Source organism: Methylophilus sp. YYY-1, from assembly GCF_029132825.1.
In the GTDB taxonomy this organism is placed as follows: domain Bacteria; phylum Pseudomonadota; class Gammaproteobacteria; order Burkholderiales; family Methylophilaceae; genus Methylophilus; species Methylophilus glucosoxydans.
Genome location: NZ_WOVG01000003.1, coordinates 115343 through 526032, shown reverse-complemented (window position 1 = coordinate 526032; position 410690 = coordinate 115343). Strand labels below are relative to the sequence as shown.

Sequence of the window (410690 nt, the reverse complement as noted above, 5' to 3'; positions counted from 1 at the left end):
TCGAACAGGGCCGTGAAACGAACTTGCGCCAATGATAGTGTACTCTTCGTATGCGAAAGTAGGTCATCCCCAAGCTCCTATTCTAAAAAGCCCTCGGCAGCAATGTCGGGGGCTTTTTTATTGCCTGTAAGCGGTAGGCAGATGAAATTCAGGCAGAAAAAAACCCGGTGCAAGCACCGGGTTGAAGTGTCTATTAAGATCAACTCAAAATAGACTGCCATGAAAACTTAAGCGCTGCACTGCAGCGTTACATATAATTGACACCGCTCAAGCGGTTGTTGCTCTGCTGCTTCTCCCTCTTTTACACACATCTTAAAAAATACACAGGCGTATGTCATTGACCCAGGTGGGCTATCAAGAAATCTCAGCAAGAGTTTCAGCGGAATAGACGTGTGAGCATAAAGCCTTAAAAGAGACATGTTAAAATGACACGATGTCTCAATACCATGTCTTAATCCCCAGTGCTGGTCGTGGTTCGCGTATGCAATCATCACGACCGAAACAGTATTTACCATTGAATGGTGAGCCGCTGTTGAAGCATGTAATCCAGACATTTGAATCGTTTGCAGCCATCACTAGCATTTCGGTGGTTATCGCAGAGGATGATCAGGACTGGCAACCGGCTTTACTTGCGGGATGCCAGAAAACACGCGTGCTGCTGTGTGGTGGCGCGACTCGCGCTGAAAGTGTGCTAAACGGATTGCGTGCCCTGAATGCTCAAGTTCAGGCGCGAGACTGGATTCTGGTGCATGATGCCGCGCGGCCTGGCATAGATCATGAGATGCTATTACGGTTAATAGACAGCGTGGGTGATGACGATACTGGAGCGATTTTGGCTTTGCCACTGGCCGATACGCTAAAGCGTGCCGGGACGCAGACCACGATTGCAGAGACTATCCCGCGTAATCATTTATGGCAGGCTCAAACGCCACAAATGTTCAGATATGCGGAGTTGCAATCTGCGCTCAGTCACTCGATCGAAAAACAACCTACCGATGAAGCGCAAGCCATGGAGTGGATGGGACATCACCCAAAACTAGTCCAAGGTAGCCTTAAAAACATGAAAGTCACTTATCCTGACGACCTGCAAGTGGTTGCTGCGTTGATGCAGATGAGCCTGTCATAGAAAGCAAAAAGTATGATTCCTGTGAGAATTGGGCACGGTTTTGACGTGCACGCCCTGGTAACCGGGCGGGATTGCATTATCGGTGGCGTGAATATCCCGCACAGTCATGGACTGGATGGGCATTCGGATGCAGATGTCCTGTTACACGCTATTTGTGATGCCTTGTTAGGGGCTGTCGCGTTGGGAGATATCGGTAAGCATTTTCCACCAACAGATATGCGCTTTAAAGGCATAGATTCACGCGAGCTTCTGCGGCATGTGGTGCGCTTGCTGCATGACAAGGGTTATCTGGTTGGTAACATTGATGCCACGGTGATATGTGAGGCGCCACGACTGGGCAAGCATACTTCGCAGATGTGTATGAACATTGCCAGTGATTGCGATGTGGCGATTGAACAGGTCAACGTCAAAGCGACGACGACTGAAAAGCTGGGCTTCACTGGCCGCAGTGAAGGTATTGCGGCAGAAGCCGTTTGTACTGTGTATTCCAAGTAGTTGATGATGCGATTGTTTAGCCGTTTTGAAGCACTGGTTTCGCCGTTTCCTGCCGAAATCCTGACGCGTTTACCTACCCGTTTCTGGCCTTTTATGTGGGCCTGTTCGTATGGGATGCGCCGTTATATTTTAATTATGACGCTGCTGACAGCCTGTATCGGCTCGTTTGAGGCTTTGCTGTTTGCCTTGATGGGCAAGGTGGTCGATAAGTTGACAGCCATCCAACCGTCACAATTATGGACGACGCATCAATCTACATTATGGCTAGTGGCGGCGGTATTGGTTGGCAGTACCGTGGTCATTCTGTTCCAGACCTTACTCAAGCATCAGACATTGGCTGGTAACTTCCCAATGCGTTTGCGCTGGCAGTTTCATCAGCATATGCTGAATCAAAGCATGGGGTTTTATCAGGACGAGTTTGCTGGCCGCGTGTCGGCGAAAGTGATGCAGACTGCATTGGCTGTGCGCGAGGTGTGGTTTATTCTGGCCGATATCATGGTGTATGTGTTGCTGTATTTCACTACCATCGTCACGGTGGTGGGCAGCTTTCATCCTTGGATGGTTTTGCCGTTTTTAGGCTGGTTAAGCTTGTATGCCTGCGCGCTGGTTTATTTTATTCCGCGTTTAGCCAAAGTCTCGCAGCATCAGGCAGATGCGCGTTCTCTGATGACCGGCCGGATTACGGATGCCTATACCAATATTTCCACGGTTAAACTGTTTTCGCATGCCGGGCGCGAGGCCAGCTATGCGCAATCTGCCATGCAAGAGTTTCTGGATACCGTGCATGGGCAAATGCGCATGGTGAGCTGTGTCGAGAGTATCAATCACTTTTTAAATATGTGTTTGATCATTGCCAGTGGCAGTATGGTGCTATGGCTGTGGTCACAGGGCCTGGTCGCTGCCGGTGCGGTTGCGGCCGTAATGGCGATGAGCTTGCGCTTAAATGGCATTTCACATTGGGTCATGTGGGAGCTGACCTCGTTGTACGAGCAAATTGGCACCGTACAAGATGGCATGAATACGCTGTCGATTGAAAACCGCGTGCTCGATCAGCCAGATGCCGTCGCGTTAAACGTCCCTAAGGGTGAAGTCGTATTTGAGAAAGTGGAGTTTGCTTATGACAAGCAACCACCCCTGTTGAAGCAGTTTGATTTGCATATCCGCCCCGGAGAGCGTGTCGGCCTGGTCGGCCGCTCTGGCGCGGGCAAGTCTAGCATCGTCAATTTGCTTATGCGGTTTTATGACATTCAGGCCGGGCATATTCGTATCGATGGGCAATCGATCGCCTCAGTGAAACAAGACTCCTTGCGGCAACAGATTGGCATGGTAACCCAGGATACTTCTCTATTACACCGCTCCGTCAGGGAAAATATTTTATATGGCCGCCCAGATGCAAGCGATGAAGAGATGATAGTGGCTGCCAAGCGGGCCGAGGCACATGACTTTATCCTCACCTTGCGCGACGCCAAAGGCCGTACCGGCTATGACGCCCATGTCGGTGAGCGCGGGGTTAAACTGTCTGGTGGCCAGCGGCAGCGCATTGCCATTGCCCGTGTCATGCTTAAAAATGCGCCTATTCTGGTGCTGGATGAGGCCACCAGTGCCCTGGATTCTGAAGTCGAGGTCGCTATTCAACATCATTTGTCGCAGTTGATGGAAGGTAAAACCGTCATTGCGATTGCGCACCGCTTGTCCACCATTGCAGCCATGGACCGGTTGATTGTGCTGGATCAGGGGCGGGTGGTCGAAACCGGCACCCATCAGGCCTTGTTGGCGCAAGATGGGATTTACGCCAAATTATGGACGCATCAGAGTGGTGGCTTTTTGGGCGAATAGCCCGTTCAACTCCCAGACGGTTCCTTTTCTAATATCACGCTTCAATTATCAGGCCATTCGGCCTGATTTTTTTATGTCTGTGTTTGGCATCGCCTCTGTTCAATTGTGACAGTCTGTCATATTACCGCCACTTTTCTGCAATCTAATCTGCTTAGTATTGTCATCAAATTTTCATGGAGTATTTTCGATGGCTAGTCTTGCTGTCCGTTGTAATCGCGGGTTTACCTTGCTGGAGTTATTGGTGGTGATGGTCATTATCGGCCTGTTGGCCGGCTATGTCGGCCCCAAATATTTCCAGCAGATTGGCAAGTCAGAAGTCAAAACGGCCAAAGCGCAGATCGCCGCGCTGGAGCAGGCTCTGGATCAGTTCCGTCTGGATGTCGGGCATTATCCGAGTACTGAACAAGGCTTGACGGCCCTGATGAATAACCCAGATAACCAGCCAAACTGGGCCGGCCCTTATTTGAAAAAAGAAGTGCCCAACGACCCTTGGGGCAAGCCTTACCAATATCGCATGCCCGGCCAGCACGGCGAGTATGATCTCTACAGCCTGGGTAAGGATGGCCAGGTGGGTGGCAGTGACGAAGCGCAGGATATCAGCAACTGGTAAATGCCATGCACTATCAGGCAAAAGTGTTGAATGGCAGCACCCTGACCATGGTGGAGCTGCAAGCCGATGATGAGCAGGATGCTTACGCCCAGTTAAAGGCGAAAGGCTTGTTGCTGGTCTCGCTGCAGGCACAAAAGCAGGGCAAAGTAGCCAAGCGCCAGGCGTTTCCGTTGGCTTTGTTCAGCCAGGAGTTACTGGCCTTGCTCGATTCCGGCTTGAACCTCGTCGAAGCCATTGATGCACTGGCCTTGCGTCAGGATCACACGCGTGGTGTTTTGCAAGGCATCTTGCAATCACTGCAGCAGGGTAAGTCGTTTTCTGCGGCCCTAGAGCGGCAGTCTGCGGTATTTCCGCCCCTCTACATCGCCACGGTGAAAGCCGCCGAGCGCACAGGGGACCTGGGCAATGCCTTGTCTCGCTATATCTCTTATCACAATCAGGTGTCATTACTCAAAAAGAAAATCGTCAGCGCGTCAATTTACCCGCTGCTGCTCATCGTGGTTGGCGGCTTGGTCATTGCGTTTTTGATGGGCTTTGTCGTGCCTAAATTCAGCAGCGTCTACGAAGGCACGGGGGCAGACTTGCCCTGGATGTCACAGCTGATGCTGCAATGGGGCAGCCTGATTGCCCAGCATGGCGAGCTCATGTTGATGCTACTGGTCAGTGTATTGGTCATGCTGGTCGTGTTATTGAAACATCCGGCCATGCGGCAGTGGATGTTACGCACCTTGTGGCGTATTCCAGCCATCGGTGAAAAGCTGCAACTCTATCAATTGGCACGCTTTTACCGCACGCTGGGGATGTTACTGGCGGGGGGAACCCCAGTGATGGTGGCACTTGATTCGCTGGAAGGATTGCTTGATAGCAGTCTTGCGTTGAGCCTCAAGCAGGCGCAAACCATGATTAGCCAGGGGCAACCCCTGTCACAGGCCTTCCAGGTCAACGGCATGACGACGCCGATTGGCGAGCGCATGTTGCTGGTGGGCGAGCGCGGGGGCAATGTGGCACAAATGATGGACCGCATCGCCAGCTTTTATGATGAAGAGTTGGCACGCTGGATAGACTGGTTTACCCGGCTGTTTGAGCCCTTGCTCATGCTGTTTATTGGCCTGGTGATCGGCGTGGTGGTGCTGTTGCTGTATATGCCCATTTTTGAACTGGCAGGACAAATTCAATGAACCAGCCTCTCCCCAATCAGCACGTGCCTGCTGAGCCACTACAGTCGCTCTCTGCAGAACTATTATCGCAAGCACAAACGCAGGCCTTGCAACAGCAACGGCGCGTGATCGAGGTGCTCGAAGACCTGCTCCCGGTGGACACTGAAATTCTGGTGAGCCAACTGGCTGACTTGCTGCATTACCCGGTCGCCACCATGCGCGATATGCGCGAGTGGCAGGTAGCTTTTGAAGTCATCAGTTATAACGAAGCGCAGCAAAAAGAGTGTCTGGCGTTTTATGACGCGCAAAAAACACTCATTCTCGTGTTTGCTGACCCGTTTAACCGCCAATTGCCGTTGTGGGTACAGCATGCCGTAAAACAGCCGTTTGTCTGGCAGTTGGCACATCGGCTGGAGATTAGCGCCTACCTCGCCGGTGAAGAAGAAACCATGCGTGCCATGGATGGCGTAGGTTTGCCCAGTGAGCAAATGCAAGAAGGCGAGGACGAGCTGGTCATGCAGCTCTCGCTCAAGTCCATTCACGAAGATGCCAACCCCATCGTCAAGCTGATTAACTCCACCTTATACGATGCCCTCAAAACAGGCGCCAGCGATATCCACCTCGAAACGCATGCAGGCGGTCTGGCCGTGAAATACCGGATTGACGGGGTGATGGCCAGCATCGCCAATAGCCCCGGTCTGGACAGTGCCGAGCAGGCCATTTCGCGGATCAAGGTCATGGCGCAACTCGATATTGCCGAACGCCGGATTCCGCAAGATGGCCGCTTTAAAGTGCATGCCATGGGCCGCCTGATTGATTTCCGTGTCTCTATCATGCCCAGTGCGTTTGGCGAGGATGCCGTACTGCGGGTGCTGGACCGAAAGGCCTTGACCGAGCAGGCGCAAGGCTTGAGTTTGAAAGCGCTGGGCTTTGATGCCGATGTGATTGCCAGATTCCGCAAATTAGCCAGCGAGCCGTATGGCATGGTGCTGGTCACTGGCCCGACCGGCAGTGGTAAAACCACCTCTTTATATGCCGCCATCTCAGAGGTGAATACGGGGTTTGACAAGATCATCACCATTGAAGACCCGGTTGAGTACCAGTTACCTGGCGTGCTGCAAATCCCGGTCAATGAGAAAAAAGGCCTGACCTTTGCGCGTGGCCTGCGGTCAATTCTGCGGCATGACCCGGACAAGATTATGGTGGGTGAAATCCGCGATGCCGAGACTGCACAAATTGCCGTGCAAGCGGCGCTGACTGGCCATCTGGTGTTTTCTACCGTGCATGCCAACAGTGTGCTCGATGTCATCGGCCGTTTCATGCATATGGGCGTAGACCCTTACCATTTTGTGTCAGCAGTGAATGGCATTATTGCCCAGCGCCTGGTGCGCGCCTTGTGTCCGCATTGTGCCGAGCCGTTTGTGCCGGATGCTGACTTGCTCAGTGCCTCTGGCTTAAGCGCTGAGCAGGCCGCCAGCATGCAGTTTATGCATGCCCAGGGCTGTGGCCATTGCCGCGGCACGGGTTACAAAGGCCGTAAAGCGGTGGCCGAAATACTGGTGCTTAATGACGAGTTGCGCGAGATGATTATTGCCCGCCAGCCGATCCGCCAGTTGAAAGAGGCGGCTGCCAGAAATGGCATGCGTACCATCCGCGAGGCGGCGATCAGCGCCGTGGCTGAAGGCATGACCAGTTTGCAGGAGGTTAACCGTGTCACGTTTGTTGCCTGAGTTCAGCGTACTTGGCCTGACGCGGATCCTGGTGTTGTCTGACCAGTTGCAGGCCGAACATATTCCGGTGGGTTTTGCTTCGTCCCCTGTCTTTGCGACGACTGCCTGGTCAGGCGCAGATGCGCTTGCGTTGCAGCCAGCATTACAGGCAGTGCTGGCACAGTTGCCAGCCACACGCTGGCAAAAGATAGAACTCTATCTCGCTGACCAGCATGTGCATCTGATGCGCTTGCCTGCCATGACCCAAGGTCTGCAGGCATTTGACTGGAGCGGGCAGGATCAGCAAGCCTATGCGCGCGCCATGCTTATGCAAACTTATGGTGAAGCCGCACGTAGCTGGCCTTTCCGCTTACAGGATGTTTGCCAACCACAAGATAGCCTGCTGGTGGCGATCCCGGTGTTGCAGACACTGGATTGGACTGCGTTGTTACGTCCGCATGCCCTGCAATGGCAGGTGCAAGCCTATGCTTGCGCCTTGTGGGCCAACACCCGGCTGCCCAAGACCGGCACCGTGCTAACCGCAGAGCCGCAAATGCTCAGGCTGTTGCAGCTTGAGCAAGGGCGTATTATGCATGTGGCCGGGCTGGCGGCCTCTCTGCAGGCAGTGGAAACCATGGCAGACTGGGTGTTGCGTGAGCGTACCTTGCTGGGCGTGCAGGCGTCAGCGTGTTACTGGGTAACCGAGCCCGGCAACCACAGGGCGTTAAATACCGGTCATCATCTCAAACAAGCTTTGGCGGGTCAGGTCAACTGGCAGCTGTTGCCATCAGCGAGACCACTCACTCAGTTGCGTCAGGAGGTCAGTCATGTGGCCGCAGCCTGAGTATCATATGGATTTTGCGCGTCCGTTATTTGCCTGGCAATGTGTGCGTTGGCCAGGACTGGCGCTGGTGGCAGCATTATTGATGACGGTATGGCTCACCTATGCCGAAGAGACCGAGCAAACCGCGCACTTGCAGTCACTCACTGAGCGGCAGCAGCAACTGACCGAGCAGCAGTCCGCAATGCAGGGCGCTGCACCGCGTACTGAGCAACACCCACTCAGTCAAGCCAACATCAAGCCGGTAGCGGTATTAAGCCAGCCGCAACAAAAGGCAGCGCAAAAAATTGTGCAGCAACTCAATGTGCGCTGGTTTGACTTGTTGCAGGCGCTAGAAGCGAGCCAGGTCGCCGATATCGCGTTGTTGCAATTGACCCCTGATGCCAATCGCGGCCAATTTGTATTGTCGGGCGAGGCGAAGAGCTACGCGGCGTTATTGAATTATGTCAGTCATTTGCAAGGCCTGACGACGCTGCATGAGGTGCATTTGCAAAAACACCAGGTCAATGACAGCCATCCGCAGCGCCCGGTCAGCTTCGAAATTCAGGGGGGCTGGCAACCATGAAATCGGCACGTATGTTTTCGGCCCTGACTATGGTCTGGCTGCTACGGCGTGCGGCCTGGTATCTTGGCTGGCTGCCCATGCTCGTGAGCGTCTTGTTGCTCATCTTATGGGGCGTGTTGTCGCAGCAGCAGTCTGCCACAACCACGCAAATTACTTTGCTCACGCAAGCCATCCAGCAACTTGAGAGCCAACCGATAGCACCTGTGGCCAAGGTCTCAACCACCATTGTCAAACCGGAGGTGAGCGAAAGTGCGCCGGAATACCTGGCCGCCTTATGGCAGCAATTACCAGAGTTTGCCGACCTGTCGCCACGCATGATGCAGATTGCGCGCCTGGCGCAAAAACGCCAGATGGCCTTGAATGTGGGCGATTACCAGTGGCAACTGCATGCCGCCAGTGACGCCACGCAGGAGATTCAGCAATATGACATGCGCTTCAATATTCAGACCGATTACCTGACTTGCCGGCAGTTTATTGTCGATGTGTTGCGGCAATATCCTGCTATGGCCTTGACTGGCCTCGAGTTTCGCAAAAACGAGACCATGCAGCCAATGCTGGACGCGACGTTGACGTTTTCAGTGTTTATCCGGGGAGGGCGCAAGCATGGCAGTTAGCGCCAAATCCTCGACTTCGCCCGTGATTTGGCTGGCCTTGCTGTTGACGTTGGGCCTGGTCTACTGGCAATGGTCGGCAGCGCCTCAAGCGGAGCTTGATCTGGTTGCGGTCAGACCTGCCAAGAAAGTAGCAGTGGCTGAGTCTGTGCCAGTCAGCGCGGATACGCATCAGCCGTCAGCGCGTGTGGCGAGCAGTCAAACTGCCAGCCCTCAAGAGGAAACCGCTGCCATGCCAGAGGCCGCGTATTTCAAGCGCCAGTTACCCGCGGGCAAGCCTGCGCATGTGCTATTTGCGGCGCATGAATGGTTACCGCCCCCGGTCAAGCCGCCCCCACCGCCTCCGCCGCAGGCGCCGCCTTTGCCTTATAGCTATGTCGGTAGTCTCAAGGAGATGCCGGGGGGCGACTTGGTGATTTTAATGCAGCAGAAAAAGATGTTGATGCCCAAACTGGGCTCACAGGTCGATACGCAATGGCGCTTGGACCGCGAGGATATGCAGGCGGTGTATTTCACCTACCTGCCATTAAACAAAGGGGTGGTGTTGAGTAAAAGCAAAGCCGCAACCACGCGTCAGGTTGAGCCAGAAAACAATCCAACAGAAGAAATGTTAAACCAATGAATGTTTTGAATCCAAGTCTGCGATCATGGTCAAGCGTGCCACGCAGTTTGTCTTTCGCTGCCTGTACGCTGGTACTGTCATCGTGCGGCCTGTTTCCGCCCAAACTGACGGCGACGACCCCGGAAGGCAAAGTCCAAGAGCTGGCCCAACAGGTGGCAGAGCATCCTGCGGATGTGACTTTGCGCAACCGCTGGTTTCGCGAGCGTGAGCTGGCAATCAACGCCTTGCTGGCGGACGCCGCTGCGGCAGATGCCAAAGGCGATATTGCCACCGCCAAGCAAGCTTATGCGCGCATTCTGACGCTGGATCCTTATCAACCTAAAGCGCTGGATTATGCGCGTGCCAGTGATCGTGAAATCGTGCTGCGCAAGCAGTTAGAGATTGCCAAACAGCATATCAACCAGCCCAAGCAGGCACTCAAGGAAGTGCGGGATATTTTGTTGGAGCAACCGACCAATAGCGAAGCCCAGGCGCTGGAAAAGCAACTGATAGCCATGGAGCCGCGTGCACGTGCCAGCCTGCCGCAATTGCAAACCGCCATCAACAAACCGGTCACGCTGGAATTGCGGGATGCCAACATCAAGGTAGTGTTTGAGGCATTGTCCAAAGCCACCGGGATTAATTTTGTGCTGGATAAAGACATTAAAGCCGAGACCAAGGCCTCGGTGTTCGTCAAGAAAATGCCAATTGAAGAGGCGGTGGAGATGGTGCTAGCCAGCAACGGCTTGCAGAAAAAAGTGCTGTCACCCACCAGTGTGTTGGTGTATCCGGCCACCCAGCAAAAGAACAAGGACTATCAGGACCTGTTGATCCGTAACTTTTATTTTGCCAACACCAGTGCCAAGCAGTGCGCGGATATGTTACGGACGATTTTAAAAATCCGTGATGTGTATGTCGATGAGCGCCTGAACATGCTGGTGTTGCGTGACCGGCCGGAAGTGTTGGCCTTGGCAGAAAAAATGATCAAGGCGCAGGATATTGCCGACCCTGAGGTCATGCTCGAAATTGAGGTGATGGAAGTCACGCGTGGCAAGTTGCAACAATTGGGCATCAGCTATCCCACCTCACTCACGGTGCTCAATAGCCCATTGACGCTGGAAGCGCTCAAGAGCATCAAGTCGAGTGATATTGGCGTCAGCCCTAACCCCGGCGTACAGTTCAAAACCACAGACAGTGATTTGAATCTGTTATCCAATCCGCGTATCCGCGTCAAAAATAACGAAAAAGCCAAGGTGCTGGTGGGCAACAAGGTGCCGGTCATCACCACCAATACCACGGCCAATGTGGGGACCTCCGAGAGCGTGTCCTATGTCGATGTTGGCCTCAAGCTTGAGGTCGAGCCGCGCATCATGCTGGATGATTTTGTCAGTATCAAGGTGAACCTCGAAGTCAGCTCGCTGGGTGAGGCTGTGACCTTGAGCAATAACTCCAAGGTTTACAATATTGGTACCCGCAATGCCAGCACCATCCTGCGGCTTAAGCATGGCGAAACGCAGATCCTGGCCGGCTTGATCCAGGATTCCGAGCGCAAGAACGCAACCAAATTACCTGGGCTGGGCGAAATCCCGATCTTGGGCCGCCTGTTCTCCAACAACACCGATGACAAGAGTAAAACAGAAATTGTGTTGGCGATTACGCCCAAGGTTATCAGTAACGTCACTTTGCCAGAAGCCACCTTCTCTGAGTACTGGAGTGGCACCGACAGCGTGATTTCAGACAAACCACTGATGAACAGCATGCCAGCTGCGCCTACCATCACGCGTAGCCAGCAAATCCGTGAGCTGCAGTTACAGCGGCAAAATGAGTTGAATGAGGGCAGCAACACACCTGCCAATGAGCCCGCCAATGATACGCCTGACGCTGCGCCGCCGCCCGAACCGGCCTTACCCGCACCAGACACGGCACCGGCGAATTCAACAGCCGCGCCACAAGCGACGCCCTCATCAGATGGTCTTTCAAACAATATCAGGGACTTGCCCGAACAGGGCACGACCAGTTTGCCAGCGCCCAAGGAGATCCCCTGATGCGCCAACGCGCGTGCTTGCAGTCTAGTGCTTGCCCAGGCTGTGGATTCACGTTGATTGAGCTCATGGTGTCGCTGGCGATTATCGCCATCATGGCCAGCATTGCCACGCCCATGATACAAGTCACGGTGCAGCGGCAAAAAGAACAACAGTTGCGTACACATTTGCATGATATCCGCCGCGCGATTGATGCCTATAAAAAGGCGGCGGAGGATGGGCGGGTGAAAAAAAATTCAGATGCCAGCGGTTACCCGCCAAACTTGCAAGTGTTGGTCGAGGGCGTCGACGATCTCAAAGACCCCAAGCATAAAAAATTACGTTTTTTAAGGCGGATTCCTTTTGATCCCATGCTCAACAAGCGCGACGACACTGCGCCAGTGGCGGCTTGGGGCTTGCGTAGTTATGACAGTCCACCCGACCAGCCGCGCTATAACCAGGATGTCTATGATGTGTATTCACTGAGCCCGCGCATCGGCCTGAATGGAGTTCCCTATGCGCAGTGGTAATCGTTGGCGGCGGTGGCGTGGCTTCACGCTGGTGGAGTTATTGGTGGTGCTGTCGATTTTAGCCTTGCTACTGTCGCTGGCACTACCGCGCTATTTTTCTGGCGTACAACGCGCCAAAGAGCAGGCGCTCAAACAACAGTTAATCACCACGCGCAAGGCGCTGGATGAGTTTTATGCCGATCAGGGGCAATACCCGGAAAGCCTGCAGGAGCTAGTGGACAAGCGCTATCTGGACAAATTACCTTGGGACCCTATCTCGGAGCATAACGATACCTGGGTAATTACACCGCCAGAGCTGCCTTTGCTGGGTGGCGTTTATACCTTGCATAGCAGTGCGACTGGACAGGCTTCGGATGGCAGCGCCTATACGGATTGGTAATGGGCCAGGGCTATGTCGCTTGATATGAGGCCTGTTAAACTAGCAGTCACCTATCCGCGTGGCAGCGTATTCCTGCGCGGCTTTTCGTATTTAGGCATCATGGTCACGCTGGCGATTGCCGCCATTGCCATGCAGGGCGCGGCCAGTCTTTGGCAGCAACAGTCCCAGCGTAGCAATGAGGCCCTCTTGCTTGAAGTGGGAGAGGCTTACCGGCTAGCAATCGGCCGCTATTATGAATCTACGCCGCAAGCCGTTAAACAATACCCGGCGAGTCTGGAAGAGCTGTTAGAAGACAAACGGTTTCCTGTGCCTAAAAGACATCTGCGCAAAGTGTACGTAGACCCTTTTGCGGTCAAGCAGGGCATGCGTCTGATCCTCAGGGATGGGCGCATCATCGGCGTTTACAGTCCGTCTACGCTTGTGCCCATCCGTCGCAATGGTTTTCAGGATGCGCAGGCCGACTTTCAGGCGGCCAAGCATTACAGTGACTGGAAGTTTGTATACGAGCCGAATAGTCTGGCCAGTTTGGAAGAGGCCTGGGCCAACCGCTAATGCAGCGGCTGGATGAGTTTGGACTTAAATACCTGATAGTAGCGCAATACTTTAGGCACATATTGCTGTGTCTCTGCATAAGGCGGCACCGTCCGCTGATGCGATTTGACCGCTTGCGGCCCGGCATTGTAAGCCGCCAGTGCCAGCACCACATCGCCTTCAAACAAGTCCATGAGTTGCTTTAAATAGCGGGATCCCCACAAGATTTGCTGTGAGGCTGACCAGGCACGCACCGGGGTAGGGGTCAGCGTTTTGGCAGTGGCAGGCATCACCTGCATCAGGCCATAAGCACCTTTGGGTGAGGTGGCTTTGGCATTGTAGCCAGACTCGGCAGCAATCACGGCATGAATCAGTGCAGGCTCCAGTTGTGTGACTTGTGCAGCGGCCTGTACTTCTGCCTGATAGGGCAAGTGCGCTGTCGACCAACGAGACCCCGTCAAGGTTTTGCGCCCGTCGTCTGCAATTACTGGCTCGGTTTCTGTGTCCGTCTCCCCGGTATTGCTGATCACAATTTCTGTGTCATCAGAAGGGTCCAGTACAATTTGTCCGGCCAGGTGTTCAATCGTTTCAGCCGCGTGTGCTGGAATGCACACCAGTAAGGTGAGCACAAAAAATACACGCAATTTGACTACGAGGTTTGGCATCTCTCAATAGTCTCATGCGCAAGTGACATTCTTAAGACACATAGACTGGTTATATTGTTAATGAGCACTCATTGCGTGAATGCTTCTATCACCATTGCTGTTGCTTGATGGCTGGTTCATCTAATGAATTTTTCTCTTCGTAAATAATAGTCCGCGTATTGATCCATTGTCATTAATTCATCAACAAACTGACGCTGTGCAATCATTTTTTTGTCACAAATTTTGAGCACACTTGCTGCACATTAATATCAATGTGTGCAACACATGGACACCACAATCACAGGGATCGATCAGGCCAATGATCAATGGACGTTGGCACTGAATGAGGAACAACGCACGCTATTTATGGAGGTGATCGAGGAATCACTTCGTCTGCAAAATCGTGCACATTTATTTAACTGGTTGCAGCGTGGTTTTCAATGCTTGCTTGCCCATGAGGTTGTCATTATTGCAGTTCGTGGCATGGAGCGCGCCAGTTATGATTACGAGTATCTGACCTCTAGCCGCTATTTCGGTGATAGCCAGTTTGATCTGGTATTGCACGAGCAGGAAGGGCTGGTGAATCAGGCTTTTACACAATGGGCAAAGCTTGGCACCCCCTTGTTTTATACCACTGAGCATGCCTCGCAGGTACATACGCACTATGCAATAGAGCAAGTGGCTGCCGAGCCTATGCTGGTGTCGGAGCTCAAGCGTTTCGTTGTGCATGGGTTTGGTAATGAACATAGCCGGATTGCCACCATGGTGATGTTTGGTCGTTTGAGTTCTCCGGCGAATGCGCGTAGTGCGCATCTGCTGGAATTGCTAATGCCGCATTTGCACTGTGCGATTGTCAAAGTCACTTCCAATAAGTCTCCTGCCATCATGTCAACCAGTAAGCATGGCAGGGTCAAACCGCTCAGTAAGCGCGAGGTGGAAGTGTTAGAGTGGTTACAGGCTGGTAAGACCAATTGGGAGATTGGCAATATTATGCAGGTCAGCCCGCTCACAATCAAAAATCATGTTCAGAACATCTTGCGTAAGCTGGATGTCGAAAACCGCAGTCAGGCCGCCAGTAAAGCGCTTAAGCTGGGGTTGATTAACCGCAAGCAATAAATCTCTCTTCTCTCTTATCTATTCTTTCTTCTAATACTCTTATTTCATAGTCCGATAGGACTAGTCCTTGTTCAATCGTTGTCATCTGCCTCTCTTAAAATTTTTAGGATGATTTGATCGGCATTTGTAGCGTTGGTCGCGACTAGTCTTGATGGACTACTAAGTTATCGCATCTCTGTCATGCCAGCCTGTCACCATTTTTATGTTGTGTTTTGAATCGCCATTAAGTGGTTTGTTCTTTCAGCTGTTTTAAATAATTTTTTAGGAGAGGTTTATGAAATTTCAATACAAAGCATTGGTTGCTGCCTTGGCATTATCCGCAGCAACTATTCCAGCGCAAGCGGCAATGACATTTGCAACAAGCGGCAGCTCTAGCATGATTCTGACTTTGCTGGACTTCAACAGCAACATGTCAGCAACATTCGATCTGGGCTACAGCTATGACACTTTCCAAACCATGGTGACTGACACACACAAAACTGGTGTGCTGTCTGCCGACGGTTTGACTAAGACCATGTCTTTTGATTTGGCTGGTGGTAATTACGCAAATGCCTGGAGTTCATTCTGGAGCGTAGCTTCTACATCAACAACCAAATGGGCTATTTACGCTGCCGATGGTACAGGTAGTGGCGCAGGTGCACGCGGTATTATCTCTACATACAAGTCTGGTGCTAACCTGACTAACTCTAATCAGTTGCAAACTTCAGTCGCTAACTTTAATAGCTACATGACCAATAACAACGCCTTGGATAACCACAATTCTGTTGAAGATGGTGCTAGCGTTGTGACTACAAATACTTCACAAGCTTACGCTGGTCGTGCAGTGGCTTACGGTGCAACAGGCCGTATCAATGCTCAAGGTCATGTTTCCATGAACAATATGGACCAGTCTATGACTGTGGTTCAACAGCTGACTGGTGCAACTGCTGCATCACCAGTTGCTTTTAACGTTTTGAGCGGTCCAAACGGTGATTACACATTCAAAATGACTTCAACTGGTTTGTTGGAGTTTGTGATCCCAGTGCCAGAAGCTGATAGCTACGCAATGTTGCTGGCTGGCTTGGGTGTGATTGGTTTGGTTGCCCGTCGTCGTAAGGCTTAACAATATCTAAACAAAAGCCATGAAAAACGGCTGGTGGATTCGCTGGCCGTCATTCAAACTTTTATCTAAGGAAGCGAAAAATGTTTAAGTTTAACAAAGTATTTCTGGCTGTGGCTGCAACCCTGTTTGCTGGTCAAGCATTGGCAGCCCCTGTGACTCAGGCACAAATCAATACTGCACGCACTGCAAATACATTGAAAGAAACCTGGATTTCCGGTAACTCTGCCCCTACCTATAACGTGTTCCAGGGCTTTGCAGCAGGTTGCGATGCAAACACGCTGTCAGTATTTAACAATGGTTCTTCAACAACAGCAGTAAGACCAGGTGCTTCTGCAGCCAGCAACTTTCTGGCTTATGCCTGCGTGCGCGGTGGCAATGTTTCAGTGGTTTACCATACCATCGACGGTGGTTCATTCAATGCATACGCACCACATATTCCAAACGATGTAGACGGTGATGGCGTATTCGGTACGACTAACCTGCGTCGTATTGCTAAGTTGGGTTCAAACTCTGCTTGTGTTGCACAAACTGGCACTTTGTCTTTGCCTAACCAAACTGCGATTCCTTCCTACCGCTCTTGCGCTATCGTAACGCCAGCCACTGCTCCAGATGGCGCGACTGCTTTGCCTGCCGGTGGTTTCTCTGACGTTGAGGCTGCGCTGTTCGGTATTTCAACCGATGGTTACGGTACTGAAGCCAATGCGAACGTTGGTCAAGTATTCGGTATTGCTACCTCTACTTCCCTGTACCGCGCAATGCAAGTTGCACAAGGGATTTACGCAAGCGTTGGTGCGGCAAATACGGCTGACCCAGACTATCTGCCAGCCAATGCACCAAGTATCTCTCATGCACAATATGCTTCTATCGTGAGTGGTACCGCCGCTGATGCAAGCATTGTTGTTCCAGGCTCAACAGCAGCTTTGAACTTGGCTCGTCGCGTTCCAACATCCGGTACACAAGCTTCTTCAAATGCAACCTTCTTGCGTAACCCATGTAACGGTGACGCAGTAATCGGTGGGATTTTGGCCCCAGTTCGTGCAGCTGATTCTACTTCTACCTTGATCATCACTGAGGGTTCAGGTACTGGTAACGCCAAATCAGCATTGTCTACCTCCGGTTTTGCTATCGGTGTATTGTCCCTGGAAAACAACTGGCGTACAGATACGTCTTCTAACGGTTACCGTTATATCAAGCTGGATAACGTACACCCAGAAGCACCTATCGCTGGTTCTGGTCAAACTGTGGATGCCAATGCGCGTTACACAGCGGCTCAAGGTTTGTATGACTTCCACATGGAGATGAAATCTTTCGTGGCTAATTCAGCTGCCGGTACATTTGGCGAGACTGTGATCAACGAGATTGTTGGTGCATTTACAGGTTTGGATTGTGCTGAAGTTCCACGTGGCCTGACAGTCAACCCATTCGCAGGCTCTTCTTGCACAGTGGGCCAAGTAGTAGCAAAAGGCTCACGCAACGGTAACAACTGCCAAGCTCAGCAATTGTTCTAATTTCAGTAAATAGCAGCCAAAAGCTGCAAGTTCTGATTAAAAGCACACCCTAACCGGGTGTGCTTTTTTATTTTTTAACACAAAAACAGCAACACAATTTGTGCCTTGAAAGTCTCGCTGCAATGACCCATAAGGACTAATGAAAATAGGTAGTGGACTAGTCCGTATTTCATCTTTGTGACACGCAGTGCTTTCAAAATGGCAAGCCTCAGTAAGTGCCTCTGGCGATTAAAAGTAGAAAGGTGTTGCAATTGTTGCTTCGTGTGATGAGTTGTGTGTGTGTCTTGTGGTCTTTTGCAGTCTGTGCAGAGGAGGCCGAGTCATCTGCACCACAGCCCGTCAATGCCTGGGGGGCAGAAGTCAGTGATAAAACAAAGTTGGAAGAGACTGCAGCCAAGGATCAGTTTGATATTTTTGAATATGTCGTCAATGGTAATACGGTACTTAGTGTCACTGAGGTAGAAAAAGCGGTTTACCCCTATCTGGGTGAGCATCGTTCGATTGAGGATGTCGAGAAGGCGCGTAGTGCGCTTGAGCAGAGCTTTCATGAGGCGGGCTACCTGACGGTATTTGTGACCATCCCCGAGCAAGAGGTTAATGCCGGCGTCGTCAAGCTGGATGTGCTCGAGGGCAAGGTGGAGCGCTTGACTGTGGTTGGTTCCAAGTATTACTCACTGGGTAAAATCAAGCAGCGTGTGACCGAGTTTAAAGAAGGGACTGTGCCGCACTTCCCCACGGTGCAGAAGCAAATTGCTTCGGTCAATATTAATCCTGATCGCGTGGTCGCACCGGTGCTGCGTCCAGGCAAGTCCCCAGGCATGGTTGAAGTCGATTTAAAAGTGGACGACAAATTGCCTCTGCACGCCAGCCTCGAATATAACAACCGCTACACCCCTAACACCACCAAAACCCGTTTAGCGGGCAATCTCAGATACGACAACCTCTGGCAAAGCGATCATAGTGTGAGCTTCGGCTTTCAGGTGACGCCAGAAGATACCAATGAAGTCAAAGTGTTTTCAGGCACTTATGTGATCCCTTACGCTGGAGACTATTGGGCGGCATACGCCGTGGTATCCGAAAGTGATATCAGTGCCGTGGGCGATCTGAATGTCATTGGTAACGGTAACATCTATGGCTTGCGCTATATCCACCCTATGACGAGTCCCGTTAAGTCATACAATCATAATTTAACACTCGGTGTGGATTACAAAGACTTTAAACAAAATACTCGTGTACTCGGTAACGACCTTGAGAATAGTCCAATTACGTATCTGCCATTTTTGATTGGCTATTCTGGCAGTCTTGTGACTCCAGAAAGCACAACAAAGCTAGACCTCAATTTTATTTTTTCAACAAAAGCCTTGGTCGCTGACGACAGAGAATTTGCCGTCAGACGCTCATTTGCACGTCCAAATTACTCCTACTGGCGTGGGCAGTTAGAGCATACACACACCTTGCCTGCAGAGTGGCAGTGGTATGGCTCCTTGGGCGGGCAAGTCACCGGGGACCCACTGATTTCAAATGAGCAGTATTTCATTGGTGGCCTGGACACAGTCCGAGGCTTTCTGGAGTCCAGCGCTTTGGGCGATGTGGGGGCTAATTTCACCACCGAATTGCGTTCTCCACCTTTGCAAAAATATGCCGGTTCCTGGGTTAAAGAAATGCGTTTGCTAGCTTTTTATGATTACGGGTTGGCTAGGACGCGGAATCCTGACATTCAGAATGATGACCGTTTTTCACAAATCGAACGGTACATTTTGTCTTCTTACGGTTTTGGGCTGGATATGAAAGCCGCACATGGTGTGTTTATGCGTCTGGATTTCGCCCGCGTTTTACAGTCCAGCTGGATATTGGATAACGGACGCACTGCGCCAACCAAGCCTGCTGGCATGGCTGAGAGTGGCGATACACGATTGCATTTTAAAGTTGGGTTTGACTGGTAGCAGCAGTAGTTAATTGAAGTTTTTGAGGTGAGCCTATGAACAAGTTACGATTTAAATTGGTATTTAGCAAACGACTGGGCATGCTGGTGCCAATTGCCGAAATTGCACGTACTCATCAAAAAACGGTGACTTTATCTGGTGCTTCCAACCACTCTGAAAGTGATGCAGGTACAGAACAGTCTTTCTGGCGAATATCAAGAGGAAGCGTTGCGCTAGTGCTGGCAGGTTGCCTGAGCTGGATAAGTACGCCGGTATTGGCGATAGATGGCAACACCTTACCAACGGGTCATAATATTGTCCCAGCCATTGGTAATATCACGGTCAATGGCAATGTCATGAACGTTAATACAATCGTGAACAGCGCAATCATCCGCTGGGGCAGTTTCAGTATTGGTTCAAACGCGACCGTGAACTTTAATATGCCCAACTCAGCCTCGAGCGTCTTAAACCGTATCATGGGCAATTCACCCAGTGTGATTAATGGTGCACTGAATTCGAATGGTCATGTTTATATTGTGAACCAGAATGGCATTTATTTCGGGGCTGGTGCACAGGTCAATGTGGGCTCCTTGACCGCAACGACGCTTGATAACCTCGCTAATAACAATATAGAGACCATTTATCAAAACGGTATCTTATCCAATACCACTGCCCCCGTATTTTCTTTTGCAGACGCAGTCGGTGTGATTGATGTCGCTAAAGGCGCCAATATCAGCACTGCTAATGGCGGCCGGGTGATGTTACTGGCACCAGATGTGACCAACAGTGGTGTGATTAAAACCCCAGATGGGCAGACGATTCTTGCTGCAGGTAAAACGGTTTATCTCAGTACCCTGGATAAATTTGCTGGATTATTAGTTGAGGTCAGCTCCGGCGGGCAGGCGACCAACTTGGGCGATATTATTGTCAATCACGGTAATGCCAGTTTGATTGGGTTGGCTGTTAATCAGCAAGGCAATATTTCTGCATCAACTTCTGTCCGCGCAAATGGCTCGATTTACTTAAAAGCCAAGGAAATACAGTCTCTTACCACGCCAGGAAATGATGTTTATGGCAAGGTCACTGTTGGTACGGGGAGTAAAACTGCAGTCACGATTGATGTGAATGACAAAGAGGAGGTATTTGATGCTCAGAGCATTACGCCCTCAATTGTTGATATTAAAGGTAAAGATATTGCCATCAATGGCACTGTGATTGCTAATAGCGGTCAAGTGAATGTGATGGCAACTGATATTCAGGGTAACAACAGTAGCGTATTTCTTGGAGACAATGCTGTCATTGATGTCTCTGGTGTGAATGCGATTGCACCCATGAGTCGCAATCAGCTAGCGATACAACTTTTCTCTGACCAATTAAGAGATTCTCCCGTATTAAGAGGTGGTAATCTTTTTGGGACAACATTATTTCTTGATGCACGCAAAGGCACCAAGCTATTAAGTCAGAGTGTGCTTGATGAGGCGAAGGCGGGTATTACCAGAACCATTGCAGAGCGTTCTACGGGTGGTGGTCAAGTCAATTTTTCAGCGGTCAATTTCGTCAGCAAAGCTAACTCTAAAGTTGATCTCTCCGCTGGGAGCACAACTTATGAGAGTGGCACGATACGCGAAAGCAGTTTGCTGATTAATGGCAAGTGGGTGCTGGCTTCAGATGCTTTGCCCAATGTCGCTTATCAAAGTGCCCAGGATTTTTACTCCATCACGAGTGAGCGCTCTGGTCAAACCAGAACCTGGGCATTGACCGCTAATGGCCTGAATAGCCGTTCTTCAGCAGGCGTTGCGACAAATATTTCTGCAGGTGGCTACTTACAGCCTAGTTACCAACAGGGGGGCGATGCCGGTAGTTTGAGCTTGACGGCCACCAATATGGCTTTGCAGGGCAAGATTCAAGCTAGCACGGTTGCTGGGTTGTATCAACGCGGTGAGACAGTTGATCATGCGAGTCCACAGGGCGGCCAGTTTAAGCTGGTTTATAACAACTCTGGTAGCTTGAATATTGTTTCCTCAACACAAAAGCTTGATGACGACTTTAACGAAGACAGCCAGCTTAGCACTGCGCAGACACAAAGCTCAGAGATCAGTACTGATATGCTGGCAAATGGGGTCAATCGTGTAGATATTGCTTCCAGCGGCCAGGTTAATCTAAATGCTGCAATGCAATTACAAGCAAATGGTAGCCTCAGCGTCCAGGGCAGTGGTGGCGTCAATGTGAATCAGGATATTCGATTGCCCTCTGGCTCTGTGACTTTGTCGGCCAGTCAAAATGCTGATGTGGTGGTCGCTAATAATGTCAACATCAATGTGTCGGGTTTGTATACCAATGATATTCCAGGTGTGCCTGGTGCCATGAATGGCAAAATTGGGCTCAACGGCGGCAGTATCACTGTCAATAATGGTTTACGTTTAGGCCAAGGTGCCAAAATGGATGCTTCCTCCGGCGCATGGTTCAATAAGCTTGGTCAGGCTGTAGCTGGCAAAGGTGGCGATATTAATGTCACGCTGGCAGATAACCAGGTCACTGACGGTACTTTTACCAGTTACGGCATGTTGATAAACGGACAGCAGACGCTAGGTGGGCATTTGACCGTCAATTTACAGAGTGAGCAATCAACGGGGCTGGTAGAAAATATCCAACTGGGGGGAGCCAATCCACAGAAAAATGACACACTCTGGCTTTCCGAAAACTTCTTTAAACAAGGGGGATTTTCTCAATTCAGCGTGAGTAATGCCCAGCGTTGGAATGGGGATGTTTTAATTGGTGATCAAGCGAACAGTGCAGTCAATATCACGCCTGAGCAACATGCAAGGACCTTGACCTCCGCTGCCAAGGTTGCACACAGTGGTAGTGAGTTGAGTGGCCTGGTGAATACAACATCCATGGCAGGGCGCTTGCGCTCACCGACCAGTCTTGAGGTGAAGGCAGGGGATGACCTGACCATGCAATCCAATGCTCGTATTGCAACCGATACGCCTATCAGCCAGGCTGGCCCACGTGGTAACGTGACACTGACCTCTAAAGGTCAAATGACCATTCTGGGAGACATTACGGCGCCAGGTGCTGACATTAATCTGTCAATTGATCAAATCCCGGACAACGGTGACCTAACGAGACCCAATTACAGTTTTGATCCTACACTGAGTTTGTATTTGGGCGAGACAGCTTCTCTGGTCGCTAAAGCACAATATGTGAGGCCACCAGCCAGTGACGGTAATTTGCGGTCAGCGTTTGTCACCAAGGCCGGGAATATCTCATTAACTGCTGGTAATGGTGTACTGATTGCTAAGCAGGGATCTGTGATCGATGTTTCCGGAACGAGCGGTAACGTTGATTTAAGAGTAGTCGGCGGATATTCAAGGCAAGCGGTCGCAGGGAGTGCAGGAACGATTTCACTGAGTGGGCGTGATGGTATTGCACTTGATGGTACGCTCACAGGTAACCCTTCTGGCCGTGGGGAAGGCGGTACGTTGAATATTACTCTAGGCGGTAAAAACGGAACAGGTATCGAAAACGATAGTAATAACCCACTATTATTCGCCAATGGCACACGCGTCCTGACTGTGACAAATAACAAAGAGTTGCAAGCCACGAATAATACACCGGGCGGCGGCAATTCGAATCTTATCAATACATCTAACTCCTCAACACAACCGCTTACAACCGCACATGGTAAAGGGCAGATTTCAGCCGAGCAAATTCGTCAAGGTGGGTTTGATAATGTTGCACTCAAAATTGACAATGTCAGTGGAAGTGTAGGAGATGAGATACATTTTGTCGATGCCGCATTAAATGTCCCCTCACTATTGACTCTGGATGCGACTGCCATGTCTGGTTCCGCACAATTGAATGCCTCTACGCTAGTTTTGGCAAACAATAGCAGTGTTGTGATGGATAACACCCAACTGATAGGGGGGAATGATCGGTTTCAAGCTTCAGCTAATTTCATCGATATTCAGGGCAATATTGCCATCAATCAAGCGGCTTCTACTCGCCTACAAAGTAAAACTGATATTCGTGGCCGAGGGATTGATCCTAGGTTAGGGGGCTCTGCGTCACTTTCCGCCCCTGGTTTGATTCAATTGGATGCCGGACAAGTTTATCCTGCAACGGCGACAGATTTTATCGTAACAGCAACGGGACCGAATAGCAGGATTGAGGTCAGCAACCAATCGAATGCTGCAAGCAATGTGCCTCTTTCGGCTGTCGGTACGCTAACCTTAAATGCTGACTCTATCCTACAGGCTGGTGTATTACGCGCACCGTTAGGCCAAATTAGTCTCAATGCTGCACAGCAATTAACTTTGGCTCCTGGAAGTCTGACTTCGGTATCGGCTGAAGGCAGTTTAATCCCTTACGCTGTGACCGTACTTGGGGGTAGTCAGCTGTCGAGTGACAAGCAGGCCATTACTAATTTTATGAGCGCAATTGACAAGAAAAAAGTCACGCTCAATGCCAATGACATGAATTTGCAAGCGGGCTCCCGTATTGATATCTCAGGGAGCGGTGACACGCTGGCTTATGAATGGATTCAAGGCATTGGCGGCTCACTGGATACCTTATCCCAAACAGGGTATTACGCTGTATTGCCATCATTGGGAAATCAATATGCGCCTTATGATTATTTAATGAGCGCCGGTTCTGATGTCGGCATTGGGCAGGCGATCTATCTATCCGGGGGGAATGGTCTGGCCGCAGGTAAATATACTTTACTGCCTGCACATTATGCGCTTTTACCAGGCGCTTTCCTCATCAGTGCCAACGGCGCCAATCTGCAACTCAACACGCAGTTAACCCAAACAGATGGTAATGGGTTGTCTTCAGGCTATTTGACCAAGTTAGATGGCACCAGCCGCGGTCAGTATACAAGCTTCAATATTATCAATGGTAATAGTTTCTACCAGAATTCAGGAACCAAAAATTACAAAGGTCTCGCTGAGTATCTTCTCAGCTCCGGCAATGCACTCTTGGCTAAAAATGCGATCCGTGATGGTAAGGATACGCCAAGGCTCACAAATGATGCAGGTCAACTTGTGCTTGCAGCAGGCAACAGCCTGAATCTTGAGGGTACGATTAATACCAGTGCCTCTACGGGTGGTAAGGGGGCGCTGGTCGATATTTCTTCGAATGATATTCGTGTTGTTTCAAGTGTCGATCCACAACTATCAGGGGTGTTGCAGATTGCCGCAAATCAGCTCAACAATATTAAAGCTGATTCTATTCTGCTTGGCGGTAGTCGCTCAGTGACTGGTAATACGCAGACCATCACCACCACAGCCTCTAATGTCAGTTTTACTAATGATAATAATCATGCGGTGCAATCAGATGAATTCATCGTAGCGTCTAAAGATACGATTACCGTGAATCAAGGGGCAGTTATCCGTACAGGTGTGAGAGCAGATACAACAGGTAAGACGACGCTGGTCACGAGTGGAGATGGTGCAGTCTTGGCCGTGTCTGCCAAAAATGATTTTGATTTTTCTAGAACCAATGTATCTGCTACGCCAACCACCGGCAATTTAATAGTAGCGAATGGCGCCAGCGTTCAGGCGGCACGTTCGATGGTGTTAGATGCTACTAGCAGTTTTGATCAATCTGGAACGATTGAGGTTGAAGACGGTGGCACGGTGACACTGGGCTCGAATCAATATTCCATTGGAGACAAGTCCGTGGCTGGTACTACGCGCATTAGCTCGGCTACCTTGGATGAGTTCGGCCGCTTGTCGGCGATCACCTTCAACAGCTACAAGAATATTGATATTTTTGGGGCAGTAAACTTTGGTAACCGCAACCTGAACATTACCTTTAATACTGCGGGCCTTGCCCATCATGATGCAGGCGATGTGAGTATTGTTGCAAACAGCTTTAACCTCAAAAACACCAATAATGGCGTGTTTATAGCACCTGGTGCATCAACTGGTCAGTTGACAGTGAATGCCAATCAGATCTCTTTTGCAGATACCGGCAAGGTTTCTAGCAACATTGATGGTTTTAATACTGTCACCCTGAATGCAAACAAAGACGTGCGCTTTTCAGGGGCGGGTACGCTCAATGTAAACGCTAGTCAGACGACTGTGAATAGTGCGGTGATCACTGCAGATTCCGGCAGTAACTATACTTTTGCCAATACTGGCAGCTTGCAGACACAGGCAAATGGTCAATCTCCCACTGACACTTCTGGTTTGGGTGCAACGCTTAATTTATCTGCCAATGATATGCAATTGGGCGGCAAAGTGGTCATGAAAGCGGGGGATGTGAATGCAGTGGCGCGAGCTGGTGATGTGAGAGTCCTCTCGGGTGGCGGCATTGATGTGTCTGCTGCAACCATAGCATTTGATGAAACACATTCAGCAACCACTGATGCAGGTAATATTCAACTGACAGCCCAACAAGGTAATGTGCAGCTGGATAGCAACAGTTTACTTAACCTGTCAGGTGGTACAACCAAAGGTAACGCGGGCAAATTGCAGGTAGATGCAAAAAATGGCCGCTTCATCACAGCTGATAATACTTTGCAAGGCCAAGCTGCCCAAGGCCAGAAAACGGCCTCGCTCCAGCTCGATGTCTCCAATCTGGATAATTTCAGTGATGTGAATAAGGCGTTAGAAACCGGCAAGTTTAACGAAAGCCGTGATATCCGGGTACGTAATGGCGATGTCACTATCGCGAATGGCGATACGGTAACTACACGTGCATTTACGCTCGGTGTTGATAATGGCAATGCTACCGTGGCGGGTCATATCAATGCAGATGGTGATAAAGGTGGCGATGTAGCGATTTATGCCAATGGATTGGTGACATTGACGAATACCGCCCAAATTACCGCGCGTGGTAAACAAGCGAACCAGTCAACGGGAGATTTTCAAACGGGTTCAGGCGGGACCGTGTTATTGTCCTCTGACAGTCTGGCTACTCAAAATGCCGTTTCTGCAGATTCTGGAGCACTCATTGATGTGAGTGGCTACGACAAAGCCGCAAATAACAATGTCGGTGTGGATGGCGCAGATGGTTCAGTGACCTTGCGTGGGCGTCGTGGCACCAATGGCACGGCCAATACTGTGAATGTTGCATTCAATACCACTTCGGCGATCAAAGGCGCTAACGAGGTGGTGGTTGAAGGTAGCCGTACCTACACATCGAATACATTCACTGCGGCAGCCATGGCTGGCATGATTACGGACACGAACAGTTTTTATAATGCCAATAACGGGGCGAGTGCTTATAGCGTGACTCAGGATGGTGTGGCTGCAAAAGTATTGCCGCACATAGAGGTGCGAAGCACGACAGGTAGTACGCCTACCACCCTGACCGTTGGCTCAACCGATATTAATTTGCGATCCTTTGGCACTAATCCTAATACATTGCTTGCTGGACGCGGTGGTTCTTTGACTTTGCGTTCCAACGGTAATCTGAGCTTTACGGGTTCATTGAGTGATGGTTTTAGTACTGCAACTACGGCAGGCGTTTTGCAGGAAAATACCAATACGTTTAATTTTAATTTGATTGCAGGCGCTGATTACAGTGCGGCAAATATTAATGAAACAGTTGCCGGGGTGGGTGACTTTACATTGGCAACCACAAAGCTGATTCGTACCGGAGAAGGCAATATTAATATTGCTGCCGGTAACAACATGAGTCTGAACGGCAACACTTCTGTCATTTACACCGCAGGCAAACAGGTGCCTAATCTTGCTGGTTTTACGCCAGCCTCTACTGGAGCCAATGTGCCAACGGCAGCCAGCTATGTCAATAATGGCGGGGATATTGCCATTCAGGTTGCCGGGAACATTACTGGTGTAGCAACGACACAAAGCGTCAACCAGTGGTTGTTACGTCAGGGGGGTAATGGTGCAGATACCAGCTGGTGGGTTCGTCCAGACTTGTTCCAGCAGGGGATTGCTGCACTAGGCGGCGGCAATGTCAGCATTCAGGCGGGAGGTAATATCACTAACGTTTCCGCCTCCTCAGCAACCAATGCTCAATTCGTCAAAACGCTGGATGCGCAAGGCAATGAAGTCCGTACAAGTTTGGTGAACGGTGGCGGTAATGTGTCGGTCTCCGCAGGGCGTAATCTTGTGAATGGTGTCTATTATGTCGGTCGTGGTCAGCTTGACCTACAAGCGGGGGATAGCATTCCAGGACCAGCAGATGCTGCCCAGGCACCTGGTGCCAATGGTGTGGTGATTGCTTTGCAAGATGCCAGTGCAACTGTTAACGCCAAAAATAATGTCAAAGTACAAACGGCCTTTAACCCCACACTTTGGGTACAAGGGACGACTTTAGCTTCGAATCAAGTCTCAAATAGTACTTTTTTTAACACATATGCTGAAGACGCTGCTTTAAACGTGACCTCTTTGTCAGGCAACGTTGAGGTTGGTCAAAGCAACAGTAAGTCAATTGTGAGCACAGGTCTTAACTCAGCTGGTTACCAGGCACTCACTAACAATGATATGGCTGCTATTCATCCGGGTAATGTGAATGCAACTGCATTTTCCGGGGATATTACTACATATAAAATGCTGTTGGCCCCATCCGCGATTGGAAATCTGAGCCTGTTGGCTGCGGGTAGTGTGATCAGTGGCGCGAATAGCAGTGGGATTATCAACCCTACGGCGAATATATTGATCTCGGATGCGGATTTAAGCACGGTGTTGAATGTGTTTAACCCGACCACAGGGAGTCCAATCGATAGCAGTATTACCAGCATTCTGGGCAGTATCAAAACGGGTGTATCTGCAGTACCTGTGCATCAAAATGATCCGACCACGGCAGTAATTGTGGCGCGTGATGGTGATGTTCGACTGACCGGTACGCCGACAGATAATGCCCTTAATATTTACGGTATTAAATCATCAAAACCAGTGTATGTGAGTGCTGGTAATAACGTGACCTTACATGCCTCTATTCAGCATAATAATGTTGGTGATGTGTCAGAAATCCATGCTGGCAAAGATTTTGTCATGGAGAATGGCAAACAGCAGGCACGACTGGGGATCAATGGGCCTGGTGAAGTATTGATTGAGGCTGGTCGCAATATTGATCTGGGCAATACAAGCGGTATTCTCTCCTTGGCAAATACTGTGAATCCCAACCTTTCCGATAAAAGTGCGAATGTCACCCTGCTGGCAGGCATGGGTAAATCAGGTGCGGATATCGATGGCTTTGTGGGGACTTATATTGATCCAACCGGTACCGGCCCAGCCTCTCTACAAGGGAATGCAGAGGCATTGGCGGAATATCGTCAGGGCACGGCAACGCGTGTGCAGGCGTATATGAACGAAATCACCGGCAGCAAAAATCCGGCCACAGGACAGCCATATACACAGCAGGAAGCAATAACTGGCTTTTTGAGTCTGGATAAAACCCAAAAAGCGGTTTTTGCCTTGCGTGAGTTCCAGGTCGAGTTATTGGCCGCGGGTAAAGAGTACGTGAAGAATAAGAGCACGGTAAGAAGTGATAATGTGATTGCCTCACTGTTCCCGGCCAAAGACTACAGCGGTGACATCTTGATGTATCAAAGTCAGATCAAAACCTCAAGAAATGGTGATATCAATATGTTTGCACCAGGCGGCTTGGTCAATGCGGGTGTTGCGTCTAATGGTTCTCTGCAGCACGACATTGGGATTGTGACTGAAAAAGGCGGTAGCGTTAACTCTTACTCCGACGGTAGTTTTATGGTGAACCAGTCTAAAGTGATCACACAGTACGGTAGTGACATTTTGATCTGGTCCAATCATGGCGATATTGATGCCGGTAGAGGCTCAAAATCTGCCCAGTCTGTGCCTGAGCGTGTCGTGAGTATCAATAACAATGGCGATGTGGTGGTTGAGGTGAAAGGTGTGGCGTCTGGCTCGGGGATTCGTGCCCAGAGTTATGATCCTGATGGGCCAAACGGCAGCTTAGTAGCTCCTGCTAAAGGGTCTGTAGCACTATTTGCGCCACGTGGTGCGTTGGATGCTGGCGAAGCTGGCATTGATGCAGGGAATTTGATTATCGGGGCGCCTATCATTTTAAATAGCTCTAATATTTCATTTTCAGGCAGTTCTTCGGGTGTTCCTGCAGCAGATACTGGCAGTCTTGCTGGTGCAACAGCAAACGCGACCAACACCTCAGCAGGTGCCAGCAATGCGCTGACAGAAAACCTGGCTAGTCAGATGAGTAGCCAGAATACTGTTCCGCGTGACTTGCCACCGATTGTCACGGTTAAAACCATTCGACTCGAAGATTAGCCGGTGACAGTTCAGACTTTTACGCCCGCCTTTTGGTGGGCGTTTTTATTTCTGATCCCTACCTCTGCTGAGTCATGAAGAAGTGTCTTTCTATGGGCTGTTCTGACCACAGCCGGACTAGCAGTCCGTAGTCAAGCAAGACTAAAAAAGTACAAATCTAGCCCTCTTTTTAGCAGTTTTCATAGTCCGAGCTACCTAGTGTTATGGCGCGAAAATTAATATTGGCAGCAATCTAAGTTGCTAAAGTATTCAGGATTTTACGTGAGCGGATAACGACGGAGTTCTGAATGAAACTAAAAAAAATGCATTGGTTGCTGGCTTGTCTGGGCTGGTCTTCTTTAAGTCTTCCTTTACATGCCGAGGTGGTGATTAGCCAGGTGTATGGCGGACAGGGCAGTGTGTATAACCAGGACTACGTTGAGTTATTCAACAACGGTAGCGCTGCGGTTGATATCAGTGGCTGGTCTGTGCAGTATGCCAGCGCGACAGGGACGGGGAATTTTTCTGCCAATGGGGTGACTACCCTGTCTGGCTTGTTGCAAGCTGGTCAATATTATCTGGTGGGTTTGCGTAGTGCGGCTAACGGTTCAGCCTTGCCAACGCCTGATGCCAGCAACAATGGCACTGATATGAGTGGCACCAATGGCAAGGTTGTGCTGGTTAAGAGTAGTACTGGCCTGACTTGTAATGGCAGCTCTAATCCATGTAGCAGCAGCCAGTTGGCGCAGATTGCTGATCTGGTGGGCTATGGCACGGCTAACTTTGCTGAGGGTTCAGCAGCACCGGCGATTAGCAGCAGCAAGGCCTTGTTGCGCAAAGGCGACGGTTGCCAGGATACCAACCAGAACAGCAGCGATTTCGTCGCTGGCACGCCTGCGCCACGCAATAGCAGCACGGCCGTGAATGTGTGCGGTGGCGGCAATAGTGGTGGTGGCAGCACAGGCAATCAACCGATTGTGACTTCCTGCCCGGCAATTACGCTGCAAGTGGGTGAGACAGGTGCAGGCCAGGTGCAGGCATCGGATGCTGACAGTGTAGTCAATGCTGCGACCTTGGCGTCTAATGCGCCCAATGGTGTCAGCCTGGTTAACTTTACCGCAGCCAGTAGTGATGGCCAGTCTGCCAGCGCCTCATTGCAACTGGATGGCAGCTTGCCAGCCGGACAATATACGGCCGATATCCAGTTTGCCAATAACGAAGCGCAGACCGCGACTTGTACCGTCAATATCACGATCAAAAACAGCAATATCACGCGTATTTACCAGATTCAGGGTAGCGCATTGGGCACCGCCTCTGTGAGCCCGCTGAATGGTCAAACCGTCACCACTGAGGGTGTGGTCACAGCCGTGTTTCCAAGCCTGAACGGGTTTTATCTGCAAGATGCGAGCGGTGACGGCAATCCACAGACGTCAGACGGTGTGTTTGTGTACATGGGAACCGGCGTTGCACCTACCGTCAGCAAAGGCCAAAAAGTCCGCCTGATGGCCAATGTGACCGAGTTCAATACCATCACCGAGTTGGTGAATGTGAGTGGTTTGCAAGTATTAAGCAACAACAATGTCATCTTGCCGACCGACATCAGCCTGCCTGAAGTGACCGAGGGCGATCTGGAAGCCTACGAGGGCATGCTGGTGCGTATCACCACCCCAATGACCGCCTCACAGAATTACTTTTTGGGTCGCTATGGTCAAGTCACGCTGTCTGCGGATGGCCGCATGCTCAAGCCTAGCAATCTGTATCCAGCCAACTCTGCGGCAGCAGCCCAGTTAGCGGATGAGAATGCCCGTCGCCGTTTGGTGCTCGATGACGGCAGCAGTGCACAAAATCCTAACCCGATCCCGTTTATCGGTGAAGACAATACGCTGCGCGCTGGCGATGTAGTGCAAAACCTGACCGGGGTGATTGATTATGGCCTGATCACGGCCTCCAGCACCGGCCCACGCGATTACAAGTTGAATCCTACCGAGCCCGTGCAGTTCCAGCGTGAAAATCCACGTACGGCAGCGCCTGCCAGCGTGCCGGGCAATCTCAAGATTGCCAGCTTTAACGTGCTGAATTACTTCACCACCTTTGCCAATGGCGCCACAGCGAGCGGCCAAACTGGCCAGGGCTGCAGCCTGGGCGGCAGTGTCTCTGCCTCTAACTGTCGCGGTGCCAACAACCTGGCCGAGTTTAATCGCCAGCGTAACAAAATCATTCGCGCTTTAAGTGCAATGAATGCGGACGTGGTGGGCCTGATGGAAATCCAGAATAACGGCAGCACCGCTGTCCAAAATCTGGTAGACGGCTTGAATGCAGCGGTTGGCGCCAATACTTATGCGGCGATTGCTGATCCAGTGACTGGCACAGGGACTGACGCGATCAAAGTGGCGATGATCTACAAGCCTGCCAAGCTGACCCCGGCTGCGGCGGCCTTGTCTGATAACGACAGCATCAACAACCGTCCAACCTTGGCACAAACCTTCAAGGCGGCCAATGGCGAAAAATTCACAGTGTTGGTCAACCACTTTAAATCCAAGAGCTGCTCCGATGCCTCCGGTAGCAACGCCGATCAGGGCGATGGTCAGGGTTGTTACAACACGCGCCGTGTGGCCCAGGCCGATCGTCTGTTGCAATTTATCAATACCGTACAAGCGCAAGCAGGTGATCAGGATGTGGTGGTGATTGGCGACCTGAATAGCTATGGCAAAGAAGATCCTATCCTCACCCTGACCTCAGGCGGCTTGCAGGACCAGATTGCCCGCTTTAGTGGCGACAGTGATTACTCCTACGTGTTTGATGGCGAGTCTGGCTATATCGACCACGCCTTGGCCAGCAGCAGCATGGCGGCACAAGTGACTGGCACGACCCACTGGCACATCAATGCCGACGAGCCCATGGTGATTGATTACAACACCGAATTCAAACCGCAAGACCTGTATAGCGATAGTCCATATCGCTCATCAGACCATGACCCGGTGATTGTCGGCGTGCAATTGGTGAAAACAGTCAATGGCACGAATCAGCGCGATACGCTGACCGGCACCGCAGGCGATGACGTGCTCACCGGCGGCTTGGGTGCAGACACCCTCACTGGTCTGGCCGGGCGCGATACCTTTGTTTACCAGAGCATGCGTGATGCCACTGACACCATTACCGACTTTACGCCAGGTGAAGACCAGTTGCAGATCAGCGAACTGCTGCAAAGCCTCGGTTACAGCGGCAGCCAGCCGTTTGCCGATGGCTTTGCCCGCTGGGTGAGCGTATCAGGCGGCGTGCAATTGCAAATCGATGCCGATGGCACAGGAGGGACGGCCACCGCCAGACCACTGGTCACGCTGAAAGGATTAGCCATGAATCAACTGGATGCACAACGCGATGTGCGCTGGTAATCAACCATAACAAATCAATAAGTTGTTTTTAACAAACCGAGTGAGAGGATATTTAAGATGAAAAAAATCAGTTTAATGGCAGCTTTGTTGCTGTCTAGCCAGGCCAACGCGGCCCTGAATGCCGGTGACATTATGTTCACTGCGTTTAATGCCGATGAAGATGGTTTGTCATTTGTGACCTTTGTCGATATCGCCGCCAACACCACCATTTTCTTCAGCGATAACGAATGGACTGGCAGCGCTTTCAACAGTGGCGAAAGCTATAACCAGTGGGTTTCCAGCGACGTGGTTGCTGCAGGCACAGTGGTACGTTTCTCTGCCTACGACAAAACCAGCCTGTCTGCTTCCACTGGCGTGCTGTCTCGTGTCAGCGTGAGCGGTAGTGCAAACTGGGGTATTTCGAATTCTGGCGAAACTGTTTATGCCTACCTGGGTACTGCTGCGACTGCACCAACCACATTCTTGAGCGCCATTACCAACGGGACGTTTGATGCCCATGGCCCTCTGAACAACACTGGTTTGACTGCAGGCGTGAACGCCATTGAATTGACGGCTAAAGCCGGTGCCTCCAGCAATCCTGACTACGCCGAGTATAACGGTGTACGTGGTGGCCTGAATCACTTTACTGATTACAAGGCGCAAGTGGCTAACATCAATAACTGGAATGTAGACACTGTAAACAACAGTGATTCTGCTGCATTGGTTCCTAATACCACAGCGTTTACCGTGGCTGCTGTGACGCCAGTACCTGAAGCTGACAGCGTAGGCATGTTGCTGGCTGGTCTGGGTGTGTTGGCGCTGGTACGTCGTCGCCAATCCCGTTAATCCCTAAAGCGTCTATTAATCATTTGTCAGGAGTGTCATGCAAGTGCATGGCACTTTGTGGAGAAAAGCATGTTTAAACTGAAACAATTAGCGGCGTGTGTGGCTTTGGCAATGAGCGCCAGCAGTGTATGGGCTGAGGGCGTGACGCTGTTGCATGTGGGGGATCAGGAGAGCTGGTTACTGTCTGCCCAGGGCAACCTGCGTGACACCAGTGCCCAGGCAATTTCATTTTATGGTGGCGTCGACCGTCTGGCGACCGTGATCAAAAATGCCGAAACGGCAGCCGTGGCCCAAGGCCGTACGGTACTCAAGCTCAACGCCGGTGATGCCTTTTTGCCTGGTCCACGTTTCACGGCCAGCCTGAACAGCCTGTCTACGAGCTACAGCGATGGCGGTCAGGATTTTTATGACGCGATCGCCTTGCGCCAGATTGGCTTTGATGCCATGGTGTTTGGCAACCACGAGTTTGATCTGGGTCCACAAATGGCTGCGCGTTTTGCTAAAGTAACAGGCAGCACTTATCTCTCTAGCAACCTGGACTTTAACGCCAGCGCTGAATTCAGTGCTTTAAAAGCCAGTGGTCAAGTGGCACCTTCCAAAGTGATCACCACCGCAGCGGGTCATAAAATTGGCCTGGTCGGGGCGACTACTCCACTGTTGCCTACCATTTCTTCACCGGGTGCAGTCAGCGTGATCGGCTACGATGCCAACCACACCGAGGCACAAAACCTGCAAGCCTTGATTCCCCTGATTCAGGCTGAAGTCAATCGTCTGCGTAACGAGCAAGGTGCGACCACCATCATCTTGATGAGCCATCTGCAAAATGCCGCTAACGAAATTGATGTCGTGGTCCCTGCATTGTCCGGTGTGGATCTGGTGTTGTCTGGCGGGGGTCATGAACTCATGGTGGATCCAGATGACCTGCTGATCAACGGCGGAGTCGGTGCCACTTATAATTCTGATCCGGTCTATGCCGTAGATGCCAATGGCCGCAATGTGCCAGTGATGACCAGCCATTTTGGTAACCGTTATGTCGGCCAGCTCAATTTTACGATTGATGATGCCAAAGGCACTTTTACAGCGGTTGAATCCAGCAAGATGATGCGCGTGTCTGGCGCGGCCGCCGATGCTGACCGCGTGGCTGGGGATGCGACCTTGCAAAGCAAGGTGGTGACACCCGTGCAAAACTATATCAATGCGCTCAATGCACAAATCATCGGCACCACTGCGGTGAAATTAAACGGCCCCACACATACGTCCTGTTCTGCCTTGCCATGCACTTTTGTGGCAGGTGTACGTAATGCCGAAACCGGCTTGGGTGATCTGGTGGCTGATGCGATGCGCTTTGCCGGTAAAACCGATGTGGCGATTCAGAACGGTGGCGGCATCCGTACCAATATCGCCGCTGCTGGCAACGTGTCCGTCGGCGATACTTTTAATATTCTGCCGTTTACCAATCTGGTTAAACGCGCACCGTCCATGAACGCGACCCAGCTCAAAGACTTGCTGGAGCACGGTTATGGCGACACCAGCCCGACCGGTCGTGCCAATGGTCGCTATGCCCAGATTTCTGGCATGCAAGTGATCTACGACAGCCGCAACCCGGCCAGAACCACACAAGGCACAGGTAGCCGCATTCAACGTGTGGTGCTGGATGACGGCACCGTACTGATTGATAACGGCGTGGTTGTCAACAATAGCCGCACCTTCTCCTTCACCACCATAGACTTTACGGCCGCTGGGGGCGATGGTTACCCGTTTGCAGCCAATGGTGTGGTGTTTGAAAACAGCCCATTCACGATTACCTATCAAGAGGCCCTGGCTAATTACATCCAGACGCCTAAAGCTGAAGGCGGTCTGGGTCGCTTGAACAATGCCGATGGCGATGAAATCACCACCAACCTGTATGGCCTGGAAAACCAGTATGACAAAGGCGGCCGTTTGATTGACCTAGCGATTGCCAACTCGACTGCTGGTGTGGCGCGCACGGGCACGGCTGGCCGTGATGTGCTGGTAGGCACTGCGGGGGATGATGTGATCAATGGTGGCCTCGGCGTGGATACGCTGACAGGTGGCGCCGGTAACGACGTGTTTGTCTACAGCAGTCTGCGTGAAGCGGGTGACACCATCACTGACTTTACCCCTTATGCCGACAAAGTGCAGTTAACTGCCTTGCTGGCTTCACTGGGTGTGTCTGCCAATACCGCATTGACTGGTGGCTATCTGCGCCTGGTGGATGTGACCGGCGGTGTACAGCTTTGGGTAGACAGTGACGGTGCTGCCGGTCCTGCCGCTGCCAGATCGCTGCTCACGCTCAAAGGCCTGACGGCGAAGCAAGTCATGCCTGCTCGCGATTTCACACTTTAACGCTCAAGTTTTCACAGTTTTACTAATGCATACTTTTACTATTTAAAAGTTTTACTAGAGGAATATTGCAATGAATATGATCAAAAAACTCACCTTGGTGGCCTTGCTGGCTGTGGTCATGCCCGCGCAAGCCGCTATTCAATCCCTGCAGTTTAATGGCCTGGTGGATTCCGGATATTACAATGGCACCAGCTACCAAGGCTTATTCAGCTTTGATGATGCTGGCCTGCTGTCCAGCGGCACTGAGTTAATTAACCTGAGCAGCTTGAACTTTAAATTTGGCAGCAGCCTGTTTGATCTGGCCACGCCTGCGTTGTCTAACGCAACCGCTGTGTTTCAGGATGGCGTGTTTACTGGCATTGAGTGGTCTGTTAACTCGAACAGCCCGGCGATTGGCTTTAGCTTTATCGCGGGCAGTGCCGATGCCTCTGATGCTTACTTTACCTATGACACCACACTGGGTTTGTCCGGTGCTGGTAGCCTGACCTACGCAGCTGCAGTGCCAGAGCCTACACAGTCTGGCCTGATGCTGCTGGGCTTGGGCGTGATTGGCTGGATCGCTACCCGCCGTCAGTCATAACCCTGTTTGCACTTGTAGCAAAAAAGCCCGGTTCGCCGGGCTTTTTTGCGCTCTGCCTATGTGTCAGAAAAAACTAGTCCGACTAGTCCTGTCTTAATGTGACTGCAACATTCACTCTTTAGACTTGCTGCTCAAATTCACTTGTCAGCAAAACTATGAAGAACACACTTGGTTTATTGGTTGCAATTTTAGGGCTCACACTTTCTGTTTCCGGCGAGGCTGCATGGAACAAAGACTGGGCTACCCAGCAAAAAATCAGCATAGACACTACCAATATCAAAGAGGCAGTCAACCAGGCGCCGATGCTGGTGCGTCTGCATTCCGGTAATTTTGATTTTACCGGCGCCAATGTGGATGGGGCTGATCTGCGTTTTATTGCGGCAGATGACAAAACCGAACTCAAGTTTACCCTGGAAAAATATGATGCCGTCAACGAATTGGCGGTGGCCTGGGTGGTGTTGCCGCAAGTATCTTCGGCCAACAAGGAGTTGTTTATCAATCTGGCAGCAGGCAATGAGTCTGCCACAGCCGCCAGCGATGCGCAGGCACTGAATGACCCGGCCTTGCTGGCACGGTTTGCCTTCTCTGAAAATGCCTTGCTCAAGGATAGCGGCCCGAGCCAGCTGACGGCCAGCGGCAACGCGACTGTACAAAAAGCCGGGTTGATTGCAGAAAGCGCCGTACTGAATAACAGCCCATTGGCATTGACTTTGCCTGCCGTACCAGCGTTGGCCAATGGCAGCACCTGGTCGGTCTGGCTTAAGCCTGCCAGCTTGCCGCAAACCGCCGTGTTGTTCAAAAGCGGCAATGTCAGCCTGCAGCTGGATGGCAGTACCTTGTCATTGCAGGCCGGTGGTGCAGCCACCAAAGCGGGCGAGTTAAAGGCCGGTCAATGGCAACATGTGGCGTTGGTGTTCCAGGCGGGCCAGGCTTTGGTTTACCTGAATGGCCAAGTCGCTGGTCAAGTAGCAGTGACCGATGCGCAAGCGGCTGCGACATTCACGCTGGGCGAAAACCTGAATGCTGAAGTCGATGAGTTGCAGTTGGCGAACACTGCCCGCAGTGCCGCCTGGCTGACCTTGGTTGCCCAATCACAAGGCGCGGATGCCAGCATGGTGAAAGTGGCTGCCGCGGGCGGGGAGGAAGAAGCAGAAGGCGGCGAAGCCAACTACATGGGCATCCTGATCAACAGCCTGACCGTGGACGCCAAAGTGGTGATCGCGATTCTGGCAGTGATGTTCGCCATCAGCGCCTGGGTGATGGTGAGCAAAGCACGCTTGGTGAGCCGGACTGACAAAGACAATGACTTGTTCTTGAAGCGTTTCCAGCAATCGAACGCAGCCGACTTGCTGGCACTGGACAAAACCGGTAGCTACACCCACTCCAGTCTGTTTGGCTTGTACAAAGCTGGCTTACGTGAAATCAAAAAACGTGAAGTGGATGGAAAAGTGGCTTTGGGTGGCGCCTCAATTGATGCGATCAAGGCCGCTGTGGATGCCGATCTGGTGCGTGAAACCCAGCGCATGAACAGCATGATGGTGTTGCTGACCATTGCGATTTCCGGTGGACCTTTCCTGGGCCTGTTGGGGACTGTGGTGGGTGTGATGATCACCTTTGCTGCCATTGCCGCCGCCGGTGACGTTAACGTGAACGCGATTGCGCCGGGGATTGCAGCCGCCTTGCTGGCCACGGTGGCTGGCCTGGGCGTGGCGATTCCTGCCCTGTTTGGCTATAACTATCTGGCCAGCCGCGTCAAAAACATCACCATCGCCATGCAGATTTTTGTCGATGAGTTCATTACCCGTACCGCTGAACTGTACGGTAAGGAATAAGGCATAAGCGATGTCAGAAGGCGTCAAAGAAGAGAACCAGCTCTACGACGAGATCAACATTACGCCCATGCTGGATCTGGCGTATGTGCTGCTGGTGATTTTTATCATCATGACTACCGCGTCCGTGCAAGGCGTCAAAGTCGACATGCCGCACACGGTGAACTCTGCTGCCTTGGCCAAACCGCAAATGCGCGCGATTACCGTTACCAGTGATGGCAGTGTCTACCTTGATGCGTTCCCGGTGGATATGGCACAGCTGGAGCAGCGGCTGGCGCAATATAAAAGCAGCAATCCCGAGCTGCCGGTGGTGCTTAAGGGGGATGCCGCCGCGCATTATGAAAAGGTCTCTGAAGTGCTGGAAATCTGTAAACGGCTGGACATTACCGAAGTCGGCCTGGTGACCAAGAAAGTGGTGGAGTAAGCCATGCAGGTACAAAACGACGCTCAACCATACGACACCATCAACATCACGCCCATGCTGGATTTGGCCTATGTGCTGCTGGTGATTTTTATCCTGATGACCACGGCGGGCGTACAAGGCTTGACCATGAATCTGCCCAAGCCGTCTAACAAGCCCAGCACTGAAAAACACGACATCAAAATCGTGCAGGTACAACAGGGCGGCACGCTCACCATCAATGGGGTTGGCGTGACCATGGCTGAACTGGAGACACAACTCAACCAGGCCAAGGCCATGGACCCTAAATTCAACGTCATGATCAAAGGCCAGCCGCAAGCGCCTTATGCCGGGGTCATTGGCGTGATTGATCTGGTTAACCGCTTGCAAATTGAAAATGTCGGCCTGGTGACCGGCAAAATTGGGACCTAGGGTATGGCGATGGAAGATAACTTTTCCAATGACACGCCGGTACATCCCGCACGGCTTTGGGCGACCCGCATCCTGATTGCTGTATTGGTGCTGGCCGTGTTGGCTGGCATCGCTTATGGCATCAAAAAACTGTTTTCGGGTGGGCCGACGCAGAAAAAGCAAATCACTACTGTGAAATTGCTGCCCGACACACCGCCGCCACCGCCACCGCCTCCGCCTAAAGAGCCGCCCAAGGAAACACCAAAAGAGCAGCCGAAAGAGGCGCCTAAAGAGCCTGAGCCCAAACCGGTTGAAGCACCGCCTGCCGAGAACCTCAAGATGGAAGGTGCTGCGGGAGATGGCCCAAGTCCCTTCCAGTCCGGTGCCGTGAATAATGAGTACAAGGGGGGCGACGTCACCACTGGTCCCAAGATTGGCGGCAAAAAGAATATGGCTGCGTTTGCCTGGTTTACCAACAAGGTAGATGCGCAAATCAAGAAAGCGCTGGATGCAGAAAGTGGACTGAGCAAAGTGAAGTATCAGGTCGATGTCAGGGTGTTTTTAAATGCCCAGGGCGACATTGATCATGCGGAATTGATTGACTCCAGTGGCGATGCTGAAACCGATGCCTTGATCCGCAAAGTATTGAGCCGGATTCCGCCGTTGAAAGAGTCTGCGCCAGAGGATATGCCAAGAAAGGTCATCGTCAGAATGGCCTCGAAAAACATGTCATGAAGTACGGAACACACAACAGCGTTAATCACTATTGATCGCAAGCCTCGCAGTAAAGAGCCTCTTGCTAAAGAGCGAAAGTAACTAGGGAAAGATATGAAGATAAAAGCAAAGAACTGGATGATTCCATGGCTGGTGGCCGGCCTGTTTAGCACACAAGCCCAGGGTGTACTCGCCGGTGAGCGTGAATCACTGGAAGAGGTGCGAGCCACCACCATGAATTTGATCGAGTTGCTGGTACAAGAGGGTGTACTGTCTAAAGAAAAGGCAGATGCTTTGCTCAAGCAGGCGCAAGCTGCCAAACAAAAAGCACAAGAAGAAGCGGCCAGTGTTGCCGAATCTGCAGCACCAGATGCGCCAGCTGCGGCGACGCAATCGAAAGCGATCCGCGTGCAATATGTGCCTGAGCATGTCAAAAACGAAATGCGTGCTGAGATTGAGCAAGAGGTGATGAAAAAACTCAATTACAAGGCAGGCGAGCGGTTAGGGATTCCAGAGTGGATTGATCGCGTTGAGTGGACGGGTGCTCTGCGTTTGCGCTACCAGGAAGATATGTTCAATGAGTTCAACACGCCCCCTGTGTTTTTGCGAACCAATGAAGTCCAAAACATGAGCAGTGTGAACAATACCACTGAAGACCGTGATCGCCAGCGTATCCGGGCTTTATTCGGCGCTAATTTAAAGATTAATGAATGGTTGAACGGCGGCATCCGCTTTACCACCGGCATGCTGCAAACACCAGTCACGCCTAACCAGACAGAAGGGTTCTCGCAGGGCAAGTTTGTATTTGGCCTGGATCGCGCTTTTCTTGAAGGCAAGCCATATGATTGGCTAACATTGACTGGTGGCCGTTTTGCCAACCCATTCTTTACCGGTAACCCGACATTCAATACTGACTTGCTCTGGGACCCTGATCTGGCCTTTGATGGTTTTGTGGCAAGAGCTAACCCGGCGATTAACAATCACTGGCGGGTATTCTCGACGGTTGGCGCTTTCCCGATCGAAGAGATCGAGTCTTCTGATACGAACAAAGCCAGAGACAAATGGCTTTATGCTGCTCAGGGTGGCATCGAGTGGACAGCCAGCAATGACACCAAGGTTAAGCTGGGGGTGGCCTACTATGATTTTGAAAATATAGAGGGCGAGCGTAACCCGGTCAATGACAGTCTCAAGTATGCGGGTACAGCCCCGTTATGGCGCCAAAAAGGGAATAGTACCTTCAGTATCGATGGTCTAAATAGCAATCTTTGTGGTGACACCGGCCCTTGTGGACTGGCTTCCAAATTTCAGTTGATCAACTTTACCGGTGAGATTGATTTAGCCACGTTCGATCCGGTTCACGTGATCTTGCACGGGGCTTATGTGCAAAACATCGGTTTTGATCAGCAAGAGATACTGCGCCGCACTGGTAACTTGTATAAAAAAGAAAATGAGGGCTATGAACTCTCACTCATGGTGGGTAATCCTTTGATTAAAAAGCTGCATGACTGGCAAGTGTTTGGTGGCTATCGTCGTCTGGAGCGTGACGCGATGATTGATGGGTTCACAGACTCCAACTTCCGCTTAGGTGGCACCGATGCCAAGGGCTTTTTTGTGGGTGGACAGTATGGTCTGGGCAAAAACGCCTGGTTATCTTCCAGATACGTCAGTGCCGATGAAATTTCTGGTTTGCCATTCTCTGTGGACACCTTCTTTCTTGACTTTAATGGCCGGTTTTAAAGGGACTGTATGAAACTCATCTCGTCACTCCTGCTGAGCCTGAGCTTGATTGGACTCTGTGTAGAGCCAACGGCTGCTGCAGAAAAGCAGGACAAATCGGCCAAACGTGCCGCCATCCTCATGCAAAAAATGAAGCAGGATTTGGAGGCTGAAAAATCTGCCCTGCAATCGCAGTTTGAGCAAGAGAAACAGGGCTTGTCGCAAGCCTTGGATCAGGCACAGTCTGCACAGCGCTCGCATTCGGCCAAATTGCAGGGACAGCTCAAACGCAACCAGCAATTGCAGTCTGACAATCAGAAGCTGTTGCAGGAAAAAGACGCGTTATCTACGCAACTCAAACAGTTGCAAACACAGCTCGCCGAAAAAAACCAGCAACTTGAGGCGGCCGAACAACAACTCAAGCTTGCACATGCGACGCAAGAGAGCAACGAGCAGCAACGCAAACAACTGCTTTCCAAAGTGAGTGACAACCACCAGAAGCTGACCAGCTGCGAAGAAAAAAATAGCCGTTTGTATGCGTATGGGCATGAGTTGGTGGATTTGTATGACAATGCCAGTTTTTATCAAAAAGTGCTGCGTTCAGAGCCGTTTTTTCAATTAAAGCGGGTTGAACTTGAGAATATCCTTCAAGAAAAGCACAGCCAGTTACTGGAAAACAAGGTCGACAAAGTTGCAACGCCTTAAGTGGCTTCCAGCATAGGCAGGTAGACGGTTTGATGATAGGCTTGCCTGCATGATGCGTTTAATTGATCACTGGTTCACGCGCGCAGAATGTGCGCGCATCTTTCCGTTTATCGGCTTTATTTTGCTGTTGGCCCTGCAGCCTTGGTTAGTGGATCTCTTCACTGCGCTGGGGGTGGCGGGGCAAGCGGCGTATTTGTGTCGCTGCTTGCTGGCCTTGTGGCTCCTGTTCTACTTTAAAGCCGATTATCGCGAGTTGACCGACAAGCCTGCGCGCGCTCAGATTGGGCTTGCCTTACTGGCGGGGGTGCTGGTGTTTGTGCTGTGGATTGCGCCTTACCCAGTCTGGTTGGGTGGGAGCGAGACACAAGCCATCGTGGCGATGCCTATGCAGACAGGGGAGGATCTGTTCTGGTTAGCTTGCCGTTGGGCGGGTTCTGCATTGGTGGTGCCTGTCATTGAAGAATTGTTCTGGCGTTCGTATCTGATGCGCAGGCTGGATGCGAACGATTTTCTGACTGTGTCACCTGCCGCAGTCACGACTTATGCAATCCTGCTAAGTAGCGTATTATTCGCTGTGGAGCATCAACTCTGGTTTGCAGGGCTGTTGGCAGGATTGGTATATGCCTGGTTATACCGTCATTTCCAGGTGCTCTGGGTCGCAATCATTGCGCATGTCACCACCAATGCTCTCTTAGGGGCGTGGGTAGTGTTTGGTGACCATTGGCAATATTGGTGAACCGAGTGTGTAAGCGTTTGTCTTGAACAGCGCGTCTTGCTCAAGACGGCGGATTAAAAACCGTTATCAGGTTGCGAGTGATCGCAACAGAAGTTAAAAATAGCGAATATTAAAGGGTGATGATGAAAAAAATCGCATTGATCGTACCAGCACTGATGCTGGTAATGGCTGGTTGCAGCAAACATGATGAAGCCAGTAAAGGCGGCTCCCAGGTGGTTGCCAAGGTGAATGGTAGTGAAATTACCGTTCACCAGCTGAATTTTGCCTTGTCCAAACTGGGCAAGCTGGACCAGTCGCAAGTGAAAGCCGCATCTGAAAAAGTGTTACAGCAAATGGTAGACATGGAATTGCTCAAGCAAAAATCTGTGGACGAAAAGCTTGACCGTGACCCGAATGTGTTACAAGTGCTAGAGGCCACCAAGCAGCAAGTGCTGGCGCAAGCCTATATGCAAAAAGTGGCCGCTAAACAGGGCACCCCTTCTGCAGCGGATATCCAGAAGTTTTATGACACGCATCCTGAATTATTCAGCGAACGTAATGTGTATGTGATCCAGGAATTTGCCGTGAAAGATGGCACGCAACACGTCAGCGAAATTGAAGCAGGCATTAATGCTGCCAAGACGCCTGAGGAAATTGCGAAATGGCTGCAAGACAATAAATACGTCTTTAACGTGAATGCCAGCCGCAAAGCCGCCGAACAGTTGCCACTCGAGTTGCTCAAGCAGCTTAACGCGTTGAAAGCCGGTGATACATTGGTGGTCAAAAGCCCACAAGCGCTGGTTTTGCTGTATCTGGCCAAAGTCGATCGCCAACCGGTCAATTTTGACAATGCTAAACCAGTGATCCAGCAGTTCCTGGTCAACTCTGGACAGCAAACACTGATCAAGAATGAGGTTGCGAGTTTGCGCAAAGAGGCCAAGGTCGAGTTTTATGGCGACTTCTCTAAAATGACCCTGAACGCTGACACCACTGCGCCTGCAGTCCCGGCAGCCAAACCAGAACCTGCAGCGGTTGCACCAACATCGCCAACAGATGCTACACATAATCAGGCGATTGAAAAAGGCCTGTCCGGTTTGTAAGCATTGACTTGCCAACCGGGCGGCAGACCTGTCGCACCAACAAAAGCCCCGCATATTGCGAGGCTTTTGTTTTAATGGTGATCACTGAACGGGCCTGACTTTCAAGATGATATCTAGCCTAGCTGCCCACAATGAATTAATTGTGGATGAAAACTTAGTTTCTGTTGGACAACGAAATGCGACCGAGAGGATCGCTCTATTGTTCATTAGTTTATACAAACGGGCAGCTCAACTTGGATTAGTCGAATCCAAAGGATTTGATTTTCCAATGACTCAACAACACATCGCTGACGCGATGGGATTGTCATTGGTTCATACGAACAAGTCGTTGGCAAAACTTAAGAAAATGGATTTGTTTGAGTTTGATGGTCAACGATTGATCATCAAACAATATGAGAAACTTAAGAAGCATGCAGACTACTATTCCTTGCCTTTAAGACAAAGGCCATTAGTCTGAATCATTACGCATGGACCCATGCACAAAAACGAAAGATTGAAGCACTCGTTTCAATTGGTGGCATCCTTCACAGTCAATAAAGCCATTCCTACAAGGTTCAATCGACCTTTTTCACAGTTGTTTAGTTAGACACAGACGCTATGAGCGTTATCCAGGTGGTATACGACAGTGGATTCTGACAGTACTTTGCCCTTTTTGCCGATAACAAGCATCCACAAAAAAAAGCATCATGCATATAACGCTCAATTTTCACTAAATCATTTTAGTTGTCTTAAATCACTAAGGAGAATGCAATGGGTAAATACGTGTTGGCTTGGCTTTTGGGAGTGCCGGGGCTTTTATTGCTGATTATTTATTTCTTTTTCCACTAATTTTTTGAGGTGTAAGTGAATGAAAAAAGATACAAGAAAAAGTAGTGCTTCATTGAATTTGGACATTAAAAAAATCAAAGAGAATGCAAGAAAACATGTAGAAGACGGCGCAAAGACCTCTTCATACAAAGGAAACGTTGATGAGGTGATCGCATTACTAAACGCTTCTTTAGCAACAGAAATTGTGTGTGCACTTCGTTACAAACGCCATTATTTCACCGCAACTGGCATCCACTCCAATTCTATTGCGAGTGAATTTAATTTACATGCACAAGAAGAGTTATCCCATGCAGATCTGATTGCTGAGCGTATCGTTCAACTTGGCGGAGAGCCAGATTTCTCACCAGAAACCTTAACACTTCGCAGTCATGCCGATTATGTACCATGCCTGGCATTGAAAGAAATGATTAAGGAGAATTTAGTGGCTGAGCGCATCGCAATCGATACATATCATGCATTGATCCGTTATATCGGCGATAGCGACCCGACAACGCGTGTAATGTTAGAAAAGATCCTCGCTCAAGAAGAAGGGCATGCCGATGAATTATCAGATTGGCTCAAGGTTGCTTAGCTTGCCAGCCTCAGCATTTTATTTTTTAGGAATTAGAAAATGAAATTCTGTTCACTTAAAACTAGTATCTTTGTAATGGCCACATTGATCTCAATAACGGGCTGTAAAAAGCATGAAAATGCTGAGGCTTTAGGCAGACAAATAGATAATAAAGTCGAAAAAGCAGGAGAAAAAATCGACGTTACACTAGAGCAGTTCTCTATAAAGGTTGACGAGGCAAGAGAAGCAATTAAAAATGAAATTGAAAGTGACCACGATTAGAATTGGTATGACGACTTTAACTCCACAGCGTGTTGAATTTGTATAAAGGCCGATGGGTGACAAAGTGGGCTTTTATCTTTGGATATTTCTAAGCGTATGGTAAACCTGATACTCACAGGAGACCAATCTCTGAGTGGTGCAGCCCGTGTAGGGCGGACTCGTTTTACAGTCCGCAATCTCACTGATGATCTTGCGGTTATCAAGCGTCCTCTCAATCCTCTGAACGCACTAACCTTTAACCTTACCTCAAGCGCGCTGTTTTCTGCGCCAGGCCCAGCCGCCAGCGAGCAGCAAGGCCAATGGCAGCCCAAACTGAAACCCGTTAAACAGCAGCATGAGCCAGGTACGTTGCGTTGGTAATGCAATCACGGTATCGCGTAACGGCGTCACCGGCAGGCTGACGGTAGGCTGGTTATTCACGACCCATTGCAGGCTTTGCAGACTGAGCGCCAGGTTGCCACCGCGCTGGATTTGCTGGTTAGAAAAAAAGTCTGGGCTCGCGATGACCAGAATACGTTGTTTGTTGCCCGAGGCTAAGGGTTTTTCCAGCGCCAGCATCAGTGTGGCCGGGCCGGGCGTATCTTTAGTGGCATTGAAGGTCATGGCGGAGGGCGACGGATGTGCGGGCTGATAGCTTGCGCTTACCCAGCCTTGTTCTGCTGCTGCCACCAGAGGCAGGCTTTGCCACGGGTCATTCGGGGTGCGCTGGTGCTCTATCGCGTGCGCCTGGTTGAAGAAGGTGCGCAAGCCAAATTCCTGCGTCGGTCCGCGGGCGCCATAGCGCTGGGTACTTAAATCATGCAGGGGAATATCAAACTGGCGATTGACTGGATCAATGACTATGCCTGGGCTAATGGTCAGGCGCAGGTCTTGTGCCAGTGCTTGCAAGCCCTGTGTCTGCGGCGAGGTGGTGAGCCAAACCAGGTTGCCGCCTTGTTGCACATGTTGGCGAATCGCCGCGATTTGTGCAGGCGAGTAGGGTTTGTCGCTCCCGGCCAGGACCAAACTTGGTAAGGTTTTCGCTGGCGTGGCTGGCAGGTCTCCGGTCAAGACGGGAACGCCTGCATTTTGTAGGGCTTGTGCCAATTGGCTAAAGCCAGTGCCATGCGTGTCATGCAATGCATGGGCCGCGAGAAATTGCAGCGGGGCGCGTTCGCCATGCTGCAGGCTGAGTAAGGCATTGGTAAAGGCTTCTTCGGTATAAGGCAAATACAGGCGCTGCTGCTGGCCGGCATAGCGGATCAGCATTTCGCCTTCTTTTTTAATCTGCCACTCTCTGGCCAGCGTAGGTGCGGTGGCCGGATCAATAAATTGCAGATGTATGCCGCGGTGTTGCTGCTGATAGCGCTGCACCAGCGCCACAATCGACTTGCGGAAATAGCGGCCCTTGAACGGGCTGTTGCTGCAAAACGCGATAATCTCTATCTGCCCCGGCAGGTCGTTGAGAACCTGCTGGCTGGTGGCAGATAAGGTGTTGCGATGATTGTGTGTGGTATCTGCCGTGGCATGAAACTGCCAGGCCAGCCAGCCCAGTCCCAGTGCCACAATTAGCAGCGCAGGCACCACCAGTTGATGCTGCCACCAGTGGGCAAGGCGCTGGCTTAATGGAGGGACGGTGGAGGTGTCTTTGGGTGTATTAGCCATACAGTCGGTCCGCATGTAAACGCCGGATCGCCAGCAGCACAAAAAAGCCGGCAAACAAGACAAAAAACAGGATGTCGTAGCTATTGAGAATGCCCAGCGCAAACTGGCGGTAATGCTGCATCAGTGAAAAATCATGAAACAGGGCCTGGTGGTCGTCGCTGAAAAACTTATCCAGCAACAGCCAAAAAGTCAGCGCGGTCAGGCTGCAGAATGCTGCCAGGATAGGGTTGGCGGTCAGGCAAGAAATATAGAGCCCGAGTGCACTGCTGGCTAGCATCAATAACCATAAGCCAAACGCATGCGTGAGCAGATAGGGCAGGTCAATTTCTGCCCAGGGCAGCAGCAGCGCGATCATCAGCACCATGCTGAGAATTAACAGACTCAAATAGCTGAGGATGCCAAGCAGCTTGCCCAGAATCAGTTCAGTCATACTGAGTGGCGCGCTCATGAGCAAGGCCATGGTCTGGTTTTTGCGCTCTTCACTGATCAGCTTCATGCTCACCAGTGGCACCACAAACAGCATCAGCACGGCTGCCACACCAAACACACCTTCCGCCATAAACTGGGTGAGGCCGATACGCTGCACCTGCCAATGCGCGCTTTGCATGATCTCGAAATACTGGTTAAAACTCAGGCTGTAATAAGTGCCAACAATGGCCTGAAAGATGGCCAGCACCAGCCAGCCCATGGGTGTGGCAAACAGGCTGCGTAATTCTTTGCGGGCAATGATCAGTATCATGGGCAACCCTGCGCTTACAAGCCCTTGATAATGCCGAAACGCACGGCAATATGTACCAGCTGGCCCGTGGTTTCGACGCCTAGCTTTTGCCGCACACTGGTCTGGATGTTGGCGACGGTTTTATAGCCAATATGCATGGCCTTGGCAATCGCTGCCAGCGCCTCCCCTTGGGCAATGCGTCTGAATACCTCAAACTCGCGTGGCGAGAGTTTCTGGATCGGGTTTTCCTGGCTTTCCAGGTGATACATGGACAAACTCTGCGCCAGTTCGTTATTGATGTAGCGGCCGCCCTTGAGGATTTTCTGCACCGCCTCCAGCACTACTTCTGGCGGCTCAGTTTTGGTCACATAGCCGCGTGCACCTGCTTGAATCGCGCGCGTGGCATAGATGCAGTCGTCATGCATGCTAAAAATCAACACGCGCATCTGCGGCTTGCGGTGCAAAATGCGTTTGAGCGTTTCCAGCCCCCCTATGCCAGGCATGTCCAGATCGAGGATCAGCAAGTCCGGGTGGTTTTTTTCCACCAGCAGGCAGGCTTCTTCGCCACTCAATGCATCTTGCGTGACCTGGTGGTTGGCCTGCTCCAACATGGTCCGCAAGCCTTGTCTGAGCATGGCGTGGTCATCTGCGATCATTACTTTGGCCATGACGCGTACGACTCCTTATTTCTTGTTGGCAAAGGTGATGTTCACACATTTGTCGTTGGCAAATGTGAGTTCGGCGGTATTGAAATATTTATTTGGCGCATATTGAATCTTGCCCTGGTAATACCACATTTCAACGCTATCACCTTCGCCTGCCGTCGCTTGACCTTTTTCCTGCAGGATCTGGTCAGCGTTGTGGGGTTTAACGGCGACTTCCTTTTTCACCGGTTTGCCCAGTTGCTCTTCGACAAACTGGCGGGATTTTCCGCTATAAGCCTGCAAGAAGGGTTGCTCTAGCGTGTTGAGGTCTTTGGCTGCGAGCGAAAAAGGGAACAGCAGTACGATCAGGCCTGGCCATTTAGGATGTTGCATAGTCATTGACTCCCGGGTTGGTGGGTAAGGAAGAGGCAGGCAAAGCCTGCGGGTGTGCCTGCAAGGGCAATAGGCCAGTAATCAAGGTGCCGGCTTGCAAGCCACTCATGAGCTTGAAGCTGCCATGCAGGGATTCGATGCGTTCGCGCATGCCGACCAGGCCGACGCCTTCGGTGGCGAGTGAAGTATCCATGCCTTTGCCATTGTCACGTACTTCAATCTGCAACCACCATTTGTCCTGACGCTGGATCACCTGCAAATCGATCCAGACTTCGGTGGCCTGAGCGTGACGTGCAATATTGGTCAGCGCCTCTTGCGTCACGCGGAATGCCACGATATTGATATCTTCGTTTAAGGCATGCTCGCCGGTATCCAGCATCAAATGGCAATCCACGCGCGGATTGAGTTTTTTCCAGTCGCTCACCAGTCGCTCGATGGCACCAACCAGGCCCAGTGAATCCAGTGCGGGCGGGCGCAGATGCTTGATCAGGGCGCGGATGGATTGCTGGACGTGTTGCGTATTGGAGGCGATTCTGACCGCAATCACATGCGCCTGCTCCGGCGTGCTTTTTTGCAGGGTGAGTGCATCCATACGGATCGCCGTCAGGTATTGCCCGGTTTCGTCATGAATCTCGCTGGCAATATATTTGCGCTCATGCTCCTGCACCTGCATGGCATGGCGCGCCAGCACACGGTTTTCTTTCAGAGTACGTTCCAGGTCCTGCTCGACTAGGCATTGCTCGGTCATATCTACCAGATACCCATGGATTTGTGCGGCCTGGTTGTCGCTGGGCGCCATGTAAACAAAGCGGGCACTCACATAACACGGCAGGCCATCCGGGCGGCGGATTTGCAGCTTGTTGAAATTGATTTCCTGCTGCTGTTGCAATTGCACAATAAATGGCAGCCAGTCAAAGCTGAACAACTCACGTGTATTGCGGTTGTGGTTCAGTGGACGGCAAATACGCTCAAAGGCGCGGTTGTGCATGCCGATATTGCCCTCCAGGTCCAGCACTACATTCCCGGTCAAATCTCCATCAAACAGGGTTTTATAGAGCTGCTGGCTGCTACTCAGGCGCGCCTCGGTCTGTTTGCGGCGCTGAATTTCGGCATGAATCTCACGCCAGCGGCGCTGACTGAACCACACACTGAGCAACACCAATACAAACAGGGTCAGCGGGACTTCGTCTAATTGCGCATATTCATAGGTTAGTAGCCAGGCGTTCACACGTTCTGCCAGGTCGAATGCGGATGACAGCACAAAAGTGACGGCCACGCCTGCGATCACAATAAGCGTGTCACGACTGGCCCGACTGAGATGGCCGAGCTGATGAAATACCCTAAAGAATGGCATAGACCAATGATATGAATGCATGACTTGAAAGATCCACTCAGTCAGCGCAGAGCACATCTGCTATTGACGGTGTTGGCGGTCAATTTGCGCCAAGTGAATGTGCGCCACTATAGACCACATCCTTAAGCTGGCTGTAGTGAAAGATTCCCGTTGTGGGGTGTGATGCGATGATGAATTCTTGAATAGATGATAGGGAATGTTTCATCTATTGCCAATGTTACAAATTATTAACAATTTCGGTCGTGAAGTGCAGCATTCGGGGGGGTGACTGCAACAACACATCAAACTCATTCTTGAGAGATTAGGAGATCGTATGAAAAACAATTCAACACGTGCCATTGTTGGCGCTTTGGTTGGAGGCTTGTTTGCCAGCGTTTCTGGTCTGGCATTTGCGGATGCTGACCTGGACAAGGCATTGAACACCCCAGGGGCTTGGCCTGTGGCAACCGGTGGCTATTATAGCCAGCACAACAGCCCGCTGGCACAAATTAACAAATCCAACGTTAAAAATGTGAAAGCAGCCTGGTCATTCTCTACCGGTGTGCTCAATGGTCACGAAGGTGCGCCATTGGTCATCGGCGACATGATGTACATCCACTCCGCTTTCCCAAACAACACTTATGCTTTGAATCTGAACGATCCAGGCAAAATTGTTTGGCAACACAAACCTAAGCAAGATGCTTCTACCAAAGCAGTGATGTGCTGTGACGTGGTAGATCGTGGTCTGGCTTACGGCGCGGGTCAAATCGTGAAGAAACAAGCCAATGGCCATGTACTGGCATTGGATGCCAAAACCGGTAAGGTGAACTGGGAAGTGGAAATGTGTGATCCAAAAGTCGGTCAGACATTGACACAGGCACCGTTTGTCGCCAAAGACACGGTCTTGATCGGTTGTTCTGGCGCTGAGCTGGGTGTGCGTGGTGCGGTTAACGCACTGGACCTGAAAACAGGTGAACTGAAATGGCGTGCGTTCGCAACCGGTTCTGACGAGTCCATCCGTTTGGCAAAAGACTTCAACAAAGAAAACCCACACTACGGTCAATTTGGCCTGGGCCTCAAAACCTGGGAAGGCGATGCCTGGAAAATCGGTGGCGGTACTAACTGGGGTTGGTATGCTTACGATCCTAAGTTGAACCTGTTCTACTACGGTTCCGGCAACCCGGCACCATGGAACGAAACCATGCGTCCTGGCGACAACAAGTGGACCATGACTATCTGGGGTCGTGACCTCGACACCGGGATGGCGAAATGGGGTTACCAAAAGACACCTCATGACGAGTGGGACTTTGCTGGTGTGAACCAGATGGTACTGACTGACCAACCGGTTGACGGCAAGATGACACCGCTGCTCAGCCACATTGACCGTAACGGTATCTTGTACACGCTGAACCGTGAAAACGGCAAGCTGATCGTGGCTGAAAAAGTCGACCCGGCTGTTAACGTGTTCAAGAAAGTGGACCTGAAATCAGGCACACCAGTGCGTGATCCAGAGTTTGCAACCCGTATGGACCACAAAGGCACCAACATTTGTCCATCTGCGATGGGCTTCCACAACCAGGGTGTTGACTCTTACGACCCAGAAAGCCGTACCTTGTACGCAGGCCTGAACCACATTTGTATGGACTGGGAGCCGTTCATGCTGCCATACCGTGCCGGTCAGTTCTTCGTCGGTGCAACTCTGGCGATGTACCCTGGCCCGAATGGCCCAACCAAGAAAGAAATGGGTCAGATCCGTGCATTTGACTTGACCACTGGTAAAGCCAAATGGACCAAGTGGGAGAAATTTGCAGCTTGGGGCGGTACTTTGTACACCAAAGGCGGCCTGGTTTGGTACGCAACACTGGATGGTTACCTGAAAGCGTTGGATAACAAAGACGGTAAAGAACTGTGGAACTTCAAGATGCCATCTGGTGGTATCGGATCTCCAATGACTTACTCCTTCAAGGGTAAACAATACGTCGGCAGCATGTACGGTGTCGGTGGCTGGCCAGGCGTTGGTCTGGTGTTTGACCTGACAGACCCAAGTGCTGGTTTGGGTGCGGTTGGTGCGTTCAAAGAACTGCAAAACCACACACAAATGGGCGGTGGCCTGATGGTGTTCAGCCTGTAATTCAAGTCCTGAACCTGTTGATGTAGTGTGCAGGGTGGCCGTTTGTCGCAAGACGGGCTGGTCACCCTGTTCTCAGCCCTAGAGTGAAGAGAGCAAATATGTTTCCTGATGTAAAAAGAGTCCGTGCTGGCTGGGTAAGCGCCTGCCTCACGTTGGCATTCAGTCTGTTGGCGTTGCCTGCCGTGGCTGCAAATGCGCTCAATGTCTGTGCTGGTAAGTCCGAGCTGCCTTTTTCAAATGACAAGCAAGAGGGCTTTGAAAACAAGATTGCAAATGTGATTGGCAAGGCCATGAATCTGCCAATCAACTATTTCTGGTGGACCAATCCACTCACCCTGCAAAAAGACATGGAAGCAGGTAAATGTGATGTGTTGATTGGCACCGATCCGAATGATCCGCGTGTGCTGACGACCAAACCTTACTATCGTTCAGCTTACGTGTTTATCACACGCAAAGACCGTGAAATTGATGTGACCTCCTGGGATCATCCCTACCTCAAAGAGAAAAATTTCCGTATCGGTGTCATGCCGGATAGCCCCGGTAAAAACATGTTGCTGCAAATCAACCGTTTTGACGACATGTTTGACTACTTTACTGAAATCCAGAATTTTCAGTCCACCCGCAACCGTTACATCCACGTCGAGCCGTCACGGCTGGTGAATGATGTGGCCAATATGCATTTGCATATGGCGATGTTGTGGGCGCCAGAAGCTGCGCGTTATGTGCGTGCTTCCGAAGTGCCGTTGAATATGGTGATCGTCGAAGATACCGCCAAAAAAACCAACGGTGAAAAAATCCCCATGCACTACAACGTGGTCATGGGCGTCAACAAGCAGCACCCCGAGCTGGTGGATGCTTTGAATCGTGTCATTGATGCGCATGGCGCAGAGATTACTGCCATCCTCAAGGATGAAGGCATTCCTCTGTTGAGTCTGCATTAAGTCACTGTATTTTGTTAATCAAGTTTTGGAGTTTGAATTGAAAGAATCTCAACAACCGCATTTACGCCGCCTGCGTCAACCGCTGACCATGGCTTTGGGTCTGACGGGTTTGGTCATGGCTGCTTTTCTGACGGTGGCCTGCGCCAAAGATGAATCTGCTGCGAGTCCTTCTGCGGCTAAAGCAGAGGCGCCTGCCACCCCAGCCACTGCCGTGCATGTCGCGTTGAAAGATGGTCCGCCATTGGAGTTTCGTGGCACGATTTCGGGGGATGTGCTGGAGATCGCACCGATGGACGGTGAGACCTTTACCCCTGAAGCCAAGCATTTTTTAGCCACCGGTGAAAACCCCTACCGCTCCGATCCTGAAGCAATCAAAAAAGGCTATACGATTTTCTCAACCGCCTGTTCTGGTTGCCATGGTCACTTGGCTGAGGGCAAGTTAGGTCCGGCGCTGGCAGATGAATACTGGACTTATCCTAAAAATCAAACCGACAAGGGCATCTTTGAAACCATTTATGGTGGGGCGAACGGCATGATGGGGCCACAACAGGGCCGTCTGCAAGTGGATGAGATTATTCATATCATCGCCTGGATTCGTCACCAGGAGGAAGAGAACCTTAAAAACGGTGGCGCGGCAACGCCTCACGGTTAAACGACTTACCAGAGGGTTAGGCTGGTGGGCCCTCTGATAATTGAAAAAAATACACCAGCTAATTTGTGATTAAGGAGAAATGTGATGAAACACGTAATGACATTACTGGCCGTGGCTGGTGTGTTGGCAGTGTCCAATCAGGCTCTGGCTTACGATGGTCAAAATTGTAAAGAGCCAGGTAACTGCTGGGAAGCCAAACCCGGCTATCCGGAAAAAATTGCGGGTTCCAAATACGACCCAAAACATGATCCGGTGGAACTCAACAAACAAGAGGAAGCCATCAAAGCCATGGATGCACGTAATGCAAAACGCATTGCAAACGCCAAATCCAGCGGCAACTTCGTATTTGACGTGAAGTAATCTTAAATTCCCCCCAGGAGACTGACATCGTTTCCGGTGTCAGTTTCGTCCCCCGTTTGCATGTGACATACCGGTGTCGATTGTGCGCAGTCGATAGTGGCCTGTTTCATTCTGAATCATGGATGGTGTATGGAAAAACAAATGGATTTGGCCGCATGGCGTGAAGGTGCGCTGGCGTTCGAGCAAGCATTAAACAGTGTGGTTGTTGGCATGCCTGAGCAAGTCAGGGCGCTCACGATTGCGATTTTTTCACGTGGCCACGTGCTGCTGGAAGGCGACGTTGGCGTGGGTAAAACCACGTTGTTACGCGCGGCTGCGCAATTGCTGGGTGGCGGCTATCAGCGCATTGAGGGCGCGATTGATCTCATGCCGAGTGACTTTTTGTACCATGCCTATATCAACGAGCAGGGGCAGGCTGCAGTCAAGCCGGGGCCACTGTTGCAACATGAAGACGCGCTCTCGGTGTTCTTCTTTAACGAAATCAACCGTGCCAGACCACAGGCCCACGCCTTGTTTCTGCGCCTGATGGCTGAGCGCTCGGTCAATGCCTTTAACCGCGAATATCATTTTCCGCACCTGACCGTGTTTGCTGACCGTAACCGGCTGGAGCGTGAAGAGACGTTTGAGATCCCTGCGGCGGCACGTGACCGTTTCCTGATGGAAATTTCGGTGAAGGCGCCGGATGCACGTGAGCTGCAACGGGCACTGATGTTTGATACCCGCTTTTATGATGTCGATGCACTGGTCGGCCAGTTGCCGTCAGGCCTCACACCCTACGATCAACTGAATGCGCTGGCTGCGCAGGTGCAAAGCACCGTGCGTGCAGAGTTGGCCTTGCAGGAGTATGCGGTAGAGCTTTGGCGCGTGCTCAAGGACCCGCTGGCCGCTGGCATCAGCCTGCCCGAGGTGGATATGAGCCGCTTGCTGGCCGGTGGTGCCAGCCCACGCGGCATGGCCATGTTGATGCGCAGTGCGCGTACGCGTGCCTGGCTCGAAGGCCGCGATTATCTGACCCCGGATGATATCCGTGCCGTCTGGCTATATGTGGTGACGCACCGCGTGTTTTTGAGCGGCGCCTATGCCTTGCAGCATGAGCGGATTGCCCCGCAATTGCTGCAAGCCGTGCTGGATAAAGTCTCTGCGCCCTAAGCGGTGCTGCAGGTTCAAGTCATGATGCAGACCGATGTGTGTGTATGGATGTGAGTGAAGCATGGTAGCTGCAAGCAACGCAATGGCGCAACAGACCGGGCAGGGACCTATGCAGCCGCTCTCGGCGGTGTCCGTACAAGCCGCCTTCGAGCCGCACCAGTTCTTTTATCCGGTGCCATGGCGGGCGCACAGCTATCACGCGGGCGCGACGCTCACCAAGCATCATGGCAACGGCACTGACTTCGCTGGCTATGCTTCTTTACTGGCTTGTCCGGATCCCAAACGGATTGATATTCGGGCCAGTGTACGCACGCAGCCACAGCAATGGCTGGTCAGGACCTATCTTGAACGTGCTGCCATTCATGTCTACGCCATTGTGGATGTTTCCAGCTCCTTATTTTTTCAGGGCCCTTCTGCCCAAGACTTGCAGCAGCGCCTGACCCGTTTTGTCGCGTCGCTCGCGTGGTCGGTGACGCGCCAGGGCGATGGCTTCGGCATGCACGCTGCCAGCGACCATTTACCCGGCAGTTTGCAACGCCTGCCCAGTTTTCAGCCTGGCACAGCGCAGCAAGTACATGGGCTGCTCAATGACTATTGGCAGCAGGCGCGTAGTTTGGGTGCTGATCACGGCCACACGGCCAGCGCGCTCCCTGCTGCGATAGAGGTCATCGGTCCACGGCGTGCGCTGGTATTCCTCATCTCTGACTTTTTTTGGCCAGAGTCACTGTTGCAAGCCATCATGCGTGCGGCTCAGCCACATGATGTGGTGCCTGTGGTATTGCGCGATGCCTCGGCGTTTGAGGCATTGCCGGCGTTCGGCTGGGCGCGATTACGCGATATGGAAACCGGGCAGGAGCGCAGCTGGCTATTGCGGCGCAAGTTGCGCACACAGATCGCCGCGGATGCCGCGCAGCAAAAGCAGTCGCTCAATCTTGGCTTGGTCAAGGCGGGTGCCAGATCCCCTTTGTGGCTAGCCCCGGATTGGCGTGCGGAAGACGTGAGCCGACACTTGATGGAGACGATGGCATGAGTATCACAAGCAACCGGTTTGCGGGCACGATGCAGTTTACGCGCTGGCTGGCGACATTTTTTGCAGGGTATCTGCTGGCGACCACTACGCTGGCATATGCCGCCAGCACCACAGCAAGCACCCAAGCCACAACGCACGCCAGCATACGCGTAGAAAGCGCCACGCGTGAGGCAGATTACACGTTGGGCAGCATTGCAACACAGCATCTCAAGATTCATGTCCCGCCTGGTTTTGTGCTGGATCCGGCCAGTTTGCCTGCCCCGGCACAAAATGAGGCCATTGAGCTGCGCGATGCCCATTGGCAACATGAGGACCTGGCGAATGATCGCGTGATTAACCTGCAGATAGACTGGCAAATTTTTGTTGCCGGCGACACGGTTAAAATCCTGCCCTTAAAAAAACTGCACCTTGAATTCACCTGCGATCAGTCCAGCTGCGCCCAGCAACGGTTGACCGTTGATGTGCCGCCAGACAAGGTCATTGTGTCGAGTTTGCTACCTGCCCGGATTGATGCCGAGCACGTCAAGCTTTACCCGGATGCGCCATTACCAGAGTGGCCTATCGCGCCACAACTGTGGTCACTGGCAGGTTGGGGCAGTGCGCTTGTACTGGCATTACTTTACCTGGCTTGGGTGGCCGGCTGGATCACCTTGCCACAAGAAAAACACATGCCTTTCCGTCAGGCCTGGCGCCAGATCCGCAAACTCAGGGGCGAGGCGGCCTCGGATAGTTTGCAGGCCATGCGCTTGCTGGTGCGGGCCATGGATCAATTTGCCGGGCATGCGGTGACTGCCGAAAATCTGCCACAGTTAATGCAACAGCAACCCAGGCTACAGGCCTATGCGCCTGCGCTTGAGGCCTTTTATGCGGATGTGCAGCAGGCGTTTTTTGCTGGCCGAGCTGTGACGTCTTCGATCGCTTTGCTGACACAATTAGCCAAAGATTTGAGTCAACTGGAGGTCGCTTAAGCATGTGGCAGGCCTGGGGGCAATCCGTCATCACATGGAGCGGCTTGGGGGAGTCATGGGGGCTGACACAGGTGTGGCCCTTGCTGTTATTGCCATTAGCCGTATTGCCCTGGTGCATGCGTGGTCAACGGCATTTCAAACATCCGGCCTTGCAAGGGTTGCCCGAAGACCCGCTCTCTGTCTGGCTGGAGCGTGCCTGGAAAATCAGTTTAAGTACTTTGCTGCTGGCACTGGCCATTGCGCTGAGTGGCCCGTTTCTTAAATCGCAATCCATCGAAAAAATTGGGCGCGGTGCGCATGTGATGATTGTGCTGGACCGCAGCGCCAGCATGAACGAGCCGTTTGTGAACAAGGGCGATGCTCAGGCGCGGCAACCGAAAATGCAGGCCGCGCGTGAGGTGTTGAAGTCATTGGTCAAGCAGGGCCATGAAGACCTGATGGGCATGGTGACCTTTAGTACCTCACCGATTTTGGCGGCGCCTTTGGGGAATGACCGTGCGTTTGTGCAAGCCGCGCTGGAAGCGACCGAAGCCGGTGGCATGGGCTTCACGGCGGTCGCGCGCGGACTCGGCATGGCGCTCGATTATTTTGCTGACCAGCCGGTGACCGGGGCGCGTGCCATTGTGCTGGTATCTGATGGCGGTGCACACCTGGATGGCAAAACCCAGGACATGTTGCGTGCCATGTTTATGCGGCAACAGGCCTCCTTGTACTGGATTTACCTGCGCTCTGAAAACGGCGTCACCATCAAGCAAAGCCTGGCCGAAGGCGAGAATATTGACGCCTATCCCGAGGTGGCCTTGCATGACTATTTCCAGACGCTCAATGTGCCTTATCACGTGTATGAGGCAGAAAATCCGCAGGCGGTGATGGCGGCCGTGCGCGATATCGCCAAGCTTAAAAACAAACCAACCCGTTACCTGGAACCGATTGCACGGCAAGACTTGAGTCAATACGCCTACGGCCTGGCCTGGCTGGCAGCCTTGCTATTAATCGCGATGGTACAACTGGAGTTAACACGGTGGCAAACATGAGTCATCCCAACATAAGAAGGCAATGGATCAATCATTTACGCCGCGGCGGGCTGTGGGCTGCGCTGCTGGTGGTGCTATCACTGGTGATGCTGGCGCGTCAGGGCGTGGAGCTCTATCAGTCTGCAGTGTACAGACACAGCCTGGCGCCGCATGTGCTTATCCGTTCTACCCTGCTGGGGGCTGACCAGACACCGCAGGCCTTGTTTGCCAATGCAGTGTTTTATGACGATCAACTCAAATCTGATCAGGCGCTGGCGCAGTATGCCGCCGTGATTGCCCGCACCACCGATAGCCAACCCTTGCGCAAGCAGGCCTATTTCAACTCGGGCAATGTCTATTTGCGCACGGCAATCCGCTTGCTCGAACAGCGTGGCCTGCCTGCCTGGGATGAGGCGGGCCCACTGGTCGCCCTGGCCAAAGAGAGTTACCAGAAAGCCTTGCGTATCGAGCCTGACTGGTCAGAGGTGAAGTACAACTATCATCTCGCCCTCAGACTGGCGCCGACCACCCACGGCATGAATGGGCCACAACAGTACGAAGACGAGCAGATTAAAGCAGAAGAGCAATCCAGTGGCTGGCCTGCCATGCCTGGCAATCCTAGAGGCATGCCCTGATGATGGCTTGGTTTAAACAACTCAGGGCTTTGCTCGTTGGCAGCCCTGAAAACGCGCAGGTGACACCCGGGCTTGTCTGGCGCAAGCGATGCTTGTGGCTGATTGCGCTGTTTCTTACGCTCACGCTCTTTCATCCGCAACTGAGTTTACCCAACCGTGTGTATGACTGGTACTTTGTGGTGGATATCACACAAAGCATGAATGTGCCCGACTATCAACTGAATGGGAAAAGCATCAGCCGGCTGGAGATGGCCAAGCAAAGCATACGCAAAACCCTGTCTGTGTTGCCCTGTGGCTCACGCGTGGCGCTGGGCATGTTTACCGAGCGCAATACGGTTAATGTGGTGAAGCCGGTGGAGGTTTGCAGCCATTTTGCTGCGCTGGATCATACCGTGGCCAGCATGGATTGGCGCATGGCTTGGGCCGCAGATTCGTTTATCGCCCATGGCCTCTATCACGCGCTGGAACAAGCGCCGTTGTTGGGCAAACAGGTGCGCGTACTGTTTTTTACCGATGGCCAGCAAGCGCCGCCGGCCAATCCGCAATACATGCCCAAATTTGCAGGCAAACCTGGTGAGGTGCAAGGTTACCTGGTGGGCATGGGCAAGCCCACACCGAGCAAGATCCCCAAACTGGATGAGAAAAATGCAGTGGCTGGCTATTGGGAGCAGGAAGAGGTTCAACGGTTTGGCAACTTTGGCATGGCCGAAACGCTGTCAGTGCTGGCTATGGAGCAGGGTCAGCATGATCGCAATTCCGGACATGGGCCAGGGAACGAACTGTTAAGTAATGCCCATTTATCTGCGCTGGATGAAAAAAACTTGCAGCGTCTGTCGGTAGAGACCGGTTTGCATTACGCCAGGCTGGAGCATGTGGCACAAAGTGGTGACTGGGCGACCGGCTTGGGCATGACGGCCTGGCGCTGGGCCAAGACGGATTTGCGGCCCTGGCTAGCAGTGCCTGCCTGCCTATTGTGGCTCATGTTTATGGCGCTGACGTTTGCCGATAGCCCCTGGCTGCTTGGCATGCGGCAAATGTTTAAACGATTTTTTAAGAAGGAGTAGTGTGTTATGAAGTGGTCTTTATGCGGAATGATGATGTTGTTAAGTGTGCAAGCTTGGGCACACGGGCCTACGCCGCAAAAAACGGATGAATCCATCCAGGTCAACGCATCGGCTGACGCGGTATGGAAACGTGTCAGCAGCCCATGCAGTCTGGCGCAATGGCATCCGCAAGTCACGGCTTGCGAGCCTGTGAATGACACCCAGCAAAAGCTGACCCTGAAAAACGGCAAGCAATTGATGCAGGAAATCGACGAAGTGTCTGCGGCAGACATGACCGTGTCTTATCGTCTGTTTGGCGACATCGATCTGGAAGCGCTACCTGTGAGTTCTTTAAACGGCAAAATCAAAGTTGCTGCTGATGGCAGCAACGCCAAAGTGACCTGGAGTGCCCGTTATTACCGCGCCTTTACCGGCAATGAACCCCCTGCAGGCCAGGATGATGAATCCGCCAAAAATGCGGTGGATGCCTTTGTCAAAGCCGGTTTACAGGGCTTGAAAGAAGGTCGCCAGAATGCTGCGGCAAACAGCCAGGGCTGGCGCCAAAAACTCTGCGCCAGTTTGCGCCCCTTGTTTAAACGCATGGGTTCCAGCCTCTGTGCATAAATTGAGCTCCGCCGTGTTGATTGTTTGGATTCAGCGAGGCATGTCATGGTGAGTAAACACTTAGGGTTATCCCGGCAGTCTGGATGGCTGTGTATCTCTTCAGTGGTCAGTCACCTGGCCCAGTGGGCAACGATGATGTTGCCAGCCGTAGCTTGTGTTTTGGTCACAGCCAGTCTGCCCGCCAGGGCGGAAGAGGGTGTCGCCAGCAATGAGGCAACATGGGTGATACTCGAAGAGACGGATGACTCGTTATGCCTGGCGCATGGCGGCAAACTGATCACGCTGGCGCTGACTGACAGCGGCCAGCGCGCTGCCCCAGCCGGACTGGAGGTGTGGGTGGACCGCTGGTTTATGCAGGTGCAGACCGCAGACCATACCCGCCATCAACTCACTGTCGAACACTCCAGCCAGGAGTTGGGGTGCTCACAAAGCATCGCTGGCCCGCAACACTGGACACTCAGTACCATTAAACGCCTGCCCGAGCAGGCGCATCCTTAGGAATCTCGTATGCAAACAACCAGCCCTTCCGATTCGCAATCCAATCTGGTATCTACCCAAGCCGCTGCCGTGGTGCAGACACTGGCAAGCCAGGCGCAATTCAATGCGTGGGTGCAGGCGCATCCGCTCGCCGTGGTACTGTTCACGGCCGAATGGTGTGAGCCTTGCCAGACCTTTGCCCCCGTCCTGGCAGCGGTTGCCGCCCAGCATCCACAAGTCGCGTTTGCGGTAGCCGATGTTGATGTCGCCACCGATCTGGTCGCCAATTTCCAGGTGACACAAGTGCCTGCACTCATGGCGGTGCGTGATCGCGTCATCATTGATATGGTCAGGGGCGCCATGCAGGCGCATGAGCTGCAGCACCACCTGCAAATGTGGCAAGCGCTGGATATGCGCGCCATCAACGCACATTTCTCCCAACAGAGCGCCTCTGCTAACTCATGAAAAATTCCTGACCCTTTGCGGGAACAGGTCTCAATCCTTACGGCTCACATCGCGCTATCGTAACGCTTGTATGAGGACGATTGATGTGAGCGCGTGCTGGCGCCTGCGCTTGAAAGCGTTGTCGGTTACGCTCAGTCTTTGTTTTACGCTGGGCGCATCCGCGGCAGAGTTCGCCTATATCACCAATCAGGGAGAGCACACGGTGTCGGTCGTAGACCTGCGCCAACTGCAGGTGATCAAAACCATCCCGGTCGGCCAGTCGCCGGTCGGCGTCGCTATTCATCCTCAACAGAAAAAAGTATATGTGAGCAATGTCGATGGCCGCTCAATCTCGGTGATAGACATCACGCGGCAGCAAGTGGTGCAGACTCTCGCGCTGCCGATTGCCCCGGTCGGGCTGGCCGTGAATCAGGCCGGTAACCGTTTATATGTGGCTGACTGGTATCACCATAGTTTGCTGGTGGTTGAGCCCGTGCACGGGCAAGTGCTGGCGAGCATAGAGGTGGGGCAGGCACCAGGCGGCTTGCAGTTAAGTCGCGATGGCCAGACGCTCTACGTGGCGAATCGCGACAGTAATGATGTGAGCGTGGTCGACACGCGCGCGAACAAAGAACTGCGCAGAATTAAAGTGGGCGAGCACCCGTTCGGTTTGGGGCTGAGCCCCGATGGCAAGCAGCTGTATGTGGTGAATGTGTACTCAAACTCAGTGAGTGTGATAGACACGCATGAGCAGCGCGTAGTGGCCACGCTTAGCGTGGGGCGGCACCCTTACTGTGTGACCACAGACCCGCAAGGGCAGCGCTTGTTCGTCACCAACACCGGCGAAGATAGCGTCAGCGTGATCGATCTGGCCAGCCAGCGGCCGCTGGCTAAAATTCGCGTCCCCGGCACGCCCGAAGGCATTGCTTTTGACCGCCAGCAACAGCAGCTCGTGGTCACCAGCTGGATGGACAACGTCGTAGCCGTCATTGATGGACAGCGGCTGGACTCGCCGCGACAGGTCAAGGTTGGGGCACAGCCGCGCGCCTTTGGTGGATTTGTGTTTGAGGCTAGCGAATGAGTATAGCGTCGGGAGTTTATCCCGGTTAAATCGGGAAGCATGACGCTATTGCCAAGGATTTTAAGTGCTTAATATGCAATGGTCATTTAAATTTCAAATTTAATTGATTTGCATAAAGTATATCTCCATGTTCTGGCCAGTTGTTGCAGCAACTGGCCGACTTTTTTTAAGGATGCTCTATGCAATACGCTCGATTGTTGACCCTCACCGCAGGCCTGCTAGCCAGCCTCACCCTTAGTGCCCAACCGCTCGCTTATGTCCCCAACGAAAAAGACGGCACGGTCTCGGTGATTGATACCAGCACCGACGAAGTCATCAACACCCTGCCCAACAAAGGCAAGCTCGGCAAAAAGGTGCAGGCTGCCGCCATACACCCTAGTAACCAAAAACTCTACGTCGTCGTGCGCGATAAAAACGCCGTCTCGGTGGTAGACACCAAGCTCGGCAAACAAACCGCTTTGATCAAAGTCGGCGACGAACCAGAAGGCATTGATATCTCACCCGACGGCAAGTTGCTGGCCGCCTGCCTGGAAGAAGAAAACGCGGTCTCGCTGGTAGACCTGCAAACCAACAAGCTCAAACACACCATTAAAACCCAGGGCAAAAACCCCGAGCATTGCGTGTTTTCACCCGACCAGCAATGGCTGCTTGCCAGTAACGAAGAGAGCAACAATGTCGATGTGATTAACCTCAATACGCTCAAGTCAGAACACCTGATCGCATCCACCAAACACCCGCGCGGCGTTGGTTTTAGCCCCGATGGCAAATGGGCTTATGTGGCAAATGAAGCCGCTAGCTTGCTAGAGATTGTCTCTACCACCGACTGGAAAGTGCAAGCCAATATCAAGGTCGGCCTGCGCTCCAACGGTGTCAAGGTCAATGCCGATGGCAGCCGCATTTACGTTAGCAACGGCGGCGATCACAACCTCAGCGTGATCGATACCGCCACCCGCGAAGTCATCGCCACCATCCCGGTCGGCCAACGCCCCTGGAACATGGCACTCACGCCGGACGGCAAAAAGCTCTATGTCGCCAATGGCCGTAGCAATAACGTCTCGGTGATTGATACCCAAACCAATGCCAAGCTTAAGGATATTGCTGTGGGGAATTTGCCTTGGGGGGTGGTGATTCATTGACCTTGATAGGTGATTGTTGCTTTTCATGTGGTCATCTATACAACAGCGGCGTACCCTCGAGGGTACGCCCTACGCGGATTTTTATTGCAAAAATATAGACCAATAATATAGAACGCCAAAAACTTGCAATCCAAAAACTATTGATGCATAAATTTTTATTTTATTTGGAAGATCAAACATAAATAACACTGGCATCAGCATAGCAAGCAAAACAAACACTCCATCTCTTGTTACACTGTTTTCGACCGTGTCTTCAGTAATTTTGACGTTTTTGTCATCATATATTGCTATCCAGCGTCGCAATAATTTTGACTCAATTAATTTAACTGACTCACCTACTGAAAGAAGAGTGCAAGTCCTTAAGTCTGTATTTTTTTGCAAATTTCTATCTTGCAATTTCAAACCTATTTCACAAACCTTTTGTGTATATTTAGACTGAACGGTTTTCATTTCTAAAGATGCAACAACTACACCATCATGTTTAATTTCAAGAAATGCTAAATCAGTAAAAACGACTGTCGCAGTTAACCATATGAGCAACCACACTGGTAATAAATAGTTTAATTTTACTTTCAGGTTCATATTGAAACTTATCGTTGAAAATCAGCGGACATCAAAAAGTCTGTAGGGTGGGCAACTAGTTGCCCACGCGTAAAATCGTTATGCGTCACCAAACGCTCCCTCCACAAAATCTAGCCCCACACCCCAATTTTCATCATAAACGCCCGCTTTAACATATCGGTGAAATGTTGAATAAGGCCAATCTTTCACATTGCTCACTAAGCCATGTTTAAGCGGGTTGAAATGCAAATAATCCATATGTTTTGCATAATCGTTATCATCGCGAATTTGATGCTCCCAATACCGGCGTTGCCAAATGGTCGATTCACGATGTTTTGTTTTGGATGCTGACATCCATTCTGTATGGTTTAAACGCGCACCGCAAGCACGGCTCACATAGCGTTTGATGAGTTGCCATCGAAGCGAAAAGTTTGCATCATTAGGCGGTAGCGTCCATATGGCATGAATATGGTCAGGCAACAACACCCATGAGTCGATTGTAAACGGGTGGTTAGTACGGACTTTTTGGATGGCATGTTTTAACGCATCACGTACATCATCATCACAAAGAAATCTTTGCCTACGGTAAGTCACAACAGTGAAAAAGTAAGTGGCTCCAGAAGTGTTAGCGCGACGATAACGTGACATGGTGGAATTGTGCGTGAGTTTTACCGCGTGGGCAACGAGTTGCCCACCCTACCAGGCTGGTTTGCTTAAAACCAGCACGATAAGCTGTACCCGCATTTTTAGGACACTCAATGGACTGGTCAACCTTTTTCACACAATCTCGGCCTGTAACACGATAAAGCTTTTTTAAAAGAGATGGATCAGCTTTCCAAGCTTGAATGGCCTGCTCCGCGTCACCATCACCACCAAAACTCCAAACAAACTCAGTGACCATCAGTTTTTTCAGTGCGTCTGTATCTTTTTTACTTGCAGCCGCATGTACTTTTGAAATAAGAGCTTGCGCCTCTATTGGAATAGGTGCTGCTAATGCAGGCATGCTGAGTGTTGTGAAAACCAATAAGCTGATATAGCGCATACCAAATGTCATGATGCCCAACGTTTGAAATCACCGGCGCTGCGCGGCTTTATCGCGCAGCGTCCGGTGGATTGAGGGGTTAGCTATCTAGAGTCCACTGAGAGCAATTGTTGCTTTCGGTGTTCACTCAGTTCCTTCCCAAATGTGACCTTGGGCGTGAAGACCTTTCCTCCAACTGCCTTTGTTGCCATCAGCCTGCACGTCAAGGTACCAAGCTCATAGTGTTTCACGAGCTTTTCTCCGAGACCGCCAAGTTTCTCAGTAGAAACGAGCATCATGTTTGTGGTTCCCCCTCCGGGAACGGTGATGTATGGAGAACTGCCGGCCTTAGCGAGAAATGGCTCAATAGCAAACATTTCTCCGCGATCTGAAGATTTTTTTCCCACAGCGCGTGCCAAGAGATCAACCGGGTTATTAGGTTCTGTTGGCTCTGCCTGAGGCTTGGCGGCTGTAGTCTTTAGAATGATTGAAACAGAATCCTCGCCAAGTCCAAGAGTTGTAATGCAGTAAGGCGACAAGGTAATGGGCCGATCCCCCAAGTTTGTCACGGATGCCTCAATAACCAAATTGGCGTTTAGGGGAATACATTTCCTTAGCTCGTTCTGGAGCGTGCGTAGCTTGTTAAGTTCATCAGCGGTGGAGGAGCTAAACGTCTGCATGACAAGTCGGATGTTGCGCAATATTCCCCGTGAAAACGACTCTGCGATGAGTTCTTGTTGATTGGTCTCTTTTTCAGAAAAGACCTCATGTATTGGGAAGAGAATCCCTCTTTCGCCAAGATGAAGAACCCATGCATCCTTTCGCTTATCTAGGTCGTATTTTCTTGCCTCCTTCTCAACTTCGTTCTTCGGAACGGGCAGATCAGGCATATTGCGCCGTTTCAGTTTTCCTAGAATGGATGAGCCAACATGACTGAAAGAAAAATATGGGCAACTTTTTAACTGTGCCTTAGTTAGCAGTTGGGTTGAATCCTCTGACACGTTTTGGGATAACCAATCGTCTACGATGTTCTTGACCTTCCCCAATTCAAGAATCAACTTCGAACATGCGCCGTCTCGAGTCAGAGCAGTGTCGTAACTTACAAAGCCGTTTAGTGGTGGCCCCCAGGAATCTGCTGCACTAGCGTCAATGGCCTCCTCAGAAAGATGAATGACGTCTCCGCTAAATCCGACTGAGGTCACTGAAACGATTGGTCGGCCACGAGACAGGTATCGTACAAAGAGTGCTCCGCCAAGGCCAGACAGAATGAAGGTCGTAATTGCAGTCACAAGGATCTGTGTCAGAGAAAATGTTTGCATGGGTTATTTCCTGATTTGTTAAGAGTGAGGTAGCTAACGTAAAGTAGGCATCCTAAATGACGCAAAACTTTCCGTTATTGATGCTTTTTTAATTGAAGGTTTAAGGCTTTTATTTAACATTTTCAAGCTGTTATTGAATTTTAGACCATCCTAAAATACAACCTTAACTGCGTCAACTTCTATCAGCCCTACACAATAACCAATATCTTTTAATGGCATTTCCATCAAAAGCCGAGTCTGCCGAGAACAGTTCCAGGCCTTCTAGTTTGGCTTGAGCAAGAAGCAATCCGTCCAATAGGTCTTTGTTGTGAGCTGGCAAGTTTTTTGTTAGGCGCTACAATCGACCATGTGACCCCACGCCTTGATAATTTCTTGCTGTATGAATGGATAGGGAAAAATTCCCGAATGTTTTTGGTGAATACTCTTTAAAATCCCCCTAGCATGATGAAATCTCTCAGCCTTCAATTCAAACTCAATCTGATTATTACCCTGTTATTGCTTGGGTTGCTGCTGACGTGGGCGGTGTCGGTGGTTAAAAACGCGCGTGAGGATGTGCTGGCGGAGGTGCAGTCGACGAGTAATCTGGTGATGCATTTGCTGGATGCAGAGATTGCCCATTACATGACGGACTTTGGCTGGTTGCAGCATACCCAGCAAGAAGGGGTGCAGATTTTCCGGCTGGATGAGTTGAAGAATATCCGCCATTTGAAGGTGGATTTTTACGATAACAATGGGCGGTTGCGCGAATCTAACCGAAGTACGCGCATGGCGCATAGCGGGGAAGACCCCCCCAAATGGTTTGTGAAGTTGCTGGATATTTCGAGTGTGCTGAATGAGCCCAAGCGCAAAAATATCATTTTGAATGGCCGTTTTATTGGTGAGCTGGTGATTACGCCGGACCCTAGCTTTGAGTTGCGCGAGATTTGGGATGATACGTCTGGCTTGCTTGCGATTGTGAGTTTGTTTGGCTTGAGTGTGCTGCTGTTTGTGTATTGGACGGTGCGGGCGACGTTTAAGCCGGTTAAGCAGATTATTCATGGCTTGAACCAGATTGAGCGCGGTGAATACCAGAGCCGTTTGCCGGGTTTTGAGCAGGTGGAGTTGAGCGAGATTAGCGACAAGTTCAACAGTATGGCGAGCACGCTTGAACAAAGCATCCGCAATAACCACCGCTTGACCCAGCAGATTATTCATTTGCAGGAAGAAGAGCGAAAAAAACTTGCGCGCGATTTGCATGATGAGATTGGTCAGTATCTGACTGCTGTGCATGTGGATGCGAGTGCGCTGGTGGCGGCGAAAAAGCTCAGCTCAGCGCGGGAGAGTGCGCAGGCGATTGCGCAGATTACTCGGCAAATGATGGTGACGATACAGGATATTTTGTCGCGCTTACGTCCACGGGTGCTGGATGAATTGGGGTTGAGCCTGGCGCTGGCGGAGTTGATTCATCACTGGCGCGACCGCAATCGCGGCATTATGGTGGTGAATCAGATTTCTAACCATTTGTCGCAGCCGGATGAAGCGCTGTCGGTGACGGTGTACCGCATTTTGCAGGAGTGTTTGACCAATATCAGCAAGCACGCCGCCGCGACACGGGTGACGATTGAGGTGAAGGAGACGGACAACGGCCTTTACCTGATGGTGGAGGATGACGGACGGGGCTTTGATCCGCAGTCGCAAACGCGCGGGTACGGCTTGGCCGGGATGCAAGAGCGGGTAGAGGGCTTGATGGGGCGCATGCATATTCATACGGCGCCTGGTCAGGGGACGCGCATAGAAATCCATTTTCAGATGACAGAAGCATTTCAGGAAGCAGCGGTATGACAGTCAAGGTGGTGTTGGTAGATGATCACACAGTGGTGCGATCAGGGTTAAGGCGTCTGCTTGAAAGCCACAAGTCGATAGAAATTATCGCTGAGGCGGATACGGGCGAACAGGCTTATCAGGTGTATGGTGAGGTCATGCCTGATGTGATGCTCATGGATATCTCCATGCCAGGCATGGGCGGGCTAGAAGCTGCCAAGCGTATTTTGCAGCGCTATCCACAAGCCAGAATCGTCATTTTCTCTATGCATGAGGCCGTTTCGTTTGCCGCACAGGCACTCAAAACTGGTGTGAAAGGCTATGTGACTAAAACCGGCGTGGCTGAGGACCTGGTACAAGCGGTGCTGGATGTGTCCAAGGGCCGCACATTTTTAAGTCAGGATGTGGCGCAGAAAGTCGCGTTACAAACCCTGGTGGGCGACAGTAATCCGCTCCAGCAGTTGACGTCACGAGAGTTTGAGGTGTTCCGGCTGCTGGCCGAGGGCAAACGGGCGGATGAGGTGGCAGACATGCTGAAAATCAGCCAAAAAACAGTGGCCAATTACTACACCCTGATTAAGCAGAAGCTCTCTGTGAACAGCCCGGTAGAAATGGTCAGGCTGGCCATGAAACATGGGCTGATTGATGCGAGCTAACAAGCGAGTAAGCTAAGCCTTTTATTTGTTAAGCCTTTACTCTCAATCCACACACAGCAGGTCTTTCCAGTTGGTCGTATAACTCGGGCTCTTGCGCGTTTGCTTCATTTGCCAGGGCTGTTGCCGGCCTTCGCTTGCCAGCCGCAAGGTGGCTCTGCCCATTTTGCGGTTAATTGCGTCCATGGCCTGCATCAGCCGCGCAGTGTTGTCCGCTTGTGGGCTTGAATGAAACAAATCCTGTTGTATTGCCTGCGCAGGCACCAATTCGCCCAAGGACACGCCGGCTTTGGCATAGTCGTGTCCGGGCTGGTAAATGCGCCTGAGCGCCCAGAGTGCCGCTTTGACCAGTTGCCGGGTATCGTGCGTGGCCACCGGTAGTGGCACGGTGAGGGCATTGCTGTAAAAGCGGCTGTCCTCGCGGAAGGGGCTGGTGCGGATATACACATAGACACTGCCAGCAAACAGCTGTTTTTTGCGTAACTTTTCGGCAGCACGGGTCGTGTACAACGTCAGCGCTTCAGACAGGCCTTCGATTTCTCTGACCGGCTGGCCAAAGCTGCGTGTGCTCAAAATCTGTTGCTGAGGCCCGCGCACTTCTTCGAGTTCCAGGCACACGGTGCCATTCAGTTCACGGATGGTTTTTTCCATCACCACGCTAAAGCGCCTGCGCATGGTTTCGGCATCACTGTATTTGAGGTCATAGGCGGTGTGAATCGCTAGCGGACGTGCATGCAGCGTGGCGGCCAGGCGGCGGCCGACTCCCCAGACTTCATCCACCTGTATTTCGGCGAGACGGGCATCTACCGCAGGCGGCGGCAGGGCGTTGAAATTGCACACGCCTTGCATGGCAGGGGTATGCTTGGCGCAGTGATTGGCGAGTTTAGCCAGCGTTTTGCTGGCGCCTATGCCGACACACACCGGTAAACCTGTACCGCGCAAGATGGTTTGCCGCAAGGTTTGTGCATAATCGGTCAAATCGCGCCGCGTAAACCCGGTCAGCTCCAGAAAGCATTCGTCGATGGAGTAAATCTCCTGTGCCGGACTGAACTGACGCAAGATGGACATGACGCGGTTGCTCATGTCTGCATACAAGGCATAGTTAGAGGAGAAGGCAATGACGCCAGCGCGTTCTGCCTGCTTGCGAATCTGGAACCAGGGCGCACCCATGGCGATGCCCAGCGCTTTGGCTTCGGCGCTGCGCGAGACCACGCAGCCATCGTTATTGCTCAATACCACCACGGGCCGTTGGCGCAATGCGGGTTTAAACACGCGCTCACAGCTCACGTAAAAGTTATTCACATCAATCAGTGCAATGGTACGTGCATGCATGCTTGGGCAGTCTGTCGCGTTCATTGGCATGAGGTGTGTTTCATGAAATTCCCTAATCCTTGTTCATGATCGGCAATAGCAGGATTTTGGCCCGCCGGGTCGATAATACTTTCACACGGGCAAGACATGGGGTCGGCCCGGGACAACAACAAGGAGATCAATCATGTGGACTAAACCAGCTGCAACTGAAATGCGTTTCGGTTTTGAAGTAACCATGTACGTCATGAACAAATAATTGTTCTGACTGACGGACAAGAGACCCGGTCGCCTAGTACCGGGTTTTTTGTGCGCGACGCATTGCTCTCTTGCCGGTTTGCAACGCGCTGTTTTTGATTTTGCCTCAATGTCTCACCCATCAGCATGGCGGCCGTCAGCATAGAAGACGTCTGCCTGATACGACATTCAGCTGGATGCGCTGGCATGCGCATGCAGACCAGACACCTAGCCGCGACTCCCCTTGTTAGCAAGCCTGACCGCGGCTTTGCACGTCGCGCTTGATTAATAGGCGTAGGCTGCGCGCATGGAGAACATGCCCGGTGTCGCCTGCAGGCGCGGTTTGGCGGCGGTTTTTGGTTTGAGGAAGGCATGAATCGCTGCCGCCAAACGGGTGGGTTCATCGTATGGCAGCCCGTGCCCTGCATCCTGAATGACCTTGTATTGCAGATCAGGATTGATGCGGTGCAAGGCGCGCGCCGTTTCCGCCGAGACCACGCCTTCGCTACCAAGCAGCATTAAGGTGGGCACATAAATATTGCGGATCAGTTCATCAAACTCTGGATTCGGTGGAATCAGAACATCAAATGCTTGCAGGCTGGTTTGCAGTCTGGCTTCTATCAGGTGCTCGATAATGGCCGAGGCGCGAAAACGGTGTTTCGCCTTGTCTGCTTTAAATAACGCTTCCTTGCTGGAAGTCAACATCTGTTGATGTTGCTCAACCAGCTGGCGGTGATAGACCTCATGCGGCCACTCTGCACTCAGAAAGGTCGGGTCTGCCAAGATCACGCCATTGATCGCCAGGCCGAGTCTGCTGGCGACCATGGCCGCGGTCATGCCCCCCATGGAGTGGCCGAGCAGGTAAGGCGATTTGATGCCCAGCGTGCGGATCAGCTCAATGACATCATTGGCGTGGTCTTGATAGGTGTAGCCATGCAGGGGTGCACTGGATTGGCCATGGCCGCGCGCATCCGGCATGATGATGTCATAGTGTTGCTCCAGCGCACGGGCGATGGGTGACCAGCATACGCTGTTGCCGGCCAGGCCGTGCAAGGCAATGATGGTCGGTTTGTTGCCGCCAGTGCGCAGGTAGTGAATATTGATACCGTTTGCTCTGCAAACGCCATCTGTCCAGTGAGAAGCAGGGGTATTTTGACGTGCCATGATTAAAACTTTCTAAAAGAACCAGTCACCACGCCCCAGATTTCAAACTGCATGTGTTGCGAGATCAGGATAGGTGCGTATCTTCCTGATGAATTAGCGGGTAATAACTTGGGCATACCATCTTTTTGTTTGGCCAGGGTTTTGACCGTAAATTCGCCATCAATCATGGCCAGCACAATATCGCCCACAGCGGGCACCTTGTCTTTTTCAATCACGGCTTTATCGCCAGGCATGAGGCCCACCTCAATCATGGATTCGCCTTGTATCGTGACAAAGAAGGTTTTGTCGGCCTTGTTGATCAGATAGGCATTCGGGTCCATGCGTGCATCGACATGGTCGTCAGCAGGGGACGGTAATCCGGCGGGCACTTTGGACTCAAACAGCGGCAAACTGACCTGGTCAAGCTCAGCCGATAACTGTGTAAATTCTTCAATGCGATCAAGATGGTCTTTCAGCTGCGCCAACCGCTGTTTTTTCGCGTAGGCCTCCAGAAAGTCGCTGATGACCGGCTTTTGGCTGTTAGGCACGCGCATGACCGAGGTTTCTTCCCGGTAGGTGCCTGTGCCTGACTTGCGCCCGGCGCCCGCTCTTTTGCCGCCGTGTGTATTGTCTTCATCGTTCATGGAAATTATTGTAACAGCAATCAAGTGTTATTGTAACAATAATCAAGATTTTTTTAAGTGTGATGAAAAAACGAGTGCACCCTGGCTAGGGGGTCACAGCAAACAGTTGTCGGTGGGCACAGTGTGCCCGGATGTGTGACTAATCAGGAATGGGTTTTTTGACGGATCTGCAGGTACTTATCTGAAGCGCCTGAATGAGCCAATGACGACGCCCCAGATTTCAAACTGCATGTCGTCTTCGATCAGAATCGGGCGGTACTTGCCTGAGGCATTGGCAGGTAACAGTTGTGGTTTGCCATTTTTTTGCCTGGACAGGGTTTTGATGGTGAATTCGCCATCAATCATCGCCAGCACAATATCGCCCATCACCGCCTGTTTGTTTTTATCCACCACGGCTTTATCGCCAGGCATGAGGCCCACCTCAATCATGGATTCGCCTTGTATGGTGACAAAAAATGTAGTGTCTGCCTGATCGATCAGGTATTCGTTGGGGTCCAGCCGTTGTTCGATATGATCATCCGCAGGCGAGGGGAAGCCTGCCGCCACTTTGGACTGAAATAAAGGTAAGGCAATGCCTGACGTATCGCGCGCCGGTTGCGCAAAAGATTGCGGGCTATCCAGGCTGTCCGGTGATGGTTGCCGCTGTTTGCGGCCATAGCTGGCCAGCAGTTGGCGAATGGCGGCCTGTTGGCTGGCAGGCATCCGCATGCCCGTTGTCGCTTCCTGATATAAGCCAGAGCCCGGTTTGCGACCGGCACCGGGGCGCTTGCCTCCTGTTTTTTGATCAACCATCTCGTTCATTTGATTATTGTAACAAAAATTAGTGCGTGGACAGTTAAACAAAACAGGAGGGATGCAAAAGAAAAAATAATCTCAGAAGGTATACTGTGCGGCCTGATCATTCAAAAAACTGCTATGGACTGGTTAACCGTTTTTTTTGAACAATATGCTGTGTTTTGCCTGATGGGCGTGATTGTCGGTGTCTTGTCTGGCTTGCTCGGGATTGGTGGCGGCATTGTGCTGGTACCCATGCTGCATGCCATTTTGGTCGCCAAAGGCTTTGCAGCCGACACGGCGTTTCATATGGCGCTGGCGACCTCGATGGCTTGCATCGTGTTTACCTCGCTTTCCAGCATTTTGGCGCATCATAAAAACCAGAATATTGTCTGGCCCTATGTGTGGGCCATGGTGCCGATGGCGTTTGTGGGGTCGTTGCTGGCGACGTTGGTGGTGATTCATCTGGATGCCAGGTATTTGACGCTGTTTTTTGCCGCCTTTACTTTTTTTGCGGCGGTGCAATTATTTCTGGATCGCAAACCGACCCAGCATAAAGTGCCAGGCAAGGTTGAGATTGGCCTGGTGTCATTGCTGATAGGCGGTGTGTCTGCGCTGGTGTCGATTGGCGGCGGAACCTTGACGGTGCCTTATTTAGCCATGCGCAATGTGTCGGTGAAGCAGGCGATTGGGACCTCGGCGGTATTGGGTTTTCCGATTGCACTGGCCAGCACAGCCAGTTATTTGCAAGATGCCTGGCGGCAAACCGCACATGCGCCAGAAACGTTTGGCCTGCTGTATTTACCCGCGGTGATACTGTTGACGCCTTTTAGCATGCTCTTTGCACCAATGGGTGTCGCCCTAACGAGACGACTTCCGGTCAAGGTCTTGAAGCGCATTTTCGCCGTTTTTTTGATCGGTGTGAGTCTGAATCTGGTATGGTCACAACTGTCCTGAAACATCTTTTGCCTCGCGAGATCCACCATTCAGTTTGCAGCCGTCCGTGGTTATCCGTACCGTTTTGGCCGCTATAATGTTGGTCAGCAGGCTAGCCATCGCTCAACATTCAATCATCATTATCAGGGGGAATACATGCAGGTCGATGAACTGGAGTATGTTGGTTTTTGGGCGCGTGTCGGGGCTTCGCTCATTGATACGGTCTTGTTGGGTGTGATTATCTGGCCAATCCTGACCGCCTTATATGGCGAGTCCTACTGGTCCAGTCAAAAGATGCTGCAAGGCCCGATGGATTTCATCATGTCGTGGTTGTTTCCTGCCGTGGCGGTGATCATTTTCTGGCTGACAAAGCAGGCGACACCGGGAAAAATGGCTATTTCAGCAAAAGTAGTCGATGCAAGAACTGGACAGAGTTTAACCACAGGGCAATCCATCGGCCGTTATCTGTCCTATTTTCTTGCGGGTCTTCCGCTGGGACTGGGGATTCTGTGGGTGGCTTTCGACCGTCGAAAGCAAGGATGGCATGACAAACTTGCGGGAACCGTTGTGGTGCGTCAGAAAAACAGGCATCCGGAACCGGTCACCTTTGAGCGCTAGCATATTGTTTTTCGGGTGAAAGACCGTGGATATCTGCGAACTTACCCGTCATAAAAAAACCGCCGGACTCCGGCGGTTTTTTGTTCAGCTCACTTGTGATTAAGACAAGCGCTGATTATTTGTTCATGACGTACATTGTTACTTCAAAGCCAAAACGCATTTCAGTTGCAGCTGGTTTAGTCCACATAATCGTCTCCTTAAGTGTTTGTTTAAATGCATCATGATTGATGTATTTGTATGACTCTCACTATACGCGGGTGTTTCAATCCAGGCCTGAAGCGAATCCGTAAAAACGGCTCATGATTTTACGTAGTTTTTATAATCAGGTCGCTCACTCGGCGTAGAATAAGGCTGTCTGGTCTATGCAGGATTCGAGGTCTATATGATGCAGCGATTGCCACGCTGGGTAGAGTGGGGCGGCTTTTTAATGGCATTGAACGCCGGCTTTATTAATGCGGTGGGGGTGTTGGGCTTCAGGCATCAGGCGGTGTCGCATCTCACCGGGATTTCGACTTTTTTCTCCATTGAAATCATGCAGGGCGACGGGTTGCAGGCCTTGCACCTGCTCTGCGTGATGCTGTTTTTCTTGCTGGGCGCCATGCTCAGTGGTGTCATCATCGGGCATGAGGCACTCAAGCTCGGGCACCAGTATCATTGGGCGTTATGGCTGGAGGCCGGCTTGTTGGCCACTGCTATCCTGCTGTTGAATACGGGCTGGCACAGCGGACAGTGGCTGGCCTCGGCGGCCTGTGGCTTGCAAAATGCCATGACCAGCACCTATAGTGGCGCCGTGGTGCGCACCACGCATGTCTCGGGCCTGTTTACCGATATCGGCATTGCACTCGGCTTGCGCTTGCGCGGCCAGGCCGTGGATAAGCGCCGACTCACACTGTATTTGTTGCTGATAGGCGGGTTTGTTTGTGGCGGGGTATTGGGCGCCTGCAGCTTTATGCGCTGGCATTTTAATGCCTTGTGGTTGCCGGTGGGCCATGTGGCCGCGTTGTCGCTGCTGTATTTTAGTCTGCGTCATCGCGCAGCCTGAATCATGCGGAGAAGGAGAAATCCCGCCGCACACAAAACTGCCATCAATTTGTAATACAATCAAGCTTAGATTTTTTTACATTTCACGAAGCCCATATCATGTCGATTCAAACTGTCGCTACACAAGCTTTTTCTGATCAAAAACCCGGGACCTCTGGCTTGCGCAAAAAAGTGCGTGTGTTTCAACAGCCACACTACCTGCAAAACTTTGTGCAAAGTATTTTTGATACGCTGGAGATTCCTGCCAATGCGACCTTGACGCTGGGCGGGGATGGCCGCTACTTTAATAAAGAAGCGATCCAGATCATTATCAAAATGGCGGCTGCCAACGGCTTTGGTAAAGTGCTGGTCGGCCAACACGGTATTCTGTCTACACCGGCGGCTTCTCATCTGATCCGCAAATACCAGACTTTTGGCGGCATTATTCTTTCTGCCAGTCATAATCCAGGCGGGCCGGATGACGATTTTGGCATCAAATACAACACCAGCAATGGCGGGCCGGCACCGGAAAAAATCACCGATGCCATTTTTGCCAACAGCAAACAAATCAGCCAATACAAACTGGCCGACTTGCCAGAGGTGGATCTCTCCAGCATCGGTGTCACCACCCTGGATGGCTTCGTGGTTGAAGTGATAGACGCGGTCAGTGACTATGCTGACCTGATGGAAAGCATGTTTGATTTTGCTGCCATCAAGCGCTGGCTGGCCGAGGGGCATCGGCTGACGTTTGACGCCATGCATGCCGTGACCGGGCCGTATGCCAAGGCGATTTTAGGTAACCGCCTAGGCGCGTCTGCAGACAGCCTCATGAATTGCGAAGTCTCCGAAAACTTTGGGGGCGGCCATCCGGACCCTAACCTGACCTATGCCGAAGACCTGGTCAAAGTGGCGTATGGCGCACAGGCCCCGGATTTTGCGGCGGCGTCTGATGGCGACGGGGATCGCAACATGATTCTGGGCAATCACTTTTTTGTCACGCCGTCTGACAGCCTGGCCCTGATTGCCGCCAATGCCAAGTTGATTCCTGCTTATGCCAAAGGCTTGTCTGGCGTCGCCCGTTCGATGCCAACCAGTGGTGCCGTAGACCGCGTGGCCGCCAAATTGGGCATCGCTTGTTACGAAACGCCCACCGGCTGGAAGTTTTTTGGCAACCTGATGGATGCTGGCCGCGTGACCTTGTGTGGTGAAGAAAGCTTTGGTACCGGCAGTGACCATGTCCGCGAAAAAGATGGCTTGTGGGCGGTGTTGTGCTGGTTGAATCTGCTGGCCGCCACGGGTGAGAGCGTTGAGTCACTGGTGCGCAAACATTGGCAAACCTATGGCCGCAATGTGTATTCTCGCCATGACTACGAAGGCGTGCCCACTGAGCAGGCCAATGCTGTCATGGCACATATCAAGGCCCAGTTTGCCAGCTTGCCTGGTCAGGTGTTTGGCAGCTACACCGTGAACACCGTGGATGACTTCAGTTATACCGACCCTGTCGATGGCTCTGTCAGCACTGGCCAGGGCTTGCGCATTCTGTTTGCCTGCGGCTCACGGGTGGTGATCCGTTTATCCGGCACCGGCACTGAAGGCGCCACCATCCGCGTTTATCTGGAGGCCTTTACGCAAGACCCGGCTCAGCAACAGCTTGATGCCCAGGAAGCATTGGCAGAACTGATTACGGTCTCGCATCAGATTTCGCAGTTGCCACAGCTGACTGGTAGACAGCAACCTACGGTGATTACTTAAGCAAAGCGTGCACAGGGAAGCCGTAGCGTGATCATGATCAAAAAAAGCATTCTTTGTCCGCTGATTGTATCTGCAGGCCTGCTGGCTTGCGGGGTGAATCCGGTAACCAAAGAGCGGGAGTTTCAGTTTGTCTCGCAAGACAAGGAAATCCAGATTGGCCAGCAAAATTATAGCCCGGCGCGTCAATCGCAAGGCGGCGACTACACGCTGGACCCTGAGCTGACACGCTATGTGCAGCAAGTCGGCCAGCGGTTAGCCGCGGTGTCTGACCGCCCGGATTTGCCCTATGAGTTTGTGGTGCTCAATGACTCAGTGCCCAATGCCTGGGCCATGCCGGGTGGCAAAATTGCGTTTAACCGGGGCCTGTTATACGAATTGCACAGCGAAGCTGAACTGGCGGCTGTGTTGGGCCATGAAATTGTGCACGCGGCGGCCAGGCATGGTGCCAAAGGCATGGAGCGTGGCATCTTTATGCAAGGGGCCATGCTGGCGGTGGGCCTGGCCACGCGTGACTCCAATTATGCCAATCTGGTGGTCGGTGGCGCGCAATTGGGCGGGCAACTGATCACGAGCAAATATGGCCGTGAGGCTGAGTCCGAGGCAGATCACTATGGCATGAAGTATATGAAGCTTGCCGGTTATGACCCTGCTGCGGCGGTGACGCTGCAAGAGACCTTTGTCCGGCTCAGTCAGGGCAAACGGCAGGATTTTCTGTCCGGCTTGTTTGCCAGCCACCCGCCTTCGCAAGAGCGTGTCGATCTCAACGAAAAAACCTTGGCTGAGCTGGGCACTGGCGGTGAGATGGGGAAAGAGATTTATGCACAAAAAGTCGCCAAACTAATGGCGACGCGCGAGGCTTATAAAGCCTACGATGAAGGCAAAGAGGCCTTGCAAAAAGGCGATACCGAAAAAGCAAAAACTTTGGCGAAAAAAGCCATCAGCATTGAGCCGCGCGAAGCGCGTTTCGAGGAGCTGCTGGGGGATATTGCCCTCACCAAGAAAAATACTACCGAAGCGCTGGCGTTTTACGACAAAGCCATCCAGATGCAACCGGACTACTTCAAGCCCTATGTGCAAAGTGGCATTGCCCTGTTTAATGCCGGTAAAAAAGAGCAGGCGGAATCCTTTTTGAAAAAAGCCAACGCCTTGTTACCAACGGCGCCAGGCTATGCCTTGCTTGGGCAGATTGCTGAAGGGCGTGGCGAAACCGCCCTGGCGTTGCAGCATTATCAACTGGCGGCAAGTTCAGATTCCGAAATCGGCAAAGAGGCTGCGGCAAGAGCCATGCGACTCGATTTGCCACGCAACCCTGGCCGCTATTTGCCTGCTGGTCCGCTGGCTGATGATACCGGCATGGTTTACGCTGCCGTGCAAAATAACAGCAATGTGCCGGTGGGGCGCGTGCAAGTGCGTATGCTGCAATACGACAGCCGTGGCCGCATGGTTAACCAGACGCGTTCGATGTTAATTACGGGCGGCATTGCACCGGGCCGGCGCGGTTCAGTGGCCACCGGTGTCCGCATCATCGACCAGGCCGATTTGCAGTTTTTCCGGGTCGTGGTTGAAGGCGCCGAACTCGCCAATTAATCACGCGATTATTCAATCATTTGGTTTCATCCTATGGCCACTACCGATTCCTGTGTCTCCGTCTCTCCCTACTTTGAAATCCAGCCTGGCCAGGCTTCTGCCTTTCGGGCGATTTGCGAAAAATATGTGAGTTGGTCATCCCGTGAGCCTGGTTGCCTGTATTACGGCTTTAGCTTTCACGGTGACCTGGCCCATTGCCGCGAAGGGTTCACCAATGCAGAAGCGCTGTTGGCGCACATCGAAAACCTGCGGCCGATTTTGCACGAGATGGGTGAAGTGTCTAAGCTGGTGCGGATTGAAGTGCATGGGACAGAAACAGAACTGGCCAAGTTAAAAGGGCCTCTGGCCGGGATGAATCCGCAGTGGTTTGTACTGGAGTATGGCTATAGGAAATTATCCTAAGCCTGCGATTTAGCTCCCAATTAGATTTATGCTAAGTCAAAATACTCGAAAATAACCTTTAGGTTCTCTTCGAAATCGGCTAAATATTTCTTCGCTAATGTTGGTTCAGACTTTTTAATCCAATCAGCAGCCTTGACTTTACCTTCATCAGTAAATTGATATTTAATGCGTCGCTGTGTGGACGGATCTATTCCCCCAAATAAATCTATCTGCTCCCCATTCGTGGCTAATTCGAAAATCTTTTTCTCTTTTGAAGCAGATAGTCTCGAGTGTACGTTGGATAGTTTTTCTAACCAATTACTATTCTCCGCTATCTCCCAAACTTCATTTGAGTAGAGGTACTCTAAATCGATTGGCAATTTAAATCCGGCATCTACCCCAAAAGGTTTATTTGATACTTTCCAATAGCTTGATTTTATATGCTTGGTCTTTTCTTTAACATTATCTTCAAATCTTTTCTTGGCATCTTGACCGTTAGAATCATCATCCAAAATTAGCCAGCCTTTGACAGCATTATGATTGTGTTGTTGAATAAGCTGCCATGCAATTGCTCTGCTAGCTGCAGCCTGAGAGCTGCCATAAGCATCCATACCTCCAGAAATTATCTTTACTTTTTTTGCTAAATTTGGAAAAAACACATCAATGGCTTTAGTAATAACTTTGACATCAGTGTTTCCCTCTACAAATATATGAGGTAACAGTTTATCGTCTACTTTTTCTTTATTTAATCGAATTATTTCTTGCTCAAGTTCACCTTTTTTAGAAACCCAACTTTCTCTTTCTTTGATCACAAAAGGTGAAACAATTTGCATAAGCCCCATTTCATGGTCTGCTAAGTCCTTATTTAATTCGGATGCTATTGAAAAACTATTACTTTTAATGACGTTAAATGCTTTAACTGAGTGTGGCTGTGACTCCATCAAGCCGTAGAAAACAGGAGAGTGAGTAGTAATGAATATTTGGAAGTCCTCTTTTGAGGCTTCTACAAATTGATTTGCCAATTCAAAGCAGGCCGCCATTTCAACATTGTTTTCAGGTTCTTCAAATCCCCATATGTGATAGCAGTTGCCTTGTTTATGTATTGAATTCCGTTTTTCGGCAATAAATCTTAGAATCATCGGTATGTGCCTGATTTTGATACCATCGCCCCTTCTAGAGAGGGGTATCCCATTTGAATTAAATTCAAGATTTTCAAATATCTGTCTTAAATTTTCTGGGAGGCGCATATCGCTTGCAGAGTGAAAAGCATCTGTAACCGATGTTAAAAGATCTTTCAAATGTCCTTGTATTTCACCTTCGAATGATGATGCGGATTTCCTGAGGGTAGCTTCAGCTACCGTTTGCAAAACATCATAAACTTGCCCTTGCAAGTCAGCGAACAAGCTTTTATCTTTGATTGCAGGAATATAATTAAAAACCACTCTATTTAACAATAAAGGAATCCGGCTACGAGCAGGGAACTCTTGTTTGTTAATATATCTGAACTCATCAGAGTGTAGCCCTGTTGCTCTCCATGCCTTACGCCAAACTATTTCTTTAGGTAAAGTGGGTTTAATATAGGTGTCAGGTAGTTGTATTGTTAGCTCGACTATAATCTCTTTAGCTTTATTCGCTTTAGGAGGTGAAAAAATATTGTAGTCTCGATTGAAATCAAAAGCTAAAGCATGATCAGTCCGACCATTAAAAAATAGATTCAGTGCTCTTAGTATATTTGATTTTCCAGCGTCGTTTTGACCAACAAAAACAGTAATATTATTACAATCAATACTGGCTGTTTCTATTGATCGGAAGTTTTTGATCAGCAATTTATTTATTTTTAGCATTTATTTCCGCCGATAATTTTTAACAGGATTAGTTTCTTGCCTGTTTAATTTTAAAGCGAATTAAAAAAAATCCACAACTTTAAAAAGTATTCTTTGAGGCTCACGCAGTCAATGATCTTGTTTTAGTTTTTGTGGTGACCGATTTCTCCCTCCTTTATTGTCATCACTCCATGATACAACCGCACATCCATTCTGCCTAAAAAGCTCATGCCGAGCAGGGCATCGCCTTCCAGTCCAGGCGAAATCGTCGCGGCGACATCATGGGCGACGACGCCACCCAGTTGCACGGTTTTAAGCCTGACCAAATAAGCGACCGCCGTGCCGTTAGCGGTGTGGGTGCTAATCGCGTCATGGCTGACCAGACCCAAACGGTCTGCCACATTTTGTGAGATGGCGACGCCGGTGGCTCCGGTATCCACCAGAACGCGTACCCGTTCGCCATTAATGAGGGCTTCGGCACTGTAATGGCCGTCGGTGCCGCGCTTGAGCGTCACCACGTTTTGCTGGCCGAGTTGTTCCAGGGTGTTGGGGTGTTGTACGCGGTCTACCAGAAACCAGATCAGTGCAGCCAGCCCCAGCCAGAGCAGGGTGTAAAGCAGGCTGCGCCCGCGGAGATGGTTTTTTTGAGTGGCATGTCGCATGCTCATTCAATGGAGACTCAAAAAGGGATTTTCAAGTCTGGGTGAGTGCTGAGTAGCAGTTGTTTGAATGTCTGTTGAATGCGGGTTAAGGCCGCGTTGTCATCCGCCTCAAAGCGCAAGGTCAACACGGGCGTGGTGTTTGAGGCGCGAATCAAACCAAAGCCATCGGCATATTCAACGCGCAAGCCATCGATGGTGATCACTTCTACTGCGCCCGGAAATTGCGCGGCTTGTTGCAGTTGCGCGATCAAGGCATGCGGCTCGCCTTCTTGCATGGCGATTTGCAGTTCTGGCGTATTGAGGCTGTCTGGCAGGGCTTCTAGCACGGCGTTGGCATCGGGGCTGCGGCTCACCAGTTCGAGCAGGCGTGCCGCGCTATACAAGCCATCATCAAAGCCAAACCAGCGCGGGGTACCCGCGACACAGTCATTAAAAAACAAATGACCCGAGAGCTCACCGCCAATGGCGGCACCCGTTTCCTTGATTTTGGCTTTCATCAGCGAGTGGCCGGTTTTCCAGATCACCGGTTTGCCCCCATGTTTTCGTATCCAGGGCGCGAGATAGCGGCTGGATTTGACATCAAACACCACTTGGCTGCCTGGTTGCTGGCTGAGTATATCCTCTACAAACAACATGAGCTGGCGGTCGCTGCGGATGATTTGCCCGGATCGGGTGACCACGCCCAGACGGTCGCCATCGCCATCAAACGCGATCCCGATTTCGGCGGTGCCGCCTTGCAAGGCGTGGATGACGTCCTGCAAGTTTTTGGCTTCCACCGGGTCTGGGTGGTGGTTGGGGAAGTGACCATCGACCTCACAAAACAGTGGCTCGACCTCGCAGCCTAATGCCTGGAAGATGGCGGGCGCGTAGGCTCCGGCGACACCGTTGCCGCAGTCGATGACCACTCGCATGGGGCGTGCGAGCTGGATATCCGACACAATGGCTGCCTGATAGGCTGGATAAATATCGTAGCTGGTTTGATTGCCAGCTTGGTCGGGCTGGTAAAACTGCTGCTGCATGATGCTGTGCTTGAGGGCCTGGATGGCTTCGCTACTGAGCGTCTCGCCCGCAATCACCATTTTGAGGCCATTGTATTGCGGTGGGTTATGGCTGCCGGTGATCATGACGCCACTGTGCGTTTGGGCAAGGTAATGCGTTGCAAAATACAGCATGGGCGTAGTGATCATGCCCAGATTCAGCACATTGACGCCCGTTTGCATCAGCCCTGCACTCAAGGAAGTGGCCAGTGCCGGGCTGGATAAGCGGCCATCATAGCCCACGCAGACACTCTGCTCGCCGCGTGCTTGTGCCAAAGAGCCCAGCGCCAGGCCAATCTGCTGCACAATCTCTTCTGTCAATGTGTCGCCGACAATGCCACGGATGTCGTAGGCTTTGAAAATCGACGCTGGCAGCAATGGAATCATTTATTCGGCTTCTTCTATCCAGGCCAGTTGAATCGCCTCCAGGATTTTTTCGCCGCAGCGGGAGGGCTCATCATCAAAGTCCTCCAAATCCATCACCCATTGCATGAGGTCGGTAAAGCGGATGGTTTTGGGGTCAATCTCGGGGAATTGATCATACAGCTCTTCAGCGATACGCTGGCTGTCAGTCCATTTCATGGTGGTGGGCTCCTGTCGATATGAGTGAGATGGGCTCATTATAACTGACAGTAGGTGCCGGATTTGCCAGAATCCACCTACAGCGCTGTCAGACGTGGGGCACTGGTCAGCCTGAGCTGCACGCGGCATCATAACGGGTTATGAGTGATATTGATAAAACACCCCGCGCTCCCCTGGTTGCACGCTGGCTGGGGGGCATGCTACTTGTGCTTGTCTTTGTAGTCATGGTCTGCGAAATGCTGGGCTGGCCTTTTTTGCGCCAACCCCTGCAAACCGCGTTGCAAAATCAGTTGCAACGGGCCGTGATCATAGACCGTCCTTTCCATTTGCAATTGCTGGGTGGCATCCGGTTGCAAGTAGGCGGATTGAGAATTGCCGCGCCCGCAGGCTTTGACGCGCCTTATTTTGTTGAAGCGCATGGCTTGTCGCTGGCGTTGCGCTACCGCGACCTGTGGTCACTCAAAGCACGCGATCCTTATCGCATTGCGTCGATTCGCGCGGACCGTTTAAATGCTTACATGATCCGCCGTGCCAACCAAGAGGCCAGTTGGGATTTTGAGCTGGATGACGGCAGTCCGCCCCGTCCGTTTCCCATCATTGAGCAACTGGCCGTTAATGAGGGGCAAGCCAAGCTTGCCGATGCCGTTACGGATGCGCAACTGAACGTCAAGTTTTATACCGAAGAGGGCGCCCATCTTAAAACGCCGGAATCGCAAATCAAAGTGGATGGTCAGTTCCGTCGTTTGCCCTTGCAAGCCGCATTGGTGACGCAAGGCTTTTTACCAATTGCCACTCAGGGGCAGGACTCACCGCCAGTTAACTCACAAGGATGGTTAACGTATGGTGCCGTGCATGCCACGTTCCGCGGTGCCGTATATGATGTGTTGGGTGTCCAGCGTGTCAAGGGGCAGGTAGAGGTAAAAGGTTCATCGCTGGCCGATGTCGGGGACTTGCTGAGCCTGACATTCCCTAGGACGCCGCATTTCAAAATCAAGGCGGCGGTTGAAAAAAACGCGACGCAGTGGGCTGTGAATGTCGCGTCTGCACACATTGGCAACAGTCAGCTGGCGGGACAGTTTGTATATGATCTTGCCCCAGAAACGCCGATGTTGACTGGCAAACTGCAAGGGTCTTTATTGATGTTGGCGGATTTGGCGCCCGCCTTTGGCGCTGCAGCGACTTCATCGACAAGCAACCCGCATCCAGGCAAATTGTTTCCAAATACCTCGCTGGATTTTACGACCTATGGCCGCATGAATGCAGATATCGATGTGCATATTGATGCGGTCGATTTAGGATCGGCCTTCAGGCAGCGTATTGCACCGCTTAAATTGCGCTTGCGCTTGCAAAAACACAAGTTAAGTCTGGCAGAGCTGGAGGCCAGTACGGCTCAAGGCTCGCTCTCAGGCGAGCTATCGATTGATGCACATGATGCACAAAACGCCGACTTGTCGCCACCCGCCGCCCCGGATTGGGAGATTGCGCTGGCGGTGCATGATATCCGTTTGGAACAGTGGCTAAAAGTCTCGCCAAAGGCGGATAAAAAATCGACCAGTGACGCAGCCAAGGAAACCAGCCAACAGCCGGCGCCAGCTTATGTGAGCGGTAAATTGAATGGGCGTGCCAAGCTACAGGGGCATGGCCGCTCAACCGCCGAATTATTGCGCTCGCTGGATGGTCAGCTCGCCCTGATGGTGCGTCAGGGGGAAATGTCTCACTTGTTGATTGAGGCGGCTGGATTAGACATTGCCCAAGCGGTCGGTGTCATGATCAAGGGCGATCAGCCCTTGCCCATGCATTGCGCCGCGATGGGCTGGCGGGCCAAAGAGGGTGTTTTGACGCCAGAGGCAGCCGTGATTGATACGCCTGTGACGACCGTCACGGTCAATGGTGCCGTCGATTTGGGTCAGGAGCAGCTTAACCTTAAACTCCAGGCCAGGCCTAAAAACTTTTCGCCGTTAACCGTGCGCTCGCCTATTCTGGTGACAGGGCCTTTTGTGGACCCCCAGGTTTCGATCAGCCCGGGGCCGATTGCCGCACGGGTCGCTGGCGGCATATTACTGGCATTGATCAATCCGTTTGCCGCCATCCTGCCATTTCTCGATCCGGGCGATCAAAGTGCAACCACGGATGTAGGCTGCCAGCAGACCTTGCAGCAACTAAAAATGCGTCAACATTGAGTCAAGACAAGACAGCATCCCCTGAAAAAAAGAACCCAACCGAAGTTGGGTTTAGGGAGCGATTTTGGAGATATACGCTTACGGATCTTATTAAGCATAAGTTGTGCCAGATTTAAAAAGATAATTTAAATCAATTGCTTAAGTATTTAATTCTATTTTTTGGTGCATGTTGTTTCAATCAGGTTGGTCATGTTTGCACTGTATTGGTGCGCTTTGTGTCTGGATTACACCACGACTTAAAGTGATAGGCGCTCAATGAGCGCATCGCTAAAGATGGATGCTGAGGTCGCCTCATGCTAAAATCGCGCTTTATTTTTGTGATACGGAAACTTGATCGTCATGTTTAGCTTTTCAAGAAACTTAAGCGTTGCAGACCCGGCCTTGGCCCAAATGATTTCTTCCGAAGTGGAGCGTCAGCATCAGCATATCGAGTTGATTGCTTCAGAAAACTACACCAGTCCAGCGGTGATGGAAGCCCAAGGCTCGCAATTGACGAACAAGTATGCTGAAGGTTATCCAGGCAAACGCTTTTACGGTGGCTGTGAGTTTGTTGACCAGGTTGAACAGCTGGCGATTGACCGACTGAAAGCCTTGTATGGGGCTGAGTATGCCAACGTGCAGCCACATTCTGGCTCACAGGCGAATCAGGCCGTGTATTTCTCCATCCTGAAACCAGGCGATACCGTGATGGGCATGAATCTGGGTCACGGCGGGCACCTCACACATGGTTCTCCGGCTAACCTGTCCGGCAAGTTGTTTAATATAGTGCCTTACGGTTTAAACGATAAAGAAGAGATAGACTACGATGAGATGGAGCGTATTGCGGTGGAGTGCAAACCAAAGTTGTTGATTGGGGGTGCTTCTGCGTATGCCTTGCGTTTTGACTGGGCGCGTATGGCCGAAATCGCCAAAAAAGTCGGTGCTTATTTCATGGTCGATATGGCGCACTATTCTGGTTTGATTGCAGCGGGTGTGTATCCTAATCCGGTGCCCCATGCTGACTTTGTGACTTCAACCACGCACAAGACCTTACGTGGTCCACGTGGCGGTATCATCATGGCCAAGGCCGAGTTTGAAAAATCACTAAACTCCAACGTGTTCCCAAGCTTGCAAGGCGGTCCGTTGATGCACGTCATTGCCGGTAAGGCGACGGCTTTCCTCGAAGCGGCACAGCCAGACTTCAAAGCGTATCAGGAACAGGTATTGAAGAACGCCAGCATCATGGCCAGCACGTTGGCTGCGCGTGGTTTGCGTATTATCTCCGGCCGTACCGAGTCTCATGTGTTCCTGGTAGACCTGCGTCCTAAAGGCTTGACCGGTAAGGCGGCAGATGCTTATCTGGGCCAAGCGCACATTACGGTCAACAAGAATGCGATTCCTAACGACCCCGAGAGCCCGTTTGTGACTTCCGGTATTCGTATCGGTTCGCCTGCGATCACAACGCGTGGCTTTAAAGAAGCCGAAGCCGAGCAAGTGGCTAATCTGATTGCCGATGTGCTGGATAATCCGGAAAGCGCTGAAGTGATTGCGGCCACCAAGGTTAAGGTGCATGCCTTGACCGATCAATTCCCGGTGTACGGTAAATAATTTTTCCGGCTATCCACAGCCATGAAATGTCCGTTTTGCGGTGCTGATGATACGCAAGTGGTGGATTCCCGCCTCAATGAGGAAGGGAACTCCATCCGCAGGCGCCGTCGCTGTCAGGTGTGTGACAAGCGCTTTACCACCTATGAAACCGCAGAATTGCATTTGCCACAGGTGGTGAAGCAAAACGGGACGCGCGAAGAGTTCAAGCGCGAAAAATTGCGCCTCTCATTTACACGCGCCCTGCACAAACGTCCAGTGCCTACTGAATATGTCGATAAAGCACTGGACCGCATTGTTCAAAAAGTGCTCGGTTTGGGCGCGCGCGAAGTGCCTGCGCGGTTGCTGGGTGAAACCGTCATGCAAGAGTTAAAACAAATGGATCAGGTGGCGTATATCCGCTTTGCTTCGGTGTATCGAAGCTTTTCAGATGTGGATGACTTTCATAACGCCATCCGCGATCTGGATAACTGACAACAACCATTGCCGGATGCACCCTCTGTGCGCTGGTGTATGTGTTCCGTGTGCCTTGCTTCACCCTGTGCACGGTCTATCAATGTTGCATGTGAAGGCGGGGGCGTATGAAACTGATCAAGCTGTCTGCAGTGGTATTAGCGGTATTCACCGTGATTCTCACCATCGTGTTTTTTACCTGGTGGGCATTTAAAGATGAGGCTGTGTTTGGTCGAGACAAATTTGACCAGACCCGCTGGATGCAGTTGTCCAACACCGTGCAAAAGGAGTGCAGACGCGGTGACATGGCATACGATCTCAAAAATCACATCCTGATTCGAGGCGCCAAAAAAGAGGCCGTCATGGCCTTGCTTGGGCGGCCTAGCCTTGAGGACGCCAATGCACTTGAGTATGATCTGGGTAAGTGCATGCATGTCTATCATGCCTTACGCATATACTTTGACCAGGACGGACGTCTCACCCATAGTCAAATCTCCTCTCATTAGCTTTCTTTAATACGCGCTTTATTCAGGCCGTGGTCTTATTATTCACTGGCCGTTCAAAGGTGTCCGCCATACAAAACCACCGCAAGGCGGGCTTTTTTTGTATGATGCTAGTCTATGTTACACAGTACTCAAGATATTCAATGGATGACCCATGCCTTGCGCCTGGCGGCGCATGGACTGTATTCGACCACGCCTAATCCGCGTGTCGGGTGTGTCATCGTCAAACAAGGCCAAGTGGTTGGAGAAGGCGCTCACCTCAAGGCGGGGGAGCCCCATGCTGAAGTGCACGCCTTGCGCGCCGCTGGCGAGCAGACAAGGGGTGCAACTGCATATGTGACTCTGGAACCTTGTAGTCATTTTGGCCGGACACCTCCCTGTGCCGATGCACTGGTGAATGCCGGTGTGAGCCGGGTCGTGGTTGCCATGCAGGATCCGAATCCTTTGGTTGCTGGCAACGGCATTGCACGTTTGCAGGCACAGGGTATTGCTGTCATGGTTGGGGTTTGCGAAGCGCAGGCCAAGGCGCTGAATCCCGGGTTTATTCTGCGCATGACGCAACAACGCCCTTATGTCCGTCTCAAGGTCGCTGCCAGTCTGGATGGCCGCACGGCGTTGGCAAATGGGGTCAGTCAATGGATCACGTCGCCGGAGGCAAGGCAAGATGTCCATCACTGGCGTGCACAAAGCTGTGCGGTGATCACGGGTATCTCTACCATTCTAAAGGATAATGCCTCGCTCACCGTACGTGAGGTGAAGACGCCACGCCAACCGCTACGCGTCATTCTCGATAGCCAGTTACGCATCCCGATAGACGCCAAGGTGTTGCAGGATGGCCATGCGCTGGTGGCGTATGCGCACGGGGAGGCCGCCAAGCTGGAGATATTGCAAGTGATGGGGGTACGTACCCTGCATGCACCGAATGTGCAGGGGCAGGTGGATATTGCTGCCGTCATGCAGGCACTAACGGCCTGGCCTTGTAATGAGGTACTGGTGGAGGCGGGGGCAACGCTGAATGGGGCGTTTTTGCAAAGCGGGTTTGTGGATGAGTTATTGCTGTATTACGCACCCAAGCTGATGGGAGACGCGGCACGCGGCATGTTTGCCCTGCCAGCATGGACGCAGATGGCAGACATACATACGCTGGGCATCATGGATCTGCGACAGGTCGGGCAGGATATCCGTCTTCAGGCCAGGCTTAAGCCCTGATTCTTATGCTGATCGACACCCACTGTCATCTGGATGCCCGTGAGTTTGATGCCGACCGTGAGCCGGTCTGGCAGGCGGCCCTGGCGCAGGGCGTTCGTGCGGTGGTCATCCCGGCCGTGACGCAGGCGAGCTTTGAACCGATTATGGCCTGGTGTGCGCAGCATCCTCAAGCCGGCTTCGCACTTGGCTGGCATCCCATGTATGTGTCTGAGGCACCTGAGGATGCGCTGGACCAGCTCGAGCAAACCGTCGCCAGGGTGCTGGAGGGCCCTCAGGCGCATCAATTGCTGGCGATTGGAGAGATCGGTCTCGACTTTTACCTGACGCGCGAACATGAGGCCAGACAGCTAGAGCTATATGAAGGACAGTTGCGCATTGCCAGGCAGTTTCATTTGCCTGTGATTTTGCATGTGCGAGGTGCGATAGACACCATCCTCAAATATTTGCGCAAGCATGCGTTAACGGGGGGCATTGCACATGCTTACAACGGCAGCAAGCAACAAGCGGAGATATTTGCCAGTTTGGGATTCAAATTAGGGTTTGGTGGTGCCATGACCTGGCCGCGCGCATTGAAACTGCGTCAGCTTGCTGCAGAATTGCCTGTGGAAACACTGGTTCTGGAGACCGATGCGCCGGATATTCCTCCGGTCTGGCTGGGGAATCAAGGAAGAAATGCGCCGGATCAATTAAAAAAGATCGCAGAAGAGATGGCCCTGATGCGTGGCTTGGAAGCTTCGCAACTCATTGAAATGACTGGTAAAAATTCTGTAGAAGTTTTGCCAAAAATAGCCCATTTATGCACATGACTTAAAGTGACACTTTAAGAATGTGTCGAAAGTGACTATATTATAGTGGTGCTTTGTAAGTGATTGATTTTATTGGATAAAAAAATAGATTAAAAAATGAACTTTTGGAAAAAGTCCTTATAAATTGGTAAGTTACGGAATTAAGACACAGCAATCCACAAAGTTATCCACAGATTTTGTGGATAGCAAAATACGGTGTTTGTCCTACAAGAAAAGCAAGTGGTTTTACAAACTTTACAATTACTAATCGGTGCTTGGCCAGGCCTCTCATATGCGCATTCAATCCCAACATTTCCGTAGCATTTGGCAACAAGCCAACGCTGTTTATATCATTGACCAGACGCGATTGCCGTTTGATTTTGTAACGGTGGAATTAAAGTCTTTGGCGCAAATATGTCATGCCATCCGCCACATGCAGGTCCGTGGTGCACCCCTCATTGGAGCTGCGGCAGCCTATGGTGTGGCGTTAGGCATTCAGCAGGATGCCAGCGATGAACACTTGCAGGCGGTGGTAAAGCAGCTGATTGCCACACGACCGACAGCCGTCAATCTGGCCTGGGCGGCACAGCGCATGCAACAGACGTTAATGCCGCTGGCTGTGGCGCAACGCGCAGCTGCCGCTTGGCTGGCGGCACAAGCGATTGCTGATGAGGATGTGGCGCAGAATCTGGCGATTGGCCAGCACGGTAAAGCCTTGATCGCTGAAAAGGCCACGGTGGGTGCCAATCAGGCTGTGAATATTTTGACCCATTGCAATGCCGGGTGGTTGGCCACAGTGGATGGCGGGACGGCCTTGGCGCCGATTTATGCCGCGCATGATGCAGGTCTGAAAGTACATGTCTGGGTAGATGAAACGCGGCCACGCAACCAGGGTGCCAGCCTGACCGCCTGGGAGCTGGCGCAACACGGAGTTCCGCATACGGTGATTGCCGATAATGCTGGCGGCCATCTGATGCAGCATGGTCAGGTAGATTTGGTCATCGTCGGTGCAGATCGTGTCACCAGTCAAGGGGATGTTTGCAACAAGATAGGCACCTATTTAAAAGCGCTGGCAGCATTTGATCAGCAAATCCCGTTTTATGCTGCGGTGCCGACGCCGACCATAGACTGGCAGATCGCACGCGGCGCAGAGATCGAGATTGAAATGCGTGATGCGGATGAGGTGGCTTATATGCAAGGGCAGACTGCAACAGGAGACATACAGACGGTCCGGGTGATTCCGCGTGAAAGCCCGGCATTGAATCCGGCGTTTGATGTGACGCCAGCCAGGCTGGTGACAGGGGTGATTACCGAGCATGGGGTGTTTGCCCCAGACCAGTTGCATGCGCTGAAAACGCATAGTCTGGGCGATTAACATGAGCAAGCGCTCGCCTGCGCAACAGTTGTTATACACGGCCCAGCAAATGGCCCTGACTGGCCTGAATAAAGGCACCTCTGGCAACGCCAGTGTCCGGCTAGAAACGGGTTTTCTGGTGACGCCTTCTGGCGTGCCGGCAGAACAGCTGCATGTTGACAGCATGGTACATATGGATTGGCAAGGCCGGGCTGAAGCCGGGAAAAACCCCTCCAGCGAATGGCGTTTTCATCTGGATATTTTACAGGCGCGGTCTGAAGTTAATGCGGTTGTGCATTGCCACAGCATGTTTGCGACTACGGTAGCCTGCATGGGGCACGACGTGCCGCCGTTTCATTACATGATTGCCAGCGTGGGTGGAGATAATATCCGTTGCGCGCCCTACGCCTTGTTTGGCACCCAGGCGCTGTCTGAGGTTGCGCTCGCTGCATTGCATGAGCGCAAGGCCTGTTTGCTGGCACATCATGGCATGATTGCGCTGGGCAAGGATTTATCTCACGCACTGGCCGTGGCGGTAGAAGTGGAAAACCTGTGTGAGCAGTACTGGCGACTGTTACAAGTCGGAGAGCTCCGCTTGCTGACGCCTGCGCAAATGCTTGAAGTCCATGCCCAATTTAAAGGCTATGGACAATGGCGTGATCCGGTTTAATTACACCGGATGGATTTAGAGTTTTGGAAATAGCGCCAGGGTGGTCATGCGCAATAGAGCGCCAGGGTCACAAATGTAGGTGTTCTGTTTCATCTCGCTAGCGGATTGAGGTACTGCGAGGATGGCTTCTGCGGGAGCAAAGCATTTGAGCAGAACGCCACCGGATTCTACGGCATTGAGTCCTTTGGCATAGCTGGTGGCCAGCGCCTCCAAGGGCGTCCAGCAAAAGCCAATCTGGTCTTGATCAAACAAAAACCAGCTTTCGCCACGATACAGGGTCAGGCCCTGCAGCGGTCGATGCTGCGTGTCGTCCAAGCATTTTTTCAGCACGCGCAGCACCAGCGCGTCATTTTTAATCAAGGCGCGCAAATCGCCGCCATATTGTCGCCACAATGCGCCAATGTTTGATTGGTCAAAGCCGGATTCATCCTGAATCCGAGCGATATACTCGAAGGTTTGCCGCCATAAAGCAGCATCCACGGTATTCACGTACTGACCATGACAAAACTGCCTGGCCAGCGACTGTACAGAGACACTTTGCGTACGTATTGAATCAGGCGTCTTCATCGCTGGCCCCGCTGGGTTAACGCACCCATACGCCCTCAATCAGTTTTTCCTGCGGCTGGAACTGCTGCTTGTAAGCCATTTTCTGGCTGTCTGCAATCCAGTAGCCCAGGTACAAATAGTCCAGGCCGAGTTGCTTGGCCCACTCGATTTGCCAGAGGATGCTATAGGTGCCATAACTCGCTTTGTCATGCGTATCATAAAACGTGTACACCGCAGACAGACCATCCATGACAATATCAATCACGCTGACCATCTTGAGCTGCTGCTGTGCATCTCTAAACTCGACCATTACGCTATCTACATTGCTTTGACACAAAAACTGCTGGTATTGCGTCGCTTCGTCTTCTTGCGGCATGGCTGACTCCAGACTGCTGGGATGACGCTGTTGCTGGTAGGTCAGGTACAGGGCGAAGTGTTCTGCATCATAACTGGCTTCACGGATGGTGGCCTGTAAAGGTGCATGCTTCTTAAATGCCCGTTGCTGGCTACGCGTGGCTTCAAACGCATGTACCGGCAAACGGACCGAAATGCAGGCATTGCAATGTTCGCAATGCGGCCGGTAAGCAAACTTGCCACTGCGGCGAAAGCCCTGCTGTATCAGTCCGCTATAGACGCGGCCATCTACCAGTGTCTGCGGCGTGGCAATCAGGCTTTGCGCCAGCTTTTTAGGCAGATAGCCACAGGTGTAAGCGGTGGTCACATAAAACTGTAATTTTTGCAGAGGTGCGTCGTTAGGTAGGGTCATATTGCACTAAATGCGTTAATTCTTCGATAAACCGGTCTCTGGGAATTTCATAAGCACCAAAACTGGCAAGTAACGGTGTATGCATCTGACAATCAATCATACCGACTTGTTGCGTGATTAACCATTGCACCAGATGCGCAAATGCCACTTTGGATGCATTGCTGACATGGTGAAACATGCTTTCACCATAAAACATGCGGCCAATCTTGACCCCATAACAACCGCCAACTAATTGCCCATCTTGCCAGGCTTCCATACTATGCGCGTAGCCCATGGCATGCAACTCGCCGTATGCCGCAATCATTTCATCGGTGATCCATGAGCCGGATTGACCTGGACGCGGGGTAGCAGCACACGCCTGCATCACGGCGGTAAACTGCGTATTCATGCGTAACTCAAACGGCTGTTGTTGGATGACCTTGCGCAAGGAGCGGCTGATTTTCAGCGCTGGTGGAAACAGCACCATGCGTGGGTCCGGACTCCACCAGAGGATAGGCTCGCCCGGACTAAACCATGGAAAAATCCCTTGTTTGTAGGCGCTCAACAGGCGTCGTGGCGTCAGGCTACCGCCGATGGCGATCAGGCCGTTGGGCTCTGTCAACGCCTGCTGCAAGTTCGGGAATGGGGTCTCTGCTGCGAGAATGCGCACCGGCCCGCCCGGGAGAGGATAGTAATTGTCATGCATAAACAGTCATTGCGGTGATGTAGGGACGCAAGTTAATCGCATTACGGTTTAGTCGGCTCTCCGTGATTGCCAGATACTGATGAGTCTGGTGATCGCACAGTCATCCTTTAACACGCATGAGTAAAGTCAGCCTGATATTCAATACGGCATTAGGCACGCTTTATGCGGGCCTGATACAGGCCCTTACCCGCACGCATTTGCATTTGGTACTAGAACTTAAACGGATTGTGCTTGCTCGTCCATTCTATAACCTTATGGCCGGGGATGCCACGCGAGATGCCAAACCCTTGGGCATAGTCGCAGCCCAGTTCGGCCAGAATCTGCGCCTGCTCAGCTTTTTCGACGCCTTCAGCCACCACCTTGCGGCCGAAGTCGCGGCAGAGCGTAATCACGCCACGGATCACCGCCATGTCTTCCTGGTCACTTAACATGTTATGGATAAAGGACTGATCAATTTTAATGATGTTGACTGGCAGGCGGCGCAAGTAAATCAGCGAGGAGTAGCCTGAGCCAAAATCATCAATCGAGAATGCAACGCCCAGCGCCTGACATTGCTGGATGACGCGGTTAACGCGCGCAAAATCGCTGATGGCAGCACTTTCGGTGATCTCGATATGCAGCTGTTGCGGCTTGATCATGGCATACTTTTTAAACAAGTCAGCCAATCGTTCCGGAAACTGTTTATGCATTAAATGCTGGGCGGCGATGTTGACGGAGACTTGTGTGTCCAAGCCCTGGCTTTGCCACTCGCTCAATTGGCGCAGGCTTTCTTCTATCACCCAGTTACCAATGTCCACAATCAGATTGGTATGTTCGACCGCAGTCAGGAAGTCGTTAGGGTAGAGCAGTCCGCGCACCGGATGCTGCCAGCGCAGCAAAGCCTCAAAACAGAAAATTTCACCAGACTGCATACAGACTTGCGGTTGGTAAACCAGGCGGATATGGTTGTTTTGGATGCCATGCAGCAAGTCCTTGAGCAAAGCTTGCTGTTGCTGGGATTGCTGCGCAGACGCCAGGTCAAACAAATGGCATTGATGCCCACCATGCGTTTTGGCATGGTACATGGCATGGTCAGCATGCCGTAGCAAGGTGTCTGGCGGATTGCGGTCTATCGGGTATAGCGTATAGCCAATGCTGGCTGAAATGGAAAACTTGAATTTATCTACCTTGAACGGTTTTTCAATCGCCGTCAGCAACTTTTTGAGCAGTCGTGCATATTCGTTGGCCGTCCGTAGCCCGCACAACAACATGGCAAATTCATCGCCTCCGAGCCTGGCCAGGGTATCTTGCGGTTTGAGCAGGCCATTCAGTCGGGCTGCCAGTTGCATGAGCAAACGGTCACCGTATTCGTGGCCGTATTGGTCATTGACGATTTTGAAGTCATCCAGGTCAATATAACAAATGGCCACCAGCGTCGACTGGCTTTCTGCTTCGTGTAGCGCTTGTTGCAATCGGCTCGAAAACAACACGCGGTTAGGCAGTTGCGTCAGCACATCATGATAAGCCAGATGCTCAAGCATGTTTTGTTGCTCTTTGGCGCGCGTAATGTCTGAGAAGAGGCCGACATAATGCTGAAATTCGCCCGCCTGGTTGAGCACTGGCGACAATTCGAGTTCTACCAGATACTCATGACCTTGTTGATGACGGTTCCAGACCTCGCCCTGCCACTCCTGAAAGCCATGCTGGCTGTCATATAGGGACTGGAACAGGTCTGGTTGCTGATAAGCGATGCCTAGTTGTTGCGGAGTTTTACCCATGACTTCAGGTTGTGCATAGCCTGTAATTACGCTGAAGGAGGGGTTGCACTGAATGATATGCCCCTGGGTGTCGGTAATGAAAATTGCATCATGGGCATGGTCAAACACGCTGGAAGAGACCTTTAGCCGGCTGGCATTGGCCTGCAGCTGGCTCACCATTTCACGCAGGCGTCTGCGCATTTTAAGCATGTTGGCGATCAGGCTGTCGGGGGCTGCCGTGGTTTGGTCTTCGGCAAAGTCGCCGCTTTCAATCCGCATCAATAAATGCTTGGCTGTCTCGGGATCACCGCCCAAGGGGTTCAACACAAACCGCTGCAAGCCGCTGACAATGGCAATCAGCACGACCAATGTCAGGATAAAGGTAATGATCATCAAAGGCGACAGCGCGCCCAGTGCAGACCAGTAAGCCTCACTGGTCGGGTACACAATATTGATTTGAAAATCCCATTCTGGCACCTGCCGCGTGACCTTGGTCCAGCGGTGCTGGCTATCTTTGAGGGCGGTTTCTGCCTCCAGGCGTGTCAGTCCATTGGTTAAAAAGCGGATATTGCCGTGTCCGTCGGTGATGGCAACAAAGCCTTTTTTCAAAAATCCCCATTGCCGGATCGCCTGGTCAATGGCGTTAAAATCAAGCTTGTAACCGACGTACCAGGCCCCAATCAGGTTACCGTGATTATCCTGCATGGGCTCATAGCGGGAGAGATACGATTCCCCAAGGATATCTACCACGCCAAAATAAGCCTGATTTTTTTGCAGTGCGACAATCGCCTTGCCAAACGGATCCAGCTCTGTGCCAAAAGCATTGGTGCCATCCGCTTTTTTGACGTTGGTTGAGATGCGCAGAAACTGCCCGCCACGTTTGACAAAAATGGTGGCGGTACCGCTACCTATGCGTGTCACTGAATCGACCAGTAGTGTGCTGCCGGTTTGAGGGGTATCCCCAAATTGCAAGTTTGGGACGTCCATTCCCAGTATCTGGGTCGTGCCGTTAATATTGGGCGGGCCTTCAAGCGAGCCATATTGTTTGAGCAAGGCCATGCTTGAGAATACATGTTCGCTGACCAGGGTTTTCGCCGTGATCAACAGGTTGGACAGTTTTTGTGTTTCTTCCTGAGCCTGGGTTTCGATATTGTTTAAATGCGCGTTAAAAATAAATGCGAAAGAAACTAGACCGATCAGCAACCCCAAGCTGGTCAGTGGTAAAAGGATTTTTTTAAAAAGAGTGTAGTGCTTCATTGTGAGTTTATGTAATTATTTTATAAGTAATTTCCCCGTCCTGCATTTTGTTTATACATGGCTTTACAACTGACTGCAATCATTTATAAGACCGGGCCCCTGTGCGAGCCCAATTTTAAATAAATGCCGTCTTATTTATTACACAAGTATTTGGGAATGGTTTGTGGTGGTGAATGATTGTGATTGATTTGGCCAGGTGAGGGGGCACTCACCTGAATGTTGTGAAAAAAATCTTTCAAATCAATCAATTAATGCGTAAAATGCGCAACTCTCAAGCATTAGCTGGTTACCCGCGTGGAAATCTATACTTCCCTCACTGCCAAACCCATTCAAAGTTACCGTCCATTTTGGGCGAAACGCTTTGGCACCGCCCCCGTGCTGCCCATGAGTCGCGCCGAAATGGATGCATTGGGTTGGGATAGCTGCGATATTATTCTGGTCAGCGGCGATGCCTACATTGACCATCCCAGTTTTGGCGTCGCCCTGATTGGCCGCTTGCTTGAGGCACAAGGTTTTCGCGTGGGCATTATTGCGCAACCAGACTGGCAGTCGGCAGAACCGTTCAAAGTGCTGGGTAAACCCAATCTGTATTTTGGCGTCACGGCCGGGAATATGGATAGCATGGTCAACCGCTATACCGCGGACCGCAAGATACGCTCGGATGATGCCTATACGCCGAATGCCGAGGCCAATAAGCGCCCTGATCGCGCGGTACTGGTTTACTCTCAACGCTGTAAAGAAGCCTATGCAGATGTGCCGCTGGTGATTGGCAGTATTGAAGCCAGCCTGCGCCGCATAGCGCACTATGATTACTGGTCAGATAAAGTCCGCCGTTCTATCCTGATGGATGCCAAGGCTGACTTGCTCGTGTTCGGAAACGCCGAGCGTGCCATTGTAGAACTGTCGCACCGTATTGCCCGTGGAGAAGCGATCCATGAGATTGAGGATATTCGCGGCACCGCGTTTATCCGCAAGCAAGTGCCAGATGAATTTGTGGAGGTGCCCTCTACCCGTCTCGACCGGCCAGGGGTGGTGGATAAGCACGAAGACCCCTATGCGATGAAAATGGGCAAAGCTGATGCCAGTTGCGCAACGGATGATCAGGCGAAAGACGCCAATGCTGCGGCGATCAGCTTGCCTTTACCGCTGAAAGCTGCCAAAGTGCCGCGCGAACGTCAGGTGATCCGCATGCCGTCTTATGAAGAGGTGGTGAGTGATCCTGTCATGTATGCGCATGCTTCACGCGTGTTGCATCTGGAGTCTAACCCGGGCAATGCACGGGCACTGGTACAAAAGCATGGCAACCGGGAGGTCTGGCTCAATCCGCCGCCGATTCCCCTCACGACCAAAGAGATGGATTATGTATATGACTTGCCTTATGCCCGCAAGCCCCATCCGGCCTATGGCGATGCCAAAATCCCGGCCTGGGAAATGATCCGCTTCTCGGTCAACATCATGCGTGGCTGCTTTGGCGGCTGTACTTTTTGTTCGATTACCGAGCATGAAGGCCGCATTATCCAAAGCCGTTCAGAAGACTCGATTTTGCGTGAAATTGAAGAAATCCGCGACAAGGTGGATGGCTTCACCGGGGTAATCTCAGACTTAGGCGGCCCGACCGCCAATATGTATCGCCTCTCTTGCAAGTCTGAGGAAATCGAAAAGAATTGCCGCAAGTTGTCTTGTGTCTATCCGGGCGTATGTGAAAACCTCAATACCGATCACTCTGCGTTGATTCAGTTGTATCGCAAGGCGCGCAACCTGCGCGGTGTCAAAAAGATATTAATCGGTTCCGGCTTGCGTTACGACCTGGCCGTGAAGTCGCCCGAGTATGTGAAAGAGCTGGTGCAGCATCACGTGGGCGGCTATCTCAAGATTGCGCCTGAACATTCTGAAGAGAATGTGCTAAGCAAAATGATGAAGCCTGGCATGGGCGCCTATGATGAGTTCAAGCGCATGTTTGAGCGCTTTAGCGCAGAGGCGGGTAAAAAACAGTATTTGATCCCGTATTTTATTGCCTCGCATCCAGGCACCACCGATGAAGACATGCTTAATCTGGCCTTATGGCTCAAGCGTAATGATTTTAGATTGGATCAGGTGCAAACCTTTACGCCGACGCCGATGGCGATGGCCACAGCCATGTATCACAGCGGTAAAAATCCGCTGCGTAAAGTGACGGCGGATTCTGAAACCGTGCCCGTCCCTAAAGCAGGCAATATCCGCAAATTGCATAAAGCGTTTATCCGCTACCACGATCCACAAAACTGGCCGATGCTGCGTGAAGCATTGAAAAAAATGGGCCGAGCGGATTTGATTGGCAATGGTAAAAAGCACCTTGTGCCCGCGTACCAGCCTGCCGTGTTGCCACAAATCGTTCAATCGGACGGCAGCCGCTTCCAGGCCAAACCATTACCCAAAGGCTTTAACCAGACCAAAAGCTTTGCCAGCCCGAAAAAGCACGCGCCGCGTAGCAAAAAACATTGATGGATTAGCGTGGCGCTTGCGTCGGCGCTATGCCTGCATTGAGCAGCGTAGGCGGGCGATAATCGGCTTGTGCCAACCATTTTTCCGCTACCGAACTATCCAGCGTCACGTTAACCGCTGTCACAGGCAGGGCTTGCAACGCAGTGGCTACGTCGGGGGAGGGCGTGACTGGGCTGCCACGATAAGGCCGGTAAAATCTACCATCGCCTTTGCTAAACAAGCCCTTGAACAAAGCATACAGTCCATAAGCAAACGCTTTGTATGCATCTGTGGGGCTGGATAAGCTGGCATTAGGGGCCACTGAAAACGGTTTTAGTTTAAGGCCTGCGGCACGGGCTTTGTCCAGCATCCATCCCAGTGCAATGGTGGCCAGCGGGTCATGGCCATAACCGCCGCCGACATTGGCGTGCGCGCCGATAAACCAGCGCTGCTCCACCGCAATGTTCTCAGGTTTTTGCTGGCCGCCCGCATTGGTCCACATCGCTACTTTATAAGCTTCACGATGTTCGTCTATTGCCATCGCATGGTAGGCATAAGAAACAATTTTTGACAGCTCGGTATCATGCCAGGCATAAAATCCCTGCTCTGAAATCATGGTGCCGGGGATGCCGAGCGCGCCAACGGTATCCCAAACTCCCAGAAAATGGACACGGACTTCCTGGCTGTAGGTCTGCCTGAACGCCAGGCACTGGGGGCTCTCCGGTGCAGCGGATTTGTCGCGGTAGAGCGCTTCAGCGCGTGCGAGCAAATCTGGTGTGCTGGTGTTGAGTAACCCGCATTTTCGGATCAAGCCGACCAGGCTTCTGGCCGTATACGCGCCACGGCTAAAGCCAAACACCCAAATTTCATCGCCTGCCTGATAGCGCCTGACTAGCCAGTCATAGCCTTTAAGCAGGTTTTTGCTCAAGCCATACCCAAATAAACCCCCGCGCAACTTTTCGCCGGTGCCGGTCCCAACGCCAGGTTCATAGAAAAAACGCTGTTCAATCTCGCCATCCTTGGCTTCGATTAAGGTCGAGAGTTGGTAGACGTTGGTCAGGTCTTGCGGGTCGTTCCAGGTGCCATCAAATAAAACAATCAAACGTTTGTTGCTTTTCATCTGGCTGTCTCCGGGGTTGAGGGGGAAGTGTCGCTGTATCCTTGAGTGCTCGATCATGGAGCTACCTGCCTATGGTAGTCCTCGGCGTGGGGGCTGGCAATGACGGCCTGATGCCTTGCAATCATGGCAGCGGATATTTATTTGTGAGACGATGTCACAATGCCGGTTGCTGAGGGTTTGCAACTATTTAGCTAATCACAAAAAGTGAGGAATTTGATGCGAAGTGTCCGTTTGTTCGCCCTGTGTTTATTGATAGTAACCCCACTGCTGCAAGCGGCTGAGAAAGGCCTGTTCTGGCAGCTGGAGGCGCCCAATGGCCAGGTCAGTTACCTGTTTGGCACTATGCATACCGACGATAACCGGGTCACCAACTTTTCAGCGCCGGTGATTCAGGCGCTTAAAAATGTGAATATGTTTATGCTGGAGGTAGCAGAGGCGCCGCCAGTGAGTCTTTTGCAAATGCCAGACAGCAATTTGAAACAGTTACTCTCGGAAGCAGAATTGCAGCAGGTCGCTGCGCTGGCAGACATGCACGTGATCCCGATGGATGCGGTGGTCAAAATGAAACCCTGGTTGCTGGCGGTCATGTTTGATTTGCCCAAGCCACAAACGCCGTTTGCGCAAGATCTATTGCTTAAAGCTAAAGCAGAGGAGTTCGACAAACGTATTGTGGGGTTAGAAAGTGCGCAAGCGCATTTTGGGGTCATGGATAGTTTGTCCATGGATGAACAATTACTCATGTTGCGTGCGGTGCTCAGACGCAGCCAAAAGCAAAAGGAGCAAGACTTTGAACGGTTGATGAAGGCGTATTTGGCGGGGGATGCCGATCAGGTCGCGAATATGGATGATGCCATGACGCGTGGCATTTTGCCGGCCGCTTTGTGGCAACGTATGCGCGTCAAGTTGCTGGACGAACGCAATGTGGTGATGGCCGAGCGTAGTCTGGAGCAGGCGCGACAAGGCAGTGTGTTTATTGCCGTTGGTGCGGCGCATTTGGCCGGTAAAAATGGCTTGTTACAGGCCTTCAGACAGGCGGGCTTTAAAGTCACCGCCATCAAAAAATAGCGGTTGAGGGGTGGTTGGATAGCGTCATCAGCTGTGGGTCTAGCGCGTCTGCGCAGAGGCGACTTCATGTGCAATCTGGCTAATGTGGGCCACAAAATCAGCATCTTCGCCGACCAGCAGTCGTGGCAGGTGCTGGCGGAAATCTTCACGCTGGCACCATTCACGCATGTAATCCTCCCACGACATCCAGCGGCGCAAGCGTTTGCCACGCATGTCGGGATCGTAAGCCAGCAAATAGGCGCGCTCAAACAGTGAAATGAGGATTTCAAACAACACCAGTTTGCGCTCCTCCTGTTCGGCGCTGAGCGCCAGGGATTCGCGGTTGGAGCGCAATTGCAGGTCGGGGTGAGCCATCACCAGCTTGAGAAAATCCGTGTAGTTATCTGCAAGTAACTGGTAGACCTCTTCATCTTCATTTTCGCGCTCTTTGCGCTGTTCAAGCACAAACGTCACAATGGCCAGCGGCAAGCCGACCACGGTGACCACATAGCTCAGTAATTCCCAGGTTTCTAAAGACATCAAAGCACCGCAGTGTTTCAGGCCGGGTCTGGCCAGGGTTAAGAAAGGTAGTTAGTTGATCTGGCTGGCACGCTGTTGAATGATGTCTATGCACTCATCAAACTGCAAGGACTTGTCAAAAAAATACTCTACGCCCATATTTTGCGCCAGATTACGATAGTAACTGTTGCCATGATTGGTCAACATGACAATGTCAGGCGTTTTGTAAGGGTAGCTCTGCTGGCGGGTATGCCTGACCACATCAAAGCCCGTGCCTTTGGCCAGCTCAATGTCGAGCACGACCATGTCGTACTCATGGGCATTGAGCAGGTTGATCGCTTCATCACTGGTGGTGGCGACATCCTGGATATCAAGCTGCTGACAGTCTTGCAGCATTTCCACAATGACATCACGGATCAACGCAGAATCTTCAACTAACAATAATCTATACATAACAATCTCACCAATGACTCCCTGGGTGATCTAATTTAAGCAAGTTGAATGCTGACATGACAAAAGGGCGCCTTGTTAGTGATTTTTCTTTAGTTAAGTAGCCCATATTTAATGGCATAGTATGTCAGGTCAGCATTTGATTTCATTGCCATTTTTTCCAGAATGCGACTGCGATAAGTGCTCACGGTCTTGATACTGATGAAGAGCTCCTCTGCAATGGCCGTTGGGGTCTGCCCCGCAGCCAGCTTGACGAATACTTGAAACTCTCGGTCGGACAGGGTTTCATGTAACTGTTTCTCCGAAGGATGACTCAGTTCATTGGTCATCAGCTCTGCCAGTTCGGCCGAAATATAGCGTTTGCCGCTGGCAATGGTGCGGATGGCCTGAATGATTTCATCTGAATCCGCATTTTTCGACAAATAGCCCTTGCAGCCGTTACGCATCAGGTTCAATGCATACTGGTCTTCAGAATAGCCGCTCAGCACAAGCACCGGCAAGGTCGGGGCGACGTGCTTAAGCTCATGCAGCGTATCGACCCCATTTTTATCCGGCATGGATATATCCAGCACCATGGCATCAAACTCGTTTTTGCGTACCAGCTGGATGGCTTCTGAGCCAGAGCTTGCTTCTCCGGTGACCTGCAGGTCAGACTCAAGCTCAATCAGGTTACGTAAACCATCACGAACAATACTGTGATCATCTACCAAAAGAATTCTTTTCATGTGGTTCTCTTATTGTTTTGGGGTGTCAGAAGCCGGTTTTTCAGTGTCAGCCGCTTCGCCACCCTCATTTTCAGGTGTTGCCGGTGGCGGTGGCGCAATCTCGTTGCGGAATACCTGCCAGTCATGACTGATCATTGACAGCGAATCTGCAAACAATGGTTTTTTGTACCACTGCGCGCGCACTGCCAAAAACACAATCAGCCCGATGGCGGCAGGAACCAGCATCACCAGCCCCAGAATCAAGGTGCGATGCGGATTCTCCCACAAGATGGAAAACAGCCACATCAACCCGAGCAAGCCGGTAAAAATAAACATGCTGAAGACCACCAGCAGGCCGACAATGCTGGTAGCCATGCGTTGGGTTTCCTCCAGAAAATCCTGTTTCATGTGTTGCGCTCTGTCTTCGGTATAGTCAGCCACATGATGGCGCAAATGGATGAAATTATCCTTCAATGCCGAGACTTTACGGTCTAGAAACAGTACAGCCACAAATTTCAGGAGGTTTAACCACATAGATTTCCTTAATTATTCGCGACGCTTGGCGCCCAACAGGTATCCTATCAGCAAACCGACGCCAGCGGCTACCAGTACCGTACCCAGCGGATGCTCTTGTACCGTGTCAGCGGTTTTGTCCTTGATGGTGTGGTAGGTATCGCTGACTTCACGTTGTACCTGATCCTTCACACGGCCTGCTTTCGCTGACAGGTTAGAAGCCAATGCCGCTGCATTTTCTTCGCTGGTCAAACGGTCGATATTTGCTTTCAGGGTGTGAATCAAGGCCTTGGCCTTGTCTTGTGTCGTGTCAGCCGTGTCATTGACTGCGTCCAGCAAATCATTAGCGGTGGATTTGACTTGCGCTGCAATTTCTTCAATGGCTTGGTCAGATTTTTTAGCTAAATCATCCGTTGTATTTTCAACATGGTCTTTGGAAAAATTAAACATTTTGTCACTCCTTTAAAAAGTCATACAGCATGGTTGAAATCGATCTTGATGTTATATGAGCATTAAGATGCGTTTTCAATATGGTGCCATCTTAACTGCCCGGCCTGCGAGAACCTATCGGCTCACTACCGATTACACGGTCAGAATTCTCTGACAATGCTTATTTGGCTTGATCACGCATGTTTACATTGCCCATCCTCATCAAGCCCGTTATGATGATAATGTATTGTTCACAATGCACATTAAAATACGCTGGATTGACCCTTCTTTCAATCTTTATCCTTGTAAACCGCATGCAAAAAATCAGAACCCAATTGATGGCCTTGCTGGACAGGCTGGAAGTCATCAGTGATACCTTTGGCGGTAATACGGTGGCTTTACTGACGGTGAGTTTATTGCTCGCTGCGGCCATGCTGGTGGTGAACGATCGCTTGATCGTCAATACGCGTGAAAAAACAGACCTGCTGACCAAACTGGACCAGCTCCTGATGGAGGAGTGGAAAACACAAGCCAGTCTTTCGGTGGCTGAAAGCGCGCAGCGCGGCTACTTGCTCACCCGTTCGGAAAACTATTTCGCGCCTTATGACGAGGCGACGCAGGAGATCAGCGAACATCTGCAAAACATCAATACGCTGTTGAACCACACCAATCTGGTCAAGCACATCACGATACAAAACATCATGAACCAGCTGGTCAACAGCATAGCCAAAAAATCTGCCGAAATGAGTGTGACCATTGATTTTGCCAAAAAGCATCAGTTCGACAAGGCATTGGCCGTGGTCAAGCTGGACTCTGGCATTAAAGAAAGTGCGAACGTGCAAATGCTCTCGCGCCAGTTTGAGAAGGAAATCACTGATTACCGTCACGAACTGGCCGAGGCGAGAAACAATATGCGGCGCATGATGCGCTGGTTTGTCATGGCGTGCCCGTTGATCTTTGTGTCACTGGTGGTGCTGGTGATTCGCCGGTTATTGCGTGAGCTGGCAGAAAAAGCCAATCTGCACGAACGCTTGACGGATGAGAATGCCGAATACGAGCGCAATATCCAGTCCCTAACCGTCAGCCTGCAACGCCAGGCCCTGCAGGCACAGACCAACATTGAACGTGAGCGCTACCAGCTCTCGCGCGAATTGCATGATGAGCTGGGCTCGTTGTTGACAGCCATTAAAATGGATATTTCCTGGGCGATCAAATACTTAAAAGACAGCTCGCCGCAAATCACCGACAAGCTGAAAAAGACCAACCAATACCTGGACCGTAGTATCAACTTTAAACGTGAGATTGTGCAAAACCTGCATCCCTCCATGATCAAGAGTTTTGGTCTGATCGCCTCGTTGCAAAACCTGGTTGATGAGGCCGCTGCCCGTAACCATTGGCAAATGGATATCATCATGCCCGAGCAAGAGCTCATGATGAACGAGACCTTGAGTTTGATTATTTATCGCCTGGTGCAAGAGAGCCTGAATAACTGCAGCAAGTATGCACAGGCCAGTGGCGTTTCGGTGCATCTGATGCACGACGACCAGCATATCAAGCTTGAAATTGCCGATAATGGCATCGGCTTTGATATGAATAGTCTGACCAGTAGTAACACCGGCATTAGCGGCATGCGCAACCGGGTAGAGTCTATTGGCGGCCATTATGAAGTCACCAGTACGCCTGGCCAGGGCACCAGTACGCGGGTGATGTTACCTTTCCTCGCTGCCGAACCTGCAAACAACTAAGCCTCCTCATACAGCGTTTTACACGCTGTAGTCATATTCTGACAAGGGATTCAGTCGGTGGACGACTGACCCCTGTGCTCCCAGCCGGTAACATGGCTACACATCGCATCAACTACTTTGCGATGTGCGTAAATAAGGAGACGCAAATGTCAATGTCAAAATATAAACAAGCAATCATCTTTGGCAGCCTGTTGGCAACAACAATCACTGTGAATGCCTTTGCGTTCGATTTGGACGAAGTGCAAAACGGCGTACAGCCCTATCAGGAAGAGTTTAAGGCCTTGGACAAGAATGGCAACAGCACCTTGACCTGGGCAGAAATACAGCAAGACAAAAACGTAAAGAAAAAAGATTTCAAAGCGTTTGACCACGACAATGATGGCACTTTGAGCTATGAAGAATTTGCAGAGCTTAAGACACAGACCAGCCAGAAAGCCATTAAAGGTGCCATGTCTGACAGCTGGATCACCACCAAAGTCAAAGCCAAACTGCTCGAGGAAGAATCCTTGAAGTCACTCAAGATCAGCGTGGAAACTCATAAAGGCGAAGTATTGCTGAGTGGATTTGTCGGAGATGCCTCTCTCAAAGCCAAGGCTGAAGAGTTGGTGACTGGCGTAGAGGGCGTTAAATCTGTGAAAAACGCTATTGTGGTGAAAGGTTAACTCACACCCCCTCGCAAGCTACATATCCTCTCCCAATGATGTAGCTTGCTTTTTTTGTTTGGCGGGTTGTCCTACAAGTAGTTGTTAGATTCATCCTCTTTGCAGCTTGGACAACTCGCCCTCTTAATCACGTGTACAAATGAAAGGAAACATCATGAAAGTGAATCGTTATCTGACTATGAGTGCTTTAGTAACTTTAATGGGCCTTGCCAGCACCCATGCGCTGGCACAAGGCGAACCGATGTATAAATTTTTGCCTAGCGAAACGGTGGTCGACAATGTGAAAACCCTGTTGCAGAGCCATGGCGTAGATGCTTCAGCAATTGAAGTGAATTCTGACACCCATGGTGTGGTTCAACTGAGCGGTCAGGTTGCTTCCAAAGAGCAGGTTGAAACGGTGACTAATCTGGCCAAACAGGCTGAAGGCGTGTATGCCGTTCTGGGCGAGTTGCGCTATACCACAGGTGAAGTGGTGCCAGCCCCTGCGCCCGCAGGCATGGATACAGTGATGGATACCCCACCTGCACCTGGCAGCGCTGTTGAGCAGATGGATGCCCAATGAACTGATGGACAAGGCCATGCGGTGGTATCAGAGATGTCCCGGCAGGAGTTATTGATGCTGGGGCATCACATGTCTACCGGATTCGTACTCGGCCTGGTTGGCTTGTCGGATGAACAGTAACTGATCGGTGGCAAAACCCAATTCTTTGGCTTTGGCCATCAAATGTTGTTTGATCGGGTAGGGGAGTTGTGGTGTGCGGGAGAGTATCCATAAGTAGTCTCTGCCACTGCTAACCAAGGCATAGTTGTAATAAGGCTTATCGATTTCGAGGATGGTGTAATCACCATAAAAAGGGCCGAAGAATGACACCTTGAGTTTGCCGGTACGGCTGCCGTCAGGATTGGCCGGATCGACAAATTTGGCCTTGCCGGTAGCGACACTCCAGTCGTTTTTCTGGGGATCGAAGCCACGGTTCACTACCTTGAGCGTGCCATCCGCTTCGATGGTGTAATTGGCCGTGACTTGCTCCAAGCCTTTTTCAAATCGGTTGTCCAGTCTGGCAATTTCATACCAGGTTCCGGTGTATTGGTTAGGGTCAAAGCTGCGGACAATGGATTGCTCGGCCTGGCTGGGCATCGGCGCTGAGCAGCTGATGAGACAAGTTGACACGATGCAAATGCAAAAGAGGCTGAGACGGCTATTTAACATAACAATATAGTCAATAAACAATATATGGTTTTTCAAAGACCATTTAAAATAGCATAAATTCAAACAAGGGATACAACATGAAAAAATTGATTTGGGGTGTGTTGTTCATATGCGCAACACCAGTCATGGCAGATAATCTGGAAACAGGTCTTGGCGGCGGCCTGGGCGCTGCAGCCGGGACTGCAGTAGGTAGCGTGTTAGGCGGCTCTACCGGTGAGGTCATCGGTGGCGCTGTCGGCGGTGGTCTGGGAGGCGCGGCGACCACAGGCCGTGCGGGACGGACCGGTGCCATTTTGGGTGGGGCTGCGGGCGGTGCCACCGGGGCAATGGTTGGGCGTAAAGTGAGCGGTACTACCACAGGCGCTGTGGTCGGCGCCGGTGTTGGCGGTGCAGGCGGTGCAGTGGTCGGTAAAGTGATAGACGAGCCGGATCCCTATGCAGGGCGTGGCTATGGCAAACGACACAAAGGTCCGCGCCATCACCACAAGCACAGACACCATGATCACGATTAAGACTGCTGATTAAGCGCGCGTGTCGTACAAGTGTCTATTTGATCCTCTTCCCTTTTTCATTGAATGGAGCATGACATGAAAACATGGATGATTGCTGTCAGTTTGCTGATTGCCAGCAACCCCAGTTGGGCGCAAAGCTGTAATAGCAAAAATGTCGGTGCCAGTGGCGTCGGTGGCTTGGCTGGTTCAGCCATTGGTGCCGTGATGCTGGGGCCCGCGGGTGAAGTGCTCGGGGGCGCCGTAGGTGGTGCCGTGGGGAGTGTGGTCGCCAATGGCGGCAAAGCACAGCCTGCGACGATGTTGGGGGGTGCCGTGGGCGGGGCCGGCGGTGCAATCCTGGGGCGTGGTTTGGGTGGTGGCAGGTTGCTCGCGGTGATTGGTGCCGGTTTAGGCAGTGCAGGCGGCGCTTGCGTGGCTCAGCAAAGTGGAGCCACAAAAACACATCACGTCTCACACACGAAAAAACAGACTGCCAATAACGCCACTGCCAAAGCACAAAAATTGCTCGGTAGTTAAATCCAGGCTTGGGGGCAGCTTGAGTTTCAAGTTGCCCGGCTTTCACACAACAGGATTTAAAATTGCCAGTTTGCTAATGCCAGTGCTTGCTGGCAGTTAATGCGCCGCCAGCTTGAGGCCGATAATGCCGGCCATAATCATGCACAAGCTGAAGATGCGCAATGGAGATACCGGTTCATTAAATAGCCAGATGCCGCCGATCACAGTACCGACAGCCCCAATGCCAACCCAGACGGCATAAGCCGTGCCGACAGGCAGCTGCTTGACACAGACGCCCAAAAGCCAGACGCTGATGACCATGGTCACGATGGTCCAGAACGAGGGCCAAAACTTGGTGAATCCCTCGGTATACTTCAAACCGATAGCCCAGGCGGTCTCAAACAATCCCGCAATTATCAGCACTAACCAGATCATGAAGGTCCTTTGTTGATCGTTCAGGATTGAACGGCAATTAAATCCACGTCGGTGAGCCAGCGCCATTCCCCCACTGCCAGAGTCTCTGGTAGCGCCAGTTGGCCAATTTTAATGCGTTTCAAGGCTTCTACGCGGTTGCCGATGGCGGCGATCATGCGCTTGACCTGATGGTATTTGCCTTCTGCCAGCGTGAGGTGTATCACGGTCTCTGTGATCTGTGTGGCGGCCAAGGCAGCAATCGTTTCGTCTTCATCAATCAGTTGCACGCCTGCCAACAGGTGCTGCATATCGGCAGTGCTCAAAGCGTGTTTGCAAGTCACCTCGTATACCTTGGGTACATGGTGTTTGGGCGAACTGACTTTGTGTATAAACTGACCATCGTCTGACAGCAAAATCAGGCCGGTGGTATCTTCATCTAGCCGTCCGATACACTGAACGCCGCGTTCAACCAGTGGGCTGGGCAGCAGCGTATAGATGGTCGGGTGAAATTGGGTTTTATGCGTACATTCATAATGCGCCGGTTTGTGCATCATCAGGTAACTATGCTCGCGGTATTGCCAGGGCTCACCTTCCACCGTGAAGTGCAGGCTGTTGTCGAGCGCAAACTTGGCGTCCGGGTCATCACAGGGTTCACCATTGACGGTGACTGCATCGTTAACAATTAAAATGCGGCACATTTTGCGTGTGCCAAAGCCCTGCCGGTGCAAGATACGTTCTAAATCAAGTGTTTTTGCCATGCAGGAATTATACGTGAATGGTGCGCAGCTTTGGGCTGGGCGCGTATTTGTGGATGGATTCCAGGCAAAAATCAGCCAGCCGCGCAATTCACGTATAATTCCTGCATGGCTTTTAAACATATTACCTCCCGCGATAACCCTGTCTTCAAGCAATTGCGCAAGCTGGCCGACCAGTCGCGTGAGCGCAAAAAAACGGCGTCTACCCTTTTGGAGGGCGTGCATTTGATTGAAGCCTACCATCAGGTCTATGGTGAACCCAGGCTGCTGATTATCCCTGAAGGGCATAGTAATGACGAGGCGACGGCCTTGATACAGCAGTTGACGGATGTGGATACCATGCTGTTGCCTACGTTGATGTTTGCCGAGTTGGCGCCAGTGGCATCCAGTAGTGGTGTGATGGCCTTGGTGGATATTCCTGCTGCGACGCTGCCCGCGCACTGTGATTTTGCACTGGTGATAGAAGATATCCAGGATCCGGGTAATTTGGGCAGCATCTTGCGGACGGCCGCGGCCGCAGGCGTGCAGGCCGCCTATCTGACTAAAGGTTGTACCGATGCCTGGTCGCCCAAAGCGCTCAGAGGCGGGCAGGGGGCACAGTTTATTTTACCGCTGATGGAAAGCGTGGATGCGCTCGAGGTGATTGCGGGCTTTTCCGGCAAAACCCTTGCTTTGACCATGCAGGGCGCCAGCTTGTATCAGCAAGGGCTGCAAGAGCCCGTCTTGTTTGTGGTGGGCAACGAAGGGGCTGGGATTTCTGCTGCGCTGCAAGCCGCGGTTGAGACCTGTGTCACCATTCCGATGGCACATCAGGGCACACTGGCCCTGGAGTCTTTGAATGCGGCCGCAGCCACCGCGATTGCGTTATTTGAATGCCAGCGCCAACGCGGACTGGGCACATAGCCGCAGATTAGTGTTTGATGCCAAGCGAGTTGTCTGCCTCAAACAAGGCGAGCGCTTCTTCTTCATCAACCACATAGTGTTTGTGGCAAAAGTCACATTGAATCTCAATGCTGCCTTGCTCCTGCAAAATGCTTTGCACTTCTTCCAGACCCAGCATTTGCAGCATATTGCTGACATTGGCTTGCGAGCAACTACAAAACGCCTGCACTTCGCGCCCGCTAAATAACCGTACATCTTCTTCCACAAACAACCGCTGCAAGAGGGTGACCGCTTCCAGATCCAACAGCTCCGGGGCCGTGACAGTACCCGCCAGATGTTGCACACGGTTCCAGCAGTCCAGATCACTTTCTTGCTGCTGCGGCAATTTTTGCAACAGCAGGCCAGCCGCGCGGTTTCCCTCCGCGGTCAGCCATAGGCGGGTGTCAATCTGTTGAGAGCGCAGCATGTAGTTTTCAAGCATGCTGGCTATGCTGTCACCTTCTAGCGGCACAATGCCCTGATAAGGCTCGCCCGTTTCAGGCATCAGGGTAATCACCAGCTGGCCTTGTGCGAGCCAGTCTATTAAATGTGGGCCATTGAGTTCGCCACTGATCTTGGCTGTCGCGCGGATATTTAAAGCAGAAGTGCATTCAACCACCAATAACTGCAAGGCGCCTTTACTTTGCAATTGCAAAATCAGTTTCCCTTGCATTTTGAGGGTAGAGGTCAGCAACACACTGGCTGCCGCAAACTCACCAATCACGCTTTTGAGCGCATCAGGCAGGCTCTGATGCTCAAGCGCAGTGAACAGGCTTTGATTGAGCTGAACAAAATTACCGCGCACGGCGGACTGTTCAAAAATAAAAGGGTGCAGTTGGTCTGGACGTTGTGCATTTTTCATGTGCGCTATTTTAACATTGAAGCTTGGCGTCGCTGACACCCGCAATAAAAAAGCCCGCACAGTGGCGGGCTAAAATCACATGCATGCTAGATCAGAAATGATAGTTCAAGGTCGCACGGGCGTTTAAAGGCGCACCGGGCGTAATGTTATTGTTGTTGTGCGCAAACAGGGCATAGTCTTTGTTAGTCAGGTTCTCGATATTGATTTGCGCATCCCACTGCGGGCTTAACTTGGCAAAAATCGCTGCATCAAAACGCGTGTAACCAGGCAGCAGCGTGCTTTGGCTAGCCGTTGGGGTGGCCGCATACATTTCTGAGCGGCTGACCATGCCCAACGCGACGGCCCACATGTCATTGATCTGGTATTTATTCCACAATGAGAAGGTGCGGGTGGGTGTCATTGCCAGATTGCTGCCAGCCAGGATCGCACTGTTGCCTGCGCCTTGCTGTTTGGTGATTTCGCCTTCTTGCAACGTGAATGCGCCCATGACCTGCCATTGGTCAGTCACCTTGCCGCTCAGGCCAACTTCCAGACCTTTGGTTTCCTGGCCGTCAAGCAGAATAGAGTTACCTGTATTTGTAGGGTCTGCGGCCAAAACATTTTCTCTTTCAAGTTGAAAAATGGCGGCAGTCAATGCCAGATTGGGGTTGATATCCCATTTTGCGCCGACTTCTTTATTAATGAATTTTTCAGGCTTGAAGCTTTGAGTGCTCACGGTAAGACCAATCAACTGATCCCCAGCGCGCGGCACATATGAGGTGCTGTAGCTTGCATATAGCGAGCTATCCGTCGTAGGTTTGTAAATCAGCCCGGCTCGCGGTGAAAGCAGATTATTTGTGACATTGATATTAGCAAAGTTACCTGTTCGCAAGTCGGTGTAATTTGTTTCCAAATGATCATGTCTTAAGCCCAGGACTGCCTGCCATTTGGGGTTGAAAACGATTTGATCCTGCAAGTATATGGCGGCAACGGTAAAGTCACTTTTCTGATTGCGGCTGGTTGCATTAAAGGCTACATTGGAAACTGTAGGGTTATCGGCCGAGACGCTGCCAGTTAAGTTTTCACTCGTTCCCTGAGTGAGTCGCTTATTTGTCGTATCTTGTGCAGCAAGCTCTGTCCCAGCCAGCAACTTATGTTCTACATTTCCAGTTTTGGCTGTATAGGTAATATCAGTTTGGTTAATCAGGTTCTCACGTTTTGTCTCATCTCGATAAGCGCCTAATTGCAGGGTATTGGCGGTTGTCACACTGCTATTTGCATAAACGTTTTGATAATACTTATCGTAGTAGGCCAAACGGGTACTGTTTTTGACCTGCACGCCGTTATCAAAGGCATGGCTGATGGCAGCATTAAAGGCGACAGTTTCTGTTTCGGTCGGGCTTAATTTTGCGTTACCAAAAAACTTGTCATAATCCTTGATGCGATAAGGACGATTATTCAGGTTGCTGTTGTCCCCACCGATAAAAGACGGTATGCCTCTATCCGCAGTGCGTTCGTCTTTAAAGTATTCGGCACTTAAAACAATCTCGGTTTTATCCCCCGGCTTGATCGTAAAGGTCGGTGTCATGCCGTAGCGTTTTAATTCCACGCCATCACGGTAAGAGTTGGAGTTTTCATACACCGCATTGAGTCTGAATGCTAATTCTTCTGACAACCCTTGACCATAATCAGCGGTGATCCGGCGGTGATCGAAACTGCCGTAGCTCACGCTCAGGTCTCTGACGGGATCCCAGCCGGCTTTTTTGCTGACGCGGTTCACGACACCGCCTGCGCCGCCGCGGCCAAAAATCATGCCGTTAGGGCCTTTAAGCACCTCGATACGGTCAGTGTTATATAAGTCGCGGTAAGTCTGAATGTCATCGCGCAGGCCGTCTACAAACAAGTCACCCGTAGTCTGGTTGCCACGTAATACAAGCTGGTCACGGTTACCTTCACCTTGTGCCGCTTGCACACCAGGCACATAGCGTACAGCATCAGCGATGCTTTGCATGGACTGGTCTTGCATAAAGTCGCGCGTAATCACGGTAATGGCTTGCGGTACGTTGACCAGCTCGGTATCGGTTCTGGTCGCGGAGGTGGAGCGCTTTGCGTTGTAACCCTTGACCGGTTTGGTGTCACTCTGTTTCTCTGCCTTGACCTCGACCTCTTGTAACTCGACGGTTTCGCGCTCACTGGCGCCTAACGCGGTCATGGATAACAGTGCGCTACTAAAAAACAGCCCGATCGAGAGCAGCGTTGGACGAGGTCTGAACGGATTTTCTTGGGTATTTTTAATCGTCATAAAATTAATATCCTCTCAATGATTGTCGCGAATATTAACTTAGTTGATAATGGTTATCAATAAATTTTGTAAGTTTTGTCAGCAAATCACGGGATAAGCGTGAGTACTAGTCGCTAGCAAGCTGGCCGAGTTGCCAATGGGCCATTGCCCATTGCCACAGCGCAGGCAAGTTTGAAAAAGTGGGAACCGGTTGCGGTAAATAGGGTAGAAAGTTGAAGGCGGCAACGAGCGTGGCCAGGATATTGTCGAGCGGCAAAGCGGTTGCCAGGGTTTGTTTGCTGAGTTTTTGCCCTTGGTCGTTCAATACCAGCGGGATATGGGCATACGCTGGGGTGGCATAGCCCAAGCACTGTTGCAGATAGATCTGCCGCGTGGTGGACTGCAGCAGGTCAGCACCGCGCACCACATGGGTCACGCCTTGCAAAGCATCATCAACGACCACGGCTAACTGGTAGCTGAACAGACCATCGGCACGCTTGATCACAAAGTCACCGATGTCTCTGGCGATGGCATGTTGCTGCCAGCCGACAACTCTATCGGCAAAGCCGATATTGATAGCAGGCGTTTTCAAGCGCCAGGCAGCTGGTGTGTCTGGTTTAATGGGATGTTGCAGGCAAGTGCCAGGATAAATGGCACCTTCAATGCCCAGTTGTGTTGAGCTGTCGGCAATCTCCTTGCGCGAGCAGCTGCAAGGGTATGCCAGGCCCCGGTGGCGTAACTGCGCCAGGGCCTGCTCATAGTGCTCGGTGCGTTCACTTTGGTAGACGATTTTCTCATCCCAAACAAAGCCATAATGCTGCAGGGTGCGAATCATGTCTGCGCTGGCGCCGGCTACGCGGCGGGTGGTGTCTACATCTTCTATACGCAGCAGCCAGCGGCCGCCCTGGCTTTTAGCATCGCAGTAACTGGCGACGGCGGCGACCAGTGAGCCAAAATGCAAGGGACCGGTAGGCGAAGGGGCAAAGCGGCCAACCACCATGGCGTTTTACTGGGTGACGTAAGGCGGAATATGCCAGGCCACCAATTGGCCGCCCCGCAATTGCAGATGACAGGCCATGCGCTCAATGCCCTGGCTGGAGACGTCAAAGGTATACGTGCGTTGTAACTGCATACGTCCATTACCATCCCTGGCAAAACCGACGCGGGCGCAAGCCACGGTTTCATCCAGAAACTGCAGATGGCAGCGCTCAGCCAACTGGCGGCCAATCTTGAGCGCGATCTCACGTTTCGAAATCGTATCCATCCAATACCATGCGCCCGCCATCAAAATGGCTAATAAGGCCCATTCAGCCATCGTTGTTCTCCTTTAAGACGATTATCTTTTTCAGTGTATGATGACCAATAATCCGTTTCATATTCATTTCATTCTTATTTAGTGTTGTTAACGATGAATTCAAGCCGCGAAGCAGATGCGATTCAAGCTTATTATAATTTATTGCACAGCAAGGGCGCTGATGCTGCCATCATGGCACAGCGCGACGCGGTGCTGGCTGAGTTAACGCCGCTATTAAAAGACCAAGAGTGCAGCAGCACGGTCTACCGGCAAGCGGTGGACGATTGTCTGGCCGACAAAGAAGCCCAGCGCTGGCCAGAAATCCTGACCATTATCCGCGAGTTTTATCCTTTTTGGCGCGGCGATGTGAAAGCCGTCATGCAATATGCCGATACTGTCGGCTTTGAATTACATCCTATTGGTTGGCAGCCGGCGGTGATTGATTTGCAGTCCGTTTGGCCGGCGTTGCAGTCCGAGAAGTTTGAAACAGCAGAATTATGGCCGCTTAACGGCTACGTCAAAGCGCTCAAATCCATGGAGCACAAGCAGGAGATGGATATTGAACTGCGTACGCGCATGGCAAAGCTCATGTTGTTGCGCTTGCGTGAAGCACCACTCACAGAAAAAAACGCCTACCGCATCACCGCTGACGCAACCCTGCCGCTATTTAATCTCAAAAATACCCGTCACCTATTTTTAAACGCGGTGCGTGAATTTTACTATTTCTGGTCTGCGCATCCTGATGCGGTCGAAATGCTCAAGCAATTGCAACCGGTCGAGATCATATAAGTCTGTCCCTCCTCCGTATTGGCATACGACGATACGGTTATCCACCGCTTTATCCGTGTTTTGTTGACGCAAACTCTCGATGAGTTCGCATGGCATGCCTCATTCATCAGCATTTGAGCATCTTTAAGTACTTTTGTTTAAATATGCCCTAATTTGCACCAATAATGTGCAATGCACTTTTGATTGAGTTATTTTGGGGCGTTTTTGCCGGTGCCCAAACTCCACTCCTTTTAAAATCAATCACTTAAAAATGGCCTGATATTTGCTTGAAACCTGCGCATTTTAAAAAGGCGTGTCTTTCAAACAAAACGCCAATCAATAATTATTGAATTCGGAGAGCGAAATGGAATCATTAGTGACAGCTAATGACGTCCTGTTTGTATTGCTGGGGGCCATCATGGTCTTGGCAATGCATGCCGGTTTTGCCTTTTTGGAGGTCGGCACAGTACGTCAAAAAAATCAGGTGAATGCCCTGGTTAAAATTATGGTGGATTTTTGTGTGTCTACCATTGCCTATTTTTTTATTGGCTATGGCATTGCTTACGGCATCCACTTTTTCAATGGTGCCGGAACACTGACCGTGCAAAACGGTTACGGTCTGGTCAAGTTCTTCTTCTTGCTCACCTTTGCCGCTGCGATTCCTGCCATTATTTCTGGCGGCATTGCTGAGCGCGCCAAATTCAACCCGCAACTGGCAGCAACATTTTTGCTGGTTGGCTTTGTTTATCCGTTTTTTGAAGGCATTGCCTGGAACGCTCATTTTGGGTTTCAGGATTGGCTCAAGGCCAGTTTTGGCGCCAACTTCCATGATTTTGCCGGTTCGGTGGTCGTGCATGCCATGGGCGGCTGGATTGCCTTGCCTGCGGTGATACTGCTGGGCGCACGTAATGGTCGCTATACCAAAGATGGCCGTTTGCATGCCTATCCACCTTCCAATATTCCATTCCTCGCCTTGGGTGCATGGATACTCACTGTAGGCTGGTTCGGTTTTAACGTCATGTCCGCCCAATCCATACAAGGCATTTCCGGCCTGGTAGCGGTCAATTCACTGATGGCGCTGGTGGGCGGCACGCTGGCCGCATTGCTGCTTGGTAAAAATGACCCGGGCTTTGTGCATAATGGCCCGCTGGCTGGTCTGGTGGCCGTCTGTGCCGGTTCTGATGTCATGCACCCACTCGGCGCACTGGTCACTGGCGCAGTCGCTGGCACCTTGTTTGTCTGGGCATTCACCCTCACGCAAACACGCTTCAAAATCGATGATGTGCTTGGTGTCTGGCCGTTGCACGGCTTGTGTGGTGCCTGGGGCGGTATCGCGGCAGGTATCTTCGGTGCGACCAGTCTTGGTGGCATGGGCGGTGTCAGCCTGATGAGCCAGTTGGCAGGTACTGGATTGGGTGTAGTGATCGCGCTAGTGGGCGGAACCATCGTTTACGGCGCATTAAAGAAAATAGTAGGTATCCGCCTGGATGCCGAGTCAGAGTTTGATGGCGCGGATTTGAGCATCCATAAAATCCCGTCGGTGTCTGGGGATTAAGGCCTATCACTTTAGAAATATGTTGATGCTGTTTTAGTGCAGTCATCAACGCTAAGAGGGATGGTGCCGCAGGCAACTCTGCGACGCAGTGTTGACCAAGATGGGCTGTCCCAACCAAACAGATAGAGTACTGGCGTCAAAGCCAGTCATGCGCTGACCGTCAACCTCGATGAGTGGCCGCCGGATCAGCAGTGGTTCGGCGCGCAGCATGGCCAATGCGGTGTCGGCATCCAGGGTGGCCGGATCTATCTCGCCATCCCTGATTTTGGGGGCGGCCGGATTAAACCAGGCGTGCACCGGCAATGAGCCAAAGAATTGCAGCAGGCGCTCACGTGTCCAAGGCTCGGTGAGCAGATTTTTGGCAATCACCATGTGTCCGGCCGCAGCCAGTTGGGCTTTTTGCCGACTGTTGTTGCTGCAACCGGGTTTTTCATAAAACAATATGGTGCTCATCTAGACCTCCTTGCAAGAGTGCGGGGACTTGTTGTTCGATTTCCTGGCGGATGGCCAGCGGCAGAGCCTGCAGCCAGCGTTCGGGGATGGCCTGACTGCCATAGCGGGCACCCGCCAGCATGCCAACAATGGCGCCGGTAGTGTCGGCATCTTCACCCTGGTTGACGGTGCCAATCAGGCAGTCTTCAAAATTGTCAGTGTTGAGAAAAAAATGCAGCACGGTTTGCATCGTGTCAACAATATAGCCGCTGGCCCTGCCCGGATAGGGGTCGAATTTGAATGCAGGGTACTGTTTGACCAGTGCTGCCGCCAGCAAGCGGCAGGCCGCACCACCCTGGCCATTGAACAGTGCATGCGCCATGCTGCCCAGCGTCAGGCAGGCGGCATCGGACAATGGGTGGTGATGAGTGAGGCGCGCTTGTGCCAGCGTGATTTTTTCAAACTGGTCTGGTAGGTGATAGGTGGCGATGGCAATGGGTGCCATGCGCATGGCCGCACCATTGCCGCCTTCGGCTTCTGAAGCCGGGCCTTGCAGCGTACCATGAAGCAAAAAGCGGCGGATGCCGCGACGGCAGGTGTTACCAACATCTATCGGGTGGCTTTTTAGCCAGTCGGCAAAGCCGCGGGCGGCCGTTTCGGCATGCCAGCCATTGTGGCTTAGCCAGGCGCGGCCCAGACACAGCGACATTTCGGTGTCGTCGGTAATCTGACCGGGTTTGAGCTTGAGCCAGCCACCGCCTGTCATGTCGCGATGCTGGCCTCGGCTGGCGATTTCTCTGGCAGTCATAAACTCCACTGGCGCGCCCAGCGCATCGCCGACCGCCATGCCCAGATATGCGCCCAGCGCACGTTGCATGAGGTCAGGCATAGCGGGCCATGACCTCGTATTCGCCACCCAGCGCGATGACTTCTTCCTCGCCGCACAGTGGGCTGTGTTGCAGAAAGCCGGGAAACAGTAACAGTTTGACCAGCGGCACTTCCACCTGCAATATCCAGTCACCAAACTCGTCGGCGCGCTCGCGGTTGCGGGTAAATGACACCAGATTGTTAAGCCGCAGCCTGCACAGCCCGGCACGCAGCCCATGTTGCCCCACGGTCGGTTCTTCGTTGAGGTTCACGCCGCGCCACAGGGTCAGTGTGGGGTGCGAGGTCGGCAAGCCAAAACGCGCAATCACAAACTGACAATACTCGTATAACAAATCAAGCTGCATATGGATGCTGTAGTTATGAAAGCGGCTGCAAAACTTCTCTTCCAGATAGGTGACCCAGGCCGGGGAGGGGAAATGCCTCAGCGGTGCGCGGTGGAAGCTGGGCGTGAGGCCAAAACGACTTTCCACCCAGCCCTTGAGCACCGCCCCCTGCGGGCTGTTGGCATCAAAGCCCCAGCCCTCCAGCAATTTGAGGTAGCTGGGTCTGAAACGGCGCGGGCCTTGTGCTGCGGCTGGTCGCTGCAAATCAAAGGCGATGGCCATATAGTGGGCAAACCTGTCGGCGGCCTCTTCGGCGTTGTGGCTGGCGTGCAGCAAACGAAACAGCCCGCTGTGGGTCTCGCGTGCTCCGGCAATATGCAGGGGCTGCGGGTGACGGTTAAACGCGACCGAGCCCAGCAATCCGGCCGGAAGACCGACCAGGTTGGTGCTGTACCAGTCTTGCGGGCTGTCTTCCGCCTGCATGCCAGCGAGATGCAGCCTTAAACCGGACGGTTTTCATTCGGGTTGCGTACTGGCCCCATCAATTGCAGGCCTTCTTCATAAGTGATTTCCGGATAATTGGCGCTAAAACTCATGGCCTTGGCAATCACTGCATCCAGCTTGGCACCAGTATCCAGTTTTTTCAGGTCATTTTTTTCCAGACGCAACAGTTCCAGCAACTCGTTATACACCGTGGCTTCGTCTATCGGCAGGACATAAAACGTGCTGCCGTTCATCTTGACCGTGTATTTCTTCAGCAGGTCGATGTTGTTGCAGAACACGATGTATTTGCCTTCCGGCAACAACACGTCTTTGAGGGCCTCTACCAGCAGTTCCAGATAGCCAAATGACAACAGGTAACCGGTAAAAAACGGCATGCCGCTTTCGCCTTCCTGCGCATAGGCCATCACCTGGTCGCAGGTGATTTCTGGCGGACGAGCTTCATCGGCCAGTTGGGCGGCAAATTTGATGGCCAGCTCGCCGCGAAAACCAAAGCGGCCCGGCACTTTGGTGGCATCTTTAAACACCGGGTTTTGCAAACGGTGTTCAGCATTGAGTTTGCCGAAAATGGTGGTTTCCATGGTAGTCATACAACAGTTCTCCTTGATAAATTGAAAGTCCATCCGATTCAAGCGCGTGGGCGACACAGCACACAGGCCGTGTTTTGCACGCTCAAGTCTGCTGGTTGCGGATAAAGTCCGCGGTCTTGAAAAAAGCCTGCTCCAGTTGTTGTCTGAGCGCAGGCTGCGTGATCTCGTCTTGCATGGCCAGCCGCATGCATAACATCCAGGCATCGCGTTCTGCCGTGCCTATGCCAAACATGGCATGCCGCTGTCGCAAGCGCGGATGCCCGTGTCGGCTGCTATACACCTTGGGGCCGCCCAGCCATTCGGCTAAAAACAGCACCAGCACGGCTTTGGTTTCTGTCAAGTCGGCCGCATGCATGCCGCGAATGGCCATGGCTTGCGGCTGGCTATTCATATGAAAGTAAAAGCGTTCTACCAGCCGGTTGATGCCTTCCACACCACCGATTTGTGCAAAGTGTGGATTGCTCTGGATCTGTGGAATCGCTTTGTGGCGGCTGGTATCCAGTGTCGGGTTGATAGGGGGCAATGTGGTGCTCATCACAGTCTCGCGGGTTAGGGACAGATAAGCCGGGTTCAGCAAGTGTTGTACCAACCACACGCAAGGCTTTGTCGCAAATGGCATAGAACCAGTCTGCATGCGGCCTGGCGGCCTGTACATATCAAAAATAGTCTGGCATGGCACCGCGTTTTGCGCATGGAGGTCTTTGTTTCATACCCCACGCAGGGCGAGGGCTTTTGTCGGGTTTGCGACAGTGTTAAAAAGCGGGGTGGATGGCGGTCGTTTTTAACAAAAACGCATATAAAACAATCACTTGATTTGATAATTTTGGGTTGGCACGCTCCTTGCGATACACAGGCTACATGGCCGACACCCTCCATCGCCTGATAAGAAAAGTGATTAGGTTGCGATTCGGAATCGGAAGATGGCTGCGTATAGCGACGAATTTTTCATTTAAACCTAAGGAGCTTCATTATGGCTGCATTACGTCAAATTGCATTTTATGGCAAAGGTGGCATCGGCAAGTCCACCACTTCTCAAAACACGCTGGCTGCGTTGGCCGAAATGGGTCAGAAAATCCTCATCGTCGGTTGCGACCCTAAAGCCGACTCCACCCGCCTGATTCTGCACGCAAAAGCACAGGACACCGTGTTATCTCTGGCTGCCGAAGCCGGTTCTGTCGAGGATCTGGAAATCGAAGATGTGATGAAAATCGGTTACCGCGACATCCGTTGCGTGGAATCCGGTGGTCCAGAACCTGGCGTGGGTTGCGCAGGTCGCGGTGTGATTACTTCGATCAACTTCCTCGAGGAAAACGGCGCCTATGACGGCGTGGATTATGTCTCCTACGACGTATTGGGTGACGTGGTGTGTGGTGGTTTCGCCATGCCGATTCGTGAAAACAAGGCACAGGAAATCTACATCGTCATGTCCGGCGAAATGATGGCGATGTATGCCGCCAACAACATTTCCAAAGGCATCCTGAAATACGCCAACTCCGGCGGCGTACGTTTGGGTGGACTGGTATGTAACGAGCGCCAGACTGACAAGGAACTGGAACTGGCAGAAGCCCTGGCAGGCAAACTGGGTACCAAGCTGATCCACTTTGTGCCACGTGACAACGTGGTGCAGCACGCCGAGTTGCGTCGTATGACCGTGCTGGAATACGCCCCGGACTCCAAGCAAGCTGAGGAATATCGTCAACTGGCGCAGAAAGTTCACGCCAACGCCGGTAACGGTACCATCCCGACCCCGATCACCATGGATGAGCTGGAAGACCTGTTGATGGACTTCGGCATCATGAAGAAAGAGGATGAAACACTGATTGGTAAAGCGGCGACTGCAGCTTAATCAGTCTTTGGCAGGGGGCTTTGCCCCTTGCCAACCCCTCCAGAGACGGTTTCAAAAGTTGAGGAGGTTACTTCCGGGCAATTTCAACAATTTTTGAAAAGTTTCTTTTTATCACTGGTTTTTAGTCGAACATAGGAGACAACGATGAGTGCGACTGCTGAAACAAAAGTCAACGGCGCCGAGCTGATTCAGGAGGTGTTAAAAGCCTATCCTGAAAAGTCCGCCAAAAAACGTGCAAAACATTTGAATGTGTATGAAGAAGGCAAATCCGAGTGTGATGTGAAATCCAACATCAAATCACTGCCAGGGGTAATGACCATCCGTGGTTGTGCCTACGCCGGTTCCAAAGGCGTGGTATGGGGCCCGATTAAAGACATGGTGCATATCTCGCATGGCCCGGTCGGTTGCGGCCAGTATTCCTGGGCGTCACGCCGTAACTACTACATCGGTACCACCGGTATCGACACCTTCGGCACCATGCAGTTTACCTCTGACTTCCAGGAAAAAGACATCGTGTTTGGCGGTGACAAAAAGCTGGAAAAAATCATTGACGAAATTCAGGTATTGTTCCCCCTCAACAAGGGGATTACCGTGCAGTCCGAGTGCCCGATTGGTCTGATTGGCGACGACATCGAAGCCGTGTCCAAGAAAAAAGCCAAAGAGTACGAAGGCAAGGTGATTGTGCCTGTACGTTGCGAAGGCTTCCGTGGCGTGTCGCAATCGCTGGGTCACCACATTGCCAACGACGCCGTGCGCGACTTTGTGTTTGACAAAACCGACCCTGACAAAAACAAATTCGAGTCCAGCCCGTATGACGTGGCCATTATTGGTGACTACAACATCGGTGGCGATGCCTGGTCCAGCCGCATCCTGCTCGAAGAAATGGGCCTGCGCGTGATCGCCCAATGGTCCGGTGACGGCTCGATTGCCGAGCTGGAAAACACGCCCAAGGCCAAGCTCAACATCCTGCACTGCTACCGCTCGATGAACTACATCAGCCGCCACATGGAAGAGAAGTACGGGATTCCATGGGTAGAGTACAACTTTTTTGGCCCGTCCAAAATCGAAGAATCCCTGCGCAAGATTGCCAGCTTCTTTGATGACAGTATCAAGGAGAAAACAGAGCAGGTCATTGCCAAATACAAGGCACTGACCGATGCCGTGATTGCCAAGTACAAACCACGCCTGCAAGGCAAAAAAGTCATGCTGTTTGTCGGTGGCCTGCGTCCCCGTCACGTGATTGGTGCCTATGAGGATTTGGGCATGGAAGTGGTGGGTACCGGCTACGAGTTTGGCCACAACGATGACTATCAGCGTACCACTCACTATGTTAAGGACGGCACCCTGATCTATGACGATGTGACCGGCTACGAGTTTGAGAAGTTTGTGGAAGCCGTGCAACCAGATCTGGTCGGTTCCGGCATCAAGGAAAAATACGTGTTCCAGAAAATGGGCGTGCCTTTCCGTCAAATGCACAGCTGGGATTATTCCGGCCCTTACCACGGCTATGACGGCTTTGCGATTTTTGCCCGTGACATGGACATGGCGATTAACAACCCGGTATGGGGCTTGACCAAAGCGCCATGGCAACAAGCGGCTTAAGAGGAGAACTGAACATGAGCCAGAATGCTGATAAGGTTTTAGACCATTTTGAACTGTTTCGCGAACCCGAATATACGGAAATGTTCGCCAACAAGAAAAAGAATTTTGAATTTGCCGTGCCTGCCGATGAAGTGAAAAAGCAGGTCGAATACGCCAAAACGCAAGAGTACAAAGAGAAAAACTTTGCCCGCGAAGCGTTGACCGTGAACCCGGCAAAAGCATGCCAGCCACTCGGGGCCGTATTTGCTGCGAATGGTTTTGAAGGGACATTGCCCTTTGTGCACGGCTCACAAGGCTGCGTGGCATACTACCGCTCGCACTTCAGCCGTCACTTTAAAGAGCCGACTTCCTGCGTGTCTTCATCGATGACTGAAGATGCGGCGGTATTTGGTGGTTTGAACAATATGATTGATGGTTTGGCCAACTCGTATAGTTTGTACAAACCAAAAATGATTGCGGTTTCTACCACCTGCATGGCCGAGGTGATTGGCGATGACCTGAATGCCTTTATCAAGACCTCACGCGAAAAAGGCTCCATCCCGGCTGACTACGATGTGCCGTTTGCCCACACGCCAGCGTTTGTCGGCAGCCATATCACCGGCTACGATAACGCGCTCAAAGGCATCCTCAACTACTTCTGGGATGGCAAAGCCGGTACCGTGCCTGCGCTGGAGCGCAAGCCTAATGACAGCATCAACTTTATCGGCGGGTTTGACGGCTATGTGGTCGGCAACAACCGTGAAGTGAAACGCATGTTCAACGAGTTTGGCATCACCCCAACCATGCTGTGCGATCCGTCCGACGCCTGGGATACGCCGACCGATGGCGAGTTCCGCATGTATGATGGCGGCACCACACTGGAAGACACTGCCAACGCGATTCATGCCAAAGGCACCATCGTCATGCAGTCCATCTGCGCCGAAAAAACGGCCGACTATATCCAGAGCAAAGGCCAGGAAGTGGTCAAGCTGCATCACCCGGTAGGCGTGAAAGGCACGGATGAGTTTCTGATGGCTATTTCCAAACTGTCAGGTAAGCCTATTCCTGCCAGCCTGACCAAAGAGCGTGGCCGTCTGGTGGATGCCATTGCCGACTCGAGTGCCCATATCCACGGCAAGAAATTTGCCCTGTATGGTGACCCTGACCTCATGCTTGGCCTGACCGGTTTTCTGCTGGAACTGGGTGCTGAGCCAACCACGGTACTCTCCACCAATGGTGACGATGCCTGGGCGGCCAAGATACAAGCCCTGTTTGATGCCAGCCCATTTGGCAAAAACTGCAAGGTCTATCCGAAGAAAGACCTGTGGCACATGCGCTCCCTGTTATTTACCGAGCCTGTCGACTTCCTGATCGGCAATACCTACGGTAAATATCTGGACCGTGACACCGGTATCCCGCTGATCCGGTTGGGTTTCCCGATTTTTGATCGCCACCATAAACACCGCTATCCGGTGTGGGGCTATCAAGGTGCCCTCAACGTGCTGGTCACTATCCTGGACAAGATCTTTGACCAGATGGACATCAGCACCAATGGCATCGCCACCACCGATTACAGCTTCGATATTATCCGCTAGCCTGTGATTGAATGCGTACCGGGTAGGGCACTCCGATGTCTGGCCCGGTAGCAATGTAGTCCTCTGTCTCTTCCCCCACTTTACAATGATCGATTGTTGAGTGTTTAAGCCTCCCGGTTGGGAGGCTTTTTTTATGCGGAGGCACTGACCATCGGTGTGCATGCCGGTTCCACATCAGTCGATGGACTGGCACCCAGACATTCACGACATAACTCATCCCTTTGTCGCAAACCTTACAATCAAAATAGTCAACAAAAATATTGTTAACTCATTGTTTTTAAATGGATATAAAAGCCATACATAGCTTGGCACAGCCTGTGCTATCTCTAGGATAATACATGCGGAGATGTCACGATGCGACAAAGCAAGCCAGTCATCAACGATACCACCTTGCGTGATGGGGAGCAGACAGCCGGGGTAGCGTTTAGCCGTACCGAGAAATTACAGATTGCGATGGCTTTGGCCGAATTGGGTGTACCAGAGCTGGAGGTCGGCATCCCGGCCATGGGCGAGGCGGAAATTGCCGATATACGCGCGATTGCGGCGTTGCAATTGCCGACCAGGCTAATGGTCTGGGGGCGCATGACCGAGGGCGATCTGCTGGCGTGTTTGCGGACCGGGGTGCGGCATGTGAATTTGTCGTTGCCGGTGTCTGATTTGCATATCGAGTGCAAGTTGCGGCGTGACCGGTCGTGGGTGTTGCAGCAGGTGGAACACGTGGTATCGCAGGCGCGCAAGGAGGGCTTGCAGGTGTCGGTGGGCGGGGAAGATGCTTCCCGCGCAGACCCGCAGTTTTTGCAGCAGGTGGTAGCAGTAGCAGAACAGGCAGGCGCTTGTCGTTTTCGCTATGCCGATACCCTGGGCATTCTTGACCCGTTTACCACGTATGAGCGCATTGCGGCCTTGCGAGCGATGACGGCGCTGGACATCGAAATGCATGCGCATGATGACCTCGGGCTGGCCACCGCCAATGCACTGGCGGCGGTTCGTGCCGGGGCCAGCCATGTCAATACCACAGTCAACGGCTTGGGTGAGCGTGCGGGCAATACGCCGCTCGAAGAAGTGGTGACCGCCTTGTGGCGAGTCCACGGTCTGGACCTGGGACTGGATATGCATGCCTTTCCAGAGATTTCGCAGCTGGTGGCTCAGGCGTCGGGGCTGGCGGTGGCCCCCAACAAAAGCATCGTTGGGGCGGCAGTGTTTACCCATGAGTCTGGTATGCATGTCGATGGCCTGCTTAAAGACCCGGCTACCTATGAAGGCTTTGACCCGGCAGCAGTCGGGCGCGAGCGGCATTTGGTGCTGGGCAAGCATTCCGGTAGTCATAGCGTGCGCCATGTCTATGCGCAATTGGGCATCTGTTTGCAGTCAGACGACACTGACTGGTTGTTACAGCGCATCCGCCAGTTTGCCGTGATGGCCAAACGCAGTCCTGCAATGGAAGAGCTCAAGCATTTTTATCTGGAAGGTCAGTCCAGGCCGGGGAGAATGTCATGAATGCAGGCGCACCCACACTTTCATTCTTTGGTTTGCTGCGTGAAGACCTCGCGTGCGTGTTTGAACGCGATCCGGCGGCGCGTCACTGGCTGGAGGTCTTGCTGACCTATCCCGGGTTGCATGCCACCTTGCTGCATCGTATTTCGCATGGCTTGTGGCGGCGCGGCTGGCGCTTTGCAGCGCGCTGGTTGAGTTATGTCACACGCATGTTCACGCAAATTGATATCCATCCCGGTGCTTGCATAGGTCGCCGCTTTTTTATCGATCATGGCTGTGGCGTGGTCATTGGCGAAACGGCCGTGATTGGCAACGATGTCACGCTGTATCACGGCGTGACTCTGGGCGGCGTATCGTGGAATCCCGGCAAGCGGCATCCAACGTTATGTGACGGGGTCATGGTGGGCGCAGGCGCCAAAATCCTGGGGCCGGTGGTGGTGGGTGCCGAGGTGCGGGTGGGCGCCAACTCGGTAGTGATACAGGATATTCCGGCAAGAATGACCGTGGTTGGCATCCCCGGCCGCGTGGTGCTGCCTGACAATGCCCGCCGCCAGCCACAGCAAGGCATAGACCTCGACCACCATTTGATGCCAGACCCGGTAGGCAAGGCGGTCAGTGCCTTGCTTGACCGTATAGACCAACTGGAACGCACGCTGGCCGTGATGCGCGAAGGTCAGCGTGCCGAGTCCGAAGCGCTTGTAGAACGCAGTGTGGCCGAAGCCCGCTCGCGCAAACGCCTGGATTCCTGAAATTTAACCAAGATTTTTCCTGGAGAGCCTTATGAGTGCCTTGTTATCCCGTATGCAAACGTTTTCTGCTGCTGAAGAGTTTTTTGAGTTTCTTGATGTGGCGTATGACCCGCAAGTGGTACACGTCAACCGCCTGCATATCCTCAAGCGCTTTCAACAATATCTGGCGCGTGAACAGGTGGATTCATCCCAACCGGAAAGCGTGCAGCTGGCTGCTTACCAGCGCTTGCTGCAAACCGCCTATGAGGACTTCGTACACTCCAATGCCGCCACCGAAAAAGTGTTCAAGGTATTCCAGGAGGCTGACGGCAGTAAAACCTTCAATCTCAACAGTTTGCGCCAGACATTGCCCTCACAGCGTGCCTGATTTGTCGGCTTTGCGACAAATTGTATGGTAGTGATATTTATTTATAAGTCACTGAATAATATATGAAAAATATTTTTTGACGGCGTGGCATGGTTGTTGCAATAGCCTATATAACAGGGCGCAAGCGAGTGCCCCGATAGCAGAGGAAGGAAGCGTTATGCATATTGTGGTTTGTATCAAACAGGTGCCAGACAGCGCGCAAATACGGGTGCATCCGGTGACCAACACCATTATGCGGCAGGGCGTGCCGACCATTGTGAACCCGTATGATTTGTACGCGCTGGAAGAAGCGTTGCGGCTGAAAGATGAATATGGTGCCCGTGTCACCGTGCTGACTATGGGGCCACCGATGGCCGAGGCGGCCTTGCGCAAGGCGATTTCTTATGGCGCAGACGATGCCGTGCTGGTGACCGACCGTATTTTTGCCGGGTCTGACACCTTGGCCACCAGCTATGCGCTGGCTGCGGCCATCCAGCAGATCAGCAAAGATATTCCTGTTGATTTGGTGTTTACCGGCAAGCAGACCATTGATGGCGATACTGCGCAAGTCGGCCCCGGCGTCGCAAAACGGCTGGAGATGCAGTTGCTCACCTATGTTTCAAAAATCCGTTCCCTGGATACTGACAAGCAGGAAATCGTGGTCGAGCGGCGTTCTGAGGGCGGCGTGCAGGTGCTCAAAACCAAAATCCCCAGCCTGATTACCGTGCTCGAAGGCAATAACGAAATGCGTTTTGCCACCATGGCCAATATGTTCCGTGCTGCCCGTTATCCGGTCAAAATCTGGAACAAAGACGCCGCCGGGATTGAAGACCCGACCAAAACCGGCCTGAAAGGCTCGCCTACCGTGGTTTCCAAAGTGTTTGCACCGACACCACGCGCGACCAAGGCCGAGATCATTCAATGCGAAAGCAACGAGCCCAAAGACCTGAGCGTGACCTTGCTCGCCAAAATGTTTACCAAGTTTCCCAACATCGAGAAAGAGCTGCTGAAGCGGTCGGCTTGAATAGATCCAGGGAGCATGAAGTAAAGGAATCCATATGAGTGAAGAAACCAAAAAACCGGCACCGGCAGGCAAGAAGAAATTTGAGCTTGATGAGCGTCTGAAAGCGTATAAAGGCGTCTGGGTGTTTATTGAACATGAGCGCGGCGCCATACATCCCGTTTCGCTGGAATTATTGGGCGAAGGCCGCAAACTGGCCGATATGCTGGGTGTGGAATTGGCAGGCGTGGTGATGGGTCCTCCCGGAGAGACCACTCGCAGTTTTTGCCAGGAGGCCTTTTACCATGGCGCAGACCTGTGCTACCTGATTGAAGACCCGCTGCTGCAAGATTATCGTAACGAGCCTTATACCAAAGGGCTGACCGATCTGGTCAACAAATACCAGCCTGAAATCTTGTTCCTTGGTGCAACCACATTGGGCCGCGATTTGGCAGGCAGTGTCGCCACCACGCTCAAAACTGGCCTCACTGCTGACTGTACCGAGCTCAATATCGACCTCGACGTGCGCAGCCTGCTGGCGAGTCGCCCAACCTTTGGCGGCTCCTTGCTGTGTACCATTCAGACCCTGAATTATCGGCCGCAAATGGCCACGGTGCGGCCACGTGTGATGGCGATGCCAGAGCGCGACGCGACGCGCAATGGCCGCATCATTGAAGACACCCTGGGCATGATAGAAAGCAGCATCATTACCAAAGTGCTGGAGTTTATCCCGGACGAGATGCAAGACAAACCGCAACTGCCATTTGCCGACATTATCGTCGCTGGTGGTCGCGGCATGAAAAAGCCGGAAAACTTCAAACTGATCTGGGAGCTGGCGCAAGTGCTGGGCGCAGAAGTCGGCGCCACTCGCCCCGTGGTGCAAGCGGGCTGGGTCGAGCTAGACCGTCAGGTCGGCCAATCTGGCAAAACCGTGCGCCCAAAACTCTATATCGCGGTGGGCATTTCCGGTGCCATCCAGCACCGCGTGGGCATGGATGCCTCGGATGTGATTATCGCCATCAACAACGACCCCAATGCGCCGATTTTTGACTTTGCTCACTATGGCATTGTCGGCAACGCCATGACCATATTACCGGCGCTGACCGAGGCATTTAAGGCACACCTGGCAACTGCAAGAAAGGCAGGCTAAGCATGAGTGAAAAATTTGATGTGATCATTGTGGGCGCGGGCCCGTCTGGCAACGCCGCCGCCTTGCGTCTGGCACAGGCCGGACTCAGCGTATTGCAATTGGAACGTGGTGAAAGCTCAGGCTCGAAAAACGTACAAGGTGCGATTTTGTATTCGGATGCATTGGAAAAACTGATTCCTGACTTCAGGGAGGATGCGCCACTGGAGCGGCATATCATCGAACAGCGCATGTGGGTGCTGGATGACGACTCCTACATGGGTTCGCACTACCGCTCGGACAGCTTTAACAAGCCGCCCTATAACCGCTACACCATGATACGTTCGCAGTTTGACAAGTGGTTTTCCGAGCGCGTGCAAAAGGCCGGGGCGCTGGTCATATGCGAAACCACGGTGACCGAACTGCTGCTGGATGGCCAGCGTGTCATCGGTGTACGCACGGACCGTCAGGGCGGTGAGATTTATGCCGATGCGGTGATACTGGCCGATGGGGTGAACTCCTACCTGGCGAAAAAAGCCGGCTTTCACCCCGAGCTGCATCCCAAGGATGTGGCGCTGGCGGTCAAGGAAATCCACTTTATGCCAACCGAGCTTATCGAGCAGCGCTTTAACGTCAAGGGCGAAGAGGGCGTGGTCATCGAGATGGCGGGCAAAATCACCAAGGGCATGATGGGGACGGGTTTTCTCTATACCAACCGCGAGTCGGTGACCATCGGCGTCGGTTGTATGCTGTCCGACTTCAAAGCCCAGCAAATCACCCCTTATGCCTTGCTGGAGCAAATGAAAGCGCATCCGGCCATCCAGCCGCTGATTGAAGGCGGCGAGATGAAAGAATATACCGCGCACCTGATTCCAGAAGGCGGCTACAACGCCATGCCGGATTTGTTTGGCGATGGCTGGCTCATCGTTGGCGACGCTGGCATGTTTGTTAACGCCGTGCACCGCGAAGGTTCCAATCTGGCCATGACCACCGGCATGGTGGCGGCGGATACCTTGATTGCCTTGCGTGCCGAGGGCCTGCCCTTCAGCAAGGCCAACCTCAAGCGCTACGAGGCCACGCTCAACGACAGCTTTGTCATGAAAGACCTGAAAAAATACAAGGACATGCCGGCAATCTTCCACAAAAATCCGCAGTTCTTTAATGACTATCCCGAGTTGTTGTCCAAAGCCGCCCACACCATGCTGACTGTGGATGGGGTGGATAAAAAATCTAAAGAAAAGCAGATACGCCACAGCTTCCGTCAACGCCGCTCACTGATGGGCCTGATGGGAGATGCGTTCAAGTTATGGAGGGCTTTTGAATGAGTATTGTCGTCAAGGTTGAAGAGAAACTGTTCCAGAACCGCTACAAGGTGGACAGCGGCAAGCCGCATATCGAGATCAAGGATGCTGACGTCTGCCGCCATTGTGACAGCCATGCCTGTACCGTGTGTTGCCCCGCTGGCTGCTGGACCATGGAAGGTAACGGAAATGTCACCGTGATCAGTGATGGCTGCCTGGAATGTGGCACCTGCCGCATTATCTGTAACGAGCACCGCAATGTGGCCTGGGAATATCCGCGTGGTGGCTACGGCATCCTGTTCAAGTTCGGCTAATCCCCTTTTTTGTATTGCATTGTTGGAGACATCCCCATGAGTAAACCCGCCAGACAAGTGTTTGTATGTAACCAGGCCAGACCACCGGGCCACCCGCGTGGCTCGTGCCAGGGACGGGGCAGCAATGATATTTTGCAGGCGTTCTGGCAACAGGTGCAGACGCGCAATCTGTGGGAGCAGTTTTCGGTGACGTTTAGCGGCTGCCAGGGCCCCTGTGACAGTGGCCCGCATGTGCTGGTCTACCCGGAAAGCGTGATGTACGGTGGTGTGAGCAAAGACGACGTGACCGAAATCATAGACAAGCACCTGTTGGCAGGCGAAGTGGTCGAGCGCCTGAAAGTGCCGGACAGCGTGTGGTAGGGGACGCTGACAGATGCGAGGCCAGTGTTTGAACCAGCATGCGCTGCATGGTCTGTGATGTGATGAAAGCCTGAGATGAGAGACACCCCATGAGAGGTCAGCCATGAATGGTATCGTCGCCCACGAAGACTTGCCGCCACCGATTGCCGGGTATCTGGCCGCGGCAGCCACCACCCACGATTGGCGTGAGGCAGAGTCGCTGCTATTGCGCGCGCATCAGGTCTCGCCCGACTGTCTGCATGTGTATTACACGCTCTACAAACTGTATGCCGTACGTAATCGCCTGGGTGATGCCGAGCGTGCTGTACACATGGCGCTGGACGCCGCAGCCAGACAGGCGCACATCAATAGCCACTGGCAATCACTGACCGCACAAAGCTGTGACTGGACGCAAGTCGATTCGCCGCAACACTTTTACCTGTTTAGCCTCAAGGCCTTTGCCTATATCCGCCTGCGCCAGCAGCGTCTGCCAGAAGTGCGGCAAATCCTGACCAAACTGCAAGAGATAGACCCGCAAGACAGCGTGGGGGCCTCGGTCATTCAGGCCTATGCCGATGGGGTGCCGCTATGAGTCTGGCCAGCGCCACCATGCTTAACCTCATGCAGCAATCCTGCGAGGCAGTGCTGACCCTTACCGAGGAAGTTGCTCCCGAGGATTTTTTCAGCAGCCAGCTCACCCAGGCGGAAACCCTGCGCCACCTGCGCATCATTGCCGAAAATGTAGACCGGCTGCCGATGGAAAACAAAACGGCCATGTCTGAAATCGACTGGGCAGGCTGGAATGTCCTGCTGTCACAAGTTCGTTCATCGGGCGGCTTCGAGCGAGATGCCATCTGGTTTGCCATCCGCGCCATGGTGCCAGCGACCCTGATGTGGCTGCGCGTGTTCAGGCAGCAGCAACCGGCGCTGTTCAGTATGACCGTATAAGCGAATGATGATGCTACCTGCCACCAACCTACTGCCGCAACGTGTGATTGTCTGTCATTTTGATAATTACAGCACTGCACTGCTGTTCGTGCGCTGGCCCCATGGCGGGTTGTTGGCACCGGCTGCCTTGCCCGTCAGTGCCAGCGTATTAGCAGAGCCTGACCAGCCGTTGCGCCAGCCCCTCACGGCAGCACAAGGGGTAGAAATCGTCAAAACCCTGAATGTGCCTGCTGACACACTGCAATACCAGCATGATTTTACGGCCTGGGTCACCACTGATGAAGGTCCATTACGCATTCATCTTTGTCGTTACATGACACCGGATGCGCCCAAGTCCGAAATCGCCTTATTTGGCGGTGAGTTCAGGCATATGAGTGCCTTGCGTAGCGCTGACAGGCAGGAGTTATTGTTATTGCGACAGGTGTTTGACTGGTTTATGCGAGGTGAAGGGCAGTAACTGGCAGTTTTTCCGGTGTCTATCATGGCAGCTGGCACAAAAACTGCATAGTCTTGCCTATCGCTATATAATCTACTTTATAGCGTAGCAAATGTGACAAACATGACAAAGGCAGACAGAAAGATGACAACGCAGATGACGCAGACCATGCAGGTAAGTGGCTCACTGGTACTGGGACCGGAAGGCAGTGATGGCCAGGCTGGCTTGCTGACAGACCGTCGCCTGGCACTGCTGGAGCATATCGGTAGCTGCGGCTCTATCTCGCAGGCGGCCAAACTGGCAGGACTCAGTTACAAGGGGGCCTGGGATGCGGTGGATGCCATGAACAGTTTGTTTGGCGACGCACTGGTGCAGACTACCACAGGTGGCAAGGGTGGGGGCGGGGCGCAATTGACTGAAGCCGGCATCCGTGTCGTGGATGCCAGTCGCGTGTTAAGGCGTGAGCACCAGAGATTTTTACAGGCGGCCAGTGATGGCATCGCTGATTTTGACAACATTTATACATGGATGCGGAGGCTGACAGTGAAAACCAGTGCGAGAAACCAGTTTTTTGGCAAGGTGGTGGCAATCAAGCAGGCGCAGGTCAATGTTGAAGTGACCCTGCAATTGACTGGCGGCGACCAGATACACGCTGTCATTACCCATGATGGCTTGAATGAGCTGGGCTTGCAGGTAGGCAGCGAGGCTTGGGCACTGGTCAAGGCCAGCTGGGTGATCCTCGCCAGTCCTGAAGCCGCGACTGGCCTGAGTGCACGCAACAAACTGGGCGGCGAGGTGACTCGCATACATCAGGGTGGTGTCAATGCCGAAGTCAGCCTACGTTGCGCCGGTGGTAATGTGATCACCGCGACCGTGACCAATGACAGTGTGGCCGAACTGCAACTGGCCGCTGGTAAAACGATGGTAGCCGTCTTTAAAGCCAGCAGTGTAATTTTAGGGGTGAGCGAGTAGTTTTTTCTCTATCGCTATATATCTTGCTTTATATCGAGTCTTTGAATACATCAGGGAGCGCTTTACATGAAAAAAGTATCCATACTGGTCAGTCTGGCCTGGCTGGGGATGCCAACCAGCCAGGCGTGGGCAGATGCTGAAACCGATGCCCGCATCGCGCAATTGCAGCACATGCTGGAAGTACAACAAACACAAATGCAACAGATGGCAGATGCATTGAAGTTGCTCCAGGCACGGTTAGAAAAACCGGCGGAAACCAGAGGGGTAGCGAGCGATGACAAACAGGTCTTGCGTGATCAGCAGTGGAAGATGGACGCGATGGCCGATGAAATCAAGGCGCTACAATCTGCCCGTGGCAAATCGAGTGGCCAGCCAGTGTACGCCAACTTTAAAAATGGCCTGAGTTTTGAAGATGGTAGTGGCGCCTGGAAACTGGGCCTTAATGGCCGCGTGCAAGCCGACTACCGCAGTTTCTCTCCGGATATTGCAGCCGCAGATACCTTCAACATTCGTCGCGCCCGGCTGGGTGCTAATGTGGCGATGAAGGATTTTGCGGCAAGACTGGAAGCCGAATATAGCGGTACGGCCAATAATGGCAGTGTCGGCCTGACCTATGCGCACGTCGACTACCTGCATTTTAACGGATTCAAATTACGCGCAGGTCAGTTCAAGCCGTTTTATGGACTTGAGCGTGCCATGAATGCCAACTTTACAGATTTTCAGGAACGGGCAGGCACGGACTATCTGCTGGGTGCCACTTTTGACCGCGGCGTGATGGTGTTTGGCGAACCTGTGCCAGGGTTGTTCTATAACGCCTCATGGACCGATGGTAAAGGCGTTAACACAGCCACTGCCAATGGTGATGAAACCGATGCCAAATATGACAACAAGGATGCGCTGGTACGTGTGGTCGGCAATATTGCCCAGTTTGCCGACTGGAAAGACAGTGTTCTGCATGTTGGTGGCTTTTATGCCAGGGGCCAACAGGAACCTGGCAGCGTGCCAACCCTGAATGTACTGACCGAAGGCCGCGGATACACCGTATTTTCTACGAGTGAAGGTTTTACGCGCGCAGTTGACCGTACGCGTGAGGGTTATGAACTTGGGCTGGCACACGGTCCGGTCAAGCTACAGGCAGAACATATACGCGAAAATTTTGATGGCACCGGGTTTGATCGTGACCTGACCGCATGGTATGCCAGCCTCAACTGGCTGGTGAGCGGTGAAACCTTTACCAGCACCTATAAAGATGGCATGTTTGGCCGCTTGCGTCCCAAACAGGATTTTGTCTGGGGGGGCGAGGGCTGGGGCGCGTTGCAACTTGGGGCACGTTACAGCAAGTTTGATGGCGGTGATTTTGTTAGCACTAATGCTACCGGAACTGGCAAGTTGGCAAGTGGCCGTAGCAACGCGTTTGATGCCTGGACGATAGGCGCCAACTGGGTGCTGACGCCCTATGTGCGTGTGATTGCCAACTATGTGCACACCCATTTTGATACCCCGGTGACCACCACAGCCACCGTCTCAGGTAGCAGCAAAACGTATACGCTGGATCATGAAGACGCCGTCACCATGCGTGCCCAATTCGATTTCTAACTTTTATTCAGACAAGGAGATCCCATGCGATCACTCAAACAACTGCTGATAGCCAGTGTGCTGGCAGTTTCCATGCAGGTCCAGGCTGCCGAGCCCTTTACTGTGGCCATTGCGGCCAACCTCAAATACGTGTTCGATGACCTGGCCGCCGAGTTTAAACAGGAAACCGGAATCGAGGCACAAAGCGTGCTCAACGCTTCTGGCAAAATTGCCACCCAGGTACGCCAGGGCGCGCCCTTTGATGTATTCATGTCTGCCGATATGGAGTTTCCCGAGGGCTTGTATAAAGAAGGCTTTGCCGTGACCGCGCCCAAACCCTACGCCTACGGGTTGCTGGTGCTATGGTCACAAACCGGGGCCGATTTAAGCAAGGGCGTGGCCGGGCTGACGGATGCGGCTATTGGCAAAGTGGCCATTGCCAATCCAAAGTTGGCACCGTTTGGCAAACAGGCACTCAAGGCCATGGAGTTCTACAAGGTGAAAGTGGCGCTGGAACCCAAACTGGTCTATGGCGAGAGCATTACCCAGGTAAGCCAGTACGTGGATAGCAAAGCGGTAGATGTTGGCTTCAGTGCCAAGTCGATTGTCGTTGCACCGGAGACTACAGGCAAGGGTAAATGGGTGGCTGTGCCAGAAGAGAGTTATGAGCCGATTGCGCAGGGCGTGGTCATCCTCAAGCATGGCATAGATAACAATGCGGATGCCGCCCGCAAGTTTTACGGGTTCGTGCAGTCGGAAAAGGCGCGTGCCATCTTTGCAAAAAACGGTTATAAATTGCCCTGAGGCATCACACAGGAAACATCATGTTAAGCATCGAGGATATACAGACCATTTGGCTGACCATCAAGCTGGCCAGTCTGGTCACCCTGCTATTGCTCATCATAGGCACGCCCGTCGCCTGGTGGCTGGTACGCAGCCGCGTCTGGTGGAAAGGGCTGGTGGCCTCGGTCGTGGCCTTGCCGCTGGTGCTGCCACCTTCAGTGTTGGGGTTCTACCTGTTGCTGGCGATGGGACCACAAGGCCCGCTGGGTAAGCTGACACAGGCCACTGGTCTGGGCAGTTTACCGTTTACTTTCTGGGGGCTGGTACTGGCCTCGGTGTTATATTCCCTGCCGTTTATGGTGCAACCCTTGCACACCGCGTTTGAGGCTATCGGTGAGCGGCCGCTGGAGGTAGCAGCAACCTTGCGTGCTTCGCCACTGGATACGTTTTTCAGTGTGGTGGTGCCGATGTCCTGGCCGGGGTTTCTGACGGCAGCCATGCTCACCTTTGCCCACACGGTAGGCGAGTTTGGGGTGGTACTCATGATAGGGGGCAATGTGCCGGGACAAACCCGCGTCGCTTCGGTACAGATTTATGATCATGTGGAAGCCCTGGAATATAGTCAGGCGCATACACTGGCCGCGGTCATGCTGCTGTTTTCGTTTTTGGTGTTGCTGGCGCTGCATGTGTGGCGCACGCAACCGAACAGGGGTTACTGACATGGGCGAGATACAGGCACGTTTTCATCTGGCCAGGCCAAGCTTTACTCTGGATGTAGACCTCACCCTGCCCGGGCGCGGCATCACCGTCCTGTTTGGCCCTTCCGGTTCAGGCAAAACCACGCTATTGCGCTGTATTGCCGGGCTGGAGCAACCCAGGGAGGGCTATCTGCGCTTTCACGGCGAGCGCTGGCAGGAGGGTGCGTATTGCCTGCCTACACATCGCCGTCCCATCGGCTATGTGTTTCAAGAGGCCAGCCTGTTTCCACACCTGACGGTGCTGGAAAACCTGCGTTTTGGCCTCAGGCGCAATACGCAGGCGCGGCCAGCAGATCTGGAGGCAGCCATCGCCTTGCTGGAATTGACGCCGCTACTGGGTAGAAACCCGGCACATTTGTCCGGGGGGGAGCGACAACGGGTGGCCATGGCGCGGGCCTTAGCAGTAAGGCCGCGGCTCCTATTGATGGATGAGCCGCTGGCTGCCCTGGATTATGCGCGCAAACAGGAAATCTTGCCCTATCTGGAGCGCCTGCATGACAATCTGGATATTCCATTGCTGTATGTCAGCCATGCCCATGACGAAGTAGCACGCCTGGCTGACCATATCGTTATGCTGCAAGCGGGCAGAGTGCTGGCACAAGGGCCATTGCTGGAGACGCTGGCGCAACTGGATACTCCGATCCGCCTGGGGGAGGACAGCGGCGTGGTCCTGCAGGCGCAAGTCAGCGAACTTGACCAGGAATGGCATCTGATGCGGCTGGCATTTGACGGTGGCAGCGTCTGGACCAGGCAGAGAGACCTGCCGCTGGGGCGTCAGCTGCGGGTACATATTCAGGCCCGTGATGTCAGTGTGGCCATCCGGCCACAAACCGATAGCAGTATCCAGAACCAGTTGCAGGGTGTGGTCGATGCCATGGCCATAGACACGCATCCCGGTGTCATGCTGATCCGTGTCAAGGTGGGAGCTTCGGTGCTGATTGCCAGACTCACTAAACGCTCGGCGTCGACCCTGGGCATCACTGTCGGTCAGTCAGTCTGGCTACAGGTCAAATCGGTGGCACTGATGGAGTAGGCGCGTTTCGCGCCATGCACGACGCATCCGCATCTTGAATGTGCAAGAAAGGAAAGGAGTCCACTCATGATAGAACAACTCTATGCCAATTTGTCTGTGGCTGAACAACAGCGAGTGATTCGCGCCGAGCGTTTTGAAAGGCACGATGAACCCTCACTGCAAGCTACCAAGATCCATGGCTACGCCGCCGACGGGGGTAAGTGTTTTTATTACCACAGTTTTGTCTTGTCGGAAGAGGGCTTTGATATCGATGAGTTTCCGCTACGCATCGATGTCTATTACGAACGGGTGATGGCCTGGCGTCTGAAAGACGGTGGCTGGTTAAAAACTACCACCATCTCTGATCAACTGGATGCTTGCCAGCCACGCTTTCATACCCGGCCAGCGGAATGGGTGGCCAGCCTCTGAGGGTAAACGCCTAGCTGGCAACTGCCAGTATCACCGCAGAGGCTTTGAATACCACGCTGGCACTGGCGCCCTGACTGAGTCCAAGTTCACGTGCGGCTTCATGGGTAATGCTGGCAAACACGGTATTGCCGCCTGGTAAATCGAGTTTGACTTCGGCACTGACCGGCCCGCTGATCACCTGTGCCACCACGCCGCGCAGCACGTTACGTGCGCTCAGGGCATAGCCCTCGCTCTCTGTCATCACCATCATGGAAGAGGCTTTGACCAGGGCCAGCACCGATTTGCCACTGGTCAGGCCCAGACTGTGTGCACTGCTGTGGGTGACCATGGCCACTAGCGTGTCGCCATTGCCGAGGGCAATTTCGATTTCGGTATGTACGCTGCCAGGGTGTACGGCAGTGATGTTTCCCTGGAACTGGTTACGTGCGCTGATTTTCATGACGATATTTTCCTGATCGGGTTGAGATACCATTAGTGTATGCAAGCGCGCTGTAAAACATCAACCGCAGCGTCGAGCCTGCGGCTGTCAACGCTGCTATATTACGCAGCGTGAGCCAGCTTTTCCGGCAGCGCCTGCACCAGTGGTGCCAATGCTTCATAGCCGCCATCCACGCTGTAGACTTCCTTGTAGCGGAAGTCGTCAAACATCTGCGCAAACACCTTGCTGGCATTGCCGTGATAGCAATAAATCATCACCGGGATATTGCGTGGCAGGCTGCGCAATATCTGTTCCAGCTTGTACTCGGACAGCTGGTCGGCCCCTGGCAGATGGCCACTCTGGTAACTGTGCATATCTCGGGTATCAAACAGCGCGATTTCCGCAAAGCGTTCCGGGTTACTCAACATTTCGGCGGCTTGTGCCGCAGCAATGGTTTGCCAAGTCATAGCTTACTCCTCTGGTCCAAAACATAATTCATAATCCACACAGACACCGCAACTGGGTGACTTGCATATCAATACGTTTTCCTGCTCGCACAGTTGCCGGTAAAAGAACTTTTTCCACTTCATGTCGCTGCTGTTTTTGGCCACCAGCGCCGGGAAATAGTCGCGCATCAGTTGCGACAGTTCGGCGCGGCTGGACAGTTTGAGGTCTTGCCACAAATGGTTGGCGCCGCTGCAGCAGGTGCCAGCAATCAATCTTGCCAGTGCATAGGTGTTCATGTTTTGATCCAGCGCATGTGCCATCAATAATGCAATCAAATCCTCAAACTCGTCCCAGCCATGGCCAGATGAGGCCAGGGAACTTGCTACAACAGCACTGGGCGGGGAGAGGCTCTGTTGCATACGGGTTACCCTCAGGCCGGGGCGTGGGTATAGCACTTTTTCGGACAAATTTTGGCGCAGGCCTCGCAGCCCACGCAGTTTTCCGGATGGGCGATGGTCATGACTTTCTTTTCATACTCATCATCCTCATCGTCGCCCAGCGTCATGGCGATGCGGTCACCGTCTTCAGTAATGCCCACCAGCTCCAGCACATCACGGCCACAGACACGAAAGCAGCGGCCACAGCCTATGCATTTTTCCTCGGCAATGTGGTCGGCAAATTGCGGCGTCCACTCCACGCCGCTGGGTAAAGTTACACTGAAAGCCATGGTTTGCTCCTAGCCACCCGCTGCGGTCAGCCTTTTACGGGCGTCGGTCAATTGTTGATAAGCCTTGAAGGTTTTCTCGGCCACTTCCGGAATTTTTTCCCAGCCGGTCGGCAAGTCTTCGGACAAGTCATGCAAGTCCATTTTGAGCTGGGTGGCCTGGGCATTGAGTTTTTTCACCTCGGCCTTGATGGAGTCTACGTCGCTTGTTTCTATCTCACTCATGGCGCACTCCTAACCGTAATTCACCACTTCGGGAAACTTTTGTATCATGTCCACCGCGGCCTGCACCAGCTTCTGGCCTTCGGCGGCCAGCTTGTCCATGGTTTCAAAACCAAAGCGGTGCACATCGCGCAGATGCTTGTTCACTACCACCAGGCGGCCTGCAGTCAGCAACATCTTGCCAAAGCCCTCGTGATGCATCTTCATCATGGGCGAGACCATGACGCCGGTTTCCCGCTCCACCGCCAGGCCCACCGCGTTATAAAACAATTCCAGACGCCACAAGGTTTCCGGGTCGGGGTCGCCGATAATTGGCATCTCGCGGCGCTGCTCCTTACTAATGATATAAGGCGCCAGCAAGGTCGCATTATCCTTGCCTTCCCATGCGCCATGGGTGTCTTGCGCCCGCCATTGCTTAATCAGTTCGATCACAAATGGCGAGGTCCAGGGATCACTCGCTACTGGCGCTTCAGCGACTGCTGTCATGTTTTTCTCCTATAAATAAATATTGCTTACCGCATTAACACGCAAACGCCTTCGGTTTTCTCTGAGCACTCCGTGTCCTTGGTGGCTCAAAATGAATTTAAAAGCTTTAATTAGCCACAGAGCGCACAGAGGTCACAGAGAAATTCTTAGTTTGCTGAATGCACTTGCTGCTCTGTGTTCTCGGCGTCTCTGTGGTAAATAGCCTTTAAAACCTATACCGTTTCTTCTTCCTCATCAAAATCGACCGTTGTGGCCTGGTCTTTAAGCAGGGCTTTGCGTAACCAGGGGGGTGGGGTGCCTTTGAGCACATCCTGCAATTTGCCCAGAATTTCGTCTATCGGTTCATCAGCGGTGACCTTGACCGGGTGTATCTTGTGCGCCACCACACGGGCAGCGGCGGAGCCACCGATGGCCGCCACATACAGCAGCGCACAGTCCTTGATGACTTCCAGCTTGGGTGCCAGCTTGTCTTCGTTGCCGTCTTCTTTTAAGTCGCCATCAAACGGCACCGAGTGTAAAAACGTCCAGTTTTCCGGCGTCAGCTCATAAATGGCCAGGTGCTTGGCCCAGCCAAAGTGGGCGTCGACCCGTTTTAAATCCTGTGTGGCAAATGCGACTTTCATGTGGGGGTTCCTTTACGCGGGGTTAACTGAAATGCACAGTGCTTTCTAAATGCATGTCGCTTGCGCTGTGGCAACTGCCAGCAGGCGTACAACTGTTGCAGCCAGTGGCGGCACCAGCCTCGCTTGCTGGTGCGGGATACCAGTGATCAGGGGCTGGTTCATGGCTCTGTGCCAGAAAGGTGTTGGCCAGTTCAAATGCCAGATCACGCGTGCCCCGGTAGCCCACGCTAATTTTGTGTGCGGCGCCGATACGGTCAAAAGTCGGAATGCCGATACGGATAAAAGGCAGATGCAGGCGCTCGGCCAGTTGCCTGCCGTGCGAGTGGGTGAGCAGCAGGTCACAGCCTTGTGCCAGCACTTCCAGATCTTCCAGATCACCGATTTGCACCTGTTCTATAGGCAGTTGCGCCAATAACGGCGAGTGAGTGGTGGTCACCGCGCGCAAGTCACAGCCCATCTCTAGCAAAAACTGGCCGTAGCTCCACAACATGTCGGGTTCGGCACCGATAGCGACGGTTTTGCCGCCGGTATAAAAATGCGCATCCAGCATGGCGTCCTGACACTGGCTGCGCTGGCGGCGCAGTTTCATCGGCACGGGGGTGCCGGTGAGTTCGGACAGGCATTGCACAAAGTCATCACTGGCGGCCAGTCCGGTCAGCCGCTCAAACAGACGGTAGGGGACGCCACATTGGGCTTCCAGCGCCTGCGCTGCCGGGCGCATCTGCTCGCCGATAGCGAGCGTATAGCGTGCCGTGCCCAAGGTCTGTAACTGCTCCAGCGTGGTGCCGCCCAAGGTAGTCGGTGTAAAGTCGTCCGGTATATGGCCATCCAGCGAGCCAGAAATATCGGGCACTATCACCGCCTCCAGCCCGAACAGTTCGACAATGTCGCGAATTTCCTGCAAGTCGCCCGGTGTTAAATGGCTGCCAGCCAGCACATTGACGCGGCGCGCATGGCGCACGCTCACAGGCTGTGCAAAGTGCTGCACTATTTTCAGCACCGCCTTGCTCCAGCCATCCTGAAACGCGCCCACGTAGTCAGGCGTCGATACATACAGGATATGCATGTCAGCAAGCTCGGGGTGTTTTTGCGCAATCAGCTTGAGATAGGCATCCACATCATCGCCCTTGGTTTCGGTCAGCCCGGTAGAGGCGATGCCGAGGATGGAGGGCTGGTTGCGTTTCCAGATATTGACGATGGTCTGCTCGATATTGTCCATGCCACCAAGGATGGTGGTGACCTCGCTCATGGCCGTGGTTTGCATGGGGATCATTTCGCGGAAATGCCGCACAAACAATACCAGCCCGAATGAAGTACAGCCCTGCGAACCATGCAGGGTAGGCAGGCAGTGCTGCAAGCCCATAAAGGCCAGCGCCGCCCCGATGGGTGCGCTCATCTTGAGCGGGTTGACGCTACAGGCTTTACCGGGGTTGAGTACTTGTGCCATGGTCTTGCTCCCTTCAGGCCGCGATGTCGCCGCTGGTCAGTGGCGGCTCATCGCTGCTGACCGCCGTTTCCCACGGCGCTGGTTGCCGCACCTGTTGCCACACCGGGTGATACAGCGATTGCGTGATGTTTTTGACCAGTTCCACCATGCCCACATAGCCCGCATACGCATGGTGACGTTCCTGGTTAATATCCAGCCACGGCATTTTGGCCTTGAGCGCCACAAACTGGCTGCGCCCACCCGAGAGCATGATGTCGGCCTTTGCTTCCTTGAGCATGGCATACATATCGCGTGGCCGCATGTCGTCTATCATGTGGGCATCCTCGCCCATGATTTCCTTGATCTTTTCCTTGTCTTCCTCGGTGGATTTTTTGACGCTGGTGCCCACCACCTCCATGCCTGCTTCCTGTAAGGCTGACACCACAGACCAGGATTTGACCCCGCCGGTAATCAGCAACACACGCTTGCCACTCAGGCGTAATTTGTAATCTGCAATCGCCGCCCAGGCGCGGGCTTCCTCGCGTGCAATAAGCGCTTCGGTACGCGTCATCAACTCGGCATCCGCCCCTTGCTGTATCAGCAGGCGGGCAATCTGGCGCAAGCTGTCGCTCATGTCGCCAATGCCGTAAAACGAACCTTCAAAAAACGGAATGCCATAACGCTCTTCCATCTTGCGCGCCACATTAATCATGGCCTTGGAACACACCATCATTGCCGCCTTGGCGCGGTGTGATTGCGCAACCTCGTGATATTTTGCATCGCCAGAGATACAAGCCAGCACGCGGATACCCAACTCATCCAGCAGTGGTTTGACCTGCCATAACTCCCCGGCCAGGTTATATTCGCCAATAATATTAATGTCGTACGGCGTGGTGTAATCAGGCTCCTGCGTGCCAATCACATGCGCCAGCAATGCTTCACCCGCCAGCTTGTTGCCCAGGTTTTTCGGCCCGGCAAAGCCAGGCGAATTCACCGGGATCACCGGCTTGCCAAATTTTTCACTGGCTTTCTTGCACACCGCTTCGATGTCATCCCCGGTCAGTGCAGGCACGCAGGTCTGGTAAACAAACACCGCAGGCGGGTCATATTTGCTGATAATTTCCCTGATGGCCTTGAACAGGCGCTTCTCGCCACCATAAATCACATCCAGTTCGTTCATGTCGGTGGTAAAGCCAGTTCTATAGAGACTGGAACCAGAGGATTTGGCGCCACGGTTATCCCAGGAGTTACCTTCACAGGCAATCGGCCCATGTACCAGATGCGCGACATCGGTAATCGGCTGCAAGGCGATTTTGGCACCATCAAAAGCGCAGCCACCGGCGGCGGCACCAGGCGTCAATTGCTTGGTACAACCTTTCTTGCGTGCTTTTTCATCCTTGGCCTGATTTTTATCGCAGCCGGGTTCATTAAACACGTCCTGAATTTTTTCGTTCAAACTTGCCATGACAAGACACCTTTGGAGTTCTTGTTGTGGTTATTGCAAGGAATGTGCCACGCTGTTTATGTGTTTTAACTGTATGAATTTAAAGAACATTATTTTAAGTTATTGAATGTCGGAAAGCAGACAAATGCGACAATCGGTGTGGGGATAGATGGCATGTTGTAGGGTGGGCAGGGATGCCCACGCGGGTGATTGTTTGTTACGTACTCTTTCGCCTGTAGGCGAGTTACTTTCTGTTGCTTGCCCCACAGAAAGTAACCAAAGAAGAGGGCACCCAGCCATCACGGCCTGACGGCTCCCTTGCGTTGCTCAACAAAGTAAGCGGTCACGAAACTCGCCCTGACAAGCCACACACTTCGTGGCTTGTTGCGGAGCTCAGACAGTCGCTCCCTTCTTCCTTACTTTGTCTCCGCTACTCAGCGTGATGGGATGGGATTTATCTCGCCAAAGTCACACTGTTGAAGTTTGAACCGTTCAAAAAAATAATTCTTTTATTCAATCCGCCAACAGTAGCAGTCGCATGGTGTTCAGGGGTCCCCATCTGCCGCGCCGAGTAGCGCAGACAAAATAAGATGAAGCGAGCGGCTGTTCGAATCCCGCGGTGGCCTGCGATTTGTGCAGGCCGCTAGGATGAGTTCTGCGAGCGCTTATTTTGGCGAGCAACGCAGGAAACAAGCGGAAGCTGGGGTGCACTTTCTTTTGGTTACTTTATCTTTGTGCAAGCAAAGAAAAGTAGCTCGCCTACAGGCGAAAAAGAACATCACAAACAACCAGTTATCCATGTTGGCATCGACAACCCATAAAAAATAGCAAAATGACCTTCTTAAATATCATCAAGCTTTAAAAGCAAAAGACCTTAATCCATCTCTCTGGCATGGTTCAAACTATATTTCGGTAAAGCAATCGTCAACGCTTCACTGCCTATCTTCACCTGGCACGCCAGTCTGGATTGCGGCGTTAATCCCCAGGCTTTATCCAACTGGTCTTCTTCCTCATCAGTGGCAGCCGTCAGGCTGGCATTGCCCTGCTGGATAATCACATGACAGGTGCTACAGGCACACACGCCGTCGCAGGCGTGTTCCAGGGCAATGCCCGCGTGTAGCAGAGTGTCGCACAGCACTTTGCCGGGTTTGGCTTCAATCTGCATACCTTGCGGACAAAGCTCGGGGTGGGGGAGGATGGTGAGTTGGGTCATACGGTCAGGCTTTCCAGATGCTGGCCTGTGAGTGCCTGCTGTATGCTTTGGTCCATGCGGCGTGCGGCAAAGCTGGCGGAGGCGTTGTTGAGGGCTTCGGTGGCATGGCGCAGGTCTTCGAGCTTGTTGCTGTCACCCATGATCAGGGTTTCCGCCAGCGCGTAAATATGTTGCCAGATATGGTCCCATTCGGCTTTGCTGAGCAGGTTGTGGCCGTCTTCGGCCATGGCGGTTTCGGTGGCGTCTAGTAAGCGTCTGGCTTCCACCTGGGCTTCGCGCAGGGCGCGCATGCGCTTGTCGTGTTCGGCGTGTTCGACACCCGCACGCAGCAGGCGGGTGATCTCGTCTTCGCTCAGGCCGTAGGAGGGCTTGATGCTGATTTGCGCAGCGACGCCGCTGGTTTGCTCGATGGCAGACACCGAGAGCAGGCCGTCGGCATCGACCTGGAAGGTGACGCGGATACGGGCGGCACCGGCTACCATGGGCGGGATGCCGCGCAGTTCGAAGCGGGCCAGCGAGCGGCATTCAGCCACCAGTTCGCGTTCGCCCTGAACCACATGAAAGCTCATGGCGGTCTGGCCGTCTTTAAAGGTGGTGAAATCCTGCGCGCGTGCCGTGGGCAGGGTGGCGTTGCGCGGGATGATTTTTTCGCTGAGGCCGCCCATGGTTTCCATGCCCAGCGACAGCGGGATGACATCCAGCAGCAGCCATTCCTGGTCTGAGCGGTTGCCTGCCAGCGCATTGGCTTGCATGGCGGCACCGAGCGCCACCACCTGGTCGGGGTCGAGGTTGGTGAGCGGTGGCTGTTTGAAAAAATCGGCCACGGCTTGCCGCAGTTGCGGCATGCGGGTGGCGCCACCGACCAGCACCACACCCTGAATGTCGTTTGTTTGCAAGCCTGCATCACGCAGTGCACGGCGCACCGGACTAAAGGTTTTGGCCAGCAGTGGCTGGCTCAGCTCAAAAAACAGTTCGCGGCTGAGGATGGCGTGGATGTCGCCGTGGCTGGACAGGCTGCAACGGAGTTCGGTGCTGCTCTGGCTGGTCAGGCGTTCTTTGGCCTGACGGCACTCGTTGAGCAGGCTGCGCATGTCGGCGGCATCCAGGGTGTGCAATTGCAAGGTGCCGCATAGCCACTGGTAGATGGCGAGGTCAAAATCATCACCGCCCAGTGCCGAATCACCACTGGTGGCCAGTACCTCAAACACGCCACGGTGCAAGCGCAGGATGGAAAAATCAAAGGTGCCGCCCCCCAGATCATAGACGCAATACACGCCTTCCGCGGCGTTATCCAGCCCGTAGGCAATGGCAGCGGCAGTCGGCTCGTTGAGCAGACGCAAGACATTGATACCGGCCAGTGTGGCGGCGTCCTTGGTGGCCTGACGCTGGGCATCGTCAAAATAGGCAGGGACAGTAATCACGGCGCCGGTGAGTTCACCGCCCAGGCTGTGTTCGGCGCGTGCACGCAACACCTTGAGGATGTCGGCAGAAATTTCGACCGGGCTGCGCACCCCGGCCACGGTCTCCAGTTTGACCATGCCCGGGCTGTCTACCAGGCGATAAGGCAACTGCCCCAGGTGTTGTATGTCTTGCAGGCCGCGTCCCATCAGGCGCTTGACCGAGACGATGGTGTTGCGCGGGTCACTGGCGGCGGCAAACTTGGCCTCCCAGCCCACGGTGGTCTCAGCCACCTGATAGCGCACCACCGAAGGCAGCAGGTGGCGACCATGGTCATCGGCCAGTGCCACACATTCGCCACTGCGCACGGTGGCCACCAGCGAGTTGGTGGTGCCGAGATCTATGCCGACGGCCAGTCTGTGCTGGTGGGGCGCTGCACTTTGCCCCGGTTCTGCAATTTGCAACAGTGCCATAGTCACTCCTCAGAATACGCTGCGCGGGCATGCCCCGCTGTGAAACTTAAACGCTGAAACTCTCGCCGCAGCCACAGTTGGCCTTGGCATTGGGGTTGCTAAACTTAAAGCCTTCGTTGAGGCCTTCTTTGGTGTAGTCCAGTTCGGTGCCATCGAGATAGACCAGGCTGGTTGGGTCTACCAGCACCTTGATGCCATGGCTTTCAAAAATCTGGTCTTCTTCACGCGCTTCATCCACAAATTCCAGCGTGTAGGCCATGCCGGAGCAGCCCGAAGTTTTAACACCGACGCGCAGGCCCAGGCCCTTGCCGCGGCTTTCCAGGAATTTTTGTACACGCCCGGCGGCGCTGGGGGTGAGAGTAACAGTCATGTTCGACTCCTGTGGTTTATACCGAGAACGAGCTGCCACACCCACAGGTGGAGGTGGCGTTAGGGTTGGTAATGACAAAGCGCGCGCCTTCCAGGCCTTCCTGATAGTCTATGGTGGCGCCCATCATGTATTGAAAACTCATGGCATCTACCAGCAGCGACACCCCGGCTTTTTCTACCACCATGTCGTCTTCGGCGACCTGGTCATCAAAGGCAAAGCTGTACTGAAAACCGGAACAGCCGCCACCGGTCACGTACACGCGCAGCTTGAGGCTGGGGTCGCCTTCTTCGGCCAGCATTTCGCTCACCTTGCCGGCGGCATTGTCGGTAAAAATAATCGGGGTCGATAAAATGTCGTCACTCAAAACGGCTTCAGTCATGGCGGGCTCCTAGGCTTGGGGCTGGCAGGCGTCGTACTCGCCCTGCTCCAGCCCGTTTTTGTTGCGATAATCGGAAATGGCGGCGCGGATGGCATCTTCGGCCAATACCGAACAGTGGATTTTTACCGGTGGCAAGGCCAGTTCATCGGCAATATGGCTGTTCTTGATGTCCATGGCCTGATCCAGGGTTTTGCCCTTGAGCATCTCGGTCACCAGTGAGGAGGAGGCGATGGCAGAACCACAGCCATAGGTTTTGAATTTGGCATCCTCAATTACCCCCTCGGCATTGACCTTGATTTGCAGCTTCATCACGTCGCCGCAGGCCGGTGCGCCGACCATGCCTGTGCCCACATCCTCGGCATTCTGGTCAAAACTGCCAACATTGCGCGGGTTTTCATAATGGTCGATGACCTTGTCGCTATAAGCCATATGTGTCTCCTTAAATAGCCGCCGCGCTGGGTTCGCGGTGCGATTCGGTGCCGTGCACCCAGCTCACGGAAGATAAATCAATGCCGGACTTCACCATCTCCCACAGCGGCGAGAGTTCGCGCAGTTTGCCGATCTTGGCGCCGATGAGCGCAATGGCAAAGTCCACGTCCTGCTCGGTGGTATACCGGCCAATCGAAAAGCGGATAGAGCTATGCGCCAGTTCGTCTTCACGGCCAATGGCGCGCAACACATACGAAGGCTCCAGGCTGGCCGAAGTACAGGCGGAGCCGCTAGACACAGCCAATTCTTTAATTGCCATCATCAGCGATTCGCCCTCGACATAGTTAAAGCTGACATTGAGGTTATGGGGCACACGCTGCTGTAAATCGCCATTGAGGTAAGACTCCTCAATCTGTGACAGGCCTGCCCACAGGCGGTCACGCAGCAAGCGGACGCGGGCGTTTTCTTCTGCCATTTCAGCCCTGGAAATGCGGAAGGCTTCGCCCATGCCGACAATCTGGTGTACCGGCAAGGTGCCGGAGCGGAAACCGCGCTCATGCCCACCGCCATGCAACTGTGCCTCAAGGCGTATCCTTGGCTTGCGGCTGACAAACAGCGCGCCTATGCCTTTGGGGCCATAAGTTTTATGCGCGGAAAAACTCATCAAATCGACTGGCAGCGCTTTCAGGTCTATCTCCACCTTGCCGGTGGCCTGGGCTGCATCCACATGAAAAATCACATTGTTTTCACGGCAAATTGCACCCAGCGTGGCGATGTCCTGGATCACGCCGATTTCGTTGTTGACCAGCATGACCGAGGCCAGCACGGTATCTGGCCGGATCGCTGCCTTGAAGGCTTCCAGATCGACCAGGCCGTTTTCCAGTGGTGATAAGTAGGTGGCGCTAAAGCCCTGGCGTTCCAGTTCGCGCACGGTATCCAGCACCGCCTTGTGTTCGGTGGTCATGGTGATGATGTGCTTGCCCTTGCCGCTGGCATAAAACTGCGCTGCGCCCTTGATGGCGAGGTTGTTGGATTCGGTGGCGCCGGAGGTCCAGACAATTTCGCGCGGGTCGGCATTAACCAGTGCGGCTACATGCTCGCGTGCTTCTTCCACCGCCGCCTCGGCTTCCCAGCCATAAGGATGGCTGCGCGACGCCGGATTACCAAACAGCTCGGTGAGGTAGGGAATCATTTTTTCCGCCACGCGTGGATCGACGGGCGTCGTAGCAGAGTAATCAAGGTATATCGGTTTCATACAATCAACCTGACAAAAGGTGGGTTCAGGCTAGCTTGAGCAAGCTCTGTGCCATGCCGGACTGGGTTGATTTAACCTTTTGATTTATATGTTAATTTATTAAATTCATGACCAGGCTAACAATGGAGGCTTGTCGTGTTTGTCGTGAATGCGACAAACAAAGCAGAGATATTGTTGTAAGGGTTGTTGCATTGTGCAGGTAGGCAGTTCACCTGCAACAGGTTGTAACAGTGGCTGAGACTATTTAATTATGTAAAACCTCTTGGTCAAATAGCCGTGAACCCCGTTTTTATCCGGGTTTTGCACCATTCGTATATATCAGCTTCAATGATCATGCACCCCGGCATGAAAATTGCTGAATTCAGCTTAACTCTTCATTTTTCAGGTGGGTATGATGGCGAACTTGTCGGATTCCAGCCACGTGGCACTGGTCACAATTTATGAGATAGGCAAGATACTCAGCTCCTCGCTAGACCTGCAGAAAACGCTAAGACAAGTGGTGAACCTGGTCGCTAACCACTTGGGCATGCAGCGTGGCATGGTCTATGTGCGCGACGATGGCGACAGTTTGCAGGTACTCGCCTCAGTAGGCTTTAGCAAAGAAGAGGTCGCACGGGCGCGTTTCAAGGTAGGAGAGGGCGTGACCGGCAGAATCTGCCAGATGGGGATGCCTGCGGTGATTCCTGACCTGGTGCAAGAGCCATTATTTTTGAATCGAACTGGTGCGCACCGCTCGGTGGAAGGCATGACCGTCGCCTATCTCGGTGTGCCGATTAAAACCGGGCGTGAAACCATAGGCGTGCTCAGTTTTGAGCGCTTTGCAGAAGACAAGCATGGCCTGTTTGAAGAAGACTTGCAGTTGTTGACCATGGTCGCCAATCTGATCGGACAGACGATTCTGTTAAACCAGCAGGTGACCAGTGATCGCGAACAACTGATGCAGGAGCGTCAGCGTTTGCAGAAAGAGTTAGCAGGCAAATACAGCATAGGCAATGTCGTCGGCCAATCCAAACGCATGCGCGAAGTGTTTGCCGATGTGCATATGGCCGCGCCCGGTAACAGTACGATCTTGCTGCGCGGCGAGTCAGGGACCGGCAAGGAGGTCATCGCGCGCTCCATCCATTTTTTGTCTTCACGCAAGGACAAACCGTTTATCAAGGTCAACTGCGCGGCCCTCTCCGAGAGCCTGCTCGAATCAGAACTGTTTGGCCACGAAAAGGGCGCTTTTACCGGTGCCATGCAAGAGCGCAAAGGGCGCTTTGAGCAAGCGCATGGCGGCACACTGTTCCTGGATGAAATTGGCGACACCTCGGCGGCTTTTCAGGTCAAATTGTTACGCGTATTACAGGAGCGAGAGCTTGAGCGCGTTGGCGGCAATAAAACCATCAAGGTTGATGTACGGCTCATTTGCGCCACCAACCGCAACCTGGAAGAAGCCGTCAACAAAGGCGAGTTTCGATCCGACCTCTACTTCCGCATCAACGTGATTTCCATCTCGCTGCCAGCCCTGCGCGAGCGCCGCGATGATATTCCACTGCTGGTAGAAAACTTCCTCGGCAAATTCAACAAAGAAAACAGTGCCCGTGTCAGCATCACCCCCGAAGCCATGAATGTGCTCAGCAACTGTCACTGGCCGGGCAATGTGCGTGAACTCGAAAACTGCGTTGAACGCTTTGCCACCATGGCGCGCAGCAATTTGATACGCGAGGTGGATATCCCTTGCCAGACCAACCACTGCCTGTCCTCCACACTGTGGAAATACCAGGCCCAAGGCACCGTGATTCCCATTGCCCCGGTCAATGTCAGCCCGGCCAGCCCACCGCCCCCGGTCGAGTTGCCGCCGCAAGAGGTGGCTGAAGAAATGCCCCTGACCGAGCGTGAGCAACTGGTGCAAGCCATGGAAAAAAGCGGCTGGGTACAAGCCAAAGCCGCACGGTTGCTTAATCTGACGCCAAGGCAGATGGGCTATGCGCTGAAGAAATACAATATTGAGGTGAAGCGGTTTTGAGTGAGTCCTGCGTAAGCTAGCCATAGGTTTGGCTGCCTGTTACTGCATGTGCTGGCAAAACTTTATGATGCGCGCGTCTGCCATCGCATATATGGCTCGTGCAATGCATGAGCAGGTTAATTGCTATCGAGAAAGTCGGCTGGGACATTGCTTGCAGCAAGCAACTCAAGAAAGTCGCTCCAGTCCGCGGGTTTGCTAGAAAGGATGACATCGCCAGTCTCTTCATCCTTACGGATAAACACTTCTTTGGTGTCAAATCGATATTCCGCTGGCAAGCGTACCGCCTGACTACGGCCATTGATAAATATTTTTGCAGTCTGACTCATCATCACTCCCAAGTTTTGACGTGGTAGATACCAAAGTGTATATCATCGGTTGGTAGCCATGCAGTTGGCGCATATACAAGATGAGATTAGTTGAAGCTGTAGCTTAGCCGTAATAAAACCCATAGAGGCAAGGGCTTTAATTTTGCATCTTTATCCAAACAAAATGTCGTAATGCAAGACTTAACCCCGTCGTGTTACTATTTCAGTTGACCGTAAACTTATGAATTGCCTAAATGAAGTACCTGTGTCCCATTAGGCGTATGAACTCGAAGTATAGGAGTTTCTTCACTTACTGTTCGATCCTGCTCAAATGACTCTATTAATTCGGTTATTAAGGCTCGCCATGAGTCTGCCATTTGAGCAGGAATTTGTGGACTACTAGGCATCATGCCAAGCGCCCATGGTAGGAATTCTTCGCCTACAAAAAAATGCGCAGCCTTGGCAGAAAGAATTGCCAAGTGAGCATTCCCAGAGTTAAGAGCGCATATGATCGAGTTAATCCATGCTTCCGCATCCCCACGTTGCCTAAGTGCGCAAGTTAAGAATCGGTATCCGGCAATTAAGTAATGGCCATTGCGATTGGCGAACACGCCCGCGTTAAAGTTAAGTCTAGCGTCAATTGCGTTCTTGTTCATAAGTGGGCGAAGGTGCGCAACGATTTCAACTTCATTCATAGATGTTGTTGATAACTGCATTACTTCGTGATCGCATTCCTCGATTGCCGAGGCAGTTTGCGACTCCAAATTCCACAAGTCGCAAAGTTCATTGCACACTAATAAAACAAGCTCAACATAGGTCCTGTTGCGTTCACCTACTTCAGGTAATGCCATTTGGAGCTGTTCGCTGGCATTTGCGAATTGACCCGCATGAAAGAGGGTATCTCCTAGGCGCCAACGGTTTTCGGGAGAGTCTTCCAGACGAAGTGCTTTCTCATAACAGCGAGAGGCCTCTTCGAAATTTCCTGTTTCGAAATTTGCTGCCCCGAACTCGCCCCAAAAATACGATCTGTTATCGTAAGCCGAATCTTTTGCTATGGCTATGCTGTATGCTTCACAGGCTTCGTCCCATTTCCCCTGTTGAGCCAGCGAGTTGCCCAAGTTATAAGCGAACGGACCTGCGTTTTCCGGTATGGGAGGACATTCCAGCCACTGCCGAAGTAAGGCCGCCCAGGAATGCGCCTCGCCATATCTCCACGATGAAGCAGCACAAGTTGTCGAGAACATTAACCACGGCAATGACGGATCGTCTTCGTCTTTTAGCAAAGGGGTAATTATTTCTACGGCCTGCATTAGGCCTAAAGAAAAAATCATTGCGTCAAAAAATTGAGGTCTTAGCTCTTTTCCAGCAGCGCGATAAAGAAGGGGGGCCGAAACACTAGCAAGTGATCTTGCAAAGAGAATTCGTTCATATCGACATGCGCAAAGAAATGTCGCGAATAGCGCATGCTCAACTAGTTCGTCTTCTGTTAGGTCATTTTCGTGGTGAAATACGAATCCCGGTAGGCCACTGTAGCTAGAAGCGATCTTGGTAGGAGCGAAGACCAACTGAAAATTGCCCATGGCCATCTCTCTCGGAAGAACCTTAAAGCTCTTTGAATTGACTGCGCTAGCGATCTTTGCAGCGATGATCGGCCCTAAATCATTGCCATCTAATTGCTCAATGGTGATTTCATATGGTGGGGTAAGTGGCTCAAATAGTGCCTGCCTTCTTGCATGAAGGTATTTTTCAACCTGCGTGGGAGAAGTGGCTACATCCCATGTCTTCAGTAACCCGGCCACGTCTAAGGAGTCATTTCCTGACTTGATAAGCCAAGAGACATCATGTAACCAACACCATCGTAACTCTTTCGTTGTATCAAAGTAGCGCAACAATAAAACCGGATCAGTATGTCCAGACCAGTATTCAAAATGCGAGCGGTCTAGACTTAAACGATCATTACTTATGTTCTTATCAGTGGCCTTAACTTGACCGTAGAAACGAATTCCAGTGCGGTCCCCATTTTCGGCAAATACTTCTACTTGGATGTCGATCCCATAGTCTTTGATAAAAGAATGAATTGCCCATGTGTCTGGAAATATATCTCGTAAGAAAGCTATTGATCGTTCTTCGAGGACATGGCTACGTATCCTATTGGACATGATATTGGCTAAAGTTTAAATAATTGGGGTCAGAGTAAAATTAAATATCCAATTCGTTGCTGATTAACTATGACAACTAACTCGGGCAATACAGCCCACTTACAAAGTGATAATCCCATAGATGCTAAAAAAATCCAAATAGCCTGGTAGCTACATATTTCATATATCAAACGCTGTTAGCAATCCGACAATCCGATCTCCCCTTTGTCACATAGCTGACAATCTAAATCTCATACATAATCCGATTTAATTCATTGATTTTTAATAAGTTATTTTTTATCTGCCAGATGGCATGCGAATTGCAATACTCCTTGTAAATTCATATTGAGGAGCATGCAATGGCAATTTCGGCAGAAAGCCCAGCGAGCACAAGTCGCTTGCGTCCCTTACCCGGCATTAAGGTGGAGGTGGCTGGTCAGGCGGCTTCCGGTTGTAGTACGACTGGTGGCGAAGGCAAGGCCAGTTGCGGTTCCTCCGATGGTCAGGGGGATATGCCTGCGGAAATCTGGGACAAGGTGAAAAATCACCCTTGCTATTCCGAGGAAGCCCATCACCATTATGCGCGCATGCACGTGGCGGTGGCACCGGCTTGCAATATCCAGTGCAATTATTGCAACCGCAAGTATGACTGTTCTAATGAGTCCCGCCCCGGTGTGGTGTCGCAAAAGCTGACGCCGGACCAGGCAGTGAAAAAGGTGCTGGCGGTGGCGAGCGAAATTCCGCAAATGACGGTGTTGGGCATTGCCGGGCCTGGGGATGCATTGGCGAACCCGGCCAAAACCTTTGAGACTTTCCGCCAGTTGCAGGAACAGGCGCCTGATATCAAGTTGTGTCTTTCAACCAACGGGCTGGCGTTGCCGGACTATGTGGACGAGATTGCCAAATACAATGTGGATCACGTCACCATCACCATCAATATGGTAGACCCGGACGTGGGTGCCCAGATTTATCCCTGGATTTTTTACAACCACAAGCGCATTTACGGCCGCGAAGCCGCCGAGATTTTGACCGAGCGGCAAATGCTGGGGCTGGAGATGCTGACTGCGCGTGGCATTCTCACCAAGATCAACTCGGTGCTGATTCCCGGCATCAACGACGAGCACCTGTATGAGGTGAACCGGGCGGTGAAAGCGCGTGGTGCTTTCTTGCATAACATAATGCCGCTGATCTCAGAGGCTGAGCATGGCACTTACTTTGGCCTCAATGGTCAGCGTGGGCCCACTGCGCAGGAGCTCAAGGATGTGCAGGATGCCTGCATGGGCGGCGCCAACCTGATGCGGCATTGCCGTCAGTGCCGCGCCGATGCGGTGGGCTTGCTGGGTGAAGACCGCAGTGATGAGTTTACCCTGGACCAGATTGAGCAGATGGACGTGGTGTACGACATCGAGAAACGCCGCGCTTACCAGGAACAAGTCGAAGCCGAGCGTCAAGCCCAGCATGCCGCCAAGCAATCGGCACTGGCCGAGCAGGGCGCTGACGATGGCATGAAAGTGCTGGTGGCAGTGGCGACCACTGGTGGCGGCAAGGTCAACCAGCATTTTGGCCATGCTGACGAATTCCAGATTTATGAACTGACTACCAGCTCGACCACGTTTGTCGGTCACCGCCGGGTGGATTTGTATTGCCAGGGCGGCTATGGCGAGGATGAGCAATTGCCTTCCATCGTCAATGCGATTAATGACTGCCATGCCGTATTGGTTTCCAAAATCGGTGCTTGCCCACGCGATGAATTGCTGGCGGCAGGCATAGAGCCGGTGGAGGAGTACGCCCACGAGTTTATTGAAAAAGCCGCTTTGGGCTGGTTTGCCGGTTACCGTGCCCGCGTTGCCAGCGGCGAAATTACCCATATTCCACGCGGCGATGCTGCGATTCGACAAGGCGCGTTTAAAGCAGCCTGAGCCATACAGTAAAGGAGACCTCACATGGCATACAAAATTGTAACTTCCCAATGTACAGGCTGTTCAGCCTGCGAGCCGGAGTGCCCTAACCAGGCCATTTATGAAAAAAATGGCGTGTTCATGATCAAGCCGGAAAAATGTACCGAGTGTATCGGCCATTTTGACGAAGCGCAGTGTGTGGCGGCGTGCCCGGTAGATAACACCTGCATTATCGATAACGCCTATCCGCGTTATCAGGCATAAACGGAGAACCGACATGGAACTGACGATCACCCCCAAGGCAGAAAAGTTTATCAGCCGCATGATTCGATTTAATGGCGGCACCGACCAGCACGGTTTTCGGCTGGTAGTTAGCCCTGGTGGCTGTTCTGGCCTGAGCTCTGAGTTTAGTGTGGAGGCCGCGCCTTTTGCCGGGGATGCCATTGTTGAGGCCAGCGGCGTACGCCTGTTTTTACCGGCTGAATCGCGCATGTTACTGGATGGTGCCGTGGTGGACTTTATGGATAGCCCGATGGAGTCTGGCCTGACCTTTCTCACCCCCAACAGCGGCAGTTGCGGTTGCGGCAGCAGTGGCGGTGGTCATGGCGACCATGCCAGCCATGGTGGCCCGGCGACAGTCAGTATCTCCAGTATCCAGCGGAAATCCTGAGGATTGCCAGCGGGTAGGGTGCGGCCATGGATGCTGACTTTAAACCGGAAGTGCTGGAAAACAGCTGGTTTGCCGAGCGCTACCGCGCCTTGCCTGCTGTGGCTAGCGAGCAACTCCGATTGGCCAGTATTCACTACGCCGACAGCAGCCGGGCCGAAACGCATCTGGTCATGGCGCGCATGATGGCGCCCCACAATCCTGCCGTCAAGGTAGCCGAATACCGTTTTTATTTCTATCAGGCCCGGTTGCAGGAGGCGCTGCGGGTGGCCGAGCAATGTATGGGAATGACGGCGTTGGAGCTCGGTTTTCCGCTCAGTTGGCGGCTTGTCAGTCCGCAACATGGTCAGTTTGAAAGTGATGAACCCGCCCACCGCTTTTATCTATTTTGTCTCAAGGCTTATGCCTATTTGCTGATGCGGCTACAGCGGTTGCAGGCTGGACGGGAGGCGGCAGAAAAACTGATGCAGCTGGATCCGGCCAACAAAGTGGGCGGTCAGTTGCTACTGGATGTGCTGGATCGGGCAGACCGGGAGGCTGAGGATGATTGAGCCCGGATCTATGGATCGCTTGCAGGCAGAAAGACACTGGATGGACAGTGATTTGCCTGCGGTTGACTGGCAGGGTAACGCCTTGTCATGTTCCTCCTGTGAGCATGCGGAATTAAATGCGCAGGGGCTATGCCAGTTGATGCGCAGTTGTGTGCATGACCGTTATGCCAAGCGCATAGACCGTTTTTTTAGCCAGCATCCGGCATTGGCCGTGCGCTATATTGACCACCCATATTTTGAAGTGCGGGCAGTGGCGGCCAAGTTTCTGGATGTTTTTCACCTGAACCGCCTGGTCAGTGATGTGGATGAAACCGTACGTGCCAGCGTTGCTTTGCGCTTGCCGTCACATTTGTTGCACAAATTCATCTATGACCCTGACCGTGAAGTTCGCATCCGGGTGGCTTTGCGCTTACCCGAATCTGAACTGGGCAGTCTGTTGTATGACAGCGATTATTACGTGCGTGTGATCGTGGCACGCCGCATTGCCCCCACACAGCTGTTTTATCTGATGCACGATGCCGATGCCTCGGTACGCCGCGAAGTGGCGGAGCGTATCGGCATGGACTGGCTGCCTTTACTGGCAAATGATAGTGCGCAGGAAGTCCGTTTGACGGCTATTCGCCGCTTGCCGGTCGCGATGTTGCCTGCATTCCGGCTAGATGCCGACTGGCGTATTCGTTTTGAAGTGGTGTTGCGCATTGCGCCCGAGTTTTTAGCAGATATGAGCCGCGATAGCGACGAGGCGGTGGCGATGGCGGCTGTCGCCAGGTTACATCCGAATCTGCAACCCTCTGTCCTGACCCACCCGAATGAACATAAGGAGAGCGTCCATGGCGACCAATATCGTACGTGACAGTGATGTCGTCGAACTGGTGAATCCGCCCAAGTTTGACTATGGGCAAAAGGTGCGCTCAAAAAAATATGTGCGCAACGATGGCACTTTCCCCGGCAAGGAAGTGGGCGAGATTCTGGTGAAAAAAGGCGATGTCGGCTATGTCACCAGCATAGGCACGTTTTTGCAGCAGTTTTATATCTATGGTGTGGATTTTTACGAGCTGGGTTACCGCGTCGGCATGCGTGGCAAGGAGCTGGAAGCCGATGCGCCAGAAGATGACGATGAAGACCTGCTGGCCGATGAGGCCGCGCAACAGACAGAGGAGGCATCAACATGACTGAAGTCGTAAACGCAGGCGCCAGTCTGGCCGGGTTTAATCTCAGGGAGCCGCGTACGCCGCGCTTTCAGTGGGGGCAGCCGGTGATGACCCTGGTGGACTTGCTCAATGATGGCAGTTATCCCGACCTCGCCGAAGCCGCCTTGCTGGCCGAGGCCGGGGCGCGCGGCGAGGTGGTCAATGTTGGCATGGTGGAAGACAGTGGCATCCCGGTCTATTTGGTGGAGTTTGCCGATGGTAAGGTCATCGGCGTGCTCGAAGAGGAGCTGGCCCCGGTGTAAGGGGCCTGCACACAGTGATGGCAATGCCGGTCACCTCTCTGTGTCCACACCCCAACGCGGTGGACCGTCTGCGTATCGAAAAACTGCTTGCTGGGCGCAGCCGCTACAAATACGTGGCGGCCACGGTCACGCCCTGTACCGACGGTTATCTGGTGCGCAGTCCGTGCTGTTCGCGCACAGTAGACCCGCAGGGCGGCGAGATTGATATTGCCCGCATTGAATACCAGTCCGGTGATTTCTGGCGCCTGTATCGCAAGGATGATATCAGGCAATGCTGGCGCGCGCATGCGGAGTTTCACAGTTTGTCCAGCTTGCTGGATGTGCTGATTGCAGATGTGAATCGGGAGTTCTGGCGATGACATGGCTATATCTGGACCATAATGCAACCACGCAGCCGCTACCGCAAGTGGTGGAGGCCATGCTGCCCTGGCTGAGTACGCACTATGGCAATCCGTCCAGCAGTCATCCGCTGGGGCGCCAGGCGCGCGAGGCACTGGTCAATGCGCGTGCCAGCGTGGCGGCTTTTTTGCAGGTCACCCCGGCTGAGGTGGTGTTTACCAGTGGCGCCACCGAATCCAACCATCTGGCCATCCTGGCGGCTTTGGCCGCCCGGCCCGAGCGGCGGCAGATTGTCACGAGTGCAGTGGAGCATACCTCCACCCGATTACTGCTGGCACAGCTGGCAAAACAGGGCGTGGAAGTGGTGGAAATTGGCGTTGATGCACAGGGACAATTGTCCATGCCGGAGTTGCTGGCAGCGGTGGGGCCGCACACTGCTCTGGTCAGCCTCATGCATGCCAATCATGAAACCGGGGTGATTTTTCCGGTGGCCGAGGTGGCCGAGATTGCGCACCGCCATGGCGCGCTCATGCATGTGGATGCGGCGCAAAGCGCAGGCAAGCTAGCGTTGGACATGGCCGCACTGGGCTGTGATTTGCTCGGGTTTTCTGCGCACAAACTTTATGCCGCCAAAGGCACAGGTGTGCTCTATGTGAAAAAAGGTCTGAGCCTGCAACCTATGCTATGGGGCAACCAGGAACGTCATCGCCGTGGTGGCACCGAAAACCTGCCCGGCATTGTCGGACTGGCCACCGCCTGCGATGTGCTGGGCGGAGACCTTGCCACCCATGCCAGCCGCATGGCGGCATTGCGTGACCAGTTTGAACAGGCGGTGCTGCGGGCACTGCCTGCCGTCGAGGTCAATGGCGGCGGTCCCAGGGTGGCCAATACCAGCCATCTGTGTTTTGCAGGGTTAAGTGCGGACTCGAGTACAGACCTCAATGGCGAGGCCTTGCTGCTGCGCCTGGAGAAACAGGGGGTGCTTGCCTCGCGTGGCAGTGCCTGTAGCGCAGGCGGCAATCAGCCTTCGCATGTGCTGCTGGCCATGGGCCGCAGCGAGCAGCAAGCCTTGTGCTCATTGCGTTTTTCGCTGGGCATACACCATACCGCCGCAGACATGCAGCAGTTACTGGCGGCTGTGGTCACCAGCGTCAGACAGTTGCAACTGCAACAGGCCGCCTAACCTCATTTGAAAGGAAACACGATGAAAGTGATGATACGCCGTACCGAACAGGGCTTGTCGCTCTATGTCCCGAAAAAGGACCTGGAAGAGCCGATTGTCGAACAGGAAAAGCCCGAGTTGTGGGGCGGCAGCGTCAAGCTGGCCAATGGCTGGCTGCTGAGTTTGCCGGAAATGGCCGCCGATACCCGCCTGCCGGTAACGGTAGAAGCGAAACGCATCGGTGAGTAAAGGAGAAAAGGATGTGTATTGCTGAACAAACCCTGAACGAGATTGTGACGGCGCTGGGCGATTTTCGTACTGTGACCAGCAACCCGCTGACCATGTTGCGCGAGTGCTATCCGGACATCAGCTTTCTGCGCATGGCCGAGCGCGATATGGATGAAGCGCCATACTGTCGCCTGAGTGATTTCAACCTGTATTTGCTGGATACCCGCGAGCACTGTGTCAAACTGACCCGTCAGCTCGAGCATGCCACCGGCATCGTACTCACCCAGCGGGATGCCTGACATGGCCGACCAGGCTTATGCGGGCAGTGCTATCACCTTGAGCAGCGCCGATTATGGCGAAGCCGAGGCTGCTGCGTTGGCCATGGTCTTGCAGCGCAATGCACAAAGTACAGGTCCGCTTGTCCCGGCGTTTGAACAGGCTTTTGCCAGCTGGCTGGGGCGCAAGCATGCCATTGCCGTTAGCAGCAGCACCATTGCCTGCCTGCTGGTGCTGCGGGCGGCCGGCGTAGGCAGTGGCGACAGCGTCATTGCGCCCTCGTATAGCTGGCGTCATCTGGCGCATGCCATCCACTGGAGCGGGGCGCAACCGGTGTTGAGCGAGATCGATTACTGGTCGCAAACCCTGGCAGCAGACAAGATTGAAGCTGCCTTGCAGCGGGCACCACAGGCCAGGGTCAAGGCCCTGCTGGTGAATAATACCAATGGTCATCCGGCAGACTGGCAGGCTTTGCGCACCCTGGCACGTGCCCAGCAATGGTTGCTGATAGAAGATGCCAGCGAATCTATCGGCTCGCGTTACCAGGGCCAGCTCACCGGCAGCTTTGGCGATGCGGCGGTGTTTGATTTCAGCCAGCCGTCTGCCCTGTGTTGCGGCAAGGCCGCTATGATCGTCACCGATGATGACACGCTGGCGCTCAAGCTCAGGCATTATCGTCAGCATGGCCATGACGACCAGGCCTCGCTTAGTGCCAGCCTGCGGCCACCGCTGGATGCCGGTATCAGCGAGCTCACGGCTGCATTGGGTCTGATTCAGCTGCAACGCCTGCCGGAGATACTGGCCAAACGCAAACTGGTCGAAGCCTGGTATCAGGCACAGATCTCCAGTTTTGAAGGCATCAAACCGCCTTATATCGCCCCCGGCGTTGATGAAGTGCACTGGACGCTGTACTGCGTGCATCTGGGCACCCGTTTTTCAGCCAGTAGCCGTGATGCCATGGTCGAAGACATGTCCACCGAACTGGTGGAGGCCGCAGCCTACTGCAGACCCCTGCATTTGCAACGTGCCTATGTCGAGCACTACGGCATGCGCAAAGGGCATCTGCTGGTCACCGAAAAAGTGGCAGACCGCGCCATTGCACTGCCTTTTCATGGCGGGCTCACTGAAGACCAGATTGCCTTTATCGTCAAAACCGCCAAGGACGCCTCCATCAATGTCGGCGCGGGTGCGGCCATTTATCTCTAATCCCGCAACACTTTGTCATCACAAGGAATACAACATGTCCACGCAAGCATTGCCAGAAAGTGAACTGCAAGCCATCCGTCAAAGCCTGAGCGCAGGCAGTGTGATTCCCTATCTTGGGCCTGCCGTGCTGGAACTTGCGCCGACCACCTGCCAGGTGCCCGCCACGCCGGAAGCGCTGGTGGCCATGCTCACCACCAAGGTCAGCGTGCCACACAAAATCCGCAACAACCTGACCGCCGCTGCCCAGTTCATTGAAAACTTCAAGCACCGCAAAACACTGGTCAACCTGATGACGGAGGCCTATGCCGCCGGGGCCAGCCCCAATGCCTTGCACCGCTTTCTGGCCGCTTTGCCCAAGAAGCCGCTGCTGGTGGTGGATAGCTGGTATAGCAATGCCATGGCACAGGCGCTGGCCGGGCAGCACAACTGGGGCATGATACAGGGCGTGTCACAATCTGAGCACCTCGGGCAATGGGTGCACTATGTCGAGCCCGATGGCAACAGCATAGAAGCCAGCGAAGCCGATGCCTGGACCACCGTGCTTTATCAGCCCCTGGGCAGCAACCAGCCCGCACAAAACTATATTATTTCCGATTCTGACTATGTCGAGGTCCTGACCGAAATCGACATCCAGACCCCGATTCCGCCTCGCGTACAGGAGCTGCGCTATGGCGCGCACTTTCTGTTTATGGGATGCCGCTTTAACCACCAACTCACCCGCACCTATGCCAGACAGATTATGAAACGCTCTTCGGCGCAGCACTGGGCGGTAATTGCCGGGCCGCTGACTCGCATGGAAGAAAAATTTCTGGCCGAACAGAAGATACGCCGTATCGACCTGCCGCTGGCTGATTTTGTGCACTGGCTGCAAACCGCCGAGCTGGCGCAACCGCTGGTCGCTGCCTGAGGAGCCCGCCATGCCCTTGTACGATTTTCAGTGTAGCCAATGTGGCAAAACTCAAGAGCTGTTGCTCAAACTCAATGCTAGTGCGCCCGCCTGCCCGCATTGCGGTGGTACGCTGCAAAAACAAGTGTCCAGACTGGCTGAACCCGGCAAAACCGCTGGCATCATCGCCAGCGCCAGGGCGCAAGCCAAGCGCGAAGGGCACTTCAGCAACTACGCTGCTGCCGAAAGAAAAAAGCTGTGATGCGCCATGCCTAGGGTAAACCTGACCGACGCTCTATATAAGCTTCGCAAAGGGCGCGCGCGTTAACAGTTTTTCTTTGTCCCCAGAGTACCTTCACGAAATGATGTCAGTCCTCAATGAGCGGGATCCTGACGCATGCTTGTCGCTTTACCCCCCTTTTCCCCCTGATCAATGATTAAGCGTGTAGAACTCGGTCGGTAATTTTGTGCAAGCGCAAGGTGTGACATTTCTTGAGATAACGACTCAAGCGTTTGCAATAGGCAGGAGGGGGAGGTGTAGTCTTGATTTAATAATACTATCGTTTAAATGAGGCTTAGGATTCATATTTAAACTCTACATTTCATTTCTGACAACCAAGCCACTGTTACATTTAATTTGGAGAGTAGAAATGAAAGTCTGTCATCGTATAGGCCTGATGTTAGCGGGTGTTTTCATGCAAAACCTCGCTTTTGCCCAAGGCGTGTCAAGTTTCGGGATTGCTGTTTTGCCCGATACGCAATTTTATTCACGCTATGCTACACCTGCAGAAGGTAATCAATTTATGGAAAGATATGGCTCTGAGCCATATACATCGCAAACAAGCTGGTTGGTGCAAAACTCAAAAAAATACAATATTCCTTTTGTGGTTCACGTAGGGGACGTCGTGGATCAGCAAAGTAAGATTCCCCAGTGGGAAGTTGCAAGTAAGGCAATGAAAATACTTGAGGATGGTGGTGTGAATTACTCCATTCTGGCAGGGAATCATGACGTCACTTACGGATGTAGCTACTGGGGGTCGCAAACAGATTGTACAGATGAGCAAAGAACGAGTAACGACAACTATTTAAAGTACTTTCCTACTTCCAGAGCCCAAAAACAAGGCACTTTTGGTGGGCGTAGTCCTAATGGCTGGCATGAATATCACATTTTTACGGCTGAAGGTCAGCAGTATTTGGTCCTTGCTCTTTCGTGGCGTGCATCGAATTCGGCCATTGCATGGGCTCGTCAGGTGATCAAGGATCATCCTACGCTCCCTGTGATTTTAACGAGTCATGAGTTTTTGGCGATACAAAGTGACGGTGTCAATGTTGTAGAAACAGACTACAGTAACTTTTTATGGGATCAGCTGATCAAGGATAATGATCAAATATTCATGGTGGTTTGTGGTCATAATCACGGCGCTGGGCACAAGGCAAGAATCAATAGTTATGGCCACCCGGTGTGGGAGATGGTGGTTGACTATCAAATGGCTTACCAAGGTGGTAATGCACAAATGCAGGTATATGAATTTGACCTGACCAATAACAAAATTAATGGCTTGTCATTCTCGCCTTGGGTACCAGAAAAGCCTGAATCTACTGTGACACAGTTTGACCGTGCACTTTTAAGCGGGAATGGCAATGATTTTTCTGTGGATATGGATTTTGCAGAAAGGTTTAAGGGATTTAATTCCACATTCATTGCGGGCTCAACAAATTACCACACATCTATTGTCGAAGAGTTGCGTAATGATATTGCTGAAAGCTTCACCGAGCCGTCAGAGCCTGTCATTCTCACACCGCTAGATCGGGATGATTACGCACATAGCGGTAACACCCTGGCACATTGGAAATTTGATACCGGCACAGTGGGCACTCCTGTCATCAATGGCTCTGATAAGTATGCCGTGCCTGATCAAACCGGAAAGAATCCATTGCACTTTGAGGGTAAGTCTGGCGATATTATGTGGTCAGCCGATCATCATGCCTATTCCGCCTCTAATGGTAGCGTTTGTTTTATGACAAACGACAAGACCAAACCCAATCCTGCTTTCTTTTTTACCGATGGTAACGGTGCTTTAAGTAATGAGCAATTTAAAAACTCAGGATATACCGTTGAAGCTTTCGTGAAAATTGCCAAAGACTGGACACCGGCGAATGGTGCCTGGATGAATATTCTGACGCGTGATATGCCCAGAGGTTGGATTGGTGGTTATCAAGGGGGTGACGGGGGTGAGAGCTCACTGTTATTTGCGGTTTCTAGCCTTCGAGAGTTTCAATGGGAGCCCACTACCTTTTTAAGTTCAGGTGTTGCCGAAAAAACAAACTGGTCAGGGGAGGTGATGGCCGATACATGGGAGCATGTTGCGATTGTGAATGATCCTGTGACACATGATACAACGATGTATGTTGCAGGCGCTCCGGTTTTGCGTAATGTCAAATCAGCCGTTGGGATCGCAGGTTTAAATTGGGCTGCCTGGGTTGTTGGCGCCGGTCAATATGGTGGCTGGCAAGGCGGGCATGTCAACGGGTTCCGTGGTTGTATCAACGAAATTCGTATCACCAACGCAGCACTGACTCCCGATCAGTGGCTAACCGCTCGTAAAAACAGGGTTACCCCAGCCGGTAGTCGTCAAGTGGTTAACGCTACAAACAATGATGATGAAATCATTGTCACGGGCGGATCTATGTTCACTGGAGGTAATGGTCACAATACTTACGTGTTGCGTTCGATCCGGGATGCCGGTGCTACGGTTACCGATTTCATTGTTGGGCGTGATAAGTTGAACCTCATCCAGTTGCTGAAGGCGGTTGGATATAAAGGAAGTGATCCAATCGCAGATGGCTACGTGCGTGCAGTCAACCAGGGGGGCGATACCATTATTCAGGTGGATACTGATGGCGCTTCAAGACCCACTGCTTTCCGTACACTGATTACTTTGAAAGCAACAACCGCTAATAAAATCGACAAGAATAGCTTTTATTTCTAACGATTTTTCTTAAACAACTCAGGGTGGTGCAGATGATGAGCACCACCCATTCATGAGTCATATCACAGGAGTATTAAAATGAAACCGCAATTGATTTTACGCAATGTGTTAATCGCTTCTTTAATGATCTTTTCAGTCTCGGGCCACGCAATGGCAAACAACCTCCAGGTACAAAGTTACACAGGCGATGTTGGCAATTTGAATAATGTATGGACGCTCACCACAGCCTCTAAATTCAACCAGGATGATTATCCCCTTGATGCTGGTGCGCTGAATGTTTCAGGCAATGAGCCTGAGCAAACAAATATTGGCACAGGGTTGGAAAACTATCTAGGTTTGGCTGATGGCAGTTTGGATATTGACTCCTTCAGTGCGCAAGCTTACGAGGGCTCTGCAATGAAGCTGAGTTTCAACTTAAAAGCGGGCGACACGCTTTCTTTTGACTATAGCTTTGCTACGCGCGATGTAGGCGCAAGTAACATTGGTGAAGACTACAGTTTTATCGTGATCAACGGCAAATTGTCTACCTTAAGCGATGTGGGTAAAACAACTGCAAGCCATGCCTCCGGTAATGATTTAGCGAGTACTGGTCTCACCAGTTTCTCATTCAAAGCAGACCACACGGGTAATTTCGATATCTATTTCGGCGTGGTTGATATTGGCGATTTCAATGCGAGTTCTACACTGCGATTGTATGGTTCACAGCTGGTTGCTGCAGTCCCTGAGCCAGATACCGCGATTCTGTCACTGATGGGCTTGGGTTTGGTTTGCTTGGTACGCAGGCAAAAAAGAGACGTTTAGTCACAGGTTTTTAAAGGGTTAACACATGGCTGCTACCAACTATTAGCAAGTGTAGTAGCCATATTTGACAATCTCAGCGCAGCCAACACAAATGAATATTGTCAGTTTTTTTTCAATATCAACTCAGTTAACTCGACTCATTTTTTTATCAGTGATTGCATCTAGCACACTCCCTGCAAAAGCGATGCAAAATGGACTGTCTCCATTGGAGGAACCACAAAATAAAAATCCATATCGGGGCAATCGCACGGCAGAAAATATTGGTTATCGGTTATATAAAGCGCACTGTGCCCTCTGTCATGGGGAAAATGCTGTCGCCCAGGGCAAAGCCCCAGATTTGCGTTTTTTACCTACGGCAGAAGAGGGGGATGCTTTTTACTTCAAATCCGTGCATGAAGGAAAAAACAGTAGCAATAGCAAAATATCCATGCCGGCTTTCGCAGATAAATTGACCCAAGAGGAAATATGGGCAATTCGTACCTGGTTGGAAACTATACCCAATGGCGATGAGTAATTCTAATCAGTAACATGACATACCGCTTGACTCGAGCCCGATTGTGAGAGCATGAAAGGCTATTGTCTTTTTGTGTTGAGACTAAATCAACGCTTATTCTCAACTTGTTAATCGTTTACAGACTGCTCCTGGCAGTCCTGATTAACCAATGACAAGCCAGCCACCAGCCGGTTTTCTGTATTCATTGACTCGGGTATCAATTCAAAAAATGGGGCAGATTCAAAACGATAATGCATGAATTGCCTTGCTGCGATCACGGTTATTATTTGCCATGATTGATTAATGGGGTGACAACCATGCAGCATATTCCCAGGCTAGGTAGCCGTCTTTTGTTGGGCCTTTTGCTGACTTTTCATGCTGCGATCTATGCAGAGGAAGGCGGCGTGAGCAGTGTGTATGAGGCGATTCACCAGGGCAAATCGGTATCACAATTCCGGTTTCGTTATGAGTATGTAGACCAGGCCAACAAGCCAGACGACGCCAACGCATTGACCTTGCAGTCCTTGCTCGGATGGCAAACCGCGCCGTACAAAGACCTCAGTGTCACGGCGCAGTTGATCAATGTGAGCCATTTGAATCAGGATTTTTACGATAACAATCTGGGGCGCAATCATTCCAGTCCGTTGCCAACGGTGCAAGATCCTGAAATCACGGATATTAACCAGCTCTTTATTGATTACACCGGTATTCCTCATAGCAAAGTGCGGCTAGGCAGGCAAATCATCCGGATTGATAATACCCGTTATGTGGGCGATATTATTTTCAGGCAATCGTCTCAAGTGTTTGACGGGCTGACCTTGACCAATCACTCGTTGGCAAATACCGAGTTTTTGCTGGGGCATTATGAGCATTTACGCCAGGCTACAGGCAAATACCGTAATACCAATTTTGATATTGTGCATGCCAGTTATCAGTATGCGCCCAAGGCGAGTGTCACCGCTTACGGCTATTTTATGGATCAGCCTGAAACAGGCCAGAATACTGGCGTTTTGAATAATTCGCACAAGGATATTGGCTTGCGTTTTGATGGTGCGCTAGATGTGCACCCTGACTGGCGCTGGTTACATACGCTGGAGCTGGCCAGGCAAACCGCCTACCAGGGCGGCGCCAGTGCCATTGATGTGTCTTATCGTAGAATGGGCTTGGGGCTGGGTTACAAACAATGGTTTGCCAGGATCGATCAGGAAATTCTATCGAGTAACCGCGGCTTATATGCGTTTCAAACGCCGTTTGCCACCTTGCATCCTTTTCAGGGCTGGACTGATTTGTTTACCACCACGCCGAGGCAAGGCATGATAGACCGCTATTTGACGCTAGGTGGCAAGTTTGAGCAGTGGACATTGCATACCGAGTGGCACACCATGTATGCCGATCAGCGCTATCAAACGCCGTCAGGCATGGGCGATCATTACGGTAACGAGTGGGATGTTTCCTGTGCTTATCAATATACGCCCAAGTTGCAGGCTAAGTTTGAGTATGCACGGTTTTATGAGAATGAAACGTTAGGCAGCAGCCTCACAGCGACCTCACGCAAGCCTGATACCACCAAGAGTTGGTTGACGTTGTTGTATCAGTTTTAATTCTTTCTTGCTGGCCAGTCCCAATCGAAGTGCGAGTTTTACTTGAGCAATACTGTTTCAGAGGGGCTGCTGGGGACAGTCACCAGTGTCTTGAAGTTACTGTAAGGCATGGGTTTATAAAAGTAATAGCCTTGCACGAACTTGCACGAAGTGGTGTTCAAAAAGTTTAACTGTTCCAGAGACTCTATGCCTTCTGCCACTACTTCAAAATGCAGAATTTCGGCCAGTTTGACGATGGCCTTCACCAGCTCGGTATTGTCCAGATGTAAGGGAATGTCGTTCATAAAGGCACGATCTATCTTGATCTGGCTGATTGGGTATTTGGTTAGATAGCTCAGTGAGGAGTAGCCTGTCCCAAAGTCATCCAGCGAAACTGTAATGCCCAGTGATGCGATCTGTAACAGGGTTTTTAGTACCTCTTCACTCTTCTCCAACAGCACAGATTCTGTGATCTCCAGTTTGATCCAGGCCGGATCGCACTGCCAATGGCTTAATTTTTGTTGCAAGCTGTCAAAAAACTGCGGCGCCTGAATCTGGTGCGAAGACAAATTGATTGCAATCGGGATCATGTCAAGTCGGTTCTGATTGATTTCGACGGCATAAGCGATGCCTTGATTCAGAATCCAGTCACCTATCTCCAGAATCTGCCCGTTACGTTCAGCCACAGGAATAAATTTATCTGGCGGGATAAAGCCTTTGAGCGGATGTTTCCAGCGGATCAAGGCCTCGGCACCGGCAATCCGGTTGTCGCGAATATCCACTTGCGGTTGCAGGTAGATTTCAAATTCCTTGTTTTCAAGCGCATGTGACAGTGCGGCTTCCATTTCAATATAATCAAGAGACTCTTGTAGAAACCCAGGGGCAAAAAACAGGTACTGCTGTAGTGTTTTTTCCGCCTTGGTTGCTGTCAGCGTCGTGTAGGGAATCAAGAGCTTGAAGTTCTCAGTATCTTGCGGCAGCTTCATGATCCCGGCAAAGGTCTTGATCTTGATGGCGCGTATGCCAAGCGAATAAGGGGCTTGCAGGCGTGCAATCAGTGTTTCAATTTCGGTCACCAGCTTTTTATCATCCCCGCATTCTTCTCTGACCCATAGAAAACTCGAATAGGCGACGCGTGCAATCATGCTGTTTGACACGACTCTTTCTTGTAGCCGTGCCAAAAACTGGTTCAATAGTTCAGTGGTGCTGGCAGGTCCAATAAACTCTGACAGCTCTTCGAGTGACTGTACCCTGATCAGGGTCGCAACGACGGGTTGGTCTGCGGAGAATCGCTGCGGGTAATGGTGCAAAAAGCCCAGTTTATTCAGAACTCCGGTTTCCCTGTCAAACAGCAAGGACTGCTGCAGTCTGAACATCAGACTGTTTTCTTGCACTTGTTGTGGCGGTGTTTGCTTGCCTTCCAGCAAACCATTAATCACGCCTATAAACTCATTTGGCTCTGACCCCAACACCGCCAGAATCCTTGCATAGGTTTTTTTGCCCGCAAAATACAACACGGCCAGCAGGAGCAGCATGCTGGCCAGATAAATACCGATATTGGTAAATTCAATATATTCCAGTGACTTGAACTCTTGCCAGGTTTGCGAAAGATTACCGGCCAGTGCGGTGTCCACGCTGTCTATGGTCGCTTTCCCGGCATGAAACAGAGGTGTAAATCGTGTTGTCACTGAGGCTTCTGACTTATCAGTCGGTTGCTGGATGAGTAACTGGTTGAGTTCGTCTTTAAACAGATGGAAGTTGCTCTCTATTTCGTCAATCAAACTAGCATTTTGCGAGTTGATTGCAGGGAGTTGTTTCAACTGCTCCACCTTGTTAGTCAGCACATGGAGTTTGTTCAAGATTTCTGGCAGGACGTGATTGTGCTCATATAAATCCTGCGTTCTGAGCGACTCTCGTACATCGGCAATCAGCATCAGGGTTTCTGTTCTGACCTCGTTCAGCGCCTCCATATTCGGGATCAAGGTATTCATGATCACCCCGCGTGAGAAGTAGGTTTTATGCGTCATCCAGATCAGACAGCCAACGGTCAAGGTAATGCTGATAATCATCATGAAGACGAATTTCAACAAGGTCCGTTTGATGTTGAGTTCCTGCATTTTCATAGCTAATTCCTTGTTTTAACGTGAAAAATTCACGTTGGCGGTTATGCGCCGCTCGTCTCTCTATAACGCCATAAATAGCGCAGGCTTTAGGCCTGATTCTAGGATTAGATTAGGATAAATAAACCCACGCTTATTAGAGGATTAACGCATCCGTCAGTCTCTTAAAATTGAGCTAAACAAATGTAATTTCATTGGCACTACTGTAAGGATCCCATGAATGCAAAATTATTACGATCACACCGCGAGCAGCAATGATATGCCTGAATTTCACAATGAGGAATTACAGCAGTTGTGCCAATCGGTGCTGCCACTATGGGCAGATCAGATCCATGCTGCAAAAACACTGACCAGTAGCTCGATTGATGAGTTAAGTGCCAAGTTTGCAGGATTGTCGCAAAGCGTCCGTGCGGTCACCAGCCATGGACAATCGCAGAGTAATGCGCAATTGCTTGAATTGCTCAATTTAAGCCAGGATCAGTTAGCCATGGTGATTGCCTTGCTCAAAAACAGCATCGAAGAAAAGCAGACGCTGCTAGAGGCCGTTTCAACTTTATCCAGTTATACCAAAGAACTGTTGGATATGGCAGATATTGTCACTCGCATCGCCAAGGAAACCGGGATGGTCGCTGTCAACGCTGCGATTGAAGCAGCGCGTGTCGGTGAGCGCGGCCGCGGGTTTGCTGTGGTGGCCGATGCAGTGAAAAGACTGTCCTCAGATGCCGGCCGTACCGGCTCGCATATTTCTGAAACCGTGAATCGTGTGTCGCAAGCGATTAAAAATGTATCGCAAGTTTCAAAAGAGTTTGAAAAGAAAGATGCGCAAACCCTGGTGGAGGCCGAACAGATTGTGAATACCGTGCTGGATAAATTTGGCCATACCGCGAATGAGGTGGTCGAAGAGAGTCAGCAGATGGTTAAAGAAAGCCAGCATGTGGCACAAGAGATTGATCAAGTGTTGTTTTCATTGCAGTTTCAGGACCGCGTCAGTCAAATGCTAAGCCACGTTCAGCAGGATATCGAAAAACTGAATCAGCGCGTGGACGATGTGAACGGACTGGGCAGTGTTGATGAATGGTTAAAACAATTGAAGTCCACTTACACCATGCGTGAGCAAACTCAGATCCACGACAAGCGCTCCAGACCAACTGTTGCTGCTAGCAAAAAATCTTTCACTGCGAGTGCCGCGCCACCGGCCAGCACCAGCAACGATGCAGATGACATCACTTTCTTTTAAACGCTTTAGATAATAAGGAATTAGCCATGGCAAAAACCATACTTATTGTAGATGACTCTTCTTCTTTGCGATCCGTAGTTGGTACCGCTCTCAAAGGGGCCGGTTACGATGTGATTGAAGCCGAAGACGGCAAGGACGCACTGACCAAGTTAAACGGGCAAAAAATCCACCTCATCATTAGTGATGTGAACATGCCCAATATGAACGGCCTTGAGTTCCTCAAAGCCAGCAAGCAAATCCCCGCCTACAAATTCACACCAGTGATCATGCTCACCACCGAGAGCGCCGAAGAGAAAAAAATGCAGGGTCAAGCCGGGGGCGCCAAGGCATGGATGGTGAAACCTTTCCAACCGCCACAATTGTTGAACGCCGTGTCCAAGCTGGTGTTGCCATAGCGCATCACCCTTAGCCATCCGTCGATTTTCTATCTCAGGGAGTTCCAGTATGCCAGTCATGATTGATACCAATGAAGCGCGTTGTGCGCTGACCTTTAGTGGTGAACTAAATATTTATAACGCGGCAGAGACCATGGCCCAGGTGAAGACGGAGCTCAGCAAGACCTTGCCCTTGCAGCTTGATTTGGCTGAGGTGGACGAAGTCGATGCGGCTGGTCTACAAATTTTGATGGCAATCCGCTTGCATGCACTCTCACATGGCGTGGATTTCCAACTTGCAAACCCCAGTGATGCGGTCATGGATTTGATTGAGCTTTCTGATACCGCTGGCTTTTTTGGCATCACCCAGGTGCTGACCGAAGTTGCCGCTTGAGACCACTATTTAAGGAGGAAACAAGATGCAACTAGATGAATCCCTGCAGATTTACATCATTGAAAGCCGTGATTTGCTACAGCAGATGGAAGAAGCGCTGCTGACGCTGGAGCAGAATCCCGGAGACGAAGAAAAGATTAATGCCATCTTCCGTGCGGCCCACACCATTAAAGGCTCGGCCGGCTTGTTTGGCTTGGACTTTATCATCAGCTTCACCCATGTGGCTGAAAGCGTGCTGGATAAAGTGCGGAATGGTGAAATTGAAGTCACTGAAGAGATCGTGGCTCTGTTTCTTGAAGTGGGCGACTTTATCAGCAAGCTGATTGATCATGTGGCCGAAGGCACTACCCCAGATGCCGACACCCTGGTGGTCAACGACAGTTTGATTCACCGACTCAATGTTTACCTGGAAGCCAAGCAGACGGCCAAAACCGTGGCTGAGTTGCCTGTTGCGACTGTCACCGCCGCCGAGCCGGGCGCGGTAGAAAGTATGGACACCGCAGAAACCGGTTGCTGGCATCTCTCCTTGCGCTTCGGCCCGGATACCTTCCGCAGTGGCATGGATCCGTTCAGCTTCTTGCGTTACATGAATACCATGGGCCGCATTGTGCACATGGTCACCCTCACGCAAGCCCTGCCTGCACTCGAAGAGATGGATGCCGAAAGCTGCTTTCTGGGTTTTGAAATCAGTTACGAAAGTCAGGCCAGCAAAGTCGAGATCGAAGGTATTTTTGATTTTGTGCGTGATGATTGCGAGATTCATATCCTGCCGCCGCATGGGCAGATTCAGCACTATATCGACTTGATCGACCGCCTCTCCAATGAAGACATGAAACTGGGTGAGATTTTACTCAAGTGCGGCACACTGACGCCCAATGAGCTAGAGGCGGCGCTGGCAAAACAGGCCAACCCTGCAACTGGCGACAAGCAGCCCATCGGCCAGACACTGGTCAATGAGCAGCTGGTGCAACCCGCGGTGGTCAATGCGGCGCTGGAAAAACAGCGTCAGGTCAAAGAAACCAAAAATGCCGAATCCAACTATATCCGCATTGATGCCAACAAGCTGGATGAGCTGATCAATCTGGTGGGCGAACTGATTATTGCAGGGGCTGGCGCCACACTGATTTCCAATAAGATCGGTGATAGTGCCATGAATGAAGCCACTTCCAATATCTCTACGCTGGTGGAGCAAGTACGTGACTCAGCACTGGCCTTGCGTATGGTGCAAATCGGCGCCACCTTTAGCCGCTTTAACCGTGTGGTACGTGATGTGAGCAAAGAGCTGGGTAAAGATATCCGCCTGGAGATCAGTGGCGAAGAAACCGAGCTGGATAAAACCGTGGTGGAGAAAATCAGTGATCCACTTACGCATCTGGTACGCAACTCCATGGACCACGGCATTGAATCGGCCGAGGTGCGTGTCGCCAAAGGCAAACCCGCTTATGGCACGCTCAAACTCAATGCTTTCCACGACTCAGGCAGCATCGTGATTGAAGTCAGTGATGATGGCGCGGGCCTTAACCGCGACAAGATTCTGGCCAAAGCCATAGACAAAGGCTTGGTCAGCCCTGAGCAGTCACTCAGTGACAAAGACATTTATAACCTGATTTTTGAAGCAGGCTTTTCTACCGCAGACGCCGTCAGCAACCTGTCTGGCCGCGGGGTGGGCATGGATGTGGTCAAACGTAATATTCAGGCCCTGCGCGGCACCATTGATATCCAGTCCCGGCCTGGCTTGGGTTGCACCATGAGCATCCGCCTGCCACTGACGCTCGCCATTATTGATGGCTTTCTCGTGGGCGTGGCCGACTCCTCTTATGTGGTCCCACTCGATATGGTGGTGGAATGTATTGAGCTTTCTGCAGCGGATTATGAATCCTCTGTCAATGATCAAAGAAACTTTATTAACCTGCGGGGCGAGGTGTTGCCTTACCTCAAACTCAGGGATGAGTTCGAAAGTAAAGGTGAGCCTCCTGCACGGCAAAACATCGTTGTGATGCAGTATGCAAACCAAAAAATAGGATTAGTGGTGGATAAGTTGATTGGTGAATTCCAGACCGTGATTAAACCCCTGGGTAAGGTGTTTGAGAACGTAAAAGGGATAGGTGGCTTCACCATTCTTGGCTCAGGCAGCGTGGCACTGGTATTGGATGTGCCGCGCATGATGCAACTGGCCAATATGGAAAGCATAAAAGAACAGGCGCTTCTGGAAAGTTAAGTGATCACTCTCCCAGTGGCGTAACCAAACAATTTATTGATTAAAGAAAGCGGGTTTGTAATGAAAGTTTCTCACAAGATCTCCCTCATGATTGCCATCGCAATCCTTGGATTATTCAGTTTGATCGGTCTCAGCTACAGTAGTCTCGAAAAAGTGTTTGAGGCGACCAACAATGCCAACGTGAACGGGATTCCAAGCATCAGTACTTTAAACGAGGTCATGAAGAAGTTTGGTCAATTGCGGGTCAGGGTGTATCGCCATGTACTCAATACCGATCAAAATGCCATGACATCGATTGAAACTGCGATTAATGAGGCGAAAAAAGGTGTTGAAGATGGCCTGGTGAAATATAGCAACGAGAACATCTTTGATGCAAAAGATAAAGAGCTGTTAGACCGTGTGCGTAAAGGCTATGAGGCTTATTTACCTGGTATGACTGAAGTCATCAAGCTCTCGAGAGAAGGTAAGCAAAAAGAAGCGCTTGCTATTTTAACTTCAAATGCAAAAGTGGCTGAAGAGTTGAATGCTGCGATTGATGAGCATATGGCTTACAACCAGGCATTGGCTAAAGCCTCGGCTGAAAATGCGATTGAAGTTAAATCTAGCGCTGTGACAACTGGCTTGATTGTGGGTGGTTTACTTTCGTTTGCTGTATTGGCTCTCGCGCTCTTTATCATCAGATCCATCACCCGCCCACTCAATAGCGCTGTGATTTCTGCTAATGCCATTGCCAATGGTGATTTAACGCAAACCGTTGAAGTGACCTCCAATGATGAAATCGGCCAGATGATGGCCTCCATGAAAACCATGTCTGAAAAAATCAGCACGGTGATTAATGAGATTAAGGCCTCTGCAGACAATATTGCCAGTGCTTCGGAGCAAGTGAGTGCGACTGCACAAAGCATTAGCCAGGCGACCAATGAACAAGCCGCTTCAGTAGAAGAGACCTCTGCTTCTGTTGAGCAGATGAGTGCTTCTATCAACCAAAACGCTGAAAACTCTAAAGTGACCGATGGCATTGCCGGTCAAGCGGCTAAAGACGCCAACGAAGGTGGGGCTGCGGTAAAAGATACTGTGATTGCGATGAAGAGCATCGCTGACAAGATCAGCATTATTGATGACATTGCCTACCAGACTAACTTGCTGGCCCTGAACGCGGCGATTGAAGCTGCGCGAGCCGGTGAGCATGGCAAAGGCTTTGCGGTGGTAGCGGCCGAAGTGCGCAAGTTGGCTGAACGTAGCCAGGTGGCTGCGCAAGAGATTGGTGAAGTGGCTAAGAATTCCGTGGGTCTGGCTGAGCGTGCCGGTGACTTGCTGGATGAGATCGTGCCTAGCATCAACAAAACCAGTGATCTGGTACAAGAGATTTATGCCGCGAGTGAAGAGCAAAGCAGTGGAGCCTTGCAGATTACGGCTGCGATGAATCAACTGAGCCAGGTGACCCAGCAAAATGCCAGTTCCAGTGAAGAACTGGCAGCGACCGCTGAAGAGATGAGCGGCCAGGCCGAGCAACTGCAACAACTGATTGGATTCTTCAAGGTGGGGGTGGATGATCATCTGGTCTCGGCAGCCACTAAAAAGGTGATCAAAAAAGTCTCTAAACCAACGATTGGTCATGTGACTGGTGCCAAGTCAACTAACGACTATGCGGCTCAAGTCGATGAAGCACAGTTCGTAAAGTTCTAAGGAATATTGATTGTCGACATTTGCAGCAGCCTACTGGCGAGCTTGCGAGAATTGCCGACAACCTTGAAAGGAAAAGTCATGAGTGAACTGAGTGTGGCAGAGCTACCAAAAACGCAGCAAGCAGTGTTAGAAAACGGGATTCAGCAGTACCTGACGTTTATCCTTGGTCGGGAGACCTTTGCCCTCAATATTCTCAATATCAAAGAGATTATTGAGTATGGGCAATTAACCGAGGTACCCAAAATGCCAGCGTTTATCCGCGGCGTGATTAACCTGCGTGGTGCAGTGGTGCCAGTGATTGATATGGCTGCCAGATTTGGTAAGCCTAGTGCCGACATCACACGTAAAACCTGCATCGTGATTATAGAAGTTGCGCATGCAGAGGCGACGCAAGTGGTTGGTGTCATGGTCGATGCTGTCAATGAAGTGGTGGATATTGAGGCAGGCAATATTGAGCCTGCGCCAAGCTTTGGTGCCAATATCCGCGCGGACTTTATTGAGGGCATGGGCAAAATTGATGGCAAGTTTGTGATTATTTTAGATGTGAACAGCGTACTGTCGGTGGATGAAATTGCCACCTTGGCTGGGAGCAACGTCAGCACAGCTGGTGGGTAAGTCAAGATAAAGAGCTTTATAAAGAACATCTGGATTGAAAATCCAAAAGACGAAAGGTATGTAACATGAAACTGACCGTTGCAAAAAAAATGCTGTTTTTAATATTCACTGCGGTTGTTGGCATGGTGGGCTTGGTCATCATGGCGAGCACGCAAATGGAAAAAGTGTTTAACACTGTCAATTATGCCAATGTGAACTCAATCCCCAGCCTCATTGATCTGGATCAGATACGCAAACACACATTGCGTTTTCGTATCCAGTTAAATCGCCATATTTTAACGGATGCTAAAGATACCAAGGCTTTAGAAGAAACAGAGGCCAAGATTGCGGAGCACAAAAAAGGCGCATTAGACGCATTTGATCATTACATCCAAAACAATGTAGCCGATGAAAAAGACAAACAGATGGTCACCAAAAGTCGTGATCTGTTTGTGGAGTATATGTCGCATGCACCGGCAATCATTGCCCTTTCTCGCGCCAATAAATCTGAGCAGGCGCGTGAGGCCTCTGCTGAATTGATGGCGTTGGCAGATGAAGCCGCTAATGCGCTGAATGAGGATTTTGACTATAACGTAGAGCTGGCTAAAAAGGGTGCTAAAAACGCACAAGCAGCTAAAGCACAAGCCAACACGTTTGCTTTCATTCTTTCCGCGATCATCATTGCGATTGCTGGTTTCGTTGGTTGGGTGATTACTTCAGGTTTGCTCAAGCAACTAGGTGGTGAACCTGATTATGCAGCTTCTGTGGTCAAAACGGTGGCGTCTGGTGATTATACCGTTCAAGTACAAACCAAGCCTGGGGATACCAGCAGTCTGTTGTACTCCATGAAGCAGATGGTCGAACAATTGCTGTCTCAAATTGGTGGCGAGCCTGCTTATGCTGCGGGCATTGTCAAGCGCGTCGCTGAAGGGGATTTGACTGTTAAGACGGATTTACGCCCCAATGATAACAGCAGCATTTTGTTTGCTATCGACAATATGGTGAACCGACTCACCGGCATTATTTCTGAAGTGCGTGGCTCTGCTGACAATATTGCCAGTGCCTCTGAGCAAGTGAGTGCTACTGCACAAAGCATCAGCCAGGCCACCAACGAACAAGCAGCTTCAGTAGAAGAGACCTCTGCCTCTGTTGAGCAGATGAGTGCTTCTATTAACCAAAACGCAGAAAACTCTAAGGTTACCGACGGCATTGCTGGCAAAGCGGCTAAAGACGCCAACGAAGGTGGGGCTGCGGTAAAAGATACTGTAATTGCGATGAAGAGTATCGCTGACAAGATCAGCATTATTGATGACATTGCTTACCAAACTAACCTGCTGGCCCTGAACGCTGCGATTGAAGCCGCGCGTGCCGGTGAGCATGGCAAAGGCTTTGCGGTGGTAGCGGCCGAAGTGCGCAAGCTGGCAGAGCGTAGCCAGGTGGCTGCGCAAGAGATTGGTGAAGTGGCTAAAAACTCTGTGGGTCTGGCTGAGCGTGCCGGTGACTTACTGGATGAGATCGTGCCTAGCATCAACAAAACCAGTGATCTGGTACAAGAGATTTATGCAGCAAGTGAAGAGCAAAGTAGTGGAGCCTTGCAGATTACTTCTGCCATGAATCAATTGAGCCAAACCACGCAGCAAAACGCCAGCTCCAGTGAAGAACTGGCGGCGACCGCTGAAGAGATGAGCGGTCAGGCCGAGCAACTGCAACAACTGATCTCCTACTTTAAAGTGGGTTCAGAAGAGACTGCTTTTGCCTCTACAGTAAAAAAGAGCGTTAAAAAAGTGACCACCCCAGCCAGCAGTAAAGCATCACTGCATGTAGCGAGTGCGACGGCGGCCGATATTGATGAGTCACAGTTTGTGAAATTTTAATGATTGATTGCAACACCAAACGAGTCCCAGATGGTATTTACCACGCTTTAGAGCCAATCTACGTGCTGATTTTGTAGTCGGCACGGAGCAGAGTCTGGGGCAGTTTGTGATGAGTTTAAATGTGAATAGTGTTTTGTTTGTAGGCGGGATCGCAATCTTGGCTGGTACGGTTGAGAAGCATCACTAAATGTTGAAAAGGAAGTTGAAATGAAAATGACCGTTGCAAAAAAAATGATACTGCTGATTGGCACAGCGGTATTTGGCCTGATTTTAATCGCTTCCATGGCGCAGTATTACCTGGACCAGGTATACACCAAAACCAATTACCTCAATATCAATACCGTACCCAGTATTATTGTTTTGGATGAAATGTCCAAAGCTTATGCTGATATGCAGGAAACAGTTTATCAGCACATTATTAACACCGATGATGCGACGATGTCACAACTTGATCGGGTTGTTCTGGAATATCGTGCCAAATTGGAAGAGGCTGTTAAAAAATATGAAGCAGAAAATATTACAGACGATAAAGATAAGCGCTTGATTGAGGATGTGAAAGCTGAAATCAAGAGTTATGACATTTTGCGTGAAAAGGTACTGTCACTTTCTCGAGCCAACAAAATTGAGGAAGCTAGGCGCGCTGTCTTTGCCGCTAAAGAAGACTTTTTAAAAGTGTCTCAGGCGATAGAAGCAGACAGAAAATATAACGTGGAAATTGGTCAAAAGGCATCAAAAGACGCCTCTGACACACAGGCAACGGCTTTACTGCTCTCCCGCACAATCGCCTTGGCAGTCATCGCGCTAGCCGCCGCAATCGGCTTCTTTATTACCCGTAACCTGTTAAAACAATTAGGCGGTGAGCCGGATTACGCAGCCTCTGTTGTAAAAACGGTAGCAGCTGGTGATTACACGATTCAAGTTGAAACCAAGCCTGGCGATACCAGCAGCTTGTTGTACTCCATGAAGCAAATGGTTGAGCAATTAATGTCTCAAATCGGCGGCAAGCCAGAGTACGCTGCCTCGGTAGTGAAAACAGTCGCTTCCGGCGACTACACGGTTCAGGTAGAAACCAGACCCGGCGACACCAGCAGCTTGTTGTACTCCATGAAGCAAATGGTCGAACAATTGCTGGCTCAAATTGGTGGTGAGCCCGCCTATGCCGCAGGCATTGTGAAACGTGTGGCTGAAGGCGATTTAACCGTTAAGACAGATTTACGTCCAGGCGATACAACCAGTATTTTGTTTGCCATCGATGGTATGGTGAACCGCCTGACAGGCATTATTTCTGAAGTCCGAGGTTCTGCTGACAACATTGCCAGTGCTTCGGAGCAAGTGAGTGCGACGGCGCAAAGCATCAGCCAGGCGACTAATGAACAAGCCGCTTCTGTCGAAGAAACTTCTGCCTCAGTGGAGCAAATGAGTGCTTCGATTAACCAGAATACCGAGAACTCCAAAGTAACTGATGGCATTGCCGGTAAAGCGGCCAAAGACGCCAACGAAGGCGGGGCGGCGGTGAAAGATACCGTGATTGCGATGAAGAGCATCGCTGACAAGATCAGCATTATTGATGATATTGCCTACCAGACTAACCTGCTGGCCCTGAACGCTGCGATTGAAGCCGCGCGTGCCGGTGAGCATGGCAAAGGCTTTGCGGTGGTAGCGGCCGAAGTGCGCAAGCTGGCAGAGCGTAGCCAGGTGGCTGCGCAAGAGATTGGTGAAGTGGCTAAAAACTCTGTGGGTCTGGCTGAGCGTGCCGGTGACTTACTGGATGAGATCGTGCCTAGCATCAACAAAACCAGTGATCTGGTACAAGAGATTTATGCCGCGAGTGAAGAGCAAAGCAGTGGAGCCTTGCAGATTACTTCTGCCATGAATCAATTGAGCCAAACCACGCAGCAAAACGCCAGTTCAAGCGAAGAGCTGGCAGCGACTGCTGAAGAGATGAGCGGTCAGGCCGAGCAACTGCAACAACTGATCTCCTACTTTAAAGTGGGTTCAGAAGAGACTGCTTTTGCCTCTACAGTAAAAAAGAGCGTTAAAAAAGTGACCACGTCAGCCAGTAGTAAGTCAGCACTGCATGTAGCGACGGCCAATGCCGCCGATATTGATGAGTCACAGTTTGTGAAGTTTTAACTTGAGTGGGATGCGTGTGACCTATGCTGGGAATCATAGATCACCAGGGCCAGTCGGCCAGAAGTTTGTCAAATCACATGTGATCAATTTTTGGGGGAAAGCATTATGTCTATCTTGAACTACAGGGCAGTCAATAAAAGTCGTATTCAAATTGCGCAGCAATATTTAATGCAATTGGCGAAGGGGCAATTGAATCAAGCCATTGATTTAAGCGTTCAAGATGAATTAACCCCCTTATTCCTGCAGATTTCTGAGTTGCAACAGCAGTTGGCGCAGAAGCAGCAATCGCTGGATGCTTTTACGCATGAGCTCAATCATATGTCTAAAGAGCATGACGCAGGCGATATCGATGTCGTCATGAATGCAGACAAGTTTCAGGGCGAGTTCAAGACCATGGCTGTGGGGGTGAATACCATGGTCGGTGGCCATATTGCCGTGAAGAAAAAGGCCATGGCGGTGATCAAGGCCTTTGGTGAAGGCAACTTTGATGCGCCTATGGAGCAACTGCCTGGCAAAAAAGCGTTTATTAACGACACCATCGAAAACATGCGTAGCAACCTCAAGGGCTTTATTGCTGACATGAACCATATGTCCAAAGAGCACGACGCCGGTGACATTGATGTGGCGATGAACACAGACAAGTTCCAAGGCGACTTCAAGACCATGGCGGTCGGTGTGAACACCATGGTTGGCGGCCACATTGCCGTCAAGAAAAAAGCCATGGCAGTGATCAAGGCCTTTGGTGAAGGTAACTTTGACGCGCCGATGGAACAGTTGCCAGGCAAGAAGGCCTTTATCAATGACACCATCGAAAACATGCGTAGCAACCTCAAGGGCTTTATTGCGGACATGAGTCACATGTCCAAAGAGCACGACGCGGGCGATATTGATGTGGTGATGAATGCAGACAAATTCCAAGGCGACTTCAAGACCATGGCGGTCGGCGTGAACACTATGGTTGGCGGCCATATTGCGGTGAAGAAAAAGGCCATGGCAGTGATCAAGGCCTTTGGTGAAGGCAACTTTGATGCGCCTATGGAGCAACTGCCTGGCAAGAAAGCCTTTATTAACGACACCATCGAAAGCATGCGTAGTAACCTCAAGGGCTTTATTGCTGACATGAACCATATGTCCAAAGAGCATGATGCCGGTGATATTGATGTGGTCATCGATGCAGACAAATTCCAGGGTGACTTCAAGAGCATGGCCGTCGGTGTGAACACCATGGTGGGCGGCCACATTGCGGTGAAGAAAAAAGCCATGGCGGTGATCAAGGAGTTTGGCGAAGGTAACTTTGACGCACCTATGGAGCAGTTGCCAGGCAAGAAAGCCTTTATCAATGACACCATAGAGATGGTCCGCAGCAATATGAAAGCCATGTCGCGTGAAATTAACCTGCTGATTGAGGCGGCTTCACAAGGCAATTTGACCATACGTGCAGATTCCAGTTTGTATAAAGGTGATTACCGCAAGATGGTGCAAGGCCTCAATGACATGCTGGATAACATAGTCAATCCGCTGGTAGAGGTCATGGCATTGATGAAAGAGGTCGAACAGGGTGATTTGACCCAACGTATTGACAATGAATACCAAGGCCAGCTTGAAGAGTTGAAGCTGTCCGTGGTCAATACGGTAGAGCGCTTGATGCAAGTGATTGTAGAGGTCAGGGGTTCTGCAGACAACATAGCCAGTGCCTCCGAGCAAGTGAGTGCCACCGCACAAAGCATCAGCCAGGCGACCAATGAACAAGCCGCCTCGGTAGAAGAAACTTCTGCTTCAGTGGAGCAGATGAGTGCTTCGATCAATCAGAATACCGAGAACTCCAAAGTGACTGATGGCATTGCCGGTAAGGCCGCTAAAGACGCCAACGAAGGCGGGGCGGCCGTGAAAGATACCGTGATTGCCATGAAGAGCATCGCTGACAAGATCAGCATTATTGATGATATTGCCTACCAGACTAACCTGCTGGCCCTGAACGCTGCGATTGAAGCCGCGCGAGCCGGTGAGCATGGTAAAGGCTTTGCCGTGGTGGCAGCAGAGGTGCGCAAACTGGCGGAACGTAGCCAGGTGGCGGCGCAAGAGATTGGTGAAGTGGCCAAGAACTCTGTGAGCCTGGCAGAACGTGCCGGTGACTTGCTGGATGAGATCGTGCCTAGCATCAACAAAACCAGTGATCTGGTACAGGAAATTTCTGCCGCGAGTGAAGAGCAAAGCAGTGGTGCAGAGCAAATTACTGCAGCCATGAACCAGTTAAGCCAGGCAACCCAGCAAAACGCCAGTTCCAGTGAAGAACTGGCAGCAACGGCCGAAGAGATGAGCGGTCAGGCCGAGCAACTGCAACAGTTGATTGCTTTCTTTAAAGTGAGTGGTGAGCATCACCTGCTCAAGGGAGCAGACAAGCCAAAAGCAAAATCACAGGGCAGTAAGCCTACTGTGAGCAAATCTTTCAATAGCCCAGTGATACAAACGCCTAAAACCGGCACCTTTGGTGGCGGCATTGATGAGGAGCAGTTCGTGAGGTTTTAAGTCGTCACAGCGACGTACAGTGTCGCGTGATTGTGATGCGCTTGAAACCAACAACGAGAGGATAGAAAAATGAGTGAATTGGCAATTGCAAGAGGTGAACAGCATCAGTTAAACGGTTTTTCTGATGCCATGCAACAGTATTTGACGTTTGTCCTCGGACGAGAGGTGTTTGCGATCAATATCCTGAATGTGAAGGAAATTATCGAGTATGGGCAGTTGACTGAAGTGCCCAAAATGCCAGCGTTTATACGAGGTGTGATTAACTTGCGCGGGGCCGTAGTGCCTGTGATTGACATGGCGGCACGTTTCGACAAGCCGACGGCGGAGATCACACGTAAAACCTGTATTGTGATCATTGAGGTTGCACATGCGACGGGAACGCAAGTGGTGGGCATGATGGTGGATGCCGTCAATGAAGTGGTGGATATCGAGGCGGGCAATATTGAGCCAGCGCCAAGTTTTGGTGCCAATATCCGCGCAGATTTTATTGCAGGCATGGGCAAGATAGAGGGTAAGTTCATTATTTTACTCAACGTTAACAAGGTACTTTCTGTCGATGAAGTGTCTAGCCTGGCGACTGGCTCGACCTTGGCCAGTGAGTCCGCAGCGAGTTAAGTAGTGAAGGGGTAGCACATGGATCAGATTGAATCATTGACAGTAAAAGAATTTGGCTTGTTTAAAAGCTTTATTTACGCACAAGCCGGTATTGCCCTGTCAGACGTTAAAAAACCGCTGGTCAGTGGCAGGCTCAGCAAACGCTTGCATTTTCATCAACTCAATTCGTTTACGCAGTATTACAAATTGATCAATGATCCTGCCAATGCAAAAGAAAAGCAGATTGCGATTGATTTGCTCACCACCAACGAAACGCATTTTTTCAGAGAGCCCAAACACTTTGACTTCTTTAAAGAGGTGATTCTGCCCAAACGTAGCAAAGGCAAGCCTTTCCGGGTCTGGAGTGCGGCGTGCTCGTCAGGTGAAGAGCCCTATACGATTGCCATGTTGCTCGATGAACATCTGGGCAAAGAGCCCTGGGAAATCGTCGCCTCAGATTTAAGCACCAAGGTCTTGCAGCAGGCACAAAGCGGTTGTTACAACATGCAGCGTGCCTCCGAGATCCCCAGACCTTATCTGACCAAATATTGCCTGAAAGGCACCGGCGATCACGATGGTGAGCTGCTGATTGTGAAAGAGCTCCGCCAACGCATCAAATTCTTGCAGGTCAATCTCACCAAGCCTTTTCCTGATCTGGGCCAGTTTGATGTGATTTTTTTGCGTAACGTGATGATTTACTTTGATGTCGAGACTAAGCGACAGATTACTGATCAAATGTTGCCTTTGCTCAAGAATGACGGTTACTTCATGATCAGCCATTCCGAGAGCTTGAATGGCGTCACTGAGAAATTTGTCTCTGAAGCGCCTTCTATTTATAAAAAAACTGCTAATTAGTTGTTATGTTGATGCGTACCCAGCCTGCCTTGAGTTTTGGATTGTTGGATAAGAAGCCTGAAGAGGTTTTTGAGGTTTTTTTGCAGCCTGGCGAGTGGTATTGGGGCGATGCCGATACCAGAATTCGTACTATTCTGGGCTCCTGTGTGGCAGTCACGATCTGGCATCCGGCAAAACAGATGGGGGGCATGTGCCATATCCTGTTGCCGCAACGCCATGTTTCACATAAAGAAAAAAATGAAACTGCTGCTGGCAAGTCAGGCAAGTATGCAGATGAAGCGATTGCCTTGATGATGGAAGAAATGGCCAAGTGCAAGATTCGACCACAAGACTGCCAGGTGAAAGTATTCGGCGGCAGCAATATGTTCCCGCAATTGCAGATCAATCAAAAAAACCATATTGGTGACCGTAACCTGCATGCCGTTCTGATGCTTCTGGCAGAGTATGGTTTTCATGTGCATGCCAATCATTACGGTGGCGAGGACTCACGCTATATTATTTTTGATATCTGGAGTGGGTTTGCCTGGGTGAAAAGCAAGGTTTAACGAGAATATTAATTATGAAAAAAATCAGGGTCATGATTGTGGATGATTCAGCAGTGGTCAGAAAAGTCCTTGCTGAGAAAATTTCAAAATCTTCAGAGATTGAGGTCATCTCTGCAGCGGCAGATCCCATTTTTGCCATGGATAAAATGATGAAAGATTGGCCGGATGTGGTGATTCTGGATGTGGAGATGCCCAGAATGGACGGCATCACCTTTCTCAAGAAAATCATGTCGCAGCGCCCCACGCCGGTCATTATCTGTTCGACGCTGACCGAGAAGGGCGCCGAAACCACCATTCAGGCGCTGGCGGCCGGGGCGGTGAGCATCGTGACCAAGCCCAAGGCGGGCTTGAAAGACTTTTTAGAGGATGATGCCAATGACATTATCAATGTGATTAAAGTCGCGGCAAAAGCCAATCTGAAAAGAATCTCGCATGCTGAGCCTGTGGCCAAGGTCGCTCCTAAACTGACGGCGGATGCGGTACTCGCGGCGACGAATCGTGCCATGGCGCAAACCACGGAGGGGATAGTGGCAATTGGGACCTCAACAGGCGGTACGCAAGCACTGGAGGCCGTGTTGACTTCATTACCACGTGTTTGTCCTGGCATGGTGATCGTGCAGCATATGCCCGAAAACTTTACTGCAGCATTTGCCAAAAGACTGAATGAACTGTGCGAGATTGAGGTCAAGGAAGCCGCCCATGGCGACCGCGTGATTGCCGGTCGCGCTTTGATTGCGCCTGGTGGTAAGCACATGCTGCTTAAACGCAGTGGTGCTCAATACCATGTTGACGTGATTGATGGCCCGCTCGTCAGTCGCCATCGCCCTTCGGTCAATGTGCTCTTCCGTTCGGTTGCCCAGCAGGCGGGTAAGAATGCTCTGGGCATCATTATGACGGGCATGGGGGATGATGGCGCCCAAGGTCTCAAAGAAATGCGAGAGGTGGGCGCAAAAACGCTTGGTCAAGATGAAAGAAGTTGCGTTGTATACGGAATGCCTAAAGAAGCAAACAAGCTGGGAGCCGTTGAACGGGAGGTTTCTCTGGCAAAAATTCCACAAGAAATTGTGATGTATGGTAGTGGGAGATAAGGTGAAAGCGCTGATTGTGGATTCTTCCAAGTCAACAAGAAAAATATTGTCATCTTTGTTGAAGAAATACGAGATTGAGGTTGAAGAAGCTGCAAGTCCCTTACAGGCAATCGAGTTATTAGACGGGCAGCATGTTGATTTGCTTTTGTTTTCTTACCATCATAAATCCATGAATGGGATTGAATTTTTTAAAGCATTGCCTCCCAAAACACGTAGCAGCTGCGTGAGTTTGTTGGTCGCATCAAATGCCATTCACCAAATTGCGCATGAATCTATTGAGGTGGGAATTACAGCCTGCTTTAGTAAATTAAATATCTCCTCTTTAGATACATTCATTCAGAACTTTGCACAGGCTAAGCGCAATAAACTCCAAGGTCGGGTGTTGCTCATTGAAGATAGTCCGTCTCTTTCTCAAGTCTATGGCGAGCGATTAGCAAGCATCGGGCTCCATTGCGAATTTTGTGTCGATGCTGAAGGCGCGATTCAGCGCATCAGCGACAACACTTACGATTTGGTGATTACAGACTTCAGCTTAGCCGGGATAGGCGATGGATTCTCCGTGATTAGCGCAATAAGAAATTCTCATGACGCGGCTAAGTCACGTATTCCGATATTGGCTATTTCAGGCTTAAATAGTCCTGCGCGGCGAACACAATTGCTCCTCAATGGTGCAAATGACTTTTACTCAAAAGACTCGTCTCTGGAAGAGTTTGAAATCAGGGTCAAGCATTTGCTGGAGAGCTATCAACTATTGCTCACATATGAGATGCAATATCAAACCATGCAATCACTGGCAACGCATGATGCATTGACCAAGTTATATAACAGGCATTATTTGCGTGATGTACAGCAGCAAGTCATTTCTGAAGCCTATATGTCTTCCAAACCATTGGCGCTAATCGTGGCAGATGTTGATTTTTTTAAACAGATCAACGATACCTATGGCCATAAGATTGGCGATGAGGTATTAGCTGCGGCCGGTGCTTTATTTGCAAATTTCTTTGCGAATGAACTGTGCTTTCGTATTGGTGGGGAAGAGTTTTTAGTGATTTTGAAAAATACAACAACGTTAGCGGCCAGTCAGTATGCACAAGGCTTTTGCGACTACTTTGCGAATCAACATTTATCCGGTTTGAATGTCACGATCAGTGCTGGTGTTGCCTCGTATGAGTATGGAGACGATTTTGAACATCTCTTTGCGCGTGCGGATGATGCGTTAAGCAAAGCTAAACTTTCAGGTCGAAATCAGGTGGTACTTGATCAGTCCTTGAACATGTTGTCGCTGATGGCCTGATGAGTGAGATCTGATCATCGCTTAATTTATAACTTATGATGGGGCGTTACCGTGCGTGGATTTAGTTGTGTCATCGTTTTGATTTCTCTCATTTTTTCAAGTTTTGCTCGGGCAGAAGTTGAAGAAGACGGCCGTTATTGGCTGAATATTTATGCGCAAGGTAAATTGCCGGTAGAGAATTTATACTGGAGCATGGACACGCATCCGCGCTGGCGTGATGAGGGCAAGCATTTTGATACGCTGATTCTGCGCCCGTCCATTTTTTACAAGGTGACGCCCAAGGCCAGTGTCTGGTTGGGTTATGACACGATTATCAATCATCCGGCAGGCGCCTCGGCCTATCAGGAAAACCGCTTGTGGCAGCAGTTTTCTTACCAGTTTGACCCGATTGGCGGCGTGAGCTTGAGCAGCCGTTCCAGGCTGGAAAACCGTGAGCGCGAGGACTTTAGCCAGCATGCCTATCGCTGGCGGCAAATGGTGCGCGCCAGTCTGCCTTCGAGCTTGAATCCGCAATTATCCTGGGTGGTGTATGACGAGTTGTTTATCAACTTTAACGATACACACTGGGGTCCGCGCAAAGGGTTTGACCAGAACCGCCTGTTTCTGGGCGTGAACTGGAAATTCAGTGACTTTAGCAATGCAGATATCGGCTATCTGAACCAGTTTATAAATACCAAAACTGTAGACCGTGAGAATCATGTCCTCATGACGGCGATCCGTTTTAATTTTTAGCGGAATCTGTCGTTAAATGCCCATGAACTTAAGTAAGATTGTTTCGACTCTGTTGGTGTTGACCAGTAGTTTGCCACTGTCTGTCAAGGCGGAGGAGACGCCGGTAGCGGTGTCCTCACCCTTGAGCTTGAGTGGCTACCTTGAGACCTACTATGTACGTGATTTTAATGATCCGCCCAACCATAAACGGCCCGACTTTATCTATAGCCATAACCGGGGCAATGATTTGAGCATCAATCTGGCCATGGTCAAGGCCAGTTTGAATACGCAACGTGTGCGCGGCAATCTGGCGCTGGCTTCGGGCAGTTATATGCGCGCCAATTACGCTGCCGAGCCCAAAGACTTGCAACATATCTTTGAAGCCAATGCGGGTGTCAAGCTTTCTGACAAACACGATCTCTGGCTGGATGCCGGGGTGATGCCCTCGCATCTGGGTTTTGAAAGTGCGATCGGCACCGAGAACTGGACGCTGACGCGGAGCTTGATGGCAGAGAGTTCGCCTTATTTTGAAACAGGGGCCAAACTCAGTTATACCTCTGCCGATGGCAAGTGGATGGCGAGTGGCCTGGTGTTGAGTGGTTGGCAGCGCATCCGTGCACCGCAAGGCAACACAACGCCGTCCATCGGCCATCAGCTCACCTATAAACCGAATGATCGGGTGACGCTCAATAGCAGCTCGTTTATTGGCAATGACAAATCTGACCGTGCGCGCCAGATGCGTTATTTTCATGACTTTTATGGCATCTTTAAGCTGGATGAGCAGTGGAGCCTGATTACCGCGTTTGATATTGGCGCCGAAGAAAAACCGCCAGGAGAGGGCGACGGCTACAATGTGTGGCTGGCGCCGGCCGTACTGGCCAAGTATCAGTATTCCAGCCAGTTCAGTGTTACCGGGCGCGTGGAATACTATCAGGACAAACAGGGGGTGATTATCAACACCGGCACTCCCAACGGTTTTAAAACCATGGGCTACTCCGTGAATGCCGATTATAAAGTGTGCCCGCGTGTCACTGTACGTGCCGAGCTGCGTCAGTTGCAAAGCAGGGATGATATTTTTAATGAGTCGGGCCGTCGTCAGACTGATCAGAGTTTGATTGCAGCGACGGCGATTGCTATTCAGTTTTAATCAAGCCCATACTGAGGGCCAGGCAAGAGCGATGCGATGCAAACAAGGGTTTGCTTGTATGGCTCTACCCCAAAAATGTCAGTGTGTATGAGTTCATCTAAGGAAGCAGTTATGAATGCAGCGACACAAAATAACAGTGCAGACAGTGCAAGCGCAAAACAGACAGCGGGCGAATACCTGACTTTTATTCTCGGCAACGAGCAATACGGGATTGATATCCTCAAAGTACAGGAGATCCGCGGCTATGATCCGGTGACCCATATTGCCAATATGCCTGCGTTTATCAAAGGCGTGGTCAACCTGCGCGGCAAAATTGTGCCTATCGTGGATTTGCGTATCAAGTTTGATCTGGGCGAGGTGGTCTATAACGAATTCACGGTCGTCATTATTCTGAACCTCAGTGGTCGCGTCGTCGGCATCGTTGTCGATGGCGTATCGGATGTGCGAGAGTTGTACGAAGAAAATCTGCGTGAAATGCCGACACTGGTGACAAGGATTAACACCAACTATGTGATTGGTCTGGCAACAGTTGAGAGTGAAATGATTATTCTGGTGGACATCGAGCGGTTGATGGCCAGTGATGAAATGGAATTGATGGACAAGCCCGCCGAATAAATGTGCCGCTGCCAAACAAAAAATAAACCTGCGCAAGCAGGTTTATTTTTTTGTGGCTACCCAGGCTTACTTTTTAACCGTCTCGCTAGGGTTGTGATATCTCGCCAGCCAATGGGCATAAGGGGCTGGCAACACCCAGGCGGCCTGATCTTGACCCAGCGCCTTGGCCGCAAAATAAGGCCAATGCGGATTTTCAAGGTGCGCGCGGCCGATCATGGCCAGATCCAGTTGCTCGTTGCGGATGGCGCCATCCGCCAGGGTGGGGGCACCAAAGCCCCAGGCGGAAGACACCGGAATCCCGGCTTCTTGACGCACGCGCTGTGCAATCGGCGCCAGAAAAGCGGGTCCCCAGGGAATATTGGTTTCAGGGATGGTAAAGCCGACACTCACACTGAGCATGTCCAGGCCACTATCACGCCAGGCTTTCACCAGCTGGATAGACTCATTCAAGGTTTCTTCATCTTTGCCATCATACTCAATCACGCCAAAGCGGGCTGTCAGTGGCAGATGCTCCGGCCAGACGGCGCGAATGGCTTCCAGGGTCTCAATGGTAAACCGTGAGCGGTTTTCAAAACTACCGCCATATTGGTCGGTACGCTGGTTAGAGTGCGCCGAGGTAAAGCTTTGCCCCAGGTAACCATGCGCAAAGTGGATTTCCAGCCATTCAAAACCAGCGGCCAGTGCACGTTTGGCCGCAGCCACAAAGTCATTTTGTACGCGGGCAATATCTGCTAGCGTCATGGCTTGGGGGACACGCGGCAAGCCACCACCAAAGGCCAGGGCAGAAGGTGCAATCGGTTGCCAGGCACGCGGATCACTTTCGGCCATATGGTCATCGCCCTCCCAGGGTTTGTTGGCACTGGCTTTGCGGCCGGCATGCGCAATCTGGATGCCGGGGACTGCTCCTGCAGCCTTGATGGCCGCCGCAATCTTGCGCAATTGCTCTGCTTGCGCATCATTCCAGATGCCCAGGCACCCAGGTGTAATGCGGCCTTCTGGCGCCACGCCGGTCGCCTCCACAATCACCAGGCCACTGCCACCGCGGGCCAGTGTCGCGTAATGCGCCTGGTGCCAGTCGTTGGCGACGCCATCTTCGGCCATGTACTGGCACATGGGCGGCACCGCAATGCGGTTTCTCAAGGTCACTGCTTTTAACTGGAAACGAGAAAACAAATCAGCCATAAAACGTCCTTTAACAAATGTGTGTTGCAGAATGGGTTTAAATTCTATTGTTCGAATATAATCGAACAATAGAATAATATCAAGAGGTATGATAAATTCAGACCATGCGACAAATTAAACATCCCAGCATAGAACAGGTCGAACTCACCGACCTCATGTATGCCTTGTCAGATCCGACACGGCTTGAAATTGTCGGGCGACTGGCGGTGGCTGGCCGAAAGATGACCTGCGGCGAGTTTGACTTGAATCGGCCTAAATCCAGCCTGTCTCACCACTTTAAAATTCTGCGTGCGGCCGGCCTGGTAGAAACCCTCATTGAGGGGACAGAGCATATGAATGCGTTGCGTCTGGAAGAAATTGAGCAGAAGTTTCCCGGTGTCCTCAAGTCTGTGTTGCAATCCTTGCGTCCAGCAGGGGTGCCGGCATCCGAATAAACATGTGCCTGAAAACGGGCACACTAACGCAAGCGCTTGTGATGTCCTAGCGTTGTTGCCCCAGTCTGAAACTGAAAGCGTGAAGTGAACCTGATCAAAACGTATTTGATGGCCACCCTGGCCGCCATCCTCTGGGGCGCCAATTTCAATCTGGCAAAGCCGGTGCTGGCTGAAATGAGCCCTTATCTGGCCGGTGCCAGCCGCTATACGATTGCGGCGATTGTCATGATCCTGATTGCCCGGTTTTCACAGGCAGTAATTCCCTTACGTGAGTGGAAGGCGTACTTGACGCTGGGGATTGTGGGTGTCTTTGGTTTTAACTTGTTTTTCTTTTTGGGTATGGCACATTCCTCGGCGATTAATGGCGCTTTGATCATGGCTTTAAACCCGCTTCTGACCGCGATCTTAAGCTATTTCATCCTCGGTGAGCGGCCAAAGCTGGCGCAGCTGCTGGCTTTCCCGGTGGGCATTGCTGGCGTCGCCATTGTGGTGCTGGGGGCAGGGGCCGAGTGGACGATTGCGACGGGCGACCTGTATATCATGATTGCATCGCTCAACTGGGCGGTTTATAACGTGTTGGTGAAGAAAATGATGCCTAAGCAGGTGAGCGGGATTGCCAGCACTGCCGGCATCATGACCGTGGGGGCGCTGGCATTGAGCCTGGCTGCGGCATGCAACGGTAGCCCGTTGGTGATGCCAACGGCACATGCCGGGTTGGCCTTGTTGATTATGGCACTGGGCGGCGGCGTCCTGGCTTACCTGTTCTGGAATGCCAGCATTAAACATTTAGGCCCTGCCAAAGCAGCGATTTTCATGAACCTGATTCCAGTCACCACCATGGTGATTGCCGCTTTTGAGAACGTTCCACCTACGCAGGGGCAATTGTTTGGTGCCGTCCTGGTGATCAGCGCCGTCAGTTTTAGCGCGCTCTCAGGGGCAAAAGCCCGTTAAGATTCACAGCAAACTTAAGGTTGATCTTGTCACCACGGCCAATGTGAGCCCGCTCACGTTCCCGTCATGCGCATGAGAGTATCTTCCTCTTCTTCAGGCTCGGTCGACTTCCAGCGATGGGGTGTATGGTCGGGTTGATCCAGTTTGAAGCGTTGGACGGACTGGCTCAGCTGGTTAGCCTGATCCAGTAATGATTCTGCTGCCGCGGCGGCTTCTTCGACCAGTGCCGCATTTTGCTGCGTGGCTTCGTCTATGTGGGTGATTGCCTGATTCACTTGTTCTATGCCTTTGCTTTGCTCAAACGAGGCTTCACTGATGTCTCGCATGATTTCAGAGACTTTTTTCACTGAACTGACTACCTCTTCCATGGTTTTACCAGCAAGGTCTACCTGTTTGACTGCATCATAGGTGTTATTGACCGAGGTGCTAATCAAGCCATTGATTTCTTTTGCAGCGACGGATGAGCGCTGTGCCAGTGCGCCGACCTCATTCGCCACCACGGCAAAGCCTCGGCCCTGTTCGCCGGCGCGCGCCGCTTCTACGGCTGCGTTCAAGGCCAGGATATTTGTTTGGAAGGCGATGCCATCAATCACGGCAATGATGTCTTCAATCTGGCGGGCACTTTCATTCATTGCATTCATGCTGGCAATGGCCTCGCGTACAACCTGGCCGCCGTTTTCAGCCACGTTTGATGCTGTCAGCGCCAGTTGGTTGGCTTCTTGAGCATTCTCTGCATTGTGTTTGACGATAGAAGCGAATTGCTCCATGCTGGCGGCGGTTTCTTCAAGGCTCGCTGCCTGGTCTTCCGTCCGGCGCGAAAGTTGGTTATTGCCACTGGCGATCTCACTGGCTGCAGTATCAATCGCTTCAACTGCCTGTCGTACGGCTTTAATCGGTTCAACAATCAGGTCCAGCGTCTGGTTAACGCCAGCAATCACCTTGCGGAAATCACCAGCATGTTTCATTTCGTCAGCCCGCACCTGTATACGTCCTTCCTTGGCCGCTTGTGCCAATAGCGCAGAGTCCTCTAGCAGTTGATTAATCGCCTGGATGCAAGTATTCAGGTTGTTTTTTATTTCGTTGAAATCGCCGTAATACGGGGCGGTAATCTCGGCAGGAATGTCGCCATGCGCGATCCGCGCGACATAGCTGGCCGCCATATTCAGCGGTACAATCACCGCATCCAGCGTGTGATTCACGCCCTCAATAATTTTTCTAAAATCGCCATTATGTTTATTCGCATCCGCCCGTGTAGACAGCTCGCCTTTGACGGCCGCCTGTGACAGGTGATTGGCATCCATAATCAGCGCATTGACGGCATCAATGCACTGGTTAAGGTTATTTTTAATGGTGTTGAAATCGCCATGGTAAGTGTCCGTGATTTTAGGTGGAATGTGGCCTTTGGCAATATGATCCACATATTCTGCAGCGACATTGAGTGGAGAAATGACCGCATCCAGCGTATGGTTCACGCCCTCAACAATTTTGCGGAAATCGCCTTCATGTTTGCTGGCGTCTGCACGTGTAGACAAGCGTCCGGCAACCGCCGCCTCTGACAACATATTGGCGTCCGCAATCAGCGCATTCACGGCATCAATGCAATGATTAAGATTATCTTTAATGGCATTGAAATCGCCATGATACGTTGCAGTAATCTTGTCAGGGATATTGCCTTTGGAGATATCTGCCACATAGCTCGCCGCCACATTTAACGGCACAATCACACCATCCAGCGTCTGGTTAAAGCCCTCGACCAAACGCTTGAACTCGCCATTAAAGGCTGCCGTCTCTGCACGCGTAGACAATTGCCCTTCAATCGCTGCTTTGGCCAGCCGGTTGGTTTCCGTTGAGAGTTTGCTCAGCGTGCGTTGGAGTACCTGCATGGAGTGCGCGACACTGGTTTCATCGCCAACAGGCAATGCAATGTGCGCTGAAAAGTCACCATCAGAAAAGCGGCCAGCCAGCTCTGATAACTCAACAGGATCCATACCCAAACGTTTTTTAACTGTGCTGACGATGAAATAGCCTAAGCCGCTGGCAAACGCGATCAGCAGCAACACCATCACATAATTGGCGATCTCACCCTTGGAAATGACTTGCGCCGTTTCAGCTTCCAGCGTTTGCGCTGTCTTGTTTGTGTAGATGACCACCTGATCAACAATTGTTCGATGGGCCTCGTAGGCAGCGTTTAACTCGTGCAATGCAGACTCAATCTGCTTTTTATCCTGCGCATTCAGCGCAGGGATAAATTTGTGATCGTATATTGCAAAAAAAGCCTGGCCTGAGGCATACAGCTGTTCAGCCATCAAATGCTTGATCTCGGGGTTATTAAGTTTCTTCTCCCAGTAAGCATGGCGTTTTTCAAACTCGGCCCTAAGGACGCTGACTTTTTGCTGCAGGGAGCCCGCGGATGATGCATTCATGGCGACGCTTTGCAGAATCAGTTGCCAGGTTTCAATCAGGTATTCCGGTGGGGGTAATACGTCAGCGACCAGATCCTTCTGGTCTATGATCTTGTTGTATTGCTCCCCATTAATCGCCACTGTTTTATTGGCCTGCATATTCAAAAACACGAACAGGCAAACAGCCAGCAGGATAGTCGTCAAAACGCTGACTATCAAGGTAGACAGCTTGAGACGTGCAATTTGCATGAAAAAAGTCCTCTTTAGTAATATTTACACGCTATGAGTCTGCTATTAAACCCCTAAGTAAAGGATGGGAATAAGCGGATAAAGCCTGATTGAGTCTTGTAAATCATTTATTTTTATAATATTTATTTTCGTGATTTTTTATTGTTTTCAATGTAGTTTTCGTGGCTATCGTGTATGTAAGTCAGAGCTAACTATACGGTTTGTCCAGTAGCAAGCCTGATTGGATAAGGTGTCAAAGTTATTGAACCTAATACTCGAATCTATGGATGAAGCCAAGTGTTAACTGATACCCTGGGGGTAGTTTAGTCAAGCAACCAACAGCGCTGTAAGAAAAAACCTCCTATTGGCAAATAGGAGGTATAAAGAACCTTTGGAGATCAATTCAAAGGTGACTTCACAACATTGAATCTAAAGTGAAAAGACGTTGAGTGTGCCGCCGCCTGGCGCGGCGTTATATTTGGTCAACTCTTTGTACGCACCGCTAGCACCCAGCGCATCTGTGTCATTGCTCATCCCCAGGTTCATGGCAACCCCTGCCCAACCACCAATCCCGGAGTAGACGCCTACATACTGTTTGCCTTTATGACCATAGGTGAAAGCATTGCCGACCACGCCAGAACCCACTTGCATTTTCCAGAGTTCTTTACCAGATTTTGCATCTACGGCTTTGAACCAGCGATCCAGCGTTCCATACATGACAATGTCACCAGCGGTGGTTAAGGCCCCACTCCAGGCTGAGAATTTTTCTTTGTTGTACCAGACATTCTTGCCGTTCATAGGGTTGTAAGCAGCAAAACCACCCATCACGCCATCTGGCCCAGGAAACATGGTCAAGGTTGCCCCTACCCAGGGTTGACCTGCAACATATTTGGATTCCACCGGTTCATAGGTCATGCACAAGTGAATCAAAGGTGTGTACATATAGCCGGTTCTGGGGGAGTAGGCAGCAGGTTGCTGGTCTTTGGTACCTTGTGCAGCCGGACAAATACCCTTGGCGTTGTAGTCCTGATGGGTAGAGGCCGCCGCGTTCTTGTCAGGGATCCCGGTTTTTAAATCAATCCCGTTGGCCCAGTTAACAAATGGATGCACTTTTTCGGCAACAACGATGGAGCCGGTTTTCGCTTCAAAGGTATAAGCAAAGCCGTTGCGGTCATGGTGCCAGGCATAAGTTTTACCTGCTTTATCAAACAGTATCAGCTCATTGACGCCATCGTAGTCCCACTCGTCATGAGGTGTTTTTTGATAGCCCCATTTGGCCATGCCCGTGTCTACATCACGCGCAAACACAGTCATGGTCCACTTGTTGTCGCCAGGGCGCACATCCGGATTCCAGACCGAAGGGTTGGCCGTGCCGTAATACATCAAGTTGGTTCTGGGATCAAATGAAAACCAGCCCCAGATGGAACCGCCGCCATGTTCCCAACCATTTTTAACCGCTTGCGGTTTCAGCCAGGTTTTGATACCCAGGTCTTTTTCAGGATATTGCAGTTGTTCTTTTTTCAAGGCTTTGAATGAGCCCCCTTGTTTATTGCCGCCGTTGACATCCTGATACACAGATAAAGCACTGTAGTGCGGATTATCTGCATTAAAGCCTTCGCCAATCAAGGCATCCGCATCAGAGCCTGTACTATAGGCGCGCCAGGCTAAGGAACCATCTTTGGCGTTATAAGCCGACAGGTAGCAGCGCAAGCCAAACTCTGCGCCTGAACACCCTACAATCACTTTGTCTTTGATCACATGGGGTGCTGCCGTGAGTGTCCCGCCCACTTTGGTATCGACGACCTTGGTGTCCCACAGTTTGGCCCCGGTTTTTGCATCCAGTGCGACCAGCATACCGTCGTTTTGCGTCAGGTAAATCTTGCCGTGACCCCATCCCAGTCCGCGGTTGACGTTGTCACAGCACAACACTGCCTGTACCGACGGCTCCTGTTTAGGGAAGTAAGACCAAAGAATCTTCTGATTGTCATTGAGGTCCAGTGCATACACATTGTTAGGAAAGGCGGTGTGTACATACATGACACCATCCACCACAATCGGCGAGCCTTCATGACCTCGGTTAACGCCTGTCGCAAATGTCCACACCGATTTAAGGTTTTTGACGTTGTTTGCATTGATTTGATTTAATGTGCTGTAGCCCTGATTGCTATAGTTGGCACGGGGGTGCACCCAGTTATTCGGGTTTTTCATGGCGGCTTCCATATCGGTCTCGGCATACGAGACTGGCATATAAGCCATAGCACTTGCCATGGCGACGATCGCTAGGTGAGTTGTTTTCACGTTCATTGATTCTCTCCATATTCTGATAATCTTGGTTTTAATCTCCCGGTCGTTTGGGAGAGACTGATTGCATCAGTGCAGCCACTGTAACCATCTACTGGTGCTCAAAAACCAGCCAGAATTCAAATGTTCATGGGTCCAGGCTTGAAACCTGCCTGCTCATGTCAACAATAGGTAAACTGTGTTTTGAGAAAAACAATCACACGCTTGCGAGAGAAAGCTGAGGGGGTATGTTAAGACCATGGGACCTGGTAATTAAGCTGGATGAATCGTCGTCCACGCCGTTTTATCTGCAACTGGTTACACTAATCATTGCAGAGATCAAAGCCGGTAGGCTCAAGCCACAAGATGCTCTGCCGGGCACGCGGGAGATGGCCACCAAGCTTGCCATCAATCGAAAAACCGTTGTACTGGCCTATGATGAACTCATCGCACAAGGATGGTTGCAGTCAGAGGGCAGGCGGGGCACCTTTGTCGCAAGTCATTTGCCTATGACCTTGCATCAAGTACCAAGCCAGGCATCATCACATCCCTTGGCCACTGTTGCTGTGATGCCCAATGCCACATTCCCCGCTGCAGAGCGATTTGAAATCATCATTAATGATGGCATTCCTGATTCACGCCTGATTCCGTTTGAAATTATTTCCCGCGCCTTTCGCCATGCCCTGATACATACCGCTCGATCCAGCCGTCTCGGCTATAGCAATCCCTTGGGGACGGATGAGCTGCGTATGGCCATCGCGCAAATGCTTAATATGGAGCGTGGCTTACATGTCAAACCAGACAATATTTGTGTGGTACGCGGGAGTCAGATGGGCATTTTTCTGACGGCGAAAGTCATGATCCAGCCAGGCGATGCCGTGGTCATGGAGCGACTCAGCTATCAGCCAGCGCGACTGGCCTTTCAGGCTTGCGGCGCAGAAGTGATCACGGTGGAGACTGATGAACATGGCATGAATATTGACCAACTGGATCATATCTGCAGCAAGCGCGAGATCCGTTTCGTCTATGTGACGCCACATCATCAGTTTCCGACGACGGTCATGATGAGCATGGAGCGGCGCATACAACTACTCACTGTTGCGGCAAGGCATGGCTTCAAAATACTGGAGGACGATTATGACCATGAGTTTCATTACATTTTGCAGCCTGTATTACCTTTGGCTTGCCGTAGTCCTGAAAGCGTAATTTATGTCGGCTCACTTTCCAAAGTGTTGGCGCCTGGCTTACGTGTGGGCTATATCGTGGGGCCAGAAGCATTTATTCAGGCCTGTGCCGACCATATCATGATCATAGACCGGCAAGGTAACCCGGTGACAGAGCTGGCGGCGGCAGAGTTGATGGGCAACGGAGAGCTAAAGCGCCACATTCTGAAAACATTGAAGATTTATGACCAGCGGCGAAAAACACTGGCGGCCGCCTTCAACAAGGACTTCGATCAACTGTTGGATTTTAATTTGCCTAGTGGCGGCTTGGCCTTTTGGCTCACCTTAAAAAAAACAATTGCCATGCAAGACTTTCTGCTGTGGTCCAAGCAGCATAGACTACATTTTCACCGCGATAGCCTCTATGCGCATGCTAATCAGACAGTGGCTGCGATCCGGCTGGGGTTTGGCAGTCATGATGACAGGCAACTCGCGCAGCTGCTAGGCAAGCTGCATGAACTGCTAAGCAGCTAACTTTTCGGTTCTCCACACTCTCTGGACCATCCTATATTTCATAACAGGCTCACGACATCAGCGTGCAACGCTTATAAATTCTCTCCTGAAACAGCGGTATCTGCCGGCAAACGCTACCGGTAAAGGGAGAAATGCGATGAACGATACAACCATGCGTAGAAAGGTGGCCATGGTGATCCGTCACCTTGCCTTTGAGGATCTTGGGACATTGGGCCCGGTGCTACAAAGCAGGAATTATGAGATTCGATATGTTGAGGCAGGCGATCCATTGCCTGCGTTGCCTGATGTTATACAAGCCGATTTAGTCGTCATTCTGGGTGGTCCCATCAGTGTGTATGAGCTGGGACGCTACCCGTTTCTTAAGGATGAGGCTGAACTGATTCATACCAGACTACTCGCGCGCAAACCCATGATTGGTATTTGTCTTGGCGCACAACTGATTGCCAAGCAGCTGGGCGCCGAGGTGTTGCCCATGCGGCAAGGCAAAGAAATTGGCTTTTCACCGCTGAGTTTGACTGCTGAAGGCAGGCAGTCTGCCTTGGGCTTACTGGGGTCTGAGGTGTCAGTACTCCATTGGCATGGAGATCAGTTTTCTGTGCCGCCGCAGGCCAAATTGCTTGCAGGGACGTCACATTGCCCAAATCAGGCATTTAGCCTGGGTGATTATCTGTTGTGCTTGCAGTGCCATCTGGAGTTTGATGCAAGTGCGCTTGAAAAATGGCTGATTGGACATGCCTGTGAATTACATATGGCAGAGATCAATCTGCACCAGCTGCGCGGGGACAGCAAACTGTATGCTGCCGCTTTGTCGGACGCAGCCCAGCGCGTATTTCATGCCTGGCTAGATCAAGCAGAACAGGATCTACCATGAAAAAAGTCATCGGTGTGGTGCAAGCGGTATGTATGGGTACTCCGCGCGCGCTTTTGCGTCCTGGGACAACCAGCGCCATATTAAAAACGGCTGTGCATGTGCCTGTGAAGGTTGGTTTTACAGGATTGCAAGGCGATGAGCAGGCAGACAGACGCCTGCATGGCGGGCTTGATAAAGCGGTGCATATTTATCCGAGCGAGCATTATGCACAATGGCAGCAATACACTCGCTATCCCTCAGCAAACTTGATGAGTCATGGCGCATTGGGTGAAAACCTGAGCACAACGGGGCTCTCAGAACTGACGATTTGCATGGGGGATAGATTGTCGATAGGCAGTGTCATGCTGGAAGTGACACAGACTAGACAACCTTGCTGGAAAGTCAATGATCGCTCCGGGATTCCAGACTTGGCCCAGCAAATGCAGATATACAGGAAGACGGGTTTTTATTGTCGTGTCCTGCAGCCGGGAGTGATTGCCGCTGGCGATGTCATAACCTTGAACGAGCGTCCGTATCCTGACTGGAGCCTGCACAGGATACTGTTATTGCTTTATCACTCCCCGCTAGATCAGAATGAATTGAAAAGTGCACTCAACCTACCCTTGGTGGACAGATGGCGGACCATGTTTGAGCACAGGCTTGAGACTTCCTCGGTGGAGAGTTGGTCCGCACGGTTGGCAGGGCCGCAGCGCTATGAGCCTACGTTATAGACTCATCGTCTGGAAAGACTTCCGGCTTTGGTGCAAGGTGGAAACACAGGGCCCGATGGCAAAAGAGGTCGTGCGAGACATGATGGCACTATTGAGTGCGTCGGCAGGGTATTCCATAGAAATTCAGGTCTCCTACGAGGAAAACCGGATTCTGGAAACAGGTCCTCATGGCACCCGATTGCTCGCCATGGAACCTATTTTTACAACCGTAGATATTACTTCTCTAGAACTTGAGTAGAAAGACAAAGTCATGCATTTGATGCATACCTATCAGCGCCTGCCAGTGATGTTTCAACGAGGTAAAGGTGACCGTTTGTGGGATATTCACCAGACGGAATATATTGACGCCATTTCTGGCATTGGTGTTACCAGCCTGGGGCATGCTCATCCTGTGATTGCTGAACAGCTTGCAGAGCAAGCAACGCAATTAATTCATACCTCTAATATGACAGAAATTTACTGGCAATCGTTACTTGGCGAAAAACTGTGTGCCTTGAGTGGCCTGGACAAAGCCTTTATTTGTAACTCCGGGTGCGAGGCAAATGAAGTTGCCTTAAAGATTGCACGGCTGTATGGCTTAAGAAAAGGCATTACTCATCCGGTGGTGATTGTGATGGAGAATGCTTTTCATGGCAGGACCTATGCCACCAATGCAGCGAGTTCCAATGCCTCCAGGCAGACTGGGTTTGAGTTTGAACGGCACATTGCAGGCTTCATCCGGGTGCCCTTTGATGATTTAGCAGCAATACAACAAGTCGCGGCTGAGCAGAAGCGTGTTGTTGCGATTCTGGTGGAGCCGGTTCAAGGCGAAGGTGGCGTTCAAGTGTTCTCACCGGGCTATTTAAAGCAATTAAGAGCACTTTGTGATCAGCATGGTTGGTTGCTGATGTTAGATGAGATTCAGTCTGGTCTTGGTCGAACCGGTCAGTGGTTTGCCTACCAGCATGAACAGATTGTGCCTGATGTGCTAACGTTGGCGAAAGCGTTGGGGAATGGTTTCCCGATAGGCGCCTGTCTTGCCAAAGGGGAGACAGCAAGGCTGTTTTCACCAGGGGGCTATGGATCGACGTTTGGTGGCAACCCACTGGCCAGCAGGGTTGCCTGCGCTGTCCTGGACATCATGCAGGCAAGTCAGTTAGCGGAACGGGCTGCCGAAATGGGTCATGTTTTTTTAGAGCGGCTCAATCGCACCACAGCAGGCAATCGATATGTGGTGGATGTGCGAGGGTTGGGTTTGATGGTGGGCATAGAGCTTGCGGTGCCAGCCAGTCATTTAATGACTCAGGCATTGCAGCAGGAGCATCTGTTGATCAATGTCACCAGAGATCACGTCGTTCGATTATTGCCTTGTTTAATCTCTTCTGAGTACACGTTGGATATGGTGATCGCAAAAATAGGCCGCCTGCTTGAGTGTCTTGAGCCCCGTCAAGTGCATGGCCGTCAACAAGCTAGCTTGGTTTGACGCAAATCGCACTCAAGTTGCAATCAGCGTTGTTTCTCCATCATGTTGGCGTTGTAATTGAGCACACACCTGTTGCAACAGTGCTGGATTCACATGGTTCCTATTCCAATAAACGCCAATCGAGCGACCAATCGCCGGTAAGGCAAAGGGGATATAGTGCACATCATGATCCTCATGGTTGATGGCTGTGCCAGGAATCACGGCCAGCCCCAAACCATGTTTGACCATCATCCTGAGCGCTTCAAAGCTCACCGCCTTGAAATCATCATCTTTGTCCAAATGCTGCCGGGCAAAATTGGCATCAAAATGCTCCAGAATTTGCCGGTAATGCGACTGATCCTCCACCAGAAACAGCAGGGCTTGCTGGTTTAAATCACTGAGTTGCAGGCTTTTGCATGAGGCATAGGCATGATGGCTGGGCACCACTACGTACAACGGGTCATCCAGCAGTTTGATGCCCGTCAGACTGGCATGCGTGACCGGCAATGGCAGCAAGGCAAAATCAATTTCCTGATTCACCAATAAATCGATGAGCACATCCACATCTTCTTCCACATGTTGCACTTTAAATGGCTTGAACTGCTGTTTTAGATGGAAGATGTATTGCAGTGGCAGGGCATGGCCAAGAGACGGAAAACTGCCAAAGGTGAGCTTGGCAGAGGCATGCTGCCTGGCTTCACGAGCAATGTGAACAATCTGGTTTGCATGCTCGATCACCTGCGTGGCCGCCTCAATAATCTTTTCTCCCACAGGGGTGACGCGCACAAAATGCGTGCCTCTTTCAAAGATCTCCACCTCCAGATAGTTTTCCAGCTTTCTGATCTGATTGCTCAAAGTGGGCTGCGTGGTCGCACAATGTTCAGCCGCCTTGCTAAAGTTTTTATATTCAGAGACGGCTAATAAATACTTCAAATCACGTAAGTTCATGGCTTATCGGTCCTTGGCTGAGTGTGGGGTCAGAGGCGCTGGCAGGCAATCTTTTCCACATTGGTCAAAACGAATGGTGGGGCATGCATCTCATCATTCCGGTGGCGGCGCAGGGTCAGGCTTGGGCAAGACAGGCGGATAGGGCTGCGGCGGACAGGAAATCCGAACCGAATGTTGACGTAACAAGGTCTGTGGTGTGTGAACTGGTGTCAATTTCAAGAGACTTGTCCCAAGCTTGGTTTCAATATCAGGACAAGGCGTATGGTCGTGTCTACACCCCCCGTCCCGGGTTCGTGTAGACATCATCAGCACTGGGCGGTTGAGGAAGTATTTACTCGCGACTCCCAAGGAGGAATGTCATCTCCTATGGGGTTTGATATTAGATGGGCATCAATCTATCGTCAAGGGAATCTCCTCCCTATTTAAGCCTTTGTAAGCTCGCCGTAAGACGCCAAAGGTTCCATTGTTTGTTTGAATAAATCCATTCAAACAAACAATTTCATTTCCTCCCAGACTCCGCGTAAATTTCACCTCACAACGTACTGTTGTTTATCACTAGGAGTCAAAAATGAAACTGTTATCTACCCTTGTTCTGTTGTCTTTTTCAGTCGCTGGTTTTGCGGCCGACAACTCAAACGCCACAGATTTGAACGCGGTTGAAACGATGCTGCATACCAAGTTTGAATCGAGCCAGGCCAGCGCACAAAGTGCGTCTGATGATAGCCTCAGCCAGAATCCCTTTATCGAGCAAGTGATGGAAAATAATGTGCAGTCACAGCATCAAGTGGCTGCTGCGCATGAACACCACGGGTAACCCGTGGGGAATGATTGCGTCATCCCCGCATAATGCGCGACGGCAGTGACTGGCACTGCCGTTCGTGCGCAAACAAATCACCATCATCCATCCGGGCTGATGGTGATGGTGTTTTAGGGTGTTAATCACTCACCAGCGCTTTAGCCACCAGTTGTTCAATTTCATTGGTGATGTCGGTCATGACGCTGGCGACCACGGCAAACTCCTTGCCGGCGTCGCCAGACCGTGCGGCGATGACCTGCGCGTTAAAGGAAACAATCTTGGCTTCTTTGGCGATCTTCTGGATGCTGCTCATCAGGTTTTCCTGCTTTTTGCGTCTGAGCAGTTCGCAGTGTTTGGATTCATTTTCGTACGTGACCGTAATCTGGTTGAGGACGGCCACGATCAAGCTGGCCTCTTCGCCCAGCAAGGGGATCATGGCTGCAGGCAGACCCTGATTACTTTCGCAGGCGCTAATCGCCTGTTGGCAGTGTTGAATAAATTGCCGGATTTTGGCCTCGTTATCTTCCGGACCAAACAATACTTTTTCCAGCGCGGCAAAATAAACACCGGGATACTCATGGTTGCCTTTGACCAGAAGTGTATGCGTCTGGCTAAACAAGGCCAACGCCTCTTTGGCTTGGGCCAGTGCTTGAGGCTGGTGTGCACTCAACAGGATATTGAGCGCAATGCGTTGCGATAGCATGCGCTGGCGGCCAGAGAGGTTGATCAGCGCCACCATGCGGTCACTATTCAGGATGGTGTGCTGGCCGGGTTTATCGGTCTTTTTCATGGCGTGCATGGTTCTGTCCTCTGAGTCACCCTGGTTATCGTTGTACCCACACCTTGCCATCCCTGACTTCGACCGGGTAAACATTCAGACACACGGTTGCGTCCTCAACACAGAGGCCAGTGCGTAGCTGGTAGTGATGCTTGTAAATCGGCGAGGCGACTACAGGCTCGCCGCCCAAATCACCGACCAGGCCGCGGGACAGCACATTGGCCTCGCTATGCGGGTCGTGATTATCCAGCGCGTAGAGCTGGTCGTTTTTAAGGCGGAAAATGGCAATTTGTTGGCCTTCAATCAGGGCACAGACCCCCATATTCGGCCAGATATCCTCGAGTGCGCACACTGGGTGCCATGCGGCTGCCTCGGCAGGCTGGGCGTTTGTTGCTTGTAACTGATTCATAGACGGTTTCCTTGATTACTCTGTTGCTGCCAGGATGGGGATGACCTTGGCGGCAGGTGCGGTCTGCTGTTTTTCTGCGGACGTGGCCGGGCGGATCTGGTTGCGCTCATTGACGAAGACAATATTGTCGTCACCTGCCACACTATTGACGAAGCTGCGGAAGCGCTTGCGCACTTCGGGATCGGTGACAGCGGTTTTCCACTCGTCCTGATAGTTGTCTACCACGTGTTGCATTTGGGATTCCAGTTCAGCGCCCAGCCCTAACGAATCCTCAATGACAACTTGCTTGAGGTAATCCAGGCCGCCTTCGAGGTTGTCGCGCCAGGTGCTGGTGCGTTGCAGGCGGTCTGCGGTACGGATATAGAACATCAAAAAACGGTCTATCATGCGGATGGCTTCTTCTTTGCTGAGATCGCTTGCAAGCAGCTCGGCATGGCGTGGCTTCATGCCACCATTGCCGCACACATAGAGGTTCCAGCCATTTTCAGTCGCAATCAAACCCACATCCTTGCCTTGCGCTTCGGCGCATTCGCGCGTGCATCCAGAGACGCCAAACTTGATTTTGTGCGGCGCACGCAGGCCTTTGTAACGGTTTTCCAGCTGCACGGCCAGGCCGACGCTGTCATCCACGCCATAGCGGCACCAGGTGGAGCCGACACAGCTTTTGACCGTACGCAGTGATTTGCCGTAAGCATGGCCAGATTCAAAGCCGGCCGCGATCAACTCTTCCCAGATATTGGGTAATTGTTCCACGCGGGCGCCAAACATGTCTACGCGTGCGCCACCGGTGACCTTGGTGTACAAGCCGTATTTTTTCGCAATCTGTCCGATGGCAATCAGGCCATCCGGCGTGACTTCGCCGCCCGGCATGCGAGGCACCACCGAGTAGCTGCCGTCTTTCTGGATGTTGCCCAAGAAATAGTCATTCGAATCTTGCAAGGACGCCAGGTCTTTTTTCAGGATAAATTCGTTCCAGCATGAGGCCAGAATGCTGGCGGCGGTAGGTTTGCAGATATCACAGCCCAATCCCTGGCCGTGTTTATGCAGTAACTCGTCAAACGATTTGATCTGGCCCACACGCACCAGGTGGTAAAGCTCCTGACGTGAATACGGGAAGTGTTCGCACAGGTGATTGTTGACGGTCATGCCCAGCTTCACCATCTGCGCTTTCATGACTTGCGTCACCAACGGTACGCAGCCACCACAGGCCGTACCGGCTTTGGTGCACGACTTGATGGCGCCTATGCTGCAATTGCCAGCCGCCACCGCTTCACCAATTGCGCCCTTACTGACGTTATTGCAAGAACACAGCACCGCGGTATCTGGCAGGGCATCCACGCCCAGGCCAGGTTTTTCCTTGCCATCACTGGCTGGCAGAATCAGGAATTCAGGATTTTCCGGCAGCGGCATTTCGTTGACGGTCATCTGTTGCAGCGTGCCGTATTCATCGGCATTGCCAATCAGCACGGCACCCAGCAGTTTTTTGCCATCTTCGCTGACGACGATTTTTTTGTAGATATTGCGCACTTCATCGGTGTACTGGTAGCTGCGGCAGCCCTGGGTTTTGCCATGCGCATCGCCTACGCTGGCGACATCCACACCCATCAGTTTGAGCTTGGTGCTCATGTCTGCGCCCTGGAAAGTGGTCGATGTTTCACCCAGCAGATGTGCGCAGGCGGTGCGGGCCATGTCATAGCCAGGCGCGACCAGGCCAAACATCTCGTCGTTCCAGCTGGCGCATTCGCCGATGGCGTAAATATTGTGGTCACTGGAGCGGGAGAAGTTATCTATGGCGATACCGCCACGAGCACCGATGGCCAGGCCGGATTCACGTGCCAGTTCATCGCGTGGACGGATACCGGCAGAGAATACGATCATGTCGGTTTCCAGCCAGGTGTCATCAAAGAACACCATACGGTGGCGCGCAGTCGCTCCATCGACAATCGCCGTGGTATTGCGGCTGGTGTGCACGTGTACACCCAGCTCCTCAATTTTGCTGCGCAGCACTTTGCCGCCCGCTTCGTCTACTTGCACCGCCATCAAACGGGGCGCAAATTCAACCACATGGGTTTCCAGGCCCATGTCTTTCAATGCCTTGGCACATTCCAGGCCCAGCAGGCCGCCACCAACGACGACACCGCTTTTGGCGGTTTTGCCTGCTGCCGTCATGGCTTCGAGATCTTCAATGGTTCGGTAGACAAAACAGTTTTCACGGTCACGCCCGGTGACAGAAGGGACAAATGGATAAGAGCCGGTCGCCAGCACCAGCTTATCGTAGGCCAATATCGTGTCGTCTGTCAGTGTCACGGTATGCTGGTGGCGGTCTATATGGCTGACGCGGGCATTGAGGCGCAATGTCAGGCCCGGCCGGTCATAAAATCCAGGCTCGACCAGCGACAGGTCTTCCGCCGTGCTACCCGAGAAAAAACTGGAGAGGTGCACGCGGTCATAAGCCGGGCGTGGTTCTTCGCCCAGCACGGTGACTTGCAGGTTGGCGGCGGCCAGGTCAGGGTGGCGTTTCACCAGTTCTTGCACAAAGTAATGTCCCACCATGCCGTTGCCGACGACGAGGATGCGTGTGTGTTGATTCATCTTGTATTCCTAATCAGATGCAAGCAGGCAGTGTCACGATGTTTTTCATGTCAGTTGCGTGCATTGCGTTATCAAACTCAAAGCCTAAAAACAAAAACGGCGTCCATAGCCAATGCCGCGATTGCACATTGCAATCCTGCGAAACAAGCTATGGACGCCGTTGTCCAGTATGAGATTTGCCGACGATGGAAAATCTCTGATTTAAAAATGGCATGATAAAACGCCACTTTGTGATAAAAAAAAGCAATTGGCATGCCAACCGCCAGGATGGGGGTGCAGATGAATCGGGATTTATGCTAAGTTATTGTTCCTGATGTGTTTTATCTGCGATATTGCGTGTATGTTTGAGCTCGCGGGCACCGTACGATCTATCTGCCATTGGTCTGGTGCACGCTAATGAGGCATGTGCACAGGATTGCACCATCCTTGGCGCAATCCTGTGCCGACAGGCGATCAAATGCATTCATGTGCGCGCGTGATGTCCTTATCCCGCATGGGTTTTGCCATGCAGTTTGACCAGCCGCTTGAGTTCCGGCACGCAGGAGCCGCAACTGGTGCCACATTTCAGCTTGGCTTGCAGCGTCGGTAAATTCGCACCCATTTGACAGGTCTCAATAATCTCGTTTTCTGAGACATCCAGGCAGTTACAGACGATCTTGCCGCGTGATTTTTGTCCAGTGGGGGGCGCCGCCAGCGGCGCCAGTGCCCATTTGCGCAATTCGTCGGTGAACTGGCCTTCGAGCATGACTTGCTTGAGCCAGTCTGCGGCCAGCATTTCACCAATCAGGCGCACCGCGCTGACCTGGCCTTGCTCGACCAGAATGCGTTTACTGATGCCGCGTTTGACATCATCCAGCCGTAGCATGGGCGCATCTTCGACCATGCCAAGCAACTGATCCAGCCGGGCGATCAGCTGGCTATCCGGGGCAGCGTGGTGCGCCGCGCGCAGAATCAGCATGCCGTTGCCACGGCCATACAGTCCCACGGTGGCGTAATCAAAGGCCATCAATAGCGCGCGGATGTTGGCGAGCAAGTGCAGGTCGTTGCAGCTGCGCATCACCGTCATTTGCCAGGGCAAGCTCAACTTTTCGATCTTGACCGCCGTGTGCTTGAGTTCCGGTTGCTTGGAGGTTTTATCAAAAGCCGGTGGCATCAACACATTCACGCCCAAGCCGTGCATAAACTGGCTGCCCCAGTGCATGGGGATAAACAGCTCGGCCGGTTTGACTTCGTCTGATTGCTGCACCTTGATGATTAACTCACCGCGCTTGTTACTCAGTTTAACGATGTCGCCCTGGCTGATCTGGCGACGTTGCATGTCATCGGCATGCATGGAGACCACGGGCTCTTCGACATGGTTGTAGAGCTGCGCCAGCGTGCCGGTGCGGCTCATGCCATGCCATTGGTCGCGCAGGCGGCCGGTCAGCAGGCGGAAGGGATGGCGCGCGTCCGGCTTGTCGGCGGTCGGCTTGTACACCGCGCTGACAAAATGCGCCTTACCGCCCGGTTTCTGGAACACGCCATCGGTGTACAAGCGGGCTTCGCCCTGGCTGGCGCCCGATTTAAACGGCCATTGTTGTGGCCCGCGGGTTTCCAGAATCTGGTAACTCAAGCCTGTGATATCAAGGTCGCGGCCACGTGTGCTTTCACGGTGCTCGTTAAAAATGGTTTCGGTATTTGGGTAGTTAAACAGGGTGTCTGGTTTACCCAGTTTTTGTGCCAAACGGTGGGCAAAGTCGACCACTGCCTCCCAGTCATGACGGGCTTCACCCGGCTTGGGGGCGGCTGGCTGCACGCGCGTGATGCGGCGCTCGGAATTGGTGACCGTGCCTTCTTTTTCACCCCAGGTCGAGGCAGGCAGAAACACATCGGCGTAGACATTGCTTTCAGTGTTGTTAAACGCATCTTGCAACACGACCAGCTCAGCCTGTTGCAGGGAGGCCAACACATTATTGAGGTCTGGCATGGAGTGTGCGGGGTTGGTGCAGGCAATCCAGATCGCCTTGATCTCGCCGCTTTTAACCGCCTCAAACATCTCTACCGCGGTTTTGCCCGGCGTGGCCGGGACGTCGGGCACGCCCCACAAGCGCGCGACTTCTGCACGGTGTTCGGCATTGGCCAGGTCGCGGTGGCCCGACAGCAGGTTGGCCATCCCGCCGACTTCGCGGCCACCCATGGCGTTGGGTTGACCGGTCAGCGAGAATGGGCCTGCGCCGGGCTTGCCGATCTGACCGGTGGCCAGATGCAGGTTGATCAACGCGGCATTTTTTTCAGTGCCATGGATGGACTGGTTCAGCCCCATGCAATACATGGACAAGGTCGGGCCGGTGCCAAACCACTTGGCGGCCTGAATGATATCGGTCTCAGGCACGCCACAAATATCGGCCACCATCTTGGGGGTATATTCGCGCACGGTTTCCTTGAGCGCTTCAAAGCCTTCGGTGTGATTGCGGATATAGGCCATATCGAGCAGGCCTTCCCACAGCATCACATGCAACAGGCCGTTAAACAGCGCCACGTCGGTGCCGGGCAAGATCGCCAGGTGCAAGTCTGCCAGTTGTGCGGTGTCAGTGCGGCGCGGGTCTACCACCACAATTTTCATGTTCGGGTTGTTTGCCTTGGCATCTTCAATGCGGCGGAACACAATCGGGTGGGCAAAAGCGGTATTCGAGCCAGCAATAAACAGGCATTGCGTATGGTCGATATCCTCATAGCAGGCCGGTGGCGCATCGGCACCCAGTGTGGCCTTGTAACCGGCGACGGCCGAGCTCATGCACAAGCGCGAGTTTGTATCGACGTTGTTGGTGCCAATCAAGCCTTTGGCCAGCTTGTTAAACACATAATAATCTTCAGTCAGCAACTGGCCGGAGATATAAAAAGCCACCGCATCGGGGCCATGGGTGTTGATAATCTCGGCAAAGCGGTCGACCACATGATCGAGCGCGGTATCCCAACTGACGCGCGTACGCGGCAGGTCACGCGACAGGCGCAGTTCCGGGTAGAGGGCGCGTGCGTCCAGTTTGGCGGTCAGGTGCAGGGTCGAACCCTTGGTGCACAGGCGGCCAAAGTTAGCCGGATGCTCGGGGTCACCTTTGACATCGACAATCTGCTGACCCTCGGTGGTAATGATGACGCCACAGCCGACACCGCAATAGCAGCAGGTGCTGCGGGTTTCACGTCGTTGCGGATGGAAGGAGACCGGTACTGCGGTGAGCAGATCGTTTGCAGTCTGGAGTTGTTGCTGTTGCGACATAAGGGAGCTGTCCGTGTTGCCTGAAAATTACGGGTTTAATTGCAGATAGACCATGCCATCTTCGACCTTGACTGCATAGCAGGCAGTCTGGCCGATATCGGGCGCTTCGGCCTGGCCATCGACCAGGCTGATTTTCCAGCTATGCAATGGGCAGGCGACTTTGTCGCCATAGACCAGGCCTTGCGACAGCGGGCCGCCTTTGTGCGGGCAACGGTTGTTGAGCGCAAACACGCGGTCATCTTCAGTGCGGAACACACCAATGTCGGTTTCGCCATGACGCACCACACGTGCACCCAGGGCAGGGATGTCGTTTAGCGGGCAAATTTTAGTCCAACGCATTTTTTTCCTCTTTTCCAATTTGTTACTGGCCTTATGAGACCAGTAACAAATAAATCAATAACATATTCACGCACAATGAAATGATGGCCAGCCACTGCCATTTGACCAGCCGTGCGCGGGCAATCAACGGCGTGCGCGGGATGACAATGGGTCTGAGTTCGCCATGCTCCAGCGCCAGCAGCATTTCTTCGGCGGTTTCAAAGCGGTGTTCCGGTTTGCGGGCAATCGCTTTTAGAATCAGGTTTTCCAGCCAGGCCGGAATCTCGGGGCGGTAGCGGCTGGGGCGCACCGGTTCACCAAAGCGTGGCGACTGGAACGGCTCAATTTCACCATAGGGATACTTGCGTGTCAGCAGGTGATACAGCGTGACACCTGCGGCATAAATATCCGCCTGGCGGTCGGCCAGTTTGCCGTCAAACAATTCCGGCGCCATATAGCTGGGCGTGCCGGGATTTTCCATCTGCTCGGGCATGGGCAGCGTGGTGTTAAGCGCGACGCCAAGATCGAGGATGCGCAACCGTGTATCGCTACCCAGGTGAATATTGGCCGGTTTGATATCGCGGTGCACAATATTGAGCCGGTGCAGCATGCTCAAGCCACGCAACAGATCCTGGCCGATATTGGCCACGCCATTGATGGTGAAGTGATGGCCGGCATCCAGCCGTTGCTGCAAGGTGGCCCCTTCATGCCAGGTCATCACATAATATAAATGCGTGCGCTGTTCGCGCGTGAGCGGCAAAATTTGCGGCACACATTGCGACACCACGCGCTTGCCCAGCCACTCTTCATTAAGCAGGGCTTCGCAACTGGCCTTATCCTCAGCGCGGGCGGGTTGCAGGGTTTTCAGCACAAATAATTGCCCGGCGGCATTTTTTACCTGATATAACAAGCTGATGCGTGCATCATGTAACACGCGGGTGACGGTAAAGCCATCCAGGGTGTCGCCCACCGCCAGCTTGGGCGGCACCGGCAGGCTCAAGGCATCGGCCAGCATGTCGGTCAGGTGGTCTTGTCCGAGCTGATCGATACGCACCACCACGGCAGAGGCATTATCCTGACCACCTTGTTCCAGCGCTTGCCGGGTCAGGTGTTCGGTCATCAACTGCGGTGTATGGTAAAGCATCAATATTTTGTGCAGCTCGGCCTCGCCCAGTGCGGCCCACACACCATCACTGATAATGGCATACACATCGCCGGTTTGCAGCAGGCCTTCGGCATAATCCACGCTCAACTGGTCATCGAGGCCGACTGCACGCTTGAGTACATGCCGCATATCTGGCCGGTCCCAGACATGGTCGGTGGTCAGACATTGCAGCGACTGCTCGCGCAGGCGATAGATGCGGGTGTCGCCGACATGCGCCAGCACATAGCGCTGACCGCGTAGCACCAGCATGGACAGCGTGGTCGCCATGCCGGCCATCTGGCTGTGTTTGCGTGCCTGCGACAGCACCCAGCGGTTAGCCGCCTGAACCACCTTGTCCAGCGCATGCTGGATCGTCCAGGTATCGGGTGTGGCGTAATAATCTGCCGACACCGTGCGTATCGTCATCTCGGCAGCTTCGGCCCCGCCAGCCCCCCCGCTGATGCCATCAGCCACCGCCAGCAGGGCGCCCTTGATCTCAAGCTGCGCATCGGCAGGCGTCACCAGGCCTACGTAGTCCTCGTTACGAGGCCGCGGTCCGGTGAGGCTGCTTTCGCCGACGCTGATCCGTAATTTCATGCAGGGGTCCGTGATGACGCTAACATTTCAATGCTGGGCGGTTGTCCGATGCCATTAAATTTTGGCGCTGGTGACTGTGGCTGCGCCCCAGGTGGTGCGCCAGCGGTTTTTTACGCGTGAGAGGCCGATCAGCGCCAGAATTGCCAAGCCGGCAAAAATGGTCAGGCCGACCTGATAACTGCCCGTCACTTGTTTAGAGTAGCCTAAACTGGACGCCAGGTAAAAGCCACCAACGCCCCCGGCCATGCCGACCAAGCCGGTCATGACGCCGATTTCCTTGCGGAAACGCTGGGGCACCAGCTGGAAGACCGCGCCGTTGCCCATACCAAGTGCTGCCATGGCGAGCACTACTACCAGCAAGCCTAGTGACTGGCTAGCCATGCCAAAACTTAGGATAAACAGGAACACCGCTGCCAGCACATACATGGTGCTCAGTGAACGGATACCGCCGATGCGGTCGGCCAACCAACCGCCTATGGGGCGCACCAGCGAGCCGGCAAAGACACAGGCTGCGGTGAAGTAACCCGCGTGCACCGCATCCAGGCCATACTGGTCGTGGAAGTAAATGGTCAATGAAGACGCCATGCCCACAAAACCGCCAAAAGTGACACTGTAGAAAAACATAAACCACCAGGCATCTTTATCTTTGAGCACGGCCAGGTACTGCGACAGCGATTTTGGCGCAGGCGTATCCGGGGCGTCTTTGGCCATCGTGACATAGACCAGCAACGCCAGCACCAGTGGAATCAGTGCCAGGCCAAATACATTATTCCAGCCAAAGGCCACGGCCAGGCCAGGGGCGAACAAGGCAGCCAGGGCTGTGCCCGAGTTACCTGCACCGGCAATGCCCAGCGCCGTACCCTGGTGCTCTGGCGGATACCAGCGCGAAGCCAGTGGCAAGGCCACTGCAAATGCAGCACCGGCAAAGCCCAGGAACATGCCTAGCAACAGCGCTTGCTGATAGGTATGGATGCCATGCAGCCAGGCTGTCAGCAGCGCGCCAATCACAATCACCTGGCCAATCAGGCCGGCTTTTTTCGGCTTGAGCTGATCCACCAGCACGCCCATGACTATCCGTAGCAGCGCGCCTGTGAGTACCGGGGTGGCGACCATCAGGCCTTTTTGTGCCGGATTCAATTGCAGGTTGGCGGCGATTTGCACCGCCAGCGGCCCCAACATGACCCAGACCATAAAGCTCAGGTCAAAATAAAAGAAGGCCGAAAACAGGGTGGGTTTATGGCCCACTTCCCAAAAACTTTTTTGCATCATCTATCTCCCGGGCGTGCAATCAGGAGAATGGCACGCCACTTTTCATTTAAACAGTATTTTTCGTTACACGGTAATTGTGTCGAACTCTTTGTGGGCAGCACGTTGGTTGACACGTTCAGCCCAAGGGTCTACGGCGCCTTGCAACGCATACAGCAGACGCTCATATGCCGCTTTGCGGCCTTCAGCATCTTCAAGAATGCGTTTTTTCACATAATCCAGCCCGACACGTTCGATCCAGTGCAAGGTGCGGTCCAGGTAACGGGCTTCTTCGCGGTAGATCTGGATAAAAGCGCCAGAGTATTCAATTACCTCTTCAGCGGTCTTCACCTTACACAGAAACTGCGCCACTTCGGTCTTGATGCCGCCGTTGCCACCGACATAAATCTCCCAGCCGGAATCCACGCCGATCACGCCGACGTCCTTGATCCCGGATTCGGCACAGTTGCGCGGACAGCCGGAGACCGCAAACTTCACCTTGTGCGGGGCCCACATATGGTCAAAGGCTTTTTCAATATCAATGCCCAGTTGTGTGGAGTTTTGGGTGCCAAAACGGCAAAACTCCGAGCCAACACAGGTTTTGACGGTGCGTATAGACTTGCCATACGCATAGCCGGATGGCATGTCCAGGTCCGCCCACATGCCGGTCAGGTCTTCTTTTTTCACGCCCAGCAAGTCGATGCGCTGACCGCCGGTGACTTTCACCATGGGGACCTGGTATTTGTCGGCCACATCGGCGATTTTGCGCAATTGCTCGGGCGAGGTAACACCGCCGTACATACGCGGCACCACAGAGTAAGTGCCGTCTTTCTGGATATTGGCATGCACACGCTCATTGATAAAGCGTGACTGCGGATCATCCTTGGCTTCATGCGGCCAGGTGGAGATCAGGTAATAATTCAACGCCGGCCTGCAGGTGGCGCAGCCATTCGGCGTTTTCCAGCCCATGCCCTTCATGGCGGCCGGAATGCTCAGGTATTTGTGTTTGCGGATTTCGTCACGCACTTCTTCGTGGTTAAAGTCGGTGCAGCCACACACGGCTTTGCTGCTCGAAGGCGGTGCGTAACCGCCGCCCAGCGTCGAGGCCAGAATCTGCTCAACCAGGCCAGTGCAACTGCCACAACTGGAGCCAGCTTTGGTGTGTTTTTTGACGTCATCCAGTGTGAACAGGCCTTGTGCCTGAATCGCTTTGACAATGGTGCCTTTACAGACGCCATTACAGCCGCAGACTTCCATTTCGTCGGTCATGGCAGACACCTTGTCCTGACCCTGGTGGCCGGTATTGCCCAGACTATCCTGCCCGAACATTAAGTGATCCCGGATTTCGTGGATCGGCTTTTTGTCGCGCAGCAGCTGGAAATACCAGGCACCATCCGTCGTATCGCCATACAGCACGGCACCGATGATGGTGTCATCTTTGATCACGAGTTTTTTGTATACCCCGCCGACCGCGTCGTGCAGTAAAATTTCTTCGGCATCGTCACTGCCCATAAAATCACCGGCAGAAAACAAATCTATGCCGGTCACCTTCAATTTTGTCGAAGTGACCGAGCCTTTGTATACACCAATGCCGAAGTTGGCCAAATGTGTGGCGCACACTTTGGCCATTTCAAATAAGGGGGCCACCAGGCCATAAGCAATGCCACGGTGGTTGACGCATTCGCCCACGGCATAAATGCGCGGGTCATAGGTCTGCATGGTGTCGCTCACCACAATGCCGCGGTTGCAATAAATGCCTGCCGATTCGGCCAAAGCATAGTTGGGACGGATGCCCACCGCCATCACCACCAGGTCTGCAGGCACTTCCTGGCCGTCTTTAAAGCGCACGGCGACCACGCGACCGTCTTTGCCGACCAATTGCTCCGTGTCTTTTTGCAGCAAAAACTGCAGCCCGCGCGTTTCTAGGGATTTTTGCAGCATCTTGCCTGCGGTCTTGTCGAGCTGGCGTTCCAGCAGCCATTCGTTTTTGTGCACCACGGTCACGTCCATGCCTTGTACCTTGAGGCCATTGGCAGCCTCCAGCCCAAGTAAGCCGCCGCCGATGACGACGGCATGCTTGTAGACTTTGGCCGCAGCGATCATGTCGTTGGTGTCTTTGATATCGCGGTAGCCCAGCACACCCTGCAAGTCTGCACCTGCAATCGGCAAGATGAACGGCTTGGAGCCGGTTGCCAGCAACAGGCGGTCATATTCAACCGTGAGGCCGTTGTCGGCGGTCACGGTGCGGGCCTTGCGGTCTATCTTGTTGACACGGGCGCTGGTATGCAAGGTAATGTTGTGTTCGGCATACCATTCGCGGCTATTGAGGATAATGTCATCGATGGTCTGCTCGTTGGCCAGTACGGGCGACAACATGATGCGGTTATAGTTGGGATAAGGCTCATCGCCAAACACGGTAATGTCGTACATGTCCGGCGCAATCTTGAGCAGCTCTTCCACCGTCCGCATGCCAGCCATGCCGTTACCAACCACTACCAGTTTCTGTTTTATCATTGAATCACTCCTTTCAGCGCTTATGCTGCATCGCCGATGCTGAGCCAGTGTTGCAGGTTTTGTTGCCAATCTTGTTCCTGTTGGCTGTTTCTGGCTAATTTAACCACTTCGCCGACCACGATAATGGACGGGCTTTTAAGACTTTGCTGATGGGCCAGGTAAGGCATGGCTTGCAGCGTTGAGGTCAGGCCACGCTGTTCGGCGCGTGTGCCGTTTTCAACCACCATACAGGGCATGTCTGTGGGCATGCCTGCAGCGATCAGTTCACGGCAGATTTCAGCCAGATGCTGCATGCCCATGTAAATGACCAGCGTGGTATGGCTGGCCACCAGCGCCTGCCAGGGCAGGGGGCCACCATCTTTGGTATGGCCGGTGACCAGCGTCACGCCATGGTTGTACGCACGGTGGGTCACCGGTACCTCCATGCTGGCGCAACTGGCAAGGCCACTGGTCATGCCCGGAATAATTTCATAATCAATATTGGCGGCACGCAGTGCCAGCATTTCTTCGCCACCACGGCCAAACACAAACGGGTCACCGCCTTTCAGGCGGGCCACGGTTTGACCTTGTTCGGCCAGGGCGATCATCATGCGGTGAATAAAATGCTGTGGCGTAGACTTGCAACCGCCGCGCTTGCCCACCGGCACAATACGTGCCTGCGGGCAATGCTTGAGCAGTTCAGGGTTGACCAGGTCATCGACCAGCACCACCTCTGCCAGCTGCAAGGCCTTGACCGCCTTGAGCGTGATGAGCTCAGGGTCGCCAGGACCGGCACCGATTAAATACACTTTGCTTGCTGACATGAGGGGCTCCTTTGGTTTGAGACGAGACGTCCGCTTAGAACGTATACATGGCGGTCAGCCACAGTTTTTCGGTATCACGGAAACGGCCACGTGTGCCAGCAGCATTGCTGGTGGTATTCGGCCCAAGTCCAAACTGGTCACCTTCACTGAACTTTCCGTATTCAAACTTGGTCATCCAGTTTTTATCGATATTCCAGGTGACGGCGGCATTCCATTCCGTGCCGTAACGGCTGCCATTACGGTTGGTGCCGCTGCCCACGGTATAAAAGTCATTGTCAGAGTCAATCACGTGGTAATCGGCAAAGAACAGAAAGTCGCCGTAACGGTAAGTGGCTGTGACAAAGGTATCTTTAATGCCCTCACGTGGGGTGACCAGAAACTTGTCTACCCAACCTTGAAACAGGTGGTTGGTACCAAAAGGAGTCTGGAACGCGAAAGTATTGTTGTTGCTGGAGAGCAATTCCTGATCGACACGCATATTGAAGTTATCAATCCCGAAGCCACCGCCCAGCTTGTAGTAATGCGCATCAATGCGGCTATCACCACCCCGGTAATTATCTTGTTTGGCATATTCGGCAGTGTAGTGCGCGCGGTAGTTCGGGGTGAATGGATGTGTGCCATCGAGGCGTACGCCAAACGTTTTGTTGGACTGGCTGGCGGCATAATTGGCTGTTCCGGTGCCAAACCAGGCATTGCCAAAGCCCAGATTGTCAAAGTCGCTCAGGTAAGCGTAGCCAACCAGAAATTCGGTCGGGGAAATACGGTATCTGGTGTTCAAAATGTCGAGGTCGCCGCTTCTGTGCGTCGTGAAAATCTGGCGGACACGGTCAAAGTGAGCATAGAAAATTTCAGTATCTGGAATTGACTTGTTCAAGATGGACAGACCATCAAAGACCTGTGTATTTTGGCGGAAAGCAATATCCCCAATAAAACGCACATTGTCCAGGTTGACAATTTGTCGTCCCAAACGCACCTTGGTATTTTTAATGCCGGTCCAGTCTACAAACAGCTGGTTCAAATCGGTATAGTCAGGATCCACTACTTTGGCATAATTAATCTTGTCGCTCTCATTAGAGGCGCCATTGACACGCACTGGGTTAGTGCCATCGTTGAAATCATCTTGCAGTTTGCTGACGTTGGTAAGTTGCGCGGCAAAACTCCAGTTGTGGTACGGGGCCGTTTGCCAGCCAATCAGGCTGCGCATGGTCATGGCGTTGGCGTTGTCTAGGGCTTGATTGGCAGTCGGGTTAGGGCTGCCGTTGGCAAAAGTGGCCGGCTGTAAGCCATCCTGATCGACATACTCATAACGTAGTCTGAAACTGGTCAGGTTTTTACCGGTTTTAATCGCGTCCATAAAAGTGTATTCAGGCAGAACTTCTTCTTCTGCCATTGCAGGTGAGCCAAGTGCCGCCAGCAAGATGGCTGCGGAAACTTGACGCAAGCGTGGGTGTAGGTTAGCGTTCATGTGTTGCTCCTTTTCTCTATTGGGGTAACCTTGCTTAGATGAGGGTTGCTTTTGAAAAGCAAGTGGTGCTGACAGGTGGCCGCCTGCCAGCACCTTTCACTTAGGCCGCCTTTTTGGCGTGCCGCTCATACAGAAACTTCAAAACTTCGCTGCGCAGATGCGTATACGCTGGGTCTTCCACCAGCTCCAGGCGTTTGCGCGGACGGGGTAAATCGACCGCCAGGATTTCACCGATGGTGGCTGCCGGGCCGTTGGTCATCATGACAATGCGGTCAGACAGCAGCACCGCTTCGTCCACATCGTGCGTCACCATGACGGCAGTACAGCCAGAACGTGCCATGATGGCCATCAGTTCGTCTTGCAGGCCGGCACGGGTCAGCGCATCCAGCGCGCCAAACGGCTCGTCCAGTAGTAGCACTTTGGGCTCCATGGCCAGGGCACGGGCAATGCCCACGCGTTGTTTCATGCCGCCGGAAATTTCATTCGGGCGTTTTTCCATGGCGTGGCTCAAGCCCACCAGTTCCAGTGCCGCGCGGGTACGTTCTGCCAGTTGTGCTTTGGTTTCGGTGGCAGCAAACACGCGTTCCACGGCCAGGTAGACATTTTCAAAACAGGTCAGCCATGGCAGCAGGGAGTGGTTCTGGAACACCACGGCGCGTTCAGGGCCGGGCTTGGCGATTTCGCGTCCGGCACAAAACAGGTAGCCGTCTGTCGGTTGCAGCAAGCCGGCAATCAGGTTGAGCACGGTTGATTTGCCGCAGCCGGAGTGGCCGATGATGGAAATGAATTCACCTTCCTGGATAGACAGGTTGATGTCTTTCAAGGCCTGGAAACTGCCTTTTTTGGTGTTGAAAATCATGTTGACGTTTTCAATCAACACATAGCGGTCTTGTTTTACAGCGGTGGTCATGATCAGAGTCCTTTACCAGTCAATGAGGTGTCGTGGTTATTCGTAGCTATAGCGTTTGGCCAGCATGACCAGACACTGCTCCAGCAACAGACCGACGATGCCCACAATGAAAATCGCGATGATGATGTGCTCAACGTTCAGGTTGTTCCATTCATCCCACACCCAGAAGCCAATACCCACGCCGCCGGTCAGCATTTCTGCCGCCACAATCACCAGCCAGGCAGCACCGATGGAGAGACGCACACCGGTCATCATGTAAGGCATGACATACGGCAACAGGATTTTGGTGATGACTTTCCACTCGGACAGGTTCAGTACCTTGGCCACGTTCATATAGTCTTGCGGCACTTTGCTGACACCAACGGCGGTGTTGATAATCATGGGCCAGACCGCGGTGATGAAAATCACCCAGATCGCGGCCGGGTTGGCCGCTTTGAATACCAGCAGGCCGATCGGCAGCCAGGCCAGTGGGGAGACCGGCTTGAGCAGGCTGATAATCGGCGCCGCCATTTTTGACATAAAGGCATAGCGGCCGATGATAAAACCCATGGGGATGCCGACAATCGCTGCCAGCGCAAAGCCGGTGGCGACGCGTTTGAGCGAGTTCAGGATGTTCCAGCCGATGCCCATGTCATTCGGGTTGTTGATATAAAACGGGTCGCTAAACAGCTCCACCGCCGAATGCCAGGTCTGCACCGGTCCTGGCAAGCCCTGAGTCAGGGCAGCCACGGTAGACCAGATGGCGCCAAAGATCAGCAAGCCAATCACAGGCGGCAACAGTCCTTCAAACACGCGTTTGGCCATTGCCGCCCATGCCCCGGCTTTTTTACTTGCCGGGGTGGCTGCTGTTGCGGTGGCCGAGAGAGGGCTCACCACCGCGACAACCGGTTTTGCTTGCTTGGCTGGCATTGCTTTGGCAGCCTGCTCACTGTTTTGCATGATTTTTTCCTTGTTAAAGCTGACGACACTCATGGTGACTCTCCTTGAAAGAATTACGCTTTAACCTTGAAGCTGTTGGCATAGGCTTTGGGGTCTTTGCCATCCCAGACCACGCCGTCAATCAGCTTGCTGCTACGCATCACGTCTGTCGGCACGCTAATGCCCAGAGATTTGGCGGCTTCGGTATAAATATCAATGCGGTTCACCTTTTTCGCCACGCCGAGGTAATCCGGGTCAGACTTGAGCAAGCCCCAGCGTTTGTGTTGGGTCAGGAACCACATGCCGTCTGACAGGTAAGGGAAGCTGACCTTGCCGTCATTGAAGAACTTCATGTAGTTGGGGTCTTCCCATTTTTTGCCGATACCATTGTCGTAGTGGCCGAGGAAGCGACCTTCAATCACTTCTTCTGGCGCATTGACATAGGCTTTGCCTGCGATCAACTTGGCCACTTCGGCACGGTTTTTGGTCGCATCAATGTAGCGTGAGGCTTCGAGGATGGCTTTGGTTAACGCCAGCGCGGTATTCGGGTTCTTGGCGATAAAGTCAGCGGTGGTGCCCAACACTTTTTCCGGGTGGTCTACCCAGATATCTTGTGAGGTGGCGACGGTGTAGCCGATCTTGTCGTAAATGGCACGGGCGTTCCAGGGTTCGCCCACGCAGTAGCCATCCATATTGCCAATCCGCATGTTGGCGACCATTTGTGGCGGCGGTACGACGATGGTTTTCACGTCCTGCATCGGATTGATGCCATAGGTCGCCAGCCAGTAGTACAACCACATGGCGTGCGTGCCGGTGGGGAAGGTCTGGGCGAAGGTAAAGTCGCGGTTTTCGTTATCCAGCAAACGTTTCAGCGTCGCGCCACTGGTGACGCCTTTTTCCTTAAGCTGGTTAGCCAGCGTGATGCCCTGGCCGTTGTTGTTCAGCGTCATCAGCACGTTCATGTCTTTTTGCTGGCCGCCGATGCCCATTTGTACGCCGTAGATCAGGCCATACAACACATGTGCAGCATGCAATTCACCATTGACCAGCTTGTCACGTACGCCTGCCCACGAAGCTTCTTTAGACGGTACAATCTTGATGCCATATTTTTTATCAAAGCCCATTTGCGCGGCGACAATAATCGGCGCACAGTCCGTCAGCGGGATAAAGCCGACTTTCACTTCGGTGATTTCTGGCGCATCCGAGCCGGCCGCCCAAGCCTGGCTACGGATGGCGGAAGGCACCATGTTCATCATGGCGGCAGCACCAAACGCGCCTGCCAGCGTATTCATAAAGAAATGGCGGCGTTGCTGGTTCACCTGGTCCAGCGGCGTTGCCTCGGTGGGGGATACATTTTTTTTGTCAGAACTGCTCATGTCGGCTCCTTGAGATTTGATTCGAAAAAGGGGTTCGGAAAATACAAAACAAAAAAGGCGTCCTGAATGCAGACCGTGGTCTACACTCAGGACGCCTTTGTCCTTATCTTTGCCAGCCGTGATGATGAAACAGCAACGGCTAGTCAGAAATTCAAACTGGGGTTTCCAGTTAACTTACTACAAGCAACGCACCGCCTTTGGTAAGTTACTTGATTTCATATAAGCAAAGCCTGTGCCAAGTGGGTTGTTGTTTTTAAATGGTTGATTTTTATTGGGTTTTAACGGAACTTTTTTCAAGTAGGGCTTAAGAAGGGGGCATGCCTCTCGCACCACGTGGGTGCGGATGCACCAATTTGAAGGTCTGGGAGCGTTGTGAAAACCGTTATCGCGTCACGGTGTGATGGGCCAGAATATTTTCGGCCACATCAATAATTTTACGGTTCTGCTCCATGGCCAGGCTACGCATGGTTTTGTAGGCTTCCATTTCATTGAGGCCGCGCGTACTCATGAGCAAGCCCTTGGCGCGCTCAATCAATTTGCGCTCGGTCAGCGCCTTTTTGGTGTCTGACAGCTCTGTTTCCATGTCGGCAATTTGCCGGGACTGGTGTTGCAGCAAGGCGATCATAGACGCCATGGGATAGGTTTGCGAGGTGTCATGGGCCTGAAAATTCAGCGCATTTTCGATGGGAATCGCCAGGTTGAAAAACGTGCTGTTCAAGTTGGCCTGCGGACTGGCCTGGATGGTTTGCAGGTACTCCCGGGTTTGCTCGTAATCTTGTTTGGCCTGGCGGGTGAGTCCGGCCAGCAGTTCATGCATGGTGTCGACCAGCTGGCACTGAATCTGCCACATCTCGCTCAGGCGGCGGCTACATAAGTCAAACCAGAGGTCGGCATGGCTGGGGTTAAGGGTTTGTTGGTCGCGCGCGCTGGTCAGCTTGGCGCGGTACTTGGCATGTTGCAGCTGCCAGTCACTGGCTTGCCACTGTTGCCAGGCCTCACACAGCTCTTTGCTGCCAAACTGGCACACCAGGTCAAAGTGCCGTTCCTGCTGCGCAATCAGTTCAAACAGCTTTTGCTGGTGCGGCAGTTGCAGGCTGCCAGAGCCAAATAAATACGCGCCTACCGCACGTTCCTGCCCGGCAAACTCCTTCCCCTGAATCAGGTTATACAAGGTGAGCAAACAGGTGGAGATCTTGCTATTGACCGAGCTGTCGGTAATCTCGAAAATCAGCGCAATCAAGCTGCCGATCAAGCGGTTAAAAGATTCGATGCTATCGGCAAACGAGATATTGAGCAGGGTGATTTGATGCCGCAGTGTCGTGAGCTGGTCCAGGCCCAGCAATATCCATGAGATCAGTGTCAATTGCTTGGCATCGGCACGGCTGTTTTTATCCAGATGCTGCTGCAACGCTGCCCGGAAGCCGGTTTCTATGGCTTGATTCTGTGCGACGGCTTCTGCGCGCTCTGTGGCAAACCGCTGGCCACCGGAGGCAATACACAAACAACTGGCGCCACGCTCAATTTGCAACTGGTGAATCAACTGACCAATTTTCTCAACAAATGCAATACAGCTATCCAGGCGCTCAAGCTCCTCGATATGCCTGATCTTGGCCAGCGTAATGGTTTGTGCGGGGGAAATGTCGGTATTCATCACGCTTGATAAAGCAAAAACTGTGCGCAGGCAGCACCCTGCCGCCATTTAAAGGGCCTGCATTCTAACGGGATTTGGCTGGATTGGACAGTAGACCGTCGGTTTGCAGCAGCGACCGTGCAATTTCTTCCACCGTCACGCGCTTGAGCATGGCTTGTTCGCGCAGAATTTTATAGGCCTCGACGGCACTAATGCCGCGCGCATGCGCCAACATGGCCTGGGCAGCGCTGATTTCGCCTGCGGCTTGCAGTTTTTCTTCGAGCCGCAGGGTCCGTTTGCGCAAGGTTTTCAGTTGCTGGCAGTGATGCATGGTCATGATCAACGTTGACAGTAGCCCCTTGGCCTGCAACGGCCGTACCAGCATGCCATGGCAGCCCAGCGCGGTGGCTGTTTCCAGGGTGGTCGGGTTTTCATAATCCAGCACCCCAATCAGCGGGATCGCCGACTCTGGTGTCAGCCACGGCAGTTTCTTTTTGGCGCTGGCTTGGGCATCTAGCAGAAAAATCACCAGCTCGGTTTGCGCGGGTAGATCAGCCACCGGCGGCCATAGCGCGACCGTCTGGCAGCCAATCCGGTGCAGTTGCTGTGTCAATACCTCGCGGTTTTCGTCCTCAGGATGAAAAATCGTGATGCAGGCATGGCGCAAATGGCGGAACAGCTCCAGCGTGGAGCGCGGCGCCTGCACCTGCTTGGCCTGGCGCTGACCAGGGTGAGGGGCGGTGGGCGACTCAGCCAACGCGATACTCCGCCGCATAAGGCAGGTTGTTCCAGCTGGCGCCTGGGTGCGTCACCAGATAAGGGTCGGGGATTATCGCTGCGGCACCGCCACCGGCGATGATCTCGAACTGGCCAGCCGCATTGACGCGCGCAATGCGCGGGTGTAGCCGGGTATGGTGGTTGCCGGAATCAATGACAATACGGCCTTGCGGTGCGTCAAAGGCTCGATCCAGCAGCTGTGGCAACAGCGCATCATACTGGTCGCTCCCGGCCGCGCGCATCGCTTCGGCAAACAGGTGGGTTTGAAAATATGCCGCTTCCCAGGCCATATTAGGCGCAATCTCGTTGCCATACTGCTGCCTGAAGCGCGCGATGCAGGCCTGGTTCTCGGTACTGGCAATGCTTTGAAAATAGGGCGCAGACGTGATGTGGCCCTGGGCCGCACCGCCGCCCATTTCTGCCACCTCTGCTTCAGAGGTGGTCAGGCTGGCAATCGGGGTGTGCTGGGCATCCATGCCGATCTCGGCATAAGCCTGGTACAACAGGCGGGTGGCTTGCCCCACCACGGTAGAAAACACAAAGTCTGGCGATTTGGCCTTGATGTCACGCACCACCGCTAAAAAATCTTTTTCTGTCGCCGTCAGCGGTACATAACGCTCGGCCAGTTTTTTGCCGCCCGGGACTTCAAGAATGAAGTCACTCATGATGCGGTTGGACTCATACGGGTAAATGTAGTCGCAGCCTATCATGTAGACGCGCGCGCCAAAATGCCGCGTCATATAGTCAGCCAGTTGTGCACTGTTCTGGTTGGGCGCCGCGCCGGTGTAAATCACATGCGGCGAGAATTCAAAGCCCTCGTAAGGCGTGGGGTAAAACAGCAGCTTGCGCCATTTTTCCACCACCGGAATCACGGCTTTGCGCGTGCTGGACATATAGCAGCCAAAGATCACATTGACGCCATCTTCTCGAATCATGCGCTCGGCCAGTAACTGGTATTGTTGCGGCATGCCCTGCGGATCATAGTGGACGGGCACCAGTTCACGACCAGCGATGCCGCCCGCGGCATTGATTTCTGCGATGGCAAAGAAAGTGGCAAATGCCTGTGAGCGTTCTATGGTCGCCGTGGCGCCGCTGGTGGAAAACAGCACGCCGACCGGGATCGGGTCAGTGTTTGCCATGAGATGCTTTCATCAGGGGCTCCGGCCGGGCCGGAGCCATTGTGTTGCGTTGCGGCGATCAGCTCTAGTGTGATCTCGCCTAGTTTCATCTAGCCTAGAGTGATCGCCAGTCAGACTATCCGACTATTCGTTAGGTAAGCCTGCGATGGGCGCCTCTTTGGTGCCCAACGTCGAGCGCGTAAACGATTCTACCATGTCGCGCGCAGCCGCCGGGTCCTGTACCCATTTGCTGTAGAAGCTATATGGACACTGCGCCACGCCTTGATCGCCATCGCCTGAATTGAGCACACCGGTGTAGCCACGGTGCAACAACTTGAACAGGTGATTTTCGGACTGACCATGTTTGCGGAAGTCGCGGATCAGGTGTTTGCTTAAGGCCGCATACTGCACGCCATTTTCTTCCTCGCCACATTCGCCCAGCGTACGGCCATCAAAGCCGATAATCGCCGAGTGGCCGAAGTAGGAGTAGACGCCATCAAAGCCGGCAGCATTGGATACCGCGACATAAGTATTATTGGCAAACGCCATCGCCTTGCTGATCAGAATCTGCTGCTCTTTGGCCGGATACATATAGCCCTGGCAACGCACAATCAGTTCGGCGCCTTTCATGGCACAGTCGCGCCAGATTTCAGGGTAGTTGCCATCGTCACAGATAATCAGGCTGACCTTGAGGCCTTTGGGGCCTTCGCTGATAAAGGTTTCCTTGCCTGGGTACCAGCCCTCGATGGGCACCCATGGCATGATCTTGCGGTATTTCTGCACGATTTCACCTTGGTCATTCATGAGGATCAGGGTGTTATAAGGGGCTTTTTTCGGATGCTCTTCGTGCTGCTCGCCGGTGATCGAGAATACGCCCCAGACTTTGGCCTTGCGGCAAGCTTCGGCAAAAATGTCGGTTTCCGGGCCGGGCACGGTGGTGGCATTGTCATACATTTCCTGGCTGTCATACATGATGCCGTGCGTGCTGTATTCCGGGAAAATCACCAGATCCATGCCGGGCAGACCGGCTTTCATATTGACCACCATGTCGGCGATGTTGCGACAGTTGGCCAGAATCTCGGCTTTGGTATGCAAGCGGGGCATTTTGTAATTGACGACGGCCACACCGACGGTGTCCTGGCTGCTGGAAATATCACCATGTATCATGAAGCTTCTCCTGAAAAATTTAAAAAAGGTTAGTGACTCGATACATACCGATTACGCATAAAAAAAGCCCACCGGCCATCAAATGGCGGGTGAGCTTTTTTGCTCGAATCATCACCGGCGCTGTTGACGGTGTGATTAAAATGTGGGGCGTAGCAGGTATTAACCTTGGTATTAATTTAACGCCAGCCAGGCCCGCACGCTATACGTTAATTTGCGTACAAGGTCATTTATGATGCCGCTTAATGCGGGCGTTCAAAGCGCCGCAACACATGGGCAGACATGCCCTTGGCCAGTTCTTCCTCGCCAAAAAACACCGCTTCGGTCTCGCCCAGTTCTTTTTGCAGGCGCAGGTATTCGTCCTCATGATGGGTACGAATCACGACTTCGATATCCGGTTTGAGCTGCTTGGCGATCTCCACCATCTTGCGGATATTCATGGCATCCGGCGTGGCAATAATCAGCAGGGAGGCATTGGCAATGTGGGCCTGGATCAACACCATCGGGTCCGCCGCGTTCCCCGAGACAGCAGGTTGCCCCTGTTTGCGCAGTTTTTCCACCACTTCACGGTTTTGTTCAGCGACCACATAGGGGATGGCGGCGGCGGTCAGTGACTGCGCAATGCGTTTGCCCACCCGGCCATAACCGACCAGCACCACCTGGCCTTCGAGGAATTTGCGCTCAGTGGTCATCGGCAACTCACCATAGGGGTCCATGCGTAGCGAGAACTGCCGGGCCAGATCAGACTTGCTGACCACCCAATTGGCCAGGGGCTTGATCGAGGCAAACACCAGCGGGTTCAAGGCAATGGAAATGAGCGCGCCTGCCAGTACCAGGCTCATGCCATCGGGGGACATCAGGTTGAGTGAGACCCCCAGCCCGGCCAGAATAAACGAGAACTCACCGATTTGCCCGAGGCTGGCGGCCACGGTTAACGCGGTATTTAGGGGATAACGTAAGGCCAGCACAATGGCCACCGCCGCCAGCGACTTACCCAGGATAATAATGGCTACCACAGACAACACCTGTACAGGTTGTTTGATCAGAATGCTAGGGTCAAACAACATGCCGACCGAGACGAAAAACAACACGGCAAAGGCATCGCGGAACGGCAGCGAATCTTCAGCGGCACGGTGGCTGTATTCTGATTCACGCATGATCATGCCAGCAAAAAACGCACCCAACGCGAACGAGACATTAAATAGGGTAGAGGCAAAAAACGCCACCCCGATCGCCACCGCGATCACGGTCAGCGTGAACAGCTCGCGCGAGCCGGTGCCCGCCACGTACCAGAGCAACCACGGCAACACCCGCTTGCCGACCACCAGCATGATGGCAATAAAGCCTGCCACTTCGAGCAAGGTCATGCCTATGGTTTGCCATATGGCGGCAACACTGGTTGCTTCACTCTGGCTACCGCCCAACACGCCCGCCAGGGCAGGCATCAACACCAGTACCAGCACGGTCACCATGTCTTCCACCACCAGCCAGCCGACTGCAATCTTGCCGTTCATGCTTTCCAGAATACGGCGTGACTCCAGCGCCTTGAGCAATACCACCGTACTGGCGCAAGACAGGGACAAACCAAATACCAGGCCTTCGCCCCAGCTCCAGTGCCAACTCCAGGCGACCAGCATGCCTAGCAGGGTTGCCAGCGTCATCTGCGCCAGTGCGCCGGGCAGGGCGATGCGTTTGACCGACAGCAGGTCTTGTACCGAAAAATGCAGGCCGACGCCAAACATCAATAACATGACGCCGATTTCCGACAGCTGCGAGGCAATTTCAAGATCGGCGACAAAGCCAGGGGTGGCGGGGCCGATCATGATGCCGGCCAGCAAATAGCCAATCAGCGCAGGCAATTTGAGTTTTTCGGCAATTAGTCCAAACACCAGTGCCAGCGCAAACGCGACGGCAATGGTGGTAATCAGGCTCAGGTTATGGTCCATCGTCAGGGTTTCTTTTAAGTTATTTTATTTGCGCAGGCATACGCAATATGGGTTTCGCAAGCGTTGATGCTATTTCAAGCACAGACATACCGCCTGTTCAGACTGACCGTGTGCTGGCCAAAAAGTTGAAATTAATTGCGATCAATGTATTATTTTTTATCTTGCCGCAAGAAGCCATGCCGCGTCAATCACCAATCGCAGGCAGCACGGGGTTAAGGCTGCGAAAAAGGCATGGACAAGCGTTGCAGGCTGTAGGTACACAATTGTTCTGCGCGCTGCCAGCGTTCACGTTCGCTCATGCTGCCAAAGTAAACAATACTGAATACGCCTTCGATCACCGATTGGCAGTAGAGACTGACCAAGTCAAAATCGACGTCAGCGGGCAGCTCTTTGTGGGCAATGGCCTGTGTCAGCAGGCTGTTGATTTGCGCAATGCGTTTTTTCTCCCAGTTGTAGCGCAGTTGCAGCAGCTCGGGCGAATCATCAATGCCCACATACAGAAAAAACAGCACGCGCTGGATAGAGCTGGGTTCGATATAACTGCGCACTTCCTGCAAGCAGTAGTGTTTCAGGTTTTCTAGTGCGCTATGCGCCGGTTGCCCCTGAAACGGTGAGGCTTGATGGATGACACGCTCGGCCATGGCCGTGGCGACTTCAAGCTTACCTTTATAATGCCCGTATACGGCGCCGCGTGACAGTTGCGCGGCATCGGCAATATCAGCCATGGTCGCCTGCGTAAAGCTTTTGCCGTAAAACACATGCTCAGCTGCATCCAGAATCTGGTCACGGGTTTTTTGCGCGTCTTCTTTGGTTTTTCTAGCCATGTCGGGTGGTTCTAGCCTGGCGGCTCGGTGACAGTCCAGTCGTTGATGATGGCCGCTATCATACCAAAAAATAATTAATCAGTCATGATTGATTAATTATAAAAGTGCCGCTAGAATATTGTCATCCATACAATTAAGGGTAGTGCATGTCCCGTATTTCTCACTCGACGCTGGCGCTTTCGGCGCTGTTGATCTTGCAATTGGCTGCGTGCAGCAAGCCGAAAGAAGCCGCTCAGCCCGCAGGCGCGGCGCCTGTGGTGGAGGTGGTCAAGGTGCAGGTGGCGGATATTCCCGATGAGGTCGAACTCCCTGGCCGGGTCGAGGCCTACCGCATTGCCGAGGTGCGCGCCCGTGTCTCCGGCATTGTCGCTAAGCGCCTGTACCAGGAAGGGCAGGTGGTGAAAGCCGGCACGCCGTTATTCCAGATCAATCCCGAGCAGTTGCAAGCCAGTAAGCTCGAAGCCGAGGCTGAGTTGGCACGGACCGAGGCCAACCTGGTCAATGCTAACGACAAGTTGCAGCGTTATCAGGCTTTGATTGGCGACCAGTCTGTGAGCCAGCGTGATTACCGCGCGGCACAAGCTGAGGCACAACTGGCAAAAGCCGAGGTGGCGTCTGCCCAGGCCAAACTCAATCGTGCGCGGCTGGATTTAGGGTATGCCAATGTGACCGCGCCAATTGATGGCGTGGCCCGCCGCGCACTGGTCACCGAGGGGGCGCTGGTCGGCAAAGATGAAGCTACGCAACTGACCACCGTCGAGCAGGTCAATCCGGTCTATGTTAACTTTTCCCAGTCGTCTTCTGAAGTGTTTACCTTGCGCAAAGCGCTGCGCGATGGCCAGCTCAAAGGCAACGATGGTGACTTTAAAATTAAACTGGTCTTGCCGGATGGCTCCATGTACGCCCAAGCAGGAAAACTTTCATTCTCGGACGTCTCCGTCAACCAAACGACCGACTCTGTGGTCATGCGCGCCATTTTTGAAAACCCGCAGCAGGTGTTGATGCCAGGCGCATACGTCAGAATCAAAATCCGTCAGGCCACCAATCCGAATGCGATTCTGATTCCCAGAGATGCGTTGATGCGTGACCAGTTTTCGACGCGTGTGTGGGTGGTGAATGCCAAAAACGAGCTGGAGTCACGCGAGGTACAAGCCGGCCGTGTCATAGACAAACAGTGGGTCATTGAGCAAGGGCTGCATGCCGGTGAGCAAGTGGTGGTCACTAATGTGGCGGCACAAACGGCGGGCAGCAAAGTGACGCCTAAACTGATCAGTGCCCAAGACAATATCACCAAAGCCGTGGCCCCTTAACCGGGCAGCGCGCAGAAAGACAGGAACCAGGCCATGAGCCGTTTTTTTATTGATCGCCCCATTTTTGCCTGGGTGATTGCCATTCTAATTGTGTTGGCTGGCCTGATCGCCATCAAACAATTACCGATTGCCCAGTATCCTGATATTGCCCCGCCCGTGGTCAATATCGCCGCAACTTACCCTGGCGCCTCGGCCAAGGTGGTGGAAGAAACCGTGACCTCGATTATCGAGCGCGAGATGAATGGCATGCCGGGCCTCATGTATGTTTCTGCCACCAGCAATGTGGGCATGGCCTCCATCAGTGTCACTTTCCGTCAGGGCACCAATCCTGATCTGGCTGCCGTGGATGTGCAAAACCGCCTCAAAAGTGTCGAAGTGCGTTTGCCGGAAATCGTACGTCGCAGTGGCATCACGGTAGAGAAGTCTGCTGACAGTTTTCAGTTGATTGTATCGCTGACTTCGGAAGATAACCGCTACAGCGAGATTGATCTTGGCGAGCTGTCATCGGCCACGGTGATGCCTACGCTCAAGCGTGTGCAAGGCGTGGGTAAAGTACAATCGTTCAGCCCGGAATACGCCATGCGCATCTGGCCAGACCCGCAAAAAATGGCCGGTCTCAATGTGGGCGTGACCGAGATCGTGAATGCCTTGCGCAGCTACAACACCCGCCTGACCTTGGGACAGGTGGGGGCCAGTGGTGTGCCGGACGGTGCGCCGCTGAGTGTCTCACTCGAAGCCGAGGCTACGTTAAAAACGGTAGAAGACTTTGCCAATGTGCCTATCCGCATGCAGGCAGATGGCTCAGCCCTGTTGATTAAAGATGTGGCGAAGGTCGAGCTGGGCAGCAGTGACTACACCTACAGTTCTAGGGTCAATGGCAAGAATGCCGCCGGGATGGCGATTAAACTGGCGCCGGGTTCCAATGCGGTTGAAACCATCAAGCGGGTCAAGGTCGCGATGGAGCAGATGCAGCCATATTTCCCGCCGAATGTCGCCTTTCAACTTTCGTATGACTCGTCAGCATTCGTTTCGATTTCGATCAAAAAAGTGATCCAGACCTTGGTGGAAGCCATTGTGCTGGTGTTCCTGGTCATGTATCTGTTCATGCAAAACCTGCGTGCGACGCTGATCCCGACAATTGTCGTGCCGATTGCCCTGATGGGGACGTTTGCTGTCATGTACTGGCTGGGCTACTCGATTAATGTGCTGACCATGTTTGGCGTGGTGCTGGCGATTGGCATTCTGGTGGATGATGCGATTGTGGTGGTTGAAAACGTCGAGCGCCTGATTGTGGAAGAGGGCTTGTCCGCCTACGATGCCACGGTCAAAGCCATGTCGCAAATCAGTGGTGCTGTGGTCGGCATTACGGCGGTGTTGGTGTCGGTGTTTATCCCCATGGCCTTTTTCAGTGGCGCGGTCGGCAATATTTACCGCCAGTTTTCGCTGGCTTTGTCGGTATCTATCAGCTTCTCGGCCTTTTTGGCGCTCTCACTCACGCCGGCCTTGTGCGTGACGTTGCTACGCCATGAGACAGGCAACAAAGCGCGCTTTTTTGTCTGGTTTAACCGCAGCTTTCAGCGTATGACTGAGCGCTATACCCACCTCACTGGCGGTCTGCTCAAAAAGCCTATGCGCTGGCTGGCCATGTTTGCCTTGATTGTCGCGCTGGCAGGCTGGCTGCTGGTGCGTTTGCCAAATGCGTTTTTGCCCGAAGAAGACCAGGGTAACTTTATGGTCATGGTGTCGTTGCCACAAGGCGCGACGCTGGCAGAAACCGCCAAAGTGCTGGGCGATATGAGTGAGTATATTCAGGCACATGAGCCCGTTGATATTATCTTTGAGGTGAGCGGCTTTAGCTTTTATGGCACCAGCACCAATAGCGGCATGCTGTTTATCACGCTCAAAGACTGGGCAGAACGGCCAAACCCAGATCAACAGGTGCAGGCGATTGTAAACCGCGTCAACCAGAAGTTTTTTGGGCGCCCCAATTTAACTATTTTTGCCATGAATGCGCCGCCCTTGCCAGAGTTGGGCAGTTTTGGCGGCTTTGACCTGCGGCTGGTAGACCGTGCCAGCGTGGGTGTTGAGGCGCTGATGAAAGCGCGCGACCAGTTGCTGGCTGAGTCTGCCCAGCGGCCAGAGTTGGCCAATGTATTGTTTGCTGGCTTGTATGACACGCCAGTGGTCAACATGCAGCTAGACCGTAGCAAGGCCAAGGCGCTGGGCGTGTCACTGGATGAAATCAACGACTCGCTGGCGACGCTGCTCGGCTCGAATTACCTGGGCGATTTTGTCTATGGCAATCAGGTGCGCCGCGTGATTGTGCAGGCCGATGGCAGGCAGCGGCAAACGCTGGAAGATATTAAGAAAATCCGCCTCAAAGCGGCAGATGGGGGCCTGGTGCCACTGGCTTCCATCATGACGCTGGACTGGGCCATGGGCACGCCGCAACGCACGCGCTTTAATGGTTTTCCGTCATTTAACATCAATGGCGGTCCCGCGCCTGGCTTTAGCAGTGGCGAAGCCATGCGCACCATGGAAACCCTGGTGAATGGCCTGGGAAAAGGCATCGGCTATGAGTGGGCCGGGCAATCGCTGGAAGAAAAACAGTCGGGCAGCCAGGCCAGCCTGCTGTTTGGCTTGTCCATCCTGGTGGTGTTTCTGGTATTGGCCGCCTTGTATGAAAGCTGGGCGATTCCGTTTGCCGTCATGCTCGTGGTGCCATTGGGCGTGCTGGGTGCCTTGCTGGGGGTGACCTTGCGTGAATTACCCAATGATATTTATTTCAAGGTCGGTCTGATTGCGACCATCGGTCTGTCAGCCAAAAACGCCATTCTGATTGTGGAGTTTGCGCGCGAACACGTGTTGCAAGGCATGCCGCTGATGGAAGCGAGCTTGATGGCGGCCAAAGAACGTCTGCGCCCGATTGTGATGACCTCGCTCGCCTTTGGCGTTGGCGTGATCCCGTTAGCATTCTCAACCGGTGCCGCCTCCGGTGCACAAGTGGCCATCGGCACAAGTGTGCTTGGCGGGATTGTCACAGCTACCTTGCTCGCCATCTTTTTCGTGCCGTTGTTTTTTATTGTCGTGGGCCGCTGGATGAAACAACCAGCCTCACAGCAAAGGGTGTCTCATGAAGTTTAGCCGTATTTCCATCATCCTTGCCGTGGCTTTTGCAATGGGCGGTTGCTCGCTCGTGCCTGAGTATTTCAGGCCCGCCGCGCCAGTGCCTGAGGTTTATCCAGGCCAGCCAGCAAGTGACACCGTGAGCGAAGCGCCGCCACTTAGCTGGCAAAGCTACTTTGCAGATGCTGATTTGCAGCGCCTGATTCAGGTCGGGCTGGAGCATAACCGTGACCTCAAAACCGCTGTGTTGCGCATGGATGAGGCCAAAGCCACCTATGGCGTACAAAAGGCCGACCGCCTGCCAACCATACAGGGCAACCTCAACTACGACCGTAGCCGCACCGTGTTCAGCTCCAGCCAGGCATTTGAGGCAGAGCTTTACCGCGTTGGTGTGGGTATTTCTGACTATGAAATCGATGTGTTTGGACGCGTGAAAAGTCTGACGCAATCCGCGCTGGAGCAATACCTTGCCGTGAGCGAAAACCGGCAAGTGGTACAAACCACGCTGATCACCGAGATTGCCACCCAATACGTCAATTTTTTAGCGATTAACGACCAGCTCAAGCTCGCCCAGCAAACGCTGGATGACCGCAAGCAAACCCTGCAACGCACCCAGCGCCGCTTTGAAGCCGGGTTGGATCAAGTGCTGGACGTGAAAGCCGCGCAAATTCAGGTTGAGCAAGTACAAGCGCAGCTCGCACAATGGCAGCGCCAGCTCGCCACTACGCAAAATGCTTTGTATCTGCTACTGGGCGAAACCTCACACCGCACGCCACTCCCAGTCAAGCCGCTCGCCGCCTTGAAACTGGCCGACGTCACGCCAGGTTTGCCCTCCAGCCTACTCACCAGACGGGCCGATATTCGTGCTGCCGAGCATCAGCTCAAATCCGCCAACGCCAATATAGGTGCTGCCAGAGCCGCGTTTTACCCACGCCTGCAACTCACTACCAATGTCGGTTTGGTCAATTCAGACTTCTCCAAATTGTTCTCGGATACAGGCAGCAACTACTGGGCCTTCAGCCCGCAACTGGTGCTCCCGATCTTTAACTACGGCCGCAACAAAGCCAACCTCAACCTGGCCCAAGCCCGCCAGCATATCGAGGTCGTCAATTACGAAAAAACCATCCAGACCGCGTTTAAAGAAGTGATGGATGTGCTTAGTACACGCACAGTGATTGCCGAAGAGTTTGCCGCCAGAGAACGTTTGCGAGAGCTGGAGAGCAGTCGCTTGCAACTGGTGAAACGCAAGCTTGATCAAGGACTGGTGACTTATTTAGAGTTGCTTGATGCACAACGCAGCGTGTTAGACGCGCAGTCGCAAGCCGTGCAGATTCAACAGCAGGCGTTGCAGAATCAGGTAGGGTTGTATAAGGCGCTGGGTGGGAGTTAGATTTTCACAAAAAGCGTAATTGACGGGTTTAGGTTTGTATTTTAGGATGGGCTAAAATTAAATAACAATATGAAAATGTTAAATAAAGCCCTTAAACCTTCAATCAAAAAAGCATCAATGACGGAATGTTTTCCGTCATTTAGGATGCCTACATTACGTTAGCCATATGAAACGCGTAGAAGCTCTCAAAGCTCTTGTCGAAGCTGAATTGCCAATTGCACAAGCAATTGCACGCATGTCCCAATTTGCATGGGACAGTGAAGAATATTTAGCCGTCTTAGCCCCAGAAAACCTAGAGCGAGTGTTAAATTTACTCACCGAAGGTACTCTCACCGCTTCGGATGTTGAGGCCTGGGCCAATGCCCTTGAGTGTAGGGATGATTTGGCATTATCAGAGCCTGTCGTTAGCGAGGTTCTTTACGAGCTTGCCAACCCAGTATTAACTCATGCACTTTCAGCAGAGAGAGTCTATCATTTGCTCTCCGTGGTTAAGCATACTGGCTAACCCATCAATCAAGCGGGACTGGCGAAAACAAGCTTCTATGAAATCAATTTTAATAACATCGGCTGTGCCAACATCCTCGCCAGCCCCTTATCTCAAACGTTAGGCATATTGTTGATGTTGCATAAAATAGAAGCAGTGTTGGCTATAACTCTTATCGTGTTTGGTTCATTAATTATTTTCATTTGGCTAGCCTTGGCCGCATTGTCGCTTCAAGGTGGAGATAGCGGTTTAATGCCATGGGTCGCAGCTGGGGTGCTTATGGAAGGTTATATTATTGTAACGATTGCTAGCTTAATTTCTTTTGTTGGCATTATTTGGGCAAGCCAAGTCTTAAAATCAGTAACGGCATGCTGGAAAAGAATGACCTTGTTGTCAATTAAGGCAGGCTCCACCTTAATTGGCTTAGGTTTCCTGTCTTCAATTGGGGCAGCAATACTCATTAAATAGCGAACCATATGCATACAGTTTGCTCTCAAAAGCCTAACCCATCAGTCAAGCGGGACTGGCGAAAAGGTGCTTTTATGAAATGTTTATTAATAACGAGGGCTGAGCCACCATTGTCGCCAGCCTCTTACTTTAAACGTTGGGCATCATGAGTCAGGTAGGGTGGGCAACTCGTTGCCCACGCGGTAAAACTCACGCACAATTCCACCATGTCACGTTATCGTCGCGCCAATACTGCTGGAGCCACTTACTTTTTTACAGTTGTGACTTACCGCAGGCAAAGATTTCTTTGTGATGATGATGTACGTGATGCGTTAAAACATGCCATCCAAAAAGTCCGTACTGACATCCCGTTTACAATAGACGCATGGGTGTTGTTGCCTGACCATATTCATTCCATATGGACGCTACCACCCAATGATGCAAACTTTGCGCTTCGTTGGCACCTCATCAAACGCTATGTAAGCCGTGCTTGCGGTGCGCGCTTAAACCATACTGAATGGATGTCAGCGTCCAAAACAAAACATCGTGAATCGACCATTTGGCAACGCCGGTATTGGGAGCATCAAATTCGCGATGATAACGATTATGCTAAGCATATGGATTATTTGCATTTCAACCCGCTTAAACATGGCTTAGTGAATAATGTGAAAGATTGGCCTTATTCAACATTTCACCGATATGTTAAAGCGGGCGTTTATAATGAGCATTGGGGTGTTGGGCTAGATTTTGTGGAAGGAGCGTTTGGTGACGGATAACGATTTTACGCGTGGGCAACGAGTTGCCCACGCTACAGACCTTTCGATGCGGCGTTGCTCATCAATCCGAAGGTTGGTGTCAAGCGCAAGGCCGATTCCCTGAGAAAGAGACTTGCGCGATGAACGGCTCCTCTAACCCGGCGGTGCAGGGGACGCTGTGCGATAAAGCGTCGCGCAGCGTTCCTGATCTTGAACGTTAGGTGCTTGCAAGTATGCAACCCAGAACCCTCAAAGCTGAGTTTCTTAATGCACTCTTCGGAGAAGACGATCTTGGGGTTGTCGTTAGAACCCACATCTACATTGAGTCGTCCATAAACACTTTGCTAGATTTGCTCATACCTTTTCCTAGCGAACTTCCTCGTCTCAGGTATGAACAGAAACTGAGACTCTGCTGCGCAATGGGAATGCACAAGAGCCTATTTGCGCCTCTGAAAGAGCTTGGCGATCTTCGAAACGCATTCGCGCACAAAATCAACGCACAGCTTTCAGCCGAGTCAGTTGCCAAGCTCTTACGTTCAGTTTCACAAGATGATCGGCAAGCGATCATTCGAACGTACTCAACGACTCGCAGAGACGCGGATCCGACTTTACCCTCTGAGTTTTCTGAACTGGAGCCAAAGAGCCAGCTGATTGGCTTTGCACTTTGGCTAAATGCCACTCTAGATGTACTGCAAGATGATGCGCGCCAAAGAAGAAGCGCCTAACTCTTCCAGCGAGAGGAAGTCACAGGGACTACGCCCTTGCGCCGCCTCTCATGTCAAACGTTATCTACAGACTAAAGAATATTGTTGCAAGGCAAAAATATAGAAATGAAGTCACTTTTGCTCAAAGTAATCCGCTTTTATCAACGCTTCATTTCTCCGTACAAGGGTTTTTGTTGCTCGTATCGCTATCACACCGGGCATGCGAGCTGTTCTGTGCTTGGCTTGCGTGCAGTCCAACGATATGGCGTCATTGATGGCTTTATTATTCTGAGAAAGCGACTGTACCTATGTGGCGTATCTAGTCGGCGGTATTCCCCTCCGAAGCTTAGACCGCATCGGAGCCAGCGCGGCGACTGTGATATCGGATGCGACTCACCCTGCGATATGGGGTGTAAGATGCCAAATCTTAAATCCTGTCCTATTTTTGAAGCCTTTAACTGCGCAGATGCATGTAGCTGTGATTGGCCTGCACGCGACAAAAAAGACAAAAATAATGATGAGGAAGTTTATATCCCTCCAAAACGTTGAAGGCGCGCCTGTGCGTCAAACAACTTAGTCTAATCCCGCATTTGCAGGTACTATCTGCCCTCTACCATTCAAGAAGCGTCGTTCCCTCATGCAAAGTGAAGTCAAAGAGCCCGTCAGTCATGCCGTTGTGGCGGCCGTGCAACTGCCCAATGTCAGTGATATGGAGTTTGAAGCTTCGCTGAATGAGCTGCGTGAACTGGCAAAAACGCTGGGCTACAAGATTATCCACACCTTTGTGCAGAAGCGCGCAGGCTTTGATATCACGGGCTATCTGGGCGTGGGTAAGCGTGAAGAGATTCGTGATTATGTGCGCAGTATGGCCGGTGACCCTGAGGTGCTGGCGTTTAATCCAGAGGCGCTGAATATTGAGGCGGTGCTGGTGGACCATGAAATCTCGCCGTCGCAGGCGCGTAACCTCGAAATTGAAGTCGGTTGCGAGGTGATGGACCGTACCATGGTCATTCTCGAAATTTTTCACCGCAACGCTCGCTCACGCGCAGCGCGTGCGCAGGTGGAGATTGCGCGGCTGGGTTATATGGCGCCACGTTTGCGCGAGGCCGCCAAGCTGGCGGGTCCACAGGGGCGGCAGCGTAGCGGGGCGGGAGGGCGCGGTGCCGGTGAATCGCACACCGAGCTGGATAGACGCAAGATTCGTGACCGCATCGCTGAGCTGCAACAAGAGATTGCGATCATGGATGGCGAGCGCCGCACGCAACGTGCGCGGCGTCAGGAGCGGCAGACGATGGCGAGTGTGGCGCTGGTGGGTTACACCAATGCCGGTAAATCTACCCTGATGCGTGCGCTCACGGGCAGCGAGGTGCTGGTGGCGAACAAGCTGTTTGCCACGCTGGATACCACGGTGCGCGCCTTGTACCCCGAGAGCGTGCCGCGCGTGCTGGTCAGCGATACCGTCGGCTTTATTAAAAACCTGCCGCATGGCCTGGTGGCTTCTTTTAAATCCACGCTGGATGAGGCACTGGATGCGGCGTTGTTGCTGCATGTAATTGATGCCAGTGACCCCGGGTTTGAGCGTCAGTTGGAAGTCACGGACACCGTGCTGGAGGAAATTGAAGCTAACACCGTGCCGCGGATTCGCGTGTTTAACAAGATAGATTATGTGGGTGATGCCGCCGCGCAAGCCGAATGTGAAGCTGCACTGCGCCTGAAATATCCAGATTGCATCGTCATGAGTGCACGCCGCCCGGAAGAAGTGGCTAGTCTGCGGCAGAAGATCGTCGACTTTTTTCAGCAAGACCTGGAGGAAACCGAGCTTTTCCTGCCATGGTCGGCACAACAAGTGCGCGGCAAAATTTATAGCAGTTGCCAGGTGTTGAGCGAGCGCTCTGAGGAAGAGGGCACCTTCTTCACTTTGCGTGGTGAGTCCAATACCTTCGCGCAATTGCGCGAGCAAGTTTTGCAGCTAGAATAAACCGCCAGCCTCGAATGCCCTCCTGTTGACCTCCATACACGGCACTGGCAACATGTAGGAATCATTGTTTTAAAGAGCCTTGTTAGCGCTTTGACTATCATGAAAGAACGCCTGGTCTGCCCCGTTTGCAAAACCGCGGGATCACTGCTGGATGTGGTGGATTTAAACAAATCTTGCGAGGAGCAGCGTGGAAAGTATCTGCCTCTCACAGGCGTTGCCGTCTATTACGGCCTGTGCAATCACTGCGGTTTTTGCTGGGCGCCTGAGCTGCACCAATGGCCTTTAAGCAGGTTTGAGGAAGATATCTACAACGCGGACTATGGGGTGGTCGATCCTGACTATCTTCAGATCAGGCCAACCTCAAATGCAGAGGTCTTGCGTTCGATCTTCCCTGTTTTTCCGCCTACGTTGCGGCATCTGGATTATGGCGGCGGCAACGGGTTGCTCTCACGGCAATTGTCAGCGGCAGGTTGGCATTCTAAGTCGTATGATCCCTTTGTAGACAAGCAGACAGACATTGCATCGCTCGGACAATTTGAGCTCATCACCGCCTTTGAGGTGTTCGAGCATGTGCCTGATGTATGGGCGCTGATGTCAGACTTGTCATCGTTGTTGGCTCAAGACGGATTGGTGTTGTTTTCTACCTTGCTCTCTGACGGTAATATCCATCCAAACCAGCGGCTGAGCTGGTGGTATGCATCCCCGCGCAATGGCCATATCAGCCTGTTTTCAAGAAACGCGCTCACTCTGCTAGCCCAGAGCAAGCAATTTAACTTTGGAAGCTTTAATAGCGGCTTCCATGCTTTGTACACCACCGTACCACCTTGGGCGAGCCATCTGATTCGTGTGGGTTAGCCACCAATCAAAACGGCTAACCGCATGGGTGCATTAAGCCTGTGCCAAGCCAATAAACGCCTGTACATAATCAATCTGTATATCTGCTTCACGAATCCCTAAGTAAATCTGCTTGGCAATACCTTGCTTACCAAGCTTGACCGGCACCACGTCAAACCGGGCTTGATATTCCTCCACTAACCAACGCGGTAAAGCTGCCACTCCGCGGCCGCTGGCGACCATTTGCAGCATGATATCTGTGGTTTCTATGGGCTTATGCAGGTGCGGACTGATGCCGGCGGGTTGTAGAAACTGGTTGTAAATATCGAGGCGGTCTATGTCTACCGGGTAGGTGATCAGCGTTTCGCTGCTGAGTTGTGCCGGCGTCACATATTCCGCCTCAGCTAAAACATGCTGGCGAGGCACCACCAGCACTTGTTCGTAATCAAACACCGGCTGAAACAGCAGGCCGGGTTTATACAAGGGGTCGGGCGTGACCAGCATGTCGATCTCGTAGCCAAACAGCGCGCCGATGCCGCCAAACTGGAACTTCTGTTTGACGTCTACATCCACATCCGGCCAGTCAGCCAGGTAGGGCGAGACCACTTTGAGCAGCCATTGGTAACACGGGTGGCATTCCATGCCGATGCGCAGGGTGCCGCGTTCGCCTTGCGCAAACTGGCGCAGCCGCTCTTCAGCCAGTGATAACTGCGGCAGCAGGCGGTTAGCAACGGCGAGCAGATATTGCCCGGCCTGAGTTAGGCGCAGGCTGCGGCCTTCGCGTAGCCAGATATCCGTCCCCAGTTGTTGTTCGAGCTTTTTAATCGAATGACTGAGCGCCGACTGCGTGAGAAACAGTTTTTCAGCGGCGGCGGTGAGTGAGCCTTGTTGCTCGACCTCACGGATAATCGCCAGATGGATACGTTCTATCATGTCTCTATGTATGAATTAAATTAATAGATGGTTGAAATAATACCATTTTACTTCATGGGTTGTGTTTTCTAGAATGCCGGTTCTGATTTGTTAAGGAACCCATCATGATCACGACCCACAATCTCGGTTTTCCACGCATAGGCGCACAGCGTGAGCTCAAGTTTGCGCTGGAGGCTTACTGGAAAGGCCAGTCTTCGTTAGACACCCTCAAGCAGATAGGCAAAGACCTGCGGCAACAGCACTGGCAATTGCAATCGGTGCTGGATTTTGCACCTGTGGGCGACTTTGCGTTTTATGACCAGGTGCTGGACATGAGTTTTACGCTCGGCAATTTGCCTGCGCGGGTTCAGGATTTTCATGGTGACCCACTGGATAACTATTTCCGTGTGGCGCGTGGACGCTCGGCTGAGTCTGCGGAAGCGCATGCGCAATGTTGTGGTGGTGTGGCGGCAGGCGAGATGACCAAATGGTTTGATACCAATTATCACTATATCGTGCCCGAGTTTACGGCCAACACGCATTTCAAGCTGGATGCGTCGCGCCTGCTTGCGCAATTGGCCGAAGCCAAAACACTGGGCGTGCAAACCAAGCCGGTGATCATTGGACCAGTGACTTATCTGGCGATTGGCAAGGCCAAGGATGATTCGGACCGGCTGGCGCTGTTGCCGCAATTGCTCAATGTCTATGCCGAGTTGCTTGAAACGCTGGCGCAGCAGGGCGTGGCGTGGGTGCAGGTGGACGAACCTGTGCTGGTGACCGAGCTGACACCGGAATGGCAGCATGCGTTTAACCTGGCCTATCACCAACTCAAGAGTAGCCGCGTCAAGCTGCTGCTGGCGACCTATTTTGGCCCGCTGGCGGATAACCAATACCTGGCAGCCAACCTGCCGGTCGCCGGTTTGCATATAGACGCCATCAATGCCCGCCATGAAATTGTGCCGTTGCTGGCAATGTTGCCTGCACACAAGGTGCTGTCTCTGGGTGTGATCAATGGCCGCAATATCTGGAAAACTGATTTGAATGCGACACTGGACTGGCTGGCGCCGATTGCCGAGCGTCTGGGGGACCGTTTGTGGCTGGCGCCTTCTTGTTCGCTGTTGCATGTGCCGGTGGACCTCGACAGCGAGCTTAAACTGGATAGCGAAATCAAGTCATGGCTGGCATTTGCCAAGCAAAAGCTCGAAGAGCTGCAGGTGCTGGCCACGGCCTTAAATCATGGCCGCGAGGCGGTGAAAGTGGCTTTGGCCGTCAATCAGGTGGCGATAGAGGCGCGTCGGCTATCCAAGCGTGTGCACAATCCGGCTGTGAAGGCCGTGCTGCAAACATTGACGCCGCAACTGGGGCAGCGCCAGAACGTTTATACGCAGCGCGCTGCCAAACAGGCCGCTTTGTTCAACCTGCCCAAATTCCCCACCACGACCATCGGTTCGTTCCCGCAGACGGCAGAAATCCGTCAGGCGCGTCGCCAGTTCAAGGCAGGTGAGTTGGATCAGGCAGATTATCAGGCCGTGATGAAAGCCGAAATTGCGCGTAGTGTGCGTGAGCAGGAAGCGCTGGGGCTGGATGTGCTGGTGCATGGCGAGGCGGAGCGCAACGACATGGTGGAGTATTTTGGCGAGCAACTGGAGGGCTATGCCTTCAGCCAGTTTGGTTGGGTGCAGTCCTACGGCTCACGTTGCGTCAAGCCGCCTATCCTGTTCGGCGATATCAGCCGCCCAAAAGCCATGACAGTGCAATGGATTGAATACGCGCAATCACTGACCAGCAAGCCGATGAAAGGCATGCTGACCGGCCCGGTGACCATGTTGAACTGGTCGTTTGTGCGCGATGATCAGCCACGTGAAGTGTCTTGCTACCAGTTAGCGCTCGCCATACGCCAGGAGGTGCTGGACCTGGAAAAAGCCGGTATCCGCATGATCCAGATTGACGAGGCGGCCTTGCGAGAGGGCTTGCCCCTGCGTAAGTCAGACTGGAAAAAGTATCTGCAATGGGCGGTGGCGTCGTTCCGTATCACCGCAAATGGGGTGGCCGATGAAACCCAGATCCATACCCATATGTGTTACTCGGAATTCAATGACATTATTGCCGAGATTGCCGACATGGATGCCGACGTCATCACCATAGAAACCTCGCGCTCGGACATGGAGCTGCTGGATGCGTTTGATGACTTTAACTACCCGAATGAAATTGGGCCCGGTGTTTACGATATTCACTCGCCGAATATTCCAGAACCTGAGCGGATGGTCGCCTTGATGCAAAAAGCGGCGGCGCGCATCCCGGCCGAACGTTTGTGGGTGAACCCGGATTGTGGCTTGAAAACCCGCCAATGGGCAGAAGTGATCCCGGCCTTGCGCAATATGGTGTCTGCGGCCCAGCAGTTGCGTGCACAGGCCGCACTTTAAGCCAGCGTACTAAAATCACTTACACATTCACTTACAGGGCCCGCATAGAGGGCCCTTTTTTACCACGCGAGGAGGCGGTAAACAATTATTTTTTATTGATAATGATTTTCATTTGTGTTTTTTCTTGCCTGCCGCTAAGATATGGTTTTTATTGATTGTCTTTTGCGCAGTGCATCTTCATCCTGAACATTCCAAACTCGTGGTTGCCTTGGTCTATCACTACGACGAATTGGTGAGCTATGTCAGACGCCGTTTTGGCGACCAGCATTTCGCCAGGGATGTGGTGCATGATGTTTGCCTGGAGATCATGGAGCGGCCACCGCAGCTGGCGGTGCAAACGCCGATGGCGTTTTTGCGCAAGCTGTCGCGTCACCGCGCGATTGACCGCTACCGCCAGTACCAGACGCAACAATCCCACCTCAATCAATTGCAGCAGACAGCGGAGCACGCGCACCAGATCGATGGCGAACGCGTCATGCATTTTGTACAACGTCTTGAGGCTTTGAAGCGCATCATAGAAGCGCTGCCAGCCCGGCAACGGCAAGTGTTTTTGCTGCATCGCCTGCACGACATGCCGCAGCAGGAGATTGCCGATGCACTGGGTATTTCACGTAATATGGTGACGCAACATTTTAACAAGGCCATGGGCAGCATCCAGCGGCAATGGGCGGGGCTATGAAAGCACCGGACCACACATTGCGTGCGCCCAACCAGCCTGCTGACCATCAAGATCCGCTGGCGCCATACACTGACGCCTTGCGCGCGCACTTTCCCTCCAGGGAGGCCTTGCTGCAGGAAGCCATACAGCAAACCCGGCAACGGCGTCGAATAAAACAGGCGTTGGCAACCACCGCTTGCGGCCTGTTGGCGGCCGTGCTCTGCTATGACCCGGTGTTGTCCAGCCAGCGCCTGCAGACGGCAATTGGTCAGTCTGCCCACTTCCAGTTACCGGATGGCTCTGCTGTCAGTCTCAATACCAACACCGTTCTGGTGGCCGAGCAACATCTGCGTTCGCGGCAATTAACGCTGGTACAAGGCGAAGCACTGTTTAAGGTGAAACACGCCTGGCAACCGTTTACCGTGGATGCCAACCAGGTGAAGATTCGCGATATCGGTACCGTGTTTAACGTCCGCAATACCGCGCAGGGAGCCATGGTCACGGTGGTGGAGGGCAGTGTAGACGTGATCACTGCGCAGGCACAGCGTCGGCTGACTAAAAATCTCTCGGTGACCACCCGCGGCGCAGCCATTTCTGAAAACCGGTGCACCAGTGCCGAGGCGGCTACCGCCTGGCAGCACGGGCGATTGATTTTTGATGGGCTGCCACTGCGTGACGTGGTGGCCGAATTGCAGCGCTATCACGCTGGTCAGATCACACTGGCGGATGCCCGGGTGGGGCAATACCGCCTATCCGGCGAATACGATATCAATGGCATCGCATCCTTGCTGGCCGTGTTGCCCGAGATTTTGCCCGTGCGTGTCGAAAAACAGGCAGAGGCTGACGTGGTGATCCGGCAGCGTTAATCCGTGCGGTTAAGCCGGATTCCCCGGTTCGATCACGCTGAGTCAGGATCATCCGTAAAAAAATTTCTAAAGGACATCAACATTGGCGAAGGCTGGCACGACATACCCATGTCATTCATTATTTATTCAATGGGAAGAAGATGTCATTTACTCGCAACTCTGCCTTGTTCGCCGCTTTGCTGTCCAGCCTGTCTGTGCATGCCGTCGAGCTTGATATGCCCGCACAACCGCTAGACAAGGCGTTGAAGGCCCTGGCCCACCAGACCGGGGAAAGCATTATTTTTTCAACGGAACTCACCGAGCACAAGCAGGCACCTGCGCTCAAAGGTGATTTGAGCGTGCGGCAGGCGCTGGAAAAACTGCTGGCAGGCAGCGGACTGGTGTTAAAGACCACCGCCTCTGGCTATACGCTGACTAAAGCCGCGCCTGTGACGCCACATACGCATAGTGAGCCACAAGACCTGCCGGAGGTCAGCGTGTCTGGGCAAACTGTACAAGAACCCGCCAATGGGCCAGTCAAAGGCTATGTTGCCAAGCGTAGCGTGACGGCGACCAAAACCGATACTGCCCTGATCGAAACGCCGCAATCGTTGTCGGTGGTGACGCGTGACCAGATGAACGCACAGGGCGTGCAGTCGGTAGGCGATGCCTTGCGCTATACCGCTGGTGTGCAGTCCGAAGCAAACGGGCCAGACCCGCGCGCTGACAATATCGGCATCCGTGGCTTTAGCCTGGGCCGGGACCAGTTCCGCGATGGCTTGCGTAATTACGCATTTAATAATCAGGGCGGTACGGTGGTTGAGGCTTATGGCCTTGAGCGCATTGATTTATTGCGCGGCCCTTCCTCAATTGTGTATGGCCAGGGCGCGCCGGGTGGGCTGGTTAACCTGGTCAGCAAACGGCCTACGGATAAACCGCTGCATGAGCTGGGGTTGACCTTGGGACAGTATGACCGGCAACAGGTGCGTGGCGATGTCAGCCAATGGCTAGATGATGAGGGCGTGTGGTCTTACCGCCTGGTGGGTTTGGTGCAAAAAAGCGATACGCAGATCGACCGTGTCACTGACGACCGCGTCTATCTGGCGCCTTCATTGACCTGGCGACCTTCGGACGCGACCCAGCTGACCTTGCTGACCGACTACCAGAAAAATGACCGTGGCCAGGGCTACCAGGCATTGCCGCGGGTCGGCACGCTTGTGAGCAGCCCCTTTGGCAAAATTTCCACCAGCCGGTATGTGGGTGAGCCAGGCCTGGATAAATACGTGCAGGAACGATATTCGGTGGGCTACCAGTTTGAACATGCGTTTAATGAGCACTTGACCCTGCGTCAGAACCTGCGCTACCAGCAACTGCGCACCGATGCCATTTCAACCTATTTGGTGAGCTTGCGCGCAGACCAGCGCAGCATCAACCGGGCCGCGATGGGCACCGATGAAAATGTCGACAATGTGGTGGTGGATACGCATCTGCAAGGCCACTGGACGCACGGCATGTTTGAGCATACGGTGCTGGCGGGGATAGACAGCCAGCGCCTGGATAACCATGTGCTGCGTACATCAGGGACGGCGAGTCCGCTGGATCTGTATACGCCGGTGTATGGAGCGACGCCGGTGAACCTGGTGTTGTCAGCCAATTTGAAGCAACAGCAACGCCAGACCGGGATTTACTTGCAGGACCAAGTAAAAATTGACCGCCAGTGGGTGGCAACACTGGGGGTTCGTCAGGACCACACCCGCATGCAAACAGACAATGTGCTGAGTCCTGCTGCCTCCTCGTCGCAACGCGATCAGGCAGAAACCTGGCGCAGCGGCCTGGTTTACCTGGCAGAGAATGGCCTTGCGCCGTATGCCAGTTACACGGAATCATTTTTACCGGTGATCGGCACCATGTTTGATGGCAAGGCCTTTGCCCCTGAAACTGGCAAGCAATATGAGCTCGGTATCCGATATCAACCCAAAGACAGTCAGACACTGTTGAGCGCGGCCGTCTTTGATTTGCGCCGCCAGAACGTGACCACGACTGACCTGCAGCATCCTTTGTTTAATCTGCAAAATGGGGAAGTGCGTACCCGCGGGCTGGAGCTTGAAGCCAAGACCCAGTGGGACGCCTGGTCGCTGATAGGTAGTTATACTTATATGCTGCCTGAAATCACGCGCAGTAATAATAGCTTGCAGGGGGTGCCGTTCCAGGGCAAAGATCCTAACCATGTGCCTCACCATACTGCCGCATTATGGACCGACTACCGCTTGCCTGGGCAATGGCTGCCCGGCCTGGTGGTCGGCGGGGGCGTGCGTTACACCGGTAGCCGTTTCGGTAACGATGCCAACACCTTCAAGCTGCCGTCTTATACGCTGGTAGACTTGGCGGTCCGTTATGATTTGTCCCAGCTGGGCACAAGCTGGAAAGGCTGGCAGTTTGCACTCAATGCCAGTAATTTGTTTGATAAGGAGTATGTGGCCAATTGTGCATACAGTGGCGACGGTTGCAAATGGGGCTACCGTCGTAATGTGATGGCCAATTTAAATTTTCAATGGTAACGAGACACGCACTTGTGGTTTGGCATCGCTGGGTGGGCCTGGCGATGGCCGCTTTTTTGGTCATTGCCGGCTTTACCGGGGCTATCATCGCTTTTCAGGATGAGCTCGATGCATGGCTCAATCCACACCTGTATCAAGCGTTATCGCAACCAGGCCAGCCCATGCTGGACGTGTACCAGCTGCAAGCGCAGGCGCAACAGCAGGCGCCCGCCAATACCCGTATCGATGAATTGCAATTCAAATTGCCACAAAGCGCGCTGGAAGATCACCACGCAGAAGCCGTGATCTTCCGCCTCACGCCTGAGGATCCGCAGGCCAGCATCCCGGCAGATCAACTGTTTATCAACCCGCAATCAGGTAAGGTGCTGGGGTCACGCTTATCCACGGCTGGGCCGTTCCAGCGCGAGACGCTATTACCGTTTTTGTATAAATTGCATTATTCGCTGGCTTTGCCCGGTGTCAGCGGCCGCCTCATCATGGGCATTGTTGCCGTGCTGTGGACGCTGGATACTTTTGTGGCGTTTTTCCTCACCTTGCCCCGGCGGCAGCCACAATCCAAAAGCAGTTACTGGCAACGCTGGAAACCGGCCTGGCTGGTCAAATGGCAAGCCTCAGGCACCCGTATTAACTTTGACCTGCACCGTGCGGTTGGTCTCTGGCTGTGCAGCGTATTGCTGATCTTTGCCTGGTCCAGTGTCATGTTCAACTTGCGCGAGCAAGTTTATCTGCCGGTCATGACCAAGCTGATGCCATTTGATCTGTCCTGGCGCAGCATCCCCAAACTGCCACAACCGTTGACCAGCCTGCCCATGTCCTGGCCGCAAGCTCACCAGTTGGCGCAACAAGCCATGCAAGGCTTTGCAAAAAACCATCAGCTGCAGATTGATTACGAAGACCGTTTGCGTCTGGACCGCGAGCGCGGCGTGTACCAGTATTTTGTGCATAGCTCGGCCGATTTGCGGCAAGATCGGGGCAATACGGCGATTGCGATAGATGCCTATACTGGTGAAATCAAAGGCCACTGGCTGCCGACGCAAGACCAGTCCGGGAACACCTTTAGCAACTGGCTGGGAGCCTTGCATATGGGGCAAGTGTTTGGCATGCCCTACCGCATCTTTGTCTGTTGCACTGGCTTGTCACTGGTGCTGGTGACAGTCACGGGTGTGCTGATCTGGAGTCGAAAGCGCGCAGGTAAATCGCGTGTCACCTTACGCGCGCCACAGCCTGCCAATACACTGCAACGGCATTGATTCAGCGCCGTAGTTTCTGGCGTAACCATACTGCCGCTCAAACATGCCACCCGCGCGGATAGGTGATATAATGAGAATTATTATCATTTATTGCATCTCATCCATTTGTTATGCTGGCAAACGAATATACGCTGCAACAAACAGTAGGCGCCTTGTATATCGATCATCACCAATGGTTGCGCGCATGGTTGCGCGGCAAGCTCGGTTGCAGTGAGCAAGCTGCCGATCTGGCGCAGGATACGTTCTTGCGCATGATGCATGGCAAGCGCAATGTGCATGCGCTCGAACAACCCCGCGCCTACCTCACGCAGATTGCCAAGCATTTGCTGATTGATCACTGGCGCCGGCAAGCGGTGGAGCGTGCCTGGCAGGAGACGCTAGCTGTGGCGCCCGAGACTTTCGTTGCCTCACCCGAAGAGCGTGCCCTGATTCTTGAGGCGCTGGTCCGCATTGACCAGTTGCTGGACTGCCTAAAGCCCAAAGTACGCGAAGCTTTCCTGTTATCACAGCTGGATGGCCTTGGCTATCGAGACATTGGTGAGCGGCTGGGGGTAGGCGAGCGCATGGTGAAAAAATACATGGCACAAGCCATGCTGGCTTGCCTGATGATGGATGAGGGGCCATAACCATGCATCACAACCAGGCGGATGAGCAGCGTATTTTAAATCAGGCGGCAGAGTGGTTTGCGCGTTTGCAGGATCAGTCCCTGCATGCACAAGAGCTTGCACAGTGGCAAGCCTGGTTGGCGGCCGATCCTGCGCATGCACGGGTTTGGCAGCGCGTTGAAGCCATCAGTCAACCCTTTAAACAGCTGGCGACCACCGTGCCTGCCGCCACGGCACGAGCGACCTTAAAGCAGGTGCAGTCGGTTGAGCGTCGCCGTACCTTGCGCCGTTTGGGCTTGGGCGTGACGGTGCTTGCCAGTGGCTTGCTTATGCGCCAGGCCTTGCCGTGGCGTGGCTGGCTCAATGCCTATGCAATTGCGCATGCCGGTTATCGCACGCAAATCGGCGAGCGCAAAACCTGGCGCCTGCCAGAAGGCACTTTGCTGGCATTGAATACGGCCACCGCTGTCGATGTGCACTATGACCCGCATGTGCGTCGCATCGTTTTGCATCAAGGCGAAATTCTTGTAACCACCGCGCGTGATCTGCAGCGTCAGTCCAGGCCATTGGTGGTCGATACCCTGCATGCCCGGTTGACCGCACTCGGCACGCGCTTTACGGTACGTGGTGATTTGCAAGGCGGGCATGTGGCCGTATTTGAAGGCGCCGTACGCATTCGCCCGCATGATGCTGCCAGTGTGGATATCCTGGCAGGGCAGCAGGCGAGGTTCACGGCAACCGGGGTAATCGCCGATGGGCGGGCAGACCTGGCCCGTGAAGCCTGGTCGCGCGGGCAAATGGTGGCGGACAATCTACCGCTCGCCCAGTTTGTCGCCGAGTTAAATCGCTATACCCGTGTGCCTATCCGCGTGCAGTCGGCGGTGGCAAATTTGCGGCTGGTTGGCGTCTATCCGCTCAATTACCCGGCTCAGGATATTCCCTTGATCCTGGCCGCCATCGAAACGGTCCTGCCCGTGCGCACGCGTGAGGACGCGGCGGGTGGCTTGGCGCTGGTCGCACGATAAACCATTTTCTAATCAGAGTTCCCTTTTTTGATGCTCATCCGGCATACCAGTTGAACCCATTCAATATTCAACTTTGGAGCCTGATATCATGCCGTCCCCTGTTTTATTCCATCCACAGATGCGCAAGCTGCTTGTGCGAGCAGCACTGCTATTTCCCGCCATGGGCTTGCATCCGCTTGCGCCAGCCGCTTGGGCACAGACCACAGAGGCCACTTATGTTTTTGATGTTGCCGCAGGGCCGCTTTCAACCGCATTGACGCAAGTCGCAGCACAAACGGGCATGAGTTTGAGTGCAAATGCCGCGCTGTTGGCTGACAAGAAAGCAGCCGCGCTTAAAGGCCGCTACACTGCGCAAGCCGCATTGCATCAATTACTGGAAAATACCGGCCTGGCATTACAACGGACGGATGACACGCATTTCAGTGTGATTCCTGTCATCACCGAAAAAGACGCGCCACAAACCTTAAGCGAGGTACAGGTGCAGGCCAGTAAAGAGGGTAACGGTCTGTTAAGCCGTTATGAAGCGAGTACTGCCAGTCAGGGGGCGCTGGGCGACAAATCCTTACTCGATACCCCGTTTTCAGTCAGCGTGGTCAAGGCTGAGGACATTTTAGATCGCCAAGCTAGCAATGTTGCCGAGGCCTTCAAGCTGGATGCAGCCGTCACCGCGTCCAGTAATGGCGTGGCCCGGGAGAGTACCATGATTACGGTGAGAGGCCTGGCACTGGATTTATTGAATGGCTACAAGATCGATGGCCTGAATATTTCACCATGGAACACCGATTTACCGATTGAGCATTTTGAGCAAGTGGAGCTGCTGAAAGGCTTGTCCGGTTTTATGTACGGCTTTGCGCAGCCGGGCGGCATCCTCAATTACAGACTCAAACGCGCCGGGGATACGCCAATCACCCGCGTTACGGCGGGCTTAATGACGGATAGCCAGTACAACCTGAATCTGGATGTTGGTCGCCGCTTTGCAGAGGGGCGTGCGGGCATGCGTATTAACTACATCCATGAGGCAGGGGATACCTATCTTGATGCGCCGATCAAGCGCGACTCTGCCTCTGTGGCGCTGGATTTCAAACCTTCGGATCAACTCACTGTTGAGCTGGATAGCCTCTACCAGAAGCGCAAGGTCAATGGATCCATGTTTGCCCTGGTGGTGGATCAAAATGCAGCCAGCCCTAAACCGATTGATGGCGCACGCCGCTTGACGCAGGACTTCACCTATCATGAAACCGAGATGATGACGGCAGGCACGGCGTTGCGCTGGCAGTTTAATGACCAATGGTATTTAAGCACTGCGGCGCGGGTTTCCAAGCTCAGGCGTACCAATTACGATAGTTATATGACCATCAATGACGATGCGGGAAACTTTACCGATGCGCAAGTGCAGTGGTACAGCCAACATCACAATCAGTCAGCTAATCTGATGCTGCATGGCCAGTTTGAGACTGGCCAGATCAAGCATGCCCTGTTCACAGGCGCAGACCTGCAGACGGTGCATCGCAGTGGCGCGCCAGACAGCTTTGCCTTATTGGGGACGGGTAACCTGTACACTGGCCGCAGTGATGAGACTGATCCTGACGCAAGTATCAACCGGAATCTGAGTACCATTTTCAAAACCCGTAATGTCGGTGTGTTTATGAGTGACACCCTGCAGTGGACGCCGGAATGGAGCACGATTATTGGTCTGAGACATAGCAACTATGAAAAAAATCAGCCCAATGGCCCCACCTACAAAAAAAGCAAAATGACGCCGACTTACGCCTTGCTCTGGAAGCCACAAGCGTCCATCACGGCTTACGCCAGCTATGTTGAAGCGCTCGAAGAAGGCAATACGGCACCCATAGGCACCAATAACGAAAACCAGTCGTTTGGCCCGCTTGAAAGCAAGCAGTATGAAATTGGCCTCAAGCAACAGGGTAGTTTCTGGTCGGCCGAGGCCGCGCTGTTCCGCATGCAGCGTGGTTTGGCGTATACCAATGCAGACAATGTCTATGTGCAACAAAGCAAAGGGTTGGTGTTGAGCGGGCTAGACCTGGCTGGCCGTGTCGAGTTAGGCAGCCAATGGGCGTTGCGTAGCAGCCTGGTGTGGATGCAAAGCGAAAATAAAAGTGATGATGCCAGCGTGAACGGCAAGGATGCCGCCAATGCCCCCACCTTGAGTGCAGCGCTGTATGCGGACTACCAGGTGATGGATTTGCCTGGCCTGACACTGTCGGCAGGCGCGCGTTACGTCGGTCGGCGTTATCTTGAGGCCTCCAATACCCATGCACTGGACAGATATACCTTGTTCGACCTCGGTGCGCGCTATCACACCAAGCTGAACGCGCATAAACTTACCTTGCGTGCCGGGGTGCAGAACCTGACCAACGAAAAATACTGGCAAGCACATGGCGACTGGAATTTCCTGACGCAAGGCGAGCCGCGTATCTTTAAAGCCAGTGCACAGCTGGATTTTTAAGAGAGATGGCTGTGAGGATGGCTGCTGCCATCTCGCCAGCGTCAGTAGGCTGGTCTGACGCTGGCTTGTCGCCTCCAGTCGCCTGGCGGTGAGGCAAAAAAGCATTGTTTGAGGCTGGGCAAACATCAGGTCACAGCACAAAATGCTTGCAAAAAAATATATTCAGGCAAAACAATCACTTAGTGTCTCATAACAATATATTGTGTTTTTGTGTGTTGAAAATGCATATATATTGATTTATAGTCACGTCCATACGGTATACGGGTACTGATCAGTGCCTGTCTTTAAAAGGGAATCTGGTGCGCGATGGCGATGGCCATTGTCAAGCCAGAGCTGCCCCCGCAACTGTAATCAGCGAGTTGTTTGCTGCTTTGCTCGCCACTGAAGCGATTCGGGAAGGCCAAGGCAAACAATCATGACCTGAGAGCCAGGAGACCTGCCGTGATTTTTTCTTGTTAACGTTTGAGGCGGGGTGTCCTCGGCAGATGCAGTGAGTCCTGTACTGATTGCAAGTCTGGTCTTTAAACGGGTGCAGGTTTTTTCTTTGATTGCTCGACAACGGGCAGGCTATTGCCAGAAAAAATGCGCCCCGCAGCCAGTGCCGTGTCCCTTCCGCCGCCAGCACTGGGAGCCACCATGACACAATACGAATCCATGCAAGCCACGAAACGTGATGGCCGCAAGGAACCGATTAACCTCGACAAGATTCATCGCGTCATTGACTGGGCCGCGCAAGGCCTTAACAATGTGTCGGTGTCACAGGTGGAGCTCCGTTCGCATATCCAGTTTTATGATGGTATCCGCACCGACGATATCCATGAAACCATCATCAAATCTGCTGCCGACCTGATTTCGGAAGAAACCCCAGACTACCAGTACCTGGCCGCACGCCTGAATATTTTTCACCTGCGCAAAATTGCTTATGGCCAGTTTGAGCCACCGCATTTGTTTGACCATGTGACCAACCTGACCGCGCTGGGCAAATACGATCCGCACCTGCTCAAGGATTACAGCCGCGAAGAGTTCGATACGCTGAATGGCTATCTGGACCACTGGCGCGACATGAATTTCTCTTACGCCGCCGTCAAGCAGCTTGAGGGCAAATACCTGGTACAAAACCGCGTCACCAAAAAGATCTACGAGAGCCCGCAGTTCCTTTACATTCTGGTGGCGATGAGCCTGTTTGCTAACTACAAAGGCCAGGCGCGTCTCGATTACATCAAGCGTTTTTATGATGCGGTGTCTACTTTCAAGATCTCGCTGCCGACCCCGATTATGTCTGGCGTGCGGACGCCGACACGCCAGTTCAGCTCTTGCGTGCTGATTGAGTGTGACGACAGCCTGGACAGTATCAACGCCACTTCCAGCGCGATTGTGAAGTATGTGTCGCAGCGCGCCGGTATTGGCGTCAACGCCGGCCGTATCCGTGCGCTGGGTAGTGAAATTCGTGGCGGTGAAGCGCAGCATACCGGCTGCCTGCCGTTCTATAAGCTGTTCCAGTCTGCGGTCAAATCCTGCTCACAGGGCGGGGTACGCGGCGGGGCGGCGACGTTGTTCTATCCGTTATGGCACCTTGAGGTTGAATCCCTGCTGGTCCTCAAAAACAACCGTGGTGTGGAAGAAAACCGCGTGCGCCACCTCGACTACGGCGTGCAGATCAACCGCCTCATGTACCAGCGCCTGATCAAAGGTGAACAGATCACCTTGTTCTCGCCGCATGATGTGCCCGGCCTGTATGACGCGTTCTTTGCCGATCAGGATACCTTTGAGCGCCTCTACACCCAGTACGAAGCCGATGACAGCATCCGCAAGCGCAGCTTGCCTGCCGTAGACTTGTTCTCGCTCATGATGCAAGAGCGCGCCGGTACCGGCCGCATCTACATCCAGAACGTGGACCATTGCAACACGCATAGCCCCTTTGATCCGGCCGTTGCGCCGGTGCGCCAGTCCAACCTGTGTATGGAAATCGCACTGCCGACCAAGCCACTCAATGACATCAACGACACCGAAGGCGAAATTGCGCTGTGTACCCTGTCAGCATTTAACCTGGGCGCGCTGGAATCGCTGGACGAGCTCGAAGGCTTGGCCGACCTCGTGGTTCGTGCATTAGATGCCTTGCTCGAATACCAGGATTACCCAGTCAAAGCCGCGCTCAACGCCACCAATAAGCGCCGTTCACTGGGCGTGGGCGTGATCAACTATGCCTATTACCTGGCCAAAAACGGCACCAGCTATACCGATGACGCCGCACTGGGCTTGACCCACCGTACCTTTGAGGCCATTCAGTACTATCTGTTGAAAGCGTCCGTACAACTGTCTCGCGAGTTTGGCGCGTGTGGTGCGTTTAACGAGACCACCTATGCCAAAGGCATTTTGCCGATTGATACCTACAAAAAAGACCTAGATGCCGTGTGCAACGAGCCGCTGCGTCTGGATTGGGAAAGCCTGCGCAAGGAAATCCAGAAAGATGGCTTGCGCAATTCCACGCTGACGGCGCTGATGCCTTCCGAGACTTCCAGCCAGATTGCCAATGCCACCAACGGCATTGAGCCACCGCGAGGCCTGGTCTCGGTCAAGCAATCCAAAGACGGCATCTTGCGCCAGGTGGTGCCTGAGATTGACCGCCTGCGTAACCAGTACCAGTTGTTGTGGCGCATCCCCAGCAATGACGGCTACCTCAAGCTGGTGGGCGTGATGCAGAAGTTTGTCGATCAATCGATTTCAGCCAACACCAACTACGACCCGACCCGTTTTGAAGGTGGCCGTGTGCCGATGAAGCAACTGCTGAAAGACCTGCTGCAAGCCTACAAACTCGGTGTTAAAACGCTGTACTACCACAACACCCGAGATGGTGCGAGCGAGGGCGGTACGGAAGCCGAGGACGATGGGTGTGCCAGCGGAGCCTGCAAAATTTAAATAAGCATTGACTCAGTGGCTGCGCGGGCAAATTGCTGCGTTGTGCGGTGCGCGAAATCCTCATGTACTCTCGTGTACATTCCGGTTTCTGTGCTCCGTACGCCTTGCACTTTATCCCGCTCGCTCACTGATTCAACGCTTATTGCAGTGGGGTAATAAGTACAATTTAAAAACAGTTTGAGCATTAAACTTAAACATTAGGAACACAGATGGCCTACAGCATCTTCACCAAAACCGATAACGATCAACTCAAAGAACCCATGTTCTTTGGGCAGCCCGTCAATGTGGCGCGCTACGACCAGCAGAAATATCCGGTATTCGAGAAGCTGATCGAGAAGCAACTCTCCTTCTTCTGGCGCCCGGAAGAGGTTGACGTGTCGCAAGACCGTTCCGATTACCAGAATCTGCCCGAGCACGAAAAGCATATTTTTATCAGCAACCTCAAGTATCAGACCTTGCTGGATTCGATTCAGGGCCGTAGCCCCAACGTGGCCTTGCTGCCACTGGTGTCCCTGCCTGAGCTGGAAACCTGGATTGAAACCTGGGCGTTTTCCGAGACCATACACTCGCGTTCCTACACCCACATCATCCGCAATATCGTCAATGATCCCTCTGTGATGTTCGACGACATCGTGCGCAATGAAAACATCACGGCACGCGCTTCGGATATCGCACATTATTACGATGAGCTGATCCAGCAAACCATGCTGTACTCGCAGCTGGGCGAGGGCAATCATGTCATCAATGGCGAGACCAAAGTGGTCAACAAGCGCGCGCTCAAAAAGCTGCTGTACCGTTGCCTGATGAACGTCAATATCCTCGAAGCCATCCGCTTTTACGTCAGTTTTGCCTGCTCGTTTGCCTTTGCCGAGCGCAAGGTGATGGAAGGCAACGCCAAGATCATCCGCCTGATTGCGCGTGATGAGGCCTTGCACCTCACCGGCACACAGCACATGCTCAACATCATGCGTTCTGGCCAGGATGACGCCGAGTTTGCCGAGATTGCCGCAGAACTGCATACCGAGTGCTTCGAGATGTTTAAATCCGCCGCCGAGCAGGAAAAACTGTGGGCCGAGTACCTGTTTAAAGATGGCTCCATGATAGGCCTCAATAAAGACATTCTTTGCCAGTACGTGGAATACATCACCAACACTCGCATGGCTTCAGTCGGCTTGCCTCCGGCATTTCCCAATGCCAAAAACAACCCGATTCCATGGATCAACACCTGGCTGTCTTCCGACACCGTACAAGTGGCCCCTCAAGAGGTAGAATTAAGTTCTTACTTAATCGGGCAGATTGATTCAGAAGTCTCGGCTGACGATCTCAACGACTTTGAGTTGTAATTTAAATGGCTGCGCGGGCAAATTACGGCGTTGTGCGGTGCGCGAAACCCTCATGTGCTCTCGTGAACATTGCGGTTTCTGTGCTCCATAAGCCGTGCACTTTATCCCGCGCGCTCATTAATTGATTGTTTCGCTATTGATTTTAACAAGTCATTTTTAAAATGATCAGCATACGCAGCCAGCATACCCGCTTCAGCCTGATCCCGCATGAAACCTTGCTGGAAGGCCTGGAGCGCACCGGGCATGAGGTCGAGTACCAATGCCGCGGCGGCTATTGTGGCGCCTGCCGCGTGCGCCTGCTCGATGGTGAGGTCGAATACCTGGAGCAACCGCTGGCATTTATTGCCAGTGACGAAATCCTGCCATGCTGCTGCGTCCCCAAGTCGGATATCCGGCTCGATTGCGAACTGCGCCCCGAGTTGCAGGTGTTTCAGGCGCAAGAAGAGTTGTTCCCGGCACAAGGGTCACTGTTTGATGACCCGTTCCCCAGCACCGATGACAGCCGCGTTAAAAAACTGGTCAGACGGCGCATCCCCAGAGTACGGAGCACGGCCAGTAATTTATCCTTGTTTTAATCCGGCGTTTTAAGCGCGGGCTTTAGCCATTAGCACACAATAAAAAAGGCGCGAAACCATTCGCGCCTTTTTTATGTGCCTGTTTCGTATGCTGCTGTGACTAGCCCGCGGCACGCGGTGCCGGTCGCACCCATTGCATTTTGAGGTTGGGCGCACGTGTATCCAAATCCGCGACCAGCTTGCAGCTCAAAATCTCGCAGCGCCAATACATCTGGCGAATTTTCTCATCCGCTTCGGCACGGGATTTACCGTACACCTGCAGATTCTCTACCAAGACCCCATTGGCGCTACGTATGGAGTACAAATATTTTCCAGATCTTTTAGCCATAATCGAATTTACCCACCCCGGGAACAATGCGTTGTAAAACATCGTAATTCTTTTAGTTATAAACACCATATCAGAGTTTTTTACTGATGTATACACCGCTAAGCGGTAGATAAGTGATTCAATTCAATACTTTAAGGGGGTATTTGCATAAAACACCTAAAATTTAGTGCCTAAGTTGAACTTTATCGCTCGAAGATTGAGCGCCTATCCCAATAGATAATGCTATATTTACATTAATTAACAATCGTGCATCACACGTTTGGCGATTGCTTGCGTTTGTACTATTTAAGGGTATAGTTTATGCTTACCATTGTTGAGACCAGCATCTTTATCAAGTACGCCAAGATGGTATGGAGTGATGAAGAGCGCGTTGAATTTATCAACTGGATTGCCGCAAACCCACTTGCTGGCGATGTGATTCCAAACAGTGGTGGTTGTCGCAAAGTGCGTTGGGCGCGCGATGGTATGGGTAAGCGCAGTGGCGTACGGGTGATTTACGTTAACCAGCTCGAGAAGGGAGAAATTGGCTTGCTGATCGTGTATGCAAAAGCCAAATTTGACAATCTCCCCAGTGACTTCTTGAGTGCTTTAAAACAGGAGTTCATCAATGACTAAAGTTGATCAAGAGATGGCGCAATTCAAGGCAGACTTGCTGGCATCAGTCAAAGAGCTTAAAGCTGGCAAGGTCGCGCGTAGCACGCAGGTAGATGTTTCCTTTGTGGTTTCAGCACGCAACCAGGTGGGGTTGTCGCAAAGCGAGTTTGCTCAATTGTTGGGGGTATCCGTGCGCACTTTGCAAGCCTGGGAGCAGGGGCGGATTAAACCTTCAGGTGCGGCGCAAACCTTGATGCGCATTGCGCATAAACATCCAGAAGTGCTGTTAGAGGTGCGTTGAGATCGCCTCAACTATTTGCGCAAACTCAAGTTGATCGTTATAGAGAAGTTCAGTGAGTATCTGTTCACGTATTGTATGCTTAGCCACATGACGCCCCATAAGAGCTCATAAAAAGCTGTGCTTGAGTCCGAAAGTCTTTACTCCAATCTCCCTTCTATTTAAACTAAACTAACTAAACTTAGTTTAAGTTGGGCATCATGCAAATTATCAATATTCACGAGGCAAAAACACAACTCTCTAAACTGGTGGATCAGGCTGTCAATGGGGAGTCTTTCATTATTGCCAAAGCGGGTAAGCCGCTGGTAAAAGTCACCCGGTTAGAGGCGACTGAGCCGCCCGCAATCAAGCGTATTGGCTTTATGCAAGGTCAAATTCAGGTGCCTGCCGATTTTGACGAGTTGGGCAAAGCCGAAATTTCAACCCTGTTTGGCCTCGAGTAAGATGAAGCTGTTACTCGATACCCATATTTTGCTTTGGGCAGCGGCGGGGGCTGAGCAGCTGCCAAGCAAAGCAAAAGCCCTCATTGAAGATACAGGCAATCAACTCTTCTTCAGCAGCGCCAGTCTGTGGGAAGTTGCCATCAAAAACACCCTGGGCCGGGTGGACTTTAAAGTGGACTTGGCCGTATTGCGGCGTAACTTGCTGGAGAACGGTTTTGAGGAGATCGCGATCAATAGCAGCCATGCCATGAGCGTCGCCACCTTGCCAGAGCGGCATAAAGACCCTTTTGATCGCATGTTGCTTGCGCAGACGCAGGTCGAAGGGGTGACGTTAATGACGGCAGATCGCCAGCTCGGTGGCTACCCGGTCGCTTTAATCATGGTGTAGCGACATATTGTTAGGCTGCACTCAGCAACGTGATACCCATCTGCTGAGTGCAAGGCTGATGCTGTTATGGTCTGTATTAAAAAATCCTTTTAAAAAATAGCTCATCATTTACAATCATTAAAAAATAGTGCGCCAGACTGTTTGATCCCCCGTGATTAAACGCATACAACAAAACTAGGCGTGCAACGATTTCCTCATCTTGATTCGACCATGACTGGAATGGTTTTGGCTTTGGTGTAAAGGGGTAGATAGCGCATGCGTGAAACATCTTTAGAGAACCTGATTACGCGGTCCGAAAGGCTGGCCGAGCAAAATTACAGTACCTATTTTGTCCGCGTCATCCTCGTGAGCCTGCTAGGCTTTTTGATTCTGGGATTTGCTATCTTGATGGCCTTGATCCCGTTGGCCTTACTCATCGGCTTGGTCGCGCTGACCTTTGTTGCTGGTGGTGCAGTGCTACTCATCTTGCTTAAGCTGGGCAAATTGCTGATTTTGATGATCTTGCCCGCCTTCTTGATGCTCAAAGCTTCCTTCAAGGTGTTGTTCAGCCGCTTTGACAAGCCAGTGGGCACCGAGCTCACGCCCGCCCAAGCGCCCGCGCTGTGGCAAAAAATCAAGTCACTCGAAACCGCGCTCGCAGGCCCCAAAATCAGCCATGTATTGCTCACTCACGATATCAATGCGGCGATTATTCAATATCCGCGCTTTGGCCTGTTTGGCTGGGAAACCAATTACCTGATGCTGGGCTTGCCGCTGTTGCAAGGCCTCACCGAAGGCGAGGCGATGGCGGTCATCGCGCATGAGTATGGGCACCTGTCTGGCGACCATAGCCGTTGGTCCGGTTTTATTTACCGCTTGCGCTCCACCTGGGCGCGCCTGCACGACATGGCCAGTGGCTGGCGTGACTGGGGCTCGCGCTACGTAGCCAAAATGTTTGGCTGGTATGCGCCTTATTTCAACGCCTACAGCTTTGTGTTGGCGCGCAAAAATGAGTATCAGGCCGACCATGTCTCGGTCAAAATCGCCGGGGTAGAAAACACCGCCAGCGCTTTGTTGCGCGTGCACGTGCTCTACCAGCTCGAAAAAGAATGCCTGCATGCGCACATCCAGCAACGCGTTGCCACTGAGCCCACACCCATGCAAGATAAAAGCGCCGTTTGGCAATCTATCGTCAACCAAACGCTAGAACCAGACACCCTGCATCGTTACATAGACCTCGCTTACACCTACGAGACCAACCATCTCGACACGCATCCCGCCATCAAAGATCGCCTGAAAGCCATAGGCGTTGAGCTTGAAGCCCTGAAAACCCTGCCACGCGCAGACAACAGCACCTCCGCCGCCGATGCCTGGCTAGGCGCCGAGCTGCCACAATTCACCCACAAGCTTGATCAAGAGTGGCAGTCCAGCATCGAGCAAAACTGGAGCGCACGCCATCAGGATATTCAGGCACAAACCGCCACCTTGAATGAACTGCTCGCCAAAGAAACGCTGAGTGCCGACGAACAATGGCAAGTTATTGCCATTAAAGAAGACCTGACGCCAGACGAACCGCAACGATCTGCCATTGAAGCCTTTGTGCAGCAATACCCTGAGCATTTGCAAGGCCGCTATAGAGTAGGGGTGTACAAACTCCTCGACGAAGATGAAACCGGTATTGACGATTTAGAGTACGTGATGGCGCAAGACGAATCCGCCATCCTCGCCGCCTGCGAGCAAGCCTATCACTACTACGCCGCCAAAAACCCGGCCCGCGCCGATGAATACCTGCAACGCTACCAAGCCCGCGCCAACAAGTTGCAAGCCATTCACCAGGAGCTCTCCACCTTAACCCCAGCCGCAACGCTGGCACAACACGACCTCGACGACGCCACCGTGCAACAAATCAGAGCCGTCATCGCCAGCGAAGCTAAGGACATTAAAAGGGTCTATTTACTCAAGCGCGTGTTAGATGCCGACAACACCAAGGGTGACTATCTGCTCGCGTTTGAGATGCCCACTTTTTCACTCACCGACCCCTCGAAAAAAGTCATCGAGCGCTTGGTGAGCAAAGAGTTTCCCATCCATTTGTTTATTGTTTCGCTCAAGTCTGGCGCGTTTAAGCCATTTAAGAAAAGAATTAAAAAGTTGGGTGTGCAGCCGGTTTATGAGAAAAGTTAATTTGCTTATCCCAACTTGATTACATTGCTTTTAAACAGATTTATCAATCGTATAAATTTACCAATACTTCTATTGAGTCTATCGAGTCAAAAGATATGAAGGGTAAAGATTTAACTGGTCTTTCGCGATTACTTACTCAACGGTTATCAGTTATCAAGAATGAATTTGTGGCAGTAGATGATAACTTGGATAATGATTTCTTAGAAAACTGCAGAGTGCGCCGTAGAGAGTTAGAAGCTAGCTGGAATGCGGATTGGAAAACTGAATGTGATGGGAAGAAATTGTTTAGTGATTTGGGGCAAAGAATAAAGCTTAAACAAGGATCTAGAAAACTTAAACTCAAAGTTATGAATGAGATGCGTTCTAATTCATCAGAGAACGGTAAGGTATTGGAAAAACTTATATACGAGTTAATAAATGGTGAATCTTAATTGTTTTTGATTTAAATGGATATTGGGGCAGAGTTAAAGTATTTAGTACGTCATTTTTAATCATTCTCTCCTTACTCCAGACATCACGTGCACTAAAATAAAATCAACAAAATAACTAAAATTTAGGAAAAACTAACATGTTCAATAGCCGCATATGCTTATTAATTGTTGTTCTGCAAGTTGTTTTACTCACTAGTTGTAAAGCGCCAGCGACTGCACCCAGCTTTCATGTGGCAAAAGCCACTGAAAGCCAGGAAAATAAGTCCATATTCTATTTCTACAGAGAGTATGCTGAACCGACTGCCTGGAAATCTACTATTTACATTGATGATGTTGAGATCGTGAGTCTTGCTCAAGAAAGTTTTTCCTGGGTTTATTTAGGGCCAGGTAAGCATAAGTTTGCATCGAGATGGTCTTTTTTGTCTGGTCAGAGAGATGTCGAGTTCACTGAAGATATTCTGCCGAACAAGCGATATTTTTATGAAATCACCGGCGTTTCAAAAGTGACAGGCTTCGCGCCGTATCCGAGCGGTATTCTGATGTTTGGCATGGTACAGAATCAGATCACTAACTTAGAAGAAGATAAAGCAGTGCCACAGTTAGAGAAATGCTGCAGATTTATTCCGCCAAAAACTAATAATTTATAATTCAGAGCCTAAGTTTTTTATTTAAAACTTTAGAAAACTGAAAAATTTACATCAATTCAAAAACAAATTATTCTACTAGCCATAAATAAAACATAAAAAATATTCAGAGAGGTTGCAACGATGAATTTCATCAAGTTGTTAGCTATTGGGGTCTTGTTAATAGTGGTTTCAGGATGTGCGACCAATGCTATGACAGGCAGAAAGCAACTCGCGCTAGTTTCTGAAAAAACGGTGATAGAAAGAAGTGACAGTATGTATATGTCACTTGTAGATAGTTATGACAAAAAAGGGAAAATTTCAAAAGACCCTGAAGTAAATGAACGGGTTAGAACAATCACAAATAGGCTTGTACATCGAGCTATTGAATTCAGGCCTGAGACAGTCGCCTGGAACTGGCAGGTTAATGTGATTGAAGATGAGACTCCTAATGCTTTTTGCATGCCAGGAGGCAAAATGGGAGTAAATACCGGATTACTTGAAAAAATTCAACCAACTGATGATGAGTTAGCTCAAGTAATGGGGCATGAGATTTCTCATGCTTTAGCCAATCACGGCGCCGAAAAGATGTCTAATCAAATGCTTGGCCAGATTATTGTCGGCACTGTTGCTGTCGCAGCCGCTGCATCTGAAGGTAACAATGGTAGATATAACCAAAATACCCAAAGAGCGGTTCAGGATATGGCTGTGATTGGTACTGCTGCATTTATCACACTACCAAATAGCAGAACTGCTGAAACTGAAGCGGATAAGATGGGAGTGGAAATTGCGGCGCAAGCAGGTTACGACCCGGCAGCGGCTATCAGTATTTGGGAAAAAATGATGGCTGTCACAAATCAGGAGTCTCGAGGTGATTTTTGGAGTACGCACCCATCACCACCAAACCGTATTGATGCCTTTAAAGCCTTGCAAGAGCCTATGCAGCAAATCTATGCCCAGAGTAAATTAACGTACACTGCGGATTACAAACCAAGCTATAACTTTGTGAAAATGGGCATTGATCCACTTGCCAATTCGAGTAATGTTCGGGTAGTTAATGCGGATGGGACAACCAGCAGCTTCGCAATGCCTAAGATAGATTCAAAACCACGTGTGTTTTACTCGGCTGAGTTTGCGCTTTTTAAAGAGGGTAAGCTGGAGCTTACCTGCATTAATTGTGGTCTTACCAATTTCATGAATAATTCAACGATCAATGAATATATTCAAAAAGAAGATTGGCGAAGATTGATGCAAACGCTCATCAAGGTAAATCACAAATCAGATTTATCTTATTATCACTTAGGGTTGGCGGCTGAAGGAATGGGCCACAAGCAAGCTGCACGAGTTTACTTTGAGAAGGCCAGAGAGTTGTTTCATGGTCAGAAATTTAGTTGTGCGACTGCCAAAATGAATAAATGTAGAGATATGAATATTGCTGAGTTGGTTGAAAATAAACTGAACAATAGTGATTATGCTTTGAGCGAAAAGTAGTATTGTTTCAGACTAAACTTATTTTTTTTATAATGATCGGCGTTGGTGCTTAAAGCTAATTCCGATTAGTGTTTTATTAAACCCGAATCTTATTCCTCAAGCCTTCATTCACGCAACCAGCATCGAATAGGCTACGATTTTTCGGATATTTGGGGTCAGAGTAAAAATCTGTCATAAGTCATTTTACTCTGACACTACAATATATTTCTGAGCGTAACGTATTTTAAAAAACTCAGTTAATCAGCAGCCTAGCATTTGCGGAAAAGTTACGCCCCTTAGCTTGGTAAACGATGAGCTATAAGATTCTGGATTAGGCCGTCATGCCTATTCGAGCAAGTATCTCTGGTATTTTTTCTGCGGCGACCGGGCGGCTAAACAGATATCCCTGTATTTCGTCGCAATGACTGTCGGTGAGAAAAGCCAGTTGCTGCTCAGTCTCTACCCCTTCTGCAATCACGGTGAGTTGCAAAATGTGCCCAAGTTGGATGATCGCACGGACAATTTCTGCACTGTCCTGGTCTTTGTGAAGGTCACGGATGAAGGATTTATCAATTTTGAGTTTGTCGACAGACAGTCGTTTAAGATAAGACAGGCTGGAATAGCCGGTGCCGAAGTCATCAATGGCTAGTTTGACCCCGATGTGTTTTAGCGTGTGCAGGGTGCTGATGACGGATTCTGTGTCCTGAATCAGGATAGATTCTGTCAGTTCGAGCTCCAGGCATTGCGGGGGCAGGCCGAAATCATGCAGTGCAGCGCTGATGGTTTCTACTATATTGCCATGGCGGAACTGGTGTGAGGATAAGTTGACCGCTACAACCAGCTGGGTTTGCCCTTGCTGGTGCCAAGCGGCCAGTTGCCGGCAGGCTTCCCGCAGCACCCACTGACCCATTTGGATAATCAGCCCACTTTGTTCTGCGATAGGTATGAACTCGCTTGGCGGGAGCATCTGCCCATCTGCATTTTGCCAGCGGATTAAGGCTTCAATGCCACTGATGCGGCCATCAGATAGGCGTATTTGTGGCTGGTAGTGCAGTAAAAACTCATTATTTTTAAGTGCTGTGTGCAGGTCTGTTTGAATACGCATGCGCTTTTGCGCGTCGGCATTCATCTGCGTGACAAAAAAGCGGTAGGTATTACGGCCACAATCTTTTGCCAGATATAAGGCGGCATCGGCGTTTTTGCGTAGGGTTTCAAAGTCTTTGCCATCGTTTGGATAGAGGCTGATGCCGATACTGAAAGACGCATGCAGTGTATTACCGCTGACCTCAAACGGCTCTTGCATGGCGTTAAGAATTTGCTGTGCGGTTTGAGTCACGATATCGGATGCCTGGGCGTTATTGATCAGCAGCACAAATTCGTCACCGCCTTCGCGGCTAAGCATGCAAGCCTCTGACAGCATACGTTCGAGGCGCCTGACCACCTCTTTTAGCAGCGCATCGCCTACGGCATGACCAAAGCTGTCATTGATCTCTTTGAAGTTGTCCATATCAAGAAACAGCATGGCGAGGCCGTATTCGCGCTTGTTGGCTTGATGGATGAACTGTTCAAAACGCTTGCGCAGTAACAGGCGGTTAGGGAGGCCGGTCAGTGGGTCATGGTGCGCCAGATATTCCAGTTTTGTTTCTGCCTCCCGATGTTCGGCACGGATACGCAGGGACTGAATGCCAAACGCCAGGTCATTGGCGAGTTCATCGAGCAGGGTGACCTCTTCATCAGAAAACGCATAGGTGCGGGAGGCGTAGATTGTGATCACGCCTATGGTCTGTTTTGCCACTTTGAGTGGCAAGGCGATGCATGAAAGCAGGCCTTCCTGGCTGGCGAGGTCGCCCAAATTATTCAAGCGGGCTGCATTGGGATAGTCCTGGATAATCTCTACACGCTCGCTTTGAAAGGCTTTCACGGCCAGGCTGATTTCCGGGGTTTGCTGCTCAAGCGCAATCGTCTTCGTCAGCTTTTGACCGGCCATTGCGGCAATGCGCAGGGGTTGGTAGGTGCCATAGTTGGGATAACCCACCCAGGCCAGTGGATAGCCCCCAGAGTCAATCACCAACTGGCAAATATCGTTGAGCAGGTGTTGTTCGTTTTCTGCATGAATGAGCATCTGGTTACAGCTACTCAACAAACGCAGTGAACGATTGAGTGTCAGCATTGCTTTTTCGGACTGCTTTTGCTGGGTGATATCACGCAAGATGCAAAGCACCCCCGAGACCTCGCCGATGGCATCTTTTTCCTGAACAAGACGAAGCTCTATGACGCGGTCATGCGGCCAGTGGCTCTCAATGGTACAAGCTGTTTCTTGCTCTAGGGTTTGCAAAATCGCGTGGTGAATTTTATTGCGTTCTGCTGGCGTGGCAATCTGATCAGATTCAAGCAGGGTCTTACCCAGCAGCGTGGATTCCTCTATGCCAAACAATGCTGTGAGAGAAGGGCTGACGTAGCTGTATCTGGCATGCTGGTCAAAGCGGGTAATATGGTCGGGATGGTTTTCAATCAGTGCGCGTAAACGTTTTTCACTTAACTTGAGTGCCGTGATGTCATGCGCAATCGCAAGGGCGCCCACCACGTTGTTATCACTATCCAGCTCGGGGACGGCATGAATTCTGAGCACCTTGGTGTGGACATTCGGACCATCAGGCAGCCGGTCTAGAAAAAAATCAAACTCCGTATCCGTGCCGGTTTCTATGACGCCACGGATTTTTTCTTGGTAGTGTTGTAAAGCGACGGAGGAGGGTCTGAGCGAGCTGGGTGTTTTGCCTTCAAGATCTTTAGCCGGTTCACCAACCAGTTTTTCTGCTGCGGGATTGATATAGGTACGTTTGCAATCACGATCATAATGGATGACAGGTTCATGCAGATAATCTGTCAGCATGATGAATTTTCTGTCATCAGCAGCCATGGTGGTAACCCCTGAAGAATGTCGTTTTATTCTTTGAAGAATATCACACAAACTTAATTGTTTTTGACTTCATTTTACGAGACGCGAGTGCTGACCGTTTTACGGGTCTGCACACTTGCTTCAAGCATCTGGACTCAGTGTTTAAATGAAAAAACGATGTGCTCAGTATCAATTCATTGTCAATAAAAGCCGAACACCACTGATATATTAGCCAAATTGCCATTTCTGAAATAATTACAGGTCAGAGTGTGATGGCGCTTATTTAACGATATCCGCTAGTTTGATGTTTTTGGGATGGATGAAACGCCATATGAAAAAGGGGCGCGAATTGCGCCCCTTAATAACTATCTTGCTTAAACTATGCTTTACGACGGCGTACAAATGCCCCTATCAATGGCAAACCTGCGGCAAACATCCAGGCAGCGGCAGGCGCTGGGACTGGCGATACAGCGGCATTGCGCACTAACCAGCTACCTACATCACTCTGCGCAGTCTGAATAGGCCATGCGCCACGAATAACGCTTGTTGCAGCTGTATACATTGTAAATGATGGCCCAAAGCTTTGCACTTCAGTGTAGATTCTTGCCTCTGTCGTTTGATAGTTGCCAGTCCCTGGGTTGTAGTCAAAAGGTGTTTGAATCGCAATGCCCCTTGTCCATAAACTGCTTCTAAAGAATTCGTTGGTATTACTGGTTGCACCTACGAGCGAAATCAAACTATTAACCTTGGTTGCATCTGAAGATGAGCTTGAGTAAGTAAAATTAAGACCGGCGTTTGTAAATAATGTGGCCACTTCATCGCCGGTTGCATAACGAAACCCACTATAAAGCCCGCCTGCACCAAATTGTGTAGAAACATAATTAAATGACTGATTAATACTCACTGAGACATCCAGCCACTCCAGATTGCTTGATGTGTCACGCGTGATCGCGCCATCGCCTGCAACTTTCCAGTCTGCTTGAGTGATTGCTGCATTGGCTTGGCTGGAGGCTGCGAACATCGCGGCGGCGATCATTACAGCACCTGAAAGGCGTCTGCTAATTTTTTTAAGTTTGCCAATTTCATTTCTTTTCCCTGTTAATTAATGTTCAATAACTTTAACCCTTCAGGAATGCCCCCGCTATAGCCCCTTCGGGCGTCTCACAGTCGCACTTTGCGCACTGGCAAGTATTACGGTTTTATCGATATTGGTTGCTCTGGAGCCATTATCTGACTAGGGCATCAGCAGTGGTCAGGCTTGCGCTTGAGGGGGATCAGTCTTTAGAGCAATAGCTACATTGCTCATGTGTCATCCATTTTAAAAAGCTCAATTAATCAGCAGCTTGCCATTTATCCTTAGGTGGTAAAGTCGTTGTGAGGGATAATAACGCCCTTAGCATTTTGCCGCATTTGGAAGCCCCCCATGGAAGTTAAAGTCAATTTTCTCGATAAGCTCCGCCTTGAAGCCAAGTTTGATGACTTCACGGTGATTGCCGACCAGCCTATCCGCTACAAGGGCGATGGCTCGGCGCCTGGGCCATTTGATTACTTTTTGGCTTCATCGGCACTGTGCGCGGCGTATTTTGTGAAGTTGTATTGCAGCACCCGCAATATTCCGACTGAAAACATCCGCTTGTCGCATAACAATATTGTCGACCCGGAAGACCGCTACAAGCAGATTTTCAAGATACAGATTGAGTTGCCTGCTGATATCTCTGAAAAAGACCGCATTGGCATTTTGCGCTCGATTGACCGCTGCACGGTGAAAAAAGTAGTGCAGACCGGGCCTGAGTTTGTGATTGAAGAAGTGGCAAGCCTGGATGCCGATGCGCAGGCCTTGCTGACGGTGAACCCGGCGGCGGAGACGAGGACGTATATCACTGGCAAGGATTTACCGCTGGAGCAAACCATTGCCAATATGACCGGTTTGCTGGCGAGCCTGGGTATCAAGATCGAGATCGCGTCGTGGCGCAATATTGTGCCTAATGTGTGGTCGTTGCATATCCGCGATGCGCATTCGCCCATGTGCTTTACCAACGGCAAAGGCGCGACCAAGGAAAGTGCGCTGGCCTCGGCGCTGGGTGAGTATATTGAGCGGTTGAGTAACAACCATTTTTATGCCGGGTCTTATTGGGGCGAAGACATTGCCAATGCCGACTTTGTGCATTACCCGAACGAGCGCTGGTTTAAACCGGGGCGCAAAGATGCGCTGCCAAAAGAGATTCTGGATGACTACACGCGGGCCATTTACAACCCGGATGGCGAGTTGCGTGGCTCACATTTGATTGATACCAACTCTGGCAATCGTGAGCGTGGCATTTGCGCGCTGCCGTTTGTGCGGCAGTCAGATGGCGAGGTGGTGTATTTTCCGTCTAACCTGATTGAAAACCTGTACGCCAGTAATGGCATGAGCGCGGGCAATACGCTAGCCGAGGCGCAGGTGCAATGCTTGTCCGAGATTTTTGAGCGGGCCGTTAAGCGCGAGATTATTGAAAGTGAAATGGCGTTGCCGGATGTGCCACCAGCGGTGCTGGCCAAGTATCCCGGCATTGTGGCGGGCATTGAGGGGCTGGAGGCGCAGGGCTTTCCGGTGCTGGTGAAAGATGCGTCGTTGGGCGGGCAATATCCGGTCATGTGCGTGACGCTGATGAACCCGCGCACCGGTGGCGTGTTCGCCTCGTTTGGCGCGCACCCAAAACTGGAAGTCGCGCTCGAGCGCAGCCTGACCGAGTTGCTGCAAGGCCGCAGTTTTGAAGGCCTCAACGACTTGCCGCAGCCGACCTTTGTCAGCGAAGCGGTGACTGAGCCGAATAACTTTGTTGAGCATTTTATTGACTCTAGCGGTGTGGTGTCGTGGCGCTTTTTCAGTGCCAAATCGGACTACGAGTTTGTCGAGTGGGACTTTTCTGGCAAGGGCGACAATGCCAACGCTGACGAAGCCGCGACCTTATTCGGCATTTTGGCCGAGATGGGTAAAGAAGCGTATGTGGCGGTGTATGACCAGCTTGGCGCGACGGCATGCCGCATCTTGGTGCCTGATTATTCTGAGGTGTATCCGGTGGAAGACCTGGTGTGGGATAACACCAATAAAGCGTTGTTGTTCCGCGAAGATATCCTGAACCTGCATCAACTGGACGATGACCGCCTGCAGGCCTTGCTGGAGCGGCTGGAGAATAACGAGCTGGATGACTACAGCGATATTGCGACCTTGATCGGCATCCAGTTTGACGAGAACACGGTATGGGGCCAGCTCACGGTGCTGGAGCTTAAGCTACTCATCAACCTGGCTTTGCAGCAGTTTGAGGAGGCGCAGGATCTGGTGGGGGCGTTTTTGCAGTACAACGACAACACCCTGGAACGCGGTTTGTTTTACCAGGCCCTGAATGCCGTGCTCGAAGTGACGCTTGATGACGAGCTGCACCTGGCCGATTACGAGCTAAACTTCCGCCGCATGTTTGGTGATGCGCGTATGGACGCGGTGCTAGGCGCTGTCGATGGCAGTGTGCGCTTTTATGGCCTGACGCCGACCAACTTGCAGCTGGATGGGCTGGACAGACACCATAGACTGCTGGATAGCTACCGTAAATTGCATGCCGCACGCGCCAAGGCAGCGGCTGCTTAGGCGCGCTGACCAAGTGCAATTGGCGAATACTTAGGCATGAAGCCCGTCAGTTCTTCATCTGCATTGCATCCACGCAATCTGCACCGCGAGGGCTATGACTTTGCGCTGCTGGTGCAGGCACATACGGCCCTGGCGCCCTATGTGCGCCCGAATGCCTATGGCGATGACTCGATAGACTTTGCTCATCCGCAGGCAGTGAAAACCTTAAACCAGGCCTTGCTCAAGCAGTATTATGGCGTGACGGTGTGGGATATTCCCAAGCATTACTTATGTCCGCCTATTCCTGGCCGGGCCGATTATGTGCATTACCTGGCGGATTTATTGGCCGAGTCTGGTCATGCGCAATCTGTGCGTTTGCTCGATATCGGCACCGGCGCCAATCTAGTCTATCCGCTGATTGCGGCCCAGACTTATGGCTGGCAATGCTTGGGCGTGGATATTGACGCCAACGCCTTGCGCAATGCACAGCAACTGATTGAAGCCAATGGCTTGCAGCCACTGATTTCTGTACGCCAGCAGCCGAATGTGGCTGCCATTTTTAACGGCGTGATCTTGCCGGGCGAGCAATGGACGCTGACCATGTGCAACCCGCCTTTTCATGCCTCGGCGGCTGAGGCACAGGCGGGCACACAGCGTAAATGGCGCGGGCTGGGCAAGCGGCCACCGCAAGCACTGAATTTTGGCGGCCAGTCCAATGAGTTGGTGTATGAGGGCGGTGAGGCAGCGTTTTTAACCACCATGATTCACGAGAGCAGGCATTTTGCCCAACAGTGTGTATGGTTTACCACGCTGGTCTCCAAAGCCAGCAACCTGCCGCTGGTGATGCGTGAACTCAAAAAAGCGCGGGCACTGACGGTAAAAACGGTGGAGATGGCGCAAGGCCAGAAGCAAAGCCGCTTTGTGGCGTGGACGTTTCAGACGATCACCACGCAAAAAAGTCCGTCATCCGTGGCTTGATTGGATGCAGACATTTTTAAATACAGTGTTTGCGTAAATAGCGGGTATAATGTAACTACCCTGTGAACTACCAATCCTCACAGCGGCCTTGTCATAAATCATCGATATAATCCTCGTTTGTCCAGATTGGTGTTGCTGCGGCAACAGACCAACGCCCAATAATTTGTTGCATGCTTGTCTTTTGTGATGGGCGATGCACACTATTAAAGTTGAATAACCTTGTCACAAGAAAATACCCCTGCAAACACGACGTTTGCTGATTTGAATTTGTGCGCGCCTGTGTTGCGCGCGATTGCCGATGCCGGCTATACCTCACCGACGCCGATTCAGGCGCAGGCGATTCCTTATGTATTGCGCGGTGGCGATTTACTGGCCGGTGCGCAAACCGGGACAGGCAAAACCGCTGGCTTTACCTTGCCGATTTTGCATCGCTTGTCTGAAACCCCGTTAAAACAAACCGCCGCAGGCAAGCCGCGTTGCCTGATTCTGTCGCCAACACGCGAGCTGGCGGCGCAGATCGGCGAGTCAGTGACCACTTACGGTAAATATCTTCCATTGAAAAGCATGGTGGTGTTTGGCGGGGTGGGCATTAACCCGCAAATCAGCCGCTTGAAAAAACCACTCGATATCATGGTAGCGACGCCGGGCCGCTTACTCGACCTGACTAACCAGAAGGCGCTGGATTTGTCTGGCATTGAAATTCTGGTGCTGGATGAAGCCGACCGCATGCTGGATATGGGCTTTATTCACGACATTAAAAAAGTGCTGGCCTTGCTGCCCAAGCAGCGGCAAAACCTGCTGTTCTCGGCGACGTTTTCCGATGAAATCAAACAGCTAGCAGATAATCTGCTGAATAACCCGGACCTGGTGGAAGTGGCGCGTCGGAACACCTCAAACGCGCTGATTGAGCAAAGTGTGCATATGGTGCCGCAGTCGCACAAGCGTGAGATGGTGAGCTTTTTGATCAAGCAACATCAGTGGGAGCAAGTGCTGGTATTTACGCGTACCAAACATGGCGCGAACCGGCTGGCGGAGAAGCTGGTAAAAGACGGCATCCCGGCCATGGCGATTCATGGCAACAAGAGTCAGAATGCCCGCACGGCGGCGCTGGCCGAGTTTAAAGCGGGGGGGATCACTGCGCTGGTGGCGACCGATATTGCTGCACGTGGCCTGGATATTGACCAGCTGCCGCAAGTGGTGAATTTTGAGCTGCCTAACGTGCCCGAAGACTATGTGCACCGCATCGGCCGGACTGGCCGTGCTGGCGCCACTGGGGCGGCGGTGTCGCTGGTGGATAGGGAAGAAGTCAAATTGTTGAAAGACATTGAGAAGCTGATCAAGCGTGAGATCCCCAAGCTGCCAGTAGAGGGCTTTGTCGCCCCCGAAAAAAGCAGTGAAGAACCGGATCGGCCATCACGGACTCAGCCACGCGGTCAACGGCCTGCGCCTAAATCGGGCCAGGCGCCCCGTGACGCGGGGCGTAGTCAGACACCAGGCCAACCCAGACAACATCAGCCGAAACCAGGTCAACCCCATTCCGCGACAAGCAACCCGCGCAACGCTGGACAACACGCTGGGCAGAAAAAACCGGCGAATGCATCTGGACATCCTGCTGCCCAGCAAAAATCTGCGCGTCAGCCAGGGGGCCACAAACCACAAGGCGGCGCATTATTTAGCGCCAGACCGGTGCCGAAAGCCGGTTAATGCGGATTTGGGTGGATGCCGATGCCTGCCCGGGCGTGATCAAGGACATCCTGTTTCGGGCGGCGGAGCGTAGTCAGGTCATGACTACCTTTGTCGCCAACAAAGTTCTCTATGTGCCGCCCTCAGCCTATTTGCGCGCCTTGCAAGTCGCCAAGGGGTTTGATGTGGCAGATAACGAGATCGTGGCGATGCTGGAAGCGGGCGATTTGGTGATTACGGCAGATATCCCGCTTGCCGCGCAGGTGATTGAAAAACAAGGCCATGCGTTGAATCCACGCGGGGAGTTTTATTCTGAAGAGAATATCCGCGAGCGGCTGGCTATGCGCGACTTTATGGAATCACTGCGCGCCAGCGGGGTGGAAACGCAGGGCCCCAATGCCATGCAGGCGTCTGACCGCCATGCGTTCGCGCGGCAACTGGATCAGTTTTTGGCGCGCAAACGCATGGTCTAGGCTAGCCTTGCTAAGCGTATGCGTTGATTACCGTTTGACGTCTGCTGCCAAGGTTACGTCTGTATAGCAGGCCAAGCAACAGGCCGCCCGCCAACAGATTCAGGCTGATGCTGGATTCAGGCACCGGTGTTACGACGGACCAACCGATAGCTGCCATGCCTGCATAATCCAGATCGGTAAAATATTTGCGTGTGCCAGGAGTAATGTCTGGGTCCATCACCGTCTCCTGCAGTGTTCCGCCAACCGTGCTCATGGTGCCGGGTGCCCAGTGCGCCAGGTCATTGCTGAGGGCGACGGTCCCGGTTTCGCTACTGTTAAAATTGCTGCCGTTGACCTGTGCTTCAAACGAGGGGGCCAGGCCAAAGCCAAGCACGTGGGCAATTTCGTGTACGGCCACCGTGTAAAAATCAAATTGGGTATTGGTCAAACCTGCCTGATCCTGGCCAAAATACCATGAGGTTGAACTGTTGAAGCTGATCATGCCACCCCAGGTGGCAAAGTCGGTGGCACTGTTACCCGTGGTGTTAGTCTGGCCACGGTCGACGGCGTTGGCGCAAAAACTGCCTAGCCCACTACATGAATAGCCGCCGGACCCGCCTGCGCCAATGGTGAAGCCACCAAGGTTATCGCTACCCACATATATTTTGATCACATTTGCCGCCACACTCAGATTGGAGAGCGTTTGCGTTTGGTTAATATCCGAGGGGTCAAGAATCAGACCCTGGAAGTTGTTGAGGCCGCCTGAATTAATGGCGCTTAGTGAGTCGGTAATACGGGTTTCAAACACCGAGGCAGCCGAATTGAGGGTTTGAATGTTGGTGCTGTTAAAGAAGCCGCTGGTATCGTAACTAAAGTCAAATTGGATATCAATATTGGCAAATGCGGACGGGGACGCAACGAGCAAAGCAGTGAGAGACCAGGTTAACAATTTCATCGCAGACGTATCCTCTTGATAAGTAATTTAGAGTTGTTTTAACCGCAGTATAGCGATTTTATTTCTGCTGTTGAGCATACTGCCGTGTCTGGGCTAAAAATAGCCATGATGCATCCTGCGTTTAGGGCAAAATGCGACAGCATGCCACCCGATGGGGACTGCAAGAGGCTTAAGCCGACTGATATAGATGGTGCTGCTGGATATACTGGAGCACAGACGCAGGCAACTGGTCTGTCAAATTCTGGCCTGGATGCGCCAGTGCTGCACGGATGCCGGTCGAGGAAATCGCCGGCGGGCTCTCGGGCAAATAGCCGATGAAGCCATGCGTAGCGGCTGCACACTGGCTGGCAAAGGCCTCGATAGCCACGAACTTTTCCGTGTGTTCTGCATGTAACACAAGCCTGGATGCCAAGTCTGCACGGTGCACAACCAACAGATGGCAATACTCCAGCAGCTCCTGCCAGCGGTGCCAGGTCGGCAATTGCTGGTAGCTATCCTGGCCAATGAGCAGGCAGAGGGATTGCTCGGGGAAACGCTGGCGGAGCAGGTGTAACGTCTCTATGGTGTAAGAGGGGCCCTGGCGATCCAGTTCACAGCTGTCGAGCACGTATTGCGGATGCGCCTGAATGGCAAGCTTGACCATGGCAGCACGGTGTTGCGCCGTAACCGCCGGGGCAGTCTTGTGCGGAGGCAATGCGGCAGGTACAAAGCGGATTTGCGTACAGTGCAGCGTGTCAAGCACGGTCTGCGCGAGCGCCAGATGCCCGTTGTGAATGGGGTTAAAGGTGCCGCCGAAAATGCCTATGCATTCCATCTTCATGACTCTTTGGGTAGATTATGGCGTTGCGCATCTAGCATTGCACAAGCCAAACGCCTGCCAGCGTGATTAAGCGCGGACGTGGCCGTCACCCAGAACGACATACTTGAGGGAGGTTAAGCCTTCCAGACCGACCGGGCCACGCGCATGCAGTTTGTCGGTAGAAATACCGATTTCTGCACCAAAGCCATATTCAAAGCCATCGGCAAAGCGGGTAGAGGCATTGACCATGACACTGCTGGAGTCCACTTCACGCAAAAACTGGCGTGCCTTGGTGTAGTTTTCGGTCACAATCGCCTCGGTGTGCTGGCTGGAATACTGGTTGATATGCGCAATCGCTTCATCCACGCCACTGACTACTTTGCACGAGATAATCGCGGCCAGATATTCGGTGTAATAGTCTTCTTCAGTCGCCGCCTTTGCCTGTGGCACGATGGCATGCGTTTCGTCGCAACCACGGATTTCCACACCTTTGGCTAGCAGCATCTCGGCCAGTTGAGGCAAGGCAGTGTTGGCGATGCTGCGTGCGACCAGCAGTGACTCTGCCGTGTTGCAGGTGCCCAGACGCTGGGTTTTGGCGTTTTCGAGGATACGCACGGCTTTAGCCAGGTCAGCTTCGTCATCGACATAGACATGGCAGTTGCCATCCAGGTGTTTGATCACAGGGATGCGGGCATCGTTGCTGATGCGCTCGATCAGGCCTTTGCCGCCGCGTGGCACGATCACATCCACATATTGTTTCATGGTGATGAGTTCACCGACGGCAGCGCGGTCAGTGGTCTCGACCACGAGCACGGCCGCTTGTGGCAAGCCTGCTTGTTGCAAGCCCTGATGCACGAGTTTGGCCAGCGCCTGGTTGCAATGGATGGCCTCGGAGCCGCCGCGCAGAATGCAGGCGTTGCCGGATTTGATACACAAACCCGCCGCATCGACCGTCACGTTAGGACGGGCCTCGTAAATAATGCCGATCACGCCCAGCGGTACGCGCATCTGGCCGATCTGGATGCCGGAAGGACGGTATTTGAAATTGCTCATTTCGCCAATCGGGTCTGGCAGGCTGGCAATTTGTTCCAGGCCTTCTGCCATGGTTGCCACCGATTTCTCGCTTAATGTCAGGCGGTCCAGCATGGCGGCTTCCATGCCATTGGCTTGGGCGGCTTGCAGGTCTTGCTGGTTGGCGGCGAGCAGGGCTTTTTCGTGCTGACGGATCAAGGCGGCAATATTGCGCAGCGCCTGGTTCTTGGTGTTGGTGTCAGCTTTTGCCATCAAGCGGGAGGCGGCGCGTGCCTGCTCCCCCAGTTGTTTCATATAGTGTTGAATGTCCATAATCGCTATTCTAACTGAAAACCTTAACGAGACCTGCCTGTGGCGGTTCTGGCCGTCTTGTTGGCTGCCATGCGCGCAATGCCTGTACATAGCCTTGACAGCTCCAGCCAGGCATCGCCATCGCCCACGCCTTTTGCCATACGGTCTATGTCAGACAGTTTTTGCAAAGCAGCTTCGATATGTTTTTGCGGTAAAAATTCCAGCGCGCGCCTGACTAATTGCTGGCGGTCACCAAATAGCCTGGCCTGACTCAGCGCGGCTTGCATGGCGATGCCTTGTTGCATGGCCAGCCTTACCTGCAACAATGGGCGGAACAGCCAAATCAGCGGATTCATGACCGCCACCGCGGTTTCGCCTTCTTCGCGCAGGCCTTCGAGCATGCGCATCACGCGTTGCGGATCGCCTTGCAACATGGCTTCCCCCAGTTGCGAGACATCAAAGCGGGCCACATTAAGCACGCATTGGCGGATGGCGTCTTCACTGAGCGGGCCGGGGGGATAGAGCAAGCCCAGTTTTTGGATTTCCTGATGGGCGGCCAGCAGATTGCCTTCGACCTGCTCGGCAATAAAGCGGCGCGAGGCTTCATCTGCAGTTTGCTGTTGCATGGCCAGTCGCTGCGCAATCCACTCCGGCAGTTGTGCCAGCGGCACCTGGTTCAGTACCAGCAGCACCCCATGTTGTGACAGGGCTTCGTACCAGGCGCTGCTGGTCATGTCACGGTCTGGGGCGGGCAGGGTGAGGATGATGGTGGTATCAGCCGCAGGCTGTTCTGCCAGTTGCTGCAAGGCTTTGGCGCCTTCCACGCCGGGCTTGCCGGTGGGGAGGTTGATTTCAAGAATGCGTTGCTCGGCAAACAGCGAAAAGCTCTGCAGAAACTGGCTGACTTGTCCCCAGTTGAAGTAGCGTTCTACAGTAAAACTGGCACGCTCTTGCGCGCCATGTTGGCGTGCGGCGGCGCGGATCTGGTCTATGGCCTCGGTGATGGAGAGGGGCTCATCACCCGCCAGCACGAACAAATGCTGTTTGGGAGGCAAGTATTGCGCGAGTTGCGCTGCCTGAATGCGCATGGCTATTCGGCTTTTTTAAGGGCAGACAGTCGTCGCATGATGCCGTTGAGCACGTCTAACTGCATGCTGTCACTGAGCATTTTTTGCTCGGCCTGCTTGGCCAGCAAGTTGGCGTCGTTATAGGTATAGTCACGACGGCCTTCCATGATCAACGGCAGTGCCCAAGTTGGCTCACCGGTGACTTTGGTACGGTATTGCACGCGGTAGTACAGCTCGTATTCACGCACTACACCGGTTCCGCTCAGAGACAGAATACGTTGTTCGTTTTCTTCTTTGAGCAGTTCCAGCTGTAGCTCAGCTTCTTCTGCGTCGGTCACAACCTTGACACCCTGTTCTACCAAGGCCTTTTTGAGCGCAATATTGATTTGCGTAGAGCCCTTGATAAAAATGGTTTTAAAGGCAATCGGTGACGGTTGGCGCAGGTGAAACCCGCAAGCAGACAAGAGCGCGGTCAGCACGGCGATGCTGCACCACAGGGTGATCGCGTGAATCCAGCGGGTCGGGGTTGTCTGCTGCACAATGCGCTCCTCGAAAGAAAGGGCTAAGCCACCACAATATTAATCAGTTTGTTGGGCACAACGATGATTTTTTTCACGCTGCCTTCGTTCAGGAATTTTTGGACGAAATCCTGATTGACGGCAGTCGCTTCAATCTGCTCTTTGGCCATGCTCTTGGGGATGCTGATGCTGCCACGCAGCTTGCCATTAACCTGCACCACGTATTCCACCTCGTCCTGTACCAGGGCTGAGTTGGCTGGTTCTGGCCATTTGGCAGACAGAATGTCTTCGCCAAGTTTGAGCGATTGCCACATGACTTGCGTGATGTGCGGCGCAATCGGCGATAACAGGCGCAACAGGATGCTGTAGCCTTCAAACGCCACGGCGACCCAGTCTTTTTCTGCCTCTTTTTGCACTTTCTCCAGCGTGTTGAGGATTTTCATGCAGGCAGAGGCCACTGTGTTGAACTGTAGCTTGCCCAGATCGACATTGGCCTGTTTGAGCACGCTATGCACTTCACGTCTGTGGTTGGCCAGCTCGCCGGTCAGTTTGTTTGGCAGGTCAGCAGGGGTTTGTTGGGACAAGGCATGGCCAAAATTCCATACCCGTTTCAAGAAACGGTGTGAGCCTTCCACGCCACTGTCTGACCACTCCAGCGTTTGTTCTGGCGGCGCCGCAAACATCATAAAGAAGCGGGCAGTATCCGCGCCATATTGTTCAATCAGCGATTGCGGATCGACGCCATTGCGCTTGGACTTGGACATGGTGCCTATGCCCTGGTAGTCAATGGCCGAGCCATCTTTGAGCAGCTTGGCACCGGTCACCTTGCCGTTGTTATCGTGTACCAGCTCGACTTCTTCCGGCGCAAAATATTCAATACCGCCTTTAGCCGTGCGGCGTGAGAAGATATGATTCAGCACCATGCCTTGTGTCAGCAGGTTGGCAAATGGCTCATCATAATTGACCAGCCCCAGGTCGCGCATGACCTTGCTCCAGAAGCGGGAGTAGAGCAGATGCAAAATCGCGTGTTCAATGCCGCCAATATACTGGTCTACCGGCATCCAGTGATTGGTCTGTGCATCCACCATGGCTTCATTGCTAAAGCCTGAGGCATAGCGTGCGTAGTACCAGCTGGAATCGACAAAGGTATCCATGGTGTCAGTTTCGCGCTTGGCGGGCTGGCCACATTTGGGGCAGGTGCAGTTTAAAAAGTCTTCGCGCTTGTTGAGCGGATTGCCTGAACCATCCGGGACACAATCTTCCGGTAATTTCACCGGTAGCTGGTCATCAGGCACAGGCACATCGCCACAGCTGTCGCAATGAATGATCGGAATCGGGCAACCCCAGTAGCGCTGACGGGAAACGCCCCAGTCGCGCAGGCGCCAGTTGGTCTGCTTGCCGCCCAGATTTTTTTCTGCCAGATCTGCTGCCACAGCCTCAACTGCTTCTGCATAGCCCAGATCGTTATATTTGCCAGAGTGGATGCAGACGCTTTTGGTTTTATCACCGTACCACTCTTGCCAGGCTGCCAGGTCAAATTCCTGACCGAGCACGCTGATTACTTGTTTGATCGGCAGATTGTATTTTTTGGCAAAGCCGAAATCACGTTCGTCGTGCGCAGGCACGGCCATGACGGCGCCTTCGCCATAGGTCATGAGGACATAGTTGCCTATCCACACCGGCACCTGTTCGCCGGTCATCGGGTGGGTGACGGTCAGGCCGGTGTCCATGCCTTCTTTTTCCATGGTGGCCATGTCAGCTTCCATGACGGAGCCTTGCTTGCATTTGTCGATAAATGCTTGCAGCGCCGGGTTTTGTTGCGCAGCTTGTGTCGCCAGCGGATGCTCGGCTGCCACGGCACAGAAGGTCACGCCCATGATGGTGTCGGCACGGGTGGTGAATACCCACAGTTTGCCGTCATCAATCAATTGGCCATCATTGTTTTTGATGTCGTGCGTAAATGCAAAACGCACGCCCACGCTCTTGCCTATCCAGTTGGCCTGCATGGTTTTGACACGCTCTGGCCAGCCTGGCAGTTTGTCCAGGTCATCCAGCAATTGCTGTGCGTAGCCGGTGATGTTGAGGTAATAGCCAGGGATTTCGCGCTTCTCAACCAGGGCGCCGGTGCGCCAGCCGCGGCCATCAATCACCTGCTCATTGGCGAGCACGGTCTGGTCGACCGGGTCCCAGTTCACCACCTGGGTTTTTTTGTAGGCGATGCCTTTTTCCAGCATGCGCAAAAACAGCCACTGGTTCCATTTGTAATAGTCAGGCTGGCAGGTGGCCAGCTCGCGGCTCCAGTCGATGGCAAAGCCCAGTGACTTCAACTGCTTGCGCATGTAGGCAATGTTGTCATATGTCCATTGCGCTGGTGGCACGCTATTCTGAATCGCCGCGTTCTCTGCAGGCAAGCCAAACGCATCCCAACCCATGGGTTGCAACACGTTAAAGCCTTTCATATGGTGATAGCGGCTTAATACGTCGCCGATGGTGTAGTTACGCACATGCCCCATATGCAACTTGCCACTTGGGTAGGGGAACATCGACAAGCAATAGTATTTGGGCTTGTGACTGTCTGCCTTGGCCTGGAAACTCAGCTTGCTGTCCCAGTGCTGTTGGGCCTGTTGCTCGACTTCTTTAAATGGATACTGCTGTTGCATGCTGAAATGGGTTTGAAATAAAAAACAAGATTATACCTGACTAAGGTTCTGCTGGATGGTGGGGATGATTTTCCTGAAGCGGAATTTTTAACGCCTGCATATCCACGTAAGTGGTGGTTGATATTAACCAATTCTAAATCGGATTGGTTTTTTTGGACCAGTGATTAAATTGATTTATCATTAATATATAGTCATAAAATAGATTATTTTTATAACAATCATATAGTTAATAATTATCGCGATATGTTGGCATGTTGTTTGCAGCCTTGACACACTCTGTTGTCATTTTTGGGGTTACACACATGCAAAAACCAAGAAAAAAACTGATTGTCGTTGCGACGGCATTTTCATTACATGCCTATGCGCTACAGGGGCTGGCAGAAGACCAGTCTCAAGCGAGCAAGTCGGTGGCGCTGGATAAACTCGAAGTCCGTGGCATTTTGCCCGACCGCCTGGACTCCGTGCCGGGGTCATACGATTTAATTGATGAAAAAGCACTGATGGAGCGCCGCCCATTCTCAATTCAGGAAGCGTTGAACAATGTGCCTGGTGTGAATGTCGTTGGGGAGAATACATTTGGTTTGGGCGTGAATATCGGGATTCGGGGATTAAACCCTCGCCGGACTTCACGTACCTTGTTAATGGAAGATGGGATGCCTATCTTTCTGGCGCCTTATGGAGATCCGGCAGCGCATTACACCACACCGCTTGAGCGTGTACAGCGTATTGAAGTTGTAAAGGGGTCCGGCCAGATTCTTTATGGACCACAGACCGTGGGCGGCATGATCAACTTCGTGACTCGGCCTGTGCCAACGGATGGACAAGTGCATGGAAATGTACAGGCGACGTTGGGTAACCATGACTTTAGCAGTCTTTACGGCACGATAGGCGCTGGTGATGAGCGTGGAGGACTGATGATAGATGCCCTACATAAAAAAGGCGATGGCATCCGCAAGCATCATGACTTTGAGATTCAGGAGTATACGGCGAAAGGACAGTTAAACTTGTCGGACAGACATACGTTGATTGCTAAAGCCAGTTATTTCCGCGAGGACTCGCATGTATCAGAAACCGGTTTGGGCCTTGTGGAGTATAACGAAGATAAGTATCAGGCACCTACTGGCAAGAATGATGTGTTTCAGCATGAGCGGACTACCTTTCAATTGCAGCACTTGTTTCAGGTCAATGAGCAGGTGAAATTGAGTACGCAAGCTTATTATGCAAAATCTGAACGGGCATCATTCAGGCAAATCAACAACCCAGGTGAAAATGCGGGTCGATCCCAACTGGAAAGATGTCCAGCAGGCATTGGCGGTAATGGTAACCCTAATCTGGCGTTAGCTGATCAATGCGGCGGGCGTTGGCGGCCACGTGAGTTTGAATATTGGGGGATTGAGCCACGTCTGGATATTCAACACAGCCTATTCGGGATCGAAAGTAATGCAGTATTGGGCTTCAGATATCACAAGGAAGACATCGATCGTAAACAATATCGTGGTGATGACGCCCGTTTCCAACATCTGGGTTTTGCCCAAACGACCTTGCCACGAGAAGATATTAAAATTGAAGTAGAAGCAAAGTCCTATTACGCACAGAATACCTTCTATGTTGGAGACTGGACATTTACGCCCGGTCTGAGACTAGAGGATATTCGGATTAAAACGGATGTGATGCGTGCAGATGGTAACCCCCAAAATAACCCTGAGTCCAAGTTAACGAATAATCAAACTAAGTTATTGCCAGGATTGGGTTTGACCTGGAATGGCTTTGAGAAAACAACTTTATTTGCGGGTGTGCACAAAGGTTTTGCACCACCACGTCCTGACCGTGACCTTTTTGCTGAAAATGGTGCGAATACAGCCGTTGTGAGTAAAACCAAGTCAGAGGAGAGTATTAATTGGGAGTTAGGTTTAAGATCGAGTTTCTTTAAAGGCGTTACATTTGAGAGTACCTTATTCCACACGGTCTTTGATGATATTGTCGTCGCTGGGCCTGTACAAGGCACATTCATTAATGGTGGTCAGTCTGAACAAAATGGTATCGAGTTTGGTGGTCGAATTAATTTTGGGCAGATTTACAACACTTCGCACAACTTCTACATCGCAGGCTCTTACACTAACTTGTTCACTGCTAAATTTAAAAAAACCAATGCAGCAGCTAATATTGTAGACGGTGATCGCTTGCCATATGCCCCTCGGCATCTTGCTTCTTTAAGCTTTGGTTATGAGCATCCGGTTGGTCTTGATGCACGTATCGGGGTGGATTATGTGAGCCGTCAGGAAGAGGATGTGTCCTTCAGAGCCGGCCGTAATAGTGCGAATGTATTTCGAGGGGTGACAGGTGATATTCCATCTTACGCGCTCATTAACGCGACTGTGAATTACAGACCGGTTGGTAGTCGCATGACTTATTTTGCTAGCGCTTATAATCTGGGTGATCGCGAATATCTTGCTAGCCGTGTCGATGGTATGGTGGCAGGACGCCAGCGCCAGGTTTTTGGTGGCATACGTTACGATTTCTAATCGTAACGTCCATAAAAAAAGCCCGCAACTTGCGGGCTTTTTGATTTGAAGAAATTATTTCAATGCTACAAAGATTTCTTCTTTAATGGTATTCAATTCACCCAGGCCATTGACCTTAACGTATTTTGGCGCGCCGCCCTGGCCAGAATTGGCCCAGTCTGAGTAGTAGCCGATCAGCTGTTCGGTCTGGTTGTGGTAAACCTCCAGACGCTTTAATACCACTTCTTCCTTGTCATCATCGCGTTGTACCAGGTCTTCGCCGGTGACATCATCTTTGCCTTCCACTTTTGGTGGGTTGAATTTGACATGGTAGGTACGACCTGAAGCCGGGTGGCTGCGGCGGCCACTCATGCGCTCAACGATGGCCGCGTCCGGCACATCAATCTCAACCACGTAGTCAATGCCTACGCCGGCCTGTTTCATGGCTTCGGCTTGCGGAATGGTGCGCGGAAAGCCGTCAAACAGGAAACCATTGGCGCAGTCGGCATCTTTAATGCGTTCCTTAACCAGGCCGATAATGACTTCGTCTGGTACCAGGCCGCCGGCATCCATGAATTTTTTGGCTTCAAGACCTAATTGGGTGCCTGCCTTGACTGCTGCGCGCAACATATCGCCGGTGGAAATTTGCGGAATATTGAATTTTTCTTTGATAAAGGTGGCTTGTGTCCCTTTACCGGCACCAGGGGCGCCCAGCAGAATCAAACGCATAACATGCTCCAAAAATGGGTAAGAATAAAAAAAACAGAATTATATCAGGCTCTGTTTTAAAGCAGATTTAAAATCAGCTTAAGGCTGCACACAATCGCAAATTGGCCAGCCGCTGCTAAGTGACTATTTTGTTATTAACTTGTTGATATGAATGGTTTTATGATTGATTTTGGCTTGCCAGATAATTGCTGATCGCGACAAACTCGGCCACGCTAAGATTTTCGGCGCGTAACTGCGAATCGATATTCAACGCGCTGAAGCCTGCATCATCCAGCAGTCCTTTAAGTGTGTTGCGCAAGGTTTTGCGGCGCTGGCCAAACGCGGCGGTGACCACTTTGGCAAACAGGGCTTCATCCGTCGCCGGGAAAGGCAGGCTGGCGTAGGGCACGCAACGGACAAAAGCAGACTCGACTTTCGGTGCCGGATCAAAGGCTTCGGGTGGCACGGTGACCAGATATTCCATCTGCAAACGGTATTGCAGCATGACCGACAGGCGGCCATATTCAGCGTTGGAGGGGGCGGCGACCATACGCTCGACCACCTCTTTTTGCAGCATAAAGTGCATGTCTATAATCTGCGACGTGTTCTCGAGCAGCTTGAACAGGATGGGGCTGGAGATGTTATAGGGCAGGTTGCCGACGATGCGGATGCGTTCACCCAGGGTGCCGAAGTCAAACTTGAGCACATCCGAATTGTGGATGGTCATTTTTTGCGCCGGATAAAAGCCTTGCATCCATTGAATGATGTCACGGTCGATTTCGACGACGTGCAAGTGGTTCAACTGTTTGAGCAAAGGCTGTGTCATGGCGCCCAGCCCCGGGCCGATTTCCACCATCAGATCCTCCGCTTGTGGATGAATGGCATTGATCAGGCTCTGGATAATGCTCTGGTCGATCAGGAAGTTCTGACCAAACTTTTTCTTGGCGATATGTTTCATTTGTGACGAGTCTTGCGGGTATGCGAAAGTGCAATGGCGAGCTGGATGGCGCTCAGCATGCTGCCGATATCGGCTTGACCGCTGCCCGCAATATCCAGCGCCGTGCCGTGATCGACCGAGGTGCGGATAATGGGCAAGCCCAGCGTCACATTGACACCTTGGCCAAAACTGGCATGTTTGAGTACGGTCAGGCCCTGATCATGGTACATGGCCAGAAACGCATCGGCATGGGCCAGGTTTTTCTGCGAAAACATGGTATCTGCGGGCAGGGCGCCCATCAGTAGCATGCCCTCTGCGCGCAACTGTGTCAGCACCGGGTTAATCGTGTCGATTTCTTCCATGCCCAGATAGCCATCTTCCCCTGCATGCGGGTTCAGTCCGGCGACATAGATGCGTGGTTGCGGGATGCCGAAGGTGTGTACCAGATCATGGTGCAAAATACGCAGCGTGGTGGTGAGCGAGGCTTGCGTAATGGCGGCGCTGACTTGGGTCAGTGGTAAATGGGTGGTCGCCAGAGCCACGCGCATGCCTCCCCCCACCAGCATCATCACTACTTGTGCAGTGCCTGTTTTTTCTGCCAGATATTCGGTGTGGCCAGTAAATGCAATGCCGGCTTGGTTGATGATGCCTTTGTGCACGGGGGCGGTCACCATGGCATCAAATTCCCCGGTCTGGCAACCTGCCAGCGCGCGGTCCAGCATCTCTAGTACGGTGCGGCCATTCCGGGGATCCAGTTTGCCTGCCACGACGGGGGCGGCCGTTGGGATGGGCAGCACGGTCAGCGTGCCATCGCCTGCGTGGGAGTGAAGTGGCCGGACGTCCGTGTGTATGGTGAGTGGCATGCCCAGTTGCGCAGCGCGTGCCTGTAAAGCTTGCGGATCAGCCAGTACCACAATCTCTGCTGGCAGGGCGGTATGCGCCAGCTTGACGCAAACATCCAGGCCGATGCCTGCAGGCTCGCCAGACGTAATGGCAATTTTGGGCAAAGCGTTCATGGATGGTGCAGATGCGCCGGTTTCAGTGCGCTGCACTTAAAACTTGTCTTCCAGCCGCATTTCGACAAACGCCTTGTCGCGCAACTCATGAACCCAGTCGTTGTAAGCTTCTTCAGCCTTGCGTGCACGGATTTCCTGACGCGCTTTCAAGCGTTTGGATTCTTTGGACATGTCCTGTTTACGGCGCTCCAGCACCTGGATCAAATGCCAGCCAAACTGGCTACGGATAGGGGCGCTGACTTCGTTGATGGCCAATTCTGCCATGGTTTTTTCAAATACCGGCACGGTGTCACCCGGGCTGATCCAACCTAAATCGCCACCGTTGGAGGCGCTGCCATCGTCCGAATACTGGCGTGCCATGTCCTGGAATGGTGTACCGTGGTCTATACGCTCTTTAATGCCTTCTATTTTCTGTCTTGCTTCCTTGTCCGACAACACCTCGTTCGGTTTGAGCAGAATATGGCGGACATGGGTCTGGTCAACAATCAGCGTACTGGCGCCCGCACGTCTTTCATTGAGCTTTAGGATATGCACACCGCTTGCACTGCGGATTGGGCGAGAGATACCGCCGGGCTGCATGGTTTTAACCAGTTCAAGAAACTGGGCAGGCATCTGCTGACCACTGCGCCAGCCCAGGCCGCCGCCGTCCAGCGCATTTGGTGCATCCGAAAAGTTGGCCGAGGCTTTTTCAAAACTCATGCCGTCCGCCAGCGCTTTCATGATTTGTTCGGTACGTGCTTTGGCTTTTTGAATGTCGTCTGGGCCGCTGTCTTCGGGCAGGCGAATCAAAATCTGCGAGATGTTAAATTCATCCAGTTCGCCTTCTTTTTCCTGTGTCGTCAAGTAGTTATCAATTTCCGCTTCAGAAATATTTACTTTGTTATCAACATCGCGCTCGCGCAGACGGGCGATGATGATGTCATTGCGGATATCTTCACGGAATTTGTAAAAGTTGGTGCCATCTTCTTCGAGCGCTTTTTTAAACGCAGGCAAGGTGAGGTTGTTTTGTTCGGCAATCCGGTCTATGGTTTTGTCCAACTGCGCATCATCCACCTTGATGCCAGTTTGCGCTGCGAGTTGCAATTGCAGGCTATCGACAATCAGCCGCTCCAAAATCTGTTTCTGCAACGCTTCATCGGGCGGCAGGTCAGCGCCTTTTTTGAGCATTTGTGCTTTCACATATTCCATACGGTTCAGCATTTCACGCTCGGTAATTACGGATTGATCGACCACGGCAATAATGCGGTCCATTTTTTCAATCGGTTTTTTTTCTGCCGCGAATAAGGTTGCAGACTGTGCTGTGATGAGCAAAGCGGTACTCAACGTGAGGATTAAATTCAGTATATGTTTCATCATTGCGCGTTCTGGTCTCTGTAAATTGCCGGGATATCATAAGTGCGCATATAAGTTGGGATATTGCGCTTGATCACATTCAGCGGGTTGGCACCAATAGAGGTCAGCCCACCGAGTTCGAGTTGAAAAAACATGCCGTAGTTCGCATTGGCCGTCGCTGTTTGCACACGTTGCATGACAGCACGTGCCTGCCAGCAGCCCGCATCATACTCAAGTCCGCCCAAAAACTGTACTGCATTGGCGTCACGGATAGAGTAGTTCAATCGGCTGATGCCGTACCAACCGGAGCCTAGTGGCCATTGCGCTGAAGTATCGATTTGCTCCAGCGTGTTAGCCGTGTAACGGTAGCCGAAGGTAAACGATTTGCCTGGTTCAGGGTTATAGCGCAGCAAGTAATTGTTGCGCTGCATATTGCTTCTTTCTGTATCGTATTGCCAGAAAGTATCCAGATTCAAGCGACTGGAGAGCCTTGCCGTGAAGCCAGCCAGAATGTCCGAGGATTTACTGATACTGGTGGTGGTATTGGGTAGTGTGACTTTCTGGTCTTCAAAATAATAGCGCTGCGCCAGCGTGCCACTCAGGCGCTCAATGCCGGTTTCACTGTCAATCAGACGGCTGGTGAGGGCCAGTGTCATCTGGTTGGCATTATTGACACGGTCATCGCCACTGAACTGATTTTCATAAAAAATCGAGTTCTGGTTCAAGGTGTTGAGCGAGGTGTCAAAAATCGGAAGCTTGCTCTGGTCTTTATAAGGGATATACACATAGTATGCCCGTGGTTCCAGCGTATGCGTATACGTGGTATCAAACAAGCTGGTCTGACGGTCAAAATACAGACCAGAATCCAGGCTCATGATAGGCAGCGTACGATTCAACTGATTGTATTCTTGCGAATATCCTACCGGCGTATTGTTGCTCAAACTGTATTGCGTGCTTTGCACACCAATTTTTGGTGTCAAAAAAGCATAAGAGTTTTTCATCGGGTATGAAATCGAAGGGTAGACACTCATGCGACTGCCGCTAGGCTTGTCTACCATGCCATCCATGGTTTGAAAGTTAACGTATTGCGCCCCTGTCTGAACATGGAAACCTTTAAAATCATCGTTGTAGGTTAACGTAAGCTGAGGTAATCGCTGATAAACAAAGGACACGTTATCCAGGTTTTGGTAGCGCTGAAGGATGCCGTTAAAGGTGACGTGCTCACTGTTGTAATTGGCAAACACGGCTTGTTGCAAGTTCACACGTGAAGTGACCTGAATCCGTGTCGCTAGGTCTGAAAAGTAAGTATCATCAGAGACCTTTTCAAAGCTGTAGCCGCCAGACCAGTTACTGCCAAAGCTTTGTAAATGCGTGAGCTTGGCGTAGTAACGGGTTTGCCCCGTCATGTTGTCTTTATCCAGATACTCCAGGTTGTTGATGCCGGAATAGGTTTCGCCCAGATAGCGGAACTCTCCTTGCAGTTGCAGGCCGCGCTTGCTGAAGTAGTTGGTGGATACCGTGGCATCCATATCCGGGCTGATATTGATATAGTAAGGCGTTAAAAGCTGAAAACCGCTCCGCGAGGTCGTGCCCCACAAGGGCGCAAGAAAGCCGCTTTTACGTTGGTTGTTATACGAAAAGCTCATCCAGGGCGTGTAGAGGATAGGCACCCCTTTGAATTCGACATAGGCATTGGTTGCCACGCCGGTTCTAGAGTAATCGTTCAGTTCCAGGCTATTAGTTTTGATATACCAGTCATCCACATCCGCTGCACAAGAGGTATAGCTGGCGCCTTTCAGGCGTTTGATGTTCTGGCCTTCAAAGAGCACCTGTTTGGCGGTGGCGCGAATGTTGTCAAATGCATTGCTTTTGGTACTGGCCTGGGTGCTGTAAGACTGATTGTCTTCCAGATATCTTTTCGGGTCACTGAGTAAAATTGCCTGATCATTCAGCAAGGGACTACCGTCCTCATCGTTGGGCGGTGGCGGGCTACTTTTGAATTCAATGGATACATCACGCATTTCACCGATGTTTTCGCTCAGGCGCATGCGCAACATGGGGCCGGTGATTTTGGTTTGACCGGCGGTAATCACCGCATTGCCTTCGACTTGCAATTCATCGTTCTGGATATCGTAGCGAATATCATCGCCCGTGACCTGTTGCCCGTCTTTGCGCATCACAGCGTTGCCCGTCGCACGCATTTGACGGTCCATGCGCAGTTGCAGGGTGTCGCCTTCAATCTCAATCGCACCTGGCAAGGTGACCGCCTCTGCCAGCTGAATTTTTTCAGGGGCAGCCTCTTCCTCAGCGCGCAAGTGCTCAGGCGAGAGTGTGCCTATGGCCAGCAATGCCAGAATCAGGCGGATCCCGCGCTCCTGAAAAGTAGATGAGTGAACGTGCAAGTTATTCAAAGAGTGATCGTTTCGGTCAGGCCTGCCGTTGGCAGCGTAATTATTACGGCGAATTTTGGGATGTTAGCCCGATGCCTTGTTTCAATTGCGCTATATTATTCATGAAAACGCTTAAAAAGTCATTTTTCCCTTAAAATGGCTGCCGCATTTTCATCGCAGCGGCCACCAGACAGGCCTATTCAAGATTCGGGATATTTTGTGGATAGAACACAGCACCTTCAGCAATGGCTGACAGACGTACTTCAGCAACCCTTTACGCTCAGCACGGCTTCCGCCGATGCCAGTTTCCGTCGCTATTTCCGCGTACATCTGGCCGCAGAAACCCTGATTGCCATGGATGCGCCACCGCCCCAGGAGGATTGCCGTCCTTTTGTCCGCGTGGCCGAGCAGTTACTGGCCGCGGGGTTGAATGTGCCCAAGATTCTCGCGCAAGACCTGGAACAAGGGTTTTTGCTGCTCAGTGATCTGGGCAATGACACCTATTTGTCGCAGCTCAATGCCGGTAATGCCAAAGCCTTTTATGGTGATGCATGCCAGGCCTTGATCAAGATGCAACTGGCGACCCAGCCCGCCGCTTTGCCGCCTTATGACAGTGCGTTGCTCATGCGTGAGTTACAGTTGTTCCCGGAATGGTATGTGGGCAAGCATTTGGGCAAAACGCTGACTCCGGAGCAGCAAGCGGTGATGGACAAGACATTTGCCTTGCTGGTCGACAATATTTTGCAGCAGCCACAAGTGACCGTGCATAGAGACTATCACTCGCGCAACTTGATGGTTACCGCCGAGCATAATCCCGGCGTGCTTGATTTTCAGGATGCCGTGATCGGGGCGATTACTTATGACCTGGTTTCGCTGTTCAAGGATGCCTATATCCACTGGGATGAAGAAATCATGATGGATTGGGTGGTCCGTTATTGGCAATCTGCCAAGCAGGCGGGATTGCCCGTGAATACTGATTTTGGTGAGTTTTATCGTGATTTTGAATGGATGGGCGTTCAGCGGCATATCAAGGTGCTGGGGATTTTTGCGCGGCTGTATCATCGGGATGGCAAGGCGGGCTACCTCAAGGATATGCCGCTGGTGATGCAATATCTGCAAGCCGCTTGCGAGCGCTATGTCGAGTTGCGTCCTTTCTTTAAGTTGCTGAAGACGCTAGAGGCGGCATGAAGATGCGCGCCATGATTCTGGCCGCTGGTCGCGGTGAGCGCATGCGGCCGCTGACCGACCACACGCCCAAACCCTTGCTGGCAGTGGGCGGCAAGCCCTTGATCGTCTGGCATATTGAGCGCTTGGCGCAAGCAGGAATCACTGAGATTGTCATTAATCATGCGCATCTGGGGGCGCAGATTGAAGCCGCGCTGGGCGATGGTGACCGCTGGCAGGTGAATATCAGTTACAGTGCAGAAAGTACGGCGCTGGAAACTGCGGGGGGGATTGCCTATGCCTTGCCGCTATTAGGGACGCAACCATTTCTGGTGGTGAATGGCGATGTCTATACCGATATTGACTATGCACGCCTGGCGCTCCCCGCCGGTAAACTGGCGCATCTGGTCATGGTGGATAATCCGCCACAACATCCGGCCGGAGATTTTGGCCTGGTCAATGGCCTGCTGCAAGAAGACGCCAGCCATAAACTGACGTTCTCAGGTGTGGGGGTTTATCATGCAGACTTGTTTGTAACGGTGACGCGCGGGCAGCCAGCCAAACTGGCGCCGTTATTAAAAGCCGCCATGCGGCAGCAACAAGTCAGCGGGCAGCACCATGCGGGGGTCTGGCATGACATTGGGACGCCAGAACGATTAAAACAACTGGATGAATGGTTAAACAGATCATAACAAGCAGCAAAAAGGGAGCATCATGAAACCACCGTACGAGCATAAAACAGACAAGCTGGCGCATCAGGCCTTGATGTGGATAGAACGTTTAGGGTTGGGGCTAGTGACACTGGCCACCTTCTTTTCACTGGCGCATGAACTGTCGCGTATGTGGAACGCCGGCATGGTCGACCTGGGCGATTTGTTGCAGCTGTTCCTGTATCTGGAAGTCTTTTCCATGATCAACAGTTATTTTGGCTCTGGCAAATTGCCGATGCGCTACCCGATTTATATTGCCATGGTGGCCCTGGCGCGGTATTTGTTGCTGGATATGAAAGAAATGACAGAGACGCATATGCTGGCAGTGTCTGCCGCGATTCTGATTCTGGCCGTTTCGGTCTTGGTGATGCGTTTTGGCCATGCCCGCTATCCTTATGAGGATATTCCCCAGCAAAAACGGGATTTGTTGTAATTGGCCGCTGAGGTCCTCAGCGGCACGGCTCAGGCAGCAACAAGGGCTTCGCTGGACAGGGTGACACGGTTGCGGCCATTGGCTTTGGCCGTATACAGGGCCTGATCGGCACGGCTGAACAGGTCCTCTGGCTGTTCGCCAGGCTGGTAGGCGGCCACGCCCAATGAGATGGTGATGTTGGAAATCATATGCTGCGTGATGGTGTTTTTGATATTGATCGCTGCAACTTTATGCCGGATTTGCTCGGCGATTTCACGCGCGGTTTCCAGCTGCGTATTCGGTAGCAGCAACACAAACTCTTCACCGCCATAGCGCGCCGCCGTGTAGCTGTTGCCGGCAACGGTTTTAAAAATGCTGGCAACTGCCTGGATCACCTTGTCGCCAAACAAGTGGCCATAGCTGTCATTCACCTTTTTGAAGTAATCAATATCCGCAATAATCAGGCTGGTATCGACGATGTGCTGTTGCAGGCAATCGTGCAGCGCCACGTCAAAGCCCTTACGGTTCATGAGGCCAGTCAGCCCGTCTTGCAAGGCTTCTTGTCTGGCCTTGATCATTTCGTTTTTGAGCGCGTCCACCTCTTCCAGGCTTGAGCTCAATTTGCCTTGCAAATGGTTGAGGCTATTGGTCATCATCAGCGTTTCTGACAGCAATGAGTCCAGTTGCAAAGCCAGTTGCGGCTCCTGTTGCTGGATCTCGTTAGACCAGGCATCCAGGGTTTTACTGTATTCGCTTGTTTGCAGCCCGGTTTTTTCGGTCGAGCTGCGCATTTCGGTGACGACTTGGCTGAAACGTTCTACCAGTTTTTTCGCATGATCGGTATCAATGCCGGCAATATGCTTGTTAAAGACATGGGCCGTGCTTTTTTCATTGAGTTTTTTTTCTTTTTCAATCAGTGCGTTGACCTCATCAATCAGGCGCGCATGTTCGCCGGACGAGTATTCATACCAGACCGCATAGCTGACTGGATGAAAGGCGGCATCCTGCATCGACATATGGTGGATGGCTTGCCGCAGGTGCTCTGCACTTTTTTCTTTGGTGACTTCGTATTGCATCATGGTTTTCCGCGATGTTCAGTTCAACACTAGGTAATCTTTATTTGTGATTAGGGCATACTGGATAACATATCGGCAGCTGCACAGAATTCTTGAGGCCAGGCCCTTTGCCTGCGAGGGCCGACAGTTTTTTAGTAGAATAGCCACGATGATTCCAAGTTGATCCCGCATCAAGTAGCCCATGAAAAACGAAGATTTATTACAACTGGTCAGCGTCAAAATGCCTTATGGCAAGTATCAGGGACGCTTGATTGCCGATTTGCCCGGCCACTATTTAAACTGGTTTGCCCGTGAAGGCTTTCCACGCGGTGAGTTGGGGCGGTTGCTGCAATTGATGCAGGAGATCGACCACAATGGTTTGTCGCCATTACTCAACCCCTTACGCGAAACGAACAGGCATGACGATATTTAAAGGGATTGTTTTGCTGATTGCGCTATTGTCTGTGCAGGCCAGCAAAGCCGAAGAGGCTTGGCAGTCGCCGGAGTACCTGCAGCTTACCTTTGTAGAGGTCGCGTTACACAACGAATACCGGCCGGGGGAGTTTGGGGTGCGCAAGTGGTTAAAGCCGGTCAAGGTATGGCTGGTTCACCATGCCGACGAACAGGAAAAGCATACAACACTGACGCGCTACCACCTTCAGCATCTGGCGCAAATTACCGGGCATGCTGTGGGTTTTGCCAGCAGTGCGGCTGACGCCAATATGATCGTGATTTTTAGCGAGGCGGCACAATGGCAGCAGGATTTGAGAACGGTGAGTGGCAATCCAAACATGCAGCCGCCAGAAGATGCGGTCTGTATGTTTGGGTCTACCGCTGATGCCGGGCAGGCGCTCAAGCGGGCTTGGGTGGTGATTCCGGTAGATCATGCGCAATCGCATCGGTCACTGGTCTCGTGCATCGTCGAAGAAATCACCCAGGCCATGGGCTTGCCCAATGATTCCGAGCACGTGTTTCCTTCGGTTTTTAACGATAAAACGCCCGAAGCTTTGCTGACGGGGCTGGATGCCTTGTTGCTCAAAATGCTGTATTTACCCGCCATCAAGCCTGGCATGCATGCCGCCCAGGTGCGACCCATCCTGGCACGTCAACTGCAACAATGGCAACAAGATGGCACCATAGAACAAGCTGAGCAATCGGTCAGGCGATCACCACTGTATGAGATGATGGGATTTTGATTGCGGGTGCCTGGCAGGCAGGGGGAACCAATCCAGCAATCGCCGACCAAATACGCTACAATGCCCAATCATCCAGGATTAGCTTTGAGTGTTTCCATGCAAGAGTTTTCTCGCCGCCGCCAGCAGTTGATCAACCACATGCAGGCCGGTATTGCGATCATTCCTACCGCACCCGAAGTGACACGCAATCGCGACAGTCACTATCCCTACCGCTTTGACAGCTATTTTTATTACCTGACCGGCTTTAAAGAGCCGGAAGCGGTGTTGGTGCTGATGGCCGGACCACAGCCCAAAAGTATTTTGTTTTGCCGTGACAAAGACCTGGATCGCGAAATCTGGGATGGTTTTCGCTATGGCCCTGAAGCTGCCAAAACAGTGTTTGGCTTTGATGAGGCTTACTCGATCACGCAGCTGGACACCGAACTGCCCAAGCTGATGGCAAATCAGCCTGTCTTGCATTTCAGTCTGGGTGCAGACAGCGCCTGGGACAGCAAAGTCACTGCTTGGTTGAATGCGGTCAAAGCACAAACTCGCTCTGGCATGCAAGCACCCGCCCAACTGCTTGATGTGCGTCAAGCGCTGGATGCCATGCGTCTGCTTAAATCGTCCGAGGAGATGGACGTCATGCGCCGGTCAGCACAGATTGCTGCCACCGCGCATAACCGTGCCATGCAGCACACCCGTCCCGGGCAATGGGAGTATGAGGTCGAAGCGGAGTTTTTACACACGTTTTATCGCCATGGCGCGCAAGCGCCTGCTTATACCAGCATTGTGGCTGGTGGCGCCAATGCCTGCACCCTGCATTACAACTTTAACAATGCCCAGCTCAAAGACGGGGATTTGCTGTTGATTGATGCTGGCTGTGAACTGGATGGTTACGCCTCGGACATCACGCGTACCTTCCCGGTCAATGGCCGCTTCAGTGGCCCACAAAAGGACTTGTATGAATTGGTGCTGGCCGCCCAGGCGGCCGCTTTGGGCAAAGTCAATGTGCAGCAGCACTGGAATGCGCCGCATGAAGCTGCGCTCGAAGTATTGGTGGATGGCTTCATTCACTATGGCTTGTGTCAGGGTAGCCGCGACGCGGTGCTCGAAACTGGTAGCTACCGCCAGTTTTATATGCACCGCACCGGGCACTGGCTGGGCCTGGATGTGCACGATGCCGGCGAGTACAAAACAGCCGACGGTGCGTGGGTCATGCTACAGCCTGGCCATGTGTTGACCGTAGAGCCAGGGTGCTATGTGCGTCCTGCAGACAATGTGCCGCCACATTTCTGGAATATCGGTATCCGTATCGAGGATGATGTGCTGGTCACCGAGCACGGCCATGAAGTGTTGACGACCGCTGCGGTCAAAACCGTCGCTGATATCGAAGCGCTGATGGCGCAACGCTGATCTTTTGCAGTGGATGTCGGCTAGGTCTAAAAGACTGTTCTAAAAAAGTATTTTTTGAGTGTATTTTTGTCATACAAATGGATGCAGCGTGCAATTGATTGAACATCCCGTCGTGATTGGTGGCGGCCCGGTCGGGTTGGTGCTGGCTTTGTCTTTGCAGCAAGCGGGTGTGCCGGTCACCGTGCTTGAAGCGCAGGCGCCAGGCGCCATGTACGGCGATGGCCGCGCCCTGGCCTTGTCTTTTGGCACGCGCCAGGTGCTGGAGCAATTGCAAGTATGGGCCATGTTGGCCGATGCGGTCACCGCCATTGAAACCATTCATGTGTCACAGCAAAAAGGTTTGGGCCGCACCGTGCTCAAAGCACAAGAACATCAGCTACCGGCGCTGGGGTATGTGGTGTCTTATGGCGTGTTGATGCGGGCGCTGGATGCGCGCTTGGCGCAATTGACCACTGGCATTAAGCTGCATTATGAAGCTCCGGTGACGGACTTGCAGGTGCATGCCAGTGCCGCCGATATTGTATATACGGCAGCCGATGGGCAACGGTACTCGCTGTCTACACCGTTAGCGGTGGTGGCCGATGGCGGCCGGAGTCTGGAGGCTATTCCGGGCTTGCAGCGCGACACCAAGCATTATGGGCATGATGCACTGGTGGGCCTGGTACAAACTGAACTGCCGCACCGGCAGATTGCCTACGAGCGCTTTACGCCACGCGGCCCGATGGCGCTGCTACCGAATGGTGACCAGTTTTCACTGGTGTGGACGGGCGAGCAGGCGTATATCGACGAGATTGCTGCGCTTGATGATGCCGCCTTTTTGCACGCCCTGCATGCCGCCTTTGGTGACCGCGTCGGCCGCTTTCTGCATGCCGGAAAACGCTTCAGGTTCCCGCTTAAATTAAGCAAGCTGGAACAGACGTTTGCGGCGCATTGCGTGGTCATCGGCAATGCGGCGCAAACCATGCATCCGGTCGCCGGCCAGGGCTTTAATGTCGGCATCCGCGATGCGGTGGCGCTGGCCGAGAATGTGGCGTCTACGGCATCGCATGAGTGGGGTGCGGACCACCGCTTGCTCGCCTACCAGGCGTCCAGACAGCGTGATACCGGGCGTGGCTTGCAGTTTACCGATTTTCTGGTCAATGTATTTTCAAATGATTTGATCGGGGTGGGCGTGTTGCGTGGCGCGGGGCTGGGGATGCTCAGCATGTTGCCGATAGCCCGGCGTTTTCTGGTGGAAAAAATGAGTTATGGACGCTGAAAAGCACTTGATGCGGGCAGATGTAGTGATTGTCGGCGCTGGGTTGGTGGGGCTCACCGCTGCCATCGCCTTGTCCCGACTGGGCAAGCAGGTGGTCCTGACGGATGCCAAGCCACCATTTGAGCTGCCAGCAGGCTGGGCCGACGATCAGTCACACTGGGACAGCCGGATTTATGCGCTGACCAATCAAACCATGGACTGGTTAGCTGAGATTGGCGTCTGGCAGCATGTGCCTGCGCAGCGCGTGAATCCGGTCAACGCCATGCATTTATGGTCACCGACGCAGCATCATGCCCAGCCCAGCCTGAGCCTGACAGCCAAGGAAGCGCATCTGGCCCAAATGGGCTGCATTGTCGAGAGTCAGGCCTTGATGCAGGCGTGCTGGACTGTGTTGGCAGACGCGGACGTAACGGTGATTACCGACGCACCGGCGCAATCCTTGCAACAATTTGGTCATCAAATTCGTGTAGCATTGCCGCAGCAAACGATAGAAGCACAATTATTGATAGGCGCAGACGGCGCGAGTTCATGGGTGCGCTCGCAGTGTGGCATCGGCGTGGAGCAAGTGGACTTTGCGCAGACGGCGCTGGTCACCAATTATGTTGCCACACAAGCGCATCAACACGTGGCAAGGCAGTGGTTTGGTGCCCATGAAACGCTGGCCTTGCTGCCGATGCCTGAGCAGCAGGTGTCATTGGTCTGGGCCTTACCCCACGCCGAGGCCGCCCGCATGCAGGCGCTGTCTGCCGGTGAGCTGGCAGTCGCAGTTGAACACCGCTGTGGTCAGGTCTTGGGCCCACTGACGCCTAATGGTGCTGTGGTGGCGTTTCCCCTCAGGCAGAATACAGCTGAAACCATGGCGTTGCCCAATATCCTGTTGCTCGGTGATGCCGCACACCAGGTGCATCCTATGGCCGGGCAGGGGGTCAATTTGGGCTTCGAAGATGTGCAAGCCTTATGTGCGGAAGTCGCACGCTTGCCGGGCATTAAGCCCTTGGGGGATGTTAACGTGCTGCGGCATGTCATGCGTGGCCGTCAACGCGATATCCGAAGCATGCATGCCCTGACGCGAGGACTGGATTTTCTGTTTGCGCGTCCACAGGCACTGTGGACGCATGCCGCCTTGCTTGGCTTACGCGGCGTTGAAAACAGTGCTATGCTGAAACGTTTTTTAATTCGCACCGCGACGCAAGCGTAGCGTCCGGTGCACGTTCGAGAAAGAGTTGGTATGAAAAAATACAACGCAACGGCTGTCATCAAGGCCTTGGGTGCCCTCTGTCTGCTGTGGTCTATGGGCAGCGTGGCAGATGAAGCCAGTCTGAAGAAACAGATCGAGAGTGCCTATCCAAAATTCAAGGTGGATAGCGTGACCAAAACCCCTTATGCCGGATTATACGAAGTCTACATGGGTGGCCAGATCATCTATACCGATGATAAATTCAGTTTTTTGATAGCTGAAGGCCGCCTGGTAGATCCGAAAACCAAAAAAGACCTGACCGGTGAGCGTATGGATGAGCTCACTAAAATTGATTTTAATACGCTGCCTCTGGATCAGGCCATCAAGGTGGTCAAAGGCAATGGCAGTCGCAAGCTGGTGGTGTTTTCGGATGTGGATTGCCCATTCTGCAAGCGCCTTGAGCAAAAAGAGCTCACCAACATTAACGATGTCACCATTTACACCTTTTTGTATCCGATTGAACAGCTGCACCCGGATGCGGCCAACAAATCGCGTAGCATCTGGTGTGCCAGCAACCGTGTAAAAGCCTGGCAAGACTGGATCATGAACAACAAGCTGCCGACCACGACGGCCAAGTGCGATGTGCCGCTGGAAAAAGTCGGCGAACTGGCGCATAAAGTCGGGGTCAACAGCACGCCGACCATGTTTTTTGAAAACGGTAAACGCATGCTGGGTGCGCAGCCTTATGATGAGATTGAAAAGTCCTTGCAGGCTGCTAGCAAAAAAGCCATGTAAGCACGGTGTATATTCATTTGCGTTAAAAACAAACAAGGGGCGTAAAGCCCCTTGTTTTTTACCCGGTTGTTTTATCACGCAGGCGCGTGTATTTGCCTAGCCGCCACCACTGACCACTTTACCCATTTTGAAGATGGGCATGTACATGGCGACCACCAGCCCGCCAATCAGCACGCCGAGCACCACCATGATCACCGGTTCCATCAGGCTGGAAATCGCTGCCACCGCATCATCGACTTCACCCTCATAAAAATCGGCCACTTTGGTTAGCATGCTGTCCAATGAGCCAGACTCTTCACCAATCGCGGTCATCTGGATCACCATATTCGGGAAGACATTGGTGTTTTGCATGGCTACGGTGAGACTGGTCCCGGTACTGACCTCGCTTTGAATTTTTTTTGTGGCATCAAAATACACTTGATTGCCAGAGGCCCCTGCCACAGAGTCCAGCGCTTCTACCAGCGGCACGCCAGCGGCGAACATGGTTGAGAGCGTACGCGCAAAGCGGGCAATGGTAGCTTTGCGGATGAGTTCACCAAAAATAGGCAGGCGTAGCATTAGCCGATCCATGGTCGCCTGTAGTTTTGCCGAGCGTTTCCAGGTATAGAAAAAGAACCACAGGCCGCCACCCAGACTACCAAAAATGGCCCACCACCATTTTACAAAAAAGTCTGACAGGTTAATCACCACCACTGTCGGGCCAGGCAAGTCTGCGCCAAAGCTGCTGAACAGCTCTTTGAACGAGGGCACCACAAAAATCATGATGACGGCGGTAATGACAAACGCCACCACGATAATCGAAGTCGGGTATACCAGCGCTGATTTGATCTTGCTTTTGATGGCGAGGATTTTTTCCTTGTAGGTTGCCAGGCGTTCCAATAAGGCATCCAGAATCCCGGCCTGCTCGCCAGCGCCCACCAGATTGCAAAATAACTGGTCAAAATGCAGCGGGTATTTTCGGAAGGCCGCGCTCAGGCTGCTGCCTGTTTCAACATCGGCCTTGATGTCGCCCAGCAGTTTGGAGACCGCAGGGTTGTGGTGGCCCTTGCCGACAATGTCAAACGCCTGCAGCAAAGGCACGCCGGCTTTCATCATGGTCGCCAACTGGCGGGTGAACAGCGTCACATCTTTTTCTGACACCTTGCCTTTGGTCGCCAGCGAGCTCTGCTTTTTCACTTTGCTGACACTGATGCCCTGGCGGCGTAAGGTCGCATTGACGACGGCCTCGCCGTTGGCGCGCATCTCGCCCTTGATCAGCTTGCCTTTGCGGTCTTTACCTTCCCACAAATATACAGATTGTTTGATGTTGCCAGTCGCCATAATGTCTTCTTAAAAAGTGAATGCCTACCCGTGTTACTCGTTGGTGACTGCTTCGACTTCCTCAATCGAGGTGAGTCCCTGTTTAACCTTGAGCAAGCCAGACTCGCGCAGATCTTTCACACCTTCGCGTTTGGCCTGCGCGGCAATGTCCATGGCGTTGCCATGAGACATGATGATGCGCGCGATTTCCTCGGTGATCGGCATCACCTGATAAATCCCCACCCGTCCCTTGTAGCCATTGTTACAATGTTCGCAGCCCCCTGGTTTGGCACCGTATAACTGCCAGCTGCCATCCAGATCAGCTTCAGTAAAGCCCACTTTCAATAGTGCTTCCTTGGGGACATTCAGCGGCACTTTGCAATGCTTGCACAACCGTCTTGCAAGGCGCTGTGCAGTAATTAACGTCACGGCAGAGGCAATATTGAAGGGGGCGACTCCCATATTTAACAAACGGGAGAGGGTAGTAGGCGCATCGTTGGTATGCAGGGTGGACAGCACCATATGCCCGGTCGATGCGGCCTTGATGGCCATATCTGCAGTTTCCAGGTCGCGGATCTCACCAATCATGATGATGTCCGGGTCCTGACGCAAAAAGGATTTAAGGGCTGCAGCGAAGGTCAGCCCCTGTTTGTCATTGACGTTGACCTGATTAATGCCCGCCAGCGGAATTTCGGCAGGATCTTCTGCGGTTGAGATATTGACGCCGGGATCATTGAGTAAATTCAGACAGGTATACAGCGAGACGGTTTTACCCGAACCGGTGGGCCCGGTGACCAGTACCAGACCGTATGGGCGGTGAATGGCCTTGAGTAGCGCCTCCTGTTGTGGTGCCTCGTAGCCGAGCGCTTCAATGCCCAGCGTGGCACTGGAGGGATCCAGAATCCGCATGACAATTTTTTCGCCATGGATCAGTGGCAAGGTGCTGACACGGAAATCAATTGCGCGTGTTTTCGACAGGATCAGCTTCATGCGGCCATCTTGCGGAATTCTTTTTTCCGAGATGTCCAGGTTAGAAATCACTTTGATGCGTGAAGCCAGCTTTTCCTTGATGGCCAGCGGGGGCTGCGACATATCCCTCAACACGCCATCGACGCGAAAGCGGATACGGTAAAATTTTTCATAAGGCTCAAAGTGCAAGTCAGACGCGCCCATATTAATGGCGTCCATCAAGATTTTTTGCAGGAACTTGACCACAGGGGCATCATCGACTTCCTGCATGATATCCGCTTCGGGCTCTTCGCTGCTTTCCTCCAGGCCAAGATCAAAATCATCCCCGCCGGCATTGAGTGCAGACATGCTGGTGTCTTTGGATTCGACAATTTTGTCTATCCATTTGCCCAGTTTGTCATCTTCCACCACAATCGGGAACAAGGTTGCACCCATTTGAAACTGGATGGTGTCCAGCGCATGCAGATTGGTCGGGTCAGACAGGGCAATATAGGCCACATTGCCCTTTTGTTGCAGCAGCAGCACGCGATGCGACTGCATCAGTTTGATATCAATGCCTTTGTCAGGCAGCAGATTCTGTTCAAGCGCATCCAGGTCAAAAAAAGGAAAACCAAACGCTTGTGAGGCAGAGAATGCGATTTCTTTGGGTGAGATTTTCTTTTGTGCCAGCGTCGCGGCGAGGAAGCTGGCTTTTTGGCTCTGACATTTTTCTTGCAGGGTGGCCGCTTCTTCTTCACTCATCAGCGAAGATTGCACCAGCATGCGGGCCATGCCGCCCAGTTTTTTTGTGCTTTCCAGTGTGGCCATAGCGTTCTGAGTCTGTTTTCCGAATCCTTAAATACGCCGTTTAATCGACTGATATAACAATACTTTCTACCTCAGTATATGGGGTCCAGGCGGGATTCAAATCGCAGAAAAGACGCATTCTGATGCAGCTTTTGTGCAAATTTTAGGGAGTTTTCTTGACTTAACTCAAAAGATACAAAAATAGTCTTGACTTTTAAATTATGCTCACTTATAAATCCTTAAGGCGTTTGGGTTCAGGTTTTTTGTGGCCGTCTTTAAGTAAAGCAAAGCTTGTTTATTGCGACTGGAGTACTTGAGACAAACTTTTGGGGGCGCCTCCCTGTTAAGTAAAAAAGTAAGGAAGTAAAATGGCAACAGGTACCGTAAAGTGGTTTAACGACTCTAAGGGCTTTGGATTCATTACTCCGGATGATGGTGGTGACGATTTGTTCGCGCACTTCTCCGCAATCGTTGAATCTGGTTACAAAAGCTTGAAAGAAGGTCAGCGCGTATCCTTTGATGTGACTGAAGGTCCAAAAGGGAAGCAGGCCTCCAATATACAAAAAGCATAATTTTTGTTTTAGGGGTAAAAAATACAAAACGGCTCGCCATAGCGAGCCGTTTTTTTATGCTGGGCCTTGCGTGTCTGCTTACGCCATCTGTTTGATAATCTCGTCACCAAACTCAGCGGTGCCCACTTGCGTCGCGCCTTCCATCTGGCTGCTGAAGTCGCCGGTCACGCGTTTGCTGGCGATGGCCTTGGCCACACCGTGCAACACCAGGTCCGCAGCTTCCACCCAGCCCATGTGGCGTAGCATCATTTCGGCTGACAAGATCAGGGAGCTGGGGTTGGCCAGGTTTTTACCGGCGATTTTAGGCGCGGTACCATGTGTAGCTTCAAACATGGCAACGGTGTCGCTCAAGTTCGCGCCTGGGGCAATGCCAATGCCGCCGACTTGTGCTGCCAGCGCATCACTCATGTAGTCACCGTTCAGGTTCAGTGCAGCGACAACATCGTAATCTTCAGGATGCAACAGAATCTCTTGCAGGAAGGCGTCGGCGATACAGTCCTTGATGACGATGCCGTTCGGCAGTTTGCACCATGGGCCACCATCAATCAGTTCTGCGCCAAACTCTTCTTTGGCCAGCTGGTAGCCCCAGTCACGGAAGCCACCTTCGGTGAACTTCATGATGTTGCCCTTGTGGGTGATAGTGACTGATTTGCGGTTGTTATCAATCGCGTATTGAATGGCTTTGCGGATCAGGCGCTTGCTGCCATCGATGGAGACTGGCTTGATGCCGATGGAAGAGGCTTCAGGGAAGCGGATTTTCTTGCGTACACCCATGTCGCTCAGGAAGTTGATGACTTTTTTCACTTCCTCCGTGCCAGCTGCCCATTCGATGCCAGCATAAATGTCTTCAGTGTTTTCACGGAAAATCACCATGTCGGTTTTTTCAGGGTGTTTGACCGGACTAGGCACGCCTGTGAAATACTGGATAGGGCGCAGACACACGTACAAGTCTAGCTCTTGGCGCAAAGTCACATTGAGTGAACGGATGCCGCCACCAACCGGAGTCGTCAGCGGCCCTTTGATTGAAATCACATAGTCTTTGAGTGCGGCCATGGTTTCGTCAGACAACCAGGTGTCTTTGTCATACAGCGTGGTGGATTTTTCACCGGCATAGACTTCCATCCATGAAATCCTGCGTTTGCCGCCATAGGCTTTTTCAACCGCAGTATCCACAACTTTGATCATGGGGGGCGTGATGTCAACGCCGATGCCATCGCCCTCGATAAACGGGATAATAGGTTGGTCAGGAACATTTAGGGTATTATCAGCATTGACGGTGATTTTGCTGCCAGTGGCGGGCACCTTGATTTTAGACATAGCACTTTCCATGTTATTACTGTTTAACAAACCCTTTAACGTCGTATGCCAGTTTACTGCGCATGAAAAACACCCGACGCTCAAGGACTATATTCCGATTCCCAACGTTTATGCCGCCGGGCGGTTAGATACCGATTCTGAGGGATTGCTTATTCTAACCGATGATGGCGCATTACAACATCGTTTGAGCCATCCCAAGCACAAACAGGTCAAAACCTATTGGGCGCAAGTGGAAGGCGCTCCTACACAAGCAGATTTGATGCCATTGCTGCGCGGCGTCGATTTGGGCGATTTTGTCACGCAGCCGGCGCAGGTCAGAATCATCGATGAACCTGACCATTTATGGCAGCGTGACCCGCCTATTCGGGCGCGCAAACAGATCCCGACCACCTGGCTGGAGATTAAAATCAGTGAGGGCAAAAACCGCCAGGTACGGCGGATGACCGCGCACGTCGGCTTTCCGACCCTGCGCCTGATCCGTTATGCGATTGGGCCTTACACATTGGACGGAATCTTGCTTGGGCAATATCAGGAAGTCAGTTATAAGAAGGTAATGTCATGAAACAGGTGGTGGTATTCAGGCACGCTTGCTGCGAGGGTGCTGGTTATTTGGGCACTTTTTTAGCGCAGCATGCCATTCCTTGGTGCGAGGTGCGCATTGATAAAGGCGAGCCCGTGCCTGACTCAGTCGAGGCATATAGTGGCATTGTGTTGATGGGCGGCCCCATGAGTGTCAACGATGACCTGCCCTGGATTCCGCCTTTACTCCAATTGATTCGCCAGGCAGTAGAAAAAGATGTCCCTTTGCTTGGGCACTGCCTGGGAGGGCAGTTAATCAGCAAGGCGTTGGGCGGTGTGGTGAGTAAAAACCCGGTCAAAGAAATAGGCTGGGGGCAAGTGCAGGTGGCAGACGATCCTGCCGCACGAGACTGGTTTGGTGACTTGCAAGTGTTTAACAGCTTTCACTGGCATGGCGAAACGTTTTCGGTGCCGAAAGGGGCAACACACGTGCTATCCAGCCCGTATTGCATCAACCAGGCATATGTCATGGGCAAACACATCGGTTTGCAATGCCATATTGAAATGACACCCGACATGGTTAAAATGTGGACGGAGCAATGGAAAAACGATATTGCCACGTCGGCCGCCAGCCCAGCGGTCCAGTCTGCAGAGACCATGCTGGCAAAAGTGAGCGAGGATTGCGACGTCTTGCACGCTGTCGCCGACAAGGTGTATAGCCGCTGGATTCAGGGCCTGGTCTAGCGCCATCTTCGCATGGGCGAGTTAGTGCTCGTCCTCCATGCCGCTCTGTTTAGGCTGCAGTTTTTGCATGGCATAACGCCTTTGTTTGTAACGGTTGTATTGCCACAGGTATTGCACCGGGCATTGGGATACCTGCCGCTCAATCGCCTGGTTCAGCAGTGCGGGCGTCTGTATGTCTTCGACCTTGGACAGATGGATATGAAAGCCTTCGCCAGCGGGCAGGCGTTCACCAAACGCCATAATGACCGTTGCGCCTGATTTCACGGCCAGTTTGCTGGCTAGCCCCATGGTATAAGCCGGTTTGCCAAAAAAATCGGCCCATTCGCCTTCACCATTTCGCGGAATCTGGTCAGGTAAAATGCCAATGGCTTCCCCACGTTTGAGCGCTTGCAGCAGTTTTTTGACCCCGGCGGCGTTGGCGGGCGCCAGCGCAACCTGGCCTTTTTGCCTACCTTCTTGTAGCAGGCCTTCCAGCCAGGTCAGTTTTGGGGGGCGGTAGAGCACGGTGATCGGGTGTTGGCTACCATAATAAATAGAGGTGATCTCAAAGCAACCCAGATGTGGTGTGAGAAAAATCAGGCCTTTGCCCGCACGTTGTGCTGCTTCAACCAAGTGCCAGCCAGTCGTCGCTTTTACCAGTGGCAGCAAGCCGGATTGTGGGGCGCCCCAGATAAACAGGGATTCCATCAGGGATTTACCGGCTTCTATCCGGCTATCTTTGGCCAGTTGCTGAACAGCTGCCTTGTCTTTGCATAGACGACTTTGGTGAATATTCTCGATAGCGATGCCGGTACTTTTTTGATCAAGATGCCAGCTTAATCGACCAATCACCGCGCCCAGACGGTGGACGTAGCTTAAGGGTAACTTTGAAAGCCATTTGCAAAAAAACACCAACATCAAAAAATCTGCCTCGTGGAAAATCTCACTCAGGGTGCATTCTGTTAAAATCCACCCCCTAATCCTGCCATATTAACAAATCGTCGTTTGCTAACCCGTCTATTCGCTGATTAATTTTGAAAATAAGTGAGATTCAAACCGAAGAGGGCCGTGTCCGCGATGCCCTGATTGCGCAGCGCATGGACCACTTTGATGCCTGGTGGCAACTGGCGATTGCCTGGCTGGAGCCACCCAATCTGGAAAGAGGCGGTTGGAGTGGGGTCGGGCGCTGGCAATTGCCATGTGCTGATCATCAACTGGTTGAACTGTATGTGAAACGCCAGCAGAACCATACCCGCTTTAGCTGGCGCTATCCCTGGCGTGGCTTGCCGACCTTTATGGTTGAATATGACATGCTCAAGTATTTACGGGCGCAGGGGGTGAGGGTGCCCGAAGTGGTTTACGCGGGCGTGCGCGATGTGTCAGCGGGCCGTCAGGCCATCCTGGCCACGCAGGCACTGCAAGGCTATGAGGAGCTTACTCCGTATTGCACGGCTGCCAATATGACTGCCAATCCGCCGTTGCTGATCGCTGTCGCACAGGCGTTAAAAACATTGCACGCTGCGGGCATACAGCATCGGGCGCTATACCCCAAGCACCTGTTTGTCCGCGCGCTGCCTGAGCACGAAACGTTTGGCGCTTATGAGATTGCATTCATTGATCTCGAAAAAGCCAAGCATATGTGGCTGCCAGCCTGGCAACGCTTGCGGGATTTGCGGCAATTCATGAGCCGTTTGCAGGATTGGCCGGACAGCCTGTTGTATCAGCTGTATCAAGCCTATGCAAGCGAGCATGGTCAGTGTTACCAACGCTGCGGCTGGTGGTGGCTGCGCTGGGGATTGAAGCGTTTAAACAAGAGATAATGAAACATGGTTAATTCACTGTTAATACTGACATCGAGTAGCACGGGCAACAATATCTTCTGTACGCCGGCTATCCGGTTTTTGCGCAAGCATCTGCCACAGGCACGGATTGATGTTGTCGCGCTGAATGCCCTGAGCGCACAGGTGTTTGAACATAACCCGGCCATCAGCAAGCTGTGGGTGACCAGTAGTCTCCGCCGCGTCAATAAGCTCGCGCAAGACTATGACGCGGTACTGGCGTTTAATAAAAATGCGCTCAAAAAGCTGCCTTTTAATGATCCGCGCCTGCAATTGGCGACCATCGATAAAACCGATGTGCATTATGCCGAACAGCTGCTAGCCTTTTGCCAGCAATGGTTGAGCCAGCAGTTACAGCGCCAGATTGAAATCACCGATGAAGACCGTTGCTATGCGATTTACAGCGCGCCTGGTCAGGTGAGCTTGTTGTCACGCTTTGAGGTGCAGCCTGCAGACACCGTGATCAATATTCACCTGGGCTGTGGCACCACGCTATTGCATGGCTGGAAGTTTTTTTACGCCAGGCGTGCCGATGATAAAAAACTGTGGTCGATTGATGCCTATATTGAATTGGGACAATTGCTGGTCCAAGCCATCCCGGGCGTACGGCTGGTGATTACTGGCACCAGCAATGAAGCCTTTCTGGCAAAGAAATTTGTCAAGGCGGTGCCTAACAGTATTAACCTTGCAGGCAAAACCACGGTGGCAGACTTGCGCCAGCTGATGGAGCGCTCCAATCTGTTTATCTCACATGATTGTGGTGTATTTCACGTCGCGGCTGCCGCCCAAGTGCCGATGCTGGGACTGTTTGGCCCGACCAATCACTTGTTGACCGGGCCTTATCCGCAACGCGCCAACCGGCAATTGATTAAAAAAGACAGCATGGCGGACATACGCCCGCAAGAAGTATTGCAGCAGGCGCTCTTGCTGTTAGGACGACCTGCGCAAGCATGACCCTGCGCCAGTTCACTTCGCCGGGACCCATCCGCATTGAATTTGCCATGGACGCCCAGCCGCCCTTGCAATTGGACACGCTGGTCCGCGTGCTCAAGGAGCGGCGCTGGGTGTTGCGGGGGATTTGGGATGGCCAGACGATCTATGCCAAGCTGTTTGCGGGCAAAGAAGCGGCACGTTACGCCAGGCGGGATGCGGACGGCGCGCGCCGCATGCTGGCTGCGGGCATCCGTACGCCAGCCTTGTTATGGCAAGGCACGCTGCATGACGGCACTCAGCCGCTAGCCGCATTGATTTATGCCGCTGTTCCCAATGCGGTCAATGCCGCAGAGGCTTATTCGGTAGAGCCTGCAGAGGGCAGATATGCTTTGCTGGCGCTGCTGGTTGAGGCCTTGGCAGCACAGCATGTCGCAGGATTATGCCAAACCGATTTGCATTTAAAGAATTTTTTATTGGCAGAAGGCGTGGTGTGGGCCATTGATGGCGATGGGATCCGTCAGCAAACACTGAGCCGCAAACAGGCGCACCTGCAACTCGCCGAGTTGATTTCGAAGTTGCAGGTACTGGATCAGATGCAGTGGACGCAACGGCTACTGGATGTCTATTTGCATGCACGCGGCTGGCCGCGCAGCCTCACAGCTGCACAAGTATTGGCTTGGGCGCAACAGATGAAGACGCGTGAGGTGGAACACTACGTCACGCGTAAAATTTTCCGAACCTGTAGCGATGTGACCTGGCAACAGACGGCTCAAAGTGTGCAGGCGGTCAGTACCGCTGGCGGATTGCATCCCACCGACTTGCCTGCGCTGGAAGTGGCCATGCATGTGGGGCAGACCCTGAAGGCGGGCAACACCTGCACCGTGGGTCATACCCAGTTGCAAGATCAGCCTGTCGTGATCAAGCGCTATAACATCAAGCACTGGCTGCATGCCTTGAGCCGGGCCTGGCGGCCCAGTCGGGCGGCCGCCTCGTGGCAAAATGCACACCGCCTGCAATATTACGGCATGCTGACCCCGCAACCCATGTTGATGTACGAACGCCGTTACTGCGGGCTGCGTGGCCGCGCGTATTTTGTCTCCGCATTTAGCCCCTGGCCCGATGTGCTGTCCTTTTTTCAGCAGCCTCGCGATCCTGCGCTTGAGGCACAGGTGGTGGAGCAATTGGTCATGCTTTGTTATCAATGGTATCTGCTCAAAATGTCACATGGCGACCTCAAAGGCAGCAATTTGCAGGTCACCGATCAAGGCCAGATCGTGGTGATTGATCTGGACAGCATGCGCCAGCATCACTGTGCGCAGAGTGCCTTACGCGCACATGCCCGCGACCTGCGGCGGCTGCTGCAAAATTGGAAACCGGATAGTTCACTGTATAATGCGCTGGTGGATAGATTTAAAACGGTTTATCCAGACCATACGCCACTCACCCTGGCGGGCATTTCTATTTAATCCATTCGATTGATTTGATCGTTACGCGAGTTTCTGCATGATTGTGTTAGGTTTATCCGGTGCCTTGGGGCATGATGCTTCGGCTGCCATTCTGGTAGATGGCAAAATTGTCGCTGCGGCAGAAGAAGAGCGCTTTATCCGCGACAAGCACGCCAAAAACCACTGGCCTTACGAAGCGGCCAAGTTTTGCCTGAAACAGGCGGGCATTTCCCCTGAACAAGTCGATATCGTGGCTTTCCCTTATGGTGAAATTCCACTGACGTCGGCTGCGCGCTGGCATTACGCCAAGCGCTACTGGTACGCGCCAGACCGTGCACTGGATGCCATTTTTAATGGTAACCGCCGTTTCCGTCGCAACCGCGACAAATCACTCAAACTGATGGAAGAGCTTGGGTTGAGCAAAGCCAAATATGTGCCGGTTGAACACCATCTGGCGCATGCTTCCAGTGCTTACCATCTGAGTGGCTTCAAGGAAAAAACCGCCATTGTCGGCATTGACGGCAAAGGGGAATATGCCACCACGTTTTTTGGCTATGGCGAACATGGCAAGATTCACAAAATCAAGGAATTCTATGACCCGGATTCACTGGGTGGGCTGTATGGCGCGATCACCGAGTTTCTTGGGTTTGAGATGCTGGATGGTGAATTTAAGGTCATGGGCATGGCGCCGTATGGTGACCCGAACAAATATGATTTGAGCCGCCTGGCCAAGTTTGAAAACGGTGAACTCATCATCAACACCGAATACGTCAACGTGGTCGGTTTGCGCCGTTACAAAGAAAATGGCAAAGGCTACTACTTCACGCCCAAACTGATTGAATGGCTAGGCCCCAAGCGTGAGGGCGACGAGATTGACGACCCGTATATTCATTACGCTGCAAGTGTGCAGAAGCTGCTCGAAGACCTGGCTTTGCAGATGATTGAATATTATCTGGGTGATATTCTGCGCGAAACCGGCAAGATTGTGATGGCAGGGGGCGTTGCGCTCAACGTCAAGCTGAATCAGCGCATTATCGCCTTGCCACACGTGAAAGAATTATTTGTACAGCCTGCTTCTGGCGATAACGGTACCAGTCTGGGCGCGGCCACTTACGCTGCACATCTGGCGGGCGAAAGTATCCATAAAATGGAACACGCTTACCTCGGGCCTTCTTACACCAATGAAGAATGTATTGCCGCCTGTGAAGCGCATCCGTCCAAGCCTGTTTTTACCCGTGTAGAAGATGGCCCACGTAAAGCGGCAGAATTACTGGCCGCGGGGAATCCACTCGCCTGGTTCCAGGGTCGCATGGAGTTTGGCCCGCGTGCCCTGGGTTGCCGCAGTATCCTGGGCGACCCCAGCTTTCCTGGGGTTGCGGACCGCATCAATGCCCAGATCAAATACCGTGAGCGCTGGCGGCCATTCTGCCCCAGCATGCTGGACCGCGTGGCGGAGGATATTCTGCAAACCGACCATCCGGCGCCCTACATGACCTTCACCTTTGATGTGAACCCGGCCTGGAAAAACCGCATTCCGGAAGTGGTCCATGAGGACGGCACCGCGCGTGCGCAGGTTGTGACCAAAGCCACCAATCCACGCTACTACGCGCTGATTGAGCATCTGGAGCAACTGCGTGGTAATGGCGTGGTGCTCAATACCTCGCTTAACCGACGCGGCGAACCGATGATTTGTAGCCCGACCGATGCCCTGAATATGTTTTATGGCTGTGATCTGGAATATCTGATGCTGGAAGATATTCTGGTGACCAAATCTGCTTGATGTCTGACTACATTCCATGAGTGTCAATGCACTACGCGAAAAAGAGGCATATTGTTTTAAGTCATTGAATCCTCTGAAAAAATGTTGGATTCGGGTAATTCAATTTGACGTAGTGCAGCAGTTTGGAGATAATCGGGGGTAGGGAGCCTGTTTGGATTCATATATCTTCACCCTATACTGTGACGCAATAGCAAGTTCAAAGCAGTTCACCAGGATAGTTCATCAGGTAGTTAAAACACAGTTGAGCGATAGTCAATGAAACAATCTCACATTGAAGTAACAGAACGCATCATCGAGCGTAGCCGTCCGACCCGCAAGGCGTATTTGCAGCGCATTGATGATTACCTGAACCGTGAAAAAGGCCCGGACCGCTTGGGCTGTGCCAACGTGGCACACGCGTTTGCGGCCATGCCACAAAACGACAAATTCAAGATTTACGCCGAGAAGCCGACACACGTCGGTATCGTCACTGCTTACAACGAAATGTTATCCGCGCATCAGCCGTATGTGAACTATCCGGATATTATTCGTGATGAAGCACGCAAGCATGGCGCAACCGTGCAGGTGGCCGGTGGCGTGCCTGCCATGTGTGATGGGATTACCCAAGGCGAGCCTGGCATGGAGCTGAGCCTGTTCAGCCGCGATACCATTGCCATGAGTACGGCCATTGCCTTGTCTCATGACGTGTTTGATGCAGCATTACTGCTGGGTGTCTGTGACAAGATCGTGCCCGGCCTGTTGATCGGCGCCCTGCATTTTGGGCATTTGCCCTGTGTATTTGTGCCAGCGGGCCCGATGAGCACCGGCATTGATAACACCTCGAAATCCAAAGTGCGTGAAAAATATGCACAAGGCCTGTGTGACCGTGATGAGCTGCTGGCCAGCGAATCTGCGGCCTACCACGGTGCCGGCACCTGTACCTTCTACGGTACGGCTAACAGTAACCAGATGTTGCTGGAAGCCATGGGCTTGCACGTGCCAGGGGCGGCTTTTATCCACCCGCATGATGGCATGCGTGAAGACTTGACGCGTGAAGCGGTGCGTTTGGTAGTGCAAAACGCTAAAAAAGATAAATTTGTGCCGATTGGCCGTCTGGTAGATGAGCATGTGATCGTGAATGCTATGGTGGCTTTGCTGGCTACTGGCGGTTCTACCAACCATTTGATTCACTGGGTAGCGGTTGCGCGTGCTGCGGGCATTATCATTGATTGGACCGACTTCCACTATCTGGCTAAAGGGACGCCACTGCTGGCCAGTGTTTATCCAAACGGTAAGGCCGACGTCAACGAATTCCAAGCAGCTGGTGGGCCAGGTTTTGTGATCCGCGAACTGATCGAAGGCGGTTATATGTATCCGGATGTCTACACCGTGAGTGGCGGCGGCATGCGCGATTACGGTAAAAAGCCGGAAAAAGAAGCGGACAAGCTGGTGTGGAAAGACTACCCGGCCGAAAGCGGCGATGAAACCATCGTGCGCACAGCCTCGCATCCGTTTAACGAGTCTGGCGGCCTGCGTCTGCTCAAGGGTAACCTTGGCCGCAGCGTCATCAAGATTTCTGCCGTCCCTGAAGACCGTCACATCATCGAGGCGCCAGCCATTGTGTTTGATGCGCAAGAAGAATTGCTGGCCGCGTTTGACCGCGGTGAGCTGGAGCGTGACTTCATTGCTGTCGTGCGCTTCCAGGGCCCTAAAGCCAACGGCATGCCAGAGTTGCATAAACTGACACCACCACTTGCTGTATTGCAAAACAAGGGCTTCCGGGTGGCGATTGTGACTGACGGCCGCATGAGTGGTGCTTCAGGCAAGATTCCTGCTGCGATTCACTTGAGTCCGGAAGCCAGCGCGGGTGGTCCGATTGCCAAAATCCGCAATGGTGACATTATTCGCCTCAATGGGACCGTCGGTCAGTTGAATGTGCTGGTGGATGAAGACACCTGGGCTGAGCGCGAGGCTGAAGAGTTGAGCGATGCCAAACGTCATTACAACGCCCATGGCTTGGGCCGTGAGTTGTTTGGTGGCATGCGCAGGAATGTGCTGTCTGCAGAAGAAGGCGCCGTTACCTGGTTGTAAATGCACATTGCGTCGCAATACGTCGTTGCAGTTTGCTTGCCGTACTATTCGTACTGTCTACGAGCCTGCGCCTAGTCTTGCTTAGCAAGCTTCATTTACATAAAGCAAACGATTAAAAAACAATTTTTTTATTTATTAGGTCAATATTCAAAACATGAGCACATTAGAGTTAGCAAATCATGGCCCGGTGATTCCGGTGATTGTCATTAACAAAGTGGAAGATGCGGTGCCGATGGCCGAAGCGTTGCTGGAAGGCGGCATTAAGGTGCTGGAAGTCACATTGCGTTCCCCGGTTGCACTGCAAGCCATGGAAGAAATTGCCAAGCATGTGCCTGACGCGATCTTGGGTTCTGGGACCGTACGTAATCTGAAAGATGCGAAAAACTCCAAGGATGTAGGTTGCCAGTTTGCGGTCAGCCCAGGCTACACCAGCGAGTTAGGCAAATATGCCCGTGAAATCGGCTTGCCACTGTTGCCAGGTGTGTCTACTGGCTCAGAAATCATGATGGCGAATGCCGATGATTACTACTTCCTGAAATTGTTCCCGGCAGTGGCGGTGGGTGGTATTAACCTGCTCAAAGGCTTTGCCGGCCCATTTGCAGACGTGAAATTCTGCCCAACGGGTGGTGTCAGCGTTGAAAGCGCCCCACAATTCCTGGCGTTGCCTAACGTGGTTGTGTGCGGTGGCACCTGGTTGACGCCTGCCGATGCCGTAGCCAATAAGGACTGGGCACAGATCACCAAGCTGGCGAAAGAGGCTTCTGCGATCGTGGCGGCCAAATAAGTATAGCGTTAGACAAATCGTCTATAATGAAGGCTTGTAGTGATACAAGCCTTTTTTATTTGCCAAGCCCACGCCGTTATGTCCCAAAGACCAGACCTCTCCCTGTATAAAACCATTGTGCTCGATTGCGATGGCGTTGTCCTCAATAGCAACCAGACCAAGGTGGATGCCTATTACAACACCGCCAAGCGGATGGGGGGGACGGAGGCGCAGGCGCAGGCCTTTGTGGACTATCATATCCAGTTGGGCAGCATCCCGCGCAATGACAAAATCCGTTATTACATCACCGAGATTATCAAACAGCCTTTAACACCTGAGCGTTTTCAGGCCTTTATGGATACGTTTACCGAGATTCTGGATGAAACCCTGATGCAGTGTGAGGTTGCGCCTGCACTGATGGATTTGAAAAAAGAAACCGCAAACGCCAAGTGGATGCTGCTGTCTGGCGGAGATCAAACAGAGTTGCGGCAAATTTTCCCGCGCCGTGGCCTGGATACGCTGTTTGAACTGGGCATTTATGGTGGACCGACTAAAAAGAATGAGCACCTGGCCAGCATGATTGCCGATGGGACCATCCAGTTCCCGGCCTTGTTTATTGGCGATAGCCGCTTTGATCATCAGGCTTCGACTGGCGCCGGGCTGGATTTCATTTTTGTGGCTGACTGGACCGATATGCCGGATTGGCAAGCCTACTGCCAGACGCATGGGGTGACCGTTTGTCATCAGCTTGAATTGTCGCCTGTAACGGCTTTCTGTGCGCCCTAACTGTCGCCTGACTGCTTAAAGATGAATGCCGCCATGAAGAAAATTTCACCACTCAAACTGTTTTTAGGCCTGACTACACTGCACATGCTAGCCACCTGCTGGGGGTTCTTCAGCATTGGTGCGCAAGCCACCACGGGCGCAGCCTTCTGGTTTCATGTCTGTGCCTGGCTGTTTTACAGTTTTGCCTACGCCGTCGTGATCTTGATCCCGGCCTGGCTGCAATCACTGCTGGCACGCACCATCAATCGATATACCGCACTATTGGCTCTCACGTTTTCTGTGATAGGCATTTTACTGGTCAGATCGGATTTAATGATTTATGACCTGTATAACTTTCATTTCAACGGCTTTATCTGGAATCTGGTTACCACCAAAGGCGGCCTGGCCTCGCTCGGTACCAGCGACGAGACCTATGTGGCCATCGGCGTATCGGTCGCAATTGTCATCCTGATTCAGCTGTTCGCCTGGTGGTTGAGTACGCGCATGCAGTCATTCAAGCCCGCGTTATTGCTCACACGGCCTTTGTACCTGGTTGTGCTGCTGGCCTTTGTCGCGCAAGCCGTCCTGTATGGCATCAGTGATGTCAAAAATAACGGGGCGATTCTTGATTCGGCGACCGTCTATCCCTTCTATAAACGGATTACCTTCCGCAGCTGGGCAGAAAAAATGGGCGTGCAAACGGTGCGCCATAGCAGTAATCACCTCAATGTGGATACTTCCAGAATTCAGTATCCTTTATCGCCGGTGACGTTTAGCCCCGTCCAACAGCCGCCGAATATTGTCATTCTGGTGGCAGAGTCTCTGCGCTGGGATCGTTTAACGCCTGAGATCATGCCTCATGTCTGGCAATTTGCGCAGCAAGGCTTGTATTTTAAAAACCACTATTCCAGTGGCAACGGTACGCGAGAAGGCCTGTTCGGCATGTTTTATGGGCTATATGGCTCTTACTGGTCCAGCTTTTTACATGCACAACAACCGCCTTTGCTCATGCAGCGGATGCAGGCCTTGAACTACCAACTCGACCTGCGTACCAGCGCACTGTTTTCTTATCCCGAGTTTAATAAAACCTTATTCGCCAGCGTGCCGCTTGCACAGCTGCACGAGGCGGAGGAGAAGTTAAACCCCTGGCAGCGTGACCAACAAAATGCCTCTGAGCAAATCGCCTTTTTGCGTGCGCGGGATAAGCAGCGGCCATTCATGAGCTTTTTCTTCTTTGAGTCTACGCATGCGCGTTATGACTTCCCGGAGCAAGCCGTGATTGCCTCCCCGTATTTGAAGGATGTGAATTACTGGGGCATGAGCCGCGAGTCGCTCAAGCCCAAGATTGGCGAGTTCAAAAACCGCTATACCAATGCTGCCCATTGGGTAGATCAACAAATGGGGCGGGTGCTTGATGAACTGCGTGCGCAGGGCGCATTAGACAATACCATTGTCATCATCACTGGCGACCATGGAGAAGAGTTTCTGGAAAAGGGCTTCTGGGGGCATAACTCGAGTTTTGTTGAGGAGCAGACACATACGCCCATGGTGGTGTGGATGCCGCAGCACGCGCATGCCGAAATTGAGCGTATGACCAGCCATTTGGATATTTCACCAACGTTATTACAGGCCCTGGGTGCGCCTGAGGATAGCAGCAGCTATTCGCTTGGCCTGTCGTTGCTGACCACGCAGTCACGCCCATTTGTTGTGGTCAGTGACTGGCACTCTATTGGCGTGCAAACAACGGATATGAAGTACCGTATTCCATATTTGCATCATGGCGTGGATCATTTTGTGCCGACTGGGCCGCACGATGAATCGTTATCTGCCAGCGCGCAAGACAGCCTCATGGCCAAATATCAACCATTGTTATTGCAGGCGATTCAGAATTGCAGCCGCTTTTTGGCCTTGCACAAAGACAAGGCGTCATGAGTACCACGGTGCAATTTAAAGCAGAAAATCCGCTGCCTGCCGAGATTCGGCAACGACCGGATGTGTTTGATTTTTTTATGCAGTTGCCAGGCAAAAGTTTCCGCAAGGTTGCCGAACGCGAGACCTTGCGGATTGCGCTGGCGGGCCAGCATTTTTTTATTAAACGGCATTTTGGTGTGGGGTGGGGCGAGTTGTTCAAAAACTGGCTCAGCTTTAAACGCCCGGTGGTGAATGCGCAGAATGAGGTGGCGGCCATCGCCGCCTTGCACCGCTTGCATATTCTCACCACGCCTTATGTGGGGCATGGCATCCAGGGCTGGCTGCCCGCCACTCAGCGCTCATTTGTGATTACCGAGGATTTGGGTGAGATTGTCACGCTGGAGGATTTGGCGCTACAGTGGCAAATCACACCGCCCACACTGCGGTTCAAGCGTGCGCTGATCCGCCGGGTGGCGGAGATTGCACGTCAGATGCATGCGTATCCGCTCTACCATCGTGACTTTTATATCTGCCATTTCTGCTTTAAAGCGGCTGAATTGACGCTGCTGCCGCCACGATTGCATGTGCTGGATTTGCATAGAGCAGAAATCCGCGCACAGCCTTCGCAACGTATGCAAATGAAAGATCTGGCTGCGCTGTATTTTTCAGCCATGGATGTTCAATTATCCCGCGGAGATCTGCTCACATTTCTACGGCATTATGTTGGTGACGACCGTCAGTTACTGCGTGGGGAGTCGGCATTTTACCGTGCCATTGCGCAGCGTGCGGACAAGCTTTACGCCAAGTACCAGCGCAAACGCCGCGCTGGCGTAGCCATGTAAGCGCGGCGTGAATGATTTGGCGGTGAATTAAATCGTACCGTGTAGCTTGGTGTAAATCATGCCTGCCAGCTCAAAGTCCTCATGGTAGTCAATATCGACCACCATATGGTTGGTTTCAAACAGGTAGGGATTGACGCCGATATGGTAGTGAAAGCGGTTGACCGTCTCGCGTTTGAGAATAAACAGGCTCCACAACACCGAATATAACTTGGGCAAGTCTTGCGAGACTTTGTGCCAGTAACCAAACCCATAGTTGACCGGATTGCCCTTGCCATCCAGCAAATGCCCTTTGAACGGTTTGACAGCAACCAGCGAATCATAATCGTTGCGGACATCTTTCCAGACCGCCAAAGCTTCCTTGAACTGGTTAAACAAGGGCGAGGTGACCTGAATCCACATAATGTCATCGTCACCAGGCAGCGGGTCGGTTAGCGCTTTGACCAGGTCAGGCTGATAAATTTTGTTGCCGGTCAGGGAGGCATCGCGCTGCATAAAGTGAAAGCCATACTTGTCACACAACGGTTTGACCAGTTCCACACTTTCTGATGACACATAGACATTTTCTGGCGCTTCAAAGGTCAGAATTTGCTTGGCCTTGATGTCGAACAGCGAATCGTCCTGATAAAAAGGGCGAATATTTTTATGCGGAATACGCGTGGAGCAGGTTTGCAGCGGGATAATAATTTTCATAACTTAAATCATTTCTTGACGGATGCCGTCTCGGTAATTTGTTGCAAAGCCTCGGCAAACGACATTTTTGGAATAATCTCGGCAGGCAAGGCGCTCTGTAGCGACAGATTATATAGCTTAACCCCTGTTTTTTCACTGGCCAGACGCGCCAGCTCAAAGCAGCCGCGAATATGCGGTTCGTAATAGCGCAGAAAATCTGGTGAAGGATTGTGCTGGTCGGCATAAAAATGGGCTTTACCGGTGCCGCCCAAATCCATGCCCAGAATATAAATCGCCTCATAGCCCAGGGCAAACGCCAGTTGAACTGCCCAGGTGGCCACCGTTTTCCCGGCAAACACGCCTTGTTGTAAATTGTGGCTAAAGCCTATCGAGCGGCAGTAGGGCAATAAATCCGGGGCCAGCAGAATCTCAGACGACTGCGTAAAAGCCTGCAAGTATTGCTCGGCACTGCCTCTGGCCACCCCATATTTGCGACTCACCGACTCAATCAGGTAGAGATTGCCTTGCTTCAGCAGTTCTGGCGCACGCTCAGCAATAATACTCAGCCCTTCAAAGTTGAAGAAACAGCGCGCGCCCGAACGGACAGATTCGACGACACAATCCCACTGGCGCTGAAATACGCGGTGATCCACAATCACACAGTCGGTCGGATGGAGCTTGGCCGCGCTAAATTTTTTAATTGCGCAATTGAGGCTGATGGTCGGATACGAGGCGATTTGCTGCAGATCAATCTCGGCCAGCGAAGGGCCGGAAGCGACGATCCAGCATGGTCCCCGTTGTTGTTGGCTCAGCGTATGCGCAAAAGGGATGGTGGCTATTGGCTGCTTTTTCCAGAGGACGGTGCAGCTGTGTTCCCCGCGCTGCAGGTCAAAGTCCGGGTGGCAGTTGTATTGATGCTTGAAGGCGTCACCCAATTGCCAGCGCCGGTAACCCATGCGCAATTTATCTACGAATCTCATGCGTGCGTAATCACTTCTGGTCTAGCCACTGCCTGAAGTTTGAAAAACCATGAATCAGGATGATGTACAAGGCGATCATGCTCAGCGAGAAGTTTCTGAACTCATCCTTGGTGGTGAAGTTCAGGAACAGCAGCAGGTTAGGAATAAAAATCCCCAATGTATACCGTTTGAGCATGTCATCCATTTGTTGCCAGCCAGCGCGTATCCAGTAGGCCAGCCATGGAAACAGCAAGACGTGCTGCAACGTGGGCGAGAACAATCCCAGTGTATAAAAATCACTCAATTTGAAGTAATTGACCGGATTGAGCCAGAATTTTGCGTTATCAAGCAAGTGAAAATGCAGCGCAGAATCCGTGTTCCCGGTATAGGGTGCGATGATCCATTGCCGGATCAGGAAGCAGGCAATGAATTGTAGTGCGAAATAAGCCACGCGCTTTTGCATGGGATAGTCTTTGGCATGTAAGAAGAAAAAACCGAATGCGGCAACGAAGGCGGTTTCTTTGTTAAATGCCGTGAGCATGAGCAAGATGGACGCCAGAAACTTGCGGTCAGTCAGAAAGTAATAAGTGCTGACCGTGATACCAAGCAGTTCAAAGAAATCATAAAAATAGCCGCCACGCTTGAAGGTCAGCGGATAGATCAGGCTAAACAGCACCACGGCAAGGATAGAGGCCGAGTAGTTGTCAGAAAAGTGCAGAAAAATCTTGCGCAGGTAAATCAGCGTCAGCAGAAAACTGAGCAAAGTCAGGCCATACATCAGGTGGTAGTCCAGCGCCACGCGAGGCGTCCATTCCTCGGCAGGTACATCGTGAAAGAAATGGTTTTTCAGTTTGTCGGACGAGATGATGCGTTCAAACAGCTTTTCCTGTTTCTTTTCCGGAATCTGCTGCACGGCCAGGTCAGCCAGACGCGGGACCGTTGAGCGGTAAACATAGGGCTGGTAAGCCGTGCCATCAATCACCCCTACTAGCGACGCATAGCGGGAGTCGTCGCGGAAACCCCATTTAATGAAAAAGCTGTTGCAGACGTTTGCGGTACAGGCCACCAGAATCACCCAAAGAATGCTTAAGCGCAGTAAATGTTTGAACGGTGGTTGCCAGAGGTTAAGAATGGGAAATTTTTGGGTCAGCGAATGAATCATTAGGAGGCCTGAACGAATAGTGAATTATTTTTATGAATTTTAACGTATTGCATCAGGGTATCACGGCCTGTTTGCTAAAAATCATGACTTTAGATTTACCGCGCCAACCGTAAAAGGTTTTGACCAGCTTGAAATTGGCTTTTTGCAAGGTTTGCACAGCGAGCTGTTCATAAGCCACATCCACTGCATCCTTGCTGATAGTGATCATATAGTAGTCATACTTCGAGATCGCCTGCTGCTTGACAAGCTCGGGAAACAGTGTATGACCCAGTACTCTATCCTGATATGGTTGGTGGGCATAAAACCGCGCATTTTCGGTGTCATAAAATACCGGTTGCTGTTGTGGGTTGATGGTCTGGATGTAGTCCACCGCCTGCCGATCAAGATCAATCGGATTTCTATCCCATAAGGAGTAGGCGAGCATGGCAACCAGCAAACAGGCAACCCCTCGGCTACTGAGCTTGGGCCAGCGGCTTTGCCATTCAGTCATGGCAAACGCGGCGAGGAAAATAAACACGATGCCACTGGCAATGACATAGCGGCTGGAGAGGACAAACACATTCAACAAGATCACCAGGCTGACGACAAAGCTGACGCTGAGTGTTGCCAGCGCCAGATGCCGGGCAGGTGCCGGTAAGCGCGACCACCAGCTCTGTTTGGGCCAGCAGATGGCAATCAATGCTGGCAGGCCGGCTGTTTTTAATGTTTTGCTGATGGCAATCAGGATCAAGGTCACCCAGAGGCTGAACAGGCCGTATTCATCCAGATCTTCACCTAATACCTGCTGGTTGATAATGGCGGCTTTTTGTTGAATAAAATCGATGCGTTCCCCAAACAGGCGCGTGACCTGAGTGAAGATTTCTTGCAACCTGCCTAATTGATCCAGTCGCAATACGCCAGCGAATAAGGCGATGCCTAACATCAATGCTGTGAGCAGGCTCAGGCTATTGGCGCGCAGCCAAAGCTTGAGTCGCGCTGAGGCGCTTAAGCCGGTATAGGCAAGCGCGCATAAGGGCAGGGCGAGCAAATAAACCGCCGCTTCGATTCGGAATAAGGTGGCGATGACCATGACGGCCTGAAAAGCCAGCAGGTCCTGCCAACGTTGCGTTTTAAGGCTGCGTAGCCAATATACCAGGCCCCAGGTATAGGCCGCCCAAAAGCCCTCGTCGCGCAGCAACATGCCTAGCACACTGCCGACCATATATTGCGTGGAGAACAGCAGGCCATGCCCCCAGTGCAGCGTGCGCAACTTGGCGCCCGCTTCTAGCAGCAATTGTTGAAAGCCCGCGACAAACAGCACAAAGCACACTATATTCAGGCCGATGGCCGCGCTGTGTATCTCCAGACCCGTACTGCGGTGTATCAGTGCGAGCAGGCTTGGGTAGAACGGCCACGAGAACAGGCGATGCGCCTGCTGCCATTGCCCGGCAGCCAGGAGTCTGGCCTGCTCAAAATACAACAGTGAGTCGTTGTTTACCCAGCCGTGCTGGTTATACATAATTTTGCTGACGATCAGAAAGGCGGCCAGCAAATACAGGATTAACCACTGGGCTTGCGTGATTTTTTGCAGGTAAGAAAAGCGTTTCATGACGCAAACTCCACGCGCGTGAGTGCGAGTGTGGGTAAGACTTGTTCAGGGGACAATTGTCGCAAACAATTCAAATGACCGAGCGGGCATACACGCTTGAAACACGGGCTACATGCCAGCCCCAGATATTGGATCACTGCATCCGGGTGCATCGGTGGCGTATGTTTCGGGTCAGAGGAGCCATAAATCGCTACCAATGGCTTATCCAGTGCGGCAGCCACATGCATCAGCCCCGAGTCGTTACTGACCACCCGTTGGCACAACGACATCAGGTCAATTGCATCCCCCAGGCTGGTTTTGCCCGCCAGGTCCAGGCATCGCTGTTGCGTGAGCTGTTGGATGGAGGCCGTCACCGGGGCATCTTTATCGGAACCAAACAGCATCACTTGCCAGCCTGCATCAAGCGCATGATTGGCGACTTGCGCGTAATACTCGGCTGGCCAGCGTTTCGCTTCGCCATATTCGGCCCCTGGGCAGAGACCCAGCATCGGTTTGGAGGCATCGAGCTTGAAAGCGTGCAGTAATCGGTCAGCATTGGCTGCATCAGCGACCAATGCAGGTTGTGGCAAGGCGCTAGGGAGCACAGTTTGCGGGCTTAAACCCAGCGTCACAAAGCGCTCGACGGTTTTTTTTAGACGGGTTTTATCCAGCGGGCGCATGTCATTGACCAAGCCGTAACGCATCTCTCCTTTAAAACCGGTCCGTAATGGAATGCCGGCAGCCCAGGGCAAAATGGCTGATTTCAGACTGTTTGTGAGTAAGATGGCTTGTGTGTAGCCCTGAACCCTCAGACCACGTCCAAAGCGCCAGCGCGCGCCTAAAGATAATTGCCCGTGTTTGAAGGGCAGGGCGATGGCTTGGGTGATTTCGGGCATGCGCGCCAGCAATGGCAGTGTCCACGACGGTGCGGCGACATCAATCTGGCAAGCGGGGCGGTCCGACTTGAGTTGCTTGAACAAGCTTTGCGCGAGAACCATGTCGCCTACCCACGACGGGCCGATGACCAGAATCTTGTCAGCACTACTCATGCATGCATTTTTTTAATCAGATTGGTGGTGCTTCGGCCTTCCACCAAGTCAATCAATGCAATTTCACCGCCCCAGGAGAGCACCTCTTTGCCACCGACCACTTGAGCTGCGGTGTAGTCGCTGCCCTTGGCAATGACATCAGGTTGAACTGCCATGATCAGGTTCAAAGGCGTGTCTTCATCAAACAAAATGACCGCGTCCACAGACTCCAGGGCGGCCAGCACGCGCGCACGATCATTTTCATTCACCACGGGTCGGGTCGGGCCTTTGAGCGCAGATACTGAACGATCGGTGTTGAGTCCCAGCACCAGTTTGTCGCCCCGCTTTTTGGCCGCTTCAAGGTAAGTGACATGGCCTGCATGCAATAAATCAAAGCAGCCATTGGTAAAAACGATTTTTTGGCCTTGCTGTTTCCAGCGGCTGACCTTTTGCTTGAGCTCTTCCAGTGCGCAGATTTTGTGCGCCTGTTCATTGCCTTGTGCCGTCATCAGCGCATCAAGTAATTCGGCCTTGGTAATTGGCACGGTGCCGACTTTGCCGACCACCACGCCAGCGGCAATATTGGCCAATGACAAGCTATCCAGTGCCGACAGCCCGTGCATCAGCCCGGCAGCCAGGGTGGCAATCACGGTATCCCCTGCGCCTGAGACATCAAATACTTGCTTGGCGGTGGCGTTCAGATGGTGGGTGCTGTCATCAATCAGCGTAATGCCTTCTTCGCCTCTGGTGACGGCCAGAAAATCCAGGTGCAAGCTTTGCTTGAGCGCCGTTGCTTTGGCGATTAGCGCCGGATCTTGCTGGCTGCTGTCGCAGGCTTCGGCGGTTTCTTTTTTATTCGGCGTGAGTGCAGTTGCGCCACGGTATTTGCTGTAATCGCGGCCTTTAGGATCTACCAACACCGGTATCTGCCGCGCACGGCAACGCTGGATCACCTGCTGACAGACGGTTTCGGTGAGCAAGCCTTTGGCGTAGTCTGACAAAATCACCAAGGCAGGCTGCGCTGCCAGTGCAGTGTCAATATTGGTCAGAATTTCAGCTTGTTCGCTTTCGTTCAAATTCTGGGTATCTTCCTGATCCAGACGGAGCATTTGCTGGTGTCCGCCCAGAATACGGGTTTTGGCAATGGTTGGACGATGCTGGCTGGTGAGCATCGCTTCGGTCGTAATCCCATGTGACTGCATGGCTTTGAGTAAGGTTTGGCCTTCACTATCATTGCCCATCAAACCAATCATCTTGGTTGAGATACCCAATAATGCCAGGTTGGCTGCTACATTGGCGGCACCGCCCACGCGCTGTTGTTCGGATTTGATCAGCACAACCGGGACCGGTGCTTCAGGTGAAATGCGGTTTACCTCGCCGAGCAGGTAGCGGTCCAGCATCACGTCCCCAATCACCAGGGCATGGGCACCCTGATCACCAAACTGCTGCACAACTTTACTGAATGCAGGATTCATCAGACTTAAGACTCCAGAATCTCGCACAGACTGTGGCCGATAAAGATATGCGCTTCCTGGATGCGTGCAGTCACGCTGGATGGCACCACAATGTTGTGCTTGCACAGGGCATTTAACTTGCCACCTGTGCCGCCAGTCATGCCTATGGTGGTGGCCCCAATTTCATTGGCGGTTTCAATGGCACGGACCACATTGGCGCTATTGCCACTGGTGGTGAGGCCGATCAGCACATCCTCCGGGCGACAGAGGGCTTCTACCTGACGTGCGAATATATAGTCATAGCCATAATCGTTGCCTACTGAGGTCAGGATGGAAGTGTCTGTCGTCAGTGCAATCGAGGGCAGACCCTTGCGCTCTTTTTTAAAGCGGCCGACAATCTCTGCTGCAATATGCTGGCTATCTGCCGCACTGCCGCCATTGCCACACAGCAGAATCTTGCCCCCGCGCGCAATGCAATCACGCAGCAAGTTGCCGACATCGCTGATGAGTGGAAACAAGGGCTCCAGCGCCTGAAACATCGCCATATGGGCGGCGTGTTCACCTTTGAGGTATTCAATATGGTTCATATCGCTCACAATCTATCGCTCAATTGTTTGATGACTTATGCGTAAGGGTCGTCTTGCATCAAATAGTTTTGCACATAGTCTTTGACGCCTTCCTCCAGCGAGGTAAACGGCTTTTTATATCCCGCATCGCGCAGCTTCTTCATCTCCGCCTGGGTAAAGTACTGATATTTGCCCTGCAGGTCTTGCGGCATATCAATATACGTGATGTTGGGCTCGCGGCCCATGCTGGTCATTACATTGGTCGCCAGGTCTTTAAAGCTGCGCGCCTGGCCAGTGCCTATGTTGTAAATCGCATTGGCCACCGGTTTGTTTTTTAATGCCGCTTCGAGGAAGAATCCCATCACATCCGCCACGTCTTTGACATAGACAAAGTCACGCAACTGCATGCCGTCCGCTATGCCTTCTTTGGTGCCTTTAAACAGGCGCATGGTTCCAGTTTCGCTAAACTGGTTAAACGTGTGATACGCCACGCTGGCCATGCGCTCTTTGTGATATTCATTCGGCCCGTAGACGTTAAAAAACTTGAATCCAGCCCAAGCGGGCGGGGTAGCTTGCTTTTGTGCGACTTGCTGCAACACCCACTGGTCAAAAAAGTGCTTGGAGTAGCCATAGCCGTTTAATGGCCGCAAGTTCTCAATGCTGGCATCGTCATAGCCTTGTTCACCACCGCCATACGTGGCCGCAGAGCTGGCGTAGAAAAACGGCACCTCATACTCGGCACACCAGGACCACAAGTCTTGCGAATAATGCATGTTATCCGCCACCAGCTTGTTAAAGTCACGCTCGGTGGTTGCGCTGATCGCCCCCATATGAATCACTGCCGTGATCTCATCATTTTCTTCGAGAAACTCAAACAGCTGGTCTTTATCCAGGTATTCGGCATAGTGTCTGTGTACCAGGTTTTGCCACTGGTTTTCATGCGTGATACGGTCAACAATCACCAGGTCTTGCCGACCCAGTTTGTTGTTTAAATGCCAAGCCATGATAGAACCAATCATGCCTGCACCACCGGTGATAATGATCATAGGGGAACGATAAAAACGTTAAAACGCGATTATAACGCGTAATTGGGGAGGGCTGGCAGTGGAATAGGCGAGCGCTGCAAGCAAGACCAATGCGAATGGACGCTGAAATGAGTTTTTATGCTTGGTGCAAATGCAGGAGATAGATTTGCTATCTTTGTGCACGGTTCTCAAGCAGATAAGTGCTGATACTAATTTTTTGACTCAACATCACGGCGCTCTCTCCACCAACACTGGCCATCTAGATAGCGAAGCTTTGGCCAGTGTTTTCATCCTTTTGACGTGCAGCCAAGTTAGATGCTGGAAAATGACATGTCAGTCATGAGGGCTTTTAAATGTTTAAAAAATGTGATGTTCGAGCCACAGCGTTATTTTTCAGCGCCCATTGCCAAAGCGTGTTGTTTACTCGCTTGTGCTTCAGCTGCTGCTTTTGCTGAGTCAAACTCATTACTCACCCAACCCTGCAAATGCTCCAGCGCAATATCGCGCATCGCTTCAATCCAGACCGCTTCGCTATTGAGTGCAGGGATATAGTGATAATCCCCACCGCCCACTGACTGGAACAAGTGTTTACCTTCCATAGCAATTTCTTCCAGGGTTTCCAGGCAGTCGCTGCTAAAGCCGGGACAAACGACATCTATGCGTTTGATTTGTTGTTTACCCAAGGCGTCTAGCGTGTTGGCGAGGTAAGGTTGCAACCATTCCTGACGACCGAAACGGGACTGGAAGGCGATTTGATATTGGTCTTTGCTTAAGCCTAAGGCCTCAGCTAGCAAGCGTCCGGTTTTGTGGCATTCGCAATGGTAGGGGTCGCCTTTCATCAGGTGGAATTTAGGCACGCCGTGAAAGCTCATCACGAGTTTTTCTGGCTGGCCGTGTTGTTGCCAGTAGGCTTTGATATGGCTGGCCAAGGCTTGAATGTACAGCGGATGATCGTGGTAGTGCTTGATGGTACGGATGGCAGGCACGTTGCGCATTTTTAGTAGTACGCGCCACACGGCATCCAGCGCCGCCGCAGTGCTGCTGGCGGCGTATTGGGGGTAGAGCGGGAATACTAAAATGCGGTCGCAGCCTTGCGCTTTGAGGGAGTCAATGGCGCTTTTCATGCTGGGGTTGCCATAGGTCATGCCGAGTTCGACGGCAAGCGGGCTGTTGATGTGTTTAGCCAGACTCTGTTGTAATAAGGTTTTCTGTTGCTGGGCATAAACCATGAGCGGTGAACCTTGGTCTGTCCACACGCTGGCATATTTTTCTGCCGATTTTTTCGGGCGAATCACCAGGATGATGCAATGCAGAATCCAGCACCAGATAAAGCGCGGGATTTCGACCACACGCCTGTCCATCAAAAACTGCTGCAGGTAAGGCCGCAAGGCTTTAGCCGTGGGGGCGTCAGGCGTACCCAGGTTAGCTAACAGGATACCCACTTTTGGTTGACTGCCGTGGGTGTAAGCAGGTTCTGGCTGGTAGTAAGTCATGAACGCATTTTAAGTGAAAAGTGCCTTTATGACTCACCTTGTTTTGAAAAGTGCCGATGTTTGTTGTTGCGATAGTTAATCTGGTCGCAAATCATGCGGCTGATTTGCGACCAGAATCTTTGTTTAGATCTAGGTTATTTCTTATGAATCTGGTTACCAATCACGCCACCAACCGCCGCACCACCGACCGTTCCGATGGAGCTGCCACCAGTTAAGACTGCGCCTGCGACTGCGCCTACACCCGCGCCAATGGCAGTGTTTTTACCACGCGTGCTCATAGAGCCACAGGCAGAAGTGCTCAGAGTCAGGACCAGCAGGGCAGTCCAAACCAGGGATTTCTGAAGTGAGACAGGGGATGGTTTTTTCATGATTTCCTCTCCAAAGGGATTAAACATGTGGGTATTTTAAGTAAGTGAGCAGAGCGCAGGCAGTCAATCTAAGCTGATTAGTGTGTCAGAGGAATCTGACGGGAGAATATTTCCTATCAAAGTGAAAGGAAACAAAATAGCCCTTGCCAGAGCATAACGTTGCTCTAACAAGGGAGGCTGAATCATGTTTAAGCTTGTCTTCTGCGTTTCAATCCTAAGAGGCCTAATCCCGCCAATATCAGCGCTGCGGACTCAGGTTCTGGGACTGCGTTCGCTAAGGTAATGGTCCCTGCGTAGCTGGCATTTGTACCTGTACTTTCTCCAACGACTTGCAGATAGTAGCTACCTTGTTGAATGCTATTTGTAAATCCAAAAGAAAGATTGGGGCCGGAATTGAATACCGTACCATTCATGACCAGATTTTTGTTTTCATCAAGTAAGTTAAATTCCTTGAACTGAAAGGTGGTTCCTGTACCAGAAATACTGGTGAGGACTTGTTGTAAGCCATCAGTGCTAAACGAAATATAGTCATTGAAACTTGTATTGCCACTAAAAACATTGCTGAAAACATAACCGCCACCAGCTCGGGTCGCATCGTAGGTTGCAGCATACGTGGGATTAATGATTAAAGTACTTAGGCACAGTGCAACTGTTAAAGCGGATTTTTTCATAACAAACTCCTGAGTGATAAAAAAAGAGCTTGTGTCGAGCGCTTTGCGCAACATAGACAAGCATGTAGATCAGGATTGTGAAAAAACAGCAGTAAAAGATTTATCCGCCCGTGGCTGATCTCGGTGTCGGAATTATTAGCCTGATATGGTCAGGCAGTATTTAGTTTGAGAGCGCGCTAGATAACAGCTTGGCCGTGATATCGACAATCGGGATAATCCGCTCATAGGCCATTCGGGTCGGGCCGATCACGCCCAGCGTCCCCACGACCTGACCATCGACTTCATAGGGCGCAGTGACCAGGCTGCATTCATCCAGTGCCAGATAGCCACTTTCGCCACCGATAAAGATTTGCACGCCATCGGCGCGTTGACTTTGATCAAGCAGTTGCATGAGCGCCGTGCGGCGTTCAAAAATCTCAAACAGTTTGCGTAAGCTGCCGACGTTGGTTGAGAGCTCATTCACTTCTAGCAGTTTGCGTTCGCCCGCAATCACCACCGCCTCTTTTTCTGAAGGCTCGGGTTGGCTGGCAGCATCCAGCGCAGCAGACATGAGGTGATTGATGTCTGCCTGCATTTGTTGCAGCTCCTGCTTGAGCTTGATCTGTACTTCTTCCAGCGTGAGCCCCTGACAGTGGCTGTTGACATAATTGCTGGCCGTGGTGAGCTCACTGGCACTAAATGCGCGGTCGGTCAGGACAATCCGGTTTTGTACCTGGCCGTCATCGGTCACCAGAATCACGAGTATTTTTTTGTCATTGATATGTAAAAACTCCAAGTGCTTGAGCACATTGCGGCTACGCTTGGGCGTCATCACCAGGCCTGCAAACTGGGTCAATTGCGAGAGCATATCGGCCGCATTGTTAATGAGTGCTTGCGGGTCGGGCGAGGATAGTCCAGTTTTAAGCTGGGCGAGGGCGCGTTGATCAAGCGGCTGTATCGTCATCAGCGAGTCCACAAACAGGCGGTAGCCTTTTTTGGTGGGCACTCTGCCCGCAGAGGTATGTGGACTGGCAATAAACCCCAATTGTTCGAGGTCACTCATGACGTTACGTATTGTCGCAGGGCTGACATCCAGGCCGGAATGCTGGAGCAGGGTGCGGGAGCCTATGGGTTGCCCTTCACTGATGTAATGCTCTACCAAGGTTTTAAGCAAAATTTGCGCGCGTTTATCCACTTTAGACGATCTCATTAGAATGAGTTAGATTTTGCATCATTTGCGCCTGGGATAACAGTCCCTTTAGCTTTTCAGTTCAGGGCTTCTATGCTTTAATGCGGCATGCAATCTACATTCCGCTCAGTTGCCATTGTCGGCAAGTATATGGACACTGCTGCCTTGCAGCAAATGCAAAGTGATTTGACCCGCTTGGCACATCACTTGTTAGCCAAGGGGCTGCATGTCTGTGTGGAAGCCAATACCGCAGCCTATGTGGAACAAGAAGGTTTTGAGCAGGCCTCGCTGGAGCAGATAGGCAGCAAAGCCGATTTGGTAATTGTCATGGGCGGCGATGGAACCATGCTGAGCGTCGGCCGTGCTTTGCGTGAAACCGGCGTGCCCTTGATTGGCATTAATCGCGGGCGACTCGGCTTTTTGACTGACTTGCAAACGGACCAGATGCTGGATGAGATTGACGAGATTTTACAAGGTCATTTTCAGCTTGAGTCACGCATGTTACTGCATTCAGTGGTGACCAGAGCGGGCAGCCAGATTTTGCCTGTGGTTGCCTTAAACGATGTGGTGATTAAAAGCGCCTTTCGCCTGATTGAGCTTGAGGTGCATGTGGATGGTCAGTTTGTGTCTCGACAGCGTTCGGATGGCCTGATTTTGACCACGCCGACCGGGACAACCGCATATGGTTTATCTGCCGGCGGGCCGATTATGCATCCCGATCTGGAGGCGATTTCGATCGTGCCTATTAGTCCGCACACGCTCAGTTATCGGCCGATCACCGTGCCTGCGGACAGTGTGATTGAGGTGATTGTGGTCAGCGCGGCCGACGCTCAGATGAGTTATGATGGCCAAGGCCAATTCCCTTTGGCCGCCGGAGACCATGTGCGTATTGCGCGTGCTGAGCAGTCGATTCGGCTCGTGCACCCTCAAGACTACTGCTATTTTGATATGTTACGCAACAAACTCAACTGGGGCTAACGCGCCCGTTTAACCATCTATGTTACAAGCCCTATCTATTCGAGATTTTGTCATTGTTGATGTGCTGGAACTGGAGTTCTCGGCAGGCTACACGGCACTCACCGGCGAGACCGGTGCAGGCAAATCGATTTTGATTGATGCGCTGTCGCTGAGTCTGGGCGCCAGGAACGAAGGCGATGTGACGCGCAAGGGCTGTGACAAAGCCGAGATTGCCACCACGTTTGATATTTCGGGTAACCAGGCGGCTGCAGACTGGTTGCGTGCACAAGAAATGGCCGTTGATGATAGCTTGATTCTGCGGCGCGTGATTTATGCCGACGGCCGCAGCCGTGCCTTTATTAACGGTGTTTCTGCAACCGTCGGGCAGTTGCGTGAAATCGGGGAGACGCTGATTGATATCTACAGCCAGAATGCACATCACTCCTTGTTAAAAATGGCCACCCAGCGAGAAATTCTGGATGCCTATGCGCAGGCAGTGCCTCTGGCCAAAGACGTGACTAAAAGTTATAAAGCCTGGTTTCAAGTGCATCAGCAACAGTTGGCATTCGAGAAAAATGCCAGTGAGTATGCAGACGAATTGGCCCTGTTGCGTGACAGTACGCGGGAGTTATCACAGCTAGGCTTTGCGGCAGAAGAGTGGCTGGCCTTGCAGCAAGAGCACGTCAGGCTCAGTCATGGTGCCAGCCTGCTGACTGGCATGGAGGCGAGCTTGCAGATGATGAGTGAAGGCGAGGAGGTCAATGCGCTGGATTTGTTGTCGCAAGTGCAAGGCAAGCTCGCTGAATTGCAAGTCATCGATGCCGGATTGCAACCAATTGCAGAAACGGTCGATTCGGCGGTGATTCAGCTCGAAGAAGCGAGTCGGGCACTCAATCGGCATTTGCAAAAAAGTGAACTTGATCCCGAGCGTTTGGCTGAGGTGGAGTCACGTATTCAGACGATCCACACCGCGGCCCGCAAGTATCGGGTCAAGCCGGATGAGTTGCCAGCACTGTTGCAACAGCAGCAAAGCCGGATGGCTGAGCTGGAAACGTTTGCCGATGACGGAGCCTTGGCAAAACAGGTGCAGGCAGCGTGGCAGACTTATCAGCAACAAGCCGCCGCACTGTCTGCTATCAGACACCAGGCGGCGCAAGCCTTATCCGAGACCATCACCGGACAAATGCAGGCACTGTCACTCAAAGGGGGGCGTTTTGCGGTGAGTCTGACGCCGGGCGAACCGGCTGCCTATGGCCTTGAACAGGTGGAGTTTATGGTGGCCGGTCATGCCGGGGTCGAACCGCGGCCGCTCAATAAAGTCGCGTCAGGCGGCGAGTTGTCGCGTATCAGCCTGGCCTTGCAAGTGACCACCGCGTCATTAGGCATCGTACCCTGCATGATTTTTGATGAAGTGGATGTGGGCATTGGTGGCGGAGTGGCCGAAGTGGTGGGCCGTTTGTTGCGTGAACTGGGTCGACACAGGCAGGTGCTGGTCATCACCCACTTGGCGCAAGTGGCCTCGCAGGCGCAACAACATTTGCAAGTCAGCAAGTTTGAACAGCAAGGCGTGACCTTGAGCCGAATTCATGCACTCAATGCGCATGAACGGATTGAAGAAATCGCGCGTATGCTGGGCGGTTTGCAGATTACAGAGGCGACTCGCCAGCATGCGAAAGAAATGCTGGGTGTGACAGCCTGACTTGTAGCGTTTGCCATTGTGCAAGCTTTTGCGCAACACTCAGGCTGGCGTGTGCCGGGCTTGTTGAAGGCAGGGTGATCTGCGGGATTGTGGTCTCTAAAACAACATGCTTTTTAAAGAGCTTTGCCGCTGCTTGACCATTAAAGGCAATACATTCTATGGTTGGAATGTGTTTGAGTAAGCCTGGAATATCATTTGCAATCACAGACTCGGCGACAATCGCACTATCCAGGCTGCCAGGTCGGCTGGCCGAGTGACACACATCCCATACCGCCAACTTGAGTGATTGCAGCTGGTCACAGCGTTGCGCATAAGCCGTTTGTTTTGGAATCCCGAATAATGTTTCCATGATGTGCCAGAACGCGTTTTGCGGGTGCGCATAATATTGATGTTGCCGCAGGGAGGTCACTCCAGGCAGAGAACCCAGAATCAGGATGCGGGCGCCGGCGCTGGCGATAGGTGGAAAACCAGCAGCACTATGCATGTGAATCTGTGGACTTAACATGCCTCTGAGCGAGGCTGACAATCAAGCGTATCCAGGTCGGTGTTAAGACCTGAATAGTTGATGGTTGAATATCAGGATTCGTTACAAGACGTTTTTGTACATGTCCCATAAATAGTTAAAGAGTGGTCTTGCATGCTAAAGCCATATTTTTCGGCGGCAGCTTTCTGTCTCTTTTCGATCTCTTCATCATAAAACTCTTCTACCCGGCCACATTTGATGCAGACAATATGATCATGGTGAGTGCCTTCATTCATTTCAAACACGGCTTTGCCACTCTCAAAGTGATGCCGTACCAGCAAGCCTGCCTGCTCAAATTGCGTTAAGACGCGGTAGACCGTTGCCAAGCCCACGTCTTCGCCGTTGGTGATCATGATCTTGTAGATATCCTCCGCGGACAGGTGGCGCTGCTCGCTGTTTTCAAATAGCTCCAGAATTTTTAAACGGGGCAGTGTTGCTTTCAGGCCTGCATTTTTGAGGTCTTTAGGATCATGCATAATTTTTGTCCGAGGGTTAAGTAGTATGGCGTACTTGATTCGCGAAACTACGTGGTATATTAATGTATGTAATGAATATACCGATTATAAAGTGAATCCAATGCGTAATTCTATCTTATTTGTGTTGGTTGTCGCATCTCTGGAGAGTGGGTGCGGCGCCAAGCTTCCATCAATGAAACCATTCAAGATGGACATCCAGCAGGGCAATGTGGTGACTTCAAAAATGTTAATGCAACTGCGGCCGGGTATGAACCGTTCGCAAGTCCGCTACATTATGGGGACACCGCTCATCGTAGATAGTTTCAGTGATAATCGCTGGGACTATTTTTACGAGTTACGCCAGCAAGGCCAAATTGTTGAAAAACGTCGCGTCATTCTGGATTTTGATAAGGACAGCCTGGTGGCTGTGCGTGGCGATGTGATTCCTTCGGCAGAGAACCCGGACATCAAAACCATTGTAGAAGCTCCGGTTAAAAAAGCTGAAGCAACGAAAGAGGAGTCCTGGGCGGACAAGCTGAAATTCTGGGAGGGTGATGCTCAAGCGAAGGAAGCTAAGCCAGCCAAAGCGGACTCAGCCAATAAAGTGGTCACTGCCGAGTCTCCTACGCAGGTTCAAGCAGCCGTCACTCCGCAGCAGATGGCCGATGAGGAAATTGTGCCGCATATCCCTGAGGGGGAATATAAGGCAGCCCCTACTCCGCAAGAAATGGTGAAAGCGAATCCGGCAGAGGCGAGTACTCCAGCTTTGGCGGCCAGTACACAGGCCATGAATGAAAAAACCATGGCGGCCCAAATTGCAGACACCGTTGAGCCGCCACCTGTCTTTGAACAGGATGCTGCGCCGCCTGCTGTGGCAGTACCTGCGGCTGAATCGAATACTGCAGCAAGCGCGGCTTCCACCACGAGTCCTGCCTCTGCTGCAAATGCACCTGGCGTAAGTCCATCGGCCGCGGTCGCCGCGACGGCCGCTACCGTTGCTGTTGCTGAGGCTGCCCCTAAGTCAAAAAACAGCAAAAAATCAATCGCACCTAAACCGCAGACCAAGCCCTTGTCTGTTGCGCCGGTGGCTAAGCCAGCTTCACCACCGACTACAGTCAACATGACTGAAGATGACGAGGTTATCCCTTATATTCCTGAGGGGGAATATGTCGCGCCTGTCATCCCTACCGAACAGGAAATGATCAAGGGCAATATGGCTGAAGCCAATCAGCCTGCGACGGATGCACAAGCGCATCAAGTGACTGAAAAAGGCGTTGCCCCAAAAGTAGAAGCAGCCAGCGAGCCAGCACCTACATTTATTGCGGAGCAGTTGCCAGAACCTGAACCCGAACCGGAGCTGCCGCCTCCACCTCCACCGTCAGTTTCAAAACCAGCTGTCAAAGAAGCGGTTGCGCAAGTGCCTACAGCTAAAGAGTCTGTGACGCCAAGCAGCCCTGCCGCCGCGCTTGCAGTGGCGCCTGTTGTTGCTGAACCCGCTGCCTCTCCTCAGTCTGAAAGTCTGGCGGCTGCACCTGTCACGCCTGTATTACCACCAGAAGCTGCGCTTGCCAAGCCAGCCGAGCATACTGTGGCGACCGTGGCAGAAAATGCTGCTGAGCCTTCTGCCGCTGTCGGTGATGCCGAGATTAATCAGGCAGTCGCCAATTGGGCGCAGGCCTGGCGCAGTAAGAATATTAAAACCTATCTGGCCGCCTACGCGCCTGACTTTGTGCCAGAAAACTTGCCCAGCAAAGCGGCATGGGAGGCACAACGCAAGCAGCGTCTTTCTCCCAGCCAGGGCCCAATCACACTGGTCTTGAATAATATTGTGGTGCAGCGCGATGGTGTCTCTGCGGTGGTGCAATTTGAACAAAAATATTCGGCCAAGACTTACAAAGATGTGCTGAATAAGACGCTTGAAATGCGTTATGAGCCTAGCCAAAGACGCTGGTTAATTGCGCGTGAGCGTACGGCAACGATTCCAGCCGTGGCTGCAGTAGCAGCAACGCCCAAGGTGATGTTGGCCGAGACGCCGATGGTTGCCCCTGCCATGGATCAGGCTGAAGTGGCAACACAACCTCCAGCCGCTACCCCAGAAGTCAGTGTAGAGGCGGCCGTGGATGCCTGGGCGCAGGCTTGGCGAAACAAAAATGTGAATGCTTATTTTGCTGCTTACTCGCCTGAGTTTGTGCCAGAAGGCGTGCCTAGCCGCGGAGCCTGGGAGGCGCAACGTAAAAAACGCCTGTCTCCACAGCAAGGTAAAATCACGCTCGAAATCACTGATGTGAGTGTGGCGCGGGAAGGGGATAGTGCAGTGGTCACCTTCAATCAGAAGTATGCTTCTAAAGCCTATCGCGACGAAATGGTCAAACGTCTGCAGCTCAAGCTGGATAACGCTAGCAAGCGCTGGTTGATCGTGCGTGAAAGTGCTGGCAATGGTGCAGAACTGCCAGCCACCAAGCAACAGGTGACGGCGCCAGAAGGCAGCGCAGAGCATCTGGATGGCGTGTTGGAGCAAATCGGTTTTTAATCCGTTTTTCTAAAATAGTATATAAAACAATAAGTTGAGCGAGTTATGTTGAAAGTAGTGATTGCAGGCGTGTCTGGCCGTATGGGGCATGCCCTGCTTGAAGGCGTTTTTTCTGATCCTGGCTTGCAACTGCATGCGGCCTTGGATCGTGCTGAAAGTGCCATGATTGGTCGAGATGCTGGTGAGCAGTTTGGCAAGTTGAGTGGCGTCAAAATTACTTCTGATGTTGAATCTGCATTGAAGGGGGCTGATGTGCTGGTGGACTTCACCCGTCCTGAAGCCAGTATGCAATATTTGCAAGCGTGTCAGCAGGCGCAGGTGAAGCTGGTGATTGGCACCACAGGGTTTAGCGAGGCTGAGAAAGTCAGTATTGAGGCAGCTGCCAAAAATATCGGGATTGTGTTTGCGCCCAATATGAGCGTGGGTGTCACCTTGCTGATTAACTTGGTTGAACAAGCCGCGCGCGTATTGAACCAAGGCTACGATATCGAAGTCGTCGAAATGCACCATCGCCATAAAGTCGATGCGCCGTCTGGCACGGCACTGCGCTTGGGCGAAGCCGCAGCCAAAGGCATAGACAAGGCACTGAAGGATTGTGCCGTGTATGCGCGTGAAGGTGTCACTGGTGAGCGTGAAGCGGGCACCATAGGCTTCGCAACCCTGCGCGGTGGCGATGTGGTGGGCGATCATACGGTGGTCCTGGCTGGTGTGGGTGAGCGTGTAGAGTTAACGCACAAGGCCTCCAGCCGGGCGACCTTTGCTCAGGGCGCGTTGCGCGCTGCCAAGTTTCTGGCACCCCAACAGGCCGGTTTGTTTGATATGCGAGATGTGCTTGGCTTTGACAAGAATTGATGGTTAAGCCGCTGATTTCACGCGGGCAATCATCATGCTTTAACATCCTCTGACAATACCTCGCCCTTGAGTGAGGCTTTAATCTAGGCTATAATGCCGCAATTCTGAACGGGAAGAGTCCAAAAAACTTTTCCCGTTTTGCACATCTACTCACCGCTGCATAGGGCCCTCGCAGGCATGTTGCGACCTTCAAAAGATGTGTTTCGATTCAAACTTAAGGAGCTAAAGGTGTCAAAAACAATTCCAGCGATTTTAGTGTTAGCAGATGGAACTGTTTTTAAGGGCATGAGCATTGGCGCTTCCGGTCATACAGTCGGTGAGGTGGTGTTCAATACTTCCATCACCGGTTATCAGGAAATTCTTACCGATCCTTCCTATACCGAACAAATTGTCACATTGACTTATCCGCATATTGGTAACTATGGTACCAATAGCGAAGATGTGGAATCTGGCAAAGTCTATGCTGCGGGTCTGATTATTCGTGACCTGCCCTTATTGGAAAGCAATTTCCGCAGTGAACAAAATCTTTCCGATTATCTCAAGACCAACAATGTAGTGGCGATTGCTGATATCGATACGCGCAAGTTGACCCGTATTTTGCGTGAGAAGGGTGCGCAAGCCGGCTGTATTATGGCGGGTGAGCATGTGGATGAGGCACAGGCATTGGCCCATGCACAGGGCTTCCCTGGGCTTGCCGGGATGGATCTGGCTAAAGTGGTGAGCTGTACACAAGCCTATGAGTTTACCGAGCAGGAATGGCAATTAGGCGCGGGCTTTAGCAAATCGGCTGAGCAACAGTTTCATGTAGTGGCATTTGACTATGGTGTGAAACGCAACATTCTGCGCATGCTGGTTTCACGTGGCTGTAAAGTCACCGTTTTGCCGGCCCAGGCAACTGCCGAACAAGCCTTGGCCTATCAGCCAGATGGCATTTTCCTGTCTAACGGCCCTGGTGATCCTGAGCCATGTGATTACGCAATTAAAGCGATCAAAAACTTGGTGGATTCAGGCATTCCCACCTTTGGGATCTGTCTGGGCCACCAGTTGCTGGCATTGGCCAGTGGTGCAAAAACCCTGAAAATGAAATTTGGTCATCACGGTGCCAACCATCCGGTACAGGATGTGGAAAGCAAGCGTGTGTATATCACCAGCCAGAACCATGGTTTTGCGGCTGACCCGGCGACGCTGCCTGCCAATGTCAAAGTGACGCATGTGTCATTGTTTGATGGCAGCCTGCAAGGGATCGCGCGTACAGACAAGCCCGCCTTTAGCTTCCAGGGACACCCGGAAGCCAGCCCAGGCCCGCAAGAAATGAGCGTGTTGTTTGACCGCTTTATCCAGTTAATGCAAGAAAGAAAGTCCATCTAATGGCAAAAAGAACCGACATTAAAAGTATTCTGATTATCGGTGCAGGTCCGATTGTCATTGGTCAAGCCTGTGAGTTTGATTACTCTGGCGCCCAAGCCTGTAAAGCCTTGCGGGAAGAGGGTTACCGGGTCATTTTGGTCAACTCCAATCCAGCCACCATCATGACTGACCCGGAAATGGCAGATGCGACTTACATCGAGCCCATTACCTGGCAAATCGTCGAAAAAATTATTGAAAAAGAGCGTCCTGATGCCTTGCTGCCAACCATGGGTGGGCAAACGGCATTGAACTGTGCCCTCGATCTGGACAAGCATGGCGTCTTGCAGAAATACAATGTGGAACTGATCGGCGCGACTAAAGAGGCGATTGATAAAGCCGAAGACCGCCAAAAGTTTAAAGAAGCAATGACCAAAATTGGCCTGGGTTCTGCACGTTCAGCGATTGCACACAGCCTCGAAGAAGCCTTGCAAGTGCAGGCCACGATTGGTTATCCGGCGATTATTCGCCCTTCGTTCACCATGGGCGGCAGTGGTGGTGGCATCGCCTACAATCGCGAAGAATTTATCGCCATTTGCGAGCGCGGCCTGGATGCCTCCCCAACCAACGAGTTGCTGATCGAAGAGTCGCTGCTGGGCTGGAAAGAATACGAGATGGAAGTGGTACGCGACAAAGCGGACAACTGCATCATTATCTGTTCGATTGAAAACCTGGATCCTATGGGCGTGCATACCGGTGACAGTATTACTGTTGCGCCAGCACAAACCCTGACCGACAAAGAATACCAGATCATGCGTAATGCCTCATTGGCCGTATTGCGTGAGATCGGGGTCGATACCGGTGGTTCTAACGTGCAGTTTGCCATCAACCCGAACGATGGCCGCATGATTGTGATTGAGATGAACCCGCGGGTGTCGCGCTCATCTGCGTTGGCCTCCAAAGCAACAGGCTTTCCGATTGCCAAAGTCGCGGCCAAACTGGCGGTGGGTTTTACGCTCGACGAGTTGCGTAATGAAATCACCGGCGGTCAGACCCCGGCTTCATTTGAGCCATCGATTGACTATGTGGTCACTAAAGTGCCACGGTTTGCGTTTGAGAAATTTCCGCAGGCGGATAGCCGCTTGACGACACAGATGAAATCTGTGGGTGAAGTCATGGCCATGGGTCGTAGCTTCCAGGAGTCTTTCCAGAAAGCGTTACGCGGTCTGGAAGTCGGTGTGGATGGTCTGGATTCGGTCACCGATGACAAAGACCGTATCGTCAAGGAAATGGGTGAGCCCGGTCCTGAGCGTATCTGGTACGTGGCGGACGCCTTCCGTTTGGGCATGAGTGTGGATGAAGTGTTTGATATCACCAAAATCGACCGCTGGTTCCTGGTGCAGATTGAAGAAATCATCAAACTCGAATTGTCATTGTCAGGCAAGTCGCTGGGGGATTTGACCAAAGAGACCCTGTTCCGCCTCAAACGTAAAGGCTTCTCTGACCGTCGACTGGCCAAGCTGTTGAGTACAGACCAGCATGCAGTGCGTGCTTTCCGTCAGGCGCTTAATGTGCGTCCGGTCTATAAGCGCGTAGATACCTGTGCGGCTGAGTTTGCCACCAACACGGCTTATATGTACTCGACCTATGAGGAAGAGTGCGAGTCCAATCCGTCGGACAAGAAAAAAATCATGGTGTTGGGCGGTGGTCCTAACCGCATTGGTCAGGGCATCGAGTTTGACTATTGCTGTGTGCACGCGGCGTTTGCCATGCGTGAAGATGGTTACGAAACCATTATGGTCAACTGTAACCCTGAAACCGTCTCTACCGATTACGACACCTCTGACCGTCTCTACTTTGAGCCGGTGACACTGGAAGACGTACTCGAAATCGTCAACATCGAAAAACCGGTGGGCGTGATTGTGCAGTATGGCGGCCAAACCCCGCTCAAGCTGGCGCGTGACCTCGAAAAAGCTGGCGTGCCTATCATTGGGACCACGCCAGATGCGATTGACCGTGCAGAAGACCGTGAACGCTTCCAGCAAATGCTGCATAGCCTGAACCTGAAGCAGCCGCCGAACCGCACAGCGCGTGCGCCAGAAGAGGCAATTCGCCTTGCGACTGAAATCGGTTACCCGTTGGTGGTGCGCCCTTCTTATGTTCTGGGTGGCCGCGCGATGGAAATCGTGCATGAGCAAAGCCAGTTGGAGCGCTACATGCGTGAAGCGGTTAAGGTATCTAATGAATCTCCCGTCCTGCTGGACCGCTTCCTGAACGATGCGATTGAAGTAGACGTGGATGCTTTGAGCGACGGTGAAGATGTGTTGATCGGTGGCATCATGCAGCACGTGGAACAAGCCGGTGTGCACTCTGGTGACTCTGCCTGCTCACTGCCTCCTTACAGCCTGAGCGACGACCTGCAAGATGAGTTGCGCAGACAAACTGTGCAAATGGCCAAAGCGCTGGGTGTGAAAGGCCTGATGAACGTACAGTTTGCCGTGCAGAACAGTGGGCAGGGCGATGTGGTGTATGTGCTGGAAGTTAACCCGCGCGCATCCCGTACCGTGCCATTTGTGTCCAAAGCCTGTGGCTTGCAACTGGCCAAAATTGCGGCACGTTGCATGGCAGGTCAGACGCTGAAATCTCAAGGCGTGACCAAAGAAGTGATTCCGCCTTATTACTCGGTGAAAGAAGCTGTGTTCCCCTTCATCAAGTTTCCGGGCGTGGATACCATCCTGGGCCCAGAAATGAAATCGACCGGTGAAGTGATGGGCGTAGGAAACACCTTTGCCGAGGCTTTTGTGAAGTCACAATTGGGGGCCTCTGTGAAGATGCCTACCGGGGGTAGAGCTTTTATCAGCGTACGTAACGAAGATCACAAAAAAGTGATCGACATTGCGCAGGACCTGGTTAAACTCGGTTTCACGCTAGTGGCGACCAAAGGCACAGCGCGTGCACTGGCCGAGCAAGGTCTGGAGGTGACACCGGTGAACAAAGTCGCTGAAGGCCGTCCGCATATTGTCGACATGATCAAGAACGATGAGATCAGTTTGATTGTCAATGTCACAGAAGACAAAAAGGCGATTACTGACTCGTATGAGATTCGCCGCAGCGCGCTTCAAAACAAGGTGACTTATTACACGACCCTGGCGGGTGCGCGTGCCGCTTGTATAGGCATGGCACAAAGCAAAGATATGGATGTCTACTCGGTGCAAGACTTGCACAAACGCCTTGGTTAACATACACTAGGCTTAGTTGATATTTAAATAAGCCACGCTCATTCGGGTGTGGTTTATTTTTTTTATACTCATTTTTTGAAGGTATTTTCATCATGGCAGTCAATCAGATTCCTGTCACCGTGAAAGGTGCAGAATTGCTCAAAGAAGAACTACAACGTTTGCGCGCGGTGGATAGACCCAATATTATCCAGGCGATCGCTGAAGCGCGGGCACAAGGCGACTTGTCTGAGAACGCAGAGTATGAGTCAGCCAAAGAACGGCAGAGCTTTATAGAAGGCCGTATCGCCGAACTGGAGGCGAAATTGTCCAACCTGCAGATTATTGATCCAACCATGCTCAATGCAGAGGGTCGTGTGGTGTTTGGCGCAACCGTCAGGTTTGAAGATCTGGATTCTGGCGATGCCAAAACCTACCAGATCGTGGGTGAGGACGAAGCGGATATCAAAAATGGCAAAATCTCGGTCAGTTCGCCAATTGCACGTGGCCTGATTGGCAAGTCTGAGGGTGAAGTCGTTGAAGTCCAGTCTCCAGGCGGCGTGAAAGAGTACGAAATTATTGAGGTACTCTACGTTTAGTCCTTGCGATTGAATCATCTGGGATGCGTGAATAGCAGAAAATAGGAGCGTAGCAGCGATGGCCAAGCAATCAGGACTCACCGGATGGTTAAACCCGGTCTTACTTACGTTGTGGGTGGGGGCTTTGTGGATGACCGCCATCACCGCCAGTGTGCTGTTCAAAACCATTCCTGACCATATGCTGGCCGGAAACGTCGCAGGAAAGTTGTTTACCATTGTCAGCTACATTGGGCTTGTCAGCGGCTTGTGGTTGTTGATCCAGCGGTTGGCGAGTGACGGTTTTTCCGCATTCAAGCAAGGCCTGTTCTGGGTGATCCTCATCATGTGGATACTGGTCCTGATTGGCGAGTTTGGCATCCAGCCATTATTGGCTCAGCTCAAAGCCAGCGCTCTGCCAAACGATGTGATGCAAAGTGTGTTCGCCAGCCGCTTTAAAACCTGGCATGGTGTGGCGAGTATTGCTTATATGATTGAGTGTTTGTTAGGCGTCTGGTTGGTGGTCAAGTCGAACTGAGGCCAATAAAAAAACGCGCAAAAGAATGCGCGTTTTTTGTATCAGGCGTGTTTGTGAACGTGATTACAGCTTGGGGATCACGATCTTCGCTGAGGCTTTCACGGTTTCGCTGGCGCGATAAAACACCAGTTGTTTGCCGATATGGTGCACGGCGATGGCGCCCGCTTTTTCGGCGATCTCTTCGAGTAATGATTTACGCAAATCGCGGTCATCGCCCGCCACTTGCACTTTGATAAGCTCGTGGGCATTGAGGCTGACCTCAATTTCCTTGAGTACCGCGTCTGTCAGGCCATTGTTGCCTATCATGACTACCGGATTTAAATTGTGTGCCAGACCACGTAAATAAGCGATTTGTTTGCTGTTTAATTGCATGCAAAATATTCCTTGAAAACAGACCGCATTTTAGCATGAAGCAGGAATTCCCCCTATGAAACCCTCCAAAACCAGTAAAGCTTGGATGCAAGAGCATCTCAATGACGAATTCGTCAAGCGTGCACAAAAAGACGGCTACCGTGCCCGCGCTGCTTATAAGCTGCTCGAAATTGACGATAAAGATAAATTGATCAAGCCTGGCATGACTGTAGTGGATCTGGGGTCTACACCTGGCAGCTGGTCACAGGTCGCGGTCCAGCGCATCAAAGGCCAGGGACGCGTGATTGCACTGGATATTCTGGAGATGCATCCGATTCCCGGTGTGGAATTTATTTGCGGTGATTTTCGCGAAGAAACGGTACTGCAGCAATTGGAGGCCTCGCTGAATGGCAAGCTGGTCGATCTGGTGATTGCCGACATGGCGCCTAACATGAGCGGACTCAAAGATGTTGACCAGGCAGGGGCGACGTATTTGACGGAACTCGCCCTGGATTTTTGTCAGCATTGGTTGAAACCGGGCGGCAACTTTCTGGTCAAAGTCTTTATCGGCAGTGGCTTTGAGGAAATTGTGAAACAAATGCGTGGCCAGTTTGCCAAAGTAGTCACACGTAAACCTAAAGCCTCGCGTGATCGTAGCAGTGAAGTGTATCTGCTGGGCTTGCAGCGAAAAGCTTGAATTGCAATGCTTTTTTGCGTTTAGTTTGATCGCACAAGCAAAAAAATGGGTATACAATGCCATTGAAGGCTTGAAATTATAGGCTTTGCCTCCATTATTTTCTTAGGGATTCTCCCTGCCTTTCGTTTTTAAAGTTAAGGAACCACTTTGAATAATCTACTGAAGAATATCGCGATTTGGGTAGCAATTGCCTTGTTGCTGATGACGGTATTTAATCAATTTAGCGGCACGGGAAGAAGCAGTGGCCAGGTGGTTTACTCTCAGTTCATGCAAGAGGTCAAGGATGGCCGCGTAGCCAAGGTGCAGATTGATGGTCGCTCCTTGCATGTGACTACCAACGAGGGCAAAAACTATGAGACATTCTCGCCTTCCGATCCATGGTTGGTATCAGACCTGCTTAAAAATAACGTTATCGTAGAAGCCAAACCAGAAGAGCATGAATCCATGCTTATGAGCATTTTTGTCTCCTGGTTTCCTATGATTCTCTTGATCGGTGTCTGGATTTTCTTCATGCGCCAGATGCAAGGTGGCGGCAAGGGCGGTGGCCCATTCTCGTTCGGCAAGAGCAAGGCACGTCAACTGGATGAATCCAACAACAGCACCACATTTGCTGATGTGGCCGGTTGCGATGAAGCCAAAGAAGAAGTGGCTGAGTTGGTTGAATTCTTGAAGGATCCTAGCAAGTTTCAGAAACTGGGTGGCCGCATCCCGCGTGGCGTATTGATGGTAGGCCCGCCTGGGACCGGTAAGACATTGCTGGCCCGTGCGATTGCCGGTGAAGCCAAAGTCCCATTCTTCAGTATCTCTGGCTCTGACTTTGTGGAAATGTTTGTTGGCGTGGGTGCTGCGCGTGTGCGTGACATGTTTGAAACCGCCAAAAAGAACTCCCCTTGTATCGTATTTATTGATGAGATTGATGCGGTCGGTCGTCACCGCGGTGCCGGTACGGGTGGCGGTAACGATGAGCGCGAGCAAACGTTGAACCAGATGTTGGTTGAGATGGATGGTTTTGAGGCCAATTCTGGTGTGATCGTGATTGCAGCAACCAACCGTGCCGATGTTCTGGATAAAGCATTATTGCGTCCTGGCCGTTTTGACCGTCAGGTCATGGTCGGCTTGCCAGACATCAAAGGTCGTGAGCAAATCCTCAATGTTCATATGCGTAAAGTGCCCATTGATCCAGATGTTAGAGCGGATATTCTTGCCCGTGGTACACCAGGCTTTAGTGGTGCTGATCTGGCTAACCTGGTCAACGAAGCGGCGTTGTTCGCTGCACGTCGTAATAAACGCACGGTAGATATGCAAGATTTTGAGGATGCCAAAGACAAAATCTTCATGGGGCCAGAGCGCAAGTCTATGGTGATGCGTGAAGAGGAGCGTTTGAATACGGCCTATCATGAGTCCGGGCATGCGGTGGTTGCCAAGTTGCTGCCGAAAGCGGATCCTGTGCACAAGGTCACCATTATGCCGCGTGGCTGGGCGCTGGGCTTGACATGGCAGTTGCCTGAGCATGACCGTATCAGCAATTACAAGGACAAAATGCTGGAAGATATTTCGATTCTGTTTGGTGGCCGGATTGCTGAAGAAATTTTCATGCATCAGATGTCTACCGGCGCTTCGAATGACTTTGAGCGTGCGACAAAAATGGCTCGTGACATGGTGACCAAGTTCGGGATGTCCGATTCGCTGGGGACCATGGTCTATGCAGGTAGCGAGCAGGATTCCTGGATGGGCAGTATGTCTTCACGGACCGTCTCAGAAGCCACGCAGCAAAAAGTCGATGCTGAAATTCGCCGTATCCTGGATGAGCAATATGCGATTGCGCGCAAATTGCTTGAAGATAACCGCGACAAAGTGGAGGCGATGACTAAAGCCTTGATGGAGTTCGAAACCATTGATGCTGATCAGGTCAATGACATTATGGCTGGTTTGCCAGTGCGTCCACCCAAGCAGAAAAATGGACCTACCATCAGTTCTGGCGGCAGTGGTTCGGGCACCATGGTAAACCCGGCACCGCAACCAACGGCAAAAGGCGATGATACTGAGACCTAAAGCCTAACTAAGATTGAGGTTCAGGTTGGCCACAGGTTTGTGACAACCTGGCTTTCAGTTAAAATAACAAGGCTGGCTTTTGCCAGCCTTTGTTTTTTTGGAAATCAATGACCTATGCTCTTTCATTGTGGACGTTTTCGTCTCAATTTTGACCAGCCCCAAGTCATGGGTATCGTCAATGTTACGCCGGACTCCTTTTCCGATGGCGGTCAATTCCAGCAGGTGGATGCCGCGGTGCATCATGCCTTGACATTGATCGAACAAGGCGCCGCGGTGCTCGATATCGGTGGTGAGTCTACGCGGCCTAATGCGACGCCAGTCTCCCTGACCGAAGAATTACAACGCGTGGTGCCGGTAATAGAGGCCCTGGTCGCACGCGATATTCCCGTTCCGATCTCCATTGATACTTATAAGCCTGCCGTGATGCAGGCCGCGATTGCGGCTGGCGCAAGCATCGTCAATGATGTAAGAGGCTTGCAGGAACCTGGCGCGCTTGAGGTGGTTGCAAAGAGCGATGCTGGTGTTTGCATCATGCATATGCAAGGCATGCCGCAAACCATGCAGCTGGATCCTCGCTATGAGGATGTGGTGGTGGAGGTGAAACTGTTTTTGCAGACCCAGCGTGATATGTGTCTGGCGGCAGGCATCGCCCAAGACCGGATTATGCTGGATCCAGGCTTTGGCTTTGGTAAAACCCGCGCGCACAATATTGCCCTGGCCAAGGCTTTACCTGAGTTTAGCGAGCTGGGCTGCCCATTGCTGGTTGGCCTGTCGCGTAAATCGGTATTGGGACAAATGACGGGCAACGATGTCGACGCCAGATTGCACGCCAGTGTAGCTGCTGCCGTAATTAGTGCCATGCAAGGGGCACATCTGTTACGCGTGCACGATGTCAAGGCAACGGTTGAAGCCCTCAAGGTGGTTGCTGCACTTAAATAGCCAGCTCAGCATGACCATACACAAGCATAACGATTAAAGGATACACACATGGGTAAGCAATATTTCGGTACAGATGGCATTCGCGGACGCGTTGGAGAGTCGGTGATTACGCCAGAGTTTGTCATGCGCTTGGGCTATGCAGCCGGACGTGTACTGGCCAGCCATGAACACTTGCCTGCGGGTAAACGCCCCACGGTACTGATAGGCAAAGATACGCGGATTTCTGGCTATATGCTGGAAGCGTCCCTGGAGGCCGGATTGTCTGCTGCTGGGGTGGATGTGCTGCTGACTGGCCCCATGCCGACGCCTGCCGTGGCTTATCTAACGCGTGCCTTGCGTGCGCAGGCCGGCATTGTGATTTCTGCTTCACACAACCCTTATTATGATAACGGGATCAAGTTTTTCTCTGCACAGGGCACCAAGTTACCGGACGAGATCGAGTATGCGATTGAGGCCGCGCTGGCTCAGCCCATGCAGGTCATGGATTCCGCGCAACTGGGCAAAGCGAAGCGTGTCGATGACGCAGCGGGCCGCTATGTCGAATTCTGTAAAAGCACGTTTCCCAATCACCTTGATCTGCGTGGCCTCAAAATTGTGCTCGATTGTGCGCATGGCGCCACCTACCATGTCGCGCCGCCGGTGTTCCATGAGTTGGGGGCAGACGTCATCGCTATAGGCAATCATCCTGATGGCCTCAATATTAACGAGCAGGTGGGTTCCACTCACCCGCAAGCCCTGCAAAAAGCCGTGGTGGAACATCAGGCAGATTTAGGCATTGCCTTTGATGGCGATGGCGACCGTGTCATGATGGTCGATGGTGCAGGTAAGCTGCTGGATGGTGACCAGTTACTTTATATTATTGCCATGGGCCTGTATGCCAAAGGCAAACTCAAGGGCGGCGTGGCCGGTACCCTCATGACAAATTTGGCCCTGGAACACGCCTTGCAAAAGCATCAGATTCCGTTTGGCCGTGCCAATGTCGGCGACCGCTATGTGTTGGAGCTGTTGCAGGAAAAAAACTGGAAACTGGGCGGGGAGAATTCTGGCCATATCCTCACGCTGGATAAACACTCGAGTGGTGATGCGATTATTGCTGCCCTGCAGGTGTTGCAGTCCTTGCGTGAAAGCGGCAAGTCCTTGCAACAGCTGGGTGCTGACCTGACGCTATATCCGCAGGTGTTGATTAATGTAACCACCAAACAAAAGCTGGACTTGAACCAGGCGGCCGTGCAAACCGCCGTGCAGCAAGCCGAGACGGCGCTCAAAGGTGAGGGCAGGGTCTTGTTACGTGCTTCTGGCACTGAGCCCAAAATCCGCGTGATGGTGGAGGGCCTAAACCAGGCGTTGGTACAAGCGCAGGCAGAGCAACTGGCAGCAGTGATTCGTCAACTGGCCGCCTGAGTGGCTCTTGGCTCCTTTGCAAGCAGCCGTCTTAGGCCGCCAGCTGATTTTGATAGACCGTGAGTTGTGGGAACGGAATTTCAATCTGTTGCGCATCAAAGGCATTCTTAATCCGCTGTAAATAAGCGCGCTTGACTGTCCATTGTTCCAGCGGCCGTACCTTGATGCGACAGCGGATGATGACGGCGGACTCGGCCAGATTGTCCACCCCGGCAATTTCCAGCTTATCCAATACTTTATTAGCCAGCTCGGCATCCTGCACAATACTGGCACCCACTTCATGCATGATTTGCATCACTTTACTGAGGTTTTCGTCATACGCCACCCGGATATCCATCACGGCATAGGCAAAGTCGCGTGAGCGATTGGTTACCGTGGTGATCTGGCCATTGGGCACATAATGCACATTGCCTTCGTAATCGCGCATCTTCACATAACGCAGCGTAATTTCTTCCACCAAGCCAGCTTTGTCGGCAATTTCCACGACATCATCTTTGCGAATCTGGTTTTCGAGTAGCAGAAAAAAGCCATTAAAATAATCTTTGACCAAGCTCTGTGCGCCAAAGCCCACTGCCAAACCAACGACCCCGGCTGCCGCCAGTACCGGAGCAATCGAAATCCCAAGCTCATGCAGGATTTCAACCACGGTAATCGCCAGAATCACGGTGGTGACGATATACCGCAGCACCATGCTGAGCGTGTTGAGGCGTTTAATCTCTTCCAGATTATCTACTTGCCTGGAGTTGAGCTTATCCCTGAGTTTCACAATCAGGCTTTTGCTCAGCCGGTTGAGAAAATAAGCCACGCCAATAATGAAAAAAATACGCAGCAGGGTTTTTACCAGCGCCAGTATTTCCGCAGGTTGCTCTATTCCTAAGTATGTAAACCAAGACATGGTGTCAAACACTCCTTTCGATCAATAAAGTAAATGCACTAACTGGATAGCCAGTAAGCGGTCAGGGTCGGGATTTCTAGAGTCTCCTGCTCGGTGGAGATCGTTGAACCACTACATAAATCCGTCATCATCCTGGCTTTAAACAGGCCGCGTTGCTTAAACGGCTGCAGGTTGACCTGCTGCGCTTGTGTGGCAAAGTTGGCGATTACCACCACGTTGGCATGCATGCCCGATGGCACATAGCGGTGGAAGGCGAACAGGTGCGGATTGTCTTGTGTAATCAGCGCGCGGTTGTTTAAATCGGCAAAGGCTGAAGTCTCCTTGCGGATCGCAATCAGTTGCTTGATCTGGCTGAAAATCCGTTGTTCGACGGTGCCTGGCTGGTGACGACGCGCCATCACCTCCCAGTCCAGTGTCGGTCTGTGTACCCAGCGGTTGTCGTGCATTTTGTTTTCATCTTGCAGATAACTGTCGTTATTAAGCGTACCAACCGCATCGCCATAGTAAATCAGCGGGATTCCGCCAAACGACAAAATCAGGTTATGCAACAAGACGATGGTTTTGATCGCATTTTCAATTGCCAGTGGGTCCTGTGTTTGCAGGGCCATTTCCAGCCCGGCCAGTGACGCCAGCGCACCAGATATGCGGGCATCGCCGGTTTTTTTGTTGACGCCAAAGGCAAAGCCGCGTGCATTCGATTCAGGGTAATGTCCGGTGTAATAATCGACCAAAAAGCGGCGATGTGACACCGGTTCAAATCCGGCTTCGATAATGGCTTTATCACTAAAGCCCAGACCAATATCATCATGGCAGCGCACATAATTGAGCCAGGTTGCGCGGTCCAGTTTTTCCGGCAAGTCCTCCACGCCCTTGGTCAGTAATACGGTACGTTTGGTGGCGACTGCATCCCAAAGCAGTGCCATAAATGTGGCGTTATATGCAATTTCACATTCCTTGGCGTTGATGGCATCTTCACCAAAGTATTTGATAATTTCTGTCGGCGAAACTATCGCCTCGGCAATAAAGATCACACCGGGGGCTGCAATCTGGCAACAATCCTTGAGCAATTGCAAAATCAGGTGGGCTTCGCGCTCGTTCTGGCAACTGCTACCGATTTTTTTCCACAAAAACGCTACGGCATCCAGCCGTAGAATATCTACGCCCTTGTTTGCCCAAAACAGGATGATGTCCACCATCTCAATGAACACAGCAGGGTTGGTGTAGTTGAGGTCCCACTGGTAATGATTAAAGACCGTCATCACCCATTTGCCGGTGTCTGCGTTAAAGGTAAAACTGCCTGGGGCCTGTTCAGGAAACACTTCCGGCATGGCGCTTTCAAACAAGTCAGGCAGCGTGCGGTCAGGATACATGAAGTAATAATCCTGATAGGTCTGGTTGCCTTGTTTGGCTTGTTGCGCCCAGGCATGCTCATCTGAGGTATGGTTGACCACCACATCCAGCGTTAGCAGGATTCCGCACTGCTGCATGGCGGCAATCAAGTGTTCCAAATCCTCCATCGTGCCGTGCCGCGCATCCACTTTCCTGAAGTCGCGTACTGCATAGCCGCCATCATTCTCATGCGCCGGACAGTCACAAATCGGCATGATATGGACGAGGTTGATGCCGAGATCTTGCATATAGGGCAGCTTGTCACGCATATTGGCCAGGCTGCCCGCAAAGCCCTGGCTGTAGAGCGCCATGCCTACCCACTTTTGCTGCATAAACCAGTCATGGTTTTTTTCGCGCTCCAGGTCTTTTGCGCGCAAATGTGGCGCGCGCTGTGCATATTGTGTCGCCAGCACCTCCACCAGCCGCCCCAGTTGTGGCTTAAAGTCTTCGCGCTGACCATAAAGATGCTGAAACAGCGAATAAATGGCGTAAAAGTTAGCACCCAGCCGGGTATAAAAATAGTGCCAGTCTTTGCCAGCCGGTTGTTTGAACGAAGACAGAATCTCGTTCAATACCGCGTGGGAAATTTGTTCGTACATGTATCGAGGTCCTTGTTGATCTGATTATTTCAGGCTGTTGCGCTGCCAAATTTATAATGGCGCATGCCCTCCAGAATGCCGTGCGCATGCGTGGCCTCGGCAAAAAAGATCCGTGGCATGCCTTTTAAATGTGCCAATTCTTCGCTATGGTTACCCACTACGACGGCCATGGTGTCGCCCATCAGCATCTCAATATCATTGCCAGAGTCGCCTGCCACCAAGAAGTTGGCCAGTGGCAAATCCCATTTGTAAGACAAATAGCGGATGGCATGGCCTTTGGAAGCGCGAACCGGCAAGATATCCAGAAACTCACCGTGTGAATAAATGATTTGCGCGTGCAGCCCCTGCTTGCGCAGATGCTGGCGGATTTTTTTCACAGGCGGCATCTTGCTGGCATCCACCACATAAGAAATTTTGAATTCACGCTGATTTTCAGCAGATTGCAGACGTAGCCCAGGCAACTCCGCTAACGCTTTTAGCAAGTCATCACGTCGCCATAAATGGCGGATATGGTTAGCCCAGCCGATATCTGGCGTGCGGTTGAGCCCATAGTGAATTTCCGAGCCGACGGAGGTAATGAGCACATCCGGGATAGGAATATTGTTTTTACGCAATATTTCAATCGCACTCTCCAGCGGGCGCCCGGTGGCGATGCCAAAAATGTTATAGCCGACATTGGCCACCAGCCATTCCACCAGGTCAAGCTGCCCCTGTTGGTTGCCAAGCAAGGTGTTGTCTATGTCTGTGATAAATGCATATTTTGCCAGCGGGATCGGTGACTTGCCTTGATGCAGCGCGACTTGCTGCTTGCGCAGATTTTTGCGTTGTTTTCTTAGCAGTTGGTGTACCTCTCTGACATATTTGTTCACATGACCCGCCCAGGTGTAATGGCGTTTGACGTTCAAGACGCCGCTCTTGGCCCATTTGCGCCAGCGTGCTTTATCCGTGAGAGCTGAGAGCAGGGCGGCAGCAATCGCATCGCTATCGAGTGTGTCTACCAGCAAGCCATGATGACAATTGGCCAGAATATCGCGAGGACCACCATCATCTGGCGCAATCACCGGCAGGCCGCAAGCCGCAGCTTCGAGCAAGGTCAGCCCAAAAGGCTCAGTAAAGGCAGCGTTGATAAATACGCCACGGCTTTTGGCCGCCATGCGGTACAGCTCTGGGATATCTTCTTGCGCATGACTTTTGGGAATCGCTACTTTGCCCCATAAGTCATAGGCATCAATATCCAGCAGCAATTCATTCAACACCTGTGCCTGCGATTTTTCCAGGTCTCGAATGCGCTCTCGGCTACCGGCGACCAGCACCAGGTTAGCCTTCTTTTGCAGCGCCGGGTGGCTGCCATAAGCTGCTAGCAAGCCCTTGATGTTTTTGCGCACCTCGGGCCGGCAAATACACAAAATCATCGGCTTTTTCGGGTCATGCAAAAAGCGATGGATACTTTGCTCCAGCGTTGCTGGTATTGCTCGGCGGCCTGGCGGCGAAAAGCGCGATGTATCTGTACCGGGCGGGATCACGCGGAATCGCTGATGATCGGCTTGCGCATACATGCCATATTGCAGCTCAACCTCCTGACGTGTGCTGGTCACGATCATCGAAGCATGTTGAATCAGCGCATCCTCCTCGGCAATGCGTCGCTCAAAATTAAACTGCTTTTCAATCTTGTCTGCCTTGCGGCCACTGGAAAGCAGCCGCGCCTGCTTGGGTTTGCCCAGTGAATGGCCAGTATGAATGAGCGGAATGCCCAGCAGCATAGACAACTGGCGGCCCACATAGCCGGCGTCGGCATAGTGGGAATGGATCACATCTGGCAAGCGGCCTTGTTGGCGTAAATAGTGTAGGCAACGGTCCACCATCTGATCCAGATGTGGCCATAACAACTCTTTGCGGATATAGCGCTTGGGCCCGCATGGAAAGCGGATAATACGCGCCTTATCGCTGAGTTTCTCTTCAGGCTGCGCATAATCGCTCGCCACCTGCGGGTCGTCGATCAACCGCGTCATCAGGTCGACCTTGCCGACTTGCGGATGCTCCGCCAACGCATTTGCCAAATCCAGTACATAAGTGCATTGCCCGCCGGTATCGGCATCCACGCCCAGCTCAAGTTGCTGGCCACGAATCAAACCATGTACGCTGATTAGCAACACGTACAAGGATTCTGAGGGTTCTTTTTTATTCACACGCATGTGTACCTCCACTGGCTCACCACAAAGCAAGGCAATTGCACCTCAGGCCTGGCAACTGCAATTGATCATGATGAAAAATGCTGCAGGACTTCACGTCCATTAGATTGAAAGATGCTGCTTGCATCCATGTTTTCCGCGAGGGAAATAAGCGGGATATCAGGCCTGTAATACCCCTATTTCAACTACAGGCTAATAAATTGACATCAATTTAAAATAAAAAGTTTCAACTTTTAACAAGATCGCAGGCAATAAAAAAGCCCTGACCAACAGGGCAGGGCTGATTTTTTGCATGAGTTTAGAGATTAGTAGGCTTGGCCCGTGGCAAAGAATACGCCACCCGCAATATGGTGTATCGTACGCAAGTCGTCATGCCCTTCAAAATGCCAGCGGCCGTCAGAAAATACACGCTCATCAGCATGCGCCGCGATCACTTCAGCAATAAACAAATCGTAAGTGTTCTGGTTATGCGGCTCGGGGATGATTTTGCATTCCAGCCACGCCACGCAATCCTTCACCAGTGGCGCGCTGATCTTGTCTGCAGCAAAGGTTTCAATGCCGTATTCAGAAAACTTGTCTGCGCCTGGCAAATCACGGCCGCTGATACTCCCCACCTTTTTTACCATCTCGATTTGCTTGACGCAGGGCAGGTTGATGGCAAAAGTCCCTTCTGCTTCCATCAGTTCACGCGTGTAGGTTTTGCTGTCTATCACGACTGTGACTTTGGGTGGATTAAAGTCTAAAGCGCAGACCCAGGCGGCGGCCATGATGTTTCGTTTGTCTGCATGGGCGGAGGTGATGATGGTTGTAGGGCCGTGGTTTAGTAACCGATTTGAATTTTTTAACTCAAGATTCATTTTATGCTTTTGTAATTAATTTCTTAGATGTTCTGCAGCAGCTTTAAAAGTTTGTGCGGCTATCAATAAATTTCTTTTCTTCATAGTCTTAGGATGTTTATTTGCTTCAGTAGTAAAAATTCTTGCGACCTTTACCAGCCAGTCGGCTTCGTCTTTTAACTCCTGATTGAAGTCAACGAATCCATATCTATTCTTTAGTAAACTTTCAATATTCCATTTATTCCTTTGAGATAAGGAAATGAATTTGTTAGCAAACCTCCGAGGATCAATGTAAATTAGGATTGGAATTTTGTAATAAAGATTATCTTTATCATTGTTTAATTGAAGGTGTTGGCAAAATTTAAAATTATCGCTGCTCATTAGATCAAGTAAATAATTTGCAACTTGTGGATAGTCATCAAGTACAGCTTGGTTAATTTTTTCGATTAAGTACTCGTATATTTCTTTGAATTCTGCGGAGTCTCTTTCCTGATACCCTAGGTTATGGGAGGACTCTTGAGCGAAATGACTTTTTAAATTATCAGCTTGAATAGCTAATAAATTATTCTTTTTCAAATGATCAATATATTTCTTCCCAAGTTTAAGAATCTGAGCTCTTGATTTTGGATATATTTTGCATTCAGACAAAAATAATAGATTGCCAAAAATATGTAAAAAAACCTCAACTTCATGATGCTTAAATGACACAAACTCCTCGTGAACGATGTCAAGATAGCTTTTGATTTCCTCATCAGTGAGTTCATAGGCATACCAAAGCTTTTTCCAGGTTGGAGTATCTTCTGTAAAAAAATACTTACTATTTTCAACTTCAGATATTAGTTTTTCTGTATCGAAAATGCCTTTTTCAAAAAGTTGTTCCCATAGTTCAAGACTCAGTACAAGGTCATACAAAGAAAAGTCAGGATATTTTTTGGTAATTATTGAGATTGGTTGTTCCGGATCTTCAGTTCCTTTGCCATTCATAAAAGAAACCCAATCGCTCATGGTTAGTTTTCTTAATTGAGCTGGTTTTAAATGCCCGCTTTTTATTTCAAAACTAAATATCAGATAGTTCGTCAACAAAGCTTGAATTAAATCATTATGGCTTTTTAAATTCTCAGGAAGAGAATTGAGTAGTCTCAAAAAATCATCAAGGGCTTGTCTTATATGCCTCAAGTTCTGATAAAGCGACTGGTTATATATTCTTACAATTTCAGGCGTGAGTCTTGTAAATATTTCTTTTTGATTCTCTGGATATTTATCAATGAAAGCTTTTAAAGCGATATCAGTTTCTGGTTGTAGTTCGAAAGTTTTACCAATTAACTTTTCCTTAGCCCTCTGGTAAGAGATATCATCTTTGTTAATTTGCTCTTCACTCCTGATTTCATCCTCATTAGCAATCAGAATAACTTTGTGACCACCATGTTCAACGAGATGATTTATGTAGCCCAAAAGCTTAAGAATGTTGATATTACTTCGCTCTAAATCATCGAAAACAATTACAAAGTCTTCTAAGTTTGTAAGATAATCTGGCAAATTAATATCAGGTATGGTGGGAGATATAGTTCCATCCTCTCTACCGTCATTATTCAAGTCGATCTTTAAGGCACCCTTTAAAAAGCCTTTCACAACTTTGCCAGCGAGGACTGCTTTTTTTGAAGATAATTTAGGGTGGAGTAATCTGAAAAATTCATCCTCTATATCCTTAAAAGAGGACATACCATAGGTACTCACTAAAAGACTTTTGAGAGATTGACTATTTCTTTTCTCAATAAATTGATTGATAAATTGAGTTTTTCCACTACCCCAAGCACCTTTTAAAAGCACAGCATACTGAGGTGATTCAGATAGCTGACAATAGTATTCGAGAAATTCAAAGATTTTTTGGTTGTGAGAGAGCATAGACGATTAGCGCGGATGAACTTACAGTTAGCTTAAATTATTCTTTAGTAATTAAGGACATGTTGTTGCAGGCTATCATCCTTATTTTTTAGTAACTACATAAGGTATACCAGTTTGCTCTGCTAGCGTTTTTGCAGCTTTGAGCTGCGCGACGTAGGGCTTGATCAATGGCCTCAAACTTTTTTCTATCAACTTTTCTTTTTCAGTCATAGATTTACGCCTCGTCAGAGTAATTTAGGTTCATTGGCTGAATTGTCATACAAAGACCATGAATTTGATAGAGCGCTGTAAAGCTGATGTAAGTTTTTTAAACCTGTTTTGAGTCTACGCTTACTGGTAGGGCTGGGGTATTGTGGCCATCAGCAGTCGTTTTAGGGGGCGGGGAGCGCCAACCCAGCAGCAATCAGGTCGGCAAGATTGGACAATTGGCCTCATTAGGCAAGTATTCACGGGCAAAGGTAGTTTTTCCTGCGCCGTTTGGACCTGCAATAATGATGACTTTTTTCATCGGCCTAGAAGTTGGTCAATTCTTTCAAAAACGACTTCGGCTGGGATGGTTTTTACTTTGTTGGAAAGGATGTCATCCAGACGTTGCTTGGAAATAGTTAGCCACGCTTGCTCATCCAAGCTGAGTTCCCGATTATCAGTCAAAGATGAATGATCGGCGTGGCTCTTATCCATTATTTCTGCCAAGTATCCTTCAATGTCACCGTTCTGTTAAACACCGGCTTCCCAGCCACACTGTCTTTACGGTCGGCGACAAAATAGCCATGACGCTCAAACTGGTAGCTGTCGCCTGGGTTGGCTTCCTGGGCGCTTTGCTCAAGCTGGGCGGTGATGACTTTGACAGAATCCGGGTTAATGTCATCCAAAAAGTCTTTATCGCCGCTGCCTGGATGCGGGTCTTTAAACAGGCGGTCGTACAGGCGGATTTCGGCGGTGTAAGCGTGGTTAGCGCTGACCCAGTGGATATTGCCTTTGACCTTGACGCTATCCGCACCCGGCGTGCCGGACTTGGTGTCTTGTAGGTATTCGCAGTGTACGGTGGTGACGTTGCCAGCCGCATCTTTTTCACAGCTCAGGCATTTGACCACGTAGCCGTAACGCAAACGCACCATATTGCCTGGGAACAGGCGGAAGTAGCCTTTGGAAGGTTCTTCCATAAAGTCTTCGCGCTCTATCCACAGCTCTTTGGAGAGTTTGACCACGCGTTTGCCCAGCTCAGGGTTTTGCGGGTGGTTAGGGGCGTAGCAGTCTTCTTCCTGACCTTCAGGGTAGTTATCAATCACCAGTTTGATCGGGTCGAGTACGCCGATTTTGCGCGGTGCGGATTCGTTGAGCACTTCGCGCATGCAGTCTTCGAGGATGCTGTAATCAATCCAGGAGTCTGCCTTGGAGACGCCGATCCGGTCTGTAAACAGTTTAAAGCCTTCTGGCGTGTAACCGCGGCGACGAGCACCGGCCAGGGTAGGCAGGCGTGGGTCATCCCAGCCAGTCACATGTTTTTCTTCGACTAACTGAATCAGCTTGCGCTTGGAGAGCACAACATAGGTCAGGTTGAGGCGTGCAAATTCATATTGGTAAGGCACCGGTTTGTTAATCATTCCGGCATCAGCCAGATTGTCCATCAGCCAATCGTAGAAAGGGCGCTGGTCTTCAAATTCTAGCGTGCAGATGGAGTGGGTGATGGTTTCCAGGGCATCCTCAATCGGATGCGCGAAGGTGTACATAGGGTAGATGCACCATTTGTCACCGGTGTTGTGGTGGTGGGCGCGGCGGATACGGTAAATCGCGGGGTCACGCATATTGATGTTGGGCGAGGCCATATCAATTTTCGCGCGTAACACCATGCTGCCATCGGCGTGCTTACCATCGCGCATTTCTCTGAAGATGCGCAGATTTTCTTCTGCACTGCGGTCGCGGAATGGCGAGTTTTTACCTGGCTCGGTTAGCGTGCCGCGGTTGATACGCATTTCATCGGCGCTTTGCGCATCGACATAGGCTTGTCCGCGTTGAATCAAGGCCTCGGCAGCGGCATACATAAAGTCAAAATAATCGCTGGCAAAGTAGAGATTGTCTTCTTTGCTGCCATCCGGGCGCGTATTGTCCCAGTCAAAGCCCAGCCACCGCACCATCTCAGTGATGCTATCTACATATTCCTGGCTTTCTTTTTCTGGGTTGGTGTCGTCAAAACGCATATGACAGATGCCGCCATAATCACGCGCTAACCCAAAGTTGAGAAACACCGATTTGGCATGGCCGATGTGCAAATAACCATTCGGCTCGGGCGGAAAACGGGTGCGAATTTTAGCAAAATCGGTTTGTCCGGTGGCGTGATGCGCGGCATCGCCTGGCGTACCAGCCCATTTCTTTTCGGCATATTTTTCTTCGGTAAGGTCTCTATCAACAATAGCACGAATAAAATTGGAGGCGGCGGGGGTCGGTTCTTTTTGTGTAGACATGGCGGTTCTTGAAGTTGCTAAAGTGTGCTTATTTTACACGGTTAGCGACCTGACCCAAAACGCTTAATACAGGGCGTTTCGGGCTTTTATCGCCCGGCCTGACAGGGCGGGTATGCTACACTGCGGGCTATGAATATACGCATGATTATCGCCACTCACCGGTTGTTATGAACAAGCTGGCATTTCCTATTCTGGCCGTGCTGGCGGATGGTAAATTTCACTCTGGTGAAGACTTGGCCCAGCGTTTTGGCGTCACCCGCGCCACGGTATATAACGCGATTCAATCCGCTGAGCAGCTAGGCATCAAGGTGTTTTCAGTCCGTGGACGCGGTTATCGCTTGCCCAAGCCGCTGACCTTGCTCGATGCAGATCAAATTACCCAGGCCTGTGGTGACTATGCGCCCTGGTTTCATGTGCAAGTGCTGGCGCAGGTCGATTCTACTAACCGCTATTTAATGCAGGAGAGTGCGCGCGGTATTGCCCATGCGACCTGTGTGGCGGCGCATATGCAGACAGCCGGTCGCGGTCGACGCGGCCGTTCCTGGCATTCTCAATTGGGTGGTAGCCTGACTTTTTCTTTGCTCTGGCGCTTTCAATGTGGCGCGGCTGGCTTGTCTGGCTTGAGCCTGGTAGTCGGTTTGGCACTGGTGCGGGCATTGCACACGATGGGCTTAACCAGCGTGCGCTTAAAATGGCCGAATGACTTGCTGGTGTTGCAAGCGGGCAGTTGGCACAAGCTGGGCGGGATTCTGATTGAGCTGCAAGGGGATATGGAAGGCCCAAGTGCAGCGGTGATCGGCATAGGCCTCAATTTGGAATTGGAGGCCGATTTACAACAGCAGATTGACCAGGCGGCGATGGGCCTAAATCAGTTGGCGGGTGCGCCTGTAGACCCTAACCAGTTGCTCGGCCACTGCTTGAACCAGTTGGCGCAACACTTAAGCCTGTTTGCCGAGCATGGTTTTGCCTATTTTCAGCCCGAGTGGACGGTGTACCATGCTTTTGAGCAGCAAGCTGTGAATCTGCTGTTAGCCAATGGCCAGTCGGTTCCCGGTCGTGTGGTTGGCGTAGCTGAAGAGGGCAGTTTGCTGGTAGAAACCGCTGCCGGTATTCAGCGCTTTAACGCAGGCGAAATCAGCGTGCGGAGTGCGGCATGAAACTGCTGATTGACGCTGGCAATAGCCGCACCAAATGGGCCTGGTGTCCTGAGCAATCAAGCCAGTCTACAGCGCTGCAGATCAATGCCCTGGATAATCAAGACTGGTTTGAGGGCGCCGCACAGGCGCAAGCCTTGCACGCCGCGATCGCTAAGGCGAGCCTGATCTATTTAAGTAATGTGGCGGGCGAGCGCTGGCTGCAAGCCTTGCACGAGCGGGATCAACGTTTGCAAGCTATTGTCGCCACCTCTTCAGCCTTGGGTTTGCAAAACAGCTACAGTCAACCTTCGCAACTGGGTAGCGACCGCTGGTGCAGCCTGTTAGCGGTATGGCGTAGCGAGGGTAAATCAGCATTGGTCGTCAGCGCGGGTACTGCGATGACGATGGATGCGCTAGTAATCAAAAAAGCACAGGCGATGTTTGCTGGCGGCAGTATCCAGCCTGGGTTGCGACTAATGTGGCAAAGTTTGCAACAAGGGGCGGCGCAACTCGATTATGCCTATCCCGACCTTGACGCTGGCACGGATAGCTTTGCGCAAAATAGCCAGCATGCCATGTGGTTGGGCTGCGTGCAGGCGCTGGCTGCTTCGGTGGCTGCCCAGTACGCACGCTTGTGCCAGCAGCTGGATCATGTGCCACTATTGTTCATGAGTGGCGGCGATGCAGATTTAATCGCCAGATATTTGCCGCATGCATTGTCAGCACAGGCGATTATTGTGGATAATCTGGTATTAAAGGGATTGGCCTGCCTGGCTGAGTGTTCAGACGAATGAAAAGTATAAGAGAATGAAAAAAATATTCTGGATATTGGTATTGCTGAATGTGGTGGTGTTTGCTTATTTTGAGCGCGATGCCCTGTCACCTGCCGTCAGTAGCCTCAAACCAGAGCTCCAGCCACAGCAAATTAAAATCCTCACCGAGCAGTCGTTGTCGTCTTACCCCACACGCCATCCAGAGGCGGCGGTAAACGAGCCTTCCGATTCGGTAGAGCAGCCTGCTGATAGCCATGTGCCTGCCAGTGAGCCAGTGTCAAAACCAGATGCCCAGGGTGCTGAAGCTAAATTGCCTGAAACCAAGCCATCTGAGCAAAAATCTCCTGAGCCTAACAAGCCGGAGAGCTCCAAAGTGGTAGAAGCGAAACCCGCTGAAGCAAAACAGGCAGAAAAAGCCCCGTCGGCTAAGCCCGCAGAACAACATACCGCGACGGCTGGCGCTTGCTATGAGTGGAGCAGCTTCAACACGGCGCGCTTGAATGAAGCCTTGAGCCTTGCACAGCAACTCAATATCAAGACTCATACCAATCTGATCGGCAGTCCGCAGGATAATGTGCGTTACTGGATTTATAAACCGCCGCTACCTACTGCCGAGGCTGCGCAAATCAAAGCCGATGAATTGCGTAAACTCGGTGTGGAGGATTTCTTTGTTGTGCAAGACGACCCCAAATGGCGCAACGCGATCTCGTTCGGTGTTTTTCGTGATGAAAAACTGGCCGATAAGCTCATGCTAGACCTCAAACATAAGGGGGTAAAATTGTTGATTAAAGCGACCCGTAATGGCGGTCAGGCGGTCATCAAAATGCAACAGGTCTCGCCACAACAACTTGTTGGTTTGCAAAAGGCGCGTTCGCAGTTTCCAGATGCCGTGCTTAAAGAAATACCTTGTAATTAAAATTCACAAGGCGTTAAAACGATAGACATCAAAAAACCCGCATTCGCGGGTTTTTTGATAATCAATCTTACTGTTGTGCTGCTTTTTGAGCTTCAGCTGCTTTTTTGGCCGCTTCTTCTTCCTTGGCTTTATCTTCTTGAATTTTCTTCAGCAAATCCCCATTGGCTTTCAGGCCTGTCATGATTTGATTATCTACATTGTTTTTACGATCAAACACAAGACTATCGCCTAAAATCACTTTTACCCAGTCTGGATAGCTGTAAGCCGTCCCCTTGTTGTGATCAACAATCGCGCCTATGCCACCGCCAAACAGAATGTTACCCCACATCCCGCCATTGGCTCTGGAGACCAGAACAGCAAAACCAGACTCTGCATTATCCTTTTGACATTTAATTTCGAGGTTTTGACCAGAGCGATGCACAACCAGGCTACCCGGTGTTTTGGTGGACCACTCACCGCGCTCATTTTTTGCCGTACATTTGGCATCTTCAACGAGTTGATCTTGTTTGTTGTATGTTTCAACGCGAATCGGTTGATTTGAATCTTTGGTAATCGACGCACAACCCGAAAACAGAAGGCTGCTTGCCATCACAAAAGCGACGTGATGATATTTCATATACTCCCTTATGTTGTTATTAGTTAACTCCCGTGAGCAGGAGTTAACTAATATTATAGAGGGCAGGTATATTTTTAGTAAGAGATGTTAATAAATTTATGTTTTACCGCTTTTTCGGTGGCAGCATATCGGTGATGGTGCCTTCCTTGAGTTCAGCGGCAAAGCATACTGTTTCAGACAAGGTGGGGTGAGCATGAATGGTCAGACCCAGGTCATGCGCATCGGCGCCCATTTCAATCGCCAGCACAGCTTCTGCGAGCAATTCGCCAGCATTGACGCCAACGATTCCGGCACCAATCACACGGTGAGTGTCTTTGTCGAAAATCAGTTTGGTTGTGCCTTCGGTACGCGCGATAGACAAGGCGCGGCCACTGGCAGCCCACGGGAAGCTGGCTTTTTCGATCTCAATGCCTTTGGCTTTGGCTTCGGTTTCGGTGAGGCCCACCCAGGCCACTTCAGGATCCGTATAGGCGACGGAAGGGATAACACTGGCGACAAATTCGACCTTGTGACCGGCAATCACTTCTGCGGCTACTTTCGCTTCATGCGTAGCTTTATGGGCCAGCATGGGTTGGCCAACAATATCACCAATCGCAAAAATGTGTGGGACATTGGTACGCATTTGTTTGTCCACGCTAATAAAGCCGCGGTCATCGACGGCCACGCCAGCATGTTCGGCACCAATATTTTTACCATTCGGGCGGCGACCGATAGAAACGAGCACGCGGTCATATTTTTGCGTCTCTTGCGGCGCATTAGCACCTTCAAAGTCTACATAAATCCCATCCGCCTTGGCTTCGATCTTGGTGACTTTGGTCGACAACATAATGCTTTCAAAACGTTTTTCCATGCGTTTTTGCAGTGGACGCACCAGGTCGCGGTCACAACCGGTAATCAGGCCGTCCATAAATTCCACCACGCTCACTTTAGAGCCCAGCGCGTCGTAGACCGTCCCCATTTCGAGGCCGATAATGCCGCCGCCAATCACCAGCATACGGCCTGGGATATCGGCCAGAGCCAGTGCACCAGTGGAGTCCATGATGCGTTCATCTTCAGGCGCCCCCGGAAATTTAGTGGCTTGTGAACCTGCGGCAATAATCGCATTCTCAAAACCGACCAGGGTGACTTTGCCATCGGCGCCGGTAACGGCAATCTGGTTTGGGCTAGTAAATTTACCGACGCCATTGACCACAGTGACACCGCGCGCCTTAGCCATCTGGGCCAAGCCACCAGTCAGCTTGCCGACGACATCGTTAGCTTTCCAGTTGCGCAGTTTGTCGAGATCAATGTCAGGTTTGCCAAAGCGCAAGCCATGGTGTTCGGTTTCTTGCGCTTCAGTAATGACTTTAGCCGTGTGTAACAAGGCTTTGGAAGGGATGCAGCCAACATTGAGGCAGACGCCACCAAGTGTTGGATAGCGTTCTACCAGAACCACTTTCAGGCCAAGGTCGGCTGCACGGAAGGCGGCAGTATAGCCGCCAGGCCCGGAGCCCAATACCATGACCTGGCAGGTGACATCATGATTACCTGTCGGTACCGCTGGGGCAGGGGCTGCCGAAACTGGGGCAGCGGGCGCCGCTGTGGCGGTGGTTTGTGTGGCGGGTGTAGCAGCAGGTGCTACGGCAGGTTGTGCTGCTGTCGTGGTTGATTCAGCACTTTCCAGCAGCAAGATCAGGCTGCCTTTGGCGACTTTGTCACCCACCTTGATTTTTAACTCCTTGACCACGCCAGCATGTGAGGAAGGAATGTCCATGGAAGCTTTGTCAGACTCCACAGTAATGAGGGAATCTTCTTTGGCCACGGTATCGCCGACGGCGACCAGCACTTCAATCACATCGACACTGTCAAAATTGCCGATATCCGGCACCACTATTTCAACCATTTGACTCATGAAAACCTTATATATGCGTTAGTTTTGCTATTTTATCACCAAAAGAACAACCGCACTTTTGGCTTGTCACTGCTTGATTGTCCCGATAGATGTTTCAATCACATCGTGCATCAGCGTTTGGCGGGGGCGGTTGTGACCGGTTTAACCGCTGTGGCTGGCTTCATGGTGCAGGTTTCATGGCCGTAATTGCCGCCCGTATCATCTGGTTCGTAATAATCGTTTTTAAAGGTCCAGCCGGCCTTGCCCACTTTGCTGAATTGACCCATGCCGGTAGAGAATTCTGCATATTTGGCATCAGACAGTTTAAAGGTCATTGCCAACTGTTTGCCACGGGTAATGGCCTGGCCAGTGTAGCTTTGCTTGTTTTCCGTGTGTGTTGCCAGCTCGTAGACGGAAACTTGTGCTGTGCTGTTGCGGCGGTTCTTTTTGAGATAAATGGTGACTTCATAATCGCCGACAGCAATATTGTTGCCTTTGCACAAATATTCACCACTGTAGTCAGGTGACGCGGCAGGGGCTGAAAACGCAGTGGATGAAAAGATTGCGAACAGACTAAAGGTGATTAAACAGGATTTAACGTTCATATGACTTCTGAAATAAATTTTTGGCGTGAGAAAGTTTAAAAGCCTGAGTTTTTTGCGAGACTTTTGAATACATTTCATCATAATTGCAATTACATAATTTACCAAGTCTCTTTTAGTGTTTTTGTCGCTTGCAGCTTGTAAAAGCAGGGCGCAAGCCTAGGTGATTTATGAGAGAATAGCCGCTATTTTTAGCAACCTCGTGACAAGGTGACCATATTGCAGCGTTTGTTATCAAGAATTTCACCCATCGTCTGGCTGACCTTGTTTTTACTAGGCTCCGTTTACTACGTCTGGCGATTGCAGCAACCACAAGTGTTGCTTGAGGTGGATGCGGATGCGTTGCCCCTGCAATGTATCTCTTATTCGCCTTATTACAAGCCTGGCATGAGTCCGCTGGTCAAGGATATGCATGTCGATCCGCTGCAGATTGAGCAGGATTTACAAGCCTTGTCCAAAGTCACGCGCTGTGTGCGCACTTATTCCGTCGGCCAGGGGATGGATTATGTGCCCAAGGCTGCGCAAAAACTGGGCATGAAAGTCATTCTTGGCGTCTGGATCGGTTGGCTGGAAGATCTCAACCAGGCAGAACTCAAGCTAGCGGTGCAGCAAGCGAACCAGTATCCTGAGACCGTGCGTGGCATTGTGGTAGGGAACGAGGTCTTGTTGCGCGGCGAGCAGTCCGAGCCCAAGATGCATGGCTACCTGCAATGGGTGAAAGCCAATACCAAGGTGCCAGTCACGTATGCCGATGTGTGGGAGTTTTGGCTCAAGCATCCTACTTTAGAGCAGGACGTGGACTTCGTCACCGTGCATATTCTGCCCTATTGGGAAGATAAGCCGGTTGCCATTGATCAGGCGGTTGCCCATACCGCTTCGGTGATGGGACATTTGGGCACAGTCTTTAAAAAACCTATTTTGATTGGTGAAACCGGCTGGCCATCGCAAGGTCGCCAACGCTTCTGGGCCAAGCCGAGCGCGATCAATCAAGCCAAATATATGCGTGGTTTTTTGCAGGCCGCCAAGCAGAGTCAATGGCAATATAACGTGATTGAAGCCGTGGATCAGCCTTGGAAGCGTGAGCTGGAGGGCACGGTCGGGGGGTATTGGGGCGTGCTTGATACGGACCTAAAACCCAAATTCAGCTTGCAGGGAGCGATGGCTGAGCGTGCAGATGGCTTGCAACCCTATCTGCCCGCGCTCGGGCTGGGGCTGCTATTCGTTGCCTATGGATTTTATCGCCATCGCCCAGCGAATCAATTGGCTGTACTCGCATTAAGCGGCATGCTGCTGGGCTTGCATGCCTATCTGCAACTGGAATATGTACACTTGGCGGCCCGTAATTCTCTAGAGCTGAGCATGCTGGCTGGGCTTGCCGTGCTGGGGTGGGGCCTGCTTGGCTTGCAACTCAGGCAATGGCTGGGGTTGAACGCAAAAGCTTGCCTGGAACAAGCCGCGCTCCGACTGCTGGCGGTCGGATTCTTGCTGACCAGTGGCGCGCTTGCCGTCAATGGGCGCTATCTGGATTTCCCTATCATCTTGGTCTGCCTGCCATTGGTCGCGATCACGATTTCTTTATTGATGCCACGCGCTCAGACTGGTCAAACAGGGGCCGTCAATGCTGGATTCTGGCTGGCGGCTGCACTGCTGGTCATGGCTGCCAATTGCGCCGTGGCCGTGGCGATCATGGAGCCAGGGAATACCATGGCCTGGTGGTGGACTGCTGTCTGCGGTGTTGCCTTGCTGATATTACCTCTCAGAAGCCTACAAGTAGGTATTCCGCTGACAGCCAACGCTGCTGATTCAGCGTATCATTCAGTTTAAAACAATAACTCATCAATAACGGGAAGTGTGAGAAGTGATCGTTTCATGGTTTAAAAAATTGCTGCCAAGTCTGGCGTTTGCGATAGTCTTTTCAGCGTTGCATTTTGGCCTCTGGACGCTGGCCAACCGGGCGCTGCCACTGATCAGTGTCAAGCCGGAAGTCAATGGATTTGCCTATACCGGTTACCGGGCCAACCAAAGCCCGCTCGAAGGGCAGCATCCGAACACCGCCGAACTGGCGCAAGATCTCGACCTCATGCATAAACATACGCGCCACATTCGTATGTATTCATCACTGGATTTGAACGAGGTGATCCCGCTGGCCGCCAAGCGCAATATGAATGTGATTGCGGGGGCCTGGATAGATGCAGACAAGCAGAAAAATACGCGGGAAGTGTCTGCCTTGCTCGAAAAGCTGGAAAACTACAGCAATATTGACCGTGTGATTGTTGGCAACGAATCGCTGTTGCGTAACGATTTGCCGGTTCCGTCCTTGATTGAATACCTGGATTTTGTCCGCGAACATAGCAATGTGCCGGTGTCTACCGCCGAGCCTTGGCATGTTTGGCTCAAACACCCGGAGTTGGTGAAGCATGTGGATTATATTGCGGTACACCTGCTGCCTTACCATGAAGGCGTGCCGGTTGAAAAAGCTGTGCAATACACCATTGAACGCTATAACCAGCTCATGGAAGCTTACCCCCGTAAAAAAATCGTGATCACCGAGGTAGGCTGGCCCAGTCGTGGTCCAGCGATTGGCGCTTCTGTCGCCAGCGAAGTCAACCAGGCGCGTTTTATCCGCGAGTTCCTGGCCCGTAACTCCATTGAGGATCTGGATTTTTACCTGATGGAAGCGTTTGACCAGCCCTGGAAAGTTGCGCTGGAAGGCTGGGCGGGTGCCTATTGGGGCATGTATAACGCTGATCGCCACCAGAAATACTCCCTGCAAGACGCGGTGCCACCGAATACGCGCTGGATTGCCAAAGCCACTTGGTCTACGGTGTTGGCATTTATCCCGATGATGTTTATTGCCTGGCGCTTTAAACACTGGGGCATAGGGGGCGTATTGTCGATGGCGGTGTTGTTTCAGGCCTGTATCACGACCTTGACCATTGCCTGGAATCTGCCAGGTGACTACTACTACACCTTGCGCGATTTTGTGGTTCTGATCGGGCTGATATTGGGTATTACACTGACCTCGATGGTGTTGATGATCTACGCCGCCGAGTTTAGTGAGGTCATGTTTAAACCTTACTGGCGGCGGTTCTTTAAACGCGCCCAGCCATTACCTGCCGATCAGGAGTTATTTGTCTCTATCCACCTGGCCTGTTACAACGAGCCGCCAGAAATGGTCATTGCCACGATTGATAGCCTGCGTAATCTGAACTACACGCGTTATGAAGTGATTGTGGTGGATAACAACACCAAGGATGAGGCGAAATGGAAGCCGCTTGAGGCTTATATGGCGAATATGCCAGATAACTTCCATTTTTATCACTTGCCTTCCTGGCCAGGCTTTAAAGCGGGCGCGCTGAATTTTGCACTGGATAAAACCCACCCGAATGCGCAAGTGGTGGGGGTAGTCGATGCTGACTATGTGGTGACACCAGACTGGTTATCCGACCTCGTCCCTCATTTTCAGGAATCGCAAGTGGCGGTCGTACAAGCACCACAAGCCCACCGTGAATGGGAAAATCATTTCTTCCACCGCATGTGTAACTGGGAGTTTGAAGGTTTCTTCCGCATTGGCATGCATCACCGCCATGAGCGTAATGCGCTGATCCAGCATGGCACCATGACACTGATCCGCCGTGAGTCGTTGCAAACGCTGGGCGGCTGGTCTGAGTGGTGTATTTGTGAGGATACCGAACTTGGGTTGCGATTGCTCGAGAGAAACATGGAGTTGCGTTATATTGATGAAACCTTTGGGCGTGGCTTAACACCGGCCAACTTCAAAGCCTTGAAATCACAACGTAATCGCTGGGCATTTGGGGCGATGCAAATACTTAAACATCACATGCCAAAGTTGTTGGGTAAATCATCACTCAACTTTAGTCAGCGCTACCACTTTTTGACTGGCTGGTTTGGCTGGTTTGGGGAGGCCTTGCAACTGATATTCACCATCGGTTCTATCGGCTGGACGATTGCCATGTTGGCATTCCCTAAATACTTCAGTTTGCCAGTGGTGGTCATGATTGTTCCCATACTGTGTTTCCTGGCGATCAAGGCCATTCTGGGACCAGTCTTGTACCGCAAAACCATGCATTGCAGCTGGATGGATATCTTTGGCGCTTCACTGGCCAGCTTGGGTTTATCACATGCCATTGCTCGGGGTATCATCAGTGGCCTGACACACAAGGCAGGCGTCTTTGTCGTGACGAATAAAACCAAAGCCAAACTTAGTAATTGGCAGCTGATCGCGCCAATCAAGGAGGAGTTGACGATTCTGATCTCTCTGTTGCTCAGCGCAGCAGCCATGCTGTATTCGCGCGGTTTTAGCAACCTGGATGCGCAATTGTGGGTTTCCATGCTCGCGCTGCAATCCCTGCCGTACTGGAGTGCATTGGCATGCCAGTGGATATCGGAACGCAAGTAGACCAATTAGCGCAAGACCATCTTGATGCTTTTCCACCCGAGCGGGTGGAAAAGCCACTTATATACAAAGGACGTGCGGCCAGCAGCAATCAGGTCAGCCGCTTTGATCCACATCGCCGCGAAATCATTGATGACGGCTGGGGCAGTCTGGATGAAGAGGCGCCGGCCCTACGCACAGAAGTCATGCTGGATGCGGCTAAAAGCGTCATCAATTACATTCAATCTCCAGACCTGCCGTTTGATCGTACCCTGAATCATTACCGTGGCTGTGAGCATGGCTGTATTTATTGCTATGCCAGACCCACGCATGCCTATCTGGGGCTTTCTCCCGGCCTCGATTTTGAGTCACGCTTGCTCATGAAGGCGGAGGCTGCCGAGCTCCTGAAAAAGGAATTGGCACACCCCAAATACCGCTGTGCGCCGATTGCCATCGGTATGAATACGGACAGCTACCAACCCATAGAGCGTGAATATCAACTGACGCGCCAGGTGATTCAGGTGCTGAGCGACGCCAATCATCCCTTTAGCCTGGTCACCAAGTCCTCACTGGTTGAGCGTGATATTGACCTGATTGCGCCTATGGCGGCCAAGGGGTTGGCCAGTATTTATCTGAGTATTACCACGTTAGATCGTCAGATTGCCAGACGGCTTGAACCGCGGGCAGCCGCGCCTGAGCGTCGTTTTGAAACACTGCGTAAACTGAGTGCGGCGGGCATTCCAACCGGCGTGATGGTGGCGCCGGTGATTCCGGCCTTAACAGACTGTGATATGGAAAAGATTCTTGAACAGGCGTATCAGGCAGGCGCGCGCAAGGCGGGCTATGTGTTTTTGCGCTTGCCGCATGAATTAAGTGATTTATTCCAGGCGTGGTTGCAACAGTATTTTCCACTCAAGGCCGACCATGTCATGAGCTTAATCAAGCAAAGCCGCGGCGGTAAAGCCTATCAAAGTGGTTTTGGTCAGCGCATGCGTGGTGAGGGCATATTTGCCGACCTGCTGGCGCATCGTTTTAAACTCAGTTGCCAGAAATTGGGCATGTCAGGTGAACGGCTTGATTTGCGCACGGATTTGTTCTCTGCAGATCCTAGCTGGGGGCGTGCTACTAAGCTTCAACAGCAATTCTCATTGTTCTAAAAAATATTGAGCACTATCGTCGGTATGCGTTGATTGAGATATAATTGCGTCTTATTCTCAATTAATAGCAACCCGAAATGTTTTATCGAAAGACACGATTGTCGCTGGTTGAGATTTTCACATCATTCTCAGAAAGCGCTTAGTGCAACATCCACGCCAACTCTCAGCCAATGTCCGACGTGCAAAAACCATTCGCTGGTTACGACAGGTGCATGGATGGTTAGGTTTATGGGGAGCATTACTGGGGTTGCTGTTTGGCGTCACCGGTATTCTGCTGGATCACCGCAATACCCTTAAAATCCCTGCAGTTCAAATCGAGCAAAAAGAAATTCAGCTGTCAGTCCCCGCTGCTTATACCGCGACAAAGCAGGACTTTGTTCGATACCTGCAACAGACATTTGAGATTGACCATGCGCCTTTTCAAAAGAAGGCCAAGCCTGCATTCAAGAACAAATCTTCCGCACGGTTTATGGGTAAAACCTTAGCGCAGCCAGAAAAATGGGAAGTCGAATTCCGTATGCCGCAACTAAAACTTACCGCAGAGTACGTGGTGGGTAATGAATATGCGCTGGTACGCAAGGAAGAGGTAAATGCCTGGGGATTTTTGACCAACCTGCACAAAGGGACGGGCGCAAGTGTGGGTTGGGTACTTATGGCTGATACGTTGGCGGGTGGGCTGATTGTGTTGTCTATCACGGGTGTATTGCTCTGGACCAAAATGCGTCAGTCAAGATTGATATTGGCGGGATTGATGGGGAGCTCTTTGATAATGGGCGTGTGGTTGACACTGGCGATGTTGTAACCATTGCTTGGAAAGTATTTAAGTAGCGCTTACGCTGTGGTTAGTTGGATTTATGTTAATATATTGAATGATAATGATTATTATTTAATATAGAGAGTGATCCATGAAGTTCCAGACCGCGGCCCTGGTCGCAGCCACCTTGTCTACATCCATGGCAAGTGCAGAAGCGTTGCAGCCCGACCATCAAACCTTGCCAGAAGTGGCCGTCAAAACAAACAAAATCGCAGAGTCAACCACTGCCCCGATTAAAAAATATCGGGCCAGTCAGGCACGTACCGCAACAAAAACTGATCTGCCAATTAATGAAACCAGCCAATCCATCTCGGTGGTCAGCAGTGAGCAAATGCGCGATCAAGCGGTGCAAACGCTGGCGGAATCGCTACGTTTTGTGGCGGGGGTGGATGCTGGGCAACGAGGCCGGCGCGGGCTGGATGACTTTTCGATTCGTGGCTTTGTGCAAAGTGATTATGTGCTCAGAGATGGGATGCGGATGGCGTATGACCTCTCCTGGATACAAGCTGAGCCTTTCGGTCTGGAGCGGGTAGAAGTGCTTAAAGGGCCTTCTTCTGTGCTTTATGGCCAGACCGGTCCGGGCGGCTTTGTCAATTTAGTCAGCAAGCGTCCAACCGACACCCCTATGGCCCGTTTTGGCATGGCTTTTGGCAATTATCAGCAACAGCAATACACGGCAGACATTTCTGATGCGCTGAATCAGGATAAAACCCTGCGTTACCGCTTGGTGGCCTTGACTGCCAGCAGTGATGACCAGGTCGATTTTGTCGATAGAAAGCGCCAGTATGTGGCCCCTTCACTGACTTGGGATATCAGTGACAATACCAGTTTGACGGTATTGACCAGCTATCAAAAGAGCAGTTATGTGCCGATACGCGGATTACCTGCCGATGGCACCATCTTGCCTAACATAAATGGCGATATTTCCTTCAAACGTTTTGTCGGTGTGCCCGGCCTGGACCATTACGATACAGAACAAACTTTGCTCGGTTATGAGTTCTCGCATGCTTTTAATGCGCATTTGAGTTTTAGGCAAAACGTACGCTATAACACCCTCAATTTGAACGGCACCTTTACCGAACCACGGACGCTTTCAGCCAATCAGCTCAACTATAATCGCAGTGCGTCTATTCGTGATTTGTCTGCCCAAATGTGGACCTTGGATCATCAATTGTCTGCCAACTTCACGACTGCAGCTTTTAGTCATCAAATGCTTTTTGGGTTAGACCACATCCGTTATTATTTAAACCGCTTTTATGCGACTCGAAGCGTCTCGGCTTTAAATCTGTTCAATCCCAATTACAGTAATGTCAGTTTGGGCAATGTGACTGTGACCGGGAATAGCACAGGTAGTGACGAGTTATTGCAACAAGGAGTTTATTGGCAAGATCTGGTTAAATTTGGAGAGGGCTGGAATCTGCAACTGGGCTTGCGTCATGACCGCTCCGAAATTAATCAGAACCGGATTACAGGCAACAATAGCCAAAGCAATGCACACAAAACCACTGGCAAGCTGGGCCTGCTATATGCGTTTGAAAATGGCTGGTCGCCTTATGTCAGTTACAGTGAATCGTTTGTGCCTTTGGTTGGGAGTACCTTTGCGGGAACACCTTTTGTGCCAGAAACCGGACAGCAAAAAGAAGCCGGTCTTAAGTACGCCTCTCCTGATCAGCGCTTTTCCACAACCTTCTCTGTGTATGAGTTAAAGCGGCAGAATGTGACCACCAATGATCCGGTTAATGGCGCCAGCTTTAGTGTGCAAACAGGCGAACAGCGCCACCGCGGTTTTGAGTGGGAGGCGACGGGACAAGTGACTGATGATCTCAACCTGGTCGCCAGCTATACCTACATTGATGCGGAAGTGACCAAAAGCAACTCGACCAATCTGGGCAAGCGGCCCATTCTGGTCGCAAATCATATGGCGAATGCCTGGCTTAATTACAATCTGAGTGCAATTCTGCCTGGCTTAAGCGTCGGAGCAGGGGTGCGTCATATCGGTAAACAAGCGGGCAATGAGACCAACACATTTGATGTTCCCGACTACACCTTGTTTGATGCGGGCATTTATTACACACGAGACGCATGGCGTTTTGCACTCAACGGCAAAAATCTGGCCAATAAACGCTACATTGCTGGCTGCTCCAGCCAATCCGTTTGTTTTACCGGTGACCCGCAAATGTTGTTACTGACTGCAAATTACGAATTTAAATAATTTAGGCAAGACCTGATGCAGGCTGACCATGGATCAGCGCATTAAACGCAGTTAATATCGCAGCATGAATGATTTATTGTTTGTCTATGGCACCCTGCGTCAGGGCAATACTAATGCGATGGCGCTGTATCTGGCTCAGCAGGCTGATTTTGTCGCCTATGGCTGGTTTCAGGGGCTGATGTATCAGATTAGCTTCTATCCTGGCGTTGTGGCTTCTAACGACCACTGTCATCGTGTATATGGAGAGGTATATCGCCTCCGAGATACGCAAAGTGTGTTGACCATGCTGGATGAGTATGAAGAATGCAGTGCCCGGCATGCACAACCCGCGGAATATCAACGGGTTCAAACACAGATTCTCACGATAGATGATCAGCTGCTTGAGCCAGTATGGATTTATCTCTACCAATGGCCTGTAGCAGATGAGGCGAGGATAGTGACCGGGGACTTTATGCAGCCGATACAGATGGCTTAAAACACAAAGGGCGCTTTCAGCGCCCTTTGCGTATTTACTCGTCTAAAAATTAGAGTAACAAGCGTCTTACATCACTCAGCATCACACGCAGATGGCTGGTGAAACGTGCGCCGTCCGCGCCGTCGATGACGCGGTGATCGTATGACAATGACAACGGCATGATCAGGCGTGGGTCAAAGCCGCCCGTGTCTTTGTTGTACACCGGCTGCATGGCCGCGCGGGAAACCCCCAGAATCGCGACTTCAGGGCAGTTGATAATCGGCGTAAACATGGTGCCGCCAATGCCACCGAGGCTTGAAATGGTAAAGCAGCCGCCTTGCATTTCCTCAACTTTCAGCTTGCGCTCACGGGCCTTGGCAGACAGGTCCGCCAGGTCACGTGCAATGTCCATCACGTCTTTCTGATTCACGTCACGTACCACAGGCACGACCAGGCCGTCCGGTGTATCACAGGCGAAGCCAATATTGTAATACTGCTTGAGGATCAAGCTATCGCCTTCAGGGGACAAGGAGGCGTTAAAGTTAGGGTAAGTACGCAGGGCGTTGACCACTGCTTTCATCAGAAAAGCCAGCAAAGTCAATTTCACGCCACGCTTCTCGGCTTCGGCCAGCATGGACTTACGAAAGTCTTCGAGGTCGGTAATGTCAGCCTCATCAAACTGTGTTACATGCGGCGCGGTGACCCAGTTGCGGTGCAAGTTGGCGCCAGACAGCTTCTTGATGCGGGAAAGCGGTTTGGTCTCGATATTACCGAACTGGCTGAAATCGATCACCGGCATGGGCAAGGTGCTTAAACCACCGCTAGTACTCATGCTTTCAGAGCGTGGTTTAGACAGTTCGCCTTTGACGTAGGCTTGTACATCACTTTGCAAAATACGGTTTTTAGGGCCGCTGGCTTTCACCAGTGACAGGCTCACCCCCAGTTCACGCGCAAACTTGCGGACAGACGGGCTGGCATGTGCCAGTTTGCCGCTGCTGGCTACGGTGCTGGCAGCCACCGGGTTAGGCGTGGCTTGCGGCTGGATGACTTGGGGAACTTCAGCCACCGGGCGGGTAGGCTCAGGAATCGCAACCTTGGCTTCATCCACCGTCACGGTGGCCACCACGGGTGTGGCGGTCGGCTGCGGGGCCACTTTTTCTGCCGGTGCCGCTTCGCTAGCGGTATCCAGTGTCAGAATCAGGGCGCCTTGCTTGGTTTTGTCGCCCACTTTGATGTGAATTTCCTTGACCACGCCAGACAGCGAGGAGGGGATATCCATAGAGGCTTTGTCAGACTCTACGGTGATTAATGAATCTTCCTTGGCGACGGTGTCACCGACGCTGACCAGGACTTCAATGACGTCGACGCTGTCAAAGTTGCCGATATCCGGCACCAGTACTTCTTTGATAGACATATTGTTTATGTTCCTTATGTCGTGACCTTAAATCGTAGCCGGGTTGGCACGACTAATGTCGATATTGTATTTTTTAATGGCTTCGGCGGCCTTGCTGGCTGGCAGTTTGCCGTCGTCCGCCAGGGCTTTCAGTGCGGCCAGCGTCACATAGTAACGGTCAACTTCAAAGAAGCTGCGCAGGGCTTCACGAGAGTCAGAGCGGCCGTAACCGTCTGTACCCAGGGTCACGAATCTGTTGGGTACAAATGGACGAATCTGGTCGGCAAAGCTGCGCATGTAATCCGTAGAGGCAATCACAGGGCCCTCTGCTTTTTGCAGCGAGGCTTCAACATAGCTCAGTTTAGGTTTGGCTTCTGGATGCAGCAGGTTGTGACGCTCGGCGTCAATACCGTCGCGACGCAGCTCGGTAAAGCTGGTCACACTCCAAACATCCGCAGACACGCCCCAGTCTTGTTCCAGCAACTCGGCGGCAGCAATCACTTCACGCAGAATCACACCAGAACCCATCAATTGTACTTTCGGGCCTTTGGCTTTCGACTTGCTGAAGCTGTACATGCCTTTGAGGATGCCCTCGGCACTGCCTTCCGGCATAGCCGGATGGCTATAGTTTTCGTTCATCAGGGTGATGTAGTAATACACATCTTCCTGATTTTGCACCATGCGGCGCATGCCTTCCTGGATGATCACAGCCAGCTCGTAAGCAAAGGTAGGATCGTAGGAGATACAGTTAGGAATGGTCGCGGACATCAAGTGGCTATGGCCGTCTTCATGTTGCAAGCCTTCACCGTTGAGGGTGGTACGGCCAGCAGTCGCGCCCAGCAAGAAACCACGGGCACGGCTGTCGCCCGCGGCCCAGGCAAAGTCGCCAATACGCTGGAAGCCAAACATGGAGTAATAGATGTAGAACGGAATCATCTGGGTGCCGGTAACGCTGTAAGACGTCGCCGCGGCTAGCCAGCTGGCAAAAGAGCCGGCTTCGTTAATGCCTTCTTCTAAAATCTGGCCGCTTTGTGATTCCTTGTAGAACATCACCTGATCAGAATCTTGTGGCTCATACAACTGGCCCACCGAAGAGTAAATGCCCAGTTGGCGGAACATGCCTTCCATGCCAAATGTACGCGCTTCATCCGGCACGATAGGCACCACATATTTGCCGACTTGTTTGTCACGCACCAGCGTAGACAGGATACGCACAAAGGCCATAGTGGTGGAGATTTCACGGTCACCGGTGGCGCCCAGCATGTTTTCAAAGGCTGACAGTTCAGGCACGGTCAGCTCGTTGCCTTTACGGCGGCGGCTAGGTACAAAGCCACCTAAAGCTGCGCGGCGTTCCATCATGTACTTGATTTCCGGGCTGTCTTCAGCCGGACGGTAGTAAGACAGGTTTTCTACCTGCTCGTCAGTCAATGGCAGGTCAAAACGGTCACGGAACGCCTTCAGTGAGGCAATATCCATGCTCTTTTGCTGGTGGGTAGTGTTTTGGCCTTCGCCGGCTTCGCCCATGCCATAACCCTTAACAGTTTTGGCGAGGATGACAGTAGGTTGACCTTTGTGAGTCACTGCAGCCTGGTAAGCTGCGAACACTTTGTGCGGATCATGACCACCACGGTTCAGGCGCCAGATGTCGGCATCTGACATCGCAGCCACCATTTCACGCAGTTCTGGATATTTGCCAAAGAAATGCTCGCGGGTATAGGCGCCGCCTTTTTGTTTAAAGTTCTGGTATTCACCGTCCACGCACTCTTCCATGCGTTTGCGCAGAAGGCCGTCTTTATCCATGGCCAGCAGCGGATCCCAGTAAGAACCCCAAATGACCTTGATCGCGTTCCAGCCCGCGCCGCGGAAGTTGGATTCCAATTCCTGAATAATCTTGCCGTTGCCGCGTACCGGGCCATCCAAGCGCTGCAAGTTACAGTTGATCACGAAAATCAGGTTATCCAGACCTTCACGCGCCGCCAGCGAGATCGCGCCTTGTGATTCTGGCTCATCCATCTCGCCATCGCCACAGAATACCCAGACTTTGCGGTCTGAGGTATCGGCAATGCCACGGTTATGCAGGTACTTGAGGAAACGTGCCTGGTAAATCCCGGCCAATGGCCCTAAACCCATGGACACGGTAGGGAACTGCCAGAAATCCGGCATCAGCCAGGGGTGCGGGTAGCTGGACAGGCCATTGCCACCGGTTTCCTGACGGAAGTTATCCATCTGCTCTTCAGTGATGCGGCCTTCAAGGAAGGCACGTGCGTACACGCCTGGTGAGGAGTGCCCCTGGAAATACACACAGTCGCCACCAAAACTCTCGTTGGCTGCACGGAAAAAGTGGTTAAAGCCCACGTCATATAAAGTGGCTGCAGACTGGAAGCTGGCGATGTGACCGCCAATGCCGGGCGATTTTTCATTGGCACGCAACACAGTCATGATCGCATTCCAGCGGATCAGGGCACGGATACGGCGCTCCATCTCGGGATCGCCTTGCAGTTTGGCCTGCAAGTGGGTGGGGATGGTATTCACATAAGCGGTGGTCGCTTTGTAAGGCAAATGGCCGCCAGAACGGCGGGCCTGATCAATCATTGCTTCCAACAGAAAGTGGGCACGTTCTGGCCCTTCATTCTCAATGACTGCGCTGAGGGCTTCTAACCACTCCTGGGTTTCTTGTGCGTCTGTTTCATTGAGGTGTGCTTGCGAATGCGTTGCCATGCGTGAGGATTCTCCGAGTTTTAAGTCGCTATGCGTATAATCTAGCTTCGAGCAATGCCTAGAGCTGAGAAAGTGTTGATTACCAAGAAGGGATTCCGAAATTGGACACTACTTTTATGGTATCACGTTGCTGCACTCAAGTGATGAGTCTCAGCAAGCTATCAATTAGCTGTAAGTGTCTCTTTTTTGACGCTTTTGGTCAAGTTTTGCATCAGCTAGACACGCTTGTCTACTGGCTTTTGCTACGTTTATTTAATATTTTATATAAGAGTGTTTTCTGACTGTATGCGCATCGAGTGGTCCCAAAATTCTGAAGTCAATTCAACCGTGTTGTCAGCATTTGCGCAGCATATTTTGCTGGTATTTGAAGAAAAATACTTTTCTACCCTGCCATTTGGCGAAGCATTAGCCGCAAAACTGGCGCGGGCTGGCCTCACTGCCGCTGATTTGGCACAAAAGCCGGTCACGCTTGAATGGCCAGATGGCCGCCTGGTGAGTCTGGTACAAGTCGAGGCCAGTAGTCCTCGTTTTGCGTTGAATAGCCTGTTACGCAGCGCGGTGAAGCCGTTGCTGGAGGAGCATCCTGTGCGCATCGCTATTGGTGTGTATGCAAAAAAACAGGCCACCGTGCTCGCCCGGCAGGCGGCGTATGTCACGCTGGTGAATGCGCAAGCTTTGCCGGTACTCAAGAAAAAGCACAAGGGTCAGTCCTTACGAGAAATCGGCCTGTTTGGTGTCGATGCCCTGGACTGGACGGAAGAAGTCACCGCCTTGGTCGCTGGTAATACCGTCTGCCGCGCCTTGACCATGACGCCGCCAAATATGTTGACGCCATCGCTGTATCAGCAGTGCTTGCAATCGATGGCCAGCGAAAAAGGGTGGCAATATGAGGTGTTTGATATTGATAGGCTAAGGGCGTTGGGCGCAGGTGCTTTTGTGGCCGTCGCGCAAGGCTCTGAGCCGCAGGATGCCGCGATTGTGAGGTTGAGCTATCGCCATCCGCAGGCGAAAAAAACACTGGCGCTGGTGGGCAAGGGCATTTGCTTTGATACCGGCGGCCATAATTTGAAATCGGCCAAATATATGCAAGGCATGCATCAGGACATGAACGGCAGCGCGGTGGCGGTTGGTGTGTTGCAGGCGATTAGCGCACAACAGTTGGCTGTGAATGTGGACTGCTGGCTGGCGCTGGCGCAAAACCATATTGGCCCCAATGCTTACAAGCAAAATGATGTGGTCACGGCGCTCAATGGCATGACCATCGAAATCGTGCATACCGATGCCGAAGGCCGTATGGTGCTGGCTGATACCCTGACTCTGGCCAGTCGCAGCAAACCGGATGTCATCCTTGATTACGCCACACTCACCGGCAGCATGCAAACTGCGCTGGGGTCGCGTATGAGCGGCATTATTGCCAACCAGCACAGCCTGGCGCAGCAGATGGTCGAGGCCGGTACTGAGAGTGGCGAGCGAGTGGTGGCGTTTCCATATGCAGAAGACTACGACAGCGAGTTGGACAGCGAGATTGCCGACATCAAGCAGTGCACCATGGACAGTGATGCGGACCATATGCTTGCTGCACGGTTTTTAGGCAAGTTTATCGAGCATGAGGTCGATTGGTGCCACATAGACTTGTCGTCTTATACACACAAGGATGGCTTGGGTGCGGTCGCCAGTGAGGTGAATGGCTTTGGTGTGGCCCTCACCTTGCAATGGCTTAAGAAGTTTCTCGCCAGCAAAGCTAAACGTTAATTTGGGCGTGCGTGCTAGCCACACGCCCCGCATCTGGCCAGCCATTCGCGACCTTTGAGCATCAGGTGCCAATAGACCTTTGGTAACAGGTATTTCTTGAGCCACCAGGCAGAACGGCGGGCTTTGGTTGAATCCCAAGGGAAGGTGGGGACAATTTTGCCACCATAGCCAAATTCCGCCAGGATGATTTTGCCTTTTTCAACCGTCAGCGGGCAGGAACCATAACCGTCATAACGCGAGGGCAGTGCCAGGCCCGCCCGCGCCGCCAACAGGTTTTCTGCGGCAATGACCACTTGTTTGCGAGCTGCCGCTGCGGTTTTGGCATTGGGGGTGTTGGTGCAGTCACCCACGCCGAAAATATCTGGATAGCGCACATGTTGCAAACTGTGCTGATCGACTTCCACCCAGCCATCCGCATTCGCTAACGGGCTTTGCTTGATAAAGTCGGGCGCCGTTTGTGGCGGCACCACATGCAGCATGTCAAACGTTTCGCTGATGCGCTGCACGTTGCCGTCGGCATCCTTGATATTAAACCAGGCGGTTTTGTTGGGGCCGTCCACTTCTACCAGCGTGCTATTCAAATGCAAATCCACCTGATAGCGACGGATATACTGCATCAGCGGCTCCACATACTCTTTCACGCCAAACAAAGCGGGTGCGGCACTGTAAAACGAGGCCTTGATCTGGCCTAGCCGACCCTGTGCCAACCATTCTGCACAAGAAAGATAGAGCGCTTTTTGCGGTGCGCCTGCACATTTGATTGGCATGGGGGGCTGAGTGAACAGGGCTTTGCCCGACTGTAATTGCTGCACCAGTTGCCAGGTGTAAGGAGCCAGGTCAAAGCGGTAGTTTGAGGTCACCCCATGTTTGCCCAGCGTTTCTGGCAAACCTTTAATGCCCTCCCAATGCAGTTTAAGGCCTGCGGCAACCACCAGTTGTTGATATTGAATCTTGCCCAGGCGGTCAGTGACAACGTGTTTTTCTTCAGGCATAAAGCCGGTCGCTGCCGCGTGTAGCCAGGTGACACCGTGCGGGATGCATTCAGCCATGGGGCGTACCGTATTCGCTGCGTCAAACTCGCCCGCGCCGACTAAGGTCCAGGCTGGCTGGTAATAATGCTGCGCTGTCGGCTCAATAATGGCAATCGCAAGTGTGTTATCGCGTTTTTTCAGGCTGGCAGCCATAGCACAACCCGCCGCGCCACCACCGACAATCACAATATCAAAGTTATTTTTTTGCATGGTGTGAAACCGTCTTCTCTTATTGATTTTATTCTTTGAACCAGCCTTTGACTTTATCCAGTAAGCCCTCTTTGGTCTCCGCTGATCCACCGCAACAAGCAGGTTTGCTTTGGGCAGCCACAGCGGGCGACTGCAAGGCCAGTTGGTAGACTTGATTGGCCCGGTTGCCAGTACGGCAAAAGCCGACGACGGGTCCCGGGTGGCTGATCAGCAAGGTTTGCAGTTGAGCCACATGCTCGGTTGAGATCTGGTTGGGGACTACCGGGATGTACGCATAGGCTATGCCTAGCGCCGCTGCTTGCGAGGCCAAGGCCTGGCTGACAGGCTGCGATTCGCCGCCCTCGCCATCAGGCCTGAAGTTGACCACCAAGGTCGTGCCTTGCGCAGCCAGCGCATTTAAATCTTCAGGCGTGAGTTGGTCGCTGATACTGTAATGTTGGTCGATTTGTTTAAGATTCATCGTGACGTCCTCGGCAATGATGCATGGTCCCCGCCGGATTATTTGCAAAACTCGTGGTGTAACACCTGGATCACTGCAAGCGCGGCGGGGCTGCCTATGCGGTAAAACACGTTTTTACCTTCGCGGCGGGTGGTCACCAGCTGCGCTTCGCGCAACACGGTTAACTGTTGTGACAAGCTGGGTTGCCTGAGATTCAGGCAGGCCTCTAATTCACTGACGGATTTTTCGCCTTGTGACAGTTGGCACAACAGCATCAAGCGGTCTGTATTGGCCATGGCCTTCATTAACTGACTGGCTTGATCGGCCGAGGCCCTTAGCTGATCAAACAGATCCACCGCAATTTCTGAAGTTTGCATATTACCCCTTGCATAATCATTTATATTTTTATTTTCTTTGTACGTTGAAATTCAATCATAAACCTGTTGTCACAGATTGTGTACGCTTTAACACTTATCTGGGCATGACTTTTTGTGTGTTGCGGATGATGGACTGACGGGGTGCGTTATCAACTTAATCCAATTTGCATATTTTTTGGGCAAGCTTGCGGTCAATCCTATGACGATGACCCTCGACCTCTACCAAGTTGCCATCGCATGTTCACATGCCAAATCCATCTGAAACAGGGATGCAAATCAAACTGTGATAAAGTGCAGTACATAAAAAAAGTGGCTGTCATGCAGGTATGACAAGCAAAAAAATGAACGAATGGGGATATTGGGATGATGCAATCATTAGGATGGATCAGTCTGTTTCCAGAACTGGAAGCATTGGAAGACTCTGCAAAAAAACTGGTTTCGCAGTATGCGCGCATTGTAGAGGCGCCGGTTGGTGCGATTGGCTATCGCGAAGGTGATCATTGCGGTGGCTATGTGCTGCGTTTAAAAGGGCGCTCGCGCGTTTATAAAATGTCAGCCAGCGGGCGAGAAATCGTGCTTTATCGCGTGGGTGCCGGTGAAACCTGTGTGATCACGACAACTTGCCTGTTAGGCAATAGCCAATATCCGGCCTCTACAGTGGTTGAGGATGACATTCAGGATGTGATTATCCCGGAAGCCATTTTTCATAAACTCATGATTGATTCGCCGGTGTTCAGGCAATACGTCATGCAGAACTACGGCGCACTGATCAGCGACCTCATTGTGTTGCTGGATGAAGTCGCTTTTCAGACGCTGGATGCACGCCTGGCCAAGTGGCTATTGGACATGGGCAATAACACCATACAGCGCACCCATCAGCAGATCGCTGACGAATTGGGCACCGCACGTGAAGTCATCAGCCGCCAGCTTAAGCGCCTGGAACAAAAAGGCTGGTTGACCATGGGACGCGGCGTGATTGAAATCCAGCAACGCGGCGAGTTACTCAAGCTGGCCAATAGCAATCAATAACCTGCTTGTATCCACGCTGATACAAAATTTCGCTCACGGCGTCCTGTCTGTGCGTCATCGCACTGAACAGCCTGCACGTTATCAATCTCAACTGCCACATGCAGTGTGAATGTTGAGAGGAGAAACAACGTGCGTAAAACTATCGCAATCAGTGCCTGGATGTTGCTGGCCAGCCAGGCTGCATTTGCCGATGCCGAATATATAGACCGGGCGCGGGTGCTGTCGGTGGCACCCCAAGTGCAACAAGTCAATCAGCCACGTCAGGAGTGCCGCACTGAATACATCAATGAGAGTGTTTATCAGGCGCCGGCGCGATCTAACACCGGCGCCATTATTGGTGGCGTAGCAGGTGGTTTGCTGGGCAGCACCATAGGCCGTGGTGGTGGCCGTGTGGCTGCTGCCGCTGTTGGTGCCGGGGTAGGCGCCATTGTCGGTGACCGCGTGGACAACCAGAATCCCTATGGCAATGAGCGTGTTGTCACCCGCCCCGTGCAGCAATGTGTGATGGTGGACCAGTGGCAAACCGTGACCACCGGCTATCTGGTGAATTATGAATATCAGGGCCGGCAATACGCTACCATGATGGACCGCGATCCCGGCCCAACGCTGGAAGTGGCTGTGATGGTGAGGCCAAATGTCGCACAGGTACAGCCGATGCCAGCACCAGTCTACCGTCCAGCCGCCATGAGAGGACATGGTCCGCGCCACCATCCATCTCCACAATATTGGTAAGTTTTTGATTGAGGCTCATGACGCGTTGCCAGAGATGGCAGCGCGTTTATGCTTTGAGCAAGACGATCACGGCCCCGCTGCCGCCATCATTGGCCCGTGCCTGGGCATAGGCAATCACTTCATCCTTTTGCATGAGCCAGTTGCGTAATTTGTGTTTAAGCACAGGCTCTTTATTGCGCGAGCCCAAGCCTTTGCCATGCACGATGCGTACACAACGCAGCCCACGTTTTTTACAGCCGGCAATAAATTCGGAGACTGTGACCCTGGCCTCATCACTGATCAGTCCATGCAAGTCGATATGCGCTTGCACCACCCAATGACCACGGCGCAGTTTGCTTAACACCATCGGCGATTGGCCTTCGCGCAAATACAGTAATTCTTCGCCGCTTTCGAGTTCGTAGGCAGGGATGTAGTGGTCACTGAGTGAATCGATCAGTGCCTGTTTTTCATCGCGGATCAGTTGGCGCGGAATCGGTTTGGGTTTTTTTGGCGCATGGGAAACGCGGTTGGTTTTGACCGGACGTGCGCCTTTGACTGCTTCGTAAAACAGTGACACATCATTTTCATCGTTGTCCGGGTGTTCTTGTGACATAACCCGATTTTAAAATAAAAAAGCGCACCGGGGTGCGCTTCTTCACGATTGCTGCTGGATTTATTCCAGACTGGTCAGATAGCGCTCGGCATCTAGCGCAGCCATACAACCGGTCCCGGCACTGGTGACTGCCTGGCGGTAAATATGGTCTTGCACATCGCCTGCAGCAAATACGCCGGGGATGCTGGTCGCTGTAAAATTGCCCTGGCGGCCGGCCTGGGTGACAATATAACCGCCCTCCATCTCCAGCTGGCCTTCAAAGATTTGCGTATTCGGCTGGTGACCAATGGCAATAAACACGCCTTTGAGAGGGATGTCCTTGGTGGTGCCAGAATTTGCGTCTTTCAGACGCATGCCAGTCACGCCCGTGTTGTCACCGAGCACTTCATCCAGCGTCTGGAAGGTTTCTAGTACCACTTTGCCTTCTTTCACGCGCTCCATCAGCTTGTCTACCAAAATGGCTTCGGCCTTGAATTTGTCACGGCGGTGAACCAGGGTGACCTTGCTGGCAATGTTTGCCAGATAAAGCGTTTCTTCCACTGCGGTGTTGCCACCACCCACTACCGCGACTTCCTGATTGCGGTAGAAGAAGCCGTCACAGGTGGCACAGGCGGACACGCCTTTGCCAGCAAACGCTTCTTCGCTGGGCAGGCCCAGGTATTTGGCAGAAGCGCCTGTTGCAATAATCAGTGCATCGCAGGTGTACTCGCCACTGTCGCCCACCAAACGAATCGGTTTTTCTGTGAGATGGGTGGTATGAATGTGGTCAAAAATCATCTCGGTGTTAAAGCGCTCGGCATGTTGCTGAAAGCGCGCCATCAGTTCCGGACCCATGACGCCGTTGGCATCTGCAGGCCAGTTATCGACTTCGGTGGTGGTCATGAGCTGGCCACCTTGCGCGAGACCAGTGATTAAAACCGGGTTAAGGTTGGCGCGAGCCGCATAGACGGCTGCCGTATACCCGGCAGGGCCGGAGCCAAGAATCATTAAACGGGCGTGTTTAGTTGCCATGGTGAAAATTCCATTCAGGAAGGTTATTTTTATTCAGATGGGGATGATCATGGGGTTTTAAATGGTCATCTTCCAGTCAAGTGATCAATATATAAAGATTTTTTCAGCAAGCTTCTTAGCATCCAAGCAGTTTTTTGGCTTAGGCCGCTTTGCTTAACATCGGCTACGCCGAGTGAGCCTACAACGAAAAACTGCATCCGTAGCTTATTTTTCTAATAAGCTACGTAACATCCATTCAGTTTTTTAGTTCCGACATCACCAGCAGCTTAGCCTACACTGAAAGACTGCTCGGAATTATTTTTCCAACAGGCTTCTTAGCATCCAAGCAGTCTTTTCATGAACTTGCAGGCGTTGAGTCAGCAAGTCAGCCGTGGCTTCATCAGAGGCTTTGTCGGCTGCCGGGAACACGCTACGTGCTGTGCGGCAAACCGCTTCGTGACCAGCCACCAGTTCGCTGATCATGTCGTTGGCTTTAGGCACGTCCACGGTTTCTTCAATCGAAGTCAACTTGGAAAATTGTGCGTAAGTGCCTGGCGCATACACGCCCAGTGAACGGATACGCTCAGCCACCAGGTCTACGGCCAATGCGAGCTCGGTGTATTGTGTTTCAAACATCAAATGCAAGGTATTGAACATCGGGCCAGTGACGTTCCAATGAAAATAGTGCGTTTTGAGATATAACGTGTAAGTGTCTGCCAGCAGCTTGGACAAGCCTTGCGCGATTTCCTGGCGGTTTTCATTGTTAATTCCGATATCCATGAGCTCTCCTTGTGAGTGATTAGGGTATTTTAGAACCTCGTTCCCCTGTCTGCAATTTGATTTTGCTATAATCATTTAAGTTCACTCTTGCAGAGAAAGAGACAACATATTGTTTTTTAATAAGAAAAAAGCCGCTAATGTCCGTCTGGAAAAAGTCTCGACGGAAAAACAGCTGCGCGACGCCAAGCTTATCCGTGAAGTTGCCTGGATTGCGCTGGCGGCACTCGGTGTTTTTTTGGCGGTGATTTTACTGACTTACTCGCATGAAGATCCAGGCTGGACGCACGCGGTGGGCGAGAGTGACCGCATTCACAATGCAGGCGGCACGGTAGGTGCCTGGATGGCCGATATTTTTCTGTCTCTGTTTGGATTTTCTTCCTGGTGGTTTGTGGTGTTGGCTTTTTTTGTAGTGTGGCTCATGTATCAGCGCCTGCACCAGAATGCGGCTGAAAAGCAGGATTGGTGGTTGAATGCCGTCGGTTTTGCCTTGATGCTGCTTGCCTCTGCAGCCCTGGAGTCTGGGCATCTGGTGAGTTTGCCTGCTGATTTTCCACTCAAGCAGGGTGGGGTGATCGGTAGCGGCATCGACCATCTCCTGCGCAATATGTTTGGTTTTGCCGGATCGACCATGTTGTTGCTGGTGTTATTTGCCACGGCCTTTAGCCTGTTTACCGGCTGGTCGCTGATCACCATGAGCGAACGGCTTGGTGACTGGGTTATTCAGTTTTACCAATGGAGTGTATTGAAATACCAGGACTGGCAAGACCGTCAAGTTGGCCGCCAGGTGTTGCAGGCGCGTGAAGAGTTTGTCGAGGCGGAACGCAAGCGCATTGAAGACCGCAAGCCGGTGGAGATTACTGTGCCTGCGGTTGCCATCGCGCCAAGCGAGCGCGTGGTCAAAGAGAAACAGGCAGTGTTGTTTGAGGCCATAGAGCAGGAAGGCCTGCCACCGTTGCATTTGCTGGATGCGCCTAACCAGTCGGTGGAGTTGCAATCGGCAGAAACTCTGGACTTCACCTCGCGCCTGATTGAGCGCAAGCTGATGGATTTTGGCATCGAGGTTAAGGTGGTCACTGCGCAGCCTGGTCCGGTGATTACGCGCTATGAGCTGGATCCGGCACCTGGTGTCAAAGGCAGCCAGATCACTAACCTGTCTAAAGATTTGGCGCGTGCCTTGTCTGTGATCAGCGTGCGGGTGGTCGAGACGATTCCTGGCAAAAGCTATATGGGGCTGGAAATTCCTAACCCCAAACGCCAGATCGTGTCACTCACCGAGATTATGGGTAGCCAGGCTTATGCCGATTTAAATTCGCCGCTCGCGATTGCCATGGGTAAAGACATTGCCGGCAAGCCGATTGTGGCCGACCTGGCGAAAATGCCGCATGTGCTGGTAGCGGGGACCACCGGTTCTGGTAAGTCGGTGGCGATTAATGCGCTGATTTTGAGTTTGTTGTACAAAGCGGAAGCCAGCCGTGTGCGCATGATCCTGATTGACCCGAAAATGCTGGAATTGTCTGTATATGAGGGTATTCCGCATTTGTTGGCGCCGGTGGTGACCGATATGCGTCAGGCCGCCAATGCTCTCAACTGGTGTGTGGCCGAGATGGAGCGTCGCTATAAACTGATGTCTACGCTGGGTGTGCGTAACCTGGCTGGCTATAACCAGAAAATTGTCGATGCGAAAAAACAGGGTACTTCGATCCCGCATCCATTTAGTTTGACACCGGACGAGCCGGAGCCACTCGATGAAATGCCGTTGATCGTCGTTGTGATTGATGAGCTGGCTGACTTGATGATGGTGGTAGGCAAAAAGGTAGAAGAACTGATTGCACGCTTGGCGCAAAAAGCCCGTGCCTCAGGCATTCATCTGGTGTTGGCCACGCAACGCCCTTCGGTAGATGTGATTACCGGCCTGATTAAAGCCAACGTACCCACACGCGTGGCATTCCAGGTCTCGAGCAAGATAGACTCGCGTACCATTCTCGACCAAATGGGCGCCGAAACTTTGCTCGGCCAGGGGGATATGCTGTATCTGCCGCCCGGTAGCGGCTACCCGCAACGGATTCACGGTGCATTCGTCAGTGATGGCGAAGTGCATAACGTGGTTAACTTCCTCAAGGCGCAAGGCGAACCAAACTACATTGAAGGCATTCTCACCAATGAGACCGAAGGCGGCGACCTGGATAGCCTGGGTGGTGGTGAGGCCAGTGCGGGTGGCGAAAAAGACCCGCTGTATGATGAAGCAGTGGCGATTGTGCTCAAAACACGCCGCGCCTCTATCTCATCGGTGCAGCGTCAATTGCGCATAGGCTACAACCGCGCTGCCCGCCTGATCGAAGATATGGAACGTGCCGGACTGGTCTCTGCCATGCAAAGCAATGGCAACCGTGAGGTATTAGTGAAAGCCGGAGGAGACCATGAATAAAGTATTTACCCGAGTGCTGCTGGCGTTATGTAGCGTATGTCTCATTTCAACAGCATTTGCCGATGGCATCGATGATTTAAAGCAGTTCTATCAGAGCACGCACGCCATGCGCGCTAACTTCAAGCAGACCGTCTTTGACCAGAAAGGCCGCAAGCTGCAAGAGGTCAACGGCACCATGCTATTGCAGCGGCCCAACAAATTCCGCTGGGATTATCAAAAGCCTTACGAGCAGCAAATCATTAGCGATGGCCGACAGGTGTTTTTGTTTGATGTCGACTTGCAGCAAGTCACGCTGCGTACGGTAGATAAAGTATTAGGCACCAGTCCCGCGGCTTTGCTGGCAGGTGGTCCTAATGTCGAAGAGAGCTTCCGTCTCACGCGTTTGCTCGATTTTGAGGGCTTGCAACGCGTACAGGCCAAGCCAATTCAAAAAGACAGTGGTTTTCAGGTGGTGATCATTTCCTTCAGCCAGGGCAAGCTGGCTGAAATGCGGCTGGTGGATGCGTTTGGTCAAAGCACGCATATCGTGTTTTCAAACGTGGAAGTGAATCCCAACCTCAACGCCAACCAGTTTCTGTTTACTGTGCCCAAAGGGGTGGATGTCGTTGGCGAGTAGCCAGTAGACCGCGCCAGAATCATCATGTCATCCCTGTTTGAACCGCAAACTCCCTCTAGTATTCCACTTGCTGAGCAGCTACGACCAAAAACATTGTCTGAAGTGGTCGGGCAAACCCACCTGCTCGGTGAGGGCAAGCCGTTGCGACGCGCATTTGAATCCGGCAAGTTGCCCTCGATGATTTTATGGGGCCCACCAGGGGTGGGTAAAACCACGTTGGCGCGCCTGATTGCGCAAACTGCGGATACCGAATTTGTGCCGCTCTCTGCCGTGCTATCCGGCATTAAAGATATCCGCGAAGCCGTTGAGCGTGCAGAACTCACCTTGCAACAAACCGGGCGCAATACCATCCTGTTTGTCGATGAAGTTCACCGCTTTAACAAAGGGCAGCAGGATGCGTTTTTGCCTTATGTCGAAAGTGGGCTGATCACCTTTATTGGCGCCACCACCGAAAACCCCTCATTTGAAGTCAATAGCGCGTTGCTGAGCCGGGCGCAGGTGTTTGTACTCAATGCATTAAATGAAGACGAGCTGGCGCAATTGCTTGAGCGTGCGCGCTTAAAAGTCGCACCTGGTGTTGCCCTAGATGAGACGGTGCAAGAACAGGTGCTCGCCTATGCCGATGGCGACGCCAGACGCCTGCTTAATTTTGCTGAAGGCCTGTTTAACGGCGCCATTGCAGCCAAAGTGGATCGCATAGATGAATCCTTTTTGCAGTCCACCATGGCTAGCAAGCTGCGCCGCTTTGATAAAGGCGGTGAAGCCTTCTACGACCAGATTTCTGCCCTGCACAAATCCGTGCGCGGCTCCAATCCGGATGCCGCCTTGTACTGGCTCATGCGCATGCTCGATGGCGGCGCTGAGCCACTGTATCTGGCCCGTCGCATTATCCGCATGGCTTGGGAAGATATTGGATTGGCTGATCCACGCGCCATGCAGATTGCCAATGATGCCGCTTTGACGTTTGAGCGGTTGGGCAGCCCAGAAGGCGAACTGGCCCTGGCGCAAGCTGTGATTTACCTGGCCGTAGCAGCTAAAAGTAATGCGGGCTATATGGCCTACAATCAGGCCAAGGCGTTTGTGGCGCAAGACAAGTCCCGCAACGTGCCCTTGCATTTGAGAAATGCGCCCACCAAACTCATGAAAGCGCTCGACTATGGCAAAGAATACCGCTATGCGCACAATGAACCTGGTGCTTACGCCGCAGGCGAACAATACTTCCCTGATGACATGGATCCGCCACAATTTTACCAGCCCACACCGCGTGGATTGGAAGGTAAAATAAGCGAGAAACTCAATCAACTTAAAGACCTTGATCAGCAATACTTAAAAAGCAAAGCGAAAAAATAATGTTAGACATTCAACAGCTTAGAAATGATTTGGATAACGTGGTTGCCCGTCTGGCGGCACGGAAATTTGTATTCCCCGCAGAAGAGTTTAAAGCGCTCGAGGCCCACCGTAAAACCATTCAGACCAATACCGAAACCCTGCAGGCCAAACGCAATGCAGCCTCCAAGCAAATCGGCATCGCCAAATCCAAAGGCGAAGATGCCAGTGCCATTCTGGCCGAGGTAGCTGGTTTGGGCGATGCGCTGAAAGTGGCCGAGGCACAACTCAATGAAGTGCAAGCGAGCATGCTGGCGCTTATGCAAAACGTGCCTAACCTGCCGCATGAGAGCGTGCCGGTCGGGCAGGATGAAACCCAAAACGTCGAAGTGCGTCGCTGGGGCACGCCACGCCAGTTTGACTTTGCAGTCAAAGACCACGCTGATGTCGGTGCGGCATTAGGGCTGGATTTTGATACAGGAGCCAAGCTCTCAGGCGCGCGCTTCACCTTTATGAAAGGTCAGATTGCCAAACTGCACCGCGCGATTGCCCAGTTTATGCTGGACACCCAGACCGAGAAACATGGCTATACCGAGTGCTATACGCCGTATATGGTTAACCGCGAAACCCTGATCGGTACCGGCCAATTACCCAAGTTTGAAGAGGATTTGTTCTCTACCGCCCACAATGACAGCAAGCTCTACCTGATCCCGACTTCAGAAGTCACGCTGACCAACACGGTGCGGGATGAAATTGTCGCCATGGACAGCCTGCCGATCAAGCTGACCGCGCATACCCCATGCTTCCGATCAGAGGCCGGGTCTTATGGTAAAGATACCAAAGGCATGATCCGTCAGCACCAGTTTGATAAAGTCGAGATGGTACAGATTGTGCACCCTGACACCAGCTATCAGGCGCTGGAAGAAATGGTTGGCCACGCCGAGGCGATTTTGCAGGCACTCGAACTGCCATACCGCGTTGTCTCACTTTGCACCGGCGATATGGGCTTTGGCGCGGCTAAAACCTACGACCTCGAAGTCTGGTTGCCCGCACAGAATACCTACCGTGAAATTTCATCTGTTTCCAACTGCGAAGCCTTCCAGGCGCGCCGTTTGCAGGCCCGTTTCCGTAATGCCAATGGCAAGCCTGAGTTGTTGCATACCTTGAATGGTTCTGGTCTGGCCGTCGGCCGTACGCTTGTAGCTGTGCTGGAGAATAACCAAAATGCTGATGGTACTGTGAATATTCCTAAAGCATTACAACCCTATATGGGCGGAAAGACCATGCTTAGTTAATAGATTCAATCGCTGTTTTTAAAATGCCTTGGTTGATAGCCAAGGCATTTTTATTTCTAACTAGTATGTGTTACATGGCATCAATTGTTGCGATCAATGACTCAGAAAATTGTACTTATTATCAGAAACTGCATGTCACAAAAATTTCATGCAACTTTACTTAACTCCTAAGCACATACGTATATGTCATTCACAGAAAGATGACATTGGTATGACAAATCTATGAAATTTGTTAAACAGGAGCTGTGATCATGAAAACATCACTACGTTTTATCCCTTTATCATTGTTCATTTTTTGCGCCAGCGTGCAATCTACCCCCTTTGACGCAGGCAATGGTAAACAAGGTTTTAAATTGACTTGCAGTGAATTCAATAGCAGTTTAGAGGAGTGCAAAACCAAGGCCAAAGACCTATGCGCCAGTGATTTCAAGTTGGTGGAACATCATGTGCTCGATCACCCAGATGCTGGGGATGGTTTTTATATGCCAACAGAACACCATTTGGTGGTTGAATGCAACAAAACTTAATGGTTTGAATTTTTTATGATGCCCTGGCTAACAACCAGGGCATTTTTATGTCTGCGATTTTGTATGGGTCTACGCCAGGGTCATAGGGCGGAAAGTATTTTTGCATGATCTGGTAATAGCTTCTGACCAGCTCGGTATAGATCACGGGCGCGCCGCAGCTGCAGTAGCCATGTTTGGCGTTAACGTAGTGGGTGGGGTCATTGAGCAGTTGGTAGCCGCGTTTGACGTCTGCCCAGCTATCGGGATTGAGGCCCAGGCGCTGGGCAATGATGCGGGCATCTTCGAGGTGGCCGACGCCGTTGTTATAGGCGGCCAGGGTCATAAAAGTACGGTCAGGTTCAGGGATGCGTGCGGGAATGCGGTCTTTCATCCATAGAAAAAACTTGGCGCCTGCCATCACGCTTTGCTTGGGGTCGAGGCGGTCGGTGACGTTCATCATGTTGGAGGTTTGTTCGGTGAGCATCATGAGCCCGCGTACATTGGTGGGCGAGGTGCTGTAATTATCCCAGTGAGATTCCTGGTAGCTGAGCGCGGCCAGCAGTCGCCAGTCGATGTCGGTGATTTCCTGCGCGTTTTTAAACAGGCGGATATACCTGGGCAGCAAGGTTTGCGATTTGGTGAGGAAGGTAACCACATCGACCGGTTTTAAACGTTTGGTATGGCCGTGATAGCGGTCAACCAGGTTGCGCAGTACGCCATTTTTTTCGATCTGTTTGAAAAAAGCCTGCACCTGTTTGAGCCGCGGTTCGCCATGCAGTTTGTTTAGCGCCCAGGCGATTTTGTCGGCCTGGCCCAGCATCATGCCGGCATCCAGTTGCGGATAGTTGTATTGCATAATCGCCAGCAGGTGATTGTCTGCGACGGTAAAGTCGATCTCGTTGCGCGCCACGGCTTCAATCAGTTGCTCCGAGCTCATTTTGTCGGATTCTTTCCAGGTCAGGCCCCGATACTTGGCCTGCAGCTCGCGCATGCGTTCAACAAAGCTGGTGCTTTTGGGCAGCACAATGCGTTTATTCAAAAGCGCATTGGCTTGATTCGGCTCACTGTTTCTGTCGCGGTTAAACACCACCATGGACTGCACCTGGTTGAAAGCCGGTCCAAACAGCACTTGGCGTTTGCGTGCAGGGGTGATGCTGATGTCGGCGGCGGCAATGTCGGCGTCGCCTTTGAGCAGGGTAGGGAACACTTTGGAAAAGCTGTCTACCACCACGAATTCGAGTTTATACGGCGGCCCCAAAAACTCGACAAAGCGTTTGGCCAGGTCATATTCCAGTCCGGCGTAATTGTTCTGGCTGTCGATAAAGTAGGTGCTGGGGCTATTGATCGTGACAAAGCGAATGGTGTAAGGATCCGGCTTGGGTTTGGCGCGTGTGGCTGGCTTGGTATCACTATTATCGCTACACGCACTGAGCCCCAGGCAGAGCAGGGCCGTTAACCATGCGGCGCGAACCAAATGGGCAGAGAGAAAACGCATGAGCCAGCAAAGCGGCAGTGAAATGCCGCCAGTTAAACCCGTGTTGCGATCTGACCCTGATCTGCAATCAGGATGGTTGTGGCTAGTTTGGCAAAAATACCATGCTCAACCACGCCGGGGATGTTGTTCAGTGCTGCGTTGAGGCTATGCGCATCCAGGCCAGCCTCAAAGCGCATATCCAGTACCAGGCTCCCATGACTGGTCATGCACAAGCCGTCTTTGGCCACATTGGGTCGTAACTCTCCGGTGCCGCCGATGGCTTCAATGCTGCGCTTGGCCGCTTGCCAGGCAAAGGGCATCACTTCAATTGGGATAGGGTAGTTCAGGCCAATATGAGGCACCAGCTTGCTTTTGTCGGCTACCACAATAAACTGTTTGGCCGCCTTGGCCAGCAGTTTTTCCATGACCAGATCATAGCCGCGGCCTTTGAGCAGCGTGTTGTCGGGCGTGATTTCATCCGCGCCGTCCACATAAAGGTCTATCTGGCTGAGTTGTTGCAGGCCCAGCACGGTCAAGCCAACGCTTTGCGCCTTGATCATGCTGATGGTGGAGCTGGCAACCGTGGTCACCCGCAGGCCTTGCTGCTGGCGTTGCGCCAGCGCTTCAATAAAGTAATTGGCGGTAGATCCTGTGCCCAGGCCTACGATCATCTCGTCTTTGACGTAGCTGGCAGCTTCCAGCGCGACGGCTTGTTTGTCATTCATCTTTCTCATCTCCGTGCTGGGGTCATACATTTTATTCGCTCGGGCGTCTTAGGTGTCATTCCATGACAGCCGATCGACGCTTGCAGTTATAATAGCAAACTCGGCAGATTCGCCAACAAATACTCATCTAACCTGAGCAATAAGAGTCTAATTTTTTATGGCAGTTTCACTCCCCGTGATCGGGCATCCGCAGCGCTTTTCTTTTCAAAGTCAGGGCCTGGATAGCCAGGCATTAGCCGAGCTGGCTTGTGGTTTAAAAGCAACAAATACGCCTCTGGTCGTTTTAACGGCGAGTGCGTTTGAAGCGCAACGGCTGATGGACGAAATCCCGTTTTTTGGCAAAGAGATTGCCGTGCACTTGCTGCCAGACTGGGAAACGCTGCCGTATGACGTGTTTTCCCCGCATCCTGATTTAATCTCTGAGCGCCTGGCAACCTTGTATCAACTGAGCCAAAACCAGAGCAATGTGGTGATTGTGCCGATGGCGACCGCATTATTGCGCCTGCCGCCGGTGGCTTACCTGGCCGCGCACTCGTTCATGCTCAAAAAAGGCCAACGGCTGGATGTGGAGGCCTTGCGCAACCAGTGTGCGCAGGCGGGTTACCACCACGTGAGCCAGGTGATGGCACCGGGCGAGTTCAGCGTGCGCGGCGGGCTGGTGGATTTGTTCCCCATGGGCAGCGCCTTTCCCTACCGCATAGACCTGTTCGATGATGAAATCGAAACCATACGCACGTTTGATATCGACACCCAGCGTAGCGTCTATCCGGTGCCCGAAATTCGCATGCTGCCTGCGCGGGAGTTTCCTATGGATGAAGCGGCGATCACGCGTTTCCGCAGCCAGTTTCGCGAGTACTTTGAGGGCGACCCGCAACGCGCCAAAATCTATAAAGATGTGAGTAAAGGCACGCCCAGCGGCGGGGTCGAATGGTATTTGCCGCTGTTTTTTGAGCAGACAGCCACACTATTTGATTATTTGCCCGCGCAAACCGTCCTTTGCCTGCATGGGGACCTGGACAAGGCCGCACAAACATTCTGGGCCGATGCCAGTACGCGTTACCGCCTGATGGCACATGATGCGGAAAAACCCATCTTGCGCCCGGAAACACTGCTGCAAAAAGCCGATGAATTTTTTAAGCGCACGCATGACTTCGCGCTGGTCACTCAGCAAATTGCCCAACAAACCGTTTTACCGCCTGTCGATGTAGATCGACGTGCCGAGCAGCCCTTGCACAAACTGCAAGCCTTTATCCAGCAATTTGACGGGCGGGTAATGATTGCCGCAGAAAGCCTGGGCCGGCGCGAGACGATTGCGCAACTGTTTAGCGATCATGGCCTGAGTTTTTCACTGGCTGAAGACTGGGCCGGGTTTGCACAATCGAACTTCCCGGTCATGCTCGGCGTGGCGCCCTTGCATCAAGGCATGGTGGATAAGGATGCGCGCGCGGGCGCGTTGGCGGTGGTCACCGAGGCCGAGCTGTATGCCAGCACCGTGCGTCAGCAGCGCCGCCGCAATCAGGAGAAAGCGCGTAATGCCGAAGGCATGCTCAAAGACTTGTCCGAACTGCGGCTGGATGACCCGGTGGTGCATGAGCAGCACGGGGTGGGGCGCTACAAGGGCCTAGTCAATATCGATTTTGGCGAGGGCGAGACTGAGCTGTTGCTGATTGAGTATTTTGGCGAAGACAAACTGTATGTGCCGGTGTCGCAACTGTTTCTGATTTCACGTTATTCCGGTGGGCCGCCCGAGAGTGCACCATTGCACAGACTAGGTAGCGGCCAGTGGGAAAAAGCCAAGAAAAAAGCCCTCAAACAGATTCGCGATACCGCAGCCGAGTTGCTTAACCTATATGCGCAACGCGCTGCGCGCAAAGGCCATGCCTTTACCTTGGGCCTGCATGATTACGAGGCCTTTTGTGAAGGCTTTCCGTTTGAAGAAACGCCAGACCAGCTGGATGCTATCGAAGCCGTCATCAAAGACATGCAATCTGGCCGCCCCATGGACCGCCTGGTGTGCGGTGATGTTGGCTTTGGCAAAACAGAGGTCGCGCTGCGTGCCGCTTTTGTCGCAGTGATGGGTGGCCGCCAGGTGGCGGTGTTGGTGCCGACCACCTTGCTGGCCGAGCAGCATTACCAGAACTTTGTCGACCGCTTTGCCGAGTGGCCAATCAAGGTTGCCGAAATTTCCCGTTTCCGCACCGCCAAAGAGCAGGCCGAAGCCATCAAGGGACTGGCCGATGGCAGCATAGACATCATCATTGGCACGCACCGGCTGATTCAGAAAGACGTCAAATTCAAGAACCTGGGTTTAGCGATTCTGGATGAAGAGCACCGTTTTGGCGTGCGACAAAAAGAACAGATGAAAGCCCTGCGTGCCGAGGTGGATGTGCTGACGCTGACCGCCACGCCGATTCCGCGTACCTTGAGCATGGCCATGGAAGGCCTGCGTGAGTTCTCAGTGATTTCCACGCCGCCGCAAAAACGGTTGGCAATCAAAACCTTTCATACGCCTTATTCGGACGGCATTATCCGCGAGGCGGTCATGCGTGAGTTCAAGCGCGGCGGCCAGGTGTATTTCCTGCATAACGAAGTGGATACCATCTATGTCATGAAGGAAAAGCTGGAGAAAATCGTGCCCGAAGCCCGTATCGTCATCGGTCATGGCCAGTTACGCGAGCGCGAGCTGGAACACGTGATGCGCGACTTTTACCAGCAACGCGCCAACCTGTTGCTGTGTACGACCATCGTCGAAACCGGCATCGACGTGCCCACTGCCAACACCATGATCATCAACAAGGCCGATATGTTTGGCCTGGCGCAATTGCACCAGTTACGTGGTCGCGTCGGTCGTAGCCACCACCAGGCTTACACCTATCTGCTGACCGATCCGCACCGTAATATCACTCCGCAGGCGCAAAAACGGCTAGACGCGATTCAGCTGCTGGAAGACCTGGGGGCAGGCTTCCACCTCGCCATGCACGACCTTGAAATCCGCGGTGCCGGTGAGTTGCTGGGCGACAGCCAGAGTGGTGAAATGCAAGAAATCGGCTTTAACTTGTATTCCGATATGCTGAATCATGCTGTTAAACAGCTCAAGGCCGGCAAAGAGCCTGACCTTGATGCGCCACTGGGGGTGACCACCGAAATCAATCTGCATACCCCGGCCTTGTTGCCCAACAACTATTGCCCGGACGTGCACGAGCGGCTGGTGATTTATAAACGCCTGGCCAACTGCGAAGACGACGACGCGCTGGATGCCATGCAGGAAGAACTGATCGACCGTTTTGGCCTGTTGCCTGAGCCCGGCGAGGCGCTGATTGCCTGCCACCGTTTGCGCATCGCCGCCAAAGCCTTGGGCATTATTAAAATCGATGCCTCTGACGCAGCCATTCAGTTGCAGTTTAATGTCAAAGCCGACCTCGATCCGCTCAAGCTGATCAACCTGTTGCAACGCGACAAGCGCTGCCGCATGAACGGGCCGGATAAATTACGTGTCACCGTGCAGCTAGGCAACCTCAATCACCGTGTAGAATTAGTGAAAACCCTTTTGAAGGAATTTATGTAATGTTAGAAAAATTAGTGGCTGCCGTGGCGGGCTGGATTATTGCCGTGATTGCCAGCATGGGCTATGGCGGTATTGTGTTGTTGATGGCGATTGAATCCGCCTGTATTCCTTTGCCTTCTGAAATCATCATGCCATTTGCCGGGTTTCTGGTCAGCAAGGGCGATTTAACGCTGTGGGGTATTGCGCTGGCAGGGGCGGTAGGCTGTGTGGTCGGCTCGATCCCCGCTTATTACCTGGGCATGTACGGCGGTCGTCCGCTGGTGGAGAAATTCGGCAAATATGTGCTGATCAGCAAAAAAGACCTCGACATGGCGGACCGCTGGTTTGCAGATCATGGTGAAATCATTATTTTCATCGCCCGCCTGTTGCCTGCCGTACGCACATTTATCGCATTCCCGGCTGGGGTGGCGCGTATGAACATGACACGCTTTGTCGCTTATACCTTTGTCGGCTCACTGATCTGGTGCTGGGTGCTGGGTTATGTGGGCATGAAAGCCGGTGAGCATTGGGAAGATTTGAAAGTGTACTTCCACGAGTCACATTATGTGATTGCCGCGCTGGGATTGATCTTTGTTGCCTGGTACGTGCGCAGACACTTCAAAAACGAGGCTGCGTAATCAGTTAGCTTGATTGAGTGTCTAAAACTGGCTGCGGTTCATCAGAATCTGATGCCAAAAAATAAAAAAGGCCATTCATTGGCCTTTTTTATTTGCGCTACATCGGTCAACCACATTAGATATCAGCAAGTGCCTACCAAGCGTTTGCGGCACTTGTGCAGGTTTATGCAAGCATAGTTTCCGCATCTGAACTGTCAGCCTGATCCTCATCCTTAGCAGCCATTCTGTCTACGAGGCTATTGGAAGATACCTTTGTCGAAGCATCCAACGCAAACGAGTATGTAGCAACGTCATGCTTGAAGGCAATCCCATGAGATAACGCCCAGTGCTCTGTAGATGCATAGGCCGCAACACTTGCCAACATGAGCACACTGCAAGCGAACATATTTTTAAATACTGATTTCATCCGTCACCCCTTTATTTATTTTGAAATCAGACTGTAGCAAAGGGTGGCAAGTCATTTAAATAGCCCTTTGAGGCCAATGCTTGAAGCGTCGCCGTGCGTGAACAATCAAGGGGGTCACTGGGTACTGTTCAGCAGGGGTATCCGAACGCTCCAAGTAAGCTCACTTCCAGGTGACTACCTGCGCCATGGCCCGGCGTGTTTTCGCTTTGGGTGCATGTTTGCGGTAACCAAAGGCGACCATATAGGCTAGTCCATATTCTTGCAGGTTTACGCCAAACTGCTCTGCCAGCAAGGTCTCGGTTTCTTGTTGTTTAAAGCCTTCAATCGGGCAACTGTCTATGCCACGCATGGCGGCGACGGTCATCATGTTGGCCAGCGCGATGTAGCATTGTTTGCTGGCCCAGTCGAACAGTTTGCGCTCGTCTGTGAGGCCAAAGTCAGACTGTTGAAACTGTTTGTAAAAGCCCAGGCGCATGTTGGCGATGTCGTCCGGGTGGTGCTGCACTTCACGCATGAATTGCGGCAGGTAGGGGCTGTCTGCGTCCAGAAAGGGGGATTTCATGGCCAGACACAAGACAAAGTGGCTGGCGGTATCCAGTTTGAGCGGCGCGCCCCAGGCATGCTGCTTCAGGCTTTCGCGCAGGGTTTTATCTTGCACCACAATAAAATGCCAGGGCTCAAAGCCGAATGAGCTGGGTGAGAGACGGGCGGCTTCCAGGATCAATTCAAATTCTTCTGCAGGAATCTGTTTGCTGGCATCAAATTCTTTACAGGCATGGCGGAATTGAAATGCATCGAGAATCGCTTGTGTATCTATCATCATCTGTCCTTCAAAGAATCTCCACAGGCACGAGTTTGCCTGCGCTTAAAAATAAAATAGCCGTTTTCACCGGCAAGCCTTCGGCCGCAAACAGCTGGGCATAGGCAGCCAATTGTGGCTTGAACGTGGCTGCCAGGCTGGGTAAATCATCACTTGCTGTAACGGGGGCCGATTTGTAATCGACAATCCAGCGTACACCCTCAGCAACAAAAGTACGATCTATGACTTTTTTATTGGCGGCAAGTTGCTCAATCGCCAGCTCAGAGGCTGCTTGCGGATGGTCAGCGAGCACCCAGCGGCCATCCGCTGATTGCAGCGTGGTGGTGAGTAGCGTCGCCACTTGCTGGCTGGCTGGCACAGCCTCCACTTCAGCATAACCTTGTTGCGAAAACCAGCGTTGCATGGCTGCCAGCAATGACTGGCAACCCGTGCTGGCGAGGGCTTGCCAGGCGGCCAGGCCTTGCTCGGCGATCAGTTGCAGGTAAAGGTGGGCGAGGGTGCCGATATCGGCCTCCAGGCTGCTGACGGTGCTGTCTGCGGGGGGCGTGGCATCATAAGCGCGCGCGAGATCGTTGCTGGGTTGCAAGAGGGCGGGACTGGTGACTTGCGGCAAGCGGATCAGCTTGGGCATAAACTGTCGGATATCGGCCTGCTGGCTTTGTTGCGGGTAGCGGACCACGATATCTTGTTCGCGATTGAAATGCGTACTGACGGCTGGCCACAGCAGCTGTAAAAACGTATTTTTACGGGGTTGCGGGTCACCGTTTTTATCCGGCCTGGCAATGCCGAGTAGATGCAACTGGCGCTCGGCGCGCGTGGCGGCGACATACAGCACGCGGGCGTCTTCATAGGCCGCGCGGGTTTTGTCGAGGTCGTTCAGGTAATCGTAGGGCGTGACACCGGTGTGCTGCCGCTTGAGGGTTGTGGGTACAAACGGTGCCGCGACCAGTGCGACGTCACCATCGGCCGTCGTGACTTCCTCCCAAATCACCAGCTTGGCGTCATCGGGCGGGTTGCTGCCATCCAGGCCCGGCAGAATGACCGTGTCAAACTCCAGACCCTTGGATTTGTGGATGGTCATGAATTGCAAGCGGTCATCGGCTTTGGCATCGGGGGCTGCATACAGTTTTTTCACATCTTCGGCCAGGCTTTGCGGGCTGAACTGGCCGTGTTGCTCGAGCGCGGCAATGCGGGCAAAAAACGCCTGCACGTCTTGCACATCGTTTTCATTCCATAAGCAGTGTGCGCCGCCCAGCCGCAACCAGGTGTTGTGCACCCAGCGGCTGGTGGCGGTACGGGACCGCCATTGCAAGGCCGTTTGCATGACCTCACGCACATGGCGGGCGCGGGCCTGGCCATCTGCACTCAGGCGTGCCATCACTTGTTCATCTTCGAGCAGACTCATGACGCTGCGTTGCCCGTCCTGGCCGATCAAGGCATGCAGGTCGGCCAGCGTCAGCCCGCACCAGGGTGCGCGCAGCAAGGCCAGCCAATGCACACGGTCAGCCCGCTGGTGCAGGGCGTAGGTGAGCGTCAGCAGGTCTTGGACAATCTGGCGGTTTGCCAGCTCTTCAATCTCCACCGCCTGAAAGCTCAACTCGGCATGGTTGCGCCGCATTTCTGTGACCAGCGCATGCAAGTGCTTGCGTGCACGCACCAGCACGGCAATGGTGGCATCTGGCTGTTCGGCGCGTGTTTGCTGGATAATGCGGATAATCTGTTCGGCTTCGAGTCGGCGCAGATCTGCCGGTTCTTCCTCTTCATGTTCGCTGACTGGCTGGATCAGCGGATGCACAAACACCCCCTCACCAGGCAGAGACGGGCGCGTGGCGACAAAAGGCCGGTAAGCAATCGCGCCTTGCTGCGGGGCATCCTCAGACGGCAGCATGCCTTTAAAGGTCTGGTTGATCCATTCGACCACGGCCGGGCACGAGCGGTTATTGCGCCACAGTTTGAGCGGGGTCAGCGCGATGTCACCGATGCCGAATTCGGCCGCATTCAAAAACAGGCCGACATTGGCTTTGCGGAAGCGGTAAATCGACTGCATGGGGTCGCCCACGGTAAACAGGGTACGGCCATCGCCCGGTTGCCAGCCGCGCGTCAGCGCCTTGAGCAGGTCGATCTGCATCGGGCTGGTATCCTGAAACTCATCGACCAGCAGATGCTGTATGCGGTAGTCCAGCCGCATAGCCAGCTCGCTCGCTTCGCCGCCTTCTACCAGCGCTTGCAAGGCGCGCTGGGCAATCTCGACAAAATCGACTTCGTTTTGTGACTGAAAGTGCAGCCAGAGCTGGGCCGCCGCAATATTCAACAGCTGGCTCAAGTCTGCAATCAGCGCTTCGTCACGGGCGTTGGGGTCTGGCAGCATGCGGATGCGCGCCAGTCTGGGTTCTGCGCGGCGATCTTGTGCCAGGCCGTCCAGAATCTCGGTCAAGGCCTCCTTGTAAGGCTTGGCTTCGTCGGTGGCAGGCAGTCCCATGTTTTTATCCAGCCGTTTGCGCAGCCCCCCCGTGCCGGTCAATAACAACTCGGCCAGCGCGCGCCAGTTCGGCAAATCAGCCAAGCGCGGTTGCAAAGCCACTTGCCAATCGCGTAGCTGAGCGATGGCGTGCGTGTCTGGGAGTTGACTGCCGGCATAACGCGCAATCGGCATCAGCGCCTGTTGCAAACGGGCGGGCAGATGCTGGTGAATCTGCGCCAGCTCACCTTCAATTAAATGCACCAGTGCCATTTGCCCAGACAGTGTGTGCCCGGTCTGGCTGTGATGCAGCCATTGTTCGCGTTTGGCCAGCATGGACATGAGCAGGGCTTCCAGCCTTGCCTGGTCATTATCCATATAGCGCAACACTCGCCGCACCGGTTCGCCCAGCACAGGCTCATCCATGCTTTGCAAGGCCAGCCCGGCGGCTTCGCGGTAATAAGGCCAGGCATCTTCTGTCACCGCCGGTTGCGTGCCAAAACGGCTCAGCAACGGCATTTGCCGCGCGAGGTTGGCACATAACGAGTCTATGGTGTAAATCCGCAAGCGGGCCGGACTTTGCAGCAATTGCCAGTTGAGGGCGGCCGAGCGCTGCAAGGCTTGCTGGCCAAGTGCAAACGTGATTTTCTTGTGTGCGGCTTCGGGTGCCACGCCACTGGCCGCCAGCAACAGGCTATCCAGAATCCGTACGCGCATCTCCGAAGCGGCCTTGTTGGTAAAGGTGATGGCGATAATTTCTTCGGGGGCCTGCACGGTTTGCAGCAACTTGAGAAAACGCTGGGTCAGCAACTCGGTTTTGCCCGCGCCCGCCGGGGCCTCGACAATAAAGGACTCCAGCGCCAGCGCGCGTTCACGGTTGGCGGCATCCAGTGCCAGCGCCTCTGACAAAACGGTCTCTGCTGTCATCGTTGGTGGTGTTTTTGAGTGCATCATGCGGCACCTTTTGATTGCAAGTGCTCAAACTGCAATTGCCGCTCTGGCAATCTGAGCAAAGGCAACACATCGCAATAATCCAGATCCTGCTCCGCCTCAAATAGCACTGCCGCCTCGCCCGCCTTGAGGGCTTGCGCGGTCAGCGTGATTTGCGTCCGCCAGTGCTGCAGAATCGACGGCCAGTCTGGGAATTCTGTCGGGTCAAACAATTTGTTTTTTTCGTGATTAAACGCTTTGACGCCGGGCACAATATCTTCTTCGGCGGCGATGCCGGCAAAGCCACCATCCGTCAGCCGCAGCTTGCCAAAGCAGACCGCCGCAATCTCGGCGTCTTGCAAAATAAAGGCGGCATAAATGGGCAGTTGTGGTTCGGTGATTTTATCGCTGGCCCAATTTTTAGTGTCTGGCATGCTGCCGGTTTTGTAATCAATCACCACCAGGCGGCCATCTGCCAGCGTATCCACGCGGTCTATCACCAGTTTGACCTGGATGCCTTCAATCAGCGGCTTAAAGGTTTTTTCAACCAGTGACACGGTAAACGGTTGCATGCGCTCGCGTTCGACTTGCAGCAGCCAGGTCAGGGCGAGTTTGCTCAGGCGCTCGGCTTCGAGCTGGCAAAACACCTCTGTAAACGGCTGCGAAAACTCGGTATTAAACTCGGCCATGACTTGCGCGGCAAGGGCGTCCAGCTGACTTTTCAATTCCTCTTCAGCACAGCTTTGCCAGTCCTCGCGCGGTTGTTGCCAAAATGCCGCCATCACGCGGTGGATGAGGTCGCCGCGCTGCATGACATCCAGCCCGTTATGCGGCGTCTCCAGTTTGCGGGCTTTAAGCCGGTATTGATAAAACGCCCACGCCGGGCAAATCGCCTGCGCACGCAGCAGGCCAGTGCCGCCACTGACGTGTTCGCCATCTTGCACGGGCGGGGCCTGGTGGTCGTCCAGCCATTGCCAGTGCTCGGGCTGGCTGGTGGCCAGGGTTTCCGCCAGCGTGGCGACCCCGGCACTGGCACCGACTTCGGCAATGGCTTGAATCAGCGGGCTCATGCGCAACAGGCGGTCACCTTCTTTTTGCGCATAAGAAAAAATGACCCGGTTCGCCGTGCCCAGCAGGCGCTGGTGAATCTGGCTGGCAAAGGCGATTTGCACCTCACTGCTGGCATTGGGCGTGCCTGCCTGCCGTTGCAGCTCGGCCGGGATCAGGGCATTGGTGCGCGACAGCGGGGGCCACACATGGTCGTTCATGCCCATCACCCACACCCCGTCCAGCGGCTGGGCACTGGCTTCCAGCATGCCCATGACGGCGAGGTTGGGCTGGCGCACGGTTTGCGGTTGAAAAATCTGTGCCTGACATAATTGTGTCAGACGCTGGATGGCGGTAATGGCCGGGATGGGGCCCAGCCAGGCATCCAGTGCACCGAGTTGCGCAATGACCTTGTAAAACGATTGCTGGCACTGGTACTCATGGCTGGACAGGCTGCGCTCGCCTGGCCAATGGCTGGCGGTGAGCAATGCCGTCAGGCTCTTGGCCCAGGCCGAAGGCAGTTGTTTGGCCGGCAGCTGTCTGGCCGTGGTCAGCAAGGCGTTGAGGTCTTGTAATAGCGCCGGACTATGAATCGCATGCTCATCTTGCTGCTTGCGGGTAATAAACCGCGCAAAGGTCGTGGCCTTGACTTGCAAGGGCAACTGGCGGCGCATTTCGGCGTCCAGCGCCGCGCGCGCATCGGCTTCAAACAGGGCTTGTGACCAATACACATCCGCCAGCAGCGCCGACAGTTCGGTTTGTGCCAGCGGCGTGTGTTGAAAAGCCAGCCGCAACAAGGTTAAGGCGGTATTCACCAGCGGCCAGCGCGTTAACGGCGTGCCCAGCGAAAACTCATAACAGCGGGGGATTTCAGCATGCGCAGGATGCAAGGCCTCAGGGTGAAAGGTGTCATCCAGCAGATTGGCCAGTGTGTCGCGCACAGCTTCCAGGTCTGGCACCACGATGGTCAGCCTGGCCTGTTTGTGGGTGCTGAGTGTCTGCTTGGCCCAATGCACGGCAGCGCGCATTTCGTCCAGGCTCTCAGCAAAGGCCATGCGCTGCACCTGCTGCGCGGTGATGCGATGTTCAAAGGGCTCTACGGTCACACCTGCGGCTTGCAAACGGTCGATCAGACGTTGCAAATGCGGATTGATGCGGTCAAACCCGGCCAGGGCAATGCGCTCGGGCAACTGTAGCAAGCCCTGTTGCAGTTGCGCCAATTGCCAGGCTTGGTAACGCACGCCCTCAAGATAGCCACTTTGCTTGCACAGCATCTGAAATTGCTGGCGCCACTGCATGAACTGGCGGGTTTCCTCACTGGCTGCATCCATATCCAGGCTGATATTCCACTCAATCAGGTAGCGGTTCGCCTCCATCGCTGCACTGGCGAGGCCGTTGGTGTTCAATAAATCAAGGTGGTCATGCTGGCGCAGACAATGCTGAATCGCTTGCTCCCACAGCAGCGCCTCTTGTGTGGAGGACAGCATGCCCGCCGGGGCATCCGCCACGGCAATGCGGCCACATAAAATGGCTTGCTCAGTGAGCTGGTGCAGCCAGTCTTGCAGCGGAAACACCTGCGGTGCCTGCCATTGCAACAGCCCTTGCTGCTGGTAGCTGGACGATAACCATTGCCGGATGCCTTGCGCCAGACGCGCAGAGGCGCAGAGGATGGTCGCCGCTGGCGTGGGTGAAGGAGGGAGAGAAGCGCTAGGCATGTTCAGCAAAGTGTCATTAACCAACAGGTCATTTTATAAGATAATGTCCTTTTCGGGCACCTCTAATCAATCAACTTGCGTCGCGATATTGCGTTGCGCATAAAAAGTTTTTCCTCCCGTATCAACGATATGCGGCGACTGAATTTTTTAATCGCGCCATTTTTTAATCGCGCCTTGTCAGGCTTAGCAATTTGAATGATGAGAGCTGCCCTTTCGTCCGCGTTTTTGCCATATTAAGGATCACGCTATGCTGGCCCGTTTTTTGACACACGCTGTGCGCGCACAACCGGCGCGGTTTTCTGAGCGCTTTACCAGCGGCTGGATGACTGCAAGTTGGCTGGCTGCCTGTTGTGTGCTCTGGCAAGGGTTGCTGGCAGGGAATGTATTAGCTGCAGACGCGGACACGCAAGCGCGCGTGACCTTTGCACCGCAAGGCGAGGTAAAGGCGGTCAGGCAAGTCAGCGCCCGGTTTTCGCTGCCAATGGTGGCTTTTGGCGACCCGCGTCTGCCTGCACCGTTTGACATTCAATGTGATGCCAAAGGCCAGGGGCATTGGCTGGATGACAGGCAGTGGGTGTATGACTTTGAGACCGATTTACCGGCCGGTTTGCAATGCCGCTTCTCTGTTAAAAAAGGCTTGCAAAGCGTCGCGGGCACACCGGTTTCGTCGCAATCCTTCAGTTTTTCAACCGGGGGGCCGGCCATCATCACCTCGCTGCCAGAAGAGGGCATTGAATATATCGATGAGTCACAGGTGTTTTTGCTGGGGCTGGATGCGCCTGTCAATGAAGACAGCATCAAGCAGCATGCGGCTTGCAGCATACAAGGTGTAGGTGAGCTGTTTCCACTCAAGTTGATCACGGGCCAGGCACGCGAGCAGATACTGCGCGAGCAAAAAGACCGCGCCAGCCAGTTGTTTTTGGTGTTGTTTAAAAATGCGCAGCAGGGTCTGCTGTCGGTCAAAGACCGCCGTATGCAGCAGGCGAATATTGTGGTGGCACAGTGCAGCCGCCCGTTGCCTGCGGGCAGTGAGGTGAGTTTGCATTGGGACGCAGGCATCACCTCCGTCAGTGGTGTGGTTGCCAACAAGCCGCAAGTGCTGAGATTTAAAGTGCGCGATGCGTTTAAAGTGAATGCCAGCTGTACGCGCACCAATGCCAAGGCGGGCTGTATTCCGGTGTTGCCGATACAGGTGCAGTTTAATGCACCTGTCAGCCGCCGCCTGGCTGAGGCCATCCGACTCAAACTGCCGGATGGCAGCATGCAAAAGCCGGTGATTGCAGACTATGCACAAGGCGAGAGCCTGGAAGCGGTGCAGTTCAAAGGACCGTTTACCGCCAATAGCCGGGTGGTGTTGCAATTGCCTGGTGATTTTAAAGATGATGCCGGGCGCGTGCCGGTCAATGCGCGCGCTTTTCCGTTGGCGATGACAATGGATGTCGATCCGCCCCTGATCAAGTTCCCGGCAAAATTTGGCATTTTGGAGCGGTATGCGCAACCTGCCTTGCCGGTGACGGTGCGTAATGTCGAGGTCACCTTGCAAGGCGCGCGCATCACCCCCAGCGCCAATGCCGAGCAATCTGGCCGTGTGGGCCGCTTGCAACCCGAGAATGATGCCGAACTGGCCGCCTGGTATTTTAAAGTCACCCAGCATCCTTATGGCAGTGGCGAGTCTGACGCCTTTTTGAAAACGCATGACCGTTACCCACGCGAGGGAGAAATCCCCCTGCTAATAGGCAACCAGGACATAGCTTCCAGTGAGATCCGCCTGCCGCGCAGGCAAGGGCAGAAAACGTTTGAGGTGATGGGCATCCCGCTGCAAAAGCCTGGATTCTATGTGGTCGAATTTGCCAGTGACCGCCTGGGGGCGGCGTTGCATGGCGAGCAAAAACCTTATTTTGTCTCATCTAGCGCGCTGGTCACCAACCTGGCCGTGCATTATAAAAAAGGCCATGAGTCCTCGCTGGTATGGGTGACGCGGCTGGATAATGCCAAACCGGTCTCGGGGGCCGAAGTCAGGGTGTCCACCTGCGATGGCGTCTTGCTCTGGCAAGGCAAAACCGACCGCCAGGGCCGCGCGAATATTGCACAGGCCCTTGAAGACAGCTACCGCAAAAGTTGTTATGGTCATCTGGTCACGGCACGCAAAGACGATGATTTGTCGTTTATGTTTTCACAGTGGGATGATGGCCTCAGCCCCTGGCAATTCAACCTGGGCGGCGGCGAGAGCGCGGGCCCGGTACTGGCACATACGGTATTTGACCGCCCCTTGTTCCGCGCCGGTGAAACCGTCTCCATGAAGCACTTTGTGCGCTTGCACACCGGCAAAGGACTGCGCCTGCCCGAGCGGTTGCCGGATGAGATCACCTTGACGCATCAGGGCAGCGGCGAAAGCGAGACGCGCGCGGTGCG

368 protein-coding genes and 2 riboswitches (1 of these 370 cut by a window edge) are annotated in these 410690 nt (G+C 52.2%); of the genes, 226 read left to right on the top strand and 142 right to left on the bottom strand.

The window, feature by feature from the left end; translation table 11 throughout:
• The first annotated feature begins 433 nt into the window (after positions 1-433).
• From ispD to GOC95_RS11520, 14 genes are all read left to right on the top strand, one after another.
• Positions 434-1126 carry a 2-C-methyl-D-erythritol 4-phosphate cytidylyltransferase gene (ispD, locus tag GOC95_RS11585; protein ID WP_275357217.1) on the top strand — a complete coding sequence of 231 codons (693 nt, stop codon included), beginning with the start codon at positions 434-436 and terminating at the stop codon, positions 1124-1126.
• A 12-nt stretch (positions 1127-1138) separates the two neighbouring features.
• Positions 1139-1621: a 2-C-methyl-D-erythritol 2,4-cyclodiphosphate synthase gene (gene ispF / locus GOC95_RS11580; RefSeq protein WP_275357215.1), complete on the top strand. Its 483-nt coding sequence runs from the start codon at positions 1139-1141 to the stop codon at positions 1619-1621.
• A gap of 6 nt (positions 1622-1627) precedes the next feature.
• A complete protein-coding gene (locus GOC95_RS11575; protein ID WP_275357229.1) occupies positions 1628-3457 on the top strand; it encodes an ABC transporter ATP-binding protein in 1830 nt (609 codons plus the stop codon).
• 187 nt (positions 3458-3644) lie between these two features.
• On the top strand, positions 3645-4067 hold the full coding sequence (gene gspG, locus GOC95_RS11570) for a type II secretion system major pseudopilin GspG (RefSeq protein ID WP_275357213.1): 423 nt from the start codon (positions 3645-3647) through the stop codon (positions 4065-4067).
• 5 nt (positions 4068-4072) lie between these two features.
• Positions 4073-5245, top strand: coding sequence for a type II secretion system F family protein (locus GOC95_RS11565; protein ID WP_275357212.1), 1173 nt, complete (start codon positions 4073-4075; stop codon positions 5243-5245).
• A complete protein-coding gene (locus tag GOC95_RS11560) occupies positions 5242-6954 on the top strand; it encodes a GspE/PulE family protein (protein ID WP_275357210.1) in 1713 nt (570 codons plus the stop codon). Before GOC95_RS11565 ends, GOC95_RS11560 begins: the two co-directional genes overlap by 4 nt.
• Entirely contained in the window at positions 6935-7777 is an 843-nt protein-coding gene (locus GOC95_RS11555; RefSeq protein WP_275357208.1) for a hypothetical protein, read from the top strand. The genes GOC95_RS11560 and GOC95_RS11555 overlap by 20 nt, the downstream gene beginning before the upstream one ends.
• Entirely contained in the window at positions 7761-8339 is a 579-nt protein-coding gene (locus GOC95_RS11550; RefSeq protein WP_275357206.1) for a hypothetical protein, read from the top strand. Before GOC95_RS11555 ends, GOC95_RS11550 begins: the two co-directional genes overlap by 17 nt.
• Positions 8336-8953, top strand: coding sequence for a hypothetical protein (locus GOC95_RS11545; protein ID WP_275357204.1), 618 nt, complete (start codon positions 8336-8338; stop codon positions 8951-8953). The genes GOC95_RS11550 and GOC95_RS11545 overlap by 4 nt, the downstream gene beginning before the upstream one ends.
• Positions 8943-9572 carry a hypothetical protein gene (locus GOC95_RS11540; protein WP_275357202.1) on the top strand — a complete coding sequence of 210 codons (630 nt, stop codon included), beginning with the start codon at positions 8943-8945 and terminating at the stop codon, positions 9570-9572. The genes GOC95_RS11545 and GOC95_RS11540 overlap by 11 nt, the downstream gene beginning before the upstream one ends.
• On the top strand, positions 9569-11596 hold the full coding sequence (locus GOC95_RS11535; protein ID WP_275357201.1) for a secretin N-terminal domain-containing protein: 2028 nt from the start codon (positions 9569-9571) through the stop codon (positions 11594-11596). Before GOC95_RS11540 ends, GOC95_RS11535 begins: the two co-directional genes overlap by 4 nt.
• Entirely contained in the window at positions 11596-12102 is a 507-nt protein-coding gene (locus GOC95_RS11530) for a type II secretion system protein (RefSeq protein ID WP_194747436.1), read from the top strand. Before GOC95_RS11535 ends, GOC95_RS11530 begins: the two co-directional genes overlap by 1 nt.
• On the top strand, positions 12089-12481 hold the full coding sequence (locus GOC95_RS11525; protein WP_194747434.1) for a prepilin-type N-terminal cleavage/methylation domain-containing protein: 393 nt from the start codon (positions 12089-12091) through the stop codon (positions 12479-12481). Before GOC95_RS11530 ends, GOC95_RS11525 begins: the two co-directional genes overlap by 14 nt.
• 24 nt (positions 12482-12505) lie before the next feature.
• Positions 12506-13033 (top strand): type II secretion system protein, encoded by a 528-nt coding sequence (locus tag GOC95_RS11520; protein ID WP_275357198.1) that lies wholly within the window; start codon positions 12506-12508, stop codon positions 13031-13033.
• On the opposite strand, the gene GOC95_RS11515 is transcribed toward GOC95_RS11520, so the two are convergent.
• Complete coding sequence (locus tag GOC95_RS11515; RefSeq protein WP_275357197.1) at positions 13030-13677, bottom strand: lytic transglycosylase domain-containing protein; 648 nt, start codon at positions 13675-13677, stop codon at positions 13030-13032. The two genes, GOC95_RS11520 and GOC95_RS11515, sit on opposite strands and share 4 nt — an antisense overlap.
• Positions 13678-13941: 264 nt before the next feature.
• Here GOC95_RS11515 and epsA point away from each other — a divergent pair, with 264 nt between their 5' ends.
• The 20 genes from epsA to GOC95_RS11415 all read left to right on the top strand — a co-directional run bounded on the left by epsA (position 13942) and on the right by GOC95_RS11415 (position 45938).
• Complete coding sequence (gene epsA, locus GOC95_RS11510) at positions 13942-14772, top strand: XrtB/PEP-CTERM-associated transcriptional regulator EpsA (RefSeq protein WP_275357195.1); 831 nt, start codon at positions 13942-13944, stop codon at positions 14770-14772.
• Between the two features lie 274 nt (positions 14773-15046).
• Complete coding sequence (locus GOC95_RS11505; RefSeq protein WP_275357194.1) at positions 15047-15874, top strand: PEP-CTERM sorting domain-containing protein; 828 nt, start codon at positions 15047-15049, stop codon at positions 15872-15874.
• A gap of 80 nt (positions 15875-15954) precedes the next feature.
• Positions 15955-17382, top strand: coding sequence for a hypothetical protein (locus GOC95_RS11500; protein WP_275357192.1), 1428 nt, complete (start codon positions 15955-15957; stop codon positions 17380-17382).
• A 275-nt stretch (positions 17383-17657) separates the two neighbouring features.
• Positions 17658-19325, top strand: a complete 1668-nt coding sequence (locus GOC95_RS11495) for a ShlB/FhaC/HecB family hemolysin secretion/activation protein (RefSeq protein ID WP_275357228.1) — start codon at positions 17658-17660, stop codon at positions 19323-19325.
• Between the two features lie 35 nt (positions 19326-19360).
• Positions 19361-29545 carry a filamentous haemagglutinin family protein gene (locus GOC95_RS11490; RefSeq protein ID WP_275357190.1) on the top strand — a complete coding sequence of 3395 codons (10185 nt, stop codon included), beginning with the start codon at positions 19361-19363 and terminating at the stop codon, positions 29543-29545.
• Positions 29546-29832: 287 nt separating this feature from the next.
• A complete protein-coding gene (locus tag GOC95_RS11485; protein ID WP_275357188.1) occupies positions 29833-32916 on the top strand; it encodes an ExeM/NucH family extracellular endonuclease in 3084 nt (1027 codons plus the stop codon).
• Between the two features lie 57 nt (positions 32917-32973).
• Positions 32974-33741 carry a PEP-CTERM sorting domain-containing protein gene (locus GOC95_RS11480; protein WP_275357187.1) on the top strand — a complete coding sequence of 256 codons (768 nt, stop codon included), beginning with the start codon at positions 32974-32976 and terminating at the stop codon, positions 33739-33741.
• 69 nt (positions 33742-33810) lie between these two features.
• On the top strand, positions 33811-36108 hold the full coding sequence (locus tag GOC95_RS11475; RefSeq protein WP_275357185.1) for a 5'-nucleotidase C-terminal domain-containing protein: 2298 nt from the start codon (positions 33811-33813) through the stop codon (positions 36106-36108).
• A 70-nt stretch (positions 36109-36178) separates the two neighbouring features.
• Entirely contained in the window at positions 36179-36688 is a 510-nt protein-coding gene (locus GOC95_RS11470; protein ID WP_275357183.1) for a PEP-CTERM sorting domain-containing protein, read from the top strand.
• A gap of 155 nt (positions 36689-36843) precedes the next feature.
• On the top strand, positions 36844-38520 hold the full coding sequence (locus tag GOC95_RS11465; protein WP_275357181.1) for a DUF2341 domain-containing protein: 1677 nt from the start codon (positions 36844-36846) through the stop codon (positions 38518-38520).
• Positions 38521-38530: 10 nt separating this feature from the next.
• Positions 38531-38941: a biopolymer transporter ExbD gene (locus GOC95_RS11460; RefSeq protein ID WP_018986307.1), complete on the top strand. Its 411-nt coding sequence runs from the start codon at positions 38531-38533 to the stop codon at positions 38939-38941.
• Positions 38942-38944: 3 nt separating this feature from the next.
• The gene (locus GOC95_RS11455) at positions 38945-39349 is read left to right on the top strand and encodes a biopolymer transporter ExbD (RefSeq protein WP_194747416.1); all 405 of its coding nucleotides are present in this window, start codon (positions 38945-38947) and stop codon (positions 39347-39349) included.
• 9 nt (positions 39350-39358) lie between these two features.
• Entirely contained in the window at positions 39359-40063 is a 705-nt protein-coding gene (locus GOC95_RS11450) for a TonB C-terminal domain-containing protein (RefSeq protein WP_275357179.1), read from the top strand.
• Between the two features lie 93 nt (positions 40064-40156).
• Positions 40157-41779, top strand: a complete 1623-nt coding sequence (locus GOC95_RS11445) for a putative porin (protein ID WP_275357177.1) — start codon at positions 40157-40159, stop codon at positions 41777-41779.
• 9 nt (positions 41780-41788) lie between these two features.
• On the top strand, positions 41789-42463 hold the full coding sequence (locus GOC95_RS11440; RefSeq protein WP_275357175.1) for a hypothetical protein: 675 nt from the start codon (positions 41789-41791) through the stop codon (positions 42461-42463).
• A 49-nt stretch (positions 42464-42512) separates the two neighbouring features.
• Positions 42513-43199, top strand: a complete 687-nt coding sequence (locus tag GOC95_RS11435) for a CAAX prenyl protease-related protein (RefSeq protein WP_275357173.1) — start codon at positions 42513-42515, stop codon at positions 43197-43199.
• A 119-nt stretch (positions 43200-43318) separates the two neighbouring features.
• A complete protein-coding gene (locus GOC95_RS11430; protein WP_228518682.1) occupies positions 43319-44278 on the top strand; it encodes an EpsD family peptidyl-prolyl cis-trans isomerase in 960 nt (319 codons plus the stop codon).
• A gap of 142 nt (positions 44279-44420) precedes the next feature.
• The gene (locus tag GOC95_RS11425; protein WP_275357170.1) at positions 44421-44735 is read left to right on the top strand and encodes a helix-turn-helix domain-containing protein; all 315 of its coding nucleotides are present in this window, start codon (positions 44421-44423) and stop codon (positions 44733-44735) included.
• A gap of 390 nt (positions 44736-45125) precedes the next feature.
• A complete protein-coding gene (locus GOC95_RS11420; protein WP_194747409.1) occupies positions 45126-45677 on the top strand; it encodes a ferritin-like domain-containing protein in 552 nt (183 codons plus the stop codon).
• Positions 45678-45716: 39 nt separating this feature from the next.
• The gene (locus GOC95_RS11415; RefSeq protein WP_194747407.1) at positions 45717-45938 is read left to right on the top strand and encodes a hypothetical protein; all 222 of its coding nucleotides are present in this window, start codon (positions 45717-45719) and stop codon (positions 45936-45938) included.
• A gap of 246 nt (positions 45939-46184) precedes the next feature.
• On the opposite strand, the gene GOC95_RS11410 is transcribed toward GOC95_RS11415, so the two are convergent.
• Genes GOC95_RS11410 through GOC95_RS11390 form a run of 5 tightly spaced genes read right to left on the bottom strand, consistent with a single transcriptional unit; the run spans position 46185 to position 50712 of the window.
• Positions 46185-47582 carry a DUF4350 domain-containing protein gene (locus GOC95_RS11410; RefSeq protein WP_275357167.1) on the bottom strand — a complete coding sequence of 466 codons (1398 nt, stop codon included), beginning with the start codon at positions 47580-47582 and terminating at the stop codon, positions 46185-46187.
• Entirely contained in the window at positions 47575-48321 is a 747-nt protein-coding gene (locus GOC95_RS11405) for an ABC transporter permease subunit (protein WP_194747403.1), read from the bottom strand. The genes GOC95_RS11410 and GOC95_RS11405 overlap by 8 nt, the downstream gene beginning before the upstream one ends.
• Before the next feature lie 14 nt (positions 48322-48335).
• A complete protein-coding gene (locus tag GOC95_RS11400; RefSeq protein ID WP_194747401.1) occupies positions 48336-48968 on the bottom strand; it encodes a response regulator transcription factor in 633 nt (210 codons plus the stop codon).
• Between the two features lie 15 nt (positions 48969-48983).
• Positions 48984-49337 (bottom strand): hypothetical protein, encoded by a 354-nt coding sequence (locus tag GOC95_RS11395; RefSeq protein ID WP_275357165.1) that lies wholly within the window; start codon positions 49335-49337, stop codon positions 48984-48986.
• On the bottom strand, positions 49324-50712 hold the full coding sequence (locus tag GOC95_RS11390; RefSeq protein ID WP_275357164.1) for a PAS domain-containing sensor histidine kinase: 1389 nt from the start codon (positions 50710-50712) through the stop codon (positions 49324-49326). The genes GOC95_RS11395 and GOC95_RS11390 overlap by 14 nt, the downstream gene beginning before the upstream one ends.
• 292 nt (positions 50713-51004) lie before the next feature.
• Here GOC95_RS11390 and GOC95_RS11385 point away from each other — a divergent pair, with 292 nt between their 5' ends.
• The 15 genes from GOC95_RS11385 (at position 51005) to GOC95_RS11315 (ending at position 64354) form a co-directional block, all read left to right on the top strand.
• Positions 51005-52801 carry a methanol/ethanol family PQQ-dependent dehydrogenase gene (locus tag GOC95_RS11385; protein ID WP_194747397.1) on the top strand — a complete coding sequence of 599 codons (1797 nt, stop codon included), beginning with the start codon at positions 51005-51007 and terminating at the stop codon, positions 52799-52801.
• Positions 52802-52899: 98 nt separating this feature from the next.
• Entirely contained in the window at positions 52900-53742 is an 843-nt protein-coding gene (moxJ, locus tag GOC95_RS11380) for a methanol oxidation system protein MoxJ (protein WP_275357162.1), read from the top strand.
• A 37-nt stretch (positions 53743-53779) separates the two neighbouring features.
• Complete coding sequence (moxG, locus tag GOC95_RS11375) at positions 53780-54394, top strand: cytochrome c(L), periplasmic (RefSeq protein ID WP_275357161.1); 615 nt, start codon at positions 53780-53782, stop codon at positions 54392-54394.
• An 84-nt stretch (positions 54395-54478) separates the two neighbouring features.
• Entirely contained in the window at positions 54479-54754 is a 276-nt protein-coding gene (locus GOC95_RS11370) for a methanol dehydrogenase [cytochrome c] subunit (RefSeq protein WP_194747393.1), read from the top strand.
• 129 nt (positions 54755-54883) lie between these two features.
• Positions 54884-55903: a MoxR family ATPase gene (locus tag GOC95_RS11365; RefSeq protein ID WP_275357158.1), complete on the top strand. Its 1020-nt coding sequence runs from the start codon at positions 54884-54886 to the stop codon at positions 55901-55903.
• Between the two features lie 61 nt (positions 55904-55964).
• Positions 55965-56933, top strand: coding sequence for a hypothetical protein (locus GOC95_RS11360; protein WP_275357156.1), 969 nt, complete (start codon positions 55965-55967; stop codon positions 56931-56933).
• Positions 56930-57901 (top strand): hypothetical protein, encoded by a 972-nt coding sequence (locus tag GOC95_RS11355; RefSeq protein WP_275357154.1) that lies wholly within the window; start codon positions 56930-56932, stop codon positions 57899-57901. The genes GOC95_RS11360 and GOC95_RS11355 overlap by 4 nt, the downstream gene beginning before the upstream one ends.
• 2 nt (positions 57902-57903) lie before the next feature.
• Positions 57904-58935, top strand: a complete 1032-nt coding sequence (locus GOC95_RS11350; RefSeq protein ID WP_194747387.1) for a vWA domain-containing protein — start codon at positions 57904-57906, stop codon at positions 58933-58935.
• The gene (locus tag GOC95_RS11345) at positions 58932-59549 is read left to right on the top strand and encodes a hypothetical protein (protein WP_275357151.1); all 618 of its coding nucleotides are present in this window, start codon (positions 58932-58934) and stop codon (positions 59547-59549) included. Before GOC95_RS11350 ends, GOC95_RS11345 begins: the two co-directional genes overlap by 4 nt.
• Complete coding sequence (locus GOC95_RS11340; protein ID WP_275357150.1) at positions 59549-60613, top strand: vWA domain-containing protein; 1065 nt, start codon at positions 59549-59551, stop codon at positions 60611-60613. The genes GOC95_RS11345 and GOC95_RS11340 overlap by 1 nt, the downstream gene beginning before the upstream one ends.
• Before the next feature lie 6 nt (positions 60614-60619).
• On the top strand, positions 60620-61216 hold the full coding sequence (locus GOC95_RS11335; RefSeq protein WP_275357149.1) for an SRPBCC family protein: 597 nt from the start codon (positions 60620-60622) through the stop codon (positions 61214-61216).
• Positions 61217-61261: 45 nt separating this feature from the next.
• Positions 61262-61714 carry a hypothetical protein gene (locus tag GOC95_RS11330; RefSeq protein WP_275357147.1) on the top strand — a complete coding sequence of 151 codons (453 nt, stop codon included), beginning with the start codon at positions 61262-61264 and terminating at the stop codon, positions 61712-61714.
• Positions 61715-61723: 9 nt separating this feature from the next.
• The gene (locus GOC95_RS11325) at positions 61724-62158 is read left to right on the top strand and encodes a thioredoxin family protein (RefSeq protein WP_275357146.1); all 435 of its coding nucleotides are present in this window, start codon (positions 61724-61726) and stop codon (positions 62156-62158) included.
• An 85-nt stretch (positions 62159-62243) separates the two neighbouring features.
• On the top strand, positions 62244-63218 hold the full coding sequence (locus GOC95_RS11320; RefSeq protein WP_275357144.1) for a YncE family protein: 975 nt from the start codon (positions 62244-62246) through the stop codon (positions 63216-63218).
• A gap of 179 nt (positions 63219-63397) precedes the next feature.
• Positions 63398-64354, top strand: a complete 957-nt coding sequence (locus tag GOC95_RS11315; protein ID WP_275357142.1) for a beta-propeller fold lactonase family protein — start codon at positions 63398-63400, stop codon at positions 64352-64354.
• Positions 64355-64435: 81 nt separating this feature from the next.
• Here GOC95_RS11315 and GOC95_RS11310 read toward each other — a convergent pair whose 3' ends face one another.
• The 4 genes from GOC95_RS11310 to GOC95_RS11295 all read right to left on the bottom strand — a co-directional run bounded on the left by GOC95_RS11310 (position 64436) and on the right by GOC95_RS11295 (position 67255).
• Positions 64436-64936, bottom strand: coding sequence for a hypothetical protein (locus tag GOC95_RS11310; protein WP_275357139.1), 501 nt, complete (start codon positions 64934-64936; stop codon positions 64436-64438).
• Positions 64937-65014: 78 nt separating this feature from the next.
• Positions 65015-65563 (bottom strand): transposase, encoded by a 549-nt coding sequence (locus GOC95_RS11305; RefSeq protein WP_275357138.1) that lies wholly within the window; start codon positions 65561-65563, stop codon positions 65015-65017.
• On the bottom strand, positions 65541-65969 hold the full coding sequence (locus GOC95_RS11300) for a hypothetical protein (protein WP_275357136.1): 429 nt from the start codon (positions 65967-65969) through the stop codon (positions 65541-65543). The genes GOC95_RS11305 and GOC95_RS11300 overlap by 23 nt, the downstream gene beginning before the upstream one ends.
• Before the next feature lie 71 nt (positions 65970-66040).
• A complete protein-coding gene (locus GOC95_RS11295; RefSeq protein WP_275357135.1) occupies positions 66041-67255 on the bottom strand; it encodes a hypothetical protein in 1215 nt (404 codons plus the stop codon).
• A gap of 441 nt (positions 67256-67696) precedes the next feature.
• Between GOC95_RS11295 and GOC95_RS11290 the strand changes: the two genes are divergently transcribed.
• Both GOC95_RS11290 and GOC95_RS11285 read left to right on the top strand, forming a co-directional pair.
• The gene (locus GOC95_RS11290) at positions 67697-69076 is read left to right on the top strand and encodes an ATP-binding protein (RefSeq protein ID WP_275357133.1); all 1380 of its coding nucleotides are present in this window, start codon (positions 67697-67699) and stop codon (positions 69074-69076) included.
• A complete protein-coding gene (locus GOC95_RS11285) occupies positions 69073-69711 on the top strand; it encodes a response regulator transcription factor (RefSeq protein ID WP_194747364.1) in 639 nt (212 codons plus the stop codon). The genes GOC95_RS11290 and GOC95_RS11285 overlap by 4 nt, the downstream gene beginning before the upstream one ends.
• Positions 69712-69753: 42 nt before the next feature.
• Here GOC95_RS11285 and GOC95_RS11280 read toward each other — a convergent pair whose 3' ends face one another.
• Positions 69754-71040, bottom strand: coding sequence for a Y-family DNA polymerase (locus tag GOC95_RS11280; protein WP_275357131.1), 1287 nt, complete (start codon positions 71038-71040; stop codon positions 69754-69756).
• 163 nt (positions 71041-71203) lie between these two features.
• On the opposite strand from GOC95_RS11280, the gene pqqA (GOC95_RS11275) reads away from it, so the two are divergent.
• Positions 71204-71275 (top strand): pyrroloquinoline quinone precursor peptide PqqA, encoded by a 72-nt coding sequence (gene pqqA, locus GOC95_RS11275; protein WP_081624291.1) that lies wholly within the window; start codon positions 71204-71206, stop codon positions 71273-71275.
• Between the two features lie 263 nt (positions 71276-71538).
• On the opposite strand, the gene GOC95_RS11270 is transcribed toward pqqA (GOC95_RS11275), so the two are convergent.
• The 3 genes from GOC95_RS11270 to umuD (GOC95_RS11260) all read right to left on the bottom strand — a co-directional run bounded on the left by GOC95_RS11270 (position 71539) and on the right by umuD (GOC95_RS11260) (position 73841).
• A complete protein-coding gene (locus GOC95_RS11270) occupies positions 71539-72417 on the bottom strand; it encodes an alpha/beta hydrolase (RefSeq protein ID WP_275357130.1) in 879 nt (292 codons plus the stop codon).
• A gap of 2 nt (positions 72418-72419) precedes the next feature.
• Positions 72420-73040, bottom strand: coding sequence for a translesion error-prone DNA polymerase V autoproteolytic subunit (gene umuD / locus GOC95_RS11265; protein ID WP_194747360.1), 621 nt, complete (start codon positions 73038-73040; stop codon positions 72420-72422).
• Between the two features lie 177 nt (positions 73041-73217).
• Positions 73218-73841 (bottom strand): translesion error-prone DNA polymerase V autoproteolytic subunit, encoded by a 624-nt coding sequence (gene umuD / locus GOC95_RS11260; RefSeq protein ID WP_275357129.1) that lies wholly within the window; start codon positions 73839-73841, stop codon positions 73218-73220.
• A 114-nt stretch (positions 73842-73955) separates the two neighbouring features.
• Here umuD (GOC95_RS11260) and GOC95_RS11255 point away from each other — a divergent pair, with 114 nt between their 5' ends.
• Positions 73956-74771 carry a sulfite exporter TauE/SafE family protein gene (locus GOC95_RS11255; protein WP_275357127.1) on the top strand — a complete coding sequence of 272 codons (816 nt, stop codon included), beginning with the start codon at positions 73956-73958 and terminating at the stop codon, positions 74769-74771.
• Positions 74772-74906: 135 nt separating this feature from the next.
• Positions 74907-75368: an RDD family protein gene (locus GOC95_RS11250; RefSeq protein ID WP_275357126.1), complete on the top strand. Its 462-nt coding sequence runs from the start codon at positions 74907-74909 to the stop codon at positions 75366-75368.
• A gap of 115 nt (positions 75369-75483) precedes the next feature.
• On the opposite strand, the gene pqqA (GOC95_RS11245) is transcribed toward GOC95_RS11250, so the two are convergent.
• A complete protein-coding gene (gene pqqA, locus GOC95_RS11245) occupies positions 75484-75555 on the bottom strand; it encodes a pyrroloquinoline quinone precursor peptide PqqA (protein WP_081624291.1) in 72 nt (23 codons plus the stop codon).
• 195 nt (positions 75556-75750) lie between these two features.
• Between pqqA (GOC95_RS11245) and GOC95_RS11240 the strand changes: the two genes are divergently transcribed.
• The 4 genes from GOC95_RS11240 to GOC95_RS11225 all read left to right on the top strand — a co-directional run bounded on the left by GOC95_RS11240 (position 75751) and on the right by GOC95_RS11225 (position 80129).
• The gene (locus tag GOC95_RS11240) at positions 75751-76410 is read left to right on the top strand and encodes a YoaK family protein (RefSeq protein ID WP_275357124.1); all 660 of its coding nucleotides are present in this window, start codon (positions 75751-75753) and stop codon (positions 76408-76410) included.
• Positions 76411-76508: 98 nt separating this feature from the next.
• Positions 76509-78140: an alpha-D-glucose phosphate-specific phosphoglucomutase gene (locus tag GOC95_RS11235; protein WP_275357123.1), complete on the top strand. Its 1632-nt coding sequence runs from the start codon at positions 76509-76511 to the stop codon at positions 78138-78140.
• A 33-nt stretch (positions 78141-78173) separates the two neighbouring features.
• Positions 78174-79727, top strand: a complete 1554-nt coding sequence (locus tag GOC95_RS11230; protein ID WP_194747562.1) for a M48 family metalloprotease — start codon at positions 78174-78176, stop codon at positions 79725-79727.
• A 33-nt stretch (positions 79728-79760) separates the two neighbouring features.
• Positions 79761-80129, top strand: coding sequence for an antibiotic biosynthesis monooxygenase family protein (locus GOC95_RS11225; protein ID WP_275357121.1), 369 nt, complete (start codon positions 79761-79763; stop codon positions 80127-80129).
• A 26-nt stretch (positions 80130-80155) separates the two neighbouring features.
• On the opposite strand, the gene GOC95_RS11220 is transcribed toward GOC95_RS11225, so the two are convergent.
• From GOC95_RS11220 to iscX, 4 genes are all read right to left on the bottom strand, one after another.
• Positions 80156-81952, bottom strand: a complete 1797-nt coding sequence (locus GOC95_RS11220) for an AAA family ATPase (RefSeq protein WP_275357119.1) — start codon at positions 81950-81952, stop codon at positions 80156-80158.
• A gap of 122 nt (positions 81953-82074) precedes the next feature.
• The gene (locus tag GOC95_RS11215; RefSeq protein ID WP_275357118.1) at positions 82075-82599 is read right to left on the bottom strand and encodes a retropepsin-like aspartic protease; all 525 of its coding nucleotides are present in this window, start codon (positions 82597-82599) and stop codon (positions 82075-82077) included.
• Between the two features lie 11 nt (positions 82600-82610).
• Entirely contained in the window at positions 82611-84017 is a 1407-nt protein-coding gene (locus GOC95_RS11210) for a phosphomannomutase/phosphoglucomutase (protein ID WP_275357117.1), read from the bottom strand.
• Entirely contained in the window at positions 84018-84212 is a 195-nt protein-coding gene (gene iscX / locus GOC95_RS11205; protein ID WP_194747352.1) for a Fe-S cluster assembly protein IscX, read from the bottom strand.
• 140 nt (positions 84213-84352) lie between these two features.
• Here iscX and GOC95_RS11200 point away from each other — a divergent pair, with 140 nt between their 5' ends.
• From GOC95_RS11200 to GOC95_RS11165, 8 genes are all read left to right on the top strand, one after another.
• The gene (locus GOC95_RS11200; RefSeq protein WP_275357116.1) at positions 84353-86392 is read left to right on the top strand and encodes an AsmA family protein; all 2040 of its coding nucleotides are present in this window, start codon (positions 84353-84355) and stop codon (positions 86390-86392) included.
• Between the two features lie 339 nt (positions 86393-86731).
• The gene (glyA, locus tag GOC95_RS11195; protein WP_275357115.1) at positions 86732-87979 is read left to right on the top strand and encodes a serine hydroxymethyltransferase; all 1248 of its coding nucleotides are present in this window, start codon (positions 86732-86734) and stop codon (positions 87977-87979) included.
• Between the two features lie 21 nt (positions 87980-88000).
• The gene (nrdR, locus tag GOC95_RS11190) at positions 88001-88450 is read left to right on the top strand and encodes a transcriptional regulator NrdR (RefSeq protein ID WP_194747349.1); all 450 of its coding nucleotides are present in this window, start codon (positions 88001-88003) and stop codon (positions 88448-88450) included.
• Positions 88451-88557: 107 nt separating this feature from the next.
• A complete protein-coding gene (locus GOC95_RS11185; RefSeq protein ID WP_194747348.1) occupies positions 88558-88935 on the top strand; it encodes a hypothetical protein in 378 nt (125 codons plus the stop codon).
• Positions 88936-89049: 114 nt separating this feature from the next.
• Positions 89050-90141 (top strand): bifunctional diaminohydroxyphosphoribosylaminopyrimidine deaminase/5-amino-6-(5-phosphoribosylamino)uracil reductase RibD, encoded by a 1092-nt coding sequence (gene ribD / locus GOC95_RS11180; protein ID WP_275357114.1) that lies wholly within the window; start codon positions 89050-89052, stop codon positions 90139-90141.
• Positions 90142-90146: 5 nt separating this feature from the next.
• Entirely contained in the window at positions 90147-90947 is an 801-nt protein-coding gene (locus GOC95_RS11175) for a TatD family hydrolase (RefSeq protein ID WP_275357113.1), read from the top strand.
• Positions 90948-91218: 271 nt separating this feature from the next.
• Entirely contained in the window at positions 91219-92301 is a 1083-nt protein-coding gene (mtnA, locus tag GOC95_RS11170; RefSeq protein WP_275357112.1) for an S-methyl-5-thioribose-1-phosphate isomerase, read from the top strand.
• Between the two features lies 1 nt (position 92302).
• Complete coding sequence (locus GOC95_RS11165; protein ID WP_275357111.1) at positions 92303-92950, top strand: class II aldolase/adducin family protein; 648 nt, start codon at positions 92303-92305, stop codon at positions 92948-92950.
• 15 nt (positions 92951-92965) lie between these two features.
• On the opposite strand, the gene GOC95_RS11160 is transcribed toward GOC95_RS11165, so the two are convergent.
• The 4 genes from GOC95_RS11160 to GOC95_RS11145 form a co-directional block, all read right to left on the bottom strand.
• Positions 92966-93517, bottom strand: coding sequence for a hypothetical protein (locus GOC95_RS11160; protein ID WP_275357110.1), 552 nt, complete (start codon positions 93515-93517; stop codon positions 92966-92968).
• Positions 93518-93533: 16 nt separating this feature from the next.
• On the bottom strand, positions 93534-94262 hold the full coding sequence (locus GOC95_RS11155) for an arginyltransferase (protein ID WP_194747342.1): 729 nt from the start codon (positions 94260-94262) through the stop codon (positions 93534-93536).
• Complete coding sequence (gene aat / locus GOC95_RS11150; protein ID WP_275357109.1) at positions 94249-94947, bottom strand: leucyl/phenylalanyl-tRNA--protein transferase; 699 nt, start codon at positions 94945-94947, stop codon at positions 94249-94251. Before aat ends, GOC95_RS11155 begins: the two co-directional genes overlap by 14 nt.
• Positions 94948-95156: 209 nt before the next feature.
• Positions 95157-97940: an EAL domain-containing protein gene (locus GOC95_RS11145; protein WP_194747340.1), complete on the bottom strand. Its 2784-nt coding sequence runs from the start codon at positions 97938-97940 to the stop codon at positions 95157-95159.
• Between the two features lie 294 nt (positions 97941-98234).
• Here GOC95_RS11145 and GOC95_RS11140 point away from each other — a divergent pair, with 294 nt between their 5' ends.
• A complete protein-coding gene (locus GOC95_RS11140) occupies positions 98235-100421 on the top strand; it encodes a YgiQ family radical SAM protein (RefSeq protein WP_275357108.1) in 2187 nt (728 codons plus the stop codon).
• Between the two features lie 4 nt (positions 100422-100425).
• On the opposite strand, the gene GOC95_RS11135 is transcribed toward GOC95_RS11140, so the two are convergent.
• Positions 100426-101520 (bottom strand): DUF2235 domain-containing protein, encoded by a 1095-nt coding sequence (locus GOC95_RS11135; protein ID WP_275357107.1) that lies wholly within the window; start codon positions 101518-101520, stop codon positions 100426-100428.
• 216 nt (positions 101521-101736) lie between these two features.
• Between GOC95_RS11135 and GOC95_RS11130 the strand changes: the two genes are divergently transcribed.
• On the top strand, positions 101737-102585 hold the full coding sequence (locus GOC95_RS11130; RefSeq protein ID WP_275357106.1) for a TraB/GumN family protein: 849 nt from the start codon (positions 101737-101739) through the stop codon (positions 102583-102585).
• A 39-nt stretch (positions 102586-102624) separates the two neighbouring features.
• On the opposite strand, the gene GOC95_RS11125 is transcribed toward GOC95_RS11130, so the two are convergent.
• From GOC95_RS11125 to GOC95_RS11105, 5 genes are all read right to left on the bottom strand, one after another.
• Positions 102625-103104 carry a hypothetical protein gene (locus GOC95_RS11125; protein ID WP_275357105.1) on the bottom strand — a complete coding sequence of 160 codons (480 nt, stop codon included), beginning with the start codon at positions 103102-103104 and terminating at the stop codon, positions 102625-102627.
• A 51-nt stretch (positions 103105-103155) separates the two neighbouring features.
• Positions 103156-103536 (bottom strand): response regulator, encoded by a 381-nt coding sequence (locus GOC95_RS11120; RefSeq protein WP_194747336.1) that lies wholly within the window; start codon positions 103534-103536, stop codon positions 103156-103158.
• A gap of 89 nt (positions 103537-103625) precedes the next feature.
• Complete coding sequence (locus tag GOC95_RS11115) at positions 103626-104258, bottom strand: response regulator transcription factor (protein ID WP_194747335.1); 633 nt, start codon at positions 104256-104258, stop codon at positions 103626-103628.
• A 9-nt stretch (positions 104259-104267) separates the two neighbouring features.
• Positions 104268-104771 (bottom strand): phage holin family protein, encoded by a 504-nt coding sequence (locus GOC95_RS11110; protein ID WP_275357104.1) that lies wholly within the window; start codon positions 104769-104771, stop codon positions 104268-104270.
• A gap of 12 nt (positions 104772-104783) precedes the next feature.
• Positions 104784-105200: a DUF883 family protein gene (locus tag GOC95_RS11105; protein ID WP_194747333.1), complete on the bottom strand. Its 417-nt coding sequence runs from the start codon at positions 105198-105200 to the stop codon at positions 104784-104786.
• Between the two features lie 293 nt (positions 105201-105493).
• Here GOC95_RS11105 and GOC95_RS11100 point away from each other — a divergent pair, with 293 nt between their 5' ends.
• The 3 genes from GOC95_RS11100 to GOC95_RS11090 all read left to right on the top strand — a co-directional run bounded on the left by GOC95_RS11100 (position 105494) and on the right by GOC95_RS11090 (position 108148).
• Positions 105494-106924 (top strand): CHASE3 domain-containing protein, encoded by a 1431-nt coding sequence (locus GOC95_RS11100; RefSeq protein WP_275357103.1) that lies wholly within the window; start codon positions 105494-105496, stop codon positions 106922-106924.
• 146 nt (positions 106925-107070) lie between these two features.
• Positions 107071-107586 carry a BON domain-containing protein gene (locus GOC95_RS11095; RefSeq protein WP_275357102.1) on the top strand — a complete coding sequence of 172 codons (516 nt, stop codon included), beginning with the start codon at positions 107071-107073 and terminating at the stop codon, positions 107584-107586.
• 154 nt (positions 107587-107740) lie between these two features.
• Positions 107741-108148: a BON domain-containing protein gene (locus GOC95_RS11090; protein ID WP_275357101.1), complete on the top strand. Its 408-nt coding sequence runs from the start codon at positions 107741-107743 to the stop codon at positions 108146-108148.
• A 48-nt stretch (positions 108149-108196) separates the two neighbouring features.
• Here GOC95_RS11090 and GOC95_RS11085 read toward each other — a convergent pair whose 3' ends face one another.
• Positions 108197-108724 (bottom strand): lipocalin family protein, encoded by a 528-nt coding sequence (locus GOC95_RS11085; protein ID WP_194747559.1) that lies wholly within the window; start codon positions 108722-108724, stop codon positions 108197-108199.
• 149 nt (positions 108725-108873) lie between these two features.
• Here GOC95_RS11085 and GOC95_RS11080 point away from each other — a divergent pair, with 149 nt between their 5' ends.
• Both GOC95_RS11080 and GOC95_RS11075 read left to right on the top strand, forming a co-directional pair.
• Positions 108874-109308 (top strand): glycine zipper domain-containing protein, encoded by a 435-nt coding sequence (locus GOC95_RS11080; protein ID WP_275357100.1) that lies wholly within the window; start codon positions 108874-108876, stop codon positions 109306-109308.
• A gap of 75 nt (positions 109309-109383) precedes the next feature.
• Complete coding sequence (locus tag GOC95_RS11075) at positions 109384-109824, top strand: bacteriocin (protein WP_275357099.1); 441 nt, start codon at positions 109384-109386, stop codon at positions 109822-109824.
• A gap of 96 nt (positions 109825-109920) precedes the next feature.
• Here GOC95_RS11075 and sugE read toward each other — a convergent pair whose 3' ends face one another.
• Both sugE and GOC95_RS11065 read right to left on the bottom strand, forming a co-directional pair.
• Positions 109921-110238 (bottom strand): quaternary ammonium compound efflux SMR transporter SugE, encoded by a 318-nt coding sequence (gene sugE / locus GOC95_RS11070; protein WP_194747328.1) that lies wholly within the window; start codon positions 110236-110238, stop codon positions 109921-109923.
• Between the two features lie 20 nt (positions 110239-110258).
• Positions 110259-110975, bottom strand: a complete 717-nt coding sequence (locus GOC95_RS11065) for a 16S rRNA pseudouridine(516) synthase (RefSeq protein WP_275357098.1) — start codon at positions 110973-110975, stop codon at positions 110259-110261.
• A 105-nt stretch (positions 110976-111080) separates the two neighbouring features.
• Between GOC95_RS11065 and GOC95_RS11060 the strand changes: the two genes are divergently transcribed.
• Complete coding sequence (locus GOC95_RS11060; RefSeq protein WP_275357097.1) at positions 111081-111875, top strand: RNA methyltransferase; 795 nt, start codon at positions 111081-111083, stop codon at positions 111873-111875.
• Positions 111876-111882: 7 nt separating this feature from the next.
• On the opposite strand, the gene GOC95_RS11055 is transcribed toward GOC95_RS11060, so the two are convergent.
• The 4 genes from GOC95_RS11055 to GOC95_RS11040 all read right to left on the bottom strand — a co-directional run bounded on the left by GOC95_RS11055 (position 111883) and on the right by GOC95_RS11040 (position 116330).
• Positions 111883-112755, bottom strand: coding sequence for an Hsp33 family molecular chaperone HslO (locus tag GOC95_RS11055; RefSeq protein WP_275357096.1), 873 nt, complete (start codon positions 112753-112755; stop codon positions 111883-111885).
• Positions 112756-112846: 91 nt separating this feature from the next.
• Positions 112847-115036, bottom strand: a complete 2190-nt coding sequence (locus tag GOC95_RS11050) for a TonB-dependent siderophore receptor (RefSeq protein ID WP_275357095.1) — start codon at positions 115034-115036, stop codon at positions 112847-112849.
• 106 nt (positions 115037-115142) lie between these two features.
• Complete coding sequence (gene gluQRS / locus GOC95_RS11045; protein WP_275357094.1) at positions 115143-116015, bottom strand: tRNA glutamyl-Q(34) synthetase GluQRS; 873 nt, start codon at positions 116013-116015, stop codon at positions 115143-115145.
• Positions 116016-116021: 6 nt separating this feature from the next.
• Entirely contained in the window at positions 116022-116330 is a 309-nt protein-coding gene (locus GOC95_RS11040) for a DUF3301 domain-containing protein (protein WP_194747322.1), read from the bottom strand.
• Positions 116331-116501: 171 nt separating this feature from the next.
• Here GOC95_RS11040 and GOC95_RS11035 point away from each other — a divergent pair, with 171 nt between their 5' ends.
• Positions 116502-117098, top strand: coding sequence for a hypothetical protein (locus GOC95_RS11035; protein WP_275357093.1), 597 nt, complete (start codon positions 116502-116504; stop codon positions 117096-117098).
• A 343-nt stretch (positions 117099-117441) separates the two neighbouring features.
• Positions 117442-118632: an ammonium transporter gene (locus GOC95_RS11030; RefSeq protein ID WP_275357092.1), complete on the top strand. Its 1191-nt coding sequence runs from the start codon at positions 117442-117444 to the stop codon at positions 118630-118632.
• A 51-nt stretch (positions 118633-118683) separates the two neighbouring features.
• Here the strand turns inward: GOC95_RS11030 and GOC95_RS11025 are convergent, their stop codons facing one another.
• From GOC95_RS11025 to GOC95_RS11005, 5 genes are all read right to left on the bottom strand, one after another.
• Positions 118684-119085: an ArsC/Spx/MgsR family protein gene (locus tag GOC95_RS11025; RefSeq protein ID WP_275357091.1), complete on the bottom strand. Its 402-nt coding sequence runs from the start codon at positions 119083-119085 to the stop codon at positions 118684-118686.
• A complete protein-coding gene (gene draG, locus GOC95_RS11020) occupies positions 119063-119941 on the bottom strand; it encodes an ADP-ribosyl-[dinitrogen reductase] hydrolase (RefSeq protein ID WP_275357090.1) in 879 nt (292 codons plus the stop codon). Before draG ends, GOC95_RS11025 begins: the two co-directional genes overlap by 23 nt.
• Positions 119942-119945: 4 nt before the next feature.
• On the bottom strand, positions 119946-120758 hold the full coding sequence (locus tag GOC95_RS11015; RefSeq protein ID WP_275357089.1) for an NAD(+)--dinitrogen-reductase ADP-D-ribosyltransferase: 813 nt from the start codon (positions 120756-120758) through the stop codon (positions 119946-119948).
• 17 nt (positions 120759-120775) lie between these two features.
• The gene (locus GOC95_RS11010; protein WP_275357088.1) at positions 120776-121366 is read right to left on the bottom strand and encodes a hypothetical protein; all 591 of its coding nucleotides are present in this window, start codon (positions 121364-121366) and stop codon (positions 120776-120778) included.
• An 82-nt stretch (positions 121367-121448) separates the two neighbouring features.
• The gene (locus tag GOC95_RS11005; RefSeq protein WP_275357087.1) at positions 121449-121985 is read right to left on the bottom strand and encodes a group II truncated hemoglobin; all 537 of its coding nucleotides are present in this window, start codon (positions 121983-121985) and stop codon (positions 121449-121451) included.
• Positions 121986-122336: 351 nt separating this feature from the next.
• On the opposite strand from GOC95_RS11005, the gene nifH reads away from it, so the two are divergent.
• The 20 genes from nifH to GOC95_RS10905 all read left to right on the top strand — a co-directional run bounded on the left by nifH (position 122337) and on the right by GOC95_RS10905 (position 139970).
• A complete protein-coding gene (nifH, locus tag GOC95_RS11000; protein ID WP_228518672.1) occupies positions 122337-123212 on the top strand; it encodes a nitrogenase iron protein in 876 nt (291 codons plus the stop codon).
• Positions 123213-123356: 144 nt separating this feature from the next.
• Positions 123357-124814, top strand: coding sequence for a nitrogenase molybdenum-iron protein alpha chain (nifD, locus tag GOC95_RS10995; RefSeq protein ID WP_275357086.1), 1458 nt, complete (start codon positions 123357-123359; stop codon positions 124812-124814).
• Between the two features lie 14 nt (positions 124815-124828).
• Positions 124829-126388 carry a nitrogenase molybdenum-iron protein subunit beta gene (gene nifK / locus GOC95_RS10990; RefSeq protein ID WP_275357085.1) on the top strand — a complete coding sequence of 520 codons (1560 nt, stop codon included), beginning with the start codon at positions 124829-124831 and terminating at the stop codon, positions 126386-126388.
• Positions 126389-126742: 354 nt separating this feature from the next.
• The gene (gene nifV / locus GOC95_RS10985) at positions 126743-127885 is read left to right on the top strand and encodes a homocitrate synthase (protein ID WP_275357084.1); all 1143 of its coding nucleotides are present in this window, start codon (positions 126743-126745) and stop codon (positions 127883-127885) included.
• Entirely contained in the window at positions 127882-128631 is a 750-nt protein-coding gene (cysE, locus tag GOC95_RS10980; RefSeq protein WP_275357083.1) for a serine O-acetyltransferase, read from the top strand. The genes nifV and cysE overlap by 4 nt, the downstream gene beginning before the upstream one ends.
• A 31-nt stretch (positions 128632-128662) precedes the next feature.
• On the top strand, positions 128663-128998 hold the full coding sequence (locus GOC95_RS10975) for a nitrogenase-stabilizing/protective protein NifW (protein WP_275357082.1): 336 nt from the start codon (positions 128663-128665) through the stop codon (positions 128996-128998).
• Positions 128999-129155: 157 nt separating this feature from the next.
• Entirely contained in the window at positions 129156-130001 is an 846-nt protein-coding gene (locus GOC95_RS10970; RefSeq protein ID WP_275357081.1) for an electron transfer flavoprotein subunit beta/FixA family protein, read from the top strand.
• Positions 130002-130035: 34 nt separating this feature from the next.
• Positions 130036-131127, top strand: a complete 1092-nt coding sequence (locus GOC95_RS10965) for an electron transfer flavoprotein subunit alpha/FixB family protein (protein WP_275357080.1) — start codon at positions 130036-130038, stop codon at positions 131125-131127.
• A gap of 2 nt (positions 131128-131129) precedes the next feature.
• On the top strand, positions 131130-132428 hold the full coding sequence (locus GOC95_RS10960; RefSeq protein ID WP_275357079.1) for an FAD-dependent oxidoreductase: 1299 nt from the start codon (positions 131130-131132) through the stop codon (positions 132426-132428).
• On the top strand, positions 132425-132718 hold the full coding sequence (locus GOC95_RS10955; protein ID WP_194747302.1) for a ferredoxin family protein: 294 nt from the start codon (positions 132425-132427) through the stop codon (positions 132716-132718). Before GOC95_RS10960 ends, GOC95_RS10955 begins: the two co-directional genes overlap by 4 nt.
• Before the next feature lie 36 nt (positions 132719-132754).
• Positions 132755-133078, top strand: coding sequence for a (2Fe-2S) ferredoxin domain-containing protein (locus GOC95_RS10950; protein WP_194747301.1), 324 nt, complete (start codon positions 132755-132757; stop codon positions 133076-133078).
• A 103-nt stretch (positions 133079-133181) separates the two neighbouring features.
• Positions 133182-133649 carry a hypothetical protein gene (locus GOC95_RS10945; protein ID WP_275357078.1) on the top strand — a complete coding sequence of 156 codons (468 nt, stop codon included), beginning with the start codon at positions 133182-133184 and terminating at the stop codon, positions 133647-133649.
• Positions 133646-134005, top strand: coding sequence for a hypothetical protein (locus GOC95_RS10940; RefSeq protein ID WP_275357077.1), 360 nt, complete (start codon positions 133646-133648; stop codon positions 134003-134005). The genes GOC95_RS10945 and GOC95_RS10940 overlap by 4 nt, the downstream gene beginning before the upstream one ends.
• A 4-nt stretch (positions 134006-134009) precedes the next feature.
• Positions 134010-134462 (top strand): hypothetical protein, encoded by a 453-nt coding sequence (locus tag GOC95_RS10935; RefSeq protein ID WP_275357076.1) that lies wholly within the window; start codon positions 134010-134012, stop codon positions 134460-134462.
• Between the two features lie 123 nt (positions 134463-134585).
• Positions 134586-135413 (top strand): TOBE domain-containing protein, encoded by an 828-nt coding sequence (locus tag GOC95_RS10930; RefSeq protein ID WP_275357075.1) that lies wholly within the window; start codon positions 134586-134588, stop codon positions 135411-135413.
• 66 nt (positions 135414-135479) lie between these two features.
• Positions 135480-137009, top strand: coding sequence for a porin (locus tag GOC95_RS10925; RefSeq protein ID WP_275357074.1), 1530 nt, complete (start codon positions 135480-135482; stop codon positions 137007-137009).
• Between the two features lie 24 nt (positions 137010-137033).
• On the top strand, positions 137034-137792 hold the full coding sequence (gene modA, locus GOC95_RS10920) for a molybdate ABC transporter substrate-binding protein (RefSeq protein ID WP_275357073.1): 759 nt from the start codon (positions 137034-137036) through the stop codon (positions 137790-137792).
• Between the two features lie 20 nt (positions 137793-137812).
• Positions 137813-138490 (top strand): molybdate ABC transporter permease subunit, encoded by a 678-nt coding sequence (modB, locus tag GOC95_RS10915; protein ID WP_228518670.1) that lies wholly within the window; start codon positions 137813-137815, stop codon positions 138488-138490.
• A 1-nt stretch (position 138491) separates the two neighbouring features.
• Entirely contained in the window at positions 138492-139562 is a 1071-nt protein-coding gene (modC, locus tag GOC95_RS10910; RefSeq protein WP_275357072.1) for a molybdenum ABC transporter ATP-binding protein, read from the top strand.
• A gap of 66 nt (positions 139563-139628) precedes the next feature.
• The gene (locus tag GOC95_RS10905) at positions 139629-139970 is read left to right on the top strand and encodes a hypothetical protein (RefSeq protein ID WP_275357071.1); all 342 of its coding nucleotides are present in this window, start codon (positions 139629-139631) and stop codon (positions 139968-139970) included.
• A gap of 10 nt (positions 139971-139980) precedes the next feature.
• On the opposite strand, the gene GOC95_RS10900 is transcribed toward GOC95_RS10905, so the two are convergent.
• The 15 genes from GOC95_RS10900 to GOC95_RS10830 all read right to left on the bottom strand — a co-directional run bounded on the left by GOC95_RS10900 (position 139981) and on the right by GOC95_RS10830 (position 151277).
• On the bottom strand, positions 139981-140409 hold the full coding sequence (locus GOC95_RS10900; protein WP_275357070.1) for a TOBE domain-containing protein: 429 nt from the start codon (positions 140407-140409) through the stop codon (positions 139981-139983).
• A 101-nt stretch (positions 140410-140510) separates the two neighbouring features.
• Positions 140511-140855, bottom strand: a complete 345-nt coding sequence (locus tag GOC95_RS10895) for a thiosulfate sulfurtransferase GlpE (protein WP_275357069.1) — start codon at positions 140853-140855, stop codon at positions 140511-140513.
• Positions 140856-140858: 3 nt separating this feature from the next.
• Positions 140859-141254 (bottom strand): nitrogen fixation protein NifQ, encoded by a 396-nt coding sequence (locus tag GOC95_RS10890; RefSeq protein ID WP_275357068.1) that lies wholly within the window; start codon positions 141252-141254, stop codon positions 140859-140861.
• 11 nt (positions 141255-141265) lie between these two features.
• Positions 141266-141562, bottom strand: a complete 297-nt coding sequence (gene fdxB / locus GOC95_RS10885) for a ferredoxin III, nif-specific (protein WP_194747292.1) — start codon at positions 141560-141562, stop codon at positions 141266-141268.
• Between the two features lie 9 nt (positions 141563-141571).
• Positions 141572-141784 carry a CCE_0567 family metalloprotein gene (locus tag GOC95_RS10880; RefSeq protein WP_194747291.1) on the bottom strand — a complete coding sequence of 71 codons (213 nt, stop codon included), beginning with the start codon at positions 141782-141784 and terminating at the stop codon, positions 141572-141574.
• 9 nt (positions 141785-141793) lie between these two features.
• Entirely contained in the window at positions 141794-142267 is a 474-nt protein-coding gene (locus GOC95_RS10875; RefSeq protein ID WP_275357067.1) for a NifX-associated nitrogen fixation protein, read from the bottom strand.
• Between the two features lie 212 nt (positions 142268-142479).
• A complete protein-coding gene (gene nifX / locus GOC95_RS10870; RefSeq protein WP_275357066.1) occupies positions 142480-142890 on the bottom strand; it encodes a nitrogen fixation protein NifX in 411 nt (136 codons plus the stop codon).
• Between the two features lie 22 nt (positions 142891-142912).
• The gene (gene nifN / locus GOC95_RS10865) at positions 142913-144337 is read right to left on the bottom strand and encodes a nitrogenase iron-molybdenum cofactor biosynthesis protein NifN (RefSeq protein WP_275357065.1); all 1425 of its coding nucleotides are present in this window, start codon (positions 144335-144337) and stop codon (positions 142913-142915) included.
• A 13-nt stretch (positions 144338-144350) separates the two neighbouring features.
• On the bottom strand, positions 144351-145781 hold the full coding sequence (nifE, locus tag GOC95_RS10860) for a nitrogenase iron-molybdenum cofactor biosynthesis protein NifE (protein WP_275357064.1): 1431 nt from the start codon (positions 145779-145781) through the stop codon (positions 144351-144353).
• An 853-nt stretch (positions 145782-146634) separates the two neighbouring features.
• The gene (gene fdx, locus GOC95_RS10855) at positions 146635-146973 is read right to left on the bottom strand and encodes an ISC system 2Fe-2S type ferredoxin (protein ID WP_194747286.1); all 339 of its coding nucleotides are present in this window, start codon (positions 146971-146973) and stop codon (positions 146635-146637) included.
• Positions 146970-148844, bottom strand: a complete 1875-nt coding sequence (gene hscA / locus GOC95_RS10850) for a Fe-S protein assembly chaperone HscA (RefSeq protein WP_275357063.1) — start codon at positions 148842-148844, stop codon at positions 146970-146972. The genes fdx and hscA overlap by 4 nt, the downstream gene beginning before the upstream one ends.
• A 46-nt stretch (positions 148845-148890) precedes the next feature.
• A complete protein-coding gene (gene iscA / locus GOC95_RS10845; RefSeq protein WP_275357062.1) occupies positions 148891-149214 on the bottom strand; it encodes an iron-sulfur cluster assembly protein IscA in 324 nt (107 codons plus the stop codon).
• A gap of 16 nt (positions 149215-149230) precedes the next feature.
• On the bottom strand, positions 149231-149593 hold the full coding sequence (erpA, locus tag GOC95_RS10840) for an iron-sulfur cluster insertion protein ErpA (protein ID WP_194747283.1): 363 nt from the start codon (positions 149591-149593) through the stop codon (positions 149231-149233).
• 9 nt (positions 149594-149602) lie between these two features.
• Positions 149603-150022, bottom strand: coding sequence for a Fe-S cluster assembly scaffold IscU (gene iscU / locus GOC95_RS10835; RefSeq protein ID WP_194747282.1), 420 nt, complete (start codon positions 150020-150022; stop codon positions 149603-149605).
• Positions 150023-150032: 10 nt separating this feature from the next.
• Positions 150033-151277, bottom strand: a complete 1245-nt coding sequence (locus tag GOC95_RS10830) for an IscS subfamily cysteine desulfurase (protein WP_275357061.1) — start codon at positions 151275-151277, stop codon at positions 150033-150035.
• A gap of 391 nt (positions 151278-151668) precedes the next feature.
• Here GOC95_RS10830 and nifA point away from each other — a divergent pair, with 391 nt between their 5' ends.
• Entirely contained in the window at positions 151669-153285 is a 1617-nt protein-coding gene (gene nifA, locus GOC95_RS10825) for a nif-specific transcriptional activator NifA (RefSeq protein WP_275357060.1), read from the top strand.
• A 116-nt stretch (positions 153286-153401) separates the two neighbouring features.
• Here nifA and GOC95_RS10820 read toward each other — a convergent pair whose 3' ends face one another.
• The gene (locus GOC95_RS10820; protein WP_275357059.1) at positions 153402-153614 is read right to left on the bottom strand and encodes an AbrB/MazE/SpoVT family DNA-binding domain-containing protein; all 213 of its coding nucleotides are present in this window, start codon (positions 153612-153614) and stop codon (positions 153402-153404) included.
• Positions 153615-153829: 215 nt separating this feature from the next.
• Entirely contained in the window at positions 153830-155749 is a 1920-nt protein-coding gene (locus GOC95_RS10815; RefSeq protein WP_275357058.1) for a DUF4365 domain-containing protein, read from the bottom strand.
• Between the two features lie 338 nt (positions 155750-156087).
• On the opposite strand from GOC95_RS10815, the gene nifB reads away from it, so the two are divergent.
• The 18 genes from nifB (at position 156088) to GOC95_RS10725 (ending at position 170279) form a co-directional block, all read left to right on the top strand.
• The gene (gene nifB, locus GOC95_RS10810; RefSeq protein WP_275357057.1) at positions 156088-157647 is read left to right on the top strand and encodes a nitrogenase cofactor biosynthesis protein NifB; all 1560 of its coding nucleotides are present in this window, start codon (positions 156088-156090) and stop codon (positions 157645-157647) included.
• Between the two features lie 24 nt (positions 157648-157671).
• Complete coding sequence (locus GOC95_RS10805; RefSeq protein WP_194747276.1) at positions 157672-157890, top strand: 4Fe-4S binding protein; 219 nt, start codon at positions 157672-157674, stop codon at positions 157888-157890.
• A 13-nt stretch (positions 157891-157903) separates the two neighbouring features.
• Positions 157904-158296 carry an iron-sulfur cluster assembly accessory protein gene (locus tag GOC95_RS10800; RefSeq protein WP_194747275.1) on the top strand — a complete coding sequence of 131 codons (393 nt, stop codon included), beginning with the start codon at positions 157904-157906 and terminating at the stop codon, positions 158294-158296.
• Positions 158297-158322: 26 nt separating this feature from the next.
• On the top strand, positions 158323-158844 hold the full coding sequence (locus GOC95_RS10795) for a hypothetical protein (RefSeq protein ID WP_275357056.1): 522 nt from the start codon (positions 158323-158325) through the stop codon (positions 158842-158844).
• Positions 158837-159697, top strand: a complete 861-nt coding sequence (locus GOC95_RS10790) for a 4Fe4S-binding leucine-rich repeat protein (protein ID WP_275357055.1) — start codon at positions 158837-158839, stop codon at positions 159695-159697. The genes GOC95_RS10795 and GOC95_RS10790 overlap by 8 nt, the downstream gene beginning before the upstream one ends.
• The gene (locus GOC95_RS10785; protein WP_275357054.1) at positions 159675-160016 is read left to right on the top strand and encodes a nitrogen fixation protein NifZ; all 342 of its coding nucleotides are present in this window, start codon (positions 159675-159677) and stop codon (positions 160014-160016) included. The genes GOC95_RS10790 and GOC95_RS10785 overlap by 23 nt, the downstream gene beginning before the upstream one ends.
• Positions 160013-160297, top strand: coding sequence for a nitrogen fixation protein NifZ (locus GOC95_RS10780; protein WP_275357053.1), 285 nt, complete (start codon positions 160013-160015; stop codon positions 160295-160297). The genes GOC95_RS10785 and GOC95_RS10780 overlap by 4 nt, the downstream gene beginning before the upstream one ends.
• 17 nt (positions 160298-160314) lie before the next feature.
• Positions 160315-160656, top strand: coding sequence for a hypothetical protein (locus GOC95_RS10775; RefSeq protein WP_275357052.1), 342 nt, complete (start codon positions 160315-160317; stop codon positions 160654-160656).
• Entirely contained in the window at positions 160653-161819 is a 1167-nt protein-coding gene (locus GOC95_RS10770; RefSeq protein WP_275357051.1) for a cysteine desulfurase family protein, read from the top strand. The genes GOC95_RS10775 and GOC95_RS10770 overlap by 4 nt, the downstream gene beginning before the upstream one ends.
• Before the next feature lie 21 nt (positions 161820-161840).
• Complete coding sequence (nifT, locus tag GOC95_RS10765) at positions 161841-162047, top strand: putative nitrogen fixation protein NifT (protein WP_194747269.1); 207 nt, start codon at positions 161841-161843, stop codon at positions 162045-162047.
• 11 nt (positions 162048-162058) lie between these two features.
• Positions 162059-162325, top strand: a complete 267-nt coding sequence (locus tag GOC95_RS10760; RefSeq protein ID WP_194747268.1) for a hypothetical protein — start codon at positions 162059-162061, stop codon at positions 162323-162325.
• A gap of 1 nt (position 162326) precedes the next feature.
• Positions 162327-163508: a DegT/DnrJ/EryC1/StrS family aminotransferase gene (locus GOC95_RS10755; protein ID WP_275357050.1), complete on the top strand. Its 1182-nt coding sequence runs from the start codon at positions 162327-162329 to the stop codon at positions 163506-163508.
• A gap of 34 nt (positions 163509-163542) precedes the next feature.
• Positions 163543-164415, top strand: a complete 873-nt coding sequence (locus GOC95_RS10750) for an SIR2 family protein (protein ID WP_275357049.1) — start codon at positions 163543-163545, stop codon at positions 164413-164415.
• 10 nt (positions 164416-164425) lie between these two features.
• Complete coding sequence (locus GOC95_RS10745) at positions 164426-164656, top strand: zinc ribbon domain-containing protein (protein WP_194747265.1); 231 nt, start codon at positions 164426-164428, stop codon at positions 164654-164656.
• A gap of 388 nt (positions 164657-165044) precedes the next feature.
• Entirely contained in the window at positions 165045-167384 is a 2340-nt protein-coding gene (locus GOC95_RS10740; protein ID WP_275357048.1) for a LamG-like jellyroll fold domain-containing protein, read from the top strand.
• A gap of 78 nt (positions 167385-167462) precedes the next feature.
• Positions 167463-168185, top strand: a complete 723-nt coding sequence (locus GOC95_RS10735) for a PEP-CTERM sorting domain-containing protein (protein WP_275357047.1) — start codon at positions 167463-167465, stop codon at positions 168183-168185.
• A 91-nt stretch (positions 168186-168276) separates the two neighbouring features.
• Positions 168277-168699: a c-type cytochrome gene (locus tag GOC95_RS10730; RefSeq protein WP_275357046.1), complete on the top strand. Its 423-nt coding sequence runs from the start codon at positions 168277-168279 to the stop codon at positions 168697-168699.
• 296 nt (positions 168700-168995) lie between these two features.
• Complete coding sequence (locus GOC95_RS10725) at positions 168996-170279, top strand: alginate export family protein (RefSeq protein ID WP_275357045.1); 1284 nt, start codon at positions 168996-168998, stop codon at positions 170277-170279.
• Positions 170280-170317: 38 nt separating this feature from the next.
• Here the strand turns inward: GOC95_RS10725 and GOC95_RS10720 are convergent, their stop codons facing one another.
• Entirely contained in the window at positions 170318-172381 is a 2064-nt protein-coding gene (locus GOC95_RS10720) for an EAL domain-containing protein (RefSeq protein WP_275357044.1), read from the bottom strand.
• Positions 172382-172598: 217 nt separating this feature from the next.
• On the opposite strand from GOC95_RS10720, the gene GOC95_RS10715 reads away from it, so the two are divergent.
• From GOC95_RS10715 to GOC95_RS10635, 17 genes are all read left to right on the top strand, one after another.
• Positions 172599-173615 (top strand): methyl-accepting chemotaxis protein, encoded by a 1017-nt coding sequence (locus GOC95_RS10715; protein WP_275357043.1) that lies wholly within the window; start codon positions 172599-172601, stop codon positions 173613-173615.
• A gap of 26 nt (positions 173616-173641) precedes the next feature.
• Positions 173642-174010: a response regulator gene (locus GOC95_RS10710; RefSeq protein WP_194747259.1), complete on the top strand. Its 369-nt coding sequence runs from the start codon at positions 173642-173644 to the stop codon at positions 174008-174010.
• Between the two features lie 49 nt (positions 174011-174059).
• Positions 174060-174383 carry an STAS domain-containing protein gene (locus GOC95_RS10705; protein WP_275357042.1) on the top strand — a complete coding sequence of 108 codons (324 nt, stop codon included), beginning with the start codon at positions 174060-174062 and terminating at the stop codon, positions 174381-174383.
• Between the two features lie 25 nt (positions 174384-174408).
• Positions 174409-176601: a chemotaxis protein CheA gene (locus GOC95_RS10700; protein ID WP_275357041.1), complete on the top strand. Its 2193-nt coding sequence runs from the start codon at positions 174409-174411 to the stop codon at positions 176599-176601.
• A gap of 60 nt (positions 176602-176661) precedes the next feature.
• Positions 176662-178287: a methyl-accepting chemotaxis protein gene (locus GOC95_RS10695; protein WP_275357040.1), complete on the top strand. Its 1626-nt coding sequence runs from the start codon at positions 176662-176664 to the stop codon at positions 178285-178287.
• A 78-nt stretch (positions 178288-178365) separates the two neighbouring features.
• Positions 178366-178902, top strand: a complete 537-nt coding sequence (locus GOC95_RS10690) for a chemotaxis protein CheW (protein ID WP_275357039.1) — start codon at positions 178366-178368, stop codon at positions 178900-178902.
• Between the two features lie 65 nt (positions 178903-178967).
• Positions 178968-180755, top strand: a complete 1788-nt coding sequence (locus GOC95_RS10685) for a methyl-accepting chemotaxis protein (protein WP_275357038.1) — start codon at positions 178968-178970, stop codon at positions 180753-180755.
• A 207-nt stretch (positions 180756-180962) separates the two neighbouring features.
• Complete coding sequence (locus GOC95_RS10680) at positions 180963-182888, top strand: methyl-accepting chemotaxis protein (protein WP_275357037.1); 1926 nt, start codon at positions 180963-180965, stop codon at positions 182886-182888.
• A gap of 168 nt (positions 182889-183056) precedes the next feature.
• A complete protein-coding gene (locus tag GOC95_RS10675; RefSeq protein WP_275357036.1) occupies positions 183057-185414 on the top strand; it encodes a methyl-accepting chemotaxis protein in 2358 nt (785 codons plus the stop codon).
• Between the two features lie 129 nt (positions 185415-185543).
• Positions 185544-186029, top strand: a complete 486-nt coding sequence (locus GOC95_RS10670) for a chemotaxis protein CheW (protein WP_275357225.1) — start codon at positions 185544-185546, stop codon at positions 186027-186029.
• 18 nt (positions 186030-186047) lie between these two features.
• Positions 186048-186863 carry a protein-glutamate O-methyltransferase CheR gene (locus GOC95_RS10665; RefSeq protein WP_194747251.1) on the top strand — a complete coding sequence of 272 codons (816 nt, stop codon included), beginning with the start codon at positions 186048-186050 and terminating at the stop codon, positions 186861-186863.
• A gap of 5 nt (positions 186864-186868) precedes the next feature.
• Positions 186869-187408, top strand: coding sequence for a chemotaxis protein CheD (locus tag GOC95_RS10660; RefSeq protein WP_194747250.1), 540 nt, complete (start codon positions 186869-186871; stop codon positions 187406-187408).
• Between the two features lie 14 nt (positions 187409-187422).
• Positions 187423-188496, top strand: coding sequence for a chemotaxis response regulator protein-glutamate methylesterase (locus tag GOC95_RS10655; protein WP_194747249.1), 1074 nt, complete (start codon positions 187423-187425; stop codon positions 188494-188496).
• Position 188497: 1 nt separating this feature from the next.
• Positions 188498-189790, top strand: a complete 1293-nt coding sequence (locus GOC95_RS10650) for a diguanylate cyclase (protein ID WP_275357035.1) — start codon at positions 188498-188500, stop codon at positions 189788-189790.
• Positions 189791-189841: 51 nt separating this feature from the next.
• Entirely contained in the window at positions 189842-190522 is a 681-nt protein-coding gene (locus GOC95_RS10645; protein ID WP_194747247.1) for a DUF2490 domain-containing protein, read from the top strand.
• 22 nt (positions 190523-190544) lie between these two features.
• Positions 190545-191648, top strand: coding sequence for a porin (locus tag GOC95_RS10640; protein ID WP_275357034.1), 1104 nt, complete (start codon positions 190545-190547; stop codon positions 191646-191648).
• Between the two features lie 111 nt (positions 191649-191759).
• The gene (locus GOC95_RS10635; RefSeq protein WP_194747246.1) at positions 191760-192263 is read left to right on the top strand and encodes a chemotaxis protein CheW; all 504 of its coding nucleotides are present in this window, start codon (positions 191760-191762) and stop codon (positions 192261-192263) included.
• A 66-nt stretch (positions 192264-192329) separates the two neighbouring features.
• Here GOC95_RS10635 and GOC95_RS10630 read toward each other — a convergent pair whose 3' ends face one another.
• A complete protein-coding gene (locus GOC95_RS10630) occupies positions 192330-193445 on the bottom strand; it encodes an NADH:flavin oxidoreductase/NADH oxidase (RefSeq protein ID WP_275357033.1) in 1116 nt (371 codons plus the stop codon).
• A 104-nt stretch (positions 193446-193549) separates the two neighbouring features.
• Between GOC95_RS10630 and GOC95_RS10625 the strand changes: the two genes are divergently transcribed.
• Positions 193550-193879: a helix-turn-helix domain-containing protein gene (locus GOC95_RS10625; RefSeq protein ID WP_275357032.1), complete on the top strand. Its 330-nt coding sequence runs from the start codon at positions 193550-193552 to the stop codon at positions 193877-193879.
• Positions 193880-193963: 84 nt separating this feature from the next.
• Positions 193964-194830 carry a DMT family transporter gene (locus GOC95_RS10620; protein ID WP_275357031.1) on the top strand — a complete coding sequence of 289 codons (867 nt, stop codon included), beginning with the start codon at positions 193964-193966 and terminating at the stop codon, positions 194828-194830.
• Positions 194831-194883: 53 nt separating this feature from the next.
• On the opposite strand, the gene GOC95_RS10615 is transcribed toward GOC95_RS10620, so the two are convergent.
• The gene (locus GOC95_RS10615; protein ID WP_275357030.1) at positions 194884-197481 is read right to left on the bottom strand and encodes a methyl-accepting chemotaxis protein; all 2598 of its coding nucleotides are present in this window, start codon (positions 197479-197481) and stop codon (positions 194884-194886) included.
• Between the two features lie 408 nt (positions 197482-197889).
• A complete protein-coding gene (locus GOC95_RS10610) occupies positions 197890-199764 on the bottom strand; it encodes a PQQ-binding-like beta-propeller repeat protein (RefSeq protein WP_275357029.1) in 1875 nt (624 codons plus the stop codon).
• Between the two features lie 224 nt (positions 199765-199988).
• Between GOC95_RS10610 and GOC95_RS10605 the strand changes: the two genes are divergently transcribed.
• The 4 genes from GOC95_RS10605 (at position 199989) to GOC95_RS10590 (ending at position 204480) form a co-directional block, all read left to right on the top strand.
• Positions 199989-201437: a PLP-dependent aminotransferase family protein gene (locus GOC95_RS10605; protein WP_275357028.1), complete on the top strand. Its 1449-nt coding sequence runs from the start codon at positions 199989-199991 to the stop codon at positions 201435-201437.
• Positions 201438-201573: 136 nt separating this feature from the next.
• Positions 201574-202308 (top strand): glutamine amidotransferase, encoded by a 735-nt coding sequence (locus tag GOC95_RS10600; protein ID WP_275357027.1) that lies wholly within the window; start codon positions 201574-201576, stop codon positions 202306-202308.
• On the top strand, positions 202305-203018 hold the full coding sequence (locus GOC95_RS10595; RefSeq protein WP_275357026.1) for an MOSC domain-containing protein: 714 nt from the start codon (positions 202305-202307) through the stop codon (positions 203016-203018). Before GOC95_RS10600 ends, GOC95_RS10595 begins: the two co-directional genes overlap by 4 nt.
• A gap of 250 nt (positions 203019-203268) precedes the next feature.
• Positions 203269-204480 (top strand): aspartate aminotransferase family protein, encoded by a 1212-nt coding sequence (locus GOC95_RS10590; protein ID WP_275357025.1) that lies wholly within the window; start codon positions 203269-203271, stop codon positions 204478-204480.
• Between the two features lie 12 nt (positions 204481-204492).
• On the opposite strand, the gene GOC95_RS10585 is transcribed toward GOC95_RS10590, so the two are convergent.
• Positions 204493-205407: a LysR substrate-binding domain-containing protein gene (locus tag GOC95_RS10585; RefSeq protein WP_275357024.1), complete on the bottom strand. Its 915-nt coding sequence runs from the start codon at positions 205405-205407 to the stop codon at positions 204493-204495.
• Between the two features lie 289 nt (positions 205408-205696).
• A riboswitch (Fluoride riboswitch) is annotated at positions 205697-205781 on the bottom strand.
• A gap of 194 nt (positions 205782-205975) precedes the next feature.
• On the opposite strand from GOC95_RS10585, the gene GOC95_RS10580 reads away from it, so the two are divergent.
• Positions 205976-206221 carry a hypothetical protein gene (locus GOC95_RS10580; protein WP_194747237.1) on the top strand — a complete coding sequence of 82 codons (246 nt, stop codon included), beginning with the start codon at positions 205976-205978 and terminating at the stop codon, positions 206219-206221.
• Positions 206222-206342: 121 nt separating this feature from the next.
• Here the strand turns inward: GOC95_RS10580 and GOC95_RS10575 are convergent, their stop codons facing one another.
• From GOC95_RS10575 to GOC95_RS10515, 13 genes are all read right to left on the bottom strand, one after another.
• Positions 206343-206993: a type IV pili methyl-accepting chemotaxis transducer N-terminal domain-containing protein gene (locus GOC95_RS10575; protein WP_275357023.1), complete on the bottom strand. Its 651-nt coding sequence runs from the start codon at positions 206991-206993 to the stop codon at positions 206343-206345.
• A gap of 34 nt (positions 206994-207027) precedes the next feature.
• Positions 207028-207390 (bottom strand): nitrite reductase small subunit NirD, encoded by a 363-nt coding sequence (gene nirD / locus GOC95_RS10570; RefSeq protein WP_275357022.1) that lies wholly within the window; start codon positions 207388-207390, stop codon positions 207028-207030.
• A gap of 15 nt (positions 207391-207405) precedes the next feature.
• Complete coding sequence (nirB, locus tag GOC95_RS10565; RefSeq protein ID WP_275357021.1) at positions 207406-209982, bottom strand: nitrite reductase large subunit NirB; 2577 nt, start codon at positions 209980-209982, stop codon at positions 207406-207408.
• A gap of 484 nt (positions 209983-210466) precedes the next feature.
• Entirely contained in the window at positions 210467-213235 is a 2769-nt protein-coding gene (locus GOC95_RS10560) for a nitrate reductase (protein ID WP_275357020.1), read from the bottom strand.
• Positions 213236-213262: 27 nt separating this feature from the next.
• Positions 213263-213574: a nitrite reductase small subunit NirD gene (gene nirD / locus GOC95_RS10555; protein ID WP_275357019.1), complete on the bottom strand. Its 312-nt coding sequence runs from the start codon at positions 213572-213574 to the stop codon at positions 213263-213265.
• Positions 213575-213605: 31 nt separating this feature from the next.
• Positions 213606-215294: a bifunctional protein-serine/threonine kinase/phosphatase gene (locus tag GOC95_RS10550; RefSeq protein WP_275357018.1), complete on the bottom strand. Its 1689-nt coding sequence runs from the start codon at positions 215292-215294 to the stop codon at positions 213606-213608.
• A gap of 54 nt (positions 215295-215348) precedes the next feature.
• On the bottom strand, positions 215349-216560 hold the full coding sequence (locus tag GOC95_RS10545) for a nitrate/nitrite transporter (protein ID WP_275357223.1): 1212 nt from the start codon (positions 216558-216560) through the stop codon (positions 215349-215351).
• A 66-nt stretch (positions 216561-216626) separates the two neighbouring features.
• The gene (gene nirB, locus GOC95_RS10540) at positions 216627-219053 is read right to left on the bottom strand and encodes a nitrite reductase large subunit NirB (RefSeq protein ID WP_275357017.1); all 2427 of its coding nucleotides are present in this window, start codon (positions 219051-219053) and stop codon (positions 216627-216629) included.
• Between the two features lie 20 nt (positions 219054-219073).
• Positions 219074-219856, bottom strand: coding sequence for a uroporphyrinogen-III C-methyltransferase (cobA, locus tag GOC95_RS10535; protein WP_194747229.1), 783 nt, complete (start codon positions 219854-219856; stop codon positions 219074-219076).
• A gap of 34 nt (positions 219857-219890) precedes the next feature.
• The gene (locus GOC95_RS10530; RefSeq protein WP_275357016.1) at positions 219891-221321 is read right to left on the bottom strand and encodes an alginate export family protein; all 1431 of its coding nucleotides are present in this window, start codon (positions 221319-221321) and stop codon (positions 219891-219893) included.
• Between the two features lie 100 nt (positions 221322-221421).
• Positions 221422-222231 (bottom strand): ABC transporter ATP-binding protein, encoded by an 810-nt coding sequence (locus GOC95_RS10525; protein ID WP_275357015.1) that lies wholly within the window; start codon positions 222229-222231, stop codon positions 221422-221424.
• Positions 222232-222267: 36 nt separating this feature from the next.
• Positions 222268-223203, bottom strand: coding sequence for a nitrate ABC transporter permease (gene ntrB / locus GOC95_RS10520; RefSeq protein ID WP_194747226.1), 936 nt, complete (start codon positions 223201-223203; stop codon positions 222268-222270).
• 20 nt (positions 223204-223223) lie between these two features.
• Positions 223224-224525 carry a CmpA/NrtA family ABC transporter substrate-binding protein gene (locus GOC95_RS10515; protein ID WP_275357014.1) on the bottom strand — a complete coding sequence of 434 codons (1302 nt, stop codon included), beginning with the start codon at positions 224523-224525 and terminating at the stop codon, positions 223224-223226.
• 66 nt (positions 224526-224591) lie between these two features.
• Here GOC95_RS10515 and GOC95_RS10510 point away from each other — a divergent pair, with 66 nt between their 5' ends.
• The gene (locus GOC95_RS10510; RefSeq protein ID WP_275357013.1) at positions 224592-224729 is read left to right on the top strand and encodes a hypothetical protein; all 138 of its coding nucleotides are present in this window, start codon (positions 224592-224594) and stop codon (positions 224727-224729) included.
• A 178-nt stretch (positions 224730-224907) separates the two neighbouring features.
• Here the strand turns inward: GOC95_RS10510 and GOC95_RS10505 are convergent, their stop codons facing one another.
• The 6 genes from GOC95_RS10505 to GOC95_RS10480 all read right to left on the bottom strand — a co-directional run bounded on the left by GOC95_RS10505 (position 224908) and on the right by GOC95_RS10480 (position 231984).
• Positions 224908-226176: a nitrate regulatory protein gene (locus GOC95_RS10505; protein WP_275357012.1), complete on the bottom strand. Its 1269-nt coding sequence runs from the start codon at positions 226174-226176 to the stop codon at positions 224908-224910.
• Positions 226177-226240: 64 nt separating this feature from the next.
• Positions 226241-226930 carry an ANTAR domain-containing protein gene (locus GOC95_RS10500; RefSeq protein ID WP_275357011.1) on the bottom strand — a complete coding sequence of 230 codons (690 nt, stop codon included), beginning with the start codon at positions 226928-226930 and terminating at the stop codon, positions 226241-226243.
• A complete protein-coding gene (locus GOC95_RS10495) occupies positions 226905-228071 on the bottom strand; it encodes a transporter substrate-binding domain-containing protein (protein WP_275357010.1) in 1167 nt (388 codons plus the stop codon). The genes GOC95_RS10500 and GOC95_RS10495 overlap by 26 nt, the downstream gene beginning before the upstream one ends.
• A gap of 123 nt (positions 228072-228194) precedes the next feature.
• Positions 228195-229217: an aliphatic amidase gene (locus GOC95_RS10490; RefSeq protein ID WP_275357009.1), complete on the bottom strand. Its 1023-nt coding sequence runs from the start codon at positions 229215-229217 to the stop codon at positions 228195-228197.
• 239 nt (positions 229218-229456) lie between these two features.
• A complete protein-coding gene (gene ybaL / locus GOC95_RS10485) occupies positions 229457-231160 on the bottom strand; it encodes a YbaL family putative K(+) efflux transporter (protein ID WP_194747217.1) in 1704 nt (567 codons plus the stop codon).
• A 212-nt stretch (positions 231161-231372) separates the two neighbouring features.
• On the bottom strand, positions 231373-231984 hold the full coding sequence (locus GOC95_RS10480) for a TetR family transcriptional regulator (RefSeq protein WP_275357008.1): 612 nt from the start codon (positions 231982-231984) through the stop codon (positions 231373-231375).
• A gap of 146 nt (positions 231985-232130) precedes the next feature.
• On the opposite strand from GOC95_RS10480, the gene GOC95_RS10475 reads away from it, so the two are divergent.
• The 9 genes from GOC95_RS10475 to GOC95_RS10435 all read left to right on the top strand — a co-directional run bounded on the left by GOC95_RS10475 (position 232131) and on the right by GOC95_RS10435 (position 243033).
• Complete coding sequence (locus GOC95_RS10475) at positions 232131-233294, top strand: efflux RND transporter periplasmic adaptor subunit (protein ID WP_275357007.1); 1164 nt, start codon at positions 232131-232133, stop codon at positions 233292-233294.
• Positions 233295-233327: 33 nt separating this feature from the next.
• Positions 233328-236438, top strand: coding sequence for a multidrug efflux RND transporter permease subunit (locus GOC95_RS10470; RefSeq protein WP_275357006.1), 3111 nt, complete (start codon positions 233328-233330; stop codon positions 236436-236438).
• Positions 236428-237810: an efflux transporter outer membrane subunit gene (locus tag GOC95_RS10465; RefSeq protein ID WP_275357005.1), complete on the top strand. Its 1383-nt coding sequence runs from the start codon at positions 236428-236430 to the stop codon at positions 237808-237810. Before GOC95_RS10470 ends, GOC95_RS10465 begins: the two co-directional genes overlap by 11 nt.
• 166 nt (positions 237811-237976) lie before the next feature.
• Positions 237977-238315 (top strand): hypothetical protein, encoded by a 339-nt coding sequence (locus GOC95_RS10460; protein ID WP_275357004.1) that lies wholly within the window; start codon positions 237977-237979, stop codon positions 238313-238315.
• Between the two features lie 114 nt (positions 238316-238429).
• On the top strand, positions 238430-238762 hold the full coding sequence (locus tag GOC95_RS10455; RefSeq protein WP_275357003.1) for a hypothetical protein: 333 nt from the start codon (positions 238430-238432) through the stop codon (positions 238760-238762).
• A gap of 206 nt (positions 238763-238968) precedes the next feature.
• Positions 238969-239517, top strand: a complete 549-nt coding sequence (locus GOC95_RS10450) for a transposase (RefSeq protein WP_275357002.1) — start codon at positions 238969-238971, stop codon at positions 239515-239517.
• A gap of 212 nt (positions 239518-239729) precedes the next feature.
• Positions 239730-240221, top strand: coding sequence for a hypothetical protein (locus GOC95_RS10445; protein WP_275357001.1), 492 nt, complete (start codon positions 239730-239732; stop codon positions 240219-240221).
• A gap of 616 nt (positions 240222-240837) precedes the next feature.
• A complete protein-coding gene (hflX, locus tag GOC95_RS10440; protein WP_275357000.1) occupies positions 240838-242178 on the top strand; it encodes a GTPase HflX in 1341 nt (446 codons plus the stop codon).
• Between the two features lie 99 nt (positions 242179-242277).
• Positions 242278-243033, top strand: a complete 756-nt coding sequence (locus tag GOC95_RS10435) for a class I SAM-dependent methyltransferase (RefSeq protein ID WP_275356999.1) — start codon at positions 242278-242280, stop codon at positions 243031-243033.
• 33 nt (positions 243034-243066) lie between these two features.
• On the opposite strand, the gene GOC95_RS10430 is transcribed toward GOC95_RS10435, so the two are convergent.
• Complete coding sequence (locus tag GOC95_RS10430; protein WP_275356998.1) at positions 243067-243945, bottom strand: LysR family transcriptional regulator; 879 nt, start codon at positions 243943-243945, stop codon at positions 243067-243069.
• A 104-nt stretch (positions 243946-244049) separates the two neighbouring features.
• On the opposite strand from GOC95_RS10430, the gene metE reads away from it, so the two are divergent.
• The 11 genes from metE (at position 244050) to yfaE (ending at position 260589) form a co-directional block, all read left to right on the top strand.
• Positions 244050-246347, top strand: coding sequence for a 5-methyltetrahydropteroyltriglutamate--homocysteine S-methyltransferase (gene metE, locus GOC95_RS10425; protein WP_275356997.1), 2298 nt, complete (start codon positions 244050-244052; stop codon positions 246345-246347).
• 169 nt (positions 246348-246516) lie between these two features.
• A complete protein-coding gene (locus GOC95_RS10420; RefSeq protein ID WP_275356996.1) occupies positions 246517-247026 on the top strand; it encodes an RNA polymerase sigma factor in 510 nt (169 codons plus the stop codon).
• Positions 247023-247871 (top strand): FecR domain-containing protein, encoded by an 849-nt coding sequence (locus GOC95_RS10415; protein ID WP_275356995.1) that lies wholly within the window; start codon positions 247023-247025, stop codon positions 247869-247871. The genes GOC95_RS10420 and GOC95_RS10415 overlap by 4 nt, the downstream gene beginning before the upstream one ends.
• Positions 247872-248011: 140 nt before the next feature.
• A complete protein-coding gene (locus GOC95_RS10410) occupies positions 248012-250408 on the top strand; it encodes a TonB-dependent siderophore receptor (RefSeq protein WP_275356994.1) in 2397 nt (798 codons plus the stop codon).
• A 14-nt stretch (positions 250409-250422) separates the two neighbouring features.
• A complete protein-coding gene (locus tag GOC95_RS10405; RefSeq protein WP_275356993.1) occupies positions 250423-251658 on the top strand; it encodes a PepSY-associated TM helix domain-containing protein in 1236 nt (411 codons plus the stop codon).
• Between the two features lie 110 nt (positions 251659-251768).
• Complete coding sequence (locus tag GOC95_RS10400) at positions 251769-252284, top strand: sigma-70 family RNA polymerase sigma factor (protein WP_275356992.1); 516 nt, start codon at positions 251769-251771, stop codon at positions 252282-252284.
• A gap of 2 nt (positions 252285-252286) precedes the next feature.
• Complete coding sequence (locus GOC95_RS10395) at positions 252287-253288, top strand: FecR domain-containing protein (protein WP_275356991.1); 1002 nt, start codon at positions 252287-252289, stop codon at positions 253286-253288.
• Between the two features lie 88 nt (positions 253289-253376).
• Positions 253377-255755, top strand: coding sequence for a TonB-dependent receptor (locus GOC95_RS10390; protein ID WP_275356990.1), 2379 nt, complete (start codon positions 253377-253379; stop codon positions 255753-255755).
• Positions 255756-255992: 237 nt separating this feature from the next.
• Positions 255993-256214: riboswitch (cobalamin riboswitch) on the top strand.
• 177 nt (positions 256215-256391) lie between these two features.
• The gene (gene nrdA, locus GOC95_RS10385; RefSeq protein WP_275356989.1) at positions 256392-258671 is read left to right on the top strand and encodes a class 1a ribonucleoside-diphosphate reductase subunit alpha; all 2280 of its coding nucleotides are present in this window, start codon (positions 256392-256394) and stop codon (positions 258669-258671) included.
• A 209-nt stretch (positions 258672-258880) separates the two neighbouring features.
• On the top strand, positions 258881-260014 hold the full coding sequence (gene nrdB / locus GOC95_RS10380) for a class Ia ribonucleoside-diphosphate reductase subunit beta (protein ID WP_275356988.1): 1134 nt from the start codon (positions 258881-258883) through the stop codon (positions 260012-260014).
• Positions 260015-260175: 161 nt separating this feature from the next.
• Complete coding sequence (gene yfaE, locus GOC95_RS10375; protein WP_275356987.1) at positions 260176-260589, top strand: class I ribonucleotide reductase maintenance protein YfaE; 414 nt, start codon at positions 260176-260178, stop codon at positions 260587-260589.
• A 100-nt stretch (positions 260590-260689) separates the two neighbouring features.
• On the opposite strand, the gene GOC95_RS10370 is transcribed toward yfaE, so the two are convergent.
• Positions 260690-260917, bottom strand: a complete 228-nt coding sequence (locus GOC95_RS10370) for a hypothetical protein (RefSeq protein WP_228518658.1) — start codon at positions 260915-260917, stop codon at positions 260690-260692.
• Positions 260918-261217: 300 nt separating this feature from the next.
• Between GOC95_RS10370 and GOC95_RS10365 the strand changes: the two genes are divergently transcribed.
• From GOC95_RS10365 to GOC95_RS10330, 8 genes are all read left to right on the top strand, one after another.
• Positions 261218-261532, top strand: a complete 315-nt coding sequence (locus GOC95_RS10365; protein WP_275356986.1) for a transcriptional regulator — start codon at positions 261218-261220, stop codon at positions 261530-261532.
• Positions 261525-261812, top strand: coding sequence for a type II toxin-antitoxin system MqsA family antitoxin (locus tag GOC95_RS10360; protein WP_275356985.1), 288 nt, complete (start codon positions 261525-261527; stop codon positions 261810-261812). The genes GOC95_RS10365 and GOC95_RS10360 overlap by 8 nt, the downstream gene beginning before the upstream one ends.
• A gap of 197 nt (positions 261813-262009) precedes the next feature.
• Complete coding sequence (locus GOC95_RS10355; RefSeq protein ID WP_275356984.1) at positions 262010-262252, top strand: type II toxin-antitoxin system prevent-host-death family antitoxin; 243 nt, start codon at positions 262010-262012, stop codon at positions 262250-262252.
• 1 nt (position 262253) lies between these two features.
• Positions 262254-262640: a type II toxin-antitoxin system VapC family toxin gene (locus GOC95_RS10350; RefSeq protein ID WP_275356983.1), complete on the top strand. Its 387-nt coding sequence runs from the start codon at positions 262254-262256 to the stop codon at positions 262638-262640.
• A 255-nt stretch (positions 262641-262895) separates the two neighbouring features.
• A complete protein-coding gene (locus tag GOC95_RS10345; protein ID WP_275356982.1) occupies positions 262896-264800 on the top strand; it encodes a M48 family metallopeptidase in 1905 nt (634 codons plus the stop codon).
• A gap of 95 nt (positions 264801-264895) precedes the next feature.
• Positions 264896-265231 (top strand): hypothetical protein, encoded by a 336-nt coding sequence (locus GOC95_RS10340; protein WP_275356981.1) that lies wholly within the window; start codon positions 264896-264898, stop codon positions 265229-265231.
• 137 nt (positions 265232-265368) lie between these two features.
• Complete coding sequence (locus tag GOC95_RS10335; RefSeq protein ID WP_275356980.1) at positions 265369-265878, top strand: hypothetical protein; 510 nt, start codon at positions 265369-265371, stop codon at positions 265876-265878.
• 120 nt (positions 265879-265998) lie between these two features.
• On the top strand, positions 265999-267345 hold the full coding sequence (locus tag GOC95_RS10330; RefSeq protein WP_275356979.1) for a M48 family metallopeptidase: 1347 nt from the start codon (positions 265999-266001) through the stop codon (positions 267343-267345).
• Between the two features lie 310 nt (positions 267346-267655).
• On the opposite strand, the gene GOC95_RS10325 is transcribed toward GOC95_RS10330, so the two are convergent.
• Both GOC95_RS10325 and GOC95_RS10320 read right to left on the bottom strand, forming a co-directional pair.
• Complete coding sequence (locus GOC95_RS10325; protein ID WP_275356978.1) at positions 267656-270241, bottom strand: EAL domain-containing protein; 2586 nt, start codon at positions 270239-270241, stop codon at positions 267656-267658.
• A 358-nt stretch (positions 270242-270599) separates the two neighbouring features.
• Positions 270600-271256: a hypothetical protein gene (locus GOC95_RS10320; RefSeq protein ID WP_275356977.1), complete on the bottom strand. Its 657-nt coding sequence runs from the start codon at positions 271254-271256 to the stop codon at positions 270600-270602.
• Positions 271257-271643: 387 nt separating this feature from the next.
• Here GOC95_RS10320 and GOC95_RS10315 point away from each other — a divergent pair, with 387 nt between their 5' ends.
• The 4 genes from GOC95_RS10315 to GOC95_RS10300 all read left to right on the top strand — a co-directional run bounded on the left by GOC95_RS10315 (position 271644) and on the right by GOC95_RS10300 (position 276955).
• Positions 271644-273842, top strand: a complete 2199-nt coding sequence (locus tag GOC95_RS10315) for an OsmC domain/YcaO domain-containing protein (RefSeq protein ID WP_275356976.1) — start codon at positions 271644-271646, stop codon at positions 273840-273842.
• A 36-nt stretch (positions 273843-273878) separates the two neighbouring features.
• A complete protein-coding gene (gene rlmF / locus GOC95_RS10310) occupies positions 273879-274799 on the top strand; it encodes a 23S rRNA (adenine(1618)-N(6))-methyltransferase RlmF (RefSeq protein ID WP_275356975.1) in 921 nt (306 codons plus the stop codon).
• A gap of 219 nt (positions 274800-275018) precedes the next feature.
• Positions 275019-276503: a DEAD/DEAH box helicase gene (locus GOC95_RS10305; protein ID WP_275356974.1), complete on the top strand. Its 1485-nt coding sequence runs from the start codon at positions 275019-275021 to the stop codon at positions 276501-276503.
• Entirely contained in the window at positions 276503-276955 is a 453-nt protein-coding gene (locus GOC95_RS10300; protein WP_275356973.1) for a YaiI/YqxD family protein, read from the top strand. Before GOC95_RS10305 ends, GOC95_RS10300 begins: the two co-directional genes overlap by 1 nt.
• 10 nt (positions 276956-276965) lie before the next feature.
• Here the strand turns inward: GOC95_RS10300 and GOC95_RS10295 are convergent, their stop codons facing one another.
• The 6 genes from GOC95_RS10295 to leuS all read right to left on the bottom strand — a co-directional run bounded on the left by GOC95_RS10295 (position 276966) and on the right by leuS (position 284256).
• Positions 276966-277889 carry a matrixin family metalloprotease gene (locus GOC95_RS10295; protein WP_275356972.1) on the bottom strand — a complete coding sequence of 308 codons (924 nt, stop codon included), beginning with the start codon at positions 277887-277889 and terminating at the stop codon, positions 276966-276968.
• Between the two features lie 169 nt (positions 277890-278058).
• Positions 278059-278709 (bottom strand): nicotinate-nucleotide adenylyltransferase, encoded by a 651-nt coding sequence (nadD, locus tag GOC95_RS10290; RefSeq protein ID WP_275356971.1) that lies wholly within the window; start codon positions 278707-278709, stop codon positions 278059-278061.
• A 66-nt stretch (positions 278710-278775) separates the two neighbouring features.
• Positions 278776-280032, bottom strand: coding sequence for a glutamate-5-semialdehyde dehydrogenase (locus GOC95_RS10285; RefSeq protein WP_275356970.1), 1257 nt, complete (start codon positions 280030-280032; stop codon positions 278776-278778).
• Between the two features lie 23 nt (positions 280033-280055).
• On the bottom strand, positions 280056-281099 hold the full coding sequence (holA, locus tag GOC95_RS10280) for a DNA polymerase III subunit delta (protein ID WP_275356969.1): 1044 nt from the start codon (positions 281097-281099) through the stop codon (positions 280056-280058).
• A gap of 2 nt (positions 281100-281101) precedes the next feature.
• Positions 281102-281617: an LPS assembly lipoprotein LptE gene (lptE, locus tag GOC95_RS10275; RefSeq protein ID WP_275356968.1), complete on the bottom strand. Its 516-nt coding sequence runs from the start codon at positions 281615-281617 to the stop codon at positions 281102-281104.
• Between the two features lie 23 nt (positions 281618-281640).
• Positions 281641-284256, bottom strand: a complete 2616-nt coding sequence (gene leuS, locus GOC95_RS10270; RefSeq protein WP_275356967.1) for a leucine--tRNA ligase — start codon at positions 284254-284256, stop codon at positions 281641-281643.
• A gap of 302 nt (positions 284257-284558) precedes the next feature.
• On the opposite strand from leuS, the gene GOC95_RS10265 reads away from it, so the two are divergent.
• The gene (locus GOC95_RS10265) at positions 284559-286778 is read left to right on the top strand and encodes a TonB-dependent receptor (protein ID WP_275356966.1); all 2220 of its coding nucleotides are present in this window, start codon (positions 284559-284561) and stop codon (positions 286776-286778) included.
• Positions 286779-286832: 54 nt separating this feature from the next.
• Here GOC95_RS10265 and adk read toward each other — a convergent pair whose 3' ends face one another.
• The 5 genes from adk to GOC95_RS10240 form a co-directional block, all read right to left on the bottom strand.
• Positions 286833-287486: an adenylate kinase gene (gene adk, locus GOC95_RS10260; protein WP_275356965.1), complete on the bottom strand. Its 654-nt coding sequence runs from the start codon at positions 287484-287486 to the stop codon at positions 286833-286835.
• 157 nt (positions 287487-287643) lie between these two features.
• Complete coding sequence (gene rsmA / locus GOC95_RS10255; RefSeq protein ID WP_275356964.1) at positions 287644-288423, bottom strand: 16S rRNA (adenine(1518)-N(6)/adenine(1519)-N(6))-dimethyltransferase RsmA; 780 nt, start codon at positions 288421-288423, stop codon at positions 287644-287646.
• A complete protein-coding gene (gene pdxA, locus GOC95_RS10250; RefSeq protein WP_275356963.1) occupies positions 288420-289418 on the bottom strand; it encodes a 4-hydroxythreonine-4-phosphate dehydrogenase PdxA in 999 nt (332 codons plus the stop codon). The genes rsmA and pdxA overlap by 4 nt, the downstream gene beginning before the upstream one ends.
• 36 nt (positions 289419-289454) lie before the next feature.
• Complete coding sequence (locus GOC95_RS10245) at positions 289455-290774, bottom strand: peptidylprolyl isomerase (RefSeq protein ID WP_275356962.1); 1320 nt, start codon at positions 290772-290774, stop codon at positions 289455-289457.
• Positions 290771-293152, bottom strand: a complete 2382-nt coding sequence (locus GOC95_RS10240; protein ID WP_275356961.1) for an LPS-assembly protein LptD — start codon at positions 293150-293152, stop codon at positions 290771-290773. The genes GOC95_RS10245 and GOC95_RS10240 overlap by 4 nt, the downstream gene beginning before the upstream one ends.
• Positions 293153-293359: 207 nt before the next feature.
• Here GOC95_RS10240 and GOC95_RS10235 point away from each other — a divergent pair, with 207 nt between their 5' ends.
• From GOC95_RS10235 to GOC95_RS10225, 3 genes are read left to right on the top strand one after another with little or no spacing between them, the layout of a single operon-like run.
• Entirely contained in the window at positions 293360-294328 is a 969-nt protein-coding gene (locus GOC95_RS10235; protein WP_275356960.1) for a phosphotransferase, read from the top strand.
• Between the two features lie 2 nt (positions 294329-294330).
• A complete protein-coding gene (gene murU, locus GOC95_RS10230) occupies positions 294331-294996 on the top strand; it encodes an N-acetylmuramate alpha-1-phosphate uridylyltransferase MurU (RefSeq protein WP_275356959.1) in 666 nt (221 codons plus the stop codon).
• A gap of 22 nt (positions 294997-295018) precedes the next feature.
• The gene (locus GOC95_RS10225; RefSeq protein ID WP_275356958.1) at positions 295019-295447 is read left to right on the top strand and encodes a phosphate-starvation-inducible PsiE family protein; all 429 of its coding nucleotides are present in this window, start codon (positions 295019-295021) and stop codon (positions 295445-295447) included.
• Between the two features lie 29 nt (positions 295448-295476).
• On the opposite strand, the gene GOC95_RS10220 is transcribed toward GOC95_RS10225, so the two are convergent.
• Positions 295477-296505 carry a diguanylate cyclase gene (locus GOC95_RS10220; RefSeq protein ID WP_275356957.1) on the bottom strand — a complete coding sequence of 343 codons (1029 nt, stop codon included), beginning with the start codon at positions 296503-296505 and terminating at the stop codon, positions 295477-295479.
• 178 nt (positions 296506-296683) lie between these two features.
• Here GOC95_RS10220 and GOC95_RS10215 point away from each other — a divergent pair, with 178 nt between their 5' ends.
• The 6 genes from GOC95_RS10215 (at position 296684) to GOC95_RS10190 (ending at position 302302) form a co-directional block, all read left to right on the top strand.
• Positions 296684-296914, top strand: a complete 231-nt coding sequence (locus GOC95_RS10215; RefSeq protein WP_275356956.1) for a DUF3820 family protein — start codon at positions 296684-296686, stop codon at positions 296912-296914.
• Positions 296901-297677, top strand: coding sequence for a DUF2927 domain-containing protein (locus tag GOC95_RS10210; protein ID WP_275356955.1), 777 nt, complete (start codon positions 296901-296903; stop codon positions 297675-297677). The genes GOC95_RS10215 and GOC95_RS10210 overlap by 14 nt, the downstream gene beginning before the upstream one ends.
• A gap of 96 nt (positions 297678-297773) precedes the next feature.
• Entirely contained in the window at positions 297774-299072 is a 1299-nt protein-coding gene (pepP, locus tag GOC95_RS10205) for a Xaa-Pro aminopeptidase (protein WP_275356954.1), read from the top strand.
• Positions 299073-299160: 88 nt separating this feature from the next.
• Entirely contained in the window at positions 299161-300330 is a 1170-nt protein-coding gene (locus GOC95_RS10200) for an FAD-dependent monooxygenase (protein WP_275356953.1), read from the top strand.
• Positions 300320-301528 (top strand): FAD-dependent monooxygenase, encoded by a 1209-nt coding sequence (locus tag GOC95_RS10195; RefSeq protein WP_275356952.1) that lies wholly within the window; start codon positions 300320-300322, stop codon positions 301526-301528. The genes GOC95_RS10200 and GOC95_RS10195 overlap by 11 nt, the downstream gene beginning before the upstream one ends.
• Positions 301529-301558: 30 nt before the next feature.
• The gene (locus GOC95_RS10190; protein WP_194747159.1) at positions 301559-302302 is read left to right on the top strand and encodes a DsbC family protein; all 744 of its coding nucleotides are present in this window, start codon (positions 301559-301561) and stop codon (positions 302300-302302) included.
• 96 nt (positions 302303-302398) lie between these two features.
• On the opposite strand, the gene GOC95_RS10185 is transcribed toward GOC95_RS10190, so the two are convergent.
• Positions 302399-303622, bottom strand: coding sequence for a type II secretion system F family protein (locus GOC95_RS10185; RefSeq protein ID WP_275356951.1), 1224 nt, complete (start codon positions 303620-303622; stop codon positions 302399-302401).
• A 33-nt stretch (positions 303623-303655) separates the two neighbouring features.
• On the bottom strand, positions 303656-305377 hold the full coding sequence (pilB, locus tag GOC95_RS10180) for a type IV-A pilus assembly ATPase PilB (RefSeq protein WP_275356950.1): 1722 nt from the start codon (positions 305375-305377) through the stop codon (positions 303656-303658).
• A gap of 347 nt (positions 305378-305724) precedes the next feature.
• Here pilB and GOC95_RS10175 point away from each other — a divergent pair, with 347 nt between their 5' ends.
• The gene (locus tag GOC95_RS10175) at positions 305725-305928 is read left to right on the top strand and encodes a cold-shock protein (RefSeq protein ID WP_013441419.1); all 204 of its coding nucleotides are present in this window, start codon (positions 305725-305727) and stop codon (positions 305926-305928) included.
• A gap of 78 nt (positions 305929-306006) precedes the next feature.
• On the opposite strand, the gene icd is transcribed toward GOC95_RS10175, so the two are convergent.
• The gene (gene icd, locus GOC95_RS10170; protein ID WP_275356949.1) at positions 306007-307257 is read right to left on the bottom strand and encodes an NADP-dependent isocitrate dehydrogenase; all 1251 of its coding nucleotides are present in this window, start codon (positions 307255-307257) and stop codon (positions 306007-306009) included.
• On the opposite strand from icd, the gene GOC95_RS10165 reads away from it, so the two are divergent.
• On the top strand, positions 307256-307807 hold the full coding sequence (locus GOC95_RS10165) for a pseudouridine synthase (protein WP_194747155.1): 552 nt from the start codon (positions 307256-307258) through the stop codon (positions 307805-307807). The genes icd and GOC95_RS10165 overlap by 2 nt on opposite strands.
• Positions 307804-308508 (top strand): type 1 glutamine amidotransferase, encoded by a 705-nt coding sequence (locus tag GOC95_RS10160; protein WP_275356948.1) that lies wholly within the window; start codon positions 307804-307806, stop codon positions 308506-308508. The genes GOC95_RS10165 and GOC95_RS10160 overlap by 4 nt, the downstream gene beginning before the upstream one ends.
• Before the next feature lie 21 nt (positions 308509-308529).
• Here GOC95_RS10160 and GOC95_RS10155 read toward each other — a convergent pair whose 3' ends face one another.
• On the bottom strand, positions 308530-309405 hold the full coding sequence (locus GOC95_RS10155; RefSeq protein ID WP_275356947.1) for a lysophospholipid acyltransferase family protein: 876 nt from the start codon (positions 309403-309405) through the stop codon (positions 308530-308532).
• A 116-nt stretch (positions 309406-309521) separates the two neighbouring features.
• On the opposite strand from GOC95_RS10155, the gene GOC95_RS10150 reads away from it, so the two are divergent.
• The 9 genes from GOC95_RS10150 to rfaP all read left to right on the top strand — a co-directional run bounded on the left by GOC95_RS10150 (position 309522) and on the right by rfaP (position 320834).
• Entirely contained in the window at positions 309522-310307 is a 786-nt protein-coding gene (locus GOC95_RS10150) for a lipopolysaccharide kinase InaA family protein (RefSeq protein ID WP_275356946.1), read from the top strand.
• Between the two features lie 6 nt (positions 310308-310313).
• Positions 310314-311279: a glycosyltransferase family 9 protein gene (locus GOC95_RS10145; RefSeq protein ID WP_275356945.1), complete on the top strand. Its 966-nt coding sequence runs from the start codon at positions 310314-310316 to the stop codon at positions 311277-311279.
• Positions 311276-312724, top strand: coding sequence for a lipopolysaccharide kinase InaA family protein (locus GOC95_RS10140; protein WP_275356944.1), 1449 nt, complete (start codon positions 311276-311278; stop codon positions 312722-312724). Before GOC95_RS10145 ends, GOC95_RS10140 begins: the two co-directional genes overlap by 4 nt.
• A gap of 37 nt (positions 312725-312761) precedes the next feature.
• On the top strand, positions 312762-314483 hold the full coding sequence (locus GOC95_RS10135; protein WP_275356943.1) for a carbamoyltransferase: 1722 nt from the start codon (positions 312762-312764) through the stop codon (positions 314481-314483).
• A gap of 255 nt (positions 314484-314738) precedes the next feature.
• The gene (gene edd / locus GOC95_RS10130) at positions 314739-316553 is read left to right on the top strand and encodes a phosphogluconate dehydratase (protein ID WP_194747148.1); all 1815 of its coding nucleotides are present in this window, start codon (positions 314739-314741) and stop codon (positions 316551-316553) included.
• A 154-nt stretch (positions 316554-316707) separates the two neighbouring features.
• Positions 316708-317337, top strand: a complete 630-nt coding sequence (eda, locus tag GOC95_RS10125; RefSeq protein WP_194747147.1) for a bifunctional 4-hydroxy-2-oxoglutarate aldolase/2-dehydro-3-deoxy-phosphogluconate aldolase — start codon at positions 316708-316710, stop codon at positions 317335-317337.
• A gap of 78 nt (positions 317338-317415) precedes the next feature.
• Positions 317416-318102 carry an HAD hydrolase-like protein gene (locus GOC95_RS10120; RefSeq protein ID WP_275356942.1) on the top strand — a complete coding sequence of 229 codons (687 nt, stop codon included), beginning with the start codon at positions 317416-317418 and terminating at the stop codon, positions 318100-318102.
• Positions 318103-318135: 33 nt separating this feature from the next.
• Entirely contained in the window at positions 318136-320013 is a 1878-nt protein-coding gene (locus GOC95_RS10115; protein ID WP_275356941.1) for a sulfatase-like hydrolase/transferase, read from the top strand.
• Entirely contained in the window at positions 320010-320834 is an 825-nt protein-coding gene (gene rfaP, locus GOC95_RS10110) for a lipopolysaccharide core heptose(I) kinase RfaP (RefSeq protein WP_275356940.1), read from the top strand. Before GOC95_RS10115 ends, rfaP begins: the two co-directional genes overlap by 4 nt.
• Positions 320835-320861: 27 nt before the next feature.
• Here the strand turns inward: rfaP and GOC95_RS10105 are convergent, their stop codons facing one another.
• From GOC95_RS10105 to hrcA, 12 genes are all read right to left on the bottom strand, one after another.
• Complete coding sequence (locus GOC95_RS10105) at positions 320862-321524, bottom strand: CMP-N-acetylneuraminic acid synthetase (protein WP_194747143.1); 663 nt, start codon at positions 321522-321524, stop codon at positions 320862-320864.
• 8 nt (positions 321525-321532) lie between these two features.
• Positions 321533-322483: a hypothetical protein gene (locus tag GOC95_RS10100; protein ID WP_275356939.1), complete on the bottom strand. Its 951-nt coding sequence runs from the start codon at positions 322481-322483 to the stop codon at positions 321533-321535.
• 10 nt (positions 322484-322493) lie between these two features.
• A complete protein-coding gene (locus tag GOC95_RS10095) occupies positions 322494-323624 on the bottom strand; it encodes a hypothetical protein (RefSeq protein ID WP_275356938.1) in 1131 nt (376 codons plus the stop codon).
• 52 nt (positions 323625-323676) lie between these two features.
• Positions 323677-325212, bottom strand: coding sequence for a hypothetical protein (locus GOC95_RS10090; RefSeq protein WP_275356937.1), 1536 nt, complete (start codon positions 325210-325212; stop codon positions 323677-323679).
• Positions 325209-326240 (bottom strand): lipopolysaccharide heptosyltransferase II, encoded by a 1032-nt coding sequence (gene waaF / locus GOC95_RS10085; RefSeq protein ID WP_275356936.1) that lies wholly within the window; start codon positions 326238-326240, stop codon positions 325209-325211. The genes GOC95_RS10090 and waaF overlap by 4 nt, the downstream gene beginning before the upstream one ends.
• Positions 326237-327694, bottom strand: coding sequence for a bifunctional D-glycero-beta-D-manno-heptose-7-phosphate kinase/D-glycero-beta-D-manno-heptose 1-phosphate adenylyltransferase HldE (gene hldE / locus GOC95_RS10080; protein WP_275356935.1), 1458 nt, complete (start codon positions 327692-327694; stop codon positions 326237-326239). The genes waaF and hldE overlap by 4 nt, the downstream gene beginning before the upstream one ends.
• 5 nt (positions 327695-327699) lie before the next feature.
• Entirely contained in the window at positions 327700-328260 is a 561-nt protein-coding gene (locus GOC95_RS10075) for a D-sedoheptulose 7-phosphate isomerase (RefSeq protein WP_194747137.1), read from the bottom strand.
• A gap of 35 nt (positions 328261-328295) precedes the next feature.
• Positions 328296-329285, bottom strand: a complete 990-nt coding sequence (rfaD, locus tag GOC95_RS10070; protein WP_275356934.1) for an ADP-glyceromanno-heptose 6-epimerase — start codon at positions 329283-329285, stop codon at positions 328296-328298.
• A gap of 365 nt (positions 329286-329650) precedes the next feature.
• Complete coding sequence (gene hemH, locus GOC95_RS10065) at positions 329651-330757, bottom strand: ferrochelatase (protein ID WP_275356933.1); 1107 nt, start codon at positions 330755-330757, stop codon at positions 329651-329653.
• A 134-nt stretch (positions 330758-330891) separates the two neighbouring features.
• A complete protein-coding gene (locus GOC95_RS10060) occupies positions 330892-331125 on the bottom strand; it encodes a glycine zipper 2TM domain-containing protein (protein WP_275356932.1) in 234 nt (77 codons plus the stop codon).
• 188 nt (positions 331126-331313) lie between these two features.
• Positions 331314-331796, bottom strand: a complete 483-nt coding sequence (locus GOC95_RS10055) for an FxDxF family PEP-CTERM protein (RefSeq protein WP_275356931.1) — start codon at positions 331794-331796, stop codon at positions 331314-331316.
• Positions 331797-331956: 160 nt separating this feature from the next.
• Positions 331957-332985: a heat-inducible transcriptional repressor HrcA gene (hrcA, locus tag GOC95_RS10050; RefSeq protein WP_275356930.1), complete on the bottom strand. Its 1029-nt coding sequence runs from the start codon at positions 332983-332985 to the stop codon at positions 331957-331959.
• 87 nt (positions 332986-333072) lie between these two features.
• Here hrcA and GOC95_RS10045 point away from each other — a divergent pair, with 87 nt between their 5' ends.
• The gene (locus tag GOC95_RS10045) at positions 333073-333942 is read left to right on the top strand and encodes an NAD(+) kinase (protein ID WP_275356929.1); all 870 of its coding nucleotides are present in this window, start codon (positions 333073-333075) and stop codon (positions 333940-333942) included.
• A 19-nt stretch (positions 333943-333961) separates the two neighbouring features.
• The gene (recN, locus tag GOC95_RS10040; RefSeq protein WP_275356928.1) at positions 333962-335620 is read left to right on the top strand and encodes a DNA repair protein RecN; all 1659 of its coding nucleotides are present in this window, start codon (positions 333962-333964) and stop codon (positions 335618-335620) included.
• Here the strand turns inward: recN and GOC95_RS10035 are convergent.
• Positions 335568-336104: a DNA-deoxyinosine glycosylase gene (locus tag GOC95_RS10035; RefSeq protein ID WP_275356927.1), complete on the bottom strand. Its 537-nt coding sequence runs from the start codon at positions 336102-336104 to the stop codon at positions 335568-335570. The genes recN and GOC95_RS10035 overlap by 53 nt on opposite strands.
• Before the next feature lie 92 nt (positions 336105-336196).
• Positions 336197-336619, bottom strand: a complete 423-nt coding sequence (gene fur / locus GOC95_RS10030) for a ferric iron uptake transcriptional regulator (RefSeq protein WP_194747128.1) — start codon at positions 336617-336619, stop codon at positions 336197-336199.
• A 172-nt stretch (positions 336620-336791) separates the two neighbouring features.
• Here fur and bamE point away from each other — a divergent pair, with 172 nt between their 5' ends.
• The 6 genes from bamE (at position 336792) to GOC95_RS10000 (ending at position 345652) form a co-directional block, all read left to right on the top strand.
• The gene (gene bamE, locus GOC95_RS10025; protein ID WP_275356926.1) at positions 336792-339128 is read left to right on the top strand and encodes an outer membrane protein assembly factor BamE; all 2337 of its coding nucleotides are present in this window, start codon (positions 336792-336794) and stop codon (positions 339126-339128) included.
• A gap of 45 nt (positions 339129-339173) precedes the next feature.
• Positions 339174-339980: a 4-hydroxy-tetrahydrodipicolinate reductase gene (dapB, locus tag GOC95_RS10020; protein ID WP_275356925.1), complete on the top strand. Its 807-nt coding sequence runs from the start codon at positions 339174-339176 to the stop codon at positions 339978-339980.
• 228 nt (positions 339981-340208) lie between these two features.
• A complete protein-coding gene (gene carA / locus GOC95_RS10015; RefSeq protein WP_275356924.1) occupies positions 340209-341348 on the top strand; it encodes a glutamine-hydrolyzing carbamoyl-phosphate synthase small subunit in 1140 nt (379 codons plus the stop codon).
• Positions 341348-344563, top strand: coding sequence for a carbamoyl-phosphate synthase large subunit (gene carB, locus GOC95_RS10010; protein ID WP_194747124.1), 3216 nt, complete (start codon positions 341348-341350; stop codon positions 344561-344563). Before carA ends, carB begins: the two co-directional genes overlap by 1 nt.
• Positions 344564-344655: 92 nt before the next feature.
• Positions 344656-345138: a transcription elongation factor GreA gene (gene greA, locus GOC95_RS10005; RefSeq protein WP_275356923.1), complete on the top strand. Its 483-nt coding sequence runs from the start codon at positions 344656-344658 to the stop codon at positions 345136-345138.
• A gap of 58 nt (positions 345139-345196) precedes the next feature.
• The gene (locus tag GOC95_RS10000) at positions 345197-345652 is read left to right on the top strand and encodes a DUF4149 domain-containing protein (protein WP_194747122.1); all 456 of its coding nucleotides are present in this window, start codon (positions 345197-345199) and stop codon (positions 345650-345652) included.
• A gap of 63 nt (positions 345653-345715) precedes the next feature.
• On the opposite strand, the gene yhbY is transcribed toward GOC95_RS10000, so the two are convergent.
• Positions 345716-346024, bottom strand: a complete 309-nt coding sequence (gene yhbY / locus GOC95_RS09995; RefSeq protein ID WP_275356921.1) for a ribosome assembly RNA-binding protein YhbY — start codon at positions 346022-346024, stop codon at positions 345716-345718.
• A 55-nt stretch (positions 346025-346079) separates the two neighbouring features.
• Here yhbY and rlmE point away from each other — a divergent pair, with 55 nt between their 5' ends.
• The 4 genes from rlmE (at position 346080) to glmM (ending at position 351092) form a co-directional block, all read left to right on the top strand.
• Positions 346080-346700: a 23S rRNA (uridine(2552)-2'-O)-methyltransferase RlmE gene (gene rlmE, locus GOC95_RS09990; protein WP_194747120.1), complete on the top strand. Its 621-nt coding sequence runs from the start codon at positions 346080-346082 to the stop codon at positions 346698-346700.
• Positions 346701-346847: 147 nt separating this feature from the next.
• Positions 346848-348752: an ATP-dependent zinc metalloprotease FtsH gene (ftsH, locus tag GOC95_RS09985; protein ID WP_194747119.1), complete on the top strand. Its 1905-nt coding sequence runs from the start codon at positions 346848-346850 to the stop codon at positions 348750-348752.
• Positions 348753-348866: 114 nt separating this feature from the next.
• Positions 348867-349691: a dihydropteroate synthase gene (folP, locus tag GOC95_RS09980; protein ID WP_194747118.1), complete on the top strand. Its 825-nt coding sequence runs from the start codon at positions 348867-348869 to the stop codon at positions 349689-349691.
• 48 nt (positions 349692-349739) lie between these two features.
• The gene (glmM, locus tag GOC95_RS09975) at positions 349740-351092 is read left to right on the top strand and encodes a phosphoglucosamine mutase (RefSeq protein ID WP_275356920.1); all 1353 of its coding nucleotides are present in this window, start codon (positions 349740-349742) and stop codon (positions 351090-351092) included.
• Between the two features lie 31 nt (positions 351093-351123).
• Here glmM and GOC95_RS09970 read toward each other — a convergent pair whose 3' ends face one another.
• The 8 genes from GOC95_RS09970 to GOC95_RS09935 all read right to left on the bottom strand — a co-directional run bounded on the left by GOC95_RS09970 (position 351124) and on the right by GOC95_RS09935 (position 361364).
• The gene (locus tag GOC95_RS09970) at positions 351124-351987 is read right to left on the bottom strand and encodes a mechanosensitive ion channel family protein (RefSeq protein WP_275356919.1); all 864 of its coding nucleotides are present in this window, start codon (positions 351985-351987) and stop codon (positions 351124-351126) included.
• Positions 351988-352025: 38 nt separating this feature from the next.
• Positions 352026-353975 (bottom strand): alpha-amylase family protein, encoded by a 1950-nt coding sequence (locus tag GOC95_RS09965; protein ID WP_275356918.1) that lies wholly within the window; start codon positions 353973-353975, stop codon positions 352026-352028.
• A 29-nt stretch (positions 353976-354004) separates the two neighbouring features.
• Positions 354005-356167, bottom strand: a complete 2163-nt coding sequence (locus GOC95_RS09960) for an HAD-IIB family hydrolase (protein WP_275356917.1) — start codon at positions 356165-356167, stop codon at positions 354005-354007.
• A 302-nt stretch (positions 356168-356469) separates the two neighbouring features.
• Positions 356470-357021, bottom strand: coding sequence for a flavin reductase family protein (locus GOC95_RS09955; protein WP_275356916.1), 552 nt, complete (start codon positions 357019-357021; stop codon positions 356470-356472).
• Positions 357022-357036: 15 nt separating this feature from the next.
• Entirely contained in the window at positions 357037-358902 is a 1866-nt protein-coding gene (locus GOC95_RS09950) for a P-loop NTPase fold protein (protein ID WP_275356915.1), read from the bottom strand.
• A gap of 81 nt (positions 358903-358983) precedes the next feature.
• Entirely contained in the window at positions 358984-359112 is a 129-nt protein-coding gene (locus GOC95_RS09945; protein WP_275356914.1) for a hypothetical protein, read from the bottom strand.
• A gap of 294 nt (positions 359113-359406) precedes the next feature.
• Positions 359407-359595 carry a hypothetical protein gene (locus GOC95_RS09940; RefSeq protein ID WP_194747111.1) on the bottom strand — a complete coding sequence of 63 codons (189 nt, stop codon included), beginning with the start codon at positions 359593-359595 and terminating at the stop codon, positions 359407-359409.
• Positions 359583-361364 carry a glutamine--tRNA ligase/YqeY domain fusion protein gene (locus tag GOC95_RS09935; RefSeq protein ID WP_275356913.1) on the bottom strand — a complete coding sequence of 594 codons (1782 nt, stop codon included), beginning with the start codon at positions 361362-361364 and terminating at the stop codon, positions 359583-359585. Before GOC95_RS09935 ends, GOC95_RS09940 begins: the two co-directional genes overlap by 13 nt.
• Positions 361365-361531: 167 nt before the next feature.
• On the opposite strand from GOC95_RS09935, the gene GOC95_RS09930 reads away from it, so the two are divergent.
• Genes GOC95_RS09930 through GOC95_RS09920 form a run of 3 tightly spaced genes read left to right on the top strand, consistent with a single transcriptional unit; the run spans position 361532 to position 364189 of the window.
• On the top strand, positions 361532-362521 hold the full coding sequence (locus GOC95_RS09930; protein ID WP_275356912.1) for a biotin--[acetyl-CoA-carboxylase] ligase: 990 nt from the start codon (positions 361532-361534) through the stop codon (positions 362519-362521).
• Positions 362518-363294, top strand: coding sequence for a type III pantothenate kinase (locus tag GOC95_RS09925; protein WP_275356911.1), 777 nt, complete (start codon positions 362518-362520; stop codon positions 363292-363294). The genes GOC95_RS09930 and GOC95_RS09925 overlap by 4 nt, the downstream gene beginning before the upstream one ends.
• A 13-nt stretch (positions 363295-363307) precedes the next feature.
• Positions 363308-364189 carry an SPOR domain-containing protein gene (locus tag GOC95_RS09920; RefSeq protein ID WP_275356910.1) on the top strand — a complete coding sequence of 294 codons (882 nt, stop codon included), beginning with the start codon at positions 363308-363310 and terminating at the stop codon, positions 364187-364189.
• Positions 364190-364256: 67 nt separating this feature from the next.
• On the opposite strand, the gene GOC95_RS09915 is transcribed toward GOC95_RS09920, so the two are convergent.
• From GOC95_RS09915 to GOC95_RS09905, 3 genes are all read right to left on the bottom strand, one after another.
• On the bottom strand, positions 364257-364805 hold the full coding sequence (locus GOC95_RS09915) for a hypothetical protein (RefSeq protein WP_194747106.1): 549 nt from the start codon (positions 364803-364805) through the stop codon (positions 364257-364259).
• Positions 364806-364908: 103 nt separating this feature from the next.
• A complete protein-coding gene (gene lpdA, locus GOC95_RS09910; protein ID WP_275356909.1) occupies positions 364909-366696 on the bottom strand; it encodes a dihydrolipoyl dehydrogenase in 1788 nt (595 codons plus the stop codon).
• Positions 366697-366806: 110 nt separating this feature from the next.
• Positions 366807-367280, bottom strand: a complete 474-nt coding sequence (locus GOC95_RS09905; protein WP_194747104.1) for a hypothetical protein — start codon at positions 367278-367280, stop codon at positions 366807-366809.
• Positions 367281-367487: 207 nt separating this feature from the next.
• Between GOC95_RS09905 and GOC95_RS09900 the strand changes: the two genes are divergently transcribed.
• The 6 genes from GOC95_RS09900 to GOC95_RS09875 all read left to right on the top strand — a co-directional run bounded on the left by GOC95_RS09900 (position 367488) and on the right by GOC95_RS09875 (position 376331).
• Positions 367488-369101, top strand: a complete 1614-nt coding sequence (locus GOC95_RS09900; RefSeq protein ID WP_275356908.1) for a hypothetical protein — start codon at positions 367488-367490, stop codon at positions 369099-369101.
• 34 nt (positions 369102-369135) lie between these two features.
• The gene (locus GOC95_RS09895; protein WP_275356907.1) at positions 369136-371697 is read left to right on the top strand and encodes a glycosyltransferase; all 2562 of its coding nucleotides are present in this window, start codon (positions 369136-369138) and stop codon (positions 371695-371697) included.
• The gene (locus tag GOC95_RS09890; RefSeq protein ID WP_275356906.1) at positions 371670-372830 is read left to right on the top strand and encodes a PA0069 family radical SAM protein; all 1161 of its coding nucleotides are present in this window, start codon (positions 371670-371672) and stop codon (positions 372828-372830) included. Before GOC95_RS09895 ends, GOC95_RS09890 begins: the two co-directional genes overlap by 28 nt.
• A gap of 142 nt (positions 372831-372972) precedes the next feature.
• Positions 372973-373632, top strand: coding sequence for a PepSY-associated TM helix domain-containing protein (locus tag GOC95_RS09885; RefSeq protein ID WP_275356905.1), 660 nt, complete (start codon positions 372973-372975; stop codon positions 373630-373632).
• Between the two features lie 103 nt (positions 373633-373735).
• Entirely contained in the window at positions 373736-375856 is a 2121-nt protein-coding gene (locus GOC95_RS09880) for a TonB-dependent siderophore receptor (protein ID WP_275356904.1), read from the top strand.
• Between the two features lie 64 nt (positions 375857-375920).
• On the top strand, positions 375921-376331 hold the full coding sequence (locus tag GOC95_RS09875) for a gamma-glutamylcyclotransferase family protein (protein ID WP_275356903.1): 411 nt from the start codon (positions 375921-375923) through the stop codon (positions 376329-376331).
• A 49-nt stretch (positions 376332-376380) separates the two neighbouring features.
• Here GOC95_RS09875 and aceF read toward each other — a convergent pair whose 3' ends face one another.
• Together aceF and aceE are read right to left on the bottom strand one after the other, a co-directional pair.
• Entirely contained in the window at positions 376381-377724 is a 1344-nt protein-coding gene (gene aceF, locus GOC95_RS09870) for a dihydrolipoyllysine-residue acetyltransferase (protein WP_275356902.1), read from the bottom strand.
• A 27-nt stretch (positions 377725-377751) separates the two neighbouring features.
• Positions 377752-380421, bottom strand: a complete 2670-nt coding sequence (gene aceE / locus GOC95_RS09865; protein ID WP_275356901.1) for a pyruvate dehydrogenase (acetyl-transferring), homodimeric type — start codon at positions 380419-380421, stop codon at positions 377752-377754.
• A gap of 285 nt (positions 380422-380706) precedes the next feature.
• Here aceE and GOC95_RS09860 point away from each other — a divergent pair, with 285 nt between their 5' ends.
• The gene (locus tag GOC95_RS09860) at positions 380707-382173 is read left to right on the top strand and encodes a leucyl aminopeptidase family protein (protein ID WP_275356900.1); all 1467 of its coding nucleotides are present in this window, start codon (positions 380707-380709) and stop codon (positions 382171-382173) included.
• Between the two features lie 14 nt (positions 382174-382187).
• Here the strand turns inward: GOC95_RS09860 and GOC95_RS09855 are convergent, their stop codons facing one another.
• Genes GOC95_RS09855 through GOC95_RS09845 form a run of 3 tightly spaced genes read right to left on the bottom strand, consistent with a single transcriptional unit; the run spans position 382188 to position 384230 of the window.
• On the bottom strand, positions 382188-383414 hold the full coding sequence (locus tag GOC95_RS09855; RefSeq protein WP_275356899.1) for an FAD/NAD(P)-binding oxidoreductase: 1227 nt from the start codon (positions 383412-383414) through the stop codon (positions 382188-382190).
• A gap of 28 nt (positions 383415-383442) precedes the next feature.
• A complete protein-coding gene (locus tag GOC95_RS09850; RefSeq protein ID WP_275356898.1) occupies positions 383443-383874 on the bottom strand; it encodes a sulfur transferase domain-containing protein in 432 nt (143 codons plus the stop codon).
• 38 nt (positions 383875-383912) lie between these two features.
• Complete coding sequence (locus GOC95_RS09845; protein WP_194747095.1) at positions 383913-384230, bottom strand: metalloregulator ArsR/SmtB family transcription factor; 318 nt, start codon at positions 384228-384230, stop codon at positions 383913-383915.
• 363 nt (positions 384231-384593) lie between these two features.
• On the opposite strand from GOC95_RS09845, the gene GOC95_RS09840 reads away from it, so the two are divergent.
• Positions 384594-385259, top strand: a complete 666-nt coding sequence (locus tag GOC95_RS09840; RefSeq protein ID WP_194747094.1) for a Crp/Fnr family transcriptional regulator — start codon at positions 384594-384596, stop codon at positions 385257-385259.
• Positions 385260-385388: 129 nt separating this feature from the next.
• On the top strand, positions 385389-385991 hold the full coding sequence (locus GOC95_RS09835) for a glycine zipper 2TM domain-containing protein (RefSeq protein WP_275356897.1): 603 nt from the start codon (positions 385389-385391) through the stop codon (positions 385989-385991).
• 46 nt (positions 385992-386037) lie between these two features.
• On the opposite strand, the gene GOC95_RS09830 is transcribed toward GOC95_RS09835, so the two are convergent.
• The 3 genes from GOC95_RS09830 to GOC95_RS09820 form a co-directional block, all read right to left on the bottom strand.
• Positions 386038-386583 (bottom strand): Smr/MutS family protein, encoded by a 546-nt coding sequence (locus tag GOC95_RS09830; protein WP_194747092.1) that lies wholly within the window; start codon positions 386581-386583, stop codon positions 386038-386040.
• 60 nt (positions 386584-386643) lie between these two features.
• Positions 386644-387594: a thioredoxin-disulfide reductase gene (gene trxB / locus GOC95_RS09825; protein WP_275356896.1), complete on the bottom strand. Its 951-nt coding sequence runs from the start codon at positions 387592-387594 to the stop codon at positions 386644-386646.
• 294 nt (positions 387595-387888) lie between these two features.
• Positions 387889-388353, bottom strand: coding sequence for a Dps family protein (locus tag GOC95_RS09820; RefSeq protein ID WP_275356895.1), 465 nt, complete (start codon positions 388351-388353; stop codon positions 387889-387891).
• Positions 388354-388462: 109 nt separating this feature from the next.
• Between GOC95_RS09820 and GOC95_RS09815 the strand changes: the two genes are divergently transcribed.
• The 5 genes from GOC95_RS09815 (at position 388463) to GOC95_RS09795 (ending at position 394542) form a co-directional block, all read left to right on the top strand.
• Positions 388463-390778: a DNA translocase FtsK gene (locus tag GOC95_RS09815; protein WP_275356894.1), complete on the top strand. Its 2316-nt coding sequence runs from the start codon at positions 388463-388465 to the stop codon at positions 390776-390778.
• Positions 390771-391394: an outer membrane lipoprotein chaperone LolA gene (gene lolA, locus GOC95_RS09810; RefSeq protein WP_275356893.1), complete on the top strand. Its 624-nt coding sequence runs from the start codon at positions 390771-390773 to the stop codon at positions 391392-391394. Before GOC95_RS09815 ends, lolA begins: the two co-directional genes overlap by 8 nt.
• 24 nt (positions 391395-391418) lie before the next feature.
• Positions 391419-392744: a replication-associated recombination protein A gene (locus GOC95_RS09805; RefSeq protein WP_275356892.1), complete on the top strand. Its 1326-nt coding sequence runs from the start codon at positions 391419-391421 to the stop codon at positions 392742-392744.
• Positions 392744-394015, top strand: a complete 1272-nt coding sequence (gene serS, locus GOC95_RS09800) for a serine--tRNA ligase (RefSeq protein WP_275356891.1) — start codon at positions 392744-392746, stop codon at positions 394013-394015. The genes GOC95_RS09805 and serS overlap by 1 nt, the downstream gene beginning before the upstream one ends.
• A gap of 245 nt (positions 394016-394260) precedes the next feature.
• The gene (locus tag GOC95_RS09795) at positions 394261-394542 is read left to right on the top strand and encodes a hypothetical protein (RefSeq protein WP_275356890.1); all 282 of its coding nucleotides are present in this window, start codon (positions 394261-394263) and stop codon (positions 394540-394542) included.
• Positions 394543-394555: 13 nt separating this feature from the next.
• Here the strand turns inward: GOC95_RS09795 and mltF are convergent, their stop codons facing one another.
• Positions 394556-396016, bottom strand: a complete 1461-nt coding sequence (gene mltF, locus GOC95_RS09790; protein WP_275356888.1) for a membrane-bound lytic murein transglycosylase MltF — start codon at positions 396014-396016, stop codon at positions 394556-394558.
• A 32-nt stretch (positions 396017-396048) separates the two neighbouring features.
• The gene (rpiA, locus tag GOC95_RS09785) at positions 396049-396720 is read right to left on the bottom strand and encodes a ribose-5-phosphate isomerase RpiA (protein WP_275356887.1); all 672 of its coding nucleotides are present in this window, start codon (positions 396718-396720) and stop codon (positions 396049-396051) included.
• A gap of 157 nt (positions 396721-396877) precedes the next feature.
• On the opposite strand from rpiA, the gene mfd reads away from it, so the two are divergent.
• Positions 396878-400285 (top strand): transcription-repair coupling factor, encoded by a 3408-nt coding sequence (gene mfd, locus GOC95_RS09780; RefSeq protein WP_275356886.1) that lies wholly within the window; start codon positions 396878-396880, stop codon positions 400283-400285.
• Positions 400285-400902, top strand: a complete 618-nt coding sequence (locus GOC95_RS09775) for a DedA family protein (RefSeq protein WP_275356885.1) — start codon at positions 400285-400287, stop codon at positions 400900-400902. The genes mfd and GOC95_RS09775 overlap by 1 nt, the downstream gene beginning before the upstream one ends.
• Before the next feature lie 163 nt (positions 400903-401065).
• On the opposite strand, the gene GOC95_RS09770 is transcribed toward GOC95_RS09775, so the two are convergent.
• The 4 genes from GOC95_RS09770 to GOC95_RS09755 form a co-directional block, all read right to left on the bottom strand.
• Entirely contained in the window at positions 401066-401308 is a 243-nt protein-coding gene (locus GOC95_RS09770) for a hypothetical protein (protein ID WP_275356884.1), read from the bottom strand.
• A 160-nt stretch (positions 401309-401468) separates the two neighbouring features.
• Positions 401469-402128 carry an NAD(P)H-dependent oxidoreductase gene (locus GOC95_RS09765; protein ID WP_194747080.1) on the bottom strand — a complete coding sequence of 220 codons (660 nt, stop codon included), beginning with the start codon at positions 402126-402128 and terminating at the stop codon, positions 401469-401471.
• 10 nt (positions 402129-402138) lie between these two features.
• Positions 402139-405537, bottom strand: a complete 3399-nt coding sequence (locus GOC95_RS09760) for a UvrD-helicase domain-containing protein (RefSeq protein ID WP_275357221.1) — start codon at positions 405535-405537, stop codon at positions 402139-402141.
• On the bottom strand, positions 405537-408278 hold the full coding sequence (locus GOC95_RS09755; RefSeq protein ID WP_275356883.1) for a PD-(D/E)XK nuclease family protein: 2742 nt from the start codon (positions 408276-408278) through the stop codon (positions 405537-405539). Before GOC95_RS09755 ends, GOC95_RS09760 begins: the two co-directional genes overlap by 1 nt.
• 247 nt (positions 408279-408525) lie before the next feature.
• On the opposite strand from GOC95_RS09755, the gene GOC95_RS09750 reads away from it, so the two are divergent.
• Positions 408526-410690, top strand: the 5' portion of a protein-coding gene (locus GOC95_RS09750) for an MG2 domain-containing protein (protein ID WP_275356882.1). Its footprint extends 3826 nt past the window's final position; only the first 2165 of its 5991 coding nucleotides appear in the window; the start codon lies at positions 408526-408528; the stop codon falls past the right edge of the window.

Excerpts from the sequence above, each read along its gene's own strand:
- GOC95_RS11035 (WP_275357093.1), top strand. The coding sequence starts at position 116,502 with ATGGCACAGCGCGACGCGGTGCTGGCTGAGTTAACGCCGCTATTAAAA.
- GOC95_RS09960 (WP_275356917.1), bottom strand. The coding sequence starts at position 356,167 with ATGCGTGTGAATAAAAAAGAACCCTCAGAATCCTTGTACGTGTTGCTA.
- GOC95_RS11485 (WP_275357188.1), top strand. The coding sequence starts at position 29,833 with ATGAAACTAAAAAAAATGCATTGGTTGCTGGCTTGTCTGGGCTGGTCT.
- GOC95_RS11385 (WP_194747397.1), top strand. The coding sequence starts at position 51,005 with ATGAAAAACAATTCAACACGTGCCATTGTTGGCGCTTTGGTTGGAGGC.
- epsA (WP_275357195.1), top strand. The coding sequence starts at position 13,942 with ATGGACACCACAATCACAGGGATCGATCAGGCCAATGATCAATGGACG.
- GOC95_RS10400 (WP_275356992.1), top strand. The coding sequence starts at position 251,769 with ATGCTGGCAAACGAATATACGCTGCAACAAACAGTAGGCGCCTTGTAT.
- GOC95_RS10465 (WP_275357005.1), top strand. The coding sequence starts at position 236,428 with ATGAAGTTTAGCCGTATTTCCATCATCCTTGCCGTGGCTTTTGCAATG.
- GOC95_RS11455 (WP_194747416.1), top strand. The coding sequence starts at position 38,945 with ATGCAGGTACAAAACGACGCTCAACCATACGACACCATCAACATCACG.
- GOC95_RS11225 (WP_275357121.1), top strand. The coding sequence starts at position 79,761 with ATGGCCACTACCGATTCCTGTGTCTCCGTCTCTCCCTACTTTGAAATC.
- GOC95_RS10770 (WP_275357051.1), top strand. The coding sequence starts at position 160,653 with ATGACATGGCTATATCTGGACCATAATGCAACCACGCAGCCGCTACCG.
- GOC95_RS10715 (WP_275357043.1), top strand. The coding sequence starts at position 172,599 with ATGCAAAATTATTACGATCACACCGCGAGCAGCAATGATATGCCTGAA.
- GOC95_RS11125 (WP_275357105.1), bottom strand. The coding sequence starts at position 103,104 with ATGTCTTTAGAAACCTGGGAATTACTGAGCTATGTGGTCACCGTGGTC.
- GOC95_RS11430 (WP_228518682.1), top strand. The coding sequence starts at position 43,319 with ATGATGAAAAAAATCGCATTGATCGTACCAGCACTGATGCTGGTAATG.
- GOC95_RS10185 (WP_275356951.1), bottom strand. The coding sequence starts at position 303,622 with ATGGCGACTGGCAACATCAAACAATCTGTATATTTGTGGGAAGGTAAA.
- pdxA (WP_275356963.1), bottom strand. The coding sequence starts at position 289,418 with ATGAACGCTTTGCCCAAAATTGCCATTACGTCTGGCGAGCCTGCAGGC.
- GOC95_RS10395 (WP_275356991.1), top strand. The coding sequence starts at position 252,287 with ATGCATCACAACCAGGCGGATGAGCAGCGTATTTTAAATCAGGCGGCA.
- GOC95_RS10505 (WP_275357012.1), bottom strand. The coding sequence starts at position 226,176 with ATGAATACCGACATTTCCCCCGCACAAACCATTACGCTGGCCAAGATC.
- GOC95_RS11530 (WP_194747436.1), top strand. The coding sequence starts at position 11,596 with ATGCGCCAACGCGCGTGCTTGCAGTCTAGTGCTTGCCCAGGCTGTGGA.
- GOC95_RS11460 (WP_018986307.1), top strand. The coding sequence starts at position 38,531 with ATGTCAGAAGGCGTCAAAGAAGAGAACCAGCTCTACGACGAGATCAAC.
- GOC95_RS10945 (WP_275357078.1), top strand. The coding sequence starts at position 133,182 with ATGAATGGTATCGTCGCCCACGAAGACTTGCCGCCACCGATTGCCGGG.
- hldE (WP_275356935.1), bottom strand. The coding sequence starts at position 327,694 with ATGAATCCTGCATTCAGTAAAGTTGTGCAGCAGTTTGGTGATCAGGGT.
- GOC95_RS09875 (WP_275356903.1), top strand. The coding sequence starts at position 375,921 with ATGAATGATTTATTGTTTGTCTATGGCACCCTGCGTCAGGGCAATACT.
- GOC95_RS10935 (WP_275357076.1), top strand. The coding sequence starts at position 134,010 with ATGATGATGCTACCTGCCACCAACCTACTGCCGCAACGTGTGATTGTC.
- modA (WP_275357073.1), top strand. The coding sequence starts at position 137,034 with ATGCGATCACTCAAACAACTGCTGATAGCCAGTGTGCTGGCAGTTTCC.
- GOC95_RS10210 (WP_275356955.1), top strand. The coding sequence starts at position 296,901 with ATGACGATATTTAAAGGGATTGTTTTGCTGATTGCGCTATTGTCTGTG.
- GOC95_RS10055 (WP_275356931.1), bottom strand. The coding sequence starts at position 331,796 with ATGAAAAAATCCGCTTTAACAGTTGCACTGTGCCTAAGTACTTTAATC.
- GOC95_RS10660 (WP_194747250.1), top strand. The coding sequence starts at position 186,869 with ATGTTGATGCGTACCCAGCCTGCCTTGAGTTTTGGATTGTTGGATAAG.
- GOC95_RS09880 (WP_275356904.1), top strand. The coding sequence starts at position 373,736 with ATGAAGTTCCAGACCGCGGCCCTGGTCGCAGCCACCTTGTCTACATCC.
- GOC95_RS10045 (WP_275356929.1), top strand. The coding sequence starts at position 333,073 with ATGCAATCTACATTCCGCTCAGTTGCCATTGTCGGCAAGTATATGGAC.
- GOC95_RS10075 (WP_194747137.1), bottom strand. The coding sequence starts at position 328,260 with ATGAACCATATTGAATACCTCAAAGGTGAACACGCCGCCCATATGGCG.
- GOC95_RS10930 (WP_275357075.1), top strand. The coding sequence starts at position 134,586 with ATGACAACGCAGATGACGCAGACCATGCAGGTAAGTGGCTCACTGGTA.
- ispF (WP_275357215.1), top strand. The coding sequence starts at position 1,139 with ATGATTCCTGTGAGAATTGGGCACGGTTTTGACGTGCACGCCCTGGTA.
- GOC95_RS09860 (WP_275356900.1), top strand. The coding sequence starts at position 380,707 with ATGCGCATCGAGTGGTCCCAAAATTCTGAAGTCAATTCAACCGTGTTG.
- GOC95_RS10955 (WP_194747302.1), top strand. The coding sequence starts at position 132,425 with ATGAGTATTGTCGTCAAGGTTGAAGAGAAACTGTTCCAGAACCGCTAC.
- GOC95_RS10595 (WP_275357026.1), top strand. The coding sequence starts at position 202,305 with ATGAAAAAAGTCATCGGTGTGGTGCAAGCGGTATGTATGGGTACTCCG.
- GOC95_RS11440 (WP_275357175.1), top strand. The coding sequence starts at position 41,789 with ATGAAACTCATCTCGTCACTCCTGCTGAGCCTGAGCTTGATTGGACTC.
- GOC95_RS11355 (WP_275357154.1), top strand. The coding sequence starts at position 56,930 with ATGAGTATCACAAGCAACCGGTTTGCGGGCACGATGCAGTTTACGCGC.
- GOC95_RS11450 (WP_275357179.1), top strand. The coding sequence starts at position 39,359 with ATGGAAGATAACTTTTCCAATGACACGCCGGTACATCCCGCACGGCTT.
- GOC95_RS10590 (WP_275357025.1), top strand. The coding sequence starts at position 203,269 with ATGCATTTGATGCATACCTATCAGCGCCTGCCAGTGATGTTTCAACGA.
- GOC95_RS11085 (WP_194747559.1), bottom strand. The coding sequence starts at position 108,724 with ATGCCCAGCCAGGCCGAGCAATCCATTGTCCGCAGCTTTGACCCTAAC.
- GOC95_RS10320 (WP_275356977.1), bottom strand. The coding sequence starts at position 271,256 with ATGATCGCCGCCGCGATGTTCGCAGCCTCCAGCCAAGCCAATGCAGCA.
- GOC95_RS11095 (WP_275357102.1), top strand. The coding sequence starts at position 107,071 with ATGTCAATGTCAAAATATAAACAAGCAATCATCTTTGGCAGCCTGTTG.
- GOC95_RS11005 (WP_275357087.1), bottom strand. The coding sequence starts at position 121,985 with ATGCCATTTGCGACAAAGCCTTGCGTGTGGTTGGTACAACACTTGCTG.
- GOC95_RS10175 (WP_013441419.1), top strand. The coding sequence starts at position 305,725 with ATGGCAACAGGTACCGTAAAGTGGTTTAACGACTCTAAGGGCTTTGGA.
- GOC95_RS10285 (WP_275356970.1), bottom strand. The coding sequence starts at position 280,032 with ATGGACATTCAACACTATATGAAACAACTGGGGGAGCAGGCACGCGCC.
- GOC95_RS11215 (WP_275357118.1), bottom strand. The coding sequence starts at position 82,599 with ATGAGCATGCGACATGCCACTCAAAAAAACCATCTCCGCGGGCGCAGC.
- GOC95_RS11290 (WP_275357133.1), top strand. The coding sequence starts at position 67,697 with ATGATGAAATCTCTCAGCCTTCAATTCAAACTCAATCTGATTATTACC.
- GOC95_RS10455 (WP_275357003.1), top strand. The coding sequence starts at position 238,430 with ATGTTGCATAAAATAGAAGCAGTGTTGGCTATAACTCTTATCGTGTTT.
- GOC95_RS11105 (WP_194747333.1), bottom strand. The coding sequence starts at position 105,200 with ATGTTTAATTTTTCCAAAGACCATGTTGAAAATACAACGGATGATTTA.
- GOC95_RS09955 (WP_275356916.1), bottom strand. The coding sequence starts at position 357,021 with ATGAATCTTGAGTTAAAAAATTCAAATCGGTTACTAAACCACGGCCCT.
- GOC95_RS10635 (WP_194747246.1), top strand. The coding sequence starts at position 191,760 with ATGAATGCAGCGACACAAAATAACAGTGCAGACAGTGCAAGCGCAAAA.
- ribD (WP_275357114.1), top strand. The coding sequence starts at position 89,050 with ATGTTACACAGTACTCAAGATATTCAATGGATGACCCATGCCTTGCGC.
- GOC95_RS10390 (WP_275356990.1), top strand. The coding sequence starts at position 253,377 with ATGCCGTCCCCTGTTTTATTCCATCCACAGATGCGCAAGCTGCTTGTG.
- GOC95_RS11405 (WP_194747403.1), bottom strand. The coding sequence starts at position 48,321 with ATGATACTGATCATTGCCCGCAAAGAATTACGCAGCCTGTTTGCCACA.
- moxJ (WP_275357162.1), top strand. The coding sequence starts at position 52,900 with ATGTTTCCTGATGTAAAAAGAGTCCGTGCTGGCTGGGTAAGCGCCTGC.
- GOC95_RS11325 (WP_275357146.1), top strand. The coding sequence starts at position 61,724 with ATGCAAACAACCAGCCCTTCCGATTCGCAATCCAATCTGGTATCTACC.
- GOC95_RS11165 (WP_275357111.1), top strand. The coding sequence starts at position 92,303 with ATGAGCAAGCGCTCGCCTGCGCAACAGTTGTTATACACGGCCCAGCAA.
- rsmA (WP_275356964.1), bottom strand. The coding sequence starts at position 288,423 with ATGAAACATATCGCCAAGAAAAAGTTTGGTCAGAACTTCCTGATCGAC.
- GOC95_RS10225 (WP_275356958.1), top strand. The coding sequence starts at position 295,019 with ATGAAACCACCGTACGAGCATAAAACAGACAAGCTGGCGCATCAGGCC.
- GOC95_RS11240 (WP_275357124.1), top strand. The coding sequence starts at position 75,751 with ATGATGCAGCGATTGCCACGCTGGGTAGAGTGGGGCGGCTTTTTAATG.
- carB (WP_194747124.1), top strand. The coding sequence starts at position 341,348 with ATGGCAAAAAGAACCGACATTAAAAGTATTCTGATTATCGGTGCAGGT.
- GOC95_RS11295 (WP_275357135.1), bottom strand. The coding sequence starts at position 67,255 with ATGCAAACATTTTCTCTGACACAGATCCTTGTGACTGCAATTACGACC.
- GOC95_RS11545 (WP_275357204.1), top strand. The coding sequence starts at position 8,336 with ATGAAATCGGCACGTATGTTTTCGGCCCTGACTATGGTCTGGCTGCTA.
- GOC95_RS10670 (WP_275357225.1), top strand. The coding sequence starts at position 185,544 with ATGCAACAGTATTTGACGTTTGTCCTCGGACGAGAGGTGTTTGCGATC.
- GOC95_RS09970 (WP_275356919.1), bottom strand. The coding sequence starts at position 351,987 with ATGTCTTGGTTTACATACTTAGGAATAGAGCAACCTGCGGAAATACTG.
- GOC95_RS11505 (WP_275357194.1), top strand. The coding sequence starts at position 15,047 with ATGAAATTTCAATACAAAGCATTGGTTGCTGCCTTGGCATTATCCGCA.
- iscA (WP_275357062.1), bottom strand. The coding sequence starts at position 149,214 with ATGACTGTTACTCTCACCCCCAGCGCCGCCGGGCGTGTACAAAAATTC.
- GOC95_RS11370 (WP_194747393.1), top strand. The coding sequence starts at position 54,479 with ATGAAACACGTAATGACATTACTGGCCGTGGCTGGTGTGTTGGCAGTG.
- GOC95_RS11315 (WP_275357142.1), top strand. The coding sequence starts at position 63,398 with ATGCAATACGCTCGATTGTTGACCCTCACCGCAGGCCTGCTAGCCAGC.
- GOC95_RS10970 (WP_275357081.1), top strand. The coding sequence starts at position 129,156 with ATGCATATTGTGGTTTGTATCAAACAGGTGCCAGACAGCGCGCAAATA.
- GOC95_RS11330 (WP_275357147.1), top strand. The coding sequence starts at position 61,262 with ATGGTGAGTAAACACTTAGGGTTATCCCGGCAGTCTGGATGGCTGTGT.
- GOC95_RS10610 (WP_275357029.1), bottom strand. The coding sequence starts at position 199,764 with ATGAACGTGAAAACAACTCACCTAGCGATCGTCGCCATGGCAAGTGCT.
- GOC95_RS11010 (WP_275357088.1), bottom strand. The coding sequence starts at position 121,366 with ATGACTACCATGGAAACCACCATTTTCGGCAAACTCAATGCTGAACAC.
- nifE (WP_275357064.1), bottom strand. The coding sequence starts at position 145,781 with ATGGCAAGTTTGAACGAAAAAATTCAGGACGTGTTTAATGAACCCGGC.
- GOC95_RS09950 (WP_275356915.1), bottom strand. The coding sequence starts at position 358,902 with ATGCTCTCTCACAACCAAAAAATCTTTGAATTTCTCGAATACTATTGT.
- GOC95_RS10365 (WP_275356986.1), top strand. The coding sequence starts at position 261,218 with ATGCTTACCATTGTTGAGACCAGCATCTTTATCAAGTACGCCAAGATG.
- GOC95_RS11130 (WP_275357106.1), top strand. The coding sequence starts at position 101,737 with ATGCGAAGTGTCCGTTTGTTCGCCCTGTGTTTATTGATAGTAACCCCA.
- GOC95_RS11080 (WP_275357100.1), top strand. The coding sequence starts at position 108,874 with ATGAAAAAATTGATTTGGGGTGTGTTGTTCATATGCGCAACACCAGTC.
- GOC95_RS10890 (WP_275357068.1), bottom strand. The coding sequence starts at position 141,254 with ATGCAACAGAGCCTCTCCCCGCCCAGTGCTGTTGTAGCAAGTTCCCTG.
- GOC95_RS11145 (WP_194747340.1), bottom strand. The coding sequence starts at position 97,940 with ATGAAGCACTACACTCTTTTTAAAAAAATCCTTTTACCACTGACCAGC.
- GOC95_RS11110 (WP_275357104.1), bottom strand. The coding sequence starts at position 104,771 with ATGTGGTTAAACCTCCTGAAATTTGTGGCTGTACTGTTTCTAGACCGT.
- GOC95_RS11470 (WP_275357183.1), top strand. The coding sequence starts at position 36,179 with ATGAATATGATCAAAAAACTCACCTTGGTGGCCTTGCTGGCTGTGGTC.
- icd (WP_275356949.1), bottom strand. The coding sequence starts at position 307,257 with ATGGAAAGTGCTATGTCTAAAATCAAGGTGCCCGCCACTGGCAGCAAA.
- GOC95_RS10335 (WP_275356980.1), top strand. The coding sequence starts at position 265,369 with ATGTTCAATAGCCGCATATGCTTATTAATTGTTGTTCTGCAAGTTGTT.
- GOC95_RS11015 (WP_275357089.1), bottom strand. The coding sequence starts at position 120,758 with ATGCAGGCGGAAGACAGCCCGCAAGACTGGTACAGCACCAACCTGGTC.
- glyA (WP_275357115.1), top strand. The coding sequence starts at position 86,732 with ATGTTTAGCTTTTCAAGAAACTTAAGCGTTGCAGACCCGGCCTTGGCC.
- umuD (WP_275357129.1), bottom strand. The coding sequence starts at position 73,841 with ATGAACGAGATGGTTGATCAAAAAACAGGAGGCAAGCGCCCCGGTGCC.
- GOC95_RS11400 (WP_194747401.1), bottom strand. The coding sequence starts at position 48,968 with ATGGCCAAAGTAATGATCGCAGATGACCACGCCATGCTCAGACAAGGC.
- ybaL (WP_194747217.1), bottom strand. The coding sequence starts at position 231,160 with ATGGACCATAACCTGAGCCTGATTACCACCATTGCCGTCGCGTTTGCG.
- pepP (WP_275356954.1), top strand. The coding sequence starts at position 297,774 with ATGCAAGAGTTTTCTCGCCGCCGCCAGCAGTTGATCAACCACATGCAG.
- hemH (WP_275356933.1), bottom strand. The coding sequence starts at position 330,757 with ATGACTTACTACCAGCCAGAACCTGCTTACACCCACGGCAGTCAACCA.
- GOC95_RS10790 (WP_275357055.1), top strand. The coding sequence starts at position 158,837 with ATGATTGAGCCCGGATCTATGGATCGCTTGCAGGCAGAAAGACACTGG.
- fdxB (WP_194747292.1), bottom strand. The coding sequence starts at position 141,562 with ATGGCTTTCAGTGTAACTTTACCCAGCGGCGTGGAGTGGACGCCGCAA.
- GOC95_RS11445 (WP_275357177.1), top strand. The coding sequence starts at position 40,157 with ATGAAGATAAAAGCAAAGAACTGGATGATTCCATGGCTGGTGGCCGGC.
- GOC95_RS09755 (WP_275356883.1), bottom strand. The coding sequence starts at position 408,278 with ATGCCTAGCGCTTCTCTCCCTCCTTCACCCACGCCAGCGGCGACCATC.
- GOC95_RS09905 (WP_194747104.1), bottom strand. The coding sequence starts at position 367,280 with ATGAACGTTAAATCCTGTTTAATCACCTTTAGTCTGTTCGCAATCTTT.
- GOC95_RS10490 (WP_275357009.1), bottom strand. The coding sequence starts at position 229,217 with ATGATACATGGTGATATTTCCAGCAGCCAGGACACCGTCGGTGTGGCC.
- GOC95_RS10295 (WP_275356972.1), bottom strand. The coding sequence starts at position 277,889 with ATGAAATTGTTAACCTGGTCTCTCACTGCTTTGCTCGTTGCGTCCCCG.
- GOC95_RS10430 (WP_275356998.1), bottom strand. The coding sequence starts at position 243,945 with ATGATAGAACGTATCCATCTGGCGATTATCCGTGAGGTCGAGCAACAA.
- GOC95_RS11395 (WP_275357165.1), bottom strand. The coding sequence starts at position 49,337 with ATGCAACATCCTAAATGGCCAGGCCTGATCGTACTGCTGTTCCCTTTT.
- GOC95_RS09930 (WP_275356912.1), top strand. The coding sequence starts at position 361,532 with ATGAACAAGCTGGCATTTCCTATTCTGGCCGTGCTGGCGGATGGTAAA.
- rlmE (WP_194747120.1), top strand. The coding sequence starts at position 346,080 with ATGAAACCCTCCAAAACCAGTAAAGCTTGGATGCAAGAGCATCTCAAT.
- GOC95_RS09770 (WP_275356884.1), bottom strand. The coding sequence starts at position 401,308 with ATGAAATCAGTATTTAAAAATATGTTCGCTTGCAGTGTGCTCATGTTG.
- nirD (WP_275357022.1), bottom strand. The coding sequence starts at position 207,390 with ATGAATCAGTTACAAGCAACAAACGCCCAGCCTGCCGAGGCAGCCGCA.
- GOC95_RS10410 (WP_275356994.1), top strand. The coding sequence starts at position 248,012 with ATGTCATTTACTCGCAACTCTGCCTTGTTCGCCGCTTTGCTGTCCAGC.
- GOC95_RS11055 (WP_275357096.1), bottom strand. The coding sequence starts at position 112,755 with ATGAAAAATGCACAACGTCCAGACCAACTGCACCCTTTTATTTTTGAA.
- GOC95_RS11345 (WP_275357151.1), top strand. The coding sequence starts at position 58,932 with ATGAGTCATCCCAACATAAGAAGGCAATGGATCAATCATTTACGCCGC.
- GOC95_RS10370 (WP_228518658.1), bottom strand. The coding sequence starts at position 260,917 with ATGGCTAAAAGATCTGGAAAATATTTGTACTCCATACGTAGCGCCAAT.
- GOC95_RS11560 (WP_275357210.1), top strand. The coding sequence starts at position 5,242 with ATGAACCAGCCTCTCCCCAATCAGCACGTGCCTGCTGAGCCACTACAG.
- GOC95_RS11520 (WP_275357198.1), top strand. The coding sequence starts at position 12,506 with ATGAGGCCTGTTAAACTAGCAGTCACCTATCCGCGTGGCAGCGTATTC.
- GOC95_RS10100 (WP_275356939.1), bottom strand. The coding sequence starts at position 322,483 with ATGAGATTCGTAGATAAATTGCGCATGGGTTACCGGCGCTGGCAATTG.
- GOC95_RS11100 (WP_275357103.1), top strand. The coding sequence starts at position 105,494 with ATGCAAAAAATCAGAACCCAATTGATGGCCTTGCTGGACAGGCTGGAA.
- pilB (WP_275356950.1), bottom strand. The coding sequence starts at position 305,377 with ATGGCCACACTGGAAAGCACAAAAAAACTGGGCGGCATGGCCCGCATG.
- erpA (WP_194747283.1), bottom strand. The coding sequence starts at position 149,593 with ATGACTGAAGCCGTTTTGAGTGACGACATTTTATCGACCCCGATTATT.
- GOC95_RS10340 (WP_275356981.1), top strand. The coding sequence starts at position 264,896 with ATGAAGGGTAAAGATTTAACTGGTCTTTCGCGATTACTTACTCAACGG.
- GOC95_RS10700 (WP_275357041.1), top strand. The coding sequence starts at position 174,409 with ATGCAACTAGATGAATCCCTGCAGATTTACATCATTGAAAGCCGTGAT.
- GOC95_RS11465 (WP_275357181.1), top strand. The coding sequence starts at position 36,844 with ATGAAGAACACACTTGGTTTATTGGTTGCAATTTTAGGGCTCACACTT.
- GOC95_RS10220 (WP_275356957.1), bottom strand. The coding sequence starts at position 296,505 with ATGATGCAATACGAAGTCACCAAAGAAAAAAGTGCAGAGCACCTGCGG.
- gluQRS (WP_275357094.1), bottom strand. The coding sequence starts at position 116,015 with ATGGTGGTTGGCCGCTTTGCCCCTTCGCCTACCGGTCCCTTGCATTTT.
- GOC95_RS10725 (WP_275357045.1), top strand. The coding sequence starts at position 168,996 with ATGCAGCATATTCCCAGGCTAGGTAGCCGTCTTTTGTTGGGCCTTTTG.
- GOC95_RS10120 (WP_275356942.1), top strand. The coding sequence starts at position 317,416 with ATGTCCCAAAGACCAGACCTCTCCCTGTATAAAACCATTGTGCTCGAT.
- nifX (WP_275357066.1), bottom strand. The coding sequence starts at position 142,890 with ATGAAAGTCGCATTTGCCACACAGGATTTAAAACGGGTCGACGCCCAC.
- GOC95_RS10060 (WP_275356932.1), bottom strand. The coding sequence starts at position 331,125 with ATGAAAAAACCATCCCCTGTCTCACTTCAGAAATCCCTGGTTTGGACT.
- GOC95_RS11030 (WP_275357092.1), top strand. The coding sequence starts at position 117,442 with ATGGAATCATTAGTGACAGCTAATGACGTCCTGTTTGTATTGCTGGGG.
- GOC95_RS11475 (WP_275357185.1), top strand. The coding sequence starts at position 33,811 with ATGTTTAAACTGAAACAATTAGCGGCGTGTGTGGCTTTGGCAATGAGC.
- aceE (WP_275356901.1), bottom strand. The coding sequence starts at position 380,421 with ATGGCAACGCATTCGCAAGCACACCTCAATGAAACAGACGCACAAGAA.
- fur (WP_194747128.1), bottom strand. The coding sequence starts at position 336,619 with ATGCATGATCCTAAAGACCTCAAAAATGCAGGCCTGAAAGCAACACTG.
- mtnA (WP_275357112.1), top strand. The coding sequence starts at position 91,219 with ATGCGCATTCAATCCCAACATTTCCGTAGCATTTGGCAACAAGCCAAC.
- nadD (WP_275356971.1), bottom strand. The coding sequence starts at position 278,709 with ATGAAGATGGAATGCATAGGCATTTTCGGCGGCACCTTTAACCCCATT.
- GOC95_RS11415 (WP_194747407.1), top strand. The coding sequence starts at position 45,717 with ATGAAATTCTGTTCACTTAAAACTAGTATCTTTGTAATGGCCACATTG.
- GOC95_RS11305 (WP_275357138.1), bottom strand. The coding sequence starts at position 65,563 with ATGTCACGTTATCGTCGCGCTAACACTTCTGGAGCCACTTACTTTTTC.
- GOC95_RS09965 (WP_275356918.1), bottom strand. The coding sequence starts at position 353,975 with ATGTACGAACAAATTTCCCACGCGGTATTGAACGAGATTCTGTCTTCG.
- GOC95_RS10115 (WP_275356941.1), top strand. The coding sequence starts at position 318,136 with ATGAAGAAAATTTCACCACTCAAACTGTTTTTAGGCCTGACTACACTG.
- GOC95_RS11310 (WP_275357139.1), bottom strand. The coding sequence starts at position 64,936 with ATGAACCTGAAAGTAAAATTAAACTATTTATTACCAGTGTGGTTGCTC.
- GOC95_RS11220 (WP_275357119.1), bottom strand. The coding sequence starts at position 81,952 with ATGCTAAAAATAAATAAATTGCTGATCAAAAACTTCCGATCAATAGAA.
- GOC95_RS10785 (WP_275357054.1), top strand. The coding sequence starts at position 159,675 with ATGGCGACCAATATCGTACGTGACAGTGATGTCGTCGAACTGGTGAAT.
- GOC95_RS09920 (WP_275356910.1), top strand. The coding sequence starts at position 363,308 with ATGAAAAAAATATTCTGGATATTGGTATTGCTGAATGTGGTGGTGTTT.
- aceF (WP_275356902.1), bottom strand. The coding sequence starts at position 377,724 with ATGTCTATCAAAGAAGTACTGGTGCCGGATATCGGCAACTTTGACAGC.
- nifT (WP_194747269.1), top strand. The coding sequence starts at position 161,841 with ATGAAAGTGATGATACGCCGTACCGAACAGGGCTTGTCGCTCTATGTC.
- GOC95_RS11235 (WP_275357123.1), top strand. The coding sequence starts at position 76,509 with ATGTCGATTCAAACTGTCGCTACACAAGCTTTTTCTGATCAAAAACCC.
- GOC95_RS10665 (WP_194747251.1), top strand. The coding sequence starts at position 186,048 with ATGGATCAGATTGAATCATTGACAGTAAAAGAATTTGGCTTGTTTAAA.
- GOC95_RS10345 (WP_275356982.1), top strand. The coding sequence starts at position 262,896 with ATGCGTGAAACATCTTTAGAGAACCTGATTACGCGGTCCGAAAGGCTG.
- GOC95_RS10755 (WP_275357050.1), top strand. The coding sequence starts at position 162,327 with ATGGCCGACCAGGCTTATGCGGGCAGTGCTATCACCTTGAGCAGCGCC.
- GOC95_RS10330 (WP_275356979.1), top strand. The coding sequence starts at position 265,999 with ATGAATTTCATCAAGTTGTTAGCTATTGGGGTCTTGTTAATAGTGGTT.
- recN (WP_275356928.1), top strand. The coding sequence starts at position 333,962 with ATGTTACAAGCCCTATCTATTCGAGATTTTGTCATTGTTGATGTGCTG.
- GOC95_RS10640 (WP_275357034.1), top strand. The coding sequence starts at position 190,545 with ATGAACTTAAGTAAGATTGTTTCGACTCTGTTGGTGTTGACCAGTAGT.
- GOC95_RS10000 (WP_194747122.1), top strand. The coding sequence starts at position 345,197 with ATGGCCAAGCAATCAGGACTCACCGGATGGTTAAACCCGGTCTTACTT.
- eda (WP_194747147.1), top strand. The coding sequence starts at position 316,708 with ATGAGCACATTAGAGTTAGCAAATCATGGCCCGGTGATTCCGGTGATT.
- GOC95_RS10875 (WP_275357067.1), bottom strand. The coding sequence starts at position 142,267 with ATGACAGCAGTCGCTGAAGCGCCAGTAGCGAGTGATCCCTGGACCTCG.
- GOC95_RS11500 (WP_275357192.1), top strand. The coding sequence starts at position 15,955 with ATGTTTAAGTTTAACAAAGTATTTCTGGCTGTGGCTGCAACCCTGTTT.
- GOC95_RS11565 (WP_275357212.1), top strand. The coding sequence starts at position 4,073 with ATGCACTATCAGGCAAAAGTGTTGAATGGCAGCACCCTGACCATGGTG.
- GOC95_RS10585 (WP_275357024.1), bottom strand. The coding sequence starts at position 205,407 with ATGAACTTACGTGATTTGAAGTATTTATTAGCCGTCTCTGAATATAAA.
- GOC95_RS10355 (WP_275356984.1), top strand. The coding sequence starts at position 262,010 with ATGCAAATTATCAATATTCACGAGGCAAAAACACAACTCTCTAAACTG.
- GOC95_RS11200 (WP_275357116.1), top strand. The coding sequence starts at position 84,353 with ATGAGTGATATTGATAAAACACCCCGCGCTCCCCTGGTTGCACGCTGG.
- GOC95_RS11365 (WP_275357158.1), top strand. The coding sequence starts at position 54,884 with ATGGAAAAACAAATGGATTTGGCCGCATGGCGTGAAGGTGCGCTGGCG.
- GOC95_RS10160 (WP_275356948.1), top strand. The coding sequence starts at position 307,804 with ATGAAACAGGTGGTGGTATTCAGGCACGCTTGCTGCGAGGGTGCTGGT.
- GOC95_RS09775 (WP_275356885.1), top strand. The coding sequence starts at position 400,285 with ATGTTAGAAAAATTAGTGGCTGCCGTGGCGGGCTGGATTATTGCCGTG.
- nifK (WP_275357085.1), top strand. The coding sequence starts at position 124,829 with ATGAGCCAGAATGCTGATAAGGTTTTAGACCATTTTGAACTGTTTCGC.
- nrdB (WP_275356988.1), top strand. The coding sequence starts at position 258,881 with ATGGCCTACAGCATCTTCACCAAAACCGATAACGATCAACTCAAAGAA.
- metE (WP_275356997.1), top strand. The coding sequence starts at position 244,050 with ATGATCACGACCCACAATCTCGGTTTTCCACGCATAGGCGCACAGCGT.
- modB (WP_228518670.1), top strand. The coding sequence starts at position 137,813 with ATGTTAAGCATCGAGGATATACAGACCATTTGGCTGACCATCAAGCTG.
- yhbY (WP_275356921.1), bottom strand. The coding sequence starts at position 346,024 with ATGCAATTAAACAGCAAACAAATCGCTTATTTACGTGGTCTGGCACAC.
- GOC95_RS11480 (WP_275357187.1), top strand. The coding sequence starts at position 32,974 with ATGAAAAAAATCAGTTTAATGGCAGCTTTGTTGCTGTCTAGCCAGGCC.
- GOC95_RS09915 (WP_194747106.1), bottom strand. The coding sequence starts at position 364,805 with ATGAAATATCATCACGTCGCTTTTGTGATGGCAAGCAGCCTTCTGTTT.
- GOC95_RS11210 (WP_275357117.1), bottom strand. The coding sequence starts at position 84,017 with ATGATTCCATTGCTGCCAGCGTCGATTTTCAAAGCCTACGACATCCGT.
- GOC95_RS10605 (WP_275357028.1), top strand. The coding sequence starts at position 199,989 with ATGTTAAGACCATGGGACCTGGTAATTAAGCTGGATGAATCGTCGTCC.
- GOC95_RS10545 (WP_275357223.1), bottom strand. The coding sequence starts at position 216,560 with ATGCAAAAAAGTTTTTGGGAAGTGGGCCATAAACCCACCCTGTTTTCG.
- GOC95_RS10460 (WP_275357004.1), top strand. The coding sequence starts at position 237,977 with ATGAAACGCGTAGAAGCTCTCAAAGCTCTTGTCGAAGCTGAATTGCCA.
- GOC95_RS10680 (WP_275357037.1), top strand. The coding sequence starts at position 180,963 with ATGAAAATGACCGTTGCAAAAAAAATGATACTGCTGATTGGCACAGCG.
- modC (WP_275357072.1), top strand. The coding sequence starts at position 138,492 with ATGGGCGAGATACAGGCACGTTTTCATCTGGCCAGGCCAAGCTTTACT.
- GOC95_RS10435 (WP_275356999.1), top strand. The coding sequence starts at position 242,278 with ATGAAAGAACGCCTGGTCTGCCCCGTTTGCAAAACCGCGGGATCACTG.
- GOC95_RS10360 (WP_275356985.1), top strand. The coding sequence starts at position 261,525 with ATGACTAAAGTTGATCAAGAGATGGCGCAATTCAAGGCAGACTTGCTG.
- sugE (WP_194747328.1), bottom strand. The coding sequence starts at position 110,238 with ATGATCTGGTTAGTGCTGATAATTGCGGGATTGTTTGAGACCGCCTGG.
- GOC95_RS10795 (WP_275357056.1), top strand. The coding sequence starts at position 158,323 with ATGGATGCTGACTTTAAACCGGAAGTGCTGGAAAACAGCTGGTTTGCC.
- GOC95_RS11065 (WP_275357098.1), bottom strand. The coding sequence starts at position 110,975 with ATGGCAAAAACACTTGATTTAGAACGTATCTTGCACCGGCAGGGCTTT.
- gspG (WP_275357213.1), top strand. The coding sequence starts at position 3,645 with ATGGCTAGTCTTGCTGTCCGTTGTAATCGCGGGTTTACCTTGCTGGAG.
- GOC95_RS10800 (WP_194747275.1), top strand. The coding sequence starts at position 157,904 with ATGGAACTGACGATCACCCCCAAGGCAGAAAAGTTTATCAGCCGCATG.
- GOC95_RS10615 (WP_275357030.1), bottom strand. The coding sequence starts at position 197,481 with ATGCAAATTGCACGTCTCAAGCTGTCTACCTTGATAGTCAGCGTTTTG.
- GOC95_RS10325 (WP_275356978.1), bottom strand. The coding sequence starts at position 270,241 with ATGGCTGCTGATGACAGAAAATTCATCATGCTGACAGATTATCTGCAT.
- lpdA (WP_275356909.1), bottom strand. The coding sequence starts at position 366,696 with ATGAGTCAAATGGTTGAAATAGTGGTGCCGGATATCGGCAATTTTGAC.
- nrdR (WP_194747349.1), top strand. The coding sequence starts at position 88,001 with ATGAAATGTCCGTTTTGCGGTGCTGATGATACGCAAGTGGTGGATTCC.
- hscA (WP_275357063.1), bottom strand. The coding sequence starts at position 148,844 with ATGGCACTGTTGCAAATTGCAGAACCGGGGCAAAGTGCAGCGCCCCAC.
- GOC95_RS11075 (WP_275357099.1), top strand. The coding sequence starts at position 109,384 with ATGAAAACATGGATGATTGCTGTCAGTTTGCTGATTGCCAGCAACCCC.
- GOC95_RS10740 (WP_275357048.1), top strand. The coding sequence starts at position 165,045 with ATGAAAGTCTGTCATCGTATAGGCCTGATGTTAGCGGGTGTTTTCATG.
- nirB (WP_275357017.1), bottom strand. The coding sequence starts at position 219,053 with ATGATAAAACAGAAACTGGTAGTGGTTGGTAACGGCATGGCTGGCATG.
- cysE (WP_275357083.1), top strand. The coding sequence starts at position 127,882 with ATGAATGCAGGCGCACCCACACTTTCATTCTTTGGTTTGCTGCGTGAA.
- GOC95_RS10695 (WP_275357040.1), top strand. The coding sequence starts at position 176,662 with ATGAAAGTTTCTCACAAGATCTCCCTCATGATTGCCATCGCAATCCTT.
- GOC95_RS10470 (WP_275357006.1), top strand. The coding sequence starts at position 233,328 with ATGAGCCGTTTTTTTATTGATCGCCCCATTTTTGCCTGGGTGATTGCC.
- GOC95_RS10710 (WP_194747259.1), top strand. The coding sequence starts at position 173,642 with ATGGCAAAAACCATACTTATTGTAGATGACTCTTCTTCTTTGCGATCC.
- GOC95_RS11135 (WP_275357107.1), bottom strand. The coding sequence starts at position 101,520 with ATGAAAAGCAACAAACGTTTGATTGTTTTATTTGATGGCACCTGGAAC.
- hflX (WP_275357000.1), top strand. The coding sequence starts at position 240,838 with ATGCAAAGTGAAGTCAAAGAGCCCGTCAGTCATGCCGTTGTGGCGGCC.
- rpiA (WP_275356887.1), bottom strand. The coding sequence starts at position 396,720 with ATGAATGACAAACAAGCCGTCGCGCTGGAAGCTGCCAGCTACGTCAAA.
- GOC95_RS10965 (WP_275357080.1), top strand. The coding sequence starts at position 130,036 with ATGAGTGAAGAAACCAAAAAACCGGCACCGGCAGGCAAGAAGAAATTT.
- GOC95_RS09925 (WP_275356911.1), top strand. The coding sequence starts at position 362,518 with ATGAAACTGCTGATTGACGCTGGCAATAGCCGCACCAAATGGGCCTGG.
- GOC95_RS10095 (WP_275356938.1), bottom strand. The coding sequence starts at position 323,624 with ATGATTCATTCGCTGACCCAAAAATTTCCCATTCTTAACCTCTGGCAA.
- mfd (WP_275356886.1), top strand. The coding sequence starts at position 396,878 with ATGGCAGTTTCACTCCCCGTGATCGGGCATCCGCAGCGCTTTTCTTTT.
- GOC95_RS10960 (WP_275357079.1), top strand. The coding sequence starts at position 131,130 with ATGAGTGAAAAATTTGATGTGATCATTGTGGGCGCGGGCCCGTCTGGC.
- leuS (WP_275356967.1), bottom strand. The coding sequence starts at position 284,256 with ATGCAACAGCAGTATCCATTTAAAGAAGTCGAGCAACAGGCCCAACAG.
- GOC95_RS11280 (WP_275357131.1), bottom strand. The coding sequence starts at position 71,040 with ATGCATGCACGTACCATTGCACTGATTGATGTGAATAACTTTTACGTG.
- greA (WP_275356923.1), top strand. The coding sequence starts at position 344,656 with ATGGCAGTCAATCAGATTCCTGTCACCGTGAAAGGTGCAGAATTGCTC.
- GOC95_RS10705 (WP_275357042.1), top strand. The coding sequence starts at position 174,060 with ATGCCAGTCATGATTGATACCAATGAAGCGCGTTGTGCGCTGACCTTT.
- GOC95_RS11040 (WP_194747322.1), bottom strand. The coding sequence starts at position 116,330 with ATGGCTGAATGGGCCTTATTAGCCATTTTGATGGCGGGCGCATGGTAT.
- GOC95_RS10415 (WP_275356995.1), top strand. The coding sequence starts at position 247,023 with ATGAAAGCACCGGACCACACATTGCGTGCGCCCAACCAGCCTGCTGAC.
- GOC95_RS10625 (WP_275357032.1), top strand. The coding sequence starts at position 193,550 with ATGCGACAAATTAAACATCCCAGCATAGAACAGGTCGAACTCACCGAC.
- GOC95_RS11390 (WP_275357164.1), bottom strand. The coding sequence starts at position 50,712 with ATGCATTCATATCATTGGTCTATGCCATTCTTTAGGGTATTTCATCAG.
- GOC95_RS09890 (WP_275356906.1), top strand. The coding sequence starts at position 371,670 with ATGCCAGTGGATATCGGAACGCAAGTAGACCAATTAGCGCAAGACCAT.
- GOC95_RS10035 (WP_275356927.1), bottom strand. The coding sequence starts at position 336,104 with ATGCATAGTGCTGCTGGTTTTCCACCTATCGCCAGCGCCGGCGCCCGC.
- GOC95_RS10950 (WP_194747301.1), top strand. The coding sequence starts at position 132,755 with ATGAGTAAACCCGCCAGACAAGTGTTTGTATGTAACCAGGCCAGACCA.
- GOC95_RS10940 (WP_275357077.1), top strand. The coding sequence starts at position 133,646 with ATGAGTCTGGCCAGCGCCACCATGCTTAACCTCATGCAGCAATCCTGC.
- GOC95_RS09830 (WP_194747092.1), bottom strand. The coding sequence starts at position 386,583 with ATGTCACAAGAACACCCGGACAACGATGAAAATGATGTGTCACTGTTT.
- folP (WP_194747118.1), top strand. The coding sequence starts at position 348,867 with ATGCTCTTTCATTGTGGACGTTTTCGTCTCAATTTTGACCAGCCCCAA.
- GOC95_RS10580 (WP_194747237.1), top strand. The coding sequence starts at position 205,976 with ATGAAACTGTTATCTACCCTTGTTCTGTTGTCTTTTTCAGTCGCTGGT.
- lolA (WP_275356893.1), top strand. The coding sequence starts at position 390,771 with ATGAATAAAGTATTTACCCGAGTGCTGCTGGCGTTATGTAGCGTATGT.
- GOC95_RS09855 (WP_275356899.1), bottom strand. The coding sequence starts at position 383,414 with ATGCAAAAAAATAACTTTGATATTGTGATTGTCGGTGGTGGCGCGGCG.
- glmM (WP_275356920.1), top strand. The coding sequence starts at position 349,740 with ATGGGTAAGCAATATTTCGGTACAGATGGCATTCGCGGACGCGTTGGA.
- GOC95_RS11410 (WP_275357167.1), bottom strand. The coding sequence starts at position 47,582 with ATGGCTAATACACCCAAAGACACCTCCACCGTCCCTCCATTAAGCCAG.
- mltF (WP_275356888.1), bottom strand. The coding sequence starts at position 396,016 with ATGCGTTTTCTCTCTGCCCATTTGGTTCGCGCCGCATGGTTAACGGCC.
- draG (WP_275357090.1), bottom strand. The coding sequence starts at position 119,941 with ATGCAACGTGCGCTGGGCGCATATCTGGGCATGGCGGTCGGCGATGCG.
- GOC95_RS11435 (WP_275357173.1), top strand. The coding sequence starts at position 42,513 with ATGATGCGTTTAATTGATCACTGGTTCACGCGCGCAGAATGTGCGCGC.
- GOC95_RS10560 (WP_275357020.1), bottom strand. The coding sequence starts at position 213,235 with ATGTCGCAACAGCAACAACTCCAGACTGCAAACGATCTGCTCACCGCA.
- rlmF (WP_275356975.1), top strand. The coding sequence starts at position 273,879 with ATGAAGCCCGTCAGTTCTTCATCTGCATTGCATCCACGCAATCTGCAC.
- GOC95_RS10820 (WP_275357059.1), bottom strand. The coding sequence starts at position 153,614 with ATGATGAGTCAGACTGCAAAAATATTTATCAATGGCCGTAGTCAGGCG.
- GOC95_RS10780 (WP_275357053.1), top strand. The coding sequence starts at position 160,013 with ATGACTGAAGTCGTAAACGCAGGCGCCAGTCTGGCCGGGTTTAATCTC.
- GOC95_RS11160 (WP_275357110.1), bottom strand. The coding sequence starts at position 93,517 with ATGAAGACGCCTGATTCAATACGTACGCAAAGTGTCTCTGTACAGTCG.
- GOC95_RS11115 (WP_194747335.1), bottom strand. The coding sequence starts at position 104,258 with ATGAAAAGAATTCTTTTGGTAGATGATCACAGTATTGTTCGTGATGGT.
- GOC95_RS10880 (WP_194747291.1), bottom strand. The coding sequence starts at position 141,784 with ATGAGTGAGATAGAAACAAGCGACGTAGACTCCATCAAGGCCGAGGTG.
- GOC95_RS11540 (WP_275357202.1), top strand. The coding sequence starts at position 8,943 with ATGGCAGTTAGCGCCAAATCCTCGACTTCGCCCGTGATTTGGCTGGCC.
- GOC95_RS11090 (WP_275357101.1), top strand. The coding sequence starts at position 107,741 with ATGAAAGTGAATCGTTATCTGACTATGAGTGCTTTAGTAACTTTAATG.
- GOC95_RS10730 (WP_275357046.1), top strand. The coding sequence starts at position 168,277 with ATGAATATTGTCAGTTTTTTTTCAATATCAACTCAGTTAACTCGACTC.
- GOC95_RS10190 (WP_194747159.1), top strand. The coding sequence starts at position 301,559 with ATGAAAAAATACAACGCAACGGCTGTCATCAAGGCCTTGGGTGCCCTC.
- GOC95_RS11490 (WP_275357190.1), top strand. The coding sequence starts at position 19,361 with ATGAACAAGTTACGATTTAAATTGGTATTTAGCAAACGACTGGGCATG.
- murU (WP_275356959.1), top strand. The coding sequence starts at position 294,331 with ATGCGCGCCATGATTCTGGCCGCTGGTCGCGGTGAGCGCATGCGGCCG.
- GOC95_RS10450 (WP_275357002.1), top strand. The coding sequence starts at position 238,969 with ATGTCACGTTATCGTCGCGCCAATACTGCTGGAGCCACTTACTTTTTT.
- GOC95_RS10975 (WP_275357082.1), top strand. The coding sequence starts at position 128,663 with ATGAGTGCCTTGTTATCCCGTATGCAAACGTTTTCTGCTGCTGAAGAG.
- GOC95_RS09765 (WP_194747080.1), bottom strand. The coding sequence starts at position 402,128 with ATGATAGATACACAAGCGATTCTCGATGCATTTCAATTCCGCCATGCC.
- GOC95_RS10475 (WP_275357007.1), top strand. The coding sequence starts at position 232,131 with ATGTCCCGTATTTCTCACTCGACGCTGGCGCTTTCGGCGCTGTTGATC.
- GOC95_RS10155 (WP_275356947.1), bottom strand. The coding sequence starts at position 309,405 with ATGTTGGTGTTTTTTTGCAAATGGCTTTCAAAGTTACCCTTAAGCTAC.
- hrcA (WP_275356930.1), bottom strand. The coding sequence starts at position 332,985 with ATGAGATCGTCTAAAGTGGATAAACGCGCGCAAATTTTGCTTAAAACC.
- GOC95_RS10900 (WP_275357070.1), bottom strand. The coding sequence starts at position 140,409 with ATGAAAATCAGCGCACGTAACCAGTTCCAGGGAAACATCACTGCCGTA.
- GOC95_RS11175 (WP_275357113.1), top strand. The coding sequence starts at position 90,147 with ATGCTGATCGACACCCACTGTCATCTGGATGCCCGTGAGTTTGATGCC.
- GOC95_RS11120 (WP_194747336.1), bottom strand. The coding sequence starts at position 103,536 with ATGTATAGATTATTGTTAGTTGAAGATTCTGCGTTGATCCGTGATGTC.
- GOC95_RS10315 (WP_275356976.1), top strand. The coding sequence starts at position 271,644 with ATGGAAGTTAAAGTCAATTTTCTCGATAAGCTCCGCCTTGAAGCCAAG.
- GOC95_RS11025 (WP_275357091.1), bottom strand. The coding sequence starts at position 119,085 with ATGAGCACCATATTGTTTTATGAAAAACCCGGTTGCAGCAACAACAGT.
- GOC95_RS10350 (WP_275356983.1), top strand. The coding sequence starts at position 262,254 with ATGAAGCTGTTACTCGATACCCATATTTTGCTTTGGGCAGCGGCGGGG.
- GOC95_RS10895 (WP_275357069.1), bottom strand. The coding sequence starts at position 140,855 with ATGACTTGGCAAACCATTGCTGCGGCACAAGCCGCCGAAATGTTGAGT.
- GOC95_RS10830 (WP_275357061.1), bottom strand. The coding sequence starts at position 151,277 with ATGAAACCGATATACCTTGATTACTCTGCTACGACGCCCGTCGATCCA.
- GOC95_RS11420 (WP_194747409.1), top strand. The coding sequence starts at position 45,126 with ATGAAAAAAGATACAAGAAAAAGTAGTGCTTCATTGAATTTGGACATT.
- GOC95_RS10655 (WP_194747249.1), top strand. The coding sequence starts at position 187,423 with ATGAAAAAAATCAGGGTCATGATTGTGGATGATTCAGCAGTGGTCAGA.
- GOC95_RS10090 (WP_275356937.1), bottom strand. The coding sequence starts at position 325,212 with ATGAAACGCTTTTCTTACCTGCAAAAAATCACGCAAGCCCAGTGGTTA.
- nrdA (WP_275356989.1), top strand. The coding sequence starts at position 256,392 with ATGACACAATACGAATCCATGCAAGCCACGAAACGTGATGGCCGCAAG.
- rfaD (WP_275356934.1), bottom strand. The coding sequence starts at position 329,285 with ATGATCATTATCACCGGTGGTGCAGGCATGATTGGTTCTATCATGGCT.
- GOC95_RS11250 (WP_275357126.1), top strand. The coding sequence starts at position 74,907 with ATGCAGGTCGATGAACTGGAGTATGTTGGTTTTTGGGCGCGTGTCGGG.
- dapB (WP_275356925.1), top strand. The coding sequence starts at position 339,174 with ATGTTGAAAGTAGTGATTGCAGGCGTGTCTGGCCGTATGGGGCATGCC.
- GOC95_RS10165 (WP_194747155.1), top strand. The coding sequence starts at position 307,256 with ATGTTATTACTGTTTAACAAACCCTTTAACGTCGTATGCCAGTTTACT.
- nifA (WP_275357060.1), top strand. The coding sequence starts at position 151,669 with ATGATGGCGAACTTGTCGGATTCCAGCCACGTGGCACTGGTCACAATT.
- GOC95_RS11155 (WP_194747342.1), bottom strand. The coding sequence starts at position 94,262 with ATGACCCTACCTAACGACGCACCTCTGCAAAAATTACAGTTTTATGTG.
- holA (WP_275356969.1), bottom strand. The coding sequence starts at position 281,099 with ATGCGCATTCAGGCAGCGCAACTCGCGCAATACTTGCCTCCCAAACAG.
- GOC95_RS09945 (WP_275356914.1), bottom strand. The coding sequence starts at position 359,112 with ATGACTGAAAAAGAAAAGTTGATAGAAAAAAGTTTGAGGCCATTGATC.
- GOC95_RS10195 (WP_275356952.1), top strand. The coding sequence starts at position 300,320 with ATGGACGCTGAAAAGCACTTGATGCGGGCAGATGTAGTGATTGTCGGC.
- GOC95_RS10215 (WP_275356956.1), top strand. The coding sequence starts at position 296,684 with ATGAAAAACGAAGATTTATTACAACTGGTCAGCGTCAAAATGCCTTAT.
- nifB (WP_275357057.1), top strand. The coding sequence starts at position 156,088 with ATGGCAATTTCGGCAGAAAGCCCAGCGAGCACAAGTCGCTTGCGTCCC.
- nifH (WP_228518672.1), top strand. The coding sequence starts at position 122,337 with ATGGCTGCATTACGTCAAATTGCATTTTATGGCAAAGGTGGCATCGGC.
- umuD (WP_194747360.1), bottom strand. The coding sequence starts at position 73,040 with ATGAACGATGAAGACAATACACACGGCGGCAAAAGAGCGGGCGCCGGG.
- edd (WP_194747148.1), top strand. The coding sequence starts at position 314,739 with ATGAAACAATCTCACATTGAAGTAACAGAACGCATCATCGAGCGTAGC.
- nifN (WP_275357065.1), bottom strand. The coding sequence starts at position 144,337 with ATGGCACAAGTACTCAACCCCGGTAAAGCCTGTAGCGTCAACCCGCTC.
- nifV (WP_275357084.1), top strand. The coding sequence starts at position 126,743 with ATGCGACAAAGCAAGCCAGTCATCAACGATACCACCTTGCGTGATGGG.
- GOC95_RS11350 (WP_194747387.1), top strand. The coding sequence starts at position 57,904 with ATGTGGCAGGCCTGGGGGCAATCCGTCATCACATGGAGCGGCTTGGGG.
- GOC95_RS10480 (WP_275357008.1), bottom strand. The coding sequence starts at position 231,984 with ATGGCTAGAAAAACCAAAGAAGACGCGCAAAAAACCCGTGACCAGATT.
- GOC95_RS10815 (WP_275357058.1), bottom strand. The coding sequence starts at position 155,749 with ATGTCCAATAGGATACGTAGCCATGTCCTCGAAGAACGATCAATAGCT.
- GOC95_RS11515 (WP_275357197.1), bottom strand. The coding sequence starts at position 13,677 with ATGCCAAACCTCGTAGTCAAATTGCGTGTATTTTTTGTGCTCACCTTA.
- GOC95_RS09760 (WP_275357221.1), bottom strand. The coding sequence starts at position 405,537 with ATGCACTCAAAAACACCACCAACGATGACAGCAGAGACCGTTTTGTCA.
- waaF (WP_275356936.1), bottom strand. The coding sequence starts at position 326,240 with ATGAGTAGTGCTGACAAGATTCTGGTCATCGGCCCGTCGTGGGTAGGC.
- GOC95_RS11535 (WP_275357201.1), top strand. The coding sequence starts at position 9,569 with ATGAATGTTTTGAATCCAAGTCTGCGATCATGGTCAAGCGTGCCACGC.
- serS (WP_275356891.1), top strand. The coding sequence starts at position 392,744 with ATGTTAGACATTCAACAGCTTAGAAATGATTTGGATAACGTGGTTGCC.
- GOC95_RS11060 (WP_275357097.1), top strand. The coding sequence starts at position 111,081 with ATGGCTTTTAAACATATTACCTCCCGCGATAACCCTGTCTTCAAGCAA.
- GOC95_RS10515 (WP_275357014.1), bottom strand. The coding sequence starts at position 224,525 with ATGAGCAGTTCTGACAAAAAAAATGTATCCCCCACCGAGGCAACGCCG.
- GOC95_RS10140 (WP_275356944.1), top strand. The coding sequence starts at position 311,276 with ATGACCCTGCGCCAGTTCACTTCGCCGGGACCCATCCGCATTGAATTT.
- GOC95_RS11285 (WP_194747364.1), top strand. The coding sequence starts at position 69,073 with ATGACAGTCAAGGTGGTGTTGGTAGATGATCACACAGTGGTGCGATCA.
- GOC95_RS11300 (WP_275357136.1), bottom strand. The coding sequence starts at position 65,969 with ATGACATTTGGTATGCGCTATATCAGCTTATTGGTTTTCACAACACTC.
- GOC95_RS10575 (WP_275357023.1), bottom strand. The coding sequence starts at position 206,993 with ATGAAAAAGACCGATAAACCCGGCCAGCACACCATCCTGAATAGTGAC.
- GOC95_RS10500 (WP_275357011.1), bottom strand. The coding sequence starts at position 226,930 with ATGCGGCGGAGTATCGCGTTGGCTGAGTCGCCCACCGCCCCTCACCCT.
- rfaP (WP_275356940.1), top strand. The coding sequence starts at position 320,010 with ATGAGTACCACGGTGCAATTTAAAGCAGAAAATCCGCTGCCTGCCGAG.
- GOC95_RS10495 (WP_275357010.1), bottom strand. The coding sequence starts at position 228,071 with ATGGCAAACACTGACCCGATCCCGGTCGGCGTGCTGTTTTCCACCAGC.
- GOC95_RS10445 (WP_275357001.1), top strand. The coding sequence starts at position 239,730 with ATGCAACCCAGAACCCTCAAAGCTGAGTTTCTTAATGCACTCTTCGGA.
- bamE (WP_275356926.1), top strand. The coding sequence starts at position 336,792 with ATGAAACCATTCAAGATGGACATCCAGCAGGGCAATGTGGTGACTTCA.
- GOC95_RS10630 (WP_275357033.1), bottom strand. The coding sequence starts at position 193,445 with ATGGCTGATTTGTTTTCTCGTTTCCAGTTAAAAGCAGTGACCTTGAGA.
- GOC95_RS10690 (WP_275357039.1), top strand. The coding sequence starts at position 178,366 with ATGAGTGAACTGAGTGTGGCAGAGCTACCAAAAACGCAGCAAGCAGTG.
- GOC95_RS10265 (WP_275356966.1), top strand. The coding sequence starts at position 284,559 with ATGCAAAAACCAAGAAAAAAACTGATTGTCGTTGCGACGGCATTTTCA.
- ntrB (WP_194747226.1), bottom strand. The coding sequence starts at position 223,203 with ATGAGTGTCGTCAGCTTTAACAAGGAAAAAATCATGCAAAACAGTGAG.
- GOC95_RS10135 (WP_275356943.1), top strand. The coding sequence starts at position 312,762 with ATGATTGTGTTAGGTTTATCCGGTGCCTTGGGGCATGATGCTTCGGCT.
- GOC95_RS11340 (WP_275357150.1), top strand. The coding sequence starts at position 59,549 with ATGATGGCTTGGTTTAAACAACTCAGGGCTTTGCTCGTTGGCAGCCCT.
- GOC95_RS10300 (WP_275356973.1), top strand. The coding sequence starts at position 276,503 with ATGCGGATTTGGGTGGATGCCGATGCCTGCCCGGGCGTGATCAAGGAC.
- GOC95_RS11255 (WP_275357127.1), top strand. The coding sequence starts at position 73,956 with ATGGACTGGTTAACCGTTTTTTTTGAACAATATGCTGTGTTTTGCCTG.
- GOC95_RS10675 (WP_275357036.1), top strand. The coding sequence starts at position 183,057 with ATGCAATTGGCGAAGGGGCAATTGAATCAAGCCATTGATTTAAGCGTT.
- nirB (WP_275357021.1), bottom strand. The coding sequence starts at position 209,982 with ATGAATCAACACACACGCATCCTCGTCGTCGGCAACGGCATGGTGGGA.
- GOC95_RS10600 (WP_275357027.1), top strand. The coding sequence starts at position 201,574 with ATGAACGATACAACCATGCGTAGAAAGGTGGCCATGGTGATCCGTCAC.
- GOC95_RS09935 (WP_275356913.1), bottom strand. The coding sequence starts at position 361,364 with ATGTCTACACAAAAAGAACCGACCCCCGCCGCCTCCAATTTTATTCGT.
- trxB (WP_275356896.1), bottom strand. The coding sequence starts at position 387,594 with ATGGCAACTAAACACGCCCGTTTAATGATTCTTGGCTCCGGCCCTGCC.
- GOC95_RS10775 (WP_275357052.1), top strand. The coding sequence starts at position 160,315 with ATGGCAATGCCGGTCACCTCTCTGTGTCCACACCCCAACGCGGTGGAC.
- GOC95_RS10510 (WP_275357013.1), top strand. The coding sequence starts at position 224,592 with ATGCAGACCGTGGTCTACACTCAGGACGCCTTTGTCCTTATCTTTGCC.
- GOC95_RS11230 (WP_194747562.1), top strand. The coding sequence starts at position 78,174 with ATGATCAAAAAAAGCATTCTTTGTCCGCTGATTGTATCTGCAGGCCTG.
- iscX (WP_194747352.1), bottom strand. The coding sequence starts at position 84,212 with ATGAAATGGACTGACAGCCAGCGTATCGCTGAAGAGCTGTATGATCAA.
- GOC95_RS11525 (WP_194747434.1), top strand. The coding sequence starts at position 12,089 with ATGCGCAGTGGTAATCGTTGGCGGCGGTGGCGTGGCTTCACGCTGGTG.
- fdx (WP_194747286.1), bottom strand. The coding sequence starts at position 146,973 with ATGACCCAACTCACCATCCTCCCCCACCCCGAGCTTTGTCCGCAAGGT.
- GOC95_RS10805 (WP_194747276.1), top strand. The coding sequence starts at position 157,672 with ATGGCATACAAAATTGTAACTTCCCAATGTACAGGCTGTTCAGCCTGC.
- adk (WP_275356965.1), bottom strand. The coding sequence starts at position 287,486 with ATGCGTTTGATTCTGCTGGGCGCCCCTGGTGCCGGTAAAGGGACACAA.
- cobA (WP_194747229.1), bottom strand. The coding sequence starts at position 219,856 with ATGTCAGCAAGCAAAGTGTATTTAATCGGTGCCGGTCCTGGCGACCCT.
- GOC95_RS11550 (WP_275357206.1), top strand. The coding sequence starts at position 7,761 with ATGTGGCCGCAGCCTGAGTATCATATGGATTTTGCGCGTCCGTTATTT.
- GOC95_RS10720 (WP_275357044.1), bottom strand. The coding sequence starts at position 172,381 with ATGAAAATGCAGGAACTCAACATCAAACGGACCTTGTTGAAATTCGTC.
- GOC95_RS09840 (WP_194747094.1), top strand. The coding sequence starts at position 384,594 with ATGATGCAATCATTAGGATGGATCAGTCTGTTTCCAGAACTGGAAGCA.
- GOC95_RS10760 (WP_194747268.1), top strand. The coding sequence starts at position 162,059 with ATGTGTATTGCTGAACAAACCCTGAACGAGATTGTGACGGCGCTGGGC.
- ispD (WP_275357217.1), top strand. The coding sequence starts at position 434 with ATGTCTCAATACCATGTCTTAATCCCCAGTGCTGGTCGTGGTTCGCGT.
- GOC95_RS10905 (WP_275357071.1), top strand. The coding sequence starts at position 139,629 with ATGATAGAACAACTCTATGCCAATTTGTCTGTGGCTGAACAACAGCGA.
- GOC95_RS10750 (WP_275357049.1), top strand. The coding sequence starts at position 163,543 with ATGTCCACGCAAGCATTGCCAGAAAGTGAACTGCAAGCCATCCGTCAA.
- GOC95_RS09820 (WP_275356895.1), bottom strand. The coding sequence starts at position 388,353 with ATGGATATCGGAATTAACAATGAAAACCGCCAGGAAATCGCGCAAGGC.
- GOC95_RS10245 (WP_275356962.1), bottom strand. The coding sequence starts at position 290,774 with ATGATGAAACATATACTGAATTTAATCCTCACGTTGAGTACCGCTTTG.
- GOC95_RS10105 (WP_194747143.1), bottom strand. The coding sequence starts at position 321,524 with ATGAAAATTATTATCCCGCTGCAAACCTGCTCCACGCGTATTCCGCAT.
- GOC95_RS10525 (WP_275357015.1), bottom strand. The coding sequence starts at position 222,231 with ATGACCACCGCTGTAAAACAAGACCGCTATGTGTTGATTGAAAACGTC.
- GOC95_RS10145 (WP_275356945.1), top strand. The coding sequence starts at position 310,314 with ATGGTTAATTCACTGTTAATACTGACATCGAGTAGCACGGGCAACAAT.
- GOC95_RS10745 (WP_194747265.1), top strand. The coding sequence starts at position 164,426 with ATGCCCTTGTACGATTTTCAGTGTAGCCAATGTGGCAAAACTCAAGAG.
- GOC95_RS10685 (WP_275357038.1), top strand. The coding sequence starts at position 178,968 with ATGAAACTGACCGTTGCAAAAAAAATGCTGTTTTTAATATTCACTGCG.
- iscU (WP_194747282.1), bottom strand. The coding sequence starts at position 150,022 with ATGGCTTATAGCGACAAGGTCATCGACCATTATGAAAACCCGCGCAAT.
- GOC95_RS10530 (WP_275357016.1), bottom strand. The coding sequence starts at position 221,321 with ATGAACGCTAACCTACACCCACGCTTGCGTCAAGTTTCCGCAGCCATC.
- GOC95_RS10550 (WP_275357018.1), bottom strand. The coding sequence starts at position 215,294 with ATGAAATTACGGATCAGCGTCGGCGAAAGCAGCCTCACCGGACCGCGG.
- GOC95_RS11575 (WP_275357229.1), top strand. The coding sequence starts at position 1,628 with ATGCGATTGTTTAGCCGTTTTGAAGCACTGGTTTCGCCGTTTCCTGCC.
- GOC95_RS11050 (WP_275357095.1), bottom strand. The coding sequence starts at position 115,036 with ATGACGATTAAAAATACCCAAGAAAATCCGTTCAGACCTCGTCCAACG.
- GOC95_RS09850 (WP_275356898.1), bottom strand. The coding sequence starts at position 383,874 with ATGAATCTTAAACAAATCGACCAACATTACAGTATCAGCGACCAACTC.
- aat (WP_275357109.1), bottom strand. The coding sequence starts at position 94,947 with ATGCATGACAATTACTATCCTCTCCCGGGCGGGCCGGTGCGCATTCTC.
- yfaE (WP_275356987.1), top strand. The coding sequence starts at position 260,176 with ATGATCAGCATACGCAGCCAGCATACCCGCTTCAGCCTGATCCCGCAT.
- GOC95_RS11360 (WP_275357156.1), top strand. The coding sequence starts at position 55,965 with ATGGTAGCTGCAAGCAACGCAATGGCGCAACAGACCGGGCAGGGACCT.
- GOC95_RS09805 (WP_275356892.1), top strand. The coding sequence starts at position 391,419 with ATGTCATCCCTGTTTGAACCGCAAACTCCCTCTAGTATTCCACTTGCT.
- GOC95_RS11185 (WP_194747348.1), top strand. The coding sequence starts at position 88,558 with ATGAAACTGATCAAGCTGTCTGCAGTGGTATTAGCGGTATTCACCGTG.
- GOC95_RS10925 (WP_275357074.1), top strand. The coding sequence starts at position 135,480 with ATGAAAAAAGTATCCATACTGGTCAGTCTGGCCTGGCTGGGGATGCCA.
- GOC95_RS09845 (WP_194747095.1), bottom strand. The coding sequence starts at position 384,230 with ATGCAAACTTCAGAAATTGCGGTGGATCTGTTTGATCAGCTAAGGGCC.
- nifD (WP_275357086.1), top strand. The coding sequence starts at position 123,357 with ATGAGTGCGACTGCTGAAACAAAAGTCAACGGCGCCGAGCTGATTCAG.
- nirD (WP_275357019.1), bottom strand. The coding sequence starts at position 213,574 with ATGCGTTGGACTAAAATTTGCCCGCTAAACGACATCCCTGCCCTGGGT.
- GOC95_RS11335 (WP_275357149.1), top strand. The coding sequence starts at position 60,620 with ATGAAGTGGTCTTTATGCGGAATGATGATGTTGTTAAGTGTGCAAGCT.
- GOC95_RS10735 (WP_275357047.1), top strand. The coding sequence starts at position 167,463 with ATGAAACCGCAATTGATTTTACGCAATGTGTTAATCGCTTCTTTAATG.
- GOC95_RS11270 (WP_275357130.1), bottom strand. The coding sequence starts at position 72,417 with ATGGCACGTCAAAATACCCCTGCTTCTCACTGGACAGATGGCGTTTGC.